The organism is Dickeya ananatis (assembly GCF_019464615.1).
In the GTDB taxonomy this organism is placed as follows: domain Bacteria; phylum Pseudomonadota; class Gammaproteobacteria; order Enterobacterales; family Enterobacteriaceae; genus Dickeya; species Dickeya oryzae.
The window spans coordinates 115,344-576,716 of sequence record NZ_CP040816.1 but is presented as its reverse complement, the minus strand read 5'-3'; the positions used below and the strand labels follow the sequence as shown (position 1 = coordinate 576,716).

The 461,373-nt window shown below is 54.7% G+C and carries 388 protein-coding genes, 4 tRNA genes, 4 rRNA genes, 2 pseudogenes, 3 CRISPR repeat arrays, 1 riboswitch and 1 other annotated feature (1 of these 403 cut by a window edge); of the genes and pseudogenes, 169 read left to right on the top strand and 229 right to left on the bottom strand.

Features of this window, described 5'->3' with window-relative positions; all coding sequences use genetic code 11:
- The 6 genes from yjiA to FGI04_RS02445 all read right to left on the bottom strand — a co-directional run.
- Positions 1–444, bottom strand: the 5' end (the start) of a protein-coding gene (yjiA, locus tag FGI04_RS02470; RefSeq protein WP_407336200.1) for a GTPase. Its footprint begins 549 nt before the window's first position; the window shows 444 of its 993 coding nt (coding positions 1–444); it begins with the start codon at positions 442–444; its stop codon lies off the left edge, out of view.
- A gap of 31 nt (positions 445–475) precedes the next feature.
- Complete coding sequence (locus FGI04_RS02465; protein WP_012768713.1) at positions 476–679, bottom strand: YbdD/YjiX family protein; 204 nt, start codon at positions 677–679, stop codon at positions 476–478.
- A gap of 103 nt (positions 680–782) precedes the next feature.
- On the bottom strand, positions 783–2,930 hold the full coding sequence (locus tag FGI04_RS02460) for a carbon starvation CstA family protein (RefSeq protein WP_342699894.1): 2,148 nt from the start codon (positions 2,928–2,930) through the stop codon (positions 783–785).
- Between the two features lie 419 nt (positions 2,931–3,349).
- A complete protein-coding gene (gene btsR, locus FGI04_RS02455; RefSeq protein ID WP_407336199.1) occupies positions 3,350–4,075 on the bottom strand; it encodes a two-component system response regulator BtsR in 726 nt (241 codons plus the stop codon).
- Entirely contained in the window at positions 4,069–5,760 is a 1,692-nt protein-coding gene (locus FGI04_RS02450; protein WP_407336198.1) for a sensor histidine kinase, read from the bottom strand. The genes btsR and FGI04_RS02450 overlap by 7 nt, the downstream gene beginning before the upstream one ends.
- A 209-nt stretch (positions 5,761–5,969) precedes the next feature.
- On the bottom strand, positions 5,970–6,743 hold the full coding sequence (locus FGI04_RS02445; protein WP_407336197.1) for a GntR family transcriptional regulator: 774 nt from the start codon (positions 6,741–6,743) through the stop codon (positions 5,970–5,972).
- A gap of 77 nt (positions 6,744–6,820) precedes the next feature.
- Between FGI04_RS02445 and FGI04_RS02440 the strand changes: the two genes are divergently transcribed.
- The 6 genes from FGI04_RS02440 to FGI04_RS02415 all read left to right on the top strand — a co-directional run bounded on the left by FGI04_RS02440 (position 6,821) and on the right by FGI04_RS02415 (position 14,466).
- Complete coding sequence (locus FGI04_RS02440) at positions 6,821–8,101, top strand: M20 family metallopeptidase (RefSeq protein ID WP_407336196.1); 1,281 nt, start codon at positions 6,821–6,823, stop codon at positions 8,099–8,101.
- A 71-nt stretch (positions 8,102–8,172) separates the two neighbouring features.
- Positions 8,173–9,771 (top strand): ABC transporter substrate-binding protein, encoded by a 1,599-nt coding sequence (locus FGI04_RS02435; protein ID WP_407336195.1) that lies wholly within the window; start codon positions 8,173–8,175, stop codon positions 9,769–9,771.
- Positions 9,772–9,785: 14 nt separating this feature from the next.
- Entirely contained in the window at positions 9,786–10,733 is a 948-nt protein-coding gene (locus FGI04_RS02430; protein WP_342699900.1) for an ABC transporter permease, read from the top strand.
- Positions 10,726–11,553, top strand: coding sequence for an ABC transporter permease (locus tag FGI04_RS02425; protein ID WP_407336194.1), 828 nt, complete (start codon positions 10,726–10,728; stop codon positions 11,551–11,553). The genes FGI04_RS02430 and FGI04_RS02425 overlap by 8 nt, the downstream gene beginning before the upstream one ends.
- Positions 11,553–13,229 carry a dipeptide ABC transporter ATP-binding protein gene (locus tag FGI04_RS02420; protein WP_407336193.1) on the top strand — a complete coding sequence of 559 codons (1,677 nt, stop codon included), beginning with the start codon at positions 11,553–11,555 and terminating at the stop codon, positions 13,227–13,229. Before FGI04_RS02425 ends, FGI04_RS02420 begins: the two co-directional genes overlap by 1 nt.
- 7 nt (positions 13,230–13,236) lie before the next feature.
- A complete protein-coding gene (locus tag FGI04_RS02415; RefSeq protein WP_342699902.1) occupies positions 13,237–14,466 on the top strand; it encodes a M20 family metallopeptidase in 1,230 nt (409 codons plus the stop codon).
- 199 nt (positions 14,467–14,665) lie between these two features.
- On the opposite strand, the gene FGI04_RS02410 is transcribed toward FGI04_RS02415, so the two are convergent.
- The 3 genes from FGI04_RS02410 to FGI04_RS02400 form a co-directional block, all read right to left on the bottom strand.
- Positions 14,666–14,974: a YciI family protein gene (locus tag FGI04_RS02410; RefSeq protein ID WP_407336192.1), complete on the bottom strand. Its 309-nt coding sequence runs from the start codon at positions 14,972–14,974 to the stop codon at positions 14,666–14,668.
- Positions 14,975–15,262: 288 nt separating this feature from the next.
- Positions 15,263–15,886 carry an FMN-dependent NADH-azoreductase gene (locus FGI04_RS02405; RefSeq protein ID WP_407273926.1) on the bottom strand — a complete coding sequence of 208 codons (624 nt, stop codon included), beginning with the start codon at positions 15,884–15,886 and terminating at the stop codon, positions 15,263–15,265.
- 180 nt (positions 15,887–16,066) lie between these two features.
- On the bottom strand, positions 16,067–16,840 hold the full coding sequence (locus tag FGI04_RS02400; RefSeq protein ID WP_407336191.1) for an alpha/beta hydrolase: 774 nt from the start codon (positions 16,838–16,840) through the stop codon (positions 16,067–16,069).
- 172 nt (positions 16,841–17,012) lie between these two features.
- On the opposite strand from FGI04_RS02400, the gene FGI04_RS02395 reads away from it, so the two are divergent.
- The gene (locus FGI04_RS02395) at positions 17,013–18,053 is read left to right on the top strand and encodes a GlxA family transcriptional regulator (RefSeq protein ID WP_407336190.1); all 1,041 of its coding nucleotides are present in this window, start codon (positions 17,013–17,015) and stop codon (positions 18,051–18,053) included.
- A gap of 49 nt (positions 18,054–18,102) precedes the next feature.
- On the opposite strand, the gene FGI04_RS02390 is transcribed toward FGI04_RS02395, so the two are convergent.
- The 4 genes from FGI04_RS02390 to FGI04_RS02375 form a co-directional block, all read right to left on the bottom strand.
- Entirely contained in the window at positions 18,103–18,324 is a 222-nt protein-coding gene (locus FGI04_RS02390) for an acyl carrier protein (RefSeq protein WP_012885859.1), read from the bottom strand.
- Positions 18,325–18,342: 18 nt separating this feature from the next.
- Positions 18,343–19,779: an AMP-binding protein gene (locus FGI04_RS02385; protein WP_407336189.1), complete on the bottom strand. Its 1,437-nt coding sequence runs from the start codon at positions 19,777–19,779 to the stop codon at positions 18,343–18,345.
- Positions 19,776–20,894, bottom strand: a complete 1,119-nt coding sequence (locus FGI04_RS02380; RefSeq protein ID WP_342699953.1) for a membrane-bound O-acyltransferase family protein — start codon at positions 20,892–20,894, stop codon at positions 19,776–19,778. Before FGI04_RS02380 ends, FGI04_RS02385 begins: the two co-directional genes overlap by 4 nt.
- Positions 20,895–21,023: 129 nt before the next feature.
- The gene (locus tag FGI04_RS02375) at positions 21,024–22,163 is read right to left on the bottom strand and encodes a D-alanyl-lipoteichoic acid biosynthesis protein DltD (protein ID WP_407336188.1); all 1,140 of its coding nucleotides are present in this window, start codon (positions 22,161–22,163) and stop codon (positions 21,024–21,026) included.
- 799 nt (positions 22,164–22,962) lie between these two features.
- Here FGI04_RS02375 and FGI04_RS02370 point away from each other — a divergent pair.
- Both FGI04_RS02370 and FGI04_RS02365 read left to right on the top strand, forming a co-directional pair.
- The gene (locus FGI04_RS02370; protein ID WP_407336187.1) at positions 22,963–23,727 is read left to right on the top strand and encodes an SDR family oxidoreductase; all 765 of its coding nucleotides are present in this window, start codon (positions 22,963–22,965) and stop codon (positions 23,725–23,727) included.
- A gap of 31 nt (positions 23,728–23,758) precedes the next feature.
- Entirely contained in the window at positions 23,759–24,640 is an 882-nt protein-coding gene (locus FGI04_RS02365; protein WP_407336186.1) for a bifunctional transcriptional activator/DNA repair enzyme AdaA, read from the top strand.
- A gap of 14 nt (positions 24,641–24,654) precedes the next feature.
- Here the strand turns inward: FGI04_RS02365 and FGI04_RS02360 are convergent, their stop codons facing one another.
- From FGI04_RS02360 to FGI04_RS02340, 5 genes and pseudogenes are all read right to left on the bottom strand, one after another.
- Entirely contained in the window at positions 24,655–25,863 is a 1,209-nt protein-coding gene (locus FGI04_RS02360) for an MFS transporter (protein ID WP_407336185.1), read from the bottom strand.
- 620 nt (positions 25,864–26,483) lie between these two features.
- Positions 26,484–27,224 carry a hypothetical protein gene (locus FGI04_RS02355; RefSeq protein ID WP_407336184.1) on the bottom strand — a complete coding sequence of 247 codons (741 nt, stop codon included), beginning with the start codon at positions 27,222–27,224 and terminating at the stop codon, positions 26,484–26,486.
- Positions 27,221–28,849, bottom strand: a complete 1,629-nt coding sequence (locus FGI04_RS02350; protein WP_407336183.1) for an RNA-directed DNA polymerase — start codon at positions 28,847–28,849, stop codon at positions 27,221–27,223. The genes FGI04_RS02355 and FGI04_RS02350 overlap by 4 nt, the downstream gene beginning before the upstream one ends.
- 305 nt (positions 28,850–29,154) lie before the next feature.
- Positions 29,155–29,598: pseudogene (locus FGI04_RS02345) on the bottom strand (tyrosine-type recombinase/integrase); the annotation flags it as partial.
- Positions 29,599–29,732: 134 nt separating this feature from the next.
- On the bottom strand, positions 29,733–29,981 hold the full coding sequence (locus FGI04_RS02340) for a helix-turn-helix domain-containing protein (protein ID WP_038905386.1): 249 nt from the start codon (positions 29,979–29,981) through the stop codon (positions 29,733–29,735).
- A 99-nt stretch (positions 29,982–30,080) separates the two neighbouring features.
- Between FGI04_RS02340 and FGI04_RS02335 the strand changes: the two genes are divergently transcribed.
- Positions 30,081–30,314, top strand: coding sequence for a type II toxin-antitoxin system RelB family anti-toxin (locus FGI04_RS02335; protein WP_038911772.1), 234 nt, complete (start codon positions 30,081–30,083; stop codon positions 30,312–30,314).
- A 101-nt stretch (positions 30,315–30,415) separates the two neighbouring features.
- Entirely contained in the window at positions 30,416–30,682 is a 267-nt protein-coding gene (locus tag FGI04_RS02330; RefSeq protein ID WP_168366298.1) for a helix-turn-helix domain-containing protein, read from the top strand.
- Between the two features lie 101 nt (positions 30,683–30,783).
- Here the strand turns inward: FGI04_RS02330 and FGI04_RS02325 are convergent, their stop codons facing one another.
- The 8 genes from FGI04_RS02325 to gpt form a co-directional block, all read right to left on the bottom strand.
- Positions 30,784–31,188: a type II toxin-antitoxin system YafO family toxin gene (locus tag FGI04_RS02325; protein ID WP_168366299.1), complete on the bottom strand. Its 405-nt coding sequence runs from the start codon at positions 31,186–31,188 to the stop codon at positions 30,784–30,786.
- Positions 31,185–31,478: a type I toxin-antitoxin system antitoxin YafN gene (yafN, locus tag FGI04_RS02320; protein WP_038908834.1), complete on the bottom strand. Its 294-nt coding sequence runs from the start codon at positions 31,476–31,478 to the stop codon at positions 31,185–31,187. The genes FGI04_RS02325 and yafN overlap by 4 nt, the downstream gene beginning before the upstream one ends.
- A 350-nt stretch (positions 31,479–31,828) precedes the next feature.
- A tRNA-Thr gene (locus FGI04_RS02315) sits at positions 31,829–31,904 on the bottom strand.
- Positions 31,905–32,058: 154 nt separating this feature from the next.
- Entirely contained in the window at positions 32,059–33,312 is a 1,254-nt protein-coding gene (gene proA, locus FGI04_RS02310) for a glutamate-5-semialdehyde dehydrogenase (RefSeq protein WP_407336182.1), read from the bottom strand.
- Between the two features lie 10 nt (positions 33,313–33,322).
- Complete coding sequence (gene proB, locus FGI04_RS02305) at positions 33,323–34,426, bottom strand: glutamate 5-kinase (protein WP_012885880.1); 1,104 nt, start codon at positions 34,424–34,426, stop codon at positions 33,323–33,325.
- Positions 34,427–34,553: 127 nt separating this feature from the next.
- On the bottom strand, positions 34,554–34,913 hold the full coding sequence (gene crl / locus FGI04_RS02300) for a sigma factor-binding protein Crl (protein ID WP_407273938.1): 360 nt from the start codon (positions 34,911–34,913) through the stop codon (positions 34,554–34,556).
- A gap of 265 nt (positions 34,914–35,178) precedes the next feature.
- Positions 35,179–36,429, bottom strand: coding sequence for an esterase FrsA (gene frsA, locus FGI04_RS02295; protein WP_342699913.1), 1,251 nt, complete (start codon positions 36,427–36,429; stop codon positions 35,179–35,181).
- A gap of 231 nt (positions 36,430–36,660) precedes the next feature.
- Complete coding sequence (gpt, locus tag FGI04_RS02290) at positions 36,661–37,119, bottom strand: xanthine phosphoribosyltransferase (RefSeq protein ID WP_038920003.1); 459 nt, start codon at positions 37,117–37,119, stop codon at positions 36,661–36,663.
- A gap of 231 nt (positions 37,120–37,350) precedes the next feature.
- Between gpt and FGI04_RS02285 the strand changes: the two genes are divergently transcribed.
- Both FGI04_RS02285 and pepD read left to right on the top strand, forming a co-directional pair.
- Positions 37,351–37,545, top strand: a complete 195-nt coding sequence (locus FGI04_RS02285; RefSeq protein WP_236305923.1) for a hypothetical protein — start codon at positions 37,351–37,353, stop codon at positions 37,543–37,545.
- Positions 37,546–37,810: 265 nt separating this feature from the next.
- Complete coding sequence (gene pepD, locus FGI04_RS02280; protein ID WP_342699914.1) at positions 37,811–39,271, top strand: beta-Ala-His dipeptidase; 1,461 nt, start codon at positions 37,811–37,813, stop codon at positions 39,269–39,271.
- Between the two features lie 72 nt (positions 39,272–39,343).
- Here the strand turns inward: pepD and dinB are convergent, their stop codons facing one another.
- Positions 39,344–40,402 carry a DNA polymerase IV gene (gene dinB, locus FGI04_RS02275; protein ID WP_407321720.1) on the bottom strand — a complete coding sequence of 353 codons (1,059 nt, stop codon included), beginning with the start codon at positions 40,400–40,402 and terminating at the stop codon, positions 39,344–39,346.
- Positions 40,403–40,724: 322 nt separating this feature from the next.
- On the opposite strand from dinB, the gene dpaA reads away from it, so the two are divergent.
- Entirely contained in the window at positions 40,725–41,450 is a 726-nt protein-coding gene (dpaA, locus tag FGI04_RS02270) for a peptidoglycan meso-diaminopimelic acid protein amidase (protein ID WP_342699916.1), read from the top strand.
- On the opposite strand, the gene FGI04_RS02265 is transcribed toward dpaA, so the two are convergent.
- The gene (locus FGI04_RS02265; RefSeq protein WP_016941707.1) at positions 41,421–42,188 is read right to left on the bottom strand and encodes a class II glutamine amidotransferase; all 768 of its coding nucleotides are present in this window, start codon (positions 42,186–42,188) and stop codon (positions 41,421–41,423) included. The two genes, dpaA and FGI04_RS02265, sit on opposite strands and share 30 nt — an antisense overlap.
- Positions 42,189–42,263: 75 nt before the next feature.
- Entirely contained in the window at positions 42,264–42,845 is a 582-nt protein-coding gene (lpcA, locus tag FGI04_RS02260) for a D-sedoheptulose 7-phosphate isomerase (RefSeq protein WP_012885889.1), read from the bottom strand.
- Between the two features lie 355 nt (positions 42,846–43,200).
- Between lpcA and fadE the strand changes: the two genes are divergently transcribed.
- Positions 43,201–45,651, top strand: a complete 2,451-nt coding sequence (gene fadE, locus FGI04_RS02255) for an acyl-CoA dehydrogenase FadE (RefSeq protein WP_407337354.1) — start codon at positions 43,201–43,203, stop codon at positions 45,649–45,651.
- Between the two features lie 61 nt (positions 45,652–45,712).
- On the opposite strand, the gene mtnK is transcribed toward fadE, so the two are convergent.
- Positions 45,713–46,915 (bottom strand): S-methyl-5-thioribose kinase, encoded by a 1,203-nt coding sequence (gene mtnK / locus FGI04_RS02250; protein ID WP_342699918.1) that lies wholly within the window; start codon positions 46,913–46,915, stop codon positions 45,713–45,715.
- Positions 46,916–47,100: 185 nt separating this feature from the next.
- Between mtnK and mtnA the strand changes: the two genes are divergently transcribed.
- Positions 47,101–48,132 (top strand): S-methyl-5-thioribose-1-phosphate isomerase, encoded by a 1,032-nt coding sequence (gene mtnA, locus FGI04_RS02245; RefSeq protein WP_407337352.1) that lies wholly within the window; start codon positions 47,101–47,103, stop codon positions 48,130–48,132.
- Positions 48,133–48,213: 81 nt separating this feature from the next.
- Here mtnA and FGI04_RS02240 read toward each other — a convergent pair whose 3' ends face one another.
- The 3 genes from FGI04_RS02240 to FGI04_RS02230 are packed head-to-tail and all read right to left on the bottom strand — an operon-like array spanning position 48,214 to position 50,074.
- The gene (locus FGI04_RS02240) at positions 48,214–48,756 is read right to left on the bottom strand and encodes a 1,2-dihydroxy-3-keto-5-methylthiopentene dioxygenase (protein ID WP_016941703.1); all 543 of its coding nucleotides are present in this window, start codon (positions 48,754–48,756) and stop codon (positions 48,214–48,216) included.
- Positions 48,753–49,463 carry an acireductone synthase gene (gene mtnC / locus FGI04_RS02235; protein ID WP_407337350.1) on the bottom strand — a complete coding sequence of 237 codons (711 nt, stop codon included), beginning with the start codon at positions 49,461–49,463 and terminating at the stop codon, positions 48,753–48,755. Before mtnC ends, FGI04_RS02240 begins: the two co-directional genes overlap by 4 nt.
- Positions 49,460–50,074: a methylthioribulose 1-phosphate dehydratase gene (locus FGI04_RS02230; protein ID WP_168361719.1), complete on the bottom strand. Its 615-nt coding sequence runs from the start codon at positions 50,072–50,074 to the stop codon at positions 49,460–49,462. The genes mtnC and FGI04_RS02230 overlap by 4 nt, the downstream gene beginning before the upstream one ends.
- A 201-nt stretch (positions 50,075–50,275) precedes the next feature.
- On the opposite strand from FGI04_RS02230, the gene FGI04_RS02225 reads away from it, so the two are divergent.
- Positions 50,276–51,433, top strand: coding sequence for a pyridoxal phosphate-dependent aminotransferase (locus FGI04_RS02225; RefSeq protein ID WP_407337349.1), 1,158 nt, complete (start codon positions 50,276–50,278; stop codon positions 51,431–51,433).
- Complete coding sequence (locus tag FGI04_RS02220) at positions 51,421–52,188, top strand: amidohydrolase (RefSeq protein ID WP_407337348.1); 768 nt, start codon at positions 51,421–51,423, stop codon at positions 52,186–52,188. The genes FGI04_RS02225 and FGI04_RS02220 overlap by 13 nt, the downstream gene beginning before the upstream one ends.
- A gap of 113 nt (positions 52,189–52,301) precedes the next feature.
- Here the strand turns inward: FGI04_RS02220 and FGI04_RS02215 are convergent, their stop codons facing one another.
- From FGI04_RS02215 to FGI04_RS02180, 8 genes are all read right to left on the bottom strand, one after another.
- Entirely contained in the window at positions 52,302–53,450 is a 1,149-nt protein-coding gene (locus tag FGI04_RS02215) for a glycerophosphodiester phosphodiesterase family protein (protein WP_342699925.1), read from the bottom strand.
- A gap of 523 nt (positions 53,451–53,973) precedes the next feature.
- Positions 53,974–55,239 carry an allantoate amidohydrolase gene (hpxK, locus tag FGI04_RS02210; RefSeq protein WP_407337346.1) on the bottom strand — a complete coding sequence of 422 codons (1,266 nt, stop codon included), beginning with the start codon at positions 55,237–55,239 and terminating at the stop codon, positions 53,974–53,976.
- The gene (locus tag FGI04_RS02205) at positions 55,236–56,480 is read right to left on the bottom strand and encodes a (S)-ureidoglycine--glyoxylate transaminase (RefSeq protein WP_210175485.1); all 1,245 of its coding nucleotides are present in this window, start codon (positions 56,478–56,480) and stop codon (positions 55,236–55,238) included. The genes hpxK and FGI04_RS02205 overlap by 4 nt, the downstream gene beginning before the upstream one ends.
- Before the next feature lie 62 nt (positions 56,481–56,542).
- Positions 56,543–57,274: an amino acid ABC transporter ATP-binding protein gene (locus FGI04_RS02200; protein ID WP_407337345.1), complete on the bottom strand. Its 732-nt coding sequence runs from the start codon at positions 57,272–57,274 to the stop codon at positions 56,543–56,545.
- A complete protein-coding gene (locus FGI04_RS02195; protein WP_407337379.1) occupies positions 57,255–57,908 on the bottom strand; it encodes an amino acid ABC transporter permease in 654 nt (217 codons plus the stop codon). Before FGI04_RS02195 ends, FGI04_RS02200 begins: the two co-directional genes overlap by 20 nt.
- 2 nt (positions 57,909–57,910) lie before the next feature.
- A complete protein-coding gene (locus FGI04_RS02190; protein WP_342699928.1) occupies positions 57,911–58,576 on the bottom strand; it encodes an amino acid ABC transporter permease in 666 nt (221 codons plus the stop codon).
- Positions 58,577–58,585: 9 nt separating this feature from the next.
- Positions 58,586–59,377, bottom strand: a complete 792-nt coding sequence (locus FGI04_RS02185; protein WP_019845236.1) for a transporter substrate-binding domain-containing protein — start codon at positions 59,375–59,377, stop codon at positions 58,586–58,588.
- A gap of 275 nt (positions 59,378–59,652) precedes the next feature.
- The gene (locus FGI04_RS02180) at positions 59,653–60,492 is read right to left on the bottom strand and encodes a MurR/RpiR family transcriptional regulator (RefSeq protein ID WP_407337343.1); all 840 of its coding nucleotides are present in this window, start codon (positions 60,490–60,492) and stop codon (positions 59,653–59,655) included.
- Positions 60,493–60,688: 196 nt separating this feature from the next.
- On the opposite strand from FGI04_RS02180, the gene FGI04_RS02175 reads away from it, so the two are divergent.
- Genes FGI04_RS02175 through hpxZ form a run of 4 tightly spaced genes read left to right on the top strand, consistent with a single transcriptional unit; the run spans position 60,689 to position 64,304 of the window.
- Positions 60,689–62,278: a gamma-glutamyltransferase family protein gene (locus FGI04_RS02175; RefSeq protein WP_407337342.1), complete on the top strand. Its 1,590-nt coding sequence runs from the start codon at positions 60,689–60,691 to the stop codon at positions 62,276–62,278.
- Positions 62,279–62,305: 27 nt separating this feature from the next.
- Positions 62,306–62,503, top strand: a complete 198-nt coding sequence (hpxX, locus tag FGI04_RS02170; RefSeq protein WP_407273952.1) for an oxalurate catabolism protein HpxX — start codon at positions 62,306–62,308, stop codon at positions 62,501–62,503.
- Positions 62,500–63,912 carry an AtzE family amidohydrolase gene (locus FGI04_RS02165; RefSeq protein WP_407337341.1) on the top strand — a complete coding sequence of 471 codons (1,413 nt, stop codon included), beginning with the start codon at positions 62,500–62,502 and terminating at the stop codon, positions 63,910–63,912. Before hpxX ends, FGI04_RS02165 begins: the two co-directional genes overlap by 4 nt.
- On the top strand, positions 63,909–64,304 hold the full coding sequence (gene hpxZ, locus FGI04_RS02160; RefSeq protein WP_012885910.1) for an oxalurate catabolism protein HpxZ: 396 nt from the start codon (positions 63,909–63,911) through the stop codon (positions 64,302–64,304). The genes FGI04_RS02165 and hpxZ overlap by 4 nt, the downstream gene beginning before the upstream one ends.
- A 211-nt stretch (positions 64,305–64,515) precedes the next feature.
- Here hpxZ and puuE read toward each other — a convergent pair whose 3' ends face one another.
- Genes puuE through FGI04_RS02145 form a run of 3 tightly spaced genes read right to left on the bottom strand, consistent with a single transcriptional unit; the run spans position 64,516 to position 67,000 of the window.
- A complete protein-coding gene (gene puuE / locus FGI04_RS02155; RefSeq protein ID WP_012885911.1) occupies positions 64,516–65,463 on the bottom strand; it encodes an allantoinase PuuE in 948 nt (315 codons plus the stop codon).
- Positions 65,464–65,522: 59 nt separating this feature from the next.
- Complete coding sequence (gene hpxA / locus FGI04_RS02150; protein ID WP_407337339.1) at positions 65,523–66,260, bottom strand: allantoin racemase; 738 nt, start codon at positions 66,258–66,260, stop codon at positions 65,523–65,525.
- The gene (locus FGI04_RS02145) at positions 66,257–67,000 is read right to left on the bottom strand and encodes a GntR family transcriptional regulator (RefSeq protein ID WP_407337338.1); all 744 of its coding nucleotides are present in this window, start codon (positions 66,998–67,000) and stop codon (positions 66,257–66,259) included. Before FGI04_RS02145 ends, hpxA begins: the two co-directional genes overlap by 4 nt.
- 154 nt (positions 67,001–67,154) lie before the next feature.
- Between FGI04_RS02145 and FGI04_RS02140 the strand changes: the two genes are divergently transcribed.
- From FGI04_RS02140 to emrB, 12 genes are all read left to right on the top strand, one after another.
- Positions 67,155–68,639 carry an NCS1 family nucleobase:cation symporter-1 gene (locus tag FGI04_RS02140; protein ID WP_342699933.1) on the top strand — a complete coding sequence of 495 codons (1,485 nt, stop codon included), beginning with the start codon at positions 67,155–67,157 and terminating at the stop codon, positions 68,637–68,639.
- 223 nt (positions 68,640–68,862) lie between these two features.
- Positions 68,863–70,662, top strand: a complete 1,800-nt coding sequence (gene atzF / locus FGI04_RS02135; protein ID WP_407273956.1) for an allophanate hydrolase — start codon at positions 68,863–68,865, stop codon at positions 70,660–70,662.
- A gap of 17 nt (positions 70,663–70,679) precedes the next feature.
- Positions 70,680–71,396, top strand: a complete 717-nt coding sequence (locus FGI04_RS02130; RefSeq protein ID WP_407273957.1) for a GntR family transcriptional regulator — start codon at positions 70,680–70,682, stop codon at positions 71,394–71,396.
- A 651-nt stretch (positions 71,397–72,047) separates the two neighbouring features.
- A complete protein-coding gene (proV, locus tag FGI04_RS02125) occupies positions 72,048–73,250 on the top strand; it encodes a glycine betaine/L-proline ABC transporter ATP-binding protein ProV (RefSeq protein WP_342699936.1) in 1,203 nt (400 codons plus the stop codon).
- A complete protein-coding gene (proW, locus tag FGI04_RS02120) occupies positions 73,243–74,433 on the top strand; it encodes a glycine betaine/L-proline ABC transporter permease ProW (protein ID WP_342699937.1) in 1,191 nt (396 codons plus the stop codon). The genes proV and proW overlap by 8 nt, the downstream gene beginning before the upstream one ends.
- Positions 74,434–74,580: 147 nt before the next feature.
- Entirely contained in the window at positions 74,581–75,591 is a 1,011-nt protein-coding gene (proX, locus tag FGI04_RS02115; protein WP_407273958.1) for a glycine betaine/L-proline ABC transporter substrate-binding protein ProX, read from the top strand.
- A 261-nt stretch (positions 75,592–75,852) separates the two neighbouring features.
- Positions 75,853–77,055, top strand: coding sequence for an MFS transporter (locus FGI04_RS02110; protein WP_342699939.1), 1,203 nt, complete (start codon positions 75,853–75,855; stop codon positions 77,053–77,055).
- Between the two features lie 79 nt (positions 77,056–77,134).
- The gene (locus tag FGI04_RS02105; RefSeq protein ID WP_407274692.1) at positions 77,135–77,899 is read left to right on the top strand and encodes an AzlC family ABC transporter permease; all 765 of its coding nucleotides are present in this window, start codon (positions 77,135–77,137) and stop codon (positions 77,897–77,899) included.
- Positions 77,896–78,237 carry an L-valine transporter subunit YgaH gene (gene ygaH, locus FGI04_RS02100; protein ID WP_407273960.1) on the top strand — a complete coding sequence of 114 codons (342 nt, stop codon included), beginning with the start codon at positions 77,896–77,898 and terminating at the stop codon, positions 78,235–78,237. The genes FGI04_RS02105 and ygaH overlap by 4 nt, the downstream gene beginning before the upstream one ends.
- 174 nt (positions 78,238–78,411) lie before the next feature.
- Positions 78,412–78,924: a transcriptional repressor MprA gene (gene mprA, locus FGI04_RS02095; protein WP_038905426.1), complete on the top strand. Its 513-nt coding sequence runs from the start codon at positions 78,412–78,414 to the stop codon at positions 78,922–78,924.
- A 172-nt stretch (positions 78,925–79,096) separates the two neighbouring features.
- Positions 79,097–80,272, top strand: a complete 1,176-nt coding sequence (gene emrA / locus FGI04_RS02090; protein ID WP_342699941.1) for a multidrug efflux MFS transporter periplasmic adaptor subunit EmrA — start codon at positions 79,097–79,099, stop codon at positions 80,270–80,272.
- Positions 80,273–80,290: 18 nt separating this feature from the next.
- On the top strand, positions 80,291–81,823 hold the full coding sequence (gene emrB, locus FGI04_RS02085) for a multidrug efflux MFS transporter permease subunit EmrB (RefSeq protein ID WP_407337336.1): 1,533 nt from the start codon (positions 80,291–80,293) through the stop codon (positions 81,821–81,823).
- A gap of 105 nt (positions 81,824–81,928) precedes the next feature.
- On the opposite strand, the gene FGI04_RS02080 is transcribed toward emrB, so the two are convergent.
- Positions 81,929–83,044, bottom strand: a complete 1,116-nt coding sequence (locus FGI04_RS02080) for a tRNA/rRNA methyltransferase (protein ID WP_342699943.1) — start codon at positions 83,042–83,044, stop codon at positions 81,929–81,931.
- Between the two features lie 242 nt (positions 83,045–83,286).
- Between FGI04_RS02080 and trxC the strand changes: the two genes are divergently transcribed.
- The 4 genes from trxC (at position 83,287) to pssA (ending at position 88,743) form a co-directional block, all read left to right on the top strand.
- Entirely contained in the window at positions 83,287–83,712 is a 426-nt protein-coding gene (gene trxC, locus FGI04_RS02075; protein WP_342699944.1) for a thioredoxin TrxC, read from the top strand.
- 104 nt (positions 83,713–83,816) lie between these two features.
- The gene (locus tag FGI04_RS02070; protein WP_342699945.1) at positions 83,817–84,533 is read left to right on the top strand and encodes a tRNA-uridine aminocarboxypropyltransferase; all 717 of its coding nucleotides are present in this window, start codon (positions 83,817–83,819) and stop codon (positions 84,531–84,533) included.
- A 33-nt stretch (positions 84,534–84,566) separates the two neighbouring features.
- On the top strand, positions 84,567–87,233 hold the full coding sequence (locus tag FGI04_RS02065) for a bifunctional acetate--CoA ligase family protein/GNAT family N-acetyltransferase (RefSeq protein WP_342699946.1): 2,667 nt from the start codon (positions 84,567–84,569) through the stop codon (positions 87,231–87,233).
- A gap of 202 nt (positions 87,234–87,435) precedes the next feature.
- Positions 87,436–88,743 carry a CDP-diacylglycerol--serine O-phosphatidyltransferase gene (gene pssA, locus FGI04_RS02060; protein ID WP_407274693.1) on the top strand — a complete coding sequence of 436 codons (1,308 nt, stop codon included), beginning with the start codon at positions 87,436–87,438 and terminating at the stop codon, positions 88,741–88,743.
- Positions 88,744–88,900: 157 nt separating this feature from the next.
- Here the strand turns inward: pssA and FGI04_RS02055 are convergent, their stop codons facing one another.
- From FGI04_RS02055 to gmhB, 9 genes are all read right to left on the bottom strand, one after another.
- Entirely contained in the window at positions 88,901–90,199 is a 1,299-nt protein-coding gene (locus FGI04_RS02055) for an MFS transporter (protein WP_342699948.1), read from the bottom strand.
- Between the two features lie 329 nt (positions 90,200–90,528).
- A 5S ribosomal RNA gene (gene rrf, locus FGI04_RS02050) occupies positions 90,529–90,644 on the bottom strand.
- Positions 90,645–90,686: 42 nt separating this feature from the next.
- Positions 90,687–90,762 (bottom strand) — tRNA-Thr (locus tag FGI04_RS02045).
- A 14-nt stretch (positions 90,763–90,776) separates the two neighbouring features.
- Positions 90,777–90,892: ribosomal RNA gene (rrf, locus tag FGI04_RS02040) — 5S ribosomal RNA — on the bottom strand.
- Between the two features lie 125 nt (positions 90,893–91,017).
- Positions 91,018–93,923, bottom strand: a 23S ribosomal RNA gene (locus FGI04_RS02035).
- Positions 93,924–94,090: 167 nt separating this feature from the next.
- Positions 94,091–94,166, bottom strand: a tRNA-Ala gene (locus tag FGI04_RS02030).
- A 111-nt stretch (positions 94,167–94,277) separates the two neighbouring features.
- Positions 94,278–94,354, bottom strand: a tRNA-Ile gene (locus FGI04_RS02025).
- A gap of 69 nt (positions 94,355–94,423) precedes the next feature.
- Positions 94,424–95,965: ribosomal RNA gene (locus FGI04_RS02020) — 16S ribosomal RNA — on the bottom strand.
- The 16S, 23S and 5S rRNA genes sit together here with 3 tRNA genes alongside, the layout of an rRNA operon.
- Positions 95,966–96,334: 369 nt before the next feature.
- On the bottom strand, positions 96,335–96,901 hold the full coding sequence (gmhB, locus tag FGI04_RS02015) for a D-glycero-beta-D-manno-heptose 1,7-bisphosphate 7-phosphatase (RefSeq protein WP_029456116.1): 567 nt from the start codon (positions 96,899–96,901) through the stop codon (positions 96,335–96,337).
- A 179-nt stretch (positions 96,902–97,080) separates the two neighbouring features.
- Between gmhB and metN the strand changes: the two genes are divergently transcribed.
- From metN to proS, 6 genes are all read left to right on the top strand, one after another.
- Positions 97,081–98,112 (top strand): methionine ABC transporter ATP-binding protein MetN, encoded by a 1,032-nt coding sequence (metN, locus tag FGI04_RS02010; protein WP_342699748.1) that lies wholly within the window; start codon positions 97,081–97,083, stop codon positions 98,110–98,112.
- Entirely contained in the window at positions 98,105–98,758 is a 654-nt protein-coding gene (locus tag FGI04_RS02005; protein WP_407273965.1) for a methionine ABC transporter permease MetI, read from the top strand. Before metN ends, FGI04_RS02005 begins: the two co-directional genes overlap by 8 nt.
- 65 nt (positions 98,759–98,823) lie before the next feature.
- A complete protein-coding gene (locus tag FGI04_RS02000) occupies positions 98,824–99,639 on the top strand; it encodes a MetQ/NlpA family lipoprotein (protein ID WP_342699750.1) in 816 nt (271 codons plus the stop codon).
- Positions 99,640–99,753: 114 nt separating this feature from the next.
- Positions 99,754–100,161, top strand: a complete 408-nt coding sequence (rcsF, locus tag FGI04_RS01995) for an envelope stress sensor lipoprotein RcsF (protein WP_012885936.1) — start codon at positions 99,754–99,756, stop codon at positions 100,159–100,161.
- Positions 100,158–100,865, top strand: coding sequence for a tRNA (N6-threonylcarbamoyladenosine(37)-N6)-methyltransferase TrmO (tsaA, locus tag FGI04_RS01990; protein ID WP_407337333.1), 708 nt, complete (start codon positions 100,158–100,160; stop codon positions 100,863–100,865). Before rcsF ends, tsaA begins: the two co-directional genes overlap by 4 nt.
- 115 nt (positions 100,866–100,980) lie before the next feature.
- A complete protein-coding gene (proS, locus tag FGI04_RS01985; protein ID WP_407321731.1) occupies positions 100,981–102,699 on the top strand; it encodes a proline--tRNA ligase in 1,719 nt (572 codons plus the stop codon).
- Positions 102,700–102,797: 98 nt separating this feature from the next.
- Here the strand turns inward: proS and rpoS are convergent, their stop codons facing one another.
- The 15 genes from rpoS to cysJ form a co-directional block, all read right to left on the bottom strand.
- Positions 102,798–103,790, bottom strand: coding sequence for an RNA polymerase sigma factor RpoS (rpoS, locus tag FGI04_RS01980; RefSeq protein ID WP_012885939.1), 993 nt, complete (start codon positions 103,788–103,790; stop codon positions 102,798–102,800).
- A gap of 53 nt (positions 103,791–103,843) precedes the next feature.
- Entirely contained in the window at positions 103,844–105,079 is a 1,236-nt protein-coding gene (nlpD, locus tag FGI04_RS01975; RefSeq protein ID WP_407273967.1) for a murein hydrolase activator NlpD, read from the bottom strand.
- A gap of 372 nt (positions 105,080–105,451) precedes the next feature.
- Positions 105,452–106,078, bottom strand: a complete 627-nt coding sequence (locus tag FGI04_RS01970) for a protein-L-isoaspartate(D-aspartate) O-methyltransferase (protein WP_210194588.1) — start codon at positions 106,076–106,078, stop codon at positions 105,452–105,454.
- 128 nt (positions 106,079–106,206) lie between these two features.
- Positions 106,207–107,250 carry a tRNA pseudouridine(13) synthase TruD gene (truD, locus tag FGI04_RS01965; protein WP_342699754.1) on the bottom strand — a complete coding sequence of 348 codons (1,044 nt, stop codon included), beginning with the start codon at positions 107,248–107,250 and terminating at the stop codon, positions 106,207–106,209.
- The gene (gene ispF, locus FGI04_RS01960; protein WP_012885943.1) at positions 107,244–107,741 is read right to left on the bottom strand and encodes a 2-C-methyl-D-erythritol 2,4-cyclodiphosphate synthase; all 498 of its coding nucleotides are present in this window, start codon (positions 107,739–107,741) and stop codon (positions 107,244–107,246) included. The genes truD and ispF overlap by 7 nt, the downstream gene beginning before the upstream one ends.
- A gap of 24 nt (positions 107,742–107,765) precedes the next feature.
- Positions 107,766–108,473 (bottom strand): 2-C-methyl-D-erythritol 4-phosphate cytidylyltransferase, encoded by a 708-nt coding sequence (gene ispD, locus FGI04_RS01955; RefSeq protein WP_038905453.1) that lies wholly within the window; start codon positions 108,471–108,473, stop codon positions 107,766–107,768.
- Between the two features lie 2 nt (positions 108,474–108,475).
- The gene (gene ftsB / locus FGI04_RS01950; RefSeq protein WP_342699755.1) at positions 108,476–108,829 is read right to left on the bottom strand and encodes a cell division protein FtsB; all 354 of its coding nucleotides are present in this window, start codon (positions 108,827–108,829) and stop codon (positions 108,476–108,478) included.
- 198 nt (positions 108,830–109,027) lie between these two features.
- Positions 109,028–109,408, bottom strand: a complete 381-nt coding sequence (locus FGI04_RS01945) for a DUF3561 family protein (RefSeq protein ID WP_342699860.1) — start codon at positions 109,406–109,408, stop codon at positions 109,028–109,030.
- Between the two features lie 141 nt (positions 109,409–109,549).
- Positions 109,550–110,182 (bottom strand): adenylyl-sulfate kinase, encoded by a 633-nt coding sequence (cysC, locus tag FGI04_RS01940; RefSeq protein WP_342699756.1) that lies wholly within the window; start codon positions 110,180–110,182, stop codon positions 109,550–109,552.
- Between the two features lies 1 nt (position 110,183).
- Positions 110,184–111,611, bottom strand: a complete 1,428-nt coding sequence (gene cysN / locus FGI04_RS01935; protein ID WP_342699757.1) for a sulfate adenylyltransferase subunit CysN — start codon at positions 111,609–111,611, stop codon at positions 110,184–110,186.
- An 11-nt stretch (positions 111,612–111,622) separates the two neighbouring features.
- A complete protein-coding gene (gene cysD, locus FGI04_RS01930) occupies positions 111,623–112,531 on the bottom strand; it encodes a sulfate adenylyltransferase subunit CysD (RefSeq protein ID WP_016940408.1) in 909 nt (302 codons plus the stop codon).
- A gap of 10 nt (positions 112,532–112,541) precedes the next feature.
- On the bottom strand, positions 112,542–113,963 hold the full coding sequence (gene cysG, locus FGI04_RS01925; RefSeq protein ID WP_342699758.1) for a siroheme synthase CysG: 1,422 nt from the start codon (positions 113,961–113,963) through the stop codon (positions 112,542–112,544).
- Between the two features lie 310 nt (positions 113,964–114,273).
- Positions 114,274–115,008 (bottom strand): phosphoadenylyl-sulfate reductase, encoded by a 735-nt coding sequence (locus FGI04_RS01920; protein WP_038905460.1) that lies wholly within the window; start codon positions 115,006–115,008, stop codon positions 114,274–114,276.
- 12 nt (positions 115,009–115,020) lie between these two features.
- A complete protein-coding gene (cysI, locus tag FGI04_RS01915; RefSeq protein WP_038905461.1) occupies positions 115,021–116,736 on the bottom strand; it encodes an assimilatory sulfite reductase (NADPH) hemoprotein subunit in 1,716 nt (571 codons plus the stop codon).
- Positions 116,736–118,556, bottom strand: a complete 1,821-nt coding sequence (cysJ, locus tag FGI04_RS01910) for an NADPH-dependent assimilatory sulfite reductase flavoprotein subunit (protein ID WP_407321734.1) — start codon at positions 118,554–118,556, stop codon at positions 116,736–116,738. The genes cysI and cysJ overlap by 1 nt, the downstream gene beginning before the upstream one ends.
- A gap of 313 nt (positions 118,557–118,869) precedes the next feature.
- Between cysJ and FGI04_RS01905 the strand changes: the two genes are divergently transcribed.
- Positions 118,870–120,582: a hypothetical protein gene (locus tag FGI04_RS01905; RefSeq protein WP_407321735.1), complete on the top strand. Its 1,713-nt coding sequence runs from the start codon at positions 118,870–118,872 to the stop codon at positions 120,580–120,582.
- A gap of 17 nt (positions 120,583–120,599) precedes the next feature.
- On the opposite strand, the gene FGI04_RS01900 is transcribed toward FGI04_RS01905, so the two are convergent.
- Positions 120,600–121,889 carry an ABC transporter substrate-binding protein gene (locus tag FGI04_RS01900; RefSeq protein ID WP_407321736.1) on the bottom strand — a complete coding sequence of 430 codons (1,290 nt, stop codon included), beginning with the start codon at positions 121,887–121,889 and terminating at the stop codon, positions 120,600–120,602.
- A 534-nt stretch (positions 121,890–122,423) separates the two neighbouring features.
- On the opposite strand from FGI04_RS01900, the gene FGI04_RS01895 reads away from it, so the two are divergent.
- Complete coding sequence (locus FGI04_RS01895) at positions 122,424–123,758, top strand: glycoside hydrolase family 28 protein (RefSeq protein WP_407321737.1); 1,335 nt, start codon at positions 122,424–122,426, stop codon at positions 123,756–123,758.
- A gap of 235 nt (positions 123,759–123,993) precedes the next feature.
- Entirely contained in the window at positions 123,994–124,362 is a 369-nt protein-coding gene (gene queD / locus FGI04_RS01890; RefSeq protein WP_407321738.1) for a 6-carboxytetrahydropterin synthase QueD, read from the top strand.
- A gap of 36 nt (positions 124,363–124,398) precedes the next feature.
- Here the strand turns inward: queD and queE are convergent, their stop codons facing one another.
- Positions 124,399–125,070, bottom strand: a complete 672-nt coding sequence (gene queE, locus FGI04_RS01885; RefSeq protein ID WP_407321739.1) for a 7-carboxy-7-deazaguanine synthase QueE — start codon at positions 125,068–125,070, stop codon at positions 124,399–124,401.
- Positions 125,071–125,311: 241 nt separating this feature from the next.
- Here queE and FGI04_RS01880 point away from each other — a divergent pair, with 241 nt between their 5' ends.
- The gene (locus FGI04_RS01880; protein WP_153508175.1) at positions 125,312–126,286 is read left to right on the top strand and encodes an MBL fold metallo-hydrolase; all 975 of its coding nucleotides are present in this window, start codon (positions 125,312–125,314) and stop codon (positions 126,284–126,286) included.
- A 71-nt stretch (positions 126,287–126,357) separates the two neighbouring features.
- Here the strand turns inward: FGI04_RS01880 and bglB (FGI04_RS01875) are convergent, their stop codons facing one another.
- From bglB (FGI04_RS01875) to rlmD, 7 genes are all read right to left on the bottom strand, one after another.
- Positions 126,358–127,497 (bottom strand): beta-galactosidase BglB, encoded by a 1,140-nt coding sequence (bglB, locus tag FGI04_RS01875; protein WP_407337330.1) that lies wholly within the window; start codon positions 127,495–127,497, stop codon positions 126,358–126,360.
- Between the two features lie 92 nt (positions 127,498–127,589).
- Positions 127,590–129,164, bottom strand: a complete 1,575-nt coding sequence (locus tag FGI04_RS01870; protein ID WP_407337328.1) for an MFS transporter — start codon at positions 129,162–129,164, stop codon at positions 127,590–127,592.
- A 515-nt stretch (positions 129,165–129,679) separates the two neighbouring features.
- A complete protein-coding gene (eno, locus tag FGI04_RS01865; protein ID WP_016940420.1) occupies positions 129,680–130,978 on the bottom strand; it encodes a phosphopyruvate hydratase in 1,299 nt (432 codons plus the stop codon).
- A gap of 97 nt (positions 130,979–131,075) precedes the next feature.
- The gene (gene pyrG / locus FGI04_RS01860; protein ID WP_016940421.1) at positions 131,076–132,713 is read right to left on the bottom strand and encodes a glutamine hydrolyzing CTP synthase; all 1,638 of its coding nucleotides are present in this window, start codon (positions 132,711–132,713) and stop codon (positions 131,076–131,078) included.
- A gap of 226 nt (positions 132,714–132,939) precedes the next feature.
- Entirely contained in the window at positions 132,940–133,737 is a 798-nt protein-coding gene (mazG, locus tag FGI04_RS01855; RefSeq protein WP_038905470.1) for a nucleoside triphosphate pyrophosphohydrolase, read from the bottom strand.
- A 67-nt stretch (positions 133,738–133,804) separates the two neighbouring features.
- Positions 133,805–136,042 (bottom strand): GTP diphosphokinase, encoded by a 2,238-nt coding sequence (gene relA / locus FGI04_RS01850; RefSeq protein ID WP_407337327.1) that lies wholly within the window; start codon positions 136,040–136,042, stop codon positions 133,805–133,807.
- A 9-nt stretch (positions 136,043–136,051) separates the two neighbouring features.
- Positions 136,052–137,386, bottom strand: coding sequence for a 23S rRNA (uracil(1939)-C(5))-methyltransferase RlmD (gene rlmD, locus FGI04_RS01845; RefSeq protein ID WP_342699769.1), 1,335 nt, complete (start codon positions 137,384–137,386; stop codon positions 136,052–136,054).
- Positions 137,387–137,446: 60 nt separating this feature from the next.
- On the opposite strand from rlmD, the gene barA reads away from it, so the two are divergent.
- On the top strand, positions 137,447–140,215 hold the full coding sequence (gene barA / locus FGI04_RS01840) for a two-component sensor histidine kinase BarA (protein WP_342699770.1): 2,769 nt from the start codon (positions 137,447–137,449) through the stop codon (positions 140,213–140,215).
- Positions 140,216–140,341: 126 nt separating this feature from the next.
- On the opposite strand, the gene FGI04_RS01835 is transcribed toward barA, so the two are convergent.
- The 6 genes from FGI04_RS01835 to FGI04_RS01810 all read right to left on the bottom strand — a co-directional run bounded on the left by FGI04_RS01835 (position 140,342) and on the right by FGI04_RS01810 (position 147,491).
- Positions 140,342–141,484 (bottom strand): glycerate kinase, encoded by a 1,143-nt coding sequence (locus FGI04_RS01835; RefSeq protein WP_342699771.1) that lies wholly within the window; start codon positions 141,482–141,484, stop codon positions 140,342–140,344.
- A 100-nt stretch (positions 141,485–141,584) separates the two neighbouring features.
- The gene (garR, locus tag FGI04_RS01830; RefSeq protein ID WP_342699772.1) at positions 141,585–142,469 is read right to left on the bottom strand and encodes a 2-hydroxy-3-oxopropionate reductase; all 885 of its coding nucleotides are present in this window, start codon (positions 142,467–142,469) and stop codon (positions 141,585–141,587) included.
- A 74-nt stretch (positions 142,470–142,543) separates the two neighbouring features.
- Positions 142,544–143,314 (bottom strand): 2-dehydro-3-deoxyglucarate aldolase, encoded by a 771-nt coding sequence (gene garL / locus FGI04_RS01825; protein ID WP_342699773.1) that lies wholly within the window; start codon positions 143,312–143,314, stop codon positions 142,544–142,546.
- Between the two features lie 86 nt (positions 143,315–143,400).
- On the bottom strand, positions 143,401–144,741 hold the full coding sequence (gene gudD, locus FGI04_RS01820) for a glucarate dehydratase (protein WP_342699774.1): 1,341 nt from the start codon (positions 144,739–144,741) through the stop codon (positions 143,401–143,403).
- Between the two features lie 15 nt (positions 144,742–144,756).
- A complete protein-coding gene (locus FGI04_RS01815; RefSeq protein ID WP_342699775.1) occupies positions 144,757–146,118 on the bottom strand; it encodes an enolase C-terminal domain-like protein in 1,362 nt (453 codons plus the stop codon).
- A gap of 20 nt (positions 146,119–146,138) precedes the next feature.
- Positions 146,139–147,491 (bottom strand): MFS transporter, encoded by a 1,353-nt coding sequence (locus FGI04_RS01810; RefSeq protein ID WP_342699776.1) that lies wholly within the window; start codon positions 147,489–147,491, stop codon positions 146,139–146,141.
- A gap of 883 nt (positions 147,492–148,374) precedes the next feature.
- Here FGI04_RS01810 and garD point away from each other — a divergent pair.
- From garD to FGI04_RS01790, 4 genes are all read left to right on the top strand, one after another.
- Positions 148,375–149,964: a galactarate dehydratase gene (garD, locus tag FGI04_RS01805; RefSeq protein WP_407273980.1), complete on the top strand. Its 1,590-nt coding sequence runs from the start codon at positions 148,375–148,377 to the stop codon at positions 149,962–149,964.
- Between the two features lie 646 nt (positions 149,965–150,610).
- Positions 150,611–152,146 (top strand): methyl-accepting chemotaxis protein, encoded by a 1,536-nt coding sequence (locus tag FGI04_RS01800; protein ID WP_342699778.1) that lies wholly within the window; start codon positions 150,611–150,613, stop codon positions 152,144–152,146.
- 158 nt (positions 152,147–152,304) lie between these two features.
- Positions 152,305–152,637 (top strand): FlxA-like family protein, encoded by a 333-nt coding sequence (locus FGI04_RS01795; protein ID WP_342699779.1) that lies wholly within the window; start codon positions 152,305–152,307, stop codon positions 152,635–152,637.
- 291 nt (positions 152,638–152,928) lie between these two features.
- The gene (locus FGI04_RS01790) at positions 152,929–153,291 is read left to right on the top strand and encodes a FlxA-like family protein (RefSeq protein WP_342699780.1); all 363 of its coding nucleotides are present in this window, start codon (positions 152,929–152,931) and stop codon (positions 153,289–153,291) included.
- 135 nt (positions 153,292–153,426) lie between these two features.
- On the opposite strand, the gene FGI04_RS01785 is transcribed toward FGI04_RS01790, so the two are convergent.
- The 5 genes from FGI04_RS01785 to FGI04_RS01765 all read right to left on the bottom strand — a co-directional run bounded on the left by FGI04_RS01785 (position 153,427) and on the right by FGI04_RS01765 (position 161,536).
- Positions 153,427–153,648 carry a DUF3820 family protein gene (locus FGI04_RS01785; RefSeq protein ID WP_342699781.1) on the bottom strand — a complete coding sequence of 74 codons (222 nt, stop codon included), beginning with the start codon at positions 153,646–153,648 and terminating at the stop codon, positions 153,427–153,429.
- A gap of 6 nt (positions 153,649–153,654) precedes the next feature.
- A complete protein-coding gene (gene ligA / locus FGI04_RS01780; protein ID WP_407337325.1) occupies positions 153,655–155,706 on the bottom strand; it encodes an NAD-dependent DNA ligase LigA in 2,052 nt (683 codons plus the stop codon).
- An 11-nt stretch (positions 155,707–155,717) separates the two neighbouring features.
- Positions 155,718–157,145 carry a bifunctional D-glycero-beta-D-manno-heptose-7-phosphate kinase/D-glycero-beta-D-manno-heptose 1-phosphate adenylyltransferase HldE gene (gene hldE, locus FGI04_RS01775; RefSeq protein WP_016940438.1) on the bottom strand — a complete coding sequence of 476 codons (1,428 nt, stop codon included), beginning with the start codon at positions 157,143–157,145 and terminating at the stop codon, positions 155,718–155,720.
- A 105-nt stretch (positions 157,146–157,250) separates the two neighbouring features.
- On the bottom strand, positions 157,251–160,103 hold the full coding sequence (glnE, locus tag FGI04_RS01770) for a bifunctional [glutamate--ammonia ligase]-adenylyl-L-tyrosine phosphorylase/[glutamate--ammonia-ligase] adenylyltransferase (protein WP_407337324.1): 2,853 nt from the start codon (positions 160,101–160,103) through the stop codon (positions 157,251–157,253).
- Positions 160,104–160,204: 101 nt separating this feature from the next.
- Positions 160,205–161,536: a CYTH domain-containing protein gene (locus FGI04_RS01765; protein ID WP_342699784.1), complete on the bottom strand. Its 1,332-nt coding sequence runs from the start codon at positions 161,534–161,536 to the stop codon at positions 160,205–160,207.
- A gap of 303 nt (positions 161,537–161,839) precedes the next feature.
- Here FGI04_RS01765 and FGI04_RS01760 point away from each other — a divergent pair, with 303 nt between their 5' ends.
- Together FGI04_RS01760 and FGI04_RS01755 are read left to right on the top strand one after the other, a co-directional pair.
- Positions 161,840–162,460, top strand: a complete 621-nt coding sequence (locus FGI04_RS01760; RefSeq protein WP_342699785.1) for a TIGR04211 family SH3 domain-containing protein — start codon at positions 161,840–161,842, stop codon at positions 162,458–162,460.
- Between the two features lie 286 nt (positions 162,461–162,746).
- On the top strand, positions 162,747–163,997 hold the full coding sequence (locus tag FGI04_RS01755) for a multifunctional CCA addition/repair protein (protein ID WP_342699786.1): 1,251 nt from the start codon (positions 162,747–162,749) through the stop codon (positions 163,995–163,997).
- A gap of 58 nt (positions 163,998–164,055) precedes the next feature.
- Here the strand turns inward: FGI04_RS01755 and bacA are convergent, their stop codons facing one another.
- The gene (bacA, locus tag FGI04_RS01750) at positions 164,056–164,877 is read right to left on the bottom strand and encodes an undecaprenyl-diphosphate phosphatase (RefSeq protein ID WP_016940443.1); all 822 of its coding nucleotides are present in this window, start codon (positions 164,875–164,877) and stop codon (positions 164,056–164,058) included.
- Between the two features lie 172 nt (positions 164,878–165,049).
- Complete coding sequence (gene folB, locus FGI04_RS01745; RefSeq protein ID WP_342699861.1) at positions 165,050–165,412, bottom strand: bifunctional dihydroneopterin aldolase/7,8-dihydroneopterin epimerase; 363 nt, start codon at positions 165,410–165,412, stop codon at positions 165,050–165,052.
- Between the two features lie 107 nt (positions 165,413–165,519).
- Between folB and plsY the strand changes: the two genes are divergently transcribed.
- On the top strand, positions 165,520–166,161 hold the full coding sequence (plsY, locus tag FGI04_RS01740; protein ID WP_407337323.1) for a glycerol-3-phosphate 1-O-acyltransferase PlsY: 642 nt from the start codon (positions 165,520–165,522) through the stop codon (positions 166,159–166,161).
- A gap of 99 nt (positions 166,162–166,260) precedes the next feature.
- On the opposite strand, the gene FGI04_RS01735 is transcribed toward plsY, so the two are convergent.
- Positions 166,261–167,847 carry a methyl-accepting chemotaxis protein gene (locus FGI04_RS01735; RefSeq protein WP_407273986.1) on the bottom strand — a complete coding sequence of 529 codons (1,587 nt, stop codon included), beginning with the start codon at positions 167,845–167,847 and terminating at the stop codon, positions 166,261–166,263.
- 318 nt (positions 167,848–168,165) lie between these two features.
- Here FGI04_RS01735 and ppa point away from each other — a divergent pair, with 318 nt between their 5' ends.
- Entirely contained in the window at positions 168,166–168,696 is a 531-nt protein-coding gene (gene ppa / locus FGI04_RS01730; protein ID WP_342699789.1) for an inorganic diphosphatase, read from the top strand.
- A 149-nt stretch (positions 168,697–168,845) separates the two neighbouring features.
- On the opposite strand, the gene FGI04_RS01725 is transcribed toward ppa, so the two are convergent.
- From FGI04_RS01725 to tamA, 7 genes are all read right to left on the bottom strand, one after another.
- Positions 168,846–169,268 carry a nuclear transport factor 2 family protein gene (locus FGI04_RS01725; RefSeq protein ID WP_210181399.1) on the bottom strand — a complete coding sequence of 141 codons (423 nt, stop codon included), beginning with the start codon at positions 169,266–169,268 and terminating at the stop codon, positions 168,846–168,848.
- Positions 169,265–170,761: a tRNA ligase subunit PheS family protein gene (locus FGI04_RS01720; RefSeq protein ID WP_407337322.1), complete on the bottom strand. Its 1,497-nt coding sequence runs from the start codon at positions 170,759–170,761 to the stop codon at positions 169,265–169,267. The genes FGI04_RS01725 and FGI04_RS01720 overlap by 4 nt, the downstream gene beginning before the upstream one ends.
- On the bottom strand, positions 170,758–171,909 hold the full coding sequence (locus FGI04_RS01715; protein WP_407337321.1) for a cupin domain-containing protein: 1,152 nt from the start codon (positions 171,907–171,909) through the stop codon (positions 170,758–170,760). The genes FGI04_RS01720 and FGI04_RS01715 overlap by 4 nt, the downstream gene beginning before the upstream one ends.
- Positions 171,910–171,981: 72 nt before the next feature.
- Positions 171,982–173,013, bottom strand: a complete 1,032-nt coding sequence (locus FGI04_RS01710) for an aminotransferase class I/II-fold pyridoxal phosphate-dependent enzyme (protein WP_407337320.1) — start codon at positions 173,011–173,013, stop codon at positions 171,982–171,984.
- Positions 173,014–173,509: 496 nt separating this feature from the next.
- Positions 173,510–173,857, bottom strand: coding sequence for a gamma-glutamylcyclotransferase family protein (locus FGI04_RS01705; protein ID WP_012885994.1), 348 nt, complete (start codon positions 173,855–173,857; stop codon positions 173,510–173,512).
- Positions 173,858–173,859: 2 nt separating this feature from the next.
- Positions 173,860–177,615: an autotransporter assembly complex protein TamB gene (gene tamB / locus FGI04_RS01700; RefSeq protein ID WP_407337318.1), complete on the bottom strand. Its 3,756-nt coding sequence runs from the start codon at positions 177,613–177,615 to the stop codon at positions 173,860–173,862.
- The gene (gene tamA / locus FGI04_RS01695) at positions 177,612–179,309 is read right to left on the bottom strand and encodes an autotransporter assembly complex protein TamA (protein WP_407337378.1); all 1,698 of its coding nucleotides are present in this window, start codon (positions 179,307–179,309) and stop codon (positions 177,612–177,614) included. Before tamA ends, tamB begins: the two co-directional genes overlap by 4 nt.
- Positions 179,310–179,726: 417 nt before the next feature.
- Between tamA and msrA the strand changes: the two genes are divergently transcribed.
- Positions 179,727–180,368, top strand: a complete 642-nt coding sequence (gene msrA / locus FGI04_RS01690) for a peptide-methionine (S)-S-oxide reductase MsrA (protein WP_407337317.1) — start codon at positions 179,727–179,729, stop codon at positions 180,366–180,368.
- A 161-nt stretch (positions 180,369–180,529) separates the two neighbouring features.
- Complete coding sequence (gene paeA / locus FGI04_RS01685; protein ID WP_342699794.1) at positions 180,530–181,846, top strand: polyamine export protein PaeA; 1,317 nt, start codon at positions 180,530–180,532, stop codon at positions 181,844–181,846.
- A 78-nt stretch (positions 181,847–181,924) separates the two neighbouring features.
- Here the strand turns inward: paeA and FGI04_RS01680 are convergent, their stop codons facing one another.
- Positions 181,925–182,131: a stringent response modulator YtfK gene (locus tag FGI04_RS01680; protein WP_012768543.1), complete on the bottom strand. Its 207-nt coding sequence runs from the start codon at positions 182,129–182,131 to the stop codon at positions 181,925–181,927.
- A 423-nt stretch (positions 182,132–182,554) separates the two neighbouring features.
- Complete coding sequence (cysQ, locus tag FGI04_RS01675) at positions 182,555–183,295, bottom strand: 3'(2'),5'-bisphosphate nucleotidase CysQ (protein WP_038908917.1); 741 nt, start codon at positions 183,293–183,295, stop codon at positions 182,555–182,557.
- Between the two features lie 242 nt (positions 183,296–183,537).
- Between cysQ and FGI04_RS01670 the strand changes: the two genes are divergently transcribed.
- Together FGI04_RS01670 and ytfE are read left to right on the top strand one after the other, a co-directional pair.
- On the top strand, positions 183,538–185,484 hold the full coding sequence (locus tag FGI04_RS01670) for a bifunctional 2',3'-cyclic-nucleotide 2'-phosphodiesterase/3'-nucleotidase (RefSeq protein WP_407337315.1): 1,947 nt from the start codon (positions 183,538–183,540) through the stop codon (positions 185,482–185,484).
- A gap of 138 nt (positions 185,485–185,622) precedes the next feature.
- Complete coding sequence (gene ytfE, locus FGI04_RS01665) at positions 185,623–186,288, top strand: iron-sulfur cluster repair protein YtfE (protein ID WP_407337314.1); 666 nt, start codon at positions 185,623–185,625, stop codon at positions 186,286–186,288.
- A gap of 88 nt (positions 186,289–186,376) precedes the next feature.
- Here ytfE and FGI04_RS01660 read toward each other — a convergent pair whose 3' ends face one another.
- Both FGI04_RS01660 and bamJ read right to left on the bottom strand, forming a co-directional pair.
- A complete protein-coding gene (locus tag FGI04_RS01660) occupies positions 186,377–186,745 on the bottom strand; it encodes a DUF2502 domain-containing protein (protein ID WP_016940458.1) in 369 nt (122 codons plus the stop codon).
- A gap of 317 nt (positions 186,746–187,062) precedes the next feature.
- Positions 187,063–187,683 (bottom strand): FKBP-type peptidyl-prolyl cis-trans isomerase, encoded by a 621-nt coding sequence (gene bamJ, locus FGI04_RS01655; protein WP_019843519.1) that lies wholly within the window; start codon positions 187,681–187,683, stop codon positions 187,063–187,065.
- A 226-nt stretch (positions 187,684–187,909) separates the two neighbouring features.
- Between bamJ and FGI04_RS01650 the strand changes: the two genes are divergently transcribed.
- Positions 187,910–188,638 (top strand): LysM-like peptidoglycan-binding domain-containing protein, encoded by a 729-nt coding sequence (locus FGI04_RS01650; RefSeq protein ID WP_407321747.1) that lies wholly within the window; start codon positions 187,910–187,912, stop codon positions 188,636–188,638.
- Here FGI04_RS01650 and FGI04_RS01645 read toward each other — a convergent pair.
- Positions 188,635–188,994: a DUF488 domain-containing protein gene (locus tag FGI04_RS01645; RefSeq protein WP_407337377.1), complete on the bottom strand. Its 360-nt coding sequence runs from the start codon at positions 188,992–188,994 to the stop codon at positions 188,635–188,637. The genes FGI04_RS01650 and FGI04_RS01645 overlap by 4 nt on opposite strands.
- 225 nt (positions 188,995–189,219) lie before the next feature.
- On the opposite strand from FGI04_RS01645, the gene FGI04_RS01640 reads away from it, so the two are divergent.
- Positions 189,220–190,155, top strand: coding sequence for a dihydrodipicolinate synthase family protein (locus FGI04_RS01640; protein ID WP_016940462.1), 936 nt, complete (start codon positions 189,220–189,222; stop codon positions 190,153–190,155).
- A 369-nt stretch (positions 190,156–190,524) separates the two neighbouring features.
- Positions 190,525–191,571 carry a LacI family DNA-binding transcriptional regulator gene (locus FGI04_RS01635; RefSeq protein ID WP_407337313.1) on the top strand — a complete coding sequence of 349 codons (1,047 nt, stop codon included), beginning with the start codon at positions 190,525–190,527 and terminating at the stop codon, positions 191,569–191,571.
- 51 nt (positions 191,572–191,622) lie between these two features.
- Here the strand turns inward: FGI04_RS01635 and FGI04_RS01630 are convergent, their stop codons facing one another.
- The 8 genes from FGI04_RS01630 to yjfP form a co-directional block, all read right to left on the bottom strand.
- Positions 191,623–193,527, bottom strand: a complete 1,905-nt coding sequence (locus FGI04_RS01630; RefSeq protein WP_407321748.1) for a methyl-accepting chemotaxis protein — start codon at positions 193,525–193,527, stop codon at positions 191,623–191,625.
- A gap of 611 nt (positions 193,528–194,138) precedes the next feature.
- A complete protein-coding gene (locus FGI04_RS01625; protein WP_407337376.1) occupies positions 194,139–195,521 on the bottom strand; it encodes an MFS transporter in 1,383 nt (460 codons plus the stop codon).
- Between the two features lie 148 nt (positions 195,522–195,669).
- Complete coding sequence (locus FGI04_RS01620; RefSeq protein ID WP_407337312.1) at positions 195,670–195,870, bottom strand: hypothetical protein; 201 nt, start codon at positions 195,868–195,870, stop codon at positions 195,670–195,672.
- A gap of 457 nt (positions 195,871–196,327) precedes the next feature.
- Positions 196,328–196,777, bottom strand: coding sequence for a 50S ribosomal protein L9 (gene rplI / locus FGI04_RS01615; RefSeq protein ID WP_016940467.1), 450 nt, complete (start codon positions 196,775–196,777; stop codon positions 196,328–196,330).
- 41 nt (positions 196,778–196,818) lie between these two features.
- Positions 196,819–197,046, bottom strand: a complete 228-nt coding sequence (rpsR, locus tag FGI04_RS01610; RefSeq protein ID WP_000135199.1) for a 30S ribosomal protein S18 — start codon at positions 197,044–197,046, stop codon at positions 196,819–196,821.
- Between the two features lie 4 nt (positions 197,047–197,050).
- Positions 197,051–197,371, bottom strand: coding sequence for a primosomal replication protein N (priB, locus tag FGI04_RS01605; protein WP_012886013.1), 321 nt, complete (start codon positions 197,369–197,371; stop codon positions 197,051–197,053).
- A 5-nt stretch (positions 197,372–197,376) separates the two neighbouring features.
- Positions 197,377–197,769, bottom strand: coding sequence for a 30S ribosomal protein S6 (rpsF, locus tag FGI04_RS01600; protein ID WP_016940468.1), 393 nt, complete (start codon positions 197,767–197,769; stop codon positions 197,377–197,379).
- A 184-nt stretch (positions 197,770–197,953) separates the two neighbouring features.
- On the bottom strand, positions 197,954–198,703 hold the full coding sequence (gene yjfP / locus FGI04_RS01595; protein ID WP_342699801.1) for an esterase: 750 nt from the start codon (positions 198,701–198,703) through the stop codon (positions 197,954–197,956).
- Between the two features lie 232 nt (positions 198,704–198,935).
- Here yjfP and FGI04_RS01590 point away from each other — a divergent pair, with 232 nt between their 5' ends.
- From FGI04_RS01590 to FGI04_RS01580, 3 genes are all read left to right on the top strand, one after another.
- The gene (locus tag FGI04_RS01590) at positions 198,936–200,876 is read left to right on the top strand and encodes a methyl-accepting chemotaxis protein (protein WP_407337311.1); all 1,941 of its coding nucleotides are present in this window, start codon (positions 198,936–198,938) and stop codon (positions 200,874–200,876) included.
- 198 nt (positions 200,877–201,074) lie between these two features.
- Complete coding sequence (gene bsmA / locus FGI04_RS01585; RefSeq protein WP_342699803.1) at positions 201,075–201,440, top strand: biofilm peroxide resistance protein BsmA; 366 nt, start codon at positions 201,075–201,077, stop codon at positions 201,438–201,440.
- Between the two features lie 195 nt (positions 201,441–201,635).
- Positions 201,636–201,911 carry a hypothetical protein gene (locus FGI04_RS01580; protein ID WP_226092491.1) on the top strand — a complete coding sequence of 92 codons (276 nt, stop codon included), beginning with the start codon at positions 201,636–201,638 and terminating at the stop codon, positions 201,909–201,911.
- Between the two features lie 190 nt (positions 201,912–202,101).
- Here the strand turns inward: FGI04_RS01580 and rlmB are convergent, their stop codons facing one another.
- The 3 genes from rlmB to nsrR all read right to left on the bottom strand — a co-directional run bounded on the left by rlmB (position 202,102) and on the right by nsrR (position 205,866).
- Positions 202,102–202,836, bottom strand: a complete 735-nt coding sequence (gene rlmB / locus FGI04_RS01575; RefSeq protein ID WP_012886018.1) for a 23S rRNA (guanosine(2251)-2'-O)-methyltransferase RlmB — start codon at positions 202,834–202,836, stop codon at positions 202,102–202,104.
- 89 nt (positions 202,837–202,925) lie between these two features.
- Positions 202,926–205,400 (bottom strand): ribonuclease R, encoded by a 2,475-nt coding sequence (gene rnr / locus FGI04_RS01570; RefSeq protein WP_342699805.1) that lies wholly within the window; start codon positions 205,398–205,400, stop codon positions 202,926–202,928.
- A 40-nt stretch (positions 205,401–205,440) separates the two neighbouring features.
- A complete protein-coding gene (gene nsrR / locus FGI04_RS01565) occupies positions 205,441–205,866 on the bottom strand; it encodes a nitric oxide-sensing transcriptional repressor NsrR (protein ID WP_038909663.1) in 426 nt (141 codons plus the stop codon).
- A 373-nt stretch (positions 205,867–206,239) separates the two neighbouring features.
- Here nsrR and FGI04_RS01560 point away from each other — a divergent pair, with 373 nt between their 5' ends.
- The 4 genes from FGI04_RS01560 to FGI04_RS01545 all read left to right on the top strand — a co-directional run bounded on the left by FGI04_RS01560 (position 206,240) and on the right by FGI04_RS01545 (position 212,827).
- Positions 206,240–207,829: a methyl-accepting chemotaxis protein gene (locus FGI04_RS01560; RefSeq protein ID WP_342699806.1), complete on the top strand. Its 1,590-nt coding sequence runs from the start codon at positions 206,240–206,242 to the stop codon at positions 207,827–207,829.
- Positions 207,830–208,216: 387 nt separating this feature from the next.
- Positions 208,217–209,188 (top strand): PucR family transcriptional regulator, encoded by a 972-nt coding sequence (locus tag FGI04_RS01555; RefSeq protein WP_407273995.1) that lies wholly within the window; start codon positions 208,217–208,219, stop codon positions 209,186–209,188.
- Between the two features lie 2 nt (positions 209,189–209,190).
- Positions 209,191–210,432, top strand: coding sequence for a cytosine deaminase (codA, locus tag FGI04_RS01550; protein ID WP_407273996.1), 1,242 nt, complete (start codon positions 209,191–209,193; stop codon positions 210,430–210,432).
- A 322-nt stretch (positions 210,433–210,754) separates the two neighbouring features.
- The gene (locus tag FGI04_RS01545) at positions 210,755–212,827 is read left to right on the top strand and encodes a sensor domain-containing protein (RefSeq protein WP_407337310.1); all 2,073 of its coding nucleotides are present in this window, start codon (positions 210,755–210,757) and stop codon (positions 212,825–212,827) included.
- A gap of 44 nt (positions 212,828–212,871) precedes the next feature.
- On the opposite strand, the gene FGI04_RS01540 is transcribed toward FGI04_RS01545, so the two are convergent.
- A complete protein-coding gene (locus FGI04_RS01540) occupies positions 212,872–213,894 on the bottom strand; it encodes a type IV pilus twitching motility protein PilT (protein ID WP_342699810.1) in 1,023 nt (340 codons plus the stop codon).
- A 21-nt stretch (positions 213,895–213,915) separates the two neighbouring features.
- On the opposite strand from FGI04_RS01540, the gene FGI04_RS01535 reads away from it, so the two are divergent.
- From FGI04_RS01535 to hemW, 6 genes are read left to right on the top strand one after another with little or no spacing between them, the layout of a single operon-like run.
- Positions 213,916–214,653, top strand: coding sequence for a YggS family pyridoxal phosphate-dependent enzyme (locus FGI04_RS01535; RefSeq protein WP_342699811.1), 738 nt, complete (start codon positions 213,916–213,918; stop codon positions 214,651–214,653).
- A 32-nt stretch (positions 214,654–214,685) separates the two neighbouring features.
- Complete coding sequence (proC, locus tag FGI04_RS01530) at positions 214,686–215,507, top strand: pyrroline-5-carboxylate reductase (RefSeq protein WP_407273997.1); 822 nt, start codon at positions 214,686–214,688, stop codon at positions 215,505–215,507.
- 43 nt (positions 215,508–215,550) lie between these two features.
- Positions 215,551–216,105 carry a YggT family protein gene (locus FGI04_RS01525; protein WP_342699813.1) on the top strand — a complete coding sequence of 185 codons (555 nt, stop codon included), beginning with the start codon at positions 215,551–215,553 and terminating at the stop codon, positions 216,103–216,105.
- The gene (gene yggU / locus FGI04_RS01520) at positions 216,102–216,392 is read left to right on the top strand and encodes a DUF167 family protein YggU (RefSeq protein WP_012886029.1); all 291 of its coding nucleotides are present in this window, start codon (positions 216,102–216,104) and stop codon (positions 216,390–216,392) included. The genes FGI04_RS01525 and yggU overlap by 4 nt, the downstream gene beginning before the upstream one ends.
- A gap of 47 nt (positions 216,393–216,439) precedes the next feature.
- Positions 216,440–217,033, top strand: a complete 594-nt coding sequence (locus FGI04_RS01515; protein WP_342699814.1) for an XTP/dITP diphosphatase — start codon at positions 216,440–216,442, stop codon at positions 217,031–217,033.
- A complete protein-coding gene (hemW, locus tag FGI04_RS01510; RefSeq protein ID WP_342699815.1) occupies positions 217,026–218,165 on the top strand; it encodes a radical SAM family heme chaperone HemW in 1,140 nt (379 codons plus the stop codon). The genes FGI04_RS01515 and hemW overlap by 8 nt, the downstream gene beginning before the upstream one ends.
- A 52-nt stretch (positions 218,166–218,217) precedes the next feature.
- Here the strand turns inward: hemW and FGI04_RS01505 are convergent, their stop codons facing one another.
- Complete coding sequence (locus tag FGI04_RS01505) at positions 218,218–219,672, bottom strand: sensor domain-containing diguanylate cyclase (RefSeq protein ID WP_407337309.1); 1,455 nt, start codon at positions 219,670–219,672, stop codon at positions 218,218–218,220.
- Between the two features lie 400 nt (positions 219,673–220,072).
- Between FGI04_RS01505 and FGI04_RS01500 the strand changes: the two genes are divergently transcribed.
- On the top strand, positions 220,073–220,201 hold the full coding sequence (locus FGI04_RS01500; protein WP_012886033.1) for an entericidin A/B family lipoprotein: 129 nt from the start codon (positions 220,073–220,075) through the stop codon (positions 220,199–220,201).
- Positions 220,202–220,484: 283 nt separating this feature from the next.
- On the opposite strand, the gene FGI04_RS01495 is transcribed toward FGI04_RS01500, so the two are convergent.
- The 4 genes from FGI04_RS01495 to lpxO all read right to left on the bottom strand — a co-directional run bounded on the left by FGI04_RS01495 (position 220,485) and on the right by lpxO (position 225,998).
- Positions 220,485–220,940, bottom strand: coding sequence for a GNAT family N-acetyltransferase (locus FGI04_RS01495; protein WP_342699817.1), 456 nt, complete (start codon positions 220,938–220,940; stop codon positions 220,485–220,487).
- An 11-nt stretch (positions 220,941–220,951) separates the two neighbouring features.
- Entirely contained in the window at positions 220,952–222,199 is a 1,248-nt protein-coding gene (lplT, locus tag FGI04_RS01490) for a lysophospholipid transporter LplT (protein WP_407321751.1), read from the bottom strand.
- Positions 222,196–224,394 (bottom strand): bifunctional acyl-ACP--phospholipid O-acyltransferase/long-chain-fatty-acid--ACP ligase, encoded by a 2,199-nt coding sequence (gene aas, locus FGI04_RS01485; protein ID WP_407337308.1) that lies wholly within the window; start codon positions 224,392–224,394, stop codon positions 222,196–222,198. The genes lplT and aas overlap by 4 nt, the downstream gene beginning before the upstream one ends.
- A 701-nt stretch (positions 224,395–225,095) precedes the next feature.
- Positions 225,096–225,998: a lipid A hydroxylase LpxO gene (gene lpxO, locus FGI04_RS01480; RefSeq protein WP_407337307.1), complete on the bottom strand. Its 903-nt coding sequence runs from the start codon at positions 225,996–225,998 to the stop codon at positions 225,096–225,098.
- 454 nt (positions 225,999–226,452) lie between these two features.
- Here lpxO and galR point away from each other — a divergent pair, with 454 nt between their 5' ends.
- On the top strand, positions 226,453–227,463 hold the full coding sequence (gene galR, locus FGI04_RS01475) for an HTH-type transcriptional regulator GalR (protein WP_342699821.1): 1,011 nt from the start codon (positions 226,453–226,455) through the stop codon (positions 227,461–227,463).
- Positions 227,464–227,908: 445 nt separating this feature from the next.
- Here galR and FGI04_RS01470 read toward each other — a convergent pair whose 3' ends face one another.
- The 5 genes from FGI04_RS01470 to FGI04_RS01450 form a co-directional block, all read right to left on the bottom strand.
- Positions 227,909–228,382, bottom strand: a complete 474-nt coding sequence (locus tag FGI04_RS01470) for a GNAT family N-acetyltransferase (RefSeq protein ID WP_342699822.1) — start codon at positions 228,380–228,382, stop codon at positions 227,909–227,911.
- 3 nt (positions 228,383–228,385) lie between these two features.
- Positions 228,386–229,153: an FCD domain-containing protein gene (locus FGI04_RS01465; protein WP_016940497.1), complete on the bottom strand. Its 768-nt coding sequence runs from the start codon at positions 229,151–229,153 to the stop codon at positions 228,386–228,388.
- Positions 229,154–229,330: 177 nt separating this feature from the next.
- Positions 229,331–229,648, bottom strand: a complete 318-nt coding sequence (locus FGI04_RS01460) for a PTS sugar transporter subunit IIB (protein ID WP_342699823.1) — start codon at positions 229,646–229,648, stop codon at positions 229,331–229,333.
- An 8-nt stretch (positions 229,649–229,656) separates the two neighbouring features.
- A complete protein-coding gene (locus FGI04_RS01455; protein ID WP_342699824.1) occupies positions 229,657–231,093 on the bottom strand; it encodes a glycoside hydrolase family 1 protein in 1,437 nt (478 codons plus the stop codon).
- A gap of 38 nt (positions 231,094–231,131) precedes the next feature.
- Positions 231,132–232,478 (bottom strand): PTS sugar transporter subunit IIC, encoded by a 1,347-nt coding sequence (locus FGI04_RS01450; protein ID WP_342699825.1) that lies wholly within the window; start codon positions 232,476–232,478, stop codon positions 231,132–231,134.
- 237 nt (positions 232,479–232,715) lie between these two features.
- Here FGI04_RS01450 and FGI04_RS01445 point away from each other — a divergent pair, with 237 nt between their 5' ends.
- Both FGI04_RS01445 and FGI04_RS01440 read left to right on the top strand, forming a co-directional pair.
- A complete protein-coding gene (locus tag FGI04_RS01445) occupies positions 232,716–233,042 on the top strand; it encodes a PTS lactose/cellobiose transporter subunit IIA (RefSeq protein ID WP_407337374.1) in 327 nt (108 codons plus the stop codon).
- A gap of 121 nt (positions 233,043–233,163) precedes the next feature.
- A complete protein-coding gene (locus FGI04_RS01440; RefSeq protein ID WP_407274003.1) occupies positions 233,164–234,174 on the top strand; it encodes a LacI family DNA-binding transcriptional regulator in 1,011 nt (336 codons plus the stop codon).
- A gap of 14 nt (positions 234,175–234,188) precedes the next feature.
- Here FGI04_RS01440 and lysA read toward each other — a convergent pair whose 3' ends face one another.
- A complete protein-coding gene (gene lysA, locus FGI04_RS01435; RefSeq protein WP_407274910.1) occupies positions 234,189–235,451 on the bottom strand; it encodes a diaminopimelate decarboxylase in 1,263 nt (420 codons plus the stop codon).
- A gap of 125 nt (positions 235,452–235,576) precedes the next feature.
- On the opposite strand from lysA, the gene FGI04_RS01430 reads away from it, so the two are divergent.
- Positions 235,577–236,512 (top strand): LysR family transcriptional regulator, encoded by a 936-nt coding sequence (locus FGI04_RS01430; RefSeq protein ID WP_407337306.1) that lies wholly within the window; start codon positions 235,577–235,579, stop codon positions 236,510–236,512.
- Positions 236,513–236,524: 12 nt separating this feature from the next.
- On the opposite strand, the gene FGI04_RS01425 is transcribed toward FGI04_RS01430, so the two are convergent.
- The 5 genes from FGI04_RS01425 to FGI04_RS01405 form a co-directional block, all read right to left on the bottom strand.
- Positions 236,525–237,517: an ABC transporter ATP-binding protein gene (locus tag FGI04_RS01425; RefSeq protein ID WP_407274005.1), complete on the bottom strand. Its 993-nt coding sequence runs from the start codon at positions 237,515–237,517 to the stop codon at positions 236,525–236,527.
- Between the two features lie 75 nt (positions 237,518–237,592).
- A complete protein-coding gene (locus FGI04_RS01420; protein ID WP_029456181.1) occupies positions 237,593–238,375 on the bottom strand; it encodes an ABC transporter permease in 783 nt (260 codons plus the stop codon).
- Between the two features lie 20 nt (positions 238,376–238,395).
- Complete coding sequence (locus FGI04_RS01415) at positions 238,396–239,238, bottom strand: ABC transporter permease (RefSeq protein WP_407337305.1); 843 nt, start codon at positions 239,236–239,238, stop codon at positions 238,396–238,398.
- The gene (locus FGI04_RS01410; protein ID WP_342699830.1) at positions 239,235–240,059 is read right to left on the bottom strand and encodes an alkaline phosphatase family protein; all 825 of its coding nucleotides are present in this window, start codon (positions 240,057–240,059) and stop codon (positions 239,235–239,237) included. Before FGI04_RS01410 ends, FGI04_RS01415 begins: the two co-directional genes overlap by 4 nt.
- A 21-nt stretch (positions 240,060–240,080) precedes the next feature.
- A complete protein-coding gene (locus FGI04_RS01405; protein WP_342699866.1) occupies positions 240,081–241,133 on the bottom strand; it encodes an ABC transporter substrate-binding protein in 1,053 nt (350 codons plus the stop codon).
- A 268-nt stretch (positions 241,134–241,401) separates the two neighbouring features.
- On the opposite strand from FGI04_RS01405, the gene FGI04_RS01400 reads away from it, so the two are divergent.
- Positions 241,402–242,109, top strand: coding sequence for a UTRA domain-containing protein (locus FGI04_RS01400; RefSeq protein ID WP_407274008.1), 708 nt, complete (start codon positions 241,402–241,404; stop codon positions 242,107–242,109).
- Positions 242,110–242,169: 60 nt separating this feature from the next.
- Here FGI04_RS01400 and FGI04_RS01395 read toward each other — a convergent pair whose 3' ends face one another.
- Together FGI04_RS01395 and FGI04_RS01390 are read right to left on the bottom strand one after the other, a co-directional pair.
- Positions 242,170–242,628 carry an RES family NAD+ phosphorylase gene (locus tag FGI04_RS01395; protein ID WP_342699832.1) on the bottom strand — a complete coding sequence of 153 codons (459 nt, stop codon included), beginning with the start codon at positions 242,626–242,628 and terminating at the stop codon, positions 242,170–242,172.
- A complete protein-coding gene (locus FGI04_RS01390) occupies positions 242,628–243,080 on the bottom strand; it encodes an Xre family toxin-antitoxin system antitoxin (protein WP_342699833.1) in 453 nt (150 codons plus the stop codon). Before FGI04_RS01390 ends, FGI04_RS01395 begins: the two co-directional genes overlap by 1 nt.
- A gap of 147 nt (positions 243,081–243,227) precedes the next feature.
- Between FGI04_RS01390 and dusA the strand changes: the two genes are divergently transcribed.
- Together dusA and pspG are read left to right on the top strand one after the other, a co-directional pair.
- Positions 243,228–244,244 carry a tRNA dihydrouridine(20/20a) synthase DusA gene (gene dusA / locus FGI04_RS01385; protein WP_407337304.1) on the top strand — a complete coding sequence of 339 codons (1,017 nt, stop codon included), beginning with the start codon at positions 243,228–243,230 and terminating at the stop codon, positions 244,242–244,244.
- A 188-nt stretch (positions 244,245–244,432) separates the two neighbouring features.
- Entirely contained in the window at positions 244,433–244,711 is a 279-nt protein-coding gene (gene pspG / locus FGI04_RS01380) for an envelope stress response protein PspG (RefSeq protein ID WP_038916782.1), read from the top strand.
- 406 nt (positions 244,712–245,117) lie between these two features.
- On the opposite strand, the gene FGI04_RS01375 is transcribed toward pspG, so the two are convergent.
- Positions 245,118–246,113 (bottom strand): quinone oxidoreductase, encoded by a 996-nt coding sequence (locus FGI04_RS01375; RefSeq protein ID WP_012886065.1) that lies wholly within the window; start codon positions 246,111–246,113, stop codon positions 245,118–245,120.
- A 123-nt stretch (positions 246,114–246,236) separates the two neighbouring features.
- On the opposite strand from FGI04_RS01375, the gene dnaB reads away from it, so the two are divergent.
- Both dnaB and alr read left to right on the top strand, forming a co-directional pair.
- Positions 246,237–247,640 carry a replicative DNA helicase gene (gene dnaB, locus FGI04_RS01370; protein ID WP_016940519.1) on the top strand — a complete coding sequence of 468 codons (1,404 nt, stop codon included), beginning with the start codon at positions 246,237–246,239 and terminating at the stop codon, positions 247,638–247,640.
- 34 nt (positions 247,641–247,674) lie between these two features.
- Entirely contained in the window at positions 247,675–248,751 is a 1,077-nt protein-coding gene (alr, locus tag FGI04_RS01365; RefSeq protein ID WP_407274010.1) for an alanine racemase, read from the top strand.
- Between the two features lie 201 nt (positions 248,752–248,952).
- On the opposite strand, the gene bhsA is transcribed toward alr, so the two are convergent.
- The 3 genes from bhsA to FGI04_RS01350 all read right to left on the bottom strand — a co-directional run bounded on the left by bhsA (position 248,953) and on the right by FGI04_RS01350 (position 253,418).
- Positions 248,953–249,201 carry a multiple stress resistance protein BhsA gene (gene bhsA / locus FGI04_RS01360; RefSeq protein WP_016940522.1) on the bottom strand — a complete coding sequence of 83 codons (249 nt, stop codon included), beginning with the start codon at positions 249,199–249,201 and terminating at the stop codon, positions 248,953–248,955.
- Positions 249,202–249,445: 244 nt separating this feature from the next.
- On the bottom strand, positions 249,446–250,213 hold the full coding sequence (locus FGI04_RS01355; protein WP_407274011.1) for a transporter substrate-binding domain-containing protein: 768 nt from the start codon (positions 250,211–250,213) through the stop codon (positions 249,446–249,448).
- Positions 250,214–250,419: 206 nt separating this feature from the next.
- A CRISPR array of direct repeats spans positions 250,420–251,588; the repeat unit is 28 nt; unit sequence GTTCACTGCCGTGTAGGCAGCTTAGAAA.
- A 456-nt stretch (positions 251,589–252,044) separates the two neighbouring features.
- Positions 252,045–253,418 (bottom strand): amino acid permease, encoded by a 1,374-nt coding sequence (locus FGI04_RS01350; protein ID WP_012886070.1) that lies wholly within the window; start codon positions 253,416–253,418, stop codon positions 252,045–252,047.
- A gap of 371 nt (positions 253,419–253,789) precedes the next feature.
- Between FGI04_RS01350 and FGI04_RS01345 the strand changes: the two genes are divergently transcribed.
- The 3 genes from FGI04_RS01345 (at position 253,790) to FGI04_RS01335 (ending at position 256,365) form a co-directional block, all read left to right on the top strand.
- On the top strand, positions 253,790–254,266 hold the full coding sequence (locus FGI04_RS01345) for an Lrp/AsnC family transcriptional regulator (protein WP_038926667.1): 477 nt from the start codon (positions 253,790–253,792) through the stop codon (positions 254,264–254,266).
- Between the two features lie 250 nt (positions 254,267–254,516).
- Complete coding sequence (locus tag FGI04_RS01340; protein ID WP_407337301.1) at positions 254,517–255,131, top strand: YitT family protein; 615 nt, start codon at positions 254,517–254,519, stop codon at positions 255,129–255,131.
- A gap of 40 nt (positions 255,132–255,171) precedes the next feature.
- Positions 255,172–256,365 (top strand): amino acid aminotransferase, encoded by a 1,194-nt coding sequence (locus FGI04_RS01335; RefSeq protein ID WP_407321805.1) that lies wholly within the window; start codon positions 255,172–255,174, stop codon positions 256,363–256,365.
- A 457-nt stretch (positions 256,366–256,822) separates the two neighbouring features.
- Positions 256,823–257,451: direct repeats of the CRISPR family, unit length 28 nt; unit sequence TTTCTAAGCTGCCTACTCGGCAGTGAAC.
- A 129-nt stretch (positions 257,452–257,580) separates the two neighbouring features.
- Here FGI04_RS01335 and cas6f read toward each other — a convergent pair.
- The 7 genes from cas6f to FGI04_RS01300 all read right to left on the bottom strand — a co-directional run bounded on the left by cas6f (position 257,581) and on the right by FGI04_RS01300 (position 268,746).
- Complete coding sequence (gene cas6f / locus FGI04_RS01330; RefSeq protein ID WP_407337299.1) at positions 257,581–258,135, bottom strand: type I-F CRISPR-associated endoribonuclease Cas6/Csy4; 555 nt, start codon at positions 258,133–258,135, stop codon at positions 257,581–257,583.
- 4 nt (positions 258,136–258,139) lie between these two features.
- Positions 258,140–259,153, bottom strand: a complete 1,014-nt coding sequence (gene csy3, locus FGI04_RS01325; protein WP_407337298.1) for a type I-F CRISPR-associated protein Csy3 — start codon at positions 259,151–259,153, stop codon at positions 258,140–258,142.
- Between the two features lie 16 nt (positions 259,154–259,169).
- The gene (gene csy2, locus FGI04_RS01320) at positions 259,170–260,120 is read right to left on the bottom strand and encodes a type I-F CRISPR-associated protein Csy2 (protein ID WP_407274015.1); all 951 of its coding nucleotides are present in this window, start codon (positions 260,118–260,120) and stop codon (positions 259,170–259,172) included.
- A complete protein-coding gene (gene csy1, locus FGI04_RS01315; RefSeq protein ID WP_407337296.1) occupies positions 260,117–261,454 on the bottom strand; it encodes a type I-F CRISPR-associated protein Csy1 in 1,338 nt (445 codons plus the stop codon). The genes csy2 and csy1 overlap by 4 nt, the downstream gene beginning before the upstream one ends.
- A 14-nt stretch (positions 261,455–261,468) precedes the next feature.
- Positions 261,469–264,753: a type I-F CRISPR-associated helicase Cas3f gene (gene cas3f, locus FGI04_RS01310; RefSeq protein WP_407274017.1), complete on the bottom strand. Its 3,285-nt coding sequence runs from the start codon at positions 264,751–264,753 to the stop codon at positions 261,469–261,471.
- The gene (gene cas1f / locus FGI04_RS01305; protein WP_407337295.1) at positions 264,750–265,751 is read right to left on the bottom strand and encodes a type I-F CRISPR-associated endonuclease Cas1f; all 1,002 of its coding nucleotides are present in this window, start codon (positions 265,749–265,751) and stop codon (positions 264,750–264,752) included. The genes cas3f and cas1f overlap by 4 nt, the downstream gene beginning before the upstream one ends.
- 297 nt (positions 265,752–266,048) lie before the next feature.
- Positions 266,049–266,617: a CRISPR direct-repeat array (repeat unit 28 nt; unit sequence GTTCACTGCCGAGTAGGCAGCTTAGAAA).
- Positions 266,618–267,075: 458 nt separating this feature from the next.
- Positions 267,076–268,746, bottom strand: a complete 1,671-nt coding sequence (locus tag FGI04_RS01300) for a methyl-accepting chemotaxis protein (RefSeq protein WP_342699846.1) — start codon at positions 268,744–268,746, stop codon at positions 267,076–267,078.
- Between the two features lie 997 nt (positions 268,747–269,743).
- Here FGI04_RS01300 and FGI04_RS01295 point away from each other — a divergent pair.
- A complete protein-coding gene (locus FGI04_RS01295) occupies positions 269,744–271,312 on the top strand; it encodes a sensor domain-containing diguanylate cyclase (RefSeq protein WP_407274019.1) in 1,569 nt (522 codons plus the stop codon).
- A 47-nt stretch (positions 271,313–271,359) separates the two neighbouring features.
- Here the strand turns inward: FGI04_RS01295 and FGI04_RS01290 are convergent, their stop codons facing one another.
- Entirely contained in the window at positions 271,360–271,779 is a 420-nt protein-coding gene (locus FGI04_RS01290) for a secondary thiamine-phosphate synthase enzyme YjbQ (RefSeq protein WP_012886082.1), read from the bottom strand.
- Between the two features lie 487 nt (positions 271,780–272,266).
- Entirely contained in the window at positions 272,267–275,098 is a 2,832-nt protein-coding gene (uvrA, locus tag FGI04_RS01285) for an excinuclease ABC subunit UvrA (RefSeq protein WP_342699849.1), read from the bottom strand.
- A 235-nt stretch (positions 275,099–275,333) separates the two neighbouring features.
- On the opposite strand from uvrA, the gene FGI04_RS01280 reads away from it, so the two are divergent.
- Entirely contained in the window at positions 275,334–275,885 is a 552-nt protein-coding gene (locus FGI04_RS01280; RefSeq protein ID WP_153508214.1) for a single-stranded DNA-binding protein, read from the top strand.
- An 88-nt stretch (positions 275,886–275,973) separates the two neighbouring features.
- Here the strand turns inward: FGI04_RS01280 and FGI04_RS01275 are convergent, their stop codons facing one another.
- Both FGI04_RS01275 and FGI04_RS01270 read right to left on the bottom strand, forming a co-directional pair.
- Entirely contained in the window at positions 275,974–276,549 is a 576-nt protein-coding gene (locus FGI04_RS01275; RefSeq protein WP_407337294.1) for a flavin reductase family protein, read from the bottom strand.
- Between the two features lie 52 nt (positions 276,550–276,601).
- Positions 276,602–277,231 carry a Rossmann-fold NAD(P)-binding domain-containing protein gene (locus FGI04_RS01270; RefSeq protein WP_342699851.1) on the bottom strand — a complete coding sequence of 210 codons (630 nt, stop codon included), beginning with the start codon at positions 277,229–277,231 and terminating at the stop codon, positions 276,602–276,604.
- On the opposite strand from FGI04_RS01270, the gene FGI04_RS01265 reads away from it, so the two are divergent.
- The 16 genes from FGI04_RS01265 to FGI04_RS01190 all read left to right on the top strand — a co-directional run bounded on the left by FGI04_RS01265 (position 277,230) and on the right by FGI04_RS01190 (position 299,766).
- A complete protein-coding gene (locus FGI04_RS01265; RefSeq protein WP_407337293.1) occupies positions 277,230–277,910 on the top strand; it encodes a hypothetical protein in 681 nt (226 codons plus the stop codon). The genes FGI04_RS01270 and FGI04_RS01265 overlap by 2 nt on opposite strands.
- 232 nt (positions 277,911–278,142) lie before the next feature.
- Positions 278,143–278,724: a contractile injection system cap protein gene (locus FGI04_RS01260; RefSeq protein ID WP_407274024.1), complete on the top strand. Its 582-nt coding sequence runs from the start codon at positions 278,143–278,145 to the stop codon at positions 278,722–278,724.
- A complete protein-coding gene (locus tag FGI04_RS01255) occupies positions 278,721–279,530 on the top strand; it encodes a hypothetical protein (RefSeq protein WP_407337292.1) in 810 nt (269 codons plus the stop codon). The genes FGI04_RS01260 and FGI04_RS01255 overlap by 4 nt, the downstream gene beginning before the upstream one ends.
- 138 nt (positions 279,531–279,668) lie before the next feature.
- Positions 279,669–281,222 (top strand): contractile injection system sheath protein, encoded by a 1,554-nt coding sequence (locus tag FGI04_RS01250; protein WP_016940536.1) that lies wholly within the window; start codon positions 279,669–279,671, stop codon positions 281,220–281,222.
- A 94-nt stretch (positions 281,223–281,316) separates the two neighbouring features.
- Positions 281,317–281,787, top strand: a complete 471-nt coding sequence (locus FGI04_RS01245) for a phage tail protein (RefSeq protein ID WP_038905586.1) — start codon at positions 281,317–281,319, stop codon at positions 281,785–281,787.
- A gap of 105 nt (positions 281,788–281,892) precedes the next feature.
- Complete coding sequence (locus FGI04_RS01240; RefSeq protein ID WP_226092516.1) at positions 281,893–282,351, top strand: phage tail protein; 459 nt, start codon at positions 281,893–281,895, stop codon at positions 282,349–282,351.
- 20 nt (positions 282,352–282,371) lie between these two features.
- Positions 282,372–282,572 (top strand): hypothetical protein, encoded by a 201-nt coding sequence (locus FGI04_RS01235; protein WP_407337291.1) that lies wholly within the window; start codon positions 282,372–282,374, stop codon positions 282,570–282,572.
- Between the two features lie 14 nt (positions 282,573–282,586).
- A complete protein-coding gene (locus FGI04_RS01230) occupies positions 282,587–283,234 on the top strand; it encodes a CIS tube protein (RefSeq protein ID WP_038905591.1) in 648 nt (215 codons plus the stop codon).
- A gap of 12 nt (positions 283,235–283,246) precedes the next feature.
- Positions 283,247–285,037, top strand: coding sequence for a type VI secretion system tip protein VgrG (gene vgrG / locus FGI04_RS01225; protein WP_407337290.1), 1,791 nt, complete (start codon positions 283,247–283,249; stop codon positions 285,035–285,037).
- A 113-nt stretch (positions 285,038–285,150) separates the two neighbouring features.
- Positions 285,151–285,450 (top strand): PAAR domain-containing contractile injection system baseplate protein, encoded by a 300-nt coding sequence (locus tag FGI04_RS01220; protein WP_016940542.1) that lies wholly within the window; start codon positions 285,151–285,153, stop codon positions 285,448–285,450.
- 2 nt (positions 285,451–285,452) lie between these two features.
- On the top strand, positions 285,453–285,872 hold the full coding sequence (locus FGI04_RS01215) for a gp25 family contractile injection system sheath assembly initiator (protein ID WP_038908977.1): 420 nt from the start codon (positions 285,453–285,455) through the stop codon (positions 285,870–285,872).
- 63 nt (positions 285,873–285,935) lie between these two features.
- Positions 285,936–290,066 (top strand): baseplate J/gp47 family protein, encoded by a 4,131-nt coding sequence (locus FGI04_RS01210; protein WP_407337289.1) that lies wholly within the window; start codon positions 285,936–285,938, stop codon positions 290,064–290,066.
- Positions 290,067–290,116: 50 nt separating this feature from the next.
- A complete protein-coding gene (locus tag FGI04_RS01205) occupies positions 290,117–290,944 on the top strand; it encodes a contractile injection system tail fiber-like adhesin (protein ID WP_407337288.1) in 828 nt (275 codons plus the stop codon).
- A gap of 2 nt (positions 290,945–290,946) precedes the next feature.
- Positions 290,947–293,403 (top strand): contractile injection system baseplate wedge protein, encoded by a 2,457-nt coding sequence (locus FGI04_RS01200; protein ID WP_407337286.1) that lies wholly within the window; start codon positions 290,947–290,949, stop codon positions 293,401–293,403.
- Positions 293,400–297,245, top strand: a complete 3,846-nt coding sequence (locus FGI04_RS01195) for a contractile injection system tape measure protein (protein WP_407337285.1) — start codon at positions 293,400–293,402, stop codon at positions 297,243–297,245. The genes FGI04_RS01200 and FGI04_RS01195 overlap by 4 nt, the downstream gene beginning before the upstream one ends.
- A 58-nt stretch (positions 297,246–297,303) precedes the next feature.
- Positions 297,304–299,766, top strand: coding sequence for a hypothetical protein (locus FGI04_RS01190; RefSeq protein ID WP_407337284.1), 2,463 nt, complete (start codon positions 297,304–297,306; stop codon positions 299,764–299,766).
- A gap of 54 nt (positions 299,767–299,820) precedes the next feature.
- Here FGI04_RS01190 and FGI04_RS01185 read toward each other — a convergent pair whose 3' ends face one another.
- The 6 genes from FGI04_RS01185 to FGI04_RS01160 are packed head-to-tail and all read right to left on the bottom strand — an operon-like array spanning position 299,821 to position 307,672.
- Positions 299,821–300,858 (bottom strand): LacI family DNA-binding transcriptional regulator, encoded by a 1,038-nt coding sequence (locus tag FGI04_RS01185; RefSeq protein ID WP_342698659.1) that lies wholly within the window; start codon positions 300,856–300,858, stop codon positions 299,821–299,823.
- On the bottom strand, positions 300,859–301,908 hold the full coding sequence (locus FGI04_RS01180) for a carbohydrate ABC transporter permease (RefSeq protein WP_016940550.1): 1,050 nt from the start codon (positions 301,906–301,908) through the stop codon (positions 300,859–300,861).
- Positions 301,909–301,923: 15 nt separating this feature from the next.
- Entirely contained in the window at positions 301,924–302,925 is a 1,002-nt protein-coding gene (locus FGI04_RS01175; RefSeq protein WP_012886108.1) for a carbohydrate ABC transporter permease, read from the bottom strand.
- Between the two features lie 14 nt (positions 302,926–302,939).
- Positions 302,940–304,040, bottom strand: a complete 1,101-nt coding sequence (locus tag FGI04_RS01170; protein WP_407321818.1) for an ABC transporter ATP-binding protein — start codon at positions 304,038–304,040, stop codon at positions 302,940–302,942.
- 46 nt (positions 304,041–304,086) lie between these two features.
- On the bottom strand, positions 304,087–305,190 hold the full coding sequence (gene bglB / locus FGI04_RS01165; RefSeq protein ID WP_168366439.1) for a beta-galactosidase BglB: 1,104 nt from the start codon (positions 305,188–305,190) through the stop codon (positions 304,087–304,089).
- 1 nt (position 305,191) lies between these two features.
- Positions 305,192–307,672 (bottom strand): hypothetical protein, encoded by a 2,481-nt coding sequence (locus FGI04_RS01160; protein ID WP_407337282.1) that lies wholly within the window; start codon positions 307,670–307,672, stop codon positions 305,192–305,194.
- Between the two features lie 543 nt (positions 307,673–308,215).
- Between FGI04_RS01160 and FGI04_RS01155 the strand changes: the two genes are divergently transcribed.
- The 3 genes from FGI04_RS01155 to FGI04_RS01145 are packed head-to-tail and all read left to right on the top strand — an operon-like array spanning position 308,216 to position 310,972.
- Positions 308,216–309,523: an ABC transporter substrate-binding protein gene (locus tag FGI04_RS01155; protein WP_407337373.1), complete on the top strand. Its 1,308-nt coding sequence runs from the start codon at positions 308,216–308,218 to the stop codon at positions 309,521–309,523.
- Positions 309,524–309,527: 4 nt separating this feature from the next.
- Positions 309,528–310,082, top strand: coding sequence for a glucosamine kinase (locus FGI04_RS01150; protein ID WP_407337280.1), 555 nt, complete (start codon positions 309,528–309,530; stop codon positions 310,080–310,082).
- A complete protein-coding gene (locus FGI04_RS01145; RefSeq protein ID WP_407321820.1) occupies positions 310,079–310,972 on the top strand; it encodes a glucosamine kinase nucleotide-binding domain-containing protein in 894 nt (297 codons plus the stop codon). The genes FGI04_RS01150 and FGI04_RS01145 overlap by 4 nt, the downstream gene beginning before the upstream one ends.
- 42 nt (positions 310,973–311,014) lie before the next feature.
- On the opposite strand, the gene FGI04_RS01140 is transcribed toward FGI04_RS01145, so the two are convergent.
- Entirely contained in the window at positions 311,015–311,776 is a 762-nt protein-coding gene (locus FGI04_RS01140) for a molybdate ABC transporter permease subunit (protein WP_407337278.1), read from the bottom strand.
- Between the two features lie 6 nt (positions 311,777–311,782).
- The gene (locus FGI04_RS01135; RefSeq protein WP_342698651.1) at positions 311,783–312,718 is read right to left on the bottom strand and encodes an extracellular solute-binding protein; all 936 of its coding nucleotides are present in this window, start codon (positions 312,716–312,718) and stop codon (positions 311,783–311,785) included.
- Positions 312,719–313,117: 399 nt separating this feature from the next.
- Here FGI04_RS01135 and FGI04_RS01130 point away from each other — a divergent pair, with 399 nt between their 5' ends.
- From FGI04_RS01130 to FGI04_RS01115, 4 genes are all read left to right on the top strand, one after another.
- A complete protein-coding gene (locus FGI04_RS01130) occupies positions 313,118–313,819 on the top strand; it encodes a metal ABC transporter ATP-binding protein (protein ID WP_407337276.1) in 702 nt (233 codons plus the stop codon).
- Positions 313,816–314,670 carry a metal ABC transporter permease gene (locus tag FGI04_RS01125; RefSeq protein WP_016940557.1) on the top strand — a complete coding sequence of 285 codons (855 nt, stop codon included), beginning with the start codon at positions 313,816–313,818 and terminating at the stop codon, positions 314,668–314,670. Before FGI04_RS01130 ends, FGI04_RS01125 begins: the two co-directional genes overlap by 4 nt.
- Positions 314,671–314,711: 41 nt before the next feature.
- The gene (locus tag FGI04_RS01120) at positions 314,712–315,590 is read left to right on the top strand and encodes a metal ABC transporter substrate-binding protein (protein WP_038905622.1); all 879 of its coding nucleotides are present in this window, start codon (positions 314,712–314,714) and stop codon (positions 315,588–315,590) included.
- A 279-nt stretch (positions 315,591–315,869) separates the two neighbouring features.
- Positions 315,870–316,436: an LOG family protein gene (locus FGI04_RS01115; protein WP_016940559.1), complete on the top strand. Its 567-nt coding sequence runs from the start codon at positions 315,870–315,872 to the stop codon at positions 316,434–316,436.
- Between the two features lie 55 nt (positions 316,437–316,491).
- On the opposite strand, the gene FGI04_RS01110 is transcribed toward FGI04_RS01115, so the two are convergent.
- The 4 genes from FGI04_RS01110 to dtnK all read right to left on the bottom strand — a co-directional run bounded on the left by FGI04_RS01110 (position 316,492) and on the right by dtnK (position 320,295).
- Positions 316,492–316,989, bottom strand: coding sequence for a VOC family protein (locus tag FGI04_RS01110; RefSeq protein ID WP_248589043.1), 498 nt, complete (start codon positions 316,987–316,989; stop codon positions 316,492–316,494).
- Between the two features lie 192 nt (positions 316,990–317,181).
- Complete coding sequence (locus FGI04_RS01105; RefSeq protein WP_407321822.1) at positions 317,182–318,006, bottom strand: DeoR/GlpR family DNA-binding transcription regulator; 825 nt, start codon at positions 318,004–318,006, stop codon at positions 317,182–317,184.
- A 29-nt stretch (positions 318,007–318,035) separates the two neighbouring features.
- Positions 318,036–319,016: a D-threonate 4-phosphate dehydrogenase gene (locus FGI04_RS01100; protein WP_407337273.1), complete on the bottom strand. Its 981-nt coding sequence runs from the start codon at positions 319,014–319,016 to the stop codon at positions 318,036–318,038.
- Positions 319,009–320,295: a D-threonate kinase gene (dtnK, locus tag FGI04_RS01095; RefSeq protein WP_407321824.1), complete on the bottom strand. Its 1,287-nt coding sequence runs from the start codon at positions 320,293–320,295 to the stop codon at positions 319,009–319,011. Before dtnK ends, FGI04_RS01100 begins: the two co-directional genes overlap by 8 nt.
- 215 nt (positions 320,296–320,510) lie before the next feature.
- Here dtnK and FGI04_RS01090 point away from each other — a divergent pair, with 215 nt between their 5' ends.
- From FGI04_RS01090 to FGI04_RS01065, 6 genes are all read left to right on the top strand, one after another.
- Positions 320,511–321,647 carry an iron-containing alcohol dehydrogenase gene (locus tag FGI04_RS01090; protein WP_407274044.1) on the top strand — a complete coding sequence of 379 codons (1,137 nt, stop codon included), beginning with the start codon at positions 320,511–320,513 and terminating at the stop codon, positions 321,645–321,647.
- A 124-nt stretch (positions 321,648–321,771) separates the two neighbouring features.
- Positions 321,772–322,656: a dihydrodipicolinate synthase family protein gene (locus FGI04_RS01085; protein WP_016940564.1), complete on the top strand. Its 885-nt coding sequence runs from the start codon at positions 321,772–321,774 to the stop codon at positions 322,654–322,656.
- A gap of 37 nt (positions 322,657–322,693) precedes the next feature.
- A complete protein-coding gene (locus FGI04_RS01080) occupies positions 322,694–324,115 on the top strand; it encodes a sodium:solute symporter family protein (protein ID WP_407337272.1) in 1,422 nt (473 codons plus the stop codon).
- Between the two features lie 6 nt (positions 324,116–324,121).
- Positions 324,122–325,306 carry a sialidase family protein gene (locus tag FGI04_RS01075; RefSeq protein WP_407337271.1) on the top strand — a complete coding sequence of 395 codons (1,185 nt, stop codon included), beginning with the start codon at positions 324,122–324,124 and terminating at the stop codon, positions 325,304–325,306.
- An 80-nt stretch (positions 325,307–325,386) separates the two neighbouring features.
- On the top strand, positions 325,387–325,860 hold the full coding sequence (locus tag FGI04_RS01070; protein ID WP_012886131.1) for a NanQ anomerase/TabA/YiaL family protein: 474 nt from the start codon (positions 325,387–325,389) through the stop codon (positions 325,858–325,860).
- Between the two features lie 5 nt (positions 325,861–325,865).
- Positions 325,866–326,549: an SDR family NAD(P)-dependent oxidoreductase gene (locus FGI04_RS01065; RefSeq protein WP_407337270.1), complete on the top strand. Its 684-nt coding sequence runs from the start codon at positions 325,866–325,868 to the stop codon at positions 326,547–326,549.
- Between the two features lie 93 nt (positions 326,550–326,642).
- Here FGI04_RS01065 and FGI04_RS01060 read toward each other — a convergent pair whose 3' ends face one another.
- The 3 genes from FGI04_RS01060 to acnB form a co-directional block, all read right to left on the bottom strand.
- A complete protein-coding gene (locus FGI04_RS01060) occupies positions 326,643–328,331 on the bottom strand; it encodes a methyl-accepting chemotaxis protein (protein ID WP_407340007.1) in 1,689 nt (562 codons plus the stop codon).
- Between the two features lie 481 nt (positions 328,332–328,812).
- Positions 328,813–329,175: a protein YacL gene (gene yacL, locus FGI04_RS01055; RefSeq protein ID WP_016940571.1), complete on the bottom strand. Its 363-nt coding sequence runs from the start codon at positions 329,173–329,175 to the stop codon at positions 328,813–328,815.
- A gap of 100 nt (positions 329,176–329,275) precedes the next feature.
- Entirely contained in the window at positions 329,276–331,873 is a 2,598-nt protein-coding gene (acnB, locus tag FGI04_RS01050; RefSeq protein WP_407337267.1) for a bifunctional aconitate hydratase 2/2-methylisocitrate dehydratase, read from the bottom strand.
- A 469-nt stretch (positions 331,874–332,342) separates the two neighbouring features.
- Between acnB and FGI04_RS01045 the strand changes: the two genes are divergently transcribed.
- Entirely contained in the window at positions 332,343–333,674 is a 1,332-nt protein-coding gene (locus FGI04_RS01045) for an MmgE/PrpD family protein (protein ID WP_407337266.1), read from the top strand.
- Positions 333,675–333,736: 62 nt separating this feature from the next.
- Here the strand turns inward: FGI04_RS01045 and FGI04_RS01040 are convergent.
- From FGI04_RS01040 to pdhR, 5 genes and pseudogenes are all read right to left on the bottom strand, one after another.
- A pseudogene (locus tag FGI04_RS01040) lies at positions 333,737–334,916 on the bottom strand (dienelactone hydrolase family protein).
- Between the two features lie 186 nt (positions 334,917–335,102).
- Complete coding sequence (gene lpdA, locus FGI04_RS01035; RefSeq protein ID WP_342698640.1) at positions 335,103–336,527, bottom strand: dihydrolipoyl dehydrogenase; 1,425 nt, start codon at positions 336,525–336,527, stop codon at positions 335,103–335,105.
- Between the two features lie 215 nt (positions 336,528–336,742).
- Positions 336,743–338,620, bottom strand: coding sequence for a pyruvate dehydrogenase complex dihydrolipoyllysine-residue acetyltransferase (aceF, locus tag FGI04_RS01030; protein ID WP_407337265.1), 1,878 nt, complete (start codon positions 338,618–338,620; stop codon positions 336,743–336,745).
- A gap of 13 nt (positions 338,621–338,633) precedes the next feature.
- Entirely contained in the window at positions 338,634–341,297 is a 2,664-nt protein-coding gene (aceE, locus tag FGI04_RS01025; RefSeq protein ID WP_342698638.1) for a pyruvate dehydrogenase (acetyl-transferring), homodimeric type, read from the bottom strand.
- Between the two features lie 132 nt (positions 341,298–341,429).
- Positions 341,430–342,194 carry a pyruvate dehydrogenase complex transcriptional repressor PdhR gene (pdhR, locus tag FGI04_RS01020; RefSeq protein WP_012886141.1) on the bottom strand — a complete coding sequence of 255 codons (765 nt, stop codon included), beginning with the start codon at positions 342,192–342,194 and terminating at the stop codon, positions 341,430–341,432.
- Positions 342,195–342,845: 651 nt separating this feature from the next.
- On the opposite strand from pdhR, the gene FGI04_RS01015 reads away from it, so the two are divergent.
- Positions 342,846–344,192: an amino acid permease gene (locus FGI04_RS01015; RefSeq protein ID WP_038905645.1), complete on the top strand. Its 1,347-nt coding sequence runs from the start codon at positions 342,846–342,848 to the stop codon at positions 344,190–344,192.
- A gap of 125 nt (positions 344,193–344,317) precedes the next feature.
- On the opposite strand, the gene ampE is transcribed toward FGI04_RS01015, so the two are convergent.
- Both ampE and ampD read right to left on the bottom strand, forming a co-directional pair.
- Positions 344,318–345,172: a beta-lactamase regulator AmpE gene (gene ampE, locus FGI04_RS01010; RefSeq protein ID WP_168361534.1), complete on the bottom strand. Its 855-nt coding sequence runs from the start codon at positions 345,170–345,172 to the stop codon at positions 344,318–344,320.
- A gap of 6 nt (positions 345,173–345,178) precedes the next feature.
- Entirely contained in the window at positions 345,179–345,739 is a 561-nt protein-coding gene (gene ampD, locus FGI04_RS01005) for a 1,6-anhydro-N-acetylmuramyl-L-alanine amidase AmpD (RefSeq protein ID WP_016940580.1), read from the bottom strand.
- 417 nt (positions 345,740–346,156) lie between these two features.
- Between ampD and FGI04_RS01000 the strand changes: the two genes are divergently transcribed.
- The 5 genes from FGI04_RS01000 to hofC all read left to right on the top strand — a co-directional run bounded on the left by FGI04_RS01000 (position 346,157) and on the right by hofC (position 351,442).
- Positions 346,157–347,020, top strand: a complete 864-nt coding sequence (locus FGI04_RS01000; RefSeq protein ID WP_012886145.1) for a nucleoside-specific channel-forming protein Tsx — start codon at positions 346,157–346,159, stop codon at positions 347,018–347,020.
- A 184-nt stretch (positions 347,021–347,204) separates the two neighbouring features.
- A complete protein-coding gene (nadC, locus tag FGI04_RS00995) occupies positions 347,205–348,095 on the top strand; it encodes a carboxylating nicotinate-nucleotide diphosphorylase (RefSeq protein ID WP_342698634.1) in 891 nt (296 codons plus the stop codon).
- A 261-nt stretch (positions 348,096–348,356) separates the two neighbouring features.
- Positions 348,357–348,800, top strand: a complete 444-nt coding sequence (gene ppdD / locus FGI04_RS00990) for a prepilin peptidase-dependent pilin (protein ID WP_342698633.1) — start codon at positions 348,357–348,359, stop codon at positions 348,798–348,800.
- 5 nt (positions 348,801–348,805) lie between these two features.
- Entirely contained in the window at positions 348,806–350,227 is a 1,422-nt protein-coding gene (gene gspE / locus FGI04_RS00985) for a type II secretion system protein GspE (RefSeq protein WP_407340009.1), read from the top strand.
- A 9-nt stretch (positions 350,228–350,236) separates the two neighbouring features.
- Entirely contained in the window at positions 350,237–351,442 is a 1,206-nt protein-coding gene (hofC, locus tag FGI04_RS00980) for a protein transport protein HofC (protein WP_407337263.1), read from the top strand.
- A 25-nt stretch (positions 351,443–351,467) separates the two neighbouring features.
- On the opposite strand, the gene FGI04_RS00975 is transcribed toward hofC, so the two are convergent.
- Complete coding sequence (locus tag FGI04_RS00975; protein ID WP_407337372.1) at positions 351,468–352,508, bottom strand: GMP reductase; 1,041 nt, start codon at positions 352,506–352,508, stop codon at positions 351,468–351,470.
- Between the two features lie 166 nt (positions 352,509–352,674).
- On the opposite strand from FGI04_RS00975, the gene coaE reads away from it, so the two are divergent.
- Genes coaE through yacG form a run of 3 tightly spaced genes read left to right on the top strand, consistent with a single transcriptional unit; the run spans position 352,675 to position 354,289 of the window.
- On the top strand, positions 352,675–353,301 hold the full coding sequence (coaE, locus tag FGI04_RS00970; protein ID WP_342698630.1) for a dephospho-CoA kinase: 627 nt from the start codon (positions 352,675–352,677) through the stop codon (positions 353,299–353,301).
- Positions 353,294–354,043 (top strand): cell division protein ZapD, encoded by a 750-nt coding sequence (gene zapD / locus FGI04_RS00965; protein ID WP_342698629.1) that lies wholly within the window; start codon positions 353,294–353,296, stop codon positions 354,041–354,043. Before coaE ends, zapD begins: the two co-directional genes overlap by 8 nt.
- Before the next feature lie 60 nt (positions 354,044–354,103).
- Entirely contained in the window at positions 354,104–354,289 is a 186-nt protein-coding gene (gene yacG / locus FGI04_RS00960) for a DNA gyrase inhibitor YacG (RefSeq protein ID WP_407274054.1), read from the top strand.
- A 119-nt stretch (positions 354,290–354,408) separates the two neighbouring features.
- Here yacG and mutT read toward each other — a convergent pair whose 3' ends face one another.
- The 3 genes from mutT to secM form a co-directional block, all read right to left on the bottom strand.
- Entirely contained in the window at positions 354,409–354,810 is a 402-nt protein-coding gene (mutT, locus tag FGI04_RS00955; RefSeq protein WP_041164617.1) for an 8-oxo-dGTP diphosphatase MutT, read from the bottom strand.
- A gap of 66 nt (positions 354,811–354,876) precedes the next feature.
- Entirely contained in the window at positions 354,877–357,570 is a 2,694-nt protein-coding gene (secA, locus tag FGI04_RS00950; RefSeq protein WP_407274055.1) for a preprotein translocase subunit SecA, read from the bottom strand.
- Positions 357,571–357,667: 97 nt separating this feature from the next.
- Complete coding sequence (gene secM / locus FGI04_RS00945; RefSeq protein ID WP_407337262.1) at positions 357,668–358,174, bottom strand: secA translation cis-regulator SecM; 507 nt, start codon at positions 358,172–358,174, stop codon at positions 357,668–357,670.
- 27 nt (positions 358,175–358,201) lie between these two features.
- Here secM and FGI04_RS00940 point away from each other — a divergent pair, with 27 nt between their 5' ends.
- Complete coding sequence (locus tag FGI04_RS00940) at positions 358,202–358,723, top strand: DUF721 domain-containing protein (RefSeq protein WP_407274056.1); 522 nt, start codon at positions 358,202–358,204, stop codon at positions 358,721–358,723.
- Between the two features lie 18 nt (positions 358,724–358,741).
- Here FGI04_RS00940 and lpxC read toward each other — a convergent pair whose 3' ends face one another.
- The 16 genes from lpxC to mraZ all read right to left on the bottom strand — a co-directional run bounded on the left by lpxC (position 358,742) and on the right by mraZ (position 375,782).
- Positions 358,742–359,659, bottom strand: a complete 918-nt coding sequence (lpxC, locus tag FGI04_RS00935) for a UDP-3-O-acyl-N-acetylglucosamine deacetylase (protein ID WP_012886158.1) — start codon at positions 359,657–359,659, stop codon at positions 358,742–358,744.
- Between the two features lie 94 nt (positions 359,660–359,753).
- Positions 359,754–360,905 (bottom strand): cell division protein FtsZ, encoded by a 1,152-nt coding sequence (ftsZ, locus tag FGI04_RS00930; protein ID WP_012886159.1) that lies wholly within the window; start codon positions 360,903–360,905, stop codon positions 359,754–359,756.
- A 73-nt stretch (positions 360,906–360,978) separates the two neighbouring features.
- Complete coding sequence (ftsA, locus tag FGI04_RS00925) at positions 360,979–362,235, bottom strand: cell division protein FtsA (RefSeq protein ID WP_012768377.1); 1,257 nt, start codon at positions 362,233–362,235, stop codon at positions 360,979–360,981.
- Positions 362,232–363,086, bottom strand: coding sequence for a cell division protein FtsQ (ftsQ, locus tag FGI04_RS00920; RefSeq protein ID WP_342698625.1), 855 nt, complete (start codon positions 363,084–363,086; stop codon positions 362,232–362,234). The genes ftsA and ftsQ overlap by 4 nt, the downstream gene beginning before the upstream one ends.
- Position 363,087: 1 nt before the next feature.
- Positions 363,088–363,243: a hypothetical protein gene (locus FGI04_RS00915; RefSeq protein ID WP_407274057.1), complete on the bottom strand. Its 156-nt coding sequence runs from the start codon at positions 363,241–363,243 to the stop codon at positions 363,088–363,090.
- 7 nt (positions 363,244–363,250) lie between these two features.
- Positions 363,251–364,711, bottom strand: a complete 1,461-nt coding sequence (gene murC, locus FGI04_RS00910) for a UDP-N-acetylmuramate--L-alanine ligase (protein ID WP_407274058.1) — start codon at positions 364,709–364,711, stop codon at positions 363,251–363,253.
- 51 nt (positions 364,712–364,762) lie between these two features.
- The gene (gene murG, locus FGI04_RS00905) at positions 364,763–365,854 is read right to left on the bottom strand and encodes an undecaprenyldiphospho-muramoylpentapeptide beta-N-acetylglucosaminyltransferase (protein WP_407337261.1); all 1,092 of its coding nucleotides are present in this window, start codon (positions 365,852–365,854) and stop codon (positions 364,763–364,765) included.
- Entirely contained in the window at positions 365,851–367,053 is a 1,203-nt protein-coding gene (gene ftsW, locus FGI04_RS00900; RefSeq protein ID WP_342698621.1) for a cell division protein FtsW, read from the bottom strand. Before ftsW ends, murG begins: the two co-directional genes overlap by 4 nt.
- Positions 367,053–368,366: a UDP-N-acetylmuramoyl-L-alanine--D-glutamate ligase gene (murD, locus tag FGI04_RS00895; RefSeq protein ID WP_407321833.1), complete on the bottom strand. Its 1,314-nt coding sequence runs from the start codon at positions 368,364–368,366 to the stop codon at positions 367,053–367,055. Before murD ends, ftsW begins: the two co-directional genes overlap by 1 nt.
- Positions 368,367–368,368: 2 nt before the next feature.
- Positions 368,369–369,451, bottom strand: a complete 1,083-nt coding sequence (gene mraY / locus FGI04_RS00890) for a phospho-N-acetylmuramoyl-pentapeptide-transferase (RefSeq protein WP_342698619.1) — start codon at positions 369,449–369,451, stop codon at positions 368,369–368,371.
- Positions 369,445–370,806 (bottom strand): UDP-N-acetylmuramoyl-tripeptide--D-alanyl-D-alanine ligase, encoded by a 1,362-nt coding sequence (gene murF / locus FGI04_RS00885; RefSeq protein ID WP_407337260.1) that lies wholly within the window; start codon positions 370,804–370,806, stop codon positions 369,445–369,447. The genes mraY and murF overlap by 7 nt, the downstream gene beginning before the upstream one ends.
- On the bottom strand, positions 370,803–372,287 hold the full coding sequence (murE, locus tag FGI04_RS00880) for a UDP-N-acetylmuramoyl-L-alanyl-D-glutamate--2,6-diaminopimelate ligase (protein ID WP_407340011.1): 1,485 nt from the start codon (positions 372,285–372,287) through the stop codon (positions 370,803–370,805). The genes murF and murE overlap by 4 nt, the downstream gene beginning before the upstream one ends.
- A complete protein-coding gene (locus tag FGI04_RS00875) occupies positions 372,274–374,037 on the bottom strand; it encodes a peptidoglycan DD-transpeptidase PBP3 (protein ID WP_407274062.1) in 1,764 nt (587 codons plus the stop codon). The genes murE and FGI04_RS00875 overlap by 14 nt, the downstream gene beginning before the upstream one ends.
- 22 nt (positions 374,038–374,059) lie before the next feature.
- Positions 374,060–374,383, bottom strand: coding sequence for a cell division protein FtsL (gene ftsL / locus FGI04_RS00870; RefSeq protein ID WP_012886170.1), 324 nt, complete (start codon positions 374,381–374,383; stop codon positions 374,060–374,062).
- The gene (gene rsmH, locus FGI04_RS00865) at positions 374,380–375,321 is read right to left on the bottom strand and encodes a 16S rRNA (cytosine(1402)-N(4))-methyltransferase RsmH (RefSeq protein ID WP_407274063.1); all 942 of its coding nucleotides are present in this window, start codon (positions 375,319–375,321) and stop codon (positions 374,380–374,382) included. Before rsmH ends, ftsL begins: the two co-directional genes overlap by 4 nt.
- Before the next feature lie 2 nt (positions 375,322–375,323).
- Positions 375,324–375,782, bottom strand: coding sequence for a division/cell wall cluster transcriptional repressor MraZ (gene mraZ / locus FGI04_RS00860; protein ID WP_012886172.1), 459 nt, complete (start codon positions 375,780–375,782; stop codon positions 375,324–375,326).
- Positions 375,783–376,648: 866 nt separating this feature from the next.
- On the opposite strand from mraZ, the gene FGI04_RS00855 reads away from it, so the two are divergent.
- On the top strand, positions 376,649–377,110 hold the full coding sequence (locus tag FGI04_RS00855; RefSeq protein ID WP_342698615.1) for an L-alanine exporter AlaE: 462 nt from the start codon (positions 376,649–376,651) through the stop codon (positions 377,108–377,110).
- Between the two features lie 220 nt (positions 377,111–377,330).
- On the opposite strand, the gene cra is transcribed toward FGI04_RS00855, so the two are convergent.
- From cra to FGI04_RS00835, 4 genes are all read right to left on the bottom strand, one after another.
- Positions 377,331–378,335 (bottom strand): catabolite repressor/activator, encoded by a 1,005-nt coding sequence (gene cra / locus FGI04_RS00850; protein ID WP_038905673.1) that lies wholly within the window; start codon positions 378,333–378,335, stop codon positions 377,331–377,333.
- A gap of 243 nt (positions 378,336–378,578) precedes the next feature.
- Complete coding sequence (ilvN, locus tag FGI04_RS00845; RefSeq protein ID WP_342698614.1) at positions 378,579–379,070, bottom strand: acetolactate synthase small subunit; 492 nt, start codon at positions 379,068–379,070, stop codon at positions 378,579–378,581.
- Between the two features lie 2 nt (positions 379,071–379,072).
- Positions 379,073–380,794: an acetolactate synthase 3 large subunit gene (gene ilvI / locus FGI04_RS00840; protein ID WP_168366472.1), complete on the bottom strand. Its 1,722-nt coding sequence runs from the start codon at positions 380,792–380,794 to the stop codon at positions 379,073–379,075.
- Positions 380,795–381,173: 379 nt separating this feature from the next.
- Positions 381,174–382,979: an AMP-dependent synthetase/ligase gene (locus FGI04_RS00835; protein ID WP_342698613.1), complete on the bottom strand. Its 1,806-nt coding sequence runs from the start codon at positions 382,977–382,979 to the stop codon at positions 381,174–381,176.
- Between the two features lie 231 nt (positions 382,980–383,210).
- Here FGI04_RS00835 and leuL point away from each other — a divergent pair, with 231 nt between their 5' ends.
- From leuL to leuD, 5 genes are all read left to right on the top strand, one after another.
- Complete coding sequence (leuL, locus tag FGI04_RS00830; RefSeq protein ID WP_110371466.1) at positions 383,211–383,294, top strand: leu operon leader peptide; 84 nt, start codon at positions 383,211–383,213, stop codon at positions 383,292–383,294.
- A 93-nt stretch (positions 383,295–383,387) separates the two neighbouring features.
- The gene (gene leuA / locus FGI04_RS00825) at positions 383,388–384,962 is read left to right on the top strand and encodes a 2-isopropylmalate synthase (protein ID WP_342698612.1); all 1,575 of its coding nucleotides are present in this window, start codon (positions 383,388–383,390) and stop codon (positions 384,960–384,962) included.
- Entirely contained in the window at positions 384,962–386,053 is a 1,092-nt protein-coding gene (leuB, locus tag FGI04_RS00820) for a 3-isopropylmalate dehydrogenase (RefSeq protein ID WP_407321836.1), read from the top strand. The genes leuA and leuB overlap by 1 nt, the downstream gene beginning before the upstream one ends.
- Positions 386,054–386,055: 2 nt before the next feature.
- Positions 386,056–387,456 (top strand): 3-isopropylmalate dehydratase large subunit, encoded by a 1,401-nt coding sequence (gene leuC, locus FGI04_RS00815; protein ID WP_407337259.1) that lies wholly within the window; start codon positions 386,056–386,058, stop codon positions 387,454–387,456.
- 11 nt (positions 387,457–387,467) lie between these two features.
- Positions 387,468–388,070, top strand: coding sequence for a 3-isopropylmalate dehydratase small subunit (leuD, locus tag FGI04_RS00810; RefSeq protein ID WP_407274066.1), 603 nt, complete (start codon positions 387,468–387,470; stop codon positions 388,068–388,070).
- Between the two features lie 63 nt (positions 388,071–388,133).
- On the opposite strand, the gene FGI04_RS00805 is transcribed toward leuD, so the two are convergent.
- The gene (locus FGI04_RS00805) at positions 388,134–389,036 is read right to left on the bottom strand and encodes a siderophore-interacting protein (RefSeq protein WP_407337258.1); all 903 of its coding nucleotides are present in this window, start codon (positions 389,034–389,036) and stop codon (positions 388,134–388,136) included.
- A gap of 236 nt (positions 389,037–389,272) precedes the next feature.
- Between FGI04_RS00805 and tnaC the strand changes: the two genes are divergently transcribed.
- Both tnaC and tnaA read left to right on the top strand, forming a co-directional pair.
- Positions 389,273–389,383 carry a tryptophanase leader peptide gene (gene tnaC, locus FGI04_RS00800; protein ID WP_342698608.1) on the top strand — a complete coding sequence of 37 codons (111 nt, stop codon included), beginning with the start codon at positions 389,273–389,275 and terminating at the stop codon, positions 389,381–389,383.
- 99 nt (positions 389,384–389,482) lie between these two features.
- Complete coding sequence (tnaA, locus tag FGI04_RS00795; protein WP_342698607.1) at positions 389,483–390,883, top strand: tryptophanase; 1,401 nt, start codon at positions 389,483–389,485, stop codon at positions 390,881–390,883.
- A gap of 130 nt (positions 390,884–391,013) precedes the next feature.
- Here tnaA and sgrT read toward each other — a convergent pair whose 3' ends face one another.
- Positions 391,014–391,172: a glucose uptake inhibitor SgrT gene (gene sgrT, locus FGI04_RS00790; protein ID WP_342698606.1), complete on the bottom strand. Its 159-nt coding sequence runs from the start codon at positions 391,170–391,172 to the stop codon at positions 391,014–391,016.
- Positions 391,173–391,283: 111 nt separating this feature from the next.
- Between sgrT and sgrR the strand changes: the two genes are divergently transcribed.
- The 7 genes from sgrR to ilvN (FGI04_RS00755) all read left to right on the top strand — a co-directional run bounded on the left by sgrR (position 391,284) and on the right by ilvN (FGI04_RS00755) (position 398,757).
- Positions 391,284–392,951 carry an HTH-type transcriptional regulator SgrR gene (sgrR, locus tag FGI04_RS00785; RefSeq protein WP_407340013.1) on the top strand — a complete coding sequence of 556 codons (1,668 nt, stop codon included), beginning with the start codon at positions 391,284–391,286 and terminating at the stop codon, positions 392,949–392,951.
- 56 nt (positions 392,952–393,007) lie between these two features.
- A riboswitch (TPP riboswitch) is annotated at positions 393,008–393,162 on the top strand.
- 43 nt (positions 393,163–393,205) lie between these two features.
- Positions 393,206–394,189 carry a thiamine ABC transporter substrate binding subunit gene (gene thiB / locus FGI04_RS00780; RefSeq protein WP_407337257.1) on the top strand — a complete coding sequence of 328 codons (984 nt, stop codon included), beginning with the start codon at positions 393,206–393,208 and terminating at the stop codon, positions 394,187–394,189.
- Positions 394,165–395,775 (top strand): thiamine/thiamine pyrophosphate ABC transporter permease ThiP, encoded by a 1,611-nt coding sequence (gene thiP / locus FGI04_RS00775; protein WP_407337256.1) that lies wholly within the window; start codon positions 394,165–394,167, stop codon positions 395,773–395,775. The genes thiB and thiP overlap by 25 nt, the downstream gene beginning before the upstream one ends.
- On the top strand, positions 395,759–396,451 hold the full coding sequence (gene thiQ / locus FGI04_RS00770; RefSeq protein WP_407337255.1) for a thiamine ABC transporter ATP-binding protein ThiQ: 693 nt from the start codon (positions 395,759–395,761) through the stop codon (positions 396,449–396,451). The genes thiP and thiQ overlap by 17 nt, the downstream gene beginning before the upstream one ends.
- A gap of 130 nt (positions 396,452–396,581) precedes the next feature.
- Entirely contained in the window at positions 396,582–396,683 is a 102-nt protein-coding gene (locus FGI04_RS00765; protein ID WP_100224696.1) for an ilvB operon leader peptide IvbL, read from the top strand.
- Between the two features lie 112 nt (positions 396,684–396,795).
- Positions 396,796–398,460 carry an acetolactate synthase large subunit gene (gene ilvB / locus FGI04_RS00760; protein ID WP_407337254.1) on the top strand — a complete coding sequence of 555 codons (1,665 nt, stop codon included), beginning with the start codon at positions 396,796–396,798 and terminating at the stop codon, positions 398,458–398,460.
- A 3-nt stretch (positions 398,461–398,463) separates the two neighbouring features.
- A complete protein-coding gene (ilvN, locus tag FGI04_RS00755) occupies positions 398,464–398,757 on the top strand; it encodes an acetolactate synthase small subunit (protein WP_342698600.1) in 294 nt (97 codons plus the stop codon).
- Positions 398,758–398,818: 61 nt separating this feature from the next.
- Here ilvN (FGI04_RS00755) and FGI04_RS00750 read toward each other — a convergent pair whose 3' ends face one another.
- Positions 398,819–399,586, bottom strand: coding sequence for a DedA family protein (locus tag FGI04_RS00750; protein ID WP_342698599.1), 768 nt, complete (start codon positions 399,584–399,586; stop codon positions 398,819–398,821).
- 191 nt (positions 399,587–399,777) lie between these two features.
- On the opposite strand from FGI04_RS00750, the gene FGI04_RS00745 reads away from it, so the two are divergent.
- The 3 genes from FGI04_RS00745 to FGI04_RS00735 are packed head-to-tail and all read left to right on the top strand — an operon-like array spanning position 399,778 to position 401,771.
- Entirely contained in the window at positions 399,778–400,632 is an 855-nt protein-coding gene (locus FGI04_RS00745; protein ID WP_342698598.1) for an N-acetylmuramidase domain-containing protein, read from the top strand.
- An 8-nt stretch (positions 400,633–400,640) separates the two neighbouring features.
- A complete protein-coding gene (locus tag FGI04_RS00740; RefSeq protein ID WP_407337253.1) occupies positions 400,641–401,201 on the top strand; it encodes a hypothetical protein in 561 nt (186 codons plus the stop codon).
- Between the two features lie 3 nt (positions 401,202–401,204).
- Positions 401,205–401,771, top strand: a complete 567-nt coding sequence (locus FGI04_RS00735; RefSeq protein WP_407337252.1) for a hypothetical protein — start codon at positions 401,205–401,207, stop codon at positions 401,769–401,771.
- Between the two features lie 67 nt (positions 401,772–401,838).
- Here the strand turns inward: FGI04_RS00735 and FGI04_RS00730 are convergent, their stop codons facing one another.
- On the bottom strand, positions 401,839–402,318 hold the full coding sequence (locus tag FGI04_RS00730; RefSeq protein ID WP_407337251.1) for an Hcp family type VI secretion system effector: 480 nt from the start codon (positions 402,316–402,318) through the stop codon (positions 401,839–401,841).
- A gap of 224 nt (positions 402,319–402,542) precedes the next feature.
- Between FGI04_RS00730 and FGI04_RS00725 the strand changes: the two genes are divergently transcribed.
- Both FGI04_RS00725 and FGI04_RS00720 read left to right on the top strand, forming a co-directional pair.
- Positions 402,543–403,115, top strand: a complete 573-nt coding sequence (locus tag FGI04_RS00725; RefSeq protein WP_407337250.1) for a hypothetical protein — start codon at positions 402,543–402,545, stop codon at positions 403,113–403,115.
- A complete protein-coding gene (locus FGI04_RS00720; protein WP_342698593.1) occupies positions 403,112–403,669 on the top strand; it encodes a hypothetical protein in 558 nt (185 codons plus the stop codon). Before FGI04_RS00725 ends, FGI04_RS00720 begins: the two co-directional genes overlap by 4 nt.
- A gap of 47 nt (positions 403,670–403,716) precedes the next feature.
- On the opposite strand, the gene FGI04_RS00715 is transcribed toward FGI04_RS00720, so the two are convergent.
- Complete coding sequence (locus FGI04_RS00715) at positions 403,717–404,094, bottom strand: hypothetical protein (protein ID WP_342698592.1); 378 nt, start codon at positions 404,092–404,094, stop codon at positions 403,717–403,719.
- A gap of 213 nt (positions 404,095–404,307) precedes the next feature.
- Here FGI04_RS00715 and FGI04_RS00710 point away from each other — a divergent pair, with 213 nt between their 5' ends.
- The 3 genes from FGI04_RS00710 (at position 404,308) to rluA (ending at position 410,562) form a co-directional block, all read left to right on the top strand.
- On the top strand, positions 404,308–406,680 hold the full coding sequence (locus FGI04_RS00710; RefSeq protein ID WP_407321847.1) for a DNA polymerase II: 2,373 nt from the start codon (positions 404,308–404,310) through the stop codon (positions 406,678–406,680).
- A gap of 262 nt (positions 406,681–406,942) precedes the next feature.
- Positions 406,943–409,846 carry an RNA polymerase-associated protein RapA gene (rapA, locus tag FGI04_RS00705; protein ID WP_407274901.1) on the top strand — a complete coding sequence of 968 codons (2,904 nt, stop codon included), beginning with the start codon at positions 406,943–406,945 and terminating at the stop codon, positions 409,844–409,846.
- 62 nt (positions 409,847–409,908) lie between these two features.
- Positions 409,909–410,562: a bifunctional tRNA pseudouridine(32) synthase/23S rRNA pseudouridine(746) synthase RluA gene (gene rluA / locus FGI04_RS00700; RefSeq protein WP_342698589.1), complete on the top strand. Its 654-nt coding sequence runs from the start codon at positions 409,909–409,911 to the stop codon at positions 410,560–410,562.
- 126 nt (positions 410,563–410,688) lie between these two features.
- Here the strand turns inward: rluA and djlA are convergent, their stop codons facing one another.
- Positions 410,689–411,645, bottom strand: a complete 957-nt coding sequence (djlA, locus tag FGI04_RS00695; RefSeq protein ID WP_342698588.1) for a co-chaperone DjlA — start codon at positions 411,643–411,645, stop codon at positions 410,689–410,691.
- A 150-nt stretch (positions 411,646–411,795) separates the two neighbouring features.
- On the opposite strand from djlA, the gene lptD reads away from it, so the two are divergent.
- The 6 genes from lptD to apaH all read left to right on the top strand — a co-directional run bounded on the left by lptD (position 411,796) and on the right by apaH (position 418,640).
- A complete protein-coding gene (gene lptD, locus FGI04_RS00690) occupies positions 411,796–414,195 on the top strand; it encodes an LPS assembly protein LptD (protein ID WP_342698587.1) in 2,400 nt (799 codons plus the stop codon).
- Between the two features lie 98 nt (positions 414,196–414,293).
- A complete protein-coding gene (gene surA, locus FGI04_RS00685; RefSeq protein ID WP_407337249.1) occupies positions 414,294–415,586 on the top strand; it encodes a peptidylprolyl isomerase SurA in 1,293 nt (430 codons plus the stop codon).
- Entirely contained in the window at positions 415,586–416,587 is a 1,002-nt protein-coding gene (gene pdxA / locus FGI04_RS00680; protein ID WP_342698585.1) for a 4-hydroxythreonine-4-phosphate dehydrogenase PdxA, read from the top strand. The genes surA and pdxA overlap by 1 nt, the downstream gene beginning before the upstream one ends.
- Complete coding sequence (rsmA, locus tag FGI04_RS00675) at positions 416,580–417,398, top strand: 16S rRNA (adenine(1518)-N(6)/adenine(1519)-N(6))-dimethyltransferase RsmA (protein WP_153508258.1); 819 nt, start codon at positions 416,580–416,582, stop codon at positions 417,396–417,398. Before pdxA ends, rsmA begins: the two co-directional genes overlap by 8 nt.
- A gap of 15 nt (positions 417,399–417,413) precedes the next feature.
- On the top strand, positions 417,414–417,791 hold the full coding sequence (apaG, locus tag FGI04_RS00670) for a Co2+/Mg2+ efflux facilitator ApaG/CorD (protein ID WP_038905696.1): 378 nt from the start codon (positions 417,414–417,416) through the stop codon (positions 417,789–417,791).
- A 6-nt stretch (positions 417,792–417,797) separates the two neighbouring features.
- On the top strand, positions 417,798–418,640 hold the full coding sequence (gene apaH, locus FGI04_RS00665; protein ID WP_342698584.1) for a bis(5'-nucleosyl)-tetraphosphatase (symmetrical) ApaH: 843 nt from the start codon (positions 417,798–417,800) through the stop codon (positions 418,638–418,640).
- A gap of 68 nt (positions 418,641–418,708) precedes the next feature.
- On the opposite strand, the gene FGI04_RS00660 is transcribed toward apaH, so the two are convergent.
- The 4 genes from FGI04_RS00660 to FGI04_RS00645 form a co-directional block, all read right to left on the bottom strand.
- The gene (locus FGI04_RS00660; protein ID WP_342698583.1) at positions 418,709–419,779 is read right to left on the bottom strand and encodes an acyltransferase family protein; all 1,071 of its coding nucleotides are present in this window, start codon (positions 419,777–419,779) and stop codon (positions 418,709–418,711) included.
- A 365-nt stretch (positions 419,780–420,144) separates the two neighbouring features.
- Positions 420,145–420,627, bottom strand: coding sequence for a type 3 dihydrofolate reductase (folA, locus tag FGI04_RS00655; RefSeq protein ID WP_407337248.1), 483 nt, complete (start codon positions 420,625–420,627; stop codon positions 420,145–420,147).
- 147 nt (positions 420,628–420,774) lie between these two features.
- Positions 420,775–421,245, bottom strand: a complete 471-nt coding sequence (locus tag FGI04_RS00650; RefSeq protein WP_342698581.1) for a threonine/serine exporter — start codon at positions 421,243–421,245, stop codon at positions 420,775–420,777.
- Positions 421,239–422,012: a threonine/serine exporter family protein gene (locus FGI04_RS00645; protein ID WP_168366493.1), complete on the bottom strand. Its 774-nt coding sequence runs from the start codon at positions 422,010–422,012 to the stop codon at positions 421,239–421,241. The genes FGI04_RS00650 and FGI04_RS00645 overlap by 7 nt, the downstream gene beginning before the upstream one ends.
- 160 nt (positions 422,013–422,172) lie before the next feature.
- Between FGI04_RS00645 and FGI04_RS00640 the strand changes: the two genes are divergently transcribed.
- Positions 422,173–422,787 carry a LysE family translocator gene (locus tag FGI04_RS00640; RefSeq protein ID WP_019843353.1) on the top strand — a complete coding sequence of 205 codons (615 nt, stop codon included), beginning with the start codon at positions 422,173–422,175 and terminating at the stop codon, positions 422,785–422,787.
- 126 nt (positions 422,788–422,913) lie between these two features.
- Here the strand turns inward: FGI04_RS00640 and carB are convergent, their stop codons facing one another.
- The 9 genes from carB to ribF form a co-directional block, all read right to left on the bottom strand.
- Positions 422,914–426,138, bottom strand: coding sequence for a carbamoyl-phosphate synthase large subunit (gene carB, locus FGI04_RS00635; protein ID WP_342698580.1), 3,225 nt, complete (start codon positions 426,136–426,138; stop codon positions 422,914–422,916).
- An 87-nt stretch (positions 426,139–426,225) separates the two neighbouring features.
- Positions 426,226–427,371: a glutamine-hydrolyzing carbamoyl-phosphate synthase small subunit gene (gene carA, locus FGI04_RS00630; RefSeq protein ID WP_342698579.1), complete on the bottom strand. Its 1,146-nt coding sequence runs from the start codon at positions 427,369–427,371 to the stop codon at positions 426,226–426,228.
- A gap of 454 nt (positions 427,372–427,825) precedes the next feature.
- Entirely contained in the window at positions 427,826–428,647 is an 822-nt protein-coding gene (gene dapB / locus FGI04_RS00625) for a 4-hydroxy-tetrahydrodipicolinate reductase (RefSeq protein ID WP_342698578.1), read from the bottom strand.
- A 206-nt stretch (positions 428,648–428,853) separates the two neighbouring features.
- Complete coding sequence (gene rihC, locus FGI04_RS00620; protein WP_342698577.1) at positions 428,854–429,771, bottom strand: ribonucleoside hydrolase RihC; 918 nt, start codon at positions 429,769–429,771, stop codon at positions 428,854–428,856.
- A gap of 71 nt (positions 429,772–429,842) precedes the next feature.
- Positions 429,843–430,793, bottom strand: a complete 951-nt coding sequence (gene ispH, locus FGI04_RS00615) for a 4-hydroxy-3-methylbut-2-enyl diphosphate reductase (protein ID WP_342698576.1) — start codon at positions 430,791–430,793, stop codon at positions 429,843–429,845.
- A complete protein-coding gene (fkpB, locus tag FGI04_RS00610) occupies positions 430,774–431,244 on the bottom strand; it encodes an FKBP-type peptidyl-prolyl cis-trans isomerase (protein ID WP_407337247.1) in 471 nt (156 codons plus the stop codon). Before fkpB ends, ispH begins: the two co-directional genes overlap by 20 nt.
- Positions 431,245–431,247: 3 nt before the next feature.
- Positions 431,248–431,754, bottom strand: coding sequence for a signal peptidase II (gene lspA, locus FGI04_RS00605; protein ID WP_407337246.1), 507 nt, complete (start codon positions 431,752–431,754; stop codon positions 431,248–431,250).
- On the bottom strand, positions 431,754–434,579 hold the full coding sequence (gene ileS, locus FGI04_RS00600; RefSeq protein ID WP_407340015.1) for an isoleucine--tRNA ligase: 2,826 nt from the start codon (positions 434,577–434,579) through the stop codon (positions 431,754–431,756). The genes lspA and ileS overlap by 1 nt, the downstream gene beginning before the upstream one ends.
- Before the next feature lie 34 nt (positions 434,580–434,613).
- Positions 434,614–435,555, bottom strand: a complete 942-nt coding sequence (gene ribF, locus FGI04_RS00595; protein ID WP_016940648.1) for a bifunctional riboflavin kinase/FAD synthetase — start codon at positions 435,553–435,555, stop codon at positions 434,614–434,616.
- A gap of 396 nt (positions 435,556–435,951) precedes the next feature.
- Here ribF and rpsT point away from each other — a divergent pair, with 396 nt between their 5' ends.
- A complete protein-coding gene (gene rpsT, locus FGI04_RS00590) occupies positions 435,952–436,215 on the top strand; it encodes a 30S ribosomal protein S20 (protein ID WP_012768310.1) in 264 nt (87 codons plus the stop codon).
- A gap of 77 nt (positions 436,216–436,292) precedes the next feature.
- On the opposite strand, the gene nhaR is transcribed toward rpsT, so the two are convergent.
- From nhaR to dnaK, 4 genes are all read right to left on the bottom strand, one after another.
- Positions 436,293–437,183: a transcriptional activator NhaR gene (gene nhaR, locus FGI04_RS00585; protein ID WP_407274083.1), complete on the bottom strand. Its 891-nt coding sequence runs from the start codon at positions 437,181–437,183 to the stop codon at positions 436,293–436,295.
- Between the two features lie 94 nt (positions 437,184–437,277).
- On the bottom strand, positions 437,278–438,450 hold the full coding sequence (nhaA, locus tag FGI04_RS00580) for a Na+/H+ antiporter NhaA (protein WP_407337245.1): 1,173 nt from the start codon (positions 438,448–438,450) through the stop codon (positions 437,278–437,280).
- Between the two features lie 208 nt (positions 438,451–438,658).
- Positions 438,659–439,792, bottom strand: a complete 1,134-nt coding sequence (gene dnaJ, locus FGI04_RS00575) for a molecular chaperone DnaJ (protein ID WP_016940651.1) — start codon at positions 439,790–439,792, stop codon at positions 438,659–438,661.
- A gap of 109 nt (positions 439,793–439,901) precedes the next feature.
- Complete coding sequence (dnaK, locus tag FGI04_RS00570) at positions 439,902–441,812, bottom strand: molecular chaperone DnaK (protein WP_012886223.1); 1,911 nt, start codon at positions 441,810–441,812, stop codon at positions 439,902–439,904.
- Positions 441,813–442,197: 385 nt separating this feature from the next.
- Here dnaK and satP point away from each other — a divergent pair, with 385 nt between their 5' ends.
- Positions 442,198–442,770, top strand: a complete 573-nt coding sequence (gene satP, locus FGI04_RS00565) for an acetate uptake transporter (protein WP_342698571.1) — start codon at positions 442,198–442,200, stop codon at positions 442,768–442,770.
- Positions 442,771–442,856: 86 nt separating this feature from the next.
- Here the strand turns inward: satP and FGI04_RS00560 are convergent, their stop codons facing one another.
- On the bottom strand, positions 442,857–444,176 hold the full coding sequence (locus tag FGI04_RS00560; protein ID WP_342698570.1) for an MFS transporter: 1,320 nt from the start codon (positions 444,174–444,176) through the stop codon (positions 442,857–442,859).
- Between the two features lie 128 nt (positions 444,177–444,304).
- Complete coding sequence (gene mog, locus FGI04_RS00555) at positions 444,305–444,892, bottom strand: molybdopterin adenylyltransferase (RefSeq protein WP_342698569.1); 588 nt, start codon at positions 444,890–444,892, stop codon at positions 444,305–444,307.
- Positions 444,893–445,294: 402 nt separating this feature from the next.
- Between mog and FGI04_RS00550 the strand changes: the two genes are divergently transcribed.
- A complete protein-coding gene (locus tag FGI04_RS00550) occupies positions 445,295–446,440 on the top strand; it encodes a GGDEF domain-containing protein (protein WP_407337244.1) in 1,146 nt (381 codons plus the stop codon).
- A gap of 78 nt (positions 446,441–446,518) precedes the next feature.
- Here FGI04_RS00550 and tal read toward each other — a convergent pair whose 3' ends face one another.
- Positions 446,519–447,472 (bottom strand): transaldolase, encoded by a 954-nt coding sequence (gene tal, locus FGI04_RS00545; protein ID WP_342698567.1) that lies wholly within the window; start codon positions 447,470–447,472, stop codon positions 446,519–446,521.
- A gap of 302 nt (positions 447,473–447,774) precedes the next feature.
- Here tal and yaaA point away from each other — a divergent pair, with 302 nt between their 5' ends.
- Positions 447,775–448,554 (top strand): peroxide stress protein YaaA, encoded by a 780-nt coding sequence (gene yaaA, locus FGI04_RS00540; RefSeq protein WP_407337243.1) that lies wholly within the window; start codon positions 447,775–447,777, stop codon positions 448,552–448,554.
- Between the two features lie 118 nt (positions 448,555–448,672).
- Here yaaA and thrC read toward each other — a convergent pair whose 3' ends face one another.
- From thrC to FGI04_RS00520, 4 genes are all read right to left on the bottom strand, one after another.
- Positions 448,673–449,962, bottom strand: a complete 1,290-nt coding sequence (gene thrC / locus FGI04_RS00535; protein WP_342698565.1) for a threonine synthase — start codon at positions 449,960–449,962, stop codon at positions 448,673–448,675.
- A gap of 3 nt (positions 449,963–449,965) precedes the next feature.
- Positions 449,966–450,895 (bottom strand): homoserine kinase, encoded by a 930-nt coding sequence (thrB, locus tag FGI04_RS00530; protein WP_342698564.1) that lies wholly within the window; start codon positions 450,893–450,895, stop codon positions 449,966–449,968.
- A gap of 2 nt (positions 450,896–450,897) precedes the next feature.
- Positions 450,898–453,354: a bifunctional aspartate kinase/homoserine dehydrogenase I gene (gene thrA / locus FGI04_RS00525; protein WP_407274085.1), complete on the bottom strand. Its 2,457-nt coding sequence runs from the start codon at positions 453,352–453,354 to the stop codon at positions 450,898–450,900.
- A gap of 110 nt (positions 453,355–453,464) precedes the next feature.
- Positions 453,465–453,581: a sequence feature (Thr leader region), on the bottom strand.
- 205 nt (positions 453,582–453,786) lie between these two features.
- Complete coding sequence (locus FGI04_RS00520; RefSeq protein WP_407321854.1) at positions 453,787–454,488, bottom strand: tRNA/rRNA methyltransferase; 702 nt, start codon at positions 454,486–454,488, stop codon at positions 453,787–453,789.
- A gap of 561 nt (positions 454,489–455,049) precedes the next feature.
- Here FGI04_RS00520 and arcA point away from each other — a divergent pair.
- On the top strand, positions 455,050–455,766 hold the full coding sequence (gene arcA, locus FGI04_RS00515; protein ID WP_012768295.1) for a two-component system response regulator ArcA: 717 nt from the start codon (positions 455,050–455,052) through the stop codon (positions 455,764–455,766).
- Positions 455,767–455,865: 99 nt separating this feature from the next.
- Here arcA and creA read toward each other — a convergent pair whose 3' ends face one another.
- Positions 455,866–456,342, bottom strand: coding sequence for a protein CreA (gene creA / locus FGI04_RS00510; RefSeq protein WP_342698668.1), 477 nt, complete (start codon positions 456,340–456,342; stop codon positions 455,866–455,868).
- A 221-nt stretch (positions 456,343–456,563) separates the two neighbouring features.
- Between creA and robA the strand changes: the two genes are divergently transcribed.
- Positions 456,564–457,430, top strand: a complete 867-nt coding sequence (gene robA, locus FGI04_RS00505; RefSeq protein ID WP_407340017.1) for an MDR efflux pump AcrAB transcriptional activator RobA — start codon at positions 456,564–456,566, stop codon at positions 457,428–457,430.
- On the opposite strand, the gene gpmB is transcribed toward robA, so the two are convergent.
- Positions 457,427–458,077, bottom strand: a complete 651-nt coding sequence (gpmB, locus tag FGI04_RS00500; RefSeq protein ID WP_342698561.1) for a 2,3-diphosphoglycerate-dependent phosphoglycerate mutase GpmB — start codon at positions 458,075–458,077, stop codon at positions 457,427–457,429. The two genes, robA and gpmB, sit on opposite strands and share 4 nt — an antisense overlap.
- Positions 458,078–458,128: 51 nt before the next feature.
- On the opposite strand from gpmB, the gene yjjX reads away from it, so the two are divergent.
- Positions 458,129–458,668, top strand: coding sequence for an inosine/xanthosine triphosphatase (gene yjjX / locus FGI04_RS00495; RefSeq protein ID WP_342698560.1), 540 nt, complete (start codon positions 458,129–458,131; stop codon positions 458,666–458,668).
- 11 nt (positions 458,669–458,679) lie between these two features.
- On the opposite strand, the gene trpR is transcribed toward yjjX, so the two are convergent.
- Both trpR and sltY read right to left on the bottom strand, forming a co-directional pair.
- Complete coding sequence (gene trpR, locus FGI04_RS00490) at positions 458,680–459,012, bottom strand: trp operon repressor (protein ID WP_407274087.1); 333 nt, start codon at positions 459,010–459,012, stop codon at positions 458,680–458,682.
- Between the two features lie 182 nt (positions 459,013–459,194).
- Complete coding sequence (sltY, locus tag FGI04_RS00485) at positions 459,195–461,126, bottom strand: murein transglycosylase (protein WP_407274088.1); 1,932 nt, start codon at positions 461,124–461,126, stop codon at positions 459,195–459,197.
- Positions 461,127–461,373 lie beyond the last annotated feature (247 nt).

Sequence of the window (461,373 nt, the reverse complement as noted above, 5' to 3'; positions counted from 1 at the left end):
CTCATCGGCATGTACCGCGTCGACCAGCGCAATCACGCCATCCAGCAGGAAGCGTTGGCTCAGGCGTTCGTCAGAAAAAAAGGTTTGAATCACCGGCCCCGGATCGGCCATACCGGTACACTCGATCACCAGCCGGTCAAACGCCAGTTCGCCACGGTCGATACCGTCCAGCAAGTCATGCAGCGCATCCGACAATTCATTGGCGCTGCTACAGCAGATACAACCGTTACTCAGTGTGGTGATACGGGTCGCGCGATCGCCCAGTAACGAGTCATCAATCGCCACCGCGCCAAATTCATTTTCAATGACGGCGATTTTCTCGCCGTGATCGGCATACAGCAGATGCCGCAGTAACGTGGTTTTCCCCGCACCCAGAAAACCGGTGAGGATCGTCGCGGGTAATGCCTCTACGGGTAATGCCTCTGCGGGTAATGAACGAGTCATACTCGAAAAAACTCCTTGTCGCGCTGACGACTCAACAGCACCGAAAACCCCCTTTACCACTACCGCCATAACGTGCCTGCTGGCGTTCGCGGAAAAACTCCTCGTAGCTCATCACGTCCTGGTCTGGGTGGTTGGTCTGCATGTGCTGCACGTAGTTATCATAATCCGGGATGCCGACCAGCATTCTGGCGGCCTGCCCCAGATATTTTCCTGCTTTCCCAAGGTTTCCGAACATATCGCCCTCTCTTGATATCAGCGCCGATGGCGCATGAGCCGACAGATATGAACGCCGACAGGCCCACACAGGCACCTGTCGGCGGTATCGTCCTCACCGTCGGTTAATGATGGGAGGAGATCTTCACGCCGCCTTCTGGTACCGGCACATACGGGGTTTCACGGTCAGAGCGTTCTGACTGGTTACGTTCCCGCAATGCTGTACGAATACCATAGAAGATTATGCTATACACCACCACCAGGAACAAAACGCTCAGCACCGCATTGGTGTAATTGTTCACCACTATGTGATGCATGTTGGCAATCTGCTGCGCACTCAACTCCGTGCCTTCAGCAATCCGCTGTTTGTAAACACGTGCCAGATACAGGAAACCTTCCATCTGCGGATTATTACTAAACAGCTTCAGCCCCAGCGCCCAGGTGGTACAGATCAGCAACCAAACTGCCGGTAACATCGTGACCCAAATATAACGGGTGCGTTTCATCTTGATCAGCACTACCGTACCCAGCACCAGCGCGACCGCAGCCAACATCTGGTTGGAGATACCGAACAGTGGCCACAAGCTCTTGACGCCGCCCAGCGGATCCACCACGCCCTGATACAACAGGTAGCCCCACAAGCCAACACAACCCGCGGTACCGACCATACCAGCAATCAACGAATCGGTTTTCTTCAGGAACGGGACGAAGTTACCCAGCAGGTCTTGCAGCATAAAGCGACCAGAACGCGTACCCGCATCCAGCGCAGTCAGAATAAACAGCGCTTCAAACAGAATACCGAAGTGGTACCAGAAGCCCATGTTGGCGCTTGGGATAATCTGATGGAACACATGAGCAATACCTACCGCCAGCGTCGGTGCGCCGCCTGCGCGGTTCAGTACCGACGGTTCGCCGATATCTTTCGCAGTTTGCAGGATCTGCTCCGGCGAAATCACAAAGCCCCAGGAACTGACCGTTGCCGCCGCCTGTGCGGTAACGCCCTGCAACTGCGCCATGATCGCCGGTGCATTGGCACCGCCAAGCTCATGCAGATTCGGCATGGTAACGCCCAGACCGACCGGCGGGGTGTTCATGGCGAAATACAAACCCGGTTCGATAATCGACGCAGCAACCAGTGCCATGATGGCGACAAAAGATTCCATCAACATCGCACCGTAACCGATAAAGCGGGCATCGGTTTCGTTCGCCAGCAGCTTCGGTGTGGTACCGGAAGCAATCAGCGCATGGAAGCCGGATACCGCGCCGCAGGCGATGGTAATAAACAGGAACGGGAACAACGCGCCTTTCCACACTGGGCCAGTACCGTCGATAAACTGCGTCATGGACGGCATTTTCAGCTCAGGGTTGATAATGACGATGCCGATCGCCAGACCGACGATCACCCCGATTTTCAGGAACGTCGCCAGATAGTCGCGCGGAGCCAGAATCAGCCACACCGGCAACAGCGCCGAGATAAACGCATAACCGATCAGCGCAAAGGTGATGGTGGTGTCTTTAAACGTCAACGCCGGGCCCCAGTAGGGATCATGAGCGATAACACCGCCGAACCAGATAGCCAGCAGCAACAGCACGATACCGATGACAGACACTTCCCCCACCCGACCGGGGCGCAGGAAGCGCATATAGATGCCCATGAACAGCGCGATCGGCACGGTAGAGCACACGGTGAATACGCCCCATGGGCTTTCCGCCAGTGCTTTCACTACGATCAACGCCAGTACCGCCAGGATGATGATCATAATCAGGAAGCAGCCAAACAGCGCGATAGTGCCGGGTACTGGCCCCATTTCCTCTTTGATCATTTCACCCAGCGACACACCATTGCGGCGGGTCGACATGAACAGCACCATAAAGTCCTGTACTGCGCCCGCCAGCACAACACCGGCCAGCAGCCACAGAGTGCCGGGCAGATAGCCCATTTGAGCGGCCAGTACCGGCCCTACCAGCGGGCCTGCGCCTGCGATAGCCGCAAAATGGTGGCCGAACAGCACATTGCGGTTGGTCGGCACGTAATTCAGCCCGTCGTTGTTAACCACCGCGGGTGTCGCGCGGTTGGCGTCAAGCTGCATCACCCGGCGGGCGATGTACAAGCTGTAGTAACGGTAAGCGACCAGATAGACCGCCACCGACGCTACCACGATCCACATGGCGCTGACGTGCTCGCCGCGACGCAGCGCAACCACGCCAAGACAGCATGCCCCGATGAACCCCAGTAACGCCCAGGGAAGATGCCTGAGAAGTTTATCTTTCATAGCGTTCACTCTTCTTATTTGTGTATACCCTCAATCATTCGAGTGGCAGAACGGTAGCAAGCGAGTGAACCCCGATGAGCTTACTCAGTAGTCGGGTGAACGCGCGCCGCCAACACACCTGCAACGTGAAATATGACGGGTATAATTACTTATGATGTAGTCACGTATGGTTACTGTAGTCAGGCTATTCGTCAGGTGATAGTTGAATTTGGGTCAGCGGTCGGATAAGCGAATGACCGGTCGCATACCGGAATAAGCGGTGACAGATTTTTACTTAAATTGACGAAACCGTGCCCTGTGGCAAACGATGCAGTCACCGTGTCATGAGCGCACGGCGATGAGATAGTGAGAGGGAATTGTGAGATGGAAGAGGATGAAAAGCGCGGGAAACACGCCGCCCGCACGCATGCGGGTCGGCATTAACCTTTAAGACCAAGCAGTTGCTTGAGGGTTTTCAGGTAACGGCGGCTGACCGGCAACGCCTGACCGCTTTTCAGCAGGATCTCCGCGTGCCCGCTCTCTTCCAGCCGGATTTCGCGCAGATGCGCCATATTGACCAGATACTGACGGTGACAACGCACCAACGGGGTACGGCTTTCCAGCGTTTTCAGGGTCAATTCGGTAAAGCACTCTTCCCCTTGCGGCCCGGTGACATACACACCGCTCTGGCGCGAACTGGCAAACTGCACGTCGTCACTTTTCATCAGGTAGATACGGCTGTGCCCGGTACAGGGAATGTAGTCCAGAAGTGACTGATGGTCGGACAGTTTGTCGATATTCTGCGCCGGGCGTTCCCGGTGCAGATTGCGTAAGGTCTTCGCCAACCGCAGCGGGTCTATCGGCTTGAGCAGGTAATCAAATGCCTGCTCTTCAAACGCTTTAATCGCATACTCATCGTAAGCGGTAATAAACACGATGTAGGGCATGTTGTCTGGATCGATCATGCCGATCATTTCCAGCCCGCTAATGCGCGGCATCTGAATATCCAAAAACACCACGTCGGGGCGTAAGCGGTGAATAGCGCTAATCGCCTCTACCGCGTTCGCACACTCACCGACCAGCTCAAGGCCGTCATCCTGTTCCAGCAGGCAGCGCAGGTTATCCCGCGCCAGCGGTTCATCATCAACAATCAGCACGCTTAGCATGACTGGCTTTCCTCACAGGGCAGCGTCAGATGGATATGTGTGTAACGGTCCGGTTCACATTCCACACTCAGGCCATAATCGTTGCCGTAGCGACTGCGGATACGCTTATCCACCAGATTCATGCCAAGCCCGGTGCAGTTCGTTCGTGGCTGGTACAAACCGGCATTATCCTCAATACTCAGCAACAGTCGCTCCCCCTGCCGACTGGCGCTGATAGTGACAATCCCGGTTCCCAGCAGATGCGCCGTACCGTGTTTAATCGCGTTTTCCACCAGCGGTTGCAACGAAAACGCAGGCAACCGCATCGACATCAGCGCCGACGGCAGGTCAAAACGGATCTGCAAGCGCTCCTGAAAGCGCGCTTTTTCAATTTGCAGATAGGCATTCACATGCTCTATCTCGTCGGCCAGTGTAACAACTTCCTCTGAGCGTTTGAGATTTTTGCGAAAAAACGTCGACAGCGACTGTACCAGTTGGCCAGCTTGTTCGCTATCACGGCGGATCACTGCCAGTAAAGTGTTGAGGGCGTTAAACAGAAAATGTGGATTAACCTGCGCATGCAGCAGTTTGATTTCCGATTGCGTCAGCAACTGCTTGCTGCGCTCATACTGTCCCGCCAGAATCTGAGCGGCCAGCAGGCTGGCGATCCCCTCGCCAAACGTGCGATTGATGGAACTGAACAGACGGTTTTTAGCTTCATACAATTTGATGGTGCCGATCACCTGCTGATTTTCACCGCACAGCGGGATCACCAGCGTCGACCCCAGCCGACAGGTAGATTGCAGCGAGCATTGGTACGGCGTCTCGTTACCGTCGGCGTAGACCACCTCGTTATGCTCGATAGCACGCCGGGTATGACCAGAGGCAATAGGCGTCCCCGGAAGATGGTGGTCATCACCGATGCCGATAAAAGCCAGCAGTTTCTCGCGGTCGGTGATCGCCACCGCACCAATATCCATCTCCTGATAGATAACCTGCGCCACCCGCATACTGTTTTCTTCATTAAACCCCTGATGCAGGATACCTTCGGTGCAGGCGGCGATTTTTAACGCCCGGGCGGAAAACGCCGAGGTATATTTTTCAAACATGGCGCGCCGGTCCAGCAGGATACGCATGAACATCGCCGCACCAATACTGTTGGTGACGATCATCGGTGCGGCAATGTCTTTCACCAGCTTCAACGCATCATCAAACGGCCGAGCCAGCAACAGAATGATCGCCATTTGCAACAGTTCAGCGATAAACGTCACCCCTGCCACGGTAAAAGGGTTAAACAACCGATCAACCCGGCCACGACGCATCAGCAGCCGGTGCGCCATTCCCCCCAACAGCCCTTCGACAATGGTCGACACCATACAACTGAATGCCGTCATCCCCCCCAGCGAATAGCGGTGCAATCCACCGGTCATCCCCACCAGAATGCCGACACCGGGGCCACCAAGCAGCCCGCCGAGCACCGCGCCAATCGCACGTGTATTGGCAATCGAATCCTGCACATGTAGCCCGAAATAGGTGCCCATAATGCAGAACATGGAAAACATGGCGTAACACAGCAGCTTATGCGGTAAACGGACCGTTACCTGCATCAACGGGATGAACAGCGGCGTTTTACTGAGCAGATACGCGATCACCAGATAGACACACATCTGCTGGAGCAACAGTAAAACCAGTTTGAACTCATACATGATAAAAACTCAGACGGGCAAAAAAACCGGGAATCGGACGATCCCCCGAGGAGCATACCCTAACACAAACTCGCGGCGTTACCTTGACGCGTTTCACTGATTTGTATACTGGCGCAGTCTGTTATCAGCGAGGGGTGAGAAATCCCCGCCTCAATCATAGATTCTGGCTTTTCCACCTACACCAACGCTAACGTCGCCAAACGGCATGCTCAGCGGATTTCATTGACGTACATAAAGTTCCCGGTGGGGAAACGGTGATGCGCCAGGATCACCGGCCTCGCGCTCTGGTCGAACGAGACTTCGTCAATCACCATAATCGCCTGCGGTGCCTGCAACTCCAGCAAACGCAAGTCTTCCTCGTTAGCCAGTTCGGCGGTAATTTGCTCCCGTACTGCCGCTACCCGAATGTCGTAGCAATCAATGAGAAACCGATACAGCAGCGACGGCACCGACTCCCGCGCCGGGAAATCGGGCAGGCGGGCTTCCGGTAGCACCATGGTTTCGTGCATCGCGGGGGCACCGTCTATTTTTCGTAACCGTTTGAGATAGATAACGCTGTCGCCCGGCTGCAACTGCAGCTTTTCCACTTCCTGCTCGGTTGCCAGCGCCCGATGATAATCCAGCAAGATCGTTTGTGAATTGAGCAAACGACCATCTTTACCGTGCAGGCGAAAATAGCGGAAGAAATGGCTTAGGTTGTGCAACGGTGCCCACCCGGTCACCACCGTGCCGGTTTTACGGCGACGCATCAGCATCCCTTCGGCAGTCAGCGCTGCCAGCGCTTTGCGCACCGTCCCCACCGAAACGCCGAAATCGGCCGCCAGCGCGTTCTCGCTGGGCAGAACCGTACCGGCAGCCAGCTCGCCTACCAGAATCGACTCGCTGATATAGCGTTTCACTACCTCGTAACGCGGGGCCCCTTCAAATTCATCAAGACGCCCAAAACTCACGGCATCCTGCTCGTCAGATCTTTTCATTATCATGAATGATTACCTATTGACCAACCCGCTCACCTGAATTATCTATAAACTATATAGAAATACAACCCAGTGAGCACGACATGAGTGTGACATCCCTTTTTCAGCAGGCGCTGGCCGCCATTGCGAATGATCCAGACGCTATTTTACAGGATATGAGCAGCATGCTGGCGGTGGATACCAGTTTCCCACCCGGCCTGGGCTATGGTGCGTTCGCCGATCTGATGGAGTCACTGCTAACGCCGATGGGATTCAGCTTCCAGCGGGTGTCGGTGCCCGAATCCCTCTGGCGTTCGCCGGATGGTAGCGCACGCGGAGAGCGCGTCAACCTGCTGGCGACGCTGCCCGGCGACGCGGCAGAGAACTGCAACCTCTATTTCCACGTCGATACCGTTCCCCCCGGCGATGGCTGGCATTACCCGCCGTTAGCGCTGAGTCAGGATGGTGAACGGCTGATCGGCCGCGGTAGCGCCGACATGAAAGGAACGATTGTCGCCACGCTGGCCGCGCTGCGTGCAGCGCAAAAATATCGCCTCAAACTGCGTTTCAACCCGGTGCTGTTGCTGTGCACCGACGAAGAAGGCGGGTTGTACCCCGGCATTCGCTATCTGGCGGAACAGCGGTTGTTTCAAGGTCATATGCTGAGTTTCAACGGCGGTGCCGCGCCACGCATCTGGGCAGGTTGTTTCGGCAGTCTGGATGTGGTGATCCGCGTGACGGGGCGATCGGGACATTCTGGCGACTCGGTGGACGGCATCAACGCCATTGAGGAGAGCCTGCCGTTGATGAACGCCCTGATGGCACTGAAACGGCAGGTGGAGCAACGCACCTCCGCCATGCCACCGCCGCCACATTTTGCCGGCAAGCCGCTGACTTCCCGCCTGACACTGGCGGTGGCGCAAGGTGGCAGCAAAGGCTCCACCTTACCGGAACGTTTTGAGCTGCTGGTCAACCGTCGCTACGCCCCCGAAGAGTCGTTCGACGCGGTCTGGCAGGAATTGACCGACTGCATCACGCAATCCATGGCATCCTCCGCCGCGCTGAGCACGGAATACCACCTGATCGGCCATCTGGCACCGGTCAGCGACCCTACCGGGCCGCACTGGCCGCGCTGGCAGCACGCGCTTGGCATGGGGTTCGGTTTTTGCACCGACGAATTCGCCGCCTGGGGTTCCTCCAGCAGTTCCGACATGGGATGGGTACAACAGGCGGGCATTCAGGAAATTCTGTTAGGGGGTCTGGTACGGCCAGATAACCACATTCACGCCGCCAATGAATACACCACCCTGTCGGACATTGTCGCCTTATCTCAGTCTATTTTGGCCTATCTGGCCGAGGACTTTTCGCCAACCCAGGGTCATTAAGCAATAAAAAAACCAATAACAAACAATAAGTAGCAAATAACAATTAGCAAACAGCAGAAGAGGAAACCACGATGTGTGCAATGAAAGGAATAAACAGACGGCAGTTTATTACTCACACCACGCTGATGACTGGCGCAGCCATGCTACCGTGGTCATTCCATGCTAATGCGGCTGACGCCAGCGTCATGACGGCGGGAGGGACGCCGCAAAAAGGCGGCACCCTGCGTATCAGCGTCGATCAGGCTATCAATATGCTCAACCCCCAGCAGGCGCGCGTCAACCCCGAGTACCTGCTGGCTGAACTGCTCTACAGCGGCCTGACGCGTCTGACACAGGAAATGAAGGCCGAACCGGATTTGGCTATCAGCTGGCAGCCCAATGCTGACCTGACGCAGTGGACATTTACCCTGCGTCCCAACCTGAAATTCAGCGACGGTACGCCGTTGACCGCCGAGGATGTCGTCGCCAGCCTCTCTGCCATTCTGGATCCCAAAAACGCGTCGCCGGGGATGCGTAACATTGGTCCCATCAAAGAGTTACATGCCGATGGCAACGACAAAGTGGTGATCGTAACCCTGGCACCTTACGCCGACCTGCCCGTGATGCTGGCGTACCCGGACGCCAGAATCGTCCCCGCCGCCATCGCGCAGGGGCAACTGGCACGGCTGTCCAAAGAAGCGCTGGGCGCTGGCCCCTTCATCCTGTCTTCCTATGAGCCAGAACGCAAAATCGTGGTGAAGCGCAACCCGTACTACTACGACCCGAACCGCCCGTATCTGGATGCCGTGGAGATCGTGGTTTATCCCGACGCTATCGCCGAAAGCTCCGCGCTGATCGCCGGTGATACCGACCTGATGCTGGCGGCACAGCCCAGCGAGTTCAAACGCCTGTCCGCCGCCTCGGGCATCCAGCCGCTGCGCGTCCCGTCGGGCCAGTTCCTCAATATCAACATGGGTTGCGACCAGAAACCCTTTAACGACGTACGGGTACGCCAGGCGCTGGCGCTGTGTATCGATCGCAAAGCGATGGTCGATTTCGTCGCTGACAGTTACGGCACCCCGGGTAACGACACGCCGATCAACGCCTCGTATCCGTGGTATCGCAACCTGCCGCTGCGCCAGCCCGACTACGCCAAAGCCAAGGCGCTGCTGGCAGAAGCCGGTTACCCAGACGGACTCGATTTAACCTTGGTCGCGTCAGATAAACCCGCCTCCCGTACCCAGTTGGGGATCGCGGTACGCGAGATGGCCAAGCCTGCCGGTTTTCGTATCAACGTGCAGACCATGGCCCACAGTACCTATCTGGACCAGGTGTGGAAGAAGGGTAACTTTTACGTCGGCTTCTACAATATGCAACCGTCGCCGGACGCCGTGTTCTCGCTGCTCTACACCTCCGATGCGGCCTGGAACGAAACCCGCTGGAACAATGCCGATTTTGACGCCGCCGTCGCCGGTGCACGCGGTACCACCGACGACGCCAAGCGTCGGGAGCTCTACGGTAAAGCGCAGCAATTGATACATGAGCAGGTGCCATCGGTCATTCCAGCCTTCTTCAACCTGCTCTCCGCCAGCCGGGACTCTGTGCGCGGCTACGCGCTGCATCCGCGTGCCGCCGTGTTCCGCCTCGATCACGTCTGGCTGACGGCGCAAGCGTCGACACGCCGAAGCTGAGCTAAGGAGCGGCCGTGAGCGCAAGCTATCTGTTAAAACGTCTGCTGTTGGTGATCTACACCCTGCTGGTGGTATCCGTACTGGTATTCAGCATTACCCAACTGCTGCCTGCCGACGCCGCGGTCACCCTGCTCGGCCAGCATGCCACCCCTGAGGCGCTGGCGGCGGTCAGAGCCCGCCTCGGGTTGGACGCCCCTGCCTGGGTGCAATACTGGCACTGGCTGGCGGCGGCGTTGCACGGTGATTTCGGCGTCTCCATGCGGACTAACCTGCCGGTCGCGCCCGCGCTGCTCACCGCCCTATCCCGCTCGTTGTTGCTGGCGGCGTGTGCCCTGTCGCTAATGCTGCTGGTGGCGCTGCCGCTCGGCGTCTGGGCTGCGGTCAGAAAAGGCAGACTGGCGGATGTGCTGGTCAGCGTGCTGTCTTACATCGGTATTTCCTTTCCCGAGTTCGTCACCGCCACGCTGATGTTGCTGCTGTTCGCCGATATCTGGCAGTTGCTGCCTGCGACCGGTTATGTTCCGCTCAGCGAGAACCTGATTGATGGCGTGCGCCATCTGGTGCTGCCGTCGGCGACGGTGGCGATGATTCTGGTCGCGCATGTCTCACGTATGGTGCGCTCGGAAATGGTGGACGTGCTGCATACCGACTATATCCGGGCAGCCTGGCTGAAAGGGTTGCCGCGCCGCCGTATCCTGTGGCGCCACGCGCTGCGCAACGGCCTGTTACCGACCATCACTATCGTGGCATTGGACGTGGGTTATCTGCTCGGCGGCATCGTGGTGGTGGAAGAGATCTTCGCTATTCCCGGTATCGGCAGGGAGCTTCTCGTTGCGGTGCAGGCGCGCGATCTCCCCACCATTCAGGGCGGTGTGATGATCCTGGCCGCCACCTATGCGGTCGTCAATTTTCTGGCCGACCTCGCCTACGCCATGCTAGACAAGCGGATTCACTATGTTTGACGTACTCAAAAAACTACTGCGTACCCCGCAAGGGGCCGCCGGGCTTGGCATCCTGCTACTGGCGCTGATTACCGTGTGCGCGGGCGTTCATCTGGCCCCTGCCGACCCGGAGGCTATCTCGATTCTGGCGCGCTATAAAGCGCCGAGCGCCATGCACTGGTTCGGTACGGATCAGTTGGGACGTGACATCCTCAGCCGGGTGCTGGTCGGTGCCCGCACCACCATTCTTTATTCGCTACTGGCTACCTCACTGGCGATGGTGGCAGGCTCGGTTATCGGCACTGCCAGCGCGTATCTGGGTGGCAGAATGGATGAAGGCATTATGCGCACCATGGACGCGGTTATGTCGATCCCCAGCCTGCTGTTCGCCTTATTGATTGTCAGCACACTTGGGCAGAGTAGCCTGAATGCGGTGCTGGCTATCACCATCGCCTTTGTACCGGGCATGGTACGCATCGCCCGCAGCGTGGCGCTGGCCGCGCGCCAGCAGGATTACGTCAATGCCGCCATCGCCCGCGGCGAATCCTCCAGCTATATCATCCTGCGGGAGATGCTGCCTAACATCGTGGCCCCCATCATCGTGGAATCCACTATTCGCGTGTCGTTCGCCATTATGCTGTTCGCCACCCTGAGCTTCCTTGGGCTGGGCGCACAACCACCACAACCGGAATGGGGGCTGATGGTATCCGAAGCCCGCGCCTACTTCTTTAACGCTCCCTGGATGATGCTGATCCCCGGGCTTGCGATCGCCATCGTCGCTATCGGTTTCAACCTGCTTGGCGATGGGCTACGCGACGTTCTGAATCCGAGGAGCCACTGATGGACAAGCACGACGCCACCTTGACGACGACATCCACCCCCGTGCTGGCAGTTAACGATTACAGCCTGGACTACGCACTGCCGGACGGTTCGCACCTGCCGGTACTGCGGGACATTACCCTGCACGTGAATCGTGGCGACGTGGTAGGGCTGGTAGGGGAATCCGGCTCCGGCAAAACCACGCTCGGCTGGGCCATTATGCGCTGGCTCGCCAGCAATGCACGGGAGCGTGCTGGCGAGATTCACCTCGGCGGTTTAAATCTGCGCACGTTGGCGACGGACAAACTGCACGCGCTGCGCGGCGGAAAACTGGGGATGATTTTTCAGGACCCCAGCGCCTCGCTCAACCCTACCCTGACGCTGGGGGAACAGGTGACGGAGGTGCTGCGCCGTCACCGTCACCTCAATGCCCGGGAAGCGCAGGAATACGCCGAAACCCTGCTGCGCGATGTTGACCTGAAACATCCGGCGCTGATGATGCGGCGCTACCCGCATCAGGTTTCCGGCGGTGAAAAGCAGCGCATTCTGATCGCTACCGCCTTCGCCTGTCAGCCCGACTGCCTCATCTTCGACGAACCGACCACCGCACTAGACGTGATAAGCTCAGCACAGATACTGGCGTTGTTTGAACGACTGCGGGAAGAAACCGGCGTAGCAGCCTTGTATATCTCTCACGATCTGGCACTGGTCTCTCGTGTCACCGACCGCGTCTGTGTGCTGGAAAAAGGCCGTATCGTTGAACAGGCAGACGCCGGGGCGTTGTTCAGTGCGCCGCAGCACGACTACACCCGTCGGCTGATCGCCGCCGTGCCGAATCCCGCCGTGCGTCTACTGGTTGAAACCACGCCGTCCCCCCAACCTTTACTTACCCTGAGTGACATCACCATCCAGTACGGTCACCACCGGTTGCTGGATAAGTTGCTCAAGCGTCAGCCCCATCAAACCCGCGCCGCCAACGCGGTATCGTTCACCGTACATGAAGGTGAGATTCTGGGGGTTGTCGGTGAGTCCGGCTCCGGCAAGTCGACACTGGCCAAAGCCATCACCGGCCTGGTGCCGTTTAGCGGTGAGCTGGATTTTCGCGGCTACACCCTGCACGGCCGTGCGCAGATGGATAAGGACTACCGCCGTCGGGTGCAAATGATCTTCCAGCACCCTGACGCCTCGCTTAATCCGCGTATGCGTATCGGCGACATTATCGCCCGCCCGCTACGGCTGTATGGTCTGCCCAACAGCGAAACCGAAACACAGGCCGTCGCCCGACTGCTGGAGGAAGTCCGCCTGCCAGCGTCGATGGCGTCGCGCTATCCCCATGAGCTGTCAGGCGGACAAAAACAGCGGGTGGCGATCGCCCGTGCCTTCGCACACCCGCCAGAACTGGTGATTTGCGACGAGATCACCGCCGCATTGGACGTCTCGGTGCAAGCGACCGTGATAGAACTGTTACTGGAACTGCGGCGACGCTACGGCACCGCCTACCTGTTCATTACCCATGACCTTAATTTGATCCAGCAGGTGGCCCATCGTATCGCGGTGATGTATCGCGGCGACGTGCTGGAGATCCTGCCGGGCCATGCCATGACGGAGCAGGCGCAGCATCCTTATACCCAAGCCTTGCTGTCCGCCATCCCGACACCCGGTGAGTTATCGCCTGCCCCACACTCATACACAGAATGAAACCATCATGACGAAAGAACAGTTACTACAGCGTATCGATACCGAATTTTGTCTGCGTTTTCTGGCAAACATGGTGCAACACAAAAGCTACAGCGCCACTGACGGCGAACGTCAACTGGCGGAATTCATGGCCGAGCGAATGCGCGAACTCGGGCTGGAAACCCAGCTTACCCCCGTACCGGGCGGGCGGCTCAATGCCATCGGCACGCTGCGCGGCATAGGCGGCGGCCACAGCCTGCTGTTCAACGGCCATCTGGACACCAACCCGGTGACGGAAGGCTGGACGGTGGATCCGTGGGAAGGAAAAATCGACGACGAATTCATCTACGGTATCGGCGTGTCCAATATGAAATCCGGCGATGCCGCCTATTTCTGTGCGCTGAAAACGCTTATCGATGCGGGCATCAAACTGAAAGGCGACGTGGTGCTAACTTACGTGGTCGGGGAGTTACAGGGCGGCATCGGCTCCATCGCAGCAATTGAGCAAGGTATCCGCGCCGACTATTTCATCAATGCAGAACCGACCGACATCCAGGCACTGACCATGCACGCCGGCTCGTTGATGTTCACCATCGAACTGACCGGCGATACTCGTCATCTCTCCAAACGTGAGCAAGCGGTGGATGCCATCGCCGCGGCCGTGGAGCTGATCCCACAATTGAACGCCATGACGTTCAGCGGTGCACAAAGCGACGAACACCGCAGCATCAACCGCTGCCATGTCGGCACCGTACACGGTGCGCTAGGGCGCGACCTTGAAGAGTGGCGGCCGCCGCAGGTGGCAGACTTCGCCCGTCTCAAAGGCTCCGCCCGCTTCGCACCGGGTCAGAGCGTCGCCAGCGTGCTGGCGGATATTCAGGCTTTGCTGGATGCGCTCTGCGCCCGCTACCCCGGTCTGAAAGCGGAATTGTTCGACGACGGCGAACGGGATAAGCCCACCATGCTGCCGTTCGAAGTGTCCCGTGACTCAGCGATCGTGCAGGCGGTTAACCGCGCCTATCAACAGGTGCGCGGCGAACCACAGCCCAGTGGGGCCATCACGCCGCCCGCGTTTTACGGCACCGACGCCGCCCATTTTTATCAGTTGGCAGGGATGGAAGGTATCGTGTGTGGTCCCGGCGGCAAGTTCAACACCATGCCGGATGAACGCGTCCACATCAGCGATTTTCTCGATGCGGTACGCATCTATCTGCTGGCGATACTGGAGATCTGCCAGCCGGAGGAGGCGCTGTCATAACCGCGTCTGCGCCGCCCGCTGGCCTGTCATCACCTCGTCTTGCCAGCGGAGCGGGCGCGGATGGAGGCCCCCCCCTGACAAGAGATAGCACTATCCATCAAAACACTATCCCCGCCGTTTATTCCGTTAAGCGGCGGGGATTCACACTCGACTGCATCGGGAGAAGGATGGGAAGTCCCGCCCTCAATCGACACCAGCATTACAACGCTTTCGCGTTTCCAGCCCAACCAGCATGGAAGTGACCAGAGCAAAGCGCCGGTTCAATGGTGCTGATGAGTACCCGTACCAACCCCAGTTTGACGAACGGATCATCTGACAACGCGACCTTGACCGCCGATGAGTCCGTCCCGTAGGCCAGAATAAATCCACCGAGTCCGTTCTCTAATGGACCGGCAAAAATGATATTCCCGAGCTTGATATTATCCACAAGCCATTTTTTATGTGCATCAATATGTTGTTCAAGTTCGTCTTTCGGGCTGGAGTACTCAAGAGTAATGGCATATAACATAGCAGTTACCTCTATCCCCTTCATACTTCAAGTTGCAGGTGTGTTGGCTGCGTTACTCGGCCCATTTTATGGGCCTCGCCCCTTCGGGGCCGCTGCCAGCAGCGTTCAAATCGGCTTCGCCAATTTGTCACTCACCCCAGTCACTTACTTGTGTAAGCTCCTGGGGATTCGCTCGATTGCCGCATTACAAGGCTCTAATGAGCCTTGCCCTAAAGGGCCAACGCGTGGCGTTGTTCAACACGCAAGCGTGTTGTCCTGCAACTCGAATTATTTTGGGTATATAATGGATTAAACAGCGAGAGTATTAATCACTGACTGGATGGATGACCTGGCATTCTCAATTTCACGATTTTTTATTTCATCGCCTTTTGATGCCCCTTCAGCACGAATAAAATACACATCATGAATACCGAGAAACCCGAAAAAGGCCTGAAGATAGCGTTCCTGAAAATCCAGACCGGCAAAAGGGGGCTTGCCATAAAAACCGCCACGGGCAGAAACGATAATAACGCTTCTTCCTGCGGATAATCCGACAGGTCCGGTTTCAGTATATTTAAATGTCCTTCCTGCCTGCGCAATTCTATCCAGCCAGGCTTTCAATTGACTGGAAACGGAAAAGTTATACATCGGCGCACCAATAACGATGACATCACTCGCCAGAAACTCTGACACGAGTTGTTCTGACAATTGGTGCTCCTGCAACGTTGCGCTGTCTGGCGCAGCGGCGTCTGCCTGACGGAAACCAGCGACAATCGGGCCAGTAAGGTGGTGTATTTCCTGTGCCACCACATCGCGGTAAGACAGTACGGCATCTGGATAACGGTGGGTGAGTTGTTCAATAACCTCAGCGGAAAGCTGCCGTGTTACTGAACCATCCGCAAGAATACTGGAATCTATATGTAATATATTCACGACAACCTCTCTTTATATTTAAACGCGACCATCATTCATACGTTAAAACATTCATACGTTAAATCATTCAGGCATCAGAACATCGGCAATCGAATTACGCGCCATAATATGTATCCATACATCACTACAGGCGAATCAGAACAACTACCGTCTATCAACCTGAATACAGGACGGACATCATCATTTAATGGCTTTGGCTGCCTTATCAATAAAACTTGCGACAGCATCCGGGTGTGAAATAAGAGACATATGGCTGGATGCTATCGATATAACATTTGCACCAATCTGCCCGGCTATTTTTTCCTGAACAACATGCGGTAACGCGTTGTCATTTTCAGTTAATAAATACCACGACGGTTTATCTTTCCATGCAGCGTGCTGCACTTTATCGCCAAACGCTTTTGCTGCCATCGGCTGTTGCACTGCGGTTAATGCCTGCACTTTTTTTAGCGGCACATCCCCCGCCATCACCGCCTGATACTGGTCAGGATTATCCAGCCAGATTAACCCGTTTGAATCCGCCGTCATCCCTTCCATCGGTGCATGCAAACGCTGCAATAAATCAGCAACGGACTCTCCACTGTCTGGCACCAGAGCTGATAAATAGACCAGCCCTCGCACGTTTGGCGCATTACCCGCCTGAGTGACGACAGCGCCTGCCCACGAGTGGCCCACCAGCAGGACATCACCCTGTTGCCTTTGCAACACACGCTCGGTAGCGCCGACATCATCGGCCAACGACGTCAGTGGGTTTTGCACGGCGGTGACATGGTAGCCCATGCCTTGCAACCGGCTCGTGACAGCCGACCAACTGGAACCATCGGCGAATGCGCCATGAACCAACACAATATTTTTAATTTTCGCGGCCTCCGCAATAGAGTGAACACTGGCAAAGAGAAGCAGCCCCAGCCCAATAGCCAGTGTGCGTAGCCAGGCGGTGCGGGAATTCGTCATAGACGCTCCTTTGGCAGATGAATGAATGGTGATCGCGGGGTTTTCCTGGTGTGGTTACCCTTGCGATACGGGATGATTGAAGTGTAATCAGCATGAGCGTTTGTAGTAAGATGGCAAAGTTGACATAGTTCATGCAAAATTCGCCAATATTCCTCGACAGGAAAACACCCCCATGCGTATCTCGATTCTGGCGTTACCGGGCAGTATGTCGTCCGCCATCGCAGGGCTGGCCGATATGTTCTGGATGGTCAATCAGGCGCTGATCTCGCGCCCGCAAGGAAATACTGCTACCAGCGCCCCTGGCGTGACGTTTGAAACCGCGATTGTCAGCGCTGATGGCAACCCCGTGCGCGACGCTCAGGGCCGCCTCATCTATGTCGACAGTTCATTTGAGGCGGTTGGTCAATCAGACATTGTACTGGCCACAGGCATGATGCTCGGCCCGGATAAACTGCCACTGGCCGCGACATCCGTTGGAGAATCGGCCGCCTGGCTAAAACAGCAATACCTGAACGGTTCCCTGATAGGCGGTGCCTGTGCAGGCAGTTTTATTTTAGGTGAAGCAGGACTGCTGGATGGACGCTTTTGCAGCACCACCTGGTGGCTCTATCACACCTTCAAGCAAAAGTACCCGAAGGCAAAACCGGTATGGGGTAAAGCACTGGAAGAGCAGGACGGCATTATTACGACCGGTGGCCCCTTATCCTGGGTTGAACTTGCCCTGCATATTATTCGGTATCAGGCAGGTCCCGACATCGCCAGGATGGCGGCAGACATTGCCGTTGCCGATAGCCAGCCGCTGTCACAACGTATTTATGCACCGCAGGGATTTATGAATACGGTGGACCCGTTATTGCTGCATGCTGAACATCTGGTTCGATACGAAAACCCGGCCATGACAGCAGAAGAGTTGGCCCGTGCGCTAAATTTCAGCGACCGGACGCTACACCGAAAGATTAAGGAACTTACCAACGAAAGCCCTAAAAACTTTATTACGCGCGTGCGGATAGAAACGGCCTGCCTGCTGCTCGAAAACCCGGCAGCCAACATTAAGCGGGTCGCTCAGGCCTGTGGTTACAGTGAAGATACGGCATTCAGACGCGCGTTTTCACAATTGATGGGGATGACGCCCGTGCAATATCGCAAATGGGCGATGTTAAGAAACGATAAAACCGCAACACCCGATCTGGCTGAAAAAAAAGACCCCGAATGACAGCATCCGGGGTCTTGAAACGAGACGAGTATTCGCCGTTTATCCAGGTTTAACCGCGATGCTCTTCAATGTAACGAGCCAAATCAGCCGGGGTCTTCAGAACGGTGGCAACTTCGGTTGGCGGGATCATGCAGCCGTAAACGTCCTGCACTTCCAACACCAGATCGACGGCCAGAATCGAGTCGAGGATATCGGACTCAATCAGTTCATCATTAAACCCCACTTTACGGGATAAGACCTTTTCAAACAGGGCGAGTATCTCTTGTTCCATCATCATTTCCTGGTGTCATCAATTAGTGCGGGCATGAGTATCCAGCAGTTTACGATCTATTTTGCCGTTAGGATTCAGCGGCAACGCATCTTTAATAATAATCTGAGAAGGCACCATATAGGGTGGAATCACCTTCGAAAGCGAGGTTTTAATCGCATCAGGTGCCAGTTTCGTGACGCAGAACGCGGCAATACGCAACACCCCGCCACCTGACTTCATTAACGGCAGTACCACCGCTTCACTAATATCAGGCATCGCCAGCAGGCGATTTTCAATCTCGTTGATTTCGATACGGTAGCCATTCAGCTTGATCTGGCTGTCGTTGCGGCCCTGGCAATACAGGACACCGTTTTCTTCATAGCCCAGATCGCCAGTGCGATAACCACGGAACTGCTCGCTCTCCCGATGTAACAATTTCGCCGCGTTCTCCTGCGCTAACCCAAGGTAGCCACGCATCACGTTCTTACCCCAGATAATCAGCTCACCTTCGGCGGTAATTTCCATGTGGGAGTCCGGCATCATCGCCCCAACCGGCAGTACATCGTTTTCACTGCGCAGGATGTCATCGGTAATTTCGATAACCGTGGTAGCGATGGTCGCTTCGGTGGGGCCATAGGAGTTGAGAATTTTGGCATGCGGGAAACGACGGCGTAGCTGTTTTACCAGCGCCTTATTCAACACTTCGCCAATAAACACAAAAACGTTCAGACTCGGTAAATAGTCACTGTTGAACTGTGGGGAGAGCAAACGTTGATAGGCAAAAGACGGCGTGGAAACCCAGGCAGACACCGCGTTGTTTTTCAGTCGCTCCAGCCAGTTCTCCGCCGCGATATCCTCTTTCGCATTCAGGACGATGTGTCCGCCGGTCGCCAGGTTCGCCAGCAACGGGATCAACGAGAGATCAAAGCTGAATACCGCATGGTTCATCAATACCGGCACTTCTGGCAGGGAAAAGTCCTGACGCACCCATTTCATGAAGTGCCACAGGCTCTCACGCCCAATCTGCACACCTTTCGGTTTGCCGGTACTGCCTGACGTGAACATGATGTAGGCGAGGTCCGGCTCGGCCAGCACCTGCCCTTCCTCACCGGTGGCGATGAACTGCTTCGTGGCCACATCGTAATAGTAAGGGGCTTTCGCCTGCTGGCAGATTTCCCGCAGACGTTCTTGCGGGTAGATGCAATCCACCGGCACGTAGGGAATGTTATGCAGCAGGCAGCTATAAATCGCCACGGCAAATTCTGCCTGTTGATGCCCGTATAACACGACCGGTGTACCAGCAGGCTGCTGGCAATCCTGATAACGCTGCTGCCAATCGCTAACGGCGACCGAGAGCTGCTGCCAGGTCATTGCCTCATCGCTACCGCTAATCGCCAACTGGTGTGGGTTCGCGGGCTTGAGTAGTACCGCATGCAAGAAATCTTGCAGTTCCTTAAGCTCGGAGTGATAGTTCATAGAGGTGACATTCCGCTAAAGATGTAAAGAGATACAGCGGCGCTTGCCAGCGTCAGAATTCGCCCCAGGAACGCAATGACTGGACGTTGTAACCAGTTGCTGAGCGTTGGACTACGTTTGGCTGACCACTGCAACATATTGTGTGCAACAGAAATGGCGCCAAACAGCGCGCCGCTGATGATATAGTGTCGTTCAAGTCCGTTCCATGCCCCCATACAAAACAGGGTGCAAAAAATACCAATATTTTGTGCCAGCGTTTTGTTCTGTCGGAAAAAATCGATTTTCATCAGATTCATATAAATCGGCATAAAAACCACATCCCTTAGCCATTCGGACAAGCTAATGTGGAAGCGACGCCAGAAATCTTGCGGATTTTTAGCCAGGATCGGCATATTAAAGTTCGCCGGGATGTGGAGGCCAAATAAGCGCCCCGCCCCAATAGCCATATTGCTGTAACCGGCAAAATCAAAGTAAAGGTACGCGCTGTAAGCCACCGACATCACAACGCCGACGCTTAAGGTAAACGGGCGATGACTCCACGACTGAATGACCAGGCTATCAATCAGCGTAGCGAACAGGAATTTCTGGATAATACCGATGAAAATCTGCTCCATGGCAGGTAAAAATTGCTCGCGGGTGATAACAAAGGACGGCTTATTAATATCCGTCACCCAGGCTCGCCAGCGATACATCGGCCCTGCAGAAATAACCAGCGGCATAAAGAGATAGCAGAAATAATGCAGGAAATTCTGGCCGTCTTTTTTGGTGCGATACAGTAATACGTCAACGGCGCGAAATGTCATAAACGACAAGCCGATCATCCCCCAGTGGTTGTTCAGGTGTAATTTCACCAAAAACAACGGCAGCAGCGTCAACGTTACCGCCTGCCAGGTCTTTAACCAGCCTTTTTCTTTCAACGTGACAATAATATAAAAGCTCAGGAAAACTGCCACAGGGACAATATAATCACCCTGGAAAATATATCCCCAGCCTAACAACACCAGCGCAGAAATGGCGGATAAATAGGTCAGCCGGTAATGCCATAGCCGATTAATCAGCACAAACAACAGTGCTAATCCAAACAGGCAGAAAAAAAATGTTCCGGAGCTATACATCATTCATCCTTCAGAACTTTTGATATTCAAAATGCACTTGTAAACTCATGCTGTCATCAACAGAGGTCCACGCCACGATGGTCACCGCCAGCAAGAGATAAATAAAAAAAAGGCGAATCGCGTATTTCATCATTTAAAACTCTCAGCAATAAAACGGTCCATCACCACCCATGCTGGCTCTGTTGGATGCAGGCGGTCCCAGTTCCAGCCGTTCTGATAAGGCATGGCGTACATATCAAGATAAGGCACCTGATTCTCATCCAGCATCGACCTGATTTGTTTATCAATCGACTGGAACTTCTCGGAGTTTTTAATCGCCCACGGATTAATCGCATCCACAATCACTACCACCTGAACGTGGCGCTCTTTGAGCAGCTTGATTGTTGCCTGGAACGCGTCCATTTGTGCGGGAAATAGTGGTGCGTCGTCCCATACATCCTGTGTCGGATCGTCATCATAGACAGACTTATCCATCCAGAATGTCGCCGCACTTTGCTGACGAGATTTATTCAGTTCATGGGCATGAGCCAATTCATTATCCCAGTTGGGAACAATTTCAGGCGAGGGCTTAACCGGCCACGGCCGTACCGGTTGAGGCTCAATCCCCAGTCTTGCCAGCCAGTCTTTTTTTATCATTTCGCAGAAAATCGCAAACTGATAGCTCACTTCCTGCCAGATAATTTGCGGATGCCAGCCATAAACGCGCATCTGAGCGAAGGTTAAATGGCTGACCTCGTCGATGTTGAGATTCTGTAAATAACTCACCAAAAAGCGGCGCGGTTCAGGATCGTCCATCAGGGGATTAAACATCGAAGGCGGGAAATTATCGGCAAAAACAGCCCCCGGAACACCATCACCGTAAAAACTATCGGGTGCCAGTTGCAACACCACCTTACTGTTCGCGTTCAGGTCGTTTTTAAAGCGCGAGAGCAGTAAAAAATGCGCAACATTATCGAAATACGCATCACCATAGGCGACTACCGGACGGCGCAATTGATTATTAAAGTAATTATAAACAGCGTAATGCTCATCGTCGGATGTAGAAACTTCCGACGCGCCGATAAAGAAAATCGCATTCCCTTGTAATGCATGAGAAATAGTCGCCATTTTCTCTTTGAGTTCTTTGGGCGTACCGTCCAGGCTTGTAATCAATGGCTGGAAATTAAGCGGCGGATCGAAGCTCGTCACCAACGGGGGAACGCTAAGAACCAGAATGGCGAGCGTCGCCATCAGGAGATGTAGGCAGATAGTATTTTTAAGTTTCTTCATAAAAGTAAAACTATATGACTTCAATTTGTTTGAGATTCGTTAATTTCTTATCTTCACACGACGTCGATTACTGTTTTTTTACGACACTATATACCAGGCTAATCTTCGATGATGAGTGTTGCTGTGTAACGGTATGTACAGTGTGTAGACGGTTGACCTGGCAAGACTGATATCACACAGAAATGAACGCTAAAACGCGAAGGAAGAGGTACCATTATCATTCGCACTTGCACGACCTTCTTTTGATTCAGCACGGTAGTATCAGGGCCTGAAGGGCATTGTTGAATAAACCGAGTTGTTGTCAAACCGCAGAAAAACATTAACTAACATCATGATAAAAAAAGGAACTTCAAACAAAATAAACGTGTCATAGCCACCATCTCAGAAAATAACCACCAAAACCTTATAATTTCGACTCTTTCACTTTCGCCAAAAAAGCATCGACAGCAGGGTTCGGGAACTGACGTCACCGCACATTTATTGCGATACATTCGCCGCTGTACATGCGTTGCGATACCGTCACCTGAATGCCAACCCACCGCAGTGGCAGCGGTACCTGCCGCCTCACCACGCTGACTAATTTGCGCGCCTATGATAAGTGCACACCTTCTCTGACAGAATTATCCTGCATCAACAAACGCACGAAATCCGACCATGCCGACGTTAAGGCATCCCCTCCGTCTGGCCCGATGTAAAGACAGCAAGATCCGGGTCGCAGGAAGGCGCTGCACTCCCCATACTTCGCCTACCCCCGCCACACACCATCAACGTGAACATGACACATCCGGAGGTTTTCACCATGCCTGACTTGTCTGACAAAACAGCCATTATTACCGGTGCCAGCTCTGGCATCGGGTATGCAACGGCCAAACGGTTTGCTCAGGAAGGCGCTCGCGTTATCGTGGGTGCCCGACGTCAGCAAGCGCTCAACACGCTGGTTGAGGAGATAACCCAGGCTGGCGGTCACGCGGTAGCCTTAGCCGGTGATGTCAAAAGCGAGGCTTTTGCAAAAGCGCTGGTTGAGCTGGCGATGGATTGCTATGGCGGGCTGGATATCGCCGTTAATAATGCCGGGACCACTGGAGAAACCGGCAGCATACTGGACATGAGTCTTGCCGAGTGGGAAGACACCTTGCACACGAATTTGACGAGCGCCTTTGTTGGCGCTAAACACCAAATTCCGGCCATGCTCCGCCGGGGTGGCGGATCGGTCATTTTTACGTCAACCTTCGTGGGCTATACCCTCGGCTTGCCGGGTATGGCGGCTTATGCCGCGAGCAAGTCTGGGTTAATCGGCCTGACGCGGGTGCTTGCAGCGGAGTTTGGCGCTCAGGGGATTCGGGTAAATGCACTGCTACCTGGCGGGACGGACACACCGATGGGACAGGCCTTCACCCGCGACCCGGAGTCGCTGGCGTTTGTTCAGGGCCTTCATGCCTTAAAACGTCTGGCACAGCCGGAAGAGATTGCCGCATCAGCCCTTTATCTTGCGTCTGATGCCGCCAGTTTCACCACCGGCATTGCACTTCTGGCTGACGGCGGCGCCTCCATCTGCCGCACCTGAATAACGACCACTAAGGGGATGGAAGATGACGATGCCAGACTACACACACTCAGACGCTGCACATTCAAACTATGAACATTCAGGCTATGCGCGCATCGCCGATGCCATCACGTTCATCGCCAACCATGTGAACAGCCAGCCCACACTCGATGAGATTGCCGCACACGTTCACCTGAGCCCTTTCCACTTTCAGCGGCTGTTTAGCCGCTGGGCTGGCGTTACACCGAAACGCTTCTTACAGGTGCTGACCCTCGAACGGGCCAAAGCGCTACTGCGCGAGTCAAGACCGCTGCTTGATGTGGCCGACGCCGTGGGGTTAAGCAGTAGCTCGCGGTTGTACGACCATTTCGTTCATCTCGAAGCGGTAACACCGGGGGAATACAAACAACAAGGTGCGGGCCTTATCATCGAATACGCCGTTCATTCCACGCCGTTCGGTAACGCCTTTATTGCCGTGACACCCCGAGGCATTTGCAGCCTTTCCTTTCTGGACAACAAGGATGCCGGAGAACCACTGGCAGCATTGCATCACACCTGGCCACATGCCGTGATGCATAACAATCCGCAACGGACACAAACGGTGATAGACACGCTGTTTGCCATGAAAACACCACCGGATCGCCCGATTTCATTGCATGTGACCGGCACCAACTTTCAGATTAGCGTCTGGAAAGCGCTGTTACAGATCCCCCCGGCCACTGTCGTCAGCTATTCTCAGGTGGCCGATGCCATCGGCCATCACAACGCGGCAAGAGCGGTGGGACTGGCGGTCGGTGCCAATCCGGTCGCCTTCCTGATCCCCTGCCACCGCGTCATCCAACAAAGTGGAAAAATCGGCGGCTACCACTGGGGAGAAACCCGAAAACACGCGATACACGCCTGGGAATCCGCCAGGTATGAAAGGTATGAGTAACTCGTGCAGCGGCGTTAATCGTACTGCCGTTGTCGGTCCCAGGCCAACAGACGCCGAAGCCACCAGAGGAGCAGTGCCAGAATGGCGATGCCACCAAGTACCGCAAACGCTGTGCGGTAGGAGTAGGCCGCGGCAATATTCCCTGCAAGCGCGGGGCTGAATGACGCCCCGATGCCTTGCAGCAACATGACAACGCTCAGCCCGGCATTGGTATGCCCGCTGCCTTCCAGCAACCTGACGATATAACCGGGGACCGCCACCCCCAGAAGCCCCGCCGCCACACCATCTAATACCTGAACCGGTATCATAAAAAATGGCCCGGCGGATACCGATGCCAGCGCGGCACGCAGCGGCAACACGATTAACGCCAACGTAATCAGCACCGCGTAACCGTATTTATCCGCTTTGGCGGCAGCAAATAACGCCACCGGGATCATCACCAACTGGGAAATAATGACGGTCGCTGCCGCATACACGCCCGCACTCATTTCGCCATCAGGCATCGCGGCCACCCGCATGCTGAGCATCGGCAGCAAGGCGGCGTTGGCGAGGTGAAAGAGCATCAGTGTTGCCCCGGTCGTCACCACTGCCGGGTGCGTGATAATGACAGAAAGCCTGGGTGCCGAGGCAGCATCGTCAGCGCCGCTTAACCCACGGGCCACACGGTTATCGATATCACCATGTCGGATAGCCAAAACCGCCAGCGTGGCGCATATCGCCATACCGGTCATCAGGATAAAGACGACATCGGTTCCCCAGTAGATCACCAGCGCGCCCGCTAACATCGCCGCGCTCATGTTCCCGCCGTGATTAAACGCCTCGTTCCTTCCCATCTGATGGTTAAAGCCAGACGGGCCCGTCAACCCCAGCGTAATCCCGGTCAACAAGGGCGCAATAAAGGTGGCGGATACCCCAGTTATCACCTGAGAGAACCCCACAACATACCGATTCGGGAAAAACCAAAGCAACAAGGTCGCCGCGGTGATGAGCACGCAGCAGGCAACGAGTCCCGCCCGCTTGTTGCGCGACGCATCCGCAGCCAGCCCGCAAGGCATGGTGGCAACCAGGCCCGCCAAACCACCGACGGTCATGATCCAGCCGATGTCATCGGCTTTCCAGTGATGCTCGGTGAGAAAAATCCCCAAAAAAGGGCCAAGGCCATCTCTGACATCGGCCATGAAAAAATTCACTAAACATAACGCCTGAAGTGATCGTAAAGGCATCGGAACCCTTTTTATGTTGCTAACCATCATGGTTCAGCCTGCCTGAGATCGGCGGCCTGCGCCATAGCCGAAAACGCCCCCCAACCTGTCAGTGGGATAAGTTCTGCTGGATACTGAGAACGGGCATCACTCCCCCCTCTCGAAAAATGAAAGTAATCGGCTTTCAAGTCAGTTGTATGATACACAACGGTAACATTAGGCAGCGGCTGTGGTTGTGCTGGATGATGTGTTCGGCGAGGTGCTGTGTATGCGTAGGCTGTGCGTTTTGGGATGGGGAGGATCACTCCAAGGTATCGTTCCTGAAGCTGCGCATCTCCTGCCGATGATTTATTGACTCGATGTATTAGGGCCAGAAGCGGCCTTAGACCATCCATGCACCTGCATTAAAACTGCCCCATGAATCGGGCGAGTGCGGCGGGCGGGGAGAGAGTTGCGAGCTGAGGCTGATGATATTATTTCCTTTAGTTTAATTTGATATTTAGGCTTTATTAGTGAGTAGAGATATTTAGAACTAAGTATTTTCATAAAAACTGCCGCATGAAAAATCAATGTTTTTATTTATTATGAGAATCTATTTAGAAAAAACCGCTGCAATGAATTGCAGCGGTTTAGTATGATGTCTAACGTTGCATTTCAGTTACTATGAAATTTTCCTCTGTAATAGAATTCATTATCTCAAAGTACAATTCTTCAGGCTGAATAAATGCTAATTCCTTGCAAAGACTGACAATGGAGTCACTATAAGTGATACCCATTCGAGGATTGAAAAGCTCAAAACTCTTGATGTTCCTTTTATTTTTTGAGTAAAAGTTTAAAGTAAAATATATTAGCACCTGTCTAAGATCGTATACACTAAACTTCCTGTCACCTGATTTTATTTCAACAAGAACATTTGAATAATAAATATCGCCGTATGAATTATTAATTACCCCGCATCCATCGAATTGTGGAGATACTTCAACTTGATTTTCCATACCATATCGAGAAAAAATATTTTTCGCTATTTCCCTGATGGTATTATACTCAATCATGCTCAAAGGTAGTTTGAAGTTAGAACCGTAAGCGAACCTCTTTAAGTAATCTTTTGTTTGTTCAAAAATGGCTTGAAACTCATGATTGTGAAATAGGTCTTGTGCTGAAAGAATATTTCTATCAAGTGAATTTTTTTGTATGGCTGTATATAAGTTAAATGCGCACTCATTGACAAAAACGTTATTTGACCTGTTGGCGCTATCATCCAGAGGAGGATAAACATCCTCTATGAGACTGCCGTTAATGATACGTATGAAGTTATTAGCATTCGGAAGTAATTGATTCCAGAATGAAGTGAATTTTCTAGAAAATGTTAATTCGGAGATCATAGCGCGTCCCCAAGATTTCTTGCGGTTTGTCTTTGGCTCGCCCAGTCCCTGTAGATTATCTCTATAAAATTAAAAGATTTTTTGTTGTGTTCTCTCCAGTGTTTTCCTTCATCACCTAAGATGTAACTGGAAACAATCAATAATCTTCTCTGTAATGGATGCATCGTAGAAAAGTTCTTTTTGATATCAGAAAGCCATGCGTAAGAATTGATTTTTGCCATTGACTGAGTGACGATATTCTTGACTAAGATGCTTTCTGAGTTGTTATTGTAAATTTCACTAAGAATTAGAGTCGATTTTTCTGTATTTTCTTTAGAGAGCATTCGAGCTACATAGGCTAAGTTAAGCTCAGTGCTCAAAATATATGAATCTTCTTTGATTAATGTATTTATTTTATCAAGAATAATACCTTTTGTTTCTATACTTAATTTTTTCCAGTTGGAATTAGCCACTTGAATTATAGTTGTAAATATTGGATACAACTCGTGCAAGTTATTGAACATTACTTTGAAAGCACTGCTTATTATTTCATCAGAAGTTGCTGAGAATGCCTTTATTAAATGTTTGCTAAAAGATTGGTTGATTTTTGATTTTTGTAATTCGCTACTCAACATAGCTAACAAGTCGAAATCTTTTAAAGATTCCTTGATTTCTTCATATTCTTCGATTGCATTCGCTGAATAAGGATCAAATCTTATAGGTAGGCTCATAAACTTAGCCTTCATAGGAGATTCTTCGTCTTCATCATTGCCATGCAATTTAGCTTTAGTTACTGAAAGGAACTCTTCTTTAGTAACAATATTGGTTTTTTGTCTCTGTAAAGTTAGCCCTTCATTTTCCATCAATTTTTTACTAAGCAAAGTTAAAGTCTTATGAGCATACTCTCTGGAGTTACAAAAGATAACAAAATCGTCAACATAACGTTTGTAGTTAATCTTATTCATAGACAATAATTTATCAATGGAATCTAGAGCTAATTCTGCCAATATTCTAGATGCAGGGCACCCAACTGGTACTCCATAAGATTTTGTTTCACTAAATGTCTGTAGTAATTTCTTAATTTTACCAGCATATTCTTTATTGGGGTCGATTCTGTCTAACGCATTTTCTAAACGATGGTGATAAATACGTGGATAAAAATCTGCTATATCGCATGTAAGTACATATTTGACTTCATCTTTAGTACATTCAACAATGCTGTCTTCTTGATATTTTCTCCATGAAGTATCTTTATCAAAAAGAGAGCCCTCAGCAGGGTTTGGCTTGAAACGATATGAATAAACCTGCGTGTTGATAGATCTGATCCTTTCTATATCTCCAGCGATTTTTAAAACTACACCAAGAAAAAAAACATTCCAGAATGGATCAATTTGAGTTGCCCACCTGTAACCGTAATAGCCAATACTTGAAAAGCTATTAATCATGTTTGGTGGAATCTCTATCCGTTTATTTTCAAAATCATTAAATGTTTCCATTAATGCAGTTTTTACTACATCCTTATTATCTTCAAACAACCGACTTTCGAAAGGATAAGGAAAAATATCTGTATCACCGTGTTTTATAATATTTTCTAATGCGAGATCAAAACAATTCTCTAATTTGTTACTATCAAATTCATTGTTCATTAATAACCCCTTTATTTGGCTGCCGTTATGATCGTGACTGGGACAAAATGGTGAGTTGCTCTAAATAAAAACATATGCTTTATGAACTTCATTTTATCTATGAATCAACGCAATTTTCATAGCATCTTAATAATAAACTGGAGCATTAAAAGGCTTTGCTTGCGATAGTCAAAATTCCATTACAACTAACTCACCTCGACATAAATAACATCATTATCGGAATGGCAGAATAAATTAAAATTATTTTATAAAATAGATAAGAAATTTTGTATTGCATGTTCAGCACTCCGAGTGATTATCCATAATCATCCATTAATCAAAATGTAATTTGAATACCACTGCATCATATCGCGGCGCTTATCAATATATTGAGCATGATTATACGTACCTCTGATATTATTCTTATCGATGTGAGCAAGCTGCATTTCAATCCAAGCCGAATCATATCCTTTATCATGAAGGATGGTAGATAAAGAATGTCTAAAACCATGGCCAGTAAGTTTCCCACCATAGCCAATACGCTTGATAACCTGGTTAATACTCGCCTCACTCATAGGCTTGTTCGGATCATTCCGCCCCGGAAAAACATAACGATAGTTCCCTGTCATGATCTTGAGTTCATTGAGTAAATCTAACGCCTGAGTCGATAAGGGCACAAGATGCGGCCTGCGCATTTTCATCCTTTCTGCAGGAATTTCCCAAATAGCGTTATCTAGATCAAATTCCGACCATATAGCAGCACGTAAATCTTCTCCATGCACGTGGGGTGCTTGTTTGCCACAGGGCCAGACGCCGCCGTCTCCCCCACTCTATTTGGGAGTACCCCCAACTCATTTCATTCTGCCACCGCACTACGGTGGCATTTTTCGGGTATAGCTTGGCTTTAATCGCCGTTAATGTCTTTTCCCTGTCGTTGAGGCGTCACGCGTCGATAGCGCGACGGCCAGATTTCTTGCGGTGTTTTCTCTACTGCCTGCGCAATCAGTCTTTCCCCTTTCGGCCAATGCCGGGATAACGCATTCGCCAACGTTGACGAGGCCAGCCCATGCTGGCGTGATAGTGCCGCCAGCGTGGTGCCCCGTTTTCTTAATGCGGCAATGATATCTGCCGGATGCCAGTCACCTGTTTCCATTACTGCTCTCCTTTTGTCCGCAACCAAATATCCCATTTTGGGATATATCGAAACATGCCAGATATTCGATTTTAGGATATTCGTCAAGAGCATCATGTTATGGCATCAACTTATTCAGCCGAGTACCAGCGCATTATCAAAGCCCTGCGCGCAGCCAGAATCGCTCAAGGCGTGACTCAGGCAACGCTGGCACAAGCTCTTGGTAAACCACAATCCTTCATTGCCAAAATCGAGAACGGCGAGCGCAGGCTTGATATTGTGGAATTCATACACATCAGCCGCCTGCTTTCACTCGACCCTATCGCACTCTTGCACCCGCTACTGAACAGGTAGTCACAGCGAGTCCTCTTTTCTAGACAGCGTTAAAAATCCTTTTTTGGGATAAAACGAACTATCACCGATAGTGCACCAGACCCGCTTTCGAGACTCAACGCATGGCTTCCACCTACACCGCTGAATATCAACTCGTTATCAAAACGCTGCGTGAAGCGCGTATCGCCAAAGGCATCACACAGGAAATGCTGGCGCAGGCGCTGGAACGCCCACAATCGTTTATTGCTAAGGTCGAAAACGGGGAACGCAGGCTGGATGTGGTGGAGTTTGTTCAACTGGCTCGTTTGCTGGCGCTTGACCCCGCTCAAGTGCTTAACAGCATCCCTTTCAGGCTCAAGCCGCTGAGTTATAATAGGAATGAAATATGAAAACTAATTTATTAAGATAACCCATTCCATCTTTACTGATACCCCCAAATATACCCCCAACTGCTTTTGCGCCCCGAACACTTGGGTGTTTTTTAAATAATTCAATACTTCATTCTGAATGCTTCGGCCATCACACCTATCTTGTGCATGTGGTTATTATTTCGCGCCATCTTATGCGCTTCGGGTTTCAGGATGATAATCAGCAGGTAGGCATCTGGATCACTGGCACCATGGCAGTACACCAAGTGGGCCTGATCGCTGGTTCGCTTGAACTGGCGTAAAAACTTAGGGAAAGGGGCATCTGCATCAGCAAGATGAATATGCGACACCTGCTCTTTTTTCACCAGGGGATAGGTTCGGTCATCATCATAAGGGGCGTCACGGCCAAAGGTATCCGGCAACACGCCCTCTTTTTTATACGACAGAAAATCCGCCACTAAATCATCCAGCTCTTGCGGGCTTAATTGCTGGCGGATAAGCGTTGATTTGAAAATCCTGATGCTCATTCAGAGAACTCGGTCAGATCCTTGTCCGAGGCGTTTTGCAGCAGTGTCTGGCCGTTCTGCGCAATCTCGTTTAACCGTTCAGCGCTTGGACGAAAACGCGCAGCGGTATGCACCCTACCCTGCTTCTCTTCCAACAGATCGATCAGCTCTTCAAACACCTTAGCGCTGACCATGTAGCCAGCCGGACGGTTGTTCGATAGCACCGCGACAGGTTCATCAATAAAATATTTCGCCGGGTTTTTTCTTAACTCGGTGATGTTGATAGATTTTTCAGCAAGAATGCGTTCCATAAATCACCTGTAAAATGCCTGTTTTAGTGATCATTTTAATGTACATTAAAATAAACATCCAATTATACACTCAAAAAATAGACAGTACTAATACCACGGCCCGGTGTTTAACCGACTGCTTTGCTGGCAATGACCCCACCCAAGTGCTTAACAGCATCCCTTTCAGGCTCAAGCCATTGAGTTAAGCTTACCCTCGGCAACGGATCAGCGCATACAGCCCGCCCGGTAAATAGCGATTAATAGGGTCTGTAACCCTAGACAATTAATAGAGCTGTTCAGGGTAATGGCGCAAATACGGCACAGCAACGAAAATGAATCGTGGAATAATTTATGTAACTTATTGATTTAGATGGTGCCGATAATAGGAGTCGAACCTACGACCTTCGCATTACGAATGCGCTGCTCTACCAACTGAGCTATATCGGCCCTGAGAGCGTCCCGCGAGTGCGTGACGTGAACTACGGGGTGACAAACTAGTCAAATCATTACGGCAAGTCAATACTTACACGTATCGTCTGATGGTTTTCTAAGCGTCTTGCCCGACAGGCACGCTCTCGCGGCTGCCGGGCATGGAAGAAAATCACGCACGAACCAGATCGTCGCCGTAACCAATCCATTTGTAGGTGGTGAGCGCTTCCAGCCCCATAGGGCCACGGGCGTGCAGTTTCTGGGTGCTGACCGCCACTTCTGCGCCAAGGCCAAACTGGCCGCCGTCGGTAAAGCGGGTGGTGGCGTTGACGTACACCGCCGAGGAATCCACTTCGCGCACGAACTGTTCAGCACGGCTTAATGAACGGGTCAGGATGGCGTCGGAGTGTTGGGTGCCATGCTCACGGATGTGGTCGATGGCATCATCGATATCGGTCACCAGCTTGACGTTCAGATCCAGCGAAAGCCACTCGTCGTCATAGTTCGCGGCCTCTACTGCCGTGACATTGGCCGGGCCACCACTTAGCAACGGCAGCGACGCCGGGCAGGCATGCAGGCTGACGCCTGCCTGCTTCATGCGCTCGCTCAGCGCAGGCAGGAACGTCGCCGCTATACCCTGATGCACCAGCAGGGTTTCCACCGTGTTACAGGTGCTGGGGCGTTGGGTTTTCGCGTTAACGATCACGTTCAGCGCCGGTTCAAACTCCATCGACTCATCAACGTAAATATGGCACACCCCGATACCGCCGGTGATCACCGGAATGGTGGACTGCTCGCGGCACAGTTTGTGCAACCCGGCACCACCGCGCGGGATCAGCATATCCACGTAGCGATCGAGCTTCAGCAGTTGGTTGACCAGCTCACGATCCGGGCTTTCAATCGCCTGAATCGCAGCGGCGGGTAAACCGCACTCGGTGAGCGCCTGCTGGATAACTTTTACCGTGGCGGCGTTGGTGCGATAGGTCTCTTTACCGCCACGCAATATCACCACGTTGCCGGTTTTCAGGCACAGGCTGGCGACATCCACCGTCACGTTCGGGCGGGCTTCATAAATCACCCCGACGACACCGAGCGGCACCCGGCGGCGCTCCAGTTTCAGGCCATTGTCCAGAATACGGCCGTCGATGATTTCACCGACCGGGTCATTCAGGCGGCACACCTGGCGCACATCGTCGGCAATCGCTTTCAGGCGCGCCGGGGTCAGTTGCAAGCGATCCAGCAAGGCTTCGCTCATGCCGTTTTCTCTGGCCTGCGCCAGGTCCTGCTCGTTGGCGGTCAGAATGGTGTCATGCTGGGCTTCCAGCAGATCCGCTATCGTCATCAACGCCTTGTTTTTCTGGCTGGTGCTCAGCGCCGCCAGCTGATAAGAGGCTTTTTTAGCCGCTTTACCCATTTGCTCAAGCATCGCCTGCTCCTTAAATAATGATCATGTCGTCACGGTGGACAGCAACCGGGCCGTATTCGTAACCCAGAATTTCAGCAATCTCCTGGGAATGATGCCCGGCTATCATGCGCAGCGCGTCACTGTTGTAACGGGTAACGGCATGGGCCAGGTCACGACCGTTCAGGCTGCGAATGCGAATGACCTCGCCACGGGAGAAATTGCCCGCCACCTCGCGGATGCCTTTGGGCAACAGGGAGCTGCCACGTTCCAGCATGGCGGCCAGCGCACCGTCATCCACGGTGATTTCACCGGCAGGCGGTGCGCCGAAGATCCAGCGTTTGCGGCTTTCCAGCGGGGTTTCCATGGCGTGGAAACGGGTGCCGACCGAGACATCGTTAATCACATCACCGATAACGCCAGCACGATTGCCTGCGGCAATCACCACCTCGATACCGGAACGGCACGCCACGTCGGCAGCCTGCAATTTGGTGGACATACCGCCTGTCCCCAGGCCGGAAACGCTGCCACCGGCAATCTGGCGCAGTTCGTCGGTCACGCCCTGCACTTCACGGATAAGCTCGGCGTCCGGGTTAGTGCGCGGGTCGGCGGTAAACAGCCCGGTCTGGTCAGTCAGCAGCAGCAGCTTATCGGCATCCGCCAGCATGGCGGCCAACGCCGACAGATTGTCGTTATCGCCGACTTTGATTTCCGCCGTCGCCACCGCATCGTTCTCGTTAATCACCGGTACGATACGGTTATCCAGCAGCGCACGCATGGTATCGCGGGCATTAAGGAAACGCTCCCGGTCTTCCAGATCAGCACGGGTCAGCAGCATCTGCCCCACATGGATGCCATAGATGGAAAACAGTTGTTCCCACAGTTGAATCAACCGGCTTTGCCCTACGGCTGCCAGCAACTGCTTGGTGGCGATGGTCGGTGGCAGTTCCGGGTATCCCAGATGCTCGCGGCCGGCGGCAATCGCCCCAGAAGTCACAATCACAATGCGATGCCCTGCGGCATGCTGCTGGGCGCACTGGCGCACCAGTTCGACGATATGGGCGCGGTTGAGGCGGCGTGAACCGCCAGTCAGCACGCTGGTACCCAGTTTTACAACCAAAGTCTGGCTGCCACTCATAATTTTTCTGCCGTTGCGTTGAACAATAAACAATAAAAGGATGAAAAAAACGTTGTAACAGGAGAACCGCGTTATGCCAACCAGCACAACGCGAAAACCCCTGACTCCGGCGTGATGCCGGAGAGCATCATGGTCGTGCGGAGAGGGAAAAAGGTGGGTCGAGTTGTTCTACCAGCGCCTGCAGGCGGGTGTGGAAATCTTCACGGGTAGCCAGCACTTTCTCATGTACCTCAGTATCTTTGATGGTTTCTTCGCGCCAGTTGCCCACCTTATCAAACAGACCGATACGGTAGGTATAAAACAGGGTTTGCTCCTGCCATTCCAGATTAAGCCACCAACCCCAAAACTCTCGCTTTTCCGGCGCAGGTTTTACATTGACACAAACCGCCAGGCAATCAAAGAAAAAATGCTTTTCTTCGCACTGATCTTCACGCAAATACGGCCCCAATGAGGCAAATTTCTTGATGAGCCTGCTTTTCACTGCCATGACACCCTCCTTTTAAATCAGAAGACTTCCAAGCATTCACAGCGACGGAGTCAATCAACCTGCCAGAACTGCTGACACGGGTTCAAGTTTTTTTGCGTCCGTCGTTTCAGGGCGCGAGCCGTGTCACACCAACACACACTATACGGGTAAATGCAGTCAATATTGATAAGAAAAATTAATAAATCACAGTTGTTTTTTATTCATCACCGCAACTCGTCGCCCTTTACACACAGCCACGGGGTGGCAGCACGACAGGTGCGAGAGCTTAGCGTAATTGGCGCTCTAACCAGTCGGTCATCTGTTGCAGCGCCAGATGGAACGTCTGATACACCGGTGAGAAATTCAGTGCCAGCAATTTCCCCTGTTGCGATGAATTGACTATCAACATCGACTCTTCCGGCGGGCTAATCAGGTCATCTTTCCAGTAGCCAGAAAGCATCGGCGTCGGGCAGCGCCGTCCCAGCAACCCCTGCATTTTGAGAGAGTAACGTCCCATTTCTACCAGCAACGCCGCATCGGAGGAATAGGTCATGCCAAGGCGGCTGGCTAGCACATCCATAAACATGTCGGGCACCTGCCGCTGACGCTGGGCATCAGACAGCAGGTGGTGCACAATCGGCCCCAGACAGGCAACCGCCCGTAGCCGGTTGGCTTCCAGATACGCCAGTCGCACCGCGATATTGGCCCCAAAGCGAAAACCAAAGGCACCGACGCGGGTATGATCAATCCACGGCACATCCGGTAACGCCCGCAGCACCTGTTGATGGAGAAAACTGGAATCCTGATCCAGTTTCCAGCGAGAAGAAAACCCGACCGACGGCATATCTACCGTCAGCATCGCGAACCCCGCCGGGGCGAGATAATCCTGAAACAGGCGGTGATAATCACATTGCAGCATGTCCAGACTGCCGCAGATCAGTACGGTTGGAAACGGTGCCTTCCCCTGCGCGGGCAGGTGCAAAAAAGCGGTCAACTGCCCACCGCCTTCTACCGGAAAGGTCAGGGTTTTCAGTTCGTAGGAGAGATGAATAGCGGCTTCTTCATAAGCCCGATTCGCCAGCGTCTGCGCCTGCTCGGCCAGTTCATCCCCTTTAAGATGGGGATAGGCGGCGATACTGTACAGGTTGGCGGCGTTCAGCCAGCATTGCCCGGCCTGTTCGCTCTGAGCATGCTGGCTGGCCTGTTGTTGCCAGCGCATCCCCTGTGATACCCACTCGTAGATCCAGTTACCGCCACGATAGCCAATCACCGTATCCAGTCGCTGCTCATCGCTGCGTTTCGCCTGGCTGGCGGCAATGCGTGACAGCACCTCTTCAATTTCCCACGGGTGCACACCACGCCAGATCCACAATAACCGGTTAAGCATCCGATACCAGTTGTTGGTGGTTTCACCTTCCAGCGCCGACTGCATCTCGGCCGAGCCGGGCGTATTGCGGGAGCGCTGAATAAGCGTAGAGGTTTCCTGATGTCTTACCGAGGGTTTAAATAGCGTTTCGGACAGGTTGGCCTGAACCACAGCTGCCTCCATGGACGAATCAACGACAGAACGATGAGGGTATGTGGGGAAAAGTGTACCGAACAAACGAGCACCGGGCTATAGCGGTACCGCGCTATTCAGCCAACAAAAATGATCTTGCCAGCAAAATCTATCAACCGGCAAAAACAGTCAACCAGCAAAAACCATCAACCGGCAAAAACAAACACGCCCGGCATAACCGGGCGCGTCGACGATAACAGCGGTATGGAATTAACGGCCAGCCAAAGGCGGTACAAATACCACGCCCATGTCCCACGGCTGTTCAATCCAGGTATCCTGAGGGATATCAACTTCATAATCGTCTACCAGCGGTTTACCAGCCGGTTTGGCGAAAATAGTGATGAAGTGAGCTTTCGGGTACATGTCGCGGATCGCCTTGGCAGTACCGCCAGTGTCCACCAAATCATCGATCACGATGTAACCTTCACCGTCACCTTCAGCGCGTTTAAGCACTTTCAGCTCACGCTGGTTGTCATGATCGTAGCTGGAGATACACACGGTATCGACATTGCGAATACCCAGTTCGCGGGCCAGTAACGCCCCCGGGACCAGACCGCCACGGCTCACGGCAATAATGCCTTTCCACTGTTCGGCCGGCAGCAAACGCTGAGCCAGTTTACGGGCATGAATTTGCAACATATCCCAGGTGACGATGTACTTTTCACTCATAAAACATATCCCAGCCAACGATGAGGTCGGCTTAATCAGAGTCAGAAGGGGAAAATAAGGTTGCGCGAGATTATAGATAGCCGAGAAGACAAAAACCAGTATTTATGCACACACTGACAATTGGTAACTCACCGTAATTAATTAACCGTTCGTAATGTGAAAAAGTTATTAGACGCAATGTTACAGATGCGTTACAAACAAGGAGAACAGAAAATAGCCAGGAGAATAGCCATGACGATGTTTGACAGTTTCCTCCTTGCACAACTGGATGTGTTCGCCCCTTTCTTTGTTATCACCATACTGATGGTGATTTGCTTCGAACTGAGCATCAGCTTACGCCTGTTGCGCCAACGCCAACCAGCCTTAACCCCGATTGTACTACATCGGCATGACGCTACGTCCGATTCGCCACGCCACACCGACTAATCACGCAGACCGGGAAAGAGCCAACTCTTTTCCCGGGACTTTCTTACCGGGATTGTATTCTCTGAATTCGTTCCCACGTATTCCGCCTTCTTCCGCTTTCCTCCCCGTCAGCCATGCATAATCCTTATACCGTGGACATTCTCTCCCACCGTGGGAAAGTGGTATTCTGTACTGACGTGCCTGCGTCTTCAGGCGATCAATAACCATGTTGCTCTGGCATCACACGCCGTTTGTCGCGTGAATGCCTAACTGGAGAGGTTCAATAGTGTCTGCTTTGTCTCAACTCTCCCCACAGCCGCTGTGGGATATTTTTGCCAAAATCTGCTCTATTCCACATCCGTCTTACCATGAAGAAGCACTGGCTGCGTATATTCTGTCATGGGCAAAGGAGCGCGGCCTTCACACGGAACGCGATCAGGTTGGCAATATTCTGCTGCGTAAACCGGCGACACCCGGCATGGAAAATCGTAAACCGGTAGTGATCCAGGCGCATCTGGACATGGTGCCGCAGAAAAACAACGACACGGTGCACGACTTCACCACCGATCCCATCCAGCCTTATGTCGATGGCGAGTGGATCAAAGCGCGCGGTACAACGCTTGGCGCAGACAACGGTATCGGCATGGCTTCGGCGCTGGCGGTGTTGTCTGACGACAGCGTAGAGCACGGGCCGCTGGAAGTGCTGCTGACCATGACGGAAGAAGCCGGTATGGACGGTGCGTTCGGCCTGCAACCCAACTGGCTTCAGGGCGATATTCTGATCAATACCGATTCGGAAGAAGAAGGCGAAGTTTACATGGGGTGTGCGGGTGGTATCGATTTTATGACCCGTCTGCCATTACAGCGCGAAGCCGTTCCAGCCGGTTACCAGACGCTGAAACTGGTTATCAAAGGACTGAAAGGCGGCCACTCCGGTTGCGACATTCACCTGGGGCTTGGCAACGTCAATAAACTGCTGGCGCGTTTTCTGGCGCACTACGCCACCGAGCTGGATCTGCGGGTTATCGACCTGCACGGCGGTACCCTGCGCAACGCGATCCCGCGTGAAGGTGCGGTGACCCTGGCGGTATCCGCTCATCACGTCGATGCCCTGAAAGACGCAGCACAAGCCTATCTGGCCGTCCTCAAACATGAGCTCGCCGCGGTAGAAAAAAATATCACCTTGTTGCTGGAAACCGCAGACAGCGCCATGGCTGCGCTGACTACCGCCAGCCGGGATCGTTTCATCGCGCTGTTGAACAGCACACCCAATGGCGTTATCCGTATGAGTGATGACATCAAAGGTGTGGTGGAAACGTCGCTGAACGTAGGCGTCGTCAGCATGACCGAGACGCAGGCAGACATTCACTGTCTGATCCGCTCGCTGGTCGATAGCGGCAAAGACTACGTGGTCAGCATGCTGACTTCACTGGGAGAGCTGGCGGGTGCAGATACCGAGGCCAAAGGCGGCTACCCTGGCTGGCAGCCAGATGCGCAGTCACCTGTGATGCATCTGGTTCGCGAAACGTACCAGAAGCTGTTCGGTAAAACCCCCAACATCATGGTGATCCATGCCGGTCTGGAATGTGGTTTGTTCAAGAAACCGTATCCGGATATGGATATGGTTTCCATTGGGCCAACCATCACCGGCCCACACTCACCGGATGAGCGGGTTCATATCGCCAGCGTCGGTCAATACTGGACGCTGCTGACAGCATTGCTGAAAGCCATCCCGGAACGCGCCTAATCTGCGTCGGTGATGCCTGCTAATGCGGGCATCACCGCCAGATACCGAAACACGTTCGTTTACTGCCAAACGTCAATCCCACGGCAAGACCAGTTGCCGCTCAAGTTGTGGGTCCATCAACGACACATGCAACCCCACCAGCCGCACGCCCCGTGCATCACGCCGCTGCTCCCAACTTTCGCGCGCCAGCCTCAGTAAATCCGGCTTATTGAGTACCGGCCAGACATGCTCCTGCGTGGTCTGACGAAAATCATCAAATTTCAGTTTGACCCCCTGGCGGGCGATATGCAGATCCGGGCGAACACGTCGCAGACGTAGCTCCAGCTCGTCGTACAATCGTTCAATTAGCGCTTCACAGGCAGTCCAGTCGTGAATATCCCGCGCCAGGGTCTTTTCAACACCAACGGATTTTCGCAGGCGATCCGGCGAGACCTGGCGCTCGTCAATACCGTGGCAGCGTTCCCATAGCACCCGACCGAATTTACCGAACTCCCGCAACAGTTCGCTCAGAGGGTAACGACGGACATCCGCACAGGTATGTAAACCGCACTCTGCCAGCCGTCGGGCGGTCACGTTGCCGACACCGGGGATTTTTTCCAACGGCAACGCCAGCAGAAACGCCTCCATCTGCGTGGGGGCAATCACACACTGCCCGTTGGGTTTGTTCTGTTCAGAGGCAACCTTGGCGAGAAATTTGATGGGTGCGACACCTGCCGATGCCGTCAGATGCAGTTCATCAAAAATCGTCTGGCGAATTTCTTGTGCCATCAGGGTGGCGGAACCCCCGCAGTGCGGGCTATCCGTCACATCAAGATAGGCTTCATCCAGCGACAGCGGTTCAATCAGCGAGGTATAGCGGGAAAATATCGCGCGAATCTGCAGGGAGGTGGCTTTGTAAACCTCCATACGGCCGGGCAACAAGGTCAGATGCGGGCACAATCTCAACGCGGTAGCTGTCGCCATCGCACTGCGGACGCCATAACAGCGCGCTGGGTAGTTGGCGGTGCAAATCACACCGCGACGATCGGCACTGCCGCCAATCGCCAGCGGGATATCACGCAGGCGCGGATTATCCCGCATCTCTATTGCGGCGTAAAAGCAATCCATATCGACATGAATGATTTTTCGCATCGCCCCTCCGATTAACTGGATAAATATACAGTTAATGACAGGGGCAGGCAATCTCTTCTCTTGGCATGATGTCGCCCTGTCAACGCGGCAGCGCGATTAGCCTGACGCTATCAGCCGGAATAGTCCGATTTTTTATTCTTTTTTCCTTCCTGAATAAAACAGATACGGTGATAATGTGGTGGCGCGACTTGACATCAGGCTATCCCTCGCTATGGGGCATAGCCTAATGGCAGGACCAAGCCTGACAGATAAGGGAATACGGGAGCATCACCGCCACACACCGTATCAGACAGAATCACAGTGCCAATAATCAGGATTAACAATGTACAAAGTCGCGTTTTCGCTTGCGATGTTGTTTCTTTTACCTTCCGTCGCCATCAGCAATAGCTATGCTAATCAAGTCGCTCCGGCGGCGACAGAAACCAAACAGCAGGTCGCCGGGTCACCGGTTTATATTCAGATCTTCAAGGAAGAACGGGTACTGGAGCTTTATGCCATGATTGGCGGCGAATACAAACTGGTACAGAGTTACCCGATTTGTAAATACTCCGGCGGTCTGGGTCCTAAAATGACCGAAGGCGACTTCAAAAGCCCGGAAGGGTTTTATCAGGTTGATTTAAAACAGCTTAAACCGGACAGCCACTACTATCGCGCCATTAATGTCGGCTTTCCGAACGAGTACGACCGCGCGCACGGTTATTCCGGTCGTTACCTGATGATTCACGGTGAGTGTGTGTCTATCGGCTGTTACGCCATGACCAACAAATACATTGAAGAAATTTACACTTACGTAGAGAAAGCACTGCGCAACGGGCAGCAGAAAGTCGAACTGGCGATTTATCCGTTCCGCATGACCGAGCAGAACATGAAGCGCCACAGCCGCTCCAACTACTACAAATTCTGGAGTCAGTTGCAACCGGGCTACGCTTACTTCAACCGCATGCATCAGCCGCCAGCGGTATCGGTGCTCAACGGGCAGTACGTGGTTAACCAGTCCGCGCCCGTTGGTCAGCCAGAATCACATTACGCGCTCGCCAAAACAAAATAACACGAACTCGCCTGGCAGAATCCGATGCCAGGTTTCGTTGCCGGTCAGCGGTTGCGTCGCCAGCACAGTGACCACATCGTTAGGTGTGGTCTGCTGCTGAAAGTCTATCTCGACATCGTCATCCAGTAAGGTCGCTTTGCCAAACGGCGCCCGCCGGGTGATCCAATGCAAGTGCGTCGAGCAAAATCCCATCACGAACTGCCCATCCGACAGCAACATGTTAAACACGCCTTTTTTGCGTAGCTGCTCCGCCAGTGTGGCGATGTAGCGAAACACGGCAGGCCAGTTAGACGGCGTACGCGGGTAGCGTTGCGACAACTGGTACAACAGCCAGCAAAACGCGTACTCGCTATCCGTTTCCCCAACCGGACGAAAATGGCCGGTCTTCAAACGCCGATACCCCTTAAGCTGACCATTATGGGCGAACGTCCAGTTCCGGCCCCACAACTCGCGGGTAAACGGGTGGGTATTTTCCAGCGCGACCGCGCCACGGTTGGCCTGACGGATGTGAGAAACCACCGCGCAGGATTTAATGGGATAGTTCTGCACCAATTCGGCAATCGGCGAGGTAAAGCTGGGTAGTGGATCTTTAAAGGTACGGCAGCCGTTTCCTTCGTAGAACGTAATCCCCCAGCCATCACGGTGCGGCCCGGTACGGCCGCCCCGCTGCATCAGGCCGGTAAAACTGAAACAGATATCCGTTGGGACGTTGGCACTCATCCCAAGCAGTTCACACATGTCTGGTTCCTTTTACTACTTACTACTACTGCTGTTACTGCTGCGCGTATGACAACGACGCCTCATGGCAGGCAATCAGTTGCCCGCCATTTCCTTTTCAATCAACTGGATCAGAATGTGGATAGCCTTGATGTGCACTTCCTGAATCCGGTCAGCGTAACCGAAATGCGGTACGCGAATTTCCACATCGGCGGTACCGGCCATTTTGCCGCCATCCTTGCCAGTCAGTGTAATCACCTTCATACGCTTGGCACGGGCCGCGCTGATAGCCTTGATGATGTTGCCGGAATTACCGGAAGTGGAAATCCCCAGCAGGACATCCCCTTCACGTCCCAGCGATTCGACATAACGGGAGAACACGAAATCATAGCCAAAATCGTTACTGACACAGGACAAGTGGCTTGGGTCAGAAATGGCGATAGCCGGGTAACCAGGGCGGTTTTCACGGTAGCGGCCGGTAAGTTCTTCTGCGAAATGCATAGCGTCACAATGAGAACCGCCGTTACCGCAAGAGAGCACCTTTCCGCCTGCTTTGAAGGCATCCGCCAGCAAAACCGCCGCATCCTGAATCGCCTGAATGTTGGCATCATCACTTAAAAATGTATTCAGTGTGGATGCCGCTTCTTTCAGCTCATTACGGATTAAGTCCTGGTACATGGAATCCTCTCATTCAATGACATCATGATATGTAGGCGGAGCCTCTGGTGAGGCATGGGGTGAAACATCGGGCCATGATGAACCCTGTTACCGGGCGATGCCCGCCATTCCACGCCATAAAGAGACGCAACCTGTGTTGCCGTGCAGTGTAGCGGATCGCCCAAACGACGAGAAGCAGACAATTGCCAAACGCCGACATCGCGCACCAGAGGTTCCATCCGGCAGCGAGTTTGTGAGTTAAGTTGTAATTGCGTTGTAAATGAATTGATAAAAACAGCGCGCTGAACTAAAACCACACTATACCAACAGGTCAGACCACAAACGTAAACGGATTAAACGGACTGGAGAATAAATCATGGTTGCAGTCAGTGTCCTGATCGTCTTGCTGCTTATCGGCGCTCTGCTCTACCACCGGGTTTCACTGTGGCTGAGCAGTGCGGCGCTTGTCCTCTGGGTTGTCGTCATGGCGTCACTACATGTGTGGTCAGCCTGGTTGCTGCTCCCGCTTGCTCTTGTACTCGTGCCGTTGCTGGTAACACCGTGGCGGCGGCGCTGGTTAGCCGCACCGGCGCTGGCGGCGTTCCGCCGCGTTATGCCGCCGATGTCGAAAACGGAAAAAGAGGCGATTGATGCCGGTACCACCTGGTGGGAAGGCGAATTGTTTCGCGGCACGCCAGACTGGCGCACCCTGCATGCCTACCCCCGGCCGGTGCTCACGCCAGAAGAACAGGCGTTTCTGGACGGGCCGGTGGAAGAAGCCTGCCGCATGGCAAACGACTTTGAAATCACCCATGAGCGCGCCGATTTACCGCCAGAATTGTGGGCATTCCTGAAACAACATCGTTTCTTCGCACTGATCATCAAAAAAGAGTACGGCGGGCTGGAATTTTCCGCTTACGCGCAGGCAATGGTGCTGCAAAAACTGGCGAGTGTATCCGGCATTCTGGCGATTACCGTCGGCGTTCCCAACTCGCTCGGCCCCGGAGAGTTGCTGCAACACTACGGCACCGACGAGCAGAAAAACCACTACCTTCCACGACTGGCACGTGGCGATGAAATCCCTTGTTTCGCACTGACCAGCCCGGAAGCCGGGTCCGATGCCGGTGCCATCCCTGATCTGGGCGTGGTGTGCTACGGCCACTGGCAGGGGCAACAGGTGTTGGGGATGCGGCTGACCTGGAACAAACGTTATATCACGCTGGCTCCGGTCGCTACCGTGCTGGGGCTGGCGTTCCGGCTGTACGACCCGGATCACCTGCTGGGCTCCCAGGACGATGTCGGCATTACCTGTGCGCTGATCCCCACACAGACCGACGGCGTCAAAATCGGCCGTCGTCACTTCCCCATTAACATCCCGTTCCAGAATGGGCCGACACAGGGCGAAAACATTTTTGTTCCGCTGGATTACATCATTGGCGGGCCGGACATGGCAGGCCAGGGCTGGCGGATGCTGATGGAGTGCCTGTCCGTTGGTCGAGGCATCACCCTGCCATCCAACTCGACCGGCAGCATGAAAAGCGTGGCGCTGGCAACCGGTGCTTACGCCCATATCCGCCGCCAGTTCAAATTGCCGATCGGCAAAATGGAAGGGATTGAAGAACCGCTGGCCCGCATAGCGGGTAATGCCTACGTGATGGATGCCGCCGCGACCCTCATTACCAGCGGCATCATGCAAGGCGCGCGGCCATCGGTGCTGTCAGCAATCGTCAAGTACCACTGTACCCATCGCGGCCAGCGCGGCATCATCGATGCGATGGACATCACCGGCGGTAAGGGCATTTGCCTGGGGCCGTCTAATTTTGTCGCCCGTCACTATCAGGGGGCGCCGATCGCCATTACCGTCGAAGGTGCCAATATTCTCACCCGCAGCATGATCATCTTTGGGCAGGGCGCGATTCGCTGCCATCCCTACATCCTGACAGAGATGAACGCAGCGCAGAACAATGACCTGAAAGCCTTCGATCAGGCGCTGTTCGGCCATCTGGGCCACATCGCCAGCAACGCCATGCGTAGCCTGTGGCTGGGTCTGACCAACGGGCGCACCAGCCGTGCGCCGGTTAACGACATCACCCGTCGCTATTACCAGCGCCTGAACCGGCTGAGCGCCAATCTGGCACTACTGGCCGATGTGTCGATGGGGGTTCTGGGGGGCAGTCTGAAACGACGCGAACGCCTTTCTGCCCGGCTGGGCGATGTGTTAAGCCAGCTCTATCTGGCGTCTGCCACGCTCAAGCGTTATGACGAGGAAGGCCGTCAACAAGCTGACTTACCGCTGGTGCATTGGGGCGTGCAGGATTGTCTGCATCAGGCTGAACAAGCCATCGTCGACCTGCTGCGCAATTTCCCCAACCAACTGGTGGCACGGTTACTGCGTGTGATGATTCTCCCGTCAGGAGCGGTCAGTAAGGCCCCGAGCGACCAGTTAGACCATCAACTGGCGCGACTGTTGCAGGTGCCGTCAGCGACCCGCAGCCGGTTAGGCCGAGGTCTGTATCTGCACACCGGAGCCCATCACCCAGCAGCGCAACTGGAACACGCACTGCGCGATATTCTGGCGGCCGAGCCGATTCATCAACGGCTCTCGCAGTCCGCACCGTCTCCCCTGCCGTTTATGCAATTGGATAAACTGGCAGAACACGGGCTGGCGGAAGGGGTGATTACGCCGGAAGAAGCCAACATTTTGATGCAGGCGGAAGCCAGTCGGCTGCGCTCTATCAACGTCGATGACTTTGCCCCGGACGCGCTAAGCGCGCACAAGGTGGAGAGCAGGCAACGATTACCGGTTGATGCTGATACCGTCGCCTGACAGGTCTGGCGCCTTTTCTGACTGAAATATCGCGAAAAGGCGCTGGATTGATGTGCGCTACTCAGGCACCACTCTGACGCACGCGCGCCAGCAAGGCTTCAGGGCCATCGATATGCGCGGCAGCCAAAACCAGCGTCTTGCCAAGCTGAATCGCATGGCGCTGGCAGGCCTGACGGGCGGCCTCATCGGCAATGGTATCAAGGTCAGCGACATGCGCCAGTCCGATGGTGCGGCGAATCAACTCGGTGCCGCAGTAACCGACCGTGTCCTGCCACACCTGCCGCAAAAACTGTTCAACGTAGCCATCCACCGCCAGCGCCGGGTCACGGCTCTTTTCATGAGCCAACGCCGTAAAACGCGTAGCGAAGGTCTGCCATACCGTCACGATATCCTCCAGACGGCGTTCCCGTGCATCGACAGCTTCACGTGGCGGCAACAACCCCGGCAGCCCGCAGTAATTCAGCAGCAGGTTACCCAGCACCGTACCAACATCAAACCCTATCGGGCCGTAAAAACCGAATTCCGCATCGATCACCTTCAGGCGGTTTTCCGCCACGAAAATAGAGCCGCTGTGAATATCGCCGTGCAACAAGGCTTCCGCCTTGCTGAGGAAAGCATGCTTAAGCGCCGCGACGGCGCACAGCAGCGGGCGATCATCCCGTAATGCCAGCACATCGGCCAGCAGCGCCGGGTCAAACTGATTACGTTCATGTTCCCTGTACGGGTCGGTGAAGAACAGATCTTCGGTTATCTGGCATAACTCCGGATTGGTGAAGCGACTGACCGCCGCCTTTTTCTCGTGGGGAGACTGGTAGAAATCGCTATGGTGGAACAACGCCTGTGCCAGATATTCACCCAGTTGTGCCGCCGCCTGCGGATAATCCTGCCCTTTCACCAGTTCACGCCGCCAGATCTCATGATCAGACAAGTCTTCTTGCACCATCACCGCCAGTACCGGGTCATGATGCAATACCGCAACCGTGTGCTGCGGGCAATGCTGTGCGTGTGCCAGCAGCGTTTCCGCTTCAATACGGGCACGATCCAGCGTTAACGGCCAGGACTCACCGACACAGCGAACGTAGGGCAACGCCTGCTTGACGATCACCCGGCTGACGCCTTGTGTATCACGGATCTTGAACACCAGATTCAGGTTACCGTCGCCTATTTCATCGGCTGTTATCAACGACTGCGGATCCGCAACCCCGCCATACTGACGGGCGTACTGCACGGCATCGTCCGCGTTAAAAGTACGGTAAAGTGACATAGCCAACCTCGTTTATCTACCTAGTGTGATGAATGTGTTTGCTATTTCTTGTTGTGTTATCAGCGCCATATCTTTTGAAGTATGGCGGGTATAGACATAAAAGCGTTTGGACGTCTATACTTCTGTAAAGCATATTGGCAGAATAAGAATTCTGATGCAATAACGCAACACGGATTTAACCACCCATGCAGACTGTTAACACCACCAGCCTCAACCTCGTTGATAATCAGTTGTGGATCCTTGACCAGCAGGCACTGCCGCAGGAAAAAATCTGGTGCCCCTGTCCGGATGTCGACGCACTGGTCGAGCACATTCGCGCTCTGCGGGTACGTGGCGCACCGTTAATCGGGCTGTCCGCCAGCCTGTTGCTGGCGTTACTGGCGGAGCAAGGTCTGTCGCGGCCACAGTTGGCACAGGCGCTGGAAACGTTACGCGCATCCCGCCCGACCGCCGTTAACCTGATGAACAATCTGGACCGTATGAAGCAGGCGCTGGCGAGTGACGATTTCGTCAACGCTATGGCGCAGGAAGCGTTGCGACTGATAGAAGAAGATAAAGCGCTGTGCGAACGCATCGCGGATAACGGAGCCGGGCTGGTAAAACCGGGCAGCCGTCTGCTGACCCACTGCAATACCGGCGGGCTGGCGACGGCGGGCGTGGGTACGGCGATCGGCGTCATTCTGCGCGCTCACCAGCAAGGCAAGGTGGAGAACGTCTGGGTGGATGAAACCCGTCCGCTGTTGCAGGGCGGGCGTTTGACCGCCTGGGAACTGGGCGAGCTGGGTATCCCCTATCACCTGATTTGCGACTCGATGGCTGCGTCGCTGATGGCACAAGGCCAGGTCGATGCTATCTGGGTCGGTGCGGATCGCATCGCCGCTAACGGCGATGTCGCCAATAAAATCGGCACCTACAGCCTGGCGGTGCTGGCGCACTATCACGGTATCCCGTTTTACGTCGCCGCCCCCCACACCACCCACGACCCACACTGCCCGAATGGCAGCGCGATTCCCATCGAGCAGCGCGCCGCCAGCGAAGTCACCGGGGTAGCCGGTAGCTTCGGCCAGTGCCAGTGGGCACCGCACAACGCCCCGGTGTACAACCCGGCGTTCGATGTCACCCCCGCTGCGCTTATCAGCGGTTGGGTACTGGATAGTGGTGTGGTCACCCCTGAGCAGGTTAACGCCGGTATTTTTCAGCAACCGCTGGCGGGATAAGGCGAGATAAAACGCGAGTAATAAAAGCAGCACCGAGAACGGGCCGTGCGCGGGGTCATCCCGCCACGGCCTGTGACAGCATTACGCCAGTTTCGGGTAGGCGTCGGCGATGGCATCGCCAGTGAACTGCGCAATCCAGCCATCTGGGTTATTGAACAGGCGAATGGCGGTGAAATGCGGCTCAGAGCCCATATCAAACCAATGCGGCACCCCGGCAGGCACCGACAGTAAATCGTTCTTTTCGCACAGTATCTGGAAAATCTGGCCGTTTACGTGCAGGCAGAACAACCCGGCGCCTTCCACAAAGAAACGCACTTCATCTTCACCGTGGGTATGCTCCGACAGGAATTTGCTGCGCATCGCCTCTTTCTGTGGGTTGTCAGCGCGGATGCTGACCACATCCCAGCTCTGGTAGCCCTTCTCCGCCACCAGTTTATCAATCTCATGCTGATACGCCGCCAGCACGTCTTCAGAGGAAGGGTTGGCCCCCAAATCCCTGTCCGCCTGCCAGCGTTCAAACCGCACATCGATAGCGCTCAGCTGTCGGGCGATAGCCTCGGCGTCGCGACTTTGCCAGACAGGCTGATGGGCATCCGTATCACTGAAGATAGTTAAGGCACTCATGACGGTTCTCCTGTTGGGTTGCTCTGACAGGCATTCAGGTCTACCTGATCAAAACGGTTTACCTGCCGATGCTGACTTTCAACATCGGCGTCATCGCGGATCAACTGGCAGGTGTGCCAGCCCGCTTGTGCAGCCGCATCCAGTTCCTGACGAATATCGGACAGAAACAGCACCGTGTCCGCGGTCAGGCCGATTGATGCGGCAATAGTCTGGTAGGATGCGACCTCTCGCTTGGCACCGACGCCGGTATCGAAATAGCCGGAAAACAGTGTGGTCAAATCCCCCGCGTCACTGTGACCAAACAGCAGACGCTGCGCTTCCACCGACCCGGATGAATAGACGTACAGCGCGATGCCCTGCTCACGCCAGGCCTGTAATTGCGGGGCGACATCCTCATAAACATGGCCGCGAAAATCACCGTTGTGGTAACCACTGCGCCAGATAATGCCCTGCAGCAGCTTCAGCGCCGGTGATTTGCGGTCTTCATCCATAAACTGGTTGAATGCGGCCAGCAGTTGCGCGGGCGAGGCTTCCGGTTGCCCCAGTTCCCGGCGCGCCAGCGTCAGCGCGGCAGCGATCTCCGGGTCATGCCCGGCCTGTGCCACCGCCTCGGCCAGACGCGCGCGGGCATACGGGAACAACACGTTGTGCACAAAGCGAATATCGCTGGTCGTGCCTTCAATATCCGTGACAATCGCCTTGATCACTTGGCCTCCAGTAAACGTCGTTGTAATTCACACTGGAACAGGAACTCTAACCCTTCCAGATGACGGCGAGCGTCTTTGACATCATGTCCCCAGCAGTACAGACCGTGCCCACGCACCAGAAAACCGTAATGCAATGACGAGTTCGCATGGTGGGCGGCAACCTGCTCCGCCAGCGCCGGAATATCCTGAGAGTTATCGAAAATTGGAATGGCGACCGCATCCAGATGAGTACGCTGGCCGCTCAGCGACTTCTGCATTTCGTACCCCTGCAACACCAGCGCTTCGCTTTTCTCCACCCGTGACAACACCGTCGCGTTAACCGAATGGGTATGCAGCACCGCCCCTACCGTCGGAAACAGGCGATAAAGCAACGTATGCAACCCGGTTTCCGCCGACGGTGTGCGACCGCTCGGGACATGGTTGGTGGCGATATCGACCAACAGGAAGTCTTCCGTGCTCAGGCTGCCTTTGTCTTTACCGGATTCGGTAATCAAGCATTGCCGTTCATCCAGACGCACGGACATATTGCCGCCCGTCGCCGGGCACCAGCCTTTCTCACCGATCCAGTGGCAAGCCGCTACCAGTGCGGCCAGTTGTGGAATCTCACTCATAACTCATCCTGTACAGGTGAAGGCGCCACCCGGTGATTTCCAGGGATAAAACCGGGTAATGAGCCTGCTTATTATATTTAGTTCTAGCTTATCAAATTACGGAATTTAGCCGTTTAAACGTCCAAGCGTCTTGATTGCCAAATACTAGCATCCTGTATATAGTGGCAGCAATAACAGCCTTGCAGGAGTCCTTTTTCAGCCATGAGCGCCGCACTGATCCCAGACAGTAAACTCCCCTCTCTCGGTACCACCATTTTTACCCAGATGAGCGCCCTGGCGCAGCAACATCAGGCGATTAACCTGTCGCAAGGCTTCCCGGATTTTGACGGCCCCGACTACCTGAAACAGCGTCTGGCCTATCATGTCAGTCAGGGGGCAAACCAATACGCGCCGATGACCGGCATGGCACCGTTGCGTCAGGCGATTACGGAAAAAACTGCCGCGCTCTACGGCTGGCAGCCGGACGCCGACAGTGAAGTAACCGTCACCGCCGGTGCCACTGAAGCGTTGTTTGCCGCCATCAGCGCGCTGGTGCGCCCGGGCGATGAAGTTGTCTGCTTTGATCCCAGCTATGACAGCTACGCACCGGCGGTGCAGTTGGCAGGCGGGACGCTGAAGCGCATTGCGCTGCAACCACCGGCGTTTCGCGTCGACTGGGCAGCGTTTGGCGACCTACTGAACGACCGCACCCGGTTGGTGATCGTCAACACGCCGCATAATCCGTCCGCCACTGTCTGGCAGCAGGAGGACTTCCGCCAGCTCTGGCAGGCCATCGCCAGCCGCGCTATTTACGTGCTGAGCGATGAAGTGTACGAGCACATCTGCTTTGCCGCTGACGGCCACGCCAGTGTGCTGGCGCACCCGGAGCTGCGGCAGCGGGCTATCGCGGTGTCCTCGTTTGGTAAAACCTACCACATGACCGGCTGGAAGGTCGGCTATTGCGTTGCCCCGGCACCGATCAGCGCCGAATTGCGTAAAGTGCATCAGTACCTGACGTTTTCCGTCAACACACCAGCGCAACTGGCATTGGCCGATATGCTGCAACACCAACCGCAGCACTGGCGCGAACTGCCCGATTTTTACCGCGCCAAACGCGACCGGTTTGTTAACGCGCTGGCAGCCAGTCGGCTGGAGATCCTGCCCTGCGAAGGCACCTATTTCCTGCTGGCGGACTACCGTGCCATTTCCAGTCAGGATGACGTCAGTTTCTGTCGCTGGCTCACCGAGCATGTCGGCGTGGCGGCGATCCCGCTGTCCGTTTTCTGTGCCGCCCCCTTCCCTCACACGCTGATTCGGTTATGCTTTGCCAAACAGGAATCAACCCTGGATGCTGCTGCGGAGCGTTTATGTCAACTTTAAAGATAACCCTGCTACAACAACCGCTGGTCTGGATGGATGGCCCCGCCAACCTCAACCATTTTGACAGCCTGTTAGGCGACATTACCGGCCGTGACCTGATTGTCCTGCCGGAAATGTTCACCACCGGCTTTGCGATGGAAGCCGCTAAAAGCAGTCTGGAGCAAGCAGTAGTAGAAGACTGGCTGAAACAGTGGGCACAGCGCAGCAATGCACTGGTCGGCGGCAGCGTGGCGGTGCAGACCGGCAAAGGTGCGGTTAACCGTTTTCTGTTGGCTGACCCGCAGGGCCGGGTATACCAGTACGATAAACGCCATCTGTTCCGCATGGCGGGCGAGCATGAATATTACCAGTCTGGTCAGACGCGAGAAGTCGTGGAATGGCGTGGCTGGCGCATTCTGCCGCTGATCTGCTATGACCTGCGCTTTCCGGTGTGGTCCCGCAATCGTCAGGATTACGACCTGGCGCTGTACGTCGCCAACTGGCCTGCCCCGCGCGCGCTGCACTGGAAAACCCTGCTGGCGGCACGAGCGATTGAGAATCAGGCGTATGTCGCAGGCTGCAACCGCGTCGGCACCGACGGCAACGGCCACAGTTATCAGGGCGATAGCCTGATTATCGACGCACAAGGCGCGATTCTGGCCTCAGCACCTGAGCACCAACCCGCGCGTCTTGACGCCGAGCTGTCGCTGGAAGCGTTGCAAAGTTACCGTGAAGCCTTCCCAGCCTGGCTTGATGCCGATAAATTCAGTGTGTAACTCACTATCCCGCCCGACAGCCTTATGCGTAGGGCGGGATAGGTAAAACAGTCTCACTATCGTTGCAATCTCATTTCAACGTGACTACCCGCTACACCTTATTATTCATCACGTTATTCATAACGTTCCGTGTGTCGCATTCCCCGATCTGACGTCAGCCTGATAGCCTGCTGTGGATTGTCGGTAATGATATTGGTAAAACCGCTCGTTAACTGTAAATCGAGCGATTCCCGTCGATCCACCGTTTCATTACCGAAATAACGGGTTTTGGTCAGATAATCCGACAGTCTGGCGCAACAGGTCGCATTGGAGCGCACATAATACGCACCGTTACCCCGTGACAAATTATATTCCGGCACCGGCACGAATGCGCCGATGGCATGTTTATAACGTTTTGCCTGCGCCACAAAGCTGGAAGTCGGGTCAGGATAATCAGGACTTTTGTTGCCAATTTCGACCCAGGGAATATCAGGATTGTCATATGCCACCTTTAGCCACTCCTCCACCCGGCAATGGTGTACTTCGACACTAACGTCACAATAAACATTGGTGAAATTCACTGCGATATCGTCAAGGTTGCCTGCATACACTGTCGGCACAAAATGAACGCCTGCCAGCGCCCCCCCGGATCGCGGCGGGTTGCTGGAATATAAAGATGAACTGGCTTTCAATACCACCTGATTTTCCATACCCAGGTCTTTGACTATTGAAGCACAACGCGAAACCGCCTCAGCTGTTTTTATATCCAGAACGACCAGTAGCTGCGGCGCTTTTACTTTTATATAGCGTAATGCTTCCAGTACGCTCAGGGGATGAAATCGGGTACCGCTAAAATTTCTGTCACGCAGATAACTGTGTGCGAGTTCATTATCTGTCATGGTGCGAAAATCCGGGTCCCATCCTATCGGTGGGGTTCTATCCTGAAAGATATCAAAAAGAGGAAGATGATAAATCATTCTCCCGGCATTCTGATCATGAAACAGCCACGGCGTCCCTTGAGAAGACTGTTTTACATCCAGCTCAATGGCTTCAATATTATTATTCACCGTGGCATCAATCGAACATTGCGAATTTTCAGGGCAGCCATCAGAAACCACACCGCGGTGCGCAATAATGCCCACGGTGGTTTGTCCATTGGCATAAGGATATTGAAAGGCTTCCAGAATATGTGCGGGGTTCCAGTTCTCGGCCGCCTGTACATGACCGGACAAAAATAACAGACTGGTGACGATAACAAAAAACACGGACTGAATAGAACGCATAGTGTATTTCCTCAAGAAGAAACCGTGTTAGCTCTCTTAACCAAGCCATCCCATAACCAAAAAATATTTTATTTAAACAACTGACAAAAATCATGAACAGCAATCATAACTGTTCACGCCAGCCAATCTTATTGGCCAACAGGCAACAGATTCATGTCACGAAAATAATAATCAAGTGATCCTATTGAGGCAGATTTATTAAAAAAACAGAAATCAATAGCATTATTCTTATAAAAGTAGAAAAGGACTATTTCTTTAAAAACGAGGAAATAAAAAAGAGAAGAACGATGAAATGAGATACGGATTAATGCATTTAGATACATAACCCTCAAGCGATGGAATAGTCCCCAAACGATGAATAGCACCCAAACGATAAATTCGGAAAAGCATTCAACCATACGGGTGACTAACAAAATGGTGTGACGTCAGACTGAATGATAACGAGTGAAGCAAGGCGGGATGAACCCGCCATACTGAATGCGCCAACTGTAGCGCTCGTGGTTATTCTGGTGCTACCGACGTCTCAGCGGTATCCCCATACCGTTTGCAATAGCGCCTGCAACGCCAGCGCCACATCCTCGGTCAGCACTGCCTCGTCAGGATGATGGCTGATACCGCCCTTGCAACGCATAAACAGCATACCCACCGGCCAACGTTCGGCGATGGCGATGGCATCATGTCCGGCACCGCTTGGCAACAACAGGTTCTCACCTTGTACCTGCATCACCGCCGCCGACAACCGCTGTTGCAGCGTCTCATCGCAACGAGTGGCGGCAATGCGGTAGTACTCTTGCGCATCGAAGGTACAACCGCGTTGCATGGCAATATCCTGCGCCAGTGTCAGTAGCCGTTGCAGTAGCGCATCCAGCGGCGTATCGTCCGGCCCGCGAATGTCCAGCGTCAAGCGTACCTCACCGGGAATCACATTGGCGGCACCGGGCAGGCACTGCAATGTACCAAAAGTTGCCACCAGATAAGGGTCGCTCTCGCGTGTCATCTGCTCTGCCTGCGTCATCCAGGCAGCCGCAGCGGCCAGGGCATCCTGGCGTTGCGACATCGGCACGGTTCCCGCATGACCGGCGTGACCGGTAAACGTGCAGTTCAGCCGCCGGGCACCGTTAATGGCAGTGACCACGCCCAACGCCAGTCCAGCCTGTTCCAGACACGGGCCTTGTTCGATATGCAATTCCAGATAGGCCAGAATGTCCGTCACCGGTCGGGCCGCCTGAGCGATAGCGTCCGGGTCCAGCCCAGCCAGTGTCAGCGCCTGCGCCACGGTAACGCCGTTGGCATCCGGGCGCGACAGCCAGCCATCAGGCCAGGTGCCGGTTAACCCACGACTGCCCAGCAGCGTGACATCAAAACGGGTGCCTTCTTCGTCGCCAAAGCCTACCACCTCCAGCGCCACCGGCAGTCGAATACCGTGCTGATGCAGGAATGACACCGTTTCAATCGCCGCCAGCACCCCCAGCATACCGTCGTAACGCCCGGCGTTACGGACCGTATCCAGATGTGAACCCATCAGCAGCGCCGGTGCTCCCGGCGTACTGCCTTCATAACGACCGCAGATGTTACCCACACTGTCCTGCCACACCTGCATCCCGGCGTCACGCATCCACTCTCCGGTTTGCTGGTTGGCCTGCATATGCTGCGCCGACAGATAAACGCGGGTGAGCTGGTCAGGGGTTTCACTGATGGCCGCCAGTTGATCGCAGCGCGTCATCACCCGTCGGGCGGCCGCCTGCGCATCGAAATCCGTCATCATGCCTTCCATCAGCACCTCACTCATGCCGACGCCTGCGTGGCGTCGTACACATTCCAGGCCGCCTGCAACGCCGCCCCTTGCACAGAACGGAAACCAAGACGGTTCAATACCGCTTCCAGCGCGGTCAGCGTTTGCATCACACAATCTTTGCGCGCGTTGTAGCCCATGGTGCCGATACGCCAGATTTTGCCCTGCAACGGCCCGAACGAGGTGCCGATTTCGATGGCGAAATCTTCCAGCAACAGCTTACGCACCTGCTCACCGTGAATACCCGACGGAATAACCACGCCCAGTACGTTACTCATCTTGTTGGCGATGTCACCGTAGGGCTGTAACCCCATGCCTTCAATACCGGCCAACAGCGCCTTACCGTGCAATTGGTGACGGGCGATACAGGCATCCAACCCTTCTTCCAGAATAATGCGGGCGCATTCACGGGCGGCGAACAACATGCTGGTGGCTTCCGTGTGATGGTTCAACCGCTCCGGCCCCCAGTAGTCCATGATCATGCCGAGGTCGAAATAATTGGAATAAATCATCTCGTCGTCACCGTCCTGATGGTCGGTGGTGCGGATCCCCTGTTCTACGCACTTACGCTGGCGAATCACCGCTTCCATACGTGAACTCAGCGTCACCGGCGAGCTGCCGGACGGGCCACCCAGGCATTTCTGCAACCCGGCAGAGACCGCATCCAACCCCCAGGCATCGGTTTCCAACGGGTTACCGCCGAACGAGGCAGTAGCATCGGAGTAAAACAGGACGTCATGACGACGGCAAATCTCCCCGAGTTCCGCCAGCGGTTGCAGCATCGTCGTGGAGGTATCGCCTTGTACGGTAAGCAGCAGGCGTGGTTTTACCCGCTTGATGGCGTCTTCTATCTGATCGGGCGTGAATACTTCACCCCACGGCACCTCTATGGTGTGAACATCGGCGCGGCAGCGGCGGGCAATCTCGCACAGCAAGTGGCCGAAGCGGCCAAACACCGGCACCAGCACCCGGTCACCGGGGCGGATCGCAGAGACCAGAATGGCCTCAATGCCCGCACGGGAGGTGCCGTCTACCAGCATGGTCCAGCGGTTGTCGGTACGGAACAGTTGGCGGTACAGCGCCATCACCTGGTTCATGTACCCGGTCATCGCCGGGTCATACTGCCCGACCAGTTGGCTGGCCATTGCGCGCAATACACGCGGGTCGGCATTGATCGGGCCAGGTCCCATGAGCAAACGATGGGGCGGATTGATCTGCGCAAACAGGTCGTTAGGCATGTGATGAACTCCTGATGTCCTTGATAACATGAAAATCGTAATAGCCGATACCGCTCACGGCGCTACAGCCGTACCGAGGCGATAAACTGTTTCAGTTCAGCGGTCTGTGGGTTGGCAAACAGCGCATCGCCGCTCCCTTGTTCCCACACGGTGCCCTGATGCATAAACACCACCCGATCGCCCACTTCGCGGGCAAAATTCATCTCGTGGGTGACCAGAATCAACGTCATGCCTTCAGCCGCCAGTTGTTCCAGTACCTTCAGCACTTCACCCACCAGCTCCGGGTCCAGCGCGGACGTAATTTCATCGCACAGCAGCACTTTCGGGTTCATCGCCAGCGCACGGGCGATCGCCACATGCTGCTGTTGGCCGCCGGACAAATTCGACGGGTAGTAATCGATACGCTCACCCAAACCGACTTTCTCCAGCATCTTCACTCCCAGCTCCCGGCACTCGGCGGCGCTTTTCCCCAGCACCAGCTTGGGTGCCAGCATCACGTTTTCCAACGCGGTCATATGCGGGAACAGGTTGAAATTCTGGAAAATCATGCCGATAGAACGGCTAATCTCCCGCGCTTGCGAGTCACGGTCGGTAACGGTCATTCCGCCCAGTTTGATACTGCCGTCCTGATAGCCCTCCAGCCCGTTGATACAACGCAGCAGGGTGCTTTTGCCGGAACCACTACGGCCGATGATGGAGATAACCTCGCCCGCATCAATATCCAGATCCACCCCTTTCAGCACGTGGTTCTGGCCGTAATATTTATGAACCTGATTAATGGTGATGAGCGGCATTGAATTTCTTCTCCAGATAACGGCTGTAGTACGACAACGGATAACACAGCAGGAAATAACCCAGCGCCACCAGCCCGAACACCTTAAACGGCTGATACGTGACGTTGTTGAGCATGGTGCCGGCTTTCGTCAGGTCAACAAAACCAATAATTGACGCCAGTGCGGTGCCTTTAATCACCTGCACCGAAAACCCCACCGTCGGTGCAATGGCGATACGCATCGCCTGAGGCGCGATCACCCGGGTCAACGTCTGCGTGAAGGTCAATCCCAGACAACGACAGGCTTCCCACTGTCCTTTCGGCAACGCCTGTACGCTGCCGTGCCAGATATCCAGCAAGAACGCGCTGGTAAACAGCGTCAGTGCCAGTGAAGCTGCCGTCCATGGGCTGACATCGATACCGAACAACCCCAGCCCGAAAAACGCCAGAAACAGTTGCATCAGCAGCGGTGTGCCCTGAAACACATCGGCGTACAGCCGGGTCAGACGCATCGGCCAGCGGCGTTTCGTCAGACGCAGCAACAACAGTGGCAACGTCACCACACCGCCGCCAAAAAACGCCACCAGCGACAGCAACACCGTCCAGCGCCCGGCCAGCAGCAGGTTGCGCACAATATCCCAGTCAGTAAATGTCATCATCAGCGCGCTGTCCCCAGAAAACGTCGCCCGACCAGCAACAGCAGTTGACGCATCAGCATCGACAGCACCAGATAGCAGAGCGTGGTCACCAGATACACCTCAAAACTGAGGAACGTCCGTGACTGAATTAAGTTAGCGGCAAAGGTCAGTTCTTCATACGACACCTGCGATACCACGGATGAACCGAGCATCACGATGATGCACTGACTGACCAGCGCCGGATAAATCCGTTGCAGCGCGGGCGGCAAAATCACCCGCGTAAAGGTCTGGGCACGTGATAATCCCAGCACCCTCGCGGCTTCCCACTGGCCCTTCGGTGTAACCTGGATGCCCGCACGAATAATCTCCGTGCTGTAAGCACCCAGGTTCACCAGCATCGCCAGTAGGGCGGCCTGCCCGGCGGTGAGTTTGAGTCCCAACCCCGGCAGACCGAACACGATGAAAAACAGCTGCACCACAAATGGCGTGTTGCGGATCACTTCGACGTACAGGCCCCACAGGCGGCTGACGAAGGTTGGCTTACCGCTGCGTAATGCCGCACCGCAAATGCCGATGGCAATCCCGCCCAGTGTTGCCATCGCCGTCAATTGCACGGTGACCCATAAACCGGCCAGTAACTCCGGCCAGTATGGCCACAGCGCCGCGAAATGAAGCTGATAAGTCATGGCGTATCCTTAGGCACCCAGATTGGCTGGCAGCGGCGCTTTCAGCCATTTTTCGGACAGGCCGTTAAGCGTGTTGTCCTTGAGCGCTTTTTCAATCAGTTCGTTGACTTTCGCTTTCAGCGCAGGCTCGTCCTTTTTCAGACCGATATAGCAAGGCGAGTCTTTCAACATGAATTTGGCGACAGGCGCTTTCTCCGGGTTCTTCTCGGCAATCGCCGCCACCACCAGGTTACCGGTAGCGATATACTGCACCTGACCGGACATATAAGCCGACAGCGTGGTATTGTTGTCTTCGTAGCGCTTGATATCAGCGGTTTTTGGCGCGATATCGGTCAGCACCATGTCTTCCACCGCACCACGGGTTACCCCGACGGTTTTGCCCTGCAAGGCGTCAGGCGCCGTGACAGTCGTGTCTTTCGGGCCGAACACGCCCAGGAAGAACGGTGCGTAAGCGCTGCTGAAGTCGATCACTTTTTCACGTTCCGCATTTTTACCCAGGCTGGAAATCACCAGATCCACCTTGTCGGTTTGCAAATACGGCACGCGGTTGGCGCTGCTCACCGGCACCAGCTGCAACTTTAGTTTCATCTCGCTGGCCAGATAACGGGCCATGTCGATGTCGTAACCCTGCGGCTGCAAATCGGTACCGACCGAGCCAAACGGCGGGAAATCCTGCGGCACCGCGACACGCAATACGCCGCGCTTCTGGATATCCTGCAGTTGATCCGCCATCGCTTGTCCAGCCTGAACCATCAACAGCGCTGCACCGACTACTGCCAAAACACGTTTTCCGATCTTCATTGCTGTGCCCCCGGTTAAGTTAATTTGAAACCAAAGATTCTTCAATAGAAATATTGAAACCTTTGTTGCAGATTAAAAAGCAAAATGCATGCCAGATAATCAACCGGCATGACACGGCGATATGAAGAGAGCAGCACAGGCAGACTCAGGGAATAACGACAAGTTTCATCGTCAGGAAACGCGCCCGGCTTTCAACCTGCAACGCACAATGACAGGGCATTAAAACGGGAATTGATTGCACCAAAACAGAACATTTGCACCAGTAAAGCGCGCAGTTACCGTTGTTCCAGCTCGTCCAGTTGCAGGTAAAGATCGGCAATATCGTGGATACGTTGACGCCCTTCTGCCAGCATATGGTGCAGCAACGCGTTGCTGATAAGGTTGACCAGGCTCATGGCCCCAGCATAGCTGTCAAACGCCGACACGCTATCCAGCGGTGCGCTCAACACCCAGGCAGCCAACGGCGGCAACGCGTGGACTTGCGGCTCACACAGCAGCAACACCGGAATCTGTCGGGTATGCAATTGCTGCAGCAAAGGCTGAATCAGGCGCGGGCGGCGGCGGAACGCCACCACAATCACCACGTCCTGCTCGTCGAGGTCTGCCAGTTCCTCCGCCAGCGTCTGGCCGGGCTGCGCCAGTAACGGCACCTGCGGACGGATTTGCAGCAGTTGCTGACGCAGGTGTAATGCCACCGGGTAGCTGTTGCGCAGCCCAAGAATGCAGACGCGCCGGGCCTGCTGCAACGCGCCGATCACTGCACCGAACTGCTGCGGATCTATCTGGTTGACCCATTGCGTCAGGTTAGCCATCTCCTGCTTGTAATGGCGCGCCAGCAGCGTATTGCCCTGCACCGCGTCCCGGTTATCGGTCAGCGGCATCCCGCTCTGGCGCAGGGTGCGCAGTTCATCGCGCATCTCGCGGTAACTGGGGTAGCCGAGGCGGCGGAACAAACGACTGACCGTCGCCTTGGAAACGCCGCTCAGCCGCGCCAGTTCAGCGCTGTTATAGCTGATGAGGTCATCCAGGTGGTCAAAGATAAACTCCGCCACGCGCTGCTCCTGCGGCGACAGTTCGCTGTACTGGCTGCGCAACCGTTCATCAATCTGCTTCATGCCTGCCCTTGTCATTATCTAACATCTAAACGCTATAAGTTTGAGCGCATTAAGTTTGAGCGCTGTAACTTTTGTTTCATCTTTTCGACGCTATGATGAACATAGCATACAACCGTCGGTCGGCAGCAAGCAGAAAAGATGGAACGGCTTTTGCTTAGCATCGACCACCCTACTGTCCACCAAGAGTCTTACCCTCATGATGCAAAGTAATATCGCCCCGTCGGGCATGGCGGTCACACCGCATCATCTTGCCAGCGCCAGCGCACAGCGTGTGTTACGCGCCGGAGGTAATGCCATCGAAGCGATGGTCGCCGCGGCGGCGGCTATTGCCGTGGTGTATCCCCACATGAACAGCTTAGGCGGCGATGGTTTCTGGCTGATAGTGCCACCGCAAGGCCAGCCTATCGCCATTGACGCCAGTGGTGCCGCCGGTTCGCTGGCGACCCGCGCACGCTACGCCGGTGAAAGCCGTATTCCGCACCGTGGCCCCAACGCCGCGCTGACCGTCGCCGGGACGGTAGGCGGATGGCAGGAAGCACTGAATTACGGGGCAGAACTGGATCTGGGTGCTCCCCTGCCACTGACACAGTTACTGGACGATGCCATCCACTATGCGCGCCACGGCATCCCGGTTACCCAGTCTCAGGAAGATGCGCTCACCAGTCGCCAGCACGAACTGCGCGACTTCACCGAATTCTGCCGGGTCTTTATGCCGCAGGGTACGATCCCCCGTACCGGCAGCCGTTTCACCCAGCCGGATCTTGCCGATACGCTGCAACAACTGGCACAAGATGGGCTGGACAGCTTTTATCGCGGCGCGCTGGCTGCACGCATGACGAAACAGATGGCGGCGCTGGGCATGCCGGTCACGCAGGAAGATCTGGCGAATTACCGCGCCCGCCGTACCGTGCCATTGGTGTTGAAACACAGCCACGGCGAGGTCTTCAACCTCGCGCCACCAACACAAGGGTTGGTCTCACTGGCGATTCTCGGCATTACCGACAGGCTGGGGATGGCCGATCTCAGCGACAGCCAGACCATTCACCGGGTGGTGGAAGCCACCAAACTGGCGTTTGGGCTACGCGATACCTACATCACCGATCCGAAACTGATCACCCAGGATATTCAGGCCTTGCTGTCCGATAGCCACTTGAAAACGCTTGCGGAAACCGTCAACACCCGCGCCGCCGCGCCCTGGGGCGAGGGCAAAGGGCCGGGCGATACCGTCTGGATGGGCGTGTGCGATCGCCACGGGGTGTCGGTCTCGTTCATTCAGAGTCTTTATCACGAATTCGGCAGCGGCATGGTGCTGCCGGGTACTGGCGTGTTGTGGCAAAACCGTGGTGCGTCTTTTAGCCTGGACCCGAGCCACTTGCTGGCGCTGGAACCGGGTAAACAACCCTTTCACACACTGAACCCGGCGGCGGCGCGCCTGTCTGACGGGCGCACGATGGTTTATGGTTCGATGGGCGGTGACGGCCAGCCACAGACACAAGCCGCATTGTTTATTCGTCATGTGATGCAAGGGGTACCGTTGCAACAGGCGATTACGGCACCACGCTGGTTGCTGGGGCGCACCTGGGGGCAGTCGACCGATACGCTCAAGCTGGAAGATCGGTTCATGCCCGCCACCATTGATGCGCTGCGAACCCTCGGTCACGATGTGGAACTGCTTACTGGATTTAGCGAAACCGTCGGTCACGCCGGTGCGATTGTCCGCCACGTCAACGGCATGCTGGAAGGTGCCAGCGACCCGCGCAGCAACGGCAGCGCAGCCGGTTATTAATCTTTCAACCCGATGAAGGTGCTGATTATGAAAAACAGGGATATCGATCAGGACACGCTGGCCGCGTACCTGCAACAGATGGAAACCCTTATGGGGCTGGAGCTGGACGAGACCCGCCGTCAGGAATTGCACGTCCAGTTCAGCCGCATCGCCGCCATGGCGCAACCGCTGATGGCGTTTACGTTGAATGAGCGTCAGGAAGTGGCGGGAGTCTATCAGCCATGAATCCTGCTCAACTGTCTATTCGCACATTGCAGGCTGAACTGGTGGCAGGCCACCTGTCCGCCACCGACATTGCCCGCGACACCCTGGCGCGCATCGAGCAACATAACCCGGCTGTCAACGCGTACACCGCCGTCACAGCACAGCGTATGCTGACAGAAGCCAACGGTGTGGACCTGAAACGCCGCTTAGGCGAGCCGCTGCCTGCACTGGCCGGGGTGCCCTATGCGGTGAAGAATCTGTTTGATGTCGCCGGTGAAACCACCCTGGCCGGGGCCAGGTTATTTAGCCAGCGCCCCCCCGCCACTCAGGATGCGTTCGCGGTGCGCCAGCTACAGGCACAAGGTGCGCTGCTGTCCGGCCTGCTGAATATGGATGCCTACGCTTACGGCTTTACCACCGAAAACACGCACTATGGCGCTACCTGCAACCCACACGACCTGACCCGTATCGCGGGGGGCTCGTCCGGTGGTTCCGCCGCCGCAGTCGCCGCTGGTCTGGTGAATTTCGCACTGGGCAGCGATACCAACGGTTCGATCCGGGTTCCAGCCTCGTTGTGCGGTATTTTCGGGCTGAAGCCGACGTTCGGGCGGTTATCACGTCAGGGAACGCAGCCGTTTGTCGGCAGCCTCGATCATATCGGCCCGCTGGCACGCAGCGTAGACGATCTGGCACTGGTCTATGACGTACTGCAAGGCCGCGATCCGGCTGATCGTTTTCAGGCAGATCAACCGCTGCGATCTACAGTACCGTCATTGTCTGACACCGCCCCGCTACGCAGCCGGGTATTGGGGGGTTACTTCGCGCAATGGTGCGATGAGCAGGCCGCCACCGCTGTGCGACAAGTAGCTGACGCCTTAAACGCCGACAGCGATGTGACACTGGATAACGCCGCGCTGGCGCGTACTGCGGCATTTATTCTTTCCGCCAGCGAAGGCGGTAATCAATACCTGCCAGCGCTGCAGGCCACACCGGAGCAATTTGAGCCACTTTCCCGTGAACGGCTGTTGGCTGGCGCGATGATCCCGGCGGCCTGGTATGTACAGGCTCAGCGCTTTCGCGATCATTTCCGCCGTGAAGTCCTGGCGTTATTCAACGACACCGATCTGCTGATTGCGCCAGCGACCCCGTGCCCGGCCACCCCAATCGGTCAGGAAACCATGCGCATCAATCACACCGATTTACCGATCCGCGCCAGCATGGGCATGTTAACCCAGCCCATTTCGTTCGTCGGCCTGCCGGTCGTCACCGTGCCGCTAGCAACCGCCAGCGGGCTGCCGATCGGTGTGCAGTTGATCGCCGCCCCCTGGCGGGAAGACGTGGCGCTGCGCGCCGCCTGGCATCTTGAACAACAAGGCATCGCACAGGCGCTGCCACCGATGACGTTTTACCCACAAGGACTTTCCGCATGACATCCGAGAACACACAGTCTGACATTAATATTCCCGAGGTACTGGCTGAGGTCACCGACGCCTTTTACCGTTACGAAAAGGCACTGACCGGCAACGATGTTGACGTGCTGGACCAATTGTTCTGGCACGATGAGCGCACAGTGCGTTACGGCGCGTCTGAAAATCTGTACGGCATCGAGCAGATCCGCGAATTTCGTGCCGCCCGCCCCTCCGCCGGGTTGGACAGGCAGTTGCAAAACACCGTGATCACCACCTACGGCCGTGATACGGCAGTCGCCAGTACCGAATTTCGTCGTGAAGGCAGCGAGAAAATCGGCCGTCAGATGCAAACCTGGCGGCGTACCGAGCAAGGCTGGCGCATCGTGGCAGCCCATGTGAGCCTGATGGTGTAACCTCAGCGCATCCCTGTCGGATAGCGACGGTACCGGTTACCGGCTATCCGATTTCCCTGCAGAGGTGGGAGCCGGAACACAGCCCCCAGCAAGCCCAGTCGTGACACAGCCAGGCGCTATCACAGACAAAAAAGCCAGACAATGAAACCTACAGGTAACATTATCTGGCTAACATGGGTAACCCCGTCGGTACGATGAATGCCTTATCGCATCAGCCCTGATAAGGGTGGACCCGATACCAGTGCTCGGCGATATCCTGACGGCGACAGACCCACACCCGCTCATGCTGTTGGATATAATCAAGGAAGCGTTGCAACGCCCGAAAGCGTCCCGGTCGCCCCAGCAAACGACAGTGCATACCAATCGACAGCATTTTCGGCGCGTCATCCCCTTCGGCATACAGCACGTCAAAACTGTCCTTCAGGTAGTTGAAAAACTGCTCGCCACTGTTAAAACCCTGTGGTGAGGCAAAGCGCATGTCGTTGGCATCCAGCGTATAGGGAACGATCAGATGCGGTTTCACCTCGCCGTCGGCGCGCCGCACCGGCAACCAAAACGGCAGATCATCACCATAATAGTCGCTGTCGTACAGGAAGCCGCCCTGCTCCAGCACCAGCTGTCGGGTGTGGGGGCTGTCGCGGCCGGTATACCAGCCCAACGGCGGCTGACCGAATAAATCGGTGTGCACTGCGATAGCCTGTTGCAAATGCGCCCGTTCGGTGTCGATATCCATATTCTGGTAGTGGATCCAACGCCAGCCGTGGCTGACCACGTCGTAGTCCGCCGCCTTGATAGCCTCAACCACCGCCGGGTTTCGCGCCAACGCCATTGCCACGCCAAACACCGTCATCGGCAAACCACGGCGTTGAAACTCCTGATGAATACGCCAAAAACCGGCACGAGAACCGTATTCATAGAGCGAATCCATCGACATATGCCGCGCCGGGTAACTGGCTGCCCCGATAATATCGGACAGAAATTGCTCGGAACCGGCATCGCCGTGCAGCACATGATTTTCGGACCCTTCTTCATAATTCAGAACAAATTGCACCGCGATACGCGCCTGTCCGGGCCAGCGGGCATGCGGCGGTTTTCCGGCATAACCAATCAGATCGCGCGGGTAGTCCGGGTCTGTACCCCAGAGCTGAGAAAGTGTCATAGTCTCTTTCCTTATAATGATGACGGCAACGGCCGCTCATTACTTATCATGATCAATGCTTAGCGCAACGGTGCACATGCGCCGGTTAACGGCTTGTCGAGTGGGTAGTCGAGATCGCCGTGTTTACTGGTGGTCAGTCCCAGTCCAACCAGCGATTCCACCATTTTCACCGCCGCACCAACGCCATCGATCACCGGGATCCCCAACTCCTGCGTCAACGCCTGTGCCAGATCGGCCATGCCGCCACAACCCAGCACTATCGCACCGGATCCATCCTGCCGTTTCGCTTGTATACACATTTCCCGCACTTTATGTTGTGCCAGACCTTGCCCGTCCTCCAGTGCCAGCACCGGCAAATCGATCGCGTACAGCGCGGCGCAGTGGTGCTCGAAACCGTAACGCTGCAACAGATGACGGGCGATGATGAGCGTGCGCGGCAGCGTGGTGACAATGGAAAAACGCGTCGCCACCAGCGTTGCCAGATGCATCGCCGCCTCCGCTATCCCCACCACCGGTGCGCTTGCCAGCTCTCGTGCCGCCAGCAGACCGGGATCGCCGAAACAGGCGATGACATGACCGCTGACCCCTTGCTCACGCCCCAGCCGAACCTGTTCCAGCACACCCAGCGTCGCTACCGCTTCATCAAAATGCCCTTCAATCGATGGCACGCCCTGCGACGGGCACACCGCCAGAATCTCAGTACCGGCCGAGGCCACTCGTCGTGCCGCTTCACCGATGGTTTCCGTCATCGCCAGGCTGGTATTAGGGTTGATTACCTGAATCACGCATCGGCTCATTCGGCCTGCTCCTTGTTAGGGTGTTCGGACGATTTGAAATGGCTGAACAGCCGTGAAAAATCCGGTGTAGTCACACTGTCGCCGCCAAAACGCAGGCTGGCGACGATGTCGTCGAAATGCTGTTGCATGGCAGCAGTCAGCGCCTGTAGATCACCCTTACGCAACAGTGCCAGTAAATCCTGATGATCATGACAACGGCAGCCTTGCTGCCAGGGCGCACCATACGCGGCGATCACCAGCGACGATCGGAGCGTTAATTGCGACACCATGCCGGTCAACACAGTGTTACCGGAAATCGCCTGCAACTGTATATGAAAAGCGGCCGACAGGCGGATCGCCTCCGGCCCATTACGATCCTGATGGGCTTTCTCTTCTGCCTCCATCAGTTTCTCCAGCGCCGCCAGGTGCGGCGGCTGGCAGTGAGCCAGCACGGCAGGCAGGTTAGCGCACTCCATCAGGCTACGGGTTTGAAAGATCTCACGCGCTTCTTCTACCGTGGGTGTCGCTACCTGTGCACCACGTTTGGGCAACAGCGTGATCATTTGCACCGTTGCCAGACGCTGTAACACCTTTCGGATCCCAGTACGGCTCACCCCAAACGCGTCTGCCAACGCTTCTTCCGGCAGACGAGCCCCAGGCAATAATTGATGCTCAACAATCGCGTTTAACAGCGCCTGATAGATAACGTCATCTTTTTGCTCGAAAAATGTCTCTTGTCCGAGACCATAAATATCGTTCATTGGCTTCTTCCGTCATCACGTCACCACCAGATCGTACACAAAAAATAAAATTATTGTATACAAAATTCACCGATCTGGCCCAAATCCTGCAACACCTCACAGGACAGGTTATTCACCTCTATTTTTCATCGTCATCAAAAAAGGAGCAGATTCCATGCCAGAAAATATGACGCCCGCCGGAAGCGCTCCGGCACACTACAGCCCGAGACTGTGCAACGAAGACCTGGCGCCGACACGCGAGCAGAACTGGTCCTGGTACAACATCTTTTCCTTCTGGATGTCAGATGTTCACAGTATGGGCGGCTACGTGGTAGCAGCCAGCTTCTTTACACTGGGCCTTGCCAGTTGGCAGGTGCTGCTGTGTTTACTGGCCGGTATTTGTATCGTGCAGTTGTGTGCCAATTTAGTGGCTAAACCCAGTCAGCTCAGTGGCGTGCCCTATGCGGTGATTTGTCGTCAGTCCTTCGGGGTGTTCGGTGCCAACATTCCAGCGGTCATCCGTGGATTGATCGCCTTCGCCTGGTACGGTATCCAGACCTATCTGGCAGCCAATGCGTTGATGCTGGTGTTGCTGAAATTCGCCCCTTCTCTTACCTCGCTGACCACCAATCACTGGCTGGGCTTGTCGACGCTGGGCTGGCTGTGCTTTGGCGTGATGTGGCTGTTGCAGGCCATGGTGTTCTGGCACGGCATGAGCGCCATCAAGCGCTTTATCGATGTCGCCGGTCCGGCGGTTTACGTGGTCATGCTGGCACTGGCCGGGTGGATTGTATACAAAACTGGACTGGAGAATATCTCTTTCACCCTGAGCAGCAAATCGCTCAGCGGCGGCGAACAGATCTGGCAGATGATCACCGCGACCGCATTGGTGGTGTCCTATTTCTCCGGCCCATTGCTGAACTTTGGTGACTTCTCCCGCTACGGTAAAAGCATGCAGGAGATCCACCGCGGTAACCGCTGGGGGCTGCCGTTCAACTTCCTGCTGTTCTCCATCGTCACAGTGGTGATTGTCTCCGGTACCCAGTCCCTGTTCGGTCAAATGATTACCGACCCGATTGAAACCGTCAGCCGCGTCGGCAACAGTGTGGCGGTCGCATTGGGCCTGCTGACTATGATTGTCGCGACCATCGGCATCAATATTGTCGCCAACTTCGTTTCCCCGGCGTTCGACTTCTCCAACTGTGCGCCACAGCGCATCAGTTTCCGCACCGGTGGAATGATTGCCGCCGTCGGCTCGGTGCTGCTGACGCCGTGGAACCTGTTCAATTCACCGGAACTGATCCACTACACGCTCGACGTACTGGGGGCATTCATCGGCCCATTGTTCGGTATTCTGCTGGCTGACTTTTATCTGATCAAAGGCGGCAAGATCGATGTCGATGCGCTGTTCAACGATACCCCGAACGGCCGCTACTGGTACCGTAACGGTATTAACCCGAATGCGGTGCTGGCGCTGCTGCCATCGGTAGCGATCGGGCTGGTGATCAGTTTTGTGCCCGCCTGGCATGAGGTTGCCAATTTCAGTTGGTTTATCGGCGTTGGCTTAGGCGCAGGCAGCTACCGTTATCTGGCTCGCCGGGAAAAAGCCGGCACGCCAGCAGCGTCCAGCCTGTCAGGTTTAGTGCTGGGTAAAGAATAAGTCACCGCGCCGGATCGCAACGCGTCATCGCGATCCGGTGTTTTATCCTGCCGCTTGCCCCACGTTCGCCCTCGTCTTGCATTCGGTTGTACCACGATGGTGCGTGTCACACAGACAGCAGCACCTCCCTTTAGCAATAAACCTCAAAGAAACAGACAGTTAAAAAACTGGCATAAGGTTTGAATGTTGTACGCCATCTTGTATACAAACTGGAATGCACTTGATGACATCACACACCCCTTATATCGGCCTGACACTCCCCCAGTGGCAACATTTCTACCAGCACGGTTCTGACGTGACTGAAACGCTGCTGGCTGTCTGGCGCTCACTGCGAGCCGAAGACCCGGCGTGGATTTACCTGCCAAACGAAACCGGCGTCCGCGAGCAAATCACCGACCTACTCGACCGACCCGACGCGAAACACCTGCCGCTGTATGGCGTTCCGTTTGCGGTCAAGGACAATATCGATGTTGCAGGCTGGCCCACCAGCGCGGCCTGCCCGGCGTTTACCTACACCGCGACACAAGACGCTACCGTGGTGGCACGCCTGAAGGCCGCCGGTGCTATCGTGGTTGGCAAAACCAACCTTGACCAGTTCGCTACCGGGTTGGTGGGCACCCGCTCACCGTTTGGCGCGGTGCCTAACAGCATCAAGCCAGAGTATGTCAGCGGTGGCTCCAGTTCCGGTTCCGCCTCGGCGGTCGCTCGCGGGCTGGTACCGTTCGCGCTGGGTACCGACACCGCAGGTTCCGGCCGCGTTCCCGCCGGTTTCAATAATATCGTCGGGCTGAAACCTACCAAAGGCTGGCTGTCAACGCGTGGGGTCGTCCCTGCCTGCCGCCTGAACGATTGTGTGTCAGTGTTTGCATTAACCGTGCAGGATGCCTGGCTGGTCGCCACACTGGCGGGCGGTTATGACGAAGATGACGCGTATTCGCGCCACCACCCACGCACCACACCAGCGAATGTCTCCGCCCGGTTGCGACTGGCGGTACCGCATCCACTGGAGTTTTTTGGCGACCAGCACGCGGAGCACGCGTTTCAACAAGCGCTATCCGGTTTGCAGGCGATGGGCGCGACGCTGGAGCCGGTAGACTTCACCCCGTTCACACAACTGGCGCGCCAGCTCTATGAAGGTCCGTGGGTAGCAGAGCGCACCGAGGCGGTTGGCGCGTTACTGCATGAGCAGCCAGAAGCCATGGACCCGGTGGTACGCGGTATTATCGCTAAAGGTTCCGACTACAGTGCGGGTGAGGTGTTTGCCGCAGAATACCTGCGTGCGGAACTGGCTCGACACATTGCGGGCACGCTGAATGGGTTTGATGCACTGGTGGTCCCCACCACGCCCACCATTCGCACGCAAGAAGAGATGAAACAGCAACCCGTGCTCTACAACTCACAATTCGGTTTCTACACCAACTTCACCAATCTGGCGGATTTGTGTGGGCTGGCATTACCGGCACCCTTTCGTGAAGACGGCCTGCCCGCCGGTATTACGCTGATTGCACCGGCCTGGCATGACGCGGCTCTGGCGGCGTTTGGTCAGCGCTGGCAATCTGCCACGGCGCTGCCGTTGGGCGCCACCGGTCACCCTCTGCCGCCAATGTCTGCATCACAGGTGCCGTCGCCCCACCATGTACGGCTGGCTGTAGTGGGCGCTCACTTAACAGGGATGCCGCTCAACTTTCAATTGACTACCCGCGATGCCGTCAAAGTGGAAGAGACCGTCACCAGCGCCGACTACCGTCTGTACGCACTGGCGAATACCCATCCCCCCAAACCGGGGCTGGTCAACACCGGGCAAGGGCAACCCATTGCGGTAGAACTGTGGGATATTCCGCTGGCGCGTTTCGGCGAGTTCGTTGCCGAAATCCCTCCACCGCTCGGTATCGGTACGCTGACACTGGCAGACGGACGCCAGGTCAAGGGGTTCATCTGTGAACCCGCGGCGCTGGACGGTGCCGAGGACATTACCGTATTCGGCGGCTGGCGTGCCTTTATCGCTCAGCGTTCGTCGACCTGACACTGGGAGGAAACCCCATGCAATTCTCCGCACCTGACACACAGACAACGCGTCGCCAAAGTAAGCCATTGGTATTGGCAGAGCAGGTTTATTTACAGCTGAAACAGGATATCTTCGATTTCCGGTTACTGCCGGGAGATCGCTTTACGGAACACGAATTGGTTGAACGCCTGTCGGTCAGCCGTACACCGATCCGTCAGGCGTTGTTTCGGCTGGAAACCGAAGGGTTTGTGCGTGTTTACTACCGCAGTGGCTGGCAGGTTAAGCCGTTCGACTTCGCGTACTTCGAAGAATTATATGACCTGCGCATCGTACTGGAACGCGAAGCCGTACAACGGCTGTGTGCGCTGCCGTCAGAGGCGTGTACTGCGCTGCTCCAACCTCTGCGTCAGTACTGGATAGACGAACCGCAACAGGAAGACGGCAAACAGGTTTCACAGCAGGATGAAGCCTTTCATCTGGCACTGGTCGCTGCCGTCGGCAACCGTGAAATGGCGCGAGTCCACCGTGATGTTACGGAGAAAATTCGCATTATCCGTCGGCTGGATTTCACCCGTCAGGACCGTATTCAGGCAACGTATCAGGAACATAGCGCCATCCTGCAAGCTATCTTCATTCAGGATACAGAGCAGGCCTGCCAGCGCCTTACGCAGCATATTGCTGATAGCAAAGCGGAGGTGCGCAACATTACGTTGCATCTGCTACAACAGGCCAGAAATCAGACGGTGATTTGATATCTCTTTTGATATCTACATAGATTGCCTACTGCCGGGTAGTGCCCGGCAATAGGCGCTATTTGATGAGTACGATTGCGTTGATAATTTCCCCCACCACCAATGACTTATTTCTTTCATAAATAGTCAGAATCATCCGATTATTCCCCTCACCTATTCCGCCACGCCGCTCACTATTATCCCGGCATTAATGGTCATCAAATTCCTGATAACTCATCGCCAGCAGCCCTCTACTATCAGCGGGTAACAGGCTACAACCACAATCTACTCATCGTAATTAGCATCACTCATCAAAATATGAAAACATGATTAAATCAACACATTTCATCGCTTTAAAAACCTCACAAAAACCATTGTTATAAACATAAAATCTCATCTTACAAAAACACCAGTAAAAACAAACACAAAATACAAACAACGCATTGAATTAAATAGATAATTAAATTACCAAAAAGACAACCACGCAAAGCAATAAAACCTAAAAAACCAGTAAGACATTAACAATAAAATATCGACATCATGAACTATGACATCACGCGCCGTATAACCAAAGGGTTGTCATACCATTCATTTCTGGTTAGGGTATAAAAAGTTTCGTTCACCATGAGGCAGAAATAAGAAAATCAAACCATACAGGAAACCCTTAATTACATGGCAATTAAAATTGAAATAAGACATCTGTATAAAATATTTGGTGAGCATCCCAAGCGGGCATTCAAACTGCTGGAGCAAGGGATGAACAAAGACCAGATATTTGAGAAAACCGGTCTGACGGTTGGCGTAAAAGACGCCAGTCTGGCCATTGAAGAAGGCGAGATTTTTGTGATCATGGGATTATCCGGTTCCGGTAAATCCACCCTGGTACGCCTTCTCAATCGCCTGATTGAACCCACTCGTGGTCAGGTGCTGCTCGATGGCGAGGATATTTCCCGCCTGCCAGATAGCGCATTGCGCGCGGTACGTCGCAAGAAACTCAGTATGGTGTTTCAGTCTTTCGCACTGATGCCACATCTGAATATTCTCGACAACACCGCATTCGGCCTGGATCTCGCCGGGGTCCCGCGTGAGGAGCGCGAGCAAAAAGCGCACAACGCCCTGCAGCAAGTCGGTCTGGAGGCTTACGCCAATGCCTATCCGGACGAACTCTCCGGTGGGATGCGTCAGCGCGTCGGCCTGGCCCGTGCATTGGCGAATGACCCCGATATCCTGCTGATGGACGAAGCATTTTCCGCCCTCGACCCGTTGATCCGTACCGAGATGCAAGATGAGCTGATTAAGTTACAGGCCCGTCAGCAACGCACTATCGTGTTCATCTCACACGATTTGGATGAGGCAATGCGCATCGGCGATCGCATCGCCATCATGCACAGCGGCGAAGTGATTCAGGTTGGCACACCGGATGAAATTCTCAATAACCCGGCGAACGACTATGTACGCACCTTCTTTCGAGGCGTGGATATCAGTCAGGTATTCAGCGCCAAAGACATCGCACGCCGTCGTCCGGTGACGATCATCCGTAAGACGCCGGGCGTCGGTCCGCGATCAGCGTTGAAGATCCTGCAAGAGGAGGATCGTGAGTATGGCTATGTGCTGGAGCGAGGCCGCAAATTTATCGGCGTAGTCTCCATTGATTCACTCAAACAGGCACTGCGTGAGCAGTTGTCACTGGAGCAGGCATTGCTGTCGGCGCCAGTGCCGGTTCCGGCAGACATGCCGCTTAACGAGCTGATATCTCAGGTGGCACAAGCCCCCTGCGCCGTACCGGTTGTGGGTGAACACCATGAATACCTCGGCATTATCTCTAAAGGGATGTTGCTGCAGGCACTGGATAAGGAGAACACGCTCAATGGCTGATACCACACACGATTCGCTGGAAGAAACCCAAACACCCGATGCGGTGGCCAATACGGCCACGCCACATACATCGGGCCACCCGGCCCCTACCGACCCTTGGGCGGCGGCATCCTCGCCAGCAGACGCTTCATCAGCGGGTAATTCCCCTGCACCGGACACCAGCGCCGATCCCTGGAACACAGCACCACCACCTGCTGCCAGCGACGTACATCAGAATGGAGGCGACTGGCTGAACACCCCTGCACCGGCACAGGAACACATTAACCTGATGGACCCATTCCAGCATGCCTGGATCCCGCTCGATCGCTGGGTGACAGAAGGTATCGACTGGCTGGTACTGCATTTTCGCCCGCTGTTTCAGGGGATTCGGGTACCGGTGGATGTGATCTTGACCGGTTTCCAGCAACTGCTGACCAGTGTACCCGCGCCCATCGCCATTCTGGTGTTCTCACTGCTGGCCTGGCAGATCGCCAGTTTCGGCATGGGTGTGGTGACACTGCTGTCACTCATCGCCATCGGCGCTATTGGTGCCTGGTCTCAGGCGATGGTGACGCTGGCGCTGGTACTGACCGCCTTGTTCTTCTGCATCATCATCGGGTTACCACTGGGCATCTGGCTGGCGCACAGCGACAGGACGGCTCGTGTTGTACGACCCCTGCTGGATGCGATGCAGACCACGCCTGCGTTCGTTTATCTGGTACCGATAGTGATGCTGTTTGGCATTGGCAATGTGCCTGGCGTTGTGGTCACCATTATTTTCGCCCTGCCGCCGATTGTCCGTCTGACCCTGCTCGGTATTCGTCAGGTCCCGGCCGATTTGGTCGAGGCAGCGCAATCCTTCGGCGCCAGCCCGCGCCAAATGCTGTTTAAGGTCCAGTTGCCACTGGCGATGCCCACCATCATGGCAGGTGTCAACCAGACACTGATGCTGGCGCTCTCCATGGTGGTGATCGCATCGATGATCGCCGTCGGTGGGCTCGGACAAATGGTACTGCGCGGCATTGGCCGTCTCGACATGGGGCTGGCATCCATCGGCGGGGTCGGCATCGTGATACTGGCCATCATACTGGACCGGCTGACCCAATCTCTGGGTCAGGATGCCCGCAGTCGCGGCAACCACCACTGGTCCCACCGTGGGCCGCTGGGGCTATTGATTCGCCCCTTCATCGCCCCTCGGGCCTGACTCCACTCGGACGATAGCGTCTGACATTGCGGCTGGCATCGACCCGCCGCACACACTGATATCAGAGCCCGAGCGTCACCAGACCACGTATTGAATGACAACATGAGGACTATCCACATGAAGACTATCCACATGAGGACCATCCGTATGCGTACACGTCGCTTCGTCACCGGCATGGCAACGCTTGCCGTGACGACGGTACTCAGTACCAGCCTGTTTGCCGCCGATAACCTTCCCGGCAAAGGCATCACCGTTAAACCGGTGCAAAGCACACTCTCTGAAGAGACCTTCCAGACACTGTTGGTCAGTAAAGCGCTGGGAAAACTGGGCTATACCGTCGATAAACCCAGTGAAGTCGATTACAGCGTCGGTTACACCTCGATCGCCAACGGCGACGCCACCTTTACCGCTGTCAACTGGCAACCACTGCACGACGACATGTATCAAGCTGCCGGAGGCGACACCGCCTTCTACCGTCAGGGAACCTATGTTTCAGGTGCGGCGCAAGGGTATCTGATCGATAAAAAAACCGCCGACCAGTACCACATTACCCGCCTTGATCAGCTAAAAGACCCGAAACTGGCCAAACTGTTCGACACCAATGGCGACGGCAAAGCGGACCTGACCGGCTGTAACCCCGGGTGGGGCTGCGAAAGCGTGATTAATCACCAGATTCAGGCCTATGGACTGAGTGGAACCGTCACTCACAATCAGGGCAACTACGCAGCGCTGATCACCGACACCATTGCCCGCTACAAACAGGGGAAACCGATTCTGTATTTCACCTGGACGCCGTACTGGGTGAGCGACGTACTGGTGCCGGGGCGCGATGTTGTCTGGTTGCAGGTCCCATTCTCATCGTTGCCGGGCAAACAAAAAGATACCGATACCAGGCTGCCTAACGGCGCGAATTATGGTTTCCCCGTTAGCACTATGCGCATTGTCGCCAATAAGTCGTGGGCGCAGAAAAACCCGGCGGCGGCAAAACTGTTCGCCATCATGACGTTACCACTGGCCGACATTAACGCCCAAAACCTGCGGATGCATCAGGGTGAAGCCTCTCAGGAAGATATCGAGCGCCACGTCAACGGCTGGATTAAAGCTCATCAGGCACAGTTTGACGGTTGGATTAATACGGCCCGCGCTGCCGCGCAGTAAGTCATCCCGCTGAGTGCCCAGAGGATACCCGCCCCGGTATCCTCTGTTCTTTTACCGCCATACCCCAATGCGCGCCTTCCCCACTCGCCATTCTGCCACCTTTCGCTTCCCCGGTAGCCAAACATCATCGGACCTTTCAAAAAAGGCTGATAAAACACCTTATTATTCTCAGGGAAATTTATAAGATAAATTGCTGGATTCTCAGGTGTGACTGTTCAATACTGAACCATTATTTCATGCAACATCAAGTTAACACTCCCCATGTCTGTATCTTCTACCAAGCCCGTCGGCCTGAGTCCGGCAATGACGTTATTAATGTCCGCCGCCACCGGCCTGGCGGTAGCCAGCAACTATTACGCCCAACCTTTGCTGGATGCTATCGCCCATGCATTTAGTTTATCGGTCAATCAGGCCGGTTTTATTGTGACCGCCGCCCAACTGGGCTATGCCTGCGGCCTGATGTTTCTGGTCCCGTTGGGTGACCGGTTCGAACGCCGCAGCTTAATTGTCATCATGACACTGCTGGCCGCAGGCGGAATGCTGATCACAGCGTCTGCGCCCTCGCTATGGCTGATGGTGGCAGGCACCGCTATTACCGGGCTGTTTTCGGTGGTCGCACAAATTCTGGTGCCGCTGGCAGCGACACTGGCCTCACCGGAAAACCGGGGTAAGGTCGTTGGGACTATCATGAGCGGCCTGTTGCTGGGGATCCTGCTGGCAAGAACACTGGCAGGCGCACTGGCTTCGCTGGGTGACTGGCGTACAGTGTATTGGGTCGCCAGCGCGTTAATGACGGGGATGGCGCTATTGATGTGGCGTTTGCTGCCACAATATCACTCATCCACCGATCTGAATTACCTGCAACTGCTGGCATCCATCTTCCAGCTCTTCGGTCGTTCCCGCGTACTGCGTACCCGCGCGATACTGGGTGCGATTTCATTTTCCAACTTCAGCATCATGTGGACGTCCATGGCGTTTCTGCTGGCTGCCGCCCCTTACCACTATAGCGAAGGCGTTATTGGCCTTTTTGGCCTAGCGGGCGCCGCGGGCGCACTATCCGCCAGTCGGGCAGGCCGACTGGTTGATAAAGGCAAAGCTAAGCTCACCACCACCGTCGGCTGGTTGATGCTGGTGCTGTCATGGTTGCCGATTGCCGCAGGCGTCACGGCCGTGGTGCCATTGCTCATCGGCATCGTGGTGCTGGATATGGCGGCTCAGGGAACCCATGTCACCAATCAGAGTGTGATTTACCGTATGCACCCAGAGGCACGTAACCGTCTCACCGCCGGGTACATGACCAGCTATTTTATCGGCGGCGCGCTTGGTTCGCTTATTTCTGCCTACGCTTACCAGCATTTCGGCTGGTTGGGGGTGTCGAGCGCCGGAGGGCTGCTGAGCTTGCTAGGATTACTGGTGTGGTGGCGCAGCCATCATCACGAATCATCGTTACCCGAAGCAGGCTAGATACAGTTCAGCCAGAACCATTGCTGGCGCTGCTTTACGTCAATGATGTTATTTTTCAATGAGTCTATGCTTTCAACACGTGGATAACCTCAATACTGTGAATACCGTGACTGATGAGCACACGCCTGAACACACCGCCACCGAGGCCTCGTTTGTCAGAGGCCTGTTCGACAGCCTGCCGATTGTCATCGGCTACGTGCCGGTCGCGTTTGCGTTTGGTCTGAACGCGGTCAAACTGGGTTTCACGCCGCTGGAAGCCATTTTTCTTTCCTGCGTTATCTACGCTGGCGCCAGCCAGTTTGTCATCACAGCGCTACTGAGTGCGGGGGCGTCTATCTGGGTAGCGGCACTGACTGTCATGGCGATGGACGTGCGCCACGTCTTGTACGGCCCGTCATTACGCCATCGCATCCGGCAACGGCTCCCCACCGGCAAGACCATCTGGTGGGCCTTTGGACTCACCGACGAAGTGTTTGCCGCCGCCACCGTACGATTGTCACGGGATAACCGGCGCTGGAGTGAGTCATGGATGCTGGGCGTAGCGATAAACGCCTGGTTGTCGTGGGTCGCCGGAACAATACTCGGTGCCCTCTTCGGCAACGGCCCGCTAAACGAATACCCTGCGGTTGAGGCGGCGTTATCCTTCATGCTACCGGCACTGTTTTTGAGCTTCCTGCTTGCGTCGTTCAGGCGTCGTCAGAGTCTGGTAGTCGCCACCGCGCTAGGCGGTGCCAGCCTGGGGTTACTGGTATCGTCTATTCCCGCCGCCATTCTGGTCGGTATTGTCGGCGGATGCCTGGCATCACTGTACCAACCGGCACAATCAAAAGAAGAGACGCCATGAATACATCAGTATTATTGATTGGTCTGCTGGTGGGAACCGTTAATTTCCTATTCCGGTACCTGCCGTTACGACTGGGTGCTGGCCGGGCTCCAGGTCATTTGCAGCGAGGCAAAACCGCCCTGTTGCTCGACAGTATCGGTATTGCCTCCATCTGTGCCCTGTTGGTGGTTTCCACCCTGCCGGATATCATGCAGTACCCGGAAAGACAGCTACCGACACTGGTGGGGTTTGCCCTGCTAACACTTTGTTTTTACAAAACCCGCAGTATTGTGCTGTCGACACTGCTGGGTGCGCTATGCTATGGCGTCGTATTTAAATGGGTTCAGACAATAGCCTGAGTATCACCGGCTCATATCGTGCCCTTTATCAGCAAAAATCAGGCGGCGACAGACCGCCTCACCTGCACACCGTTCGAGCAGTGATAAAATAAGCACTAATCGACAAGTCTCTCGCATTTACCTAATTAGTAACATTCGTTACTATGCAGGTCGTGATTAATGAGGTTGACATCTATGGAAAGTTCGTTCGCTCCAATCGAAGACATGCTGCGTATGCGGGCATCACGCCGCCCGGATTTCCCTTACCGGGAGGTCTTGCTGCTGCGTTTGTTTATGCATATGCAAACTAAAATACTGGAACACCGCAATCACATGCTGAAAGAGCAGGACATCAACGAGACCCTGTTCATGGCGCTGATTACGCTGGAATCACAGGAAAACTACTGTATCCAGCCTTCTGAGTTGAGTGCTGCGCTAGGATCTTCGCGCACCAACGCCACCCGCATCGCGGATGAACTGGAAAAACGTGGCTGGATCGAGCGCCGCGAAAGCGACAGTGATCGCCGGTGTCTGTACCTGTACATGACCGAGAAAGGCAAAACCTTTCTGGACGAATTGCTGCCGCCTCAGCACCGCAACCTGCATACGCTCTGCTCTGCCCTTGAAGACAGTGAGAGAGATCAGTTGGAAGTGCTGATGCGTAAGTTGTTACTGCGTCTTGACGAAATGGAGCAGGACGGTTTCTAACCTCCGTCGCTATTCCTGACAGAGACCATCATCATCGTTGCTATGCAAACCCCCAGGGTTTGCAGATGGTGTCGTACGTTTCAAAAAAAATCGCCATCGCAATAATACCGCCATGAACGGCAATCAAAGGCCACGAAAGGCCGAAAAAAAGAAATTTAACTAGGAGAGAATTATGAGTGCCAACGTGGAAAAGCAGAGTCCACCTACAGTGCCATCAGAGCCCGGAAAAACGCGTAAAGGAATTCTCACCCTGCTGATGATCCTGTTTTTCTTTATTGGTTGTGTGTGGTTCGCTTATTGGTATCTGGTATTACGGCACCATCAGGAAACCGATGACGCCTATGTCGCCGGCAACCAGGTCCAAATTATGTCGCAGGTCAACGGCAGCGTCACTCGAGTCAACGTCGACAACACTGACTTCGTTAAAAAAGGTGATGTGCTGATTGAACTTGACCCAACCGATTCCGAGCAAGCCTTTGAGCGTGCTCAGACTACGCTGGCGAACAGCGTGCGTCAGGTTCATCAGCAGATGATCAACGTCCGTCAGTATAAAGCCAATATCGAGTTGCAACAGATTACGCTGGATCAAGCCATCAGTGACTTGAACCGCCGTGAAGTGCTGGGGCGGGCGAATGCTATCGGACGGGAAGATTTGCAACATGCCCGCGATCAGGTCGCCAGCGCCAAAGCCTCACTGGAAGCCACTAAACAGCAATATGCCGCCGCCCAGGCGCTGGTACTTAACACGTCGTTGGAGCAGCAACCGGCTATCGCACAAGCTGCGACCGACTTGCGTAACGCCTGGCTGGCGCTGAAACGCACGCATATCGTCAGTCCTGTTGATGGCTACGTGTCTCGTCGCAGCGTGCAGTTGGGTGCCCGCATTACCCCGTCATCGGCCCTGATGGCAGTCGTACCGGCAGCACCACTGTGGGTTGACGCTAACTTTAAGGAAACCCAGTTAGCCAATATGCGCATCGGCCAGCCTGCAACCGTCACCAGTGACCTTTACGGTGATAGCGTGGTGTACAAAGGCAAGGTGGTCGGTCTGGATATGGGAACCGGTAGTGCGTTCTCGCTGCTGCCTGCCCAGAATGCCACCGGTAACTGGATCAAGGTCGTACAGCGTTTGCCGGTCCGGATCGAGTTAGACCCGAAACAGCTGGCTGATAATCCGCTGCGCATTGGTTTGTCGACGTTGGTGAGTGTGGATACCGCGAATACCGATGGTAGAGTGCTTTCCGACGCAAGCCGTACAACACCGGCCTACCAGAGTGACGCACTGGATCTCGACCTGACGCCAGTCAACCAGATGATCGATCAGATCATCAGTGCTAACGCGGGCTAACCTCAGAAGGAGAGCAGCGTGACAAGAAAACCGCTTGAGGGCATGACGCTGGCTCTGATGACGTTCGCCCTGTCGCTGGCAACGTTCATGCAGGTGCTGGATTCAACGATTGCCAACGTCGCTATCCCGACTATCGCCGGGAATTTGGGGGCGTCTAACTCACAGGGCACCTGGGTCATCACGTCTTTCGGGGTCGCCAACGCCATTTCCATTCCGATCACCGGTTGGTTGGCAAAGCGATTCGGCGAGGTGCGCTTGTTCGTCTGGGCCACCGCCCTGTTTACATTAGCCTCCTGGCTGTGTGGCATATCCACCAGCCTCGAAATGTTGATCGTCTGTCGTATGCTTCAGGGGCTGGTCGCCGGTCCAATTATTCCATTGTCCCAAAGCCTGTTGCTGAACAACTACCCGCAGGCCAAACGGGGTATCGCACTGGCCATGTGGTCAATGACGGTGGTTGTTGCTCCGATCTTCGGCCCGATCCTTGGCGGCTGGATCAGTGATAACTACCACTGGGGGTGGATCTTCTTTATCAACGTACCGCTGGGTATTATCGTCGTGTTGATTACCCTGCAGATCTTGCGCGGGCGAGAGACCCAAACCGAGATCCGCCCGATTGATACGGTCGGGTTGGTTTTACTGGCAGCCGGTATCGGCAGCCTGCAGATGCTGCTGGACCGAGGAAAAGAACTGGACTGGTTTAACTCGACAGAAATCGTGACGTTGACGGTTGTTGCCGTCGTATCGCTAACGATACTGATCGTGTGGGAACTCACCGACGAACATCCGGTGGTCGACCTGTCGTTGTTTAAAATGCGGAACTTCACTCTCGGGTGCCTGTGTACCAGTCTGGCATTCATGCTCTATTTCGGTGCCATTGTACTGTTACCGCAGTTATTACAAGAGGTGTTTGGCTATACCGCCACCTGGGCCGGGCTGGCTTCCGCCCCCGTGGGGCTGATGCCAGTCATCCTTTCGCCGATCATCGGCAAATTCATGCATAAGCTGGATATGCGTCGTCTGGTGACGTTCAGCTTCATCATGTATGCGATCTGTTTCTACTGGCGGGCTTACACCTTCGAACCCGCCATGGATTTCGGTGCTTCCGCCTGGCCGCAGTTCGTACAAGGATTTGCCGTCGCCTGCTTCTTTATGCCGTTAACCACCATCACGCTCTCCGGCCTGCCGCCGGAACGTATGGCGGCCGCATCCAGCCTGTCAAACTTCGCCCGTACGCTGGCTGGCTCTATTGGTACATCGATCACCACCACATTGTGGGAACGTCGGGAAGCATTGCATCACGCACAGCTGACGGAAGCGATCAATCCCTACAATCCACTGGCACAGCAAACCTACCAACAGCTGGAAGCGATGGGGATGAGCCAACAGCAGGTGTCCAGCTATCTGGCCCAGCAGATTACCGCACAGGGACTGATTATTAGCGCCAACGAAATCTTCTGGCTGTCGGCGGGAGTATTTGTCGCGCTAATCGTGCTGGTCTGGTTTACCAAACCTCCATTTGGCAGCCACTCGGCAGGTGGCGCGCACTGATCGCATGCCACACGACACTGAATCAAAAACGGAATAAAAACCGGAATAAAAAAAGGTGGCCAGGCCACCTTTTTTTATTCACTCAATCGGCGAACCGAACATCACTTAACCGTGATGCTGCCGCCACCATTCTGCCAGCAGGATCCCGGTAGCAACCGAGATATTCAGGCTTTCCACATTGCCGGTGCCATTAATCGACACTTTGACATCGCCCTGCTGCCAGGCACTGTCTGACAAGCCATCGCCTTCCTGACCCAGCACGATCACCGTCTTTGCGGGCAGCGAGACTTTCGATAAGGTTGTGCCCTTATGGCTGGACGTCGTCACGATGGTGTAACCCGCAGCACGGAACTGCGCCAGCGCATCAACCAGACCCTCGGCACTGATTGCTTTCACGTGCTCAGCACCGCCTTCTGCAGTACGCACCGCAGCACCCGATTCCAACTGCGATGCATCATTGACCAGAACGCCTTTCACACCAAAGTGCGCACAACTACGCATGATCCCGCCCAGATTATGTGGATTACCCACATCTTCCAGCGCCAGCACACAGTCAGTTTCCCCCGCCTCACGCAGGTAAGCCGTGACATCCAAACCACGGCGTTTCTTGATCAGAAAACACACGCCGCCGTGATGTTCCGTACCAGATGCACGAACAAGCTCTTCGTCTTCCACCACGTGATAAGCCTTGCGGTTAGCCGCCATCCAGCGCAATGCATCACGAAAACGCGGTGTGACTTCCTGCAAAAACCAGCCACGAACAATGGCTTCCGGACGGCTCAAGAACAGAGCCTGACAGGCATTTTCTCCGTAAACCCGGGTTTCTTCCGCACGCTGACGGCGGATCTGCTCTGGGTCGACCTGGCTCTTGCCGCTAATTCCGCCGTGATCCGGTGTCTCTCCTGGCGCACGCGATACCGTTTTCCAGGGAGAATCAGCATATTCCGGCGATTCACTGCGAACAGGACGCTCACGCCCTGCTGACTCACCGCGCCATTTTCCGCCACGCCCGGCGCTGTCTTTATTATCCCGATCGCGCCCACTACGCGGCGCACCATCACGCCCTTTACGAGCGCCACGGTTGCTGTCGCTACGATGGCTATCCCCGTCACCACGACGCTTATCCGATGTCCGTTTTGGCTTGCTTTTCTCGTCGCCATCCTCGCTACGGACGTACATGACACGGACTTTGCCGCCCTTTCCACTCAATGTATCGCTCATGATCTTCTCCACCTACGCGCTGGGCGCGAAGATTACCCTATGTACACCGGGTTAGCCACCAGCCCGATCATAAAAGTCACTAACTATTGTAACTATTGGGTAAAACGCCTTGTTGGTGTTCAACAGGCTATCCATACTTATCCTGTTTTCGCATCACAGTTGTTGATCCTTTTGCACCAGATGGACGCATCTTCATCAACAATACACTTGATTACAGCCCTTTTTCTATCAGAGGCCCGTTTATGAATACGGTATGTGCATTCTGCAACGCCACTAATCGACTGCCAGAAGAACGTATTAATGAAAACCAGAGCGCCAAATGCGGTCGTTGCGGTCATCCCCTGTTTAATGGGGAGGTGATTAACGCCACGGAAAAGACGCTGGATAAATTACTGCAGGACGATCTGCCGGTGGTGGTGGACTTCTGGGCACCCTGGTGCGGCCCGTGCGTCAACTTTGCACCCGTATTTGAAAGCGTCGCCGACGAAAATGCCGACAAGATCCGCTTTGTGAAAGTGAACACCGAGGCAGAACCGGCTCTGAGTGCCCGTTTTCGTATCCGCAGTATCCCGACTATCATGCTCTTCAAGCAAGGGAAAATGATCGATATGCTTAACGGCGCGATGCCTAAAGCCCCTTTTGAGAGCTGGCTTAACGAATCGCTCTAAGTACGCCTTGACCCGCATCATTACCAACACCAGGCCCCGTTTGCCACACGGGGCTTTAGGTCAGCAGCCCGGTCGTTTAGAATGACGCTTTTTAACGGAAAATCATGACCGGTAACGCTGTTCTGCGTCTGCGCCAGCAACGCCTTGCTCTCTCCACGCGCCCGTTTCGCGCCCGCGGTTGCCGCGTGACGCGCTGTCAGCGCTGTCTGCTGCCGGAAATTCACTGTCTGTGCGATACCCTCTCACCCAGCACCGCTCGCAGCCGTTTCTGTCTGGTCATGTTCGATACTGAACCGCTAAAACCCAGTAATACCGGTCGTCTGATTGCCGACATTCTGCCGCAAACAGATGCCTTTTTGTGGTCTCGTACCGAACCTGACCCGGCCTTGCTTGATGCACTGCAAACCCCAGACTATCAACCCTGGCTGGTATTTCTGGCTGACGCCGACGAAGAAGGGCGTCAGGTTTGTCATCAGTTACCCGACAGTGGCAAACCACCGTTGTTTGTGATGCTCGACGGCACCTGGCCGGAAGCGCGCAAAATGTTCCGCAAAAGCCCGTACCTCGATTCATTACCAATCCTGTCGCTCAGTGTGGACGCATTATCCTGTTATCAACTGCGGGAAGCCAGTAGCGCCGGACAGCACTGCACAGCGGAAATCGCCATCGCCTTGTTGCATCAGGCTGGTGACCACGATGCTGCCAACGCGCTGGGCGCGCATTTTGATCGTTTTCGCCGCCACTATCTGGCAGGCAAAGCCCATCATGCGAAAAAGAAAATTTCATCTACTGTCACAGCAAAATCGGCAACTGACGTTTAAGATCAATCAGGTGTATTCCAACAGGAGTAACTGATGAGCCAGCGTGGATTAGAAGCACTGCTGCGACCGCGTTCAATCGCGGTGCTCGGGGCATCGGAAAAACCAGGACGGGCGGGTTTTCTGATGATGCGCAATCTGCTTGATGGCGGATTCAACGGGCCGGTGCTGCCGGTCACGCCTAAATACAAGGCAGTGTGTGGTGTTCTGGCATACCGCGACGTCGCCAGCCTGCCAATGACGCCTGACCTTGCGGTTATCTGCACACGTGCTGATCGTAATCTATCGCTGCTGGAGGCGTTGGGACAACGAGGCTGTAAAACCGTCATCGTGCTTTCCGCTCCGCCATCGCAATTCACCGAGTTGAAAAGCTGTGCCGCCCGCTACGCGATGCGCCTGTTAGGCCCGAATAGCCTCGGGCTGTTAGCCCCCTGGCAGGGGCTTAACGCCAGCTTTTCACCAGTACCGATTTTAAAAGGCAAACTGGCGTTTATTTCCCAGTCGGCGGCGGTCTCCAATACCATACTGGACTGGGCACAACAACGCGGCATTGGCTTCTCTTACTTTATCGCGCTGGGTGACAGCCTGGATATTGACGTTGATGACCTGCTGGATTTTCTGGCGCGAGACGGTAAAACTAGCGCCATTTTGCTGCATCTGGAGCACATCAGCGACGCCCGACGTTTTCTTTCTGCCGCACGCAGTGCTTCTCGTAATAAACCGATTCTGGTTATCAAAAGTGGTCGCAGCCAACAGGCGCAGCAACTGCTGTATGACGGTCAGCATGGGCTGGATGCCGCCTATGACGCCGCTATCCAGCGTGCCGGGCTGCTACGGGTGCAAGACACCCACGAACTGTTTTCGGCAGTGGAAACCCTCAGTCACTTGCGCCCGTTGCGTGGTGAGCGCTTGCTGATTGTCAGCAATGGCGCTTCCCCTGCCGCCCAGGCGCTGGATCAGTTGATTGCACGCCAGGGCAAACTGGCAAAACTGAGTGAAGCAACGCAACAGGCGTTACGCGCCGTATTGCCTGACGATGTCGCTATCGGCAATCCGCTCGATTTGCGCGATGACGCGACGCCGCAACGCTATCAGGCCACGCTGTCGGCACTACTCGATAGCGACGATTATGATGCGCTGCTGATCATTCACGCCCCCAGCGCTGCTGCTCCCGGGACGGAAAGCGCGGAAAGCCTGATTCAGTTGTTGCAGCAACACCCACGCGGCAAGCGTATTACATTACTGACCAACTGGTGCGGCGAGTTCTCCTCGCAAGAAGCGCGTCGGTTGTTCAATGAGGCGGGAATCCCGACTTATAGAACGCCGGAAGGTTCAGTCACGGCATTCATGCATATCGTTGAATACCGCCGCAACCAGAAGCAGCTAAAAGAAACCCCGGCGCTGCCTTCCGACCTCACCGCCAATACCGCACAGGCTCACCAGTTGATCAGTCAGGCATTGCTGGAAGGCGCCACCCGGCTCGATACCCATGAAGTACAGCCGATTCTGCAGGCCTACGGCCTGAATACGCTGCCGACATGGATTGCCAGCGATAGCACCGAGGCGGTGTACATCGCGGAAAAAATTGGCTATCCCGTGGCGCTTAAACTGCGCTCGCCAGATATTCCCCACAAGTCGGAAATTCAGGGCGTTATGCTGTATCTGCAAAATGCCCAGGAGGTACAACTGGCGGCAGAAGCGATGCTGGAACGGGTCAGGCATACCAACCCACAGGCACGCGTTCACGGTTTGCTGGTGCAGGGCATGGCTAATCGTACCGGTGCGCTGGAGCTACGCATCGCCGTCGAACAGGATGCTATCTTCGGCCCGATCATTATGCTGGGAGAAGGCGGTACGGAATGGAACCGGGAAACACAGGCAGCAGTAGCCTTGCCGCCGCTGAACATGGCACTGGCGCGCTACCTGATTGTTCAGGCATTAAAAAGCGGTAAGATCCGTAGCCAAAATGCCCTCAAGCCGTTGGATATTGCGGCTTTTAGCCGGTTACTGGTGCAGGTTTCCAACCTGATTCTGGATTGCCCAGAGATTGTGCGTCTGGATATTCACCCACTGCTGGCTTCCGGCGAGGAGTTTACGTTGCTGGATGTGACCTTACATTTGGCTCCCTTTAGCGGCGACCCACAATCGCGCTTATCGATTCGTCCGTATCCGCAGGAACTGGAAGAGACCGTTTTGCTCAAGGATGGCTCATCCTGCCTGTTCCGCCCTATTCTGCCTGAAGACGAACCGTTGCTAGCCCATTTTATCGGCAAAGTGACGCGTGAAGATCTGTACTACCGCTATTTCAGTGAAATCAATGAATTTACCCATGAAGATTTAGCCAATATGACCCAGATTGACTACGACCGTGAAATGGCGTTCATTGCTGTCCGGGCTGATATCACCGGTGAGCCGGAAATTATCGGGGTCACCCGCGCGATTGCCGACCCTGACAATATCAGCGCAGAATTCGCGGTACTGGTGCGTTCTGATCTGAAAGGACTGGGGTTAGGCAGAAAGCTGCTGGAGAAATTGATTCACTACGCCAGCCTCCACGGACTCAATCGCCTTAGCGGGATTACGATGCCGAATAATCAGGGAATGGTCTCGCTGGCGAAGAAACTGGGCTTTAACGTTGACGTACAACTGGAGGACGGCATTGTCACACTGGAACTGCCGTTGGGTACGCCTGTGCAGCCATAACCCCGTGCGTAGATGTGGCTGAGATCTCGCTACCGGCAGTAAAACTTGCTCACACGCCTGCCAAGTAGTGGTATCATCGCCCGATTCGGCTATGCCTTAACATGTATTTCATGACCATGTGGTCATCCCACGATGAGAGAAGAATCGCACTGTGATGTTGTCAAAATTAAAGCGGACTAAATATCAACAACACCTTGCACAATTGCCTAAAATTCCTCAGTCTGCCGATGACGTCCAGACGCTTCACAGCCCGGCGCATTTCCGTACCACGCTGACAGAGCTGATTCTGCAGGCCAGGAAACGCATCTATCTGGTGGCCTTGTATCTGGAACACGATGATGGCGGCGAAGGTATTTTGTCTGCACTCTATCAGGCCAAACGTCAATGCCCGGAACTGGAGATCAACGTACTGGTTGACTGGCATCGTGCACAACGCGGTCGTATCGGGGTCGCGGCAGATAGCACAAACGCCGATTGGTACTACGAGATGGCGCAGCGATACGATGACGCCGCTTTCCCGATTTATGGCATTCCGGTCAATACCCGTGAGGCGTTGGGTGTCTTGCACCTGAAAGGGTTTATTATCGATGACACCGTACTCTATAGCGGTGCCAGTCTGAATGATGTCTATCTCCATCAGCATGAAAAGTACCGGTATGACCGCTATCAGCTGATTCATAATCCGGTGCTGGCTGATGTCATGGCGCGTTATGTACAAGACCTGCTGGTGTCATCTGCCGTACAACGGCTGGACAACCCTTCCCGACCCAAAACCATCGACATCAAAAATGATATCCGTCAGTTCCGTCAGTCGCTGCGTTCAGCAACGTATCTGCTACCGGGTGTCGGTGACAACAACAATCGGTTGACGGTCACGCCGCTGGTTGGGCTGGGTAAACAGAGTCCACTGAATCAGACCATCCACCATTTAATGTACTGCACCGATCAGCGTCTGGTGATGTGTACGCCGTATTTCAATCTACCTGCCTTGCTGGTGCGCAACATTATTCGCCTGCTACGTGACGGCAAACAGATTGAGATTATTATTGGCGATAAAACGGCAAACGACTTTTTCATCCCGGAAGACCAACCGTTTCGGATTATCGGTGCGCTACCTTACCTGTATGAAATCAACCTGCGTCGCTTTCTGAGCCGTCTGCAGAAATATATCGACAGCAACCAGTTAGTGGTTCGCCTATGGAAGGATGGTGACAACAGTTTCCACCTTAAAGGCATGTGGGTAGATGATCATTGGCAATTACTGACGGGCAATAACCTCAATCCTCGAGCCTGGCGGTTGGATCTGGAAAACGCCATCCTGATTCATGACCCGGAACAGGTGTTGCAAGCTCAGCGTCAGCAGGAGCTGGAATGCATTCGCGCGCATACCCAGGTCATCACGCACTACCAGCAGTTGCAGAGCATTGCACAATATCCGGTAAAAGTGCGCAAACTCATCCGTCGCCTGCGCCGAATCCGTATTGACCGCCTGATTAGTCGAATTCTGTAACCCTTCGCGCCATTCCGAGGCATTCACCGCTCCGGAATGGCGCTGCATGTATCCGTTTAATTTGCTTTCGTCTGACTGAAACTGCTAAGGGTCATAAACATTCCGGCCGGAGCATAGCCGACACTGCCGTCGGCTACTGTTTATCGACGCTGGCACATCATGAGAGCTTTTCGCCTTTACCTTTATGGTGTAATCCCAGCGACACCAGAAACGCCAATGCCCCCATTAATGATACATACCAAAAGAAGGACTCCTCCGTCCCCAGCGACTTCAACGATAAAGCGACATACTCAGCAGAACCGCCAAATAAGGCATTCGCTACGGCGTAAGATAACCCGACACCCAGCGCCCTGACCTCCGGAGGAAACATTTCCGCCTTTAAAATACCACTGATAGAGGTGTAAAAGCTCACTATCACCAACGCCAGCATAACCAGAGAGAAGGCGATAACCGGGTTGGTCACCCCCTGCAAAGTAGACAGAATCGGTACCGTCAACAATGCTGATAGCGCCCCAAAAAACAGCATGGAACTACGGCGACCAATTTTATCAGATAGTGCACCGAACAACGGTTGCAGTAACATGAAGACAAACAGCGCCAGTGTCATCAATCCGCTGGCCGATTTGGCATTCATTCCGGCGGTATTCACCAGATATTTCTGCATGTAAGTCGTGTAGGTATAAAAGCTCAGCGAACCGCCCGCAGTAAACCCCAGCACCATGATAAACGCCTTGCGGTTGTGCCACAGCCCACGCAGCGATCCGGCATCTTTACGTGCACGGGTTTCGCTATTTGATGTTTCATTGAGTGAACGACGCAAAAACAGTGCCACCACCGCCAACGCCGCTCCCAGAGCAAAGGGGATACGCCATCCCCATGCGCGCAACTCCACATCAGAAAGCAGATGTTGCAGGATAACCACCACCAGTAACGCCAGCAATTGGCCACCAATCAGCGTGACATACTGGAAAGATGCATAAAATCCCTTACGCCCTTCCAGTGCCACTTCACTCATGTAAGTCGCGCTGGTCCCGTATTCGCCCCCCACGGATAGCCCTTGAAATAAACGCGCTACCAGCAGTAATAATGGTGCCCACACCCCAATCGTGGCATAACCGGGTAAGCAGGCAATCACCAACGATCCCAGACACATCATGCACACCGATATCAACATCGATTTTTTGCGACCGTATTTATCAGCGATGTAGCCAAACAACCAACCACCGATGGGACGCATCAGAAATCCGGCGGCAAAGACACCAGCAGTTTGTAACAGCTGCGTAGTCGTATTACCGGTTGGAAAGAAGATATGGGCAAAATAAAGAGAACAAAACGAATAGACGTAAAAATCAAACCACTCAACCAAATTACCCGAGGATGCGCCGACAATTGCCCAAATGCGTTGACGCGTGCTACTGACCATTATTCCATCCTGTGGCTTTATTGTATTCACCATGTATGATTCACCCTTTCTGTCTGTTATTTCATTATTCTTTTATATATAGCAGACACAATAAAACAGGCTTGAGGATTCAGGCAAAGACTAATCAGCTCATGTAATTGTTTAAGCCGAAAACAGGGTGTGATCGTTATATCCAATAGAAGTAAAACTACATGGCTGAAGCGGGCTAAATACGCGAGACATAGAGAGTAAACGAAAAGGATCCATAAAATACCGATCCATGGATCTTGCTTTCGGGAACGAAAGTCGACAAACAACAGACGACAAATAACGAACAAAACAAAAGGCCCGCTCTTTCGAACGGGCCTTTTGTTTTGTTTGATGTCTGGCAGTTCCCTACTCTCGCATGGGGAGACCCCACACTACCATCGGCGCTACGGCGTTTCACTTCTGAGTTCGGCATGGGGTCAGGTGGGACCACCGCGCTCTCGCCGCCAGACAAATTCTTTTATTCAGTTTGCCGAACGTAACTTAAAACAACTGGTGCTGATACCCAGAGTCGAACTGGGGACCTCACCCTTACCAAGGGTGCGCTCTACCAACTGAGCCATATCAGCACACAAAATTTGATGCCTGGCAGTTCCCTACTCTCGCATGGGGAGACCCCACACTACCATCGGCGCTACGGCGTTTCACTTCTGAGTTCGGCATGGGGTCAGGTGGGACCACCGCGCTCTCGCCGCCAGGCAAATTCTTTTGACGTCTTTCAACGTCCTGATTCTTCATGTCGCCGTGTATCGCTACACCACGACATCCAATCCTCGAACAAGCTAAAAATTCCGTCTCTCTCACCAAAACACCTTCGGTGTTGTAAGGTTAAGCCTCTCGGGTCATTAGTACTGGTTAGCTCAACGTATCACTACGCTTACACACCCAGCCTATCAACGTCCTCGTCTCGAACGTCCCTTCCGGGGAATCAAGTTCCCAGGGAAGACTCATCTCGGGGCAAGTTTCCCGCTTAGATGCTTTCAGCGGTTATCTCTTCCGCACGTAGCTACCGGGCAGTGCCATTGGCATGACAACCCGAACACCAGCGGTGCGTTCACTCCGGTCCTCTCGTACTAGGAGCAACCCCCCTCAATCTTCCAACGCCCACGGCAGATAGGGACCGAACTGTCTCACGACGTTCTAAACCCAGCTCGCGTACCACTTTAAATGGCGAACAGCCATACCCTTGGGACCTACTTCAGCCCCAGGATGTGATGAGCCGACATCGAGGTGCCAAACACCGCCGTCGATATGAACTCTTGGGCGGTATCAGCCTGTTATCCCCGGAGTACCTTTTATCCGTTGAGCGATGGCCCTTCCATTCAGAACCACCGGATCACTAAGACCTGCTTTCGCACCTGCTCGAGCCGTCACTCTCGCAGTCAAGCTAGCTTATGCCTTTGCACTAACCTCCTGATGTCCGACCAGGATTAGCTAACCTTCGTGCTCCTCCGTTACTCTTTGGGAGGAGACCGCCCCAGTCAAACTACCCACCAGACACTGTCCCCGGCCCGGATGACGGGCCCAGGTTAGAACATCAAACATTAAAGGGTGGTATTTCAAGGTTGGCTCCATGCAGACTGGCGTCCACACTTCAAAGCCTCCCACCTATCCTACACATCAAGGCTCAAGGTTCAGTGTCAAGCTATAGTAAAGGTTCACGGGGTCTTTCCGTCTTGCCGCGGGTACACTGCATCTTCACAGCGAGTTCAATTTCACTGAGTCTCGGGTGGAGACAGCCTGGCCATCATTACGCCATTCGTGCAGGTCGGAACTTACCCGACAAGGAATTTCGCTACCTTAGGACCGTTATAGTTACGGCCGCCGTTTACCGGGGCTTCGATCAAGAGCTTCTCCTTACGGATAACCCCATCAATTAACCTTCCGGCACCGGGCAGGCGTCACACCGTATACGTCCACTTTCGTGTTTGCACAGTGCTGTGTTTTTATTAAACAGTTGCAGCCAGCTGGTATCTGCGACTCCCGTCAGCTCCATCCGCAAGGGACTTCACCAGCAGGAGCGTGCCTTCTCCCGAAGTTACGGCACCATTTTGCCTAGTTCCTTCACCCGAGTTCTCTCAAGCGCCTGAGTATTCTCTACCTGACCACCTGTGTCGGTTTGGGGTACGATTCAATGTTACCTGATGCTTAGAGGCTTTTCCTGGAAGCAGGGCATCTGTCACTTCAGCACCGTAGTGCCTCGTCATCACGCCTCAGTGTTGACAGCAGACCGGATTTGCCTGGTCCACCCACCTGCACGCTTAAACCGGGACAACCGTCGCCCGGATGACATAGCCTTCTCCGTCCCCCCTTCGCAGTAACACCAAGTACAGGAATATTAACCTGTTTCCCATCGACTACGCTTTTCAGCCTCGCCTTAGGGGTCGACTCACCCTGCCCCGATTAACGTTGGACAGGAACCCTTGGTCTTCCGGCGTGCGGGTTTTTCACCCGCATTATCGTTACTTATGTCAGCATTCGCACTTCTGATACCTCCAGCAGCCCTCACAGGCCACCTTCACCGGCTTACAGAACGCTCCCCTACCCAACAACACATAGTGTCGCTGCCGCAGCTTCGGTGCATGGTTTTAGCCCCGTTACATCTTCCGCGCAGGCCGACTCGACCAGTGAGCTATTACGCTTTCTTTAAATGATGGCTGCTTCTAAGCCAACATCCTGGCTGTCTGGGCCTTCCCACATCGTTTCCCACTTAACCATGACTTTGGGACCTTAGCTGGCGGTCTGGGTTGTTTCCCTCTTCACGACGGACGTTAGCACCCGCCGTGTGTCTCCCGTGATAACATTCTTCGGTATTCGCAGTTTGCATCGGGTTGGTAAGCCGGGATGGCCCCCTAGCCGAAACAGTGCTCTACCCCCGAAGATGAGTTCACGAGGCGCTACCTAAATAGCTTTCGGGGAGAACCAGCTATCTCCCGGTTTGATTGGCCTTTCACCCCCAGCCACAAGTCATCCGCTAATTTTTCAACATTAGTCGGTTCGGTCCTCCAGTTAGTGTTACCCAACCTTCAACCTGCCCATGGCTAGATCACCGGGTTTCGGGTCTATACCCTGCAACTAGACGCCCAGTTAAGACTCGGTTTCCCTGCGGCTCCCCTATTCGGTTAACCTTGCTACAGAATATAAGTCGCTGACCCATTATACAAAAGGTACGCAGTCACACCTAAAAGGTGCTCCCACTGCTTGTACGTACACGGTTTCAGGTTCTATTTCACTCCCCTCGCCGGGGTTCTTTTCGCCTTTCCCTCACGGTACTGGTTCACTATCGGTCAGTCAGGAGTATTTAGCCTTGGAGGATGGTCCCCCCATGTTCAGACAGGATACCACGTGTCCCGCCCTACTCATCGAACTCACGACCTGTGCATCTTCGTGTACGGGACTGTCACCCTGTACCGTGCGCCTTTCCAGACGCTTCCACTGACACACAAGCCGATTCAGGTTCTGGGCTCCTCCCCGTTCGCTCGCCGCTACTGGGGGAATCTCGGTTGATTTCTTTTCCTCGGGGTACTGAGATGTTTCAGTTCCCCCGGTTCGCCTCATTAACCTATGGATTCAGTTAATGATAGTGTGACGAATCACACTGGGTTTCCCCATTCGGGTATCGTCGGGTATAACGGTTCATATCACCTTGCCGACGCTTTTCGCAGATTAGCACGCCCTTCATCGCCTCTGACTGCCTAGGCATCCACCGTGTACGCTTAGTCGCTTAACCTCACAACCCGAAAGTGTCTCGGGATGCGAGTATTTTGAGAGACTCGAACAACACATGAATTCTCACTCACATGCTGTCGTTTCAATTTTTCAGCTTGTTCCGGATTGTTAAAGAGCAGAATACTTCGCAGCATACTGTTGCCAGTACACTCTGAAGTCATTCATAAATGGTGGAGCTATGCGGGATCGAACCGCAGACCTCCTGCGTGCAAAGCAGGCGCTCTCCCAGCTGAGCTATAGCCCCATAGAATGCAACACGTAAACCTTTACCCGCCATTTTTTCTGAGACAAGGCGTGGAATAACGACGCATACATCAGCATGCGAGGATGTCACAACGCAGTATCAGGAGAAATCTGGTAGGCCTGAGTGGACTTGAACCACCGACCTCACCCTTATCAGGGGTGCGCTCTAACCACCTGAGCTACAAGCCTATAAGGTTTTACTGCTCATCTTCTTCATCAGACAATCTGTGTGGACACCACGCAGGCACTTCTACTCGGTAAGGAGGTGATCCAACCGCAGGTTCCCCTACGGTTACCTTGTTACGACTTCACCCCAGTCATGAATCACAAAGTGGTAAGCGCCCTCCCGAAGGTTAAGCTACCTACTTCTTTTGCAACCCACTCCCATGGTGTGACGGGCGGTGTGTACAAGGCCCGGGAACGTATTCACCGTAGCATTCTGATCTACGATTACTAGCGATTCCGACTTCATGGAGTCGAGTTGCAGACTCCAATCCGGACTACGACGTACTTTATGAGGTCCGCTTGCTCTCGCGAGGTCGCTTCTCTTTGTATACGCCATTGTAGCACGTGTGTAGCCCTACTCGTAAGGGCCATGATGACTTGACGTCATCCCCACCTTCCTCCGGTTTATCACCGGCAGTCTCCCTTGAGTTCCCACCCGAAGTGCTGGCAACAAAGGATAAGGGTTGCGCTCGTTGCGGGACTTAACCCAACATTTCACAACACGAGCTGACGACAGCCATGCAGCACCTGTCTCAGCGCTCCCGAAGGCACCCTCGTATCTCTACAAGGTTCGCTGGATGTCAAGAGTAGGTAAGGTTCTTCGCGTTGCATCGAATTAAACCACATGCTCCACCGCTTGTGCGGGCCCCCGTCAATTCATTTGAGTTTTAACCTTGCGGCCGTACTCCCCAGGCGGTCGATTTAACGCGTTAGCTCCGGAAGCCACGGTTCAAGACCACAACCTCCAAATCGACATCGTTTACAGCGTGGACTACCAGGGTATCTAATCCTGTTTGCTCCCCACGCTTTCGCACCTGAGCGTCAGTCTTCGTCCAGGGGGCCGCCTTCGCCACCGGTATTCCTCCAGATCTCTACGCATTTCACCGCTACACCTGGAATTCTACCCCCCTCTACGAGACTCTAGCCTGTCAGTTTTGAATGCAGTTCCCAGGTTAAGCCCGGGGATTTCACATCCAACTTAACAGACCGCCTGCGTGCGCTTTACGCCCAGTCATTCCGATTAACGCTTGCACCCTCCGTATTACCGCGGCTGCTGGCACGGAGTTAGCCGGTGCTTCTTCTGCGGGTAACGTCAATGGGTAAAGGTATTAACCTTACCCCCTTCCTCCCCGCTGAAAGTGCTTTACAACCCGAAGGCCTTCTTCACACACGCGGCATGGCTGCATCAGGGTTTCCCCCATTGTGCAATATTCCCCACTGCTGCCTCCCGTAGGAGTCTGGACCGTGTCTCAGTTCCAGTGTGGCTGGTCATCCTCTCAGACCAGCTAGGGATCGTCGCCTAGGTGAGCCTTTACCCCACCTACTAGCTAATCCCATCTGGGCACATCCGATGGCAAGAGGCCCGAAGGTCCCCCTCTTTGGTCTTGCGACGTTATGCGGTATTAGCTACCGTTTCCAGTAGTTATCCCCCTCCATCAGGCAGTTTCCCAGACATTACTCACCCGTCCGCCGCTCGCCGGCGGGGAAGCAAGCTTCCCCCCGCTGCCGCTCGACTTGCATGTGTTAGGCCTGCCGCCAGCGTTCAATCTGAGCCATGATCAAACTCTTCAATTTAAAGTTTGATGTGTTTTCCGAAGAAAACGGTGCTCAAAGAATTTACTGTTTATTCGTAATGAATTAACTGTTGTCACTCTTCAAGACTTTCACTAAATATTTTTAGTGAAGTGTCCTGCGAGTGCCCACACAGATTGTCTGATTGATTGTTAAAGAGCAGTGCGACCGGCCTGAGCCTGCTGTCGCGAGGTGGCGTATACTACGCTTTCCTCATGAAGTGTCAACGATTATTTTCGTTTCCACTTCCTGACACCGCGCTGCGTTGCCGCTGTTGCCGTGTCAGTGGAAGCGCATTATAGGGATCCGAACGGGTTACACAACCACTTTTTCAATCTTTTTTTCCGTTCGCGCATTTTTCCACCCTTACGGCTATTTTCCATGCTGTTTTATCGTTTTAGGCAGGTCTGCCAGGCTATCAATTACCCAATCAGCCAATTTTTCGCCCTCTTCAGTGAGCGGCTTACCCGTTTTCACCAGAACTTTGGTTCCCACTCCTGCCGCCTGTGCCGCCTGCATATCTTCCATTTTGTCGCCCACCATATAGGAAGCTGCCATATCAATATGCAGATGACGCTGCGCGGAGAGGAACATGCCAGGCTGAGGCTTACGACAATCACATTGTTGGCGGTACTCTCCTTCACCGGCATCAGGGTGATGCGGACAATAATAGATACCATCCAAATCAACACCGCGATCGGCCAGTGACCAATCCATCCATTCGGTAAGCTGCATGAACTGGTCTTCAGTAAACTTACCTCTGGCAATCCCCGACTGATTGGTCACCAACACCAAGGCAAACCCCATTTTTTTGAGTTCATGCAAGGCTTCGATGACACCATCGATAAATTGAAACTGATCGATTTCATGGACATAACCATGATCAACATTAATAGTACCGTCACGGTCGAGAAAAATTGCTGGAACGCTATTTGCCACTTACCTTTGCTCCTGATGGCGTAAATTGTGTGTAGTATCGCATGTTTTCATTATCAGAGAGAGTACCTCCCCAATAGGATCTCGATTGACTTGGACGTCTAGACGCCTTAACATCCCTTCCACATTGGGCCGGATTATCATGATTTCTAATTCGGCCATCGGCATCTTTGATAAAACTTATGATTGAACTAATTAATATTACAAAGGTTTTTCAGCAAAAGGGGCGCGCCGTCACTGCACTTGACGACGTAACATTACGCGTACCCGCTGGCCAGATTTATGGTGTAATCGGCGCATCGGGTGCAGGTAAAAGCACACTGATTCGTTGCGTGAATCTGTTGGAAAGACCGACCCAAGGGAAAGTGCTGATCGACGGGAAAGATCTGATGAGCCTGTCGGAAAGCCAACTGACACGTACCCGCCGTCAAATCGGCATGATTTTCCAGCACTTCAATTTGCTATCCTCACGTACCGTATTTGGCAACGTGGCGTTACCGTTGGAACTGGACAACACTTCCGCATCTGATATCAAGCAACGGGTACATCAACTTCTGGATTTGGTCGGCCTGTCGGACAAACATGATGCTTATCCGGCTAACCTGTCTGGCGGTCAAAAACAGCGTGTCGCCATCGCCCGTGCGTTGGCAAGTAACCCAAAAGTACTGTTGTGCGATGAAGCCACCAGCGCACTGGACCCTGCCACTACCCGTTCTATTCTTGAATTGCTAAAAGACATTAATCGTCGTCTGGGTCTGACCATTCTGTTGATTACGCATGAAATGGATGTTGTTAAACGTATTTGTGATCAGGTGGCGGTGATCAGTGACGGCAAACTGATTGAGCAGGACACAGTCAGCGAGGTGTTCTCACACCCAAAAACGCCGCTGGCACAAAAATTTATTCAGTCTACCCTGCATCTGGATATTCCGGATGATTATCAGCAACGGCTATCACCAACACCCCGTCAGGGAAGCGTACCGCTGCTGAGAATGGAATTCACCGGTCAGTCGGTTGATGCGCCGTTGCTGTCCGAAGTGGCCCGCACGTTCAACGTCAACAACAACATTATCAGCGCGCAGATGGATTATGCCGGTGGCGTTAAATTCGGCATCATGCTGGCAGAAATGCACGGACAAGATACCGATACTCAGGCAGCTATCGCATTTCTGCAGCAACACCATGTAAATATTGAGGTATTGGGTTATGTCTGAAGCCATGATCTGGTTGCTTGCCCGCGGTGTATGGGAAACCGTGGTAATGACATTTGTGTCCGGTTTCTTTGGCTTTGTACTGGGTTTGCCTATAGGTGTGCTGCTGTATATCACCCGGCCCGGGCAGATTATCGCCAATCCCAAGATCTACAGCAGTATTTCCGCGCTGGTAAACATCTTCCGCTCAATTCCCTTCATTATTTTATTGGTGTGGATGATCCCATTTACCCGAATCATTGTCGGAACCGCGATTGGCTTACAGGCCGCTATCGTACCGTTGACGGTAGGTGCCGCACCGTTTATCGCCCGTATGGTGGAAAATGCCTTGCTGGAAATTCCAACCGGGTTGATTGAAGCGGCACGCGCTATGGGCGCAACGCCGATGCAGATTATCCGTAAGATTTTGCTCCCTGAGGCGCTCCCCGGGCTAATCAACGCGGCAACGATTACTCTGATTACCTTGGTAGGCTACTCAGCGATGGGTGGTGCAGTCGGCGCGGGTGGTCTGGGACAGATTGGCTATCAGTATGGCTATGTCGGTTATAACGCCACCGTGATGAATACCGTACTGGTTCTGCTGGTGGTGCTGGTTTATCTCATTCAGTTTTTTGGTGAAAGAACAGTTCGCGCGGTTACTCATAAATAATTGGGTTTTAACATCGCGTTTATCTTCTTCAAGTGCAGGTTAAAAACATTACATAGGGGTAAAAAATGGCAATTAAATTGAAATCTCTCGCCGCAGTAGGTGCGTTGATTGGTGCACTGGCGCTGACCGGATGCGGTCAGGAGCAGAAGAACCCTAACCACATTAAAGTGGGCGTTATCGTCGGTGCAGAGCAGCAGGTAGCGGAAGTGGCACAGAAAGTCGCCAAAGAAAAATATGGCCTGGATGTTGAGCTGGTGACCTTTAATGATTACGTGCTGCCGAACGAAGCGCTGAGCAAAGGCGATATCGACCTGAACGCCTTCCAGCACAAACCGTACCTCGACCAGCAAATTAAAGACCGCGGTTACAAGCTGGTTTCCGTCGGCAACACCTTTGTGTACCCGATTGCGGGCTATTCCAAAAAAATCAAATCGCTGAGCGAACTGCAAAATGGCGCTCAGATAGCACTGCCTAACGACCCGACAAATCTGGGCCGTTCGTTGTTGCTGCTGCAGAAAGTCGGCCTAATCAAACTCAAAGATAATGTAGGTCTGTTACCGACCGCGCTCGATGTGATTGAAAACCCGAAAAACCTGAAACTGGTTGAACTGGAAGCGCCGCAATTGCCGCGTTCTTTGGATGACGACCAGATTGCGCTGGCTATCATCAACACCACCTATGCCAGCCAAATCAATCTGACCCCGGCCAAAGATGGCCTGTTTGTAGAAGACAAAAACTCACCATACGTTAACCTGCTGGTTGCCCGTGAAGACAACAAAGACGCAGAAAACGTGAAAAAATTCGTCAAGGCCTATCAGTCTGAGGAAGTGAATCAGGCGGCGTTGAAAGTCTTTAATGGTGGTGCAGTGAAAGGCTGGTAAGTTAATACTTATTTTCTTGCACAAAAGAGATGAAAGACGGGCGCCAGCCCGTCTTGTTATTTTCTGTATAGCTTGCTTCAATAACCGCACTTTATCCAAGCCAGAGGAAAATTTATGCGTGCTGTACCTGTTCTGTTGTTGGCGCTTTCGCTAACAGGGTGTTCCCTGCTGCACAAACCCGCTGCGCCTACGCCACAACCTCAGCCCCCCGCGGCAGTAGAACCTCCGCCGAAGCCGAAGCCAGTCGTACATACTGCACCTGCCGTGCTGTATAAAAGTGCCGAAGAATTGGTAGGTAAACCATTCCGTGATATGGGCGAAGTATCGGGTTCGTCCTGCCAGTCAAGTGCGCAAGATACGCCTCCTAGCATTCCCTCAGCCCGCAGAAAGATGCAAAACCGCGCTACCGCCATGAAAGCTAACGCCGTATTGCTGCATGATTGCCAGATAATCAGCAATGTCGCAGGATGCTACCGTCAGGCCGTTTGCCAGGGCACCGCATTGAAAGTTTCCGCGCAATGAACCAATTTTGCTTTAATCAGATCGGCGTTATCCGTTCCCCTTACAAAGAAAAATTCGCCGTACCCCGGCAACCCGGTCTGATTAAGGATGGCGGTGGGGAGTTACATCTCTTATCGCCTTATGATCAACCCGAGGCCGTTCGCGGGCTCGAAGATTTCAGCCATCTGTGGCTACTGTTTATCTTCCACCAGACAGCCTCCGCTGGCTGGCGCCCGACGGTCAGGCCCCCACGTCTGGGCGGCAATGCCCGTATGGGTGTATTCGCTACCCGTTCAACCTTTCGCCCTAACCCAATCGGCATGTCACTGGTTGAACTAAAAGCCATTCGCACCGGTAGGGATGGCGTCATACTGGAGCTGGGCAGTCTGGATCTGGTGGATGGCACACCCATTGTCGATATCAAACCGTATTTACCCTTCGCCGAAAGCCAGCCTCAGGCGCGTGCCGGTTTTGCGCAATTGGCACCCGACGCCGATATGCCCGTTCGCTTTTCCGCCCTGGCGGAACAGCAACTGACTACACGACAACACACTCATCCCAATTTGCGGCGTTTCATTACCCAGGTGCTGGCACAAGACCCTCGCCCGGCGTATCGCAAAGGGGAAGATGACACCAAAGTGTATGCCGCACGGTTGTTGGAATTTAATGTCAAATGGCAGGTCGTTGACGGCCAAACGGAAGTTATCAGCCTTGATGCCAGTTAAAAAACGCGGCGGCGACTTTTGGGGAACCGCCTGCGCTGGTAAACTAAACCACTTTTTCTGCCTGAACCACACTGTGGTTAATGCTATTTATTTGTTCTGACGGAACTCAAACATCATGCGTACAAGTCAATACATGCTCTCCACGCTGAAGGAGACGCCTGCCGATGCCGAAGTCATCAGCCATCAGTTAATGCTGCGTGCCGGGATGATTCGTAAACTAGCATCCGGCCTTTACACCTGGTTGCCGACCGGTTTGCGGGTGCTGAAAAAAGTCGAAAACATCGTGCGTGAAGAAATGAATAACGCCGGTGCCATCGAGATTTCAATGCCAGTGGTTCAACCCGCCGACTTGTGGCAGGAAAGTGGCCGTTGGGAGCAGTATGGCCCAGAGCTGTTGCGCTTTGTTGACCGTGGCGACCGCCCGTTTGTACTCGGCCCAACGCATGAAGAAGTGATTACGGATTTGATCCGTAACGAAATCAGTTCCTACAAGCAGTTGCCGCTGAACTTCTACCAGATCCAGACCAAATTTCGTGATGAAGTCCGTCCGCGTTTTGGCGTCATGCGTGCGCGTGAATTCCTGATGAAGGATGCGTATTCGTTCCATACCACGCAGGAATCCTTGCAGGTTACTTACGACGCCATGTATGCCGCCTACAGCAAGATTTTCAGTCGCATGGACCTCGATTTCCGCCCGGTACAGGCTGACACCGGTTCTATCGGCGGCAATGCATCCCATGAATTCCAGGTGCTGGCCAGTAGCGGTGAAGACGATATCGTCTTCTCTACAGAATCGGATTACGCCGCCAATATTGAACTGGCGGAAGCCGTTGCACCGGAACATAGCCTGGGCGCGCCAACTCAGCCGATGACGCTGGTAGATACGCCGAACGCTAAAACCATCGCCGAGCTGGTCGAACAGTTTACTCTGCCAATAGAAAAAACCGTTAAGACCCTGCTGGTGAAAGCGACGGAAGAAAGCGGCCATAAACTGGTTGCCCTGCTGGTTCGTGGCGATCACGAACTGAACGAAGTCAAAGCAGAAAAACTGGAACTGGTTGCCAGCCCGCTGACATTTGCTACCGAAGATGAAATCCGTGCGATTGTAAAAGCAGGCCCAGGTTCTCTGGGGCCAGTCAATATGCCGGTACCGGTTGTCGTTGACCGGACTGTTGCCGTCATGAGCGACTTCAGTGCGGGTGCCAACATTGATGGTAAACATTACTTCGGTATCAACTGGGAACGCGATGTCGCGCTGCCGCAGGTTGCTGATATCCGCAATGTAGTAGAAGGTGATCGCAGCCCGGACGGTAAAGGCACGCTGCTTATCAAGCGTGGTATCGAAGTAGGCCACATCTTCCAGTTGGGTAAAAAATATTCCGAAGCGTTGAAAGCCACGGTACAAGGTGAAGACGGTCGTAACCAGACTCTGACCATGGGATGCTACGGCATCGGTGTTACTCGTGTGATCGCCGCCGCCATTGAACAGAACCACGACGATCGCGGCATTATCTGGCCTGACGCTATCGCGCCGTTCCAGGTCGCTATTCTGCCGATGAACATGCATAAATCCTTCCGTGTGCAGGAAGTGGCCGAAGGCATCTATCAGCAGTTACGTGCAAACGGCATTGATGTATTGCTGGATGACCGCAAAGAGCGTCCTGGTGTTATGTTTGCCGATATGGAATTGATCGGGATTCCGCATACTATCGTGATTGGCGATCGTAACCTCGATAATGATGAGATCGAATATAAGCACCGTCGTAAAGGCGAGAAAGAGATGATCAAAGCTGGCGATATCGTTGAGTTTTTGTTGTCTCAGTGTGCCCGATAAGGCAAGTCATCTCTCAGAGATCAAACCTCTGTCGGACATAAAAAATGGTGGGGAATCCCACCATTTTTTTGTGCCATGTTAATTAATTATTGTGCAAGTTATTCGCGGAACAACTCTTCGATGTCCAGACCTTGCACCTGCAGGATTTCACGCAGACGGCGCAACCCTTCTACCTGAATCTGACGAACCCGTTCACGTGTCAGACCGATTTCACGACCGACATCCTCCAGTGTGGCAGCTTCGTATCCCAGCAGACCGAAACGACGAGCCAGTACCTCACGCTGTTTTGCGTTCAGTTCAAACAACCATTTAACGATATTCTGCTTCATATCGTTATCCTGGGTAGTATCCTCCGGGCCGTTATCTTTCTCATCGGCCAGAATATCCAGCAGCGCTTTTTCCGAATCCCCGCCCAATGGGGTATCGACCGACGTGATGCGCTCATTGAGGCGCAGCATGCGGTTCACGTCGTCCACAGGCTTATCCAGGCGTTCAGCAATCTCTTCTGCACTCGGCTCATGATCCAACTTGTGGGAAAGCTCACGAGCAGTACGCAGATAAACGTTGAGTTCTTTGACGATATGGATAGGTAAACGGATAGTTCGGGTTTGATTCATGATGGCCCGTTCAATCGTTTGACGGATCCACCAGGTGGCATAAGTTGAAAAACGGAACCCGCGTTCAGGGTCAAATTTCTCAACAGCACGGATAAGACCGAGGTTTCCCTCTTCAATCAGGTCCAGCAATGCCAGGCCCCGATTGTTGTAGCGGCGGGCGATTTTCACCACCAGCCGCAGGTTACTCTCAATCATACGGCGGCGAGAAGAGACATCGCCACGTAATGCCCGACGGGCAAAGTAAACTTCTTCCTCAGCCGTCAGAAGAGGTGAGTAGCCGATTTCTCCCAGATAGAGCTGAGTTGCGTCCAGCACGCGCTGTGCTGTTCCTTGCGAAAGCAATTCCTCATCGAGTAGATCGCTATCGCTGGTTTCTTCCTCCGCAAGCGCTTTGTCGTCAAAAACATCGACTCCGTTCTCATCAAATTCAGCATCTTCATGCAACTCGTTAACTTTCAGCGTATTTTGGCTCATAAGTGGCTCCTACCCGTGATCCCATGGCAGGATACCAACATACCCTGCCCGATTTATCGCTGCGGAAGAAAACGCAGCGGGTTTACGGATTTCCCCTTGTAACGAATTTCAAAGTGCAAGCGTACTGAACTGGTTCCGGTGCTACCCATGGTAGCAATTTGTTGACCCGCCTTTACCTCTTGTTGTTCCCGGACCAGCATGGTTTCGTTATGGGCATAGGCGCTCAGGTAGTCATCATTATGTTTGATGATTATCAGATTACCGTAACCGCGTAACGCGTTACCCGCATACACTACGCGCCCTGAAGCGGTAGCGACAACGGATTGCCCACGTGAGCCGGCGATATCAATCCCTTTATTTCCCCCCTCTGAGGCTGAGAAATTATCTATGACTTTCCCATCTGTAGGCCAACGCCAACTGGCAATTGCCGTGTTTGTTTGCGTCGGTTCGGTGGCAGGCAACGTAGCTGCAGCCCCTGCCGCAGGCAGCATCTTACCGCCCGCATTCTGTTTACCCGAACCCTCAGAATACGCATTAGTTGGTTGAGAATCAACCTGTGCAGTTTGCATTTGTGTTGACGATGGCGAGGCCGCAGCAGCAGCGGCGGCGTTCGCTGGCAGCATATGACCGCTGCTGTTGGCGGTATTATTTCCTGACAACATACGACTACCGCCAGAAGCTTTCGCCGCATTCTCTGGCAACATATGGCCGCTGTCTGACGGGCTGCTGGCGACAGGTGCTGGGGTCGTTGTCATGGTCGGTGTACCAGCAACCGCCATACCCTGAGAACCGCCAGAAGCATTCATGTTACTGCCAAGACTCAGCGTCTGGCCGACATTCAGACTATAAGGCTCCTGAATATTGTTGCGCTGGGCCAACTCGCGGTAATCATTACCGGTGATCCAGGCAATATAAAACAAGGTATCCCCACGTTTGACGGTGTAGTTATTGCCGGTATAACTTCCTTTCGGAATGCTGTTATAGCTACGGTTATAGACAATCTTCCCTTCCCGCGTGGTGACGGGTGCCGACGATGCCTCGCCAGAAGAAGGACGGCTGATACTCGCGGAAGGAAGAGGCTGCGAATTATTTTTCATGCTGCTGCCGACGCTCGAAATACGCGGCGGTGGTGAATAGGTGGTCGTACTGCCCGAACGGCTTCCCGCGTCGTTACCTCCTACGCTGCTGATCGGGGCTGCCTGATTATTGTCATTTGCACAACCAGCCAATCCCAGAGTAATAATCGAACACACAGCGATCTGACGCCAGCTAACGATTTGGCTTCCCATGCGCCAAACTCCCCCTATAACCAAAAATGACGAAATCTGCCCGGCCCCGGAGTTTACTCCTGTCCGGGGTACCCTGATGAAGGGTGGTGAACATGCCAAACAACGCAAATCGCAGCCACCATTCATCGTCTTCGTCGATACAAACAGGCAATAACCACACAGTGCTACCTGGCAGTCATACCGTACCAACAGGGCTAAGACACGGACAACGACGGCACACAGCCTATCAATATCAATCCGTTATCACCATAAGACAGTTGTATTGAAATTTTAAATACGGATGTTTTACCGATAAATACTGTTTACCAAATAAGTACTGTTTTGCCGATCAAGACGATGTCATTGAAGATGATGACCGCGAGTGCCACGGTATCAAGCCAGTTCCCCTTTGACCAGCGGAACAAACCGAACGGTTTCCACCGTCTGGACGATAAATTCACCATGACGGTGCACAACCACTTGCAACGTTTGCTGTTGCTCCCCTACCGGCAACACCATAATGCCGCCTTCATCAAGTTGCTCCATCAACGCCGAGGGGATCTCCGGCGGTGCCGCCGTGACAATAATGGCATCGAATGGCCCTTTAGAAGCCCAGCCTTGCCAGCCATCGCCATGGCGGGTGGAAATATTATGCAAATCCAGTTGCTTAAGACGCCTTTTCGCCTGCCACTGCAGGCCTTTAATACGCTCAACAGAAAATACATGTCGCACCAGGTGTGCCAGGATGGCGGTTTGATAACCGGAACCCGTGCCAATTTCCAGCACACGAGATACCGGTGTCAGCCGTAACAACTCCGTCATTCTGGCGACGGTGTATGGCTGAGAAATGGTTTGTCCGGAGCCTATCGGCAGGGCGACATTATCATAGGCTTTATGCTCGAACGCCTCGTCAACAAAGCGTTCACGGGGAACCGAAGCCATCGCCTGCAACAGGCGTTCATCCTGAATTCCCTGCTGGCGAAGCTGCTCCAGCAGCGTCTGCACGCGTTTGTTCACCATTCCCAGCCCGCTCCAGCGTTAGCCCACCTCATCAACTCGCTCCGTCCCCCGATAGCAAAGAAACCGACTGCCCATCCCGGCATAACACCAGCGTCTACGGCCGAAAAACCCGCCGCGTATCAGACCGATTACCTATTCTCCTGTTGCACAGGAAGCAGCAGTTCCCGCACCACGCTGGTGGCAAAGCACCCCGCAGGCAGCCAAAAGAGTAACTCCAGCGTAGCATCATCTTGCCACGACCAGCGCATCTCTTGCGGATACAACATGATAGCGCGACGAGCACTCTCCACCCGTTCACGCATCAACAATGATAAGAGCAGAGTATGCTCCTGCAAACATTGCTGCTCAAACGACAGCGCCTGCGCTTGCACGCCAGAGTCGACTTGTCCCGGTAAGGCCGCGGTAATTTGTACGTCGCCAGCATTCACTCGTGACTGCGCGTCGTCCAACTCCTCCGGCTTCACCACAAACCAGCTACCGCGACCGGTCAGTTGCAGCGCATCACCCACCAGGACTTGTGTTGGGCCATACGTCGCCAGCCGCGCGCTGGCAATCTGATTAAATAATTCACTGCGAACCGCCGACAGGTAGAAGCTACGCTTGCTGCGATCCTTAACCCGAATCTCGTCGTTCGCCCAACGGCGAGCCTGCTCGAGATTATTGCCATCGCGACCAAACCGCTGACTGCCGAAATAATTAGGGACGCCCCCAGCGGCGACCTGTTGCAAACGGGTCTCGACCTCGGCACGGTCGCTAATTTCACGTAGCACTAGTCGGAACGCATTGCCACGCAGCGCACCAATGCGAAGTTTACGGCGATGGCGATGTGCTTCAAGAATTTCACACCCATCGAGCGCAAATGCCGACCACTCGGGGTCCTCTTTGCCCGGCAAATGAAGACAGAACCACTGCTCGGTTACCGCATGACGATCTTTTAGTCCGGCATAGCTGACAGAACGCGCCGGAATACCCGCAAACCTGGCCAGAGCTTCCGCCACAAAAATGGTATTACACTCTCGTTTACGAAGACGTACCAGCACATGTTCGCCATCACCATCTGCGGTAAACCCCAAATCCTCGGCAACGAAGAAATCATCTGGCGACGCCTTGAGTGCCCCTGTTGCGACAGGTTCACCATGCAGCCAAAACAGTGACTCACGAGCCATCACCATGCCACGACTCCCGCCGCATCGCTTCTGACCAGTAACACGACCGCTTCACAGGCAATCCCTTCGCCACGACCGGTAAAGCCCAGTTGCTCCGTGGTGGTAGCCTTCACATTGACGTCATCCATATGCGATTGCAGATCTTCGGCAATATTGACACGCATTTGTGGGATGTGCGGTGCCATTTTCGGGGCCTGCGCAATGATAGTGACATCCAGATTACCCAACTCGTAACCTTTATCAGTAATACGACGCCAGGCCTCACGCAGTAATTCACGGCTGTCGATACCGCGATAAGCCGGGTCGGTATCGGGAAACAGTTTGCCGATATCACCCATTGCCGCCGCGCCCAGCAGTGCGTCGGTAACGGCATGCAACACAACATCACCATCGGAATGCGCCAGTAAGCCGCGCTCATAGGGAATACGCACCCCACCGATCACCAACGGACCTTCCCCGCCAAATTTATGCACATCAAAACCGTGACCGATACGCATCACTCAGGCTCCTTTATTATCGTGTTAATCATTATCCAGACTGCGCGTCAAATAAAACTCCGCCAGAGCCAGATCCTCCGGGCGTGTGACTTTGATATTGTCTGCGCGCCCCGGAACTATCTGTGGCTGATAACCGCAATATTCCAGCGCCGAGGCCTCATCGGTTATGGTTGCCCCTTCGCGCAACGCTCGCTCCAGACACGAGCGCAGCAGCGCCAGCGGGAACAGTTGCGGCGTTAGTGCATGCCACAGCGCTTCGCGCTCTACCGTGTGGTCAATGCGTCCATCACGGCTGCGCTTCATGGTATCACGTACCGGGGCCGCCAAAATGCCACCGACTTCACTCTGCCCGGTCAGGAGCAATAGTCTTGATAAATCATCCTGATGCAAACAAGGGCGAGCGGCATCATGCACCAGCACCCAATCGGCTTGCTGTACCTGTTGCAGCCCTGCCAGCACCGAGTCGGCACGCTGGCGACCGCCGTTCACCACCTGAATGCGGGGATCCGAAGCCAGAGGCAGCGCAGAAAAATAGGGGTCATCGGCGCTAATAGCGATAATTATCCGTTGAATTCGCGGCTGGCGTAACAACGCAGCGACGGTGTGTTCAAGAATGGTTTTCGTGCCGATGGAGAGATACTGTTTGGGGCGATCACTGTGCATCCGGCTGCCGTTACCAGCCGCCGGTAAAACAGCGACCACCTCAGCCACAGCGTGATTCGGAGTAGACATACCTAGCGAGACATCGATGATGAAGTGGAAGACGTCGGGGAGGATGGAGCAGGTGACGCGCTGTTGCCAGCACGGCGATCAGCCTGATCTGCCACTAAACGATAAAAACTTTCACCCGGTTTGGTCATACCCAGCTCGTTGCGCGCACGCTCCTCAATGGCTTCCTGACCGCCGTTGAGGTCGTCGATTTCGGCGAACAGCTGTTCGTTACGGGATTTCAGTTTAACGTTGTTGGCCTGCTGCACCGCCACGTCATCCTTCACCCGCACATAATCATGAACACCGTTTTTCCCCAGCCAGAGCGAATATTGCAACCAACCGAGAAGAATCAACAATAATAGCGAAAGTTTTCCCATCCAGCCCCCTGAAAAGCCGCCTAATCATCCCATAACTTTTGTCAGGACTCCACCTCCGCCAGCAGCATTCGTTTCTGGCAGGGAAAAGTCAGGCGTAACCGGTCGGTGACGGATAAAGTTACTCACTCATGGACATAGTTTTAACAAAGAAATAAATAGTCTGAAATCGGTATCGTGGCGGGAATAACGCCTGAAGGGCTACCATCCGGTGATTAATACGAACACCAGCCAGAATACACCCGGGATGCTGACCGCACAGCAGAGCATCATCCACCCCACATGATTCGGCAACAATACGCGGAACAACATACCGATCAGAACTGACAGGGGCATCAGCGCCAGGAAGAAAGGCCAGGTATACAGCATCAACAGCAGCGTGGAATTCAGGCCGTAGAACACGAATGGCAGGGAAAAAGCCAGCCAGTAGAAACAAAAACCGGCCAGTGCGCCCACCAGCGGACTGTAGGACGCCCCAGGAGGCACGTCCTCCTCGCCTTGAAAGGTCTGCGAACTGCGATAGGTTTGCACACTACTACAGGTTTGCGTACTGCTATCAGGTAATGGCGTCACACTCTGCATCATCGTTCCTGCTTACCCCATCACCGGGTAACCGTTGGCCTGAAGACTGCCCCTTCACTCGCGCACCCCGTAGCGCGACAACGTAAACACATCTACTCTACGCCACGGCGGTGAACAGCCTCGTGAAGGGCCATCTGAGGGTTAGATGATAGCTCGACCATGCAGCATATCTAATAATTCGTCGACTAAATTTGTTACCAATTGTTGGCCATCCAGATGCAATTCAGGCTGTCCCGGGGCCTCATAAATGGCATCAATACCGGTGAAATTACGCAGTTCACCGGCGCGGGCTTTCTTGTACAGTCCTTTGGGGTCACGGGCTTCACAAATCGCCAGCGGTGTATCCACGAACACTTCAAGAAACTGCCCCTGATCAAGCAGTTCGCGTACCATCTGTCGTTCAGCACGATGCGGAGAGATAAACGCGGTTAATACAACCAGCCCCGCATCGACCATCAACCGGGCGACCTCGCCCACCCGGCGGATATTCTCTCGCCGGTCATCGTCGCTGAATCCCAGGTCCCGGCAGAGGCCATGCCGAACATTATCGCCATCAAGCAAATAAGTACTGACACCGCGGGCAAACAGCGACTGCTCCAGCGCCCCGGCTAACGTCGACTTACCGGAACCGGACAACCCGGTAAACCACACCACAACGCCACGGTGACCGTGTTGCCGTTCCCGGTCTTCACGCGCCACCGCATGGTCATGCCACACCACATTGGTGTCAACCGGTCTATTGCTGTCAGCCGGTCTGGAATGCGTTTGCGCCACCTTATTTTCCTCCCAGCAGATCACGCGCACCCCAGTGCGGGAAGTGGCGGCGAATCAAGGCGTTCAACTCCAGCTCAAACGCGCTGTAATCACCAGTCTGCGCGACAGTCTGTGCCACCGGCTCACGCACCAACCCGGCACCAACCGTCACATTACTCAGACGATCGATAAAAATCATGCCGCCGGTAACCGGATTGTGCTGGTACTTATCCAGCACCAACGGTTCATCAAAGGTGAGCTCCACCAGACCAATACCGTTAAGCGGCAGCGATTCGGTAACCCGCTGCGTCAAGGTGTTGATGTCCACCTGATAGTGAATCTTTTCCACCCGTGCGCGGGTTTTCTTACCGGCAATTTTGATATCGTAGCTTTGGCCCGGCACCAAGGGTTGCTCAGCCATCCACACCACATCCACATTAGCACTGCGAACCGCCTGAAGTGTTTCTTCACTGCTGACCAGCAAATCTCCCCGGCTGATGTCGACTTCACTGGCTAGCACCAGCGTCACCGCTTCACCCGCCTGCGCCTGCTGTAGGTCACCATCGAAAGTCACAATTCGGCTGATGCTGGACTCCACACCAGAGGGCAAGACTTTCACCCGTTGCCCAACCTGCACCGTACCTGAGGCGACCGTACCGGCATAACCACGGAAATCAAGATTCGGGCGGTTGACATACTGCACCGGGAAACGCATCGGTTGACTCAGGCTACGAGCAGAAACATTGACGGTTTCCAGCACGTCCAGCAGTGTTGGGCCGCGATACCAGCTCATAGACGAACTGGGCGTTGCCACATTATCGCCATCCAGCGCGGAAATCGGTACAAAAGTGATATCCAAATCTGCAGGCAGTTGACCGGCAAAATCCAGATAATCACGCTTGAACTGCTCAAAGACCGCCTGCTGATAATCCACCAAATCCATCTTGTTAACCGCCACCACCAGATGGCGAATCCCCAATAGCGTAGCGATAAAGCTGTGACGCCGGGTCTGATCCAGTACGCCTTTACGCGCATCAATCAACAAAATCGCCAGTTCGCAGGTAGACGCGCCGGTCGCCATATTGCGGGTGTACTGCTCATGCCCCGGCGTATCGGCAATAATAAATTTGCGCTTTTCAGTAGAAAAATAGCGATAGGCTACATCAATGGTGATGCCCTGTTCGCGCTCAGCCTGTAAGCCATCCACCAGCAACGCCAGATCCAGCTTTTCACCCTGCGTACCAAGACGTTTGCTGTCATTGTGCAACGTAGAGAGCTGATCTTCGTAAATCTGACGCGTATCGTGCAGCAATCGGCCAATCAGGGTGCTTTTGCCATCGTCAACGCTACCGCAGGTCAAAAAACGCAGCAGGCTTTTGTTCTGCTGTGCATGAAGATAAGCCTCTACCCCGCCCTGCTCGGCAATCTGTTTTGCAATGCTATGATTCATTTGACGATTCCTCAGAAGTACCCTTGACGCTTTTTAAGCTCCATAGAGCCGGCCTGATCGCGGTCAATGACCCGTCCCTGACGTTCGCTGGTGGTGGACACCAGCATCTCTTCAATGATTTCGGGCAACGTCTGCGCCTGTGACTCCACCGCGCCAGTCAGCGGCCAGCAACCCAGTGTGCGAAAGCGCACCATACGTTTAGCGACAACCTCACCCGGCTGCAGATCGATACGGTCATCATCCACCATCAACAGCATGCCATCGCGCTCCAGCACCGGACGTTCCGCAGCCAGATACAGCGGCACAATATCGATATTTTCCAGATAGATGTATTGCCAGATATCCAGTTCAGTCCAGTTGGAAAGTGGGAATACGCGGATGCTTTCACCTTTGTTAATCTGGCCGTTGTAATTGTTCCACAATTCCGGCCGCTGATTTTTAGGATCCCAACGGTGGGCACGATCGCGGAAAGAGTAGATACGCTCTTTAGCACGGGACTTTTCCTCGTCACGGCGAGCGCCACCAAATGCGGCATCAAAACCGTACTTATCCAATGCCTGTTTTAACCCTTCGGTTTTCATGATGTCGGTGTGCTTGGCGCTACCGTGCACAAAGGGATTGATCCCCATCGCCACCCCTTCCGGGTTACGGTGCACCAGCAACTCACAGCCATAGGCTTTGGCGGTACGATCGCGAAACGTGTACATTTCGCGAAATTTCCAGCCAGTATCCACATGCAAGAGCGGAAATGGCAACGTGCCCGGAAAGAACGCCTTGCGGGCCAGGTGCAGCATCACGGAGGAGTCCTTGCCGATGGAGTACAGCATCACCGGATTGCTGAATTCGGCCGCCACCTCACGAATGATATGAATACTTTCTGCTTCAAGCTGTTTTAAATGCGTGAGTCTTTTCTCGTCCATAACCTTAACCTTAAGCCAGATTCACCACGGCCGGGCGCCCATCAGTCGGCGTCATCCGCGCTTGTTCACCAAACCAGGCGATGTGTTGATGCAAATCCACCACTTCGCCGATAACCAGCAATGCAGGCGTTGGAGCCTGTTGCGCCAGCGTTTCTAATTCCGCCAGTGTTCCTGTCAGCACGACCTGATCCTGCCGGGTACCACGACCGATGACCGCCACCGGCGTCTGCGCAGCCCGACCATGCGCAATCAGTTGCTGGCTGATTTCCGCCGATTTGACCGTACCCATATAGATAGCCAATGTCTGCCTGCCGCGCGCCAGCGTCGACCAGTCCAGCGCATCGCCATCCGGTCGACAATGTCCGGTGATGAATGTCACGCTCTGCGCGTAATCCCGGTGTGTCAACGGAATGCCAGCGTAGGCTGTCGCACCTGCCGCCGCCGTAATTCCCGGTACCACCTGAAATGGAATGCCTGCCTGCGCCACCTGTTGCAGTTCTTCACCACCACGGCCAAAAATAAAGGGATCGCCGCCTTTGAGCCGCACAACCCGTTTCCCTTCTTGCGCCAGTTTCACCAGCAGCGCATTAATCTCTTCTTGTGGCAGCAGGTGCGCGCTGGCGCGTTTACCGACACAAATTCGCTCGGCATCACGGCGCACCAGGTCCAGCACGTCGTCACTGACCAGATGATCGTAAAGCACCACATCCGCCTGCTGGATGACCTGCAAGCCGCGCAGTGTCAGCAAACCGGCATCACCGGGACCTGCCCCCACCAACGCCACCTCGCCCTGTTGCCCCTCAGGCTGCGACAGTTGCTGTTCCAGTTCCTGCTCGGCCTGAGCCAGTTGACCGGCCGCTACCAGACTGGAAAAACGGCCAGTAAACACACGCTCCCAAAACCGACGACGTTCCGTTATTGATGCCAACTGCTGCTTGATGCGACCTCGCCATCTTCCGGCCAGTTCCGCCATCTGTCCCAGACGAGCAGGCAATAGCGCCTCAAGCTTCTCTCGCAATAACCGCGCCAGCACCGGTGCCTGACCACCGGATGAAATCGCCACCACCAATGGTGAGCGGTCAATCAGCGACGGGAAAATGAACGAGCATTTGGGTTGATCGTCGACCACGTTAACCAGTAGCTGGCGTTGATTGGCCTGCTCAAACACCGTGGCATTCAGCGCCCCGTCGTCCGTGGCGGCAATCACCAGAAACACGTTATCCAGCAGCGCAGGGGAAAAATCCTGCGCTACCCAGGCCAGTTGTCCCGCCTGATGCAAAGCCTGAAGCGGCTCACACAATGACCGCGCCACGACCCGGACATCCGCCCCGGCGCGTTGCAACAAGTCAATTTTGCGGGTTGCCACCTCACCGCCACCCACCACCAACACGGGGCGTTGCCGGAGATCGGCGAATATAGGGAGATAGTTCACAGATGCCTTTACTAAGCTAAAAATTCTATAAAGCGACTATAAAACGTGAAGAGAAGGGTTATGAAATGCCGAATTAGTATGATTAGTTCCGTAATGGAATAACAAACTATGCGTGAAAGAATAAAAACGCTTAATAATGGTTTTTCATGACTATTTTTACACTTCACGTTCACCTGAGCCTGCATTTGGCAGGCGAGAACATCAGTATGGAGATGATGAGATAGCGTTGTGCACCTGCCGCCGGAATAGCCACCGGTGACAACGCTCATGGACAAGAAGAAGAGTGACAAGCCGTTTGAACCAGTAGGAATCACCCCTCATGCAGCCCGCATTCGCGTTTCAGGCCGAAGAAACGGGTTTCTTCCTCACTCATGCCCGGTTCCCATTTACGGGTGGTGTGGGTATCACCGACGGACAGATACCCCTGCTCCCAGAGCGGATGGTAGCTCAGCCCATTGGCTTTCAGGTACTGATACACCGTGCGGTTATCCCAATCGATGATCGGCAAAAACTTGAATACCCCACGCCGGATAGCCAATACCGGCAAGCCTTCCCGACTCCCTGACTGTTCACGACGCAAGCCAGCAAACCAGGTGCCAACCTGTAATTCCTGCAACGCCCGGTTCATCGGTTCGACTTTATTGATCTGGTTGTACTGTTCAAGCCCTTCCAGCCCCTGTTCCCACAATTTGCCGTAGCGAGCCTCCTGCCAGGCAGGAGACTGCGCCGCTCGGTAAACGTGCAGGTTAAGGTTCAACTGTTCGGTTAATTGATCGATGAATTGATAGGTTTCCGGGAACAAATAACCAGTATCGGTGAGCACAACCGGGATATCCGGCCGTTGCCGGGTCACCAGATGCAAACTCACCGCGGCCTGAATGCCGAAACTGGAAGACAGCGCGAACTCACCCGGCAGGTTTTCCAGTGCCCAGCCCACACGGGCTTCAGCAGACAACCCTTCCAGCAATTGATTGACATCCGCCAGAGCGGCGGTCTGCTCCGTTTGAGACAAGGCGCGCAGCGCCTCCAGATTCAGACTGGACATCAGGTTCTCCTGTCAGTCGTAAAAATCAACAGCGGGATCCAGCACCGGTTTAATGATGCCGACACGGATGGCAAAATCGCCAAACCCTTCGCCGCTTTCGCGCTCGCTGGCCCAACGCGCGACCAATTGGTCAATCTCCGTCAGGATCTCTTTTTCGGTGATGTTCTCCCGGTACATACGCGGGATGCGGGTACCCTCGCGGTTACCACCGATATGCAGGTTGTAACGACCGATAGCTTTCCCCACCAGGCCAATTTCCGCCAGCATGGCGCGGCCACAACCGTTAGGGCAACCCGTTACGCGCAACACGATATGGTCATCACCCACGCCGTGTTTTTGCATAATGCCTTCTACCTGCGTGACAAACTCGGGTAGGAAGCGCTCTGCTTCCGCCATCGCCAGCGGGCAGGTTGGCAGCGAAACACAGGCCATCGAGTTCTGCCGTTGCTCGGTGAGACTATCGTCGATCAGGCCATGCTGGCGTGCCAGCGCCTCGATTTTCGCTTTATCCTTAGCCGCTACCCCTGCCACGATCAGGTTCTGATTCGCGGTCAGTCGGAAATCGCCTTTGTGGATTTTAGCGATTTCCGCCATGCCGGTTTTTAACGGACGCCCCGGATAATCCAGAATGCGGCCATTTTCAATGAACAGGGTCAGGTGCCAGTGATTATCGATCCCCTTCACCCAACCGATGCGATCGCCGCGACCGGTAAACTCGTATGGCCGAACCGCTTCAAACGCAATACCAGCACGACGTTCGACTTCCTGTTTAAAGGTGTCGACGCCTACCCGCTCCAGCGTATATTTAGTCTTGGCATTTTTACGGTTGGTACGGTTGCCCCAGTCACGTTGGGTGGTGACCACTGCTTCGGCTATCGCCAGTGTCTGCGCCAACGGAATGTATCCCAACTCACTGGCCGTACGCGGATAAGTGGTCTTGTCGCCATGAGCGATAGACAAGCCGCCGCCGACCAGCACGTTAAAGCCCACCAGTTGGCCGTTATCCGAAATAGCGACAAAGTTCAGATCATTGGCGTGCAGATCCACATCATTCTGTGGCGGGATCACCACCGTGGTCTTGAATTTACGCGGCAGATAGGTCGGCCCCAGAATCGGCTCTTCATCGGTGGTGGCAACCTTTTCCTTATCCAGCCACACTTCGGCGTAAGCGCGAGTACGCGGCAGCAGATGTTCGGAAATTTTCTTCGCCCACTCGTAGGCCTGCTGATGCAGCACCGACTCGACCGGATTGGAGGTACAGAGCACGTTACGGTTGACGTCATTGGCGGTTGCCAACGAATCCAGCCCAACGTCATGCAGCAACTGATGAGCGGATTTCAGATCATTTTTCAAAATACCGTGAAACTGAAAAGTTTGACGGTTCGTGATACGGATACTGCCGTACAGCGTTTTTTCACCCGCAAACTTATCGATAGCGAGCCACTGCTGCGGCGTCATCACCCCACCCGGCAGACGGCAGCGCAACATCATGGCATGACGCGGCTCCAGTTTCTGCTCGGCGCGTTCAGCACGAATATCGCGATCGTCTTGCTGGTACATGCCGTGAAAGCGGATCAGCAGAAAATTATCACCGTTAAAACCGCCAGTCAGACCGTCGTTTAAATCTTGTGTAATCGTACCGCGCAGGTAATTGCTTTCCCGCTTCATACGTTCGGCGTCAGCCAGCGTACCCTCGACCACCAGCGGACCAGAATATCTTTCGCTCATTAGTACACATCTCTCTGATAACGCCGCTCAAGACGCAGCTCGCTTAAAAACTCATCCGCCTGTTCGGCGTCCATCCCACCTTGCTCAGCCACCACGTCCAGCAGCGCGTGCTCCACATCTTTTGCCATGCGATTGGCATCACCGCACACATAAATATGGGCACCATCCTGAATCCAGCGCCACACCTGCGCGCCTTTTTCACGAATTTTGTCCTGCACATAGACTTTGTGGGCTTGATCGCGTGACCAGGCCAGATCAATGTGGGTCAGCAGCCCCTCTTTGACGTAGCGCTGCCATTCCACCTGATAAAGGAAATCTTCAGTGAAGTGGGGGTTACCGAAAAACAGCCAGTTCTTGCCGCCTGCTCCCTCGGCCTCACGCTGTTGCATAAACGCGCGGAACGGAGCAATACCGGTGCCGGGCCCAATCATGATAACCGGCGTGTCTGGGTTGGCAGGCAGACGGAAATTATCATTGTGTTCAATGAACACACGAACGTCACCCTCTTCGTCCAACTGGTCAGCCAGATAACCTGACGCACCGCCGCTACGCGCACGACCTTCATATTCATAGCGCACGACGCCGACGGTGATGTGCACTTCACTGCCCACATCGTCCTGTGACGATGCAATAGAATAGAGACGCGGCGTCAACGGACGCAGCAACCCGATAAGCTGTTCCGGCGTCAGTTCCACCGGTGCTTCGCGCACCATATCCACCAGCGGAGTACGTTGCGCGTATTGCTGCAGGGCAGGCTTATCCGCCACCAATCCCAGCAAGGTGTCATTGCGGGACAACGCCGCATAGCTGGCAACGATCGGAGCGGTATTCTGCGTCAGCTCAAAATGACGTTGTAGTGCCTCGGCCAGCGGCAGGGTGTTGCCGCCAACATTGACCGGTTCATCACCTTTTAACCACAACAGACCCAGTAGCTCCTGCACCAGCGCTGGGGAGTTTTCATACCACACCCCTAACGCATCACCGGGCTGATAACGCAGGCCAGAATCGCCTAAGTCGATTTCGATATGGCGGACATCTTTCTCTGAGTGACGGCCGGTAATCTTCTGATTAGTTACCAACGAAGCGGTATAAGGTGCTTCTTTGTGGTACGGGCTGGTGGTCACGGCGTTAACCTGACCAGTGGCAGCGGTTTGTACCGCCGCTGCCGTCTGGCTGGCGAAACGCGCTTTCAATGCCTCAGCCACCTGATGTCGCCACTGCTCCGCCAGCGGCTGGAACTCCACATCGGCATCGACACGATCCAAGAGGCGCTCAGCGCCCAATTCTGCCAGACGGCTGTCAAAATCTTTACCGGCCTTGCTGAAGAATTCGTAAGAGGTATCACCCAGACCAAATACCGCGAATGTCAGCCCCGCCAGCGATGGCGCTTTTTTCGAGAACAGGAACTTGTGTAGTGCCACCGCTTCTTCTGGCGACTCGCCCTCGCCCTGCGTCGAGGTGACTATCAGCAACAGTTTTTCCTGTGCTATCTGCTTGAACTTGTAATCACCGGCATTCACCAGCGTCACGGGCAGGTTGGCCGCGAGCAGCTCGTCGCGAACCTGCTCCGCCACACGGCGCGCGTTGCCAGTCTGGGAGGCTGAAATCAGCGTAATGGCGGCGGGCGGTGCCGCCTCTACAGCGGCTAACGCGCTGGTCGGTGCGGCGAGCGCACCGGGTTGCTGCTGAATCACGCCCCAGAAATAGCCAGACAGCCAGGCCAGTTGCGCCGGTGAAAGATCACCGGTCGCCGCCTGAAGACGCGAAAGTTGCTCCGCGCTCAACGGGAGCTGCGGAGTCGGAGAGGCCGGAATGCTCATTATGGTGTCGGTATCCTTGTTCTGGCTGCGGGCGCGAATGCCGGGTTGCCGCCATAGCCAATATCATGAAATAGAAAGTCAGATAGGATATAAGGTAACCATCCCTACCTGAACAATTAAAGACAGGATGGCAATATTTAATAACCAAAATGACTAAATAGTTTTTTTGATAACACTTATTGCTTTAAGTGTTATTGATCACAATTTATTGCATTGATTATTGGGATGTTTATTTTCCGCTATCGCGCAGACGTGAAACCCTAAATAATCCGGGGGCAGAACCCTATTTCGTGACCCAGGGAGCATACCGATAATGTGGCAGCGTCGCGCACTGGAACTCAATACCCAGGATATCTGGCACTGGCAGCGGGTCATCACGTTGGTGGAATATGCCCGTCGTTACGGTTTCAATACGCTGGTGCTAGGTCAGGCGGACTTGCTGGACAAGCTGGTGACGCCCGTGGCTTATCAGTCAGCCCGTTTTGACGATCGTATCAGCAGTCAACAGCGATCGCGCTGCGTCTACCTCAATCAGGTTGCCGCTTACTGTCGCGAGCAAGGGTTAGCGTTATACCTGCAATGCAAAGAACTGACGTTCCCCACCGACTTGCTATTGCAGTATCCCCATTTACTGGACGATGCACGTCAGTTCCGCATTGATACCCACTTCTGGTGTGATTATCTGGCTGCCAAAGTCGAACAACTGATGCAGCAAATTCCGCGATTACATGGGCTGATGCTGGCTATCTCCAACAGCGACAGCCTGATACGTTTCGCTCCACCACCCGGCGAAGAGATACAACGCGGCGGCACAGTCCCCCCAGCCACAGACAGCGAACCGGTCTACCGGCAATTGTTCGCGGCCGTTGCCCGCGTTATCCACGCCCACCAGCGCCACCTGGTATTACGCGCCTTTCCGGCTAATCACCAGGATATGTCCCGTGTACTGGACGCTATCCGCAGCCTGCCGACTAGCGTATCCGCCGCCATCAAAATGACGCCGGAACGCTTCTGGCCGGAATTTCCCAATAATCCGGCACTGCTGGAACTGGGGGATCGGGAAGTCTGGGTGGAGTTGGATCTGGCTGGCGAAGAAGTCGGCTGGGGCAATTTACCGTTTTTGCGCTACACCGAAGTACAAGGGCGGTTGTTATGGTGTCGGGAGAAAAATCCGGCCATCGTCAGCGCAGCTTGTCGCATCAGTTGGGACGGCGTCGATAACCACAGCGTATTAGGCTCGCTGAGCGAGTTCACCCTGTTTGCTTGCGCGCACCTGCTAAATGACAACGCGCCACCGATGAACGAAAGCGACCTTTTTCGCCGCTGGCTGGCGGAATGTTGGCAATGGCAACCGGATGATGAGGTTTGTCACACCATGCGAACCTTGCTGGAACAGGCACAACAGGCGCTGTCGTTATCGCTGTACGCACGCCACCACGTGTTCCATCGCCATAGCCTGTTGCCATCCAGTTATGGTCAGGCGGTGTGGAGCCTGTACGGTCAGCTTAACCGCAATCACTGGCTCCCCGGTTCCGGACGCGACATCACCTTTGAACGTCAGGAACCGGAACTGGCCTCCCACAATCTGTACCAGATTGTGCGGGAGAAAGACACCGCCTGGCAGTTAGCCGAGCAAAGCCAACAGGCAGCCATGCAGTTTGCCCGTGACCACCCACTGCCGGAGCCACTACGTCAGCGCTGGCTACAAGAATGGCGAGGGCTCGCGCTCTATTGCCGGGCTTTCGTCCATGCACAGAAAGCTTTTTTCACGTTGCACTATTGCCAGCGTGTGGAAAATAACTGGACGCTACGTGAGATAGCCAAAACCAATATTCAGGCGCTTTATGGCGTAGCCCATGAAATGGATGATTTCAGCCTGCAACACCGGGATTACCCGGTCAGTATGCATGTCATGTTTGATGCTGATCGCCCACGCTCGCTGGCAGACAGTCTGCAACAGCAGCTGACTGCGCTCACGCAAGATATCGGTGGTCATCACCCGACAGCGCCACGCCATGAAGCGTAGCGCCATCGGGCCGACAATTAGCGGATCACGCGCTTGAGAATGCGATTACCGGCCTCGCTAAACGTTCTGGCGGAGACTTCCACGGTCTTATTACCGTAATCCAGTTGCTCGACCGTTTGCAGAATCAGACTGGACAGTTGCGGGTCTTCAATATACGAAGACACCGGGGTTTGCATGGGTTTTTCCAGTGCCTGCATCAACCCTTTCACCGCCAGATCCTGCGTGTCCAGCTTGTGGTTATCCTGTAGCGTCTGTCGTGCCACCCGGCTAAGCGGTACGCCGCGCTCGGTCCCCATCAGGAGGCTGCCTTCTGGTTCATTCATCAGGAAATTGAGTAACAGTGCCGCCTCTTTCGGGTGCCCGCTGTTTTTGCTGATGGCAAACAGCATGGAGGGCTTGAAGAACTGCCCAGGATTATCCGAGCCAGGCGTCATGATGTACGGCCCCAGTTCCAGTTTGGCGGGCGGTGCTAACGGTTCAGCGTATTTTTTCACCACCGAGGCCCACAATTGTGCCCCGCCGTACTCACCGTTAATCCACGGACGGGTTTCAAATACTCCCGCCTTGCCAAAGGCGTTGTAGTACTTCGTCGATGGAATAACATGCTCATCCACCAACCGTTTATAGAAACGGAACGCTTCCAGCCACTGTGCGTCGGTGTAATTAAAGCGCTTGTTCTGCTCGTCAATCATGCCGATATTGAATTTCTGCGTCATATAGGTGTTGAGCAGTTCCAGCAGCCCTTCCCCGCTGTCTTGCGCCGGGGACGCTAATGGGAAGTAGTTATCACCGAGCTTTTCTTTAAACACCTTGCCAGCCTGAAATAGTTCTTCCCAGGTGGTGGGATACGCCAGACCGGCTTTTTTCCAGGTATCGACGTTGTAGTACATCACCAGCCCGTTCAGTGAGGTCGAGATAGCGTTTACCTTGCCATCGACCGTCGTTAGCGCATCGGTGGGGAAATCCTGCAATTTCAGGGTATCTTTCAGTGTATTGAGGTCATAAAAGCCAGTACCGGTGCGGGAAAAAATCGGGATCCAGTTCCAGTTGATCTGCATAACGTCCGGCTCCTGACCACTGGCGATTTGCGTCGTCAGGCGTGAAAGATAGCCGTCCCAACCGGTATATTCTGCTTTAACGGTAATTCCCGGGTATTTCTTCTGGAATGCGTCAATCGCTGCCAGCGTAGCCTGATGACGGCTGTTGCCTCCCCACCAGGCCATGCGTAACGTCACCTGTTCCGCAGCCTGAACCTGGCCCAGCAAGGTCAATGCCAACAGCAGTAATCCTGTCAGTAATCTCATCATGTCCCCGATCCTCTTGGTGTTGTTATTTTAGGGCGGAAGGGTAATCAGGCAGGTACAGAGCACCTCCCGCTGGCAAACAAGATAGACAGATTGCTGTTGTCTTCACCAGTGCCGGGGGAGCCTCTGATACGCGTTATGCGGGGCAGGCTGAAAAAATGTGTACCGTCAGCCCTGACAGCATTCATTTCATGGACATGGGTGCCCTCTTTATCACACGGCACTCCTGCTACCTCACAGCCCATCGCCTGCAGTAAACATCTTGCGCGATCTGCTTCACACTTATTTAACAAAAATAAAACACACGCGGTTACTGACGCGACAGGCCGACATCGGAAGGGATTAAAGTGTGATGAAACACACATTACGCTCGGGCGGTGGCGGGTATGACGTTATCACGATCACATTCCGGCTGATGGCGTCAGACTGGCTGTGAAGGCGCTCTAACCTTCAATGATTTCCCGTCGCGCTACGGCTGCTGACGAGAAAAAGCCGTGCTGGAATAGCCCATCATCTGCCCGATACAGGATCACCACCATGACGCTATCTTTTCGTACCTATCAGCCCGCCGCCGATGGCATTACCCCGGATACCGCACGCTTCCAGCAAGCACTCGACGACCTGGACGCACAGGGCGGCGGCACGCTGGTGGTCGAGTCGGGACGTTATTTGCTAGGGGGTCTGCGGCTTCCTTCGAACTGTTGCCTGCAACTGGATGAAGGCGCGGAACTTATCGCCAGCGCCTGTTATGACGATTTTGCCCACACCACGACGCTCAGCGTGGCAGAGCTTTCCAACCGTGCATTTTTGTATGCACGCCAGCAGCGCAACATCACCTTGTGTGGAAAAGGAAAAATTACTGGCAGCGCCGATGCCTATTTTTCGGCACAGCCCGATGAACAAGGCTATCGGTTACCCGCACAACATCGGCCGCGTATTGTGGTGCTGGAGGACTGTGAGCAGATTACGATACAGGATATCACTATCGAACACGCGCCGATGTGGACCGTTCATCTGGTGAGTTGCCGTCAGGTCAACGTTGAACGCCTGACGGTGGATAACGACATGACGATGGCCAACACCGATGCGCTCAATCTCGACAGTTGCCAGGATGTCATCGTCCACGATTGCCATTTGAGCGCGGCCGATGACGCTTTGTGCATCAAAACCACGGCCAAGCCACCAGCCATGCAATATAAAGCACAGCGTATGAGCATCAGCCACTGCCGGTTACGCTCACGCAGCTGTGCACTAAAAATTGGCACCGAAACCTTTGCCGATATCGAAGACCTGAACGTCAGCCACTGCACTCTTTACGACTCCAACCGAGGGATCGGCCTTATTTCACGCGATGGCGGCGCATTTCGTCGAATTTGTTTTAGCGATATCACGGTCGAATGCGTCACTGCACCGCCGTGTCATTGGGGGAAAGCAGACCCGATATTCATCTCGGTACGTTACCGCGATCCAACGATAGAACCGGGGGTTATTGAGCAGGTTCGCTTTGTGCGGATAACCGGTGTCAGTGAAGGGGCCATCAATCTGCACAGTACGCCAGCAGGTTATGTCCGCGATATTCATTTCGAGGACATAACACTGACACAACAGCCGAGCGATAGTACGGAACAAGGTCTGTACGACGTTCGCCCGCCCTGTAACCCGGCCCGCCCCACCGGCATGGGACTGGATAACGCGTATCTGGTTAATCCCGATACCGGGCGCGCTTATGGCGTGGAGGCTTATCCGGGGGGAATGCCCGCGTTGTTTGCTCGCGGCATTAACGGGCTGACATTGCACAACATGACGCTACAACGCCCCTCCCCGTTGCCTGTCGGCTGGAACCACGAGGCGATTATCGAACTGGCAGAGTAGCTATTGAACTGACAGTGTAATGATTGAACTGACAGCATAACCTGACCGCCTGATTGCGCCGTTCCCTTCGGACTGGCGCAACAGACACAAGCGACAGTGACGGGTACAAGGGATAGCGACCTTACAACAAGGCATAGACCTCACACAAGGTATAGTCGTGTTGTCAGGAAACGTGCTTCACACCGTACTTTCCGGTAGTATGCGACGGTTTTTTGAATGACACGAGAGCATCACCATGCCAACCACACTGTTTAAAGACTTCCAGTTTGAAGCCGCACACCGGCTTCCCCATGTGCCGGACGGCCATAAATGCGGCCGCCTGCATGGTCATTCGTTCATGGTTCGACTGGAAATTACCGGTGAGGTCGATCCTTATACCGGCTGGGTGATGGATTTCGCCGAATTGAAAGCGGCGTTCAAGCCAACCTGGGAGCGGTTAGATCACCACTACCTCAACGAGATCGCAGGGCTTGAAAACCCAACCAGCGAGGTGCTGGCCCGTTGGATTTGGCAGCAGCTTAAACCGACACTGCCGTTACTCAGCGCTGTGACCGTCAAGGAAACCTGCACCGCCGGGTGCATCTACCGCGGCGAAGAGGACTAACCCCACACCCAACGCCGCGCGCTATTTTCCGGCTCGTCAGGCGATATTCAGGTATTTGTGAGTCTGCATCGATAAACGCCAGTTGCGGGCGATGCAGGTTTCAATACACAGCCGGGTGGCATCCTCTTTCTGGCTGACGGGTTGTAAGGCAACAATCCGTGCCTTATCGTCATCCAGTCGCGCCAGTAACCCATCCAATGCCTCGATATCCCGCTCACGCGCCACCGGGTGTTTGATTTCATCCGCCCGTTGCAACGCCTGATCCAACACAGCCAGACCACCTCGCATATTCACTTTGGGAGACACCGTCACCCAACAGGCTGATGAGCAACGCACCTCATGGGTGCCGCTGGTTTCAATCTGGGTACTGAATCCCTGCTGTTCCAGCGCCTGCGTCAACGGCGTTAAGTCATGAATACAAGGCTCGCCGCCGGTAATCACCACATGTCTGGCGCTGTACCCCTGCTGCGTTATCTGTTGCAACAGCTCCTCGACACTGGAACTGCTCCAGGCATCACTTTCCCCGCGCTTAACCAGAACCTCCGCCAGTGAGATCTGCCGCTCTGGCAGTGTGTCCCAGGTGTGTTTGGTATCACACCAACTGCACCCTACCGGGCACCCTTGTAGACGGATAAACACCGCCGGGACGCCGGTAAAAAAACCTTCGCCCTGCAGGGTCTGGAACATTTCGTTAATCGGGTAACGCATCGTGTTTGAGTATTCCTTCTGGCTAAACCACTATTATCGCCGATACTGGATGTCATGCCAAACCGCCGGGTGCGCTTCCCAACCGAACGGCTGAATGAAACGGTGACCTGAAAACGGTTGTCAGAAAAAAGCAGTTACCGGGAAAAGACGACTGTCGGAAATTTGTACCTTCCCGCTTCCCGGTTAATAATCAACAGGCAGCATATATCCGGCCGAACTTCTTCAAATAAGGAAATGCAAGATGACGTTATTAAAGCCCCTGGCTGTTTTCTGTTTATCACTTTCTCTGGTGTCGACATTCGCCCATGCCGAAGCCGTCGCGCAAGTCAAAACCCAACCCGGTTATTACCGTATCATGGTCGGGCAATATGAAATTACTGCCTTGTCTGATGGCACCAACACCATGCCCATGGACAAGCTACTCACCCGCACCCCACGCGAGAAAATTGTCAGCCTGCTGGACGCCAGTTACCTGAAACCACAGGTGGAAACCTCCATCAATGCCTTTCTTATCAACACCGGCAAAAACCTGATTCTGGTCGACAGTGGCACCGGGGCACTGGGGGGTAAAACCACCGGTAAAACCCTGACCAACCTGAAAGCCGCAGGTTATAAACCGGAGCAGGTCGATACCGTGCTGGTCACCCACCTGCATGCCGATCACTTCGGCGGGCTGGTTAGCGACGGCAAGCTGGTTTATCCCAACGCCGTCATTTATGTGAACCAGAAAGACACGGATTTCTGGTTGAGTCAGGATAATCTGAAAAAAGCGCCCAAAGATAAAAAAGCCGGATTTGAACGCGTGCAGGAAGTGTTCCGCCATATTCGTGAGGCTGGCAAACTCAGAACATTTACCGATCACCAGTCGCTGCCAGCCAATATCGTTGCCGTACCGACGCCAGGCCATACCCCCGGCCATACTGCATTTTTGGTCAACAGCGACGGGCAGAAAATCCTGCTGTGGGGAGACATCGTCCATGCCGAAGCGGTACAGATGCCACTACCGGATACCGCTATCACCTTTGACTCCGATAGCGATCAGGCGGTTCGCACCCGCGATGCATTACTGAAAGAGACGGTGAAACAGGGCTATTGGGTGGCTGGCGCACACCTGCCATTCCCCGGTATTGGTCACGTCGCGGCACAGCATGATGCCAGCGGTAAAACCAACGGTTATCGCTGGTTACCGGTGAATTACAGTCTGTCGGGATTATGAGTCATCTCGTTCATCAAAAACACGGGCTTCCAGCGGAAGCCCGTGCAACATGACCTTACCTGTCGACGATTTTACAGATAAACGCGCAAGTACTCTGACAGACACAAAATCGCCATCGCTTGACCATACGGCATGGAGGTCAGCGGAATCTGGCGATAGTAATCCAGATCTTTCCCCATCGCTGTCCCGAAGGAGACGTTGAGCAGCTCGCCGCTCTCGCTGATATTCGCCAGTACGCCACGCATCGCCTTTTCCGCCACCTCGGCGTAGCGACGGTCAATGTAGCGTTTGCGTACCGCTTTCAAGATGCCATAGGCAAACCCGGCAGTCGCGGAGCTTTCCAGATAAGAATTGGGGTCGTCGAGCAAGGTATGCCACAGACCGCTATCATCCTGATACTTCGCCAGAGCATCGACCTGACTCTCCAGCACCTGAATCAGAAAACGGCGGGTGGCGTTACCTTCGGGCAAATCCAGCAGTTCAATAAATTCCGGAATAACGATGGTCAGCCAACTGTTGCCGCGCGCCCAACGCGCCTGGGCAAAACTGTGGTTGCCGTCAAACGTCCAACCGTGGAACCACAAGCCGCTTTGACGATCCATCAGGTACTGCACATGCAGCAGGAACTGGTAGGTCGCTTCCTCCACAAATTCAGGACGATTAAGCAACTTGCCGATCTTCGCCAGCGGCAACACGCTCATCATCAGGGTATCGTCCCACAGCTGATCGGTGTTTTCGCTGTTATAGACGATGTGTTGCAACCCGTTCTTATGGGTACGCGGCATATCGTACATCACCCATTCTGCCCAGCGTCCAAGATACGGCACCCAACGACTGTCGCCGGTTTCTTCATAGCGATAGGCAAGCGTCAAAAACGGGCATACCGTGTTGACGTTTTTGGTCGGCGTCCCCTCTTCCAGTCGAGCGGTAAACCAGTCATCGATGATAGCGCGCATCCGCTCATCGCCGGTCTGGCGATAATACTGGTAGATGCCATACAGCCCGATGCCGTGCGTCCATTCCCAGCCAGCCCACCCTTTGGTGTCGATGACCCGGCCGTCATCCAGACGTAGCAGGAATTCACCGGTTTTATCTTCGATATTGACAAGATTGTCGGTCACCCGACAAATCAATGCCTTTAACTCGTCCCGAGAGATAACGTATTCGGGCTGGCGCAACAGCGCACTATGCTTTACAGGAAAAATGGTCATAACAGATATCCAGTTCCAGTTTTATTACCCATCAATCGATGGCTTAACAGTCAATCACGTCGCGCCAAAGCGCGTCAGCGTTAACGACAGGCTCAATGGACGCCGTGGTGAGGCGTTCCGCGGGCTATCGACCTGGCTGGCGCTTTATGGCGGTTGAGGTAACCAATGTTGTTGTTCCCCCACAGCGACTCATAAGGCATACCCGCCAGCATCTCCACTGTCTCACGCGCTTCGGGCGTAATTTTTTCCGGTACGATACGGCCAGCTTCGCGCATTTTCGCCGTTTCCTGCCGCAAGACTTCATGGGTTTGCAGATTCAGTTTAAAGCGCAAGGACACCAGAAAACCCAATGCCAGTACGGCGACAGTCCCAAAGCACAGCACCGTCAGAATGGTGTGGCTGACGCCCGGTGCCTGAACGCTCTGACCAGAAACAAAACCGGATAGCTGTAAAACGATCCCCACCAGCATCACCGCCCCCGCCTGAGAGGCTTTACGGGTCAAAGTCATAATCCCGGCGAAGATCCCTTCACGACGTTGTGCGGTGATCACCTCGTCCACATCCGCAATGTAGGTATAGGTATTCCATGGAACATAGTTGATGCCGCCACGTCCCAGACCGGCCAGGCCAGACACCAGCAACAACAGCGAAAATGCCGAATGCATCCCGCTGTAATACAGGAAGCCATACGAGAGTGCGCTCACACCAAACAGGCATACCACCATGCGGTAAGACGGTGCCGGACCAAATTTGATGCACAACGGGATCATCGCGATCACCGCGATAAATTGCAGGATAGCCATCGTCCCCATCAGGTTTGACGCCACCGTCGGGCTTTGCATCAACACGAACACCACGTAATACGTGAACACCGCATTAAATACGTCCTGCGCGATGTAACCGCCCAGATACATCCCTAAATGCTGGCGGAAGATGCGAATACGCAGCGTCGACAGCAGTTCAATATTGAGGCGCTTGAGGCTCTGTCCGAGCGTCAGTGACTGACGTTCTTTTTCCGCCCGTAATGAGGCTTCAGACATCTGGTCGCGTGACCGCTCCCAGGTAAACAGATACACCAATGTCAGTACACACGCGCAAATGACTGAGAACACCAGACTGGCGTAGAAAAAAGACACCGCGTTATCTTTGCCGAAATGCCCCAGCAGAATGCCCGGCAAAAACGCGGCCAGAATAGCCGACAACTGTGCCAGCGCGATACGCGCGCCGGAAAACTTGGTTTTTTGTTTAAAGTCATCCGTCATTTCCGGCACCAGCGTTTCATACGGCACCAGTACCATGGTGTAAATAACGTCAAACAGCAGGTAGGTTAGCAGGTAATACCAGTAATCCATGTAGCCGACCCACATCAGGCTGTAGCTGAAGACACAAGGAATACCAAGCAGAATAAAGAACTTGCGACGCCCAAAGCGCTTACCCAACCAGGTCGAGCCGAAGTTATCGGTCAGGAAGCCCATCAATGGGCTGACGACGGCATCCAGCACCCTGGCCATAGCAAAAATAAAGGTCGCCTCAATCGGCGTCAGACCGCAAAACGTGGTGTAAAAATAGAGCAACCAACCAGCGGTGAGCGCCGTGGTACCGGCCCCGAGAAAATCGCCGGAACCGTAGGCCAGATAATTCGCCAGCCCAATCTTACGTGTTTTCATCGCCATCCTTCCTCATTGATTGTATTTATGAAGGTGTTGCAGCGGCCCTAAAAAACATCGCTGCCGCCGTAGCGTTAAGGTAGCGAGGCAGCAAGGCAAAAACCTTTGTGCGTTTGCCACCCCCTCATCGCTATTGGCATCTGCGGGAAGAACCAGCCGATCGGCTTCAAACTTCTTATCGAAATAGGATTTTGAATCAGCAGAACCTGTAGTTTGAAATCACTCTACCGGGTCGTGAGGCAGGCCGCATGCGGCGAAGAAGAGATTTGGGATCGGGTTCATTATTTGTTAGTGCAAGGTTCAGGACTCTAAAAAGAGTCAGGAAGCGTGCTCATACATCAACAACGTCGCCCTCCTCCTGGCAGGTCAAAAGACGGGGTAACGCTATCCACCACACCAGACCGTATCGCGCTGGCAGCAGACCATGAACGACAGGCAAAAAAAATCCGGAAGCGAAAACGCTTCCGGATTGCAGAGGTGATTTCCGGCGAGTTAACTCACCGGATGGCAGGCGATTAAGCCTGACCTTTCACTTCTTTCAGGCCGTTGAACGGTGCAGCGTCGCCCAGTGCTTCTTCGATACGAATCAGCTGGTTGTACTTAGCAACACGGTCAGAACGGCTCATAGAACCGGTTTTGATCTGGCCAGCCGCCGTACCTACCGCCAGGTCAGCGATAGTAGCGTCTTCGGTTTCACCGGAACGGTGAGAAATAACGGCAGTGTAGCCTGCATCTTTCGCCATCTTGATAGCAGCCAGCGTTTCAGTCAGAGAACCGATCTGGTTGAATTTGATCAGGATGGAGTTGGCGATGCCTTTCTCGATACCTTCTTTCAGGATCTTGGTGTTGGTTACGAACAGGTCGTCACCCACCAGCTGGATTTTGTCACCCAGCACTTTGGTCTGGTAAGCAAAACCGTCCCAGTCAGATTCGTCCAGACCGTCTTCGATAGAAACGATCGGGTACTGTTTGGTCAGGTCTTCCAGGAAGTGAGTGAATTCTTCAGAGGTGAACGCTTTGTTGCCTTCGCCAGCCAGAACGTATTTACCGTCTTTGTAGAATTCAGACGCTGCACAGTCCATCGCCAGGGTGATGTCTTTGCCCAGCACGTAACCAGCTGCTTTTACCGCTTCAGCGATAACGGCCAACGCTTCTGCGTTAGAGCCCAGGTTCGGTGCATAGCCGCCTTCGTCACCGACAGCGGTGTTCATGCCTTTGGACTTCAGTACTTTTGCCAGGTTGTGGAACACTTCAGAACCCATACGGATGGCTTCTTTAACAGTTTTCGCGCCAACCGGCTGAATCATGAATTCCTGGATGTCGACGTTGTTGTCGGCGTGCTCACCACCGTTGATGATGTTCATCATCGGCAGCGGCATGGAGTATTTGCCCGGGGTGCCGTTCAGTTCAGCGATGTGAGCATACAGCGGCAGGCCTTTTGACGCGGCAGCGGCTTTGGCGTTAGCCAGAGAAACAGCCAGAATGGCGTTAGCGCCGAAGTTGGATTTATTCTCGGTACCGTCCAGATCGATCATGATCTTGTCGATAGCAGCCTGATCCTTAGCGTCTTTGCCCAGAACAGCCTGTGCAATCGGACCGTTTACCGCAGCAACAGCTTTAGTGACGCCTTTGCCCAGGAAACGGGATTTGTCGCCGTCACGCAGTTCCAGCGCTTCGCGGGAACCCGTAGAAGCGCCTGACGGTGCAGCAGCCAGACCAACGAAACCACCTTCCAGGTGAACTTCCGCTTCAACAGTTGGGTTTCCGCGTGAGTCGATGATTTCACGGCCAATGACTTTAACGATTTTGGACATCAGATTTTCCTCAGTACAAGTTAAACTAAAACCTCAGACGGCAACGCGCGATCAGAAGACCGCGCGTTGCTGCAAAACTCATTTCACTGGTAAAACCTTACTTCACCTGACGCTTCTGGTACGCCCCGGCGGCTTTGACAAAGCCGGCGAACAGCGGGTGCCCGTCACGCGGTGTGGAGGTAAATTCCGGATGGAACTGACACGCCACGAACCACGGATGATCAGGAATTTCGACAATCTCAACCAGCTTGCGGTCAGCGGAGACACCAGCAACACGTAATCCCGCCGCCTCAATCTGTTTTAACAACATATTGTTGACTTCGTAACGGTGACGGTGACGTTCAATGATCGTCGGTTCACCGTACATCTGACGCACCAGGCTGCCTTCTGTCAGATGACACTGCTGCCCACCGACACGCATCGTGCCGCCAAGGTCGCCATCTTCCGTGCGCACTTCAAGATTACCATCCGCATCACGCCATTCGGTAATCAACGCCACCACCGGGTACTTACAGTCTGGCACAAACTCGGTGGAGTTGGCGCCGTCCATACCCGCGACATGACGAGCGAACTCGATCAGCGCCACCTGCATGCCCAGACAGATGCCGAGGTAAGGGATGTTGTTCTCACGGGCATAACCTGCCGCCATGATTTTCCCTTCCACCCCACGGTAACCAAACCCACCCGGCACCAGTATCGCATCCAAACCTTTCAGCACATCGACACCGCGGGTTTCGACATCCTGCGAATCGATGAACTTGATATTCACCGTCAGACGGTTTTTCAAACCGCCATGTTTCAACGCTTCAACGACGGACTTATACGCATCCGGCAGTTCTACATACTTGCCTACCATACCGATGGTCACTTCACCAACCGGATTGGCTTCTTCGTAAATCACCTGCTCCCATTCTGACAGGTTTGCTTCCGGACAGTTCAAGCTGAATCGTTTACAAATATAATCGTCCAGACCCTGAGATTTCAATAGCGCTGGAATTTTATAAATGGAATCAATGTCCTTCAGCGAGATAACGGCTTTCTCCGGCACGTTACAGAACAGCGCAATTTTTGCGCGCTCGTTAGCCGGTACAGTGCGGTCGGAACGGCAAATCAACACGTCAGGCTGGATACCGATAGACAGCAATTCTTTCACTGAATGCTGAGTCGGCTTGGTTTTCACCTCACCCGCCGCGGCCATGTACGGCACCAGCGTCAGGTGCATAAACAGGGTGTGTTCACGCCCCACTTCCACCGCCATCTGCCGAATCGCTTCAAGAAACGGCAGAGACTCGATATCACCAACCGTACCGCCGATTTCTACCAGCACCACGTCATGGCCTTCGCCGCCTTCGATAATACGTTCTTTAATGGCGTTGGTGATGTGCGGAATGACCTGAATGGTCGCCCCCAGATAGTCACCCCGACGCTCCTTACGCAGAACGTCAGAATAAATGCGTCCGGTGGTGAAGTTATTGCGGCGCGTCATCTTTGTACGAATAAAACGCTCGTAGTGACCCAAGTCGAGATCGGTTTCAGCGCCATCTTCGGTGACAAACACTTCGCCGTGTTGCGTCGGGCTCATCGTGCCCGGATCCACATTGATATACGGGTCCAGTTTCATGATGGTCACGTTGAGGCCACGGGCTTCGAGAATAGCCGCGAGGGAGGCTGCGGCAATGCCTTTACCCAGAGAGGATACGACCCCGCCGGTCACAAAAATATAATTAGTTGTCATGCTGAACCTGAAAGTTTAGGTTTAAGGACGATGGAAAGACCAGGACGGGAAAGTAGTATACCCGAACCTGGTAGACGCCACAAATGATCGTTTTACCCTTTGTGACGTTGACAGGCTCCGGCTGGTAAGGTATTTCCCGAGCGCACAGGAGACAATGTTCGTGTTTACAATCAGCCGGATAGCACGAAACAGCGCATGAAATGCGCCTTTCACTCAGAAAATGAACTCAATCTTTTCTTTCTGATGCTTTTACCTGCTGCCAGGCCATTTCCATTTCGTCTAACGTCGCGTCAGACAAGGTTTTGCCTTGGGCAGCAATGCGTTGTTCTACCTGCTGGAAACGGCGAGTGAACTTGCGATTAGCCTGTTGCAACGCCGTTTCCGCTTTATGACCGAGATGGCGGGACAAATTGACCGCCGCAAACAGCATGTCACCTATCTCCTCACCCAGTTTTTCCGGGTCGATCACCGCCTGCTGTGCCTCAGCCATCACCTCATCGATCTCTTCATACAGCTTATCGACCACCGGCCCAAGCGTCGTCCAGTCGAAACCGACGGCGGCACACCGCTGCTGGATTTTATGCGCCTGCATCAGCGCGGGCAGCGCCTGGGGAATGTCATCGAGTTGCGAATGGCGATCTTTTTCTGCCCGCTCTTGCGCTTTGGTCTGCTCCCAGTTAGCCAGCACCGCTTCACTGCTCGACAGAGTAGCGTCACCAAAGATATGTGGGTGACGGCGCTCCAGCTTATCGCTGATGGCATCACACACATCCGAGAAATCAAACAGCCCTTGTTCTTGCGCCATGCGTGCGTAAAACACCACCTGAAACAGCAGGTCGCCCAATTCACTGCGCAGGTCGTCAAAATCCTTACGGCTGATGGCATCAAGCACTTCGTAGGTTTCTTCCAGCGTATACGGGGCGATGGTGTCAAAGGTTTGTTCGCGATCCCAGGGGCAACCGTTTTCCGGGTCACGCAGTTGCTGCATGATGCGCAGCAAGCGCTCGATGGCAGATGAATTCATAATAATCCTGATAATGACATGATAAAGGCGGGACCAGCCCGCCTTAAGGTAGTAACAACGGTATCAATTAATTGCCCTGCAAGCGCCGAGCGTCAATCACATCCGGCAGTTGATTAAGCTTAGCCAGTACCCGGCCCAGCACCTGCAGATTGTAGATTTCGATATCCATGTCGATAGTCGCGAGTTGCTGTTTCACGTCGCTGCGGCTGGATACCCCCAACACGTTGACCTTCTCGTTGGCCAGAATAGTGGTGATATCACGCAATAAGCCGCTGCGGTCATTGGCGGTCACTCTGACGACCAGCGAGTAGCCGCTGGAGTAGCTTTCCCCCCACACGGCCTCGACAATACGCTCCGGCGCATGGCTGCGCAGGTCATCGAGCTGTTCGCAATCGGCACGGTGAATAGAAATGCCGCGCCCGCGGGTGATGAAACCGATGATGTCATCCCCCGGAATCGGCTGGCAGCAACGCGCGATGTGGTGCATCAGGTTGCCGACGCCTTCTACCACCACCCGGCCATTGTCCTTGGTACTGGCACGCTGAGCAGGTTGATGGGATTTCTGCGTCAACTGGCGCAGCGCTTCACGATCCTGCTCTTCCGCACTCGGCTGGTTCACCTTCGATTGCAGGAAGTTCACCAGCTGATTCAGGCGGATATCGCCACCACCGATGCCAGCCAGCAATTCATCCATCGAATTGATGTTGTAACGCGGCAACAGCAGTTTTTCAGCCATCTTCAGGCTCACACCAAGATGCGCCAGTTCATCATCCAGGATCTGTTTACCCGCAAGAATATTCTTGTCCCTGTCCTGCTTGCGGAACCAGTTGTGAATTTTGGAGCGCCCGCGGCTGGTGGTGATATACCCCAGATTGGGGTTCAGCCAGTCACGGCTTGGGTTCGGCTGCTTCTGAGTAATGACCTCGATTTGGTCACCCATTTGCAGCTGATAGGTGAACGGCACGATACGCCCGCCCACTTTGGCACCGATGCAGCGGTGACCGATATCGCTGTGGATGTGATAGGCAAAATCCAGCGGCGTGGAGCCGGAGGGTAAATCCACCACATCGCCTTTGGGCGTAAACACATACACGCGGTCGTCGAACACCTGGCTGCGCACCTCGTCGAGCATTTCGTCCGAGTCAGCCATTTCTTCCTGCCAGGCCAGCAATTTACGCAGCCAGGCGATGCGTTCTTCATAGCCGGAACGCCCGCTGGTGGAGGCACCTTCTTTGTATTTCCAGTGCGCAGCAACCCCCAGCTCGGCATCCTCGTGCATCTGCCGGGTACGAATCTGAATTTCCAGCGTTTTACCGCCCGGCCCTAACACCACAGTGTGGATCGACTGATAACCGTTAGGTTTAGGGTTGGCGACGTAGTCGTCGAATTCATCCGGCAGGTGGCGATAATGGGTATGCACAATCCCGAGCGCGGCGTAGCAATCCTGCAAGCGCTCAACCACGATACGCACCGCCCGCACATCAAACAGCTCATCAAACGACAGCGATTTTTTCTGCATCTTGCGCCAGATGCTGTAGATATGCTTGGGACGGCCATAAACCTCAGCTTTCAGCCCTTCGGTTGCCATCGAGACGCGCAGGTTTTTAACGAAGTCGTCAATGTACTGCTCACGGTCGATACGCCGTTCGTGCAGCAGTTTAGCGATGCGCTTGTACTCATCCGGGTGCAGATAACGGAAGCAGAAATCCTCAAGCTCCCACTTGAGCTGACCGATACCCAGCCGGTTCGCCAGCGGCGCATAGATATTGGTACACTCTTTAGCCGCCAGCACGCGCTCTTCTTCTGGTGCGTCTTTCACTTCACGCAGGTGGGCGATACGCTCAGCGAGCTTTATCACCACGCAGCGGAAATCTTCCACCATCGCCAGCAGCATACGGCGGATATTATCCACCTGTTCAGACGCCATCGAATCGTGCTGGGTGGCTTTAAGCTGGCGAATCGCATCCATATCGCGCACGCCATGCACCAGATTGACGATATTCTTGCCAAAGGTTTCCTTCAGCGTGTCTTCTTCCACCACGTTGGCGTCGGCCAACGGGAACAGCATCGCCGCGCGCATGCTGTCGTTATCCATACTCAGGGTAGAGAGGATTTCCACCATTTCGATGCCGCGCCACAACAGCAACATCGCATCCGGGTGGCCTTGTGTTTTTTCTTCGCAGTAACGCCATGTCTCGGCGAGACGTTCGCACGATGTTTTACTGGCGATACCCAGGGAGGCAATCCACGCGTCCGGCACGAACTTGCCTTCAGTATTCAAATGCGCACTTCTTACCGCAACCATAATTTCTCCCTACTTTACCGAACCTTCGGAACCAAGCAAAAACAGTGCCATTGACTCAAGATGTCCGGTATGTGGAAACATATCCAACATGGTCAACCGGGCCAAACGATAACCGGCCGCCATCAGTACCTTGCTATCTCTCGCCAGCGTGGTGGGGTTACAGGATATATACACCACCCGCCGGGGAGCCAGTTTCACAATCTGCGGCATCACACCCGGCGCACCGGCGCGAGCCGGATCAAGCAATACTTTATCAAACCCCATTGACGCCCACGGTTGTCGGGTAACGTCTTCTTCCAGATTATGATGATAAAATGTGACCTGGGTCAGCCCATTGCGCTGGGCATTCTCCTGCCCTTTCTCCACCAGCGCCGCGACACCCTCAACACCGACCACCCGACCCGCATGCTGCGCCATCGGTAACGTGAAATTGCCCATGCCGCAAAACAGGTCAAGCACGCTGTCCTGCGGTTGCAGTTCCAGCCACGCTAACGCCTGCGCCACCATACGTTGGTTAATGTCATCATTCACCTGAATAAAATCACGCGGACTGAACGCCAGCGATAACCCGGCGATACGATAAGACGGCATGTCGCCGTGCAGACACTCCAGCGTGTCCGCTTGCGGCGCGGCAAACAGCGACGCACCGTGCGCCTGCGCAAACGCCGTCAATACGTGCTGGTCGGCGTCACACAACGGCTCCAGATGACGCAAAATGACCAGCGGCCCTTGTTCCGCCAACACCAGCTCCACATGCCCAAGCCGCCGCTGCGCCTGCAACTGCTCCAGACAGTCGCGTAACGGCACCAGTAAGGCTTCCAGCGCCGGATGCAGAATCGGACAGGCGCGGATATCCACCAGGTCGTGCGACCCCGCCTGCCGATAGCCCATCTGCAACTGGCGTGTTTTCGCCTGATAGTATAATGCAAGGCGCGCGCGGCGGCGGTAGCCATAGGCCGCCGCACCGATAACTTCCGGCTCCGGTACGGTTTCACCGGTTTCCCGTTGCATCAGGTGTTTCAGTGCGGCCGATTTACTGCGATGCTGTAACGGCTGGCTGGCATGCTGCTGCTGGCAGCCGCCACACACGGAAAAATGTGGGCAACGCGGCGCTACGCGTTCTTCGCTGGTTGTCAGTAAACGTCGCAATTTGGCGTGGGCAAACTGGCGTTTGTCTTGCGTTAGCTGCACCTCGGCCTGCTCTCCCGGTAAGACGCCGGGAATGAACACCGTTTTTCCCTGATGACGGGCGACTCCCTGTCCGAATGGATCGAGATCATTCACCGTCACGGTAAGGGTTTGCCGGGTCGTCACGCGCCGGTTTGGAGAGTAGAATTGCGCCATAAGTGTGCTGTCATTGATTTAATGGAATAGTCGACCTTAATTGTCCCACATTGGAACCCCATGACCAAATACAGTCTGCGCGCACGAATGATGATACTGATTCTGGCCCCAACGATGCTGATCGGGCTGTTGCTCAGTAGCTTTTTCGTCATCCACCGTTATAACCAGTTGCAGGAACAGTTGGCTGACGCGGGTGCCAGCATCATTAAACCGTTGGCAGCCAACAGTGCCTATGCCTTGACCCAACGACAGCCTGAATCGCTGCGGCAACTGGTCAACATGCTGCACCGCCATCACTCCGGCATTGTGCGTGCCATTAGCGTATTTGACGCCCGTAACCAGTTAATCGTCACCAGTAATCCGAACAACCCACACGCCTTGATGTTGCAGGTGCCGCCAGGCAGCCCGATGCCGACCACGCTGCAACTACAAGACGAAGGCGAAAGTCTGGTGTTGCAGATGCCTATCGAAAACGAAGGTCCGCTTGCGACCAATACGCTGGTCAGCCGACAAACGCCAATGGGGTATGTGGCGGTCGAACTGGATTTAAACACGATACGGTTACAGCAATACCGCGAGATGTTCATGGCCGCGATGCTGTTGCTATTCTGTATGGGCGTGGCGATGTTGCTGGCCTATCGCCTGATGCGCGACGTGACTGCGCCCATCCGCAACATGGTGGAAACCGTAGACCGTATTCGTCGCGGCCAGTTGGACAGCCGGGTAGAAGGCCACATGCTGGGCGAACTGGACATGCTGAAAAACGGCATCAACTCGATGGCGATGTCACTGACCGCCTATCATGAGGAAATGCAGCAAAACATCGACCAGGCGACGTATGACCTGCGCGAAACGCTGGAACAGATGGAAATCCAAAACGTCGAGTTGGATTTAGCCAAAAAACGGGCACAGGAAGCCGCACGCATCAAATCTGAATTTCTGGCTAACATGTCTCACGAACTGCGCACACCGCTCAACGGTGTTATCGGTTTTACCCGGCAAACGCTGAAAACCCAGCTCACGACAACCCAGAAGGACTATCTGCAAACCATTGAGCGTTCGGCCAATAATCTGCTCAACATCATCAACGACGTACTGGATTTCTCCAAGCTGGAAGCCGGGAAACTGGTGCTGGAGAATATCCCATTTTCGCTGCACAACACGCTCGATGAAGTGATCATGCTGTTAGCGCACACCGCCCATGAGAAAGGGCTGGAGTTGACACTCAACATTCAGCACGATGTGCCGGAGCAATTTGTCGGCGATCCACTGCGTTTGCAGCAAATCATTACCAATTTGCTGGGTAACGCCATCAAGTTTACCGAGCAGGGCAACATTGATATCCGCATCGAGAAACGCAAACAGGAAAACCTGCAGGTATTACTGGAAATCCAAATTAAAGATACCGGCATCGGTATCGCCGAAGCGCAGCAGACTCAGTTATTTCAGGCGTTCCGTCAGGCGGACACCAGCATTTCACGCCAGCATGGCGGCACCGGTCTGGGGCTGGTGATAACCCAGCGACTGGTTCGAGAGATGGGTGGCGATATCAGCTTCCACAGTAAGCTCAATCAGGGCACAACCTTCTGGTGCACCGTCAACCTGACATTGAATCCACACATGCTGGAACCGGATTATCACTTTGCGCCGTTGCAGGGTAAACATCTGGCCTATGTGGAAACCAACCCGGCAGCGGCTCAGGCCACGCTCGACATTCTGGTGCATACACCGCTCACCGTTAGCTACAGCCCGACGCTGGAGCAATTGCCGGAACGCACCTTCGATATCCTGCTGATAGGCGTACCGATCTATTATCGCAATACGCTGCTGGATTTTACGCCACTGATTCGCGACTTCTGCCGTCTGGCATCACGCGTCATTCTGGCTCTGCCCAGCCTGGCGGAAATGGAAGCCGAGCAGTTGAAGGCATTCGGCGTCCATGCCAGTTTGAGCAAACCAATTACCGCACCACGGCTCTTATCACTGCTGCAGGACACTAACCTGTTTAGCCAGGAACATCATGAAGAGGTACAGGCCCTGCCGCCCCCTGCCACAGCGCTCCAGCGTTTACCGCTCAGCGTGATGGCAGTCGACGACAACCCCGCCAACCTGAAGTTGATTGGTGCGTTGCTGGAAGAACAGGTAGAAAACATCATTTTGTGTGAAAGCGGCGCTGATGCGATCGCTCGCGCCCGGGAAACCCGTCTGGATATCATCCTGATGGACATTCAGATGCCGGGTATGGACGGGTTACAGGCCAGTGAGCACATCCGGCGGTTGCCGCAACACGCACAAACCCCGATTGTGGCGGTCACCGCGCATACCATGAGCGGAGAGCGCGAAGTGCTGTTACAGGCCGGTATGGATGACTATCTGTCCAAACCGATTGATGAACAGATGCTGCGCCAGACACTGCTGCACCATACCAGCAAGCCCGAACCTGAATTGACCGTGTTACCGCCAACGGTGGCCACGCCATCGCCTTTGTCACTGGACTGGGACCTGGCGTTACGACAGGCCGCCAGCAAACCGGATCTGGCGCGTGACCTGCTGGCGATGCTACTCGACTTTCTCCCCGAAGTGCGTGAGCAGATAAACGCGGTGCTGGCTGGCAATCCACCGAATAATCTCGTCGATATCATTCATAAACTGCACGGCAGTTGCAGTTATAGCGGTGTGCCGCGGCTCAAGCAAATTTGCCACTACCTTGAACAGTCGCTACGCAAAGGCCTGCCCGTTGATGAGCTGGAGCCGGAATGGCTGGAATTGATGGATGAGATGACCAACGTGGAAAAAGCTGCCCGGAAACGACTTGAGATCTCGGCCTGAATACTTTCATCGGGAAGCGTTCTCAGGCTCGACAACCAGATTTCCCATCAGGCAGGCGTCGCAGACAAAGGCAGCGCCTGCCGGTTGATAAGCCGCCCGACTGACGGCCCGTGATGAGTCAGTGGCTCAGACTAGGGTCTGTGCCAGTTTGATGGTGGCGGCGATATTGCGCGCCGTCATACGCACATTGTTGGCGGCGTTATCCAACGCCTCCTCCAGCGAGCAAATGGTGTACAGCACGCTGAATACGGCATCGAGACCGTGATCGTGTACCACACCCACATCGGCCGTCAGACTACCGGCAATGCCGATCACCGGTTTATGGTAGCGTTTGGCGACAGACGCCACACCAATCGGCACTTTTCCGTGAATGGTCTGGCTGTCGATACGGCCTTCACCGGTTATCACCAACGAGGCATCTTTGACCAGCTCATCCAGCCCCAGCGCCTCGGTAACAATCTCAATACCCCGGCGCAACTCCGCGCCGCAAAACGCCAGTAACGCCGCGCCCATGCCACCGGCAGCACCGGCTCCCGGCACCTGCTCGACATCGATATCCAGGTCATGGCGGATAACGCCAGCATAATGCTGCAAGGCCTTATCCAGCTGTTCTACCATCGCCTCGCTGGCACCTTTTTGCGGCCCAAACACCGCCGAAGCCCCTTGCTTGCCAGTCAATGGATTGGTGACATCACACGCCACTTCGAAACGGCACTGCTGAATACGCGGGTCAAGCGAATGGGTATCAATGTACGCCAGCCGGGCCAGCTCCGCGCCGCCAAAACCTATCGGCTGTTTCGCGTCATCGAGCAATTGCGCGCCCAACGCCTGCACCATCCCCGCTCCACCATCATTGGTGGCGCTGCCGCCGATACCAATAATGCAGTGACGCACACCGTGATCCAGCGCGCTGCGAATCAACTCGCCGGTGCCATAGCTGGTGGTCAATAGCGGATTGCGCAGATGCGGCGGCACCCGCTCCAGTCCACTGGCGGCCGCCATCTCGATGAACGCCGTTTTTTCATCCCCTGACAGCCCGAAAAAGGCTTCGATATCATCGCCCAACGGACCGGTGACGTTCACCCTGATGATTTTACCGCGGGTTGCCGCCACCATGGCCTCCACGGTTCCCTCTCCCCCATCGGCGACCGGCAGTTTCACATAGCTGGCTTCGGGGAACACCTCCCGAAAACCGGCCTCAATCTGCGTCGCCACTTCCTGGGCGGATAAGCTCTCTTTGTAAGAATCCGGTGCGATAACTATTTTCATAAACGACTCGCGTCATCAACTACCCGCGCTGCAGAACCGGCGCTAATCAAAATATTCCGTCAACCAGGCGGCGTGCGTTATGCCGACGCCGCCTTGTCGACTACCGAGTGACTTCCACTTTCGCCAGCTTCTCATAATAACGAGCCAGCGCACTGTGATCGGCACCGCCCAGATCATCGGCTTTCAGCGCCTGCATCATTTCCATTACGGCGGCGGTCAGCGGCAGTTGCGCTCCAACGCCGTGAGAGGTATCCAGCGCATTCGCCAAATCCTTGATATGCAGATCGATGCGGAAACCGGGTTTGAAATTGCGGTCCATCACCATCGGCGCTTTGGCATCCAGCACGGTACTGCCCGCCAGACCACCACGAATCGCCTGATACACCAGGTCTGGATTAACACCTGCTTTGGTTGCCAGCACCAGTGCTTCTGACATGGCTGCAATATTCAGTGCCACAATGACCTGATTCGCCAACTTGGTGACGTTACCGGCACCGATATCACCGGTATGCACCACTGAACCAGCCATTGCCTTCATCACGTCGTAGCAACGATCAAACACCGCTTTATCACCCCCCACCATGACTGACAGCGTACCGTCGATCGCTTTCGGCTCACCGCCGCTAACCGGTGCGTCCAGCATATCGACGCCTTTTTTCGCCAGGGCTGTAGCAATTTCACGGCTGGCCAACGGCGCGATAGAACTCATGTCGATAATGACAGCACCTTTGTGTGCGCCTTCAATCACACCGTTTTCGCCCAGCACCACCTCTTTCACGTGTGGAGAGTTCGGCAGCATGGTAATGATGATATCGCTCTGCTCGGCGATGGCTTTCGGCGTTGCCGCCGCGCTAGCACCCGCTGCGGTGACTTCGGCAACGGCTTCACTATTCCTGTCCAGCACCACCAATGAATAACCCGCTTTAATCAGGTTTTTGCTCATCGGTTTGCCCATGATACCCAGTCCAATAAAACCAATTTTCATTGCGATAACCTCGTTGTCCATTCAGTGACATGGTCAGATATGTTGACGGCCGATGCGGCCCTGATTAATCCGAATTACTTTTTGAATTTGTCGCACAACGCCTGAGTGGCACCACGGAACACACCCAGGTCGCTGCCGACGGCAACAAAACGGGCACCCCACTCCAGATAACGACGCGCATCCGCTTCCACCGGCGCGAGAATACCGCTCGGTTTACCGTGAGCCGCCGCACGTTCAAAAATGTGGCGAATGACTTTCTGCACTTCTGGGTGATTCGGCTGGCCCAGATACCCGAGTGCTGCCGACAGGTCGCCGGGGCCGACGAAAATACCGTCCACGCCATCGACGGCGGCAATCGCGTCCAGGTTGTCCACCCCTTCCTGCGTTTCTATCTGCACCAGCACGGTAATGTTGTCGTTAATGGTGCCAAAGTAGTCCGGCTCAGTGCCGTAGGCATTGCTGCGATGGCCGACCGATACACCACGAATCCCCGCTGGCGGGTAACGGGTTGATGCGACGGCACGAATGGCTTCCTCTTCAGTTTCTACGAAAGGGATCAGGAAGTTATAGAAACCGATATCCAGCAACCGCTTGATAATCACCGGCTCATTACAGGGCGGACGCACCACCGGCGCGCTGTGGCTGCCTTTGAGCGCCATCAGTTGCGGAATAAAGGTGTTGATGTCGTTCGGCGCGTGCTCGCCGTCCAGTACCAGCCAGTCGAACCCTGCCAGCCCCAATACCTCGGTGGAAATCGGATTAGCCAGCGCACACCAGCAACCGATCAGGGTATTGCCCTGACGTAAATCCTGGCGAAATTGGTTAGGCAACAGTGGCGTCTTCATGTTTTGTCCTTACTCTTTACCGCGCCGCCCCGGATGAAGCAGCGCTCTTCATTAACAACCTACGATAATTAACGAACCGTGATGGATTAACGGACCAGGCAAGGACGTTTGTTATCAAACGTCCAGTTAGGGATCAGGTACTGCATGCCTACGGCGTCGTTACGAGCGCCTAACCCCATGTTTTTATACAGTTCATGCGCTTTCATGACCTGTTCCATATCCAGCTCGATACCCAGACCCGGTTTCTTCGGTACTTCCACCATGCCGCCGACAATCTGCAACGGCTCTTTGGTCAGGCGCTGGTTGCCCTCCTGCCAAATCCAGTGCGTATCAATGGCAGTAATACGGCCCGGCGCTGCCGCCGCCACGTGGGTGAACATCGCCAGTGAAATATCAAAGTGGTTATTAGAGTGAGAACCCCAGGTCAGGCCCCACTCATGGCACATCTGCGCCACCCGCACGGATCCTTGCATGGTCCAGAAGTGCGGATCCGCCAGCGGAATATCTACAGATTGCAGGGAAATGGTGTGCCCCATCTGCCGCCAGTCGGTGGCGATCATGTTGGTGGCGGTAGGCAGACCGGTAGCGCGACGGAACTCTGCCATCACTTCACGCCCGGAGAAACCCTGCTCGGCACCACACGGGTCCTCAGCGTAAGCCAGCACACCGCGCAGCTGTTTACCCAGGCGAATCGCCTCGTCCAGTGACCAGGCACCGTTCGGGTCGAGCGTAATACGTGCCTGCGGGAAGCGTTTAGCCAGCGCCGTCACTGCTTCGGCCTCTTCACTACCGGCCAGCACGCCTCCTTTGAGTTTGAAATCGTTGAAGCCGTATTTCTCGTACGCCGCTTCAGCCAGACGCACCACCGTTTCCGGCGTCAGTGCTTCTTCGTGGCGCAGACGATACCAGTCGCATTTGTCATTCGTCTGGCTCTGGTACGGCAGGTCGGTTTTGTTGCGATCGCCGATATAGAACAGGTAACCGAGCATTTCTACCGCGTCACGCTGTTGACCATCGCCCAGCAACGCGGCCACCGGTACGTTCAGGAACTGCCCCAACAGGTCCAGCATGGCGGCTTCGATACCGGTGACCACGTGAATGGTGGTACGCAGGTCGAAGGTTTGCAGGCCACGGCCGGAGGCATCGCGGTCGGCAAACTGGTTGCGTACCGCTGTCATCACGTTTTTGTATTCGCCCAGCGTTTTACCCACCACCAGCGCCGCGGCGTCTTCCAGCGTCTGACGGATCTTCTCGCCGCCCGGGATTTCCCCCACGCCGGTATGGCCTGCGTTGTCGTTAATGATCACGATATTACGGGTGAAGTACGGCGCGTGCGCCCCGCTGAGGTTCAGCAACATGCTGTCGTGCCCGGCAACAGGGATCACCTGCATACTGGTAATAACCGGGGTAGAACTTTGCGACGTCATGATAATTTCCTTCTGTTAAAACGTAGAATTCTTGGGTAACTCGCGTCCGAATACCGGACGTTTGCGATCAAATGTCCAGCCGGGGATCAGGTACTGCATCGCCGCCGCGTCATTACGCGCACCACTCGGCAGTTTTTTATGCAGCTCATGGGCTTTCATTACCTGCGCCATATCCAGCTCAATGCCCAGCCCCGGCCGCTCCGGCACCTTGATTTTGCCGTTAACGATTTGCAGCGGCTCTTTGGTCAGGTGCTGGCCTTCCTGCCAGATCCAGTGGGTGTCGATAGCGGTCGGTTTGCCCGGCACCGCAGCCCCCACATGGGTAAACATCGCCAGCGAAATATCGAAGTGGTTATTAGAGTGACAACCCCAGGTCAGCCCCCAGTCGTCGCACAGTTGTGCAACCCGTACCGCACCGTGCATGGTCCAGAAGTGTGGGTCTGCCAGCGGGATATCCACCGCCTGCAACATCACCGCGTGGTTCATCTCGCGCCAGTTGGTGGCAATCATGTTGGTCGCGACCGGCAACCCGGTCGCGCGACGGAATTCCGCCATCACTTCACGGCCGGAGAAACCTTGTTCCGCGCCGCAAGGGTCTTCCGCGTAAGTCAGCACACCGTTCAAGCCTTTGCACAAGCGGATAGCTTCATCAAGCAGCCAGGCACCGTTCGGGTCCACCGTGATACGGGCATCGGGGAAGCGTTTTTTCAACGCTTTCACGGTGTCGATTTCCAACTCACCCGGCAGTACGCCGCCCTTGAGCTTGAAGTCTTTAAAGCCGTAGCGATCAGCCGCCGCTTCCGCCAGCCGAACCACCGACTCACTGTTCATCGCCTGCTGATGGCGCAGGTGATACCACGGGTGTTTACCCTGTTCGCCTTCCAGATAGGGCAAGTCGGTTTTAGTGCGATCGCCGATATAGAACAGGTAGCCCAGTACCGTGACTTCATCACGCTGTTTACCCGGCCCCAGCAATTCGGCGACAGGCACATTCAGGTGCTGCCCCAACAGGTCCAGCAGGGCGGCTTCCAGTGCGGCGACAGCGTTGACCCGCAATTCGAACGTCCAGGCGCCTTTGCCGAACGAGTCGAAATCCGAAGACTGGTTGCCTTTGTGAACCTGATGCACCAGGTGGTTCATACGCGCGACCTGTGACCCTACTACCTGTGACGTCATCGCCGTCAGCGTGTTGTAAATCACCTCGCCGCCAGGGGCTTCACCGACGCCGGTGTGACCGGCGTTGTCTTTGAGAATCACGATATTGCGGGTGAAATAGGCCCCGTGAGCACCGCCGATATTGAGCAACATGCTGTCATAGCCGGCAACGGGGATGACGGTCATCTCAGTAATAACAGGGGTATCTTGTGTACTGCTCATTTTCTCGTCCTTACCCGGCATCACTGGGGTTTATAAGGTTTCAGTTCGATACGTTTGATGTCCTGCACAATGAACAGGAAGCTCAGAATGGCGACGAACGCATGGACACCCACATACACCAACCCACCATTAAAGGAACCGGTCACACCGACGATATAACCGATGGCAATCGGCGTGACGATGCCGGAGATATTGCCGAACATGTTGAACAGACCGCCGCTCAGGCCACTGATTTCTTTCGGTGCCGTATCCGCCATCACCGCCCAACCCAACGCGCCGATACCTTTACCGAAGAACGCCGCCGCCATCACTGCGATGACCACCCACTCTGTGGTGACGTAGTTACAAACCACCATCGACATGGAGAGCAGCATCCCCAGCACAATCGGCGTTTTACGGGCAATGGTGAGTGACTGAGTACGGCGCATCAGATAATCGGAAATCACGCCACCCAGCACGCCACCGACGAATCCGCAAATAGCCGGTATTGATGCCACAAACCCGGCTTTTAAAATCGACATGCCGCGAGCCTGAACCAGATATACCGGGAACCAGGTAATAAAGAAGTAGGTCAGCGCATTGATGCAGTATTGGCCAAGATAGACGCCCATCATCATGCGGGAGGTCAGTAATTGTTTAATCTGGTGCCACTTCTCACCGCGAGCGACGTCTTTTTTCGCGGCCGACGCATCCATGTTGACCAGTGCGCCACCGGCTTCGATGTATTCCAGCTCAGCTTTGTTCACGCCAGGGTGATCTTTCGGGTCATGAATCACTTTCAGCCACAGGAAACTGATGACGATGCCCAGGCCGCCCATGAACCAGAACACATGCGCCCAACCCACTTCATGTGTCAGCCAGCCCATGATGGGGGCGAAGATAACGGTGGCGAAATACTGCGCGGAGTTGAAGATGGCGACAGCGGTACCACGTTCCTGTGCCGGGAACCAGGCCGCTACAATACGGCTGTTACCGGGGAAAGACGGGGATTCACACAGCCCAACCATGAAGCGCAACATAAACAGCGAAATCACAATGGCCGAGCCGTGGAAGAGGTCCACAAACCCTTGCAGCAGGGTAAACAGCGACCAGGTGAAAATACTCCAGAAGTACACGCGCTTAGAACCAAAACGGTCCAGTAGCCAGCCGCCAGGGATTTGACCGATGACATAAGCCCAGGAGAACGCGGAGAAGATATAGCCCATGCCAACGGCATCAAGACCAATTTCTTTGGACATGGCGGAACCCGCGATAGAAATCGTGGCTCGGTCGCCATAGTTGAATGACGTGACAATGAACAGCATCACGACAATCCAGTAACGGGCGTTGGTTTTCTTTTGTAATACGCCTGCTGCTGTGCTGACGGTATTCATGATGAACTCCTACTTTCAGATAGCGGTTAGCTCATTCATTCCGAATAACAACACAATGTAAGGTTGAGTTACCAGAATGAAATCAAGAGTCGGTAATGGTTTGAAACCTGAGCAAAGAAAAAACAGAACAGCAAAAATAAACCACGGACCTCTTAGACTTCTGGAAACGATTATAAAGGGCAGCCTCTGGCTCCTCATTGGACAGGTGCACAACAATCACCGCCACATCCAACATGGATTATGGCAATCGTCCAACCGGTTGGGAGTCATTTCACGAAAACACCGTTTTTTGCCATCGCAGTCACAAAACACGACGGTCAGAATAAGGAGGGAATAAGAGCCTATCCCAGTAGGCGTTATTGGCGCAGCCAGTGTGGACACGGACAGCGCGGAGAACCCGGAGCGTACACGGAGTACGTGAGGAGTTCGAGCACTGCCCGGGGCCAAAATGGCAAGTGAAATAGTCCTAATGGGATAGGCTCTACATCAATGGACGGAATAATGTGACAAGTCTCACTGCCTATTGTTTCTTCGCCCGAGAAATTAAGCACAACGCGTAGGGATGTCAGTCAATTGCATAATGCATGATGGCGGAAAGCTCACCTATACTGATGCCGAGCAAAGTTATTATTAGCATCAACAGTGAAAATAAACCGCGCGTTATAACTTTAACCAGCGTTGTACCCTAAATAATTCGAGTTGCAGGCAGGCGGCGACGCAGCGAATCCCCGTGAGCTTACTCAGGTAAGTGACTGGGGTGAGTGACAAATCGGCTTAGCTGATTTGAACGCTGCTTGCAGAGGCCCGCAGGGCGAGGTCCATTGATGGACCGAGTAAGAAAGCCAACGCACCTGCAACTTGAAGTATGACGGGTATATAACTCATGAAGGCTAGCGCCATGTCAGAGAATAAAACAACGGGTGTGGCCGATGATCGGCCGCTTTATATCAAGGTCCATGAATCTGACAATGTCGCCATTGTCGTTAACAATAACGGCCTGAAAGCGGGCACCCGATTCAGCTGTGGTCTGGAACTGAAAGAGCATATACCGCAAGGTCACAAGGTTGCGTTAAGCGATATCGCCCAAGGCGCACCGATCGTTCGTTACGGCGAAATCATCGGTTATGCCCTCAGGGATATCGCCCGTGGCAGTTGGATAGACGAATCGCTGGTGGAATTGCCCAATGCACCCGCACTGGAAACACTGCCGCTGGCAACCCGGGTTCCCCCTGCGTTGCCACCGCTGGAGGGTTTTACCTTCCAGGGCTACCGTAACCCGGACGGTAGCGTCGGTACCAAGAACCTGCTTGGGATTACCACCAGCGTTCACTGCGTCGCCGGTGTGGTGGATTATGTCGTCAATCTGATAGAACGCGATTTGCTACCCCGCTACCCTAACGTCGACGGCGTCGTGGCGTTGAACCATCTGTACGGCTGCGGTGTGGCGATCAATGCCCCGGCAGCAGTAGTCCCCATTCGCACTATCCATAATCTGGCGTTAAACCCGAATTTCGGCGGTGAAGTGCTGGTGGTCGGGCTGGGTTGTGAAAAACTACAGCCGGAACGACTGCTGCAAGGCACGCCAGATGTGCAGGCGATTTCGCTCGATGAGACCAGTATTGTGCGATTGCAGGATGAACATCATGTCGGTTTCAAATCGATGGTGGACGATATCCTGTCCATGGCGGATAAGCACCTGCAACAACTCAATCGCCGTCAGCGTGAGACGGTGCCAGCCTCCGAGCTGGTCGTTGGTATGCAGTGCGGCGGTAGCGATGCGTTTTCCGGCGTGACCGCCAATCCAGCGGTAGGGTTCGCCTCTGATCTGCTGGTGCGCTGCGGTGCTACGGTCATGTTTTCCGAAGTCACCGAAGTCCGCGATGCTATCCATCTGCTGACGCCACGAGCCATCAACGAAGAAGTGGGTAAACGACTACTGGAAGAAATGGCTTGGTATGACGATTACCTTGATAGCGGCAAAACCGACCGCAGCGCCAACCCGTCACCCGGTAACAAGAAAGGCGGCCTGGCCAATGTGGTGGAAAAAGCGCTGGGGTCTATCGCTAAATCCGGCACCAGTGCGATTGTGGAAGTACTGTCGCCAGGCCAACGCCCGACCAAACGCGGTCTGATTTACGCCGCTACGCCAGCCAGTGACTTCGTCTGTGGTACGCAGCAACTGGCTTCCGGTATCACGGTGCAGGTCTTTACCACCGGGCGCGGCACGCCTTACGGGCTCAAAGCCGTGCCGGTTATCAAGATGGCGACCCGCTCAGCACTGGCAGAACGCTGGCATGACCTGATGGATATCAACGCCGGCACCATCGCTACTGGCGAGGCTACCATCGAGGATGTGGGCTGGCAGCTGTTCCACTTTATTTTGGATATTGCCAGCGGCAGGAAAAAAACCTGGTCTGATCAATGGGGTCTGCATAACGCCCTGTCGGTGTTTAACCCGGCACCGGTTACCTGATACACGCCGTCATACCAGCAACGGCCATTCCCCTCGGATGCCCCATTCGGGGGGAATGTTTTCAACACACCAGCGGTGTGCTGTATCTTGAAATTAATTTGATGTGTCAGTAACGTGAATTATTTTCGAAAGAAAATAACGCCACATCTTTTTCTCTGACTAACCATTAATACCCCTAAATAAGTAACGTTATTTCCCTCCATTTTAGGAAGCATTGTTTTCGTTACTCATGTTAATAAAACGTTTTTATTGTGATGTCATCTTTAATAAAAAATCGATTAACATGCAATAAACACAAAGAAGATAAAAAAAGTGCTGTTCAAAAAATGATTTCATTGACAACACAAAGACCCAAAGCATAAATTCCTCCCTACAAAAAAAGGAATAATTTTACTTAGGGATGCTTTCTCGTTTAAAGCGCCCTTTTTTTCGTACCTTCTAACCATGATCAAAAACAAAAATGACGATCTCACACCCCGTTAATGATCTCTCCTGACGGGTGCCCTTGTTGCAGCCAGACAACACGTGGACTGCACCAAAAGGCCCGAAAGGCAGGTTTTCAACCGGTGTGATTAATCAGGCCACACTCACACGTTGGCCCTTTATTCTCATGACATATTACTGACACACAGCATCGGGGTTTCCAATGAGGGTTAATACACCTATTACACAACAGGAACACCTGTTGGATGACGACACAACATTAATGTCGACCACGGATGTTAAAAGCCACATCACTTACGCCAATTCCGCATTTATACGTATAAGCGGATTTGATGAAGATGAACTCATGGGGGCGCCGCACAATATTGTTCGTCATCCTGATATGCCCGTCGAAGCCTTTGCGGACATGTGGTACACCCTGCAACAGGGTGACAGTTGGACCGGGCTGGTAAAAAACCGTCGTAAAAATGGCGATCACTACTGGGTACGAGCTAATGTCACACCGGTTTATCATAACAACCACCTGACGGGCTATATTTCGGTTCGCAATACCCCCAAAGCGGCAGAAATTCAGGCGGCAGAACCTTTATATGAAGCGGTACAAAATAAGCAAGCCCGCCACATTCGTTTTTATAAGGGACTGGTGGTCCGTACCGGACTATTCTCTGTATTGTCATTATTCCAGCGCTTATCGGTACGCTGGCGGTTACGGCTGGCAGTATTATTTGGCGGCTTGATACCACTGGCTCTCACCCTGCTGGGCGTCGGCACGGGCGCGTCTATTGCCGCGACACTCCTGCTCATGGTGGTGCTGGACTACTTTTTGCAACAACAAATCGCTCGCCCATTGCGTTTGATCCTGCGTCAGGCACAGCAGGTGGTGTCCGGCCGCCGGGCGGATAGTATCCATCTCAACCGGGTAGACGAGATCGGGCTATTGTTGCGGGTCGTCAACCAGTTTGGGTTGAACCTGCATTCGCTGGTCAACGATGTCAGCACGCAGGTTTCTGGCATCAACGACATCAGCCAACAACTGGCCGACAGCAACAGCAACCTGAGTGTACGCACCGAAGAGACCGCCGCGAATCTGCAACAAACCGCCGCCGCTATCGAGCAAATTACAGTAGCAGTGCAGCAAAGCGCAGATACCGCCACACAAGCGACACAGATGGCGCAAAACGCCAGTCACTCTGCCCGCAAAGGTGGCGACATCATGGCTGAAACCGTCAGCATGATGGAGTCGATTTCCAACGCCAGCCGCAAGATTGTCGATATTATCGGTGTCATCGACAGCATCGCGTTTCAGACAAATATTCTGGCGCTGAATGCGGCAGTAGAAGCGGCACGGGCGGGCGTAGAAGGGCGCGGTTTTGCCGTTGTAGCCGCGGAAGTGCGCAATCTGGCACAACATTCCGCTTCCGCTGCCCGCGAAATTAAAGCGTTGATCGACGCCAATATGGCGAGTGTTGAAACCGGCAGCGCCCTGGTGGATAACGCCGGTCAACATATTCACGACATCATTCATGACGTGCAGCAGGTTGCCGCGATGATCAGCGAAATCAGCAATGCCACCCGGGAGCAAACCGAGGCCTTGTCGCTTATCAACGGCTCTATCGCCCAGATTGAACAGATGACCGTAGGCAATACCGGCATGGTCGATCAATCCGCTGAATTCTCCGCCAACCTCAGCAAACAGGCGCTGCGATTAACCGATGCCATTAACGTCTACGGGAAATGATGCCAGAGATAAAGACACAATTCTTTACCCATCATCACGCTCAAAGAGTAGCCAGGTGTCACTTTTTGGTTAATAATCACTCATAAGATCGCACCAGGTGCCGATAATAGAAATAGCAGGGACAGTCCCCTGCCAAGACGACCCAATCAGGAGGATGTATGCTGAGTCCAATTACCAGCTCTGCGTTTGCAGTGATGCCGGTGCCAGCATCCACCAGCATCGAAACCAATACGGAACAAAAGGTTTCCGATCGCAACTTGCAAAGCCTGAAAGCGGCTGAGACATCAGGTGAAAGCACCAAGAAGCAGCAGGAAACGACGATTAACGGGCAACAGCAGTCGATGCAGGCTCAAATCGTTGTGATGCAAGGGCAAATTGCACAGTTGCAAAATCAGCAGGTTCAACAGCCGCAGGAAAGCAAGCCACTGGTGCGGCCGGTTGAGGGGGTTAACCGCCCTTCTGCCGAACACGCTATCGACATCTATATCTGATTCGGTCTGTCAGACATACTGCCTACCCCAGCCCGCTGCCACCCAGCGGGCTTTTGCGTTTCCAGACCGGGGAGACAGCGTCAACACTGTGGGCAGCGCGGTTTTTACCAGACTCGATAGAAAGAGATCGTTGACGTGTAGCTGCGCATTTCACTGAAGGTGCGCAGTAACAACCGTTATTATGCCGGTATATTTGTATATACTTCGTCAGGAAATCGAAAAACCTATAAGGCTATCGCGGTACGATGCCGATAACGGTATAGCCATTATGGCTATTTTCAGGAGGAATTTATGGCAGGTTCTATCGGCTCAGCAACATCAGCCGTTTCTGCGTCATCAGGTGGCGGTAGTAGCGCCAGTGTTGAGCAGCAGATTTCCCAGTTAAACAAGGAAATTCAATCGCTGACCAAACAAGCGACCAAGCTGACTCAGCAGATGACAGAAGCAAAAACGGATGAAGAGCGCCAGTTGCTGGAGCAACAGCAAAAGATGATTCAGGCGCAAATCCAACAACTTCAGGCACAAATCCAGCAGTTGCAGCAGCAGAAAACACAGCAGGCTCAGCAGTCAGGTGCCTCTGCAATTCAGTCGGCTACGCCCAAAGAAGGCGTTAACATGCCGACGGATGAAAACAGCGTTAATATTTACATCTAATCTTTTCGCTGTCTGAGTATTATCTGGTGTGAGTAAAAGCATCATGTATCCTGATGATTCATGATGCTTTTTTGCAAAACCGGTGTCAGAAAAACAGTCTGCCTGATGCTATCAACACCTGTCTGGCTACTGGCATCAGGATGAAGGGCGGCGCAAAGGCTTAATCAGCCCCTGCAATCCTTCTATCTTGATAGCAAGGGTAATCTGCATCAATTCCCCCAGACGCCCAGCTGGAAATTCGCCCTTGCGGGCGAACCATAAGAGGTATTCTTCCGGTAAATCGACCAGCATACGTCCTTTATATTTGCCAAACGGCATCGGTGTAGTGGCAATCGCCAGCAGATCCTCTTTTTCCATATGAACTTACCCCAGCAGACGCATCATCTCCGCTTCATCGATGACGGCAATACCCAGCTCTTGTGCTTTGACAAGTTTAGACCCCGCCGCCTCACCGGCAATAACCAGATCGGTTTTCTTCGACACACTCCCACTGACTTTGGCCCCCAACGCCGTGAGACGATCTTTGGCTTCATCACGAGACAACTGGCTTAATGAGCCGGTCAATACCACCGTTTTCCCGGCAAACGGGCTCGTTGATGCCTCAACATCCACTCTCACCGGAGCCGGCCAGTGAATACCGACCTCATCGCTGATCAGCGCCTGGATTACCTGCTGGTTATGCGCTTCATCAAGAAAGTTACGCACATGCGTCGCCACGACGATGCCAACATCCTGCACCTGTTGCAATGCGTCCAGATCAGCCGCCTGCAACGCCTCTAGCGTACCAAAGTGCGATGCCAGATTCGCCGCTGTCGCCTCGCCCACATCGCGAATGCCTAACGCGTACAGAAAACGGGCAAATGTGGTCGATTTCGCTTTATCCAGCGCACTCACCAGATTCTGTGCTGACTTCGGCCCCATGCGATCCAACCGGGTAAGGATACCGATATCCAACCGAAACAGATCTGCCGGTGTTTTGACGTACTCTTTCTCGACCAGTTGGTCGATAATTTTATCGCCCATTCCTTCCACATCCAGCGCACGGCGGGAAACAAAGTGCTTCAGTGCCTCTTTACGCTGCGCGGCGCAGAATAAACCACCGGTACAGCGGGTCACGGCTTCCCCTTCTACCCGCTCCAACTCAGAATCACATACTGGGCAGTGCTCAGGAAAGACGATGGGCCGGGCATCTGACGGGCGTTCGGACAACACCACGCTAACGATCTGCGGAATGACGTCACCGGCACGGCGCACCGCGACCCGATCGCCAATCTGAATCCCCAGACGTTCGATTTCATCGGCGTTGTGCAGTGTGGCGTTACTCACTACCACCCCAGCCACCGCTACCGGTTCGAGTCGCGCAACTGGTGTTATCGCACCGGTACGCCCAACCTGAAACTCCACATCACGCAACCAGGTCAATTGCTCTTGTGCCGGGAACTTGAAGGCCACCGCCCAGCGTGGTGCCCGCGCCACAAAGCCCAGCCGCTCCTGCAAGGCCAGCTCGTTGACTTTGATCACCACACCATCGATATCAAACCCCAGCGTTTCGCGCTCTTGCTCCACCTGGCGATAGAAATTCAGTACCGCCTCACTGCCGGTACACAGGCGAATGCGATCACTGACTGGCAACCCCCAGTCACGAAACTGCATCAACCGCTGCCAGTGGGTATCCGGTAGGACGCCGCCTTCCACCAGCCCAACGCCATAACACAGGAAGGTCAACGGACGCGTGGCAGTAATACGAGGATCTAACTGACGCAACGACCCTGCTGCTGCATTGCGCGGGTTGGCGAACACTTTACCGCCAGTACGGCGCGCTTCTTCATTCAGGGCTTCAAACCCTTTGTGTTTCATGAACACTTCGCCGCGCACTTCCAGCCGGGTCGGGATGTTGTCGCCATGCAAACGCAACGGGATCGCGCCAATGGTCCGGATATTCGCGGTGATATTTTCACCCGTTGTGCCATCGCCACGTGTCGCGGCACGCACCAGCACACCCTGCTCATACAACAGGCTGACGGCCAGCCCATCGAGCTTCAATTCACAGCAGAACGCCAGCTCAGTCTCATTTTTCAAGCGGTCGTTGATACGTTTGCAAAACGCCAGAAAGCTGGCCTCGTCAAAGACGTTATCCAGCGACAACATTGGCACGTCATGCGCGACGGTATCAAATGCATCCAACGGCGCGGCACCCACACGCTGAGTCGGCGAATCCGGCGTGACCAGCTCAGGGTGCACCTGCTCCAACGCTTTCAGCGTATTCATCAACTTGTCGTATTCTGCGTCGGGAATCTCCGGCGCATCTTCGACATGGTATTTGTATTCGTGATAGCGCAGTTGGGCGCGCAGCGCCTCAACCTGTGCGGCAACAGTCGCGATATCGTCAGCCGTCTTCGACTCTTTTTCCAGCATAAGTGCGCCCGTTAGTCTCTGGCTTTGATGGTGTTGATGATATTGGTGGTCGAGCAACCATCCTCAAAGTTCAACACCCGTACTTCACCGCCATTGGCCCAGACTTCTTTGCTCCCGGCGATATCTTCCGGTTTGTAATCACCGCCCTTCACCAAAATATCCGGTAATACTTCGCTAATCAGACGCTGCGGGGTGTCTTCTTCAAACGGCACCACCCAGTCCACCGCCTCCAACGCCCCCAGCACGATCATCCGTTGCGTCAGTGGGTTAACCGGGCGAGTCGGCCCTTTCAGACGTTTGGTGGAATCATCACTGTTTACCGCCACGATCAGGCGGTCGCCCAGACGGCGCGCGTTAGCCAGATAGGAAACATGCCCGGCGTGCAGAATATCGAAACACCCGTTGGTCATGACCACCGTTTCACCACGCTGGCGCGCCAGCGCCACCGCGTCTTTCAACTGCGCTTCGGTCATCACGCCAAAACCCGTATCGGCTCGGCCACGGATGGCATTTTCCAGTTCGATCGGCGTAACCGTAGAAGTACCGAGTTTACCCACGACGACACCCGCCGCCGCGTTAGCCAGGAAGCAGGCTTCCTCCAGCGGTTTACCCGCCGCCAACGCCGCTGCCAGCACGCCAATTACGGTATCGCCCGCACCGGTCACGTCATACACTTCTTGCGCCTGCGTCGGCAGATGCAGCGGCGCTTTACCCGGTTGCAGTAACGTCATACCTTGCTCAGAGCGGGTCACCAGCAACGCGGACAGATCCAGCTCCGCCAGCAGCTTCGCCCCACGTTCCACCAGATCGTTTTCATCTTTACAGCGTCCTGCTACTGCCTCGAACTCCGACAGGTTCGGCGTCAGTAACGTCGCTCCGCGATAACGATTGAAATCGGTACCCTTCGGGTCGATCAACACCGGCACACCCGCGGCTCTGGCGGTTTGGATCATGGTTTGTACATGCACCAACGCCCCTTTGGCGTAATCGGACAACACCAACGCGCCGATTTTCGGCAATGCCTGTTGGATGCGGTCGATCATCGGTTGCGGATCGACACTGTCGAACCCCTCTTCAAAATCGAGGCGGATCAACTGCTGGTTACGCGACAGTACGCGCAGTTTGGTGATAGTCGGATGAGTGGGAACAGAAACGAAGTCACATTTGACGTTGACTTCGTTCAATTTGGCGCTCAGGGCGCGGGCGGCATCATCAATACCGGTTAACCCCACCAAACGCGACCCTGCGCCCAGCGCAGCGATATTCATCGCCACGTTAGCCGCGCCGCCGGGACGTTCTTCGATGGTATCCACCTTAACCACCGGTACCGGTGCTTCCGGCGAAATACGGCTGGTTGGGCCGTACCAGTAGCGGTCCAGCATTACGTCACCCACGACCAGAACACCGGCGTGGCGAAAATCAGGTAGCGTTACTTTCATTCCCTGGCTCCAAAAACAGGTTCATTTTAACGCGCGCTATACTACCACACTCAGCTATCACACTCACCGGGTAGCCACCGCCCTGACGGGCGTTTTGCACGCTCCTTACTCCAGCCACGTTTTCCAGCTCTGCAACACCTGCTGACGCTCGGCGGTGAAGCTATCCTGTCCGACCCGACTGGGTAGTTCCTGCAACGCCAGATGATGGATCTCATCGCGCAGGGTGATGTAAGCCAGCCGCAGCGCTTCAGCTTCGGCCTCTTCCATCACGCCGTGGCGGGCCAGTAGCTCCAGAATGCGCACGTTATCAGACCAACGCGTTAATCTCGGCTCCTGTGCTGCATAGCGCAGCACCAGATACTGCGCGATAAATTCGATATCGGTAATCCCGCCAGCATCAGCCTTAATATCGAACCCCATGTCCTTACTGGCGTGATGCTGACGCATCTTTTCGCGCATTTCCCGTACTTCGGTGCGCAAAGCGTCGCCGTCACGCTCACGACATAAAATGCGCTGACGGATCTGTTCGAACTGCTGCTGTATGGCAGGCTCGCCATAGACAACCCGAGCACGGACCAGAGCCTGATGCTCCCAGGTCCAGGCTTCGTTACACTGATAGTCTTCAAACGCCGCCACGGTACTCACCAGCATGCCCGCCGCCCCCGAAGGCCTTAAACGCGCATCCACCTCGTACAAAATGCCGGACGAGGTACGGGTGCTGAAGAGGTGCATCACGCGCTGGGCCAGGCGCAGGTAGAACTGGCGGCCATCAATACTGCGCTCACCGTCAGTCATCACGTTATCGGGGCAATCGATCAGAAACACCAGGTCCAGATCCGAACTGTAGCCCAGCTCCCAGCCCCCCAACTTGCCATACCCCACAACCGCGAAACCTCGCCCGGATTCAGCATGCAAGTGGGTCGGCTGGCCGTAACGCGTTGTCATCTGGCTCCACGCCTGCTGCACGACCGCCGCGATGATGGCCTCCGCCAGATAGGTTAAGTGATCGCTCACTTTCATGACCGGCAATGCGCCGACAATATCGGCAGCAGCAATACGCAAATGCTGTGCTTGTTTGAACTGACGCAGCGCTTCCAGTTGCTGCTCTTCATCGTCTGTCGGTACGCGCATCAGGTATTGACGCAGTTCATCGGCGTAAGCATCCAGGGCGATGGGTTGATACAAACTAGCGGGGTCGAGCAGCTCATCCAGCAGCAACGGATAGCGTGCCAGTTGGCTTGCTATCATCGGCGATACGGCACACAGCCGGATCAGCTGCGTTAATGCCGCACGTGATTCCAGCAACAGCTCCAGATAGGTCGTACGGGTCACAATCCCCAGCAACAACGGCGTCAGGCGCGCCACGATAACATCAGCGTTGGCATGGCTACAGGCCTGCGCCAACAACGCGGGCATCAGTTGATCCAACACGTCCCGACCGCGGGGCCCGATCGTACGGCGAGATAAATCGGCGCGAAAATCCGCCACCCGAGTCAGTAAACGCTCACCTACTTCGGCAGTCAGCTGCGGTGACAACACCGACAGTTCTGCACTCTCCAGACCATCCTGCCACAAACTGCTGTAATGGTTATGTTCCGGGGTTTCGCTGCCGTCAGGCGCGTCATCACCAATCAATTCATGGAACACCGCACGTACCGCCTGCATCTGCTGATGTAAGCGTTCACTCAGTTGCTGCCAGTTGTCACAACGCATCCCCCATGCCAGCCGCGCCTGATTCAGCGCGTCTTCTGGCAAGGTTTGTGTTTGCTCATCGGCGATCGATTGCAGCAGGTTCTCCAGCCGCCTTAAAAACAGATAAGCCTCGCGCAACTGGGCCGCCTGCTCCGGGGTCAATAACCCTAGCGCGCCCACTTGCTCCAGCGTCGGTAACAAAGAGCGCCCTTGCAACGCAGGTTCACGGCCGCCACGAATCAACTGGAATACCTGGGTGATGAATTCCACCTCACGGATGCCGCCCGCCCCCAACTTGATGTTGTTACGCAAATCACGTCGGCGCACTTCGCGGGCGATCATGCTCTTCATGTTGCGTAGCGACTGGATCACACTGAAATCGATATAACGGCGGAACACAAACGGCCGTAACAGACGGATCAATTCCTGACTGTAGTGGTCATCATCGCCGCCCATCAGCCGGGCTTTGACCATCGCATAACGTTCCCAGTCACGCCCTTGTTCCTGATAGTAATCTTCCAGCGCGGCAAAGCTCATCACCAGCGGCCCGCTGTCGCCAAACGGCCGCAGGCGCATGTCGACCCGATACACAAACCCGTCTACCGTCGGCTGGTCCAGCGCTTTAATCAACCGCTGTCCAAGACGGGTAAAAAACTGGGCATTATCCAGTTCACGACGCCCGCCTTGAGTCTGGCCATTTTCGGGATACGCGAAAATCAGGTCGATATCCGAAGAAAAGTTAAGCTCACCGCCCCCCAGTTTCCCCATCCCCAAAATCAACAACGGTTGCGGTTCGCCCGCCGCATTGCATGGCGTCCCCCACTCACGGCAACAGGCGTCATACAGCCACTGTCGAGCTGCAACGATCAATGCCTCCGCCAGTACACTCAATTGTTGCAATGTCTCGTCCGTGGTACTGAGTTGCAGCCATTGCCCCCAGGCAATGCGCGTCAACATACGACGTCTGAACAGACGCAGCGCCTTCATTAACGTCGCCTCGTCCGTGACATCGCCCAGCGCTTGCGACAACCACTGCGCATACTGCTGCCACTCCTGCGGTTGAGGGGGTTGCCGGTTTATCTCCTCTCGCCAGTCCGGGTAACGAGCCAGCGACTCACTGACAAACTCGCTACAGGCCAGCACTGCCGCCGCACTGTCGTCGGCTATCGGCGTGGGAGCGGCACTCAACGCACGCTCCACCTCGTGGCGAGCCTGTTCAATCAAGGATGCAGAGAGCGGAAATAGTGATGCGGGACGACAGGTCATGGCGATATCCTTGCACAGCTGCCCCGTCAGGCAGCCTCAATACGGGGTAAATCGGGGCGGTGGCTCCAGAACCAGCACGCCCCGAATGGCGATCGTCTGGACTATTGGCCGCTGTGCAGCCAAAACGGCGGCTGGGCGAGGGCCTGTTTGCGGCTGTTTTCCAGCATTCCAGGCACTACCTGGCCGACGGACAGCGACTCAATCAGTTGCATCAGCTCACGCCACGGCTGCAAATAGCGTGTCGCCTCCTCTTGCGGATAGCTTCCACCCAGCAGCAAAAAGGTATACACACTGCGCTGTAGACGCGGCAGTTGCTGGGTGTAATGCAACGCATCCAGTGAGTGACTGAATACCGCTTTCAGTTCAGCCAGCCCCCGACTCATCATGATGTCGGCAAAGCGCTTCCAGGAACTCTGCAGGCGCATCAGTTCACGGTTGTCCATGTAGTTGCGCCATCCCTGCTTGACCAGCCATGAGGTCAGGATCAGCTTATCCTTCAGGTAATCGACGCTATAGCAGAGCGTATCCGCCGTTTCCGTGCGTTCGATCGCCTCTTCAAGATGGGCCAACGCAGCACGGAACTCTGCGGTCACTTTACGCGGCACAACACCGCCTATCAGCACCAGCAGTTCTCGCATCATGGCACCGGCTTCCAGCAACGCCGGGCGGGCAGTAGCATCACCTCGCGCCCATAGCTCCTCATGGTATTGCCAGTGGCTGAAAGCATGCTCCAGTCCGGCAGCAATGCCCTGATCAAGCGTCATTTTTGGTGCTACCGGCAGAAACGTCAGTTCGCGACAGGGCCGGGCCGGATTGCCTTTCGCCAGATGATAACCACGCGCCGCTTTACTCAGGCTGCCTTGTCGCAAGCCGCCGATATCAGCCAATTCGTTGGCAAACGTCAGCAAGTCCGCAACACGACCGTTTTTCAACTCCAGCTCCAGTTCACACAACGGTTCGCTACACTCACCGGCGCGGATCTCGCCCTCATCGACGGCAATTTCGATCAGGCTCTGGTGATGAGACACCACCCAGGCTTCACGCTGAAAATCTGTACTGAACAGCGGTTGCAATGCCTGGGAAAGTACGTCAATGTCACAGCCTTCAGGCCAAATGTCTGGCGGCAACAGGCGAATATCCAGGTCAGGCCCCGGCAGACTCACGTTATATTCCGGGTGCTGGTGTAACCCCCCCACCACTTTTCCCGCGGTTTTCACCGTCATCTCGTAACGGCCATTTTCACCCCGAATACGCAGCCCGATACCATGCTGGCGCAGATAGCCATCCGCCGTTTCGTAATAGCTATTGGCCAGTTGATGCGTATGCAGATGGTTGCTGTGCCCCACATCGCTCTGCCAGCTTTTCAGCCCTTGTCTGATCGCCGCTGCGGCATCAGGGTGAATAATAAATTTTAATTCAATCTCTTCGCTCATCGTCTCGCACTGCCCGGGTGTTACGGAAATATCGCCAGTAAATAACATTTTATCGCAGGTTGCCACTTTTACGGCATGGCGGCGCACATACCCTGCGAAGGCGCTCGCAAAGCCGGTGTAACCGCTGTGCATTCATAGCCGGTTGTCACCGACAATGGCTGGATAACGCCTCCTGATTCAGTGCCCATCAGGATAGGTTCTAAGACAGTTCCCATTCAGGTTTGGCAACGTCATCGTCAGACTGGGCCGCTAACTTTATACTCCCTGCAAAATAATCCCTGCGAACTTAATATATTGAATATGATGAATAAATTATCCTTTTTCCTCGCCGCCCTGCTGGGTCTGTCCACCACGTTGAGCCTGCATGCGGAAGAAAAGCGCTATATCTCCGACGAACTGGTGACCTACACCCGCAGCGGGCCGGGCAATCAATACCGTATCATCGGAACCTTGAATGCCGGTGAAGCCGTCACGCTGGTTAGCGTCAACGACAGTGCGAATTACGCCGAGATTCGCGATGACAAAGGCCGCACCAGTTGGATTCCTCTCGACCAACTCAGCCAGACCCCTAGCCTGAAAACCCGGGTGCCGGAACTGGAAAACCAGGTAAAAAGCCTGACAGATAAGCTCAATAGCGTTGACCAGGACTGGACCCAGCGCACCACCGATCTGCGCCAGAAGGTCGCGAGCAGCGACAGTACCCTCGCCTCGCTACAGCAGGAAAACCAAACGCTGAAAACGCAACTGAATGTCGCGCAGAAAAAACTTGAGGTCGCCAACCTGCAACTGGACGATAAGCAGCGCACGCTGATCATGCAGTGGTTCATGTACGGTGGTGGCGTGGCCGGTGGCGGTCTGTTGCTGGGATTGCTGCTGCCACATCTGTTGCCCCGGCGCAAAAAAAACGACCGATGGATGGGGTAATACCTGAACACGGGATCGCCAGTTATACCTAAAATAATTCGAGTTACAGGCAGGCGGCAATCGAGCGAATCCCCAGGAGCTTACACAAGTAAGTGACTGGGGTGAGTGAGGGCAGCCAACGCACCTGTAACTTGAAGTATGAAGGGTATATACCGATGTGCCGTTGTGTTCAGGAAGCAGTTAATCAACAATAACCACTGTGACCACCATAACCGTTAGCGACCCTGTCGGCTACCGCTAACGTGTGTTCCATTTATCGACACAGCCTAAACATCGGGAGCCGGGTTTGAAGATTTACCTTGTAGGGGGTGCAGTGCGTGATGGCCTGTTGGGCAGGCCGGTCACCGAGCGCGATTGGGTCGTGGTCGGTGCCACGCCAGAAATGCTGTTAGAGCAAGGTTATCAGCAGGTTGGCCGTGATTTTCCGGTATTCCTGCACCCAGAGACGAAAGAGGAGTACGCGCTGGCGCGCACTGAACGCAAATCCGGCAATGGCTATACCGGGTTTATTTGTCAGGCGACACCGAACATTACCCTGGAAGACGATCTGCTACGGCGCGACCTGACCATCAATGCCATCGCGCAAGCGGAAAACGGACAGCTCATCGACCCCTATGGCGGTCAGCGCGATCTGCAAAACCGGCTCCTGCGCCATGTTTCGCCAGCGTTTAGTGAAGACCCACTACGGGTGCTGCGGGTCGCGCGTTTTGCTGCCCGCTATGCTCACCTCGGTTTTCAGATTGCCGAAGAAACCCTGATCCTGATGCAGACCATGACCCGTAACGGCGAGCTGGATTTCCTGACGCCGGAGCGAGTCTGGAAAGAAACGGAAAAAGCCCTCGGCACGCAGGATCCTCAGGTCTATTTTCAGGTACTACGCGACTGTGGCGCGCTGGCTGTCTTGTTTCCCGAAGTCGATAAGCTCTATGGGGTACCCGCTCCTGCGACCTGGCATCCGGAAATCGACACAGGTATTCACGTAATGATGAGTCTCGCCATGGCCGCCCGTCTCAGCCCAGCGCTCGATGTCCGCTTCGCCACACTGTGTCATGACCTTGGCAAAGGGCTGACACCGCCTGAACTCTGGCCGCGCCATCACGGCCACGGCGCCGCAGGTGTACCACTGGTCGAGGCGTTATGCCAGCGCTTGCGGGTGCCAAATGCTTTGCGCGACCTGGCCTGTCTGGTAACCGAATACCATGACCTGATCCACACTGTGCAGATGCTGCAACCCAAAACACTGCTTAAGTTATTTGACGCGATTGACGTCTGGCGTAAACCCCAGCGGCTGGAGCAATTGATCCTCGCCAGCGAAGCGGATGCACGCGGACGCGCCGGGCTTGAGCAACAGCCCTATCCGCAAGGCGACTATCTGCGCGATGCCTTTGCCGTCGCCAGCCAGATAACCAGTGCAGAGGTGGTGGCCGACGGGTTTCAGCATGCGGCGATCAGGGACGAGTTACAGCGCCGTCGACATTACGCGCTGGAGGAATGGAAGGCCCAACGTGCAGAAAGCTCGACCGGGCCACACACATAACGCCACGATGATTGGTGTCGTCGCCGGGGAGCATGGATTGCCCCCAGCGACATGAACATTACATCAGTACCAGCCACACCACCGCTGCCACAATAAAGCGGTAAATCGCGAACGGCACAAAAGAAACGCGTTTAATTAACTGCAGGAAGGTTTTGATAGCGATCATCGCCACCACAAACGCGGTCACAAAACCGGTTACAAACATCGGCAGGTCAGACAACGACAGGAAATGCCAGCTTTTGTACAAATCCAACCCGCTCGCCCCCAGCATAATCGGCACTGCGAGAATAAAGGAGAACTCGGACGCCGCATAACGGTTAACGCCGACCAGCATCCCACCGGAAATGGTCGCGCCAGAGCGAGAAAAACCCGGCCACAGCGCCAGGCACTGAAAGCAGCCGATCAGGAATGCCTGAAGATAGCTGATGTCGTCCAACCCTTCCGCTGTGGGTTTGTTCGGTTTGCGCCACTCCGCCAGCAGCAGTAATACGCCACCAGCCACCAGCGCGTAAGTCACCGTCACCGGATTAAACAGCGACTTGATAGCGTCATGCAATACCAGCCCCAACACCACGGCAGGGATCATCGCCAGTATAATGTGCGCCAGCGTCAGATGGCCTTTGCCACGCCCTTCATGCTGTGGCGGCTGACCAAAATGAATGCCAATCAAGCCGAACATCCGCCGCCAAAACACCACCACGACAGCCAGAATCGACCCTAACTGAATAATGACTTCAAACGTCTTGGCGGTGTCCCCCTCAAACCCCAGCCAATGACCAACAATAATCATATGCCCGGTGGATGACACCGGTAGAAATTCGGTGAGCCCTTCCACCACCCCAAGAATGAACGCCACCAGCAACGAATGCAGATCCGCCATCGACCGTTAACTCCCTACCTGCAACATAAAAAAGCGGCCTTGCTACCAGCAAGCCGCAACGTATAACGCACATCGAATGATGTCCTCTTAAGGACACAACTTAAAGTAAAGATATTATCTTTTAATTACCTTAAGAACGGTCTGTGTTTATGCCGAAATAATCACCAACCGCTCACACTGACGGCCGAACGCCACGTTCAATGACCACACCGACGCTGCGTGCTTGCGCCACCGCACCGGGCTTACTGACTTTCAGCCGTAACCAGGGAATGCCAAAACGTTGCATCAGCCCTGCGGCTACCTCTTCTGCGACACGTTCCACCAGAGCAAAACGCCCACCAGCAACCCACTCAATCACGGACTCGCTCACCTCGGCATAATTCAGGCAATCCGCTACCTCGTCGCTGGCGGCCGGAGGGCGGTTGTCCCAGGCCATTTCGATATCGAACACCAATTTCTGCTGGATGGTCTGTTCCCAGTCATATGCACCGATAGTGGTGATTACGCTGAGTTCTTCAATAAACACGATGTCCATCACGTCATCCCCTGTTTTTAGCGCCGCCGGATACCACTTCCGGCAGAAAGTGCGTATTATCCACAGATGCTGAAGTTAAAACGACCTTTATTGGACGGAAGCCGTTTATGAGTGTTATCGCGCCCGGAATGATTCTCGTCGCGTATCTGTGTGGCTCGATCTCCAGTGCGATCCTGATTTGTCGTATCGCTGGGTTACCCGATCCGCGCGAACACGGTTCCGGCAATCCCGGTGCCACCAACGTACTGCGCATCGGCGGTAAGGCTGCCGCTGTCGCGGTATTGGTTTTCGACATTCTCAAAGGGATGCTGCCGGTATGGGGCGCTTACGCGCTGGGCAGTTCACCGCTGTATCTCGGTCTGACGGCAATTGCAGCCTGTCTTGGGCATATCTACCCGGTATTTTTTCACTTTCGTGGGGGCAAAGGGGTCGCTACCGCATTTGGCGCCATCGCGCCTATCGGCTGGGATCTGACGGGGTTGATGACCGGGACCTGGTTACTGACGGTGCTGTTAAGCGGCTACTCCTCGCTGGGTGCGATTGTCAGCGCACTGATAGCCCCGTTTTATGTCTGGTGGTTCAAGCCGCAGTTTACCTTCCCGGTGGCTATGCTCTCTTGCCTTATCCTGATGCGCCATCACGATAATATCCAGCGCCTGTGGCGTGGGCAGGAAGGCAAAATCTGGAAAAAGCTCCGTCGTAAACGCCATTCGGCGGACGATGCGCCTGATGAGCACGACGTCTCCTGACGGTTTCCTGAACGTAAAACTGAATCTAAAAAAGAAGCGACCAGTCGGCCGCTTCTTTTTTATCATGACCATGATTCTGTCAGGATTATGAACGGTGGCTTAGTAACGCCCTAATGCGGCCATCGTCTGCGGCTCCAGCCGGAACTGGGCCATGCTGGCCGCCAGTTCACGCGCCTGTTCTTCCAGCGATCGGGTCGCTGCCGCCGACTCTTCCACCAGCGATGCATTCTGCTGTGCGACGGAATCCATCTGTGATACCGCCTGGTTTACTTGTTCGATACCGTTGCTTTGCTCGCGGGTCGCCGTAGAGATTTCACGCATCAACGTTGTCACTTGGGATACGGACAAGGCCACCTCGCTCATGGTTTCCCCTGCAATACGGGCGATAGTCGTCCCTTCGTTGACCTGAACTTGCGAATCCTGCATCAGCACTTTAATTTCTTTGGCTGACTGGGCACTGCGTTGTGCCAGATTGCGCACCTCACCGGCCACCACCGCAAAACCACGGCCCTGCTCTCCGGCTCGTGCCGCTTCTACCGCCGCATTCAGTGCCAGAATATTCGTCTGAAAAGCGATACCGTCGATCATCGCCAGAATGTCGGCCACGCGCGCCGCCGTGGCGGAAATCATCTGCATTTTATCCAGCATCTGGTCAGCGGCTTCACGCCCTTTACCTGCAATATTCGAGACCTGCTGTGCCAACAGGTAAGCCTGATCAGCGCTATCGGCATTCAACTTCACGGTAGACGCTAACTGCTCCATACTGGCTGCCGTCTCCTCCAACGAGGCAGCCGACTCTTCGGTGCGCTCCGCTAAATGGTTGTTGCCAGATGCCAGTTCGCTGGTGCCAATATCAATCTGGCTACCTGCGTCACGCACACGCCCCACCGCAATAGCCAGCGCCTGCTGCATAGATTTCATCGCCCGAATCAATCGGCCGATTTCATTGTTACCGCCATCCTCAATCGTGCGTGACAGATCGCCTTGCGCAATAACCTCAAGCTGCTGTACAGCACCGTCCAGCGGACGTAACACTATCTGCCGGATAGCCCACCAGGCTACCCCGGCCAGCAACAGCGCGACGGCAAAGACTACCCCCATCGTCCACAGTCGGCCATAAGCCAACTCGTCCGCTTGCAACAACAGTTTTTCCCCCACCTGCAACGCAAAATTGCGGAAATCGGTGATGGCTGAATCCATGTTGATACTCAGCGCTGGCAGGGTATCCTGCATCAGGGAGTAGTAGTTATCCAGATTGTTGATCTTTAACGCGGCGACCAACGGTGTCATGCCCTGACGGTCATATGCGTCATAAGCCACTTTGATCTGTTCAGCCAGTTCCGCACCGCGTTTGGTCACCGTGCCATACGCCAGAAAACGCGCCATCTCCCGACGGGACTGGTTGGCATAATCTTCGACACGCAAGAGGGTATCCCGCGCCTGGTCAATCGACCCAATCTCATAGAGTCTGGCGGCCTGTGACGCCGCCGTTCTGGCCCGCAACGCGGCGGTATAGCTCGACGACAGAGCACTGAGTTCCTTGCCCTGAATTTTGTCGATAGACACTAATGACCGGTTCCCCTGACTAATCGCACTGGTGCCGATACCAACAACGATCGCCAGCAACACCAGCATAATACTCCCCACTGCCAGCAGGCCATGCCTGACCGTAATGCTCTTTAGCATCCGTACTCTCCCCTGTAATTCAACATCATAAAAAAACAACCAATAATGAAATAGCGATTCCGCCTCGTTACCCGGCGCACCTGACGATACGCCACAGTACCTGTCTGGTGACACGATTCAGGACTGACGTTTATCGGAATACGGCGAATTGTTCTTTAATTAGATTAATTATTTAATTTCCATTAATTAGCACTATATGGAATCCATTTTGACAGGCACGCCATACACCGCGAGCCCCCCTAAAAAACCACGACTTTCGCCATCAGTTGGCTATAATGAGCGCCACTCCATTCTGGTTTGAAGAAGAAGGAAACCGACATGAGTTTGAATAGCGTACCGGCGGGTAAAGACCTTCCGGAAGATGTTTATGTAGTGATCGAAATCCCGGCTAACTCTGATCCGATCAAGTACGAAGTGGACAAAGAAACCGGCGCCCTGTTCGTAGACCGTTTCATGTCTACCGCCATGTTCTATCCATGCAACTACGGCTACATCAACCACACCCTGTCACTGGACGGTGACCCGGTTGACGTGCTGGTGCCGACGCCGTATCCGCTGCAGCCGGGTTCTGTGATCCGCTGCCGTCCGGTTGGCGTACTGAAAATGACCGACGAGTCTGGCGAAGATGCCAAAGTGGTTGCGGTACCGCACACCAAGCTGAGCAAAGAGTACGACCACATTAAAGACGTGAACGACCTGCCGGAACTGCTGCGTGCCCAGATCGGTCATTTCTTCGAGCACTACAAAGACCTGGAAAAAGGCAAGTGGGTCAAAGTGGAAGGCTGGGCTGATGCCGCCGCTGCGAAAGCCGAAATCCTGTCTTCTTTCGAGCGTGCTAAAAACAAATAAGGCGCCGTGATGACGTCTTTCGTGTTTTGACTGCGACAGTCACATGACGGGCAGCCAGAAACAGAAAGTCCGCAACGCCTGAATCACAACACCGCCGATGGCGGTGTTGTTGTTTATACCTCAGCGACAATGTCCTTCATCACCGGGCGTTACTCTTCGTCAAACGCAGGCCGCCAGGAGCTGCCAACGCCGAACTCCGCTTCATAAGCTGGCCGGGCTGTAACGGTGTCGTAAATGATGTGCAATTTTTCAATCAACCCCTCACTGTTCATTTCCAGCACATCGACACACTCAAAATGCGCCGGCTCGCCAGAAGGCAACGTCCATTTGAATTTGAACCAGATAGTAATAAGCGGCCGACCGTCCACCTGCGACCCTTTCGTCACCCCCTTCAGATTGATTTTCGCACGCCCGGTGTCTTTGAATAATGCAGTATAGAAATCAACCGCTTTTCTCGGGCCATACAACGGTGAAAAGACCACCCCATCCGGGGTATACAGATCGAGAATGGCGCGAAGATCGCTCTTCTCCAGCGATTCAAGGTACGTTTTAGCAATCTGATCCGGTGTCATTGTTTTTCCTCCTGAAGCGTAATATCCATCGTAATTTCACCGGCTGCCAACGGCTCGGAGAGCTGCCATGCAGTCAGTACATGCGTTGCCAGTTGACCAACGTGGCCGACAATATCGCCCGCGTCGGTCACCAGTGTGGTTGCCTGCGATGTTGCCCAGGCAACCTGGTCATCCACACGGCAGTGAACAGCAATGCCGCGCACAGCCAGGGCAGCCAGCATCGCCGTCAACAATTGTTCTTTGCTGCGCCCCAGCGCCGCCAGATGGAATGGCTGCCGGGGGATAGCCGAGTGTAACAGTGCCAGTTGCTCGTCAGACGGCACGTGCCCGGTCGCCACGCTCGGAGCAAGAGGCAATCGGCCAGGTAAAAACACGCGCGCACGTTCAAAAATACCGCCGTAATGCAGCGGCAATGCGGTGCCTTGCTGCTGCCACAAGGTCAATAACCCTGGCAACAAGAGCGGCTGCATCACCGGCTCGATGCCCTCTATCGGGTCACGCAGTTGCCAGCAAGTCGCCAGCGTGTCCGATAAAGTGGCGGGTTGTACGCAAGCCAACGCCTGCACAGAGGTAAACGGAAAGGTCGAGACCTGCACCAGTCCTTCGGTCGCCATCGTCCAGTCTGTCTGGCTATCAATGTCATGTGCGCCTGATTTTTCCGCTTCCACCGTGGTCAAGTCCATCGCCCTGCTGCTGGCATAGGTCAGGTCACCATTCACGATCGGCTGCAAATCTTGCAAACCGTCCCTGAGCATCAGCGTGCGTTCCACCCCAATGCCGAATGAAAAAGCGCTGAACGCATCAGGGTCGACCCCGCAATTGATAAGCACATGTCGATGCACCATGCCGCAGCCTCCCCATTCAATCCACCCTTCACCCTGACAAGTCGGGCACGTAGCCGACTGCCCATGGCACTGATTGCATTGAATGTCGATTTCGGCTGCCGGTTGCGCGTAGGCAAACTCATAAGGCCTTAATCGCGTCACCACCCCTTGCCCAAACAGCGAATGCGCCAGTTCATCCAGCAATCGCTTGAGGTTATCCATCGTCAGATGGCGGTCTATCGCTAACCCCTCCAGTTGATTGAAGACCGGGCTGTGCGTGGCATCAAGCGCATCAGGCCGATAGGTACGGCCAATATGAAAGCGATATAACGGCGGCGATTGTGTCAGCAAGGTACGCGCCTGTACTGGCGACGTATGCGCCCGCAGCACCAACCCGGAACGTGGCCGATGTGGTTCTGGCTGTTGTTCCAACGTCGTTAACTCGCCGTACCGCTCTGCGGCTGACTGGATCAGATAAAAAGTATTGTCCGGGGTACGGGCAAAATGATCGTCAGCCATATTCAGCACATCGAAATTGAACCATTCGGCTTCAATTTCTGGTCCATCCATCGGGGTATAGCCACGCGCCTGAAAAAAACGGGCGATCTGTTGCCTGAGCAACGTCAGCGGATGCAATGAACCTCGCAGAGGTTGGCTACAGGATGTCATGACGCAGCGCCCTGCAATGTCCAGGCGGCGATACGCTCATGTACCAAATCCATCATGTCCCAGGCCTGACTGCACAACGGTAGTAGCGATTGTATTTTTTCAGCGGGCAGGCTGTGGAGGTAAGCCTGACCGATAGACCGATGGTCATCATCCGCTTCGGCATGCACATCAAAATAATCGCCTTCAACCTCGGGCTTATGAAATATTTCAGAGGTGGCCAGGCCAAATACGTGACCGCTCGACTCGACGACCAGATGCACAACCACCACTTTCCCTGCTTCATCCTGTTGGTACATCTGAGAGACAAACCAGTTACCGGCCGCTTCCAAAATTGGGTCGTAAACTTCGTCATTAATCTCATAACGCACGCGCAATAACTCATCATGCCCCACTTCTTCCATGAAATGACGCTGATACTCCTCCTGCAAAGCTGGGGTGATGCATAGCGCCTGGCGAGCCAGCACCATTTTCTGAAAATAACGTGACCAGACATATAAGGCTGATACAAAACGTTGACGTAATTGCGCGTCTTTCTGTAACCGGCCGGAAGAGAATAGCTGAAACAAGGCATTGTTCTGGTGACGCCCCACCAGCGTTTCGTTCACCTGATAGAGGTTATTTAGTGCATCGCTGAATGTTACCCTTGCCTGTCGTTCATCCTCATATAATCCCTTACCTTCAAATTGAATCGACAAACCATGAAAGGTTTCGCCCTCGCGGGTGGTAAAGCCATGGTTGCGGAAGGGTTCTACACAAACAATATCTCCCTCATATAATTGACGAGGCTCATCTCCCGTTAATTGCACAGAACCACTACATACAATAATCATGGATTTTGTCGGGTGTTGATGGACATCCAGTGTCTCACCATCGGTTAAACGCACCCAGGCAAATGACAAGCGACCTGACTCGGGTATAAAGTGAGCCAGATTTTCATTGCGTCGAAAATCACGGTGCTGCCCCAACAAATGCTTTTCACCATTAACGTCTACATGTGTGATCGCACGAATTTGCTCACGTGCAATAACATTCACAACAGCATGTTGTTCCTTATTCATTTCCAACGACTCCTTGTAATGACAGTTATTATATTTCGCTTTATTGACAACAACGATAAAATCACAAAGATTAGCCGTGCGGCCTTTCATTCATGATCATGAAATTTTTATAAAAAAGGTTAGTGCAGATTACTTCGTGAAAATATATTCAAACCGTCACGGTTACTCCAATACAGCCAGCAGATTATCCATTACCTCAGGTGCAGCCAGTGAAATACGGATATAACCGATAAGCCCCATTGGATTGGGTAATACATCAAATCCGGCATTCAGTAGTTGAGCCGCCATCGATTCAGGCGCTTTGATAGTAATAAAACCAGCATGAGCAAATACTTTTTCAATTGCAGGAATACGTTTCAATCGTAGTGCTACCCGTTCCCGCTCCTGAATGAAAAGCAAAATTTGTTGTTTTAATTGAGCGATATTTGATAACACCGCTTCTGCTTGCTCAATGACCGGCTGAGGCAGTGCAAAGGGGAGACGGACCTTCATCATGGCGTGAATCAGTTCAGGCTGGGCCAGTACCGCGCCCAGACGCAACCCAGCCAGCGCCATGGCTTTAGACAAGGAGCGCACTACAATCAGTTGCGGATAGTCATGAATCAGATGACGAAATGAACGTCGGGAGGCATATTCTACATAGGCTTCATCGATAACAACCAACCCTGAGAAATTCTCCAGCACGTGAATAACCTCATCCATCATCAAACTACTACCGATGGGGTTATTAGGGTCACATAGCAAAATACCTTTCGCCTGACTTTCCTTTATTCTACCCAAATCAAGGTGATTAAACTCGTCACCTAAAAGCGGGATAGGTTCAACATGAACAGAATAGGCCGTAGCCAGTTCATCAAACAAACGGAAATTAGGTGGGGTGACAATCACACTGTCTTGTCGCGGTTCAAAGAACGTTCGAAAGACTAAATCCAGACCATCAGAGGCACCACGGGTCATGAGCACCCAATCCGAATGCCATTCCTGACCACCTTGATATCCCTCTATCTCTGCCAGTGCGTTAAGATAATGGCTGGCGAGTGTTGGATAGACATTCGCAGGGTAACGATTTTGCTGACCACCAAACGGGTTTTCGTTATCTCGCAGGTTAACCATGCCTCGTTCTTCTGAACGGGAAGAAAAACTGAAGGCAGGCTTCATACTATTAATCACATCCCTGACCAGTGACTTTTCCATTTTCGTCCTTGTATTAGTGAATTACAAATGGTGTGCAATGCCTTTCCTTTTATCCTTATCCATATTAACCCTCCCCCTGCAATAGCAAATAAATATAGCACAGAAGAAACCACATAATATAAAGAACAATAGCATCCCCAGGATGGGATTTTTCTTTCCCCACCAATAAACAACACAACAAAAATAAATAACAGCAAACAAAAAAAACAAATAAGAATAAATTAGCATTAATGATTTTTATTATTGAATCAAAATCACCACACTGTCAAGCATCATAAAAAACAAAATAACATCACAAGAACAACAAAAATTTTCCTCAAAAACAAAGAATAGAATTAAAAAATATCAATGAGATTTCTTTACAAAGAAAGGATTAATAAACACAAACAACAAATAAAGAAGAATAAATAAGAACGAGTGACTATTGATAGAAATAAATAATCCCGGTTAACGTTATTCGCTACCGGGATTATGTAGAGTATGACGTGATGGTAGGTTATGGCTCTTCGTTACGCTTCAACCAGTCGCCGCTGACGATACGACGTAAGCCAGTAACCGGGCGCTGATACAGGTAAATCCAGGCGCTGCCATAAGGCGTGGCAATCAACTCACGCTGGTAAGCTCCGCCTCCCCGCTTCAGTTCATCCAGTTCGGTCAGAATAGACGAACTGATGCGGTACACTTCGCAGTAAATCTCTCCTTCGCCTGCAACCGCCGCCGGATAGTGTCCCAGGTCATATAACTCATACCCTTCGAGCTGGTGATCCCCTAACCACTGAGCGTTGGTCATCCAATGACTGTTTCCCTGTTTGCGCCGTAAACTGCCGTAGACAATAATTCGCATTGCTAAAACTCAAACTGATAGAGCACATCCAGTGCCTGATTCACACCAGACACCGCTTCCAGATATAGTTTTGGCATTAAACGGTAACGTAAGGTTAACGTTGCCAATGAATCGAACAGGCCGACACCATATTTGACCTGCAGGCCCGGAAGGACGTAACCGCTGACAACGACCTGCGATTTGTCGCCAACTCCCTGTGTATCCAGAGCTAAATTGCTTACGCCAAAGGCCTCGCCGATTTTACCCACAACTTGACCACTTTGTGCAACCCCTAAACCAATCAGGGCTGATGTCATCATCGAACTATCCGCTCCACTACTGTTCAAACCCTGACCGCGCAGCAGATAAGACAGCGCTTCCTCCTGGGATAATGTCGGTTCCGAAAACACATCCAGCTTAGGTGCACTGGCGGTACCGGTGACCCGTACGCCGACCGTCACGCTGTCTGCGGTATTATCCGGGTTGCGAATAGCCTCGATATTTAACACCGGCAGCGTCGGCGGCCCGGAAAACAGCAATAGCCCTTTACGCACTTGCAAATCCTGCCCATAGGCCTTGAAACGCCCTTCCTGCATCGAAATCTGCCCGTTCAACCCCAACCCCTGTTCATCCTGCGAGACTTTCAAATCGCCATGAAGACGGGCTCGTAACCCATAAGCATCCAGCCAGACATCATCGCCCACCCGTACAATCAGGTTGCTGGCGATCGGAATCCCGCGGGCCACGGTGGTAACCGGTTGACGTCGCGCATCCAGAATGACTTCATCCGACGAGACATCCACCGCACTGGCGGGCATATCGTGCACCACGATCCGCGCCCAGGGGATCGTCACCGTACCGTTTAGCGACAGTAGCTGTGGCGTCGCCTCGAACACAATATCCGGCGACACATCCAGCCGTGCCATCGGCGGCACCGTCACCCGCATACGATCACCGTTAACGGCAATCCGCGCTCGCCAGGCATCGAATACCGACCAGTCGGCGTTCCCCGCCAGGGTTATTTGCCCCTTTGTGGTACGGAACACACCCTGCAATGTCGAGGACATACCGTTGAACACCAACGCTAACCGCCCGCTGGTCAAATCAACGGGCATCCAGTTACCGTCCACATCAAGGTTATCCAGCGTGAGTTGCCCGAACACCTGCGGACGTTGCAGGTCACCGCCCAACCGCAGGTCCGCATTGACGACACCGGCGGCTTTCTCATTTTGGCGCAGCATCGGCCGCAGCAGGTCAAGTGACAACGCATTTAGCGTCACCGTACCACTCAGATTACGGCGATGCTGTGGATCCGTAATACTCACATCCCCCCGAAAGCGTCCGTTGCCCTGAATGCCCATCAGCCATGCCAGTCGCGCCTGTCCGTGCTCTAATCCGGCATCTAGGGTCAGCGTGTCAAACGCTATCGGCAGCGTACCGCCTTCAACCTGCTGGCGGACGGTCACACCCTGACCCGCCAGCGTGACACGGGCTTGTGGCAAACCACCGTTGGCCTGCCAACTGACTTGCGCATTGCCGCTCACCACGCCACTCACTGCCGTCTGCTGGCCGATAAACGGTGCCAGCATCGCCAGATTAAACCGGTTAAGCGTCACGCTTGCCTTACCGCTGGCTCCCGCTTCAATGGGCTGAGGTACGCACAATTCAGCATTGGGGTTACGCCAGCAATGCGTTCCTATCGTGACGGTCTGCGTCGCGACCTGATACGCCAGCGACATCGACGGTACCAGCCGCCATTCACCGACCGGGGTGTCAAACCGCGTATCGCTCAGTTCTCCCTGCCAGCGCTGCTGTGCACGGTCGAAGTGGCCGCTCAATAACAGCTGGCCGCCTACCGGATCGCCGTTCAGGGTCACGCGCAGCTGGTGCTGATTCTCATCACCGGTCGCCCGAACATTCAGCGACGCCAGCCGCACATCCCCCTGCGTCAGTTGCTGCACCTGTAACGTCAGTGTGCCCTGTACCTGTTTATCCGATTGCACATCACCCTTGAGTGTCAGTTTACCGAGGCTCAGTTCCTGCCAGCGCAACGCGGTGGCGGAAATATCTGCCTGCAACTGTGGTGCCTCACGTTTGCCATCTAGCCGCAGCTTCCCCGTTATCTGCCCGCCCAGACCGGGCAGTATTCCATTGAGTGACGGCGCATTAATGTCACCGTTCAATCGCCATTGGTCTTTCAATTCCCCCTGTAACGTCAGTTGGTTACGCCCCAGCGAGAGCGTCACCCCCGGAATCGACCACTGACCGTCGGCATTACCGCTCAATGCCCCTTTGGCGCTCAGTTTGTTCTGCCGGATTTGCCCATCCAGCGCCAGCTGCGGTACATCAAACCGCCATGACTCCCCCGCCAGGCTGCCGTTAATGGTGAATACACCGTCCAGCCGTGCTGGCCACTCTGGCCATTGCTGTGCCGTATTAATGCCTTTCAAAGCCAGGTTACCGTTCCAGGTTATCGCATCACGCCAGTCCAGTTGACCGGTGACATCCGCCATTCCCTGCAACGCCGCCAGCCGTAGTCGTGCCAGCGCGAACTGTTGTTCGCTGCCCTGACCATCAAGCGTCAGGGTACCGGGCGGCAGTTCACTGCCGCGGATATCCCCGCGTAGCGACAGTGAATAATCCGTCACTTTTCCGCTGACATTCACTTGTACCTGATTGAACTGGTAAAGCGCGTCACCGGTCAGCGGCCAACGCAGTTGAGGTGTGCGCACGCTCAGATTCAGCGGCAGGCCGGGTTCAGCCAACGCGGTCTGTATATCGACCTGCGCCCGCTGCGGACCAGACAGGTTTATCGCCAGCCGCAACTGCTGGCGCAGGCTACCGTCAGCGGTCAGCCGTATGCGTTCCCCCTTGAGCAGGTCGCTATTCAGTATACCGTTGAGGTTGAGCGTGACCGGCCAGTCGCCCGATAAGGTCGCATCACCATGCGCGTACAATGCGCCCTGCGGCGATTGCACCGTGAGTTGCAGCAGCGTCAGCGTTTGCTGTCGGGTCGCAGCCTGCAGTTGGAAGCGTGAAATGGCTACCGGCTGGCTCCCTACAACCTGCCATGACTCCCCCTGCAAATCGGCAATGGTGAGATCTAACGGCAAGGTAAACTCAGGCATCGCAGGCAGTAGCGGTGCGGCAAACAATGCATGCAGCGTTTCGCCCAACGGCGGCGGCTTAACCGCCGTCACCGGCGGTGTAGGCTGCGCTTTCGCTGTGGCAGGCAGCGAGACAATGAGGCCTGATACCTGTGTCGGCAACAACGTCAGTGAACGCCCCTGCCAGTTCAGCGCCGTTTGCAGCGAGTTCAGCGACACATCGGTACCATCGACCAGAATGCGACTATGGGTCAGGCTGATGTGATTCAGTGCCATCGCCACTGGCGCAAGTATTTCGGTTACCGGTGCCGTGTGTACCGGTGGTTCAGCGTCGGATGGTGGCAATGCCTGAGTATTGATAGCGACCGTCAGCCCCTGCAACGACAAATCATCCAGACACAGCTGACTGCGCCACAGGCATCCCGGTTTTAATGACACATGCAGTCGCTCCGCCTGCACGCTGACACCGGGTGACTGGTAGCGTATGCCATTGAGCGTCAAATCCCGCCAGCCGCCCTCGACGGCCCCCATTTCCAGCCCCGGCACCCAACGCGTAGCCGCGCCAAGCAACATATGTAACCCTGGCGTGGTGGTCACCAGCAGTATCACCACCAGCAATAACGCCAGCACACCCACCGTCAGGCCAATTCCGGCTTTTTTCATCCTGCTCATAATTCCGGTCCCAGCCCGATATAAAACTGCAATCCACGTTTATCGTTATCGCCAATCGGCCGGGCGATATCCAGCTTGACTGGCCCGACCGGCGAAGCCCAGCGCACACCAATACCCGCGCCTGTTTTAAGGTTGGTGCGCGTCAGATCGTTGACGGCTTCGCCACTGTCTATGAAAACGGCACCCCACCATTTCCCCGTGACGTTGTACTGGTACTCCAGTGATCCTGTTGCCAGCTTCGAGGCACCGGTGAGCTTGCCATCGCTATCGCGTGGAGAAATGGATTTGTACTTATAACCGCGAATGCTGCGATCGCCACCCGCAAAGAAGCGCAACGAAGGGGGAACACGCGAGAAGCTACCGGTTTCGATCCAGCCCAGATTGGCGCGAGTCACAAAACGGTGTTTTTCCGCCAGCGTTCGGATCCAGACGTTCTGTGCCTGAAATACCGCAAAATCAATATCCGAACCCCACAAGGTATTGGAGACGTCCACCGAGTAACGCTGGGTATCCCCCCAGTCTGGCATGAGCCCGCCTCGCTGTCGGGTACGGTTGAAACTGACGCCGGGGTAAAGCAGCATGGTGGTATTGGTGACGTTGGCCTGAGTAAAGTGATCCAACGTCCAGCGCATATTCACGGCCCGCTGCCAGCCGCTGGATAGCTCCCAGTAACGCGCCAGATTGAATGTCGTCGAGTCAGACTGGGTATCGTTGAGATCTTCGCGCTTGAAGCCCCCCTGCGCCAGATAGTATTGCTCCAGCGGGCTTTTCAGCAGGGGCATTTTGTAGCTGAAATCCAGTTGCTGTTCCGGCGCGGATACGCTTAGACTGCTTTCCAGACTGTGACCGTAATCGTTAACCCAGGGTCTTTTCCAGGTTGTTTTCAGCCGCGGCCCGACATCGGTGGCATACCCTACCCCGGTTTCCACATTATTACGGGTACGCGGCGTCACCACCGCCTCTAGCGGCAGGACTTTACTCTGGCGGCCGTGTTCAAAATCTGGTGACACTACCACAGAGTTAAACCAACCGGTGGCAGACAAGCGCCGGTTAAACTCCCCCAGTTGTTCCACCGAGTAAACATCGCCCTCGCGAAATGGCACCAGATTGTGCAAATACGCCTGCTGAATCTGAGAACCACGAAAGTTCACCTTACCAAAGCGATAACGGGGGCCACTGTTATAATCGATGTCCCACCAGGCCTGATGGGTTGAGGGCATCACCCTTAACTGGCTTTTATTGAAATGGCCGTCGAAATAGCCCTTACGCATCGACAACGTATTGAGTTCGTCTTTGAACGCATCGTAATTACCGTGATTGAGCGGACTACCGACCACTGGCCGACGTTGTTGCACCAGTTTTTGATAATCATCATCCTGTTGTGCGCCACCGCGAATAGCGATGCTGGAACCGGCGATGTTGACCGGCTCTCCCGGTGTCACCGTGACCTTCAACACCGGACGGCCACGCCCCTGCGCCGGAATAAATTCAAAGCGGATATCCGGGTCGTAGTACCCCAGCGCACGAAGGCCCTTGCGGATAGCTTCATCAACCCGGGCACGGAAACGCCCATCAGCATTAACTTCATCCGGGGTGATAGTAGAAAGGCGTGCCCGCACATTCTTCTGCAACTCCCCGTCCAGCCCGGTAAGTTGAAGACGCACATTCGATGCAGCCCATGCCGACGTCGCCATCAGCAACAGGCAAGCTACGCTTAACACCCGGCAGAACACGGCGCTACGGCGGCAAAATCTATTTTTTGTCCTGATAAAAATTGTCACATCACTTCCCAGTAGCGTCGGCAGAATCGACGTATTTTCTGAACAACAACAAACAGGTATATCAGTAACGATAGGATTAGTTACCATGGTTAACTATAGATAGTCGTCGCCATGCCGACAACGCCATGATCCTGAAAGCCGCTCATACCCGGCACGATAGCCCGACAATGCGTACACTTTAGGTCAGGGGCCGCCGCCTCAACGACACACTCGTTTTCGATACCCGCACCGTTGTCATATATCTATGCTATTTCGCCATAAAGACAGAGCGCATTAACTCGGTTATGCTCTGAAAATGACGAAATACAGGGTGATAATCAGGAGCCAAACGTGATAGTGAATTTTGACAAGACCCAGTTGATCGACAAGTCAGATGCCCTGCCAGGCCGCACGACGCCGATGCCAGTCGCCCGCCTGCACGTGGTCAACCAGCACTCCATGACCCACGTTCCGGACCACATGGAAGTGGCGATTTTCGCGATGGGCTGTTTCTGGGGCGTAGAGCGCCTGTTCTGGCAACAGACGGGGGTTTACAGCACCGCGTCAGGGTATTGCGGCGGCTATACCCCCAACCCGACGTATCGGGAAGTGTGCACCGGTAAAACGGGCCATGCCGAAGCGGTACGGGTGGTGTTTGACCCGGCAGAGGTGAGTTACACCCAGTTGTTGCAGCTGTTTTGGGAAAACCACAATCCCGCGCAAGGGATGCGTCAGGGCAACGACATCGGCACGCAATACCGTTCCGCTATCTATACGTTAACGCCAGAGCAGGACGCCGCCGCCAAAGCCAGCTACCAGCGCTTTCAGCAGGCCATGCGCGAGGCAGGCGATAACCGTGCCATTACCACCGAAATTCAACCTGCCGGGCCGTTTTACTACGCTGAAGATGAGCACCAGCAATACCTGCACAAAAATCCGCACGGCTACTGCGGACTGGGTGGCATTGGCGTGTGTTTACCGCCGCAAGGCTAAGGCTTTCGACGATTTCATCGCACCTGTTATACTGTGCGTCCACAGGACCGGTTTCCGGTCCTTTTTGCGGTGCCGCCGCACCCGTTATTGCGGTGCCACGGCACCCATAATGTGATTTCCTTTCAGAGGTTCGCCGTCCGCGACGACTGTGCGAAAAAACTATGTTAAACAGTCTGTTAATTATTTTATGTCTTATCGCCATTAGTGCGTTTTTTTCCCTATCGGAAATATCGCTGGCCGCTTCGCGCAAAATCAAACTGAAGCTGATGGCCGACGAAGGAGACCTTAATGCCGCGCTGGTACTGAAATTCCAGGAAACGCCGGGTATCTTCTTCACCGTGATTCAGATAGGCCTCAATGCGGTTGCTATCCTCGCCGGTATCATCGGCGACGCAGCGTTCTCCCCGTATTTCGAAATGCTGTTTACCCGCGTTCTGCCGCAAGACATGGTCGCCCGCGCCAGTTTTGTCTGCTCATTTGTGCTGGTGACCAGCCTGTTCATCCTGTTTGGCGACCTGACACCGAAGCGCATTGGTATGATTGCCCCGGAAGCGATTGCCGTTCGGATCATCAACCCCATGCGCTTCTGTCTGTTGGTATTCCGCCCACTGGTGTGGCTGTTCAACGGTCTGGCGAACCTGATTTTCCGGCTGTTCAAATTGCCAATGGTGCGCAAAGAAGACATCACCCCGGATGATATCTATGCGGTGGTAGAAGCCGGGGCCCTGGCCGGTGTACTGCGAAAACAAGAACATGAGTTGATCGAAAACGTGTTCGAACTGGAGTCCCGTACCGTACCGTCCTCCATGACCTCGCGTGAAAGTGTGGTGTATTTCGACTTGCACGAAGATGAAACGCAAATCAAAGAGAAAATCGCTCACCAACCGCATTCCAAGTTTCTGGTATGCGACGGCACCATCGATCAGATTGTCGGTTATGTGGATTCCAAAGACTTGCTGAACCGGGTGTTGGGGAACCAGAGTCTGGAGCTGACCAGCGGCGTTCAGATTCGTCCGGCGCTGATCGTACCGGATACCCTGACGCTGTCAGAAGCGCTGGAAAGTTTTAAAACGGCAGGAGAAGATTTTGCCGTTATCCTCAACGAGTACGCGTTAGTGGTGGGGATTATCACCCTCAACGATGTGATGACAACGCTGATGGGCGACCTGGTTGGACAAGGGATGGAAGAGCAAATTGTCGCCCGTGACGAGAACTCCTGGCTTATCGAGGGGGGCACACCGATAGAAGACGTGATGCGCGCGCTGAGTATTGATGAGTTCCCTCACTCCGATAATTACGAAACCATCGGCGGGTTCATGATGTACACGCTACGCAAAATCCCCAAACGTACCGATTTTGTCCGTTACTCTGGGTATAAATTCGAAGTGGTGGATATCGACAGCTACAAGATTGATCAGTTGCTGGTCACCCGGCTGGAAGAAAGGGTGACGGTTAACCCCGAAACGCCCCCGGCCTAAACCTGTCTTCGCATTTCAGTCGCCACCAATAACAACGGCCCGTTAAAGGGCCGTTTTCTTGTTGCTGGAGAGGGTTCGTCAACCCAGTTCAGCCTGCAATTTCAGTACCTGACGGTTAACTTCAGACATGACCACCAGATGCTGTTTATCCTGCGTCTTGGGCAGCAGGATGCGCCCCTGATCAAATTCAAAAGCGCCAATCCCTTTAATGTAGAGCCTTCCACGAAACAGGATTTTCACATACTTGGCGACCTTCAGGGGATTGTAACGCTCGAAGATCCTCATCGTCTTCCTCTCCTCCCGTTTTTATTCGCCACGCCCCCCGTTCCTGATTCAGGCCAGAGATGTCCTGCGTGGCAATCATGTACTACTGATTAGTGTCTCTATTCTGTGGTTAGTTCCCGCAGCCGCAGCATTATTTATGGCATTTACATAATTTTACCGAATAGATTAATGCCATAATTTTTAAATCAGTATAAACCTTCAAGTTATTACCGTGTGTGCGGTATGCCGCAAACTCGGGCACGCCGTCGCACTCGTGCTAACGGCCGCCAATCTACCGGGGAAATATGACCAAAAAACGACAGTACGTCGTGCGTCATGTTAAAGATGACAACGTAAAGAAAGGTATCGCAGCAGGCGCGTTGGCTGCTGCGATATCAGCGGAAAGAATCAGGCTGGCACATCACGAACAGTAGAAAATATGCCTCAGAACAGCGATACGCGAAATCCGGGGTTCAGGAAGGACTCACGCGGCACATAGGAAAGTTCACGCCCCTGCCAGTCATGCACTTGTGCACCGGCAGCCAGCGCCACCGCATGCCCGGCGGCGGTATCCCAGATATTCGTCGGTCCAAACCGCGGATACAGTTGCGCTTTGCCTTCGGCGACCAGACAGAACTTCAGCGACGAACCGATAGAAACAGTCTGGTGTTCACCTAACTGGCGTAGATAATCATCCAGCTCGGCGTCGGCATGAGAACGGCTCACCACCACCAGCGGCGGCCGGGCGTCTTTCACCCGAATCGGACGGCGCGCACCCTGTTCCTCTTTCCAGGCATTGCCCTGTGCGGCAGCATACATCACGCCCGTCACCGGCACATACACCACCCCCAGCACCGGTTTACCGTTATCAATCAACGCAATATTGACGGTAAACTCACCGTTGCGATTAAGAAACTCCTTCGTCCCATCCAACGGGTCCACCAGCCAATAACGCTGCCAGTGCTGGCGTTCGGACCACGCCTGCGGGTCCTCTTCCGAGAGCATTGGGATAGTGGGGTGCAGTTCCGCCAGCCCACGCGCAATCACCTTATGCGCCGCCAGGTCAGCCGCCGTCACCGGCGAATCATCTTTTTTATGCGCAACATTGAGCGGCTGATGGCCGTTATATACCTGCATGATGGCCTCTCCTGCCTCACGCGCCAGTTGGCAGATCGGTTCTAACATCGTTTCACCTCGTTATCTGTACAGGCCATTATTATGTCTGTCCCCGGCATTCTATCTTTTAATATACCCGTCATACTTCAAGTTGCAGGAAGTCGGGTATATGTCATGCTTCACACTTCAGACTGATATTTAACACTATATTCATCAAAATCTGCGATATAGATTCAGGCAACGCCGCCAGTACATCGGACAATTGACCGGCGGCGTTGCCCTATTCATACCTCGTCACAGGAGCGACCTTTATGAAGCATAAGCTGGTGCTGAGCCTGCTTGCGATGGCTATCGCTACCGCTACCCAGGCGGCGACCGTCGATTTACGGGTGCTGGAAACCACCGATCTTCACAGCAATATGATGGACTATGACTACTATAAAGACAGTCCAACGGATAAATTCGGACTGGTCCGTACCGCCAGTCTCATTCAGGCTGCTCGCCAGCAGGCCATCAACAACGTGCTGGTGGACAACGGCGATATCATTCAAGGCAGCCCCCTAGGTGACTACATTGCGGCCAAAGGATTACAAAAAGGCGATGTACACCCGGTCTATCTGGCGATGAATACGCTGGATTACGCTGTCGGCAATATCGGCAACCACGAATTCAACTACGGGCTGGACTACCTGCACAAGGCCTTGTCTGGTGCCCACTTCCCGTATATCAACGCCAACGTACTGGATGCCAGTACCGGCAAACCACTGTTTACACCTTACCTGATCGAGAAGAAAACGGTGAAAGACCGTGACGGTAACCCCCATGAACTGCGCATTGGTTACATCGGTTTTGTCCCACCACAAATCATGGTGTGGGACAAAGCCAACCTGAGCGGTAAAGTCACGGTGGCGGATATCACCGAAACCGCGAAAAAATGGATACCGGAGCTGCACAAACAAGGAGCGGATGTGGTGATTGCCATCCCGCATTCCGGCCTGTCTGCTGAGCCGTACAAAGCGATGGCGGAAAACTCAGTCTACTACTTAAGCCAGATTCCCGGTATTGACGCCATTATGTTCGGTCACGCTCACGCCGTGTTCCCAAGCAAAGATTTTGCTGGCATCCACGGTGCCGATATCACCAAAGGCACGCTGAATGGGGTTCCCGCTGTTATGCCCGGCCAGTGGGGCGATCACCTTGGGGTGGTCGATTTGGTCTTGAACAATGACAGTGGTCAGTGGAAAGTGACCGAAGGCAAGGCGGAAGCCCGCCCGATCTTCGACAAAGCCCAGAAGAAATCACTGGCGGCGGAAGATGCGCAACTGGTTAACGTACTGGCAGACGCCCACCAAAAAACCCGTGAATTTGTCAGCCAGCCTATCGGCCACTCTTCGGACAACATGTACAGCTACCTGTCGTTGATTCAGGACGATCCAACCGTACAGATAGTCAACAACGCACAGAAAGCCTACGTCGAACATTTTATTCAGGGCGACCCGGATCTGGCGGACCTGCCGGTGCTCTCCGCCGCCGCGCCATTTAAGGCTGGCGGTCGCAAAAACGACCCGGCCAGCTATGTGGAAGTCGAAAAAGGCCAGTTGACCTTCCGTAACGCCGCCGATCTTTACCTCTACCCCAACACGCTGGTGGTGGTGAAAGTCAAAGGCGAGCAGGTACGGGAATGGCTGGAATGCTCCGCCGGTCAGTTCAACCAGATTGATGTGCATAAACGCGAGCCACAATCGCTGATCAACTGGGAGGGGTTCCGCACCTACAATTTTGACGTGATTGACGGCGTCAGCTATCAGATAGATGTCACCCAGCCCGCCCGTTACGACGGCGAGTGCCAATTGATCAACGGTAATGCGCACCGCATCAAGGATCTGACCTTTAACGGCAAACCGATTGACCCACAGGCCACGTTCCTTGTCACCACCAATAACTACCGCGCGTATGGCGAAAAATTCGCCGGCACCGGTGAAAAACAGGTCGCGTTCGCGTCACCGGATGAAAACCGTGCGGTACTGGCTGCCTACATCAGCACTGAGACGAAAAAATCCGGTGAGGTGAAACCGTCGGCGGACAATAACTGGCGTCTGGCGAAGATTGTCAGCGATACACCGTTGGATATCCGGGTGGAAACCTCTCCATCGCCGAAAGCCGCTGCATTCATCAAGGAAAAATCGCAATACCCGCTCACGCTAGTGGGCAATGATGATATCGGTTTCGCCGTGTACCGTCTGGATTTACAAAAATAACCTGTCACCACACCGCGCCGACAGGCGCGGTGTTTTCATCGCCCTCTTTCTCCCGCTAATCCTTTTTAGGGATAGCAAGTCCATAAAGATACATTTAAAATGCATTTTATAAATAACACCGTTCAGAGGGTACCCACCATGCATTACCGCGACCAATCATTAGGCGAGCTGGCCATCACCATCCCTCGCGCTACCGCACTGTTCCGTGAATTCAATCTCGATTTTTGTTGCGGCGGCAAACAAACGCTGCTGCGTGCCGCCACCAAGCGGGCGCTGGATATCGATATGCTCGAGTTGCGTCTGGCCGACCTGGCGACACAGCCATTCACGGAAAAAGACTGGCAACAGGCCTCTCTTGGCGAAATGATTGTGCATATCATCAGCCGTTTCCATGATCGTCACCGTGCGCAGTTGCCGGAACTGATTCGAATGGCGGAGAAAGTCGAACGCGTACACCACGACAAGCCAGGTTGCCCGATTGGGCTGACAGCTCAACTGACGCTGATTCACGACGATCTGACGCAGCATATGATGAAAGAAGAGCGGATCCTGTTCCCGATGATCCAGTCTGGTATGGGTGCCCAGGCCAACGGGCCGATTTCCGTCATGGAACATGAGCACGACGATGCCGGTCAACAGCTGGACGTGGTCAAAACCCTCACCAACAACGTGACCCCGCCGGTCGGCGCTTGTACTACCTGGCGCGCGCTATACACCGGCATCAATGAATTTATCGACGACCTGATGGAGCATATCCATTTGGAAAATAATCAGTTGTTTCCACGGGCACTGAAGGGCGAATAACCGCTGTTACCCGCCATGGTGCCGCTAAAAAAAACCGTGCTCTGTCAGAGCACGGTTTTTTTATTTTAGGGTCGCTATCAATCACGGTTTACCAGCGCGGGCCACCGTGATGAGGGCCTGGTCCCCATCCCCATCCTGGACCACGCGGCCCGGCAGGAACGACATAAACCGGCGGCGGAGGCGGTGCTTCTACCACCACAACTCGGCGTGGCGGCGGGGGCGGTGCATAGTCGTAATATTCGTAATAAACCTGGCGGGCATGATGGTGGCGACGGGCGTACCAGCTATCCGGGTCACACCACCGATTACCGTCCCAGTAATAGCCACGAGTATCACGATCGCCGATGTGCAAAGACACACCCGGCAGCGACAGACTCAAGCTGTCAGCCTGTGCGGCAGGCATTGCCGACAGCAATAAGCCTGTCACGATGGCACCCAGTAAAAGTGGCTTAATCATATTGTTAACCTCTGATTCACCGCAACGCGGCGGATGAGTCACTTATACGGCGCGCTACCTTCAGTCGCTATCAGAAAATGGCTAAATAATAATAACTTCAGGAAAGCAATTCAGGCCTGGCACCGTTGACTGCAGGCCAGTATAAAAAAAGAATCGTCAGCCCACCTTTACCAGGTGTATCCACCGGTTACACCATAGGGTATTCGCATACCGGCATGAGCCATGGGTGACTAAAAAACGATGAGGTGGCGTCATTCACAGCTAACGCCTGCGAGGGGAAATCTGCCGGGTCACGACGTCCCCGGCAGAGAAAACACTTACAGGATTTCCAGCAGTTCCACTTCAAAAATCAAGGTACTGAACGGAGGAATGGACGCACCCGCACCACGTTCGCCATACGCCAGATTCTGAGGAATATAGAGTTCCCACTTAGAACCAACCGGCATCAGTGTCAGCGCTTCGATCCAACCTGGGATCACGCCGCTAACCGGGAATTCAGCCGGCTGACCGCGCTGTACCGAGCTGTCGAACACGGTGCCGTCAACCAGGCGGCCAGTGTAGTGAACCCGCACGCGATCCTGACGGGCCGGAATCGCACCATCGCCTTGAGTCAGGACACGGAACTGCAAACCGGATTCGGTGCTGCTTACGCCTTCTTTAGCGGCGTTGGCATCCAGAAAACGCTGGCCTTCAGCCGCCAGTTCACGCTGACGTTCACGACGCACCGCATCCGCCCGCTCATGCACTTCACGCAACGCGCGATGTACCACATCAACCGGTACCGCAGGCGCTTTACCTTCCAGCGCATCGCACAGCCCCGCCAGCAGCGCATCGGGGATCAACCCCTCCAGACCGGATTCCTGCAGTTGTTGACCAATCTGCAGGCCAATGCCGTAGCTTGCCTGCGCTTCGACGCTGTCATAAGAAGGCGTTGTCATGAATGTTCCTTTAATCTAAAAAATATGAAAGTGCAGCATAGCAGTGAGTCGATTGAGGGTAAAACGTTCTGTCGTTATCTTGTTTCGCCGTTGCTCGACCTTGCGTCAAACCGTTCATGTTTACGGCATCAGTTTCCAATGATGGCGGCCTTAACTGGTTATCTGTCACCAATTGCCGATATAATTAGACTGTTTTTACCTTTATACGGTTCTAAGAGAGGTCACCATGGGCAGAATCGCGCCCAGGAGAAAACAATCCAGGAGAGAGCAATCCACCTGGAATCACCTGACGTTATGGCAGTCCTGCCTGAACTGGCTGGCCCAGAGACGTCAACACAAGGCGATGCCAGGTGAACCGGAAGAACGTGCAGAGGAAGCACTCGAGGTTTCCCCGGAGCCTGCTCCACACCACCCGCATCGCAGACACTCATCCTGGCTGCGGACAGTGTGGCACCTGCCGGATGATTTCAGTTGGATGGAACCGCTGCCCTATTTTCACCGTCGTTGTATTTTGATTCTGTTGTGCTTGCTGTTACTGGTACTGCTGTGGCCGACCCCGCCCTCAGCACCCGCGCCGTCCCGTCAGGTGGACGTGCCGCTTAGCTCGCAGAGTGCGCCGATGCAGGCGCAATTGGTGGATCCTAACGCTAACGCCACCGCCAACCAGACGTCGCGCCCGGCGACATCTGGTGCCCACTGGCAGTCCTATCAAATTGCCTCCGGTCAGACGCTGGCTCAGCTATTTCGCGATAATAACCTGCCCGTCAACGATGTGTTTGCTATGGCGCAAGTAGAGGGCCAGAGCAAGCCACTCAGCAATTTGCGGGCCGGGCAGAATATTCGTCTGCAACTCAATACGCAGGGGATGGTAAGCCAGCTTGAAATCGACACCCCGGATGGTCAGCAAGTCCAGTTCACCCGGCAGCAAGACGGCTCTTTTATCCGCGTTCGCTAAGCGTCCACTTGCTCAACCAGAAAATCACGCAAGACCATGGCATGATTTCGCTGCGTATCCCGGCTGCCATACAGCAACGTTATCGGCTCGCTTTGACGTAACAGCGTGATCAGCGGTTGCCACGCGCTATGCTGATGAAGTTCCGCGCGGTATAGCCCGACGAAGGCATCCCACTCTAGCGGGTTGGCATGATACCAGCGGCGCAATTCATGACTGGGTGCCACGTCTTTAAGCCAGACAACGCCAGCCAGACGACTTTTCGCCACACCGCGTGGCCATAACCTATCCACCATAAATGCCGCCGGTTCCATCGGCTGATGTACGTCATAGACGCGCATCAGGTGTATCAAGGCCATATCCCCCTCCTTCTGACTGAATTTATCCGCCTGTTGATCATACTCGTGGTGTGGCGTCACGTCGTGCGCATCCGCCATTAACCACTGATCCTCTGCTGAATAGATCCAATTTCTCGCAAATCCCTCTTGACAGGATCGGTCGCTTTGATAAAAACTGCAAACGTTCCCGCAAACGTTTTTGATAAATTACACTCGACAGTACCCTATAGAAAAAAAGAGGACGTTATGAAAAACATCAATATCGATTTACGTGGTCTTAACCCAGCGCCAATCACCCCGTTCACCCGTGAAGGGGCCGTTGACTACGCGGCTTGTAAAAAACTAGGCAGTTGGCTGGCTAGCATCGACGGTGTGAAAAGCCTCACCGTGTTAGGACATGCCGGGGAAGGCACTTTCCTGTCGCAAGACGAGCAAATGAAAGTGATTGAAGCCTTTGCCGAATCAGTAAACGGTGCGATTCCGATTATCGCTGGCATCACGCTGGAAGGGACCGCTGTCGCGGCCGAAGAAGCCAAACGTGCCATCAAAGCCGGTGCATCGGCAGGGTTGCTGTACCCCTCCCACGGTTGGCTGCGTTTCGGTTATCAGAAAGGCGCACCGCAGGATAAATACCGCCATGTGTACGAAGAAAGTGGCCTGCCGCTCATTCTGTTCCAGTATCCCGATGCGACCAAATGTACTTACAACCTGGAGACGATGCTGGATATCGCGGCACAACCCGGCGTATTCGCCATGAAAAATGGGGTGAGAAACATGCGCCGCTGGGACACTGAAATTCCTGTCATCCGCCGCGAACGTCCTGACCTGCAGATCCTGAGTTGTCACGATGAATACCTGCTATCAACCGTATTCGATGTGGATGGCTTCCTGGTCGGCTATGGCAACATTGCTCCCGAACTGCTGGTTGAAATGATTAAAGCGGGTAAGGCGAAAGATTATGCTGCCGCCCGCGCCATCCACGATCGCCTGCTGCCGGTGACGAAAAGCGTGTACCACCGTGGTTCTCACATGGAAGGCACAGTAGCATTGAAGCATGCGCTGGTCGCAAGAGGGATCCTGGATCATGCGACGGTTCGTTCCCCGTTAATGCCGTTGGAACCCGGTGCTGCAGACGAAATCATGACGGCGGTCCGCATGGCGGAGCTTCCTCGCGTTGGCTGATGCGCTCGACGCTCATCTCTACTATCAGCTCAACTATCAGGGTGCCCGCCTGCACAGGGTACGGGCACCCTGGCATTCTGACCTGACGCGCCCTGTTTGCGTGGCCTTGTGCTTCCCTCCACTACATTTGCTAGCGTACCGACCGCCATACCTGTCGGCACCGCTCCTTGATTCACGTCATAGCGCTATCTGCGGTGTATTACCAAAAATATAGCTAATTCACCGGTGCCACTACATAATAACAGCGTGCAAAACAAGCAATAAAACAGACACACTCCAGACGGCTGAGGGCATCCGGACAGCGTGGATAGCCTCAAATACCGGAGTTTTATCGGGGAGGCTCCCCTACTGACTACGACTAAGGATGACATGGACTCAAACGCATTTTCGCCACCTGGCGCCAACCGGAAGCTGAGCAATAAGCCGGTAACCCTACAGGACGTGGCAACCGCGGCTGGCGTCAGCGTTTCTACTGTGTCGCGCGTACTGGACGAACGTCTGCCTCCATCACGCAGCAAAGCCGCCCAACGGGTCAGAGAGGTCGCACAGGAGCTGGGGTACCGACGCGATATTATGGCATCCAGCCTGCGTCGTGGTGGCACCGGCACTATCGGCGTCCTGGTGCCGCGTTTAAGCGATATGGTCATGGCGCTTTTATACGAAGCCATTTTCCGCGCCGCAGAACGACACGGTTACTTCACAATTGTCGCCACTTGTGGTGATGACCCGGTGCAGGAAAAACAGGCGGCAGAATCGCTGCTTGACCGCCGGGTTGACGGTTTGATTCTGGCTACCAGCCGACTGGATGACCAGCTACCTGCGGAATTACGCCAGCAGCAGATTCCCCATACTCTGGTGTTGCGTACCGATGGCATTAGCCCTTCTGCTACAGGCAACGATGAGCAAGGGGGCTATCTGGCCACTCGTCATCTCATCGATTTAGGTCATCGGGATATCGGCCTGATTGCAGGCCCTAATTTCACCTCGGGCGCGCGTGATCGCCGTCTGGGATTTCAACGGGCGATGCAGGAAGCCGGGTTACCAATACGGCCCGAATGGATCCGCGAGTCTGGTTTTGGGATTGAGTCCGGGGAACAACAAGGGCTGGCACTGCTCACACCACCACATCATCCCAGCGCCATTTTTGCGATCAATGATGATCTGGCGATAGGCGTGATGGCGGCAGCGCACCGTGTCGGCCTGACAATTGGTCAGGACCTGTCGCTGGTAGGGTATAACGATATTCCGCTGGTAGCGCGCCTGCCGGTGCCGCTCTCATCAGTCCACGTGCCGCTGGATCATGTCGCCTCACTGGCCGTTGACCTTTTGCTTTCTCCTCCACAGGGCGCTAACGCCATCAGCCGGGTTATCCCAAGCCTGATTCCACGCAGTTCCAGCGCGCCATTCAAACGCTGAGCAATGTGCAATGGCCGCCCTGTTCATCAGAGCGGCCAGCTCCCACCGTTTCTAAGATAACAGCCGGTGTGGTGATACCAGCGCTGACGGGCGGCCATAGCCGTTCTCCTCAGCCGCACCGGTACCTTCAGGCAAATGGAAGACCGCGACCAATTCAGCCAGACGCGATACTTGCTCTTCCAGTGCATGAGCCGCAGAAGAAGATTCATTGACCATGGCGGCGTTTTGCTGGATGGTCGAATCCATTTCTGTCACCGCACTGCCGATCTGCGAAATACCACGGCTCTGCTCATCAGAAGCCACCGCAATTTCACCCATCAGGTTGTTGACCGAGTTGACCGACCCCACGATCTCATCCATCGTCGTCCCGGCTTTCGTCACCAAATCCGCCCCGACATCCACACGGGAAACCGACTCGGAAATCAGTGCTTCGATCTCTTTGGCAGCCTGAGAACTGCGTTGCGCCAGACTACGTACTTCGCTGGCGACGACTGCAAACCCGCGGCCTTGCTCCCCGGCTCGGGCGGCTTCCACCGCGGCGTTCAACGCCAGAATATTGGTCTGAAACGCGATACTGTTAATGACCGATGTGATATCGGAAATCTTTTTAGAACTACCGGAAATCTCGGACATGGTGCTGACCACCCGCCGGATAATATCGCCCCCCTGATTAGCAATATCTGACGCCTTACCGGTAATCTGACTGGCATGTCGGGCGTTATCGGCATTATTTTTCACCGTTGAGGTCAACTGCTCCATACTGGCTGCCGTTTCCACAATCATGCTGGACTGCTGCTCCGTCCTTGCCGACAGGTCGTTATTGCCGGCACTGATCGCATTCGATGCCCCGGCGACGCGATTAACGCTGTGAAGAATATCCGCCACCAGCTTGCGCAGCCGCAAGGTCATATCCATCATGGCATGCGTCAGCATCCCCAACTCGTCATTACGCTCAATCTTCACCGACATGGATAAATCACCATCCGCGATGGCTTCCGCCAGTTTCAGATTCGACATGATAGGCTGGGTTATCTGGCGGGTTATCGCCCAGGAAATCAGCAAGCCGAACAGTACAGCAATCCCTCCGAGGGTTGTCATCTGCAAGACTGAGCTGTTGATGATGGCGCTATTTTTTGCGTCGATACTCCCGACGATGCTGGCAATATCAGCAGTGAGTTTGTCCCCCGTCGCCCGGAATTTTACATCCGTGGACTTCAGGCTGGTCAGGTTATCGAAATATTGTTTGCCCGCACGGCCATAACTGTCGATGTAGGCAGCCGTATCCGTCAGCCGGGCTTTTCGTTCACTATCCAGCGCGCTGGCAAAATCGGTATATGCTTTTGTCGCCTCATCGTAATAACGTTGCTGCGCTTTCGAGGCCTCCGCACTGCCTGTTCGTTGCAGTATCTGTGTACTGTTAGTCAGCTTAACAATGGCCAGCAACATCGCGTCACGCTTTGCCAGCAACGCGGTTTCATCAGGCTTCAGCGTTATACTCCCCAAGGCCTGAGCCAGCTGATTTCCGCTACCGAGTGCATCAATAGCGTTATTGATCTCTTTTACTTTATTTAGTGCCGCTTTCTCTGCTTCCAGATCCTGCCAGTACTGTTTCATATCCTGATCCAGACTGCTCAGGTAACCAGAATATTCATCTCCCCACGACAGCGATTTAGTTTTATTAATACTCTCGACAATTTGATTATTATAATTCACCAGATTATTGAGATTCGTGTCATCAAAAGAAAAGAAATATTTGATTCTCGCTATCTTAGACTGATCAAGGTAATGATTCATATCATTCATGATCGATGTTTTTATATAAAGATCTCGAATGGTGAAAAATCGTGTCGCCGCAAACCCTGAGGCGATAATCACTAAAATAAGCACTATCGAGAAACCGCCGTATAGCTTGTGAGATACCTTCATTTTATTCATTATCTTATTAGCCAACCCCATATTGATCCCCACCCTTGACGGAAAGAAAAATAACACCACATTGTTACAGTATCGGTACGGATTGCGAGACATTAACGATGATGTCATTATTTTGTCTGACACACGACAAATTGATAATTTTAATGCCAGGAAACATTAAAATGTGATGAACACCACAAACAAATCACCACTTATAATTATAAATTAATCTGTTACGGCAGAACCTCACACCGCCATGACCTCCTGATAAATTGGTATTACTGAAAACATCGAGATTAATAGCTTAAAAAAAATAATCCATACACATCATTAAATAAAAATCCGTTTCGTCTTGGCCGCAATAGAAAACCGACAACGTGATGCATAAAATCGGTGGGTTTCTCTATTCCCTGACCTATCATCAAGTCATACGTGTATTGGTTACATGATTCAGCCATTTCATCGCCCCAGGCTTAACGTGCCAGTATGTGACATTGTTCAACTCGCCACGTGCCTTATTTAAAATATATATAAATAACTATTCTTCATATCGTTTTCTCAGCGCAGGCAACCACCGCCTGAAAAATCACTGACTGTTATTATTTAATACTTGCCCCACATTCGCAGGGCAAGCCAGCCATGGGCAGGCACCGCTATGGTGATAGCTCCTCCAGAACCTTGCCTTTTGTTTCAATAGCATAACGCAGCGTTACCACACCCCCAATCAGGGCGATTAAGGCGAAGGCGACAAACACATAGCGAATGCCAAAATCACTAACAATAACGCCTACCAAAATAGGGCCAACGGCGGAACCCGCACGCAGCCAGGCACTCCCCAATCCGGTGCCGACAGCGCGTAGCCTGGTTGGATAAAGTTCGGAAGAATACAGGTAGAGAGAAAACGTGATGGTTTGCAATATGCCGTATCCCACCGTGGCACAGATCAAAATCTGTATTGGGCTGGTCGCCCCTAATACGGTCAATGTAGTCAGCGGAATAATTGCCAATAAAAAGGCAGCAGCATACCAGCGCCTGCGCCCGACTTTATCAATAAGCAACGCACAGATAATCGAGGCCAGAACACCAAATGCCGATGTTATCCAGCCGTAAGCCAGCGCCGTTTCGATGGGCAGTCCAAAAACCTTTTTATACAGCGTAGGCAACCAGGTCACCAAACCATTATTGATGGTATAGCCACACACCCATAACGCCCAGATAGTCAATGTTCGCTTGCGGTAAATCCCCGAAAACAGCTCACACCACCCTTGAGAGGCAACGGTCTTATCCGCAGTCTGGCGAATGACCGGTTCCGCTAGCAAGCCACCGTGGCGAATCACCTCATCCTCCAGTTTTTTCACCACTGCATCGGCCTCAGACAAGCGCCCTTTTGAGGCCAGCCAGCGTGGTGACTCGGGCATAAACCAGCGTAAAGGCACCGTAATGATGGAAGGAATCAACCCCACGATAAACATGGCCTTCCAGCCATGAATCGGTACCAGAAAGTACCCGGCTATCCCGGCAAACATCATGCCTATAGGAAAGATCACTTCATATAACAGAAAGAAACGCCCACGTTTTTTCGCTCCGACGAATTCATTGATATAAGAACTGGCGACCGGAACTTCGGCCCCAATACCCACACCTTGCAGGAAACGAAATACCATCATGGATGTACCGCTCCAGGCGAATAAGCAAGACGCATCCATAATAACAAACAGGATAATCGTGATTTTTAACACGCCAAGACGGCCAATCTTTTCTGCCAGAGAGCCAAAAAATACGGCACCGAACAATTGCCCAATATAACTGGCAGCAATAATCATTCCGATATCCGTCGCGTTGAGCCCCCATTCCGCCGCCAGTTGCGGCATGGCGAACGCGATTGCCAGTACGGTATAAGCATCAAAGAATGTGGAAAGCCCCACGACTACACGAATCGTCATTAACTGGCGGGTGATCGGCATCCGTTCAAGGCGGGCAATCAATTCAGCCTGTGTGGTACCTCCAGTAACGACAGTGCTGATGACACCACTCATGGTGCCGACACTCATGTCATGCGTTGACATACGTTTTTCTCCAGAAAGGCTAGTGAGGATGTGCTGTTGCTTGACCAGTCAGGGGGGTTTTCTCCGTCTTCCCGCCTACCGGTATGTTCAGCACGCAGTAACAGTCACAGAGGCTATTTCACCGCCCGATAACCGCCTGTTTTACCTGTTGCACTCCCCGTTGCCGCAACGTATGCCCGCCCACACACCGCATTCCCCCTCGTGCTCTGCCGCACAGTGCGTTAACGCGTAATACATGACGGGCCCCATTGGCATCACCGCCCTTTCCCGTAGACGGACTGCGGTAGCGCTGCCCCGCCGTTATCGTAATTTTTTTCATAGCGTCCTCTTTTCTCGATGTAGGGTACTTTTAATAAATTATGTAAAACGTTTGCAGGAACGTTTGCATATTTTTCTAATGAAGGGATTATGGGTGTCAAGAAAACGATGAAAATTTCGACAGGGAGTGTGACGACTATCTATGCCTGACACTTATTCGATCGCAGGATCTCGGGAAGAAGGCATATATGCGAATTGCATCACAGAAAGTTTATTAATTGGGAGATGTTGAAGAAAAAGAGGGAATAATTCATTAACTATCAAATGAGTAAAAAATCACTGAATACCCACAGTATGGGTAGAAGTTACTGATGCCTGTCTGCTGGAGAAGCGTCTGCCACAGGCTCCAAACACCAGGATCACGTCTCGCAGGATCACGCTATAAAATGGATCGCCTGAAATGCAAAACGCTGGCACAAGGCCAGCGTTTTACGTGTTGCGATGAAGCGGAGTAAAAATTACTCAGCAACAACCACAACGTTCAGCTTAGCGAATACGTCGCTGTGCAGCTGGAAGCTCACTTCGTGCTCGCCCAGTGTGCGCAGAACGCCGTTCGGCAGACGAACTTCGCTTTTCGCTACTTCAACACCGGCAGCGGTTACCGCATCAGCGATGTCGCGAGTACCGATAGAACCGAACAGTTTACCTTCGTCACCCGCTTTAGAAGCGATGGTTACGGAAGCCAGTGCGTTGACTTTCTCAGCGCGAGCTTCAGCAGCAGCCAGAACGTCAGCCAGTTTAGCTTCCAGTTCAGCGCGACGGGCTTCGAAGAACTCAACGTTTTTCTTGGTTGCCGGCACAGCTTTGCCCTGCGGAACCAGGAAGTTACGAGCGTAGCCCGCTTTAACGTTAACCTGATCACCCAGGCTGCCCAGGTTTGCTACTTTATCAAGCAGAATAACTTGCATTACCTTATCCTCTCAAAGTCTCGTTAATGGACAGTGGCCGATTACTGATGACGATCAGTGTACGGCAACAAAGACAGGTAGCGCGCACGCTTGATAGCGCGGGCCAGCTGACGCTGGTATTTTGCACGGGTGCCGGTGATACGGCTCGGTACAATTTTACCACTTTCAGTGATGTAGTTTTTCAGCGTTGCGATGTCTTTATAGTCAATCTCTTGAACGCCTTCCGCGGTGAAACGGCAGAACTTGCGACGACGGAAATAACGTGCCATTTGGCTAGTCTCCAGAATCAATCAATTCAATCTGCTCGGCATGCAGCACCAATTTACTGAGGCCATTGCGCCCTTGGTGGCAACTAATGAACCCCTGAACTCTGAGTTGCATACCGACCGTTATACTGTGGGTAAATGCCTGTGACGGATGTCCACTGACAATCACGGGCATACGGCACCATGCTTGTCGGCTGAGTCCGGCTTCTTCCTGCACTGAGCGGTGCTCAAGCACAAACTGGCAGTGAGGAATACCTGACGGACTGACTTTTCGAATGGGTGTCTTGCACACCGTGCCTGACAACACCAACCGATTGGCCGTCACCACAACAATTACTCTTCAGAATCCCCAACTTCAGCATCATCATCAGCTTCAGCGTATTCGTCACGACGCTCACGGCGTTCGTCTTTCGCTTTCACCATCGGAGATGCTTCAGTTACCGCGTGCTTAACGCGCATAACCATGCTGCGGATAACGGCGTCGTTGAAGCGGAAGTTAGTTTCCAGCTCATCGATCACTTCCTGCGGTGCTTCAACGTTCATCAGAACGTAGTGAGCTTTGTGCAGTTTGTTGATCGGGTAAGCCAGCTGACGGCGGCCCCAGTCTTCCAGACGGTGGATCTTGCCTTCCGCTGCTGTGATAGCACCGGTGTAACGCTCGATCATGCCCGGAACCTGTTCGCTCTGGTCAGGATGAACCATAAAAACGATTTCGTAATGACGCATCGAATTGCTCCTTACGGATTATTCAGCCTCCTGTCAGGGTCAGCCGCGGCCCATGGAAGCAAGGAACGTGTTGTGTGTACGGCTGAAAAAATGACGCGTAATTATAATGACGCCCTCATGGGAAAACAAGCGATATTGCCAGGCAGCCTTACAAAGGGAAAAACAGCGTAGCCAAAGGGAGAAATCAGAGCGAACGCACGAAGAAATCCGCCCCGGCCTGCAAGGCGGTCGGGGTAATCTTGTGGCCGATGCCGACCTCCGTCAGGTAGGTCACATGCTGACTGGCGTTGCAAGCTGTCAGTTCCCGGTACAAGCGTTCGCTCTGCGATGCCGGAACCAGCTCATCAGCCAGGCCATGCCAGAGCAGGAGCGGCCGGTCGGATACCTTATCCAACTGATGCCCAACGTCATAAGGTGCCACACGTTCCGCCAGCGCCTGTAACTGCGCCTGCGCTCCCGGTTCATCCGGTGTTACCGGTGGAAACAGCGTCTGCGATAACGACGAAAAATAGCCAGCCCCCATAAAGCAAGCCGCCGATTTCAGCCAGGGGTATTGCGTCATCGCCGCCAGCGCCGTCATGCCGCCCATCGACGCACCACAAATCCCGACTCTGTCGCCGTCAATCAACCCGTGTTCGCGACACCAGGCCAGATAGAGGGGCAACTCCTGCACATTCGTCAGTAATATGTCCCAGAAACAGCGCCAGCGCCGCGCCTCATCGCCATCAAAGCGCTCGCCATGCATCAGAGCATCCGGCGCAATAACCCGAAAGCCAGCCTTCGCCAACGCGTAGGCAAAATACGAGTAGACCTCTTTGGAGGAGGTATAGCCATGAAAGAAGAAAATGGTAGGTAAAGGCCGCGTCCTGCCACCAGAAGGAAAGGCATGCAACACCTTGATGCCTGAAACATCCTCGTTTCCCATTTCTACCATTATCGTCTCCTTTTCTTCATTGATTAACAGGTAAAACCGTCAAGAACGCCTACAATTATTTCGTATACCATTTAACCATTGGCAACACTCAATACATATAAAAACAGATCGCAATGATCTTGATCAAATTAGTTACAAAAGTACCGATTAGTGTAAAATTTCGCACTTTTTTGCCGTTAACGGCAGTAATCAATCCCCAATCACGTCTCATACCATACTAAAGAGAACTATCATGCAGCTTGCTTTTAGAGGCTGGAGCCTCGGTGTCAAACTTTCGGTCATTGCCTCCCTGAGTGTGGCTGTGCTGTTTATTGCATTCAGCCTCAGTCTGACACGCTCAGCCGGTGAGAAACTGGAATCATTGACAATGCATGACATGGACAGTCAGGTTACGGGTATTACCGATATGATAGCCCTGTACGACGCCAGCCTGCAGTCAGGTGTCGACAGCTATACCAATCTGTTTGCCAGCTTTCTGCCTTCTCGTTTTACCGTTGATAATCAGGCCCGCCTGCCTGTCGGTGGTACGACTGCCCCGACACTGAAATCCGGTGACACCGTTCTCAACATGAACACTACCGTTACCGACGACTTTCTCAGCCGTACTGGTGCGATTTCCACTATTTTCGTACGCGATGGCGACGATTTCGTGCGAATCACCACCTCGTTAAAAAAGGAAGACGGTTCACGTGCCATCGGCACTAAACTGGACCGCGCCAGCCCGGCATTCGCGCCCGTTTCCAGCAACAAATCGTTCAGTGGACTGGCAGTGCTCTTCGGCAAACAATATATCACTCAATACAAGCCGGTCACCGACGCCAGCGGTAACGTTATCGCTATTCTGTTCGTGGGGATTGATATCAGCAAAGAGTTTGCCCTGATGCAAAAACGCATCCTGGATAAACGCATCGGCGATAGTGGTCATTTTATTGCGCTCAGCACCGCGGGTGCGACGGCGGGCAACTATCTGGTTCATCCAACGCTCAGCGGACACAAGCCGAGCTGGTCTGGCGACACGCTGCAACAGGTGCTGAAGAATGACAGCGGCAGACTGGAATACGAAGATAGCAGCCTAAGCGGTGATGAGCGCACCCAGGTGATGGTGTATCACAGCGTGCCGCAATGGAAATGGGTTGTCGTCGGCACCATTAGCAAGGCCAGTCTGTTGGCGGAAATCAATGCTATCCGCAATATGTTCCTGGGCGGTGGTATTGCGCTGGTAGTGCTGTTTGCCGTGTTCTTCGTCTACCTCACCCGTCGCTGGTTAAGCCGGCCGCTGGACGAGGTGGTCAAAGTGGCAGAACAGTTTGCGGCCGGGAATCTGCAGGCCACGCTCACGACCCAGAGCCAGGATGAAGTGGGTCGGCTGGTCGATGCCATCAACGGCATGGGGCATGGTCTGACCCGGCTAGTATCTCAGGTACGCGACGCTGCTGAAGAGATCGTCGTCGGTACTGATGCGCTGGCCGAAGACAGCGGCAACATCAGCGAACAAATTTCCCGTCAGGCCAGCAGTGTGGAAGAAACCTCCGCCACCATGGAACAACTGGCATCGACGGTAAAACAGAATGCCGACAACGTTTCTACCGTCAAAGGTCTGGCGGCACAAAGCGCCAGCGCCGCCCAAAATGGCAGCAAAACGGTCACCGACTCGGTGGAGACTATGAGTGAAATCAAACGCTCATCGCAGAAAATTGCCGATATCACCACCACTATCCAGTCGATCGCCTTTCAGACTAATATTCTGGCGCTCAACGCCGCCGTCGAAGCCTCACGCGCAGGTGAACACGGTAAAGGCTTTGCGGTGGTCGCCGCCGAAGTGCGCTCGCTGGCCCAGCGTAGCTCTTCAGCGGTAAAAGAAATCGAAGCACTGATTGCCGAATCACTGCATCAGGTCGAAACCGGTTACCGCTTCTCGGAAAAAACCCGTGCAGCGATGGATGACTTACTGCAACGTATTCAGCAGGTCAGCACCATTATCAACGATATTGATATCGCCTCACATGAACAGGCTCTGGGCATCGAGCAGGTCAATGTGGCTATCAATCAGATCGGGCAGGCTATCCACCAGAACGCCTCGTTGGTACAAAACTCGGAAAGCACGGCTCAGGGGCTACGTGAGAAAGGTCACCACTTGAGCGATGTGGTCAGCATATTCCGCATTCATCACTGATGCTGTCATGACCTTCGCCGCTGACCGGCGAAGGTCGCGTCACCACCGCCCCGTTTACACGTCAACACACCTCAACGGTATCCCTGTTTGCTTCAAGGCGTTACACTATTCTCGCCCGGTACAGAACGCTGATTCACCGCGTTATTGACGTGTGCCGAATGAATTTATCGCGTATCGGACTGAATGGAGCACCGCGTTATGACTTGCCTGTCATGGTTATTCAGACTGACGCCGCCACATAGAGTGTGGCTGGGCGCGGCGCTGTCGATGCTGCTCAGTAGTTGTGCGATGCTGGCTGGTAAACCAGTTCCACCGCCACCACCGGCGCAGCAGGCGGTTGAAGTGTCCAGAGAGCAAAGCTACCTGTTGGAAAAAACCGGCTCTGTCTCGGTTAATGTCCGCGGTACTCTCGATGATGCGGTAGAGGAAATCGCCCATGAGGCCAACGCACGCGGTATGCCTTACTACCGAGTGGTCAGCCTGACGCAAGACGAGCATGTACGACAAGACAACTGGCACGGCTATGCGGTGTTCTATCGTCCCTTGCCTGCCGCTCGCCCATAGCCATTCAGGCACAATAAGAGCCTATCCCATTAGGGCTATTTCACTGGCCATTTTGGCCCTGGGCAGTGCTCGAAATCCTCACGTACTCCGTGTACGCTCCGGTTTCTGCGCGCTGTCCGTGTCCAAACTGGCCACGCCAATAACGCCTACTGGGATAGGCTCTAAGTAACCCAGAGAACGTTAAGAGGATGAAGGATGAAAACAAAGATTGCCGCCATCGCCCTGTTACTGCTGACAAGCGGCCTGAGTGGCACCGCGCTGGCTTCAGAATATCCATGCCGCAGCACGGAATGGAATGAGTGGATAGAGTCGATAGTCAATACGCGCGCCGTGCTGGGTGATGTCGATGTAGGCTCACAGGTTTGGCAGCAGGCGGTGGAAAGCCGGTTACCTGCCACCTCCTGGCCGTCACGCAATTCGGTATTGTGGTGCGCGGCGGTAGAACAGAAAATCGCCAGCCTGAAGAAATAACGCATCGTCTCCCGGCAAGCCAGTTATCCCATCGTTAGATGCCGTCTGTCGGGAACATGCCGTTTTTATCGTATGACGGCATTTTTTATTTTCGTATAACCGTTTCGTGAGACCGTATTGTCGTGTGACCGCACAGCAGCGTGTTAGCACACACCCGGTCACACGACATCACACAACCTTGCGCGACGGCTTACACTGCGCGCTGGCGTACCGCTTCAAACAGACAAATACCGGTCGCCACGGAAACATTCAGCGACGACACACTCCCTGCCATCGGAATACTGATCAGCTCATCACAGTGTTCGCGAGTCAGGCGGCGCATGCCCTCCCCTTCAGCCCCCATTACCAGCGCCAGCGGGCCGGTCAGTTTGCTTTGGTACAAGGTGTGATCCGCTTCGCCCGCCGTACCGACGATCCAGATATTCTGCTCCTGCAGGAAACGCAGCGTGCGCGCCAGATTGGTCACGCGGATCAGTGGTACGGTTTCCGCCGCGCCACAGGCCACTTTCTTCGCGGTCGCATTCAGTTGGGCGGAACGATCTCGCGGCACAATCACCGCATGGACGCCAGCGGCATCAGCACTACGCAGGCAAGCGCCCAGGTTATGGGGGTCTGTCACGCCATCCAGCACCAACAGGAACGGCGTCGCGTGTGATGCCAGTAGCCCCGGCAAGTCGTTTTCCTGATACTGACGCCCTTCTTTTACCCGGGCGATGATCCCCTGATGGACCGCACCTTCCACCTTATCATCCAGCCACTGACGACTGGCGACCTGTACCGCAATGCCGCTGGCTTCCAGCTCGGCTATCAGCGGTTGCAGGCGACGGTCTTCACGCCCTTTCAGGGTGAAGACTTCCAGAAAACGTTGAGGGTCTTGTTCCAGCAGCGCTTTCACCGCATGGATGCCGTAAATAATTTCGCTCATTACTACTCTTCAATAATACGCTTGAGACGGGTTAACAGGGCAGCCGGTCGGCTGCCCTGAATACCGATGTCACGGTCAGACGCTGTTCGTCACTCTGCCGTTTTATTCTTTTTGCTGGCGCGTTTAGCTCGCGTGGCTGCAGCAATCTTACGCGTTTTTTCAGCGTTCTTTTGCGATTTTGCTGCCTTCTTTTTACCGCCAGTTTTCGCCTTACCGTTATCCTTGCTGGCAGGCTGGCGCTTTTTACCGTCTCCCTCAGGGCGGAATGCGCTATCCGGCTCAAAGTTGGCGCGCTGGCCGGTACGGCGACGACGCGGCGGCTTCGCACCGGTATCGCTCCCCCTCTTCGCCCGGTCGCGCGCGGTTTTACCTTCGCCGCGCACCTTACGGGTAGACGAGATCAGCGCAAAATCAATCTTACGCTCATCCATGTGTACCGCTTCAACGCGGATTTCCACCTCATCGCCCAGTCGGTAAGTCTGACCGCGAGATTCGCCAATCAGCCGCTGGCCGACGTTGTCGTAACGGTAATAGTCGTTATCCAGCGTGGAGACATGCACCAGACCATCGATAAACAAGTCGTTAAGCCGCACGAAGAAGCCGAAACCGGTGACACTGGAGATAATCCCGGTAAAGGTTTCCCCCACATGGTCCTGCATGAAATCGCACTTCAGCCAGTCGGCCACATCACGTGTGGCTTCATCGGCACGGCGCTCAGTCATCGAGCAGTGTTCGCCCAGTTGCAACATTTCGTTGAAATCGGCATGCCAGCCACCGCTTTGCGTCCAGCGGTTTTTACGGTCGCTCAGCAGATACTTGATACCACGGTGCAACGACAAGTCCGGATAACGCCGGATCGGTGACGTAAAATGCGCATACGAGGTCAACGCCAGCCCAAAGTGGCCACGGTTTTCCGGGTCGTAGATAGCCTGCTTCATGGATCGCAACAGCATGGTTTGCAGCATCTCATGATCCGGCCGATCAGCGATGGAAACCATCAACTCAGCGTAGTCTTTCGGTTGCGGCTTCATGCCGCCTTTGAGCGTCAGCCCCAACTCGCCCAGCACGCTACGCAGCGCCAGCACGTGATCTTCACTGGGCTGGTCATGCACGCGGAACAATGCCGGTTCTTCACTCTTCTCGACAAACTTCGCCGCCGAGATGTTGGCCAGAATCATGCACTCTTCGATAAGCTTGTGCGCATCGTTACGCACGACGGCTTCCACCCGTTCGATACGGCGCTCTGCGTTAAAGATAAACTTGGCTTCTTCGGTTTCAAACGCGATACCGCCACGTACCTCACGCGCATGCTCCAGCACCTTGTACATCCGGTGCAGCTCTTCCAGCGGCTCCACCAGTGACTGGTAGTGTTCGCGCAACGCTTCATCGCCCTGCAAAATGCTCCACACCTTGGTGTAGGTGAGGCGGGCGTGTGAACTCATCACCGCTTCATAGAACTTGTAGCCGGACAATTTACCCTGCGAGGAGACGGTCATCTCACACACCATACACAGGCGATCCACCTGCGGGTTCAGTGAACACAGCCCGTTAGACAGCACTTCCGGCAGCATCGGCACCACTTGCGATGGGAAATAGACCGAGGTGCCGCGTGCACGTGCCTCATGGTCCAGCGCCGTACCGGGGCGCACGTAATAGCTGACATCCGCTATTGCCACCCACAACCGCCAGCCGCCACCGCGTTTTTTCTCACAGTACACCGCATCGTCAAAATCACGGGCGTCTTCGCCGTCAATAGTTACCAGCGGAAGTTCACGCAAATCCACCCGGCCTTTCTTGGCGCTTTCCGGCACCTCTTCAGCCAGGTCGCTCACCTGCTCTTCCACTTTGGGCGGCCAGCTGTGCGGGATTTCATGGGTGCGTAGCGCGATGTCTACCGCCAGCCCGGTCCCCATGTTGTCGCCGAGGATCTCCACGATCTTACCGATCGCCTTGGTGCGACGCGTCCCGCGTTGAGTCAGTTCCACCACCACCACCGAACCCATACGAGCCCCGGCGATACATTCCGGTGGGATCAGGATATCAAAGCTCAGACGGCTGTCGTCCGGCACCACAAAACCGGTACCGGCTTCGGTGAAATAACGCCCGACTATCTGACTGGTACGCGGCTCCAGCACGCGCACAATGCGCCCTTCACGACGTCCCCGGCGGTCTTCACCCAACGGCTGGGCCAGCACCACATCACCGTGGATCACCGTTTTCATCTGTTCAGCGGACAGGTAAAGATCGTCTTTGCGTCCTTCCACCCGCAGAAAGCCATAACCATCACGATGGCCGATCACCGTGCCACGCAGTAAATCCAGCTTTTCCGGCAGGGCGTAACACTGACGACGGGTAAACACCAGTTGCCCGTCGCGTTCCATCGCGCGTAACCGGCGGCGCAGCCCTTCCAGTTGCTCATCGCTGGTCAGTTGCAGATCGCTTGCCAGTTCTTCACGGCTGATAGGGGTATCCCGTTTTGCCAGGTGCTCCAGGATGTATTCACGGCTGGGGATGGGGAATTCGTATTTTTCTGCTTCACGTTCCAGAAACGGATCTTGTGACATTGCGGTTCCTCCGTTGTCATCAGCGGGCAGCTGAACAGGCTTATTCAACCAGAAGTAATTTATAGAGGGGCGGGTTTTCTTCCACCATATCGGCGAGCGTATAATTATCCAGTTCTTTCAGGAAATTCTGTACGGCCTGTTGCAATACCTGTTTGAGTCGGCAGGCGGGGGTAATATGACAAAACTCCTTGCTGCAGTTAACCAGAGAGAGCGGCTCCAGTTCCCGTACCACATCGCCGATGCGAATGGTGGACGGATCGCGGCCCAACCGAATGCCGCCATGCTTGCCACGCACTGCCATAACCAACCCGGCGCGACTCAGCTGATTGATAATCTTCACCATATGGTTGCGTGAAACGCCATACACTTCAGTCACTTCTGAAATGCTGGTCATTTTGCCCTCCGGCAATGACGCCATGTAAATCAGCGCACGCAAACCATAATCCGTAAAACTTGTTAACTGCACAGAAACCTCGGGTACTTTTCCGATCGAGTACGTTGCCGAACAGTCACCTGACTGCCCCAAAAACGCGAACCGGAACCAGGATGGCGCTCGTTATCCTGATGCCAGACGCGTCATGTTCATTTTTTATCATCAGATGATAAACCAGTGCTCCGCGCCGGGCGAATTTATTTAGTACTCAGAGATCTTTCTTAAAGGAAAATTTGCCGAGTTGACGCATTTCTGTTAACAAAACATAAGAGAATCTTGCTATCTAACACGCTATTTCATCTGTTATGTTCTGAACAAAATTAGCCCTACATGTACGTTAACGTATGGCAAGCCAGAGATAGGCTTTGCCAGTGTTTTTTATTCTGCACACACTAGGAAATGGACCATGCGTTTGAAAAATCTCTCCATCCGTACCGGCCTGTTAACCTTGCTGGCTGTTATCACCCTGTTATTGCTGCTAGTCAGCGGTATGGGGATTCAGGCCATCAACAAGAGCCGGGACTCCCTGACGCAGCTCAACCAGATTCAGGGGGAGCAGTTGGGCGCGTTGATGAACGGTTATAACCTGACGCTACGGGCCAGAGCATCCGCAACACTGGCGGTACGCAAGATAGAAATTGGTTTGCTGGACGTGGGGGCCAAAGAAACGGATAAACTGGATAGTTATATCCAGCAGTCCGACAAAGAAATTCACCAGTTCAGTAGCGTCGGCACCACCACCAGTGAGCAGGAGCAAAAACTGGCACAGCAAGTGTTAAAAACCTATCAGGACTACCTGAATCAGGGATTAAAACCGATGTTAGAGTCTCTGAGAAAACAGTACACCGACGAATACTACACCTTGCTGGAAAATAACCTGACGCCCCTAAGCGACGCATTTGATAAATCCATCCAGAATTTCCGCAGTTACTCCCAGCAACTCTCCGAACAACACATCCAACAGGCAAATAGCAACGAACGGCTGATGCTGATGCTGATAGGCTTTGCTTGTCTGTTATCCCTGTTACTGGTCTTGCTGGGCTGGCTGGCGTTACGCCACATGCTGCTCAAACCGCTGGATCACGCCATTGAGCAACTGGAGCACGTTGCCTCCGGCGATTTGACCCACCGCATCACCACCGGCGGTGACAATGAACTGGGTCGCCTGAGCGACGCCATTTTGCGTATGCAAATGGCGCTGCTGGATTCCGTCGGTCAGGTGCGTGACGCCAGTTATCAAATCGATCAGGGCAGTCGTGAACTGTTTAGCGGCAACCGCCATCTGGCGGAACGTACCGAAGAATCGGTCGCCGCGTTGGAGCAAACCGCCGCCAGCCTCGAAGAACTGAGCGCCACCGTTAAACGCAACGCCGATAACGCCGAACTGGCCCATCAGTTGACCAACCAGGTTTCCGATACCACTGATCGCGGCAATGAATCCGTCAACTACGTGGTAGAAAAAATGCGCGAAATCGCCGCCAGTGCCAAACGCATCAGCGATATTCTCGGTGTAATTGATGGCATCGCCTTCCAGACCAACATTCTGGCGCTGAACGCCGCGGTGGAAGCCGCCCGTGCGGGCGAGCAAGGGAAAGGGTTTGCGGTGGTTGCCGGTGAAGTGCGTAATCTGGCGCAGCATAGCGCCCAGGCCGCCAAAGAGATCCGCACACTGATCCTGGATTCACAGTCCCATGTCTCGGAAGGGCTCGATTTGGCCGCTAAAGCCGGTGAAACCATGGATAACGTCGCAGACGAGATCAACCGTATCACCACGCTGATGAAAGAGATTTCTTACGCGTCTCAGGAGCAACATCGCGGTATTGAACAGGTGAACATCGCCTTTACCCAGATAGATAAAGTCGCGCAGCAGAACGCATCTCTGGTCAAGGCCTCTACCGATACCACCCAGTCGCTGGAAGAGCAATCCCGCCAACTGGTACAGGCCATGGCCATGTTCCGTATCGAAGACCACACGCCGCTGCTGCAGGCGCGCTGATTCTGTCTTTGGCAGTGGCCAGTCACGGCCACTGCGTTTTCACTGACTCGCCCTTGTGGCTTTATTGCTGCTGGCTCACGCGTCTGGTTTCGTTTATGTGTCCAGTTAGTTTACGTGTCTGATTCGCTCACGCTTTCAGTGCATCACACCGCATCATGCACAGTAAACGAGCACATTACGCCATGTTTTAGCGCCAAACCATGCAGCCTGCACAGGTGCTCTATTCTCAATGCTCTGGCGAGCTTCCCTGACACCCCGTTAACGCGTTACCGGCAGTAAAACCGGCACGCTCTTTGCTGCATACGCTGTGGTGCACACTACACTGAATATCACTGACATTGTCGTTTCCCCTGAACGGGAAGAGAAGGGAAAACCGGAGAGATCATCATGTCGGCATCGCATCAACGCAGCCTGTCTTATCGCGACAGTGTCTATGACCATACTGAAGAGCACCATACTGAAGAGCAGTGGGACAGATGGCGTAGCGACTTTCTGCTGGCGCTACTCACCGCAGACCCGTCGGATCTGGCACTGATTCATCAGCGTGCCGACCGCCTGCAATGGCCGCTGGACGTGCCGCACCGGGTGGTAGCATGGCGTATAGATAACGTGGCAAGCCTGTTCGCTTCACCGGATTGCCACGATCCAGAGGCGCAACTGCAGCACTCACGCCTCCTGCTGCAACAGCGGCTACAGGCGTCCCTGTTAGCGTCACCCCCTCCATCCGCGTCACGCGCTCCCCCACCGGTGGTCACGCTGGGCTCTCTGTTCCTGATGGTGTTGCCGACAGACAGCCCATTACTGCAACCGCCAGGGCATCAGCGGCTGGTGGCATTACGCCAGACTATCCACGCCGATATCGCCCCATTAACACTATACGGCGGGCTATCCAGCCCAGTCAGCTCAGCAGCACAGTACCGGCAGGGCCTTAATGAAGCCCAACAGGCACTTGACGCCGTCGCCAGCCTGCAACCAGAAAAAGGGCTGTGTGATTACACTACATTGGGGATACTGCAATTGTTGGGTGCCGTCAGCGACCCAACACTGCTGACCCGGTTTATGCACAATGTGCTGGGCAATCTGATAGAGCATAACCGCAAGTCGCCTTACCTGTTGATTGAGACGCTGGATGCGGTATTGCAAGAAAACAGTAATCTGATTAAAGCAGCCGAGCGGCTGGCTATTCATCGCAATACGCTGCACCAACGCCTGCAACGCATTGAACAATTATCGGGTGGCACCCTGAGCGACCCACTGTTTCGCCTTAGCGCCGCCGTCGCGCTCATGATCGGGCGTCTTTCTGGCTTTCCAACGTCAGAAAGCACCGTGTCGCCATTCAACGCCCCATCACAGGAGTGATTATGAAGATTATCAACGCCGTGTTACGCCATCAGCCCGGACTCTACACCGTGCAACTGAAAAATGGCCTGATTGCGGCCATCGACGCCCAACCCGGTCTGTACCCCGCCGCACCCGACGACATCGACGCCGCAGGACAACTGGTGATTCCGCCACTGGTAGAACCGCACATTCATCTTGATGCCGTTCTGACGGCGGGTGAGCCGCAGTGGAATATGAGTGGCACGTTGTTTGAAGGCATCGAGCGCTGGAGCCAGCGCAAAGCGACGATCACCCACGACGATACCCGGCACCGGGCGTATACCGCCATCGGCATGTTGCGCGATCACGGCATCCAGCATGTCCGTACCCATGTTGATGTGACCGATCCCTCGCTGGCGGCGCTGGAAGCCATGCTCGAACTCAAAAACGAGGTGCGCGACCTGATAGACCTGCAAATCGTCGCCTTTCCACAAGAAGGTATCGAATCGTATCCGGATGGTCGCCAGTTGATGGAACGCGCCATTGCGCTGGGTGCGGATGTGGTTGGCGGCATCCCCCACTTTGAAAATACCCGTGAACAGGGCGTCAGTTCAGTGAAGTTTTTGATGGATCTGGCAGAGCGTACCGGGTGTCTGGTTGACGTGCATTGCGATGAAACCGATGACCCGAACTCACGCTTTCTGGAGGTACTGGCGGAAGAAGCACGGGTGCGAGACATGGGAGCGCGTGTCACCGCCAGCCATACTGTGGCGATGGGATCGTATGACAACGCGTACTGCTCGAAGCTGTTTCGTTTGTTGCGCCGCTCAGGCATCAGCTTCGTCTCCTGTCCGACGGAAAGCATCCACCTGCAAGGACGGTTCGATACCTTTCCTAAACGCCGTGGCGTGACCCGCGTTGCCGAACTGGACCGCGCCGGTATGAACGTCTGCTTCGGACAGGACTCCATCAGAGACCCGTGGTATCCACTCGGCAACGGCAATATTCTGCGTGTTCTCGACGCTGGGCTACATATTTGCCACATGATGGGATATCAGGATCTACAACGTTGTCTCGATTTCGTCACCGACAATAGCGCTAAAGCCCTGCATTTGGGCGATCGTTACGGTATCGCTGTCGGTCGCCCGGCCAATCTGGTGATTATGGATGCACAAAACGACTACGACGCACTCCAGCGGCAGGCAAAGGCACGATTGTCCGTCCGCCACGGACGCATCATTATGCAACGCGCCCCCGAACACGTGATTTATCCGACAACGTAACTATCCAGCAACGTAACATCCAACAACGTCGCTATAAGGCAACGTCACCGGACTCGTTAGTAATCCGCGTTCACAGTTAGTGCGTCGTCACAAAAACGCAAGGGTGATACCGTCGTCACCCTTTTTCATCAAACCTCCTGCCAACACCTCAGAAGTCGCTGCCGATGGTCGATAATTTCCTTGTCAGGAAAATTTCCCAAAAATGAACTAAAAGGAAGTAATCGGACGAACGCCTGCATCGAAAACGGCCTGCCGTCACCACGCCGTTAACCGCGTATCAACACGGATTGTCATAAGAAAAACAGTATCGATGATGAGGTGAATGATGACCGGTTCTGCATGGAATTCAGAAAGTCTGTTTCAGGGCATCCTCGACCGTTGCCCGGTGGGCATTGCCGTTATCAATTACGACGGAAAGTATGTCACCGTGAATCCTGCCTATAGCGCTATTTATGGTTACACCCAGGAAGAGATGATTAATCATCCCTTTACTATGGTTTTTCCTGAGTCTACCCGGGCATCCGTTCTGGCCCGTCATCAGTCGTTTCTCGATGAAGGCGGTAAGCTGGGAGGGGAATGGACGGTAGTGCGTCATGACGGCATGATCCTGACGGTCTGGTCAGAATCGGTTCCCTTCGCACAGCACGGACACAAAGCCGACCGACTGGTGTACGTCCTCGATATTACCGAGCGCCAAAAAGCACGTGAACAGATGAAGATTGCCGCCACGGTCTACGAAAGTACCCAGGAAGCCATCATCGTCATCGATACCAATCGAAAAATTATCTCCATCAACCCGGCCTTTACCCGCCTCACCGGATATAGCGAAGCCGATGTCTTGGGACAACCGTCGTACATATTCCGCTCCGATCGCCATGATATCGCTTTCTATGATGCCATCTGGCGTGCCGTGAATGAGGATGGGCTGTGGATTGGTGAAATGTGGGACCGTAAAAAAGACGGCAGCGACTATCTTAGAGAACTGACCATCAATGTGGTCAAAGACGCGGCAGGCACCCCCATCAACTATGTCGGTGTGTTTTCCGACGTTACCCAGCGCAAGAAACAAGAGGAGTTAATCTGGCGACAAGCCAACTACGACGCAGTTACCGCGCTACCAAACCGACACAGATTTCAGGATAAACTGGAGCGCGCGGTTGAACGCGCCAGGCAAACCGGCCGCCCCATGGCGTTGATGCTGATAGACCTGGACCACTTCAAATCGGTTAATGACAGTCTGGGACACCGCGCTGGCGATGCGCTGCTCTTTGCGGTATCAAACCGCATTACCGATTGTATTCAGGGTGCTGATACCATTGCTCGTATCGGCGGCGATGAATTTGCCATTATCCTGTCTAACCTGCTGCGAACCGACGACTGCGAGCGGCTGGCCAACACCTTGCTGCAGCGTTTGGCACAACCGTTCAATATCGATGGCGAAAACATGCTGGTTTCCGCGAGTATCGGTATCGCTTTATTTCCCAATGACAGCGACACGCTAGAAGAACTGTTTAAACATGCCGATCAAGCGATGTATGCGGCCAAGAACGCAGGGCGCAACGGCTTCCATTATTTCACGCCGGCTTTGCACCAGGCCGCGCGCGCCCGCTTACGCCTGACCAACGATCTGCGCCAGGCGCTTGAGTACAGTCAGTTTGAGGTTTACTACCAGCCGATTATCGAACTGGCTACCAACAGGATAACCAAGGCTGAGGCGCTGGTGCGCTGGCATCATCCGGTACGCGGTCTGGTCAGCCCGGCGGAGTTTATTCCGCTTGCGGAAGATACCGGCCTTATTGTTCCACTCGGCGACTGGGTCGCGCAGCAGGCCATCATTCAGTTGGCGCAATGGCGTAACACCCTTGACCCGCACTTTCAGATAGCCATCAATCAGTCTCCGATTCAACTGCGCAGCAAAGATTTCACTGAAATGACCTGGGTGCAGGAACTGGCACGACACGGGTTGGACGGCAGCGCCGTGATCATCGAAATCACCGAAGGGCTGCTGTTGAATGCCGAACTGCGGGTGAATAACAATCTGCATCTGCTTCGTGATGCTGGAATACAAATCGCCATTGATGATTTCGGTACCGGGTATTCGTCACTGGCTTACCTCAGAAAATTCAATATCGATTGCCTGAAGATAGATCGTTCCTTCATCGAGGATCTCGATGGCATCGGGTTTGAATTGTGCGTGGCGATTATCGCGATGGCCCACAGCCTTGGCCTCAATGTGGTAGCCGAAGGGGTTGAAACGCAGCTCCAGTGCGACATTCTTACCCGACTCGGGTGCGACTATGCGCAGGGCTTTTTGTTCTCACGCCCCGTGCCAGCCACAGAGTTGACGATGCTGCTGCAAGCCGCCACCGATACGACTGAAACAAAACCGGCGTAAACCAAAGGCATTGAGGACTATAGCCATTCACAGCCACGCGATAGTTAAAGCCCGTTATCGTCAGCGCAGCCGTCCGCTAACAGGCCGTCCTGACAGCGCTGTTGGTAGCTCTGCTCAAAGGTCTGCATCCCCACCTGGCTGCCGGTTTGCAACAAACTCGGCAACTGGTGGGTTTTACCTTCGCGGATCAGATTGCTAACCGCCGGTGTGGCAAGCAGTACCTCAAATAGTGCCACACGCCCACCCTGCACGCCCGGCAAGAGCTTCTGTGCCACTACCGCCTGCAAACTCGCCGCCAGTTGTGTGCGCACAAAGGCTTTCTCTTCGGCCGGGAACACGTCCACCAATCGCTCCACCGCCTGCACCGACCGCCGGGTATGCAGCGTCGCCAGCACCAGATGGCCGGTCTCCGCCGCCGTCAGCGCCAGCCGAATGGTCTCGCTGTCACGCAACTCCCCCAATAACAACACATCCGGGTCTTCACGCAACGCAGCCCGTAAGGCGCTGGCGAACCCCTCACTGTGTCGGCCGATTTCCCGCTGCTGGATCAGGCTACGTTGACTGGTATGCAGGAATTCAATCGGGTCTTCCAGCGTAATAATATGGCGGGCACAGCGTTGATTCAGTGCGGCGATCATCGCCGCCAGGGTGGTCGATTTCCCGCTGCCGGTCGCCCCGGTCACTAGAATCAGTCCATCCGTACGTTCAGCCAATGCCGCGACGACCGCGGGTGCCCTCAGTGCCTGCAAATCCGGCTGGCAGTGTGGGATCAGGCGTAGCGCCGCCGATAAACCGTGGCGCTGCATAAACAGATTGGCCCGCAACCGCTGCCCTCCTGCCAGCGTCAACGCACAGTCTGTCTGCCCGCACCGGCGCAACTGCTGTTCACACTCCGGGTCCAGCCAGCTCTGGCACCACTGTTCCAGTTCGGTGTGATGTAATGGCGGCTGGGTAGCATCCGCCACCAGTTGGCCGTCGATACGCCGCACCGGAGGATGACCGCTGCACAGGTGCAGATCGGATACATTCTGTTTTACACTAGCGTTCACCCATTCACTCACATCCATTGATTGGTCTCCTGAATCACTATGACGATGACACCGGTAGCGACGATATCGACAGTTCAGCAAAACCTACAGGACGTCCGGCAGAAAATCTCGGCGGCAGCGCAACGCTGCGGGCGTGCGCCAGAAGAGATTACGCTGCTTGCCGTCAGCAAAACCAAACCTGTGAGCGCGCTCGAAGAAGCCATCGCGGCTGGGCAGCGGGCATTTGGCGAAAACTATGTACAGGAAGGGGTGGATAAGGTTCGTCATTTTCAGACCACCCTGCCCGATATCGCGCTGGAATGGCACTTTATCGGGCCGTTGCAGTCGAATAAAAGTCGTCTGGTGGCAGAACATTTCGACTGGTGCCACACCATCGATCGGCTGCGTATCGCCCAGCGCTTGAGCGAGCAACGCCCGGCGCACCTGCCACCGCTCAATGTGCTGTTGCAGGTCAACATCAGTCAGGAAGCGAGCAAATCCGGCATTCTGGTCAGCGAATTACCCGCACTGGCCGCCAGCGTGGCGACACTACCGAATCTGCGACTGCGCGGACTGATGGCTATTCCCGCGCCGCAAACGGATCACGCCCAGCAACTGGCAGTATTTCGCCACATGACTGAACTTTTTCTGCAACTGAAAGTGGATTATGGCACCTTGGATACCTTGTCGATGGGGATGACCGACGACATGGCTGCCGCCATTGAAGCTGGCAGCACGATGGTACGCATCGGTACCGCAATTTTTGGCGCACGTGATTATAGTTCGCCGACCAGTTAACCTAACGGATAGACGAGAACAGCGAGAATCTGATGGAACACCGTAAAATAGCCTTTATCGGCGCGGGCAACATGGCACAGGCGATCATCGCCGGTTTGATGGCAGGTGGTTATCCGGCCCACCAGGTCAGCGTCAGCGCACCGTCCGCCACCCACCGGGATCAACTGGCCGCCCGCTATGGCATTACCAGCCTGAGCGATAATGCTGCCTGTGCCCGTGACGCCGATGTGGTGGTGCTGGCGGTTAAACCGCAACTGATGGCCGACGTTTGCGGGGAACTGGCAAAACAGGTGGATTTCAACGGCAAGCTGGTATTATCGATCGCCGCCGGTGTTAACGTCGCCCGTTTCCGCCAGTTATTGGGCGCATCGCTCAACATGGTGCGTATCATGCCAAATACCCCCTCGCTGGTAGGTCAGGGCATGAGCGGATTATACGCACCGGCCGGGGTTAACGAAGCCGATCGCGCCTTTGCCGCCGACCTGATGCACAGTGTCGGTAAACTGTGCTGGGTCGCAGACGAGTCGCACATTAACGGCGTGATTGCCGCTGCCGGTAGCGCTCCGGCCTACTTCTTCCTGTTTATGGAAGCGATGCAGCAGGAAGCCATGCGTCAGGGGTTCGACGCCGATACCGCCCGATTGCTGGTACAGCAGGCGGCTAGTGGTGCAGCGGCGCTGGTGGAAGCCAGCCCGAATACCCCGTTATCCACCTTGCGGGAAAATGTAACTTCCAAGGGCGGCACCACCGCTGAGGCACTGCGCGTATTCAGCGAGCGTCAGCTGAGCCAGACGGTCGCTGATGCTATGCAGGCCGCTGTGCACCGGGCAAAGGAAATGGAATCGCTGTTCTGATTACCACCTGAAAGATGACTTTGAATGAAGGAATGACCCTCTGATGCTGACCCTGACTTTTCTGGTCAAAACCCTGATTGACCTGTACGTGATGGTGTTGCTGCTGCGTATCTGGATGCAATGGGCACGCAGTGATTTTTACAACCCACTGGCGCAGTTCGTGGTGAAGCTCACTCAGCCGATCATCGGCCCGTTGCGTCGCATTATCCCTTCGCTTGGGCCTATCGACAGCGCCTCGTTGCTGTTGGCGTTTCTGCTCACCACGCTGAAGTACCCGTTGCTGTTGCTGATTCAGGTCGGCTCGCTCTCGCTAAGCCCGATCAACTTGCTGGTGGGGCTACTGGCGCTGATCAAATCCGCCGGTTATCTGGTGTTCTGGATAGTGATCATTCGCTCGCTGATGAGCTGGATTAGCCAGGGGCGCAGCCCGGTGGATTACATGCTGCACCAACTGACTGAACCGTTGATGGGGCCGGTACGCCGTATTCTGCCCTCGGCAGGCGGTCTGGATTTCTCGCCGATGATCGTGATTCTGGTGCTGTACATGTTGAATTACCTCGGCATGGATTTCTTCCCGGGGCTGTGGTTCTTGTTGTGAGTGCCGTCAGTCGTTGTGAAGACGGGCTGGTGATTCGGCTGTATATTCAGCCGAAAGCCAGCCGGGATCAGATTGTCGGGTTGCATGGCGACGAGCTCAAAGTCGCCATCACCGCACCACCGGTAGACGGCCAGGCCAATGCCCACCTGATCAAATTTCTCGCCAAGCAATTCCGTGTCGCCAAAGGCATGGTCACCATCGAAAAAGGGGAGCTTGGACGTCACAAACAGATTAGGATCGTCAACCCGCAAACCATCCCGGCCGATGTCGCGGGCCTCATTTCCTGAGCCGATTCCCTGAATAAAACATCCCAGACAGATTGCAGGAACAACAGATGCAAAACGTGGTTTTAGCCACCGGCAATGCCGGTAAAGTGCGTGAACTCGCCGGTCTACTGGCGGATTTTGGTCTCGACGTGGTGGCACAAACCACGCTGGGCGTCGATTCCGCCGAAGAAACCGGTTTGACCTTTATCGAAAACGCCATTCTGAAAGCGCGCCACGCCGCACGCGCTACCGGCCTGCCCGCCATCGCCGATGATTCGGGGCTGGCAGTCAACGCGCTGGGCGGCGCGCCGGGCATTTATTCCGCCCGCTACGCCGGAGAAGACGCCAGCGACCAGCAGAATCTGGACAAGCTGCTGGCGGTACTCGACAGCGTGCCGGACGAACAGCGTCAGGCCAGTTTCCACTGTGTGCTGGTGTATTTGCGTCACGCTGATGACCCGACGCCACTGGTGTGCCACGGCAGCTGGCAAGGCGTCATCACCCGTGCGCCTGTCGGTGCGGGCGGTTTTGGCTACGATCCCGTCTTCTTCGTGCCGCAACTCGGCAAAACCGCCGCCGAACTCAGCCGCGAAGAGAAAAACGCCCACTCCCACCGTGGACAGGCGCTGCGTCAATTGCTGGATGCGCTGCGACATGCTTAATTTGCCGCCGCTGAGCCTGTACATCCACATCCCCTGGTGCGTGCAGAAGTGCCCTTATTGCGACTTCAACTCCCACGCGCTCAAAGGCGAGGTTCCACACGACGATTATGTGGCGCACCTGCTGGCGGATCTGGATGCCGACCTGCCGCTGGTGGGCAACCGCCCCTTGCACAGCATTTTTATCGGCGGCGGCACACCGAGCCTGCTCAGCGCCGAGGCGATGCAACAGTTGCTGGATGGCGTGCGGGCCCGGTTGTCACTGGTGCCGGACGCGGAAATCACCATGGAAGCCAACCCCGGTACCGTAGAAGCCGACAGGTTCAGCGGTTACCAGCGCTCAGGGGTTAACCGTATTTCCATCGGCGTACAGAGTTTCAGCCCGGATAAACTGACGCGCTTAGGCCGCATCCACGGCCCGGAAGAGGCCAAACGCGCCGCTGTTCTCGCGGCCGGTCTGGGGCTACGCAGTTTCAATCTGGATTTGATGCACGGGCTGCCGGAGCAGTCGCTGGATGAGGCGCTGGATGATTTACGTCAGGCGATAGCGCTTAACCCGCCGCACCTGTCCTGGTATCAGTTGACCATCGAACCCAATACCCTGTTTGGCTCACGCCCGCCGGTGCTGCCGGACGACGATGCGCTGTGGGATATTTTCGAGCAGGGGCACCGTTTGCTGAGCGACGCCGGGTACCAACAGTACGAAACCTCGGCCTACGCCAAACCGGGTTACCAGTGTCAGCACAACCTCAACTACTGGCGCTTTGGCGATTATCTCGGTATCGGCTGCGGCGCACACGGCAAAATCACCTTCACCGACGGCGAGATCGTGCGCACGGTGAAAACTCGCCACCCACGCGGCTATATGCAGGGGAATTACCTGCAACAACGCAGCGAAGTCGCGCTGGCTGACCGTCCATTCGAGTTTTTTATGAACCGCTTTCGGTTGCTGGAACCAGCACCACGCGCTGATTTCACCGCTTATACCGGCCTGCCGGAAAGCGTTATCAGGGAACAACTGGACGCAGCACTAACGCAAGGCTACCTGACGGAAACCGAACAACACTGGCAGGTCACCGAGCACGGTAAGCTGTTTCTTAATTCGTTGCTGGAGCTCTTTCTGACGGAAGAGTGAGAACGCGCGGCGAACGCGGTGAATAAGATACCGACACAACCGACAGATGATGTCAGGCGGGAGCCGCATTCTGGTCAGGGCTCGCTTCTACCCGATTGCGGCCCAGATGTTTAGCGCGGTACAGCGCATCATCGGCATCATTACTCAACTGTGTCATGCTGCTCCCGGCATTACCCGGTCTGGCGACCGCCACACCAATACTCACCGTCACCACCCCCTGTGGCGACTTGGTATGGGGGATCTCCATCGACTCAACCGCCTGCCGACAACGTTCGGCCCATGCCAGCGCTTGTTGGTAGTCGGTTTGTGGCAACACCACCGTAAACTCCTCACCACCGTAGCGTCCCAGCAAGCATTCTGACGATGGCAGTTGCCCTGCCAGCGTTTCCACGACTGATTTTATGCAGGCATCCCCTTTGCTATGCCCATAGCTATCGTTAAAACGTTTGAAACGATCGATATCGATCATCAGCAACGACAACGGCATCTGTGTGGATTCGTGCTGACGCCACAGTTGTTGATAGCGCTCATCAAAATGGCGACGATTGGCAATACCGGTCAGCGAGTCGGTCTGCGCTAACACCTGCAACAAGGTTTCTGACTGCTTCAGATCGGTAATATCGAGCATCGAACCGTAAAACACGATGCTGCCGTCCTCGGGGTAAGACGCCATCGCTTCGGCATGGATCCAGCGCACATCACCATTTTCAGAGCAGATACGAAAATCGCTGCGCCAGCTATCACGATGAAAATCACCGTGGGCGTAATAGTGTGCGATACGCTCACGATCTTCTGGCAGAATGCGCTCTCGCAGCGGGTGACCCGGGCCGAATGGCACGGCGGTCATCGCCTGCGGTGTCAGGCCCAATACCCGTGTCGAGACCGGGCTACAGTAAACAAATCGATATTCATTACCACGATCCGCATCGCCACCAACGGTATCTCTACGAACGGTATCTCTACGAACAACAAACGTATAAAGCACCGCCGGTGCATGCTGTAACAGCATATCCATCATCTGTTGCTGTTGATGCAATTGTTCCTGCAACCGTTCACATGCAGTGATATCGGTAATCACACTGAGATAGCCCAGCAAGCGCGCATCCGGCAGGCGGACTTCATGAAAACTCAATTCGCCCCAAAAGATACCGCCATCTTTTTTCCGATAACACCAGACCGAAAACGGCTGATAATGGCGTAACAGCTCCTGTGGCGATAACTGCCCCATCTCCCCTTGACGCAGCACCACCGTGGTGGCATCGCGACCGATAACTTCACAGGCACGAAAACCAAACAACCGTTCCGCTCCCGAGTTGAACAAGGTGATGTGATTGGCTGAATCGGTGGCGATGATCGCCGCCTGCGTGGACGCGTTCATCAATAGTGAACTACAGGCAGCCATAATCTGTGCGTCACTCACCGCAGACGTTGTCTTTTGCCGAAACGTTGTCTTTTGCCGAAAGATTGTTGACCAGCACATTTTCAACCAGTGAAACAGACCAGACATGACCAACCCTGTAACTGAATAAACCGAACTGATGACCGACCTTCCCCTGTCAGCCAGGCAATGGCAAAAACTCCAGCGCTACACTGACTGATTCTCTGCTAACTGGCTGACATCACGTTGGATCCTTGCGTGATAGTATGACAAAGTGAAAGCAGAAATGACCTCAGTCTGGATTTGCGCCGCGATCCCCGAAATAATTCACGTTGCAGAAAAACCGGCAGGCGTATTGAACCGCGCTGCGAAAAGAACGCCCGGCGCTTATCCGGGCCAGCAACCGGAGTGAGCGGCCACGCGACAAAAAGCACACTGATACGCTGCGTTTTGCCGCGCTAACAGGCTGGGTAATGACACCAACACACCTGCAATATGAAGAATGACGGGTACATAAAGGTAAATCACTATGAAAACTATCGCCCTGCTGGTTGCCACACTCGTGATGGCGACCACATTGAGCGGATGCAACACCGCTCGCGGATTTGGTCAGGACGTTCAGAAGCTCGGCAGTACCATTTCCCATTCCGCCAGTTAACCCGGCGTCAAACCACACCAGTGCCCTGCCTGAGTGCAGGGCTGCTTTGTCACGCCCTGGCGCCACACTTAGAGCCTATCCCAGTAGGCGTTATTGGCGTAGCCAGTTTGGACACGGACAGCCGCGCAGACAACATGCGTTGCATGTTGAACGGACAAAGTGCTTTGTCCGGCCCAACGGGCGAGCGCAGCGAGTAAACCGGAGCGTACACGGAGTACGTGAGGATTTCGAGCACTGCCCAGGGCCAAAATGGCAAGTGAAATCGCCCTAATGGGATAGGCTCTTACCCTGCGGTTCGCATCGGCACATGAGGAATACCGTCCTCATCGTAGCCTTCACCGCAAACCACAAAGCCAAATTGCTGATAAAAATGCTGCAAATGCGCCTGAGCAGAAAGGTATTGCGCCCGCCCCGGCCAGTGACGGGCACAAACGGCCTGAGCATGCATCAGCAACTGATGCCCAAGCCGTTGACCTCGCACTTCGGGGGCGACCACGACCCGGCCAATCGTGACCACATCTTGCCGGTCATGCGGTGCCAGTAACCGCGCGCAGGCGATCAACCTGCCGTTTTGCCAGGCTGTGACGTGCCGGTTACCATCGACCAGATCCAGACCGTCCAGGTCCTGATAAGCGCATTGTTGTTCCACCACAAAAGCCTGGCTACGCAGGCGCAAAATGTCATACAACGCATACGGGTTCAGGTCTTTCACCCCCCAGTCATGCCAAATCAGACTCATTGCCCCTCCCGTTATTCCTGCTCATCAGACGTTGGTGCGGCCGCAGGCGTTGGCCGACGCCGCCACTGGGTTACCTGTACCCAGCACCACAATCCGGCAATCGCCAGCGCAAACAGTGTGCCGAAACCGATACCGATCGCCAGTACCGGTACGCCAACCTTCACCGCCAGCGAGTACAGCGCCAGCATCAGCAACATCGCGCCGTTTTCACCCAGATTCTGCACGGCAATGGCGTTACCCGCCCCGACGCTTTCCCGACCGCGTTCTTGCAACAGCGCATTGAGTGGCACGATAAAAAAGCCGCCCAGCGCCCCCAGCACCAACAGGCAGGCGTAAGCATTCATCAGGCTATGTTGCAGGGTAAATACCACCACCATCACGCCAATCAATACCCCAGCGGGCAGGCAGCGTCGCACGGTTTTCAACGTCACCAGTTTACCGGCCGCCGCCGCCCCCACCACAATCCCCACCGCCACCATGGCGTTGAGTAACGTCGGCGTTGAATTGTCGTTAATGCCCAACGCCAGCGGTACCCACAGTACCAGCAGGAAACGTAGCGTCACGCCGGCTCCCCAGAACATGCCAGTGCCCACCAGCGAAAAGCGGGTTTCGCCATTGCGCCACAGTACCTGGCAAGCATCGAAAAACGAGCGGGTCATGTGCGCCGGACGCCAGGATGCGCCGGGACGCGCGGCAGCGAGTTTCGGAATCAACAGGTTAGCGGCCAGTGCGATACCGTAAGCCAGCGCACACACCGCCAGCGCGCCGTAGATATGCCAGTCTGCCAGCACGCCGCCGACGACCGATCCAGTAAGAATAGCGGCGATAGTGGAGGCTTCCATCAATCCGTTGGCTTTCACTAACTGATCGCCACGGGTGATTTCCCCCAGAATACCGTACTTGGCCGGGGAATAGGCCGCTGCCCCCAGCCCCACCAGCGTATACCCCAGAAACGGGTTCCCCCCAAGGCAAATCCATAACGCGCCAGCCAGTTTCAGGGCGTTGGCAAACATCATCACCCGCCCTTTGGCAACGCTGTCAGCGAACTGACCCACAAACGGTGCCAACACGATATAGGCAGCGACGAACCCCATTTGCAGAAAGGGCTGGCTCCAGTCGGGATACGCCAGCGATTTCACCAACGCCAGCGTGGCGAACAGCAGAGCGTTATCACCGAAAGCAGAGAAAAACTGCGCCACCATCACCGCATTCATACCGCGGGAAAACAGTGACGACGCAGGGGAAGCCGTGTGACTCATGCATCATGCTCCAAGGGGGTAGACGTGGCATCTTCCGCGGCCACAGCGGGCTGTTCCGCCCATTGACGCAGCGTGACGAAATCCGGTTTGCCGCTGCCCAATAGCGGCAATTCTTTCAGGTAACGAATATCACGCGGCACCGCCAGCTCCGGCACGCCGCTCGCCCGTGCTTGTGTCAGCAGGCTATCGCGGGTCAGCATAGCATCGGTGGTAAACAGCACCAGCGCTTCCCCTTTACTGCTGTCGCTGCGAGCGCTGGCGGCATGTTGGGCGTGTGGCGACACCTGGTTGGCCAGTTGCTCCACGCTCTCCAGCGACACCATTTCTCCGGCCAGCTTGGCAAAGCGTTTTACACGCCCCACGATGGTACAAAAGCCCTGTTCATCTAAATCAACGATATCGCCGGTATCGTACCAGTTCGCCTCACGCTGCCCGTGCTCATTTTCCGCCGCTGGCGATTCCAGCTCGCCCGGATTTTCCACCCGCAGGTAACCCTTCATCACATTTGGCCCACGCAGTTGCAGCCGACCGCCATGATGGATACCCGGAACCGGGATCAACCGCGATTCCATCCCCGGCAACAAGCGACCAACGGAATGCAGCTTACAGGCCATTGGTACGTTGATAGCCACGACCGGCGCGCATTCCGTCACGCCGTAGCCTTCCAGAATACGAATGCCAAATTTGTCCTGCCACTGCGTTCGCACCCGTTCGGAGAGCTTTTCCGCCCCGGCCACCACATAACGCAGGCGGGCGAAGTCGTAGGGGTGGGCAAAACGGGCATAATGCCCGAGGAAGGTCGAGGTACCGAACAACACCGTGCAGTTACGGTCATACACCAGTTCCGGCACGATGCGGTAATGCAGCGGGCTGGGATAGAGGAATACGCGCGCACCGGTCATCAACGGCGTCAACAACCCAACCGTCAACCCAAACGCGTGAAACAGCGGCAAGGCCGACATAAAACGATCGCACGGGGTAAAATCGGCCACGGTGCGGATCTGCTCTACGTTAGCCATCAGGCTATTATGAGAATGCACCACTCCTTTCGGGTTGCCTTCCGAGCCGGACGTAAACAGAATGACCGCCGCGTCATCCGGCTGCTGTGGACACATAGCGCGCATCGGGAACAGCAGATGGCACAGGATCCACAGCTTATCCGACAATGTCACCGTGTCCTTCAGGTCTTCGAGATAGACCCAATTGGCTTCTTTCACCTGCTGCGGCAGATGCGTCAGCTTGCCTTTTTCCAGAAACTGTCGCGACGTGACGATGGTTTTAATGCGCGCGGCGCTCATCGCGCTCTGAATGCCTTTCGCCCCAGCAGTATAGTTCAACATAGCCGGTACCCGGCTGCTGAGCGACGCGCCAAGCACCGCCGCCGCCGTCACCGTCGCGTTGGGTAACAACAACCCGACATGCTCACGCTCGCTGGTAAAACGTTGCAGAATGCGCGCCACCCCGAGTGATTTCTTCAACAGGCCGTGATAACTGTCTTCTTTCAGATTGATGTCTTCAATGCAGCCAGAGTGGTAACCGTACCGATCGCAGGCGGCCAGAAACGCCTGATACAGCGTATGACGTGGACGCACCGCCATACGCGCATCCATCATGATGCGATGCAGCCCTTCGCCCGCCAGTTCACGGCGTTCACGCGCCGAAGGGGCAACGGGCATCGGGAGCGTGGTCGGCGGCAGGAAATGCAGTGAAATTTGTGGGAATAGACGACGACGCAGCACCCCGCCCAAACGGCCGAAGTGCGTAAACTCCGGCCCTTCAATGCGAACCGGCACCACTGCCGCGCCTGAACGGGCCGCCACAAACGCCGCACCGCTGTAGATTTTCATCAGTGAGCCGGTTACGGTAATGCGCCCTTCGGGGAACACCACGACCGGACGCCCCTGCTCCACCAGACGGATCAACTGCTTGATAGCCAACGGTTTGGTAGGGTCCAACGGCAGAAAATCGATATAGGGCTTCAGCCAGCGCATGAACCAGCTATCGGCAATGCGGGAATAAACAGCGAATACCGGTTTGGTTTGTACCGGTAAGAACAGTGCCATCAGCACGCCATCGAGAAAGGAAACGTGATTGGGGGTAATCAATATCTTCGATTGCCGGAAACCGCTTTCATCACCCGAGATCTGAATGCGATACAGGTGCTTGAGCGCCCAGCGTAAAAAGGTATAAATCATCCCACCTCCCTATGTCTAAACAGTAACTCTGACGTAATAGTCACCTTGAGGTAAACCGTCACTCTGCCCGGTTTGGACCCCGCATGCCACGGATTGTTCATGGCGGCCAGCAAAAGGGTTCACCATACCATAAACCGTAGCAACATTAGCGATGAAAACGCCACCGGAATAACCGGTAACAGGCGATAAAAAACGCCAGAAAATCATCAGGCTGTGGGGCACACATGGTCGGAGTGAACGGATAAACCCACGCCATCGTCACTGCTCTCGCCCGGCCACGGTGATAACGTCGTTTTCTTCGGGTCAGCCTTGCCCGCAGTCAGTCTGTCGATGGGATGTTGATGAGGTGTCGATTTCGGCTCACCGCCGACGGTCGGAAAGCGCTCTTTTTAGCGATGCTCAGAAGGGGCAGAAAGACCGGGTTAGCAGGGCAAATTCCAGCCCTGCCAGATCGCAGGCAAAAAAAAACCTACGCATCCGCGTAGGTTGGTGAAATTTGAATGGTTCAATGTGGAGAACACATCGATTGTCACCCATCAATACCTCTGGGACTTGTTACTCTAAAGACAGTCCCCCTGAATCACTAGCGTTGAATCGAAAGATAACCGTTCGAAGTGCAACTAACTGTAAAATTCTCAGGTGAGCTGTAATAAAGGCGTGAAAACGCAGCAACATCGCCACTTACACGCCCGGATCCAGACTTACAGCGCCCACCAGATCCCTGCTGCGATCCCGCCGAACAGTGCCCATTTCACCAGATAGTAAACCGGCTTATTCCAGCTTTTCAGCCGTTTCCCCACTTTGCGTACCGCATAGAGATATTTGAAAATTCGATTGATGCCGCCAGTGCGATCTCCATCGCTATTCGGCGCCGCCGCCGCACTCATCAAATGACGCCCCAGCCAGTAATTTACCGCTTGCGCCCAGCGATAACGCATCGGTCGCTCAATGTCGCAAAACAGGATCAAGCGGTTCTGCCCGCTGTGGTTTTCCGCATAATGGATATAGGTTTCGTCGAACAGCACACCTTCACCATCACGCCAGCTATAACGCTCGCCATCGACCTCGATAAAACAACGGTCATCGTTAGGTGTCGACAGCCCCAGATGGTAGCGCAGCGAACCAGCATACGGGTCACGGTGGCGCGGCAGTCGGCTACCGTCCGGCAAGGTGGCGAACATGGCGGCCTTTATCGACGGCACCGAACGCAGTAGCGCGGTGGTATTGGGACACAATGCATCTGCCGAGGGGTGAGACGCCTCATACCATTTCAGGTAGAAGCGCTTCCAGCCGGTCTTGAAAAACGAGTTGAACCCCGCATCGTTATACCGATCTGAGGCTTTAATCTCCTGCATTGCCAATAGCCTTTCGCCCTCCTCACGGATCGTCTGCCAGTTCTGCTGTAGCGCCGCCAGTTCGGGAAAATGTTCAGGTTTGAGATACGGTGTCACCGGGACACGGGAAAACAGGTACATAAAGACGTTGAGCGGCGCGGTAAAGGTCGAGTGGTCCGACAGTTGGCGCAAAAATGGATATCGCATACGACCACGGAAATGGACGTAGGCCACCGCCAGAATAAACACCAGCAGAATAATATATTTCATACCGAGACTTCCTTCCCTGAGACAGAGGGTTATCCCCATAACTGAGTACCATACCCAGCGCAAGAGATAGTACGTTGGAAAAACATTGGCACAACATATGTCAAACAATCCGCTTACGTTTCACGAATATTGCTGCCGAAAGGAAACCGTCGATAGCGTACAAACGATAAAAGCGATGGAGGCGGTGGATGAAAGCGGTGAAAGTTGCGATCACCACCTCTTGCGGCCACGCCCTAATTCCGTGACACTCAGGCTGTCACTTGATTCGACGCCTCATTTTTACATTAAGAGCCTATCCCATCAGGCGTTATTGGCGCAGCCAGTTTGGACACGGACAGCGCGGAGAACCCGCAGCGTACACGGAGTACGTGAGGAGTTCGAGCACTGCCCAGGGCCAAAATGGCCAGTGAAATAGCCCTAATGGGATAGGCTCTAAGAGCAATAGGAAACCTTCATGGCCACCATTAAGGATGTCGCCAGGCTGGCAGGCGTGTCGGTCGCCACCGTATCACGTGTGATCAACGATTCGCCCAAAGCCAGTGAGCAAGCTCGCAGCGCCGTTCTGCAGGCCATGCAACAGTTGCAGTACCATCCGAACGCCAATGCCCGTGCGCTGGCCCAGCAGTCTACCGAAACGCTGGGACTGGTGGTCTCTGACGTGTCCGACCCGTTTTTTGGCACCATGGTCAAAGCCGTGGAGCAGGAAGCCTACCGTACCGGTAATTTTCTGCTGATCGGCAACGGCTACCACATCGCGCACAAAGAGCGGCAGGCCATTGAGCAGTTGATTCGTCATCGCTGCGCAGCACTGGTGGTGCATGCCAAGATGCTGCCGGATGAAGAGCTGGCGCAACTGATGGAACAGATCCCAGGCATGGTGTTGATCAACCGTATTCTGCCGGGGTACGAGGCGCGCTGCGTGGCGCTGGATAACCGTTATGGTGCCTGGCTGGCTACCCGACATCTGATTCTGCAAGGGCATCGCCAGATTGGTATTTTGTGTTCCAACCATGCGATTTCCGATGCCGATGACCGCCTGGCGGGCTACCGGGACGCGCTGGCCGAACACGATATTGCACTGGATGAGCAGTTGATCGCCTACGGCGAACCGGATGAAAGCGGCGGCGAAGCGGCGATGACCACGCTACTGGAGCGCGGCCGCCCGGTGACGGCGCTGACCTGCTACAACGACCCGATGGCCGCCGGTGCGTTGGCGGTGTTGAGTGATAACGGCATCGAAGTGCCACGAGACATGTCGCTTATCGGCTTCGACGATGTGCTGCTGTCGCGTTACCTGCGCCCGCGCCTGACCACTATCCGCTATCCGATCACCGCGATGGCGACACAGGCTGCACAAATTGCGCTGGCGCTGGCGAACAACACACCGCTACCCAACGCCATCAACCTGTTCCACCCGACGCTGATTCGCCGACACTCGGTCACCAGTTTGAATAATGGGCACTAAACTAGTAAGGCATTAAGACGCAGCAGACACTGGTAAGTCCCTTCAGCTGGAGGTGATGGTTTTACGGCGTCAAAAACTGTGCTGAGGCGTGCGACTTCGCCGGGTGAGCGGCAGGACGCCGCGAAAACCCGTGCCGTGCCGGACAAAAACGCGAAAAGCGTTTTTGAACAGCGTTTACGCTGGCCCGCAGGGCGAGCCACAGCATGTGGCGAGTAATCACGTCACGGGTGGCCCGAATAGCGAAGGCGAACACCGAAGGCACCGCGCCAGCGGCACAGTTTAGCCCTCAGCCAGTGGTCAAGGAGAGGCGGCGTTTGAGCCTCTCCTTGTCGTGCGTGCGATGATGTTGCAAAGGGATACCAACGTCATCAAGCACGAAATCTCTCACTGCGCTCAAATGAATCGGCAGTAAAAAACAACAAGGCTGTTTGTCAACAGCACAACATCAACCGAGAGAACGGTGGTACAGCCGGACCTGTTTATCGGGATAGTCTGGGGCGTCGCCGATGTAACGCCAGCCGTGGCGCTCGTAGTAACCGCTGAAACTGGCGTACAGGTAGAGATCGTCAAAACCGTGTTCGCGGCTGAATTCGATGACAAAACGCTGAAGGTCGGCCCCCAGACCGCGATCGCGGTAGCGTTCGTCCACATACAGCGCCGCCAGCCACGGGGTTAAATCCTGACGGCTTATCAAATCACAACGCCACAACCCGACCGTACCGACCAGTTGGTCGCCCGCCAGCGCCACGAACGTCAGCGGCAGCGCGCGCTTATCCATGCTGTGGTGCACCACGCTGGCAAAAAAATCCCGGCTCAGTCCGTCGCCAAACGCCTGCCACAGCCAGTCGACGACCTGCGTCTCACAATGCGGATAATCCGCCAGATAGCCAATCGTTGGCTTAGTTTCCATCGTCGTCATACGTCAGACCAGTTTTCCCTGAAAAATCGGCACCGAATCAAACAGGTAGCCATCGAACTCCGGCGCTTCGGCGTCAGAAATTTCCATCAGTGTGGTTTTGACGTTTTCCAGATGCTGCCACATCGCCTGATACGACCCGCTGACGTCGCGACGACGCAGCGCCGCCAGTATCGTCTGGTGATCCGCCAGCCATTTCAGCCGATAACCGTGGTTGCCCACATGGCTGTAAAGCTGTTGCCAGATAGGGCTTTCGTCCCGGCAAGACCAGATATTGCTGACGGTTTCCAACAGCATCTGGTTTTGGGTCGCCCCTGCTACCTGCAAGTGAAAGATTTTATCGAAATCGCTGCGGTAATCGTTGGCGGCGATAGCCGCCTGTTCCTGCTCCAGCGTGCGCCGCAGGATATCAATATCATTGCGGGTCGCCATCCGGGCGGCAAACGCGGCAATATTGCTTTCCAGCAGTTGGCGCGCCTGCAACATTTCAAACGCGCCGATACGGTTTTGCGCGTTCGGGGACGGTTCTTCCGCCGACGGCACACGTAACACGTACACCCCGGACCCCTGGCGGATATCCACCGTTCCTTCCAGTTCCAGCATCAGCAAGGCTTCACGTACGATGGTACGGCTTACGCCATAGGTCTCCGCTATATTCCGCTCTGGCGGAAGACGCGCCCCGACCGGGTATTCCCCCTGCTGGATTTTCTCCCGCAGGTCACCCCCTATTTCCTGGTATTGCTTTCTGTCTTGTAGAACCACAACCTTCGTCACAATGCCACCCTGAACGGCCGAGAATTGAACACCGCTGCCGCCCCGACACGGGGCCGGATACCAGGCTGCTTCCTTTCGTCATCGTCACTGCGGCTTCACACCGCGTTCGTCAGGTCCACAGCCTAAACACGAACCGGTGCGTCGTCCTACACCGGCTCGCGTTTACAGCAATCAGGCTCAGTTTACCAAACTCAGCGCCTGATCGAGTACCTTTGCACCGTTCAGGGTGCCGTAGGCCACCGAGTCGATAACGGCGATAGGAATGTGATACTCGTCGGTCAGTTTTTTGTTTTCCGCCAGCTTAAACCGCACCTGCGGCCCCAGCAGCACAGCGATAATGTCATTGCCGTAAGTCTGCAACTCATCACGCAGATTCTGTTCCGGGATAGCGTAAATCTGATATTCCATGCCCCGCACCGCGGCTTCTTTTTCCATTTTGGTCACCACCAGCGAGGTAGACATGCCTGCCGAGCAGGCCAGTACGATCCGTTTCATCTTTCCCCCTATTTCTCTTCATCGTCCAGTTCGAACGTCAGCACGCCGCTGTCCCGAACCTGTCGGAACCAGCCGGCTGATTTCTTCGCTCTGCGTTGCCGGTCGTGTTCCAGGTCGATCTCAATCAGGCCGTAACGGTTTTTAAAGGCGTTCATCGGCGACACATTGTCGGTAAACGCCCACAACATATACCCCTGACAGTTGGCACCGTCTTCGCGTGCTTTTAGCGTCCAGTAAAGGTGCTCGGCGATAAACGCAATACGGTAGTCGTCCTGTATCACGCCGTGGCTGTCTTTGAACTGGCCTTCATTTTCAATCCCCATACCGTTTTCCGACACAAACCAGGGCACGTTGCCGTACTCCTCTTTCAGGCGCATCGCCATGTCGTAAATAATGCGGGGGTTGATCTCCCAACCGCGCGACTTATTCATTCGGCGGCCAGGCAATTCGAAATGCTCGTAGTACCACGCTGGGTGGAACGGCGTGTTGCTGTTCCAGGCGCGGCTGGGTGCTTTGACGCGATGGGGGTAGTAGAGATTAATGCCCACCTCATCCACGGTGTTAGCGCGGATGATAGCCAGTTCTTGCGCGTCGTAATCCCACTTCACCTGATGCTTTTCCAATAGCGCCAGTAATTCCGCCGGGTATTCACCTTTCAGCGCCGGGTCGAGAAATACCCGGTTATAGAACAGGTCATACAGGCGGGCCGCCTCGACATCATGCGCTGCACTGGAGCGCGGGTAGGTGACTTCCGGGTTCAGGATCACCCCGATGCTGCCCCCTTGCAGGTGGTAACCTTTGTCGCGAAACAGTTGCACCACTTTGGCCGTCGCCAGGTTTTTATGGTGGTTCCACTGCATCCAGATGCCGGTATCCTGCTGATAAGGGTAGCGCACCGCATCCAGATACACGCGGGTCTGCACCACAATCGGCTCATTAAAAGTAAACCAGCGTTTGACCTTACCGGCGTAGCGGGCAAATACCGCGTCGGCGTACTGCACGAACCACTCCACCACCTGCTTCGACGACCAGCCCTGATATTTCTCGAACAGCACCGCCGGGAGCTCATAGTGCTCTAAGCACAGCATGGGTTCGATGCCTTCACGCTGCATTTCGTCGATCAGGTTATCGATGTAGGCGGCGTACTCTTCATCCACCACGCCGTTTTCATAATCCAGCATGAAGCGCGACCAGTTAATCGAGGTACGAAAGTGCGTCAGCCCGGTCTGCTTCATCAATGCCACGTCTTCACGGTAGCGGTTATAGAAGTCGGTGGCGATAGCCGGGCCGTAGCCGTTGTGCCACACCTGACGATCCCGCTTGTACCACAGGTCCAGATACGAGTCCTGCCCGCTTTTCTTGCCTGACCACCCCTCGGTCTGCCAGGCGGACGCCGCCGCCCCCAGAATAAAACCCTCAGGCAGGGTCATTGATACCTTGCTCATTACCGGTCTCCCTTAGATTCAGTATTGCAATACATTCATTATTTCAATGCATTGGCTTGTGTCGCGGCCTCTAACTCCGCCTCACGCTGCGCCAGATCAGCACGACGAGACGCCACTTTGACGAACGGCAGGTAAATCAGGGTAGCGACGATGATGCACACCACCTGTGTCGCAACCGCCCCCATCGAGCCGGCGGTAGACAGCCAGGCGTTAATCAACGGCGGCGTGGTCCAGGGCACCATCACCACCGCTTTACCGGCAAAACCCATGCTGGTAGCGAAGTAACCGATGGTGCCGGTCACCAGCGGCGTGATGATGAACGGGATAGCCAGAATCGGGTTGAGCATGATGGGCATGCCGAAAATCACCGGTTCATTGATGTTGAAGATGCAAGGACCGAAGGAAATCTTGGCGATCTCTTTCATTTCACGGCGTTTAGAGGCAATCATCACCGCCAGCAGCAACCCGATGGTTAACCCGGACCCACCGATGCTCATGTACACGTCCCAGAATGGCATGGTGATGATGTTCGGCACCTCATGCCCCTGCTCAAACGCAGTCATGTTTACCGCAATCGCCCCCAGCAACAGCGGTTCACGAATAGGTTTGATCATCTGGTTGCCGTGAATACCGATAACCCAGAACAGCTGCGCCACGAACATCAGAATCAACAGCCCCGGCAGGCTCTGCACTACCGACTCCAGCGGCTGTTGCACCACCATATAGATGGCGTCATACAGGTACATGCCGGTCACTTTCTGGAAGGTAAATCCGAAGGTCGCCACCAGCGTGACGGTGATGATCGCCGGGATCAACGCCGAAAACGACGCGGACACATTCGGCGGCACGCTGTCTGGCATCTTGATGCGCAACCCTTCTACCGACTCCAGCTTCGAATAGATTTCCACCGAAGCGATGGCGATAAACATGCCGAGGAACAGGCTTTTGGTGTCGGAGAATTGCCGCGCCAGTACATCTTTCACCGGTAATGTCTGACCATTGATCACCATATCGATGGTGGTCGGGGTAATGGAAATAAAGCAGATCACCGCCAGCAAACCGGGAAACAGGCTACGAGAGCCGTTGATTTTCCCAAGCTCGATGCCTATCAGGAACACCGCGCCGATGGTGAGGAAGTTGAGCGTGGCATAGTTAATGCCGCTCATGATGGGTTTTAACGGTGCCAGAAATGAAAACAGAGCGAAACTCGCCAGCCCGTTCTTCGGATCCAGCACCATGTTGGAGATCAGCACAGAGAACGCCCCGACGATGATCACCGGCATCAGCGTAATAAACGAGGCTTTGATCGCCATGATGTATCTCAGGCTGTTGAACTGGTTGGCGAACGATCCTAATGAATCGATAGCCTTATCCTTGAATGACATAACTCCACCTCTTTGATTTACCTGTTTTTTCAGGGGTTGTTGTTATCAGAGGCTATCGCCCCCGTAGTGGCCGTTACGCGCGGAAGAGAATGGACAGCAGGTTCAGCGCTCTCGCGTTTGGCATACCAAAAAATAAAACAAACGAATAATTTTTCTGTGACACTGTTCTCACAAGTCAATATTGGAATTCCAATAACATGTTTAATAGCTAATTTGGCATACCAAGAGGACACCGTGATGGAATTTGATATGGAACAGACCGTAATGGAATTGCTGATCAGCGCTGGCGAAGCGCGCTCCTGCGCCATGATGGCGATTCAGGCCGCCCGAGCGCAGGACTGGGTAGAGGCAGACGCGCAACTGCTGGCCTCTCAGGAGGTGGCAAAAGCAGCCCACCAGATCCAGACTCGGTTGATCGGGCTGGACGAAGGCGAAGGCAAAGTGCCGGTTAATCTGATCATGGTGCACGCTCAGGATCACCTGATGACCGCCATGCTATGCCGGGATCTGGCCGAAGAAATGGTACAACTGCGCAAAGAACTGTTTGGTGGTCCCCACGCCTGATGGCACCGACCGCGCAACATGCCGCACTTCACCCACTGACGTCGTTCCTGTGTGCTAGTATGTGACTAATATTGATAACAACGCTGTGACTGACTTCGATAAAACAGGGAAGGTGCAAACGATGATGACCATGCTTGACGTGGCAAAGCACGCCGGTGTATCCAAAGCAACGGTATCACGGGTGTTAAACGGTACAGGTCAGGTAAAACAAAGTACGCGTGACGCCGTCTTCAAGGCGATGGAAGAACTGGGTTATCGCCCTAATTTTCTGGCGCGCTCGCTGGCGCAACGCAGTTCGAACAGCCTCGGGTTGGTGGTGTCCAACTTCGACGGCCCTTATTTTGGTCGCCTGCTGCGCCGCGCCGCCGAGCGCACCGAAACCAGCGGCAAACACCTGATCGTGACCGACGGTCACGATACGCCGGAAGACGAGCAACAGGCGGTACAGCTACTGATCGATCGCCGCTGTGATGCCATCGTACTCTATACCCGCCACATGTCTGACGCCGCCCTGATGGCATTGCTGGATCAATCCCGGGTGCCTATCGTGGTCATCAATCGTCATCTGCCGATGGCACCTGAGTACTGCGTCTGGTTTGAACAGCAACAGGCGGTGTTCCAACTGGTCGATTATCTGGTACAGCAAGGGCACCGCGACATTGCCTGTATCACCGGCCCCATCAACACGCCGACTGCACGCGCCCGTCTGGCTGGTTACCGGCAGGCGCTGGAACATCATCACATTCCTTACGACCCGCTGCGGGTGGTCAATGGTGACAACCTGGTCCCCGGCGGTTATCAGGCCGCACGCGAATTACTGGCGCATGACGCCGGTTTTTCCGCACTGTTCACCAGTAACGACGATATGTGCATCGGCGCGATGAAAGCGCTGCTTGAGGCCGGTAAACGCCTGCCACAGGACGTGTCGCTGTTCGGTTTTGACGATATCCCCAGCGCCCCTTATCTGACGCCTGCGTTATCTACCGTCTATTTACCGATTGAAGAGATGATTAGCGCCGCTATCTCGCAGGCGCTGAAGCTGAGCGACGGTTCTCCTGTCGCGGCCATCGCGCCGTTTACCGGCGAGTTGAAACTGCGCGCGTCGGTAGTCAAAGGCCCCTACGCGCACTGAGTCTGCACAAACGATTACACCCGCTCCAGCGCCAGCAATTCGTCCAGCGTCTGACGGCGGCGAATCAGTCGCGGCTGCCCTTGTTCGAACAGCACTTCCGCTATCAGCGGGCGGCTGTTGTAGTTGGAAGACATCGACGCACCGTACGCACCGGTATCATGAAACACCAGATAGTCGCCCACTTGCGCGGACGGCAACGCCATCGTTTCCACGCCGCCGCCTGCCTGCTGGGTGAACACATCGCCAGATTCACACAACGGGCCTGCCACCACGGTATCACGCCACGGTGACTGGCTCAGGTCACGCCCGTCGCCCGGCAACAGGGTAATATGGTGGTAACTACCATACATCGCCGGACGCATCAGGTCGCTGAATCCGGCATCTACCAGCACAAAATGACGGCTGCCCATGTCCTTCACCGCGCGCACCTGCGCCACCAGTACGCCAGACTCTGCCACCAGAAAACGCCCCGGTTCGATTTCCAACGTCACCGGGTGCCCCAGGTGTTCGGCAATCCGCTCCCGCGCCCGATTCCACAGGCCATAATAGTGCTGGGTATCAATGCGCTCGCCGCCGTGGTGATACGGAATAGACAACCCGCCCCCCGCAGAAATCGCCTCCAGATCCTGCCCCACAGCCAGTACCTGCTGCACCATCGCCTCGCAGACCTGCTCCAGATGCCGGTAATCCACGCCGGAGCCGATATGCATATGGATGCCGACCAGTTTCAGGCGGTAACGGCTCAAGGCCTCCAGCGCCTGTGGTAAATCGGCATACCAGATGCCGTGTTTACTGTTTTCGCCGCCGGTGTTGGTCTTCTGGCTATGACCATGTCCAAAACCGGGGTTAATGCGCAGCCACACCGGATGACCCGGCGAACGCTCGCCCAGTTGATGCAGCATGTCGATGGAACCGGCGTTCACCGGAATAGCCAGCTCATGCACCCGTTGCAGTGTGGCGTCATCGAGCACATCGGCGGTAAACACAATCTCATGCGCGTCAGTACCCGGTTCAAAACCGGCGGCCAGCGCCCGTTCGATTTCACCCAACGAAACCGAATCCACCTTTACGCCCTGCTGGCGCATCAACGCCAAAATATGCAGGTTGGAACAGGCTTTCTGCGCAAAACGGATTGTATCGAACTGGCGCAACTGACCGATGCGCTCAACGATGGTAGCGGCATCATAGGCCCACAACGGGCAACCAAATTGAGCAGGCAGCGCGCGCAGGCTCTGCGCGTTCAACGCATGAGACAGGTCATTCAGATCGTGTGGCATGAATAGAGTACCGAAACGTTGTCAGATGTCTGAATTGTGCTGGTCCACAAACTATAATTCCAATATCCTTTTTCAAAGACTCTATTCATTTTTGATATGGTTAAACGAAACAAAAGAGGGGACACATGGCTGAGATATCCCTGCGCCACATCGAGATTTTTCATGCCGTCATGACCACCGGCAACCTGACGGAAGCGGCCGCGCTGCTCAATACCTCGCAGCCCACCGTGAGCCGCGAGCTGGCGCGCTTTGAACACCTGGTGCAGATGCCACTGTTCGAGCGCATTCGCGGGCGGTTACACCCTACCGCGCAAGGGTTGCAGTTATTCGAGGAAGTGCAGCATTCCTATTATGGGTTGGATCGCATCATCAACGCGGCACAGGATATCCGCCAGTTTCGTCAGGCCCCGCTCTCAGTTGCCTGTTTACCGGTGTTCTCTCAGTCATTACTGCCCGAGGTGTGCCAGCCGTTGCTGGCGCGTTACCCTGAACTCAACCTGCATGTCATCCCACAGGAATCACCGTTGCTGGAAGAGTGGCTCTCCGCACAGCGCCATGACCTGGGGCTGACGGAAAACCTGAATACGCCCGCAGGCACCGAACGGCAGACCCTGATGGAACTGAACGAAGTCTGTGTGCTGCCCAGTGGCCACCCACTGGCACGCAAGGCGGTACTGACACCAGAGGATTTCCGCGACCAGCCGTTCGTCAGCCTGTCCAGCACCGACAGTTATCGGCAATTGCTGGACCAGCAGTTTGAGCAGGCAAACGTCGCGCGGCGGCTGGTGTTGGATACCCACAGCGCCGCCTCGGTATGCGCGATGGTGCGCGCCGGGGTAGGATTATCGATAGTCAATCCGCTTACCGCCGTGGATTACGCCAGCAGCGGAGCGGTCGTGGTGCGCCGCTTCAGCATCGATGTGCCGTTTACCGTCAGCCTGATTCGCCCGCTGCACCGCCCGGCGTCGACGCTGGTGGCGCAATTCACCGAGCAGTTGCTCGCCTTCGCCGAGCGCTTCCCCGCCCGGTTACAGCGCGTGCTGGCGGCTAACCCGCTCTAAACGCCATCCCCGCTACGCCACCTCACGCAGCGCGCCCAGGTCAATCTGCACGCCGACGCGGCTGCCGGTGGCGTGCAAATCCTCGACCGAGCGATTGAGCACATCCACCGAGAGCTCCACCTCGCTGACGCGTATCCGATAACGCACCACGTTACCCAACAGGCTGTGCCCGATAATGTCCCCGGACAGCCCGTGTTCCGGCGCGCACAAGCGCACCGACTCTGGGCGCAGCGCCACCTGGCCGGCAAACTGCCCACCGGTCAGGCGCATTGCCTCGTCGGCGCTCAGCAGGTTATAGCTGCCGATAAACCCGGCGGCAAACAGACTGGCAGGCTGGGTATAGAGCGACTCTGCGTCGCCGTTTTGTACGATTTCACCTTTATTCATCAGCACGATACGGTCAGACAAGGTCAGCGCCTCTTCCTGATCGTGGGTGACGAAAATCGTCGTCAGCTTCAGTTCCTGCTGGATGCGTCGGATCTGTTCACGCAGGTGGCGACGAATGCGCGCATCCAGTGCGGATAACGGCTCGTCCAGCAATAGCAGACGGGGGCGGGTCACCAGTGAACGCGCCAGCGCCACACGCTGGCACTGCCCGCCAGACAACTGATGCGGGTAGCGACGGGCGTAATCGCCCAGTTCCACCAGCGCCAACACCTCCTCGACCCGGCTGTGAATCTCAACGGCAGGCAGCTTCTGCATCTTCAGACCGAAGGCCACATTGCCTTCAACCGTCATATTGGGAAACAGCGCATAGTTCTGGAATACCATGCCGATATCACGCTGTTGTGGCGACAGCGGCACGATATCACGGCCCTGTAGCAGAATCTGGCCGTTATCCACCGAGGTCAATCCGGCCAGACAGCGTAATAACGTCGATTTACCGCAACCACTTGGCCCCAGCAAGGTGACGAACTCGCCCTCATCGGCCGAAAAATGGATATCCTGAAACACTCTGGTCGGCCCGTAGTGTTTATTCAGATTGATGACATCAAGGTAGGCCATGTTCAGCGTGTCCCGTTTTACTCATTGCGAAATTGAATGTGCAAAATTGAATTTGCAACATTGAATGTGCGTCATTCATGAATGGCGATTCAGCGCATTCGCCAGCCAGGTCACCAACAGCACCACCAGAAAATAGGAAATAACCAGTGCACTGGTGAAATGCCCGCTGTCGTTGCGCTTGTTATAGAGATAGACCTGCAAGGTTTCGTAGTTGGTGCCTGCCAGTAAATTGGCGAACACAAACTCGCCAATCAGGAATGAAAACGACAGCAGTACCGCGATCATCACCCCTTTGCGCAGGTTAGGCAGCACCACCCACAGCGCCGCCTGCCAGGTGCTGGCACCCAGCAAATGCGCCGCATCCAGCAGTTCCTGCAAATTTATGGCCTGTATATTGTTGGCGATGGCGCGGTAAATAAACGGCAGGGCAATCGTGAAATAACAGCCGATCAGGATCCACGGTGTACCGGTCAGCGCCAGCGGCGGTGCGGAATAGAGCTGTAGTAACCCGACTGACGACACCACCGGTGGCACCGCAAACGGCAGCAGAATCAGCACGTTCATCAGCCCGTCGAGCTTCGGAAAAGCCCAGGCGATGACAAACATGGCAGGCAGCACCAACAGCAGTGAAAACAACAATGCGCCAAAACAGATAAGCAGTGAATGGCCCAGCGCGACCAGAAAGCGGCCATCGCGCCACAATTCGATAAACCATTTCAGGGTCAGCCCATTGGGCAAAATGGTCGCGCCCCACTCGGTCGCCAGCGCGTAACCCAGCGTGGCGAGCAGCGGTAACATCAAAACCAGTAATATCAGCCACACCACCAGCAGATGGTAACGGCGTTCAGCCTGGGACATGGCAGCCTCCGGTGAGAAAATTAGCGGGCAGCATGGAGGTAACTCCGGCGTAGCAGCCATTGGTGAATCGCGGTAATCAGCGCCATCAACACGACCAGCAGCATGGAGAGCGCACTACCCAGATTAGGGTCCAGCGAGATATCACCAGACACCAGCGCCGCAATGCGCACCGGCACCACGTTGAAATTGCCGGTGGTGAGCGCGTACAAAGTGGCGTAGGCCCCCAGCGCGTTAGCCAGCAGAATGACGAAGGTGCCGAGTAATGCAGGCGTCAGCACCGGAATGCCGATATGCAACCAGTAACGCCAGCGGCTGGCGCCCAACAGCGCGGCCGACTCTTGCCATTCGCTGCGCAACCCGTCAAACGCCGGATAGAGCAGCAAAATGCCGAGCGGTATCTGAAAATAGGTATAAATCAGGATCAGTCCGTCGCGGGAATACAGCGTGAAGTCGCCAAGCAACCCGTTTTGCCGCAGCAATAAGGTGATAAAACCGTTCAGCCCCAGCATGATCACGAAAGCGAACGCCAGCGGTACACCGGCGAAATTGCTGGTCATGTTGGCAAACGACATCACAAAACGCCGCAACCGCCTTTCTCCCAGCTGTTGCAACGAATAACCGCCAACCAGCGCGATAATCAGCCCGTACAGGCTTGACCAGAATGAAATATCCAGTGAAAAACGCATCGCCTGCAAATAAAACGGCGAGGTCAGTAAATCCTGATAGTTAGCCAGCCCCCAGGCGCTTTCCGTATCACTGTAGAAACTGTTGACTGCCATCCATACCAGTGGGGCTATCTGAAAGGCGATAAACACCACCAAAAACGGCAGCAATACCAACGCTGCCAGCCATCGCCTCTTCACACTCTCCCCCCCACACCACTTTTCACCAGCACATCGCGACTCACCGGCTTGTCATGTGCCACACCGAGTAACTGGCACACCGTGCCGCATAACTCGGTTTGTTGTGGTGCGGCATCCGGTCGCAACGAGAATGCGTCACCGAACACGTACAACGGCACCTGACGTTCTTCCGGCAAGATGCCGCCGTGGCTACGGTCGTCATTCATGCCGTGATCGGCGGTCACCAGCACCTGGTAACCCTCGTCCAGCCAGCGCGGCATCCAGTGCGACAGATAACCGTCCGCCATACGCGCCCGGTTACGGTACTGCGGGGTGGATAAACCGTGGCGATGCCCGGCGTCGTCAATATTCATCGGGTGAATCAGCAGAAAGTCCGGCTGGTAACGCAGGCGCAGACTTTCCGCGTCTTCAAACAGATGGGAGTCGGGATAGCCGTCATCATGGTAGAAATGACCGTACTGAATCGGTAACGACGGCTCGACGGTATGACGGTCGCGCGCTGCCTCAAACGGCGTGCGGTTATACAGCTCGCTGACCCAGTGGTACGCCGCAGCCGCTGTCGTTAAGCCCGCCTCGCGAGCGTAGTGGAAAATACTGCGCTCGCGGCTTAGCCGGTCGACACCGTTGTGGATAATGCCGCTTCTCACCGGCGTCACACCGGTGAGAATGCACTCATACAACGGGCGTGACAGCGACGGCAACTCGCACTCCAGCTGATAGAGGCAACCGTGCCCGGCGGCACACTCCGCCTGCAGGTAGCCCATAGCCTCACGACCCACCTGAAAGCTCAGCCCGTCCAGTATCACCAGAATCGTTTTCATCCCGAACTCCCGAAAGCGTGCTTACTGCTTCATGTTGATGATGACGTTTTCCTGCCACAGACGCGGCAGCGCTTTCACGCTCTTATCCCAGGCGTCAGCATCCGCGATCGGATGCGCATTTTTATACTGTTCCTGCGCCAGCAGCTTGGCCTTCACGTCATCCGGTAGGGTAATGTATTGCGCACGGATCGGGCGGGCGTAACCACGTGCCAGATTGATCTGACCAGCATCAGAGAAGATGTATTCACGCGCCAGTTTGGCGGCGTTCGGGTGTTTGGCGTATTTGTTGATGATGGTGGTATAACCGGAGATCACCGAACCGTCAGACGGGATCAGCACCTCGAAACGGCTTTTGTCGATGGTGTCGCGGTAGTTCAGGCCGTTGAAATCCCACACCACACCCACCTGCACTTCGCCTTTCTCGATATTGGCGATAGCCGGGTTAGTCAGGCCGAGGCGGCCTTCTTTGGCGAGCTTGGCAAAGAAATCCAGTGCCGGTTTCAGGTTTTTCTCGTTGCCCCCCAACGCGAAGTTGGCCGCCAGCACCCCGCTTGACGCCTGAGACGCGGTACCGACGTCACCGATGGTCACCACATACTTGCCTTTTTGCAGATCAGCCCAGCTATGGGGAATGTCTTTCACCTGCTGCTTATCGACGATAAACGCAATGGTGCCGGTGTAGGCCATCGCCCAGTGGCCGTCCTTGTCTTTCGCCCAGGCTGGCACCTGATCCCAGGTGGTCGGCTTGTACGGCTGACTCACGCCTTTTTGCACCGCGACCGGGCCGAAGGCCACGCCCACGTCGCCAATATCCGCGCTGGCGTTCTCTTTCTCTGCAGCGAATTTGGCAATCTCCTGCGCGGAGGACATATCGGTATCACTGTGTTTCAGGCCGTATTTGGTGCTTAAATCGTTCCAGGTATCTTTCCAGTTGGCCCAGCTGTCCGGCATGCCGACGCTGTTAACTTCGCCTTCAGCACGAGCGGCTTTCTCCAGCGCCGCCAAATCCTGCGCCATAACGGCACTCGAAAATAACGCGCTGCTGATTAACACAGAAGACAACAATTTTTTCATCATGATGCTCCATAGCAAGGGGAGTGATACGCTGTTGGTCTGACACTCTGCTGGTCTAGTCCAGCAATAAATACGCCAATTCAGCACACGGCGATGACGTTTTCATGTCGACAATGTGACAACAGGGTTGCAACACCGGCCTGTAAAGGCGTGTGGACGGCATCGAGTGCTTGTCGGCGTGCAATTTGCATCACCCCGACAGGCATGCAACCTGATAGTCAACAATCCCTGCTATGGTGCAGGCTGCACAATATCAAGGCTTTTTACGATGACGAAAATACAACCGACCGCCGTTATCCAGATTGCTGATGCGCTACGAGAGCGCCTGCACCGTGGCGAGTTCACCAGTGGCCGACTGCCATCCGAACGGGCGCTCAGCGAGCAGTTTTCCACTACCCGTATCACCCTGCGCGAAGCGCTCACCCTGCTGGAATCACAAGGCATCATTTACCGAGAACTGCGGCGCGGCTGGTTCATCTCACCGCCGCGACTTAGCTATAATCCGCTGCACAGAAGTCACTTTCATGAAATGGCGGAAAAACAGGGGCGTAAAGCCGCGACCGAAGTGCTGGATGCCGCGGTTGTCGCAGCGAATGCGACTATTGCACGTCATCTGGAGTTAGAGGAAGGCGCGGAGATCTACCGCATTCGCCGTTTGCGTCGCCTTGATGGCCGCGCGGTGTTGTACGTGGAACACTATCTGAACCCGGTCTGGTTTCCGGGTCTTCTCAATAGCGACCTGAGGCGTTCGCTCACCCAGCTTTACCAGTCACAGTACGATATTCGCTACGGCCGGGTGCGCTTCATCATGCTGCCGTCACCGCTGCCACCGGTGGCGGCACCAGTATTAAAACTCGCCCCCGGCAGCCCGTCGCTGTTTATCACCCGGATCAACCGGGATCAGCATGACCGTATTATCGACTGTGACTGCGAGTACTGGCGTTACGACGCGCTGTATATTGATGTACAGGCGTGATGGGCGGCCATCAGGAAGAAGAAGGAACAAGAATAACGGGGCAATAAAGGAGTACTGCCGCTAGAGCAGGCGGGAATCAAAATGAAACGGCACCACCTGCAAGGTAGACAGTACCTGCTGCGCCTTTGGGTGTTCAGGGTTGAATAACGCGTTCCATTCACCGGTCAGCGTGCTCGGCACCTTCAGCACCAAACTGACGCGCGACGCCAGCCATTCATCGCCGATCTGCCGGGTAGCATCTGGTGGAGGATCCTGCCGCCAGTCATCGGGTAAGGCATCTCGGCTTAATTCCATCACCAGCGTATCGGGCACTTCCACTGATAGCAGAGAGAACGCAGGCAACATAGCCACATCCCTCAGATGCACCAGCGTCTCTAGCAGGCACAGCGCGATGGTGCCGCCCAGATAGACGCAGGGAACGCCTTTGCTGTTCCAGCGCCCGCCGTAAAGTTTCGCGCCCGCACCATCAAACGCCTGCGCCACAAATGTCTGCTTTACCAACCGGTAAAACGTTGCCATCAGCTGATCACGCCGTGGCCGATACGGCCAATCAGATCCAGCACTGCTTCTGTGCCTGCCGGGGTTTTCAGCATCGCGGCCGGTGATTGCCCTCCCAACGCTTTAGCCGGTTGATTCAGCCAGTCAACGGCTTTGACGTAATCATGATCGAACAGCCGGGCGGCGGCATCCAGTACACGGACACTGGCATAAATCCGCGCCCCCTGCTCCACCGACCAGGTTTTCTCCGGGTGCTTGAGTCGACGATGGTAGGTGCTGCGATCGACGCCAATCAGCCGCAACAAGTAACTCTCATCCAATTGCGTCTTATTAGCGGCGTCGCGGATGATACTGACCGGCAAACCTTCACTGATTTGTTCATGTGCCCGCACCAGCGAGGACGACAGGGACAGAGCGGCTAAGATCCCCTCGTACTCAAGTACACGGACGGTCGGTGTAAACAGCGTGGTCATAACCCCTCCAGATTCGTTGCAGTTGCAACATCAGTCTATTGCAACCACACCAGAAACGCAAAATCCGCCGCCGACCTCCCCAAAGTCGATAAATCACGCTACTATGACGCCCCTTCGTTTTCTGTCAGGCAGTGAGTTTGTATCGTAATGAGTAGTCCAGCCCCAACCGCTCTCGTTTCTGGCGTGTCCCAGACTGTCTGGCGTGGCCGCTTTAGCGTCGCCCCGATGTTGGACTGGACTGACCGCCATTGCCGCTACTTTCACCGGTTACTGAGCCATAACGCGTTGCTGTACACCGAGATGGTGACCACCGGTGCGATTTTGCACGGCAAGGGCGATTATCTGGCCTATAGCGACGAAGAACATCCGTTGGCGTTGCAGCTTGGCGGCAGCGACCCGACAGCACTGGCACAGTGCGCGGTACTGGCGGAACAACGCGGCTATGACGAAATCAACCTCAATGTCGGCTGCCCGTCCGACCGCGTGCAAAATGGCCGTTTCGGTGCCTGCCTGATGGCGGAAGCACAGCTCGTGGCGGACTGCGTTAAAGCAATGCGCGAGCGCGTCAGCATTCCGGTCACGGTGAAAACCCGTATCGGTATCGACGATCAGGACAGCTACGAATTTTTATGCGATTTCATCCGCACCGTGTCCGAACAGGGTGGCTGCGACACCTTTATCGTGCATGCCCGTAAAGCCTGGCTTTCTGGCTTAAGCCCGAAGGAAAACCGCGAAATCCCGCCGCTGGATTACCCACGGGTCTACCAACTTAAACGCGATTTCCCCTCGCTGACGCTGGCGATTAACGGCGGCATCAAAACGCTGGCGGAGGCGAAACAGCACCTGGAACACGTGGATGGCGTGATGGTGGGCCGGGAAGCCTACCAAAACCCCGGAATGCTGGCGCAGGTTGACCGCGATCTGTTTGACGCCACCAGTGTGGTGCCGAATCAGGCGGCCGTGGTGCAGGCAATGTACCCGTATATCGAACGCGAACTTTCTGGCGGAGCTACACTGGGCCATATCACCCGGCACATGCTCGGTCTGTTTCAGGGCATACCCGGTGCGCGCCAGTGGCGGCGTTATCTGAGTGAAAATGCCCATAAACCGGGTGCGGATGCATCGGTAGTGGAACACGCGTTATCACTGGTCAATATCGCCTAAAAAAAACCAACTGTTGGTCTTTTTGACCAACAGTCTATTTCCCTCTTCTTACCACCTCATTATAAATCAATACGTTACCAGAAACCCATTCTGGCATGCTTCTTGTAATACTCTGGCTGTATACGTCATCACGCGCAGAATGCGGCGGTTCCTGCGCACGACGTGATTCAATGGCCAAGGAGCACACCATGTTAGAGATTTTCTTCGTTATGGGTTTTTTTATCATGCTGGTGGTCACCGGCGTGTCACTACTGGGCGTCATGGTGGCGCTGATTGCCGCTGCCATTGTGATGCTGATTGCCGGGCTGTTTACGATGGCGATAAAAGTCCTGCCGTGGCTGCTGCTGGCCATCGTGGTGGTATGGCTGTGGCGTCGATATCAAGGGTCAGATGCTGCCAGTACACCCTATGACCGGTATCGGAAAAAATATGACTCGCGCTATCGCAGAGGCGGCGGTGACTGGTAACGACACACAGAAAGAGACACCAGAATAGACGTTTTGCAGATAAAAACGCAGGGAATACAAAACTGTGCGCCAGCAAATATTTTTTCCTCACCGCAACTGCTAGCATACTGAGTATTGTCTGCGTCTTCCCGATAACTCAGGGAAAAGCCAGCGACACGATTTCATCGTCGTCAGGAAAATAATAGCCGCTCAGTGGCACTTTCGTGACGATCACCGTGCTGTACCCTACATACAGCTGATGAAATTAGCCTTATGGCGTTTACTGTCTGTGCACAAACACCGGCTCTTACCGGGCCGGTGTTTGTCCTGCCTGAATCGCAATACCTGCTCAATCCCCCCTGACACGCTCAAACGTCTATGCCCTCACACGCCAGGGGAAGTACCGCGACCTGCCACAGCGCGCTGATTACGCGCTGTAACCCGGAATCAACAGGCATGAGCCTTGCGTCGTGCGACTTTCCAGCGCACGGTGTGCGGACTGCGCATCTTCCAGCGCGAATTTCTGGCTTTCCGGCACCGTCACATTGATGGCACCGCTGGCAATCAGCCCAAACAGCTCACGGCTGGCGAGCTCCAGTTCCTCGCGGTTGGTGATATAGCTAAACAGCGACGGACGGGTGACATACAGCGACCCTTTCTGGTTGAGGATACCGAGATTAACCCCAGTCACCGGACCGGACGCGTTGCCGAAGCTCACCATTAACCCGCGCCGTTTCAGACAGTTCAGCGAAGCCTCCCAGGTGTCTTTACCGACCGAGTCATACACCACCGACACTTTCTCTTCGTGCGTTAATTCCAGCACCCGCTGGACGATATCTTCCCGGCGATAATTGATGGTGGCCCAGGCCCCTGCCTGTTTTGCCAGTTCCGCCTTCTCGTCAGAACCGACGGTACCGATTAATTTCGCGCCCAGGGCTTTCGCCCACTGACAGGCGATAAGCCCAACGCCGCCTGCTGCAGCGTGGAATAAAAACACCTCACCCGGTTTCACTTCATAGGTCTGACGCAGCAGGTAATGCACGGTCAATCCTTTCAGGAATGACGCCGCCGCCTGCTCGAAGCTGATGTTATCCGGCAACAACGCGACTTTGTCCGCCGGTACGTTATGCCGCTCGCTATACGCCCCCAATGCCGACTGGGCATACACCACACGATCGCCCACCTTCAGGTGTGTGACGCTCGCCCCGGCTTTCACCACCACGCCAGCCGCTTCAGTCCCCAATCCCGAGGGGAACGACGGCGGTGAGTACAACCCGGCACGAAAGTAGGTATCAATGAAGTTGATGCCGATGGCGTGGTTTTCCACCTGAACCTCATTAAGACCCGGCTCGCGCGGTGTGTAATCCACATACTCCAGCACCCCCGGCCCGCCGTGGTCGCTGAACTGAATACGTTTAGCCATGATGAATCTCCTCGCTCTACTCGTGTGTGCCCGCAGATATCATCGGACGATATGTCATTCTGTATTTAGGATATACAATGCTCCCACACCTTAAGCTAAATCAACCCGTAAAGAACGCGTTTCATGGCAGAAAAAAAACCAACTAAACCGGCAGAATCCCGCGACCGTCAGGTAGAAGGGCTAAAACTTCCGCCCCATTCCATCGAAGCGGAACAGTCGGTGCTAGGGGGGTTGATGCTCGATAACGAGCGTTGGGACAACGTTGCCGAGCGCGTCAGTACCAACGACTTTTTCAACCGCGCCCATCGGCTCATCTTCAACGAGATGCAGCGCCTGCTGGAGATGAGCAAGCCCATTGACCTGATCACCCTGTCAGAGTCACTGGAGCAAAAAGGTGAGCTGGAATCCGCAGGCGGGTTCGCCTACCTGGCGGAAATGGCGAAAAACACCCCCAGCGCGGCGAATATCGGCGCTTACGCCGACATCGTACGTGAACGTGCGGTGGTGCGAGAAATGATTGCCGTCGCCAACGAAATCGCCGACGCGGGCTATGATCCGCAAGGCCGCAGCAGCGAAGAACTGCTTGATCTGGCCGAATCGCGCGTGTTTCAAATCGCGGAAAACCGCGCCAGTAAAGATGAAGGCCCCAAAAGTATCGACCGCATTCTGGAAGATACCGTGTCGCGCATCGAGCAGCTTTATCAGCGCCCGCACGACGGCGTCACCGGTGTTTCCAGCGGTTATCAGGACCTGGACAAAAAAACCGCCGGGTTGCAGAAATCAGACCTGATTATCGTGGCGGCACGTCCTTCCATGGGGAAAACCACCTTCGCCATGAACCTGTGTGAAAACGCCGCCATGACACAGGAAAAGCCGGTACTGATCTTCAGCCTGGAGATGCCCGGCGAACAGATCATGATGCGTATGCTGGCCTCGCTGTCGCGCGTCGACCAAACCCGCATTCGTACCGGCCAGCTCGACGACGAGGACTGGGCGCGCATTTCCAGCACCATGGGGTTGCTGCTGGAAAAACGCAACATGTACATCGATGACTCGTCCGGCCTGACCCCTACCGAAGTACGCTCCCGCGCCCGCCGGGTATTCCGCGAACACGATGGCCTGAGCCTTATCATGATCGACTACCTGCAATTGATGCGGGTTCCTTCCTTGTCGGACAACCGAACGCTGGAGATTGCCGAAATTTCCCGTTCACTCAAAGCGTTGGCAAAAGAATTGCAAGTACCGGTCATCGCGCTGTCGCAGCTCAACCGTAGTCTGGAGCAGCGGGCAGATAAACGCCCGGTTAACTCCGACTTGCGTGAATCCGGCTCCATCGAGCAGGACGCTGACCTGATCATGTTTATCTATCGTGACGAGGTTTATCACGAAAACAGCGATTTGAAAGGCATCGCGGAAATTATTATAGGTAAGCAGCGTAACGGGCCGATCGGTACCGTTCGCCTGACCTTTAACGGGCAGTGGTCACGTTTCGACAATTACGCCGGACCACAATACGATGATGAATAAATATGATGACGAATAAACGCACTAAGGACTTAGCATGAAAACGGCAACTGCCGTCATTGATCGTCAGGCTTTGCGCCACAATCTGCAACGTATCCGACAGATGGCACCACAAAGCCGATTGATCGCCATCGTCAAAGCCAACGCTTACGGGCACGGCGCACTGGAAGCCGCCCGCGCCTTTTCCGACGCTGACGGTTACGGCGTTTCCCGCCTTAGCGAAGCGCTGGTACTGCGCGCCGCCGGTATCACCAAACCTATCCTGCTGCTGGAAGGCTTCTTTGACGCTGACGAGTTACCGTTGCTGGCCGAACACCAGTTGGAAACCGCGGTACACTGTGAAGAGCAGTTAGCAGCGCTGGAACAGGCGCACCTGCCACACCCGCTGACGGTCTGGATGAAGCTCGACACCGGCATGCACCGTCTTGGCGTATTACCGGAACACGCCGACGCGTTTTATACCCGACTGTGCGCCTGCACTAACGTGGTGCAGCCAGTGAACATCATGAGTCACTTTTGCCGCGCCGATGAACCTCAGGCCGATACCACCCAACGCCAGCTCGACTGCTTTGATGCCTTTGTACAAGGCAAGCCGGGCCGTCAGTCCATCGCCGCCTCCGGCGGTATCCTGCTGTGGCCACAGGCGCACCGGGATCAAATCCGCCCCGGCATTATCCAGTACGGTATTTCACCGCTGGCGCAAGGCAATGCCAGCCAGTGGCAGCTTAAACCCGCGATGACATTGACCTCACGGCTGATTGCAGTACGCGAACACCACGCCGGTGAACCGGTGGGATACGGCAGCAACTGGGTCAGCCCACGTGACACCCGCCTTGGGGTGGTCGCCATCGGCTACGGCGACGGCTATCCGCGTGATGCCAAAAACGGTACACCGGTGTGGGTAAATGGCCGTGAAGTCCCGCTCTCTGGTCGGGTTTCGATGGATATGCTCACTGTCGACCTGGGGCCGGACGCAAAAGACAAGGTGGGTGATGAAGTGATTTTATGGGGCGGCCCGCTACCGGTAGAAAACGTCGCGGCCTACAACGGCATCAGCGCCTATGAGCTGATCACCCGTCTGACCGCCCGTACTCAACTGGAGTACATCGGTTAGTACATCGGCTCACCGCCTTTCCTGATCAGCACTATCCCCGATCAGTACTATTTGATCAGCACTATTTGATCAGCACTAATCCGCTGCTATGCAAAAAGCCCGAACCCTGGATGAACCTGGGTTCGGGCTTTCTCACATCATACTGAACCGTTTACTCATGGCGCGTCAGCCGTGGAACATCCGCCACGCACAAGCGAGTGATTAGTTATACAGTTCGGCAACCGCACGCATCTGGTCATCACCGGTCGCAGAGATGATGCGGAAAGATTTGGCACCGGCGGCATCTGCTTTTACTGACAGCTGATGCTGTACATCATCCAGGGTACGACCGGTAACAGACACGGTCCCGATGTCACGGCTCTGCGCTGACTGAACTTCAGTCGCTGCCATAGAACCGAAAGAGATAGTCGCCAGAACAGCAGCTGCAACAACAGTTTTGATTGATTTCATGATAAGCCTCTTCACATTATTCGGGTCGGGAAGACTTGTTCGCCTTCGATGTGAAGCAGGATAGCGCCGTTAGCAGTCTGTTAAAACCGGGTTAATTTGCCGATATCAATCAAAGAAATTGAATGAAAAAAAGCACCAAAAGATAAGCAAAAACGATCTTTTGGTGCGCAATGGCGGGTTATTATCCCGAAAAGCACGATAAATAATATAGATTTACGTTACATCACACAAAATTCACAAACTTTTATTCTGCCTTACCCAACCATTCAGAAATGATATTCCGATATTCACCCGTTGATTTAGACAAGTGCAGCCATTGGTCCACATATAACTTCCAGCTCATGTCGTCACGCGGCAGCATGTAGGCTTTCTCGCCATACTGCATCGGTGAAGCGGGATTAACGGCGCACAGTTGCGGATAACGCTTTTGCTGGTACAACGCTTCGGACGCATCGGTAATCATCACATCCGCCTGCTTGTCCACCAGTTGCTGGAAGATGGTCACATTGTCGTGCAACGCCAGATGGGCATTCGGCAAATGGACATGCACAAACGCCTCGTTGGTGCCCCCCGCCGGTTCGATAACCCGCACCGAAGGCTGATTAATCTGCGCTACCGTCTGGTATTTGTCCTTGTCGTCACAGCGCACCAGCGGGATCTTGCCATCCACATCCAGCGTATTCGAGAAAAAGGCCTTCTTCTGGCGCTCCAGCGTGACAGAAATCCCGCCCATGGCGATATCGCACTGGTCGGACTGAAAATCTGGCATCAGGGTTTTCCAGCTGGTTTTCACCCACTCCACCTTCACGCCCAGGCTTTTCGCCAGCGACTGCGCCATCGCAATATCGATACCTTCGTAACTGCCATCCGCCCGCAGCGAGGTATACGGCTTATAGTCCCCGGTGGTACAGACCTTCAGCACCCCACGTTCCTGAACCTGATCAAGATGAGAAGCCGCGCTGGCACTACCGGCCAGCCCCAATAACAACATCAATGAGAACCGTTTTTTCATGAAATTTCCCTGCACGTCACGCCTGTCTGGCAAAAACGTCACTGTAGCACGCCATATTCACCAATATCGACGTTGACCCTTTTTTTTCGCCCCGTTATAACTCGTTGATTTTCAATGATGACAAAGGTGGGTTTTAAAAAAGGGTTTCACGACCAAAAACACGACTTTCCCTTTCAACATCAAGCCATAAGCGATAAATTGCTACTGTTCACTGCCGTGTAGGCAGCTTAGAAAACGCCGAACGGTAACGCTAACAGCTTTGCTATGTTCACTGCCGTGTAGGCAGCTTAGAAAATGTTGCCGACCCAGTAGTCGTTCATGAACGAGTTCACTGCCGTGTAGGCAGCTTAGAAAGGAGCAGATAATGGCGTTGATGGTTGATGAGAGTTCACTGCCGTGTAGGCAGCTTAGAAAGAACGCTGAAATCGAGCACTCTGGATGTAACTGTTCACTGCCGTGTAGGCAGCTTAGAAATGAACAACTGATACCTGCTGCGCCACTGGAGAGTTCACTGCCGTGTAGGCAGCTTAGAAAAGCAGGAAACTTAATTTCTTCTGTATTATCAGGTTCACTGCCGTGTAGGCAGCTTAGAAATGTAAATCCAGGTAAGAGGCTTTGCCGGAGCAGTTCACTGCCGTGTAGGCAGCTTAGAAACGGCCACTCTCGCGTGATCTGCACGTTGAAATGTTCACTGCCGTGTAGGCAGCTTAGAAAACTGATCGGCGTGGCTGGATTCTCTAGTGGTTGTTCACTGCCGTGTAGGCAGCTTAGAAACACCGTCATCTCTACGGTTTTGTAGTCGGGAAGGTTCACTGCCGTGTAGGCAGCTTAGAAATGCTTACCAAAAGTCTTGTTCTCCCTGTAAATGTTCACTGCCGTGTAGGCAGCTTAGAAACCATCCCGCCATTTTTCTGGCGCACTGGCTGAGTTCACTGCCGTGTAGGCAGCTTAGAAAGCGATAATCAGCAACGATTTCCCACCCCAATTGTTCACTGCCGTGTAGGCAGCTTAGAAAGTTATTGTGACGTAGCGCAGAGCCTTTTGTCGGTTCACTGCCGTGTAGGCAGCTTAGAAAAAAAATGCCAGCCACGGTGACATTGCCTGGGCGTTCACTGCCGTGTAGGCAGCTTAGAAACTCTTCGGGTTTCAGGCCGATGGCATACGCCAGTTCACTGCCGTGTAGGCAGCTTAGAAAGTCACGGGAGCGCCGGTAACACCAGATTGGCGGTGAACTGCCGCATAGGCAGCTTAGAAACATGCACGCACCGCGTTGCGGATGTTTTCGTGGTGAACTGCCGCATAGGCAGCTTAGAAAGTCGCTGCCCGTCATACGGGTCAGGGGGCAATGTTCACTGCCGTGTAGGCAGCTTAGAAAAGGAGTCACGCTGATGCCGATGACCAGCGCACGTGAACTGCCGTGCAGGCAGCGGTTGACGGGGTTACTGGCGTTAAAACTACGCTGAGGTGGGCGACTTCGCCGGATGCACGGCATGGATGCCGTGCAAGCCCATTCCGCGTGGGACAAAAACGCCGGGAGCGTTTTTGAACAGCGTTTACGCTGGCCCGCAGGGCAAGCCCCAGGGATGGGGCGAGTAACCGCGTAATGGGCGGTCCGAATAGCGAAGGCGAACGCCGAAGGCACCGCGTCAGCGGCGTAGTTTAGCCATCAAGCCAGAGGTCAAGGAGAGGTGGCGCTTGCACCTCTCCTTGTCGTGCGTGCGATGATGTGGCAAAGAGGCGACACGGCCTATCCCGCACGAAACCACCCACCGCCCCCAACATAAATCAGGCCGCAGCAAAATCCTTGCTATTTACCAACAGCCCAAAAACACTACTCCACCGTCAACACCGCTACCGCCTTTTTACGCTGTTTGATGGCATAACCTGCCCCCAGCGCCAGCAGCCAGAACGGAATCAGCCACACGGAAATCTGAATGCCCGGCGTCATTGCCATGATCACCAGAATCCCGGCCAGAAACAGCAGGCACAGAATGTTGGTCAGCGGGTAGCCCAGGCTTTTGAAGCGGGTTTCCTGATGCGCACGCTGTTTTGCCTGACGGAATTTCAAATGGGTAATGCTGATCATCGCCCAGTTGATCACCAGTGCAGACACCACCAGCGCCATCAGCAGCTCAAACGCTTTGCCCGGCATCAGGTAGTTGAGCAGCACGCACAACGCCGTCGCCAGCGCCGATACCCCCAATGACACCAGCGGAATACCACGACGGTTGACCGAAAGCAGCACACGCGGCGCGTTACCCTGCTGCGCCAGCCCGAACAGCATGCGGCTATTGCAGTACACGCAGCTGTTGTACACCGACAACGCGGCGGAGAGCACCACCAGATTCAGCACATTCGCCACCAGATTGCTATCCAGCGCGTGGAAAATCAGCACGAACGGGCTGCCGCCTTCCACCACTTTCTGCCACGGATACAGCGACAGCAGTACCGCCAGCGCCCCCACATAAAACAGCAGGATGCGGTAAATCACCTGATTGGTGGCACGTGGAATACTGCGTTGCGGGTCGTCCGCTTCGGCGGCGGTGATCCCCACCAGCTCCAGCCCACCGAAGGAAAACATGATCACCGCCATCGCCATCACCATGCCGCTGACACCGTTCGGGAAGAAGCCACCGTGCTGCCACAGGTTGGCGACACTGGCATCCGGCCCGCCCGTACCGCTCAACAGCAGATAACCACCAAACACGATCATGCCGATAATCGCCGCCACTTTGATGATGGAAAACCAAAACTCCAGCTCGCCGTAGACCTTCACTGTGCTCAGGTTGATGGCATTAATCGCGACAAAAAACACCGCCGCCGAAACCCAGGTCGGCACACCCGGCCACCAATACTGAATATAGATACCCACAGCGCTCAGTTCCGCCATGCTTACCAGCACATACAGCACCCAGTAATTCCAGCCGGACATAAACCCGGCAAAATGCCCCCAGTAGTGGTTAGCGAAATGGCTAAACGAACCGGCTACCGGCTCTTCCACCACCATTTCCCCCAACTGACGCATAATAAAAAAAGCAATCACGCCCGCAATGGCGTACCCCAGCAGCACCGACGGCCCCGCCATACGAATCGTCTGTGCAATGCCAAGAAACAAGCCGGTCCCGACCGCCCCACCCAACGCAATCAGCTGGATATGACGGTTCTTCAGCCCGCGTTTCAGTTGGCTGTCTTGTTGTGTGTTCATCACCCTGTCTCCCAGAAAATGGGTTAATTGTTATCGCTGTCGTCACACAAGCAGCAATTATCAGGCCAACCCCCACACCGTTTACCCGCAAGGCGTGTTTAAGGTACTTAACAAACTGAATCAATTTGGAAAAAATCACTTATTCACACTTCTCGCAACAAAACGGCTGTTGCGTTTATTTAGCGCAAAAAACAGGCAAAAATCGCATATAACCAACAAAATACTGGGTAGCCATACACAACAACGAACCAGAATGGTGCAAACGCTTAGCCGGAAAAACGTGCTGGCGGCATAAGATGTCAAACAACGAACTTCCGGAAGGGAAAAAAGCTGATAGTCTGTAGGCTTTATGCTTCTGGCAAGGCAGGGTTATGTACAACATTGATGATTTTGATTTGAAGATCCTCACATTGCTGCAGGCAAACGGACGCCTGACTAATCAGGAGCTCAGCGATCTGGTTGGGTTGTCTGCCTCACAGTGCTCCCGTCGTCGTATCGCCCTCGAACAGGCGCAACTGATTCTCGGCTATCACGCCCGGCTGGCTCCCGATGCGGTTGGGCTGGAAGTCATGAGCCTGATTGAAGTGCGGCTCATCAATCACACGCAGGAATGTGTCGAGAGCTTCCACCAGATGCTCGGCGAAGTGGACGCCATTATCGATGCCTACAAAACCACCGGTGACGCCGATTACATGCTCAAAGTGGCGGTCGCGGATTTGCACGGCCTGAGCGCGCTCATCAGCGAAATTCTGGCGCGTAATAAAAGCGTGGCGCACCTGAAAACCTCCGTGGTGCTCAACCGCCTGAAAGAGAATGGGTTAATGGCTCCGGCCGCCTCAGCGCTCTGATTCAGTGCACGTTGTGCTTCATTATGGTGCAGGACGGCATACCTCCTGCATCATCACACCATAAATTGCACGATATCCACAAAAATAAAAACAATTACGCACGATACGTGTAAAATTTTTCGTTTAATGCTTTCAATACGTTAACGTGATTACAGCGTGAAAAAGCAACCTTAGGCGACATACGCCACACCATCTGGTGTGCTTTTTGCTTGAAAAGACAGGTATTCCTTCTTTTATCAGGCACGTTTTCATGGATAACGTCATTACACCACAACCCGTTTCACACACGCTGCTGGAAGACATTCTGGCGCTACTTATCGGCACCCTAATGGTGTCTTTCGGGGTGATTCTGCTGCGTCAGGCGGACGCGCTCACCGGCGGCACGGCTGGCATGGCTTTTCTGTTGCACTACGCGACCCATATCTCGTTCGGCACCGCGTTCTTCCTGCTGAATCTGCCGTTTTATTATCTCGCTATTCGGCGCATGGGCTGGGCATTTACCGTTAAAACCTTCTGCGCGGTGGCGATGGTCTCGCTGTTTTCCGACCTGCACCCGCTCTTCATCCACTTTGACCACCTGCAACCGGTTTACGCCACGCTGTTTGGCAACCTGATCATGGGGCTGGGGTTTATCGTACTGTTTCGCCACCGCGCCAGTCTGGGTGGAGTGAATATTCTGGCGCTCTATTTACAGGATAAAAGTGGAATCCGCGCCGGAAAATTCCAAATGGCGGTAGACGTGACCATTGTGCTGGCTTCCCTGTTCGTGGTAAGCATACCCATGCTGATCGCATCGGTATGCGGGGCGGCGGCGCTGAATCTGATTATTGCCATGAATCATCGCCCCGGCCGTTATATCGCCTAGCGAACAGCCTGACTTTTTATACCTGAGGAGAGTGACCAACGTGTTCCAGAATGTCGACGCCTATGCTGGCGACCCTATCCTGTCCCTGATGGAAAAATTCAAGCAGGATCCCCGTACTGATAAAGTCAACCTCAGTATCGGGTTGTATTACGACGGTCAAGGCGTCATTCCTCAGTTGCAGGCGGTCAACGCCGCAGAAACCCAGTTGCAGGCAGAGCCGCAACACGCCTCGGTTTACCTGCCAATGGAAGGTCTGGCCGCTTACCGCAGCGCGGTACAAACGCTGCTGTTCGGCGAGCACCACCCGGCGCTGACCGCCCAGCGTGTCGCCACCATCCAGACCCTGGGCGGCTCCGGCGCGCTGAAAGTGGGGGCCGATTTCCTCAAACGCTATTTCCCGGACTCCGAAGTCTGGGTCAGCGACCCGACCTGGGAAAACCACATCGCCATTTTCTCCGGTGCCGGTTTTCAGGTGCATACCTACCCGTACTTTGATGCTGACACGCTGGGCGTCAACGTAGAAGGGATGATCAGCGCGCTGAAACAGCTGCCACCGCGCAGCATCGTGCTGCTGCACCCCTGCTGCCACAACCCGACCGGCTCAGACCTGACCCACGCCGAGTGGGACCGCGTCATCGAAGTGCTGATCAAAGGCGAGCTGGTGCCGTTTCTGGATATCGCCTATCAGGGCTTTGGCGGCGGCATGGACGACGATGCCTACGCCATTCGCGCCATCGCCAGTGCGGGCCTGCCAGCACTGGTCAGCAACTCGTTTTCTAAAATCTTCTCGCTGTATGGCGAGCGCGTCGGCGGCTTGTCCGTCGTGTGTGAAGACCAGGACGCCGCCAGCCGCGTACTGGGGCAGTTGAAAGCCACCGTGCGCCGCAACTACTCCAGCCCGCCGAACTTCGGCGCACAGGTGGTATCACGCGTACTGAACGACAGCACCCTCAACGCCAGCTGGCACGCAGAAGTGGAAGCGATGCGCCTGCGTATTCATGAAATGCGCCAGATGCTGGTGAACGAACTGAAAAAAGCGCTGCCGGAGCGTAACTTTGACTACCTGCTGACCCAACGCGGCATGTTCAGCTACACCGGCTTTAGCGCCGCACAGGTAGACCGCCTGCGCGAAGAGTTCGGTGTGTATCTCATCGCCAGCGGCCGTGTCTGCATCGCCGGGTTAAACCATCACAACGTACAGCGCGTCGCTGCTGCCTTCGCCGCCGTACAGTAAGTTATTCCTTTCACTTTTTTACGCCCTTTCCCCCAGCTGGTAACAGTTGGGGGATTTTTTTATTCCTGTGCAGGAATGGGGCTGTTGAAAAACAGCGGGGGGTTTTGTTATTGATTAGCGATATATATCAGGCAAGTGAGTGGTTTCGTGCGGGATAAACCGTGTCGCTTCTTTGCCACATCATCGCACGCACGACAAGGAGAGGTGCAAGCGCCACCTCTCCTTGACCTCTGGCTTGATGGCTAAACTACGCCGCTGACGCGGTGCCTTCGGCGTTCGCCTTCGCTGTTCGGACCGCCCATTACGCGTTCCTTACGCGGAATGGGCTTGCACGGCATCCATGCCGTGCATCCGGCGAAGTCGCCCACCTCAGCGTAGTTTTCACGCCAGTAACCCCGTCAACCTCTGCCTGTACGGCAGTGAACGTTGTTGGTGTTCATCCTGGTTGTCTACTCTCTTTCTAAGCTGCCTACTCGGCAGTGAACCTGCTCATCAGCAATGCGCTTTTCTTCTGCCATTTCTAAGCTGCCTACTCGGCAGTGAACGTAAATCGCAAGGGGGTCAGGATGCAGAACTGTTTCTAAGCTGCCTACTCGGCAGTGAACAGACCATCTGGGAACAGGGAAACACTGTGAACTTTCTAAGCTGCCTACTCGGCAGTGAACGCCTTCTTGCTCATGTCGATTTCGGGGTGAGCTTTCTAAGCTGCCTACTCGGCAGTGAACGGGACTGAATGGCAGGTGTATCGGGCCGCTCTTTTCTAAGCTGCCTACTCGGCAGTGAACGTAAATCGCAAGGGGGTCAGGATGCAGAACTGTTTCTAAGCTGCCTACTCGGCAGTGAACGGTGTCACTGCTGGTCATGATTTCGCGCCTCGCTTTCTAAGCTGCCTACTCGGCAGTGAACAATGCATTTTTTCATGACGCAGGTGGAAATGTTTTCTAAGCTGCCTACTCGGCAGTGAACATGATTACGCAGCCGACAACATGTTTGAAACTTTTCTAAGCTGCCTACTCGGCAGTGAACCAAAAAATCAACACCCAGGCTGTGCGGCTAACTTTCTAAGCTGCCTACACGGCAGTGAACTGTAGCGAATAATCGCTTATCGCCTGATTGTTAAAGAAAAATCGCCGTTTTACCGGGAAAACCCTTTTTTCTGGCGGCCAGATTGCGGTATTAAAAATCAATATGTTACAACTGGCCGCAAAAAAAGGGTCAAAACCACGGGATGGTGGCGGTCGCGCTTAAGCCGTAGCTGGAGAAGGTACCGACGACCGGTTTGTCCTGCAGCGGGCCGTGCTCGACAAACAGCAAAAACGTTTGTCCACTGGAAAGGCTACGCAGCGGCAGATACGGCAGCGAGGTGCGTTTTTCCACCGCATAGGGAATGCGGGCAGCGGCTTCATCCGCGGTCATTCGGCCTTTGCTCACCGCCCGGCGGCGCAGGCGCTCAGCGCTGCTTTTCACCTGCACACGGCGCACGGTGCGGTACTGCGCACCAGTTGGCACCGGCAGCGCCTCGGTGATGGTGCTATAGTCGCGCAGCCCTGTGCGCCAGCCGGTTTGTTCCAGTGCCGTCAGTGCCTGCTCGCTGCCGTGCAACCGCAGCCGTTCCCCCAGCGTTTTGCCCACATCCGGGAAGCTCACACCAATGGCACCCGTCGCTTGCTGCCCCAGCGCCCGGTGCAGCTTGGCGAACAGCGCGCTTAGCAACTGCACCGCGCTGAACTCCAGGTCGGGCAACACCCGAATCTCGATATAGTGATCCATAGGGTTACTCGCCTTTTTCGCCAAACACCCCGCCGCGAATCAGTGTGGCGATCACGTAGTGCTGCTGCGCCACGTCTGGCACATTGCCCTTGATCACCCAGTTATCCAGCAGGGTGTAAAAATCCATCTTATCTTTCGGCTGGCGATACGCACGGCCACGACTGGTGACAGAACCATAGGGTTCAACCGCAATAGGCCCGGTTTCTGCCGCTTCCGGGTGCCAGTCATCCACTGTGCGCAGCGCATTGCCGATTTTCTGGGAGTGCATCGCCGCCACGCCGTTAACCTGATACAGAATTTTGCTCTTGCCGTTGCGGGCCCGCTCATCCAGCACCAGCTCCTGCGAAGGGAATACTTCCTGCCCGTTGCCCAGTTTCACCTGCGCTTCCACACGGAAAAACGCCGAACCGCTGCCCGCCAGCGCCTGCTCAATGGCGTGGGCCAGTTCGGCCAGTGCGCCTGAAGGTTGGCTAAACTGGCGCAGCGAGTAGTCTTCGCCGTTGAATGCCCAGCGCTTATCGTTGTGCGGTTGCGTCACCACCACCTGCACCGCTTCTGCACCGATACGGTTGCGCCACAAAAAACGACCACTGGCGATGTTCTCAGCGTAACGTGCCGCCAGCACACCAAAGCCCTGCTCGCGGGCGTAGCCATTAATCAGTTCCGTCAGCGCCTGCTGGTAATCCTGATCGTTACAAACCGACGGCAGCGCCAGGTTACCCAGCACCCGCAGGGTGAAGGCCACTTTCAGCGTGTCGGCATCAAACGGCAGCGCTGCCACATCCACCGTTTGCAGGTTGGCTTTTTGAATTTCGGCATCCAGTTTAGCCGGGTCACTGCTAATGGCGTTTTTTAACCGGTTGGAGATGGTGCCGCGTACCGATTTTTCCTGAATCACCACCGGCTGCCAGTTTTCCTGCTGCCAGTTGCCCGCCAACATCAACGCATCGGAATTCGCCAGTTTGCGCTCAAACGCCAGTACCGATGCGGTTTTCAAGGTGGTTGCTGCTTTTGCCATGGTTTCAATCCTTGTCTCAGTAGTTGAATTCAAGTTCCGGGTAATCATCCGCCGCATTGTCCAGCTCGTCTGCGGCTTGCAGGCAGCGGTAGGTGTGGTGTTGATTGTCGCGTTGATAGAGGTAACGCCAGAAAATACGGTTGATGTCGTCAATGCGGTGTGCACCGCGCCACTCGCCAACGCCGTAAATGGCTTCGGCAAAACAGAAGTGGGTGGACGGGTCACGGGTTTTCTCCACCTCGCCGGGGGCATACAACGGCGAAATGGCGCGGTAGCCGGTCATCAGCGGCACCAGATAGCCGCCTTGCGGTTTTGGCAACGGCTGCCAGCTCACCGCATCATCAGAAGATCGCACCGCCTGATATTTCAGGGCAGCAAAATCGAGCCAGGCATCCAGCATGTCCGCCTGCGCGTCAGCCTGTTGCCGGGTTTCAAGATGCGACGATAACAGTGGGGTGCGGTCCAGCAACACAAAGCCCGGCAGTAAACGACGCATCAGGCCGCGGGTGTCTGCGCTATTAGCGGGGATGTCATGGAAGCTCACCTGTTCGATATCCACAATCAGCCCGCCCGCCAGCCGCTGCTGTTGTACCTGTTGCTGCACTTGCTGGCGAAGCGCTTCGCGCCCGTCTTCACCGGGCAACATGCCGTGACATTCGATAAGCAGCGACACGGTGAGGTGCATTCGCCCCTCTTCGTTAAAAGCGGCGGTTTTTTCCTCTTTGGTCAGCGGGTTACGCGTCAGCGCAAAGCTGCGGTTCCAGCCGTTGCCATAAGCGTGAACCTGATGCTGATGGCACACCACGCCGCAGCCTTCCAGCCTCAAACCGTGAGATGCCTGCAACTGGCGCGACAACGCATGGGTAAAGCCGAGAAAATGACTGATAGCAGGGAAGCCGTAGGTGTGCCCGGCAATGGCGTTGGCGTTTTCCACTACAATGCGTCGCAGAATCATCAGCTTGCTCATGCCAGTTCCTCCTTCAGCGCACGTTCGGTTTCCCGCAACCGCTGCTTAAACAGCGCGGCGGTTGACCACTCGCGACGCTCCACCTCGCCGAAAATCAGTTTTTCATGCTGCAATCGCGCATTCAGCCACAGGCCAAACTCGCGAGCGACCTGTTCCTTCCAGTCTCCCCCTTCGCGTGCATAACAGAAAGCGTCATCCTGCCGACAGCGAAATGGGTCAAGCCACAATTGCAGGGGAACATTCAGGCGGGAATCCTTGCTCCAGCCTGCCGGGCGCAGGTTTTGCACCGTGGCGACATAACCAAACAAGGTATCGATCAACTGGTCGAGGTAACGCCGACGCTGATTGCGAATGTCGCGGTTGTTTTCCACGTCTTTGACGCTGAGCAGGAATTGCCGCATATCCCGGCGATCCACGTAGGTCAGCGCATCCACCTCGCCGTTGTTGCGAAAGATGGTGTCATGCTCCAGCGGCAGTTTAATTTGGCTGCGCCACTGTGGTGGCGCACAGTTGAGCAGATAGGAGCGACCGCTGCGGGCGGAATTGAGCGCGGAGATATTTTGCGGCTTGGTGCCGCCCATATTCTGCACCGCAATACCGGGGTAGCTGACATCAACCTCATCATGCCAGCGCTTCTCATACCGGGCCTCGCGGATGGCTTTAGCCTGCTCGCCAAAACGGGCCAGATTTAAACGCTGATCCAGTGCCTGCGACAGTGAAGAGGAATAAAGCGGACTGAGTAAGTGGTATTCGCCGTCACCCACCGGAAAATAGATCTGCTTTGCCAGCTTGTGGGAACTGGGTTGCTTATCGCTCAGCACCTGCCTGAACCCGGCCAGCCACTGGGTAAGCTGCTCTGGGTTTTCCGCCAGCGCTTCCAGTGCGCGGTGGTCGCCCCGTTGCAGCGCCGCCACCAGCGAATCACCCTGATGTTCGGTTTGCAGCAGTTTGGCCACATCCAGCGCTGCCGCGTTGCCGACGGCATCAATCGCCGGTTGCGCCAGCGACGCGGTGGAGAGAACATCCGTAGCCGTTGCAGGCTCGGTGCTGAACACACTGCTGCCTTTGGCATCGCTGTGGGTGAATTTCAGCGCGTGGGTCACCAGGCTAATCTGCCCGGCGCGGCTGGCGGCATCCGTCAGCCAGGTGCGCACCTCATAAGCCTGCTCAATCTCACGCCGCTGCTGCAAAAGTGCCACTTCCGCTACGGCCAGCGCCTCACCGCTTAACGCCGCCCGTTGTTTGTCGGCGGCTTTATCGAAGGCATCCAGCTTGGCCTGCTTTCGGGTTTCGATATAACTGACAATGAACTGCGTTAATTCACTCTCTTCCATGCCTCCTCCTGTCATCATGATTTTTCTCCAAACACCCCGAGCCACGGGTGCCAGCACCATGCCAGGTTGTCGCGGGTGCTGATGCTGATTTCACCAAAGCGATCGCTGACTCTGGCTAACTCCCACTGCTTTTCCTCGGCCAGTTGCAGGTAAAGCGTGGTGTAATCCATCTCTACCCAGAGGCTGACGCCGTCGGCCATGGCCTGTTCCACTGAGCGAATCACATCGATTTTTTTCCAGCCTTCCGGGCCGTCGTCCTGCAACATAAAACGCGTTTTTTCGCTTTCGTCTTCCAACCTCAGCCAGTAGCGTTGCTGCGGGTCTGAGCGGCGAAACGGCGTGTGCCGTTGCAGTTCGCCGTTCCAGTGCAACGACTCGCGCCACCACAGCACAGCCGTTGGTTGTGAAGACGACCCGTTTTTTGGCCCAAACAGTTTTGTTGCCAGCGCCGCATGTTCCAGTGAAATCAACGTGAATGGTTTTTTCAGTACCGGTGGCTGTTGAATTCGTGGCGTAGCGCTGATGTGCTGGTAGTCTTCCGGTTTGAGGATCTCCCGCAGGTCGTGACTGGCAAGCGTTAAGTTATCTTTAGATTCAAAGCCCGGCTGGCAAAACGCCACCGTCTCGCCTTTCAGCGCCAGCACGTTATGGCTTAGCAGATAAAAGTTAGGAGAGGTCGGCACATACTCGTCACGCTGGCGGTGGCGCAGAATACGCCCGGCTAACTGGATAAATGAACGCATCGAGCTGGGTTCGGCGATGGCCCAGTCATAATCGTGGTCACGCCCCACTTCCGCCACTGAGGTGGCCAGCACCACAAACAGGTGATGCTGCTGCGGCTGCTGTTCGATGGCATTACGAATTTCCGCCACCTGCCACAGTGCCTCTGGGTCTTTGCGCATCAGTGCCGCATCCAGCCGCGCTTCGATGTGGGAGCGCATCGCCAGCGGGTGCTGGCTGTGATAAACGCAATAATGCACGCAGTAATCCGGCGGGGAAGGCATCTCCATCAGCGCACGCGCTACTGCCACCAGCGGGTTGATGTTCGCCATGCGAATCAACCCCAGCGACACGGTTTTGCCGCCGGAATGCATCTGGTGATGGTGCTGATGCAGCGCAAACAACCGTGGGTGCAGGGTTTGCGCCACCGCCTGGCACACTGCGCTCGCCTCTCGCGTCGGGCTTGCCACCGATTCAATCTCCGCCCAGCGCAGCCGCTGTTCCTGCTGTTGCAGCTTGTCGATACGCCCGGCGACAAACACCTGATGCTGAGCGGCAAAAGCGTCGGTATCAGCAAGCTGATGGCACTGGCTGTCGAATTCATCAAACCAACCGCAGCAAATACTCAGCGGCGTACCCGGCTCACCGTAAGCCTGCTGCCAGGCTTCGCGCCCTTTCAGGTAGGCTTCGAACAGCGCGCGAATCAACGCCGGTGGCAACGTGGCGGATGACAGTAATACCCGTGAACCGAGCATCCCCGCCCAGTTCACCAGCCGACACAACGCGGGCAGGTCTTCCAGCCCAAAATCATCCGGCTCGTCCAGCACCAAATCCGAGGTGAGTAGCCGCAGCATCGGCGCAATCTGGTGGCCGCCACGCAGGCTTTCGGTCGCGGGCATCAGGTGGTCGATGGTAGTCACCAGCACCGGCGCACTCAGCAGTTGATGCAGCGTCGGCGATTTTTTCAGCCAGGTTTTCAGCCGCCCGTCATCCAGCGAGCCGTCGTAACTGACGTACTGATGCTCGCTAAACAGCGACTCAGCCGATTCGCTGCCGGTTTGCGCCACCTGATTCTCCCGTGCCTCCTGCTGGCGTAGCTCATGCAGTTCCTGCACCGCTTGCGAGCCTATCAACACCGCCAGGTCGTCTTCATCCAACGTCAGGCGCTGGCGCAGGGCATCACCGGTTTGCAGCGTCAGGGTGCGCAGGCCAAGTGCTACCGAAAAGCGGCACCCGACGGATTCGTCTGCCAGCGCGTACATAATGCGGGCATTCGCCAGCGTCTTGCCACGCCCGGTAGAGGCCATATTGACGCCAAAGAAACCGTGGCGGGCCGCCTGCTCACGTATCGCACAAACCTGATCAAATGCTTTATCCTGCCAGCGGAAGCGCGCATCAGTGCTGCGCTGGCGAAAGCCTTTGTGGCGGGTGATAGCTGGCAGCGTATCGCGCAGGTGCGGCAGGCTACGCCCAAGCAGCAACGCATTCTGCGCCACGCCGACGCAGTGTTCATCCAGTTGCTGTTTGAGCTTGCCAGTCTTTCTGTCGGTATTGGCCCACACGGTATAACGCGGGTCTTGCCAGCCGGAGGTGGCATCGGAAGAGGAGTAATGGTGGTCTGCCAGCATCAGCGACAGCCGCGCCAGATGCACCGTCAACCGCTGCTCCAGTTGGCCGAAGGTCATCAACGAGGGTAACTTCAGCGCACGGGTGGCGAACTTGCGCGCCTTTTCACACCAGACGCGGCTTTGCAGCGGCGTGCCATGCGGGAACTGCCACACCTGTTGCCATTCCTGCGCACTGATATCCGGGCGCAGGTGATTAATGGCATTCCAGCAAGGTGACACCTGCCCGGTCAGCCACTGACTCACATCGGCTAAATCAGGGCTGGGATTGTCACTCTTGTCATCCCAGAACATCGGCAAACGGTGGTGAGAAACAATCAGCCAGCCCACCACCTGCGCCAGCGGCGGCAGGCTGTTAAACGGCGAAGGCTTGAGTATTTTCGTATCCTGTTGCAAGCGTGCCAGCAACGCCGCCTCCTCCTCCGGGCGGATAGCGGCCAGCACCGTCAACCAGCCGGTATCGTCCTGCTCGCCGACAAACGCCTGAAACAGCCGCAGCGACACCCACTCGTGGCGAAGCGGCTGGCTACGCGGCCCCTTGCCCCGCAACCCGGCCTGAAACAGTGCATTGGCTTTGCCGATGTCGTGAAACAACCCTGCAATCGCCGCCAGCAGGCTGAAGGCTTCGGCACTGTGCCACGGGTTTTCATCGTGGCTGCGCAGAATATCGCGCTCGGTACGGTTGGTCGGCACGCTGCCTTGCGGGTTGAAACGCCGCAGGTTGCCGACAATCCACAACAGCTCGGTGTGATTGGCGCTACGAATCCAGTGGCAGGCCACGGCGGTGTTGCGCCGCGCGGTTTTACGCAGCAACTGGCGCAGCGTTTTTAACCCCTCTGCGGTGATGGCGGTCTGCCAGGTGCGCTCCCCTTTACGCTCGGCGAACTGGTCCAGCACCCGGCGGGTTTCTACCAGCGCTCGCTTATTGCATTCGGAAATCAGCAGGATGTTCATTGCGCCCCCTGACTCCCGCTTTTCGCCACCTGACTTAATTGCTGCGCCGTCTGTTGCAGGCTGTCGATCATCACATCCAGCGCGTCGGCCTGACGAAACGACGTCAGGCAACGCTGACGGAATTCCTGCTCGTCTTCCCCTTCCATGGCGGCGATAAACGCCTGCGGCAGAATCAGTGCGTCTTTAATCAGGTCCGCCACGTCGAACACCAGCCCGCCGCGCCGGGTTTTGCCGTGCAGCACCGCCAGCCCGTGCGGCAGGCCCAGTACCCACAACGCCACCGCCGCTAACCCATAAGCCAGATAATTGCCGTGGTCGAGAAAACGGTTCGCCAGATCAGTGCCGCCGCCACGTTTAGCGCGGGTAAAATCACCGTAACTCACCGCGTTGGCCGCCAGCCGGTACAGCGCTTTGGTCATCATCGCTTCCTGCACCAATACGTCGTTACTGGTGCGACACGCCGTCAGCCCCTGCTGATAGCGGTTAAGCAGCGCTTCCACATGCTCGGGTTTGATAGCAAAACGCGACTCACGCGCCAGCCGCCCGCCCAGCCAGTGCTGGCGAATCTGGCCGATGCGCACCTGCTGAAAGGTAATTGCAGCCGCCAGCCGTTGTTCTTCGTTAAACCAGAAGCTGACCCAATCCTGCAAATACTCGGTAGGGCGATATTCACTTTGCGGCGACAGCCATGACACCGCCACTTCGGCCTCATTGGCAGCGAACAGCGGCGTTCCCCCGCCACCACAGAACCCGACCATCACCCCGGCACGGGCAAATTCCCGCATCGCCGCCTGCGTGACCGAGGTACCGGTGCCAAGCATCACCACGCTGGTATTAGCAATCGGGATATTCCAGTACAACGACTGATTCCCTTCTTCGGTGACATATTCCACCCGCCCGCCATTCACCAAAATACGGCAATGCTGGAGGTAATAAATATTGGCGCGTTTGGAATGCAGAATGGTTTTTAAATCCGACGGGCTGAATACGTTATCCATAAAACCGTTTCTCTGTGATGGTGATAAAACAACCCTATCCGCGTAATAAAACGCAGACTAATAATTCATTGAAAAACACGTAATACACTGGAAAGTAACGAGAATCAGCCTAGCACAACCCAAACCAGAAAATGAATGACGCCAGAAACACTTTTCCCGCTTTAATACCCTTTTTTTCAGCCGTCTTTTTCGATACTGAAAAATCAATAAGTTACCGACAGCCGAAAAAAAAGGGTCTGACAGCGAAAATCGACAATTGCAGGCTGAAATACAACGGGTTAGAGTCAACGGGCTACAGTTCACTGCCGAGTAGGCAGCTTAGAAATCAGGTTATCCACCTCCAGCCGCAGGTCTTCCGTTCACTGCCGAGTAGGCAGCTTAGAAACCTGAACAGCCACTGGAACGGGACAGTTAACAGTTCACTGCCGAGTAGGCAGCTTAGAAACGGACTATACCGGCCTCGCCGGTAGATTTACGGTTCACTGCCGAGTAGGCAGCTTAGAAATGACAGGTTATTCAGGCAGCATTCCGAACATTGTTCACTGCCGAGTAGGCAGCTTAGAAATGCCGGAGCACTTGCAGCGCTATGTCGCCACCGTTCACTGCCGAGTAGGCAGCTTAGAAAGATACCGTACTGATCAAGCCGGTCTTTTTTGCGTTCACTGCCGGATAGGCAGCTTAGAAAAATAACGAGGGCAAGACGGCACCAGACAGCCTGTTCACTGCCGGATAGGCAGCTTAGAAAATGTTGGCGCGATGCTGTTCCATCCTGTCGGTAGTTCACTGCCGAGTAGGCAGCTTAGAAACAGATAAGCATCGCCAGCGCGGCTTTCAGCAGGTTCACTGCCGGATAGGCAGCTTAGAAAAATCTATTTCTGATAATAGTAGTTATCGGAAAGTTCACTGCCGGATAGGCAGCGCTTGACGGGTTTACTGGCGTTAAAACTACGCTGAGGTGGGCGACTTCGCCGGATGAGCGGCATGGATGCCGTGCAAGCCCATTCCGCGTGGGACAAAAACGCCGGGAGCGTTTTTGAACAGCGTTTACGCTGGCCCGCAGGGCGAGCCCCAGGGATGGGGCGAGTAACCGCGTAATGGGCGGTCCGAACAGCGAAGGCGAACGCCGAAGGCACCGCGTCAGCGGCGTAGTTTAGCCATCAAGCCAGAGGTCAAGGAGAGGTGGCGCTTGCACCTCTCCTTGTCGTGCGTGCGATGATGTGTCAAAGAAGCGACTCGGTTTATCCCGCACGAAACCCTCCACCACACTACCCTATACACTACGCCCTTAATCCAACAGCGCTTTCCCCGCTTCAGGGATATTCAGTCAGAACGACGTCCAATCACTATTGCTACCCGCCGCCGCCGTGGCCCGTCTTTCCGGCAACGCCGGAGATAGCACCGCTGGCTGACGGGCTGGCGGCGTTGTGCCGCTGTTGCCCTGCGTCGTCAGGCGAAACGCGCTGACGGCTTCAGCCAGCAAGGAAGCCTGAGACTGCAACGACAGCGCGGCAGAGGCCGACTCTTCCACCAACGCGGCATTCTGCTGGGTGGTGGTGTCAATCTGCCCGACGGCGATGTTGATTTGGCTCATGCCGTCGCTCTGCTCATGGCTCGCCTGTGAGATCTCGTTGATGATGCTGTTCACATCATTGACGTGGCTGGTCAGGTCAGTCAGGGTGGATTCGGCGTTATCCACCAGATCCATCCCTTCCTGCACTTTGTCGACCGAATCATCAATCAGCTCTTTGATCTCTTTGGCGGCGGTGGCACTGCGTTGCGCCAGAGAACGCACCTCACCCGCGACCACGGCAAACCCACGCCCTTGTTCGCCAGCACGCGCGGCTTCCACCGCCGCGTTCAACGCCAGAATGTTGGTCTGGAAGGCAATACCGTCGATAACGCCGATGATCTCCGCCATGCGCATCGAGGATTCACGAATCCCGCGCATTTTATTGGTGACGGACAACATCACTTCGCCACTGCGGTGCGCGGCGGAGGATGCCAGATTGGCTATCGAGGTGGCCTGATGTGTGTTATCGGCGGTATTTTTGATGGTGGAGACCAGCTCTTCCATTGAAGCCGCCGTTTGTTCCAGCGAACTGGCCTGCTCTTCGGTGCGCGAAGAGAGATCCTGATTACCGGCGGCGATTTGCGACGCGGCGGTGGAAATAGCTTCCGCACCGTCACGCACCTGGCCGACAATCTGGCGCAGGCTGGCATTCATGTGATCCAGTGCCTGCAACAGTAACCCGGTTTCATCTTTACGGCTGGAAGAAATCTGTGCGGTGAGGTCGCCTTGCGAAACGCGGTCTGCCATCAGCAGTGCCTGCTGAATCGGCTGGGTCACGCTGCGGGTTATCGCCATCGCCACCCAAATGCTCAGCAGCACGCCCGCTGCCAAAATCGTCAGCAACACCAGCCGGATATCGTGATACGTGGCGGACATGGCATCCACGGTACTCATCATGGCATTGTCCTGATAATCCACCAGTTGGCGTACCGCATTACGGTATTCCTTCTGTGCCGGATTCAGGTGCTGGTTAAATTCATCCAACGCTTCTTCACGGTTATTGGCTTTCACCAGCGCAACCATTTTTTGTCCCGACTCCAGAAACTGTGCCCGGATACGCCGGATATCGCCAATCAGTTGCTGAGTTTTCGCGTTATTGGATTCATTCGCTTCCCTTTCCAACGCATCCATCAACCGGGTAATTTCCTTTGAAACCGGTGCAATCTGATCGGATACCGCTTTGATACGATCATCGCCCGAAACCAGCAGTAATTGCTGGAAAATTCGCACACCTTCGCTCACATTTTCGATCAGGGTGTTGGCATCAACGGTTTGGGGATAAATCTCTTGTACAATGTCACGTGCATCATCATGAAACGTTGACAGCTTCGCCATCGATAGCATGCCCACAAACACCAGCATGACCGCCAGGACGGCAAAACCGGCTCCGAGCCGATACCCGATTCGCCAATCAGATAAACGCATATTCCGCTCCTCATTCCTTTATTAAGAATACAATGTCATAACTATGACTTTTTCAGAGGCAAACACAGAACTGCGGCTAAAACAGGTATCTCATCCGTTACTGTCATTAATCGTGATAAGAGAAAAGCAACAACCAGGCGAATATCTCAGCCAGTCATCACGATGAAATATTTCTCATCCCCTTTCCGGCGATAAAAAGCATTTCTTTTCCACAGTGAGAAAAACACAAACATAAAAAAAGAGATTTAAAAGTATTCCAAGAACACGGACTCGAGATCATCACTACCTGTCGCCACTGAGTACGCTCTGGTCTGCACCCTGACCCGCTATCGGTTTTTCATTCTATCAACCTTTACAGTTTGATCGATAAAAACATTCAAACAATGACTATAAATAGATTACACCTATTGATTTTTATTTATTGATCGGAAATAGCAACAAAAAAGTAACACAATTGTTAAGAATAAAGCCGAAGGAGAATGCCGGAGAAGCGGTACACGCAACAGCAAGCATCCGGTCAGAAAAAGAGGAAAAGAGACGTCTTCATCTGTAAAAATAACCGATTGCCGACAATGGCCGGATGCATCAATCGCGGTAAATAAATCATGCTGATGCCGCCATGACGACCAGAGTAGCCAGCTGACAACCAATGCAAACCTGACTGATATTAACAAGATTAATTAATAGCACATTAATCAAATGTGTCATCGACGGGGTGGTATTATTGCAGCATACTCTATTAGCATTTATATCCATTATGTTAATTAAAACACAGTTTCTTTTTTATTTTCAATTTTAGCTAAAAATTTTGCGGCCACGTCAGTTGACACTATTTTAATCTTTGACTACTACTTAATTATTAAGGTGAAACGTGTGCCTTCCCTTAACGAAAAAACAAATGAATCGCACATCTTGTGCCACCAGAAATGGTAATAAATGTGGTAACGATAACTAAATGCGAATAAAAAATCTTCTTCGAATAAACCTTTTGCATTTAATGCTATTCATTTCTATTGCCAGTATGTTTATTACACTACTGAACAGCTATTTCACTTTTTATCATGTGCAGAAAAAATTACTTATTGAACAAGCCACTAAAGTCAACTCAAGCTATTCATCCAAATTATCCATCACTGTAGACAATTTCTTCTCTATTTCAGAAGAGCAATTGTCGTATAGCGCCAGGTTGCTCGTCACACATGTCCAGTCAGGCAATCTACAGGCGCTGCAAACCGAATTGCAACGCATTCATCGGTTAAGCCATGCGTTTAACTCCATGGTGGTGGTGACAGAAAATGGGCAAATCATCGCATCGTCACCCACGTCACTGAATTTGACCGGCCTCACCGTCAATTCCCGCCAGCATTTTGCCGCTAATAAAGTGAAACGCTTCTTTATCAGCTCACCCTATACCTCTCTGAGTGGCAATTATATTATTTTTATTTCCCAACCTATTCTGGATGATGCAGGACATTACCTCGGTTATGTCGGTGGTTCGCTTTACCTTAATAACCGGCGCATTCTGAATGAATTCATGAATACACAATTTAGCAATGACAGCTTTAATACTTACGTCATTGATAACGAAGGCACCATTATTTACCACCACGATATTGCGCAAGTCAGTACTAAATTTAATGATCCCACCCTCTTGTCGTCGATTAAAGGCCAGGATAAAGGCAGCTTTATGATGCTAGATGAACAGGGTATTCCCTCACCGGCTGCCTTTATCAGAACGCACAAATCGGGCTGGATTATTATTACCCAGCAATCATTCCACTCCATTGAAGAAGCGCTGAACAATGTCATGCTGAATGTGCTAAAACAAGGCACGCCGCTGGGTGTTGTCAACCTGCTGATGCTCAGCATTCTGGCCTATTACATCGCCAAACCGCTGCGTCAGTTAGCCAAATCAGCCAGTAGCATGGAACAGCTCGGCGTGATTAGTAAAATCCGGGCGGTTAAAGCCTGGTATCAGGAGATAGAACAGCTCAAGCGGGTACTACTGATGGGGACAGTGCTGTTGCACAAGCGTATTGGTCGCCTCAGTTCAGAAGCGCACACCGACCCGCTTTCCGGCATGTTGAACCGGCGAGGTATGCTGGAAAGCATGGAAGAGATCCGGGGTGAATATAAAAAAGTCTCGGTCATCGCCATTGATATCGATCATTTCAAATCGATCAACGACTCTTTTGGGCATGACGTGGGGGACACGGTTATTCGTAAACTGAGCCAGCAAATCCGCAAGAACTTCCGCAAAACCGACCTGGTCTGCCGGATTGGTGGCGAAGAGTTTCTTATTTTGCTGCCCGGCGCTGATATCCATGTCGCGACAGTGATAGCCGAGCGGTTACGCAATAATGTCGCCAACACGGTCTACCTGCCAGGTGCGCACCACCATCAGGTTACCATTTCCATCGGCGTGACCACCTTTAACCCGCAAAAATCCGCGCTGGATATCGCCATTAAAACGGCAGATAACGCGCTGTACAAAGCGAAAAACGGCGGGCGGAATCAGGTGGTGGTGGAATACCTCTCTGACGACATTTCACTGGTGCAACACTAAACGGCTCGGCCTACCGGACCGGGCTACCAACAACACATCTTTACCGGTTATTCCCCCTGCAACGTCACCACCAGCGAGCGGCTGCCGCCGTGGTTACGGTGTTCACACAGGTAAATCCCCTGCCAGGTGCCAACATGCAACCGACCGTTGCGTACCGGTAGCATCAGGCTACTGCCCAACAGGCTGCTCTTCAGGTGCGCAGGCATGTCGTCACTGCCTTCATAGGTATGGCGGTAATAAGGTTCATCTTCTGGCACCAACTGGTTAAAGAAGTTCTCGAAGTCCTGGCGCACGGTGGGGTCGGCATTTTCATTGACTGTCAGCGACGCTGACGTGTGGCAGATAAACACATGCAGCAACCCGACCTTCACCTGACGCAAATCCGTCACCTGCCCCAGCACTTCATCGGTGATCAAATGAAAACCACGCGACCGGGGTTTAAGCCGAATATCGTATTGTTTCCACATTTCATCTCTCCTGTGGTGGTAACCCATCGCCAGAGGATGCCATAAAAAAGCGCGGCACGCCGCGATGAGGCTGTAAACAAACAGGCTATTGTTTTTTATAGGCGAATTTATGCCAGAACGGTAAAAAGTTTCGTGCGTAGTAAAAGTAGTGATTCTTTTGCAACGTCATCGCACGCACGACAAGGAGAGGCTCAAACGCCGCCTCTCATTGACCACTGGCTTGATAGCTAAATATGAACCCTGACGGGCCAGCGCAAGCGCTGTTCGGGCCGCCCGTGACGTGGTTACTCGCCCCATCCATGGGGCTCGCCCTTCGGGCCAGCGTAAACGCTGTTCAAAAACGTTCCCGACGTTTTTGTCCGGCACGGCACGGGCTTTCGCCGCGTATATGCGGCTCACCCGGCGAATCCGCTAGCCTCAGCACAGTTTTGACGCTGGAAAAACCACTTCCGTCAAATTAGGAAGGTTTATCAATAAACTAAACTGATCAACCCCGATCCAGAATCGGTTTCAGGAACCGGGCGGTGTGGGATTGCTCGCACTGGGCTACCGTTTCCGGCGTGCCGGACACCAGAATCTCGCCGCCGCCGCTGCCCCCTTCCGGGCCCAGATCGACTATCCAGTCAGCGGTTTTGATCACATCCAGATTGTGCTCGATCACCACAATGGTGTTGCCCTGATCGCGCAACTGGTGCAAAACCGCCAGCAACTGCTGAATATCGGCAAAATGCAGGCCAGTCGTCGGCTCGTCCAGAATATACAGCGTCTGCCCAGTGCCACGCTTCGACAGCTCACGCGCCAGCTTCACGCGCTGCGCCTCCCCGCCGGACAACGTGGTGGCCGACTGCCCCAAACGGATGTAAGACAAACCGACATCGATCAGGGTTTGCAGCTTACGCGCCAGCGCCGGAATGGCATCAAAGAACTCGCGGGCGTCTTCGATGGTCATTTCCAGCACTTCATGGATGCTCTTGCCCTTGTATTTAATCTCCAGCGTTTCGCGGTTATAGCGTTTGCCTTTGCACTGGTCACAGGGCACATAAATATCCGGCAGGAAGTGCATTTCCACCTTGATAACACCGTCGCCCTGACAGGCTTCGCAACGCCCGCCGCGCACGTTAAAACTAAACCGACCGGGGTTATAGCCGCGGCTGCGCGCTTCCGGTACACCGGCGAATAACTCGCGGATAGGCGTAAACACGCCGGTGTAGGTGGCCGGGTTCGAGCGAGGGGTACGACCGATCGGGCTTTGATCGATGTCGATCACCTTATCGAACTGCTCCAGCCCCTGGATCTCGCGGTACGGTGCCGGTTCGTTCAGTTCACCGCCGTTAAGCTGGCGCTGGGCAATCGGGAACAGCGTATCGTTGATCAGCGTCGATTTACCGGAACCGGACACCCCGGTAATACAGGTGAACAGCCCGACTGGCAGCGTCAGGGTCACGTCTTTGAGGTTGTTGCCGCGCGCACCAATCAGCTTCAGTACTTTAGACGGATCCGCCTGCACACGCTGCGCCGGGATCTCGATTTTGCGCACGCCGCTCAGGAACTGCCCGGTCAGCGATTCCGGCACCGCCATAATCTGCGTGGCCGTGCCTTCGGCAATCACCTGACCGCCGTGTACGCCAGCACCGGGACCGATATCGATAATATGGTCAGCGGCACGGATGGCGTCTTCATCGTGCTCCACCACAATCACCGTGTTACCAAGGTTACGCAGGTGGATCAATGTTTCCAGCAGGCGCTCGTTATCACGCTGATGCAGGCCGATAGACGGTTCGTCCAGCACATACATCACCCCAACCAGACCGGCACCGATTTGGCTCGCCAAACGAATACGCTGCGCTTCGCCGCCCGACAAGGTTTCCGCCGAGCGCGACAGCGACAGGTAATTCAGACCCACGTTAACCAGAAAACGCAGCCGATCGCCGATTTCTTTCAGCACTTTTTCGGCGATTTTCGCCCGTTGGCCGCTCAGCTTGATGTTATGGAAAAACGCCATCGCATGGCCGATGCTCATGTCAGCAATCTGTGGCAGCGTGGTCTGCTCCACGTAAACGTGGCGCGCTTCTTCACGCAAGCGGGTGCCATTACAGCTGGCGCACGGCCGGTTGCTGATGAATTTCGCCAGTTCTTCGCGTACAGCGGTCGATTCCGTCTCTTTGTAGCGGCGCTCCATATTGTTGAGCACCCCTTCGAACGGATGACGGCGCACCGAGGTATCGCCACGATCGTTGATATATTTGAACTCGATATTCTCTTTGCCGGAACCGTACAGAATTACCTTGTGAATCGCCGGGCTGAGGCTATCGAACGGCGCTTCCACATCGAACTCATAGTGCTCCGCCAGTGAGCGCAGCATCTGGAAATAGTAGAAATTACGGCGATCCCAGCCGCGGATCGCGCCGCCTGCCAGCGATAATTCGCCGTTTTGCACCACACGCGCCGGGTCAAAAAACTGCTGTACGCCCAGCCCGTCACACGTTGGGCAGGCACCCGCCGGGTTATTGAATGAAAACAGTCGCGGCTCCAGCTCATGCATGCTGTAACCACACACCGGGCAGGCAAAGTTAGCGGAAAAGAGCAGCTCTGGCGCGTTCGGATCATCCATATCCGCCACCACAGCGGTGCCGCCGGACAACTCCAGCGCGGTTTCGAACGACTCCGCCAAACGCTGCGCCAAATCGCTGCGTACTTTAAAGCGGTCTACCACCACTTCAATGGTGTGCTTTTTCTGGAGTTCCAGTTTCGGCGGGTCTGACAGGTCGCACACTTCACCGTCGATACGCGCGCGGATGTAGCCCTGCGTCGCCAGGTTCTCCAGCGTCTTGGTGTGCTCGCCTTTACGTTCTTTCACGATAGGTGCCAGCAGCATCAATCGCTTGCCTTCCGGCTGTGACAAGACGTTGTCCACCATCTGGCTGACGGTCTGGGCATCCAGCGGAATATCGTGTTCCGGGCAGCGTGGCTCACCGACTCGGGCAAACAACAAACGCAGGTAATCGTGGATTTCAGTGATGGTGCCGACGGTAGAACGCGGGTTATGTGACGTAGATTTCTGTTCGATGGAAATGGCGGGCGACAGCCCTTCGATGTGGTCCACATCCGGCTTTTCCATCAATGACAGGAACTGGCGCGCGTAAGCCGATAGCGACTCCACATAACGACGTTGCCCTTCGGCATACAGCGTATCGAACGCCAGCGAGGATTTGCCCGAACCGGATAACCCCGTCACGACGATAAGCTTATCACGCGGAATAATCAGGTTGATGTTCTTCAGGTTATGGGTACGGGCACCACGAATCTCAATCTTATCCATGCACACTTTTCCCGCAGTAGACGCTGTTCTTTTTATCCTTTACCTAAGAAAGGAAACCAGTAGAAACGGCCGATTATGGCACAAACAAAACTGAATGGATATCCAGTATCTGATGGCAATTTCTGCAACGGTGGAAAAAAGAATGCGGTTCGCCTCGCGGGTATTATCTGACTCAATGGCGTGATATAGTTTTTCGTTTAAAATTTATAGATGTGATTGTTCAGGAGACACCAACATGGCCAGCAGAGGCGTTAACAAAGTGATTCTTATCGGGAATCTGGGTCAGGACCCGGAAGTCCGTTACATGCCGAATGGCGGCGCAGTCGCTAACCTGACTCTGGCCACGTCGGACAGCTGGCGCGACAAGCAGACCGGCGAGCAGAAAGAGCGTACAGAGTGGCACCGCGTCGCACTCTACGGCAAGCTGGCGGAAATCGCCGGTGAGTACCTGCGCAAAGGCTCTCAGGTGTATATCGAAGGTCAGTTGCGTACCCGCAAATGGCAGGATCAGAGCGGCCAGGATCGCTACACCACTGAAGTGGTGGTCGATATCTCCGGCAGCATGCAAATGCTGGGCGGCCGCACCGGCGGCGGCGCACCTGCTGCTGGTGGCAACATGGGCGGCAATATGGGTGGAGGTAACGCGCCACAAGGTGGTTGGGGTCAACCGCAACAGCCGCAGCAAGCCAACCAGTTCAGCGGTGGCGGTCAATCCCGTCCGCAGCAAAGCGCGCCGATGCCGGGCAACGAACCGCCGATGGATTTTGACGACGACATTCCGTTCTGATAAGCGTCATCAATGCCGGGGCCAACACAGGTTCCGGTATTATCCCCTTACAACGCGCCCTGCCTTTGCAGGGCGTTCGTTTATATCGCTATTCCCCTGCATTCAGCGCATCGCCGATGGCGTAATAATGCCCACCCGCCACGTGATGCAGGCTACGCCATGTCGGGTCGGCCTTCTCAAAATGCCAGTGACCGTCACTGAAGACTCGTGAATCCGCCCAGGCAGCGATGACCTCACCGATAAAAAGGTCGTAGGTTTGCTGATTGTGAGCTTCAGGGATCAGCTTGCACAGCAGCCACGCTGCACAACCGGCCACCAACGGCACATCTGATTCGCTGGTGCGAAACAGTTCCACCTGGCAGTGCGCCAGTTTATCCGGGTTATCCCGCAGGCTGATATTCCCGACCCGGTTGGTTAATTGCAGTTGTGCCACTGTCGGCACCTGAATAGCGAAATAGCCGCTGTTTTCCAGCAGCTCGCGTGTTTTGGTCGCTTTATCCAGCACGACAGTCAGCTTAGGTGGTGCAAAATCCAGCCCACAGCACCAGGCCGCCGCCATCACATCCTCAACCCCGTTATGGCAGGCCGACACCAACACCGTCGGCCCGTGGTTAACCAGCCGATAGGCTTTTGCCAGCTCAACCGGTGAAATTGCGCTATTCATGTTTAACTCCTGCGTTATACATAGTGTTCTGGCATACATAGTGTCCTGACACTTACACCAAATGTTCAGAGCTCACGGTTCGCACACCCGCAACGGGGTTCAACGCCGCGTCCAGTAACGCATCGGCAATCCGCTGTGCAGGGTTTATGTGCAAAGCCCGTGGCAGCACCGGATGCAATACACGCAATACCTGTTGTGCCGCCCATTCACCGGGCCGCCGTGCGTGTCGCTCACCGCCAATCAGCCCTGGGCGCACCAGCGTCAGTGAGGCAAAACCCACCCCAGCCAGATCACGCTCCACGTCACCTTTCACCCGGTTGTAGAAAAACCGCGACGTAACGCTCGCCCCTCTGGCTGAATTCAGCACGTAGGTCGGCGTGCCGTGGTGCTTAGCCAGACGTGCAACCGCCAGTGGGTAGTCATGATCAACCCGGTAGAACGCCGCCTGGCTCCCTGCCGTTTTAATGGTGGTGCCCAGCGTGCAGATAACGGCATCGGCCTGCCACCAGTCAGCATCTTGCGGCAAGTGTTCAAAACTCACCTGCGGTGCCAGCAGTTTGTCGTGAGCAGGTAATTCACGCCGTACCGGTGCCGTCACCTGCGTAATACGCGACTCTGCCAGTGCTTTTAATAGCACCTGATGGCCGACTAACCCGGTTGCGCCTACAAGTAGTAGTTTCATGCGTATCTCCCTGTTTGGCTGTGTCTATTTTCCGTTATGGCACAGCAGCGAAGGACTTCATTGTACTCGCATCACTTTACCTGAGTATTCCGTGGTACTGACCAAGTTTACTACCGATTTTTACGTACTCTTTATGGGGAAGACGTTATGGGGAAAAAGCCTTTCTGGCGATACCACAGAGGAGAAGACCATGCCTGTAGAAATTCAAGAGAACGAGGTAAAAACGGCAACTGCCGCAGAGGGAATACACTACCCTGCTTTGTCCAGCTGTATGTCTATCACCTGTATTTTGAGTAATGGCAGTAAAGTCGGTGCCCACGCATTTCAATTTGGTGACTATGGCATAACATTGATCAATCGAATGAAGGCACTGGTTGGTAACAATGCGGTCGTTGCCGTCAAAGCCAAAGGCCATGGGGGCTGTTGGGGAAAAGCGCTGGAATCTCAGGCGGAATTGGCCCCAATCGCAGTTCAGCAATGGAAAAATGCCAATCCCACGATCGCCAGAGATCCAACGACCCTGGAGCTAACACCTTATCTGCAATCCCTGTTTATTACCGCTGATCCGGTGGCATTTACACACTGGCTCAATGCCCAATTCAACATCCAAAACGCAACCTTCACCGATATGGACGATGATGGGGATGTCAATGTCGACGCCAACGGCAACTTTTTCTGATTGCCTGACGTACGCAATTACAGATCACGACTCAACATAGTTTATCCAATCGCAATCGCTAAACAGTAAGGCGGAATGACGCATTACCATTCCGCTGTTTTGACTCATGGCTCACGCACTCGACAATAAGAATACGTTTTCACTACAAAACCCATCGGTAATACACGTGTACGACTTACAGCCACCTCATTTATAGCGAGATCTAAAGCAGATAATTAATAAAGGAACCCCCATGATCCACGCCTCTATCCATTACCTGACCCGGCAATTAAATCAATACCTAAAAAATACTCTGAACCTGCACGATGACGTTGTGGTTATTGCGAACCCGGCTGATGACGACGGTAAGATGTTTCCACTCACGAAAAATAAACTGGTGGTGTTTTTATCGAATATTGAAAAAGAAACCGTGACGTATCGGAATAATGCCGCTAATCCTGGGAATCGTTTTGCTGTTAGTACGCCGCCGTTATTTGTACGAATTTCGCTGGTGGTGGCAGCAAATTTTAGCGGTGCGCAATACGCGGAAGGATTACAAATGATCGCCCATGCGATGGCGTTCTTTCATAAAAATGCCCTGCTTAACCGTTATAACGCCCCAGATATGAATGAGGCAATTGAGCAACTATTACTGGAAATGGACAGCCTGCCACGCCATGAGCTCAGCACGATGTGGACGATGTTAGGCAGCCGTTATTTACCGTCTGCGGTATACCGTGTGCGGGTAAAAATTGCTGATAGCCAGGCGATTCAGTCGCAGACCGAACGTGTCAGACAATTGCCTGCCACCGTGACTAAGGGCACAACGTCATGAGCGATTACGACGTGTTATTTCAATTGCGTATCGAACATGAATTTTTTGCCGGCTGTACCAGCCTGCCGTTTTATGGCGAATGGCTGCCGGGTAGCCAACAGGCGGCGACAAGCATCGGGCTGTTGACCAAACCGCAGGCTGACGGGGTACTGGTGCTGGCGGATAGAACCCATCCCGCCCTTCAGGCGGTGGAACACGTCACGCTGCGGTGGTGGTTTAACAGCCGGGAGCCGAATTTTTTCAGCTACACCGACACCAGTGCGACCGACACCAGCGGGCTGGTGGAACCGAAGACGCCGTACTTTGGTTACACACTGAACGGCGCAGAACCCGGCGAGGTGCGTCTGGAAACGCGCAGCGACAGGCTTGCTGAGGCATCGAACAGTTTGCCCTCAGCCAAAAGGCGAATCTGGCAGGTGGATATTGAGATCAATGCAACGGCGATAACGGCATTTCTCCACCGGCGAACAGCACCGGTCTTTATTATGCCGTTTCGCTGCCAACGGCGGCGCTGGAAATATCTGTTCACCGCGCCGTATGTTAATACGAATACGCGTATTCGGGATAACCGCCAGAATAATCAGTTTGATTATCTGGGGGAAGAAATACTGGCTAATGGCCAACGGGCACAGGCGTTTATTTCTCATGAGCCATTAAAAATACAAAAAAAGTCAGACTATTATTTTCAGCTTTATCAGGACAACACCGTATTGATTGAACGATTACCGGTCGCCATGCCACAGCATCAATGTCGATTGCAAACGGATAAGTCATTCGATGTTGTCTCAGAAATCATTGTTAACTGACATAACGATAAAGACAGGGCAATAAAAAAATAACGCAATAAAAAATAGCGATACCGCCATACCGGCGCAGGTACCTTTTATTCTCGGCATCGAAAGGGCGCGGGGTGGTTATCTCTCTCAATCAGAAGGAATCACACTATGGGCGTGATGAAAACCCCAGGCGTTTATATTGTTGAAAAGAACGCTTTCCCCAATTCCGTTGTTGAAGTCGCCACGGCGGTACCGGCTTTTATTGGTTATACCGAAAAGGCGGAAAATGGCGGCGTATCTCTGCGTAATAAAGCGTGGCGAATTACCTCGATGTCGGATTTTCGCCATTATTTTGGCGGCGCGCCGCTGCATAAATTCGATATCGTCGAAAAAACCGATCAAATACCGGGGGATGCCGCCTTCAGTCAGGCCGGTAAGGCCTATACCCTGACCCTGGCGAATACCCGCTACCTGCTGTACTACAGCATGCTGTTCTTTTTCCAGAATGGCGGTGGCCCCTGCTACATCATCTCGGTGGGGAGCTATCAAGACGCCATTGATGCTGATGCACTGAAAAACGGCATCACACCACTGCTCAAAGAGCCGGAACCCACCATGGTGCTGACCCCGGAAGCGGTATGTCTGAAAGAAGACGACTGCATCAACGTGCAGCAGGCGGTGTTGGCCCACTGCGGCGGTACCATGAAGAACCGCATCGCCATTCTTGATGTCTGGGAAGGGTATAAAGACCGACAAGACCCGAGCGGCGACTGTATCGCCAACTTCCGTTCCAAACTGGGCATCAACTACCTGGATTACGCCACCGCGTACTACCCGTGGCTGAACACCTCAATCATTCAGGACAGCGACATCAGTTTCGCCAACGTCAACAACCCGGACATTCTGATTACCGTGTTGAACGCGGAAATCGCCTCCGCGTTCAAAGAACTGGACGCACTGAGCGCTGAGCAGTTAAACAGCGGTGGCAACAAGCTCAAAGCGGCCAAAAAGCAACAGATGCTGGACGAAGTCGCCAAACTGACGGTGGAACAGAGCGAAGCAGAAAAAACCTTGCTGCACAAAATCCTGTTCTCTATCAGCCCCATTTACAAAAGCGTGCTGGAAAACATCCGGCGTCAGCAAAACCTGCTGCCACCCGCCGCGTCGATGGCGGGGATCTACACCATGGTGGATAACGCCCGTGGCGTGTGGAAAGCCCCGGCCAACGTCAGCCTGAACGCGGTGGTGTCACCCAGCGTGAATATCAGTGCCGACGAGCAGGAAGACCTGAACGTCACCACCCAGGGGAAATCGATCAACGCGCTGCGTACCTTTACCGGCGAAGGCACGCTGGTGTGGGGCGCGCGCACGCTGGACGGCAACAGCCTCGACTGGCGCTACGTCAACGTGCGCCGGACCATGATCATGCTGGAGGAGTCTATCAAACAGGCGGCCAAAGCCTACGTGTTCGAACCTAACACCGCCAATACCTGGGTTTCGATGGAAAGCATGATTGAAAACTTTCTGTTCGGCATCTGGAAGCGCGGCGGGCTGGCGGGAGCCTCACCGGAAGACGCCTACAGCGTGGATGTCGGTCTTGGCAAGACCATGACGCCGCAGGACATTTTGGAAGGGATCCTGCGTATCACCGTGCTGGTAGCCATCAGCCGTCCGGCCGAGTTTATCGAAATCACCTTCCAGCAGCAGATGCAGAAATCCTGACGCTGACGGTATGACGTTTTAGCGACTGTAGGTTTTTGACAACCATAGGTTTTTGACGAATTAGGTTTTATCACCCTCTTCAAGGAGAACACCCATGGCAGATGACGGTTCCGCTCAGTCAAGCACCGTATGGCCGATGCCCAAATTTCACTTTGAAGTGAAATGGGACGGCGGCGCGGGCGCCAGCATGGTGGCGTCGTTTCAGGAAATTACCGGCCTGGATATCGAAGCCCAGATTATTGAATACCGCGCGGGCAACAGCCCGGTATTTTCCACCATCAAAATGCCCGGAATTATCAAGTCCGGCAATGTGACGCTGAAAAAAGGCATTTTCGTCAAAGATAACAACTTTTACGACTGGTTCTCGAAAATCAAGATGAACACCATTGCCCGCACCGCCGTCACCATCAACCTGCTCGATGAAAGCGGCAGCCCGGCCATGACGTGGAAGCTCAAAAACGCCTGGCCGACCAAAATCAGCGGGACGGATTTGAAATCAGACGGCAATGAAGTGGCGGTTGAAACCATCGAACTGGCGCACGAAGGGCTGGAAGTCTCGGTGTAATCGCCGGTTCACGGCGTGAGAACGGTTAATGCAGCAGATTAGCGCTGCATTAACCCGGTCATCAGGCTCATCTGGCGTAGCCACTAACCAGACCCGGTAATGCTGATGCAAAAACCATCATCCAGCAGTGAATGGCCGCTACCCGCGTTTTATTTCAGCGTGAATATCGACAACAGCGGCGACGATCAGGCGTTTCAGGAAGTGTCCGGTATTGAGACACGTATTGAAACCGAACCCTTCCGCGAGGGCGGCAATAACAACCTGTATCACCTGCCGGTGGCGGTGAAACACGGGCCGCTCACGCTGCGTCGGGGCCTCGGTTCGGCCAGTTCGCCGCTGGTGCGCTGGTGTAAGCGTTGCTTTGAAGGGCAATTGAATGGCCCGCTGGAAACCAAAGAGGTCAGCGTCAGCCTGCTGAACGAACAGGGCGACCCGTTGCGGGTATGGCTGTTTTATAACGCCTACCCCATCAGTTGGCGGGTCGATCGTTTCCACGCCACCGGTAATGAGGTGGCGATTGAAGAGATTGTGCTGTGTTTTAGTCGTTCGACACGCAAGCAGTAACCGCAGAAGGAGACACCATCATGGCGATAGAAGTGCGACAACTGACGATTTACTCACGGGTTATCCAGCCAAATGACCCGGATGTTCCGCGGCAGGACACAGGCAGCCTCGACAGCGACACAGACAACACGGCGGACAACCGTGGGCAAGATGCCTCACACAGCGCACCCGTAGGCACGCAGGTACTGCATCACCTGAACAGCGGGCCGCGGGAACGCTAACCGGAGGCGCTATCATGCAGAAGCTGACTATCCGCACCCTCGATAAAAAGCAGCAGTTTGACGTGATGCTCAACCCTGCCAGCCTCCGTCACGAGCACGGCATTAACTACACCAACCGGGCGGTGGCGGGCAACCGGACACTCGGCAGCCTGGCACCGCGGCTTGATTTTGCCAGCTACCAGAGCGAGAGCCTCAGTTTCGAGTTGATGATTGACGGCACCGGCGTGGTCGAGCAGCCGCAAAAGCCCGATGTCGCCAGTCAGGTTACCCAGTTGAAAAACGTGGTGTATCGCTATGTCGGCGAGAAGCACGAACCCAGCGTGGTGGTACTGACCTGGGGCACCCTGTCGTTCAAAGGACGCCTGACCCGTCTTGATATTCGCTACTCGTTATTCGACGCCGCCGGTGCGCCACTGCGCGCCACCCTCGGGTTGCGCTTCGACAACTATCTGGACAGCAGCGAGCAGGCGTTGCGGGCCAATCGCTCCTCGCCGGACCTCACCCACAGTGTGGTGGTGAAACAAGGCGATACCCTGGCGCAACTCTGCCATGACATTTATCAGGACAGTGCCTATTACGTGGCAGTCGCCCGTTACAACAACCTGAATAGCGTGATGCACATTGCACCGGGCACACGCCTGTATTTTCCCCCACTGGCCTGACGGAATCACGATATGGCGGACTCCCCGGCAACACACCATGACGGCGTGGTGACCTACACCATCAAGAGCAACGGCACCGAGATCGGTAACGCTATCCAGGTGTTATCCCTCCATGTCTGTAAACGGGTGAACCATATCGCCCGCGCCGAGCTGGTGATTGAGGATGGCGACATGCCGCAAAACCGTTTTCCGCTCAGTAGCGGCTCGCTGTTCAAACCGGGCAACGCGCTGACTATCGCCGCCGGTTACGCCAGTCAGGAACAGGTGTTGTTCGAGGGGATCATCATTCGCCACGGCATCCGCCTCGGTGGTGCGGGTCATTCACGGCTGATCATCGAATGCCGGGACAGCGCTATCGGCATGACGGTCGCGCGCCGCAACAACAACTACCTCAAGAAGAAAGACAGCGACATCTTACGCCAGTTGATCGGCGGCTGCGCCGGGCTTACCGCCCGTGTCGACACCACAACCACCCAGCACGACGAGCTGGTGCAGTTCAACTGCACCGACTGGGATTTTTTGCTGACCCGAGCGGAAGCCAACGGGCTGGTGGTCTGCAACGACGATAATACGGTAGCGGTCACCGCGCCCTGTCTGAGCGCGTCACCGGTGTTGACCCTCACCTACGGTGACGACCTGATGTCACTGACCGCCGACATCGACGCCCGTTACCAGTTCACCTCGGTCACCGGCGTTGGCTGGGATATCAAAAACCAGCAGCCGATACAGGAAAACGCTGCCGCGCAGTCCGTCAGCCAGCAAGGCAACCTCAGCGCCGATGAGCTGGCGCGCGTACTGGGGCTGCCCGCGTTCCGGCTGCAAAGCGCCACGCCGCTGCCAGCCAGCGCCCTGCGAGACTGGGCGAGCGGTCAACAGGTAAAATCCGCCCTCTCCCGCCTGCGCGGCACCCTGACCTGTCAGGGCTGCGCCCGCGCACGCATCAACACGCTGATTGAGCTGGCTGGCGTCGGCGCGCGTTTTAACGGCCACCTCTATGTCAGCGGCGTTCGCCACCATATTCAGGATGGGCAGTGGCTGACCCACATCGATTTCGGTATGCCGCCGGTCTGGTCGGCCGAACACCGGGACCTCACGCCACCGCCTGCCGCCGGTCTGCTGCCGGGCGTGGATGGCTTGCAGATAGGCATCGTCAAAAAGCTCGACGGCGACCCACAACAGCAGCATCGCGTTCAGGTGTCGCTACCGGTGACGCAGGCGGAAAACGACGGCCTGTGGGCGCGGCTGGCCAGTTATTACGCCTCATCCGGCATCGGGGCGCAGTTTATGCCGGAGGTGGGTGACGAGGTGATACTGGGTTACTTCAACAATAACCCGTCCGACCCGGTGATCCTCGGCAGCCTGTATAGCAGCAAGAACCCACCACCGGTCACACCCGAAGCCAAAAACACCCTCAAAACGCTGATGACCCGCAGCCAGTTAACGTTGCAGTTCAACGAAGAGGACAAGTCCATCACCCTGACGACCCCCGACGGCAATCAGGTGATGTTGAGCGACAAAGGCAAAACGGTGACGTTACAGGACCAGAACGGCAACAGCGTCACGCTGGATGCGTCTGGCATCACGCTCGACAGCCCGAAGAACATCACCCTCAGCGCCAAAGGGAAAATCGAACTCAGCGCCGGGCGCACCGTCGATATCAGCGCCAAAGCCGACGTCACCGCCGAGGGGATGAACGTCAACCTCTCGGCCAAAACCGGCCTGACCGCCAAAGGCAACGCCACCGCCGAACTGTCGGCCTCCGGCCAAACCACCGTGAAAGGCGGCATCGTGATGATCAATTAACGTTGACTGGCTGAGGGCGGTGGCGCACACCTCAGCACAGTTTTAACGCCAGACGGGTATAGCACACAACGAGACAACGTTGTTGGTTATCAACAAAAAATTAAAGGAGATTTATGCCACCTGCTGCTCGCCTGACTGACTTACACGCTTGCCCGATGGTGACGCCGGGATTGCCGCCGATTCCCCATGTCGGCGGGCCGGTTATCGGCCCCGGCGTACCGACGGTATTGATTGGCAAACTGCCAGCGGCGGTGCTGGGGGATAACTGCGTCTGCGTCGGGCCACCGGACGCCATCGTAAAAGGCTCCGCCACGGTGCTGATCGGCGGGAAACCGGCAGCCCGCCTTGGTGATACCACCGCCCACGGCGGCAATATCGCGCTGGGCGATTTTACTGTGTTGATAGGAGGATAACCGTGAATAACGACAACGCATTTCTCGGTACCGGCTGGGGGTTTCCGCCGCAGTTTGATACCACAACCCACAGTATTGGCATGGTCAGCGGCGATGAGGATATCCGGCAAAGCCTGGCGCTGTTGCTCTCCACCCGCCCCGGCGAGCGCATTATGGCCCCTAAGTACGGTTGCGATATTCAGGGCATGGTGTTTGAAGACCTCACGCTCTCCACCCTGACCGACATGAAAACCCGGATTGAGCAGGCCATCTTGTTTTTTGAGCCACGGATTCAGCTACAAGCGATCACAATCGACAGTAGCCATGCGCCTGACGGCACCTTGCTGATTAACCTCGACTACACGCTGATTGCCACCAATACCCGCAGCAACATGGTGTATCCGTTCTATCTACGGGAAGGCACGTTGACCGCAACACCCTAACCGGCCCCGGCCGCCGCTCACCTCTGCCCCTGACGGACACCCATTAACCAAGGTCGCTGAATCATGACTACACACTGGAGCCCCCCATTGCCACCCGCTGGCACCTCACAACACCAGCGCCTGCCACCAGCACTGGAGGACGGCGCGTTTCTGGCAGACGAGATGTCGATTGAAACCTTGCTGGTACTGTCCAGTGATATCGCCGCCCAGCTGTCGTTCGATGCCGGTGACGCCTCGCCACCGGGTAACTGGCAGGCGCTGTTTGCCAAAAGCGAAGTCACCGGTATGGCTATCATGCTGTCGTTCGACACCACGCTGGAGCAGAACCGTTTTCGTCAGGCACAGTCACGTGGTCTGGATCAGACACTGGCGTATTTGATCGCCCTCTACGGCAATCTGGATCGCTGGTACCGGGCTTTTATTCCCGTCCAGACACTCAGTGCCGACCACATCAAGCTGACGATCCAAACGGTGCTGAAAACACAGTTGGTGCGCCCCTTTCAGTACGTGGTGATCCTGGCGCAGGCGCTGGAGGACTATTGCCAGTCGCTGCTGGCGGACGACTGCCTGACCGCCCTCGACCCGTTGTGGGGGATTGGCTACGACAACGGCCAGTTTGTCGCCAGTGAGCAGCACCCGTTGCTCCAGCAGCAATTACCGGGCATTGCGATCCTGGAAGAACAGTTGCAGTTGTGTTTTTCCGCCGCCATCAATGCCGTCAGCCAGTTGCAAGCCGAGTGCCGCCGCCATCTGCAACAGGCGTTGTCTCATGCCGATCACGCCCCGGAAGTCGCCCTGTATCTGACGTTTCTACGCTTATTCGCCAGAGCGCAGGCCCGGCTTAACCGGTTCACCGCCCGACACCTCGATTTTTACTACCGGCAGGTGCTCCGCCAGCAGCCACAACCGCTCAACGCTGACGCCGTCTTTTTAAAACTGACGCTGGAACATCCCACGACGCCTGCTGTATCACTGGCGCGCGGCACCGCCTTTAGCCACGGGCAGGATGACCGACTGCGCGACCTGCTCTACCACAGTGAACACCCGATGTTGGTGACCGACGCTGAAGTCAAACAGGTTCACTCGCTGTTGCTAAAGCGCGACCCCTTGATGTCACCAGAACGGGAGCTGAATTTCGTGACCGCCATTCACAGCGACAGCCTGTGGCCGTGGCACGACGACCAGCCGCGCTCCCGCACCCTGCTGACGCTATTTGGCGAAACACCGGCGTTACAACGCCACCCGTCACCCTGTGCGCCGGGCATCGCCATTATCGACCCGGTACTCTACCTGCCTGAAGGGCGGCGTCGGGTCAGTCTCACCATCACGCTTCACGAAGCGCAACATTCGCTATTGGCGCAGCAACTTTACCTGCTGCGCGATACCCCTTATCCGGCCCTGTTGCGAAATCGGCTGACCACGCTATTGCTCTCGCTGGCACGCGCGATGACACCGCTGCTGCCTGACGACAGCGCCCCCGCCACTATCCACTCGCTGGTAGAGGCGTTATCTTCCCGCCAGCTACAGGCACTGCAACAAGGCAGCGACGACCACATCATCAGCCGTCTGTACCAATACCTGTTACTGGGCGTATTACGCCAGACCGATGACCCGGCCTGTTATCGTCGTGCACTGGGGCATCTGTTCAGCCGCCAGTGCCTGAGCCTGACCGACTGGCTGAATGACGATGACCGGCAATGGATTGTGGCCCGAAGTCGCCAGTTACTGCCCACGGACAGCCAGTTGTCGCTGGCAGCGTTGCTCAACGGCAACCGGCAAGCCACCTTTTACCGCCTGTGCAGCGAATTATTCGCGCTACGCATCAGCACGGATAGTGGCTGGCAGCCTATCGCCACGTACCGTATCCATCCGCTGCGGGCTGACGACGATGGCCCCTACGGTTTTCGGCTGACCTTTACCCTGCCGCCGGGGTTTGGGGCTGTCATCCCCTGCGACCCGGCTATCCACGGTGAGAGGTGGTGTTACCACGCCCCGGCGTTGCAGGTGACCATGAAGCCGGAAACGCCTTTTTTCCCTTATTCGGTGTTTCGCCATTTCGTGCTCGGCCCGTTAACCCTCAACACAGAAGTCTCCGGCGTTCAGGCAATTCAGGTCTACACGCCGGAAGGCCAGGCCGACGCCAGCAAGGTGTTTTACCCTTTTGGCGCACAACCCGTCAGCCAGTCCTCGCTGACGATCGCCTGCTATGAACTTGCCCAAAAGCAGGTACAGGACATCACGCTGACCATCGACTGGGCCAACCTGCCGGGCGGCAGCGACGGCTTTCGCCAGCACTATCAAGCTTACCCCGGCGATTACGCCACCACGCGTTTTAACGCGCAGTTATCCGTACTGCGTGAAGGTGAATGGAAAGTCGTCAGTCACGATATCGCGCTGTTTGACTGCGAAGCAGGCAGCGATCGGTTGCGCCCTGACAGGCAGATTCATGCCTCGCTGAAGCAGGCGTTTCAACCGAGCCGCCACGCCGTCGACGCGGATACCTTTCGCTTCGATAGCACCAGCCGTAACGGCCTGATTCGCCTGTCGTTGTGCGAACCGGAGCACGCGTTTGGCCACCAGCAATACGCGTCACTGCTGAGCCAGACGCTGATACACAATGCCAAACACCGTACGCCGCTACCGCTGCCCAACCCGCCGTATACCCCGGCTATCAACCGGCTGACGCTCGGCTACCGGGCCTGCTCCCGGCTTACCCCCGGCACACCCGGTCACACGCCGGTACCGAACAGCCATCTGCTGCATTTACATCCTTTCGGCTATGAAGTGCTGTTCGGCTATGAAGAATTGTCCGACGATAAAGCGCTGTCCCCGATGCGCACCACCGATGAGGCCACCCGTAGCGTCACCTTTTTCCCCCGCTACGAGGATGACGGCAACCTGTTCATCGGCTTACAGGCCTCATCACCGGGTGGCATGCTGAACCTGTTTTTCCATCTCGACGATCAGGCCGCCCCCACCGCCATTCGCCATCGACAGGCGTTTCAGTGGCGTTATCTGGTGGATAACGACTGGCGCATTCTGCCACCGCATCAGGTCATTGCCGATACCACCTGCGGCTTTATCACCTCTGGCATCATCACGCTGGAGATCCCAACAGAGATTAACGATCGGCACACCGTTATGCCGGATAAGCTCTACTGGTTGCAGGTCAGCACCCGCCAGGGCATCGGCGAGTACGCCAACTGCCTGCATGTCGCCACCCACGTAGTGCAGGCTCGTCGGCAATGGACGCCCGAACAGGAAGACCATAACGCCCCGCAGCCGCCCACTGCCGGTTCTGGTTCTGGCTGGCAGGTATTGTCGCCACCGCCGGGGCTTGGCGGCGTCAGCCTGATGTTGCCGGTACAGGGTGACGCGCCGCACGAGTCCCTGCGCCAGTTCCACCAGCGCGTCAGCGAACAGTTGCGTCACAAAGGACGGGCATTGACCGGCTGGGATTATGAGCGGCTGGTGCTGCAACAGTTTGCGGATATCGAACAGGTGCGTTGTTTTCCACATACCCGGTTCGGCGTGCCGGGTCATCATCCGGGGCATGTTCTGCTGCTTGTGCGTCAGCGTCACCCAGCCTGTCAGCATCACCCCTGTGACGCGCGGCACACCAGCGCCGCGCTGCTGCACCGGATACAAAGCTGGTTGCAAACCGTCGCGCCGCCGGGGGCCAACATCGCGGTGCGTTCACCGGTGTACGACAGGGTTCAGGTACGCTGTAGCGTCGCGTTTCAGCCGGGACAACACCCGGGGCAGGCATTGCGGACGTTGAACCGGGATATCTGTGCCTACCTCTGCCCGTGGCGCGAAGACAGCGTCAGTCAGGGCTTCGGTTCCCACGTGGCGCTGCACCAAATCGAGTCATTCATCGCCCACCTCGACTACGTGCGTTTCGTGACCGCGTTTTCACTGGTCATCCTGCGTCAGGACACCCGCGATGAGTGTGATGACCCGACGACGGGCTGGTGGTTATCTGACAGTGCTGCGCCGTCGCACGATAACACCCGCGATCCCGCCGCAAACACCCCGAATCTGACCGGGCTAAGTCCGCGCTATCCCTGGAATATTATCCTGCCGGTTGAACAACACGCGTTGCGGCTCAGTACCGATCTGCGCCCGCTTGCGCCGGAAAAAATCGGTATTGGCGATCTGGTCATCGGCGACAGTTTTATCACCGTCCGCTAACCCGTATGGCGGCCCACCCGACGGGAGACAGCGACAAAAGGAGTAGGTCAGTGGCAAAACGAAATCGCGGCACGTTGAAAAACTATTTCCGTCAGGGCGCTATGCCGTCCGCCGAGCACTTTTCCGATTTGATCGACTCGTCAGTCAACAAAATCGAGGAAGGGTTCGATAAAACACCGGAACACGGGCTGAAGGTCGCCGCACTGGACGCCCACGCCAGACTGATGACGTTTTACCGCGACAGTGACCCCAGCCGTGAGTTGTGGTCAGTCGGCCTGCAACCGGACAGCGACCGCTTACAGATAGACCGCCACCTCAGCGACGGGCAGGAGGTGATGGACGACGCCGCCCCCTTGCTGACGCTCACCCCGGAAGGGCGAATGGGCGTGAATACTACCGCGCCGCACCATGCGCTTGAGGTCAACGGGGTGATCGGCGCACAAGGCCGAGCCGGGGCACAATGGGCAGAGACACTACCGGCTGATGGTCAGTGGCACGATATCACCCCCAAACTGGAAGGATGCCAGGCGTTTGAAGTCATGGCCGGTGTGGGTATCCGCCATTCAGGGCGTTACGCGTTGCTCCACGCTATCGCCCTGAATACCTGTGCGCCCAGTGGTTTTCTGTTCAACTTTTTCGGCCACAAAAACCGCATCAACGCGCACCATGCTTATTACCATTCACGGGCTGACAAGCTGACATTGCGCTGGCTGCGCGACGATACCCCCACGCACGGCCATGACGGTATCCGCCCTTACCGGTTGCAGATTCGCACCCACACCAGTTACGGCGACGGCATCGTCATTCGCTACCACCTCACCCAACTGTGGCATGACGCCTACATGCACGACTGCCTGTTACCGGCGCAGGAGGAGTGAGCATGGCACAGTCGTCGTTTATCCCAAGACAAACGGATGACCCGGACAACGTTGCCAGCCTGCTGCGCGACGGGCTGAAACTGGTGCAGACACTCAGCGGCAACCGCTGGACCGATTACAACCTGCACGACCCCGGCGTCACCCTATTGGAACTGCTGTGTTTCGCGCTGACGGACCTTATCTATCGCACCGATTTCGACATTGCCGATTATCTGACAACGCCTGACGGCCAGCTGGATTACGCCGCACAGGGGCTGATGCTGCCGGAGCAGATTTTCCCGGCACGCCCCTGCACCCGAGAAGATTACCAGCGTGCGATACAAGACAACGTTGATGACGTCGAGCGCGTCTGGGTGACACTGGACGCCCAATGCCCGCAGTACTATCACATCGACCTGCTGCTCACCGAGTCGGCACGTCAGCGTTGTGAACACCATCCAGCGCTGCGCGATACCCTCATCACGGCGGTCACCGAGGTTTACCACCGCAACCGCAACCTGTGTGAAGACCTCGCTGGGGTACGTATCATCGACAGCCGCGGGCTGCGGCTGTACGCCGATATTGAGCTGCAACGCCACGATGACGCCGACGCGCTGGCGGCGGACATTTACTTTCATGCCGAACAGTGGCTGCGCGGCGACGACACCCGCGTCGACGAGATGCCAGATAATGACCCCATGGCCCCGACCCGCGCCCTCTCGTCACTCTATACCCGGCTCATCAGCCTCGATGGGATTAGCCATATCCAGCAGTTGCGCCTGATCCCGCCGCCTGAACAGGAGGGTGCCTCCGACGCCCGCTCTGAACACCGCCGATCTGAGCACGTCAGCCCCGAACACTTCAGCCCCGGTGACTGGGTCCTGCTGCCGAAAAAGCACGATGACATTCACCTCAGGTTTACCTATCAGGGCTATCCCGTGCCGATTGACTTCAGTGCCATGAGTATCCGGCTGGTGCGACGGCAGGCGCAAGCTGGCTCGCTGGGCGAGCAAATCCGCCGCCAGACCGACACCCTGACCCCGGTGCCACACGGCACCTGGCGCGCGCTGTCAGAGTATCATTCTCTCCAGTCGCTGTTCCCCCGCGTCTACCAACTGGACGCACCGCGTTTTCCGGCCGCGATGAACCCGCAGGCGCACCGGCAGGTACAACAATTTCGCGGCTATCTGCTGCTGTTTGAACAACTGATGGCGAACTTCTGCGCCAATCTGGCTAACCTGCGTGACCTGTTTTCCCCGTCTACCGACACCGGGCGCAGTTACGCCTTTGGCTTGCTGAATGACAGCCAGTTTCGTGGGGTGGATGACCTCTATCCTGACGACGCCGCAATCCGCTTTCAGCACCTGCTGGCCGGTATCGATCACTACCCGGAACGCAAAGGTCGGCTATTCGACTATCTGTTGGCGTTATACGGCGAAACGCTGGATACCCGTTTATGGCGTCAGCCGGGCGAAGCGCTGGATGACAGCGCGCAACGCCCCTTGTCACTGGAATATCCACGTCGGTTTATTCAGGCCATCGACCGCCTGACACGCGATCGGGGCGCGGGTTTCAACCTGTGCCAGCCGATGACCCACCGGGAAAACCAGGGAGGATTCGCGCACCGTGTGGCGCTACTGCTCGGCATGGACGACGCCGACGACTGGCCCTACAGCCAGACACTGGTCCGGCAGGGATGGCGGTTCATCACCAATGACGCCCTGTTGCACTGCGCGCAGGAGCAGTCACGCCTGCAATGGTTGGATCAACGCTCGCTCGACAGTTTGCTTGATGTGCCGCTACGGGAAGCGCCGGAGCCGGGGAGCGCTGAGGAAGCCGCGACGGCACGCGACATACAGGCACTCTGCGACCATCCCTTGCCGATCACGCTGTTGCAGCACGGCATCACACTGGCGCATTACCGTATTTTACCGCCACGCACCGGCAGCCGTTATCAGGCGCTGTTCCGGTTATCGTCAGCGACAACGCCGCCGCACAGCGCACTGTGGCTCTATCTGGGCGACAGCAGCCGACCGGCGCAACTGGTGCACCTTGTTAATCAACTGCGTCGTCGGTTGATTCGGCTCAACCAACAGTGCGAAGGGGTGTATGTGGTAGAACACCTGCTGCTGCACCCGGCACCGCCGCACCACCGTGCCGATGACTGCCCCGACCCGTTTAGCGGCCAGCTCAGCCTGATCCTACCCGGCTACACCGCCCGGGGCGGCAACCCGCTGTTTCGAGGGCAGGCCGAAGCATTAATCGCCCGCCAGTGCCCGGCACACCTGCTGCCGCGCTGCCACTGGCTCGATCTCGATGCCATGCACAGCTTCGAAACCGCCTGGCTCACCTGGCTCGATGCACGACGCAACGCCCCCGGTCAGCCCTTGTGCGACGAGGCCAGCGCCCGATTGATGGCGCTGTTGCACGACTGGCACACCCCATCGCCGTTTTCTCAACCAGAAGGACAGGACGCATGACGCAGCCACACCGGATCCACACCGCCAGCCTAACGCTCGACTTTTGCCATCCGTCCGAGGCGGAGCGGTTTGAGCGCGAGGCCCCACATCTGGTGCAGCACCAGCTGGTGCCATTGATTGACACGCTGTTTGACCAGTATTCGCCGCCGCATCAACTGTGGGTTATCGACCACCTGAACTGTGATTTGGGTGCACTGCCTGCATCAGATCTGGCCGCTGCATTGCTGGCCGCACTGCAACAACAACTCACACAACAGCTCACACAAGCGCTGCGCGCGCAACGACGGGACGTGAACACACCTGATGACGGACACGAGGCAGAGGCTTCGGCCAGACAAGCCGTACCACAAGCAGTACGGCAAGAAGAAGTACGACAAGAAGTACTGGATGGCCCCGCCGCCCAATGGCGTCAGTTGGCGTTTTACCTGCAACACGGCGTGATGCCCTGGCATTACCCCAGCCGACAAGGCTGGTGGCGGGTGGATAACCACCGCCGTCACTGGCTGACTGAGGCGGTGCGTCTGCACGCTACACAGCTCAACCAGTTACTGAACGCCAGCCCCCACGCGGCAAGCCTGATCGCCCGACTGGTTTCGCAGCTACCGCTGAGCGCGCTCAATGGCTGGCTGGAACAGCTCTCCCCGGCCCATCAGGACATGGCGCTGCGCTGTCTGGCAGAACGGCCGCCGCAGCGGGACATGCCCGCCGCGTTGCGGGGACGGCTACATCGCCACTGGCACCAACGCATCCATCAGGCGTTGCAGCAGCACCGTCTGCGCCAGGAATTACTCCCCGTCTGGTCAACATTGCTTGGCGAGCAGCGCCCCCGCTTTTTGCTGGCGCTGTACGCCTGCGGGCAACACGCTGATGTGGTGCGCGCGATGGCACAGGCGTTGGATGACACCACCTTCAACGACCTGCTGATCCTGCTGGCACCGCAGGCACAGCCGTTCATCCAGCAGGTACTGAACCACCCGGTGTGGCTCCGCCAGCCTGACGACGTCATCCCCCCGGCGGAACCACCCCATCTGTTACGGGAATTCACCCTGCATTACCTGCTGGTACAGCGCGGCGGTCAGTTCAATAAACAGCGCTACATGGCCGGGTTGATTGGCCGTCTGGCGGCGCATCACAATAGGGAACGCACCGAGGTACTGCAATCACTGTACCTGCATCTGGCCGCCTGGCCGGGCGACCGGGCGCTGAAACAGCCGCTGTTGTCGTTACTGACCACACTCTGGGCGGAAATGGCAGCGCCCGCCCGGTCACTGCCGCTGTTGTCCGTCCCCCTGTCAGGCGTTCAGCCGGTGCAGCACCGTGCGGCAACCCACGAGCGCAACCCACAAAGGCAGAGCACCGCAGAGACCTTCACCCCCGAATGGCGACAGCACTGGCTGGATGCCCTGCAACAGGCCGATGAAGCAGCGTTCCATCGGCTATGGCGTCAAAGCGCACCGGCTGTATTGCTGATGTTACGCCCACTGTTGATCCACTGCGGTCAGCAAAGTCAGGTGCGCCAACGCTGGGCGGTGCGTTTTTCCGCTACCGCGCGCTATCGCCTGCTAACGTTGCTGGAACCGACTGAGGCCCCTTTTATTCGTGACCTGATGGCTGAGGTCAGCGCCAGCCAGTCGGCTATCAACGCCCACGCCGCCCACGCGCCGGGTGAACCACTGCTGACACACAGCCTGTGGAGCCTTACCTTCAGCTATCTGCTGGTCGAGCGCGGCAGCGAGTTCAACCGCCACAGCTATCTGGAGGCGTTGCTGCGGCAACTGGCGGCACACCATAACCTGTCTCGCCAGACGCTGGTTGAGGCATTGTTGCAGCACCTGCGCCATACCACCGCCGACAGCGAGGTACGCCGGTCACTGCTGGCCCTGCTCAGCCGCTGGCAAGACAGTGAGCCGGGCGCACCGTCACTGCCGCCATCACCATCGCCGTCATCGTCACCGTCAAAACAGCCTCTGCCTCCCGCCGGGCAGACATTCCCGATCGAGGCTGATTTTCCGCCCCCGGCCGACCCGCTGCTCGATGCGGCCTGTTACCAATACCTGCACGATGTGTTGATCGACGGCTCACCGGCACGTCGTTTTACACCGACGCAAGCGGTACCGGATACCCGTTATGCGGCCTCGTCCCCTGCCGGTGCCGACCTGCTGTACTGCCTGCAACAGTTACAGCGCCACCACCCGTTATTGATCCAACGCTGGCTGGCGGTTTCCACACACCATCCCGCCAGTTGGTTACGGCTGTGCGCCGCACTGCGCCCGTCACACGCGGCCCGGTTACTGGCGCTGTTGATCATGCTGCGCCAGCCATCTGCCAATCTGCGCCACCTGTCGGCGACACTCGACACCGCCACCCGTCGCCTGAGCCTTGCCCAACGGCAGGCCTTCTACGGGCAGATGATCGACACGCTGGCGGCCAACCGCACACCGGATTGGATGGCAATCCGTGATGCGGTAAGCCAGGCTGACCCAGCCACCAGCGAGACCACACCCCGGCAACCGACTCACCCCACCGTCGCCCAGACGTCACGCACTATCGATGAAGCCAACGCACTAGCGTTATTACAGCGGATAGCCGATCACAGCCCGGCCGCCGTCACCGAAAGCGACCTGAGCGCGCTCCCGGCAGCACTGGCGCGCCTGCTGCCCGTGCAACCCGAGGCCATCCGTCGTTTACTGCTACCAGCGCTGCGTTCATCGGCTCTTGGCGAACAACTGGCTGACAGGCTCCCCGACACGCTTCACACCGCGTTACTGCTGTTGTTGCGCCGTCACGATTTCCTGGCGCTGTACCCATACGGCAGGTTGGTTACCAACCTCTGCTATCGCCATCCGGCATACTATGATCTGGCGAACGATGATCCGGCGAACGACAGGGCGTCGTCGGTACTGGAAAACCTGTTCAGGCGGGCGCTGTACCACGCGCTGTTCGCCACCGACTCACCGATGGCTATCGCCGCGTTTATCCGCTATTGCCTTGACCAACTGGCGGCTGACTGGCAAACACGCAGCCATCAGGCGTCACCGGCGGCGTTCTACCGCTTTCTACTGCAACAGGCACAGGCCGAGTGCTTACCGGCAACCCGCCTACTGGTCGAGCGTTTGCAACAGCTCATCACCACCGCCGGTCTGCATCAGGACACCCCACCCACCGCACCTGCCGATATCGCCGATGACAGCGATATCGGGCAACCCGCGGAACACCACAGCGCAGAGGAGCCTTGCTCTGCCCCCTCCGATGCAGGCGATACACCGCTGCCTGCACTGGCACCGCCCGCACGCACGCCGGTTATCAGCGACTGGCAGGGGGATGACGCACTGCGCACCGACGAACCGCTGTCTGTCGCCAACGCCGGGCTGGTGCTGGCCTCCCCCTACTTGCCTCGCCTACTGGCACGGCTGGGGTGGGTGCAAAACGGGGAATTTACCGTACCGGATGCCCGCTATCAGGCCATTTACTGCCTGCAATATCTGGTCAGCCCGCAGCTCGACTATGCCGAATACCAGTTAGCGCTGAACAAGTTGCTGTGCGGGGTGCCGCTCAACGCGCCGCTACCACGGGCGATGACACCGGACACCGCCACATGCGACACGCTGGACACGCTATTGGCTGCCATCCTGCAACACTGGAACGCATTAGGCCACACCTCGGTAGAGGGCCTGCGTCAGACCTTTTTGCAACGCGAAGGCACCCTGTGGCGACAGGCAGATAGCTGGAAACTGGAAGTGGACCCCGGCCCGTTCGACATGCTGCTCGACCGACTGCCGTGGGGATATTCGACCATCAAATACCCCTGGATGGACAGGCCGCTGCACGTGGTCTGGCGTTGAGCCGCCCTACCCTGTCAGCACCTGCTATCGACACCTGTTAAGGGAGTAAACCACCGTCATGAGGATTCACCGTTTTATTGTGCATCGAGCCATACCCGTACCACAGCGCGTCTTGCTGGGGTTAGTGGCCTGCCTGTTTGTACTGGCATTACCGCTCACGCCGATGGCCTCTGCCGCACAGCCGGAGGCGGTGTCTTCTCTGCCCGCAGACACGCCCACTGCCACGCCCACCTATGCACAATGCCTTCAGGTGCTGGAACGGATGGACAGCCGACGGTTTACCCACATCACGCAGGATAAACTGGCGATCATCTACCACGATAATGACGACTATCAGCGCGATTATCATCAGCCGGGGGACTACCTTGCCGATGGGGTGTTCGGCCCCAAAACCCGTAAATGGCTGGCGACGTTTTGTGGCGAATTCGACATCACGCCTGCGCCTAATCGCAACACCTTCGTCGAGGCGTTGCTGGTGTCACTGGCTAAAGTGTCCGAGCTGGATCAACTGTTTCCTTACTGGCGTAGCCGGATGAGTGCACCGGAGCTGTTGCAGTGGCCGACGCAGAAAACCATCGAGTTTCTTAGCGCGCAGGTGGAGGCAATGAGCACACCGTCTACGGAGGTCGCCCCCGTGGAGTACTACGCGCTGACAGAGGACGACCTGAGCAAACTGGCAGAGCGCAACGCCATTCAGAGCCAACTGGACGCACTGACAGGCCACCAGTTCACCAGCCCGGTAGAGTTGAACAACGCGGTACGCCCGTTAATCCGTCAGTTGCACGGTAATGAAGAGCAGATTTTGCGGCAAATTGTCGACGCCGTACCGGTCAACACTGGCAGCGCTCAGACGCCCCTTGTTGCCACCTCCCCCGAAGGTACGCCACCTGACGCGCAGGCCAGCGACGACAGCGCGGATACCCCGCCAGATCTCCCGTCAGATACGCCACAACCCAGCGATGCCAATACGGTGATGGCCTACTCGCTCAACCAGAATGCACTGGAGCTGGTTTATCTCGATCTCAACCTGGTCTCGGTCGATAAGGATGCCCTGACGCAACTGGCAACACTGAAAAACATACCGTTTGCCGACCGTTACCAACTGACGGTCGCGCTGAAGCTGGCCGGGCTTGGCCGCCTCAATCGCCAGAGCTGGCAGCGCATTATTGAGATAGCCCGCAAAGACGGCGCGCCGTCAGCCACCTTGCCGCCGATGGTGTGGCAGGCATCGGACGATTGCGGATGTGAAGACAGCGCCCCGAACATTAACGGCGATGACGCCACGTTCTACGGCTTCTATCCTTACTGGCAACCGCTGGCGGAAGGGCAAAGCCTGAATTTCCGCCAGTTGGACCGCATCGGGTATTTCTCTGCCGCCCTCCTGCCGGGTGGACGCGAACCACAACTGGTGTTGCCGCCCAACTGGCGGAAAAACAAACCCTATTCCAACTTTATCCGACTGGCGCATCGTTATCGCACGAATGTTGACCTGGTGGTCTCCACGCCACGAAAACTGCCATCGGCAACGCTGGTCAGCCTGTTCGCCCCCTCGGTGATTGCCCGCCTGAGCGCCAGTGTGCACACACCGCTGGAGGACTGGATTAATGGAGCGAAACCCTGGCTGACGCTGGGTCTGGGTAGCATTGACACCATGGCGGATGGTGTCACGCTGGACATCGACCTGACCCGGCTGACCACCCGCGCCGGTCAACAGGCTTTTATTCGCTTTGTACAGGCGCTGCGCAACGCGCTGACCCCCACCGGACACCGCTTCAACCCACCGCCCCACTACGCCATCAACCTGATCGTGCCGGTGGAATTGCTGTTGAAGCGACAGGGATTCTATACGCTGGATAACCTGCGCGAACTGCTGCCGTATGTTGATCGGTTTATCCTGCAATCGGATCCACCCGATGGGGTCGGCGAACCGCGCCGGGCACGCGACCAACTAAACGATCTGCGCTACGCATTAAGCCAGCAGCCACAGGACGGTATTGCCGACCTGTACCGCAAGATGGTGCCTATCCTGATTACCGACGCCAACCGCCAGCAAACGACGGAGCTGACCGAACTGGTGCATTACAGTAGCTGGAACTTCCTCAGTGCGGCTTACTGGCCGCTGCCGCTTAACGACACCAGCCAACAGCTCATCAGCCACACGTATTACCCCAGCACGATCCTGCCCGCGCCGCTGGCGCAGATAGCCGCTGCTGCCAATGCCGTTATTGACGTCATCTGCCCTAATCGTTGGGTACTGCGCCTGATTCTACTGATCACCTTTTGGGGAATTGTCATCACCGGGATCGTCAGCCTGTGGCTGTTCCCGGTGCGCCAGGTGACCGAATCACTGTGGTTTGCGGGGTTTGTGGTGCTGTTTGCCGCAACGCTGATGCTGGCGCTGGTCGCGGATCCGTACTGGCAGCAATACCAAACCGTGATCCTGCTGCTGTTCGCCGCCGTGGTGGTTGCTATCGCCATGCTGCAACGCGTGCGGAAAAACCGGCGGGAGCGAAATCCGTGATGCCAGCCGCCCCCGCGCCAAAGAGAAACAGCCACACAGGCATAACGACATGACCTACGATATCTGCCCCCGCACCGATTCCCTGATAACCAGGTGACCGGCCAGTTCGATGCGCTGGGCGAGGCCAAGGGCCTGTGTGGGCAGCAGTTGTTGAGTCAGCAGGTGCAGTGCCGCACGCGCCATCTCTTCAAATGGCAGGTGTACCGTGGTGAGCGACAGCGGCAACATGTCGAGCGGCAGGATGTCGTCCATCCCCATCACCGAGATATCCTCCGGTACCCGCAGGCCGTGCTGGTTGAGCGCGTCGGTCACCCCAATGGCCTGATTGTCGGCAGCGCAGAAGATAGCGGTCACGCCCAGTCTGTCTGGATGGCGCACCAGCCAGTCGAGCAGCGCGTCACGGGCGGTCAGTGGTTGAAAATCCGGCAGCGACAGAATCAGGCGCTCATCCAGCGCAATGTCAGCCTGCGCCAGCGCACTGCGATAACCACGCTCGCGCTCGCGGATAGTCTGGCGTGAAGGCCAGGTCAGGTGCAGGATGCGGCGATGTCCTTGAGCTATCAGATAACGCACCGCCTGCGTCGCCGCATAGTAGTTCGCGGGCATCACGGTGTTAAGCCGCATGGTCGGGTCTTCACCGTTGATCAGTACCGCCGGTACGCCGCTTTCCGCCACCGCGTTCAGCAATGTGGGGTGGTCGTCATTGACGATCAGAATAGCGTTAGCCTTGCCAGCACGCAGCGCCTGTAACAGTTGTTGCTCGTTGATGCTGTCCGGTTCGCCGACAAACGGACTCAGTTGGATGTTGCGCTGCTGGCACAGGGTTTTTAGCCGGTTGATCAACGTCAGCGACACCAGATTGATATCACTTTCCAGCATCAGATTACGCGGTGTGGCCAGCATAATATGGCGTAGCGGGTCTGGAGCCTCGAGCGTTTTGCCCGTCTTATGCAGCGGATACCCTTGTTCGGTGGCAATCGCCATAATCTGCTGGCGCACGCTGGCGCTAATGGGCGCGGTCCCGTTCAGCACCCGTGACACCGTACTGATCGATACGCCCGCGCGCTCGGCAATATCCTTGAGCGTCGTCATTTATTTCATTCCTGTGTTAGCAATACCGGTGGTGATGTATTTCTGCAGGAACACAAACACAGCCGTCACCGGCAACAGCGAGAGCATCGTCATCGCCAGAATATAGTGCCACTGCACCGAGAACTGCCCCTGAAACGCATTCAGACCGATTTGCAGCGTAAAATTGTCCTGGCTGGACAGCACAATCAGCGGCCACAGGAAGTCATTCCAGCGCCAGATCACCGAGAAGATCGCCAGCACCGCCAGCGCGGGTGCGGTCAGCGGCAAAATGATCTTCCAGTAAATGCGAAATTCGCTGGCGGCATCAATACGCGCCGCTTCGATCAGCTCATCCGGGATCGTCAGCATGTACTGGCGCAGCAGGAACACCCCGGTGGGTGTCGCGATCGTCGGGATGATCACCCCCCACAGGTTATCGCCCATCCGCAGTCCGATCACCACCAGAAAGGTCGGCACCATCACCACCGACAGCGGGATCATCATGGTGGATAAAAAGAGCGTTAATACCGTGCCGCGCCCACGAAACTCGTATTTCGCCAGCGCGAAGGCCGCCATTGAACTGAGCAGCAGCGTCAGCAGCGTCGCCATCACCGTCACGAACACGGTGTTTTTCAGGTAGGTGGCGAAGTGGAATTTCGACAACGGCGTGGTGTAGTTATCGGTTTCCAGATGCAGGGTTTTCTGCGGTGTCAGGTTCTGCACCGGTACCCGCACCACCTCTTGCGGCGCTTTCGGGTCCACCATTTGTGCCAGCAAACCGATACGCCGCACCATCGCCAGCGTTTTGCTGCTGCCGTCGTCCTGCTTCGCCTGCCACAGCTCCAGTGGTTTCGGGTAGTCTGGCAGCGTAACGGTACTGGCGGCCTCCGGCAGAAAACTGGGCGGGAAGCGGTTGATTTCCGCCGGTGTTTTCAGCGATGACATCGCCGCCCACATCACCGGAATCAACACCAACAAGGTACCGACCACCAACCACACCCAGCTCATGATGTCGGTGATGTGAATCCGCCCCGGATAACGGGTACGGGTAAGAAACGTGATGATCTTCATGCCGCTGACTCCCGGTTATTTTTTGCCTTCCAGACGGCGGGTGAGCAGAAACTGCAACGCCGTCAGGATCATCAGCACCAGCCCCATCAACACCGAAGCCGCCGATGCCAGCCCATACAGTGACGCATTAGACGAAAACGCGGTCTGATAGATGTACTGCACAATAAAGTTGTTGGCAGTCCCTGGCCCACCGCCGTTGGTCAGCACCCAGGCCTCATCGAAAATCTGCACGCTGTTGATGGTCAGCAGGATCACCACCACCAGAATGTTGGGTGCCAGCAACGGTAACGTCAGAATATAGAAACCGCGCCAGCGTGAGGTGCCGTCCACCGCCGCCGCTTCATAGATATCCCGAGGGATCGCCTGCAACCCGGCCAGCAGAATCAGGGTATAAAAGCCAACGTGAAACCACACCGACACGAACACCACCCAAAACCGCGCCAGCGATGGCTCCAGCAAAAAGGTGACCGGCTGGCCACCCAGTGACGACAACACCAGATTCAGCAACCCGTTACGGTTCAAAAACCACTGCCACACCAGCCCCACCACCACCGGTGACAGCAACACCGGATAGAAGAAGATGGCGCGGAAAAAGCCACGAGCGATGATCTTGCGATTGAGGATAAGCGCGGTGACCAGCGCCACGCCGAGCGTGCAGGTCACGTTAAAAAAGGTGAACGACACCGTGTTGTAAATGCCGGTCCAGAACAGATCCTGCTCGCAGGTCGACGGCACCGTATATTGCTCACAGCTCAACAGGGTGGAAAAGTTCTGCAACCCGACGTAGGGCCGGTCCCACAGCAGGATGTTGGTACCGCCGGTGAAGGCGTAGCACACCGCCAGCAGGATCGGAATAAACACGAACACGGCGAATAGCAGCATGTTCGGTGCGATAAAAAACCACGGCATCACCCGGCGACCACCGAATTTTTGCAGCAGGTTGACGGACTTTTCCACCGGTGTGACCAGGGTATCCACCAGCGATGAGCCGGGCTGAATCAGCGATTTTCGGTTCATGGTTGTCTCCGCAATCAGGCGAGTTGTTCAGTCAGACGCGGCAGTGTCTGGCCGCTCTCGGCGTCAAACAGATGGCAATAGGCCTCCGGGAAGCGGACAAACACCAGTTCCGCAGTACGGAATTCGTGATGCCCCGGCAGGTGCACGATGATCTCATCTTCAATACCGGCGCAGCGGCCATAGATGAAGGTTTCATGCCCCATCATTTCGCAGCGGTCGATGCACAACGACACCCCCTCGTCATGCTCGCTCACCAGTTGGCAATGCGACGGCCGAATGCCCAGATCCACCGTTTTTCCCTCTTCGCCACGAAACGGCAGGCGCAACAGCGTGCCGGAGGGACAGCGAACCTCCACGCCGTCATCCGAGGCGCTGCTGATGGTGGCGCGGAACATATTCATGCGCGGCGAACCGATAAAACCCGCCACAAACTTGTTTCTCGGGCGATGGAACAGCTCCAGCGGCGTCCCCACCTGTTCGATACGTCCGCCGTTGAGCACCACGATGCGCTGCGCCATGGTCATCGCCTCAACCTGATCATGGGTGACATAAATCATGGTGGTGCGCAGCTTCTGGTGCAGTCGGGTCAGTTCGCCACGGGTTTGCACCCGCAGTTTGGCGTCAAGGTTGGACAAGGGTTCGTCAAACAGGAACAGGTCCGGGTCGCGCACGATGGCGCGGCCGATGGCGACACGCTGCTGTTGCCCGCCGGACAGCGCCCGTGGCTTGCGGTCCAGATACGGCTCCAGCCCAAGCATGCGGGCGGCTTCTTCAATGCGCCGCTCGATTTCATCTTTCGGGAAATGCAGGTTTTCCAGCCCGAACGCCAGGTTCTTGCGCACCGACAGATGCGGATACAGCGCGTAAGACTGGAATACCATCGCGATTTTCCGCTCCGCCGGGCTGAGATCGTTAACCCTGCGATCGCCAATCCACAGATCGCCATCGGTGATGGGCTCCAGACCGGCAATCATCCGCAATAGCGTGGATTTACCGCAACCGGACGGCCCGACGAATACCATGAATTCCCCGTCGCGGATCGTCAGATCCACGCCTTTGATAATCTGTATTGATCCATAGCTTTTATGGACGTTCTTCAGTTCCAGACTCGCCATCACCGTTTCCTCAACCTGTTTCTGTTTTCAAACCCAGCTCTGTTTTTCAAACAGAATGTCGCTGCGCCAGCAGCATCAGCATGACCAGCGCCTGCCCGTAAGGCACCGCGACATTGGGGATATCACGATAAAACTGCAGGTCGTGGCCCATCGCGGTGCCGTCTGACACCCCTTGCACCACACCCTGTTCATCGATTTGCGCCATCACCGCCGCCAGCCCTTTATCCAGCACCGCCTGCGGGAAGTCTGCCAGCATGCCAAGCTGACGCGCCGTCAGGATCCCGGCGATAAAACCGGCGCTGGCGGAGGTTTCCAGCGGTGAGTCTGGATCGTTGAGCAGCGTGTGCCACAACCCGGACTCGTGCTGACAGAGCGCCAGCGCACGGGTCTGCTGGGTGAGGATCGCCTCCAGCGTGCGGCGCACTGGTGCCGACAAGGGCGAATCCGTCAGCCAGCACATCTCCGGCAGCACCAGCGTGACCCAGGCGTTGCCACGCCCCCAGAATGCCCCGGCGTAATGATGGCGGCCCAAAAACGTCCAGCCGTGGTACCACAACCCGGTGGTGGCATCGGCCAGATAGCGGGCGTGGGTCAACAGTTGGTATTCCGCTTCTTCCAGCAGTTCACGACGTTTGAGCACCCCGGCGCTGACCACCAGAAACAGCCCGGCCATGAATAACGTGTCGTCCCACAGTTGTCCGGTGTTGGGGCGTTCTTTCACCGTATGCTGGAAACCACCGTCTTCGGTTTTCGGCAAGGAATGCAGCAGCCAGTCGGCCCACTCCGCCACCGCTGCCAGCCAGTGCGGTTTGGGGTTATCACGACACAACAATGCCAATACCAGCATCGGTGCCGTGGAGTTGATTTGCCGTGGCGGCAACCCGGCCTGTAATTTTTGCTCATACCACTGCTCAAGCGCCGCCAGCATGGCGCTATCCTGCCGCTGGCGCGCCAGTTTCCAAAAGCCATACAGCCCGACGCCCACCTCCCAGTCCCATTCTTCAAACTGGATGGTCAGCGTCTCGTGGGCAGGTGCGCCATCGGTCACGCTGTTGATAGCCTTCAGGCGACAAAACGCCAGTGCGACCTTGTCCAGCAGCGCATCGATCGGCTGACTGTCAGCGGATCTGTTTATTGATTGTGTTGTCATGTTACCGATCCTCCTCGGTACGCTCAGGCATTACCGACACCGTGTCGGGAAAGATGAAAGGATGATGATTAACCGTAAAACCCTGTGCGGGATGCCAGTGCATCAGGCCGTATTCCGGGTCGTCAAACGCGACGCCGCCGTCATCCGCCCATTGCGCCTGACGGTGGCGGAAACGCGCGATAAACGCCTGAAAATCCGCCGCACCCTGGCCGCTGTCCACCGCGATGTACCAGACGTTGCGTTCCCCCACAGCGCGCAATTCACTATCCGGCTGCCCGCCATCCGGCGTATGGGTCTGTAGCCCCGCCGGGTTATGCAGCGCCGCGTAGCCGTTACCACCACGCACAAAGCACCAGTGCGACTCCACCACTACGTCGTCCAGTGCGGTGCGCGGCAGGTAAAGGTGGGTCCAGCGGCGGAGATCCTGCTGCAAATCGAAGATCATCCAGGCACGATTACGATGCTGCATCACGTGCGGCAGGCGGCCATTCCCTGCCCAGTACGACGGGCGGTGTACCCCATCGGGGCGATCTTCACCGGGATGGTTAACCCACAGCCGGGCGGCGTAATGACGACCCAGACGAATATCCAGCACATGCTGCTGATGCCCCGGCTGGCCAGGGTGGTGATCAAACACGGAAGAAAACGCGACATCCGGCTGTTTCCAGGCAATGACGCGGGCACTGCGGTTCAGCCCCTGCACCCAGCGCGCCTGCGCGCCCTGCGGTGACTGCCACTGGGCGATAGCGTACGTTTCATCGGGCGGTTGATACTGGCTCAGGCACAACAGCGGCAGCGCAGCACAATGCGGAATCAGCCACCCTTCGCCCCAGACCAGCGCACACAACCCAGACAATTCAGTCAACATGCCGGAGCGCAGCTCTTTATCGTAAGCCCGCCCCATGGTGCCAACCGCCACACCGTTTTGGTGTACCCAGGCGGTCATCAGCATAATACGGTCAATCACCGTGCGGGCGCGGGTGCGCAGGCTGTCATCGCTGGCCAGTTCGGCTAACGCCACCAGCCCAATCAGATCAATGGGGTAATACGCCGCGGAGTTCCACTCCACCAGCCCGTGTTCCAGAATGGCGTCAAACCATTTGTCCAGGCGCTGACGGGCGATAGCCTGCTGTTCGCGCCCCCGACGGCCGCTGCACACGAACACCTCATCAGGAAAGTTTTGCCCGGCCAGATATTGCGCGACATGGAAACAGAGACAGTGGTTTTCGCTCCAAAACCACATGGTGTCGTTGCCAGGTTCGTCTATCCAGTAACGAAAGCCCAGAATCGCGCTGCGCACGCGCCGCCAGTCATGGGCCGCCAGTCGCTGCCCCTGATAGCGTTGCCACAGCCAGATAAGTGGCACCAGTTGAAAATCGGCGCAGTCTTCCCGGCGACTGATTTTATGCAGCGCCTGATTGAGCGCAGGCATGATACGGTCTGTCCCTTCGCCGGTGGCAAAGGCGGCCAGCACCCGACCGATGCGCTCGAAACCGTGCAAAGCGATGTGGCGTAACAGGTAATCGCGTCTGGCCACCAGCGTCGACAGTGCGGGCGTGGTGTGCATCGACATCGTTTGCGTCGGCAAACGACCAAAGCTCAGGCTGCGCGTCAGGGTGATGCCGTGGCACACGACACGGCATACCACATCGTAATACCCCACCAGCCCATCCGGCAGTGTCACCTGCCAGCCGGTATTCCCCGCCGCCAGTGTCGACTGCTGCTGCCAGGGGGGCACCGATTCGTTGACGTTGCAGAGCAAATGGTGGTGCAGTTCCACCGTCTCCGTCAGCGGTGTATCAGCACGCAGGGCCAGCACATCGCCGTCGGTCAGGTTATCGACCAGCGACAGACTGTTGAGCCAGCGATCCAACGCCCACATACGCTCGCTACAGGCCGCATCCGGCGCAACCTGCCAGCGCAACGGCCTTTCACCGACATAGCGCAGGCTGAACAGGTAATCGGTATCACGCTCACACAGTTCTTCAGCATGTACCACCAGCGTATTCAGCCCCAGTTGTAAAGGCAGTGTCAGTTCGCATTGCTGCTCGGTATTGCGACTAAACGGCGTGAAACGGCAAATCTGCTCGCCATTGAGCCATACGGTCACGCCACCGCAGGTAGACAGCAGGAAAGGGGCCGCTTGCAGGCTGTCGCTATGCACATAGCAACGGGCGAAGCGTTGCACATGGGCGGGGCACGGCCAGAAGTCGCTGAAATTAACGGACTGGCTGTCATCGCCACCGCTCCACAGCGTGTGAAAACGCAATGATTCCGGCAGGCTAATCGCACGAGGTGCCGTTTCCCGCAGAAAACGCACCCGACAAGGCAATACGCCGACATCGACAAAGCCATTAATAAAACGATAGTTAACATTATCCGGTAACGTATCCGGTTCTGCAGGATAATCATTTTCCTCCAGCTCGGTAATCATAAACCGGTTAATCACACTATTTTTCTTTAACACCCAACCGATATTCATAGCGATTCCTTGTTACCGTACTGAAGGTATAAATGAAATAGCGAAAACGTATTACTCAATAAGAAAAAACTAATAACTCAGAAATACCTGAAGGTATTTATTTGCACTGTTGTGGTTATTTGCACTATTACTGTGCGCCCCTCTGCCATTATTTGGCGCAGTGCTATTTTCTACTGCCATTTTACGACACTTTTTCACTACCCGGCTCAGTATAAGCACGCAATCAATGCAAATTTGCATAATTAGGCAATTTGCACTTAACATCGTATTTTTGCATTATAGAGTAAATTATCGCGTGAACAATATGCGATTCTTATCACAAAAAGACATTGACTCAGCGTACTATCGAAATATATTTAATATGCTTCACAGAAAAGAACATCATTTTTGTTCATGATAAGCCGCTGAATGTCTTATTCATGCAAATTTGCATTCACGTATCAGGGTCGTCGAAATATACCTGGAATCATCGGTCAATAATGCCAATGCACCTGCAACCTGACCCATGACGGGTCAGCTATTTATAATGGGTGGGAGAGAATGATGAATCGCTATCAGCACGCACTGTTATTTTCCTTCATGACGTTGGGTGCCATTGCCAGCAGCCATGCCTTCGCTGAAAAAACACAGATTACTTTTTTATACAGCGATGACGACCCGGAACTGGTCCATTTCATGGAACAGAAGGTGAAGACGTTTTCACAACATAACGATCATATTGACGTGAATTTTGTCAGCACCGGCTATAACGCGCTACAAACCCAGTTGCCGATGCAACTGGCTGCCGGTCTGGGGCCGGATATCGCCAAAACCACCCAGATGGGCCTGCTCTCCTACACCCTCGACCTGCGCCCTTATCTGGCTGACCCGACCGGATTTGAAAAACGCTACGGTGCTGGTATTGAAAAAATCATGCGTATCAAAGGGGTGCACAAAGACAACGCCCTGCCGGGTTTTGTCGCCTCCTGGACGGCCGACTTACCGTTCGTTAACGTGACGCTGTTCCAGCAAGCCGGTGTGCCACTGCCGCAACCGGGTTACACCATGGAACAACTGATGCAGGCCTCAAAACAGGTCGCCGCCAAAACCGGTGTCGCCATTCCTTTTACCATTGACCGCAGTGGCTTTCGTTTCTCCGGCCCGGCGTATTCCTACGGTGCCCGTTACGACAAAGATGGCCTGATTAACTTCCCCGACGCGGCCGCACAGGCGTGGATCAAGGACCTGAAACGATGGTCAGACGAAGGGATTTTCCCGCGTGAAATGTGGGGAGCGGCAGGCGGTGGACAATACAAGAGCATGGCGGACGACTTTGTGAACGGCAACATCGTCACCTATTTCTCCGGCAACTGGCAGTTAAACCAGTTCAGCAAGCAAATCGGCAACGGCTTCGACTGGAAAATGCTCCCTGCCCCCTGCAAGGAAAAGTGCATTTCAATGGGCGGTGCCACCTTTATTATGCCGTTCAAAACCAGCAAGCATCCGAAAGAAGTGGCGGAATTCATGGAGTGGCTGGGTAGCGATGCCATTCAGCGTGAAATCGCCGAGCGCTTTAATATTATCGTCGGTGCCGATATTCCCGATCTGCACTATCAGACCAAGGATCAGCACGTGATCGACGGCTTGAATACTGCACGTGCCGAAATCGCCAAAATCCCGGCGTATGTCTTCGACTGGGAAAAAATGGAGAGTCTGGGCGGCAATGAACTGTACCCGATTATCCTGACCCGCTTTACGCAGTACCTGAACAATCAGGTTTCCTACGACGAGTATCTGCGCCTGACGGAAAACGACGTGAAACGGCTTAACCAAACGATTGCCGCCAACCGGCAGCAACAGAAAGCACAGTAACGGTATGACACATCCACTGGTTCCGTTGCCGCTCAATGGTGACGTCCCGTTTGACTGGCAGACGGAATACACGTTCTGCCAGCAACGGTGGCCGGATGAAGACCGCTTTCTGGTTGTCACCGGCACCTTCACCCGGCTGCTATGCTGGCGGCAGGGTCGGTTGCAACACTATGGCGGCAACCTGTTTCCCGTGGGCGACCCGGCCAGTCAGGCGCGGCTTGGGCTGTGGGGCGTTCAAGCCATGCTGCAAGCCGTCGAGGGCATGACACCGCTCACCCCGCTGGTCAATACCTTGTTTGCCCGTTTCAATCACCAGATTGAGCAGGTCGTCGAGTGGTCAAAGCAGGCCCAGGCCAGTGACTACGCCACGCTGGCGGCCGATATCCTCGCCCACCCTGCTGACCCGCTGGCCGTAACCCTATTACAACGCTGCGCCCACGAGCTGGCGCTACTGTTGCGCTTGCCAGACATCGCAGAACACGCGCCGGAGCAAGTCTGCTTTAGCGGTGCGCTGGCCTCGGCGTGTCTGCCTTACCTGACTCAGGAGGCCCGTTCATGACCGCCACACCTTATACCGGGGAAGCACTTTATGCCGGTGTTGACGGCGGCGGCACCGGTTGTCGGGCGCGCATTTATCGGGCTGACGGCACACCGCTCGGACAGGGTGTGGGTGGTCGCGCCAATCTGTTACTGGGCGTGGAAACGGTACGTCACGCGGTGGATGAGGCGTTGTTGCAGGCGCTGGAGCACAGCGGGCTACCGTCACAGGATCGCGCGCGTTTACACGTTGGCCTGGCGCTGGCCGGTGCCGAACATCGCCGCGCTTATCAGGCATTTCTGGCACTGCCTTCTCCCGATGCCGCACAGGTGCTCAATACTGATGCGCTGGGTGCCTGTCTGGCGGTGAACCGGGGGAACGACGCAGGCGTCGTGATCGCTGGCACCGGCTCTTGCGGTTTGGCCTGGCATCAACGCACCATCACCGCCTACGGCGGCCATGAATTTCCGATTTCCGATCAGGGTAGCGGCGCGCGTCTCGGGCTGGCGGCCCTGCAACACCTGTGGGGTGTCAGACAAGGGTGGGCGACGCCATCGGCGTTAAGTCAGCAACAGGCGCTGCCGTTTGATAACGACGCGGACGCCGCGACCTGGCTGAATCAAGCCAGGCCGGGCGACTACGCCCGTTTTGCCCGGCCGGTGTTTGACTGCGCCCGTCAGGGCGATGTGCTGTCAATCAGCCTGCTGCAACAGACCGCCCGCGAGGTGGAAGGGTTGCTGGCTGCCGTAGCGGCCCATGACCTGCCGCGCCTGTCGCTGATGGGTAGCATCGGGTTGCATATTCGCCCCTGGCTGACAGAAAACTGGCAGCAACGGCTGTCTCCACCTGATGGCGATGCACTGGACGGCGCACGGCTGATTGCGCTGCACGGTTACGCGCTCTATACCTGATGCGTTCGTGATGCCTGATGCCAGTTCGGGCAATATCACAGGTTACACCGGTATATCTCGCGCCTGATGCTGGTTTGCCCAGCGCAGGCACAGCAACGGCAGCGGTAACGTCATCGCCAGCAACAGCCACACCAACGCATACACCGCATCGACCCCGTCGTTTTGCAGGTTGATGTACAGCTTCACCGGAATACCCTGCGGAAAATAAGCGAAAATCATCACGATACCGAATTCGCCCATCGCCCGAACCCAGGCAATCGCAACGGCCGCTGCCAGACCAGAGGCGGCCTGCGGCATGGTCAGGTAGATCAGGCGTTGCCAGGCGTTCGCCCCCAAAATACGCCCGGCCTCGTCCACCGAGGGCGGTATAGTGGCGAAAGCAGAGCGGGCGGCAGTAATGAAATACGGCAAAGCGCCGTATACCTGCGCGACCACGAACGCCGCCGGATTATTGACCAACGCGAGCCCTACGCGAGATAACAGCCCGCCGATAGGGCTGTACGGCCCGTATACCGAGACCAGCAGAATCCCCATCGCCAGCGGCGGTGTTAGCAGCGGGATCATCACCAACAGTTCCACCAGCCAGCGACGGCGAGAACGGCTCGCACGTGCCAGCCAGAGCGCCACCGGTAGCCCCAGCACGATAACCAACGCTATCGCCAGCAAACCGAGGCCAACGGAAACGGCGATAGCATCGCCATCGCCCCATGCCAGTTGAAAATGATGCCAGGGAGTAATGCCGAGCAGCGTGACAAACGGTACCGCCAACAGCAGCAGAGCCGGTATCGCCAGCCAGAGTGTCATCGTCGGCTATTTCGCGGCGTAAAGCGCCGTCCCTTTCGGTACGTCATAGCCGTTCTGGTGAAATAGCGCCTGCCCCTGCGGGCTTAACATGAAGTTGACGAATTGTCGGGCCTGCGTGGCATCAGGTGCGTTTTTCAGCACCGCAGCGTAAAACACCAGTGGCTGAGTGTGCAGTACCTGATCCTTGCCGGCACTGTCCTTGATAGTGAAACTCACAGTGTCGTACCACTGTGTCGACATCGCCGGGTTACTGAGGTTGATTTCATCAGGCAGTGTCACGTATGGCAGTTTGGCGGAACGCACCGCGCTTTCATAACCGGAGGTGGCGTCGATCTGGCCGGACTCCAGCCGGGTCAGCAATCCCCCTTCCATAAACACCTGCGCCGGATTCTGTACCTCACCGAGCGCTTTTTTCGCCGCCCCAGGCTGGTGGTAATACTTCTCGGCCAGCAGCATGGTGAATACGATATTCTGCCCCTGCGGGTCGTTATACGGGTCGGTTCGGCCGAATTTCAGCGATTTGTCCTGCAACACCGCCAGCCAGTCGCCGTTTTGGGCCTTATCCGAGGTGGCCAGTCTGGCAGCGAACGGGCTTTTCGGGTTATAGGCAATCACCATGCGGGTACTGGCAACCGGTATCGCCTCGTCAATCAGCCCGGCGTCTTTCAGGATCTGCATCGGCCCCGGCGTAATAGACACGAACACATCCGCCACCACCTTCTTACTGGCCAGCAGACGCGCCATACCATATGCGCCTTGCCCCTGCCCTTGATAGGTCAGATGCTGTTGTTGGGCAAACGTCGGCCCTAACGCCTTGTCCATTACCACACCCATCGACCCGGCGTAGGTTAGCTGAATTTTATCCTGCGCCTGTACCGCCTGGCCTGCCAATAATGTCGCCACCAGCACGGCGACGCACGGGTACGCTATTCGCTTGCTCACACTCACTCCATTCGCTATATAAAAAAATGCACAACGAGAATCCTCCTGAATGTGGCAAAGTGAAAAAATAAAATGCGACAAAATATGTAATCCCGCAACGTTACTCACCCGCCTTGTCGTGACAGGCCAAAAAAGGGTGAGCAGCAACATATCTCCCCTCAAACGCTAACCTGACGCCCTCTGCCAGCCTGCTCGCCTCATCCCCCGGCGCCACAGAGGCCCTGACACATTTTCTTACCTCTCATCGACTGGCATAAAATCGTTATGTTATATTATAACGATTCTGATGGAGGATACTGTGACCAGTCTTTACGCTTTTTCCGCTGTGGCCCGGCTGGGTATCGCCGGTGTGTTGCTGGTGCTGTTATGGGGTTTGATTTCCTGGGCGGTGGCACTGGCATGATCGCATTACATTCACTGATATTTGGTTATTCGGGCCAGCCTCCACTGGGTACGCTGGATGGATGCTTTGACAGCGGTTCGCTGACCGCCATTATCGGCGCGAACGGCGCAGGCAAATCCACCTTGCTTAAAACGCTGGCCGGTCTGTTGCCGCCACTGGGCGGCCATTTCTGTATGGCACCGCAGGCACGACGCCAGTTAGGTTACCTGCCCCAACTGACCGAATTTGATCGCCAGTTTCCGCTGAGCGTTAACGACCTGGTGTTGATGGGGTGCGTCCCGCACTGCGGGATGTTCGGTCGTATTTCCGGTGCATGGCGAAAAAAAGCCACCGAAGCGCTGGATACCGTCGGCATGGCGGAATTCGCACCGGCGCACATCGGCACACTTTCCGGCGGCCAGTTACAGCGCGTACTGTTTGCCCGCCTGCTGGTGATGCAGTCGCCAGTTATTCTGCTCGATGAACCCTTTACCGGTATCGATGCTCAGACTACCCGCACCCTGCTGGCCGTTATCCGGCAGTTGCATCAGGAAGGGCGTACCATTCTGGCGGTGCTGCATGACCTGGAACAGGTGGAAGCCCACTTTCCCCGCGTACTGATGCTCAGTGCAGAAGGCCCTCGTTGGGGTGAGAGTCCCGATGTATTGCATACCCCCACGGCCGTAGCCACACCGCCGCAACTGAGGCTGGTGCCATGACGTTACTGCATCTGTTGACCGAGCCATTTGGTGATTTCGGTTTTATGCGTCGGGCGCTGGTGGGTTGTCTGGCGCTGACCCTGAGCGCCGCACCGCTCGGCTGTTTCTTACTGCTGCGCCGGATGAGCCTGATCGGTGATGCGCTGTCCCACGCGGTGTTACCGGGGGTGGCAATCGGCTACCTGATATCGGGCATGTCGCTGGTCGCGATGGGGGTCGGTGGTTTCATCGCCGGGCTGGCGGTGGCCATGTTGTCTGGCGTGGTTAGCCGCCATACCGAACTGAAAGAAGACGCCAGTTTCGCCGGGTTTTACCTCGGATCGCTGGCGCTGGGTGTCACGCTGGTATCGCTGCGCGGCTCCAGTGTCGACCTGTTGCACGTGCTGTTCGGTTCTATTCTGGCTATCGACGCCAGCGCACTGATCACCATCGGCACCATCAGTTCCTGTTCGGTGCTGGTACTGGCGTTGATCTACCGGGCGCTGGTGATCGAGTCGTTTGACGTCACCTTTCTGAAAATTCTGTCGCGCCGCTCGCGGGCATTGATCCACGGCCTGTTTTTGTCGCTGGTGGTGCTCAATCTGGTGGCGGGCTTCCAGTTACTCGGCACGCTGATGGCCGTCGGCATGATGATGCTACCGGCCGCCTGCGCCCGTTTCTGGAGTCAACGTCTGCCCATCATGCTGCTAACAGCAGTGGGTATCGGTGCCTGCGCCAGTCTGGTGGGGCTGACCTGGTCTTATTACGCGGATTTGCCCGCAGGCCCGGCGGTCATTCTCACCACCACGCTATTTTTCTGCTTTTCGGTACTGTTTGGCTCTAATGGCGGCATGTTACGCACACGTCGCTGACACATCATGGTTTTGCATGGCAACGAGATGAAGGGGAAAAGATGAAACGTTCCATTTTGGTTATGACACTGTCCAGCCTGTTACTGAGTCCACTGGCAATGGCAAAAGAGTTGAATGTGGTGGCAAGTTTCTCGGTGCTGGGCGATATGGTCAGCCAGATTGGCGGCCAATACGTTCACGTCACCGATCTGGTGCAACCGAATGGTGACCCGCATGAATTCGAACCGTCGCCGAAAGACAGCAAAACCCTGTCACAGGCGGACGTCGTCTTTGTCAGCGGGCTGGGGCTGGAAGGCTGGCTGGACCGTCTGGTGAAAGCCTCGGGCTACAAAGGTGAAGTGATTACCGCCTCTAATGGCATCAAAACACTGAAAATGGAAGAAGATGGGAAAACCATCACCGACCCGCACGCCTGGAACAGCATGAAAAACGGCATCGTCTATGCCCATAACATTGTCAGTGCCCTGGTCAAAGCAGACCCGGAGCACGCCGACGATTATCGTAAACAGGGCGACAGCTACATCCAGCAGTTGCAGCAACTGGATAATTACGCCACCCAGACGTTTGCCGCCATCCCGAAAGAGAAACGTAAAGTGCTGACCAGCCATGATGCGTTTGGCTATTTCGCTGCCGCCTACGGGGTGCGTTTCCTGTCGCCGGTGGGCTACTCCACCGAGTCGGAAGCCAGCAGTAAAACCGTGGCTAAACTGATCAATCAGATCAAGAAAGAACACGTGAAACTGTACTTTATCGAGAACCAGACCGACCCACGTCTGGTGAAACAAATCGCCGATGCCAGCGGCGCACAGCCGGGTGGCGAGCTTTACCCGGAAGCGCTGACCGATAGCAACGGCCCCGCCGCCACCTACACGGCAGCGTTCAAACACAATGTCGATACCATCGCGGCTGGCATGAAGTAAGCGAGTAAGTAAGGAAGTCGTTATCAGGTTGCCCGGTCTCGCCGGGCAACCCGTAACCCGCCTCTTATCACGGCACCACGTTCCAGCGCCTCACTCACTATCTGCTTGTTATCCAATCTACTTATCCAATCTGATTATCGTCCGATAGCCCCTCATACCGGTTTCGATTATGCTGATAGCGCGATAACGCTCCGGTTCATCGTGCGAAGGCATAGCACACTTGCTCCCGCCGTCATCTGACAGACAGCATCGATCAACTCAGGTCACAGAAGGAATACTATGTTGAAGTTCGGCGTATTTTGCGGTTCCGCTCCCGGTAACAACGCGATTTATCAGCAACAGACGCAATCCCTCATCCGCTATCTGGTCAGCCAAAACGCTGGCATTGTCTACGGTGGTGGCAAAGTAGGCCTGATGGGACTGGTGGCGGATACAGCACTGGCCTGTGGTGGTCAGGTAACCGGGGTTATCCCTAAGCATCTAGTGAACAAGGAGCTGGCGCACCCGACGCTCACTGAACTGGTTATCACCGAAGACATGCATGAGCGCAAAGCGAAAATGGCTGAACTGGCGGATGTTTTCATCGCGTTGCCGGGCGGTGCCGGTACGCTGGAAGAGATCATCGAACAGTGGACCTGGGCGCAGTTGGGCCTGCATCACAAAGCCTGCATCCTGTTCAACGTTAACGGCTACTATGACGGCTTTATCGACTTTGTCGCCCGCACCGTGCGCGATGGCTTCATGAAGCAGGCTTACCTCGACATGCTGATCGTCTCAGACAGCCCCGAAGCGGTGTGGGATAAAGCGCTGTCTTATCAGCCGCCCAAAGCCAAATGGGATCAATAAGCGGCACATAGGCTGAATAGGCTGAGATGCCTCAGCCTATGCCCGTCATACCCGGTTAGCCAAAACGCGCCAGTTCTTTGTCGAAATCCAACGGCTGAATGCCTCGTGCGTTACGATCCGCAGGCGTCAGTTGATCCGCAGGAATAAACCAGGTGACCTCAAACAGCAGGCCATCCGGATCGTGGCCGTATACGCTTTTATGTACGCCGTGGTCTTCCTCCAGCCCCAGCCGACCGTCCTGCGCCAGCCGGTCACGAATCCGCTTTAGTTCATGCAACGTATCCACCTCCCAGGCCAAATGGTACAAGCCCGCTGGTGGCTCATGTTCGCCGGGTTGCTCGCCGCGAGCGCGAAACACGCCAGCCCGCTGCTGACCGAGATTTTTGGCGAACAGTGCCAGGTCATGATCGTTATCCGACTCCGCCGCCTGGGTAAATACGGCCTGACTGCCGCCCGGCTTGGGGCGAAACCCTAACGTATCACGGTAGAATGCGGTGCTTTTCTCCACGTCGGACACATACAGCACCGCGTGATTCAGGCGGGTAATCCCCATCGTCATCTCCTTAGTTGCCTGCAGGTATAAACACGTATCCTGACACACGATGACGACGGGACATATGCCGATTTCCGGCAACCAAAGTCGCCGGGCGCATGAGCCGAAAAGCATCGAAACGCGAAGGCATACGCAAGAAAAAAGCGTAAAGAAAAAGGTATGAAGAAAAAAGAGCTACAGGAAAGCCGCTGCTCAGCGGCTTTCTACACTCACCAGTTGCAGCATAAAGGGTTGACCTCGTAACTGACGCTCCACGTCTGGCGACAGGCCGCTGTCCGTGATGATATCGGTCAGTTCATTCAACGCAGATACGCAAAACAGCGAGTAAGCACCGTATTTGCTGCTGTCGGCCAGCAACACCCGACGGCTGGCGTTCATGCCCAGATCCTGTTTGATGCCCGCTTTTTCTTCCGTGGGGGTGGTAATGCCTTTCTCCAGGCTCCACGAGTTACAGCTGATAAAGGCAATATCCGGATAGACGCTGCGCAACAAACGGCGACCGTGCTCGCCGATGCAGGACTGGCTGCTATCGTCGATACGTCCACCGATAATCGTCACTTCTATCTGCTTGAACTCAGAGAGAAACAGCGCTATCTGCAAATCGGCGGTGATCACCCGCAGCGGCAGATGCGTCAGGTTACGTGCCAGTTCCAGCATGGTGGTACCGGCATCTAACACCACCGCATTTCCCGGTTGCACCAATGTCGCCGCCCGCCGGGCGATGGCCTGCTTTTCCGCCAGGCTGCGCTGCAGCTTTTCATTGGTGGTCGGCTGAGAAGGGATAAAACGGTTGAGCGTCACCCCGCCGTGACTACGGCTGATGACGCCCTGCTCGTCGAGCTTGATCAAATCGCGGCGAATGGTCGCCGGGGACGCATCAATGACCGTCACAAGTTCATCCACCGTCACCAGATTATGGCTTTTCAGATAATCCAGAATCTGATCAAGACGGCTTTGTCCTCTCACTCGTTCTCCATTTACGCGTAACGTATCAGTCAATGTTGTACCCCACGACATCTTCAACAAGCTCCATATCCGCGATTATATCAGGCCAGTTGCATCGCCAGTTTGATGGAGATCGCCATGCTGTCAGACTTCGCTTTACCTGTCCAGGCGATATCAAACGCGGTACCGTGGTCCGCCGAAGTGCGGATAAACGGTAACCCGGCGGTGATATTCACACCATCATAAAAGCCCAGCAGCTTAAGTGGAATATGCCCCTGATCGTGGTACATCGCCACCACCATGTCGTATTGCCCCTCGTATGCCTGCAGGTACACCGTATCCGGCGGGCACGGGCCGTACGCGTCGATACCTTTGGCTTTCATCGCCTCGATGGATGGACCGACAATAGTCATCTCTTCATCACCAAACAAGCCGTTTTCACCGGCATGCGGGTTCACCCCGGCAACCGCAATGCGCGGTGCCTGATAGCCCACACGTTTGAGGAAGGTATCCGCCATCGCAATCACGGTTTCGACCCGATCACGGTTAAGCGTATCCAGGAATTTACGCAAGGCAATATGGGTCGTGACATGAATCACTTTCAGTTTGTCGGTATACAGCACCATCGCGTAGTCACGGCTGTGGGTCAGCTTCGCCAGCAACTCGGTGTGCCCCGGATAGAGGTGACCGGCGGAGTGCAGCGCCTCTTTGTTGAGCGGCGCGGTAGCAATCGCATGGACCTCACCCGCCATCGCCAGCTCGGTGGCGCGTTTCACACAACGGTACGCCAGATCGCCCGCCTGCGCCTGCACCACCCCTTGCTTGAGGCCCTGCGGGTCGTCCAGCGGCTCATTGATCACGTTGATAACGCCGGGAGCGAAACGTGCGTCGGCAGGCCGTTCAATTTCGTTGAGCTCGACCTGCGGCACAACGCCTAACGCCAGAATACGGCGCAGCGTCTGTACGCAGCCCACCACCACCGCCGGTGCGCCGGACAGCTCGCCTTCGGCCAACGACTTGATGATGATTTCCGGGCCAATGCCCGCCGGGTCACCCATAGTTACCGCAATAATTTTACTCACACACGCTCTCCTCAATAAAACGCAATACATTCAGCAGGGTGGCCTCATCGCCAAACCCGCCCGCTTTCGTCATGACGGGAATATCGCCTACCAGACTATCGAGCAAACGTCCCCAGGGGACGCAGGAAGCAATCTGTCCTTTGATATGAAATCCGCTGGCCTGTAACGCAGTCGCGGCCGCAATGGCGATATCCCCGCCGGATAAATAGAGCCCGCCCGGTCGCTGACGCTGCACGATACGCCGCGTCAGTTCACCCAGCTGGCGACTGATGGTCTCCCCCAGTTGCTGACGGCTCATGCCGTAGCGCTGGCACAGACTGTCCACCTCAAAACGCTGATTATCATCACGGCAGGTGCGCAGCACACAGTGCTGCCCGGTGGCTAACACGGCCGCCGCCTGCTGACTGATTTGCACCAGTAGACCGTCATCCGCCGTCAGTAACCCGGCGATATCGACATCGATTAACCGTACGTCGGGGCGTTGACCGGCGGCATTAATCTGCAATTGAGCAATTTCACTCATTGAACCAATCACCGCCAGCAACGACCGGCACGGTGCCGGAAACGACAGATGCTGCGCCAGCGCCTCACTCAGCCCGGCAGACCCGACTAGCAGCGGTTTTTCGGCTAATTGGGCGGCAGCCGCAACAATATGGTCGAGATCCTGTTGACTCTCGGCATCCAGCACCACCAGCCGCACACCGCTATGACTGAGCTGTTGCAGTCGAGCCGACAGATTGCCGCTACGCACGTCGTCCAGCGGCAACGCCGCCTGAGTCAGTTGGGTTTGCTCCGCCAGCCGTTTACCGATAGATGCTGAACGTACCGGTGTTTTCGGGTCGCTGGCGAATTCGGTATCCGTCAGCAACACGCCATGCACCCATACCTGCCCATCACGGGTAACGCGCCCCAGCGTTGGAGCAGCAGGCGCAATCAATGCCAGCGACAGATCCGCCGCATTCAGTGCCGCTTCTATTTCTGCGCCGGGGTTACCACGCAGGGTCGAATCCACCTTTTTAACGATCCAACCGCGCGCGCCGGTTTTACGCCACAACGCCACCGCCCGTGCGGTACGCTCCGCCGCCACGGAAGCCGTGACAGCACGGCTGTCGGTGTTCACCACCAACGCATCATCCGTCTGTCCGGTATGGATAGCCGTGACGTCAAACATCACATTCACCCGTGCCCCCTGCAGCGCCAGACCGACGCCCGCATCGTTCGCACCCGTGAAGTCATCTGCCACCACCATGATTGGGGTGAGTTCACGCCCGTCCGGCATACCCATTCTCCATCAGTCCGATTACCTGAAAATGATTATATTGAATCATGATTGATTATATGTGAGCAACATCAAATTATTCAAAACCAATTTCACCTATAAATTACCCCACACAATGCGAGCAAAACGATTTTTTTCCATCACAGCACAGAAATGTGATTGAAAAAAATCAGACCTATCCAGCTGAAGTCACAGCAAAAAGACAAGGTACCAGTATGAATATCAACAGCACCCTCATCAGCGGTTATCAGGCACTCCAGGATCTGGGCTACCTCCTGCGCGGCAGGCAGCACGTACTGTTGGTGACGGACAGGAACATCGTGGGACTGGCTGGGGTTCAGGCGCTGATCGCACAACTGAAAGACAGTGTGCCGCACCTTTCCCTGATTGATAACGTGCCAGCCGAACCCAGCCAGCACGATGTGGCTGCGGTATTGCAACAGTTGCCCACCACCCAACCTGATCTGGTGATTGGCGTCGGGGGCGGTAGTGTACTGGATGTCGCCAAATTGCTGTCGCTGCTGTGCGCCGGTGAAGAAGGCATCACGCTTGATAGCCTGCTGGAAGGTCGCAAACCGACGCGGCGCACCACCTCGTTGCTGATCCCAACGACAGCGGGCACCGGTTCTGAAGCCACGCCAAACGCCATTCTGGCTATTCCGGAAAAAGAAACCAAAGTCGGGATTATCACCCCGGTGATGCTGCCGGATTATGTGGCACTGATACCTGAACTGACCACCAGCATGCCAGCGCACATCGCTGCCTCAACTGGCATTGATGCGCTCTGTCACCTGATCGAATGCTTTACCGCCACCATCGCCAACCCGGTGGCCGACAACTATGCCTTAATCGGCATGAAGAAACTGTTCGCCAACATCGAAACCGCGGTGAACGAACCTTCTAATCTGGAAGCGCGCCTGAACATGCTGTGGGCTTCCTATTACGGCGGCGCATCTATCGCCCACTCCGGTACCCATCTGGTCCACGCCATGTCTTACCCGTTGGGCGGCAAGTACCACATTCCTCATGGGGTAGCGAACGCCATTCTGCTGGCACCGTGCATGCGCTTCGTTCAGCACGCCGCGGCGGAAAAATTCGCGCAGGCCTATGACCTGCTGCCGGATGCCGACCTGTCACTTTCCACTGAACAGAAAGCCGCCGCACTGGTGGATTACTTCACCGCGCTGGTGAAACGGCTGAATCTGCCGTCGTCGCTGCAACAGTTGGGCATTAGCCCGGATCACCTGCCGTATCTGGTGGAATCCGCCTTGCAGGTACAGCGACTGATGAAAAATGTCCCGACTACCGTGACGGCGCAGGATGTCCACGCCATTTATTCAACGCTGTTTTAACGACCACCCTAACATGTTGTTTTTAAATAAATTTATAAGTGAATGCTTCAACCGTATCCGTTTTAACAACATCTGTTTTAACAACGTCGCTCTGGATAATGAAAAAGACCGAGGAACAATAACGATGACTAAAGCGATTACAGGCGTACTGACGGCGATCGTCACGCCTTTTGACCATCAGGGGGAATTCAGCCCCACCGCCATGCGCCAGCAGGTTCAACGCCAGATGCGTTATGGCAACGGCATTTTCTGTAACGGCACCAACGGTGAATTCTTCGTGCTGCACACCGACGAGAAAGTGGCCGTCACCGAAACCTGCGTGGACGAAGCCGCCGGAAAAGTGCCGGTCGTGGCACACATCGGTGAAATCTCTACCCGTGAAACCATCAAGCTCGGCAAACGCATCGCCGCGCTGGGCGTGGATGCCGTTTCCGTCATCACGCCGTATTTCGTGCCGCTCAAACAAAGTGAACTGATAGACCACTACCGCGCGGTGGCAGACGCACTGCCGGTACCGGTGTTCATGTACAACATTCCGGCCCGTACCGGCAATACGCTGCAACCGGAAACAGTGCGGGTGCTGGCCGAGCACCCGAACATTATTGGCATCAAGGACAGCGCTGGTAGTTACGAAAGCCTGAGCGGTTTCCTGCAAGCCGTGAAAGATATGCCGAACTGCGACGTGCTCAATGGCCCGGATTCGCTGATTCATCAGGGGTTTGTTGACGGTTGTTCCGCCTGTATTTCCGGCCTGGCCAACGTCGCGCCACAGGCTATCAGCGAAATCTGGCACCGCTTCCATGCTGGTGATATTGACGGTTCCCGTCAGGCGCAGGAACAGGTGAGTGAACTGCGTAAAACGCTGTACGCGGTAGCCTTCTCTCCTGCTGTGGTGAAAAAGGCGCTGGTACTGATGGGGCAGGACGTGGGCGTCAGCCGCTACCCGATTGCGTTCTCAGCACAAGACGAAGAGACCATTCGCACCATTATTAAACCGTTCTCACAGTGAATGAGAACCTACCCTTACTCCTACAGGATCGAAAACCATGAACCATTTTGATCTGATAGACACACTTATCATCGTCGGGATAATTGTCGTCTACATCGCGCTGACCTCCTTGTTGACCCTGCGCCTGCGCAGTAACTCCAACTCGGAGTTCATGGAAGGTTCACGCGCACTGCCAGCCTTTATCGTCGGTATCCTGCTGATGACCGAATTTATCGGTGCCAAATCAACCGTCGGTACGTCACAGGCCGCCTTTGAGAGTGGTATCGCGGCCTCCTGGTCAGTGATTGGCGCAGCTATCGGTTTCCTGCTGTTTGGCATGATTCTGGTGAAGAAGATCTATAACACCGGGAAAATCACCATTTCCGGGGCTATTGCCGAGCGTTATGGCAACACCACCAAGAACATCATCTCCATCATCATGATCTACGCGCTGTTGCTGGTTAACGTGGGTAACTACGTCAGCGGCGCTGCGGCCATCTCCACCGTGCTGAAAGTCAGTCTGCCAGTGGCGGCTCTCATTACCGCTATCGTCAGTACCTTCTATTTCTACTTCGGCGGCATCAAAGGCGTAGCCTACGTCACACTGATCCACAGCGGTCTGAAATACGTTGGGGTGATGATCATTTTGTACGTGGCGCTGAAAATGACCGGCGGCATCACGCCGATGGTCGAGAAGATGCCGGAATTCTACTGGACCTGGGACGGCAGTATCGGTGCCAGCACTATCGGCGCATGGCTTATCGGTACCATCGGCTCCATTTTCTGTACCCAGTTTGTGATTCAGGCTATCGCCTCCACCAAAGATGAGAAATCTGCCAAACGGGCAACCTGGATTGCGTTCCTGTTCTGTATGCCGATCGCCATTGCGATTGCCATCATCGGTGTCGCCGCCAAATTCGTACACCCGGAAATAAAGAGCCTGTACGCGTTGCCCATCTTCCTGCAGGACATGAATCCATGGCTGGCAGGTCTTGTCACCACCTCGCTGGTCGCTTCCATCTTTATCAGCGTGAGTACGGTTGCACTGGCGATTGCCTCGCTGATCGTGAAAGATTTCTACGTGCCGTACTGCAAACCCACGCCGGAAAAAGAATTCAAGATGACCCGCGTATTCTCGCTGATCATCGGCTTCCTGCCGCTGGTGTTCGTGCTGCTGGTGCCTGAAGTGCTGAAACTGTCGTTCTTTACCCGTGCCATTCGTCTGTCGATTTCCGTGGTGGCGATGGTCGCCTTCTACCTGCCGTTCTTTAGCAGTGCGCGTGGCGTCAACGCCGGTCTGATTCTGTCCTGTGTCGTCACCTCCGTCTGGTACATCATGGGTAACCCGTTCGGCATCGACAACATGTACATTGCACTGGCAACACCGGCCGTGGTGATGGCGCTTGACCGCCTGATCCCCAACAAAGCCGCCAAAGCCGGACAGAAAGCTGAACCATCCGTACCTCATTCTGGAGCCTAAGTAGTCATGACGACCGAAACGACCGAAACCATTACCATCGAACGCGACGGCCTGGTCCGCCCGGCTGACGCTGACAACCAACGTCTTGACGCGTACATTCCGTCAGAATGCCCGCAGAACCATGCGTCTAACCTGCTGCATCTGCCCAATGGCGATGTGCTGTGCGTCTGGTTCGGCGGCACCCAGGAAGGGGTGTCGGACATCTCGATTTATCTGTCGCGGCTGGTGAACGGGAGTGGGCAATGGACGCCTGCTGTCAAACTCTCCGACGACCCGACCAGTTCAGAACAGAACCCGGTGCTGTTTCTGGCACCGGACGGCGTACTGTGGTTACTGTACACCGCGCAGAAATCTGGCAATCAGGATACCGCCATCGTGCGTTACCGCCAGTCACAGGATCAGGGCTACACCTGGGGTGAAATTGGCGTACTGCTGGAACAACCCGGCACCTTTATCCGCCAGCCGATTACCGTGCTGCCCAACGGCGACTGGCTGCTGCCGGTGTTCTACTGCCGCGTCCAGCCGGGTGAGAAATGGGTCGGCAACGATGACATCAGCGCGGTGAAGATTTCAAGCGATCGCGGGCAAACCTGGCGTGAGTCGGTGGTGCCAAACAGCACGGGCTGCGTACACATGAACATCACCCTGCTCAAAGACGGCACTCTGCTGGCGCTGTTCCGCAGCCGCTGGGCCGATTTCATCTACCGCAGTCACTCGACCGACGGTGGAGAAACCTGGTCTGAGCCAGAGGCGACTCGTCTTCCGAACAACAACTCGTCGATTCAGGTGACCACGCTGGATAACGGCCATCTGGCACTGGTGTTCAACGCCATGAATGCCGACGGCGCGACCGAACGCCGCCTGTCGTTGTATGACGAAATCGAAGACGAAGAAGAGAGCGATGCCAAAATGCCGGAAATCGCCACCGGACGCAGCGCCTTTTGGGGCGCGCCACGTGCACCGATGACGCTGGCAATTTCTGAAGACGGTGGGAAAACCTGGCCGTGGCAGCGCAATCTGGAAGTGGGTGACGGTTACTGCATGACCAACAACTCAACCGAGAAGCGTAACCGCGAGTTCTCCTACCCCAGCATCAAACAGGGGCCGGACGGCAAACTGCACATCGCGTTTACCTACTTCCGTCAGGCGATTAAATATGTCTGCGTCAGCGAAGAGTGGGTCAAAGGTTAACCCGGTCTCCCCTCCCTCTTGCAGGGAGGGGCTTTCGCCGTTTCCCGTCTATTTGCTCACGACTTGCTAAGGAACCACTTATGATCGCAGGTAATCTGAATCATCTGTCACTGGCCACCTTGCCCGAACCGCTGTGGCGCATTCTTTCCGGCTTCACGCTTGCTCAGCTAAACGCGCTGCCGGAAGGGAAATACCAGCCGGATAACGTGGACTGGTTCTATTCTATCGGCACGGTATCCACCGCACCGAAAGCCGAACGTCATACCGAATTCCACCGCCGTTTTCTCGATATCCAGCTGATTCTGGCAGGGGAAGAGATCATCGGCTACGACCTGAACGACGCCAGTGATCGCGCCGCTACCGAACGCAAACCGGACCTGTTTATTCTGGAACAGTCGCAGGTACCGCACGCCATTCGACTGGCCGCCGGGGATTTCGTCACCTTCTATCCGGGTGAACCCCATCAGGCGCTGTGCGCCATCAACGACCAGCCAGCCCCGGTGAAAAAAGCGGTGTTTAAGATACCGGTTGAACAACTGAACACTCAGGGGTAACGCGTATGTCAGCACAGAAACAGGCGGTGATCACCGGCAGCAGCTCCGGCATCGGTGCCGCCATTACCGCCACTCTGCTGGCGGCAGGCTGGAAGGTCATCGGGCTGTCACGTCAACCGGGCGCGCATCAGCACCCCAATTTCAGGCATTGTCCGCTGGATATCACTGATACACCTGCGCTCTGTGCCTTGCTGGACAGCCTGCCCGCCGTCGGCGCAGTGATCCACGCCGCCGGGGTGATGAAAGCGGCGACACTGGGCACCTTGTCCTACGCCGATAGCGAGCAGTTGTGGAAGCTGCATATTCAGGTGGCGGAAGTGTTAGCCGACAGGCTGGTGAACAAACTGCCGCAAGGCGGGCGCATCATCCTGCTGGGTAGCCGGACCTCCAGTGGTGCTGCCGGACGTAGCCAGTACGTCGCCACCAAATCGGCGATGATTGGTATGGTGCGAAGCTGGGCGGCAGAACTGGCCCCACGCGGTATCACGGTGAATATTGTGGCACCGGGAGCGACCGAAACACCGATGCTCAACCAGCCGGGAAGACAAAGTTCACCGCCGAAACTGCCGCCCATTGGCCGGTTTATTCAACCGCAGGAAGTGGCCGATCTGGTCGCGTACCTGTTGTCCCCTTCCGCCGCCGCCATCACCGGACAACAACTGGTTATATGCGGCGGAGCCTCGTTGTAGTTGTGCGGCTAATGCCCCATGGTAACCCGGCCACAAGCGCTATGCCGTGTGGCCGTAGCGCACGCATATTCCTTCATTAATTCATTCAAACACTCAGCGGCTGGCAACGCTCAACGCCAGTCGCGGAGTGCTGCTGACCATCATCGAACCGGCGTTCATCGATCCTGTAGTCATCGAACCTGTAGTCATCGAGCCTGTGGTCATCGAGCCTGTGGTCATCGTATCAGCAATCGTAAAGCGACTAACGGACTGCTTCAATTCCTGCGAATGCGTTTCCAGGTAGGTGGTATCCGTTGCGGTTTGTTCGACCATCGCGGCATTCTGTTGCGTTGTGCGCTCCATCTCAGCCAGTGACTGGGCGATTTCCTGTGTCGCGATGGACTGCTCCGCCGAGGTATCCGCAATCTTCCTGATAAACTCGCTCGACAAATCAACCGCCTGATTAATTTTCTGCATCACTTCAGACGCCTGACTGATTTCACTGTAGCCCTCGCCGATTTTCTCGGATGACGCATCGATAAGGTGTTTTATCTGATGCGCCGATGCCGTCGTTTTCTGCGACAGGGTGCGAATTTCAGCCGCCACCACCGAGAAACCGCGCCCTACTTCCCCCGCGCGCGCCGCTTCTACCGCCGCATTAATCGCCAGAATATTGGTCTGGAAGGCGATATCCTCGATCACTTTGGTGATAGACGAAATGCTGTCCGAATGCCGCTTGATGTTCTCCATCGTATCCACGATTTTACTCACCAGTTGATTACCCTGATGCGTTTCGCTGGCCGCATTTTCAGATAACTGACTGGCCTGTCTGGCGCTGGCGGCATTGTCTTTCACCGACTCGGACACCTGCCCCATCGCTGCCGAAGTTTGCTGCAACGCCGACACCTGCATATCGGTACGCTGCGACAGTGCCACGCTGCTTTTGCTGATATTTTCGCTGGCAACCGTCACCCCTTCGGCGTGCGTTGACACATTAGCGACAATATTAATTAATGACTGGCGCATGGTTTCAATCGCTGCCATGACACTGTGTTGCTGCTTATCAGTAATGATGGTTTTCTCGGTTAAATTACCGGAGGCGATCGCACGGGTCATCGTCAGTAATACAGCCGGTTCGGCACCCAGTGCCTGAAAAATTCGGCGGCGGGTTGCAAACATCGCCAATGTACCCAGTAATATGGCGACGATTAAAACAATCGGCATTGCCACGCTAAAATACCTTGCAGTTTCTCTTGCGGTATGCGTCAACTGATTATTCTGTTCAGCCTCATAATTAATAAACGCATTCACATCCGCCAGCCACTGTACAAATGCCCCACGTCCCTCACTCAACAAGAGAGTACGGGCTGCATCACCCTTGCCTTCATTTTGCAATGCAATTAATCGGGCGATGATTGCGCTGGTTTTATTATTCGAATTTTGTATATTTTGGTATAACGTTTTTTCCTGACCGGATATCGACAGCTGGCTCATCATCGCGTCGAGCTTCACATCTGACTGTTGATAAACCTCTGCCAGTTTGTTGATATTATTGATAATCACAGAAAGCTCTTGCTTGTCCGCAATTAATAAATCCCGAACAGCAATTGAGCGGTCGTGAACGCTGCCACGCAAGTTCACTGCATAGAATTGCTTAACACTGTTTTCATCATTCACTTCGGTTAATATATTGCTGATGTGGCGAATGGTTATCAAACCCGAAATACCTAATACCACACTGACTAATATAGGAATAATAAAACCAACTACAATTTGTCGTTTTACCGTCATGGTATTTTTCATGTATCCCCCGATGCCAACTTAACTATATACCTTTCATACTTCAGGTTGCAGGCGTATTGGCTGCAACTCGAATTATTTGGGGTATAGAATCTATGCCAATAAATATTATCAACGCAGCGCATTTCATCATTTCAACCCAGGTAGCGTAAACGAAACCCACACACCAAGTTGTGCGGATGCCGAATGCTGCCCAACGCCAAAATGGCAAATAAAATAGCCTGTCTGGATAAGTTTTTACTGTCTGTTTTAGTGACTGCCGTATTTGTATTTCATACTAAGTCAAACTGGCATCATAATCGATAGGGAAAAGCATAGACTAACGCTATTAATACAATTGGAGACAATTGCTATATATCCGTCATATTTTCAGGTTGCGAGAGATACCGCCGCTTGCCCTCGGATGCGTTTGGTATGGCGCACAATACGCCATCCGTTATCCGTTGTCGCGGCATCATGTTGTCTGCATCATCCCTTATCTACATCATCTTTTATCAACGAACGCCCGGTATTTTTCCAGCAGCTCCAGAAAGTCCTCCAGACCGCAGAGTGACAGGCTTTCTTCGTCGTAATAACTCATGCCCTCTTCCAGCTCGTCGGTTTCAAACGCCAGTTGGTTAGCGCGCACCATCACCTCTTCACTGTCCAGCAGCAGCGTGTATTCATGACCAGCACGTTCCCACTGGCGTTCGCTGCCGGAAAGTTCACGCACCGCCGCCTCCACTTCATCCAACACGGCCTGCTGACCTTTCACCTCTTCATTTAGCCAGTGCCCGACTGCTTCATGGCCCATCGACATCCGGACCACCACCTGCCCGGTGACATCACGCAAAAACTCATAATCCATGATCGTTCTCCTCTGCCTGATTCGCTATCGCGTGCCACAACAGTAAAAAAAGGGAGACCTTTCGGCCTCCCTTCCTGTTATTACAATAAACTATAGCGGTTTATACAGCGGTCTGGAAGATCACCTTATCCGCTTTGTTGGTGTACTGCTGCAACTGGTCAAAATTCAGATAACGGTAAGTGTCGTCTGCGGTTTTGTCCACCTGCGCCATATACTGCTGGTACTCATCCGGCGTCGGAATACGCCCCAGCAGCGCCGCTATCGCCGCCAGCTCTGCCGAGGCCAGATAGACATTGGCACCCGTACCCAGACGGTTCGGGAAGTTACGGGTAGAGGTCGATACCACCGTCGCACCGTCTGCCACACGCGCCTGGTTACCCATGCACAGTGAACAGCCCGGGATTTCGACACGTGCGCCACTCTTACCGAAGACGCTGTAATAGCCTTCCTCGGTCAACTGTGCGGCATCCATACGGGTCGGCGGAGCCACCCACAGACGGGTCGGCAATGACCCTTTATTTTGATCCAACAGTTTACCGGCAGCACGGAAGTGACCGATGTTGGTCATACAAGAACCGATGAACACTTCATCGATTTTGTTGCCCTGCACGGTGGACAGCAGACGTGCATCATCCGGATCGTTCGGCGCACACAGGATCGGCTCTTTGATCTCGTTCAGATCGATGTCGATAACCGCGGCATATTCTGCATCGGCGTCGGCTTCCAGCAACTGCGGATCCGCCAACCATTTTTCCATGCCCTGAATACGACGCTCCAGCGTGCGGCGATCACCATAACTTTCAGCAATCATCCACTTGAGCAGAACGATGTTGGAGTTCAGGTACTCGATGATCGGCTCTTTGTTGAGCTTAATGGTACAGCCCGCCGCCGAGCGCTCTGCCGAGGCGTCGGTCAGTTCGAACGCCTGCTCGACTTTCAGATCCGGCAACCCTTCGATTTCCAGAATACGGCCGGAGAAGATGTTTTTCTTACCTTTCTTCTCAACGGTCAGCAGACCCTGCTGGATAGCGTAATACGGGATCGCATGGACCAAATCACGCAGGGTAATCCCCGGCTGCATCTGACCTTTGAAACGCACCAGCACTGATTCCGGCATATCCAGTGGCATCACACCGGTCGCGGCGGCAAACGCCACCAGACCAGAGCCTGCCGGGAAAGAGATACCAATCGGGAAACGGGTGTGAGAGTCACCGCCGGTGCCGACAGTATCCGGCAACAGCATGCGGTTTAACCAGGAGTGGATAACACCATCACCCGGGCGCAGCGATACGCCGCCACGGTTCATGATGAAGTCCGGCAGGGTGTGGTGAGTATTCACGTCAACCGGCTTCGGATAGGCCGCAGTATGACAGAAGGACTGCATCACCAGATCAGCCGAGAAGCCCAGACAAGCCAGGTCTTTCAGCTCGTCACGGGTCATCGGCCCGGTCGTATCCTGAGAGCCCACCGAGGTCATCTTCGGTTCGCAGTAAGCGCCCGGACGAATACCGGCTACACTGCAGGCACGGCCAACCATCTTTTGCGCCAGCGAGAAGCCACGGCTGCTCGAAGCCACATCTTTAGCATGACGGAATACGTCACTGTGCGGCAAACCCAGCGATTCACGCGCCTTGCTGGTCAGGCCGCGACCAATGATCAGCGGAATACGACCACCCGCACGAACTTCGTCCAGCAGCACATCCGTTTTCAGTTCAAAGCTGGCCAGCAGCTCGTTGCTATCGTGATGACGGATTTCACCCTTGTACGGATAAACATCAATCACATCACCCATGTTCAGCTTGGTGACGTCGACCTCAATCGGCAGCGCACCCGCGTCTTCCATGGTGTTGAAGAAAATCGGCGCAATCTTGCCACCCAGCACCACGCCACCGCTACGCTTGTTCGGCACGTTCGGGATATCGTCCCCCATGAACCACAACACCGAGTTGGTGGCGGATTTACGGGAAGAACCGGTACCGACGACGTCGCCGACATAGGCCAACGGGAAGCCTTTCTTGTTCAGCGCTTCGATCTGCTTGATGGGGCCGACCACACCCGGCTGATCCGGCTCGATGCCATCACGGGCGTTTTTCAACATGGCCAGCGCATGCAGCGGGATATCCGGACGAGACCAGGCATCCTGCGCCGGAGACAAATCATCGGTATTGGTTTCACCAGTGACCTTGAATACCGTCACGGTGATTTTTTCCGCCAGTTGCGGACGGGACAGGAACCACTCGGCTTCAGCCCAGGATTTAACAACCTGCTGCGCGTAGGCATTGCCAGCTTTGGCTTTTTCTTCCACGTCGTAGAAATTATCGAACATCAGCAGGGTGTGGGATAAGGCTTTGGCGGCAACCGGTGCCAGAGCGGGGTTATCCAGCGCATCGATCAACGGATGAATATTGTAGCCGCCTTGCATGGTACCCAGCAGCTCAGTTGCTTTTTCCGGGGTGACCAGGGGAGAAACCGTCTCACCTTTGGTGATGGCAGCCAGGAAACCGGCTTTGACGTAGGCCGCCTCATCAACACCCGGCGGAACACGATTGACTAACAGGTCGACTAAAAACTCTTCTTCTCCGGCGGGGGGGTTTTTCAGCAATTCCACCAGTGCCGCCATTTGCGAAGCCTCTAGCGGCTTGGGGACGATCCCTTGTGCAGCCCGCTCGGCTACGTGCTTGCGATAATCTTCTAGCACGACGTTCTCCTCGCTCTCATTGTCTAATTATGCCTGGCGCTCAGTTCCAGCTTTAGGCTGATTGTCAGCGTATGGATAGGTAAGGTCAGAGTGCCCGGTCCAGCCCGTTCAACATATCAGAGTTTGAACCGTTTGTTAATTCGTTTACATTAAGGCAACATTTATACCTGTACTGCTTTTTATACCTGTACTGCTTTTTTCTCAAGGATGGGGGCGTTAAACGACATAAGCCAAGCCTCCTCCCTTGAGGCCAGCATAGCAGTTGGCGGCAAAATCAACCACCGCTTAGCCCATAGAAACGATAAGGATAATAAAAAGAATATTCGCCACTGCCGCCGAATGCCAAACCCACTGTTACCACCCCGATATGACGGATTATCGCCGTTAAAAGCAGAAAAAATTGCTATGCTTCTCACGTCATTCGCGGCATTGTCTTTCTTCACATTTACGTCACAGCACAGATATCGCCATGTCAGCCCATTCCCGTATTACCGCCCGGTTGGCGCACCTGATCGTCACCACTCAACCGGATACGACCGTTATCGATCTCGCCCGCGAAGGCGTCATGGATTTTCTCGCCTGCGCACTGCCGGTTTGGCAGGGTGCGGTAGCAGACAGCGGGCTTGCGCCGTTAAAATCGGTCTACCCCGGCAACGATAGCCAGAGCCGAAGCCTGCTGCTGGGTTATGCAGGTCATGCGCTGGATTTTGACGATTTTCACTCCGGGTTTCGTGGTCATCCCAGCACGGTTATTCTGCCTGCCTTGCTGGCTCTGGTGGGTGAACACCCGACATTCACGCAGACGCATTTCCTTACCGCCTACGCTATCGGCGTAGAAACGGCCGGGCGGTTGGGGCTGGCGGCAGGGCCACGCCACTACAGCCAGGGTTACCATAATACGGCGACGCTGGGCGCCATTGCGGCAGCAGCGGCAAGCTGCCGACTGATCGGCGCGACACCGGATCAAACCGCTAATGCGCTGGGACTGGCAGCATCACAAGCCGCCGGACTGCGTGCGCAGTTCGGCTCCGCTATGAAGCCGCTACATGCCGGGCTGGCCGCGCGTGCCGGGTTAAGTGCCACGCAACTGGCACTGGCGGGATTCCATGGCAACCCTGATACCGTGCTGGAGGCGTTTCTCGCGGCCCATGGCGACGGCCAGCACCACGATGAAGCGTTGACCGCGCACTGGGGGGCCCCCTGGCGGATGGTGTCACCCGGGCTGACCTTTAAGCGTTACCCCACCTGTGGCGGTACCCACAGTGCGGCAGAAGCGGCATTTATCCTGCGGGAACAGTGGGTCACGCAGGATGGCCACTCACCCGACGACCTGCCCGACGCCATTCAACGTATTACGGTGCGGTTCCCACCGGGTGGCGACGCGGCACCGTTTATCCGGCAGGCCACTACCGGCGTCGAAGGCCGCTTTAGCCTTGAGTACGTGATTGCCGCCGCGCTGCTGGAAGGTCAGTTACGACTGGAGCGTTTTACCGAAGGCCCGGTCGACCCGCGCATTGCCGCACTAGCAAGCAAAGTATCACGTCAGGCAGACCTGAGCGCACCACCGGATGAACAGAACCCCGATGCCCGCTTCCATGACGTCAGTATGCAGATGAACGATGGGTCATGTTTTCATGCCAGAGTCACCTGGCAGCAAACCGCTGCGGTAAAAACGGATGTCACCGCCAAGCTGCGCCAGACACTCACCCTGCTGCCGTGGCTGGCGGCTGACGAGGTGCTCAGCCACAGCCAGTTACGCACCCCCGACGCACTGGCTGAGCTGGTTCGTCTCCTGTCATAACCGACAGCGGGATGCTTTCTCGCTGTGTTGACCTGACACTCCACTGGGCTGGTTCACTGTACTTAACGCCGCTCCGACGCAGGTGCCAGCCAGCGATCCAGCCATTGGAACACCGCCTCCTGTTGTTCCTGATAGAACACGTGTCCTAACTCAGGCCAGATGCGAGTTTCCAGCCGGTCATCAGCGTGTTGCGACTGCCACACCTGATGCATGCGCTCATACGCCGCTTGCACCGCCTGTTGTGGGAACAAGTTATCTTTGCCGCCGTTGAAGAACAGCATCGGACGCGGTGCCGCGATACTGGCAACATCAGGGAAATCAAGATGAGCAGGTAACCCCGGATGCAACATATAGAAAGAAGACTGGCCGCGTAGCACATTGTTGCCCGGCACCATTAAACCGTCATACGTTCCCATCCAGGCAACAGCCGCTGTCGCCGCCGCTTTATCTGACAAGGCGGCCAGTTGCCAGGCACGGTAAGCCCCCATGGAAAACCCGACGACACCCACGCGTTTCGGGTCAACCGAGCGCAACGACGCCAGAAAATCCAGCGACCGCGTATCTTCGTAGGCCATATCCCCTGCCAGCGATCGCCCCAGATTAAAAAAATTACTGGCCAACGCCTGCTGCTGTTCATATTTCAGCGGCCCGCGATCCCCCCACCCCAGCGCATCTACCGCCAGCACCACATAACCCCGTTTTGCCAGTTCGTCACCGACAAACCGGCCGGTAAAGTAACGTTCAGCCCACGCCTTTGCAGAAGCGATACGCGCGTCGTCCCCCCACGGGCGGATCATTTTCTCCTTACCAATATCGAATTTTGCACCGTGATCATGCAGCAACAGCACCGCCGGATGTGGCCCCGGGGTTTTTGGCGTCAGTAACAATCCCGCCACCCGGCTTTCATCGGTGATGATTAAACGCCACTTTCTCGGCCACATAGGTATCGCGGTCCTGACGGTCCACCACCTGTGGCTCGAAAGCGCGGTGAGAATCAGGTGTGAGCAGCAGTGATCGTACTATCTGCCGGGCATGCTCTCGCCATTGATTGAAATGCGCCTCATGCCCAGCCAACCAGGAATCCGGGTAGGTCAGTTGCTGCTTGAACTGCGGGTAGAACGTGGGCAAGGCGTCATCCGTTACTGACGTCGTTGTATAGGAATGATCGTTTGCCATAAGTGGGGCACTCGCCAGACAGCACATCAAAATACCGAGGGTACGCCGTAATCCGCCTTTTTTCATTGTCATTCTCCAAAAATAAAACATCGTTTCTTTTCGGTAGAGTTGATTGTAAATGAAGCAGATACCGCTGACAGGAACAGATCAGAATTCTGGGAGGAAGGTAAAAAAAATCCGGCAACAGGTGCCGGATTCGCATTGAACAGACAAGACGTTTGTTCCCCACAACCACGGTTGCGGGGAAACGAATTATTTCTTCTTGGCTTTCGGGTTCGGCAGGTCGGTGATGCTGCCTTCAAAGACTTCAGCCGCCAGACCTACGGATTCATGCAGCGTCGGGTGAGCATGGATGGTCAGTGCGATATCTTCTGCATCACATCCCATCTCGATAGCCAGACCGATTTCACCCAGCAGTTCACCACCGTTGGTACCGACAATCGCACCACCGATCACACGGTGTGTTTCTTTGTCGAAAATCAGTTTGGTCATACCGTCAGCGCAGTCGGAGGCAATCGCACGACCCGATGCGGCCCACGGGAACACGGCGGTTTCGTAGCTGATGCCTTTTTCTTTCGCTTCTTTCTCAGTCAGGCCAACCCATGCCACTTCCGGCTCAGTGTAGGCGATAGACGGGATCACTTTCGGATCGAAGTAGTGTTTCTTACCGGAGATGACTTCAGCCGCGACGTGACCTTCATGCACGCCTTTGTGCGCCAGCATCGGCTGACCGACGATATCGCCGATAGCGTAGATGTGCGGTACGTTGGTACGCATTTGTTTGTCAACGCGGATGAAACCACGGTCGTCAACTTCAACACCAGCCTGACCGGCATCCAGCAGTTTGCCGTTCGGTACACGACCGATAGCCACCAGCACCGCGTCATAACGCTGCGGTTCTGCCGGGGCGTTCTTGCCTTCCATCGACACGTAGATACCGTCTTCTTTGGCTTCTACCGCCGTCACCTTGGTTTCCAGCATCAGGTTGAATTTCTTGCTGATACGTTTGGTGAAGACTTTAACGACGTCTTTGTCCGCAGCAGGGATCACCTGATCGAACATTTCCACGACGTCGATCTGTGAACCCAGCGCGTGGTACACGGTACCCATTTCCAGACCGATGATACCGCCGCCCATGACCAGCAGACGGCCGGGAACGGTTTTCAGTTCCAGCGCATCGGTAGAGTCCCATACACGTGGGTCTTCATGCGGAATAAATGGCAACTGAATCGGACGGGAACCGGCCGCGATAATCGCGTTGTCGAAATTTACCGTGGTGCTGCCGTTTTCACCTTCAACCACCAGGGTGTTCGGGCCGGTAAATTTACCAAAACCGTTGACGACTTTGACTTTACGGCCTTTCGCCATACCAGCCAGACCGCCAGTCAGTTGAGTGATAACCTTTTCTTTCCAGGTGCGAATTTTATTGATATCCGTCTGCGGTTCGCCAAACACGATACCGTGCTCAGCCAGCGCTTTGGCTTCTTCGATAACTTTCGCTACATGCAGCAGTGCTTTGGAAGGGATACAGCCTACATTCAGACATACGCCGCCTAGCGTGGAATAGCGCTCGACCAGCACGGTGTCCAGACCCAAATCTGCACAACGGAACGCTGCGGAATAACCTGCAGGGCCCGCGCCAAGTACCACCACCTGAGCTTTAATTTCAGTACTCATCATGACCTCTTAATGAATTTCCGGCGGGTCTGTGACGTCATTATTGTTGAGTCTTAACGCCCTCTTCCACCGGGACGTGTCTTTGCCGCGCTAGTTTACAAAATCATTAACAATTTTGAAACAACGAGCGACTAACGATTTGTCCTTAATCACTGATAGCTGTAACAAATAACAGCTTATCAGAAAAAAGCCGGCCGTCAGGCCGGCTTTTTTGATTACATCACCAGACGGCGAATGTCGGACAAGGTGTTGTTGATGATGGTAATGAAGCGTGCACCATCAGCACCGTCAATGACACGGTGGTCGAAGGACAGAGAGATCGGCATCATCAGACGCGGAACAAACTCTTTACCATTCCAGACCGGTTCCATGGCGGACTTAGACACACCCAGAATAGCCACTTCCGGCGCGTTGACGATCGGCGCGAAATGCGTCGTACCGAGACCACCAATGCTGGAGATGGTAAAGCACCCTCCCTGCATTTCGCCTGCGGTCAGCTTACCGTCACGGGCTTTCTTAGAGATGGTCATCAGTTCGCGAGACAGTTCAATGATGCCTTTCTTATTCACATCTTTGAACACTGGAACCACCAGACCATTCGGCGTATCTACCGCAACACCGATGTTGATGTATTTCTTCAGCGTCAGGCGTTGGCCATCTTCAGACAGCGAACTGTTGAAGCGAGGCATCTGCTCAAGCGCAGCGGCAACCGCTTTCATGATGAACACGACCGGCGTGATCTTCACATCCAGTTTACGCTTCTCAGCTTCCACGTTCTGCTGTTTGCGGAACGCTTCCAGGTCGGTGATATCGGTTTTATCGAAGTGCGTAACATGCGGGATCATCACCCAGTTACGGCTCAGGTTAGCACCAGAGATTTTCTGGATACGACCCAGTTCCACTTCTTCAATTTCACCAAACTTGCTGAAATCAACTTTCGGCCACGGCAACAGACCCGGCAGAGAACCGCCAGTCGCACCCGCTGCCGGAGCAGACTCAGCGCGTTTCACGGCTTCTTTCACGTAAGCCTGTACGTCTTCGCGCAGGATACGACCTTTACGGCCAGTACCTTTTACTTTCGCCAGGTTGACGCCGAACTCACGCGCCAGACGACGAATGACCGGTGTTGCATGGATGTAGGCGTCGTTTTCAGCGAACTCACCTTTGCTATCGGCTTTCGCCGCCGCTGGCGCCGCTGCTGGTGCACTTACGGCCGGAGCCGGTGCTGCCGCTACAGGCGCCGCAGCCGGTGCGGCTCCTTCCACTTCGAAGACCATGATAAGCGACCCGGTTTTCACCTTGCTGCCGGTGCTAACCTTGATTTCCTTCACGGTACCAGCGAACGGTGCCGGAACTTCCATTGACGCTTTGTCGCCTTCTACGGTGATCAGCGACTGTTCTGCCGCCACTTTATCACCGACTTTGACCAATACTTCCGTCACTTCGACTTCATCGCCACCGATATCCGGCACGTTGACGTCTTTAGCACCGCCGCTCACCGCTGGCGCGGCAGCAGGTGCACTCGCGGCAGGAGCCGGAGCAGCAGATGGCGCTGCACCCGCAACCTCAAACACCATGATCAGTGAGCCAGTTTTCACCTTGTCACCGGTCTTGATGCGAATTTCTTTTACCGTACCCGCGAACGGTGCCGGCACTTCCATAGAGGCTTTGTCGCCTTCCACCGTAATCAGCGACTGCTCTGCCGCTACGGTGTCGCCGACGTTAACCATTACTTCGGTCACTTCGACTTCGTCGCCGCCGATATCCGGTACTTCAACTTCTTTCACCGCGCTGGCAGCGGCAGGTGCCGCAGCCGGTGCTGGCGCAGCAGCGGCCGGAGCCGGTGCGGCAGCCGCCGCACCTTCTGCTTCGAAGACCATGATCAGTTTGCCGGTCTCGACTTTGTCGCCTACTGCCACTTTAATCTCTTTAACCACACCCGCCTGCGGAGAGGGGACTTCCATCGAAGCCTTGTCACCTTCAACGGTGATCAGCGACTGCTCGGCTTCCACTTTGTCACCCACTTTGACCAGCACTTCGGTGACTTCAACTTCATCTGCACCGATATCCGGTACCTTGATTTCGATAGCCATTACTCTTTCCCTCTTATGCTACGCGCGGGTTAACTTTGTCAGGATTGATGTCGAATTTCTTGATGGCTTCAGCCACGACAGATTTTTCAACTTCACCGCGTTTAGCCAGTTCGCCCAGTGCAGCAACGACCACGTAGGACGCGTCCACTTCAAAGTGATGACGCAGGTTTTCACGGCTGTCGGAACGGCCGAAACCATCGGTGCCCAGTACGCGATAATCGCTGGCCGGAACGTAGGTACGTACCTGCTCGGCAAACAGTTTCATGTAGTCGGTAGACGCGACTGCCGGTGCGTCGTTCATCACCTGAGCGATGTACGGTACACGTGGCGCTTCGGTCGGGTGCAGCATGTTCCAGCGTTCGCAGTCCTGACCGTCACGGGCCAGTTCGGTGAAGGAGGTAACGCTGTACACATCAGAACCGATGCCGTAATCGTTGGCCAGAATCTGTGCGGCTTCGCGCACATGACGCAGGATAGAACCAGAACCCAGCAACTGAACTTTGCCTTTGCTGCCCGCCACGGTTTCCAGCTTGTAGATACCTTTGCGGATGCCTTCTTCGGCGCCCTGCGGCATCGCCGGCATGTGGTAGTTTTCGTTCAGTGTGGTGATGTAGTAGTAAATGTTTTCCTGTGCGTCGCCATACATACGAACCAGACCGTCATGCATGATGACCGCCACTTCGTACGCGAACGCCGGGTCGTAGGAAATACAGTTCGGAATGGTCAGTGCCTGGATGTGGCTGTGACCATCTTCATGCTGCAAACCTTCGCCGTTCAGTGTGGTACGACCGGACGTACCGCCGATCAGGAAGCCACGTGCCTGTTGGTCGCCAGCAGCCCAGCACAGGTCACCGATACGTTGGAACCCGAACATGGAGTAGTAAATATAGAACGGGATCATCGGCAGGTTATTGGTGCTGTAAGACGTTGCCGCCGCCAGCCAGGAGGAGCCTGCACCCAGTTCGTTGATCCCTTCCTGCAGGATCTGGCCTTTCTGATCTTCTTTATAGTACGCAACCAGTTCACGGTCCTGCGGGGTGTACTGCTGACCATTCGGGCTGTAGATACCGATCTGACGGAACAGACCTTCCATACCGAAGGTACGCGCTTCGTCGGCGATGATCGGAACCAACCGGTCTTTGATAGACTTGTTCTTCAGCATCACGTTCAGCGCACGAACAAAGGCGATGGTGGTGGAGATTTCTTTGGTCTGCTCTTCCAGCAAAGAGCTGAAGTCTTCCAGCGTCGGCAGGTCCAGCTTCTCATCAAATCTCGGCTGACGGGACGGCAGGTAGCCTTCCAGCGCCTGACGACGTTCGTGCAGGTATTTGTACTCTTCGGAGTTTTTGTCGAAGGTAATGAACGGCAGTTTTTCAACATCAGCGTCAGCAACCGGCACATTGAAACGGTCGCGGAAATAACGCACGCCGTCCATGTTGATTTTCTTGACCTGGTGAGCAATGTTCTTGCCTTCAGCAGCATCACCCATACCATAACCTTTGATGGTATGAGCCAGAATAACCACCGGCTTGCCTTTGGTTTCCTGTGCTTTTTTCAGTGCAGCGTAGACTTTCTTCGGATCGTGACCACCACGGTTAAGCGCCCAGATATCGTCATCGCTCCAGTCTTTGACCAGTGCAGCGGTTTCCGGGTATTTGCCGAAGAAGTGCTCACGCACGTAGGCACCGTTTTTGGATTTGAAGGTCTGGTAATCGCCGTCAACGGTTTCGTTCATCAGCTGAATCAGCTTACCGCTGGTGTCGTTACGCAGCAGTTCGTCCCAACGACCGCCCCAGATAACCTTGATCACTTCCCAGCCAGCACCACCGAAGATGCCTTCCAGCTCGTTGATGATCTTGCCGTTACCGGTGACCGGGCCGTCCAGACGCTGCAGGTTACAGTTGATGACAAACACCAGGTTGTCCAGTTTCTCACGGGTCGCGATAGTAATCGCACCTTTAGATTCCGGCTCATCCATTTCACCGTCGCCCAGGAAGGCGTATACGGTCTGCTTCGTGGTGTCTTTCAGACCACGATTGTTAAGATACTTCAGGAACTTGGCCTGATAGATAGCGTTAATCGGGCCCAGACCCATTGACACAGTCGGGAACTGCCAGAATTCCGGCATCAGTTTCGGATGCGGGTAGGAAGACAGGCCATTACCGTGAACTTCCTGACGGAAGTTGTTCATCTGATCTTCAGTCAAACGACCTTCCAGGAAGGCGCGCGCATAAACCCCTGGGGAGATATGCCCCTGGAAGAACACCAGGTCACCGCCGTCTTGTGCGTTACGAGCACGGAAGAAGTGGTTGAAGCACACTTCATAGAAGGTAGCGGAAGACTGGAAAGACGCCATATGACCGCCCAGCTCCAGATCTTTCTTAGATGCGCGCAGTACCGTCATCACCGCATTCCAGCGGATTGCGGAACGGATACGACGCTCCAGATCAAGGTTCCCCGGATACGCGGGTTCATCTTCTGCCGCGATGGTGTTGATGTAGTTACTGCCAGCACTGCCCGCAGCCACTTTCACCCCACCTTTACGTGCTTCAGTCAATACCTGATCAATCAGGAACTGAGCGCGCTCAACACCCTCTTCACGGATAACCGATTCGATCGCCTGCAGCCAGTCACGCGTTTCGATCGGATCCACGTCATTGTTCAAACGTTCTGACATGGTGTATTCCTTATCTGTTTCTAATCAGTTGATTTGTCTGGAGCCTGTCTTCTTGTACTCTGTTCCTGTTGGAGAAAGCACAGGAAGACAGGCCCTTCGTCTTGTTGCCGCAAACGACCGCCAGTCGACGGCCTAATCCTTGCGCTGCTGGAGCCGACGCAACGAGCGTTCCCGCCGACTATGTTCCCGGTTAAGTTCCAGCAATACTTCCTCAATAAAGGCCAGATGGCGATGTGATGCCTCGCGGGCTTTTTCCGGCTCACGAGCGACAATCGCTTCAAAAATCCTGGCACGATGGCTACTCACCTGCGTCAGAACTTCACGACTCAGATAAAGCAATTCAAAATTCTGCCTGACGTTTTGCTCAAGCATCGGTCCCATGCAGCGTAACAGGTGCAACAACACCACGTTGTGCGCGGCTTCCGTCACTGCGACCTGATAATGCATGACGGCTTCAGACTCCCCTTCCAGATCACCAGCTTCGCGCGCCGTTTCAATCAGGGCATGACAATCACGGATACGCTGCAAATCCTCTTCCGTGCCACGCAAGGCGGCATAGTAAGCGGCAATCCCTTCAAGGGCATGACGAGTTTCGAGGAGGTCGAACTGGGATTCCGGATGGTTAATTAACAGCTCCGCCAGTGGGTCGCTAACGCTCTGCCACAGGTTATTCTGAACAAAGGTACCGCCACCCTGACGGCGCAACAGTAGTCCTTTGGCTTCCAACCGTTGGATAGCCTCGCGTAGCGAGGGGCGGGACACATCGAACTGTTTTGCCAGTTCGCGTTCCGGTGGCAGCTTCTCTCCGGGGCGCAAGGTTCCCTCAAGGATCAGAAACTCCAGTTGCTGTTCAATCACATCTGACAGTTTAGGTTGACGGATCTTGCTGTAGGCCATGTGAATTCTTCCCGGCGAAAAAGCGCGGAGTCAATTGGTAATACCAATTTTAAAAACATGACGCACAAAGTAACAAAGTATTCACCTTCTGTCCATACAGACGATGAGCGAAATTATCAATCACCTTAGTTTTTAACAAATGCCCAGAATCTTGTGGCAAAAGCACGAATCGTTCAGTGGTATTACCATTTGTTAAAGCTCGCCAGTTTTAACTTTTTTGAAACTCAAATCAGGCAAAGCTGAACCGTTCAACCTGCCATTTAATGAATTTAAAATCACAATTAGTGAATAAAAAACTAGAAAATCAGATTCGCAGACCATAACCTTATTTTGGCCCTCCCGAACATATCGCGCGTGTATGACATGGAAAAGGCAAAGACGTTTTTCCCCCTGTAAACCACGGTAAAAGCGCAAAGCCGTACCGTACAGATGACGGTGATCATGACATCACACTTTTATGTCATGCCTCGCAAGAAATCAGTGCAATTCTCTGCGCATATCACTATTCTCTGACGCGCGATAGCACTGGCGGCGATTTAAGTTTGTCAGCGTCGTAAATATAAAATTACACACACGTAAAAAGACAAACGTGCCAGCCCGCGCCACACCGTCGGTGAACGGTTTGTCTTTTCATCGGCAGAGGGTAAAAGCATGCAAGATCAACAAGACGGTACGCTACAACGCGGACTGAAAAACCGTCACATACAGTTGATTGCTCTGGGGGGCGCGGTTGGAACCGGATTGTTCCTCGGTATCGCACAAACGATCAAGATGGCCGGGCCATCCGTTCTGCTGGGCTATGCAATCGGCGGTCTGATTGCGTTTTTCATCATGCGCCAGTTAGGCGAAATGGTGGTGGAAGAGCCGGTTGCTGGTTCATTTAGCCACTTTGCCTATAAATACTGGGGCAACTTCGCCGGTTTCGCTTCCGGCTGGAACTACTGGGTGCTGTATGTGCTGGTGGCGATGGCAGAGCTAAGCGCCGTTGGCATCTATGTACAATACTGGTGGCCGGATATTCCTACCTGGGTGTCCGCTGCAGTGTTCTTTGTCGTGATCAACGCCATTAACCTGGCCAACGTGAAGATGTACGGCGAGCTGGAATTCTGGTTTGCGATCATCAAGGTGGTGGCGATTGTCGGCATGATCCTGTTCGGCGGCTGGCTGCTGCTCAGTGGCCACGGCGGGCCGGACGCGTCCATTACCAATCTCTGGGCGCAGGGCGGTTTCTTCCCCAACGGCATCAGCGGTCTGGTGATGGCGATGGCGGTTATCATGTTTTCTTTCGGTGGTCTGGAACTGGTGGGCATTACAGCAGCGGAAGCAGACAAACCGGAAGAGAGCATTCCACGCGCGACCAATCAGGTCATCTACCGTATCCTGATTTTCTACGTCGGTTCATTGACGGTGCTGCTGTCGCTCTATCCGTGGGGCAAAGTGGTCGAAGGCGGCAGTCCGTTCGTCATGATTTTCCACGCACTGAACAGTGAGCTGGTGGCTAATATCCTGAATATTGTGGTGCTGACTGCAGCGCTGTCGGTATACAACAGTTGCGTCTACTGTAACAGCCGTATGCTGTACGGCCTGGCTAAGCAGGGTAACGGCCCACAATCGCTGCTGAAAGTAGACCGTCGCGGTGTGCCGGTGGTCGCTATCGGCGTATCCGCGCTGGCTACCGCGTTGTGCGTACTGATCAACTATGTGTTGCCGGGCAAAGCGTTTGAGCTGTTGATGGCGTTGGTGGTGTCTGCTCTGGTGATCAACTGGGCGATGATCAGTCTGGCACATCTGAAATTCCGTGCGACCAAAGACCGAGAAGGCGTGCAGACCCGATTTAAAGCGTTGTGGTTCCCATTCGGCAACTACCTGTGTCTGGCATTTATGGTGGGTATTTTGGTCATCATGTCCCTGACGCCCGGTATCCAGATTTCGGTCTTGTTGATTCCTATCTGGTTGATCGTGTTAGGTATCGGCTACCGTTTCAAAAAGCGCCAATAACACTTTCCTTTCTTAGAATAACACCACCTTTCTCAGTATGGCCGCCGCAGCGGCCATACTGTTTTCATGATGTTCCTGCTTTCATGATGTTCCCATCATCACGATAACGCGACTGTCTCGATAGGTTAGACCAGCGTACCGTAGATGGTAAGTAACGCCACGACGACAACCAACACCAGCGTCACTTTTTTCGCCAGCGACACTGCCGCTCTCGGAGTAGAAATCGGGTCGCCATGTGGTTCACGTTCCAGTGAAAACTGCGCCAGTTTTGTTAGTACCCAGTACTGAGAAGAGTGTGCGTCCATCATCGCGGCAAACCAGGCGGGCAATGCCTTCTCACCGTGCCCCAGCAATGCATAAGCAGCACCGGCCAATCGTACCGGAATCCAGTCCAGCCAATGCAGTAAGGTATCAACACCCGAGTTCGCTCGTTCCAGAGGAGTATGATGACGGGCCAGGCAGCACTGCCGGGCGCGCAACACGGTGTACCCCACCAATGCCACCGGACCATAAGGCCCCGCCGCGACAAACCAGAACAATGGTGCCAGATAAAAGCGGAAATTCAGCCACAGCAACGCGTTTTGTAATTCCTTTAAACGTTCACGTTCGCTGCCATCGAGCGGCAGGCCATGAATCAGCGCCAGCTCCTCAGCCATTTCCCGGCAGGCATCCGCCTCACCACGCTGAGCGCTCTGAATATAGCGGTGGTAATGCTGGCGTATTTCGCCCGCACCGATGCACATCAAGCCGACGGCAATCCACAACAGCAGCAGCGGCAAGCCAAATAGCCACCCGCTGAGCACCCACTGCGCCGCCAACACAACCGCCATGCCCATAATAGATAACAGCAACGTTTGCACCAGCGATGGGGCGGAAAGATGACGAAACACCCGTTCCAAATGGTGATCCAGTTGCCAGTGGTCGCCACGTTTAAACAACCGCTCCCATCCCAGGACCAACAATAGGCTAAACAACGTCATCTGTGATTACTCCCCTTGTTCTGGTGGTGTCTGCCATAACCGTTGATATCGTGCCCAGTCGAACGCCGGGCCGGGATCAGTCTTACGTCCCGGTGCAATATCACTATGTCCGGTAATACGTTCAGGCGTAATGCCATACGTTTCACTCAGCAGGCGGGTGACATCTGCCAGCCGGGCGTATTGTTCTGTGGTAAATGGCAGCGTATCAGTGCCTTCCAGCTCGATACCAATCGAAAAGTCATTACAACGCTCTCGCCCATCAAACTGCGACACACCGGCATGCCAGGCCCGTTGATCAAATGCCACATACTGCACGATGTCACCGTTGCGGCGAATCAAACAATGCGCCGACACCCTCAGATGGCATATGGACGCAAAATAGGGATGCGCCGTTCCATCCAGCGTACCGGTAAAGAGCTGGTCGATGTACGGCCCGCCGAATTCGCCCGGAGGCAAACTGATGTTGTGAATCACCAGCAAAGAAGGCAACTCGCCTTGCGGACGTTCATCCTGATGTGGCGACAAAACGCGTCTGGCCTCTGTCAACCAGCCATGCTCCACTCTCATCACCGCTCCTTTTATTCTTCCTGGCCGTCAAAACACGATCGTCATCGGAACACCGGTTTGCCCGGCAACCATCAGGTATCGCACCACAAGCGTTAACCAACTGATCGCACTCATCATGCAAACATCTTACCGCATCTGCCATGTTCCTGACCTGTTAAAAAACCATTCCGGTTTATTCGCAATTGTTCTTTCAACACCTGCACACAAACCATGATGTTCTGCCCTTCTTCTGGTATGCTGCGCCCCCTCTTTCCGGCAAGCAGTCGACACGTACGCCATAATAAGCAAACGTTTTCGTCTTCTGCCCATCACCGGGAGGTTTTTCAGCAGTCATTTTGTTATTAACGCCCGAATCACTCTGCGCCGCCCCGGCCAACCAGGCCGCTGACGCGCTATCGGGTAACACAGAGAATCGTCATGAAAAAAATCCTTGCCGCCTGTGCAATCAGCACATTGTCGTACAGTTTACCCACCGTTGCGGACACTAACGCCCCGCAATACCTCTCGGACTGGTGGCACCAGAGTATCAATGTGGTTGGCAGCTATCACACCCGCTTCGGACCCCAGTTAAACAATGATGTGTATCTGGAATATGAAGCGTTCGCTCGTAAAGACTGGTTTGATTTCTATGGCTATGTTGATGTGCCAAAAACCTTCGGTGCAGGTAATACACCAGACCGTGGTATCTGGAATAAAGGCTCTCCGCTGTTCATGGAAATCGAACCTCGTTTCTCCATTGATAAACTGACCAACACACAGTTGGGGTTCGGCCCGTTCAAAGAGTGGTATGTCGCCAACAACATTATCTACGATCAGGGTCGTAATAATGATTCGCGCCAGAGCACCTGGTATGTCGGTCTGGGCACCGATATCAATACCGGTACGGATCTGTCGCTATCCGCCAATATCTACGCCAAATACCAGGGACAGAACTACAGCGCGCCGAATGAAGATCGCTGGGACGGCTACCGTTTTAAAATCAAATACTTTTATCCGATCACATCGTTGTGGGGAGGCAAGCTGACCTATATCGGCTTTACCAACTTCGACTTCGGATCCGACCTGGCTGACGCCGCTGGCCCGTCTCGTACCAGTAACGCTATTGCCTCCAGCCATATTCTGGCGCTGAACTATGACCACTGGCACTACTCCGTCGTTGCCCGTTACTTCCATAACGGTGGCCAGTGGGCTGATGGCACCGAACTGGATTTCGGTCGTGGCCCGTTCAACGTCCGCTCTACAGGGTGGGGCTATTATCTGGTAGCCGGTTACAACTTCTGATCTTTGCTATGATGTATCCCGGTCATGACCGGGATACGAAAACCCCGCCCGGATAGGTTGTTACTCACCATGTGAGGCCTGGCGGGTTACGCCAATAAAACAAATAACACCTTGAATTGAAATAATTTTTCAAATCACTCATTAACGGGATAGCATACATTCCGGATTCCATCGGAGTAGCATAATGACAACACGCCGTTATAGTCAGGAGCAGCGCCAGGCGGAACTGCTCAGCCGTATTGAGCACGATATCCCCGCCAGCGTACAGCAGGCATTACGCGAAGACCTCGGGGGAGAAGCCAACCCTGAGCATGACCTCACTGCGCAGTTGTTACCCAATGACACCGTCGCCAGCGCGGTCATCATTACCCGCGAAGCCGGTGTATTCTGCGGTCAGCGCTGGGTAGACGAGGTGTTCCGTCAGTTAGGCAACGTCATTACCATCGACTGGCTGGTTCACGACGGTGACGTACTGACAGAAAATCAACCGCTGTGCCAGTTGCAGGGTTCTTCCCGCATACTGCTCACCGGTGAACGCACCGCGCTGAATTTCCTGCAAACGCTCTGTGGCGTGGCAACTGAAGTCAGCCGTTATGTCGCACAACTGGCAGGCACGCATACCCAGTTGCTGGACACGCGAAAAACGCTGCCCGGCTTGCGCACCGCGCTGAAATACGCGGTACTGTGCGGTGGTGGGAGCAATCATCGCCTCGGTCTGGCCGATGCGTTCCTGATCAAAGAAAACCACATTATTGCCGCGGGCTCCATCAGGCAGGCGGTTGAAAAAGCCTTCCAATTGCGTCGTGATGTGCCGGTAGAAGTCGAGGTAGAAACCCTCGACGAACTGCAACAAGCACTGAGTGCCGGAGCAGACATTATTATGCTGGACAACTTCACGCTGGATGCTATCCGCGAAGCCGTCACACTGACCAATGGCCGTGCGTTGCTGGAAGTCTCTGGCAACGTGACGCTGCAAACATTGCCGGATTACGCCGCCACCGGCGTCGACTATATCTCGGTTGGCGCGCTGACCAAACATGTACGGGCGATCGACCTGTCGATGCGTTTTCGTTAACGCCTGTCGTTGCATTGCGGTGCTCCTCCATCAGCCCGGTGCGCCGGGTTGATGGCTATGCTGTAGCACTATTGGCTCTCTCGCCAACCTTTCCTTAGGTTTACCTCCTCGTTTTGCGAGCCCGCTCGCCTGTTTTTTGTAACACCCTGCTGTAATCCTCCGCAGTTTGCACAACAGGTTCCTGATTAAAAACATCGTGATAGCCAGCATCACCCTTAGTCACTACCCTGCCATCACCAGCCACACCAGGGAACCAATAACATGACACAACAAGGATTTTCACTGATTGAATTGATGGTGGTTATTGTCATCATCGCCATTCTTAGCGCGCTGGGGATCCCGGCGTATCAAGGGTATCTGCAAAAAGCCGCCATGACTGACATGCTGCAAACCATGAGCGCCTATAAAACCGCAGTCGATCTTTGCAACCTTAGCAATGCAGGTCTGGAAGGATGTAATGCCGGTAGCCAGGGGATCCCTACGCCTTCGGCATCACGGTATGTCAGTGCCGTCACGATCAATCAGGGTGTCATTACCCTGACCGGCCAGTCGACTCTGCAAGGGCTAAGTGTAGTGATGACACCCACACTGGATGCGCAAAACGGTACATCCCGCTGGACAAAGGCTTGCCGCACCAGCGCCGGAGCCGACAGCCTGCGTCAGGCATGCGAAGACGTCTTTCGTTTTGACTCAGCAGCAGGGTGACAGCCATGACGGATCAGACACAACACCATGAATTACAATTGCTTTGTCGTCGTTATCACGCTCTGCTATTGGATATAGACGAACAGACGATCTCTGTTGCCGTAGCAGGATCGGTAGCAGAAGATCTGATCGCCGCGCTGCGTTTCGCCAGTCACAGACGCGTTCTGGTGGAACAGTGGCCTGCCGCACGGCTGGAGCAACAACTCACGTCACCGCAAGCTCAAGAGGCTAACGCTTCTTATCAGGCTGATGCCGCATCCCCCGAAGAACCCGATGATGCGCCAGTAGTCCAGTTCATTAACCAAACCCTGAAATTGGCTATCCAGCGCCGGGCCTCTGATATCCATCTGGAACCCTTATCAGCAGGTTATCGCGTCAGGCTGCGTATCGATGGGGTATTACATGAAATACCGACCAACCCGGATTTACCCGTAAACCGTATGGTTGCCCGCCTTAAGATTATGGGGAAACTGAATATTGCTGAACGCCGTTTGCCACAAGACGGACAATTCAGCCTCCGTCTGGAACAGCATACCTATTCGCTACGCATCGCCACGTTACCCGTTCAGGGCGGTGAGAAAGTCGTATTGAGAGTATTACAAACACAGCAACACGCTCTGGAACTGAGTGCGTTAGGCCTGCCAGACTACGCGCTGCAACAATTCAAGCACACTCTCAGCCTGCCACAAGGACTGATTTTGGTTACCGGGCCAACCGGTAGTGGCAAGACGTTCACGCTGTACAGCGCTATCCGCTGGTTAAATGACACCAGCCGCAACATTTGCAGCGTAGAAGATCCCGTGGAAATACCCTTGCCCGGTATCAATCAAACCGCTATCCACGCACAAAGCCAGTTGGATTTCGCCCGGGTATTACGCGCCCTATTACGCCAGGATCCCGATGTTGTCATGATTGGTGAAATCCGTGATGCTGAAACGGCGGAGATTGCCGTCAAAGCCGCACAAACCGGTCATCTGGTGCTGTCCACCCTGCATACTAATTCGGCGCTGGATACGCTGATCCGACTGGGACATTTGGGCATCCCCGGCTATCTGGTCGCCACGGCGCTCAAACTGGTGATTGCCCAAAGACTGGTGAGACGGTTATGTCCGCACTGCCGCCAATTGAGAGAAGACGCGACAACCTTACCCAACTCGCTATGGCAAGGCCCGTTACGGCAATGGCAAGCCACCGGGTGTGAACACTGTTTTTCTGGCTACTACGGCCGGGCCGCGATTTATGATCTACTGCCGGTCACACCGACACTTCAGCAGGCATTGTCTGGTGCCACATCATTAGCTGACCACAACCTGACACTCCCATTGCAACGGGAAACCCGCTTGCTATCCGCAGGACTAGCACTGGTTCACGAAGGCGTCACGTCTTTGGAAGAAGTCTATCGCGTGATAGGCGATCACATTGAATAGAGGCCGCGCATGGCAGTACACAAACTCTACTACTGGCAAGCACTACGCCAGGATGGCGAACCTTGCACTGGCGAACGTATCGGTTTTGAACGGGGTGAAATTTATCAGTACCTGCTGGAGCTCGGCTATCAACCTTTACGACTGAAAACCGGTGCGTATCTGACACCACGTTACTGGCAAGGCCCACAGCTATCCATCATCGTCCGACAACTGTCGACCTTGTTGCAGGCAGGACTACCCTTGCTGGATGCATTGGAGCTACTAGGACGTCAGCACGAAAAAGCAGGCTGGCGCTGTCTGTTACAGGACATACGCCTACAGGTCAGCCAGGGACGCCCACTGTCAGAGGTACTCTCAGAGTATCCAACCATCTTCCCGGTTATGTGCAGTTCGCTGGTTGCGGTGGGTGAGCTGACAGGAAAACTGGACGAATGCTGTGCCCGGCTGGCAGATTATCAGGAAACGCAACGCCAGTTGATGGGAAAAGTGATAAGAGCCTTACGCTACCCTTTGTTTGTGGTGGCGGTAGGAGTCATGGTCACTCTACTGATGCTCACGCTGGTATTACCGGAATTCGCAGAACTGTACGCCTCTTTTGGCGCTCCGCTTCCCTGGCTGACACGCATGATGCTGGCGTTATCGGATGGGGTCAGCCGTCACGGCATGTTCCTCTTTCTTCTGTCTGCTGGAATATGGCTGGGTTATCGGCAGTTACGCAGACAAAACGCACAGTGGCAACAACGAGAACAACAGCTATTGCTGAAACTACCACTGCTATCCACACTGATACAAAGTCATTGCCTGGGACAAATTTTTCACACTCTGGCCATGACGCAACAGGCGGGATTAACCCTCTTGTCAGGCCTCAATGCGGCTGCCACGTTGAACAACCCGGTGTACCGACAATCACTTGCAGAGATACAGCGCCAGCTTGAGCAGGGCATTCCGCTCGGGCAAGCCATTCATGACTATCCCTTGCTCTACCCTGCCCCTTGCCACCAGCTCATTAGCGTCGGCGAGGAAACCGGAGCGCTGGATCAGTTATTTGCCCGACTGGCAGGTTGGTATGAGAATCACACCCGACAATTCGCGGACACGCTAACACAGACACTGGAACCGCTGTTACTGGTCGTCGTTGGTGGTCTGGTGGGAACACTGGTCATCGCCATGTATCTGCCGATTTTCCAGTTAGGGAATGTACTGGCAGGTGCCTGACCCCGCCAGCACATAACAACGGGGCTTAGCCGTTAAACACCGGGTTTTCCTGCTCGGCAACGCGAATGAAGGTGGTACGCTTGGTCAGTTCTTTCAGGCGTGCCGCCCCCACATAGGTGCAGGCAGAGCGCAGCCCACCAAGAACATCCCTTACGGTATGCTCGACCGGGCCACGCAGCGGCAGACTTACTGTCTTACCTTCCGCTGCACGGTATTCAGCAACGCCACCGACATGCCGCTCCATTGCAGAGGCGGAGCTCATGCCGTAAAACAGCATCATCTTACGGCCATCTTCCTCAACGATATCGCCGCCACACTCGTCATGCGCGGCCAGCAGTCCCCCTAACATCACGAAATCAGCACCGCCACCAAAGGCTTTCGCCACATCACCCGGTACAGTACAACCACCGTCACTGACAATCTGCCCCCCCAACCCATGGGCGGCATCGGCACATTCGATCACCGCTGACAATTGCGGGTAGCCGACGCCAGTTTTAACCCGCGTCGTACAAACAGAACCGGGGCCAATCCCCACCTTGACGATGTCCGCCCCTGACAACAGCAGTTCTTCCACCATCTCACCGGTTACCACGTTACCGGCACAGATGACCTTATCAGGGAAAACGTCACGTGCTTTCTGTACAAAATTGACGAAATGCTCCGAATATCCGTTAGCAACATCAATGCAGATAAATTTCAAATCTGGGGATAACGCCAGAATCTGTGTCATCTTCTCAAAATCACTGTCCGATGTGCCACTCGACACCATGACATGGCGTAAGACCGCAGCCGGTGTACTCTCGATAAACTGTTGCCATTCAGCCACGGAATAGTGCTTATGTACCGCAGTCAGCAACTCAAACGATGCCAGGACACGCGCCATCTGAAACGTCCCCACTGTATCCATATTAGCCGCAATGACGGGGACACCCGACCAGCCGCAACCTGCATGCAAAAAGCTGAATTCACGTGTCAGTTCAACGTCTGCACGGCTTTTCAACGTGGAGCGTTTAGGACGAATAAGCACATCTTTGAAACCCAGTTTAATATCTTCTTCAATACGCATGATGTACGACCTGATGAAGTGAGGAGAATGATTCAGGGAAGAAGAGGCGATAATGCGCCAATTCATTGTGATCATACGCTCGAATAATCCTGCGACAAGACTGCGATTTTTTCTCAATTTGGGCTAGAATCCGATAAATTTACCTGGCCATTTCTAGTTGATTATCATGGCATATATCGTCGCGCTCACAGGCGGCATAGGAAGCGGGAAAAGCACGGTTGCTCAGGGGTTTGCAGCGCTGGGAGCCACTATCGTTGATGCGGATGTAATAGCCCGTGAGGTCGTGGCACCCGGGCAACCCGCTCTGGCAACTATTGTGGAATACTTTGGCCGGGAAATATTACAACCAGACGGTACATTAAACCGAAGCGCCCTGCGTGAGCGCATTTTTTCTAACCCGGAAGATAAGCACTGGCTCAATGCATTGCTGCATCCGTTGATTCAGAAAGAAACCCGACGCCAGCTCGCTGCCGCTACCACCCCTTATGCGTTATGGGTGGTGCCTTTGCTGGTGGAGAATCAACTACAAGGGAAAGCGCACCGTATTTTGGTGGTGGATGTCCCTCTGGAAACACAATTACAACGTACTATGAGCAGGGATGGTGTTTCCCGCGCTCAGGCGGAAAATATTTTGGCATCGCAAGCTAGCCGCGAACAGCGGCTGGCCTGCGCTGATGATATTATCGATAACAACAGCAATCCGAGCTTACTGGCTCCGCGGATTGCCGCTCTACATCAGCATTACCTTGAGCTGGCCGCATCCGCAACCGACAGGACGACCCATAATGAGTGACGTTTCCTCAACAGTTCTTTTTGAATATCCGCTGAATGAAAAAATGCGTACCTGGTTACGCCTGGAATTTTTACTGCAACAGATGTTCGACAACCACGACCTGAAAGACATCGGCGTTGCCCTGACGTTTTTCCGTGCCGTCTCCGAATTATTGGATATTCTCGAACGGGGAGATGCCCGCCCAGACCTGCTAAAAGAACTGGAACGCCAGCAACAGAAACTGGCGCAATGGGGTGAACTGCCGGAAGCGGATATTTTGCGTATTAACACGTTACGTCAAAAATTACGCAACCTGTCCAGCGAACTGATTGCTGCTCCGCGCATGGGGCAAGGGCTGCGTGAAGACAAATTAATCGGTATGGTACGCCAACGTCTGAGCCTGCCGGGTGGATGTTGCAGCTTTGACCTGCCTACCTTGCATATCTGGCTGCACCAGTTGCCTGAGCAAAAACAACGACACATCAACATTTGGCTGGAGAGCGTATCGCCGCTTAAACGTTCACTCGACAGCATACTGGAGTTGATTCGTCATGCAGGAGCCTTCAAAGAGCAAACCAGCCTTAATGGGTTTTATCAGGATAACGCAACCGATGCTGATCTGTTACGTCTGCGGATTGGTCTCGCTCATCAGCTCTATCCGCAAATATCGGGTCATAAAACCCGCTATGCCATCCGCTTTCTGCCATTAGACAGCGACGGGCAGACCCCCGCACGGTTGGAATTCGAGTTGGCATGTTGCTAGATAGAGTGGACTTACTGGCGACAGCAAGTTTCTGGAGAAGAATGAAACGTGGATAACGAGATGACCGTTGTAAAATGCCCCATCTGCACCAAACCGGTGGAGTGGAGCGAGAATAGCCCTTATCGACCCTTCTGTAGCAAGCGCTGTCAGTTGATTGATTTAGGCGAATGGGCAGACGAAGAAAAACGGATACCCAGCGAAGAAGACATTTCAGACAGCGACGTTTGGGGCGAAACGCAGCACTGAATCTTACAACCCCAACGATAGCGATACGCTATTTATCACCCTTGTCACGATTCATGCCTGCGGGCATGAATCGCTGCAAAGAATGCAGCCACGTCCCAGACAACATGCCCGACTTACGTTTACACACGACCGGCTTTCAATTGTTGAATCATCTCAGCATTGGCCGGTGGAAACTCATGCTCGTCCAGTTCTTCAGCCGTTAACCAACGCGACGGCTGGCCTTCACGGCCATACGGCTCGCCACGCCACTGCTCAACTAAAAAGAAATGCAGCGTAATCAGACGTTCCCCGGCAGAAAACGTTTTGCTGCCCAGCGGGCTTGGATTGATTACCTCAATCCCGGCTTCTTCATGCAGCTCACGCGCCAGCGCCTGCTCCGGCGTTTCACCCTCTTCCACCTTGCCACCGGGGAATTCCCATTTTCCAGCCATGTGTACACCTGCTGGACGGCAAGCGATGAAGAACTCACGCTGCGGATTGCGGATAATCCCCACCGCCACAGATAAAGTTTTTTGCGTCATTCTCTTTTCAACCAGTAAAAAGGCGGTCAACGACCGCCTTTGGGAGATGTCACTACGTTATCCGCCTTACTTTTGAAGGCGGCCGTGGCACTGCTTGTACTTTTTGCCCGAACCACACGGGCAAGGATCGTTACGACCAATTTTACGATCAGCATACGGCGAACTGCCAGCCGCTTCATCCTGATGGCTCAGCTGTTGTTGACGAGCCAGACGCTCGGCTTCTTCACGACGCTGCTGCTCCATCGCTTCAACCTCTTCCGGCATACGTACCTGAACTTTACTCAGGGTACTGATGACTTCGTATTTGAGGCCTTCCAGCATCGCGGCAAACATCGCAAACGATTCACGCTTGTATTCCTGTTTCGGATCTTTTTGCGCATAACCGCGTAAATGGATCCCCTGACGCAGATAATCCATCGCAGCCAGATGCTCTTTCCACAACGAGTCCAGCGTTTGCAGCATCACACCTTTCTCGAAGTTACGCATGACATCACTACCGACGACTTCTTCCTTGCGACGATACACGTCTACAGCCTGCTCATAGATACGCTCACGCAGCGTTTCCTCATGCAGTTCCGGCTCTTTGTCCAGCCATTCTGCGATCGGCAACTCAAGATCAAAGTCACTTTTCAGGCGCTGTTCCAGCCCCGGAATATCCCACATTTCTTCCAGAGACTGAGGCGGGATATGAGCATCAAGGGTAGCCTTGAACACGTCTTCACGAATGCTGTTGATGGTTTCGCTGATATCAGAGGCATTCAGCAGTTCATTACGCTGGGTGTAGATAGCACGACGTTGATCGTTAGCCACATCATCATATTCAAGCAGTTGCTTACGAATATCGAAGTTACGGTTTTCTACCTTGCGCTGTGCATTGGCGATAGCCTTGGTAACCCAAGGGTGTTCAATCGCTTCGCCTTCTTTCATACCCAGTTTACGCATCATGTTGGAAACACGGTCCGACGCGAAAATACGCATCAGCGCATCTTCCATCGACAGGTAGAAACGGGAAGAACCGGGGTCCCCCTGACGACCGGAACGACCACGCAACTGGTTATCGATACGGCGAGACTCATGGCGCTCGGTACCAATAATGTGCAAACCACCCGCCGCCAGGACGTCGTCATGCCGTTTTTGCCATTCTGCCTTGATAGCGGCAATTTGCGCGTCATCCGGGCTTTCCAGTTCTGCCACTTCAGCCTGCCAGCTACCGCCCAATACGATATCCGTACCACGACCGGCCATGTTGGTCGCAATAGTCACCGCACCTGAACGACCGGCCTGAGCCACGATATCCGCTTCCATCGCATGGAATTTGGCGTTCAGCACGTTGTGCTTGATACCCGCTTTGGTCAACGCATGCGACACCACTTCGGATTTTTCGATGGAAATGGTCCCCACCAACACCGGTTGCCCTTTAGTCGCGCGCTCTTTGATATCTTCAATGATCGCATTGATTTTTTCCTGCTCGGTCATGTACACCAGATCTGGCAGGTCTTTACGGATCATTGGGCGGTTAGTCGGCACCACAATGGTATCCAGCTTATAAATCGAGCTGAACTCAAATGCTTCGGTATCTGCCGTACCGGTCATCCCAGCCAGTTTTTCGTAAATACGGAAGTAGTTCTGGAAGGTGATCGACGCCAGTGTCTGGTTTTCGTTGTTGATCTTGACGTTTTCTTTGGCTTCCACCGCCTGGTGTAAGCCATCAGACCAACGGCGACCTTGCATAGTACGGCCGGTATGTTCATCAACGATGATGACTTCGTCATCTTTCACGATGTAGTCGACATCACGGGTAAACAGCACATGCGCACGCAGCGCCGCCGTCACATGATGCATCAGCATAATGTTGGCAGGCGAATACAGCGATTCCCCTTCTTCCATAATGCCGCCCTGCACCAGCAACTCTTCAATTTTAACCAGACCGCGTTCAGTCAGGTTAACCTGACGGGCTTTCTCATCCACCGAGAAGTGACCTTCACCGTGGAAAGTATCCGAGTCTTCCTTCTCCTGACGGATCAAATGCGGGATGATTTTGTTCACCCGCATATACAGCTCAGAGCTGTCCTCCGCCGGACCCGAGATAATCAACGGGGTACGCGCTTCGTCAATCAGGATGGAGTCCACTTCGTCCACCAGTGCATAATACAGTTCACGCTGTACACGTTCTTCCGGGCTGAACGCCATGTTGTCGCGCAGGTAATCGAAACCGTATTCGTTGTTGGTGCCGTAAGTGATATCGGCAGCATACGCAGCACGTTTGGCTGGTGCCGGCATCCCCGGCAGGTTGATGCCAACCGTCAGACCTAAGAATTCAAACAACGGGCGGTTGTTCTCGGCGTCACGCTGTGCCAGATAGTCGTTGACGGTCACTACATGCACACCACGCCCCGTCAGCGCATTAAGGTAGGCTGGCAAGGTCGCGGTCAGCGTTTTACCTTCACCGGTACGCATTTCCGCGATGCAACGCTCATTCAGCACCATACCGCCGATCAGCTGCACATCGAAGTGACGCATACCAAACACACGTTTACTGGCTTCACGCACCACGGCAAACGCTTCTGGCAGCAGCGACTCCAGAGCTTCACCTTTCTTGATACGGTCACGGAATACCTGGGTTTGTGCCTTCAGCTCTTCATCGGAGAGCTTCTCCATGTCTGGTTCGAGGCGATTGATCACTTCCACAATTTTGCGCATACGGCGCAACGCACGGTCATTACGGCTACCGAAAACTTTCGTCAATAACTTGATTAACATAGTAATTTTAATCTCAACAATGCCAGTTTATCGATGCTGGCACGACATCAGAAAAAAGAGTCTACGGCCACAGGCCTGATACAAAATACGATGACAATCAGGAGAACATCGGCCCGGCGCGAATACCCTGAACCTGCGCCAGCCATAGACCGGTGTGATAGGAAGGAGAAAAATACGTCGGTGCCAGTTCTGTACTGGCAATACGTTGTGGTGCTGCTTCGCGAGTCAGCAACGCATTCAGCGTTTCCAATAGCACCTGGTGATGGTGTAACCGGGAAGCCTCAGCCGCTTCAATAATGGTAGCGGGTGGCGTAAACGCAAATGACAGGTGACGGATTACCGTGCGGATGGCATGCTGATGCCAGAAATCATTACTGAATGGCGAGCGACGACGCGAGTCTTTTAATGCCGCCAGATGCGTGAGATTGAAATAAGATACATTGGGACGACTAAACGCCGAAGCGGAATTAGGCTCGGTAGCGGTATCGCGAGACTCGGCGAAGTTAGCTGGCAGGCCAAGTGTCGCCGCGACCATCCCCAACAGCAGGTGAGGCCAGAAATAACGTCTGCCAAATTGTCGCCAACGATTTAAAATACCAATCACAAGTTTCTTTCCGTCGGAGCCTGCGTTATGCGTGATAACCGTCCACAATCACTGGAGTCATTTTTCGATGGCGCATCGCAAACCGGGTCAGGCCCATTGCATGACATTCAGCAACGCGCGCTCGCACTGTTAAAGCTCAATCGGGCTGTGCATGCGCTGCTGCCGACCGCGCTGCGTCCGTATTGTCGGGTAGCTAACTATCGTCACGGACTGCTGGTGCTGGAAACCGCCAGCGCCAACTGGCTGATGCGGTTACGTTATGAACAACCCGCCCTACTTTCCGCTCTGCGCGCACAAATACTACCATCATTGGCGGCGATCGACATCAGGATTAATCCAGTACTGGCCGCAAAAATACATGAAAACGAGAAAACACCTGCCGTTATGTCAACAGATGCCACAATCACGACTACCACAAGGATACTCAGCGCACAGAGTGCGGAGATATTGAAAGGATTAGCGGAGCAAAGCCCGGAACGGCTACAGAAAATATTAAAACGACTGGCTTCGCTGGCCGGAGAGAATACCAGCAAAAACCAGTCGTCATAATGTCATATCAGAACAGACTCAGGCCAGAACGGTAGACGGCGCTTTGAAAGCCAGCGGCATTTCCGCTTCGTCTTCAAAGGTCACGTATTCCCATGCTTCCTGTTTGGCCAACACCGCCTGCAACAGCTTGTTGTTGAGCGCATGGCCAGATTTGAATGCGGTGAACGCACCAATGATGTTGTGGCCACACATGAACAGGTCGCCAATCGCGTCCAGCATCTTGTGGCGAACAAATTCATCATCAAAGCGCAAACCGTCTTCGTTCAGCACACGATAGTCATCCACCACGATCGCACAATCGAAGCTGCCGCCCAGGCACAAACCACGGGACTGCAGATACTCGATATCACGCATAAAACCAAAGGTACGCGCGCGGCTGATTTGGCGCACGAACGCATCAGCGGAGAAATCCAGCTTGAAGCGTTGTGAACCAGAATCAATCACCGGGTGATTGAAATCGATAGTGAAATCCAGACTGAATCCGTTGAAAGGCTTCAGTTCTGCCCATTTGTCACCGTCTTCTACGCGTACAGGCTGTTTGATTCGAACAAACTTCTTGGCACAGTTCAGTTCTTCGATACCAGCATCCAGCAGCAGGTAGACAAATGGACTAGCGCTACCATCCATGATCGGAATTTCGGGTGCGTCTACTTCAACAACGATATTGTCGATACCCAATCCCGCCAGAGCCGCATTCAGATGCTCCACCGTTGAAATACGCACGTCATGCTCATTAACCAGGCAAGTACAGAGCATGGTATCACGCACGGATTTGGCATCAGCCGGAAAATCAACCGGTGGATTCAAGTCAGTACGACGATAGATGACCCCGGTATTAGCCGGTGCAGGACGCATAGTCAGGGTGACTTTCTTGCCGGTATGAAGACCGACCCCTGTCGCCTGTACGATACGTTTTAATGTACGTTGTTTGATCATCGTATTATCTCGCATTCATCTGAACCTACAGCCTTAGTTTACACTAAGGCCGGTGGCACAGTTTAGCACAAAGAGCGGAGATTCCAACCAAACCTTAGTCAGCCTGCTTACGCAGGAAAGCAGGAATATCAAGATAATCCGGCTCTTTATTGGTCTGTACGCTCTGGTCATTCACCACTTTGGCCGCAGGTTTTTCCTGCGTCAGCGGCGCCATGCCATGCTGCTGATAGCGGTGATCCATAACCGGCTGGCTGCTCTGTTTGTTAGTAACCAGCGTAATTTCAGGACGTTTGTCCATGCCGATACCGGTCGCCACCACAGTCACCCGCAGTTCATCGTTCATATCCGGATCGAGCGATGTACCAATCACGACGGTTGCATTATCGGATGCAAACGCGCGAATGGTATTACCAACAGTCTCAAATTCATCCAGACGCAGATCGAAACCGGCAGTAATGTTGACCAGCACGCCACGCGCGCCAGACAGGTCGATATCCTCCAGCAGTGGACTGGAAATCGCCATTTCAGCCGCTTCTTCGGCACGATCTTCGCCGCGAGCCACACCAGAACCCATCATGGCATAGCCCATTTCGGACATGACGGTACGCACGTCAGCAAAGTCGACGTTCATCAGCCCCGGACGAGTGATAAGCTCAGCGATACCCTGTACTGCGCCTTTGAGCACGTCGTTAGCCGCGCCAAACGCATCCAGCAGAGAAATACCACGTCCCAACACTTTCAACAGCTTGTCATTGGGGATGGTAATCAGTGAATCAACGTGCTTAGACAGCTCCGCGATCCCCTGCTCGGCAAACGCCATGCGTTTTTTGCCTTCAAAATTAAATGGCTTGGTCACAACCGCCACGGTCAGGATACCCAGGTCCTTAGCGACTTCAGCCACCACGGGTGCAGCGCCAGTACCGGTGCCACCGCCCATACCTGCGGCGATAAACACCATGTCCGCCCCTTCCAGAGCAGAACGCAGCGCTTCGCGATCTTCTTCGGCAGAATTACGGCCGACTTCCGGGTTAGCTCCCGCCCCCAGACCTTTGGTAATACCGCTACCGATCTGGATGGTCTGACCGACAGCTGTTTTACGCAGCGCCTGAGCATCGGTGTTAACCGCAAAGAATTCAACACCTTCGATGCGTTCACGCACCATGTGTTCGACAGCGTTACCGCCGCCACCACCGACGCCGATGACTTTAATCACCGCGTCGTTGGTTAACTCCATTGGTTCAAACATAGTTTCTCTCCGTCTTGTGCCTGTATTGCTTCAAGATCAAAAAAGTCGTGCTAATGATCTCTTTTGATAACCGTCAAAATTCTTTTCTCAGCCAGCTATTCAGGCGTTTAAACCAGTTGCTGACCGAAGTCCGTTTCTCAACTTCGTGTTCACCACTCAGATGAGACTCTTTGCCGTAATGCAGCAGCCCCACTGCTGTCGAGTAATAGGGCTCCTGCGCATAGTCCGTCAATCCGGTGATGTTCAGCGGCTGACCAATACGCACCTGTGTATGGAACACACGCTGTGCGCAGGCTGCCAGGCCATCAATTTGCGCCGCACCGCCGGTCAGCACGATACCCGCTGCCAGATGATGCTTCACACCTTGCTGGCGCAGTTGTTCTTGCAACTGCAGCAGCTCGTCATTCACCAGATTCAATAACTCGGTATAGCGAGGCTCAATCACCTCCGCCAGAGTCTGACGCTGCAGACTACGTGGTGGACGCCCGCCAACACTCGGTACTTCCACGGTTTCATCCTTACTGACGATGGAACCGAGCGCGCAACCGTAGCGCACTTTAATCGCTTCTGCATCTGTCGGCGGCGTACCAAACGCATAGGCTATATCGCTGGTGACTACGTTACCAGCATAAGGAATCACTTTTGTGTGACGCAGCGCGCCGCCGGTATACACCGCCATATCCATGGTGCCGCCACCGATATCTACCACACACACACCCAGCTCACGTTCGTCTTCCGTCAATACGGCATAACTCGATGCCAGACCGGCGAAAATCAGCTGGTCAACCTTAAGACCGCAGCGTTCCACCGCTTTCACAATGTTCTTCGCCATGTCGTTATGACAGGTGATCAGATGCACTTTGGCCTGCATCCGCACACCAGACAGACCGACCGGGTTTTTAATCCCTTCCTGATAATCAATGGCGTATTCCTGCGGGATAACATGCAGAATTCGGTGCTCATCACGTACCCGGACAGACTTGGCCGTATGCACCACGCTTTCTACATCATCCTGCGTGACTTCTTCTTCAGAGATAGGCACCATACCAATCTCGTTCTGGCAGCTAATATGCTTGCCAGACAACGCCAGATACACCGAAGAGATCTGACAATCGGCCATCAGCTCCGCCTGATCGATGGCACGCTGCACGCATTTGACCACCGACTCCAGATCGTTGACGCCGCCTTTATCCATGCCCCGTGACGGGCAGCTTCCCACACCGATGATATTGATCATGCCATCAGGCAGAACCTCACCGACCAGTGCAGCGACTTTTGCTGTACCGATTTCCAGCCCAACTACCAGTTTTCTGTCCGTCGACTTGATCATTGCTGTTTAGCCTGTGCCTGATTCTGTTGCTGATTACCGTTCTTTTGCTGATCAATGTCTTTTTGCTGATCAATAAATGCCGGGCTCCAACCTACTGCAGCGCCGGTGTCATACCGTAAATCCACATAACCAATCCGCTTGTTTTCATTTTGAGCCTGCCGCTGCAGCAACGGATAAAGCTCCATAAAACGCGCCAGACGGCGGCTTCTGTCATCACGTCCCAGTTCAAGGCGAATATCATCGTCCAGCCCAACCTGCCATGAATGACGCGCGGTCATCGCCACCATCTTTACCGTAAATTTGCCTGCCGCGAGTGTCTGGCTTATCTCGCGGTATCCCTCCAGCACATCCTCCTCTCCACCTTCCGGGCCATACAGCATCGGCATTTTTTTATTACCGATGCGTTCTGCTGGCACACTGAAGGCATTACCTTCGCTGTCAACCATAAGCTGGTCATTCCACCGCGCAAACGGAACGAATTCAACCAGATGAATCTTTAATTCGTCCGGCCACTGCTTGCGCACACTGGCCTGCTTAATCCAGGGCAGACGTTCTATCTGCTGCTGAATGACATTCACGTCCTGGGTCATGAACGTGCCGGGCGGCCCCAGCGACAAAATCGCCTGACGAATATCGTCATTGGTGGTGTAGTGCCGCTCACCCGTCACCACCAGTCTGGATAATGGCAAACGGCTGGCGTCCTTCATCCAGCCCAACACCATCCAGCTTCCCCACAGGATGGTACCGGCCACCATCAGCAGAAAAATAATTCCTGCCAGTTGACCACCATTGCTACGCCGTGCGCCTTTTTCCTGCTCACGTCCGCGTGTATTCAGCGCCGCCTGCGACATACTAATCCGCTAACTCCACAACAGGTACGCGGCGGTAACCGTTGTTTGGCATGACTGGGCGCGACATATCGATGCAACACACCTCACCCTGCCGTTGGCGGGTTTCATCGTAATCAGCGTTGGCGTGTTTCATCACTACCATCACAAGCTCAGTCATCCTGTTCTCAGTCTTTAGGCTTCGCCTGCAGGCGATTTTCCGCCAGCCGACGCGCCAGTTTGCCAATATTGCCAGCACCTTGAACCAGCACCAGATCATCGCCTTGCAACGCTTGCGCTAACAACTCAGGCAGCGTCTCGACATCGGGCACCATGATCGGGTCAATTTTACCGCGACCACGGATCGTGCGGCACAGCGATCGGCTATCCGCTCCCGGAATCGGCGCTTCACCTGCCGGATACACATCCAGCATCAGCAGCACGTCCACCTGCGATAATACATGTGCAAAATCATCGTACAGATCGCGCGTACGGGTATATCGATGCGGCTGGAAAATCATCACCAGACGCTTATCCGGCCAGCCTGCTCGCGCCGCTTTAATCGTGGCGTCCACTTCCGTCGGGTGATGCCCGTAATCATCTACCAGCATGGCGCTGCCGCTTTTGCCGTTGACCGGCTGTAGCGGAAACTCGCCCAGAAAATCGAACCGGCGGCCCGTTCCCTGAAAACGCACCAATGCCCGCAGGATAGCCTCGTCATCAATCCCTTCTTCTGTTGCGACCGCCACCGCCGCCGCCGCGTTCAACGCATTGTGACGACCCGGTGCGTTCAGGGTCACGTTGAGCAACGGTTTGCCCTGACGCGCCAGGGTAAACAGCCCCTGAGCCCCCACCTGCCGGTAATCAGCGACCCGCACATCCGCGTCTTCGCTAAAGCCGTAGGTGGTGATGTGACGCCCCACTTTCGGCAACAATTCACGGATCACCGCATCATCAAGACACATCACCGCATGGCCGTAAAACGGCAGGTTGTGCAGGAAGTTGATGAACGTCTGCTTGAGGTTCTCAAAATCTCCCTGATAGGTGTCCATGTGGTCGGCTTCGATGTTCGTCACGATCGCGACCATCGGCTGCAAATGCAGGAACGACGCATCACTTTCATCGGCTTCCGCAATCAGGTAACGGCTCGACCCCAAACGGGCGTGCGTTCCCGCCGCTTTAACCAAACCACCATTCACGAACGTTGGGTCCAGACCGGCTTCCGCGTAGATGCTGGTGACCATCGCGGTGGTGGTCGTCTTACCGTGCGTCCCGGCAATGGCGATACCGTGGCGAAAGCGCATCAATTCTGCCAGCATCTCTGCCCGACGAATCACCGGAATACGGGCCTCATGTGCTGCGATAATCTCCGGGTTATCTGCCGCAATCGCGCTGGACACGACCACAACGCTCGCCTCGTTCACGTTCTCCGGACGATGGTGGAAATAGATCCGTGCGCCCAGATCGGTCAGTTGTTGCGTTACCGCATTAGGCGCCAGATCGGAACCGCTGATCTCGTACCCTTCATTAGCTAGTACTTCGGCGATACCGCCCATGCCAGCACCGCCGATGCCGACAAAATGGATGTGCCGAACACGGTGCATCTCGGGCACGATTGAACGCAGTTTCGCCAGTTCTTGAGTATTCACTATCTTTTATCGCAACCTACATCAACGCCGACGACTGTCGGCCATCATCAATTAATTCCGGACAACCTGAGCTGTCCGCTGCATCGCCGCTGCCGCTACTTCAGCCGCCACCCGCTCCGTCGCATCAGGGATCGCAACGGTTCTGGCTTTCTGCGCCATATCACGCAAGGTGGTGCGATCCCAAGAGGACAACACGTCACTTATCGCGTCCACGCTCAGTTGAGCCTGCTCGATAATCTTTGCAGCCCCCGCTTGCTCCAGCGGCAACGCATTCCAGTACTGCTGCCGATCCTTATGCTGGAACGGCACAAACAACGCCGGCAACCCGGCGGCGGCAATCTCGCTAACCGTCAGGGCACCAGAACGGCACACGACGACATCTGCCCACGCATACGCCGCCGCCATGTCGTCGATAAACTCGGTAATCCGGTGTTGAGACTCACCGGCTTTTGCATAGGCTGCCTGTACTTCCGCCTGTGCCCCTTTGCCGGTTTGATGCCAGATGGTAACCGCATCATGTAATCGCGCCGCCACGCCGGGCAGGGTTTGATTCAACACTCTGGCACCCTGACTCCCACCAACAACCAAGACACGCACCGGGCCACTGCGCTCGGCTAACCGTTCTGTCGGGGATGGTAGCGCCAGTACGTCAGTACGCACCGGATTCCCCACCACATCCGCATCCGCAAATGCCCCCGGAAACGCCTGTAAGACTTTTTTGGCGATGCGGGACAGCCAGCGGTTAGTCAATCCGGCAATGCCGTTTTGCTCATGCAACACCACAGGGATACCACACAGCCAGGCCGCCAGACCGCCAGGCCCCGAGACATAACCGCCCATACCCAACACCACATCCGGCTGATAGCGACGCATAATCGCCTGCGCTTGCCGCACCGCCCGGAAGATACGCACCGGTGCCAGCAACAAAGCTTTCAACCCCTTGCCACGCAGACCGGAAATGCGGATAAAGTCGATGTCGATACCGTGCTTCGGCACCAGGTCCGCTTCCATCCGGTCAGCTGTGCCCAGCCAGCGGACCTGCCAGCCTTGCGCCATCAAGTGATGCGCTACGGCCAAACCGGGAAACACATGTCCCCCCGTACCGCCAGCCATCACCATCAAACGCTTGCCTTCGCCACTCATCGGGCACCTCTCGTAAACGCCTGCGCTTTGGTCAGGCGCGTTTCATAATCAATTCGCAACAACAACACAATGGCTGTCGACATAATCAGCAAACTGGACCCACCGTAGCTGATAAGCGGTAATGTCAGCCCCTTGGTCGGCAACATACCGGCGGCGGCACCAACGTTCACCAGCGTCTGAAAGCTGAACCAGATACCGATGGAGCACGCCAGAAAACCCGAAAAACGCTGGTCGATTTCCAGTGCGCGACGTCCTATCGACATCGCTCGAAAAGCGACGAAGAATATCATTAACAACGCCAAAACCACACCGATATAGCCCAGCTCTTCCCCCAGAATGGAGAAAATAAAGTCAGTGTGCGCCTCCGGCAGATATTCCAACTTCTGTATCGAGTTACCGAGCCCCTGTCCCCACAATTCACCGCGCCCAAACGCCATCAGCGATTGTGTTAACTGATAACCGCTGCCGAACGGGTCGTCCCACGGGTTCCAGAACGAGGTGACACGACGCACGCGATAAGGCTCAGCGATAATCAACAGCGCGACGGCGAACATGCCACAACCGATGATTGCCAGGAACTGCCACAGCTTCGCCCCTGCAAGAAACAACATCGCTAGCGTCGTAATAAACAGCACCACCACCGTACCGAGGTCCGGCTGGGCCAGCAGCAACACTGCCAGCACCACCATCACGCCCATCGGCTTACAAAACCCCCAGAAGTTGTTCCGCACCTCATCGACTTTGCGCACCATGTAACTGGAGAGGTAGCAAAACAACGACAACTTCGATAATTCCGCAGGCTGGATACGCAACGGGCCCAGAGAAATCCAGCGTGACGCCCCGTTCACCGAGCTACCGACCACCAGCACGATCAACAACATCACCATCGATACCAGCAGCAATACCACGCTGTAACGCTGCCAGACTTCCATTGGTACCCGCATGGTGACCAGCGATAAACCAAACGCCAACCCGAGATACAGCGCATCGCGTTTGGCGAACAGAAAAGGATCGCTGGCCAGACGCTGCCCGACGGGCATCGACGCCGACGTCACCATCACAAAACCAATAACCGCCAGCCCCAGGGTCAACCACAGCAACGTCCGGTCATACAGCACCGTGCTGAGGTTGTCGCTTTCACGCGTCCCCATCACCCAGCTCTTGAGACGCTCGAACATGCCGGCCCCGATAAGGCGCATTATCCTAGTTCCTCCGCCAGACGAGCGAACTCATCGCCACGCTGTTCAAAGCTACGGAACTGATCGAGACTGGCGCAGGCCGGTGACAGTAACACCATATCCCCCGGCTGGGTGACGCTGGCTATCAGGCGCATCGCCTGCTCCATGGTGTCAGTCTGCAGAGCAATCTCTGGGCGTAACGCCGCCAGTTGCTCGCCGTCACGTCCAAAGCAGTACAGCCGAATACGATCACCCTGTAGGTAACGCAGCAACGGAGAGAAATCAGCCGATTTTCCGTCTCCGCCCAGCAGCAAGTGCAATGTTCCGTCGACATGCAGCCCACTCAACGCCGCTTCGGTGCTACCAACATTGGTGGCTTTAGAGTCATTCACCCAACGCACACCGTTACGCTCCAGCGACAACTGGAAACGGTGCGGCAGGCCGGTAAAGGTGGTCAACGCGGTCAATGCCGACGCGCGCGGGATACCCACCGCATCCGCCAGCGCCAGCGCTGCCAGCGCATTGGTGTAGTTATGCTGCCCGACTAGTTTGATTTCTCGGGTATTCAACACCCGTTCACCCTTCACCCGCAGCCAGGTTTCACCCTGCTGCCGGTTCAGATGATAGTCGCCCACATCCACCCCGAAGCTCAGGCAACGCGCATCAGCGCCGCGTACCGGCATCGTCAGGGCGTCATCGGCATTCACGATGCAGACTTTGGCATTCTCATAAATACGCAACTTGGCGGCACGGTACTGCTGCAACCCAAGCGGGTAACGGTTGGTGTGATCCTCGGTGACGTTGAGGATCGTCGCGGCGGCCGCATGCAGACTGTGGGTGGTTTCCAGTTGAAAGCTCGACAACTCCAGCACATACAGCTGGCTTTCTTGCTTGAGCAACTCCAGTGCCGGAACACCGATGTTACCGCCGACACCAACAGCCCAACCGGCCGCCTGCGCCATTTGGCCCACCAGTGTGGTGACAGTACTTTTGCCGTTAGAGCCGGTAATCGCGACAATCGGTGCCTGTGCCTCGCGGCAGAACAATTCGATATCGCCGATAATCTCAATACCGGCCGTCGCCGCATCGCACAGCACCGGCGTCGCCAAAGCGATACCGGGGCTGGCGACGATCAAGTCAGCAGACAGCAGCCATTCATCATTAAGGCCGCCAAGATGACGCTCAACGGAATCGGGCAGTTTCTCCAAGCCCGGCGGACTGGTACGGGTATCCATCACGCGCGGCACAACTCCGCGTGCAAGGAAAAAATCAACACAGGAGAGCCCTGTCAGCCCTAACCCGATAATGACAACCTTTCTACCCTGATAGTCCATTTTTACCGTACCTTGAGCGTTACCAGTCCGATGAGCATCAACATCAGCGAAATAATCCAGAACCGCACGATAACCCGCGGCTCCGGCCACCCTTTCAGTTCATAGTGGTGGTGGATAGGCGCCATGCGGAAAATCCGCTGGCCGCGCAGTTTGAAAGAACCGACCTGCAAAATAACGGACAGCGTTTCCACCACGAAAACCCCGCCCATAATCACCAGCAAAAACTCCTGACGCAGCAGCACGGCGATAGTGCCCAATGCACCGCCCAGCGCCAGTGAACCAACATCACCCATGAAAACTTGCGCAGGGTAAGTGTTAAACCACAAAAAACCGAGACCCGCGCCGACAATCGCGGTACACACCACCACCAGCTCACTGGCATGCCGGATATACGGAATGTGCAGATAGCTGGCGAAATTCATGTTACCGGTCGCCCAGGCCACCAACGCAAAACCCACCGCCACAAACACCGTCGGCATGATAGCCAACCCATCCAGACCGTCGGTAAGGTTAACCGCGTTGCTGGTACCGACAATCACGAAATAGGCCAGCACGATATACATCACGCCCAGCTGTGGCATTACGTCTTTGAAGAACGGCACCACCAGTTGTGTTGCCGGGGTATCTTTACCAATCGCATACATGGAAAACGCGACAGCCAACGCCAGCACCGATTGCCAGAAATACTTCCAGCGGGCAATCAGCCCACGAGTGTCTTTACGCACCACTTTGCGATAGTCATCTACAAACCCGACGGTGCCGTATCCCACCAGCACCAGCAGTACGCACCAGACATAGGGGTTAGCCAAATTGACCCACAACAACACCGAAATAATGATCGAAGCGAGGATCATCACGCCGCCCATGGTCGGGGTGCCCCGCTTGCTAAAATGGGATTCCGGCCCTTCGTTACGCACTACCTGACCGATTTGCAGGCGTTGCAGCCAGGCAATCAGGTGCGGCCCCATCCACAGGGAAATAATTAATGCCGTCAGCAGGCTGACAATGGCCCGAAACGTCAGATACGAAAAGACGTTGAAGCCGGAATAAAACTTGACCAGATATTCGGCCAGCCAAACTAACATGTAGCATTCTCCTGTAATGCGTGTACTACCTGTTCCATCGCAGCACTGCGTGAACCTTTAATTAAGACGGTAATGGTATTATGTTGTGTTACCAGCGCACGCAAACGGTCAATCAACGCCGCTTTATTATCAAAATGCTCGCCAGCGCCGCTTGCTTCGCCAATCAACGCACTCAGCGTTCCCACACTCAGTACCTTATCAATATTCGCCTCGCGGGCCGTTTCACCTACCTGGCGATGACATGCCAGGGCGTCCTGACCCAACTCCGCCATATCACCGACCACCAGTACCCGATAGCCGGGCATCTCCGCCAGCACCTGCGCTGCGGCCGTCATAGAGCCGACATTGGCGTTGTAGCTGTCGTCCAGCAGCAACTTCCCGGGGGCCAGCGCAATGGGGAATAAGCGCCCAGGCACCGCCTGTAACTGTTCCAAACCGGACTTCACCGCCTCAAGCGATGCACCGACCGCCAGCGCCAGAGCCGTTGCGGCCAGCGCGTTGGCGATATTGTGGCGCCCTGGTAACGGTAGCGTTACGGCGATATCGCCCATCGGTGTGTGCAATACAACATCCGTACCCCGTTCGCTGACACGGATATCACTGGCGTAAAAATCAACCCCAGCGCGTCCCTGTGGGGAAAAGCGCCATAGTGTTTTTCCTGTCAGCACATTCTGCCAGCGGGCTTCGTCGTGACTGTCCGCATTGACGATCGCCACCCCCTGCGAAGGCAAACCGCCAAAAATCTCACCTTTGGCCTGAGCCACCCCTTCCAGCGAACCAAATCCTTCCAGATGCGCAGCAGCCAGGTTATTCACCAATGCCGCTTCCGGTCGTACCATCGCCGTGGTGTAGGCGATTTCGCCGATATGGTTGGCACCCAATTCGATCACCGCGTAGTCATGCTCTGGCGTCAGGCGAAACAGCGTCAACGGCACACCGATGTCGTTGTTAAAGTTCCCGGCGGTGTAGAGCACATTGCCGCACTGGCGCAGAATCGATGCGGCCATTTCCTTGACGGACGTTTTTCCCGATGACCCTGTCAGCGCCACGACGCGCGCACGACTTTGCTGGCGCACCCAACCGGCCATGACGCCCAACGCCAAACGCGTATCCTCTACCACTAATTGCGGCACATCGATTGGTAAGTGCTTACTCACCAATAATGCTGCTGCCCCATTATTAACGGCATCCGCCGCGTAATCATGAGCATCAAATTTTTCGCCACGTAACGCGATGAATAAACACCCGGCGCTAAGTTTGCGGGTATCGGTGGAAACGTCGCTAATAGTCAGGTTTTCACCCACCAGACGGGCACCCAGTACATCAGCCAGCTGTTGCAACGAAACGCTGATCATACGATAACCCCCAGCAAACGTGCGACCGTAATGCGATCCGAATAATCCAGTCGCTCATTTCCTACCAGTTGGTAATCTTCATGCCCTTTACCGGCGACCAGTACCACATCATCGGCCGCCGCCTGCATCACCGCACTGGTGACGGCTTCCGCTCGCCCGGCAATCACCTGCACCCGACCAGCATCCAGTAGCCCACTCAAAATATCAGTCACAATCGCCTGTGGGTCTTCGCTACGCGGGTTGTCATCGGTCACAATCACCCGGTCTGCCAGTTGTTCTGCAATCGCCCCCATTAATGGGCGCTTACCTCTGTCACGATCGCCACCACATCCGAAGACGCACCATAACGTTCCCCGGCAGTGCAAACGTGCCGCTGCCAGTGCTTTCTCCAACGCATCCGGGGTATGGGCATAATCCACCACGACCGTCGGACGTCCACTGGCAAGAAAAACTTCCATTCTACCGCAAACAGGCTGCAACGCAGAACCAGCCTCCACCAGTTGTTCCAGCGGATACCCTAACGACAGCAGCGTCGCCAGGGCCAGCAACAGGTTACTGACGTTGAACTCTCCCATCAGACGGCTATTGATAGAGCCTGCGCCCCAACTGGAATCAAACTGCACAGTAAAGCCACTGTCGTGATAATCGATGTGGGTAGCTTTCAGCCAGTGTGCACGGGCGCTATCGACGCTACCCGCAACACTCACCGCCACCGCGTCTGGCAGGCGGCTTAACCAACGACGCCCGACCTCATCGTCAGCGTTAATGATTTTCTGACCGACCTGATGCTCGGCAAACAACCGCCACTTTGCGGCCTCATAATTCGCCATGTCGCCGTGGTAATCGAGGTGATCGCGGCTCAGGTTGGTAAAGACAGCGGCAGCAAACGACAAGGCTTCGACCCGATGCTGCACCAGACCATGCGAAGACACTTCCATGGCAGCGAAATCCGCCCCTTGATCCACCAGTTGGCTCAGAATCTGCTGTACATCCACCGCCGAACCGGTGGTGTTTTCTGATGGCACTACATGCCCCAGCAACCCATTACCCACCGTGCCCATGACCGCACTGGTTCTGCCCAGTGCCTGGCTCCATTGCGCCAGCAACTGGGTCGTCGTCGTTTTACCGTTGGTCCCCGTGACGCCAATCAGTTGCAACGCGGTCGATGGCTGGCGGTAGAAGCGCCCCGCCAGCGCCGACAACCGCTGGTTGAGGTGTGCCAGATAAATCACCGGTACGCCGTGCATTTCAGTCAGGGTGCCATCGGGCGTAGCGTCATCCGCCTGCGCGACAACCGCCGCGACGCCCTGCGCAATGGCCTGCGGAATATAGTGCCGCCCATCCGTCTTGTGGCCGACCACTGCCACAAACAGATCCCCGGCAGCCGCCACGCGGCTGTCTAATGTCATTTCCCGCAGCGCGCGCTCCGGGGCGTCTTTCACCCACAGAGCCAGGACATCGCGCAAGTTACGATCTGTCACCTGAACCCTCTTTTCTGTTGATTACAAACTCACTTTTCTCACCGGTCGCCAACGCATCCGGCTCGATATTCATGGTGCGCAGCACGCCGCCCATGATCGCGCCAAATACCGGTGCCGACACCGCACCACCGTAGTATTTCCCCGCCTGTGGGTCGTTAATCACCACCACCAGCGCAAAGCGCGGATTACTGGCTGGTGCCACCCCAGCGGTATAGGCGATGTATTTGTTGATGTACTTGCCATCCGGGCCAACCTTTTTCGCCGTACCGGTTTTAATCGCGATGCGGTAGCCTTTCACCGCGGCCTTGGTACCACCGCCACCGGGTAGCGCGACACTTTCCATCATGTGCACCACGGTACGGACAATCTGTTCAGAGAACACGCGCTCTCCGGGTACCGGCGGATCGACCTTGGTAATGGAAAGCGGGCGGTAAATACCGAAGCTGCCGATAGTCGCGTAGACACGCGCCAGTTGCAGTGGCGTGACCATCAGGCCATAGCCAAACGAGAAGGTGGCGCGTTCAATATCCGACCAGCGCTGACGATTCGGGTACAGCCCCAGACTTTCGCCCACCAACCCCAGATTGGTGGCTTTACCCAATCCAAAGCGAGAGTAAGTATCCACTAATGCAGAAGCTGGCATCGCCAATGCCAGGTGTGAGACGCCAACGTTACTGGATTTCTGCAACACCCCAGTCAGCGTCAGTTCGCTGTAACGCGCCACGTCCTTGATCTCATGGCCGTTGATGTAATACGGCATCGTGTTGAGTACCGCGTTTTCCTTGACCACATTGCGCTGTAGCGCCGTCATCACCACCATAGGTTTTACGGTAGAACCGGGCTCAAAAATGTCGGTGATGGCGCGGTTACGGATGACGTCGGTTGGCGTGCCGCTCAGGTTGTTCGGGTTGTAAGAAGGGCTGTTGGCCATGGCCAGTACTTCACCGGTGTTCACATCCACCAGTACAGCGGTGCCTGACTCAGCTTTATTGAACGCCACTGCGTTATTTAGTTCACGGTATACCAGTGCTTGCAGGCGCTCATCGATGCTGAGCATCAGGTTGTGTGCCGCCTGACTGTCCACCGAAGAAATATCTTCAATGACCCGCCCAAAACGGTCTTTGCGCACGGTCCGCTCACCGGGGAGGCCAGTCAGCCAGCGATCAAAACTTTTCTCAATCCCTTCAATACCCTGACCATCAATATTGGTAAAACCGATCAGGTGCGACGTCACCTGTCCGGAAGGGTAATAACGGCGAGACTCCTGACGCAGGTTGATGCCCGGCAATTTTAGCTTGTGGATATACTCGCCGATCGCCGGGTTTACCTGACGAGCAAGATAGACAAAACGGCCGTTCGGATTGGCGTTCACTTTAGCGGCTATCTGATCGAGCGGGATTTCCAGCGCATCCGCCAGCGCCTTCCAGCGTGTATCCAGCGAGATACCGCCATGATCATTCACGTCTTTCGGGTCGGCCCAGACCGCATTGACCGGTACACTCACCGCCAGCGGACGGCCTGCACGATCACTGATCATACCGCGAGCGGTGGGAATCTCTTGTACGCGCAGGGAACGCATATCCCCTTCACGCACCAACTTATCAGGCGCGATCACCTGCAAGTATGCCGCGCGCAACATCAACCCCAACATGCACAACAAAATACCGCCGCAAAGCAACGCAAAACGCCAGCTGACAAAGCTGGCATGTTCTTCCTGACGTTTCACTTTTCCTGGTCGCGCTGCTCTCATAATTTAGGCGATACCTGCTAATTCATTGTTGTTTAACCACAATATTTTCCTGTGAAGGATCAACGTGCACCATATGCAGTTTCTCAGTAGCGATCTGCTCGACACGGCTGTGATCGCCCAGGGCATTCTCTTCCAAAATCAGGTTGCGCCACTCAATATCCAGCGCATCGCGCTCCAGCAACAACCGCTCACGCTCTGCCGTCAACAAACGTGTACGATGCGCGGTGGTGACCACCATGATGGCGGACACCAAGACCGCTATCAGCAACAACAGCGGTAACTTGCCGTGGCGCAACAGGTCATCACCGATGACGCCGCCCAGCGAATGGCGCTCATTCCCTATCACGACGGCAGCCTCTCGGCAAAGCGCAATACCGAGCTGCGCGCACGCGGATTTTCCGCTACTTCGTCATCAGGCGGCATCATTTTGCCGATTGACTTGAGCGTCTGGCCGCCCTGACTACGCAGTTGTTCTTCCGTCAGCGGCAAACCGGCTGGCACCTGCGGCCCCCGGCTATGCTGACGAATAAAACGCTTCACAATACGGTCTTCCAGCGAATGGAAGCTGATCACCGACAGACGCCCTTCGGGAGCCAGTACTTTCAATGCCCCTTCCAACGCCCGCTCGATCTCTTCCAGCTCACTGTTGATATAAATGCGAATAGCCTGAAATGATCGGGTCGCCGGATGCTTGTGCTTTTCCCGAATCGGACTGGCAGCGGCAATCAACTCCGCCAACGCTTTGGTACGGGTCAACGGGTCGATGCGGTTACGCTCCACAATCGCGCGGGCGATACGCTTGGCAAAACGCTCCTCGCCGAACGTTTTCAGTACCCAGGCGATGTCATCCGCCTCCGCCTTCATCAGCCATTCGGCGGCAGACTGGCCCCGCGTGGGGTCCATACGCATATCCAGCGGCCCGTCACGCATAAACGAAAATCCCCGCTCCGGGTCATCAAGCTGAGGGGAAGACACCCCCAAATCCAGCAAGATACCGTCGATTTTGCCGGTCAGCCCACGTTCATCGACGTAATCGGCCAGTTCGGAAAAAGGTCCGTGGATAATAGAAAAGCGAGCGTCATCAATGGTATTAGCAACAGCAACCGCCTGAGGATCGCGATCGATAGCTAACAAACGACCTTCCGGCCCAAGGTGGGACAGAATAAGACGGGAATGGCCACCCCGGCCAAACGTACCGTCGATGTAGATACCGTTGCTGCGAATGTTCAGGCCGTTGACGGCCTCATCCAGCAACACGGTGGTGTGCTTAAACGTTTCTGCCATGACTATAGTGATAAGTCCCGCAGCCGCTCAGACAAGGGCTCCTGAGTTGACTGCTCTGCGTCAATATCTTCCTTGACTTGTCGATACCAGGTCTGTTCATCCCACAGTTCAAACTTGTTGAACTGCCCAACCAGCATCACTTCTTTCGTAAGACCCGCATGCTGACGTAGCGTCGAGGCAATTAATATCCTTCCGGCATTGTCCATCTGGCATTCGCTGGCATGCCCGAGTAGCAGGCGCTGAACACGACGCTCAGCGGGGTTCATACTCGACAGGCGAGAAAGTTTCTGTTCGATAATTTCCCATTCAGGTAGCAGGTAAAGCAGCAGGCAGGGCTGATGCAGGTCGATGGTGCATACCATTTGACCTTGAGCTTCCTCGTTCAGTAAGTCCCGGTAACGGGTAGGAACGGCAAGCCGCCCTTTACTGTCGAGATTGACCAGCGTCGCCCCACGAAACATGACAGTATTTAGTCCTTCATGACCCTTTTTACCACTTTGCCCCACAAATCCCCACTATTGAGAGTTTACGGAGGGGATGAAAACCTTGTCAAGCCAGCACGGATGCGCCCGGGCATTATTTCCTGCCAGGTCAGAGAGTGAAAAAACAGTTCAAAAACCACCACGAAAAAATAATGTGGATTAACGCTGTGATTATTTAAGGAAAATTAATGGCTTTCAGCGAGGGGGCTAAAGATATAGGATTTTTCTTTCGGTGCAATATTATTTTGACTATCACCGTTCGATACCTATTTCTTAAATATTCTAACGATGTCGAAATATTTTTAAATGCTGATTTTTAAGCATTTTTGGAAATAATTATTCCAGCCAGCAAAAATCATGGCTAGAAAAATGAAATTATCGCCTCTGGGATCGCATTTTTTTGACCTGAAACACACTGCCGGCCACTTCAACTCAGGTTATCTATTCATGCCTGAAACATTAACCCGCTGTCTTACCTTTACCAGACAGAATAACTGGCTTTATTTCCAGTACCATTCACATTCACTTGCACTTTACTGTTCAGCAACGTTTCCGCTGCAATCTTTTTCTTTTTCAACTCATTTGTTTCCCATCGGCTCCAAAATTTGTAACCATTTGTTTTATATAAAATTAAGTGAATGAGTCACGATAAACGAATGAAAAAGACGATTTGCAACCATAAAGTTGCGCCCCTGAACAAAAAACGACCAAAAATAAGTTTTTTACGCTAGTTAAAACATAATAAATAGTTATGTAAACTACAAAAAAACCAATAAAGCAAAACGAAACACCAAGAAAATACACCATAAGCAACGTTATTATCCTTCACCAAGGAGCCCTACGATATGTTTTCCTTCATTTCCCGCATGCGTGGCATCATCGCCGATACGGTAGCCATGGTGGTGTATTGCTTCCTGACTGGTATGGCAATCGAAATCGTATTGTCAGGAATGACCTTCGAGCAGTCACTCTCCTCCCGATTACTGTCGATTCCGGTCAATATCGTGATTGCCTGGCCTTATGGGCTTTATCGAGACTGGATTGTTGCACTGGCACTACGTCTGAACGCCAATTCGCGCTGGGGGAAAAATATGGCGGACCTGTTTGCCTATGTCAGTTTTCAGTCGCCAGTTTATGTCGCTATTCTGTTAACGATTGGTGCAGAGCCATCGCAAATACTGAAAGCTGTCGCCAGCAATGCGATAATCTCGATGGTGATGGGGGTGGCGTACGGTTATTTTCTGGAATATTGTCGTCGCTTGTTTCGGGTTGATGTTTCTTCTCGTGCACAAATTGCCGGCCATTAATTCTGAACAATAAACAGCCATATCAATATACCCGTCATACTTCAAGTTGCAGGTGTGTTGGCGCGTTCGTTCACCCGAATCACTTACCTGAGTAAGCTCATCGGGATTCACTCACTTGCCGCCTTCCTGAAACTCGAATTATTTTGGGTATAAAGATAAAAATAAGAATTATCTCATGCAGTGCGGAGTGAAAAATGATTCCCGCACCGCATGATGTCGATCAATGACGGCTCAAAAAACCACGACGATAGAGATTACGACGAATACGGTATAAACCCGGCTTCGGTTTACGTGGCTCATCCAGACTGGCCAGTACCAGTTCCAGTACGCGTTCAGCCACTTCACGATGACGCTGCGCCACCGCCAGCACCTGGCACTCAAGGAAATCCAGCAATTCATTATCACCGAATGTGGCGATAGCCAGATTGTTCGGCAAACGGCCACTCTGCCTGAGCGTTATGTCCATCACGCCCTGCAATAACGGAAACGAGGTGGTAAACAGCGCCTGCGGCATGGGGTGGGTTTTCAGGTATTCTTCAAACACTGCCGCCGCTGCACTACGCTCATAGCTGTTGGCATAGACATAATTCACCTGGCGCGGATCCTCTGCGAAGGCACGTCTGAATCCTTGCTCACGCAAAAAACTCACCGACAGTTCCGGCAGTGCACCCAGGTACATAACCGATTCAGCAGGCACCTTACGCAGCTCCTGCGCCAGCATCTCAGCATCTTCCATGTCCGCGCCGACCACACTGGTGAAATGCTCACGATCCAGCGCGCGATCGAGGGCTATGACCGGCAGAGGATCGTTGGCCCAGCGCTGATAAAACGGGTGCTCCGGCGGCAGCGCCGTCGAAACGATGATGGCATCCACCTGACGTTGCAACAGATGTTCAATGCAACGCATCTCATTATCGGGTTGATCCTCAGAACAGGCGATCAGCAACTGATAACCACGCTGTCGGGCCTGACGCTCCAGATAATTGGCGATACGGGTGTAGCTGGTGTTTTCCAGATCGGGAATGACCAGCCCGATAGAACGGGTACGCCCGGCGCGCAAACCAGCTGCGACGGCGTTCGGATGGTAGTTGTGCTCCCTGACCACCGCCATCACTTTCTCAACGGTCTTATCGCTGACACGATATTGTTTCGCTTTACCGTTAATCACATAACTGGCCGTCGTACGCGAAACCCCAGCAAGACGCGCGATTTCATCCAGTTTCACTGGCAACCCCTTAATAAGCCGGACAAAAAACGAAGAATGGAAAGATAACCATGCATTAACCGTGGATATGATACCGATCTAAACGCAGAAAACACCGACGGGCAACCGCTTTTATTATTTACAGCAATCAGGATCAAAAAAGCCCGGCTTCATGGCCGGGCTCAATAATACCATCAGAAAAGCAGGTATTGCTGTATGAAAATCAGCAAATCGTCAAACAATCGACGACATTTCAGCACTGCGTCAGCGCATAACGCGCTCTCCGCGCGATACGCCTACGACGCCGGAACGCGCCACTTCAACAATTTCAGCAACTTCGCGCACGCTGTTAAGAAACGCATCCAGCTTCTCGCTGGTCCCCGCCAGTTGCACGGTATACAGCGATGCAGTGACATCGACTATCTGCCCGCGGAAGATTTCCGCACTGCGTTTGACCTCTTCGCGGCCATAACCGGTAGCCTGCAATTTCACCAGCATCAGTTCACGCTCAACATACGCACCCTGACCCAGTTCGCTAACCCGTAGCACGTCCACCAGTTTATGCAGTTGCTTTTCAATCTGCTCCAGCACTTTCTCGTCACCCACTGTCTGGATAGTCATCCGCGACAAGGTAGGATCGTCCGTCGGGGCGACGGTCAGGCTTTCAATGTTGTAACCGCGTTGAGAAAACAGGCCAATCACGCGCGACAGAGCACCCGATTCATTCTCCAGCAATACCGACAAAATACGACGCATGATCAGGTCCTCTCCGTTTTGCTTAGCCACATCTCATCCATCCCACCGCCGCGGATCTGCATCGGATAGACATGCTCACTGCTGTCTACTCGCACATCCACAAACACCAACCGGTTTTTCTGTTCCAGTGCCGCTTTTAACTTCGGCTCCAGCTCATCCGGGGTATCGATGGTGATGCCGACATGGCCGTAGGCTTCCGCCAGCTTGACGAAATCCGGCAGGGATTCCATGTAAGAACTGGAGTGACGGCCAGAGTAGATCATGTCCTGCCACTGTTTCACCATACCGAGGAAGCGGTTGTTCAGGCTCACCACCACAATCGGCAGGTCATATTGCAGTGCGGTAGACAGCTCCTGAATATTCATCTGGATACTGCCGTCACCGGTCACGCAGATAACCGTTTCTTCTGGCAATGCCAGCTTGATACCCAGCGCGGCAGGCAGACCGAAGCCCATTGTCCCCAGGCCGCCGGAATTGACCCAACGACGCGGCTGGTCAAACGGATAATACAGCGCAGCGAACATTTGATGCTGCCCCACATCGGATGCCACGTAAGCCTTGCCTTGTGTCAGGCGATGCAGTGTTTCGATAACCGCCTGTGGTTTGATGGCATCACCATCGGTGTTGTATTTCAGGCACTGACGGGAACGCCACTGCTCGATACGCAACCACCAGTCACGCATCGCGTCGAATTTCTGTTGAACCTCGCCGCCTTGCGCCAGCAGCTCTAGCATCAGGCTTAACACCTGACGTGCATCGCCAACGATCGGAATATCCGCCGCCACGGTTTTAGAGATGGACGCCGGGTCGATATCGATGTGCAAAATGGTAGCGTTCGGGCAGTATTTCGCGAGGTTATTGGTGGTTCTGTCGTCAAAACGAACCCCGACGGCAAAAATCACATCGGCGTTGTGCATCGCCATGTTGGCTTCGTAGGTACCGTGCATACCGAGCATGCCGAGACTCTGGCGATGCGTGCCCGGGAAACCGCCCAGCCCCATCAACGAGCTTGCCACTGGCAGGTTGAGTTTTTCCGCCAGTTCGCGCAGTTCCTGATGGCAATTAGCGTTAACAACGCCGCCACCGCTGTAAATGACCGGGCGCTCGGCGGCCAGCAACGTCTGCAACGCGCGTTTGATTTGGCCTTTGTGCCCCTGTACCGTCGGGTTATAAGAGCGCAGACTCACCTGATCAGGATAGGCATACGGCAGCTTTTTGGCCGGATTAAGAATGTCTTTTGGCAAATCCACCACCACCGGCCCGGGACGACCAGTAGACGCCAGATAGAAGGCTTTTTTCAGCACGGTGGGAATGTCTTCGGTCTGTTTAACCAGATAACTGTGCTTCACCACCGGGCGGGAAATCCCCACCATGTCGCATTCCTGAAAGGCGTCATACCCGATAAGTGACGTCGCCACCTGGCCGGAAATCACCACCAGCGGAATGGAATCCATATACGCGGTGGCAATACCGGTAATGGCATTGGTTGCGCCCGGCCCCGAGGTCACGAGCACGACGCCGACTTCACCCGTCGCTCTGGCGTAGCCGTCTGCCATATGTACTGCGCCCTGCTCGTGGCGCACCAGAATGTGTTCTATACCGCCAACGGTGTGCAGCGCATCGTAAATATCCAGCACCGCACCGCCCGGATAGCCGAACACATGTTTTACGCCCTGATCGATCAACGATCGAATCACCATCTCGGCGCCTGACAACATCTCCATGGGTTTGCCTCTTATTGTTCAGATAGCGAGTTGCTTCTGCATTGACAGGGGAACCCCCCGCGCTCATTAGACGATACACGGTGAATGAAACAAGAGCGTACGAGCTTTCGCCACACGCCTGCGCTTTCACAGTATATCGCCCGGGTTTTTACATATAACTTATTAACATAACGCCAGATTATGAAGCAGGCAAACGCCGCAGCCGGGCTGGCAACGGTATGATAATGGTAAATCAACTGTTAAAAGAGGAACGAAACAGATAAAACGCTGGGGAGTGACCACGACATTAAAAAATATCCCGCCGTGGTCAGGCATTACAGAGTGAAATATTGACGATAAAATTGCGACTCAACGTGCGTCATCGCCGTCGAAATGTCTGCTACTCGGTGTACATAGCCTCAATTTCCAGCTGATAACGCTGATGAATGACCTTACGACGGAGTTTTAATGTTGGCGTCAGTTCGCCTTCCTCCTGGCTAAACGGCGTCGGCAACAAAGTGAATTTCTTCACCTGCTCAAAGCGGGCAAACTCTTTTTGCACCTCACGCAGCCGCTGTTCGAACAGCGACACAATATGGCTATGGCGCAACAGCTCCAGCCGGTCCTGATACCGCAGATTAATCGAATGAGCGTACTCTTCCAGTGCTTCAAAACACGGCACAATCAACGCAGAGACATATTTGCGGGCATCCGCTATCACAGCAACTTGCTCAATGAAACGATCCTGCCCCAGTGCCCCTTCCAAATGCTGTGGCGCAATGTATTTGCCGCCTGAGGTTTTCATCAGATCTTTGAGGCGTTCGGTGATGAACAGGTTACCGTTCCCGTCGACGTCACCCACATCGCCGGTTTTAAACCAGCCGTCTGATGTGAACGCGGCCTCGGTGTCTTGTGGACGCTGGTAGTAGCCACGCATCACGGTTGCGCCACGTACCTGGATTTCATTTTGCTCGCCGATACGCACCTCAATACCCGGCAATGGCGTCCCCACCGACCCGAGCAGGTACTGATTCGCTTCCCAGCAGGACACCGTGGCGCAGGTTTCCGTCAGGCCGTAGCCATAAACGATACGCACCCCCATCGCCTGAAAGAAAGCGATGATATTGTCATCCAGACGCGCACCTGCCGCTGGCAGAAAACGCACCTGTCCTCCCAGCAACTGACGTAGACGTGACAATACCAGTCGATCAGCAAGCTGGCAGGTCAGCGCATTCCACACACCAGCGCGTTTTCCGGCTTGTTGGCGTAAAAACCGCTTCGTGCCCTGGGCGATTCCCCAGTGAAACAGCGCGCGTCGATGCCACGGTGCCTGCGCCACTTTTTCATGGATAGCGCTAAACACCTTCTCGTAAAAACGCGGTACGGCGCACATCACCGTCGGGCTAACTGCTGTCATCGCCGCACGCACCTGATTGGTATCACGCAGATAAACATTCTGTGCGCCGCGGTGCATGATAAAGAAGCTCCAGGCACGCTCGAATACATGCGATAACGGCAAAAAGCATAGCGACACGTCCTGTTCGCTTATCTGCAACCGCTCATCATGCAGCATCAGTTGGGTTGCCATGTTGGCGTAATCCAGCATGACGCCTTTCGGCTCACCGGTAGTGCCGGAGGTATAGATGAGCGTGAACAGGTCGTGCAGCTCCCGCTCTACCACACGCTGACGCAGGACAGACTCCCACACGGATAGCTCAGCCTGAGCTTCAAACTCCTGCAGTGAGACTGCGATATCGCAACCACGGCGACGTGTCTGCTCATCAAGCAAAATAATGGTGCGCAGTTGCGGACAGGTACTACGTAGCGACATCAATAAATCAAACTGCGCCTGACCGCCCACAAAAACGGTTCGGATATCCGCCTCATTGAGAATAAAGGCCGCCTGCTGCGCCGCACTGGTGGCATAAAGCGGCACAGTAATCGCTCGCAAGTGCAACAATGCCAGGTCTGCCAGCGACCAGTTGATTGAATTATCAGAGAAGATGGCCACCCGCTCCTGAACATCAACGCCCACCCCCAGCAGGCCGCAGGCGATGCGGCGAATACGCTCGCCCACCTGATGCCAGTCAAGTTGCTGTTCCTGACCGGGTTCCCATTCACGAAACGCCAGCGCGTCAGGACGTTGGGCTATTTGCTGCTGAATGCGGTGAACCAGATGGTATTGTGGGAGTAAATTCGTCTTCATGCGCGTAAAAGTCTGACAATCTCAAAAATAGGCGTAAAAACCGGGCAGGCAGTCTACCGCGCCCATCAGTAGCGTCAAAGCCCTTTACGCCGCTTTTCCACCAGGAATGTGACGGGCAAAACACCCCGAATATCACCATCGGTGATGATCCCGATGTTGACATCACTGCGGGAATCAAGTACCAATAAAAGCAGAACTACGTTTTCAACTCATTTTGGATACTGAAACAGCATGTTTAACGTCGCTCAGCTACTAGGCCTACTACTAAACGCATCTTACTTGCGCGGTATGCCGGTGGGCGAAATTCAGAGCTGATTTCAGGTCACCCCCATAAAAAACCCGCGCTGTTGCGCGGTTTTTTTTTTACTCGCCGGGCGCCAAGGCAAACAGAACAAAGGAACCAGACCGATGAACCAACAAGTGATTATTTTCGATACGACGTTGCGTGACGGTGAGCAAGCGTTGCAGGCCAGCCTGAGTGTGAAAGAAAAGCTCCAGATTGCCCTGGCGCTGGAAAGGATGGGCGTCAATGTGATGGAAGTCGGGTTTCCTGTCTCCTCTCCCGGCGATTTCGAATCGGTACAAACTATCGCCCGTAACATCAAAAATAGCCGTGTTTGTGCCCTGGCGCGCTGCGTTGAAAAAGACATTGATGTGGCGGCCGAATCCTTGCGCGTTGCCGAGGCGTTCCGTATCCATACGTTTATCGCCACCTCGCCGATGCATATCGCTACCAAACTGCGCAGCACGCTGGATGAAGTCATTGAACGGGCAACGTATATGATTAAACGCGCCCGCAACTACACCGACGATGTGGAATTTTCCTGTGAAGACGCTGGCCGTACCCCGATCGAAGACCTGAGCCGGGTGGTGGAAGCCGCCATTAACGCTGGCGCCCGAACCATCAATATCCCGGATACCGTGGGCTATACCCTGCCCCACGAATTTGGCAACATCATCGCTTCGTTGTATCAGCGTGTGCCGAACATCGATAAAGCGATCATTTCCGTGCATACCCATGACGACCTCGGTCTGGCGGTGGGCAATGCCATGGCAGCAGTGCATGCTGGCGCTCGTCAGGTAGAAGGCACACTCAATGGCATCGGCGAACGTGCTGGCAACTGTTCACTGGAAGAAGTGATCATGGCCATCAAGGTACGCAATCAGTTGATGAACCTGCACACCAGCATCAACCACCAGGAAATCTACCGTACCAGCCAGATAGTCAGCCAGATCTGCAACATGCCGATCCCGGCCAACAAAGCGGTAGTGGGTGCCAATGCGTTTGCTCACTCTTCCGGCATCCATCAGGACGGTGTACTGAAAAACCGCGAAAACTACGAAATCATGACGCCAGAATCCATCGGCCTGAAAGAAGTGCAGTTGAACCTGACCTCCCGCTCTGGCCGTGCCGCCGTTAAACACCGCATGGAAGAAATGGGCTATAAAGAAGGCGACTACAATCTGGATACGCTGTACGCCGATTTCCTCAAACTGGCCGACAAGAAAGGTCAGGTATTCGACTATGACCTGGAAGCGCTGGCGTTTATCAATAACCAGCAGGAAAGCTCCGAATTCTATCGTCTGGACTACTTCAGCGTGCAATCTGGTTCTAGTGTTATGGCTACAGCGTCCGTCAAATTGTCATGTGGCGACGAGACACTGTCCGAAGCCGCTACCGGTAACGGTCCGGTTGATGCCGTTTATCAGGCCATTAACCGCATTACCGGCTACCCGATCAATCTGGTCAAATACCAGTTGTCCGCCAAAGGGCAAGGTAAGGAAGCACTCGGCCAGGTGGACATTGTGGTGGAATATCAGGGCCGCCGTTTCCACGGTGTCGGTCTGGCGACGGATATCGTCGAATCCTCCGCCAATGCGATGGTTAACGTATTAAACAACATCAAACGTGCGCAACTGGTTGAAAAAGAAGTGCAGCGTTTGCAGCAACACAACAAACACAACAGTCAGGAAACAGTGTGATGAGCAAGAATTACCATATTGCCGTCTTACCCGGTGACGGCATCGGCCCGGAAGTGATGGCTCAGGCGTATAAAGTATTGGATGCGGTTCGCCAGCGTTTTGGTTTGCGCATCACCACCAGCGAATACGACGTCGGCGGCATCGCCATCGACCGTCAGGGTACGCCGCTGCCACAGGGGACGATTGAGGGCTGTGAGCAGGCCGACGCCATTCTGTTCGGCTCGGTTGGCGGCCCGAAATGGGAACATCTGCCACCGGCAGAGCAACCAGAACGTGGCGCGTTGTTACCCCTGCGCAAACACTTCCGCCTGTTCAGCAACCTGCGCCCGGCGCGCCTGTATCAGGGACTGGAAGCCTTCTGCCCGCTGCGTAGCGACATCGCCGCCAACGGTTTCGATATTCTGTGCGTGCGTGAACTGACCGGTGGTATCTATTTCGGCCAGCCGAAAGGCCGTGAAGGCAGCGGCATGTACGAACGTGCCTTCGATACCGAGGTGTATCACCGTTTCGAAATCGAGCGCATTGCCCGCATCGCCTTTGAATCCGCACGCAAGCGCCGCAGCATCGTCACCTCTATCGATAAAGCCAACGTGTTGCAAAGCTCCATTTTGTGGCGCGAAATCGTCAACGAAATCGCCCGCGATTACCCGGATGTTCGCCTGAACCATCTGTACATCGACAACGCGACCATGCAGTTGATTAAGGATCCGTCCCAGTTTGATGTGCTGCTGTGTTCTAACCTGTTCGGTGACATCTTATCCGACGAATGCGCGATGATCACCGGCTCAATGGGGATGTTGCCCTCAGCCAGCCTCAACGAGCAGGGCTTTGGTCTGTACGAACCGGCGGGTGGTTCAGCACCGGATATCGCCGGCAAGAACATTGCCAACCCGATCGCCCAAATCCTGTCCGCCGCGCTGTTGCTGCGCTACAGCCTGGGTGCAGATGATGCCGCCACCGCCATTGAGCAGGCGGTTAACCAGGCGCTGGCGGAAGGTTACCGCACCGGCGATCTGGCCAGCGGCGGCAACGCCGTCACCACCGATGAAATGGGCGATGCGATTGCCCGATTTGTAGCAGAAGGGGCGTAATCATGGCTAAGACCTTATATCAGAAATTGTTCGATGCGCATGTCGTCCGCGAAGCACCGAATGAAACCCCGTTGTTGTATATCGACTGCCATCTGGTGCATGAAGTCACCTCACCGCAGGCCTTCGACGGTTTGCGCGCCATGGGCCGTAAAGTCCGCCAGCCGGGCAAAACCTTCGCCACCATGGACCACAACGTCTCGACTCAGACACGTGACATCAACGCCAGCGGCGAAATGGCCCGTATCCAGATGCAGGAGTTGATCAAAAACTGTGCCGAGTTTGGCGTACAACTGTATGACCTGAACCACCCGTTTCAGGGCATCGTACACGTTATCGGGCCAGAACAAGGTATGACGCTGCCGGGGATGACCATCGTTTGTGGTGACTCCCACACCGCCACCCACGGTGCGTTCGGCGCACTGGCATTCGGTATCGGCACCTCTGAAGTCGAGCATGTACTGGCGACGCAGACACTGAAACAAGGCCGCGCCAAAACCATGAAGATCGAGGTCGTGGGCAACGCGGCCCCTGGCATCACCGCCAAAGACATCGTGCTGGCTATCATCGGTAAAACCGGCAGTGCTGGCGGCACCGGCCATGTTGTGGAATTTACCGGCAGCGCTATCGAAGCGCTGAGCATAGAAGGCCGCATGACCCTGTGCAACATGGCGATCGAAATGGGAGCCAAAGCCGGTCTGGTCGCGCCGGACGACACCACCTTTGCTTACCTGAAAGGTCGTCAGTTCGCGCCTACCGGTAACGATTGGGATGCTGCCGTGGAGTACTGGAACACCCTGCGCTCCGACGCTGATGCGCACTACGACACCATTGTCACACTGAATGCCGCCGACATCGCGCCGCAAGTGACCTGGGGCACCAACCCCGGTCAGGTGATCGCGGTTGATCAAATCATCCCGACACCGGAATCCTTCAATGACCCGGTAGAGCGCGCTTCGGCAGAAAAAGCGCTGGCGTATATGGGCTTGCAGCCGGGCGTGAAATTGACAGAAGTGGCAATCGACAAAGTGTTTATCGGTTCCTGCACCAACTCCCGTATTGAAGACTTGCGCGCTGCTGCCGCCATCGCCAAAGGGCGCAAAGTGGCCGATGGTGTACAAGCCTATGTTGTCCCCGGTTCCGGCCCGGTCAAAGCGCAGGCGGAAGCCGAAGGTCTGGACAAAATCTTCCTGGATGCCGGTTTCGAATGGCGTCTGCCCGGTTGCTCTATGTGTCTGGCGATGAATAACGACCGTCTGAATCCGGGCGAGCGTTGCGCCTCGACCAGTAACCGTAACTTTGAAGGGCGTCAGGGCCGTGGCGGCCGCACCCATCTGGTCAGCCCCGCCATGGCGGCGGCGGCAGCGATTACCGGTCGTTTTGCAGACATCCGTGAACTGAATTAAGAGAGGCAACCATGGCTAAATTTACCCAACACACTGGTTTGGTGGTGCCGCTGGATGCCGCCAACGTCGATACCGACGCGATTATCCCGAAGCAGTTTCTGCAAAAGGTGACCCGTACCGGTTTTGGTCAGCATCTGTTTCACGACTGGCGTTTTCTGGACGATGCCGGTCAGCAGCCTAACCCGGATTTCGTGCTGAACCAGCCGCGCTATAAAGGTGCGAGCATTCTGCTGGCACGCGAAAACTTCGGCTGTGGCTCTTCCCGTGAGCACGCGCCGTGGGCGTTGACCGACTACGGCTTTAAGGTCGTTATCGCCCCGAGCTTCGCCGATATTTTCTACGGTAACTCGTTTAACAACCAGCTGTTGCCGGTTAAATTGAGCGATGCCGATATCGACGACCTGTTCAAACTGGTAGCCAGCCATGAAGGCATTACCTTCACGGTGGATCTGGAAGCACAGCAGGTTAAAGCAGGCGAGAAAACCTATTCGTTTGAAATAGACAGCTTCCGCCGTCACTGCATGATAAACGGTCTGGACAGCATCGGCCTGACGCTGCAGCACGAAGCGGCCATCTCCCGCTACGAGCAGCAACAACCGGCGTTTCTGCGCTAGTTTTGCCTTGCTGTTTTATTGCACGCACAAAGCCCACTTCTGTGGGCTTTGTTGTCAACAACCTCAATGAGGACGCGGACCGCGGCTCCAGTAGGCCATAAAGGTGACTGACTCCTGCGCAAGGCCTTTTTCTGCCAGCAGATAGCGGCGCAGCGCCTTCACCGCTGAGGACTCCGTGGCCACCCACCCGAAGAACTGCCCCTGCTGCGTGCTGGCCGGTTCCCACACCTTCTCGCCCTCTTCGATATCTGCCACCATCACTGGCTGTGCTGCTACCTGCGCTACCGGGCATGACCAATGGCGCGCCGCCTCCAGCAAGCGCTCACCATAGGTCGCGCCAGTGCCTTCGCGCGGCAGCCATACCACCTCGGCAAACGGCAACTGGCGATAATCGTCAGTGCAATCGGCCTGTAATGGTACTTCGATAAATGCCTGCACCTGCGGTGTGTTATCCAGTTGCGATAACTGTTCCAGAATGCCTTTGATCGCCGGCAGCGCGGTTTCATCCCCCATCAGCAGCACCTGACGGGTATTTTCCGACAGTACCCATTCATAGCCGCCGTTATCGCCGGCAAAATCGCCGCGCGGCGCCACTACCTGCAATTCTTCGCCGGGCTGCGCGCTCATCGCCCAGGCTGAAGCCGGGCCTTCGGTGCCGTGCACCACGAACTCCACCACCATTTCTCCGGCGACGGTATCCAGACTGCGTAGCGTGTAGGTGCGGGGAATCGGGCGTTGCGCTTTGGGCATTGCCTGCACCAGCTTGTACCACTCGCCGACATCCGGCAGACGCGGCGGCGTGCCGTCCTCGGCGGGCAGCAATACTTTAATTCGTTGATCCGGCGAGCAGATTTTCATCTTCTTCACCGCTTCGCCGCTGAATACACAACGCATCAGCGATGGGGTAAGCAATGTCTTATGGGCCAACGTCACATCAAACACTTTATATTCCTTTACCCCAGCCATAACCTGCCTTTACCTCTTTGTTAGTGACTCCACGGCAACACGCCCCAACACCCGGTTCCGATGCCAAACGTCGACTGTTTTAACATTAAAGTACGCTAATGAGAACCATTATTGAATTAATTTTAATTCTCATATAAGGCTATACTGTCAGTGCGGGATCGCCCGTGTGATCACGGTTTTATCCGGTACTTTTGCCTTATTCTGGTTGTTCGTTATTCACGAGATAAGGAGACCTCATGACACGCATCATCCGGTGTTATCGCCTGAGCCTCTCCGGCGACTGTCGCCCCTGGTTCAACATCGACCACCGCCTTACCGACGATTTCCCACGCCCGTTTCATGCCTGATTCAGCATCTCGCTGATTTTTTCCTTTTATTTCAATTTATTGTTTTTGACGTCATACAGCGGCAAACCGGCCTGCTGACTGGCGTTATGGAGAAAGTGCATGAAACGCATCCCTGAGCCTTTTCGTATCAAAATGGTAGAAAACATCCGTATGACCACTCGCGACGAACGGGAACGCGCCTTGCAGGAAGCAGGCTACAACCCGTTTTTGTTACGCAGTGAGGATGTCTACATCGACCTGCTGACCGACTCCGGTACCGGCGCCATGAGCGACCGACAGTGGGCCGGGCTGATGATGGGCGACGAAGCCTATGCCGGGTCGCGCAACTACTACCATCTGTGCGATCAGGTCAAGGCGCTGCTGGGTTATCCGTTCACGATTCCGACCCATCAGGGCCGTGGCGCGGAGCAAATCCTGTTCCCGTGTCTGATCGCCAAAAAACAGCGCGCCGGCGGCGGCAAGAAACCGGTGTTCATTTCCAACTTCCATTTTGACACCACCGCTGCCCATGTGGAGTTAAACGGTGCACGCGCCATCAACGTGGTGACACCCAAAGCCTTCGACACCACCACCTATTACGACTGGAAAGGCGACTTCGACCTTGACCTGTTACAGACCACCATCGAGCAACACGGTGCGGACAACGTCGTGGCGATCATCACCACCGTCACCTGCAACAGCTCCGGCGGCCAGCCGATTTCAATGGGTAACATGCGCGAGGTATATCGCATCGCGCAGCAGCACGGGATCCCGGTTGTGATCGACTCGGCCCGGTTTTGTGAAAATGCCTGGTTTATCAAACAACGTGAAGCCGGTTATGAGAACCGCTCGATCAAAGCGATTGTCCATGAGATGTACCAGTACGGCGACATGCTCACCATGTCAGCGAAGAAGGATCCGATGGTGAACATCGGCGGACTGTGCTGTTTTCGCAGCGACGAAGAGTTGTTCAACGAGGTACGCATCCGCTGTGTACCAATGGAAGGGTTCGTGACCTACGGCGGGTTGGCGGGGCGTGACATGGAAGCGCTGGCTATCGGTCTGGAAGAAGGCATGAACGAAGACTACCTGACCTATCGTATCGGCCAGGTGACCTACCTCGGCGAGCGCCTGCGTGCCGGTGGGATTCCGATTCAATACCCGGTAGGTGGGCATGCGGTGTTTGTCGATGCGAAAAAGCTGCTGCCGCATATCCCAGCGGAGCAGTTCCCGGCACAAGCGCTGAATAATGAGCTGTATCTGGAAGCGGGTATCCGCAGTGTGGAAATCGGTTCACTGTTGCTGGGACGTGACCCGGACACCGGCGAACAGAAGCCGTCGCCGCTGGAACTGCTGCGCCTGACCATTCCGCGCCGGGTGTATACCAACGATCACATGGACTATATCGCCGACTCGCTGATTGCACTGAAAGAAAGAGCCAGCAGCATCAAAGGTCTGACGTTCACCTATGAGCCGCCGGTATTGCGCCACTTTGTCGCCCGGCTGAAACCGGTGGAATAACGCACCATCATCAAAACTGCTATAAAAAAAGCCAGCGGAGCACTCCGCTGGCTGGTGAACAGCACCATTACTCAGAACACTGTGGCGATTTCCCGCCGTCGTTCTCACTCTCATTCGATAACTACCGGCATTACAGCCAGCGGCGATAGTCTTCCTCCTCCATATCCTGGATCTGCCATTGCGTAACCTGTAACAGCAATGCCATTCGCTGGGGAGCGGTGAGTACACCCCATCCCCGACGACAGCCTCGGCAAAGCCAGCGACGATAAAAGCGGAATAACCGGCACATATAGCCTCCCCTTCACGACGGTTCGCGTACAGAACCATTCACTGCTATTCAGTATCCGCGTAATATAGGGAAAAATATATTGATGACCTTGAGTCGTGGAGTTCCCCTTTTATGTCCTCCCCACGCTTGCAACAACAATTCGTTCGGTTATGGCAATGCCTGCAAGGTCAGGATACTGACACCACGCTGCAGGAACTGGCCGGGTTGCTCAGTTGCTCCCGTCGCCATGTCCGCTCGCTACTCAACGCCATGCAACAACAAGGCTGGCTCACCTGGCAGGCAGAAGCCGGGCGTGGTAAACGCTCGCGTCTCAGTTTTCTCTACACGGGATTAACCCTGCAACAGCAGCGGGCGGAAGACCTGCTGGAGCAGGACCGCATCGACCAGTTGGTACAACTGGTGGGTGACAAGGAAACCGTACGCCAGATGCTGATGTCACACCTTGGTCGCAGCGTGCGGCAAGGTCGCCACCTGCTAAGAATCCTCTACTATCGACCGATGCATAATCTGCTGCCCGGCGGTGCGTTACGCCGCTCGGAAACTCACATCGCCCGCCAGATTTTCAGCGGGCTGACCAGCCTAAATGAGGAAAATGGGGAACTGTTGCCGGATATCGCGCACCACTGGCAGGCGTTGTCACCCTTGCACTGGCGTTTCTACTTGCGCCCGGCTATTCGTTTCCACCACGGCCGGGAACTGACGATGGAAGACGTGATCGCCTCGTTATCCCGGTTAACGTCGCTGCCGCTGTTTTCCCATTTAGCGGACATCTCGTCACCGACGCCGTTCGTGCTGGATATCCGGCTCAGCATGCCTGACGACTGGCTACCGTGGTTGCTCGGCAGCGTACCGGCAATGATCCTGCCGCAAGAATGGCAAACGCTGCCGGACTTTATGCGTCAACCGGTGGGCACCGGGCCCTATAAGGTGGTGCGCAATTCCCCCAATCAGTTAAAAATTGCCGCGTTTGACGATTACTTCGGCTACCGGGCGCTGATTGATGAGGTCAGTATCTGGGTGCTGCCGGACGCACCGGCTATCCCCGCCTGTACGGTCACGCTGCAAGGCGATGACACCATCGACAATGAATTGGAGAATCGACTCGAAGAAGGCTGTTATTTCCTGCTGTTTGACCGCCGTTCTGCGCCAATGACAGACCCGGAGATCCGCCACTGGCTGTGTCAGGTATTAAGCCCGGTAGCGATGCTTGCCCTGGCTGACAACCCATACCAGAGTGACTGGTCTCCTGCCTATGGCTTGCTCCCGCGCTGGCATCACAGCCCACCGCGCGCGGTACGGGAAAAACCGGCTGGGCTGACCCACCTCACGCTCACTTACTACCGTGATCACCCTGAGTACGCGGTGATAAGCGACATCATGAGCCGCTTGCTGGCATCACACGGCGTCACACTGACGCTACGTAGCCTGGAATTCGACGCCTGGTGCCAGGGCACCGATGCCGGCGATATCTGGCTCGGTAGCGCCAACGTTTATCTGCCGCTGGAGTTTTCTCTGTTCGCGATGCTGTATGAACTGCCGTTGCTGCGACACTGTTTAGGGGAAGACGAGCTGGATAACACCGCGCGTCGGTGGCGTCAGGGCTCCCTGTCGCTGATGGAGTGGAGCCAGTCGCTGGTCAGTAACCAGCAACTTCACCCGCTATTCCATCACTGGTTGCGCTTGCAAGGGCAGGCCAACATGCGAGGGCTGCACATGAACACACTGGGTTGGTTCGATTTCAAGTCGGCCTGGTTCGCACCGCCCGCCCCCACCACCTGACCCTCCGCTCCCCGTCATGGCGCTTTTCCTGATGTGACAAACACTTTACAATGATGCCGTTCTCAACGGGGTGCGGCCCCAACATTCATGTACGCGTCGTCATGTAAGAAGAGTCATGCACGAACAACCATGTACGTTTGCGCCGCTGAGAAAATACCCGTCGAACCTGATCCGGTTAATACCGGCGAAGGGATTTGAGACTGCATTCTGCTTGCTCAAAGACCTTTGCCGCCTTCAACAATTTGGAGCGCAAAGTGTTAAAGAAATTATTGTCCTGCCTGTTATTGCTGTCCGCCCCTGTGTTTGCCAAACCCATTCTGACGGTCTACACCTACGACTCGTTCGCCTCGGAGTGGGGCCCCGGCCCGGCAGTCAAAACCGCGTTTGAAAAAGAGTGCGACTGTGAGCTGAAATTCGTGGCGCTGGAAGATGGTGTCGCCCTGCTCAACCGCCTGCGAATGGAAGGTAAAAATACGTCGGCGGATGTGGTGCTGGGGCTGGATAACAATCTGGTACAAGCCGCAGCACAGACCGGCCTGTTCGCCCCGCATGGCGTGAACACCAGCACGCTGGCAGTGCCCGGCGGCTGGCACAACGAGACCTTCCTGCCGTTCGACTACGGTTATTTCGCCTTCGTCTATAACAAAGACAAACTGAAAAACCCGCCCAAAAGCCTGCATGAACTGGTGGAAAGCGACCAGCCGTGGAAAGTGATCTACGAAGATCCTCGGACCAGCACACCGGGGCTGGGGTTACTGTTGTGGATGCAAAAAGTGTATGGCGACAAAGCACCACAAGCCTTGCAGAAACTGGCGGCGAAAACCGTCACCGTCACCAAAGGCTGGAGCGAAGCCTACGGCCTGTTCCTGAAAGGTGAAGCCGATTTGGTACTGAGCTACACCACCTCACCGGCCTACCATCTCATCGCTGAGAAAAAAGACAGCTATGCCGCCGCCAACTTCAGCGAAGGCCACTATATGCAGGTCGAAGTCGCCGCCTCACTGGCTGGCAGTAAAAACCCGCAGCTGGCGGCACGCTTCCTGCAATTTATGATAAGCCCCACCGTTCAACAGCTCATTCCGACCACCAACTGGATGTACCCGGTGATCAAAACCGAGCTGCCTGAGGGCTACAACACCCTGACGCTGCCAGCCAGCGCGCTGGAGTTTTCCCCACAGCAAGTCGCAGAACAGCGGGCGAATTGGGTTCAGGCATGGCAGCGCGCCGTCAGCCGCTGATCCCAGGCTGGCTGTGGCCGGGGCTGCTGGCCGCAGTTCTGTTGATCGCAACTGCGGCACTGGCGTTCGGCGCACTGTGGCTGGACGCCCCCCCTACCCCCTGGCTGTCACTATGGAATGACAGCTATCTGTGGCATGTCATTCGCTTCAGCTTTTGGCAGGCGTTGTTATCGGCACTGCTTTCCACCTTGCCCGCGCTATTTCTGGCGCGGGCGTTGTATCGTCGCCGTTTTCCCGGCCATCGCCTGCTGCTGCGGTTGTGCGCGATGACGCTGGTACTGCCGGTGCTGGTGGCCGTGTTCGGTATACTCAGCGTCTATGGCCGGGAAGGCTGGCTGGCACGTTTGCTGATGCAGGTGGGCATCGAATACCGATTTTCGCCTTACGGCTTGCAGGGCATCCTGCTGGCTCATGTCTTTTTTAATCTGCCGCTGGCAACGCGACTGTTCTTGCAGGCGCTGGAAGGTATTGCGACCGAACAACGCCAGTTGGCAGCCCAACTCGGCCTGCGCGGCTGGTACTTCTTCCGTCTGGTGGAGTGGCCGTGGCTACGCCGCCAGCTCTTACCTGCCGGGGCACTGATTTTCATGCTGTGCTTTGCCAGCTTTGCTACCGTGCTGGCGCTGGGTGGTGGCCCGCAGGCGACGACTATCGAACTGGCTATCTATCAGGCGCTGAACTTTGATTATGACCCTGCGCGGGCCGCGCTGCTGGCGCTGTTGCAGATGGTCTGTTGTCTGGGGCTGGTGTTACTCAGCCAACGGCTGAGCCGGTTACTGGCAGTCGGTGTCAGCAACCGCCAGCGCTGGCGCGACCCACAGGACAGCCTGTTTAGCCGGGTCACCGATACGCTACTGATTACAGCAGCGCTGTTATTGTTGTTGCCACCGCTCCTGGCCGTCTTCGCCGATGGGCTAAATCGCTCATTGCCAGACGTATTGCGCCAGCCGGCATTGTGGCAAACGCTCTGGACCTCGTTGCGTATCGCGCTGGCAGCCGGTGTGCTCAGCGTAGCGTTAACCCTGATGTTATTGTGGAGTAGCCGTGAACTGAAACTGCGTCAGCAACGGTTAGCCGCCCAGTGGCTGGACCTGAGTGGTATGCTGATTCTGGCGATGCCGGGCATTGTGCTGGCGTCAGGGTTTTTCCTGCTATTCAATCGAACTATCGGGCTACCGTCCTCCCCTTACGGATTGGTGGTGCTGACCAATGCGCTGCTGGCTATTCCCTATGCGATGAAAGTGCTGGAAAACCCGATGACTGACGCCGCCGCACGTTACAGCTTGTTGTGTCAGTCACTGGATATTCGTGGCTGGAATCGACTCAGGGTGGTGGAACTGAAGGCGCTACGCGCGCCTATTGCACAGGCGCTGGCCTTTGCTTGCGTATTATCGGTGGGTGATTTCGGCATCATCGCGCTATTTGGCAACGAGCAGTTTCGCACCCTGCCGTTTTACCTTTATCAACAAATCGGCGCGTATCGCAGTGCCGATGGCGCGGTAACGGCGCTGCTACTGTTGGTATTGTGCTTCACGCTGTTTACCCTGATTGAGAAACTGGCAGGCTTACATGATAGCACTCCATAAGTTGACCTATCTCTACCAACACCTGCCGATGCGCTTCGATTTACAGGTGCAATCCGGCGAGCACCTTGCCATTCTGGGCCCGAGTGGCGCGGGGAAAAGTACCCTGCTGAGCCTGATAGCGGGCTTTCTGTCAGCCGATAGCGGCCAGTTACAGCTTAACGGGCAGGATCATGATGCCACGCCACCGGCAAAACGCCCGGTGTCGATCCTGTTTCAGGAAAACAACCTGTTCCCCCATCTGACGCTGGCGCAGAATATCGCCCTTGGTCTGCATCCCGGCCTGAAATTAAGTGCGGATCAGCAGCAAACGCTACGTGATATCGCGGGCCGCATGGGGCTTTCACCACTGCTGGAACGCCTGCCGTCGCAGGTGTCTGGCGGGCAACGCCAGCGGGCGGCACTGGCGCGCTGCCTGATTCGCCAGCAACCGATCCTGCTGCTGGATGAACCGTTTTCCGCACTCGATCCGGCGCTACGTCAGGAAATGCTGTCACTGGTGGATGAGATTTGCCGCGAACGGCACCTGACGCTATTAATGGTGTCACACCAGTTGGAAGACGCCATACGCATTGCACCACGCAGCATACTGGTGGTAGACGGCCGTATCTATCACGATGGCCCGACCCGCGAACTGGCGCAGCATGCACAGGCCGCGAAAATACTGGGGCTGGGATGACAAACACCCCATTTAAAATGTGACATTAAGCACATTTTTGTGGTTTTGCTGTGTTGAAGCCTTGTCTATTTTTCCGCGCTCATGGTTATATGGGAGCGCAAATTAACCAAAACGAACATTAAGGTTACCCGTGAAACACACCACCTCTACTTTCGCACTACTAAACAACGCCGCGCTGCTTGACGCGGTCGTCGTCGTGCGCGTGGTGGTCGTGGTCGGCAGCGCGCCGTAACGGGTTCCGAATCAAACCTAGATTCCCAAACCCCGCCGGCGCAAGCCGAGCGGGGTTTCTTTATGTCCACCCTCCCCGCTCCTCCTGACCGGCTCTGATAAAGGATATGACTATGCGTTATACAGGGGCTGAGCTGATTATCCGTCTGCTGGAGCAGCAAGGCATCACCACAGTAAGCGGTATTCCGGGCGGCGCGGCGCTGCCGTTGTACGATGCGTTGGGAAAAAGCCACATCATTCGCCATGTACTCGCCCGCCATGAACAGGGTGCCGGATTCATCGCTCAGGGGATGGCACGCGCCAGCGGTAAAGCAGCGGTGTGTATGGCCTCCAGCGGACCCGGTGCCACCAACCTGCTGACTGCCATCGCCGATGCCAAGCTCGATTCTATTCCACTGGTGTGCATCACCGGTCAGGTACCTTCCAGCATGATCGGTACCGACGCGTTTCAGGAAGTCGACACCTATGGCATCTCGATCCCGGTGACCAAGCACAACTATCTGGTGCGCGATATCAGCGAACTGCCGCAGGTGATTAACGACGCCTTTCGGCTGGCACAATCCGGCCGTCCCGGCCCGGTCTGGGTGGACATCCCTAAAGACGTGCAAACCGCGACCATCGAACTGGCGGAACTGCCTGCACCGGCCACACTGTCCCCGGCTCCGGTTGTCGATACCCATGCCCTGAACGCGGCAGCCGCGATGATCAATCAGGCCAAACGACCGATCCTGTATCTGGGTGGTGGGATCATTAGTGCAGATGCGCATCAGCAAGCCATCGAACTGGCTGAGCGCGCCGGGTTACCCACCACCATGACGCTGATGGCACTGGGCGCGATGCCAGTGGATCACCCCCTGTCGCTCGGGATGCTCGGGATGCATGCCGCCCGCTATACCAACATGATCCTGCAACAGTCTGACCTGCTGATCGTACTGGGTGCCCGTTTTGACGATCGCGCTATCGGTAAAGCGGAAGAGTTCTGCCCGGATGCCCGTGTTATCCACATCGATATCGATCCCGCTGAACTCGGTAAGATCCGCCAGCCGCACGTTGCACTTCACGCCGATGTCGCGCAAGCACTGGAGCAGTTACTGCCATTGGTCGAACGCCAGCCCCGCACCGAGTGGCTCGAACAGGTGCGTGCCCTGCAACGTGATTTTCCGTTCAATATGCCAAATGCCGACGACCCGCTCAGCCATTATGGGTTGATCCGCGCGGTGGCGGCGCAACTGGACGACCAGGCCATCATCACCACGGACGTAGGCCAGCATCAGATGTGGGTCGCGCAGGCGTATCCACTGCGACGCTCACGCCAATGGCTCACCTCCGGCGGTTTCGGCACCATGGGCTTTGGCGTACCGGCGGCTATCGGCGCGGCGCTGGCGGAACCACAACGTACGGTGGTGTGCTTTTCCGGTGACGGCAGCCTGATGATGAACATTCAGGAAATGGCTACTGCGGCGGAAGAGAATCTGAACGTCAAAATCGTCCTGATGAACAACCAGTCACTGGGGTTGGTGCACCAACAGCAGGAGCTGTTCTATAAGCAGAACTTCGTCGCATCAGACTACCGTTACCAAACCAACTTTCTGGCGATCGCCGCCGGATTCGGTTTCGCCACCTGCGATCTGAACGCGGCGGAAGACCCGCAAGCCGCCTTGCGCGACGCACTGCAACGCCCCGGCCCGACATTGATTCACGCCGCGATTGATATCAACGAAAAAGTGTTCCCGATGGTACCGCCGGGTGCCGCCAATATTGAGATGATTGGAGATTAAATTATGCAGACTTCATCGACGACTGCACAGGTCACACTGGAACTCTCAGTACGCAACCACCCTGGCGTGATGTCCCATGTGTGCGGGCTGTTTGCCCGCCGCGCGTTCAACGTGGAAGGCATCATGTGTATGCCGCTACCCGGCAATGAACAAAGCCGTATCTGGCTATTGGTGAAAGATGATCACCGCTTACCGCAGATGATAAGCCAGGTAGAAAAACTCGAAGACGTAATACAGGTGACCCGCCACGGCGAAGAGATGAAAATCTTTGATCAGGTAGCAGAGTTTTACCGCTAACCCTCAGAAGGCGATACCGCTCTGTCTGGTATCGCCTCAACTCATTTATCGGTTTAAAAACTTACCCATTGAGAATTTGCCACAGTAGGTGTCGGTAAACCGGCATCAACGGGTGCTGCCACAACTGCCACAGACTGATGACCGCGATAACTGCCGTCAATGGTGCCAGCCAGCGCAGGCGCCCCAGTGTCAGCCAAGTGGTTGGTTCCGCCGTATTCCCTCGAGGAGCACGCCACCACCGCCATACCAACCAGCCCGCACACCACAGCAGGACAGCGGTCACCAGCAGCAGCCACTTAAAGCTACCGCTGTCCGCCTGTTTGGGAATATCAATCGCCACACCGGCCAGAATACCGGGCAGCAGATACACCGGAGGCCAGGTAAGACAACCGATGATATTCGGCAGTGCAAAACGCCGGGGCGATAGCTGCAACATCCCCGCTACCATCGGGATCAGCGGCCGGGTCGGGCCAAAAAACCGGCCAATCAGAATGGTCGCCATACTGTGCTGGTGCAGCATTTTCTCTGTGCGATACAGGTATGCCCGGTGCTTTTGCAGGAATGACCAGTTATGTAACTTCTCTTTAAAGTGCCAGCCGATGAAATAGGAAATCCAGTCCCCCAGCAGACAGCCAATGATCCCCATCCCCCAGGCGGGATATAGCCCCATATTACCGCTGCCGATCAAGGTGCCCAGTGACGCCATCATTATTGTGCCAGGCAACAGCAGCCCTACCAACGCCAGCGACTCCAGAAACGCCACCAGCAGTACCGCCGTCAGCGAATACGCCAACGATTGAGTGATCAGATGCTCCAGCCAGGCTTCCATAATTCTCTACATTTCTGCTTTTTTATAAACAAAGATAACGGGATGATAGCAGGAAACCGCTGGCGTATGGCAGGAAGGAGTAAAAGAGCGTCTGGCACGGTGCTACCCATCGCCGACGCGTCACTTCCTTGAAGCAGCACTATTTTGTTGTTATAAAAGCACACACTTTAAAGTCGTGAATGGATTTACCGATGGAAGAAGCCAGGATTGCTTTTCCTGTTGGCAAAGGGCAAGTCAACAGGATTGAAGATGTCAAAACCGTTCAACAGTTACTGAATAGCCGCTCAAATGGAACGCTGAGCGTTGATGGTATTGTCGGTATCAGAACACAAACCGCCATCACCCACTTTCAACGCCAGATAGTCGGAATGCATTCGCCTGACGGCATCGTTTCCCCGAATGGCCCCACACTGAGGAAATTAAATCATCTTCATATCCGACGCCCGGCAACCTCTCAACCCTCGTTTTCCAGCGATTCTGGTGACAGCGTTTCCGAAGAACTCTATCTGAATGCCGCCAGAGAATTAAACTGCGAAGTGGCGGCAATCAAAGCGGTGGTGATGACGGAAACGGCGCTACGTAGTGCCTTTATCAGCCCAGGGAAACCAAAAATACTTTATGAACGGCACTACTTTCGACGACTAACACAAGGTAGATATGACCATTCGTACCCAGAGATATCTGGTGAGCGTTACAAGCAGTATGGCTCACATGAACTTCAATATGAAAGGCTCGAAAAAGCCATGGCATTGGATAGACAAGCCGCACTAATGTCTGTCTCCTGGGGGGCGTTCCAGATTATGGGAGCAAATTATAGAAGTGCAGGATTTAATGAGCTTGAAGACTTTGTTTCTGCAATGAAAAACACTAACGGTCAGGTATTTGCTTTTATTAACCATATAAAAAATACGCCGACCTTGCGTACAGCATTACAAAATAAAGATTGGACAACATTTGCGAAGTTCTACAACGGAAAAAAATATGCCGAAAGAAACTATCATATAAAAATGGCAAATAACTATCATTCACTAACAAGCAGACAGTAGATAATTTTATGAAAAAAACATTACTCCTAATCATGCTAACTGTTTCATTACAATCTCACGCCGCAATTAGCCTGGTGAAAAACAACGATGCATCATTAATGAAAACAACCATTGAAGATGCAAACAAAAGAGGAATTGTTGATATAAAAATACAAGAAGAACAATCGTTTGATGTTAATGAAAACAATAGCAACATAGGAACAATAATACCTGGGAAAGGATTTTATAAAAATTACTATCCAGTTTGTTTTATTAGTTGGTCTACAGACAAGAAGACCATTTCCAACATTGTATTGTCAATGGGAAATGGCGACTTTGAATTTTCACAATGCGAAAACATTGATGCAGTAGGAAAGATAGAGTCTGCAGGAAAAACATTCATTGGTTTTGTTTACTCTGTCGGTTTACCTGATGACAGAACAGAAAAAAACTACTTCCTATTAGAGATTGATAAGAATAAAAAAACCATTACAGATAAAAGTAATATTGTAGATGCTTTGCAAAACACCGATGAAATAAAGAGCATTACTGCAATCAGAAAACATCTTAAAAAAGAAATGGAAAAATAAAGAGTGAAAATTATTTTTATAGTAATTATGTTGGCAATGCCATTTAGCTCGTATTCGACGGTTACACTAACTAAACCTCATGATAGCGGCATATTAAGTAAGCTGATAACAAGAAGCCAGTCATCAAAAATCACTGATGTAAAAATACAAAAAAATCAGATTTTTGACATTAGCGAAGATGGAAAATATCTGGGTACTATTTTGCCTGCAGAAGGGTATTACAACGATATTGAGCCACTCTGTTTTATCGGTTGGTCGTCCGACAGGAAAGACGTTTCAGATATAAAAATTTCTATCGGTCGGGGTTTTTTCGAAACAGTGACTTGCCTAAGCCTTGATGCTGTGGGGAAAATTGAAGTTAAAGGAAGAACATTTATTGGCTTTGTTTATACCGTAGCATTACGTGACAGAACAGCACAGAACTATTTTTTGCTTGAGTTAGACAAAGAAAGGAAAGCAATAATAGACGTAAGCAATACAATTGAGAAACTACAGCTTTACTCTGAGAAGAAAAGTATTATAGACCTCAGAAAATACCTCAAAGAAAACCAGAGTTCCATACCCGATTAACGTCATTCAATTATCAGGCACCTGAATTAAAATTAGGTGCCTGACAGGCTAACAACATGACTGCCAGTTAAAACAGATGGCTTTCCCAAATGCAGTATGCACTGGTTCCCGCCTTAACATGCTCACATAACATATTCTTGTAAGTAAAAGAGATAAATTCTTCCGGCTGATACTCGTTATGTGTTATCGAACTCGGGTAGTGCATTCTGATATTTTTTACTTTTGCATCAGACAGTTTGATAGAGAAGTATTGCTCCATACCACCATTCTCAGAGGTTCGATAGAAAATGAAAGTGCAGGTCAAATATTCATTCTCATTTAATGCGCTGAGTAATAATGGCGTTGATTTATCAATGGGCTTTCTAATTTCAACCGGCTGATATGCCACATTATCAATACGTTCAGCTGAATTATTCAACTCATAAACAAAAATTTCGTTTTCATGCCCTTGTTGCCATTTATTTCCCATTGAGTCATACGATCCACACCCAGAAGAAATCAGCCCCTGATTCTTACCTTCTATTTTCAGATAAATGATATTGGCCATAAAATTCCCTTTAACTAAAGAATATTAAAAAAGCAAGACACGACTCTCGATAAAAATGTAATTCATATCACATTCCCATATCCCAATAAAATAAAATTTTATAGATAAACGTCAGAATGGTTTATATCATAAAATAACAAACACTGCATTGAAACAGCACCATTTTTTGTTATAAAATACATACTAAATAACAAATAAACTCATCATAAAAGAAGCCAAAAAAAATGAAACAAGTAATACACACCTCACTTCTTATAACACTATTGGTCTCAATACCATCCTATGCATCAGTCAGTTTAACTAAGAATGATGATAAAACCTTATCAAGTGCAGTAATCAAGTCAGGAAATAATAAAGGAATCATTGACATCAATATTCAGGAACATCAACAGTTTGATATTACTGATGATGGCAAATACATAGGAACCATCATACCCGCCAGAGGATTTTATAAAAATTATTATCCACTGTGCTTTATTGGTTGGTCCACTGATAAAAAAACAGTATCTAATATTGTCTCATCAATAGGTCAAGGATATTTTGAACTCTCTCTTTGTTCAAAACTTGACGCTGTAGGTAAAATAGATGAAGCAGGAAGAACATTTATTGGTTTTGTATACACGGTAGGATTGAGGGACAGATACTCTCAAAATTACTTTCTCATTGAATTAGACAAAGAGAAAAAAACAATAGAAGATAAAAGTCAACTCATTGAAAAATTTCAAAATGACTCAGAAAAAAAGAGCATAGCTGATCTAAAAAAAGACATAAAGAAAATAGATGAGAAATCGCAATGAAGAAAACACTGGCGATAATAGCATTGTCGATGTCACTGCAAGTACATGCATCGATTACGTTAATACCGACTGATAGCCGCCATCTACTGCTAGCACTATCGGTAAAAACTCAATCACTGGATGTAGAACAGATTAAAATACATGATAGTCAATCTTTTGATATTATTGAAAATGGTAAATATATAGGTTCACTAATTCCCGCCGAAGGATATTACAAAAAATACAACCCATTATGTTTTATTGGTTGGTCAACAGACAAAAAAGAAATCAGTAACATTATACCATCTATTGGTCAGGGAGACTTTGAAAACTCAACTTGCCTAAGCCTCGATGCAGTAGGGAAAATTGATGTTAGAGATAAGACATTTATAGGTTTTGTTTATACTGTTGGGTTAAGAGATAGACGAGCAAAAAATTATTTTTTAATTGAACTTAACAAAGAAAATAGAACAATAATAGATAAAAGCATACTTATCGATAGCCTACAAAATAATGGTAACAAGAAAAGCATTACGATGCTCAGAAAATATCTTTCTCAAACTATCTTACGTTAATCTAGACTTATTGGCCAATGATAAAACCAACAGATAAATGGTGAGATTCATAACAAAACCTCAAAATAAGTGGCATGATCTTCATGATTAACAGAAAGCACAATAAATTTACTTTTATCTGGAGACTCCCATACCTCCCGATAACCATCATCCATACTTAGTTTAAACTTCAATGAATTAACATACTTTCTTAACGTATCAATATCGGTAGTGTTTTCAAAATATATCCCTATCACCTGTTTCCCTGGCCCCTCAGCATCGCCGTGTTTAACTTGATAATGTTGGGATATTCTGGGTACATTTTTTATTATTTTTTCAACTAATTCATCGCCTTCATAACCAATTGCTGAGGGAATACGTGCATTGGCATTACAAGCACAGATTAAAAAAGAAAAAATGAGAATCAGCTTATTCAATACCTTCATATCCTTCTTACCGCTCTCCTTTAAGTACAGTGATTACTTCATTTCACCCATAAAATCATAACCAGATTAAGATAAATTGAATTATACAACGTAAACCAGATAACCAATACCGACAAGCAGACCGCTCCAACGTGTGGGTACGGCAACTGGACAAAACCTGTATGCATATACATAATTTATTCCATTACTCCACTGACCCTCTGACAATACGCCATGACCTTTTCCCCACCACGTCAGGGATTTGTACTGACCCGCCACTGGCAAGACACCCCGGCCGGGATCAGGGTTGAATGCTGGCTGGCGACGGACACTGGCCCCTGTCGGGTCAGGTTGTCACCGCAACAGGCGGTAGCGTTTGTCCCGATGCGTCATCAGGCACGTATCAGCCAGTTATTAAGCGGGGAAAAACACTGGCAACTGCGGCCACTGGCGCTGAAAAACTTCCACCACGAGCCACAACTAGGGCTCTACTGCCTGCAATACCGTCAGTTGTTGCGGCTGGAAAAGAAGCTACAGGAAGCGGGAATTCCGGTGTACGAAGCGGATATCCGCCCGCCGGAGCGGTTTCTGATGGAGCGTTTTATCACCGCGCCAGTCTGGTTTAGCGGCGAAGAAAACGCTGACGGGCTGATCGATAACGTCAAACTCAAACCGGCCCCTGACTACCGCCCATCACTCAAAACCGTGTCGCTGGATATCGAAACCAGCCGCCACGGCGAGCTTTACTGCATCGGTCTGGAAGGGTGCGGCCAGCGTCAGGTATTTATGCTGGGGCCAGAAAATGGCAACAGAGAGGATGCTGGCGACCTGACGCTGGAATACGTCGCCAGCCGTCCACAACTGCTGGAAAAACTCAATCAGTGGCTGCACACCTACGATCCGGATGTGATTATCGGCTGGAATCTGGTGCAGTTTGACCTGCGGGTGCTGCAACAGCACGCCGAGCGTTACCGCATTCCATTACGATTCGGACGCGACGGTCAGGAGCTGGAGTGGCGCGAGCATGGCTATCGACAGGGGCATTTTTTCGCCAGCGCGCCAGGCCGGTTGATCGTCGATGGTATCGAAGCATTGAAATCCGCCACCTGGAATTTTGCCTCGTTCAGCCTGGAATTTGTCGCTCAGTCGCTGCTTGGCGAAGGGAAAGCCAGCAACAATCCTTATCAGCGGCTGGAAGAAATCGAGCAGCGTTTTCAGCAAGACAAACCGGCACTGGCGCGCTACAACCTGAAAGACTGCGAGCTGGTGACACGCATCTTCGAGAAAACCCATTTGATCGCCTTTTTACTGGAGCGGGCGAGCGTCACCGGGCTGGCAGCAGACCGCAGCGGCGGATCGGTAGCGGCATTTACTCACCTCTACCTGCCACGTATGCACCGGGCCGGGTTTGTCGCCCCCAACCTGGGTGAGATCCCGCCGGAAGCCAGCCCCGGCGGCTACGTGATGGACTCCCGCCCCGGTCTGTACGATTCGGTGCTGGTACTGGACTATAAAAGCCTTTATCCCTCCATCATTCGCACCTTCCTGATTGACCCGGTCGGGCTTATCACCGGCTTGCAGCAGCCTGATGAACAGCACGCCGTCGAAGGTTTTCGCGGTGCCTGGTTTTCCCGACGCCAGCACTGCCTGCCCGCTATCGTGGAAGAGGTGTGGCACGGGCGTGACCTCGCCAAGCAGGAGAACAATAAACCGCTGTCGCAGGCGCTGAAGATCATCATGAATGCATTTTATGGCGTACTGGGGTCGAGCGGTTGCCGTTTTTTCGATCCGCGTCTGGCGTCGTCGATCACCCTGCGCGGCCATGAGATCATGCGCCAGACCCGTTCTCTGATTGAAGCCAAAGGTTATCAGGTGATTTATGGCGATACGGATTCGACCTTCGTGTGGCTTAAGCGCGCCCACCGTGAGGACGAGGCAGATGCCATCGGTCGTGAGCTGGTCGCTTATATCAACGACTGGTGGCAACAGCACCTGCATCAGCAATATGGGCTGAACAGCGCGCTGGAAATGGAATACGAGACCCATTTTCACCGTTTTTTGATGCCCACTATCCGTGGTGCCGAACTGGGCAGCAAAAAACGCTACGCCGGTATGACCATGACGCCACAGGGTGAGCAGATGGTGTTCAAAGGGCTGGAAACGGTACGTTCGGACTGGACACCCCTGGCACAGCAATTCCAGCAACAGCTTTACCAGCGTATTTTCCACCGTGAGCCGTATCAGGAATGGGTGCGGGAATACGTGGCTAAAACGCTGGAAGGCGAACATGACGACCTGCTGGTATACCGCAAACGACTGCGCCATAAACTGAGCGACTATCAACGCAATGTGCCGCCGCAAGTGCGCGCCGCCAGAATGGCCGACGAGTACAACCGTCAGCATGATCGTCCTTTGCAGTACCAAAGCGGCGGCTGGATAAGCTACGTTATCACGGTGAATGGCCCGGAACCGTTGGAGAATCGTCACTCGATACTGGATTACAACCACTATGTGGAAAAACAACTGCAACCGGTGGCCGATGCCATTCTGCCTTTCATTCACGATGATTTTGCTACACTGATTACCGGACAGATGGGGTTATTTTGACAATCCGATGGTGCCTGACAGGTGACGAACAGGCCGCCATCCAGTACCATAGCGCCCTTTCAAAAATATCAGGCGTGGGTCCACGTCTGTCAGTTTAGACAACGGTCAATAACATCCGGGGCGCATCCCCCATACCCGCATCACAGGCTGTGCGCGATAGCATCACTCTCGCGCAGGGCGGGTAAGGTATTGCCGTACGCAGGGGTCGGCAGCCTCCTGTTCAGACATTCTCCGACAACGACGAGTATCGAGCTTAGAATTTATGCCTTTTACACTTGGTCAACGCTGGATCAGCGATACAGAAAGCGATTTAGGATTGGGTACGGTAGTGGCGATGGATGCCCGCATGATTACTGTGCTATTTCCGGCTAGCGGCGAAAATCGCCTCTATTCCAGAAATGACGCGCCCATCACCCGTGTCATGTTCAATCCTGGCGATACCGTCACCAGTCACGAAGGCTGGCAGCTAGAGGTGGAAGACGTTCGCGATGAGAACGGCCTGCGCACCTACATAGGTCAGCGTCTGGATACCCATGAGCCCGCCGAACTGCGGGAAGTCTTCCTCGACAGCAAACTGACCTTCAATAAACCGCAAGACCGGTTGTTCGCCGGGCAGATTGACCGGATGGATCGCTTCGCCCTGCGTTATCGTGCCCGTCTGCATCAGCATGAGCAGGCGCTGCAACCCTGGGGTGGGTTGCGCGGCATGCGCGCCAGCCTGATTCCACACCAGTTGCACATCGCCCGCGAAGTAGGCCAACGCCATGCGCCACGCGTGTTGCTGGCCGACGAAGTCGGTTTGGGTAAGACCATCGAAGCGGGCATGATTATCCACCAGCAATTGCTGGCAGGTCGTGCCGATCGCGTACTGATCGTGGTGCCGGAAACCCTGCAGCATCAATGGCTGGTGGAAATGTTGCGTCGCTTCAACCTGCTGTTTTCGTTGTTTGACGACGAACGCTACGCCGAAGCGCGTCTTGACAGCGACAACCCGTTTGAAACCGAACAATTGATTATCTGTTCGCTGGATTTTGTACGCCGTAATCCTTCCCGTTTCGAACAGTTGCTGGATGCCGACTGGGATCTGCTGGTGGTGGACGAAGCCCATCATCTGGCCTGGAGCGAAGCCGCACCGAGCGCTGGCTATAAAGCGATTGAGCGACTGGCACGCGCTATCCCGGCCGTCCTGCTGCTGACGGCAACGCCAGAGCAATTAGGTCAGGAAAGCCACTTCGCCCGCCTGCGCCTGCTCGACCCGAACCGCTTCCACGACTACCACGAATTTATCGCTGAACAGCAACAATACCGTCCGGTTGCCGATGCGGTCACCCTGTTGCTGAGCGGCAACAGTATCAGCGACAGCGAACGCAACGCCCTGAGCGAGATGCTGGGTGAACAGGATATCGAACCGCTGCTGAAATCCATCGCCAGCGACAGTGAAGACAGCGCCGCCGCGCGTCAGGAACTGATCACCATGCTAATGGACCGCCACGGCACCAGCCGTGTGCTGTTCCGCAATACCCGCCAGGGCGTGAAAGGCTTCCCGAAGCGCGAGCTGCACCAAATCAGACTGCCGTTACCTACGCAGTATCAGACAGCGATTCGCGTCTCCGGCATTATGAATGCCCGTAAATCCGCCGAAGACTGCGCACGTGACATGCTCTACCCAGAGCAAATTTATCAGCAGTTCGAAGACGATAACGCCACCTGGTGGAGCTTCGATCCACGCGTCGAATGGATGCTGGAGTTTCTGACCAGCCATCGCGATGAAAAAGTACTGGTGATCTGCGCCAAGGCCGCCACTGCGTTACAACTCGAACAAGTGCTGCGTACCCGTGAAGCTATCCGCGCCGCCGTCTTCCACGAAGGGCTCTCTATACTCGAACGTGACCGTGCTGCCGCGTATTTCGCCTCGGAAGAAGAAGGCGCTCAGGTATTGATCTGTTCGGAGATCGGATCCGAAGGCCGTAACTTCCAGTTTGCCAGCCATCTGATCATGTTTGATCTGCCGTTTAATCCGGATCTACTGGAACAACGTATCGGTCGTCTGGATCGTATCGGTCAGAGCCGCGACATTCAGATTCTGGTGCCCTATCTGGAAAATACCGCTCAGGCATTGCTGGTACGCTGGTATCACGAAGGGCTTGATGCCTTCGAACATACCTGCCCGACGGGTCGCGCTATTTATGACAGCCACTACGAGCAGCTGATCAGCCTGCTGGCAAAACCGTCTGAACAAACCGGACTGGATGAATTTATCCATACCTGTCGTCAGCAACATGACACGTTGAAAGCGCAACTGGAGCAAGGACGCGACCGCCTGCTGGAGATGCATTCCAACGGTGGAGAGCGGGCACAGTCACTGGCCCAGGCCATTGCCGAACAGGATAATGACGTCAATCTGGTTAATTTCGCGCTCAACCTGTTCGACATTATCGGTATTCATCAGGATGACCGTAGCGATAACTTGATCGTGCTGACACCGTCTGACCACATGCTGGTGCCGGACTTCCCCGGCTTGCCGCAGGATGGCTGTACCATCACGTTCGATCGCGATCAGGCGCTGTCTCGCGAAGATGCCCAATTCGTGAGTTGGGAGCATCCGCTGATCCGCAATGGTCTGGATCTGATTCTGTCTGGCGACACCGGCAGTTGCGCCGTATCTCTGCTGAAAAACAAAGCCTTGCCGGTCGGCACCCTGCTGGCAGAGCTGGTCTATGTCGTGGAAGCACAAGCACCGAAGAAACTGCAATTGACCCGCTTCCTGCCACCGACGCCGATTCGCGTCCTGCTGGATCGCAAAGGCACCAATCTGGCAGCACAGGTGGAGTTCGAGAGCTTCAACCGTCAACTGAGCGCCGTCAATCGCCACACTTCCAGCAAGCTGGTGAATGCGGTGCAAGACGAGGTGCACGATATGTTACAGAAGGCTCAGCCATTGGTAGAAGCGCAGGCGCAGGCGCTGATCGCCGAGGCGCAGCGTAACGCTGAAACGCAGTTACGCCGCGAGCAGGAACGACTGGAAGCGCTCAAAGCCGTCAACCCGAACATCCGTGACGATGAGCTCGAGGCGTTGGAAGAACAGCGCGAACAGGTGCTGCTGAATCTGCAACAGGCCAACTGGCGTCTGGATGCCATCCGTCTGGTGATGGTGGCACACCAGTAAACCTCATCAGTTATCTATCTACTTCGCGGCGAGGCCTGCCTTGCCGCGATGCCGGAGCCTTCATGGAACCCTATAACCCCCCTCGCGAGCCCTGGCTGCACATCCTGTATCAGGATCAGCACATTATGGTAGTGAACAAGCCTAGCGGACTGCTCTCCGTTCCCGGTCGCGCCGAAGAACATAAAGACAGCATCATGACCCGTATTCAGGCTGATGTTCCCACCGCCGAGTCAGTCCATCGTCTGGACATGGCTACCAGCGGCGTGATGGTGGTTGCTCTGACCAAAGCGGCTGAGCGGGAGCTAAAACGCCAGTTCCGCGAGCGGGAACCGAAGAAGTCTTACGTTGCCCGCGTCTGGGGCCATCTGGCGCAGGATGAAGGATTGGTCGACCTGCCGCTTATTTGTGACTGGCCTAACCGTCCGAAACAAAAAGTCTGCTTTGAGCAAGGTAAGCCCGCCCAGACCGACTACATCGTCTTATCACGGGACAGCGATGGCACCACCCGCGTAAAACTGATGCCGATCACCGGTCGCTCACATCAGTTACGTGTCCACATGCTGGCATTGGGTCACCCCATTCTGGGCGACGGGTTTTATGCCCATCCAGAGGCGAAAGCACTGGCCCCCCGTTTGCTACTGCATGCACAGGAACTGGCCATTACCCATCCGGTTTTTACGACACCAATGCACTTTCGTTGCGAAGCTGACTTCTAGTCGTGATGTTCAGGCCCCCAGTCCTGGTGCTGAAAACCGTGCTGCTTTAGAAACGATCGTTATGTATAAAAGCAGGCAATCATGGAAAGGCGCGCGACGATGGGAAAGGCAAAAAGAGAAGAAGAATTAGCGAGAAAACTTGTTGATTTTCAGAAACTCATAGGCGGCTTGGATATCCTGCGCTTTACGCTTGGCTATCTCAATCATGCGCGGCGACAGGCCTTTCCCCATCATTTTATCAGGATGGTGTTCGCTCATCAGCTTGCGATAAGCGCGTTTCACCGTCGCAGCATCATCCGTGCTACGCACACCTAATGTCCGACAGGCGCTTTCGATAGTCGGTCCGCGCGAGTATACCGGCGGTCGCTGGCCATAGGACTGCCCACCATAAGACTGATTACGCCGCTGATAAGACTTATTGCCCTGTCTTGATGATTGTTGCTGACTATTCTGCCATGACTGATGGGTGCTTCCCTGCCGCGACTGGTAGGTATTGCCTTGTCGTGACTGGTAACCACTGCTGCTCTGTTTTGACGACTGATGGGCACCACGCTCCATATTGCGCATGAACAGCTCAAACTGTTCGCGGGTTACGCCCAGCTCATCGGCAAACACATACAGCAACCGCCGTTCATTCGGGTGTAATACGCCGTCTACAAACGCGGCCTGTAACTGAATCTCCAGAAACATTCTGATTAAATCAAAACGGCCAATGCAGGCGTCGCGTAACTTACGCAGCTTATTACGCACCGGAAACTGGCTGGCTTTCCCTTCACGGAACGCCTGTTGCGCGGCATTACGCGCCTCGCCATGCAGTTCCAGTCGGTCCATCATGGTGGTCGCGATACGGATATCAGACTCCGTCACCCGCCCTTTTGATTTGGCCAGATGCCCCATCGCCTGAAAGGTTGTCAGACAAAACAGCGCCTGGCGGGTGGCTTGCGCGGAAAAAAAGTCGCGACGACGGGATGCACGAGCTCTGTCAAGCAAATGACCCAACAGCAGCCCGATTATCAACCCGCCGACACCAGCGCTGGATACAATCCCCAACGCCAGTCCCAGCAACTTTCCCCAATACCGCATATACTCCTCAAATCCCCATGCCGTCGGCCAAAAATTGCTTTATCATACCCGTCATTTATCTTTGCTCCTAACGGCAACGCATAGAAAATGGCGGGGATTTTGCACTGGCGCTACGCCGGTGGCTAATATAGTCTCTGACCGTTTGTCGGCATGACGCCCTTGATGACGGAACACCAGATACCGCGTATGAAAAAAAGTTTTCCAACCCTGCTGGCCTCGTTAATTGGGTCGGCGCTGTACAGTCAGCATGCGCTGGCCGATCTCGCCTCTCAGTGTATGTCGGGCGTTCCTGTATATAATCGCCCGCTGGTAACCGGGGACACCAGTCAGTTGCCGGTTCACATCAGCGCGGATCAGTCACAGGCCAACTACCCCGACAGCGCCTTATTTACCGGCAATGTTAACGTCGAGCAGGGTAATCGCGTACTGACCGCAGACCAGGTGCAGCTACATCAGAAACAACAGGCGGGTCAGGCTGACCCTGTTCGCACTGTCACGGCTATCGGTAATGTGCATTACGATGATAATCAGGTCATCCTGAAAGGCCCGCGCGCCTGGTCCAACCTTAACACCAAGGATACCGACGTCGAAGACGGCGACTACCAGATGGTCGGGCGTCAGGGTCGCGGCGATGCTGACAAGATGAAGCAGCGCGAGAACAACCGCTATACCATCTTAGATCATGGTTCATTTACATCCTGCCTGCCAGGTGATGATAGCTGGAGCGTCGTCGGTTCGGAAGTGATTCAGGACCGGCAGGAGGAAGTCGCCGAAATCTGGAACGCCCGTTTTCGCATCGCGGGTGTCCCGGTATTCTATAGCCCTTATATGCAACTCCCGATTGGCAATAAGCGTCGTTCCGGCTTCCTGATCCCTAACGCGAAATACGGCAGGAATAATGGGTTTGAGCTGGTCACGCCTTATTACTGGAATATCGCGCCCAACTACGACGCCACCATCACGCCACATGTGCAGACCAATCGCGGAATGCAGTGGCAGAACGAATTCCGTTATCTGTCGCGCGCGGGCTTAGGCCTGGTCGAATTTGACTGGTTGCCGGACGACAGGCAATACAAAAGCGATGTTCTGTCTGGTAAATCGGGTTATGCGCCTGATGATAATTACACCCGCTGGCTGTTCCACTGGCAGCATTTCGGCGTGATGGACCAGGTGTGGCGCTTCAGCGCTGACTATACCAAGGTCAGTGATCCGAATTATTTTACCGATCTGGATTCGGTTTACGGTAACACCACCGACGGTTACGCCACCCAAAAATTCAGCCTGGGCTACGCCAACCAAAACTGGGATGCTACCGTCTCAACACGCCAATACCAGATATTCAGCAATCTGGCTTCCCGTGATATCTATCGAGCGCTGCCGCAGCTCGATATGAATTACTATCAGAACGATATCGGCCCCTTCGATCTGCACCTTTACGGTCAGGCGGTAAAATTTACCAATATTAACCCTAGCCTGCCTGATGCGACCCGTCTGCATTTCGAGCCAACGATTTCCATGCCGATTTCCAATCAGTGGGCTAGCCTGAATACCGAAGCCAAGCTGATGGCAACCCACTATCAGCAGGAAAATCTGGATGCTTATAACGCCAGCAACCCAGACTCGCCATTAAAAAGTAGCGTCAACCGTGTGATGCCGCAGTTCAAAACCGACGGCAAGATGGTGTTTGAACGTGATATGGACTGGGCGAAAGGCTATACCCAGACGCTCGAACCGCGAGTGCAATATTTATACGTGCCATACCGTAATCAGTCTGATATCCGCGCCTATGACTCCACCCTGTTGCAGGCAGACTACGCTGGGTTATTCCGTGACCGTACCTTCAGCGGCCTGGATCGCATCGCTTCCGCGAACCAGGTATCGAGCGGGGTGACAACGCGGTTGTATGACAGTGCGCTGGAAGAGCGTTTCAATGCGTCACTGGGGCAGATTTATTATTTTGATCGCCCGCGCACTGGCACCAACTCCAGTCTCGACCAGAATGATGAACGCGGCAGCCTGAACTGGGCGGGGGACGCCTACTGGAAATTTGCCGACAACTGGGGTCTTCGTGGCGGCGCACAGTACGATGAACGTCTTAAAAGCGTCACCCTTGGCGACGCTATTCTTGAATACCGTGGCGGCGGTGAGCGTATGTTCCAGTTGAATTACCGTTTCGCCAGCTCGGAATATATTCAGGCTATGCTGCCAAACATCACAAACCCCGGCTTCCAGCAAGGTATTTCTCAAGTCGGCGCCACTGCCAGTTGGCCGTTGTCCGATCGCTGGGCTATCGTGGGTGCTTATTACTATGACACCAAGGCCAATCAACCCGCCGACCAGTTAGTGGGCCTGCAGTACAACACCTGCTGTTGGGCGGTCAACGTGGGCTACGAACGCAAGATAACCAAATGGAATAGCACGACCAATCAGAGCGTCTACGACAGCAAGATTGGCTTCAGCTTCGAATTGCGTGGCCTGAGCAGCAATTACAGTCTGGGTACGGACAAAATGCTGAGAAACGGTATATTGCCTTACCAGCGCGCGTTCTGATGAGGTAACGCCGGGAACTCTGGCAACAATAAACGTCTAATAACCGGTAGCGATTAAACATGTAACCCGCCCTGGCGGATAAAATTAACGGGAAAGGTATGAAGAACTGGAGAGCGCTTGTCCTGGGACTGGCACTGAGTGCCAATATGGCGTTTGCGGCCCCACAAGAGGTCAACAAGATAGCCGCCATCGTCGACAACAGTGTGGTTCTGGAAAGTGATATCAATAGCCTGCTGCAGTCCGTCAAACTGAACGCGCAAGAAGCCGGTCAGCAGTTACCGGACGACGCCACGCTCCGTCACCAGATTCTGGAGCGTTTGATCATGGATAATATCATCCTGCAGATGGCGCAAAAAGTGGGTGTTCAGGTCACCGATGACCAACTGGATCGCTCTATCGCTAATATTGCGGCGCAAAACCACATGAGCCTTGACCAGTTGCGCAGCCGCCTGGCCGCCGAAGGCATAAGTTTCGATACTTACCGTAACCAGATCCGCAAAGACATGATGATAGCGGATGTGCGTAACAGTGAAGTGCGTCGCCGTGTCACCGTGCTACCGCAGGAAGTGGACTCGCTGGCTCAGCAGCTTGCCAGTCAGGGGGCGAACGGTCCCGAAGTCAACCTGAGCCAAATTTTGATCCCGCTGCCAGAAAACCCGACGCAAGATCAGGTCGATAAAGCAGAAAGTCTGGCCAATCGTTTGGTGAAAGAAGCCTCTCAGGGTGCTGACTTCGGCAAACTGGCCATCACCTACTCTGCCGATCCGCAAGCACTGAAAGGCGGACAGATGGGCTGGGGTCGTCCGCAAGAACTGCCATCGCTGTTTGCCGAACGTCTGGCTAACCCGCAGAAGGGCCAGATCATTGGGCCGATTCGTTCTGGTGTGGGCTTTCATATTCTGCGTGTTAACGATACCCGCGGCGGCTCTCAAGCCGTGTCGGTCACCGAGGTGCATGCCCGCCACATTCTGCTGACGACCTCGGTAGTCATGAACGACGCGCAAGCCAAAGCTAAACTCGAAGAGGTGGCAAGCCAAATCAGGAGTGGCAAGCTGAGCTTTGCCACCGCCGCCAAACAGTTATCTCAGGATCCGGGGTCAGCCAATCAGGGTGGCGACCTGGGGTGGGCATCACCAGAGATGTATGACCCGGCATTCCGCGATGCCTTGATGGACCTGAAAAAAGGCGAAATCAGTGCACCAGTGCACTCCTCCTTTGGCTGGCACCTGATCCAACTGCTGGATACCCGTCAGGTGGACAAGACTGACGCGGCCCAGAAGGATCGCGCCTATCGCATGCTGTTTAACCGTAAATTCGCCGAAGAAGCCCAAACCTGGATGCAGGAAAAACGCGCGGCGGCATACGTGAAAATCCTGGATGCTCAGAACTGATGCCCATTGAAACGCAGGTGCAGCGAGTCGTGATAACCCCCGGCGAACCCGCCGGGATTGGTCCCGATGTGGTGGTTGCACTGGCCCAGCAAAGCTGGCCGGTGGAACTGGTGGTATGTGCCGATGCCGAGCTGCTGTTAAGCCGTGCGCTGGCGTTGAAACTCCCGCTAACCTTGCGTGAATACCAACCGCACCTGGCGGCGCAACCGCAAGCAGCAGGCACGTTGACGCTGCTGCCGGTTGCCACCGACGCTACGGTGGTGCCAGGGCAGTTGAACGTGTTGAACAGCCGCTATGTGCTCGATACGCTGGCCCGCGCCTGTGATGGCTGTCTGAAAGGCGATTTTGCCGCGCTGATCACCGGGCCGGTACACAAAGGTATTATCAACGAGTCTGGCATTGCGTTTTCCGGCCATACAGAGTTCTTTGCCGAACGCAGTCATTGCTCACGTGTGGTGATGATGCTGGCGACCGAAGAGTTACGGGTTGCGCTGGCGACCACACATCTGCCATTAAAGGCAGTATCGGATGCCATCACCCGCGATAGCCTGCACGAAGTGATTACCATTCTGCATCAGGATTTGCAGCGCAAATTTGGCCTCGCCCAACCGATCATCTATGTCTGCGGTTTGAACCCGCATGCTGGCGAAGGCGGCCATATGGGGCGAGAAGAGCTGGATGTCATTATTCCCGCGCTGGATGAACTGCGTCAGTCTGGTATTCAACTGGTTGGCCCGCTGCCTGCCGACACCTTGTTCCAACCCAAGTACCTCGAACACGCCGACGCTGTGCTGGCGATGTATCACGACCAAGGCTTGCCGGTACTGAAATATCAAGGCTTTGGTCGAGCCGTCAACATCACGCTGGGGCTGCCGTTTATCCGCACGTCCGTCGATCACGGCACCGCACTGGAGCTTGCCGGTCGCGGTCAGGCCGATCCGGGCAGCTTTGGCACCGCATTGAATCTCGCTCTACATATGATTGCTAACCGTAATGAATAATCGCGTCCATCAAGGTCACTTCGCGCGTAAGCGTTTTGGCCAGAATTTTCTCAACGATCAGTTCGTGATCGACAGTATTGTTTCCGCCATCCACCCGCAGCCGGGTCAGGCCATGGTAGAAATTGGCCCCGGTCTGGGGGCGTTAACTATTCCTGTCGGCGAACGTATCGACCGCTTTACCGTAGTCGAACTGGACCGCGATCTGGCCGCACGGCTGGAGGTGCATCCGACGCTCAAGGACAAGCTGACCATCATCCAGCAGGACGCGATGACAGTGGACTTTGCCGCCCTGTCACAACAGGCGGGACAACCACTGCGGGTTTTTGGTAACCTGCCGTATAATATTTCGACACCGCTGATGTTCCACCTGTTCAGCTATACTCAGGCTATTCACGACATGCACTTCATGTTGCAAAAAGAAGTCGTCAACCGGCTGGTAGCCGGGCCAAACAGCAAGGCGTATGGTCGTCTGAGTGTGATGGCGCAGTACTATTGTCAGGTTATTCCGGTGCTTGAAGTGCCACCAACCGCCTTCAAACCGGCCCCTAAAGTGGATTCTGCGGTAGTGCGGCTGGTACCGCACACGACGTCGCCTTATCCGGCCGTGGATACCCGTATCCTGAGCCGGATTACCACGGAAGCCTTTAATCAGCGACGTAAAACGCTGCGTAACAGTCTGGGTAACCTGTTCACGCCAGAGCAATTGACTGCACTGGAAGTGGACCCTAACACCCGGGCTGAAAACGTCACTATTGCGCAATATTGCCGTCTGGCCGAGTGGCTGACCGCGCACCCCACATCGCAGGAATAAGCTGGAGTTGTCGTCATGATGAATGCGCCCCGAGTGTGTATACAGGTTCAGAGCTTCTATGTAGAAGCGCAATCTCAGCCAGAAGAAGGCCGTTTCGTCTTCGCGTATACCATCACCATCCGTAATCTCGGTCGTCATGACGTCAAACTGCTTAACCGTTATTGGATGATTACCAACGGCAACGGCAAACAAACTGAAGTACAGGGCGAGGGCGTGATCGGCCTGCAACCTGTCATTCAGCCAGGCAGCGAATTCCAGTATACCAGCGGCGCCATTCTGGAAACGCCGATGGGCACCATGGAAGGTCATTACCAGATGATTGATCATCAGGGTGAAACATTTCAGGTTCCCATTACGGTATTCCGCCTGGCCATTCCCTCACTGATACATTGAAAGACTATGGCTACCTATCTTATTGGCGATGTTCACGGCTGTGCCGTCGAGCTCAAAGCGTTGCTGGCGCAAGTTGCGTTTAACCCTGAAAGTGACACGCTGTGGCTGACCGGCGATCTGGTCGCGCGTGGCCCCGATTCGCTGGATGTGCTGCGCTATGTCCGCTCGTTGGGCGATTCAGTGCGTATGGTACTCGGCAACCACGACCTCCATCTCCTGGCGGTATACGCGGGTATCAGTCGCAATAAACCCAAAGATCGACTGGATCCACTATTGTCAGCACCAGACGCGGACGATCTGATCAACTGGCTGCGACGCCAACCACTATTGCAGATAGACGAAGAACGTAAGCTGGTGATGACCCACGCCGGTATCACGCCGCAATGGGATCTGGACACCGCCAAAATGTGCGCTCGGGAAGTCGAAGCGATCCTCAGCAGCGACAGCTACCCGCTGTTTCTGGATGCGATGTACGGCGACATGCCGAATCATTGGAGCCCGGAATTGAGTGGGCTGGCTCGTTTGCGCTTTAGTACCAACGTGTTTACCCGCATGCGCTACTGCTTTTCAGGCGGTCAGCTCGATATGCTGTGTAAAGAGGCGCCCTCACAAGCACCATCGCTGCTTAAGCCCTGGTTTACTCTACCAGGCCCGGTTCCAGCCGAATACGCTATTGCGTTTGGTCACTGGGCATCGTTGGAAGGTAAAGGTACACCAAAGGGTATCTACGCGCTGGATACCGGCTGTTGCTGGGGGGGGGAACTCACCTGTCTGCGCTGGGAAGACCAGCGTTATTTTACCCAGCCATCGCTAATGACGCCGCAAACCGATGCAGCTTCCGCCATCTGACGAATCCGGCGGCGGTTGCTGCCGAATATTGCACACCCACTCATCTCCCAGGTTCATATTGCTCAAGCTTAATGCTGATAACGCCTCATCGCCACAGATAACATTCCTGCTACCTTTTTGCCTGCCCGAATTGAAGGCGTTTCAATCCATATGAACATAACTGATGCTATTACAATACTAACGGTAATAGAGAACATAAATATTGTTATTCTCTCAATGGATGTCGCGGAGTCTGATAAATGGTTTCTAAAAAAAACCATTACAGGATAGTGAACGAGATAAAGTGAATAGGAAATATCTCCAATGAAGGTTAGTATCCGACTATACTCTGTCTCATTGTGGCCACCCAATATAATAGCCGAAATCATAATGACCAACGCCAGCCAGAAACCACCACTCAAGCCAAAAACCTGTGGACCAACGATAACAGCGCCGACTATTGCAATAACGAACGCTATTTTCGCCAGTATCCTGCTGTAAAGTAACTTGCTGATTTTTTTCCTGACCATTAATTCCGCCAGCAACATACCAGTGATAAATTCAAACGCGATAGTATTACTTATCAATTTAATCCAAGCCTGCCACCAGTGTATAACAATAATATTCGGCGATACCTGTGATGAGAAATCGAAACTGCCGTTGTAATACAGCTGAAAACCTGTCATAGCAGCCACGAAAACCAGTGTGCAAATGTAGCTGCGATAGCGGTAGCTGATGCTCATTGAAACAGCGAAAATGAAGTAGAACATCATTTCGTAGGATAACGTCCATGGAGGGCCAAGAGCACTGTAACCAAAGGTTGGTCCTGGTAGACTATAATCCTGCAGACAAAAATAGAGTGTACATACCATCTGGCTGAAACTTCTTTCAGGATACACGAAAATAAAAGAAAGCAGCCAAACGAAAAAAAAGACTGGCCATATGCGAAACAAGCGTTTAACGATAAATACAAACGGACTGTCAGGTGCATGGTAGGTAATGAATGTCATTATAAAACCGCTAATTATAAAAAAAACATCCACACCAAGTGCGCCAGGAATGTGTTTTGTCCAGTTACCCTCCAGCAGGGATGAATTATGCGCTACGACGACAAGCAAAGCAGCCAGACCACGCAAATACTGAATTGATGCGATTTTCATATACCGAAGGACCTTGACCTTCAATAACCTTGCTTTTGAGTTACAGGTCTTTATAGGTTATTTTGAACGCATTAGAATAGTAAAAAACAAATACCAGTGACATTGTAAGAAAATAAAGTAAATAGGGCATGACGCAATCAACCTGTTTACCACTAACATTTCAAATGCCCTGATGAGCAAGTTGGACTATTAATCTTATGAATAAGCTAAATTTCATTCCATTTAGACAATGTTCTTCCTGCAAATAACCCAAATGAAATAGAAAGAGGGTAATGGTGTAACACGTACACATATCGATACATTAAAATAATAAAAGAAAAACCCGCTCGGTGTGAGCGGGTTTGAAGATGGAAAACCAACAGCAATCAGCGGCGTTCAAGGATTTCGAAGCAATAGCTGTGGGAGTTTTGCTCATCAGCATCATGGAATTCACTGAACGTCGATACCCACTCATCCGGTTCATAATCCGGGAAATGGGTATCACCTTCTACCTCAGCGTCAATATGGGTCAGATAAAGGCGACCGGCTTGCGGCAGCATCTGCTGATAAATGCTGCCTCCGCCGATCACCATCACTTCTTCCACGCCGCCAGCCGCCGCCAGCGCCGCGTCCAGCGACGTCGCCCAGGTTACCCGTTCATCGTCACCCGGTTGGCTACTCACCACGATATTCAGTCGTCCCGGCAGCGGCCGCCCGATAGAGCGGAACGTATTACGTCCCATAATCACGGGTTTGTTGAGTGTATTGCGCTTAAACCACGCCAAATCAGCTGGCAGGTGCCACGGCATGGCGTTCTCCATTCCGATCACACGATCCACTGCCAGTGCGGCAATCAAACTAATCACCATGGTAAAACCCTACAGGCTACAAAATTGGTGCCACTATACGGAAAGCCTGCCCATGCGTCGATATGATTGCCGGGTCGCCACCCACTATTTAAGAGAACACTGAATGCCTTAAGAGAACACCAAATCCTTCAAGAGAAAGCCGCGGCGCTACACTCCCGGGCGTTTACGATAAATCCAGATCCCCGGTAGCGACAGCCCGATAGACAGTGCTCCAACGATAAAACTGGCCTTCAGGAAGTTGGTGATCAGTGTTTGCATCAGCGCTTCGCTATACCCATGCTGAGAGAGCTGAACAACGGAAATCATCGCCGTATAGGCTGAAATACCGGGGAACATCGGGATCACCGCCGCAACGGTAAAGACTTTAGGGTGAGCCAGAAACCAGCGGGACCAGCGAATACCGATGATCCCCACCATGATCGATGCCACAAAAGTCGCCAGTTCGATAGGAATACCGAAGCGAATCATCAGAAAGCGCACACTATGCCCCAGCGCGCCGAGTAACGCGCAATACGGCAACGCCCGCATCGGTACGTTAAATACCATAGCAAAACCGACCGCCGGCACCGCGGCCAGTACCATATCCTGAATCAACGCCCAAACCAGTTCAATCACCATCCGTGCAGCCCCCATACCACCATTGCCGTTACCACACCAATACAGGTCGCCAGCGTCAGCAGGCTGGCCATCGTCCAACGTGCCAGCCCAGTGTTCACATGGCCTTTAAACATATCGGCGACCGCATTAATCAGCGGAAAGCCAGGCACCAGCAACAATACGCTGGCCGCCATTGCCACGGAGGAACTGTGCTCAAGAGCGGGCACCCGCATCAACAACCCAGATGCCGATGTCGCCACAAAAGCGGTAATACAGAAATTGATCAACGGATTAAGGTGCCGGGCGGTCAGAACCTGACGAACATACATCGCCATACCACTGGCAATCAGCGTCACCAGAAAGGCATCCCAGCCGCCGCCGTTTAAACGGCTAAAACAGCCGCACGACAACGCCACAATCGTCACCATCAGCCAACGCGGGTAACGCAACGGTTTGATATGGCTAAAGCGCTTTGCCACGCCCGCCACATCCAGCAGCTTATGTTCTGCCATGATCACCACACGCTGCACTTCCGTCACCACATGCATGTTGATGCCTCGATCCACATTTTTACGGGTGGATGTCAGGCAATGCCCTTGCATAATGGTGGTCAGCACTATCGCGTTAGCCGAAATCGAGCTCTCTACCGCGTCCATTCCCAGCGCCACGCCAAGTCGTGACGAAAGTTGCTCGACCAACATACTTTCCGCACCATGCTGCAACAGCAACAATGCACACTGAATACACAATCGGGTAATATCCCGCTGCTGTGTGGTTTCATTTACCATCTTACGCTTCGTCCCCTGTACTGATTACAACCACTATAAGCGTGGTTTTTATAAGTTTATTAACATTTCAAATCGATGATTGATAGTGCGAAAAAATGCCACTGACGGTATTATGCCCACCTTTTTTCGTCGAATCCTTGATTGTCATACGTGATCCATCATGCTTGAAACCTCTTTATTCGTAGCGACCATCGCTGCACTGGGGATGATATCTCCCGGCCCGGACTTCTTTCTGGTGATCAAAAACGCGGTACGTTACCCACGACTGGCCGCCATGATGACCACTGTCGGTGTTATTGCCGGTGTCGCCACCCATATGGCGTATTGTGTCGCTGGCCTGGCGGTCGTCATCACCACCACGCCCTGGCTATTCAGCCTGCTGAAATACGTCGGTGCCGCTTACCTGATCTGGCTGGGCATTCAGGCACTGTGCTCACGCGGCGGCAGTAAACTGGATTTGTCCGGCCTGACGCCGCAGCGCGTCGGATTGTGGAAAGCCTTCCTCCAGGGCTATCTCTGCAACCTGCTGAACCCGAAAGCGACACTGTTTTTTCTGGCGGTCTTCACCCAGGTGTTGGGACTGAACTCCAGCATGGGTGAAAAGTTGTGGTACGCCGGGATCATCCTGGGACTGACGCTTATCTGGTGGCCGCTGCTGGTTATTCTGATTCAGAGCGAACCGGTACGTCGCGGCCTGACCAAAGCGCAAAAACTGATCGACAAACTGCTTGGCGGCGTATTGATTACACTGGGAATCAAGGTGGCATTAAGCTAAACCGCCCCCCTGATAACAGACGAAAAAAACCGGCCTGATGTCACGCACCAGGCCGGTTTTATCTTTCATGATTGACCTTTCACGATTTCACGACAACGCACCTGAACCCAGGCGCGTTTTTAGCCGTTATCCCTGAATACGGGCATGCATTTCCTGAACGGAAATGACCTGCTCGGTTGGGTCGGCGTTCAGCGACATCGCTGTAGCAAAACCGCCATTCATGGTGGTGTCGTAATGCACTTTATACTGCAGCGCACTGCGGCGAATCAGTTTGGAATCTTCGATCGCCTGACGACCCGCTGTGGTATTAACGATGTAGGTGTACTCGCCATTCTTGATGCGGTCTTGAATATGTGGACGGCCTTCATGCACCTTGTTCACCAGACGCGGATTGATACCGGCTTCACCCAACACCACCGCGGTGCCGTGAGTCGCATCCAGTTCAAAACCGTGTTTGAGCAGCTTGGCAGCCAAATCCACCACGCGGGCCTTGTCACCCTCGCGTACCGACAGCAACGCGCGGCCAGTTTTCTTCATCGGTGAGTTACTGCCCAGCATCGCCTTAGCGAAGGCTTCAGCAAAGGTACGCCCTACGCCCATCACCTCGCCGGTAGAACGCATTTCCGGCCCGAGGATCGGGTCCACACCTGGGAATTTATTGAACGGCAGCACCACTTCCTTAACGGAATAGTACGGCGGGATCACCTCTTTGGTAACGCCCTGCTGCGCCAGCGTTTGCCCAACCATCACACGCGCCGCCACTTTCGCCAGCGGAACCCCTGTGGCTTTGGAAACAAACGGCACGGTACGCGCCGCACGCGGGTTCACCTCAATCAGGTACACTTCGTTGTTTTTCACCGCGAACTGCACATTCATCAGGCCACGCACCGCAAGCTCGAACGCCAGTTTTTCCACCTGCTGACGCATCACATCCTGAATCTCTTTGCTCAGGGTATAGGCTGGCAGCGAACAGGCCGAGTCACCGGAGTGCACACCCGCCTGCTCGATATGTTCCATGATGCCACCAATCAAGACGCGTTCACCGTCGCAGATAGCGTCCACATCCACTTCCACCGCATCATCCAGGAAACGGTCCAGCAGCACCGGCGCATCGTTGGAAACGCTGACCGCCGTCTGGAAATAGCGGCGCAAATCGGTTTCGTCGTACACGATTTCCATCGCCCGGCCGCCCAGCACGTAAGACGGGCGAACCACCAGCGGATAGCCGATGTTAACGGCTTTTTCCACCGCCTGGTCGATGGTGCTGACTGTGGCGTTGGCCGGTTGCTTCAGACCAAGGCGGTTGACCGCCTGCTGGAAGCGCTCACGGTCTTCCGCACGGTCGATAGCATCCGGGCTGGTGCCGATCACCGGCACACCAGCGGCCTCAAGCTGACGAGCCAGTTTCAGCGGCGTCTGTCCGCCGTACTGCACGATCACACCCTTAGGCTGCTCAATACGCACGATCTCCAGCACGTCTTCCAGCGTTACCGGCTCGAAGTAGAGGCGATCGGAAGTATCGTAGTCAGTAGAGACCGTTTCCGGGTTGCAGTTGACCATAATGGTTTCGTAGCCGTCTTCACGCAGTGCCAGCGCCGCATGTACACAGCAATAGTCGAACTCAATCCCCTGACCGATACGGTTCGGGCCACCACCCAGTACCATGACCTTGTCACGATCCTGATTCGGGTTGGCCTCGCACTCCTCGTCATACGTGGAGTACATGTAGGCGGTATCCGTCGCGAACTCGGCAGCACAGGTATCTACACGCTTGTAGACCGGATGCAGGTTGTATTTGTAACGCAGCTTGCGGATTTCACCTTCTGATACACCGGCCAGTTTTGCCAGGCGTGCATCGGCAAAGCCTTTGCGTTTGAGCAAACGCAGGAATTCTTTCGTCAGGCCGTTAGCGCCTTGTTCTGCCACCTGCTCTTCCAGACGCACCAGTTCTTCGATTTGCACCAGGAACCAGCGGTCAATGTTGGTCAGGTTGAATACGCCGTCAACCGACATACCCGCGCGGAACGCGTCCGCCAGATACCAGATACGATCGGCACCGGCGTCTTTCAATTCGCGGCGGATTTTAGTCAGCGCTTCCGGATCGTCCAGACTCACTTTAGGATCGAAACCGGTCGCGCCGACTTCCAGACCACGCAGCGCTTTCTGCAGTGACTCCTGCTGGGTACGGCCGATCGCCATCACTTCACCCACCGATTTCATCTGCGTCGTCAGACGATCGTTAGCGCCAGCGAATTTTTCGAAGTTAAAGCGCGGGATCTTGGTAACCACATAATCGATGGACGGTTCGAACGATGCCGGGGTACGCCCGCCGGTAATGTCGTTCATCAGTTCATCAAGCGTATAACCCACCGCCAGTTTGGCCGCGATCTTGGCGATCGGGAAACCGGTCGCTTTGGAAGCCAGCGCCGAGGAGCGCGATACACGCGGGTTCATTTCGATAACGATCAGACGCCCGGTTTTCGGGTTGACCGCAAACTGCACGTTGGAGCCGCCGGTTTCTACCCCGATTTCACGCAGTACCGCCATCGAGGCGTTACGCATGATTTGGTATTCCTTGTCGGTCAGGGTTTGTGCCGGCGCGACAGTGATGGAGTCACCGGTGTGGATCCCCATCGCATCGAGGTTTTCGATAGAGCAGACGATGATGCAGTTATCGTTTTTATCCCGCACCACTTCCATTTCATACTCTTTCCAGCCGATCAACGATTCGTCGATCAACAGTTCCTTGGTCGGTGACAAATCCAGACCGCGGGTACAAATTTCTTCAAACTCTTCACGGTTATAGGCAATACCGCCGCCCGTGCCCCCCATGGTGAAAGACGGGCGAATAATGCAGGGATACCCCACATCCGCCGCTACCGCCAGCGCTTCGTCCATATTGTGGGCAATGCCGGAACGTGCGGTTTCGAGGCCGATTTTCTTCATCGCGATATCGAAACGGCGACGATCTTCCGCCTTATCGATGGCATCTGCGGTCGCACCGATCATGGTCACGCCGAACTCTGCCAGCACGCCCTGACGTTCCAGCTCCAGCGCGCAGTTCAGCGCCGTCTGACCGCCCATCGTCGGCAATACGGCATCCGGACGTTCTTTTTCGATGATTTTGCGCACCACTTCCCAGTGGATCGGTTCAATGTAGGTGGCGTCGGCCATCTCCGGGTCGGTCATAATCGTGGCCGGGTTGGAGTTCACCAGAATCACGCGGTAGCCTTCTTCACGCAGCGCCTTACACGCCTGAGCGCCGGAGTAGTCAAACTCGCACGCCTGACCGATCACGATCGGACCGGCACCGAGAATCAGGATACTTTTTATGTCTGTACGTTTTGGCATTTTTCGCTCCTGCGAACCCGTTTACTCACCGCCGCGCTGGCCCTTTCGCCCTGTTCTTTTATCGCAGCGTGACTAAACGGATTCTGATTATTTGGTGTTACGGTAAGACTCAATCAGCTCGATGAAGTGATCAAACAGCGGCGCGGCGTCATGTGGGCCGGGGCTGGCTTCAGGGTGCCCCTGAAAACTGAATGCCGCTTTATCGGTGCGATGAATGCCCTGCAGCGAACCATCAAACAGCGATTTATACGTTGCACGCAGTGTGGCGGGCAGCGACGTTTCGTCTACCGCAAAGCCGTGGTTTTGCGCGGTGATCATCACACGATTACCGTCCAGATCTTTCACCGGGTGGTTGCCGCCGTGGTGACCGAACTTCATCTTGACGGTTTTCGCGCCACTGGCCAGCGCCAGCAACTGGTGACCCAGACAAATGCCGAACACCGGAATATCGGTTTCCAGGAAGGCTTTAATTGCCTTGATGGCGTAATCGCACGGCTCCGGATCGCCAGGACCGTTGGAGAGGAAAATACCGTCCGGATTGAGTTTCAGCACATCCTCGGCCGGGGTTTGCGCGGGTACGACCGTCAGGCGGCAGCCGCGATCCACCAGCATACGCAGGATATTACGCTTCACACCGTAGTCATACGCCACCACATGATACGGCAGTTCGTTCTCGGTTTTTGCCGCTGGCAAGTCGCCTTCCAGCGTCCAGCTACCCTGCAACCAGCTATAGCTGGAGTGGGTGGTCACTTCTTTCGCCAGATCCATCCCTTTCAGGCCGGGGAACGCTTTAGCCTTTTCCAGCGCCAGCGCCGCATCCGGTGCGTCACCGGCGATGATGCAGCCATTCTGCGCGCCTTTTTCACGCAGCAACCGCGTCAATTTGCGAGTGTCGATATCCGCAATCGCCACAATATTGTTGCGTTTGAGGTAATCAGACAGGCTTTCTTCACTGCGGTAGTTGCTGGCAATCAGGGGTAAATCGCGGATAACCAAGCCCTGAGCATGAACGGCGGGAGATTCTTCATCGGCTTTGTTGGCGCCGACATTTCCGATATGGGGATAAGTAAGAGTGACAATCTGGCGGGAATAGGAAGGATCAGTGAGGATTTCTTGATAACCGGTCATTGACGTATTGAAAACGACTTCCCCCACTGCCGTTCCCTCTGCCCCAATGGCCCGACCGTGGAATTGGGTTCCGTCTTCCAGAACCAATAGCGCTGACTTAATCAAAACACCCTCCAAGGAATAAAAAATCACGTTATTTGCATATTAATTCAGATTTAATGGACTAAATCAATGCAAAAACCACCTGTAAGGCAAATTTTTGGCAAATTGCGCGCATTTTAATGATGCCCCTGACCGTTGTCTAGCCAAACCGGATTTTTTTTCACTATTTTATGGCTTCAAGGAGTAATACATCGCCATATCGGTAAAAACACACATCAACTGGGAAAAGTAAACGGTTGCCAGCACCGATGAATGAAATAATGATTAAAATCACACCAAAATCGGTACACTGAATCATAAATAGCCAACAGACGACGGACAAAAAGACAGATAATAATGAAAAACATCAAATACAGGACAATATACCAACCAAACCATCATTTATCACATAAAGCAATGGCGCTATTTTTAGCGCCATTAAAATCAATGCATTAAGAAAAAATCAGACATCCACACCTTACAAATCATCAAGCCCCAGCACATCTTTCATATCAAAAAGACCATGGTTACGAGAGCTTACCCACAATGCGGACCTGACTGCGCCATTTGCGAATGTCATACGGCTGGAAGCCTTGTGTGTTATCTCGATGCGTTCGCCGATGTCTGCAAACATCGCGGTGTGCTCTCCCACGATATCTCCGGCCCGAATGGTGGCAAAACCGATGCTTTTTGGCTCACGCTCACCGGTATACCCTTCACGTGCATAAACCGCACACTCTTTCAGGTCACGGCCCAACGCCCCGGCGATCGCTTCGCCCATCGCCAATGCCGTGCCTGATGGGGCGTCCACTTTATGGCGGTGGTGCGCTTCAATGATCTCAATGTCCGTGTAGTCACCCATGACTTTGGCCGCTTTTTCCAGCAGCTTGAGCAACACATTCACGCCAACACTAAAGTTAGCGGCAAACACAATCCCAATGTCGGCGGCAGCCTGCTGAATCGCTGCTTTACCGGCATCGTCAAAACCGGTGGTGCCGATCACCATCCCTTTGCCGTGCTGGCGACAAAACGCGAGGTGATTGAGCGTACCTTCCGGACGGGTAAAATCGATAAACACGTCGAAATCGTTCACCACCGCCTCAAGACTGCTCTGTACGGTGACATCCGTTTTCCCTGCCCCGGCCAACTCTCCCGCGTCACTACCCAGCAAAGATGAACCTTCACGTTCCAGCGCCGCACCCAGTACAACGCCTTCCATCTGTAACGCAGCCTGAATCAACTGCCGCCCCATGCGGCCACCCGCTCCTGCGATGGCGACGCGGATTTGTGCATCACGCATATTCGTACTCTTTATTTGTTGATGAGTGAGAAAAGGTTCTCAGGTTAACCAGCCCAGCCGGGCGCTGCCAGCCGAAAACCCCCGTAATTAGAAATTTATGACAAACCCGCGGGGATATCAGTAAAAGCTATTGTTTAGCAAGCGATCGTTATGAGCCAGGCCGTGATCATAATCCCTGACCAGGCATGCATGGCTTAACCAAAACATTAAGGCGCTAAAGCCACCACCTGCGCCACCCAGGCGCGAAACCCCGTAACGTCCAACGCTAGTGCCACCTGTGCATTAGCCGGGCGATGTAACCGATGCTGGAGATCCACCACTGTGGTACCCGCGGTATATTCTCCCTGCGTTTCCACCGCGACAAAACAGTGTTGCAGGGTAAACAAACTGGGTTTCACCAGATAAGCAATAGCGCACAGGTCGTGCATACGCAAACCGGTCGCCATACTGCCGCTGCGATAATGGCTGAACAGCGCATGCAACATGGCACCGGTGCGGTTAAGGCCCGGCAGTGTCGCCAGATAATCCGGCGCCAGCACCGCCTCATTGGTCACATCCAGCCCACACATCACGATATCGATACCACAGTCGAAGACACGCGCAGCCGCCTCCGGGTCGATAGCCATATTAAATTCCGCATTCGGCGTGAAATTGCCACGCCCTGACGATCCCCCCATCATCACCAGACGTTTAATCTGTTTTTTACACTGCGGGTAAAGCGTCAGCAGTAAGGCGACATTGGTCAGTGGCCCGATGGTCACAAGCGTGACAGGCTCAGGGCTACGGTTAAGACAGTCATACATGGCCTGAACGGCAGACGTTTCCAGCACAGTGCGTTCATGCGCCACAAAGTCATAGCCTTCCATGCCAGACTCACCATGAACATAGGCAGCGTCACGCAACGGACGTACCAACGGTGTCGCCGCCCCTTGAGCCACCGGCACGGCTGCGTCCCAAAAATGCAGGAGTTGCAGCGCATTGCGCGTGGTTTTTTCCACATCCACATTGCCTGCTACTGTCGTAATGAGCTTCAGATCCAGTTCAGGGGCAAACAACGCCGCCGCGATAGCAACAGCATCGTCGATGCCTGGGTCAGTATCCAGAATAATGGGGATTCGGTTCATGCGCGTTCTCCCAAAAAAATGCCAGGCGATTCTCATCGTCTGGCATCATTTTTACTGATAAGGCGAAGGACTTACTCCACTTCACGAACGTCCATACGCAATTCTTTCGGCACTTCAAACACGATGTTCTCTGCGCGACCTTCCATCTCCATGGCCACTTCCCCCCCCATGCTTTGCAGGCGTTTAATGACTTGCTGAACCAGCACGTCCGGCGCAGAAGCCCCGGCGGTCACCCCCACACAAGCAACACCCTTTAGCCACTCTTCCTGAATATCATCCGCAGAATCAATCAGGTAAGACGGTTTACTCACACGCTGTGACAACTCAGCCAGACGATTGGAATTAGAGGAGTTTTTCGAACCGACCACCAGCACCACATTTGCTTGTGCCGCCAGGTTACGTACCGCTTCCTGACGGTTGGTGGTGGCGTAACAGATATCATCTTTGCGCGGCCCGATAATCTGCGGGAAACGTGCCCGCAGCGCATCGATAACCGCTGAGGTATCATCCACCGACAAGGTCGTCTGGGTCATGAAACAGAGATTGGTTTCATCCTTTACCTGTAGCGACCAGACATCCTCCGGCCCTTCCACCAGGTACATGCCCCCAGCCGGGTTGTTGTACTGACCCATCGTGCCTTCCACTTCCGGGTGCCCGGCGTGGCCTATCAGGATAGCTTCCGTCCCCTTACGGCTGGCACGCGCCACTTCCATATGCACTTTTGTCACCAGCGGACAGGTCGCATCAAAAACGGTCAATTCACGGCTTTTGGCTTCCGCTCTCACCGCCTGCGATACACCGTGCGCGGAGAAGATCAGAATCGCGCCATCCGGCACGTCTTCGATTTGTTCGATAAACACAGCGCCGCGATCGCGTAACCCATCCACCACATAGCGGTTATGTACCACTTCATGACGGACGTAAATCGGTGCGCCGTACACTTCCAGCGCCCGCTCGACAATACTGATTGCGCGATCGACACCAGCGCAGAATCCACGGGGATTAGCCAGCAGGATTTTCATGCGTTGCCTCCGGAAGGGGATGAATCTCCAGTACTTCTACGTCAAACGTGATGGTATGCCCGGCCAATGGATGGTTGAAGTCCACCGTTACTGACTCTTCTGCCACCTCGCGGATAATACCTGGCATGTCATTGCCAGCCATACCGCTAAACAGCATGATGGTGCCCACTTCAGGCACCCCGGTCTGCGCAAAATCACGGCGCAGGAAGAATTGGATCAAGTCGGGATTCGACGGACCAAAAGTGGACTCCGGCGGCAGGCTGAATGTACGCTTATCGCCGACCTGCAAACCCAGCAATTGAGCCTCCAGCGCCGCCGACAGACTGCCGTCCCCCAGCCGAAACATCGCCGGTTTGCCACCATCACGGGTAGCTTCCGCCACGGAACCGTCTTCCAGCATCAGCGTAAAATGCACCAGCACTTCGCTGCCGTTTGTCACGAATTCCGTCATGCGTTATTTACCTTCCGCCTGCTTTTTTTGCGGAGAAGCCAAAAACCCCTCCAGCACAATCAGCAACGCCCCCACGACAATGGCGCTATCCGCCAGATTAAACGTCGGGTAATGCCAGCTATTGACGTAAAAATCCAGAAAATCGATCACATAACCATGAACCAACCGATCGGCCAGATTGCCAATAGCGCCACCAATGATCATCGCATAAGCGATGTTGTTCAGCTTCTGGCTGGCGCTGGAGCGATGCATCATCGCCAGCAACGCCACAATAATGACCAGTGCTATCACCGCAAACAGCCAGCGTTGCCAACCGCCTTTGTCTGCCAGAAAGCTAAACGCCGCACCATAGTTATGGGCGTAGGTAAAATTGAAGAACGGCACCAGCGGTACCGACTCGCCCAGTTGGAAGTGGGTCATCACCCACTGCTTGCTGCCGAGATCGACCACCAGTACCAGTGCAGCCAGCCACAGCCAGCACAGACCCGTTGCTCCAGTAGATTTACTCATCAGACAAACTTACGCTCTTCGCCATTACCGCCAACATTGGTCGCACAGCGACCGCAGACATCCGGATGAGCGGCATCACTGCCGATATCCGTTTCATAGTGCCAACAACGCGGGCATTTCTCCCCATCGGCTTTAGTAAGGACAACTTTCAGTCCCGGTAATTCACTTTGCTGCGCGTCAGCCGGTGCATTCTCATCACGTTCCAACCGCGCTTTGGAGGTTAACAAGGCAAAGTGCAACTCACCTTGCAGGCTGTTGAGCTGTGCAAATAACCGCTCATCCGCATACAACGTCACGGCAGCTTCCAGTGAACCGCCAATGCGTTTGTCGTTACGCGCCTGCTCGATCACCTTGTTGACTTCACTGCGCACATTCAGCATGTCAGTCCAGAAAGCATCGTTCATCGGCTCGCTGTCGGCCAGCCCAAATAAACCGTCATACCACTCTTCGGTAAAGACAAACTGCGCACGTTTACCCGGCAGATATCCCCAGATTTCATCGGCGGTAAACGACATAATCGGGGCCATCCAACGAACCAACGCTTCGGCGATATGGAACAGTGCAGTCTGACAGCTACGACGCGCCACGCTGTCGTGTTTCGCGGTGTACTGACGGTCCTTGATGATATCGAGATAGAACGACCCCATCTCAATAGAACAGAACTGCATCAGACGCTGCACCACACGGTGGAAATCGTAGCTCTCGTAAGCCTCGACAATCTCATCCTGCGCCGCTTTGGCACAACCTACCGCCCAACGATCCAGCACCACCATGTCTTCCGGCTTCACGCTGTGCAGCGCCGGATCGAAACCATTCAGGTTAGCCAGCAGGAAACGTGCGGTGTTACGGATACGACGGTATGCATCGGCAGAACGTTTGAGGATTTCATCAGATACCGCAATCTCGCCGGAGTAGTCGGTAGAGCCGATCCACAAACGCAGAATATCCGCCCCCAATTTATCCATCACATCCTGCGGGCTGACGGTGTTGCCGATGGATTTCGACATCTTGCGACCCTGACCGTCCACGGTGAAACCGTGGGTCAGCACCTGACGGTACGGCGCTTTGCCTTTAATCGCGGTAGAAATCATCAGAGAAGACATGAACCAGCCACGATGCTGGTCAGAACCTTCCAGATACATATCCGCTGCGTGGCCGCCAAATTCCGGGCGAACATCCACCACAGAAGCATGCGTTGACCCGGAGTCGAACCACACATCCAGCGTATCCGGTACTTTTTCATAATCGGCCGCTTCCGCGCCCATCAGGTCTGCCGGGTTAAGATCCCACCATGCCTGAATGCCATCCTGTTCAACACGCTTGGCCACCGCCTCAATCAGCTCTGCGGTACGAGGATGCAGTTCCTGCGTTTCTTTATGCACGAACAACGACATCGGCACGCCCCAGGTACGCTGGCGGGAAATACACCAGTCAGGACGGTTCGCAACCATCGACTCAATGCGCGCCTGACCCCAATCCGGGATCCACTGCACGCCTTTGATTTCGGACAGAGACTGTTGGCGCAAGCCATTCTGATCCATGCTCACGAACCACTGCGGCGTAGCACGGAACAGGATCGGCGACTTGTGACGCCAGCAGCACGGGTAGCTGTGTTGCAGCTTTTCATGGTGCAACAACGCGCCGCACTCACGCAGCAATTCCACGATCTTGTCGTTGGCTTTAAACACAAACAGACCATCCAGCCCCGGGAAGGTACCCGGCAGGTAGCAACCGTTGGGCCCGACAGGGTTAGCGATTTCCAACTGGTATTTCTGGCTGATGACATAGTCGTCCGGACCATGACCACCGGCGGTGTGTACCGCACCGGTACCGGCATCCAGTGTGACGTGATCGCCTAAAATAGCCGGGACATCGAAATCCAGGAACGGGTGACGGAAACGCAGCAATTCCAGCTCGCTGCCCTTGACGGCGCGGCCCAAACAGCTGCTGGTATCACTGCCAGCAACGCGTTTAGTCACCGCGTCGGCCAACCCTTGCGCCACGATGATAGCCTTGTCGGCAACCTGAACCAGCACATAATCAATGTCTGCATTCAGGGCAATCGCACGGTTAGCCGGCAACGTCCAGGGCGTCGTTGTCCAGATGACCAGTGCGACATCGCCGTTGACCGCATCGGCCGCCAGCCCGAACTTCGCCAGTACGGCAGCACGGTCAACCGCGTTGAACGCGACATCAATCGCCGGGGAGGTTTTGTCGTAATACTCCACTTCCGCTTCCGCCAACGCGGAACCGCAGTCGGCACACCAGTGCACCGGCTTGGCACCCTTGTGCAGGTGGCCGTTTTCGATGATACGACCCAGTGCGCGAATAATATTGGCTTCGGTTTTAAAATCCATTGTCAGGTAGGGGCGATCCCAGTCACCCAGCACACCCAGACGGATGAAATCTTTTTTCTGCCCGGCTACCTGCTCGGCCGCGTATTTCCGGCACTCTTCACGGAACTGTGCGGCGCTGACTTTCTCACCCGGTTTGCCCACCAGTTGTTCTACTTTCAGTTCGATTGGCAGACCGTGGCAGTCCCAGCCCGGCACATACGGCGAGTCATAACCGGATAAACCTTTGGCCTTGATAATAATGTCTTTGAGAATCTTGTTAACCGAGTGACCAATATGAATGTTGCCGTTCGCATACGGCGGGCCGTCATGAAGGATAAAGGTTTTTTTACCCTTCTTGGCGCCACGAATAATCCCGTACAAATCCTGCTCATACCAACGTTTCAGCATGTCAGGTTCGCGCTTGGCTAAATCGCCACGCATCGGGAACCCTGTTTCCGGCAAATTCAGGGTAGTTTTATAGTCACTCATTCGCTTCTCGATTTCGTTTTCGGCTAGAGAAAAATTAAACCGGTGCCTTCAACCCGAAGAACTCACGGGCGGCCACCACATCGTTGGCGATTTGCTGCTTCAGCGCATCCAGCGAAGCAAACCGCTGCTCACTACGTAATTTTTTACACATCACCACATCTATATGTCGTCCATACAGATCCAGTGTGACATCCAACAAATGCACTTCCAGTTGCTGGCGTTTATCGCCCGTTATGGTCGGACGGGTACCGATATTGGCAACACCGGGCAACGGCGCATCACCCAGTCCGTACACCTGGACTGCATAGACACCGCTTACCGGAGAAACCTGACGTTTCAAAGGCAGGTTGGCCGTTGGAAAACCGATAGTGCGCCCCAGCTCGTTGCCGTGCACCACCCGACCAGAGATACTGAACGGGTGCCCTAACAGTTCCTGCGCCAGCGTCAGGTTGTCCTGCGCCAACGCTTCACGTACGGCGGTGCTGCTCACCCGTTTGCCACTGCTGCAAAAGGTCTGCGTACTGATCACGTCGAAATTCTGTTCGACGCCCGCTTTCTGTAATAACAGGAAATCCCCTTCGCGGCCAGCCCCGAAGCGGAAGTCATCCCCCACCACCAGAAATTTCACCCCCAGCTTTTCCACCAACAGGCTGGAAATAAAGGTACTGGCATGGTTCGCGGCAAAGTGGGCGTCAAAGGTCACGCACAACAGATAATCCACACCGGCCTGCGCCAGATACTTCACCTTATCGCGCAGCCGGGTCAACCGTGCTGGTGCTTTCTCTGCGGCAAACAGTTCCAGCGGCTGGGGCTCGAAAATCATCACCATGACCGGTAACCCACGGGCCTGACCTTCCTGCTTCAGGCGCTCAAGCAATGCCTGATGCCCACGGTGGACACCGTCAAAGTTACCAATAGTTAGCACACAGCCGTAGTGGCAGGCCTGAAGATTGTGTATACCGCGTATTAGCTGCATAACTGGCTCAAAACAGTGGAAATCGGCGGATTATACCTTGTACAGCGAACAAGGTTAACCCGCGATTCATGCCTTTTGTTGCCATGTCAGCGTATTTCGCCTTCCCGCCTCGATGAGAATTTTTCACCTGGCCGCTAGCAGGCGCATCGACGGGCGCACGGCTTTTAACCCGTAATCAAACGCTTGACGCGACAAAGGCGGCAAAGGGCGAATTTATGACGCGAAAGGCTGTATTCCCGACGCTTAAGCTGCTAAAATCCCGCGCCATCACAACGTAACAAGCGCTGGCGTACAAACGGCGCTTATTTGCACAAATCCATTGACAAAAGAAGGCTAAAAGGGCATATTCCTCGGCCTTTGAATTGTCCTCGATAGAATATATTTGGGAGTTGGACCTTGGCTAATATCAAATCAGCTAAGAAACGCGCCGTACAGTCTGAGAAGCGCCGCAAGCACAATGCAAGCCGTCGCTCCATGATGCGTACTTTCATCAAGAAAGTGTATGCGGCCATCGCCACTGGCGATAAAGAAGCTGCGCAGAAAGCATTTAATGACATGCAACCGATCGTGGACCGTCAGGCCAGCAAAGGTCTGATCCACAAAAACAAAGCTGCTCGTCATAAATCCAATCTGACTGCGCAGATCAACGCGATGCAGTAATCACGTTTACGTGATGAATCGCTAAAGAAACCGGCTCAGGCCGGTTTTTTTGTGCCTGCCAAACAGCAAGAACACCGTTATTCACAAAACAGGGAAGAGAAATCTTCGTTGCAGACGCGTTGCACCGCCGGGTGTTGAATCATGCGCTCGGCAAAAATAACGTAATACTCATCCTGAATATTGTCGATGCGGCCAATCTCTACAATCTCGCCTTGTGCCACCATTTCATCGGCATGCAGCGATGGCGCGACAAAAATCGCATCGTGACTCATTCCGAAAGCGGTCATCAATGCCGCATCATCGAACTCGCCCATGATATCCACTAACAGATTCTGCTCACTAAACCAATTGAGCAGCTTGCGCCCCAACATGGTACGGCGGGCAGGAATTAATAGCTTACTTTGCGACAGGCAAGCGGGGAAAGGCACATCCGGCCCCGGACGGCGGCTGTAAAAGCTTACCCCGCACTCACCCAGTTTGCGGGAAAATAGCCCGGCCTGCTGGCCGGAATCTACCGGGCAATCAGACAAAATCATATCCAGCTTGTGCTGGCTTAACTGTTCAATCAGCAGCTCATGGGTGGATTCGAAGCAGCGCAGGTGAATCGGCATTTTTTCATTCACCACCGTTTCCAACACCCGGCTTACCAGTCGTTTAGACAAGGCATCCGCCACACCGACATCAAACAGCAGGCTGGACTCCTTGCGGTAATTCACGATATCCAGCATCTCCTGACTCAAGGCAAACATCTTGTCCGCATAGCGAAATACCAGTTGCCCCAGCTCTGTTGGTTCCAGCCCACGGCCTTTACGCTTGAACAACTTTCCCTGTAGCCGCTCTTCCAGCAGTTTTATTTGCCCGGTAATCGTTTGTGGCGTCAAAAATAGCCGTTCGGCGGCGGCGGCCACCGAACCGGTCTTACACACTTGCCAGAAATAGTAGAGATGATTGAAGTTAATATGCGACATAGGCCCGCGTCCCTTCATTCATGTTCCGCATGGTTTATGCGAGCATCATTCATGTATGCATAGCTCATTCATACATAGTTCATGTATGCACCGTTCAGCGTGCCGCAGGCAACACCGCACGCAACGTCAAGTAGCCCAACACCGCCGTGGTCAGTGATGTCAGCAAAATGGCCAGCTTGGCATACAGGATATCCTGTGCCGACACATCACCAAACGCCAGCAGCGTAATGAAGATAGACATGGTAAACCCAATACCGCACAACACCGATACCGCCATTACCTGACGAAAATCCACGCCAGCCGGTAACCGGCCAAGCCCAAGGCGGATCACCAGCCAGCTAAATAACGACACACCAATCGGCTTGCCCACCAGTAATCCGCTGGCGATACCCAACGTTAATGGCGACAGCAAGTGCCGGAACTCAACACCCTGCAACGAAATACCGGCATTAGCGAAAGCAAACAGTGGGATCACCAAAAAGGCTATCCAACTCGCCAGCCCGTGCTCCAGTGTACTGGCAGGCGAAGGATGACCCGCCGGAACGCGCAGGGGAATAAAGAACCCCACAATCACCCCGGCAAGCGTAGCATGCACGCCAGATTTCAGAATACACACCCACAGCACAATGCCAACCAACAGATACGCTGAGGTTTTCATCACCTGCTGGTGATTCATGTACGCCAGTACCGCGATCGCCGCCAGTGCGCCTGACAGCGCCAGCCAATGCAATTGCTGTGTATAGAACAAGGCAATGATGACGATAGCCCCCAGATCATCAATGATCGCCAACGCCAGCAGAAACACTTTTAACCCGGTCGGCACTCGTTTACCCAACAGCACCAGAATGCCGACCGCAAAAGCGATATCCGTCGCCGTAGGAATCGCCCAACCGGAGCGGGTTTCTACTTCAGTGGCGTTGAACAGCAGGAAAAACAGCGCGGGCACCAGCATCCCGCCAAACGCTGCCACCACCGGCAGTATGGCCTGACGTCGACTCGCCAGCGCACCGACGACCAATTCACGCTTCACCTCCAGCCCTACCTGCAGGAAAAACAGCGCCATCAAACCGTCATTGATCCACAACAGCAGCGGTTTGTTGATATCCAGTGCACCAATCCCCAGTACAACCGGTATCTCCAGAAAGGAGTGATACCACGACAGTGTGGCGGGGATATTAGCAACCAGTAACGCCAGCAGCGTTGCGATAATCAAAATCATACCGGCAGCCGCTTCCAGGCCGGTCAAATAGCGAAATAGCTTTATCATTTTTGTCTCCCTTACCCCATCGACGGGCATCACGGCCCGATAATGAGATGCAAGGTTAAGCCACAGCACTCATCGTTAAAAGCAGTTTTAAACTGGATTATTACTCGATTAAACCGAATAGTCAGACAATATCTGTAAAGACAATGTCTGTAAAAAAGCCAGCCGGGTTACCCTGGCTGGCTTTTATTAAGACGGACGGAGAATCGACTTAGCGAGTCAGATCATCAAAGAATTTTTTCACACCGTCGAAGAAACTTTTGGAACGTGGGCTGTTGCTTTCGCCAGTCGGCCCACCGAAACTTTCCTGCAATTCCTGCAACAGTTGTTTTTGACGATCGCTCAAGTTGACCGGGGTTTCCACCACCACCCGGCACAGCAGGTCGCCCTGAACGCCACCACGAACCGATTTCACGCCTTTACCGCGCATACGGAACAGTTTACCGGTTTGCGTTTCCGCGGGTACTTTCAGCATCACCCGGCCATCGAGCGTCGGCACTTCGATTTCCCCGCCCAGCGCCGCCATCGCGAAGTTAATCGGTACTTCGCAATAGAGGTTATTGTCTTCGCGCTGGAAGATCGGGTGTTCACGTACTTGCACCTGAACATACAAATCGCCTGCTGGCGCGCCAAATTCTCCCGCTTCCCCTTCACCTGCCAGGCGGATGCGGTCGCCAGTATCGACCCCTGCCGGGATCTTGACTGATAGCGTTTTGCTCTTCTCAACGCGGCCATGGCCGTGGCACTTCGTGCAAGGGTCTTTGATGATTTTCCCGCGCCCATGACAGTGCGGACACGTCTGCTGCACCGTAAAGAAACCCTGACGCATTTGCACCTGTCCGTTGCCGTGGCACGTCGGGCACGTGACCGCATTGCTACCCGGTTTGGCGCCGCTGCCATGGCACACATCACACTCCTGCAGCGTCGGGATACGGATCTCTTTTGTGACGCCGCGTACCGCTTCTTCCAGTGTCAGTTCCATGGTGTAACGTAAATCAGAGCCGCGACTTGCACGCTGACGGCGTCCGCCGCCAAAGATATCGCCGAATACATCACCAAAAATGTCGCCGAAATCAGCGCCGCCGAAACCACCGGCACCGCCACCACCCATGCCACCTTGCTCAAACGCGGCATGTCCATACTGATCGTAGGCGGCGCGTTTCTGAGCATCGGTCAAAATCTCATAGGCTTCTTTGACTTCCTTGAACTTGGCTTCAGCCTCTTTATCACCCGGATTGCGGTCCGGATGATATTTCATCGCCAGCCGTTTATAAGCCTTTTTGATGTCGCGTTCATCCGCGCCTTTCGCAACACCCAGAATTTCGTAGTAGTCTTGCTTCGCCATTCTTTTTTCCTGCCCTCAACATGCGTGCACGGGCGCAGAGTTTCCCCGACGCCCGTGCTGGTTGCCAGCAACAGTATGAGCTACCGCTACTGCGCCCGCTTAAGGGCGATTATTTCTTGTCTTTGACTTCTTCGAACTCGGCGTCAACCACATCATCATCCTGACGGGCGGCATTGTCAGCGCCCGCCGCACCGGCCTGAGCCTGTTGCTGCTGAGCGGCTTCCAGCAGTTTGGTCGATGCTTCGGCCAGTTTCTGGATTTTCGCGTCGATATCCGCTTTATCTTCACCTTTCAGCGCAGTTTCCAGCGCTTTCAGTGCTTCTTCAATAGCGGTCTTGTCAGCGGCAGCCAGTTTGTCACCGGTTTCTTCCAGTTGCTTACGGGTGCTGTGCAGCAGGTGGTCACCCTGGTTACGCGCCTGTACCAGTTCTTCAAACTTACGGTCCGCTTCGGCGTTAGCTTCAGCGTCACGTACCATCTTCTGAATTTCATCCTCATTCAGGCCCGAAGAGGCTTTGATGGTGATGTTCTGCTCACGGCCACTGTTCTTGTCTTTAGCCGATACATGCAGGATACCGTCGGCGTCGATGTCGAACGTCACTTCAATTTGCGGCATACCGCGCGGTGCAGGCTGGATACCGTCCAGGTTGAACTGGCCCAGCGACTTGTTATCGTGAGCGCGCTTACGCTCACCCTGCAGTACATGGATAGTCACCGCAGACTGGTTGTCTTCCGCCGTTGAGAACACCTGACTGTGCTTGGTCGGGATCGTGGTGTTCTTGGTAATCAGCGGGGTCATCACGCCGCCCATGGTCTCGATACCCAGAGACAGCGGAGTCACGTCCAGCAGCAGTACGTCTTTTACGTCACCGGCCAGCACGCCACCCTGCACCGCAGCACCGATCGCCACGGCTTCATCCGGGTTAACGTCTTTACGCGGCTCTTTCCCGAAGAAATCGGCCACTTTCTTCTGTACCAGCGGCATACGTGTCTGACCACCGACCAGGATCACGTCGTGGATTTCGGATACGGACAGGCCAGCATCCTGCAACGCCACTTTCAGCGGTTCCAGTGAACGGGTTACCAAGTCTTCAACCAGTGATTCCAGTTTGGCGCGAGTCACCTTGATATTCAGGTGTTTCGGACCGGTTGCGTCCGCCGTGATGTACGGCAGGTTAACGTCAGTCTGCTGAGCAGAAGACAGCTCAATCTTCGCTTTTTCTGCCGCCTCTTTCAGACGCTGCATCGCCAGCGGGTCGTTACGCAGGTCAAAGCCCTGCTCTTTTTTGAACTCGTCAACCAGATAGTTGATCATACGGCTATCGAAGTCTTCGCCACCCAGGTGGGTATCACCATTAGTCGCCAGTACTTCAAAGGTTTTTTCGCCGTCCACGTCATCGATTTCGATGATGGAGATATCGAACGTACCACCACCCAGGTCATACACGGCGATAGTGCGGTTGCCAACACCTTTATCCAGACCGTATGCCAGCGCAGCGGCGGTCGGTTCGTTGATGATACGTTTTACTTCGAGGCCCGCGATACGGCCGGCGTCTTTGGTCGCCTGACGCTGAGCATCGTTAAAATAAGCCGGAACGGTAATGACGGCTTCGGTAATGGTTTCACCCAGATAATCTTCCGCCGTCTTTTTCATTTTTTTCAGCACTTCAGCGGAAATCTGCGGCGGAGCCAGTTTCTGATCTTTAACTTCTACCCACGCGTCGCCGTTGTCAGCCGGAATAATTCTGTACGGCATGATGTTGGTGTCGCGCTGAACTTCTTCATCCTGGAAACGACGACCAATCAAACGTTTGATAGCAAACAGCGTATTTTTCGGGTTAGTCACCGCCTGACGTTTAGCCGGTTGGCCAACCAGAGTTTCACCATCTTGCGTATAAGCAATAATGGAAGGCGTGGTGCGATCACCTTCGCTGTTTTCCAGTACTTTGACCTGCGTACCGTCCATAATCGCTACACAAGAGTTGGTTGTACCCAAGTCGATACCAATAATCTTACCCATCTAAACATCTCCACTTAAAAGTCATATTCGGTGTGGTGGTTTAACCTACTATGCGGGCGAAATGCTACTTTTCAACACCCCAAAATCGTCATTATCTTTTCAGTCAAACCGCTTCGATGACTCTAAGATGGGGACGACAATTCCGGCATCAAGGGGGAGTCACCAAAAAAAACTGCATCTTCCCCGTTTTTGATCAAATTATTCGCAACCTATCTGGTTGTATCGCCTATTCCCGCCCGCTATGATGCCGCGCTCGCCGCAGAAAAGGGATTAACCCGGCCTGACAGCGGGTAACGGCGGCACGCCGTTCATCTCGAAGGCGTGCCCGCCGGGCAAACTTTGAGACACAACACCACATTGACCATTTTGTTATTGCTGAGGATGTATGCACGAGAAAACGTTGGCGAATCCAGGCCCATTGGGACTGATGGGCTTCGGGATGACCACCATTTTGTTAAACCTGCACAACGCAGGCTTTTTCCCACTGACTTCTATTATTCTGAGCATGGGCATCTTCTACGGCGGTATCGCCCAGATCCTGGCTGGCCTGCTGGAATATAAAAAAGGCAACACCTTTGGCGTCACTGCCTTTACCTCCTACGGCGCATTCTGGTTGACGCTGGTTGCTATCATCATGCTGCCAAAAATGGGCCTGGCGGACGCAGCCGATGCACAGTTCCTGGGCGTATTCCTGGCACTGTGGGGCATCTTCACCCTGTTTATGTTCTTCGGCACACTGGGTGCCAACCGCGCGCTGCAATTCGTGTTCGCCAGCCTGACAGTACTGTTCGCCCTGCTGGCGATTGGTAATATCACCGGCAACCACGCACTGCTGACCTTCGCCGGTTACGAAGGCATTATCTGTGGTGCCAGCGCCATCTATCTGGCGATGGCCGAAGTGCTCAACGAGCAGTATGGCCGTACCGTACTGCCGATTGGCGCTCGTGGCGCACACTGATAGAGCCGCGTGACGCTCACTATCAGGCAAAAAAAGAGGCGCATATTGCGCCTCTTTTTTTTCGTTCACTTTTTTACTCACTGCGATTATACGCTGGCAGGCGACGTCACCTGCTCGGCTTTCGATTCCACTTCACGATGGGTTTGGCTCTGGAGATAAACCCCCAGTATCAACCCCAGAGCACACAACGCCAGCACATAAAAAGCCGGAGCCAGCGGCGTCCATTTCATCAACAACGTGACAAAAATAGGTGTCATGCCGCCAAAAATGGCGTACGCCACGTTGTAGGAAAAAGAAATGCCAGAAAAGCGTACCGCAGCCGGGAATGCGCGCACCATCACGTACGGCACTGCGCCCACGACGCCCACGCTCAATCCCGCCAGCGCATAGCTGATGAACAACACACCATGGCTCATGGCCGCGTGGGAATAAAAGAACCAACTGCATACGGCAAACAGCAGGCTACCGATAATAAAGGTACGGCCGACGCCAATCCTGTCCGATGCCAGTCCGGCAATAATGCACCCCACCATCAGCATGATGGTAGCCAGACTATTGGCCTGCAATGTTAACGCTGCCGGAATACCGTGCAATTTCTGCAAATACACCGGCGCCATCAGTATCACCACCACAATGCCCGCTGATAACAGCCAGGTTAGCAACATACTGACCACTATCGCCTTCTTATGGCGAAAGACGACAGTTTTGAGCGGCAGCTCATCCGCCAGCGCCTTATGTGCCTGCATCTCGCGGAAAATCGGCGTTTCTTGTAACCAGCGGCGCAAGTACAAGGCAATCAACCCAAAAATACCACCGATAAAGAACGGGATACGCCAACCACCAGCAACAATCTGCCCAGGCTGCAGTAAGGTATTGAGCAAGGTGGCGACCATCGAACCAAACAGAATGCCGAGCGTCAGTCCAGCAGTCAGCGTACCGCAGGCAATACCGATACGGGAACGAGGAACATGTTCCGCCACAAACACCCACGCGCCCGGCACTTCACCGCCAATCGCTGCCCCTTGCAGCACCCGCATCAACAATAACAGTAGCGGAGCCGCAATACCGATGGAGGCGTACGTTGGCAGCATCCCCATACCCAACGTAGGCAATGCCATCAGCAGGATACTCAGGCTGAACATTTTCTTGCGACCGACACGATCGCCAAAATGCGCCATCACGATGCCGCCTAACGGGCGCGCCAGATAGCCAGCAGCAAAGATACCGAAGGTCTGCACCTGCCGTAACCATTCGGGAATATCAGACGGGAAAAACAGATCACCAATAACAGCGGCGAAAAAGACGAAGATGATGAAGTCGTAAAACTCCAGCGCGCCGCCCAATGCCGCCAACGAAAGGGTTTGATAATCGTGTCGATTCAATCGACGATGCTGCTCACTAGCCATAAATCACCGCGCAATACCAGTACGATAAGAAAATAATTTTATATTATCGTGTAAATAAAAAATTACTATAGCGGCAAATTTTTGACACACCAGTATCGAGCGGCAATTATTTATTCAATACGTCAACTTCAGCTTTTTATATCGCGTATCGCGCTCTTAGGGCGAAAAGCGACTACCACGTCAGGATTGGTTTCGATATAAGGTCCCTCCAGCAGTTGGATGCAGTAGGGGACACTGGCAAAAATACCTGGCACGATAACCTGTCCCGCTGAATCCTTCAGGCCAGACAAGGTTTCACGAATAGATTTCGGCTGCCCCGGTAAATTGAGAATCAATGCCTGCTTGCGAATGACACCAACCTGACGTGACAAAATCGCGGTAGGCACAAAACGCAGGCTAATCTGGCGCATCTGTTCACCGAACCCCGGCATTTCCCGATCGGCAACCGCCAGCGTGGCGTCAGGCGTGACATCACGGCGTGCCGGCCCGGTACCGCCCGTCGTCAGCACCAGATGACAACCACATTCGTCCACCAGCTCACACAGTGTTTGCTCGATTAGCGGTTGTTCATCCGGCACCAGGCGGGTTTGCACATCAAAAGGGGTGCTCAGTGCTTCGCTCAGCCATGCCTGCAGAGCCGGAATGCCTTCATCCTGATAAACCCCGCTGGACGCGCGATCAGAAATGGATACCAAACCAACACATAGACTGTTCATAAACACCTCTTGTTTATCCAAAAATTAGTTCTATCAGCCAGATTAATCATCCAATGCATTAAACCCATTCAAAAATCTGCTCACTAATGAGACAATGCTTGAGATCTGCGCGATGTCATCAACAACCGCGCCATGACCATGCACAAGATCTAACGATTCAACGAGTTAATCCTCAACTATCGATTAATATTTTTGACCAATAATAATAATTAAGAGTCTACCCCAGCTCGCATGATTATCGCAGTCAGATTGCACAGGGAGAGTACGCGTAAATCATCACGTGAATAACGGCTACACTGATTCCGGGCTCCGGAAACCAACGTAGCGCCTCAACGAGGCTGATTTTGCAAGTAACATCAGGGCCGGACAATAGCGTACCACCGTGCAGTTCAGGAAAAGTGAATGAATGTTATTAAAAGTCACCTGGTAAGATTGTTTGCCAATCCATTTTCCGCTTTTGTTTTGTTCGGCTTGTTCTCCGTTGCGCTGACCAGCCTGTTGTTGCTGAATTCCCGTCAAAAAGACTGGCAGGAAGAAAAACGCAGTTTCGATAATATCATTCGCTTGTACGACGCCAATAACATGGGCGGCGACGTCACTGAAAGTGATCAGTTCTACAAAGTCGGCAATTCCATGTTCTCCCGGGTGCGCATTATGGCGTTCAACACCCACGACACCAGCCACGAATGCATCAACCGCCTGTCGGAACTCAACCTGCCGCTTAATGATATGGCGATTATCCGGGTCTGCCAGAATATGCTGGCCTCAGCCGGTAATTCGCCGGAAAAAGATCAGTTTATTACCGTGATGCCCATCCTCTCGCCCACCGACAAGCTGATCGGCGCGCGCGTGCGCATCACCACCTTGAGTAATGTGCCCGGATTTATCAACATTCTTACCTCTTCTGCAGAAGTCGTCACACTGGTTTGCATCAGCCTGCTGATTGCCATTATGGGTAGCCTGTTGTCGCTGTTTGCGAAGAAGTACCTGATAGAACTGCCTGCCACCGCTCGTTACGACGATCTGACCGGTGTTTTGCGCCGGGACGCCTTTTACCAGTTGGCCAACCGTGCATTAAAAGTCGCCTACCAGGAGGATAAGCCGCTCTGCGCGATGCTGATTGATATCGACCACTTCAAGCAGGTGAACGACACATGGGGGCATGCCGCTGGCGATAAAACGCTCAAAACCATTGCCGACATTATTCGGCACTCGTTTCGTAACCGTGACATCATTTGTCGCCTGGGTGGCGATGAATTTGCCGTCGTACTCCCCGGCATCACACTGGAAAATGCTATGCGTGTGGCAGAACGGGTCAGAGAAGGGATCCATGAATTCGGGTACAACACCACCTCGGTAGCACCGGGAATTACCGTCAGTATTGGATTGGTAGCCGCTGAACTGCCCAATGAGAGGCTGGATGAAATTATCCGCCGTGCCGACGTTAATCTCTATCAGGCAAAACGATCACGGAACTGTACTATCGCCACGTTGCCCGCATCGGCCCAACAGGACATGACAGAAACAACAACGGCCAGCGCCAGCTGACCGTTTTCGACAGACACTCGGTATCAACCCTACCAGTGTAAACCTTACTGCAAGCAAGTCTTTATAACAGATAACGTCTTACAGCAGGTCGGCGATCATTTTTTCCAGTTTTTCCTGGTCGACCGCAAACTTACGGATACCGTCGGCCAGTTTATCCACCGCCATCGGATCCTGATTGTGCTGCCAGTAAAACTCAGACTCAGTCAGCTTAGCCGGACGTGCTTTCACTTCGCCCTGATAAGACAGCTTACGCACCACCTCACCCTGGCTTTCCGCCAGTTCTTTGAGCAGTGCCGGAGCAATCGTCAGACGATCGCAACCCGCCAGTTCCAGAATCTCGCCCGCATTACGGAAGCTGGCACCCATGACCACGGTTTCATAACCATGCGACTTATAGTACTCATAGATATCGGTCACGGAGATAACACCCGGGTCTTCGTGCGCAGCAAACTCTTTCTTGTCGCTGTTGGCTTTATACCAGTCCAGAATGCGCCCTACGAACGGAGAAATCAGGAACACACCAGCTTCTGCGCAGGCACGGGCCTGGGCAAACGAGAACAGCAGGGTCAGGTTGCAGTTGATGCCTTCTTTTTCCAACTGCTCAGCAGCGCGGATACCCTGCCAGGTGGAAGCCAGTTTGATCAGAATACGGTCGTTGCTGATACCAGCGTCGTTATAGAGTTTGATCAGACGTTTTGCCTTGGCAACGCTGGCTTCAGTATCGTAGGAAAGACGGGCGTCAACTTCGGTAGAGATACGGCCCGGAATCAGCTTAAGAATTTCCAGACCGATATTGACGGCCAGTTTGTCAGTCGCATCAACAAGCTGCTGCTCGCGTTTGCTGCTCTGTGCGCGTGCCCAGACTACGGCGTCATCAATCAGCGCACGGTATTCTGGAATTTGCGCAGCATTTAAAATCAGGGAAGGGTTGGTAGTGGCGTCCTGCGGCTGGTAAAGCTTCATTGCCGCGATATCGCCGGTATCTGCCACTACGGTGGTGAATTGGCGTAGGGAAGTCAGTTTATCCGTCATGTTGGCCTTTCTCATTGTTTGTGCATGAACTGGTGGCAGGAACTGTCGCCAGAGCCTGATAATAACACGCGCCGAAGACCGCGCAAGCGGACCAGCAAAAAACCAGCCAAAAGAAAAATTGGAAAATTAAGATTAAAAATCAAAGAAATAACCAACATCTATTTTTATTTATTCCTGTTTTTAACCAAAAATCGCGCGCTACGCCACATAACACCGATTTATCATGCCTGTCGCAGCTATCGCCCTTTTTTTACTGACTTTTGCTACAGTAAGGCCAGTTAATACACCAATGGGATATGCTTATGCTCATCACCCTTTCACCTGCTAAAACGCTGGATTACACCAGCCCGCTGCCGACTCAACGCTATACGCAACCTGCGCTGCTGGCGTACTCCCAGCAACTGATACAGCATTGCAAGCAATTGACCCCAGCGGATATCGCCTCGCTGATGAGCATCAGCGACAAACTGGCGGACCTGAATGCCGCCCGTTTTCAGGAATGGAGCCCGGAATTTTCGCTGGATAACGCACGTCAGGCGCTGTTGGCCTTCAAAGGTGATGTCTATACCGGTCTGGCCGCGGAAGATTTCAGCGAGGCAGATTTTGATTTTGCTCAGCAGCATTTGCGCATACTGTCCGGCTTGTATGGCGTATTGCGTCCGTTGGACCTGATGCGGCCTTATCGTCTGGAAATGGGCATTCGGCTGAAAAACGACACCGGCAACGACCTGTATCAGTTTTGGGGTGATACCATTACCGAAACGCTTAATCAGGCCCTGTCCGAACAAAACGACGATATCCTGATCAATCTGGCCTCAGACGAGTACTTCAAATCCGTCAAGCCCGCCAGACTCAAGGCACGGTTGATAAAACCCGTCTTTTTGGATGAAAAGAACGGCAAGTTCAAGGTGATCAGTTTTTATGCCAAAAAAGCTCGCGGCCTGATGAGCCGCTTCATCATTCAAAACCGCCTGACACAACCGGAACAGCTAAAAGATTTTAACAGCGATGGCTATTACTTCGACCCTGCCGACTCCTCGGCGGACGAACTCGTCTTCCGACGCCGCGAGCGCGATGCCTGAAAACATGAGCACAACGTTTAGCGTGCTTTAAACAAAAACGACCGGAAGGTGGTTCCCCATTTTCCGGTCGTTTGGCAAGGTCGCCGTGAGGCCAGTCTGCCCCACGACTCAGAGCAGATTAGTGCGGCAGCTCCATCAGGAATTTACGCAGCAGCGCAAAATCCGGGGCGAAGTGGTGCGACAGCAATGCCAGATCTGCACGATCGGCCAACGCCTGCGGTAACGGCAAAGCTTTACCCAGAATCGCTTCCACACTCTCTTTAAACTTCGCCGGATGGGCAGTACCCAGGAACAGGCCGTATTCACCCGGTTGCAGTTGATCACGCAACAAACGGTAAGCGATCGCCGCATGCGGCTCTGAGGTATAACCCAGCGCTTCCAGTTCCAGCATGGTCGCTTTGGTGGTTTCGTCACTCACCGCGCCGAACGCCAGACCCTTCAGCTGCCAGTTTTTACGGCGGAACAATTCCTCCACGCGCGGCCAGTTGTTCGGCTGGCTCACATCCATCGCGTTGGAAAGCGTCGCCACTGTCGGGTTTGGCTGCCAGGCACCACTTTGCAAAAAGCGTGGCACGGTATCGTTAGCATTGGTCGCGGCGATAAAACGTTTCACCGGCAGGCCCAGCGATTTCGCCAGCAGACCGGCGGTCAGGTCGCCGAAGTTACCACTTGGCACCGATACCACCAGTTGGTTGCGCGCTTCCTGCGGCAACTGCGCCACCGCTTCAAAATAGTAACTGATCTGCGCCAGCAGACGACTGATGTTGATAGAGTTGGCAGAGTTCAGCCCGATAGCACGCTTGAGCTCTTCATCATCAAACGCCTGCTTCACCAGCGCCTGACAGGCATCGAAATCGCTGTCGATAGCGATAGTGTGGATGTTGCCACCCAGGGTACAGAACAGTTTTTCCTGCAACGGACTGATCTTGCCGTTCGGGTACAGAATCACCACCCGCACATTTTTCAGGCCGTAAAACGCGTGAGCAACCGCCGCGCCGGTATCACCAGACGTCGCGGTCAGAATCGTGATCGGTTGATCGCCCGCGACTTCCGCCAGCATCTGCGCCATCAGACGGCCGCCGAAGTCTTTGAACGCCAGCGTCGGGCCGTGGAACAGCTCCAGCGCGGCAATATCCTCACTCACCGGCACGACCGGTGCAGGGAAGCGGAACGCCGCTTTCACACGCTGGTAGACGGTTTCATCGGACATTTCATCACCAATGAACGCCGACAGGATACGGCTACTGCGGGTGACAAAATCCTGCTCCAGCAGTTCATCAACGGTAGTGCGGTCGAATTCAGGCAGCTCCAACGGGAAAAACAGGCCCTGATTGCTTCCCAGTCCTTTACGGATCGCCTCGGCGAAATTCACCTGTTCATTGTGATCTTTCAGATTGTACAGTTTCATGCGTTATCCCAATTGTCGCGCGCCTGCGGTATCCAGACGGCAAATATGAACAAAACCTTCGTCGTTCTGCAGATAGTTTTCCCGCAGCCAGTTTGCCAGGCGCTGTGCAACGTCCATATCGTTGCACACGGAAAACAGCGTCGGCCCGGAACCGGAAATGCCACAGGCCAGCGCCCCTAATTTGTTGGCAGCCTGACGTGCCTCGGCGAACCCCGGCAGCAGGCGCGTACGATATGGCTCGGCGATCACGTCTTTCATCAGTGTAGCCGCCAGTTCCGCCTGACCGGTATGGCAGGCGTGAATGAAGCCCGCCAGATAGCGACCGTGGCTAATACAATCCTGACGGCGATACTGCGCGGGTAAGATTGCCCGTGCTTCAGCCGTGGACACCTTGATGCCCGGATAAGCCATCACCCATAACCAGTCGTCGAATCCCGGTACCGGCTGGCTGATGATGCCCTGCTCTTCTATCATCAGTTGCACGCCGCCCAGAAAGCACGGCGCAACATTGTCGTAATGTACGCTGCCGGAAATACGGCCTTCCAGCTCACCCATCAGCGCCAGCAATCGGGTATCATCCAACGGCTTACCACAGAATTCGTTCATCGCCATCAATCCGGCGACCACCGAACAGGCGCTGGAGCCTAAACCCGATCCAATCGGCATGTTTTTTTCCAGCGTCATGGCAACCGGCACGGTCTTGCCAATCTCCTGACAGAACCGCTCCCAGCACTGGTAAACGATGTTATCTTTCGGGTTATCCGGCAGCTTACTGACAAAACGCCCTTCATTGTGCAGGCTGAACAGATCCGCTTCGCGCACGCTAACGCAATCGCCCAACAGGGTACCATCCACCGGTGATACCGCCGCGCCCAGCACATCAAACCCCACGCTCACATTCCCAATGGATGCCGGGGCATAAATCTTCACCATTCTCACACTCCCACCTTCCACGACAGCGTACGCAGCAGGTCTGCAAATACCCCGGCCGCCGTCACATCATTACCTGCCCCGTATCCTCGCAACACCAGCGGCAGCGGCTGATAGTAGCGGCTGTAAAACGCCAGCGCATTCTCACCGTCCTTCACTTTGAACAACGGATCGTTACCGCCTACGGCACTGATCGTCACCTGACATTTGCCGTCTTCAATCTTACCGACGTAGCGTAACACTTTACCTTCTGCACGCGCGGCTTCAACCCGGTGGGCAAATTCGGCATCCAACTGCGGTAAACGTTCCAGAAAACTGGCTACATCGCCCTGTGTATATTCCGCTGGCAGCACAGAATCAACCTGGATATCTTCCAGCTCCAGCTCATACCCCGCCTCACGCGCCAGGATCAACAGCTTACGCGCCACATCCATACCAGACAAATCGTCACGCGGGTCCGGCTCGGTAAAGCCTTTTTCTTTCGCCAGCAGCGTCGCGGCGGACAACGGCATGCCTTCATCCAGCTTGCCGAAAATAAAGGACAAAGAACCTGACAAAATACCGTTGAAGCGGATGAGCTCATCACCGGCATTCAGCAGATTTTGCAGGTTTTCGATAACCGGCAGACCTGCGCCAACGTTGGTGTCATACAGGAACTTGCGACGTGATTTCGCCGCGACCTGCCGCAACTGGTGGTAGTAACGCAGTGAACCGGTGTTGGCTTTCTTATTCGGCGTAACGACATGGAAACCGTCTGCCAGAAAATCGGCATATTGATCGGCCACGACCTGACTGGAAGTACAATCGATGATCACCGGGTTGAGCAGGTGATACTCTTTCACCAGACGGCTGAGCGCGGCCGGGCTGAACGGCTCGCGCGCACGTGCCAGTTCGTCACGCCAGCGGTCCATCGGAATACCGTGCACGTTGGTGAGCATTGCTTTGGAATTGGCGATGCCGCATACCCGCACATCGATATGTTTTTGCTTGAGCCATGATTGCTGGCGCTGAATTTGCTCCAGCAGCGCGCCGCCTACACCGCCCACGCCAATCACGAAGACGTCCAGCGTCTGATTGGTGTTAAACAGCATCTGGTGCGCCACCCGCACGCCCGTGGTCGCCACATCGTTGTTCACGACAACCGAGATTGAGCGTTCGGACGACCCCTGCGCGATTGCCACGATGTTGATATTGGCGCTGGCCAGCGCGGTAAACAGACGCGCCGACAAGCCGCGCAGCGTACGCATGCCGTCACCCACCACGGAAATAATCGCCAGTCGCTGCACGACATCCAGCGGCTCCAGCACACCCTCTTTCAGTTCCAGATAGAATTCGTCTTCCAGCGTCTTGCGCGCACGCGACAGCTCATTTTGGGATACACAGAAGCTGATGCTGTATTCAGAAGAGGACTGGGTAATCAGTACCACCGAAATACCGGCACGCGACATCACGGCAAACACACGTGCAGCCATCCCGACCATCCCTTTCATGCCGGGGCCGGAAACGTTGATCATCGCCATGTTATTGAGGTTGGTGATGCCCTTAACCGGATAGCGGATATCGTCGCTTTCCAGCCCGATGAGTGTGCCCGGGGCCTGGGGGTTTTCGGTATTCTTGATAAGGCAGGGGATTTGGAACTGGGCGATAGGAGCGATAGTGCGGGGGTGGAGAACTTTGGCGCCGAAGTACGATAATTCCATCGCTTCCTGATAGGACATCGACTTCAACAATCGCGCGTCAGGCACCTGACGCGGGTCACAGGTGTACACGCCGTCAACATCCGTCCAGATCTCACAGCAATCGGCACGCAGACATGCTGCCAGCACCGCCGCTGAGTAATCAGAACCATTGCGGCCCAGCACCACCAGTTCGCCTTTATCATTACCGGCGGTAAAGCCTGCCATCAGGATCACATGGTTCGCCGGGATCACCAGGTCATTAATACGGCGGGTCGATTCAGCGATATCAACCGTGGACTCCAGATAGTGACCCTGCGCCAACAGACTGCGAACCGGATCAATGACCGACACCTGATAGCCACGCGCCTGAAATACCGCTTCCATAATCGCGATGGAGAGTTTTTCGCCCCGGCAGATAATGCCTGCGTTGACGCTATCCGGGCACTGCCCCAGCAACGCAATGCCGTGTAATACTTGCTTGAGCTGGGCGAACTCTTCATCTACCCGCGCTTTCAGTCGGTCATAAGCAAAACCAGGCTGGGATTGGGCCAGTCCCTGCAATAAATCGGCAAAAATGACTTCTGCTTCGATGATATTTGGCTGGATGTCCTGTTTCGCCACGGTTTTTTCAATCATGGCGACCAAATGGTTGGTGATTTTCGCCGGTGCTGACAGCACCGTCGCGACCTGTCCTTGTCGTGCATTACTTTCGATGATATCGGCAACACGCGCAAACCGCTCCGCGTTGGCTACCGAGGTCCCGCCAAATTTCAACACTCGCATCTTGTCTATTCTCCTGAATTTTTTCTGGCCAAAAACGCCAAAGCGCCTTTGAAAACCGCTTGCAACAGCCTTGTATCCTTGACGGGCAGAAACAAGCCCGCAATAACTGTAAAAAAAAAGCCCGCACTCTGAAGTGCGGGCTTTTTCTGGATTCATCTGTACGCGTCAGCCCGCACCGTTACTGGTAGTACCGGTGGTAATAATAATGGTGGTGGTAACCTGGCTGGTGTAATGCATCGCGTAACGTTCTCGTGATTCAAAAAAGTTATCTGCCCTATTAGTTAGGGCAATCGCCTTGCTAAGTCAACGGATTTCTTCATTTCGCTGTTTGCTCCACGACGACCGCAATGGGGAAAGCCTCTGCAGAAAAACAAAAAAACCAGACAATTATTCAGTAAAAACGGCTTGCCGATATGTTTTGCCGCATTATCTTCATTTCCCCTTATCTTCTGCCGACAAAGCTTTTTCTACATCATGCAACAGTCTGTGCAGCATGGCATTATCCCGCTGTTCCAATAACCCAAGACGCTGCTGGAGCCAGTCACGCAACTTTTCATCCTGCTGCGCGCCAACCCGAACCAGCAAGCGCGAAAATCGCTCACGCAGCGCAACCAGTTGCCCAGATTCTGCGGGTATCGGCTCTGCTACCGACACCTGCATCAACGACGCTAACTGATAGCAATACACCATTACCGCTTGCCCCAAATTCAGTGATGGATAATCCGCCGCCATCGGCACACCGGTCAGGATGTCTGCCAGCGCCAGCTCTTCATTCGTCAGCCCGGCGTCTTCCCGGCCAAATACCAGCGCGGCAGAGCCCACCCATTGCTGCTTTTCCTGCAACACCCCCAGCAGTTGTGCCGGTTCACAGTAGTAATGAAAACGCGCACGACTGCGGGCGGTTGTTGCCACCGTAAAATCAATATCCGCCAGCGCATCGGCAAGCGTCGGAAAAATATCGACACCATCCAGAATATCGCCAGATCCATGCGCCACCCAGCGCGCCGCGGGCTCAAGATGAGCGCGACTATCCACAATCCGCAAACGACCAAACCCCATCGTTTTCATGGCTCGCGCCGCCGCCCCCACGTTCTCGGGCCGGGCTGGTGCCACTAAAATGATATAAAACTGCACATAACCTCCCAAACGACACCTGGCAGGTGCGCTGATGATTCAGATGTAACGACGATTTGACCGGTCCTCTACCAGAGGTTGGGTATATCAGACAGGCGGACAGAAACGTCAAACTCGACACCCCGGCCTGAGTGGGATGACTCCATGAAAATGGAAACGCTTCAGCCATTAGCATTTATTATGCCGTGGTCAGTATAAAAATGTTAAATTGTGATAGATAGCAGCATTCGTAGCGCGTTTTCCACAAAGCGCTAACGTGCTACAATGGAATTTGATATATGTCAATGGAACCGTAGATTTGCCAGTCGGTGAAATCAGTGCTCACTGTTATGTTGCTGTTAATAAGGTTAAACTATGCGCCACAATAGGCCCTGTTGAAAAACCTCATCGCTACCTGTTATCAGGCCGTGCGTCAGGTGGAAACAAGTGCATCAACACGTATTTGCGTACTTGAGTCGGTCGGCGAAAAAACGGTGAACACGATTTCCCAAAGCGCCCGAGAGAACCAGGACTTCTGTACTTTCGAATCTCTATATTAGTTGGCAATTTTAGGTAGCAAACATGCAGACCCCCCACATTCTTATTGTCGAAGACGAGTTGGTAACTCGCAACACCCTCAAAAGTATTTTTGAGGCTGAGGGATACGTTGTTCACGAGGCCACAGACGGCGCCGAGATGCATAACATACTGTCCGAGCATGATATCAATCTGGTCATTATGGATATTAATCTGCCGGGCAAAAATGGCTTATTACTGGCACGTGAGCTGCGTGAACAGGCAAGCGTAGCGCTGATGTTCCTGACTGGTCGCGACAACGAAGTCGACAAAATTCTGGGCCTGGAAATCGGTGCGGATGACTATATCACCAAACCGTTTAACCCCCGTGAACTGACTATTCGCGCGCGTAACCTGCTGTCCCGCACCATGAATTTGGGCGGCGGCACGGAAGAACGTCGACTGGTTGAAAGTTACCGTTTCAACGGCTGGGAGCTGGATATCAACAGCCGCTCACTGGTCAGCCCGAACGGTGAACAGTACAAACTGCCGCGTAGCGAATTCCGCGCCATGCTGCATTTCTGCGAGAATCCGGGAAAAATCCAGTCACGTGCCGAGTTGTTGAAGAAAATGACCGGTCGCGAACTGAAGCCGCATGACCGCACGGTCGATGTGACTATCCGCCGTATCCGCAAACATTTCGAATCTACTGCCGATACGCCGGAAATCATCGCGACGATTCACGGTGAAGGTTATCGCTTCTGCGGCGATCTGGAAGACTAATCGCCAGCACATCAGGTACCACTAATCGGATACCACTAAAAAGCCGGGATTATTCCCGGCTTTTTTATTCACGAGCAGTCATTCTCGCCACAGTGGTCGTTACTTCACCCAAGGCAGAATCGGCACTGCGCTGAGCGCATTCTTCGGCGAACCATCCACCAGACGATCAGAATAGGTCAGATACACCAGCGCATTACGTTTCGCATCGTAAAAACGCACTACCTGCAATTTCTTGAAGATCAGTGAAGTACGCTGCTGAAACACCACATTCCCCTTGCCTTTACTGCTGGTTATCTTGTCACTCAGGGTGATGGGCCCTACCTGCTGACAAGAGATGGCGGCATCCGATGTATCTTCCGCCAGACCAAGCCCGCCTTTGATGCCACCGGTTTTCGCTCTGCTCAAATAGCAAGTGACATTTGCCACATCAGGATCATCAAACGCTTCCACCACGATTTTATGGTCTGGACCTAACAATTTAAACGCGGTATCCACTGAACCTATCTCTTCTGCCCTGGCTGAAGTGATACCGAAAAGCAGGGCCGCAACCGTCAATACAACTTGTCTTTTCATCATCATTGCCACTCTCTCACAATTGCCGTTCTTTCGCTCGTTGCCACCATAGCGTAGTTTCTGTGGTCTACAGACCGTTTGTCAGATAGATTTCTCTGGTGACCTATGTTAATCAAATTCTTTATTCATAAGGCACAAAAATCTTGGTAAGTGCGCCAGGGAAAAAGTTGCTATTATGCCAAGCTTATACGCTTAGCTCTCGGTGTGTTCTATGAGGACGATCTATGGATCAAGCCAGTATCATACGTGACCTGCTCAACTGGCTGGAGGGTCATCTGGACCAGCCTTTATCGCTGGATAATGTTGCAGCCAAGGCCGGCTATTCCAAGTGGCATTTGCAGAGGATGTTCAAGGACGTAACAGGTCATGCTATCGGCTCCTATATTCGCGCCCGTCGGCTCACCAAAGCGGCTGTCGCACTCTGTCTGACCAGTCGCCCTATTCTGGATATCGCCTTACAATACCGTTTCGATTCGCAACAGACCTTCACCCGCGCCTTCAAAAAGCAGTTTGCGCAGACACCAGCCTCCTATCGCCGGGCGGATGACTGGAACACCTTTGGTATCCATCCACCGATTCGGCTGGGTGCGTTCACCATGCCGCAACCGCAATTTATCTCCATGCCGGAAACGCAGCTGGTAGGCCTGACTCAGAGCTACAACTGTAATCTGGAACAAATCAGCTGTTTTCGCACCGAAATACGCATCCACTTCTGGCGTCAGTATCTGGGTGAAGTAAAGCAGGTACCGCCGGTGTTATACGGGTTGCATCATTCTCGCCCAAGTAAAGAGAAAGATGATGAACACGAAGTGCTGTATACCACCGCGCTGGAGCCTCATCATGTACCGGAAGGCGTGCACCCTGGCGAACCCGTCACACTACCGGCTGGCGATTACGCGTTGTTTATCTACGAAGGCCCGGCAGACGATTTGCAGGATTTCATCATCACGCTGTACGACACCTGCCTGCCAACCTATAAACTGACCCGGCGCAAAGGGTTCGATGCCGAACGTTTTCATCCCAAAGGGGGCCATGACGCTGAACCCCCGAAAATCATACACTGTGAATATCTGATTCCCATCCAGCGTTAACGCTGCAATTCATCCAACGCCGGAGCATCAAGATGAGAAACATCTCCGGCCGTTTCCACTATCCAGCCCGGAGCAAGCCAGGGACTTTGCTGGTAATCCACACGAGATAGCGAGCAGTTGCGAAGGCGCAGACGACGTTCTGCCCAGGCGGGCAAGCCCAGTAACGTACTCAGCAAACACCCCAGCGCAATACCGTGGCTGACCAGCAGCGGGCGACTCCCCGGCTCTAACGCCTGGCACTTTTCCAGCACACGATGCATACGCACAGCCAACTCCGACATGGACTCTCCGCCGGGAATACGGCCATCACGGGTGCCATCCACCAATTGCTTACGCCAGCTTTCTTCTTCGTGGCTTAGCGAATCAATCAGCCTTTCTTCCAACACCCCCATGTTCAGTTCTCTCAGATCTGGTTCCATGATGACCTGACAGCCACCGCAGACCTGCGAGATAATATCGGCGGTATGTCGAGTCCGCCCCAGATCACTGGTGAGAATATGGGTGATCCCCAATTTTTTTACCCTGTCGGCGACCAAACGAGCTTGATGTTCACCACCTGGGGTTAACGGACTGTCCGACTGCCCCTGGATACGTCGCGCCACATTCCACTCTGTTTCACCGTGGCGAACAAGATATACCTGTAACATGATTTTTTTCCGTTATACTGCGTCAAACTAACTACAAGGTAGGGAAGCATTATGTACCATGTTGTCGCATCTACGACCAACCCGGCCAAGATTAGTGCCATCACTTTAGCATTCGCCGACGTATTTGGTGCAGATAATTGCCGTATTGAAGGGGTTGATGTAGACAGTGGCGTACCCAGTCAACCACTTGGCTCCGTTGAAACCCGAACAGGCGCAAGGAACCGCGTGATGAGGGCTCGTCAGGTTCGCCCGGAAGCAGATTTCTGGGTGGGAGTAGAGGCAGGAATCGAAGAAAGCATGACTTTCGCCTGGATGGTCATCGAAAACGCCACCATTCGGGGTGAATCCCGCTCGGCCAGTCTGGTATTACCGCAAAGCATTTTGCAGGGAATCGATCAGGGCCGTGAGCTGGGGGACGAAATGGCCCGCATTACCGGCATTCAGGACATCAAACGTCAGGGTGGTGCGATCGGTGTATTTACCGATGGCAAGCTCTCCAGAACTAGCGTGTATTATCAGGCGCTGCTACTGGCACTGGTGCCGTTTCATAATCCGGTTTATCAGCAATCCATTCATGCGGCATCTGCCTGAAGCCCCAAGTGTTACGCCTTCCGCTCTGGTAACAACTGCTCCTCCAGCCAGATTTTCAGCCTGACTGGAGCAGACTTGAGACTATTAGAGCCCCGGGTGATGGTAGCAATACCGGCACCCAGCTCATTTTTCAATTCACGCTGACTCATTTCGCCCCGCATCAGTTCCTGAATAATGCGCACACGGGTTCCGAGAGAGGCCCTCTCATCCGGTGTTAACAACAATTGCAGTAGCGGCTGTTCCAATCCTTCTGTCATTGCCTGCTGAAACAGGCTGACAAAAGCGTGCCAGTTCTCATCATCTGGCTCGGAAAAACTCGGATCGTGAAGTGAAGGTAATGTCATAACGGCCACCATACTATTTAACTAGTACAGCAGCATAACATACTATTCCCTTCAAAAAAAAGTTCAGGAAAAAGGATAAACACCCGCCCCAATGAGGCGGGCATTGAGATAATCACGCTTTGATGACGGTTAGGCGCTAAATTCGCATGCAGTTTGGTGATGGTGCATCGTGAGTTTATTTATCAGTAACGTCGCTGCCACTCATTATCCATCAACAAAGCCGTCTGGCGTTGTTGCATCAAACTGCGATAAAAAACGTCATACGCCAGCACGTTTTTAACGTACCCACGGGTTTCTGAAAACGGAATGCTTTCCACGAACGCGATCGCATCAATCCGGCCATTTGTGTCTTTCAACCAGTTATTGACCCGCGACGGCCCCGCATTATAAGCCGCCGATGCCAGAATACGGTTCTGACCAAACGACTGATAGACATAGTCCAGGTAACTGGTACCAAGCTGAATATTCATCTGCGGATCGAGCAACTGACTGCTATTGCTATAACTGGCGATGTTAAACATCTCGGCAGTGTGCTGCGCGGTAGCTGGCATCAGTTGCATCAGACCCGCCGCACCTACAGCAGAACGAGCCTGTGGATTCCAGGCGCTTTCCTGACGAGCAATCGCCATGGCATAACTCTGGCTAATTCCTTTACCTTGTATCGCCTGACGGAAATCGTCACTCCATGCCAGAGGGAAACGCTCTTCCAGATTATCCCAAAGTTTCGCCACTATCGTGGCCTGCACACTCAAATCATACCAACGTTGTTCTAATGCAAAGCGTGCCAGCGCCTCCTGTTGAGGTCTCTCCCGGCTGGCGACCAGACCGGCCCACTCTGAACGGGCCAGACTTTCCAGTCCCCAGAACATCAGCTCACGTACTCTTGCCACCTCCGGTAACTGCCCAATCGAGCGCTCCGGTTTGGCGGCAATCATGATCGTCAGCGGATAGTTAACATTCAGTTTCTGTGCAGCAGCCATCGGGTAAAAACCGCGGGTCTTCATCAGCTCGCGCAGTTGATTCTCGCCCTCTTGCTTTTGTCCTTGTTCAAGCAACAGTACTGCTCGCCAGTAACGCCACTCGTCTTTTTGCTGCACATCGGCTGGCAAACGCGCCATCCACTGTGCCAGACCGACACGATCACCTTGCCCCAACGCCATACGGACACGTCGCTCCAGCAAGGGAGCCGAGGCACTACGCAAAATTACCGCATCGCGCCAGCGCGCCTGTTCGTCGGTAGCATCGCTGCTCATCAGGCGCCAGGCAATGTCATCTTCCATGCTCTGGCGTTCCTGAGGGCGAATTTTTTGCAGCCGTACTAACTGCGGTAATAGGGCCAGCGCTTCATCGGGATCCTGACGGGCAATACGGCTAAATGTCGACAACACCGCCCTACGGGTAAAATCCGTTGGGCCGACAGAGCGGGCGAATCGTTCAATCGATTTCGTGTTGCTTTGTAACCTCAGCAACGCATCGGTGATGGTTTTGTAATCTGCCGGTAGTTGCCGGGCAAGATGGTTGACCAACCCCACACTGCCCGCATCCATGGCCAGCCGCATCCGCTCAAGCACCATCATTGAAGTCAAACCGCCTTGTTGCTGCCAGGCGGAAAACAGCTTGTCACAAGTCGGCGGCAGAGAACGGCCGGTCAGCCAGATCTCTTGTGTCTGCTCCCAGACACCTTGCGCCTGACCTGTCATCACCTTGGCATACAAATAGTTGCAGAGCGAAGCAACAGGTTTAGGCGGTTGAGGGCTGAACGCCAACAAGCCGCTCCAGTCCTGACGACGGGCAAGCTCATTGATAAAACTGTTATTCAACGTCCGTACCGCGGGCAGTGTCGGGTGTGACGTCATAAACTGCCTGACCTGCACGGTGCTCACCGTCGAAAGATCCTGAGTCAGAGCGCGATATTCCAGATAGGGATAAAGCGGATAATCACGCAACGTCGGCATCAATTGGGAAACAACGTCCATCTGATTATTATCCCAGGCGGACTTTACTTGCTGATAGCGCTGCCGCTGCTCATCGAGCGAATCAGCCAGCACCTGGTACGAAACCCCAACGAGACACAGCACGGCGGCCACAGCTCGCCAATACCCTATTTTGAACATACTGCCCTGACCTCACTCGTTATCGATTCTGCCATTGCGCCAGATGCCGCCTTCAATACCCTATCAACATACTATCAATGTGTTATCAATGCGTTATCAATTCAAGCGCTCAGCCATGCCGTTCCAGACCCACAACGACCACATTGACACCGGCAACGTCTGACTTTTTCAAACTAAATCAGTGTGGCATATCCAGCCCGGCAACGATACGCCGAAAGCGCGCTAAAACAGAACGAAATTCACGGTG

Bases quoted from the DNA above. Each gene is read 5' to 3' on its own strand.
- ampE (WP_168361534.1), bottom strand. From the start codon at position 345,172: ATGACGTTGTTTAGCCTATTGTTGGTCCTGGGATGGGAGCGGTTGTTT.
- FGI04_RS01145 (WP_407321820.1), top strand. From the start codon at position 310,079: ATGACCGCCACACCTTATACCGGGGAAGCACTTTATGCCGGTGTTGAC.
- ilvB (WP_407337254.1), top strand. From the start codon at position 396,796: ATGCGTTATACAGGGGCTGAGCTGATTATCCGTCTGCTGGAGCAGCAA.
- FGI04_RS01870 (WP_407337328.1), bottom strand. From the start codon at position 129,164: ATGAAAACACGTAAGATTGGGCTGGCGAATTATCTGGCCTACGGTTCC.
- alr (WP_407274010.1), top strand. From the start codon at position 247,675: ATGAAAACGGCAACTGCCGTCATTGATCGTCAGGCTTTGCGCCACAAT.
- queD (WP_407321738.1), top strand. From the start codon at position 123,994: ATGCCAACCACACTGTTTAAAGACTTCCAGTTTGAAGCCGCACACCGG.
- FGI04_RS01275 (WP_407337294.1), bottom strand. From the start codon at position 276,549: ATGAATAGCGCAATTTCACCGGTTGAGCTGGCAAAAGCCTATCGGCTG.
- surA (WP_407337249.1), top strand. From the start codon at position 414,294: ATGAAGAACTGGAGAGCGCTTGTCCTGGGACTGGCACTGAGTGCCAAT.
- zapD (WP_342698629.1), top strand. From the start codon at position 353,294: ATGAGTGACGTTTCCTCAACAGTTCTTTTTGAATATCCGCTGAATGAA.
- FGI04_RS02350 (WP_407336183.1), bottom strand. From the start codon at position 28,849: ATGAACAATGAATTTGATAGTAACAAATTAGAGAATTGTTTTGATCTC.
- thiQ (WP_407337255.1), top strand. From the start codon at position 395,759: ATGATAGCACTCCATAAGTTGACCTATCTCTACCAACACCTGCCGATG.
- mprA (WP_038905426.1), top strand. From the start codon at position 78,412: ATGGAAAGTTCGTTCGCTCCAATCGAAGACATGCTGCGTATGCGGGCA.
- gudD (WP_342699774.1), bottom strand. From the start codon at position 144,741: ATGACGTCGCAAAGTTCTACCCCGGTTATTACCAGTATGCAGGTGATC.
- FGI04_RS02205 (WP_210175485.1), bottom strand. From the start codon at position 56,480: ATGCCTAACGACCTGTTTGCGCAGATCAATCCGCCCCATCGTTTGCTC.
- mraZ (WP_012886172.1), bottom strand. From the start codon at position 375,782: ATGTTTCGTGGGGCGACGCTGGTCAATCTCGACAGTAAAGGGCGGCTT.
- ytfE (WP_407337314.1), top strand. From the start codon at position 185,623: ATGCATTACCGCGACCAATCATTAGGCGAGCTGGCCATCACCATCCCT.
- FGI04_RS01720 (WP_407337322.1), bottom strand. From the start codon at position 170,761: ATGACATCCTGTAGCCAACCTCTGCGAGGTTCATTGCATCCGCTGACG.
- FGI04_RS01670 (WP_407337315.1), top strand. From the start codon at position 183,538: ATGAAGCATAAGCTGGTGCTGAGCCTGCTTGCGATGGCTATCGCTACC.
- creA (WP_342698668.1), bottom strand. From the start codon at position 456,342: ATGATGAAAAGACAAGTTGTATTGACGGTTGCGGCCCTGCTTTTCGGT.
- cysI (WP_038905461.1), bottom strand. From the start codon at position 116,736: ATGAGCGAAAGATATTCTGGTCCGCTGGTGGTCGAGGGTACGCTGGCT.
- rcsF (WP_012885936.1), top strand. From the start codon at position 99,754: ATGCGTGCTGTACCTGTTCTGTTGTTGGCGCTTTCGCTAACAGGGTGT.
- sltY (WP_407274088.1), bottom strand. From the start codon at position 461,126: ATGTTCAAAATAGGGTATTGGCGAGCTGTGGCCGCCGTGCTGTGTCTC.
- FGI04_RS01125 (WP_016940557.1), top strand. From the start codon at position 313,816: ATGACGTTACTGCATCTGTTGACCGAGCCATTTGGTGATTTCGGTTTT.
- FGI04_RS02390 (WP_012885859.1), bottom strand. From the start codon at position 18,324: ATGGAACAAGAGATACTCGCCCTGTTTGAAAAGGTCTTATCCCGTAAA.
- cysN (WP_342699757.1), bottom strand. From the start codon at position 111,611: ATGAATCATAGCATTGCAAAACAGATTGCCGAGCAGGGCGGGGTAGAG.
- FGI04_RS02450 (WP_407336198.1), bottom strand. From the start codon at position 5,760: ATGTATGAGTTCAAACTGGTTTTACTGTTGCTCCAGCAGATGTGTGTC.
- nadC (WP_342698634.1), top strand. From the start codon at position 347,205: ATGACAACACGCCGTTATAGTCAGGAGCAGCGCCAGGCGGAACTGCTC.
- pspG (WP_038916782.1), top strand. From the start codon at position 244,433: ATGTTAGAGATTTTCTTCGTTATGGGTTTTTTTATCATGCTGGTGGTC.
- FGI04_RS01190 (WP_407337284.1), top strand. From the start codon at position 297,304: ATGAGGATTCACCGTTTTATTGTGCATCGAGCCATACCCGTACCACAG.
- FGI04_RS01065 (WP_407337270.1), top strand. From the start codon at position 325,866: ATGTCAGCACAGAAACAGGCGGTGATCACCGGCAGCAGCTCCGGCATC.
- aas (WP_407337308.1), bottom strand. From the start codon at position 224,394: ATGATTTATACCTTTTTACGCTGGGCGCTCAAGCACCTGTATCGCATT.
- trxC (WP_342699944.1), top strand. From the start codon at position 83,287: ATGAATACGGTATGTGCATTCTGCAACGCCACTAATCGACTGCCAGAA.
- FGI04_RS01220 (WP_016940542.1), top strand. From the start codon at position 285,151: ATGCCACCTGCTGCTCGCCTGACTGACTTACACGCTTGCCCGATGGTG.
- proB (WP_012885880.1), bottom strand. From the start codon at position 34,426: ATGAGTGGCAGCCAGACTTTGGTTGTAAAACTGGGTACCAGCGTGCTG.
- lplT (WP_407321751.1), bottom strand. From the start codon at position 222,199: ATGAGTCACACGGCTTCCCCTGCGTCGTCACTGTTTTCCCGCGGTATG.
- FGI04_RS01375 (WP_012886065.1), bottom strand. From the start codon at position 246,113: ATGGCTAAACGTATTCAGTTCAGCGACCACGGCGGGCCGGGGGTGCTG.
- murD (WP_407321833.1), bottom strand. From the start codon at position 368,366: ATGGACTATCAGGGTAGAAAGGTTGTCATTATCGGGTTAGGGCTGACA.
- garR (WP_342699772.1), bottom strand. From the start codon at position 142,469: ATGAAAATTGGTTTTATTGGACTGGGTATCATGGGCAAACCGATGAGC.
- FGI04_RS01195 (WP_407337285.1), top strand. From the start codon at position 293,400: ATGACGCAGCCACACCGGATCCACACCGCCAGCCTAACGCTCGACTTT.
- satP (WP_342698571.1), top strand. From the start codon at position 442,198: ATGCACGAGAAAACGTTGGCGAATCCAGGCCCATTGGGACTGATGGGC.
- FGI04_RS01760 (WP_342699785.1), top strand. From the start codon at position 161,840: ATGAATAAATTATCCTTTTTCCTCGCCGCCCTGCTGGGTCTGTCCACC.
- bglB (WP_168366439.1), bottom strand. From the start codon at position 305,190: ATGACAACACAATCAATAAACAGATCCGCTGACAGTCAGCCGATCGAT.
- FGI04_RS01705 (WP_012885994.1), bottom strand. From the start codon at position 173,857: ATGCGAATTATTGTCTACGGCAGTTTACGGCGCAAACAGGGAAACAGT.
- FGI04_RS01075 (WP_407337271.1), top strand. From the start codon at position 324,122: ATGACGACCGAAACGACCGAAACCATTACCATCGAACGCGACGGCCTG.
- FGI04_RS02180 (WP_407337343.1), bottom strand. From the start codon at position 60,492: ATGAAGCAGATTGATGAACGGTTGCGCAGCCAGTACAGCGAACTGTCG.
- FGI04_RS00650 (WP_342698581.1), bottom strand. From the start codon at position 421,245: ATGGTGATTGAACTGGTTTGGGCGTTGATTCAGGATATGGTACTGGCC.
- queE (WP_407321739.1), bottom strand. From the start codon at position 125,070: ATGCGTTACCCGATTAACGAAATGTTCCAGACCCTGCAGGGCGAAGGT.
- rpsF (WP_016940468.1), bottom strand. From the start codon at position 197,769: ATGCGTCATTACGAAATCGTTTTTATGGTTCATCCTGACCAGAGCGAA.
- rsmA (WP_153508258.1), top strand. From the start codon at position 416,580: ATGAATAATCGCGTCCATCAAGGTCACTTCGCGCGTAAGCGTTTTGGC.
- FGI04_RS01230 (WP_038905591.1), top strand. From the start codon at position 282,587: ATGCAGAAGCTGACTATCCGCACCCTCGATAAAAAGCAGCAGTTTGAC.
- FGI04_RS02130 (WP_407273957.1), top strand. From the start codon at position 70,680: ATGCAATTCTCCGCACCTGACACACAGACAACGCGTCGCCAAAGTAAG.
- ftsQ (WP_342698625.1), bottom strand. From the start codon at position 363,086: ATGTCGCAGGCGGCGCTGAATACACGCGGACGTGAGCAGGAAAAAGGC.
- FGI04_RS02055 (WP_342699948.1), bottom strand. From the start codon at position 90,199: ATGGTGAATACAATAAAGCCACAGGATGGAATAATGGTCAGTAGCACG.
- yjjX (WP_342698560.1), top strand. From the start codon at position 458,129: ATGTACCATGTTGTCGCATCTACGACCAACCCGGCCAAGATTAGTGCC.
- secA (WP_407274055.1), bottom strand. From the start codon at position 357,570: ATGTTAATCAAGTTATTGACGAAAGTTTTCGGTAGCCGTAATGACCGT.
- FGI04_RS01945 (WP_342699860.1), bottom strand. From the start codon at position 109,408: ATGCAGAGTGTGACGCCATTACCTGATAGCAGTACGCAAACCTGTAGT.
- FGI04_RS02065 (WP_342699946.1), top strand. From the start codon at position 84,567: ATGAGCCAGCGTGGATTAGAAGCACTGCTGCGACCGCGTTCAATCGCG.
- sgrR (WP_407340013.1), top strand. From the start codon at position 391,284: ATGTCCTCCCCACGCTTGCAACAACAATTCGTTCGGTTATGGCAATGC.
- ilvN (WP_342698614.1), bottom strand. From the start codon at position 379,070: ATGCGTCGTATTTTGTCGGTATTGCTGGAGAATGAATCGGGTGCTCTG.
- bglB (WP_407337330.1), bottom strand. From the start codon at position 127,497: ATGACCATTTTTCCTGTAAAGCATAGTGCGCTGTTGCGCCAGCCCGAA.
- FGI04_RS01450 (WP_342699825.1), bottom strand. From the start codon at position 232,478: ATGTCATTCAAGGATAAGGCTATCGATTCATTAGGATCGTTCGCCAAC.
- mazG (WP_038905470.1), bottom strand. From the start codon at position 133,737: ATGAATTCATCTGCCATCGAGCGCTTGCTGCGCATCATGCAGCAACTG.
- FGI04_RS02420 (WP_407336193.1), top strand. From the start codon at position 11,553: ATGGACAAGCACGACGCCACCTTGACGACGACATCCACCCCCGTGCTG.
- rapA (WP_407274901.1), top strand. From the start codon at position 406,943: ATGCCTTTTACACTTGGTCAACGCTGGATCAGCGATACAGAAAGCGAT.
- ftsB (WP_342699755.1), bottom strand. From the start codon at position 108,829: ATGGGAAAACTTTCGCTATTATTGTTGATTCTTCTCGGTTGGTTGCAA.
- FGI04_RS01080 (WP_407337272.1), top strand. From the start codon at position 322,694: ATGAACCATTTTGATCTGATAGACACACTTATCATCGTCGGGATAATT.
- FGI04_RS01340 (WP_407337301.1), top strand. From the start codon at position 254,517: ATGGATAACGTCATTACACCACAACCCGTTTCACACACGCTGCTGGAA.
- FGI04_RS00940 (WP_407274056.1), top strand. From the start codon at position 358,202: ATGCGTGATAACCGTCCACAATCACTGGAGTCATTTTTCGATGGCGCA.
- FGI04_RS02165 (WP_407337341.1), top strand. From the start codon at position 62,500: ATGAATCCTGCTCAACTGTCTATTCGCACATTGCAGGCTGAACTGGTG.
- mraY (WP_342698619.1), bottom strand. From the start codon at position 369,451: ATGTTAGTTTGGCTGGCCGAATATCTGGTCAAGTTTTATTCCGGCTTC.
- FGI04_RS02110 (WP_342699939.1), top strand. From the start codon at position 75,853: ATGTCTGTATCTTCTACCAAGCCCGTCGGCCTGAGTCCGGCAATGACG.
- FGI04_RS01815 (WP_342699775.1), bottom strand. From the start codon at position 146,118: ATGAGCAGTACACAAGATACCCCTGTTATTACTGAGATGACCGTCATC.
- FGI04_RS01645 (WP_407337377.1), bottom strand. From the start codon at position 188,994: ATGGCCTTGATACACCTGATGCGCGTCTATGACGTACATCAGCCGATG.
- FGI04_RS01635 (WP_407337313.1), top strand. From the start codon at position 190,525: ATGGACTCAAACGCATTTTCGCCACCTGGCGCCAACCGGAAGCTGAGC.
- FGI04_RS01445 (WP_407337374.1), top strand. From the start codon at position 232,716: ATGGAATTTGATATGGAACAGACCGTAATGGAATTGCTGATCAGCGCT.
- FGI04_RS02265 (WP_016941707.1), bottom strand. From the start codon at position 42,188: ATGTGTGAACTGCTTGGGATGAGTGCCAACGTCCCAACGGATATCTGT.
- FGI04_RS01725 (WP_210181399.1), bottom strand. From the start codon at position 169,268: ATGACACCGGATCAGATTGCTAAAACGTACCTTGAATCGCTGGAGAAG.
- FGI04_RS01140 (WP_407337278.1), bottom strand. From the start codon at position 311,776: ATGACACTCTGGCTGGCGATACCGGCTCTGCTGCTGTTGGCGGTACCG.
- FGI04_RS01765 (WP_342699784.1), bottom strand. From the start codon at position 161,536: ATGAGCGAAGAGATTGAATTAAAATTTATTATTCACCCTGATGCCGCA.
- FGI04_RS01250 (WP_016940536.1), top strand. From the start codon at position 279,669: ATGGGCGTGATGAAAACCCCAGGCGTTTATATTGTTGAAAAGAACGCT.
- rpsR (WP_000135199.1), bottom strand. From the start codon at position 197,046: ATGGCACGTTATTTCCGTCGTCGCAAGTTCTGCCGTTTCACCGCGGAA.
- FGI04_RS01790 (WP_342699780.1), top strand. From the start codon at position 152,929: ATGGCAGGTTCTATCGGCTCAGCAACATCAGCCGTTTCTGCGTCATCA.
- cas1f (WP_407337295.1), bottom strand. From the start codon at position 265,751: ATGGATAACGTATTCAGCCCGTCGGATTTAAAAACCATTCTGCATTCC.
- dusA (WP_407337304.1), top strand. From the start codon at position 243,228: ATGAGTAGTCCAGCCCCAACCGCTCTCGTTTCTGGCGTGTCCCAGACT.
- FGI04_RS02460 (WP_342699894.1), bottom strand. From the start codon at position 2,930: ATGAAAGATAAACTTCTCAGGCATCTTCCCTGGGCGTTACTGGGGTTC.
- FGI04_RS01795 (WP_342699779.1), top strand. From the start codon at position 152,305: ATGCTGAGTCCAATTACCAGCTCTGCGTTTGCAGTGATGCCGGTGCCA.
- FGI04_RS02395 (WP_407336190.1), top strand. From the start codon at position 17,013: ATGCGTATCTCGATTCTGGCGTTACCGGGCAGTATGTCGTCCGCCATC.
- rihC (WP_342698577.1), bottom strand. From the start codon at position 429,771: ATGAACCGAATCCCCATTATTCTGGATACTGACCCAGGCATCGACGAT.
- mutT (WP_041164617.1), bottom strand. From the start codon at position 354,810: ATGACGCAAAAAACTTTATCTGTGGCGGTGGGGATTATCCGCAATCCG.
- dinB (WP_407321720.1), bottom strand. From the start codon at position 40,402: ATGCGAAAAATCATTCATGTCGATATGGATTGCTTTTACGCCGCAATA.
- glnE (WP_407337324.1), bottom strand. From the start codon at position 160,103: ATGACCTGTCGTCCCGCATCACTATTTCCGCTCTCTGCATCCTTGATT.
- ftsZ (WP_012886159.1), bottom strand. From the start codon at position 360,905: ATGTTTGAACCAATGGAGTTAACCAACGACGCGGTGATTAAAGTCATC.
- FGI04_RS02415 (WP_342699902.1), top strand. From the start codon at position 13,237: ATGACGAAAGAACAGTTACTACAGCGTATCGATACCGAATTTTGTCTG.
- ilvN (WP_342698600.1), top strand. From the start codon at position 398,464: ATGCAGACTTCATCGACGACTGCACAGGTCACACTGGAACTCTCAGTA.
- FGI04_RS02225 (WP_407337349.1), top strand. From the start codon at position 50,276: ATGAGCGCCGCACTGATCCCAGACAGTAAACTCCCCTCTCTCGGTACC.
- ispD (WP_038905453.1), bottom strand. From the start codon at position 108,473: ATGTCTACTCCGAATCACGCTGTGGCTGAGGTGGTCGCTGTTTTACCG.
- FGI04_RS01000 (WP_012886145.1), top strand. From the start codon at position 346,157: ATGAAAAAAATCCTTGCCGCCTGTGCAATCAGCACATTGTCGTACAGT.
- rsmH (WP_407274063.1), bottom strand. From the start codon at position 375,321: ATGGCAGAAACGTTTAAGCACACCACCGTGTTGCTGGATGAGGCCGTC.
- FGI04_RS02385 (WP_407336189.1), bottom strand. From the start codon at position 19,779: ATGAACTATCACTCCGAGCTTAAGGAACTGCAAGATTTCTTGCATGCG.
- FGI04_RS01420 (WP_029456181.1), bottom strand. From the start codon at position 238,375: ATGTCCCAGGCTGAACGCCGTTACCATCTGCTGGTGGTGTGGCTGATA.
- FGI04_RS01545 (WP_407337310.1), top strand. From the start codon at position 210,755: ATGATGACCGGTTCTGCATGGAATTCAGAAAGTCTGTTTCAGGGCATC.
- gpt (WP_038920003.1), bottom strand. From the start codon at position 37,119: ATGAGTGAAAAGTACATCGTCACCTGGGATATGTTGCAAATTCATGCC.
- rpoS (WP_012885939.1), bottom strand. From the start codon at position 103,790: ATGAGCCAAAATACGCTGAAAGTTAACGAGTTGCATGAAGATGCTGAA.
- lspA (WP_407337246.1), bottom strand. From the start codon at position 431,754: ATGAGTAAATCTACTGGAGCAACGGGTCTGTGCTGGCTGTGGCTGGCT.
- FGI04_RS02220 (WP_407337348.1), top strand. From the start codon at position 51,421: ATGTCAACTTTAAAGATAACCCTGCTACAACAACCGCTGGTCTGGATG.
- FGI04_RS01355 (WP_407274011.1), bottom strand. From the start codon at position 250,213: ATGAAAAAACGGTTCTCATTGATGTTGTTATTGGGGCTGGCCGGTAGT.
- FGI04_RS01505 (WP_407337309.1), bottom strand. From the start codon at position 219,672: ATGTCTGGTCTGTTTCACTGGTTGAAAATGTGCTGGTCAACAATCTTT.
- FGI04_RS00725 (WP_407337250.1), top strand. From the start codon at position 402,543: ATGAAACAAGTAATACACACCTCACTTCTTATAACACTATTGGTCTCA.
- dtnK (WP_407321824.1), bottom strand. From the start codon at position 320,295: ATGCCGGACGGGCGTGAACTCACCCCAATCATGGTGGTGGCAGATGAC.
- bamJ (WP_019843519.1), bottom strand. From the start codon at position 187,683: ATGACAACGCCTTCTTATGACAGCGTCGAAGCGCAGGCAAGCTACGGC.
- FGI04_RS01680 (WP_012768543.1), bottom strand. From the start codon at position 182,131: ATGAGGATCTTCGAGCGTTACAATCCCCTGAAGGTCGCCAAGTATGTG.
- proS (WP_407321731.1), top strand. From the start codon at position 100,981: ATGCGTACAAGTCAATACATGCTCTCCACGCTGAAGGAGACGCCTGCC.
- djlA (WP_342698588.1), bottom strand. From the start codon at position 411,645: ATGCGGTATTGGGGAAAGTTGCTGGGACTGGCGTTGGGGATTGTATCC.
- FGI04_RS01650 (WP_407321747.1), top strand. From the start codon at position 187,910: ATGGGCAGAATCGCGCCCAGGAGAAAACAATCCAGGAGAGAGCAATCC.
- FGI04_RS01015 (WP_038905645.1), top strand. From the start codon at position 342,846: ATGCAAGATCAACAAGACGGTACGCTACAACGCGGACTGAAAAACCGT.
- hpxX (WP_407273952.1), top strand. From the start codon at position 62,306: ATGAAAAACAGGGATATCGATCAGGACACGCTGGCCGCGTACCTGCAA.
- proA (WP_407336182.1), bottom strand. From the start codon at position 33,312: ATGCTTGAGCAAATGGGTAAAGCGGCTAAAAAAGCCTCTTATCAGCTG.
- FGI04_RS00715 (WP_342698592.1), bottom strand. From the start codon at position 404,094: ATGAAGGTATTGAATAAGCTGATTCTCATTTTTTCTTTTTTAATCTGT.
- FGI04_RS02340 (WP_038905386.1), bottom strand. From the start codon at position 29,981: ATGGAAACAGGTGACTGGCATCCGGCAGATATCATTGCCGCATTAAGA.
- apaG (WP_038905696.1), top strand. From the start codon at position 417,414: ATGATGAATGCGCCCCGAGTGTGTATACAGGTTCAGAGCTTCTATGTA.
- FGI04_RS02355 (WP_407336184.1), bottom strand. From the start codon at position 27,224: ATGATCTCCGAATTAACATTTTCTAGAAAATTCACTTCATTCTGGAAT.
- FGI04_RS01560 (WP_342699806.1), top strand. From the start codon at position 206,240: ATGCGTTTGAAAAATCTCTCCATCCGTACCGGCCTGTTAACCTTGCTG.
- thiP (WP_407337256.1), top strand. From the start codon at position 394,165: ATGGCAGCGCGCCGTCAGCCGCTGATCCCAGGCTGGCTGTGGCCGGGG.
- FGI04_RS02195 (WP_407337379.1), bottom strand. From the start codon at position 57,908: ATGACATTTACTGACTGGGATATTGTGCGCAACCTGCTGCTGGCCGGG.
- leuB (WP_407321836.1), top strand. From the start codon at position 384,962: ATGAGCAAGAATTACCATATTGCCGTCTTACCCGGTGACGGCATCGGC.
- thrC (WP_342698565.1), bottom strand. From the start codon at position 449,962: ATGAAACTGTACAATCTGAAAGATCACAATGAACAGGTGAATTTCGCC.
- FGI04_RS02285 (WP_236305923.1), top strand. From the start codon at position 37,351: ATGACGATGTTTGACAGTTTCCTCCTTGCACAACTGGATGTGTTCGCC.
- proC (WP_407273997.1), top strand. From the start codon at position 214,686: ATGGAACACCGTAAAATAGCCTTTATCGGCGCGGGCAACATGGCACAG.
- FGI04_RS01880 (WP_153508175.1), top strand. From the start codon at position 125,312: ATGACGTTATTAAAGCCCCTGGCTGTTTTCTGTTTATCACTTTCTCTG.
- arcA (WP_012768295.1), top strand. From the start codon at position 455,050: ATGCAGACCCCCCACATTCTTATTGTCGAAGACGAGTTGGTAACTCGC.
- FGI04_RS02190 (WP_342699928.1), bottom strand. From the start codon at position 58,576: ATGACTTATCAGCTTCATTTCGCGGCGCTGTGGCCATACTGGCCGGAG.
- FGI04_RS01240 (WP_226092516.1), top strand. From the start codon at position 281,893: ATGCAAAAACCATCATCCAGCAGTGAATGGCCGCTACCCGCGTTTTAT.
- FGI04_RS02400 (WP_407336191.1), bottom strand. From the start codon at position 16,840: ATGACGAATTCCCGCACCGCCTGGCTACGCACACTGGCTATTGGGCTG.
- FGI04_RS01555 (WP_407273995.1), top strand. From the start codon at position 208,217: ATGTCGGCATCGCATCAACGCAGCCTGTCTTATCGCGACAGTGTCTAT.
- hldE (WP_016940438.1), bottom strand. From the start codon at position 157,145: ATGAAAGTAACGCTACCTGATTTTCGCCACGCCGGTGTTCTGGTCGTG.
- coaE (WP_342698630.1), top strand. From the start codon at position 352,675: ATGGCATATATCGTCGCGCTCACAGGCGGCATAGGAAGCGGGAAAAGC.
- FGI04_RS01785 (WP_342699781.1), bottom strand. From the start codon at position 153,648: ATGGAAAAAGAGGATCTGCTGGCGATTGCCACTACACCGATGCCGTTT.
- yaaA (WP_407337243.1), top strand. From the start codon at position 447,775: ATGCTCATCACCCTTTCACCTGCTAAAACGCTGGATTACACCAGCCCG.
- apaH (WP_342698584.1), top strand. From the start codon at position 417,798: ATGGCTACCTATCTTATTGGCGATGTTCACGGCTGTGCCGTCGAGCTC.
- nhaR (WP_407274083.1), bottom strand. From the start codon at position 437,183: ATGTCGCATATTAACTTCAATCATCTCTACTATTTCTGGCAAGTGTGT.
- FGI04_RS02410 (WP_407336192.1), bottom strand. From the start codon at position 14,974: ATGTTATATGCCATTACTCTTGAGTACTCCAGCCCGAAAGACGAACTT.
- yacL (WP_016940571.1), bottom strand. From the start codon at position 329,175: ATGGATTATGAGTTTTTGCGTGATGTCACCGGGCAGGTGGTGGTCCGG.
- proW (WP_342699937.1), top strand. From the start codon at position 73,243: ATGGCTGATACCACACACGATTCGCTGGAAGAAACCCAAACACCCGAT.
- relA (WP_407337327.1), bottom strand. From the start codon at position 136,042: ATGGTTGCGGTAAGAAGTGCGCATTTGAATACTGAAGGCAAGTTCGTG.
- cysD (WP_016940408.1), bottom strand. From the start codon at position 112,531: ATGGACGAGAAAAGACTCACGCATTTAAAACAGCTTGAAGCAGAAAGT.
- ligA (WP_407337325.1), bottom strand. From the start codon at position 155,706: ATGCTGGAAAAAGAGTCGAAGACGGCTGACGATATCGCGACTGTTGCC.
- FGI04_RS01265 (WP_407337293.1), top strand. From the start codon at position 277,230: ATGCGTATCTCCCTGTTTGGCTGTGTCTATTTTCCGTTATGGCACAGC.
- paeA (WP_342699794.1), top strand. From the start codon at position 180,530: ATGTTAAACAGTCTGTTAATTATTTTATGTCTTATCGCCATTAGTGCG.
- FGI04_RS02445 (WP_407336197.1), bottom strand. From the start codon at position 6,743: ATGATAATGAAAAGATCTGACGAGCAGGATGCCGTGAGTTTTGGGCGT.
- thrB (WP_342698564.1), bottom strand. From the start codon at position 450,895: ATGGTGAAGATTTATGCCCCGGCATCCATTGGGAATGTGAGCGTGGGG.
- FGI04_RS01710 (WP_407337320.1), bottom strand. From the start codon at position 173,013: ATGGAAAAGTCACTGGTCAGGGATGTGATTAATAGTATGAAGCCTGCC.
- FGI04_RS01590 (WP_407337311.1), top strand. From the start codon at position 198,936: ATGCAGCTTGCTTTTAGAGGCTGGAGCCTCGGTGTCAAACTTTCGGTC.
- aceE (WP_342698638.1), bottom strand. From the start codon at position 341,297: ATGTCAGAACGTTTGAACAATGACGTGGATCCGATCGAAACGCGTGAC.
- sgrT (WP_342698606.1), bottom strand. From the start codon at position 391,172: ATGTGCCGGTTATTCCGCTTTTATCGTCGCTGGCTTTGCCGAGGCTGT.
- mog (WP_342698569.1), bottom strand. From the start codon at position 444,892: ATGAACAGTCTATGTGTTGGTTTGGTATCCATTTCTGATCGCGCGTCC.
- tnaC (WP_342698608.1), top strand. From the start codon at position 389,273: ATGACACGCATCATCCGGTGTTATCGCCTGAGCCTCTCCGGCGACTGT.
- FGI04_RS00745 (WP_342698598.1), top strand. From the start codon at position 399,778: ATGGAAGAAGCCAGGATTGCTTTTCCTGTTGGCAAAGGGCAAGTCAAC.
- FGI04_RS01970 (WP_210194588.1), bottom strand. From the start codon at position 106,078: ATGGTGAACAAACGCGTGCAGACGCTGCTGGAGCAGCTTCGCCAGCAG.
- proX (WP_407273958.1), top strand. From the start codon at position 74,581: ATGCGTACACGTCGCTTCGTCACCGGCATGGCAACGCTTGCCGTGACG.
- FGI04_RS02005 (WP_407273965.1), top strand. From the start codon at position 98,105: ATGTCTGAAGCCATGATCTGGTTGCTTGCCCGCGGTGTATGGGAAACC.
- FGI04_RS01260 (WP_407274024.1), top strand. From the start codon at position 278,143: ATGATCCACGCCTCTATCCATTACCTGACCCGGCAATTAAATCAATAC.
- hpxZ (WP_012885910.1), top strand. From the start codon at position 63,909: ATGACATCCGAGAACACACAGTCTGACATTAATATTCCCGAGGTACTG.
- ispF (WP_012885943.1), bottom strand. From the start codon at position 107,741: ATGCGTATCGGTCACGGTTTTGATGTGCATAAATTTGGCGGGGAAGGT.
- FGI04_RS01120 (WP_038905622.1), top strand. From the start codon at position 314,712: ATGAAACGTTCCATTTTGGTTATGACACTGTCCAGCCTGTTACTGAGT.
- ftsA (WP_012768377.1), bottom strand. From the start codon at position 362,235: ATGATCAAGTCGACGGACAGAAAACTGGTAGTTGGGCTGGAAATCGGT.
- rluA (WP_342698589.1), top strand. From the start codon at position 409,909: ATGGAACCCTATAACCCCCCTCGCGAGCCCTGGCTGCACATCCTGTAT.
- FGI04_RS00975 (WP_407337372.1), bottom strand. From the start codon at position 352,508: ATGCGTATTGAAGAAGATATTAAACTGGGTTTCAAAGATGTGCTTATT.
- csy1 (WP_407337296.1), bottom strand. From the start codon at position 261,454: ATGGAAGAGAGTGAATTAACGCAGTTCATTGTCAGTTATATCGAAACC.
- plsY (WP_407337323.1), top strand. From the start codon at position 165,520: ATGAGTGTTATCGCGCCCGGAATGATTCTCGTCGCGTATCTGTGTGGC.
- FGI04_RS01525 (WP_342699813.1), top strand. From the start codon at position 215,551: ATGCTGACCCTGACTTTTCTGGTCAAAACCCTGATTGACCTGTACGTG.
- lysA (WP_407274910.1), bottom strand. From the start codon at position 235,451: ATGCCACACGATCTGAATGACCTGTCTCATGCGTTGAACGCGCAGAGC.
- pyrG (WP_016940421.1), bottom strand. From the start codon at position 132,713: ATGACAACTAATTATATTTTTGTGACCGGCGGGGTCGTATCCTCTCTG.
- FGI04_RS01495 (WP_342699817.1), bottom strand. From the start codon at position 220,940: ATGAGTCTGATTTGGCATGACTGGGGGGTGAAAGACCTGAACCCGTAT.
- cysQ (WP_038908917.1), bottom strand. From the start codon at position 183,295: ATGTTAGAACCGATCTGCCAACTGGCGCGTGAGGCAGGAGAGGCCATC.
- cas3f (WP_407274017.1), bottom strand. From the start codon at position 264,753: ATGAACATCCTGCTGATTTCCGAATGCAATAAGCGAGCGCTGGTAGAA.
- FGI04_RS01070 (WP_012886131.1), top strand. From the start codon at position 325,387: ATGATCGCAGGTAATCTGAATCATCTGTCACTGGCCACCTTGCCCGAA.
- hemW (WP_342699815.1), top strand. From the start codon at position 217,026: ATGCTTAATTTGCCGCCGCTGAGCCTGTACATCCACATCCCCTGGTGC.
- FGI04_RS01105 (WP_407321822.1), bottom strand. From the start codon at position 318,006: ATGTCGTGGGGTACAACATTGACTGATACGTTACGCGTAAATGGAGAA.
- murG (WP_407337261.1), bottom strand. From the start codon at position 365,854: ATGAGTGGCGAAGGCAAGCGTTTGATGGTGATGGCTGGCGGTACGGGG.
- bsmA (WP_342699803.1), top strand. From the start codon at position 201,075: ATGACTTGCCTGTCATGGTTATTCAGACTGACGCCGCCACATAGAGTG.
- FGI04_RS01130 (WP_407337276.1), top strand. From the start codon at position 313,118: ATGATCGCATTACATTCACTGATATTTGGTTATTCGGGCCAGCCTCCA.
- FGI04_RS01160 (WP_407337282.1), bottom strand. From the start codon at position 307,672: ATGAATATCGGTTGGGTGTTAAAGAAAAATAGTGTGATTAACCGGTTT.
- FGI04_RS02360 (WP_407336185.1), bottom strand. From the start codon at position 25,863: ATGCCTTTACGATCACTTCAGGCGTTATGTTTAGTGAATTTTTTCATG.
- FGI04_RS02325 (WP_168366299.1), bottom strand. From the start codon at position 31,188: ATGAGCATCAGGATTTTCAAATCAACGCTTATCCGCCAGCAATTAAGC.
- hofC (WP_407337263.1), top strand. From the start codon at position 350,237: ATGGCAGTACACAAACTCTACTACTGGCAAGCACTACGCCAGGATGGC.
- cysJ (WP_407321734.1), bottom strand. From the start codon at position 118,556: ATGAGCATTCCGGCCTCTCCGACTCCGCAGCTCCCGTTGAGCGCGGAG.
- FGI04_RS02440 (WP_407336196.1), top strand. From the start codon at position 6,821: ATGAGTGTGACATCCCTTTTTCAGCAGGCGCTGGCCGCCATTGCGAAT.
- btsR (WP_407336199.1), bottom strand. From the start codon at position 4,075: ATGCTAAGCGTGCTGATTGTTGATGATGAACCGCTGGCGCGGGATAAC.
- FGI04_RS01800 (WP_342699778.1), top strand. From the start codon at position 150,611: ATGAGGGTTAATACACCTATTACACAACAGGAACACCTGTTGGATGAC.
- FGI04_RS01835 (WP_342699771.1), bottom strand. From the start codon at position 141,484: ATGAAAATAGTTATCGCACCGGATTCTTACAAAGAGAGCTTATCCGCC.
- vgrG (WP_407337290.1), top strand. From the start codon at position 283,247: ATGGCGGACTCCCCGGCAACACACCATGACGGCGTGGTGACCTACACC.
- FGI04_RS01900 (WP_407321736.1), bottom strand. From the start codon at position 121,889: ATGATGAGATTACTGACAGGATTACTGCTGTTGGCATTGACCTTGCTG.
- FGI04_RS00750 (WP_342698599.1), bottom strand. From the start codon at position 399,586: ATGGAAGCCTGGCTGGAGCATCTGATCACTCAATCGTTGGCGTATTCG.
- ppdD (WP_342698633.1), top strand. From the start codon at position 348,357: ATGACACAACAAGGATTTTCACTGATTGAATTGATGGTGGTTATTGTC.
- mtnK (WP_342699918.1), bottom strand. From the start codon at position 46,915: ATGTCACTTTACCGTACTTTTAACGCGGACGATGCCGTGCAGTACGCC.
- FGI04_RS02380 (WP_342699953.1), bottom strand. From the start codon at position 20,894: ATGTATAGCTCCGGAACATTTTTTTTCTGCCTGTTTGGATTAGCACTG.
- FGI04_RS02330 (WP_168366298.1), top strand. From the start codon at position 30,416: ATGGCTTCCACCTACACCGCTGAATATCAACTCGTTATCAAAACGCTG.
- leuA (WP_342698612.1), top strand. From the start codon at position 383,388: ATGAACCAACAAGTGATTATTTTCGATACGACGTTGCGTGACGGTGAG.
- FGI04_RS01345 (WP_038926667.1), top strand. From the start codon at position 253,790: ATGTACAACATTGATGATTTTGATTTGAAGATCCTCACATTGCTGCAG.
- carB (WP_342698580.1), bottom strand. From the start codon at position 426,138: ATGCCAAAACGTACAGACATAAAAAGTATCCTGATTCTCGGTGCCGGT.
- fadE (WP_407337354.1), top strand. From the start codon at position 43,201: ATGGTTGCAGTCAGTGTCCTGATCGTCTTGCTGCTTATCGGCGCTCTG.
- FGI04_RS00855 (WP_342698615.1), top strand. From the start codon at position 376,649: ATGTTTTCCTTCATTTCCCGCATGCGTGGCATCATCGCCGATACGGTA.
- FGI04_RS01200 (WP_407337286.1), top strand. From the start codon at position 290,947: ATGGCACAGTCGTCGTTTATCCCAAGACAAACGGATGACCCGGACAAC.
- FGI04_RS02070 (WP_342699945.1), top strand. From the start codon at position 83,817: ATGACCGGTAACGCTGTTCTGCGTCTGCGCCAGCAACGCCTTGCTCTC.
- FGI04_RS01405 (WP_342699866.1), bottom strand. From the start codon at position 241,133: ATGAAAAAATTGTTGTCTTCTGTGTTAATCAGCAGCGCGTTATTTTCG.
- gspE (WP_407340009.1), top strand. From the start codon at position 348,806: ATGACGGATCAGACACAACACCATGAATTACAATTGCTTTGTCGTCGT.
- pdhR (WP_012886141.1), bottom strand. From the start codon at position 342,194: ATGGCCTACAGCAAGATCCGTCAACCTAAACTGTCAGATGTGATTGAA.
- csy3 (WP_407337298.1), bottom strand. From the start codon at position 259,153: ATGGCAAAAGCAGCAACCACCTTGAAAACCGCATCGGTACTGGCGTTT.
- FGI04_RS01440 (WP_407274003.1), top strand. From the start codon at position 233,164: ATGATGACCATGCTTGACGTGGCAAAGCACGCCGGTGTATCCAAAGCA.
- FGI04_RS01245 (WP_038905586.1), top strand. From the start codon at position 281,317: ATGGCAGATGACGGTTCCGCTCAGTCAAGCACCGTATGGCCGATGCCC.
- FGI04_RS01185 (WP_342698659.1), bottom strand. From the start codon at position 300,858: ATGACGACGCTCAAGGATATTGCCGAGCGCGCGGGCGTATCGATCAGT.
- FGI04_RS01460 (WP_342699823.1), bottom strand. From the start codon at position 229,648: ATGAAACGGATCGTACTGGCCTGCTCGGCAGGCATGTCTACCTCGCTG.
- bhsA (WP_016940522.1), bottom strand. From the start codon at position 249,201: ATGAAATCAATCAAAACTGTTGTTGCAGCTGCTGTTCTGGCGACTATC.
- lpdA (WP_342698640.1), bottom strand. From the start codon at position 336,527: ATGAGTACTGAAATTAAAGCTCAGGTGGTGGTACTTGGCGCGGGCCCT.
- tnaA (WP_342698607.1), top strand. From the start codon at position 389,483: ATGAAACGCATCCCTGAGCCTTTTCGTATCAAAATGGTAGAAAACATC.
- FGI04_RS01400 (WP_407274008.1), top strand. From the start codon at position 241,402: ATGACGAAAATACAACCGACCGCCGTTATCCAGATTGCTGATGCGCTA.
- bacA (WP_016940443.1), bottom strand. From the start codon at position 164,877: ATGGCGGATCTGCATTCGTTGCTGGTGGCGTTCATTCTTGGGGTGGTG.
- FGI04_RS01170 (WP_407321818.1), bottom strand. From the start codon at position 304,040: ATGGCGAGTCTGGAACTGAAGAACGTCCATAAAAGCTATGGATCAATA.
- FGI04_RS01735 (WP_407273986.1), bottom strand. From the start codon at position 167,847: ATGCTAAAGAGCATTACGGTCAGGCATGGCCTGCTGGCAGTGGGGAGT.
- rlmD (WP_342699769.1), bottom strand. From the start codon at position 137,386: ATGGCGCAATTCTACTCTCCAAACCGGCGCGTGACGACCCGGCAAACC.
- FGI04_RS01620 (WP_407337312.1), bottom strand. From the start codon at position 195,870: ATGAAAAAAATTACGATAACGGCGGGGCAGCGCTACCGCAGTCCGTCT.
- FGI04_RS02000 (WP_342699750.1), top strand. From the start codon at position 98,824: ATGGCAATTAAATTGAAATCTCTCGCCGCAGTAGGTGCGTTGATTGGT.
- FGI04_RS01625 (WP_407337376.1), bottom strand. From the start codon at position 195,521: ATGAGTGGTGTCATCAGCACTGTCGTTACTGGAGGTACCACACAGGCT.
- rlmB (WP_012886018.1), bottom strand. From the start codon at position 202,836: ATGAGCGAAATTATTTACGGCATCCATGCGGTGAAAGCGCTGCTGGAA.
- FGI04_RS01540 (WP_342699810.1), bottom strand. From the start codon at position 213,894: ATGGATGTGAGTGAATGGGTGAACGCTAGTGTAAAACAGAATGTATCC.
- FGI04_RS02175 (WP_407337342.1), top strand. From the start codon at position 60,689: ATGATGCAAAGTAATATCGCCCCGTCGGGCATGGCGGTCACACCGCAT.
- FGI04_RS01810 (WP_342699776.1), bottom strand. From the start codon at position 147,491: ATGAATACCGTCAGCACAGCAGCAGGCGTATTACAAAAGAAAACCAAC.
- FGI04_RS00560 (WP_342698570.1), bottom strand. From the start codon at position 444,176: ATGGCTAGTGAGCAGCATCGTCGATTGAATCGACACGATTATCAAACC.
- FGI04_RS00645 (WP_168366493.1), bottom strand. From the start codon at position 422,012: ATGGTAAATGAAACCACACAGCAGCGGGATATTACCCGATTGTGTATT.
- FGI04_RS01110 (WP_248589043.1), bottom strand. From the start codon at position 316,989: ATGGGGATTACCCGCCTGAATCACGCGGTGCTGTATGTGTCCGACGTG.
- fkpB (WP_407337247.1), bottom strand. From the start codon at position 431,244: ATGACGGAATTCGTGACAAACGGCAGCGAAGTGCTGGTGCATTTTACG.
- FGI04_RS01115 (WP_016940559.1), top strand. From the start codon at position 315,870: ATGTTGAAGTTCGGCGTATTTTGCGGTTCCGCTCCCGGTAACAACGCG.
- FGI04_RS01410 (WP_342699830.1), bottom strand. From the start codon at position 240,059: ATGAAAACGATTCTGGTGATACTGGACGGGCTGAGCTTTCAGGTGGGT.
- FGI04_RS01175 (WP_012886108.1), bottom strand. From the start codon at position 302,925: ATGAACCGAAAATCGCTGATTCAGCCCGGCTCATCGCTGGTGGATACC.
- FGI04_RS01905 (WP_407321735.1), top strand. From the start codon at position 118,870: ATGTGGCAGCGTCGCGCACTGGAACTCAATACCCAGGATATCTGGCAC.
- FGI04_RS02240 (WP_016941703.1), bottom strand. From the start codon at position 48,756: ATGAGTGCCTTAACTATCTTCAGTGATACGGATGCCCATCAGCCTGTC.
- leuL (WP_110371466.1), top strand. From the start codon at position 383,211: ATGTTTAACGTCGCTCAGCTACTAGGCCTACTACTAAACGCATCTTAC.
- dpaA (WP_342699916.1), top strand. From the start codon at position 40,725: ATGTACAAAGTCGCGTTTTCGCTTGCGATGTTGTTTCTTTTACCTTCC.
- FGI04_RS01255 (WP_407337292.1), top strand. From the start codon at position 278,721: ATGAGCGATTACGACGTGTTATTTCAATTGCGTATCGAACATGAATTT.
- dnaK (WP_012886223.1), bottom strand. From the start codon at position 441,812: ATGGGTAAGATTATTGGTATCGACTTGGGTACAACCAACTCTTGTGTA.
- murF (WP_407337260.1), bottom strand. From the start codon at position 370,806: ATGATCAGCGTTTCGTTGCAACAGCTGGCTGATGTACTGGGTGCCCGT.
- FGI04_RS02370 (WP_407336187.1), top strand. From the start codon at position 22,963: ATGCCTGACTTGTCTGACAAAACAGCCATTATTACCGGTGCCAGCTCT.
- metN (WP_342699748.1), top strand. From the start codon at position 97,081: ATGATTGAACTAATTAATATTACAAAGGTTTTTCAGCAAAAGGGGCGC.
- puuE (WP_012885911.1), bottom strand. From the start codon at position 65,463: ATGACACTTTCTCAGCTCTGGGGTACAGACCCGGACTACCCGCGCGAT.
- FGI04_RS02435 (WP_407336195.1), top strand. From the start codon at position 8,173: ATGTGTGCAATGAAAGGAATAAACAGACGGCAGTTTATTACTCACACC.
- ampD (WP_016940580.1), bottom strand. From the start codon at position 345,739: ATGAGAGTGGAGCATGGCTGGTTGACAGAGGCCAGACGCGTTTTGTCG.
- FGI04_RS01270 (WP_342699851.1), bottom strand. From the start codon at position 277,231: ATGAAACTACTACTTGTAGGCGCAACCGGGTTAGTCGGCCATCAGGTG.
- FGI04_RS02230 (WP_168361719.1), bottom strand. From the start codon at position 50,074: ATGAGTGAGATTCCACAACTGGCCGCACTGGTAGCGGCTTGCCACTGG.
- dapB (WP_342698578.1), bottom strand. From the start codon at position 428,647: ATGCGTGATGCACAAATCCGCGTCGCCATCGCAGGAGCGGGTGGCCGC.
- yafN (WP_038908834.1), bottom strand. From the start codon at position 31,478: ATGGAACGCATTCTTGCTGAAAAATCTATCAACATCACCGAGTTAAGA.
- FGI04_RS01150 (WP_407337280.1), top strand. From the start codon at position 309,528: ATGACACATCCACTGGTTCCGTTGCCGCTCAATGGTGACGTCCCGTTT.
- FGI04_RS01535 (WP_342699811.1), top strand. From the start codon at position 213,916: ATGACGATGACACCGGTAGCGACGATATCGACAGTTCAGCAAAACCTA.
- cas6f (WP_407337299.1), bottom strand. From the start codon at position 258,135: ATGGATCACTATATCGAGATTCGGGTGTTGCCCGACCTGGAGTTCAGC.
- thrA (WP_407274085.1), bottom strand. From the start codon at position 453,354: ATGCGAGTGTTGAAATTTGGCGGGACCTCGGTAGCCAACGCGGAGCGG.
- FGI04_RS00550 (WP_407337244.1), top strand. From the start codon at position 445,295: ATGAATGTTATTAAAAGTCACCTGGTAAGATTGTTTGCCAATCCATTT.
- FGI04_RS01500 (WP_012886033.1), top strand. From the start codon at position 220,073: ATGAAAACTATCGCCCTGCTGGTTGCCACACTCGTGATGGCGACCACA.
- garD (WP_407273980.1), top strand. From the start codon at position 148,375: ATGAAGGCTAGCGCCATGTCAGAGAATAAAACAACGGGTGTGGCCGAT.
- FGI04_RS01280 (WP_153508214.1), top strand. From the start codon at position 275,334: ATGGCCAGCAGAGGCGTTAACAAAGTGATTCTTATCGGGAATCTGGGT.
- FGI04_RS01045 (WP_407337266.1), top strand. From the start codon at position 332,343: ATGTCAGCCCATTCCCGTATTACCGCCCGGTTGGCGCACCTGATCGTC.
- dnaJ (WP_016940651.1), bottom strand. From the start codon at position 439,792: ATGGCGAAGCAAGACTACTACGAAATTCTGGGTGTTGCGAAAGGCGCG.
- crl (WP_407273938.1), bottom strand. From the start codon at position 34,913: ATGGCAGTGAAAAGCAGGCTCATCAAGAAATTTGCCTCATTGGGGCCG.
- hpxA (WP_407337339.1), bottom strand. From the start codon at position 66,260: ATGAGCCGATGCGTGATTCAGGTAATCAACCCTAATACCAGCCTGGCG.
- trpR (WP_407274087.1), bottom strand. From the start codon at position 459,012: ATGACATTACCTTCACTTCACGATCCGAGTTTTTCCGAGCCAGATGAT.
- dnaB (WP_016940519.1), top strand. From the start codon at position 246,237: ATGGCAGAAAAAAAACCAACTAAACCGGCAGAATCCCGCGACCGTCAG.
- nhaA (WP_407337245.1), bottom strand. From the start codon at position 438,450: ATGATAAAGCTATTTCGCTATTTGACCGGCCTGGAAGCGGCTGCCGGT.
- ilvI (WP_168366472.1), bottom strand. From the start codon at position 380,794: ATGGAGATGTTGTCAGGCGCCGAGATGGTGATTCGATCGTTGATCGAT.
- robA (WP_407340017.1), top strand. From the start codon at position 456,564: ATGGATCAAGCCAGTATCATACGTGACCTGCTCAACTGGCTGGAGGGT.
- lpxO (WP_407337307.1), bottom strand. From the start codon at position 225,998: ATGAAATATATTATTCTGCTGGTGTTTATTCTGGCGGTGGCCTACGTC.
- mtnA (WP_407337352.1), top strand. From the start codon at position 47,101: ATGCAGACTGTTAACACCACCAGCCTCAACCTCGTTGATAATCAGTTG.
- barA (WP_342699770.1), top strand. From the start codon at position 137,447: ATGACCAAATACAGTCTGCGCGCACGAATGATGATACTGATTCTGGCC.
- csy2 (WP_407274015.1), bottom strand. From the start codon at position 260,120: ATGAGCAAGCTGATGATTCTGCGACGCATTGTAGTGGAAAACGCCAAC.
- FGI04_RS00730 (WP_407337251.1), bottom strand. From the start codon at position 402,318: ATGGCCAATATCATTTATCTGAAAATAGAAGGTAAGAATCAGGGGCTG.
- FGI04_RS00835 (WP_342698613.1), bottom strand. From the start codon at position 382,979: ATGAAGACGAATTTACTCCCACAATACCATCTGGTTCACCGCATTCAG.
- FGI04_RS02425 (WP_407336194.1), top strand. From the start codon at position 10,726: ATGTTTGACGTACTCAAAAAACTACTGCGTACCCCGCAAGGGGCCGCC.
- gpmB (WP_342698561.1), bottom strand. From the start codon at position 458,077: ATGTTACAGGTATATCTTGTTCGCCACGGTGAAACAGAGTGGAATGTG.
- nlpD (WP_407273967.1), bottom strand. From the start codon at position 105,079: ATGGGAAGCCAAATCGTTAGCTGGCGTCAGATCGCTGTGTGTTCGATT.
- galR (WP_342699821.1), top strand. From the start codon at position 226,453: ATGGCCACCATTAAGGATGTCGCCAGGCTGGCAGGCGTGTCGGTCGCC.
- FGI04_RS01640 (WP_016940462.1), top strand. From the start codon at position 189,220: ATGAAAAACATCAATATCGATTTACGTGGTCTTAACCCAGCGCCAATC.
- FGI04_RS00710 (WP_407321847.1), top strand. From the start codon at position 404,308: ATGACCTTTTCCCCACCACGTCAGGGATTTGTACTGACCCGCCACTGG.
- FGI04_RS01630 (WP_407321748.1), bottom strand. From the start codon at position 193,527: ATGGGGTTGGCTAATAAGATAATGAATAAAATGAAGGTATCTCACAAG.
- folB (WP_342699861.1), bottom strand. From the start codon at position 165,412: ATGGACATCGTGTTTATTGAAGAACTCAGCGTAATCACCACTATCGGT.
- ribF (WP_016940648.1), bottom strand. From the start codon at position 435,555: ATGCAGCTAATACGCGGTATACACAATCTTCAGGCCTGCCACTACGGC.
- FGI04_RS00740 (WP_407337253.1), top strand. From the start codon at position 400,641: ATGAAAAAAACATTACTCCTAATCATGCTAACTGTTTCATTACAATCT.
- FGI04_RS01470 (WP_342699822.1), bottom strand. From the start codon at position 228,382: ATGACGACGATGGAAACTAAGCCAACGATTGGCTATCTGGCGGATTAT.
- FGI04_RS02465 (WP_012768713.1), bottom strand. From the start codon at position 679: ATGTTCGGAAACCTTGGGAAAGCAGGAAAATATCTGGGGCAGGCCGCC.
- FGI04_RS01350 (WP_012886070.1), bottom strand. From the start codon at position 253,418: ATGAACACACAACAAGACAGCCAACTGAAACGCGGGCTGAAGAACCGT.
- garL (WP_342699773.1), bottom strand. From the start codon at position 143,314: ATGAAGACGCCACTGTTGCCTAACCAATTTCGCCAGGATTTACGTCAG.
- pdxA (WP_342698585.1), top strand. From the start codon at position 415,586: ATGCCCATTGAAACGCAGGTGCAGCGAGTCGTGATAACCCCCGGCGAA.
- truD (WP_342699754.1), bottom strand. From the start codon at position 107,250: ATGGTGATGGCTCGTGAGTCACTGTTTTGGCTGCATGGTGAACCTGTC.
- FGI04_RS00875 (WP_407274062.1), bottom strand. From the start codon at position 374,037: ATGAGAGCAGCGCGACCAGGAAAAGTGAAACGTCAGGAAGAACATGCC.
- lpxC (WP_012886158.1), bottom strand. From the start codon at position 359,659: ATGATCAAACAACGTACATTAAAACGTATCGTACAGGCGACAGGGGTC.
- FGI04_RS01235 (WP_407337291.1), top strand. From the start codon at position 282,372: ATGGCGATAGAAGTGCGACAACTGACGATTTACTCACGGGTTATCCAG.
- FGI04_RS02335 (WP_038911772.1), top strand. From the start codon at position 30,081: ATGGCATCAACTTATTCAGCCGAGTACCAGCGCATTATCAAAGCCCTG.
- rplI (WP_016940467.1), bottom strand. From the start codon at position 196,777: ATGCAAGTTATTCTGCTTGATAAAGTAGCAAACCTGGGCAGCCTGGGT.
- FGI04_RS02080 (WP_342699943.1), bottom strand. From the start codon at position 83,044: ATGAGCGATACATTGAGTGGAAAGGGCGGCAAAGTCCGTGTCATGTAC.
- codA (WP_407273996.1), top strand. From the start codon at position 209,191: ATGAAGATTATCAACGCCGTGTTACGCCATCAGCCCGGACTCTACACC.
- FGI04_RS02365 (WP_407336186.1), top strand. From the start codon at position 23,759: ATGCCAGACTACACACACTCAGACGCTGCACATTCAAACTATGAACAT.
- ispH (WP_342698576.1), bottom strand. From the start codon at position 430,793: ATGAAAATCCTGCTGGCTAATCCCCGTGGATTCTGCGCTGGTGTCGAT.
- leuD (WP_407274066.1), top strand. From the start codon at position 387,468: ATGGCTAAATTTACCCAACACACTGGTTTGGTGGTGCCGCTGGATGCC.
- FGI04_RS02375 (WP_407336188.1), bottom strand. From the start codon at position 22,163: ATGAAGAAACTTAAAAATACTATCTGCCTACATCTCCTGATGGCGACG.
- FGI04_RS01515 (WP_342699814.1), top strand. From the start codon at position 216,440: ATGCAAAACGTGGTTTTAGCCACCGGCAATGCCGGTAAAGTGCGTGAA.
- lpcA (WP_012885889.1), bottom strand. From the start codon at position 42,845: ATGTACCAGGACTTAATCCGTAATGAGCTGAAAGAAGCGGCATCCACA.
- hpxK (WP_407337346.1), bottom strand. From the start codon at position 55,239: ATGAGTGAGGTGCTGATGGAAGGCATGATGACGGATTTCGATGCGCAG.
- tsaA (WP_407337333.1), top strand. From the start codon at position 100,158: ATGAACCAATTTTGCTTTAATCAGATCGGCGTTATCCGTTCCCCTTAC.
- FGI04_RS01660 (WP_016940458.1), bottom strand. From the start codon at position 186,745: ATGATTAAGCCACTTTTACTGGGTGCCATCGTGACAGGCTTATTGCTG.
- FGI04_RS02145 (WP_407337338.1), bottom strand. From the start codon at position 67,000: ATGAACGATATTTATGGTCTCGGACAAGAGACATTTTTCGAGCAAAAA.
- ppa (WP_342699789.1), top strand. From the start codon at position 168,166: ATGAGTTTGAATAGCGTACCGGCGGGTAAAGACCTTCCGGAAGATGTT.
- proV (WP_342699936.1), top strand. From the start codon at position 72,048: ATGGCAATTAAAATTGAAATAAGACATCTGTATAAAATATTTGGTGAG.
- lptD (WP_342698587.1), top strand. From the start codon at position 411,796: ATGACGCCCTTGATGACGGAACACCAGATACCGCGTATGAAAAAAAGT.
- FGI04_RS02140 (WP_342699933.1), top strand. From the start codon at position 67,155: ATGCCAGAAAATATGACGCCCGCCGGAAGCGCTCCGGCACACTACAGC.
- FGI04_RS00720 (WP_342698593.1), top strand. From the start codon at position 403,112: ATGAAGAAAACACTGGCGATAATAGCATTGTCGATGTCACTGCAAGTA.
- ftsW (WP_342698621.1), bottom strand. From the start codon at position 367,053: ATGCGCCTTATCGGGGCCGGCATGTTCGAGCGTCTCAAGAGCTGGGTG.
- FGI04_RS00640 (WP_019843353.1), top strand. From the start codon at position 422,173: ATGCTTGAAACCTCTTTATTCGTAGCGACCATCGCTGCACTGGGGATG.
- FGI04_RS02200 (WP_407337345.1), bottom strand. From the start codon at position 57,274: ATGCCGCTCATCACCATTAATCAGGTTCATAAATATTACGGCCAGAAC.
- FGI04_RS02215 (WP_342699925.1), bottom strand. From the start codon at position 53,450: ATGCGTTCTATTCAGTCCGTGTTTTTTGTTATCGTCACCAGTCTGTTA.
- FGI04_RS00660 (WP_342698583.1), bottom strand. From the start codon at position 419,779: ATGAAAATCGCATCAATTCAGTATTTGCGTGGTCTGGCTGCTTTGCTT.
- FGI04_RS01715 (WP_407337321.1), bottom strand. From the start codon at position 171,909: ATGAAAGGCCGCACGGCTAATCTTTGTGATTTTATCGTTGTTGTCAAT.
- FGI04_RS01155 (WP_407337373.1), top strand. From the start codon at position 308,216: ATGAATCGCTATCAGCACGCACTGTTATTTTCCTTCATGACGTTGGGT.
- FGI04_RS01295 (WP_407274019.1), top strand. From the start codon at position 269,744: ATGCTATTCATTTCTATTGCCAGTATGTTTATTACACTACTGAACAGC.
- FGI04_RS01060 (WP_407340007.1), bottom strand. From the start codon at position 328,331: ATGAAAAATACCATGACGGTAAAACGACAAATTGTAGTTGGTTTTATT.
- ileS (WP_407340015.1), bottom strand. From the start codon at position 434,579: ATGAGTGACTATAAAACTACCCTGAATTTGCCGGAAACAGGGTTCCCG.
- yacG (WP_407274054.1), top strand. From the start codon at position 354,104: ATGACCGTTGTAAAATGCCCCATCTGCACCAAACCGGTGGAGTGGAGC.
- tamA (WP_407337378.1), bottom strand. From the start codon at position 179,309: ATGGCGACGTCGGCATGGGCTGCATCGAATGTGCGTCTTCAACTTACC.
- rnr (WP_342699805.1), bottom strand. From the start codon at position 205,400: ATGTCACAAGATCCGTTTCTGGAACGTGAAGCAGAAAAATACGAATTC.
- FGI04_RS01920 (WP_038905460.1), bottom strand. From the start codon at position 115,008: ATGTCCAGTCTGAATCTGGAGGCGCTGCGCGCCTTGTCTCAAACGGAG.
- FGI04_RS01895 (WP_407321737.1), top strand. From the start codon at position 122,424: ATGACGCTATCTTTTCGTACCTATCAGCCCGCCGCCGATGGCATTACC.
- ygaH (WP_407273960.1), top strand. From the start codon at position 77,896: ATGAATACATCAGTATTATTGATTGGTCTGCTGGTGGGAACCGTTAAT.
- folA (WP_407337248.1), bottom strand. From the start codon at position 420,627: ATGGTGATTAGTTTGATTGCCGCACTGGCAGTGGATCGTGTGATCGGA.
- aceF (WP_407337265.1), bottom strand. From the start codon at position 338,620: ATGGCTATCGAAATCAAGGTACCGGATATCGGTGCAGATGAAGTTGAA.
- FGI04_RS01085 (WP_016940564.1), top strand. From the start codon at position 321,772: ATGACTAAAGCGATTACAGGCGTACTGACGGCGATCGTCACGCCTTTT.
- eno (WP_016940420.1), bottom strand. From the start codon at position 130,978: ATGTCCAAAATCGTTAAAGTCATTGGCCGTGAAATCATCGACTCACGC.
- FGI04_RS01430 (WP_407337306.1), top strand. From the start codon at position 235,577: ATGGCTGAGATATCCCTGCGCCACATCGAGATTTTTCATGCCGTCATG.
- FGI04_RS01090 (WP_407274044.1), top strand. From the start codon at position 320,511: ATGAATATCAACAGCACCCTCATCAGCGGTTATCAGGCACTCCAGGAT.
- FGI04_RS02185 (WP_019845236.1), bottom strand. From the start codon at position 59,377: ATGAAGATCGGAAAACGTGTTTTGGCAGTAGTCGGTGCAGCGCTGTTG.
- FGI04_RS01580 (WP_226092491.1), top strand. From the start codon at position 201,636: ATGAAAACAAAGATTGCCGCCATCGCCCTGTTACTGCTGACAAGCGGC.
- FGI04_RS01390 (WP_342699833.1), bottom strand. From the start codon at position 243,080: ATGACCACGCTGTTTACACCGACCGTCCGTGTACTTGAGTACGAGGGG.
- emrA (WP_342699941.1), top strand. From the start codon at position 79,097: ATGAGTGCCAACGTGGAAAAGCAGAGTCCACCTACAGTGCCATCAGAG.
- tamB (WP_407337318.1), bottom strand. From the start codon at position 177,615: ATGAGCAGGATGAAAAAAGCCGGAATTGGCCTGACGGTGGGTGTGCTG.
- FGI04_RS01290 (WP_012886082.1), bottom strand. From the start codon at position 271,779: ATGTGGAAACAATACGATATTCGGCTTAAACCCCGGTCGCGTGGTTTT.
- FGI04_RS01300 (WP_342699846.1), bottom strand. From the start codon at position 268,746: ATGCGTTTATCTGATTGGCGAATCGGGTATCGGCTCGGAGCCGGTTTT.
- FGI04_RS01395 (WP_342699832.1), bottom strand. From the start codon at position 242,628: ATGGCAACGTTTTACCGGTTGGTAAAGCAGACATTTGTGGCGCAGGCG.
- FGI04_RS01425 (WP_407274005.1), bottom strand. From the start codon at position 237,517: ATGGCCTACCTTGATGTCATCAATCTGAATAAACACTACGGGCCGACC.
- yjfP (WP_342699801.1), bottom strand. From the start codon at position 198,703: ATGGTAGAAATGGGAAACGAGGATGTTTCAGGCATCAAGGTGTTGCAT.
- atzF (WP_407273956.1), top strand. From the start codon at position 68,863: ATGACATCACACACCCCTTATATCGGCCTGACACTCCCCCAGTGGCAA.
- leuC (WP_407337259.1), top strand. From the start codon at position 386,056: ATGGCTAAGACCTTATATCAGAAATTGTTCGATGCGCATGTCGTCCGC.
- FGI04_RS01210 (WP_407337289.1), top strand. From the start codon at position 285,936: ATGACTACACACTGGAGCCCCCCATTGCCACCCGCTGGCACCTCACAA.
- FGI04_RS00915 (WP_407274057.1), bottom strand. From the start codon at position 363,243: ATGACTGAGCTTGTGATGGTAGTGATGAAACACGCCAACGCTGATTAC.
- FGI04_RS01455 (WP_342699824.1), bottom strand. From the start codon at position 231,093: ATGAGCAAGGTATCAATGACCCTGCCTGAGGGTTTTATTCTGGGGGCG.
- FGI04_RS01180 (WP_016940550.1), bottom strand. From the start codon at position 301,908: ATGAAGATCATCACGTTTCTTACCCGTACCCGTTATCCGGGGCGGATT.
- uvrA (WP_342699849.1), bottom strand. From the start codon at position 275,098: ATGGATAAGATTGAGATTCGTGGTGCCCGTACCCATAACCTGAAGAAC.
- FGI04_RS00805 (WP_407337258.1), bottom strand. From the start codon at position 389,036: ATGGCTGGGGTAAAGGAATATAAAGTGTTTGATGTGACGTTGGCCCAT.
- tal (WP_342698567.1), bottom strand. From the start codon at position 447,472: ATGACGGATAAACTGACTTCCCTACGCCAATTCACCACCGTAGTGGCA.